The organism is Paenibacillus sp. MMS20-IR301, from assembly GCF_032302195.1.
Classification (GTDB): domain Bacteria; phylum Bacillota; class Bacilli; order Paenibacillales; family Paenibacillaceae; genus Paenibacillus_AQ.
In genome coordinates, this window is sequence record NZ_CP135275.1 from 4,497,425 (window position 1) to 4,958,797 (window position 461,373).

Genomic DNA, 461,373 nt, shown 5'->3' on the forward strand with positions numbered 1-461,373 from the left:
GAACCCGTAACCGCAGTGGTATACGGCTTCGAAGGTTATATCCTGGATGTGGACAACCAGCCGGTAGCGGATATGACGATCCATTTCCGTAAAGGCCTTGCAGCAACAACCGGAACCATTGCCGCCAGTGTGGTCACGGATGCGGACGGCAAATATTATGCCAATCTGGCACCCGGAATCTATACCGGTGAATTGTCTAAAGAAGGATATATTACAACTCATGTAGTAGGCGTTTCGCTGACTACCCATAAGAATACTGGACAGAATGCTACAGCAATAAAAATTCCGGCAGCCGATGAAATCCGGATTGTTCTCACCTGGGGCGAGCATCCGCTGGATGAAGACTCGCATCTGGTCGGACCTGCGCCCGGTGAACAATCCTTCCATACCTGGTTCGGTGAGAAAGAGTACTTCTATAAGGACGTCAAATATGCCGATCTGGATCATGACGATACCAATTCTTACGGTCCGGAGACCACTACTATCCGCAAGCGTGTAGACGGCAAATATACTTTCTACATTCATAATTACAGCGGAAATGGACCTGAACAGACCGAAACCCTAGCAGCCTCCGGGGCAAAAGTAGAAATCTATAACGGCAACAATGCCGTGCCGGTAAAAACCTATCACATTCCCGTTGCCGACAGTAAGCAGCTCTACTGGTATGTGTTTGATATGAACGTCGAGGGCAGCAAGCTAAGCTTTGTGGACAAGAATATGCTGACAGATTCATCACCTGATGGTGAAGTAGGCGTAAGCCCTACGGTTAATTCTTACACGCTGTCTGTTGAGAACCATGCCGGGGCTAATGATGTTGTGACGGTGAACGCTCTTACTCCCGGGGATGTAGTTTCTGTATATTCCAATGAAGACCGGAGCGGCGGGCTGTTGGGAAGAGCAACTGTGGCCAATGGCTCTACCAGTGTGAAGATAACCGGTCTTGATTTCCCCAACTCCAGTGCTATCTATGTCTCCCTGAAGAAGCCGAACCGTGAGGAAAGCCATGCTGTACCTGTAACTATCCTCACTGAAGCCTCTTATGCAGAGCTGGCTACGACTATCGCCGGAGCCTTCAAAGACCGGATTCTTCCCGGCACGATGACTGTAGGTCAAACTGTGTATCTGGCGGACCCGGCGTTCGTATGGCCAAGGGATCTGAAAGTAACCGTAATGAATCCTCAGAATCCGGCTACTGTTACTGAAGATGTGTATATACTAAGAGACTATTATGTATGGTACATGAACTATAACGGCACTGCAGAGCCTGTAGAATATAGCATCAAACTGCAGCTGAAACGCGACTTCTCTGCCGTAAATAAAGAAATTATTATCACTGTTCCTAGTGTATTTACCGCACTGCCTGAATCCATTGCCTATGCCCGGTCTTTGAATGACCCGCGCCTTCTCGGTGATATCAATGCCGCAGAAGCAGTGGTCAATGATCCTGAATCGGCATCTGAACAGTATCTCCAGGCGTTAATTGTTCTGCATGAGTGGTTCAATCTAATCGCACGGGAAAACAGCTAGCTCATAAGCAAGTCAGCTATATGGCCTGAACTTGGAACCTTAAGGTTAATTAGCGGGTTGAGAACGCCCATAACAATGGAGCGATTGTATTCTATACATTTGATTCCTTGCTAAATGCCCAAATAATCCTTTCTGTTGTATTTCGTACAATGCTTTTCCGGGAAATGAGCTTAAAATGCCAAAAGCCCAAAGAACGAATGTACAAAATACAATAGATTCAATTTTCGGGCTGATTTCACTATGATCTGCTGTACAAAATACAATAGAATGAATTCTCTAGTTCCTTGCGGTTCTGAAGCTCAAGATCACAGGTTCAAGTAATACAGGCGGCATACCAAATCATAATTCAGACCAAAGAGCCGGGCATTCCACAGCCCGGCTCTTTGCCTTACATTAGTCCATTCACCGCGGATTGGCCGGACTTCTTCCCCCTTGTACTTCTACCGCTTCTCCAGCCCCGCCCACTTCTCAAACAACTGATCCACCCGCCGGCCGATCGAAGACTCGGACACGGTCTGCACCTTTCCCTGTTCGAAGACAATGCGGCCGTTCACTACAACTGTGGCGATCGCTCCCGGCTGCATGGCATAGACCATGTTGGCGAACAGCTGCTCCTTCGGAGCCAGGGACAGGTCATGGATATCAAGCGCCGCAAAATCGGCATATTGCCCGATTTCGAGCGACCCGACCGGCAGACGGAGAATGTCTCCGGCACTCTTCGTTCCCATCCGGTAGACCTCCCGGGCAGTGATACAGGTGCCGTCCAGCCGGCTGACCTTCTGCAGCATCGCGCACATGCGCATCTCCTCGTAGACGCTGATCCGGTTGTTGCTGCAGCCGCCGTCAGTGCCCAGCGTCACCCTCACTCCAGCCTTCAGCAGGTCGGGAATCCGGGTAACCCCGTCTGCCAGGAACATGTTGCTGGACGGGCAATAGGCCAGCGAGCCGCCCCTTGCACCGATCAGCTCAATTTCCGCTTGCTCCAGCCAGACCAGATGGATGGCAATCATCCGCTCGTCGAGCACACCCAGCGAATCCAGATAATGCACAGGCCGCAGATTATAGCCGCGGAGAATTTCTTCCACCTCGAACATCTCTTCAGCTACATGGATATGAAAAGGGGTATCCAGCTCCACAGCCAGCCGGTGTCCGGCCTGGATCATCTCCGGTGAGGCGGCATGCGGACTGTGCGGGGCAGGATGGACGGTAACCATCGGATTGCCCTGATATTTCTTGGCAAGCAGTCTCGTCCGCTCCACCGCTTCCCCTACCGTTTCACGGTAAGCCAGCGGCGCCCCGGCCCAGTCATACATTGTCCGGGCGAACACCAGCCGGATGCCGAGATCATCCGCCGCCCGGATGACCGCTTCATCATATGCCGTCCCGCCGTTATGCACATAGAAGAAATCGCAGACGGTCGTGATTCCGTAGCGCAGCATCTCCCCGAAGGCAAGGAGCGCACCGGTGTAGATGGCCTCCTCATCAAGTAATGGCGTGTACTTGTAGAGAGCCTGATCCCGCCAGTCGAGGAACGGCTTATCAATGGCGATGCCGCGCAGCAGGCTCTGGAAGGAATGGTTATGTGAATTGACGGTACCGGGGACAATGGCCTTGCCATCCCAGGAAATATGACGTGCATCCGGGTAACGGCTCAGCAGCTCCCCGCGGTCTCCAACGTCAGTGATCCTTCCCCGCTCCACCAGCAAAGCGCCATTTTGCTTAAAAGCATCCCCCGTATACAGCAGATCTGCTGAATAAATTTCACGCAAATGATTCTCCTCCTATCACCTTAGCTGCCCGTCAAGGGCCAGTATGGATTGCAGCAATACATTACCAGCCTGTTCGATGTCCGTGATCCGGCTCTCTTCTTCCGGGCAGTGGCTTTTCCCGCCAAGGCTTGGAACGAACAGCATACCGGCCCGGGTCAGTGACGCCATATGGGTCGCATCATGCCCGGCCATACTGCCGAGCTGCAGGCTCGCAATTCCCAGCACCTCGGCCTGTGCAGCACAGACCTCCATGACCAGGGCATCCATCGGCTGCGGTGCCTGATCCAGAATCAGCTGCCGCTTAAGGTGAAGCCCCCTTCGGGCGGCAATATCTGAGGCCTCGCTGCCCCAGGCTCGGAGCAGCTCCCCGATCTGCTCACGCTTTGCACCTCTGGCCTCCAGATGGAAGCTCACCTGCTCAGGAATGATATTCGCCGCATTCGGTTCATTACGGATGCGCCCGATCGTGCCTACCGCTTCATCCGCCGGATGCTTCCGGCAGACGGCTTCGAAGGCCAGCATCATCTCGGAAGCCCCCGTCAGCGCATCCTTACGGTCAGACATCAGGGTAGTCCCGGCATGATTCGCCTCCCCTGTAACGGTAACCTCTTCACGGTAGATTCCGGTAATGGCGGTCACGATGCCTACAGGAATCCCCCGGTCCAGCAGCCGTTTGCCTTGTTCAATATGAACCTCGAGAAAAGCAGCCAGCTCCGCAGGCTCCCTCCGGCAGCTCCCGAACTGTTCAGGATCGCCGCCGGCCAGCCGCAGCGCCTCAGCCAGCAGCTGGCCCTGATCACTACGGACTCCGGCCAGATCGCTCTGCTTCAGCTTCCCTGACACCGCCCGGCTGCCGAAGGTGGACAGCCCGAACGGATTCGGCTCCTCCGCGCTGAAGGAGACCAGCTCCAGCGGGTGGCGGGTGCTGATGCGGTTCTCGTGCAGCACAGTCATGACTTCCAGCGCCAGCAGAACGCCAAGCGCACCGTCATATTTGCCGCCGTTCGGCACCGTATCGATATGCGAGCCGAAGGCAATGACCGGCAGACTGCCCTGTGCCCGGACGGAACCGCTTAAGCCGCCGGAAGCTGCTAAAGCTTCTGGCGGATCAGCTCTTTCCACTCCGCTACGCACAGCCCAAATATTCGCCGCTTCGTCCACTCTGACGGCAAGCTCAAGCTCCAGCAGCTTGCCCTTAAGCCATTCCCGGGCCGCAAGCTCGGCCGGAGTGAACGTTGTCCGGTCCAGCCCTCCGGTGGCTTCATTCAGGCCGAACATCCCAAGCTCCCGGATATTATGCTGCAGACGTTCAGCATTAATCCTTAAGCCGCTCTTCTCCTTGCTAAGGCCTGCCTCCATACTCATACCCTCCGTCCATTCTGAATGACCGGCGCACCCTTCTTGAACACGGTATCTACCAGATTTACCGCGTAATGATACTGCAGGTAGTTGTAATTCGGCGCATCGAACAGTACCAGATCGGCCTGCTTGCCTGCCTCGATGCTGCCGATGGTATCTGCCCGGCAGATCGCATGAGCTGCATTTATCGTGCAGGCTGTGAGCACCTCCGCCGGGGTCATGCCCATTGTCAGGCAGGCCAGATTCATAATGAACGGCAAAGATTCGGTCGGTGAAGAGCCGGGATTGCGGTCAGTTGACAAGGCGACCGGCACACCGGCATTGATTATCGCCCGGGCATCGGCCGGCTCCGCCATCAGGAAGAAGGCAGTGCCTGGCAGGAGCACGGCAATGACTCCGCTCTCCGCCATCTGCGCGATGCCCGCTTCCGAGGCATGCAGCAGATGGTCAGCCGAGACCGCGCCCAGCTCGGCGGCAAGCTCGGCCCCTCCGCAGGAGACGAGCTCATCGGCATGGAGCTTGGGGCTGAGCCCCCAGCTCTTGCCCGCTTCAAGGATAGCCCTCGACTGCTCCACGGTGAATACCCCCTCTTCGCAGAACACATCGCAGAACTCGGCCAGCCCTTCACGGGCCACCGCGGGAATCATCTCCTCAATGACGCTCCGGACATAACCATCCGCGTCCCCCCGGCATTCTGCCGGGACAGCATGGGCGCCCATAAAGGTGGATACGATATCTACCGGATGGGAAGCATCCAGCTGCCGGGCTACCCGCAGCTGCTTCAGCTCATCCGCAAGCCGCAGGCCGTAGCCGCTTTTGGCTTCGATCGTCGTGACGCCATGCGCCAGGAAGCGGTCCAGCCGCTTCCCGGTTTCCGCCATCAGCTGCTCCTCAGAAGCTTCGCGGGTCCGTTCCGTAGAATAGAGAATTCCGCCTCCGGCCTGCAGAATATCAATATACTTCGCGCCCTGCAGGCGCAGATTCAGCTCGAATTCACGGGAACCCGCGAATACGGAATGGGTATGGGGGTCGACCAGCCCCGGCGTGACGGTCCTGCCTTCAGCAGAGAATACCGTAACCTCCCTGCCGCCGGCATGCTGCTCGACATACCGGGCCGCTTCCTCATTACTACCGACGAAAGTGAACACACCATCCTCGATGACAATTCCCCCGTGCTCAATCAATCCGAGGTCCTCCATCTCCTTGCCGGTCTTCGGCTTGCTGCTGGCTCCGCCAAGCGTCGCGATCTGGGCAGCATTCTGGATATAGATCATCGGCCCGCTCCCTCCGTGTCAGCCAGCATAGGCATTCTGATCCCTTGGGCTCTGGCTGTCTCCATGGCAAGCGGATAGCCGGCATCCGCGTGGCGGACAACACCCATGCCGGGGTCTGAAGTCAGCACGCGTTCAAGCCGGGCTTCTGCCTCTTTCGTGCCATCCGCCACGATTACCATGCCGGCATGCTGGGAGTAGCCCATTCCGACGCCCCCGCCGTGATGCAGCGAGACCCAGCTGGCTCCGGCCGCCGTATTCACCAGCGCGTTCAGCAGCGGCCAATCAGAGACTGCATCACTGCCGTCACGCATGGCTTCAGTCTCCCGGTTCGGTGAAGCAACCGAGCCTGCATCCAGATGATCCCTGCCGATGACAACCGGCGCGGACAGCTCTCCCGCTGCCACCATATCATTGATCATCCGCCCGAACTTCGCCCGTTCCCCGTAACCGAGCCAGCAGATCCGTGCAGGCAGACCCTGGAAGGCGATCTTCTCCTGTGCCAGCCTAATCCAGCGCTGCAGTCCGGCATTCTCCGGAAAAGCCTTCAGAATAGCCGCATCCGTCTTGTAGATATCCTCCGGATCACCCGACAGCGCTACCCAGCGGAACGGCCCTTTGCCTTCGCAGAATTGCGGGCGGATGTAGGCCGGGACGAAGCCGGGGAAATTAAACGCCCCTACCACCCCTTCGTCAAAGGCAACCTGGCGGATATTGTTGCCGTAGTCGAAGGTAACCGCTCCCCGCCGCTGCAGCTCAAGCATCGCTTCGACATGGCGGGCGATGCTTTTCTTCGCTAATAACGTATACAATTGCGGGTCCTCCGCTCTCAGCAGCTTAGCCGTCTCCAGCGTAAAGCCTTCCGGCACATAGCCGTTCAGCGGATCATGGGCCGAGGTCTGGTCGGTCAGAAGATCGGGGACGAAGCCCCGGGACAGCATTGCCGGCAGCAGCTCCGCTGCATTGCCGATTAAACCGACAGAGAGCGGACGCCCGTTCATGCGGGCCTCTTCAGCCAGCGCCAGCGCCTCATCCAGCGTCTCCGCCAGGATATCACAGTAGCGTGAGCGGATTCTTTTCTCAATCCGGGTCCGGTCTACATCGATACCGATGAACACCCCGCCGTTCATAGTAACGGCCAGCGGCTGTGCACCGCCCATTCCGCCAAGCCCGGCGCTGAGCGTAATTGTACCCTTGAGCGTACCGCCGAAATGCTGTCTGGCGCATTCTGCGAACGTCTCATAAGTCCCCTGAACAATCCCCTGTGTGCCGATATAGATCCAGCTGCCGGCGGTCATCTGCCCGTACATCATCAGCCCCTTCTGATCCAGCTCCTGGAAGGTGCTCCAGTCGGCCCAGGCCGGCACCAGATTGGAATTCGCCAGCAGCACGCGCGGCGCATCCCGGTGAGTGCGGAAGACAGCTACCGGCTTGCCGGATTGAATCAGCAGGGTCTCGTTATCCTCAAGCGTTCCCAGTGAGCGCACGATAGCATCGAAGCTCTCCCAGTTGCGCGCCGCCTTGCCGATGCCACCATAGACAACCAGCTGCTCCGGATGCTCTGCAACCTCAGGGTCCAGATTGTTCATCAGCATACGCAGCGCCGCCTCCTGTACCCAGCCCTTCGTATTCAGTGCATTGCCTCTTGGCGCACGGCAGATTCTCGATTCGCTCTTAGCTTCGTTCATACTCATATTCTTAGCTCCTCTCTTGATCAGATCAGATATTGTTCATGAACAGATTCAGAACCCGTTCAGGCATGAAACGGAATCTGCGCGAACAGCTCCTCCAGTACACCCGCCCCCTTCATCCATTCGGCAATCACGGAGAAATCACCGGACAGCACCCGGTCTCCGTCCACCAGCGGAACCCGCTCCCGGCAGCGGTCGTAGAGCCATCTGGTTCCCGGTGCAAGCAGCTCCGGCCCCCGGAAATCGGCTCCCTGCGCTCCGCAGAGCAGCTCGATGGCCAGTACCGCATAAGCATTGTCGACGATCTGCCTTGCCTTCCGCGCGCCGATCGTACCCATGCTGACATGATCCTCCTGATTGCCTGAGGAGGGGATCGAATCCACACTGGCCGGATGGGCCAGTGATTTATTCTCGGACACCACCGCCGCGGCCGCATACTGGGCAATCATGAACCCGGACTGCAGTCCGCCATTCTTCGTCAGGAACGGAGGCAGTCCTTCATTCAGCTGCGGATTGACCAGCCGTTCAATCCGCCGCTCAGCGATATCCGCCAGCTCCGCTGCGGCGATCGACAGATGATCCATCGGCAGCGCTACCGGCTGGCCGTGGAAGTTCCCGCCGGAGATCACCTTCTCCTCATCCGCGAAGATCAGCGGATTGTCCGTGGCCGAGTTGATCTCAATCTCCAGCTTCCCGGCGATATAGGCCAGCGCATCCCGGCTCGCGCCGTGAACCTGCGGTGCGCAGCGCAGCGAATAGGCATCCTGCACCCGGACTTCACCCTGGCCGGTCATCAGCCTGCTGCCGGAAGTCAGGCTGCGGATATTGTCCGCTGCCTGGCGCTGGCCCTGATGCGGGCGGACGATATGCGTCTGCGGATCGAACACATCGCGGACCGCCCGCAGCGCCTCACAGGTGAGTGCCGCCGTGCAGTCGGCCCAGTTCGCAAGCTGCTGCGCATCCCGGCAGGCCAGTGTGCCGACGGCAGTCATGACCTGCGTGCCGTTAATCAGGGCCAGTCCTTCCTTGGCTGCCAGCTCAATCGGGGCGAGGCCCGCCTGCGCCAACGCCTGCCCGCCCGGCATCCGCACCCCCTGGTAGGAGGCTTCACCTTCGCCGATCAGCACCAGTACCATATGCGACAGGGGAGCGAGGTCACCGCTTGCGCCGAGCGAGCCTTTCTCGGGGATTACCGGCACCACATTCCGGTTCAGCATCTCTACCATCAGCCGGATGACCTCCAGCCGGATACCGGAATAACCGAGGGCCAGGGCATTGACCCGCAGCAGCAGGATGGCACGCACCACCTCCTCCGGGAACGGCGCTCCAATCCCGCACGCATGGCTGCGGATCAGATTCAGCTGCAGCTGCCGGGTATCCTCCGGGGAAATATACGTATCGCTGAATTTGCCGAAGCCGGTCGTGAGGCCATAGACCACTTTTTTCTCCAGCAGCAGCTTCTCTACATACTCGCGGGTACGGGCCACCTTCCGGCAGCTCTCCTCACTAAGCTCCACAACCCGGTAATGACGGGCTACTCTGACAACCTCTTCAATTGTTAATGTATTGCCGCGTACGGTGACGGTCTGATTGTCTATTTCCAGCATTAGTCCCACCTGCCTCCTGAGTAATAGAAAAAGCCCATACCCTAAGAGAGGTACCGGCTTCTATATCACTAATGGCTAAATTACGGCTTATTCTGTTTCGGGCTGCTTCTTCACATTGCGGTGATGCTTACCTGTAACTGCATACTAAATATGATTGAAGCCAAACCCTATCGCTTCATGCTCAAAGCCCTTCTTGGGTGCACCGATTGTGCCGTAGGCACAGACTGCAATCCATTCCCCTTCATGCTCTACGCTGCCGGACATCTTCCCCCGCACTATGGCAAAAGTGAGCCCTACCGTCCGCAGAATATCGCCGAACTGGACAATCCCGCGGCCTATACTCTGTATGGTCTCAATAATGGCGTGATACAGCGAGTGAACCTCCCGGTATGAACTGCTGTCGATAATGTTATTATTCTTAGCCGCCGTCTCAATTGCTGCAATCACCTTAATCATGTCCATGGCCCCGATCCGTCCGATCGTATAGCGGAAATCCCGGGTATGGAGCTCCTGCTCGACAACCTTTTTCCATTCATGCTCCTGAAGCACTGCCAGAAGAATTGCCAGCTTGCCAATAGGAAACGATGATACCGATACCGATGCTTCTCCCATGCCGGAGATCTCCTCTTTTCTTGAAGACGATTGCCTGCTTACGCTCCATACAGCAAAAAAATGCAACCGAAACTAGGAAACCTCCGTTTCCTGATTCTCAGCTACATTCTGTTGACTAATGACTATATATCGCTGAGTAGAATATACCTCTGCCGCTGTGCTTTGTCAATCGCAAATGTAATCTAATATAACATTAATTATTGAAAAAAAAGCTATACCGGGATCGCCACGTTATATAATATGCCTTAAGTCCGCAGATGATGATTAACCGGTACAGCCCGTTATAAATTAACTGCTTTGATGATCCTCAAACTGTCCTGCATACCGCCCCAGCCCGTGGCGCTCAAGCTCCGCTTTTGGAATAAACCGCAGTGCGGCAGAGTTGACCCGGTAATGCTGCCTCGCCGGCTCCGGGCCGTCAAAGAACAGCTGCCCGAGATACGCCCCGCTCAGCCTGCTGCGGAGCAGGGTCCGTACTTCACCGCCGCTATAATCCGCCTCCCGGCGGACCAGCCCCGCTTCAAGAGGTCCGGTGAAGCCCGGCCAGCCGGTGCCGGAAGCGAATTTATCCCTGGAGCTGAACAGCGGATCACCGCTGAGGATATCGGTGTAGATCCCCTCCCCGGAGAAGTTCCAGTATTCATTCGCATACGGCGGCTCCGTTCCTTTATTCTGTGTTACCTCGTACTCCAGCTCCGTAAGCTGCTTCCGCAGCCGCTTCTTATCCTCGCGGCCGTTCCAGTGCAGCTCCGTGAAATCGTCACGGCCGGAGCCCTTCTGGTACAGCTTATAATCGAGGGGATGCGTTCTGTAATACTGCTGATGCTCTGCTTCCGCCGGATAGAACGGGGCGGCAGGCAATATTTCAGTCACAATCGGTGCTTTGAACCGTTTGCTGCCCTTCAGCGCCTCCTTCGACTGCAGTGCCTTCTGCCGCTGCTCTTCACTGTGAACGAAGATTGCCGCCCTGTAGGATGGCCCCCGGTCCATGAACTGGCCGCCGTAATCGGTCGGATCTATCTGCTGCCAATACATATCCAGCAGCCGCTCGTACGGGAAACGCTCCGGGTCGAAGATGATCTGCACCGCCTCCCGGTGGCCCGTAGTTTCGCTGCACACTTCCTCATAGGTGGGATGGAGCGTGTGCCCTCCGGTATATCCCGATACGACCGAGATAATACCCGGCAGCTCGTCAAACGGCTTGACCATACACCAGAAGCAGCCGCCGGCAAAGGTAGCCGTCTGAAGGTTATTACCGTTAGTCATAGAGAACGCCTCCCCGCACGCTTTTTCCCTATTATATATGAATATCCTTCTTCTCCAAAACGGGCAGGGCCTGGCTGAGGCATACAGACATCCAGTAGGGAACAGCAATATGCTGCTCCGGAGTGATCGGCAAGAGGATTGACAACATCGGGTGAGGATTGGGATGACTTGGATTGTTACGTGTATTGGTTGGATCGCGGAAGGCGGTTGGATCAATGTTTATTTAAGTCTTTTCCGCTTGAGGCGGGTCCGGTTCTGCCGGTTGGCATCCCATAATTCCTTATGCATCCACCCTGCGAACACCAGCATTACGAGGGTCAGAATCAGCATGTACTCCCGTACAATATTCGAAAGACTGCCGGCTGTATTATACCCGAGAATAATATTTATCCGTCCCCATAACAGATTGAGACATAATAATGCCACGGCGCCGTAGGTGACCCATACGCTCCGGAGATACAGATTGTATGTCCGCTGCGGACCTCGTCCCATAAAATACCTGCTGTAATGGATTACATAAGCAGTAAAAGCAATTAAGGCTATCGTTTCCAGTGTGATTAGTGTTAAGTCAACAATTCCCATGCAGATCATCTCCCCTTCTACCTAAGCCGGTACGGTGCAGATCAATAAGCCTCTCAAGATCATTGGATTCATACGCCTCCTGAATTTTGCCCAGGGTATCGATTTCTTGCTCGACCCGGCTGGGCTTCAGCTCGTGTTTTCTGAATATATCGAGGAGCTTCACTTGTTGATGACCTCCTCATCTTTAGGTTTTTGCCCGGTACCCCGCTCAATGAGCAGCTTTACGAGCATACGGTTATATTCGCTTAGCTGCTTTTCGTTCTCCTCATCACGCTTCTGATAATTCTGAATCACTTTCTCTTTGTTTGCGATTTGTTTGATACTCCAGATTAATGCTGTAGATAACAGGACATTCAGCACGACTGAACCGTTATTCTCCATAAAAAGCCCAGTCAATGCGCTTACATCCATTTGCACCACCCCGTTCCTATGATGTTATTAGAATTGGCTCACGCCCTACCCCTGTCCACCTTTTCGGCGCAAGCCTTTGCCACCGCTCAAACAGCAACACCCTCACTTGTAATCTACTCTTTCATTTGCATTTATGATTGGGTAGAGCAGAAACAAAAAAACTCGGAAGAGCCAGAACACTGGCCCGCCGAGAATGATATAGCTTGAACTGGAAAGTTAAATGTTGATTTAGGAGACAAGAATCCCCAAAGAAACTCCTTGCTGAACGGCCGGGAGAAATTCATTCTATTGGATTCACCGCTTGCCCGCACAGCAACTCTTTGTACACGATTGCCCGCATACATTACCCGCTGAGCCAAGTTAAATGTGTGTTGGATCAGGTTACGGAGGACGAATGCCATCTCTCCGGTTCACATACAACCCAATTCTGCCCCTTATGGACACCACAGCCTTTATTAGCTCAAAATAGGCCTTTTGGGTGGTCTTGCGGACACCACGGCCCTTATCCAGCGCTTTTCATGGGCTAACTCCACTTTTTCAGTGAAATAACGGCGCTGGTGTCCGCAAGTCAGGCATTCCGGTGCCTTTCCGCAGGCTTAACGTCTCTCCTGTCCGTAACGCTTAGTTAGTCACTTGAACAACCGTTACGTGAGCGTGTACTTTCTTGACAAAGGTCCAGTAACGCAATAGCGTTATTTAGGTTATAAAATTCAAGCGTTGATGTTCGTACAAACGAATTGACGAAATCTTTATTCGGGTATTACATGGGTTAACTGTATAGTTGGTTGAATGAAGGGTTCATTCAGCACTGGATGGGTCTTATTGAACAGCCAGCTTTTATGTTTGTATTGTTTGGAATATGCAGGCGAATACAAAAAACCACAACACGGCTATTAACTCGCGTTGTGGTGTTGTTGATTTGTCATTGTGCATCTCGACTTTCAGAATATCATTTAAAATTCTTTCAATAGTAGTTATTCTGTATACTATCTCCTCAACATCTTCCTCCACATTTGTATCGTTACCAAACATTTCACCAAGTGATGAATAGTTCGGTTCTCCCCCTCTAAATATTTCCAACAATCCTACGACTAGCTCATGGATTACATGTGTTTTGGTTGAACGTTGGCAACCCCCATAGACTTCTTTGTACTTTAACTATTAAACCACATATACTACTGACCCCAATGGTATATCTGTGGGTTTAATTGATTTCCCAAGGCATATACCTACCATTTTTTTATCAGTTGGTGAGTTAGAAATTTGAACTGAAATAACGTCCAATTCTAGCACTGTATTTTCAGGTGTCCGAAGAATAATATTGTCACCAACTTTGTTTATATATGCAAGAACAGGGTTAATTCCAACTATAATAGTTCCTTCTTCTTTGGATTCAAATACATCTCCAACTTCCATTATTTTTTTCATATAATTCCTTCCTTTTATCTATTTTCAATATATAGCTTATCCTTAACATCTCTAATACGGAGTCCACCATTTTTTAATCTTGTAATTGCATCCCTAAGTAATGTCATTCTTTCAGTTGATAGTAAGTCTGGGGCAAATCTAGCCGCCCTAATACTAGCTTGCGCTTCATCTAAAGCAAAGTTTCTTGCATATGTTGCAGGATCAACATCATAAAGATTAAATGCTTTTCCATTTACATAAGCCTCATAATGTCCAACAATTTCATGAGCTATGGTTGCTTTACCTGAGACACGACCATTCGCATTTAAAGTTCCGACCCCGGGGGATTTAGCAGGTAACACGTCAGTATTTATATACAGCCTGTCATACATCATTCCCGTATTCCAACTATCCCTAAATACAATATTTTCTTCAGAAAAACCTAACTTCTTCGCATAATTAACCAATTCACTTCTTTGTGCATTGGTTAATTCGATTTCATTTCTCAATCCTCCTGAAGAAATTTGACGAATATCACCCGTCCCCTCAACAACCTTCCCGCCCTTATCCTTACTGACATTCTCCATTCCATCGCTAGCTATATCTTTCAATATCTTTGGTTTCACCAATTCGCCACTTTTGGGTACAAAAGCCTTTTCCACTGATCCTGCCAGCAGCGACACCACTCCCAAGCTGTTCATCCAATGCTCTGCGGACCAGCTTTCTTCTGGATGGAACGCCCCTTTCGCCATTTCTACGGTTCCGAGCGTTAGCCAGTCCGCAAACTTTTCCGGTGAATCCAGCAGATGGTCCGCCCGGTCTTTAGCTTCCTTATACATCCCAGCGGGAAGATCGCCTGTAATTCCTAACGTCAGCCAGTTGAAAAAGTCATAGGGAGAATCTGTGGCTTTGTCCGCACGGGCTTTTAACGTATCGGCAAAACCTGCTCCGCCTCTACAGTTAATTCGTTGATAAGCACCTGGGCTTGCTGCAATGTCCCTAGCGGTAGCCCGCCCCATTGGCTGGCCTGGCCTTTCAGCTGCAGGTACAACCGATTTGTGTCTTCACTCACCAGTTTTATTTTCGCCTGCAGACACCGGGTTTCATCAACATCAAACACCATTTTTTGAGCTGACATTCCTGCCCTCCAATTCTTTGTAGAACAAGGTCACGAATAATCTATATATCGGTTTTATTTTCCATTTTTTCAGCTTTTGCAGTTTATCAAAGTTCACATAAAAAAACCAAACCGACAAAGAAAAGTTCTAAGTCAGTTTGGTTTGTATTCATATTAAATTCAATTGAGCTCACTAAACCTTTCGAGCATAGTGGCAACCTCTGCTCTGGTAGCAAGACCAGAAGGATTTATAGTCGAATCCGTGTTGCCCTTCATAATGCCCTTGGACACAGCCCAAGTAATCGACTCTTTGGCATAGCCTGAAATTTTATTGGCATCTTTGAAGTTCAGGCTTGAAATTCCGGCATGAAGGTCATAACCTTTACCCTTTGCGTATCTATGCAGCATAACAGCAATTTGCTCACGGGTGATGGCATCATTGGGAGCAAATTTACCCTTATCATACCCGTTAACAATTTTGCTTTGATTGGCCCAAATAATCGGATCTGAATACCAGCGGCCGCTTTGAACATCAGAGAATACATTAACAAATTTAACATTTGGCTGATTTTCCATGCGATAAATTACAGTGGCCAGCATGGCACGGCTCATTTTCCCTGAAGGTGAGAATTCCGTTTCAGAAGTTCCGGTGAACAGCCCCTTGTTGTAAACATACCTTACAGAAGAATAGAACCAATCGTCATGCGCAAGATCTGTAAAAGGAGTTTTTTTAGCAAAGGTAACAACCACAAGGGTATCACGGCTAACCTCTGGAATGGTGTAAATGTCATGGCCGATAAATTTTTCACCGTTGACATAGATATATTCGGTTTCAAACCCTTCATCCGGAACCATTCTGATAGTGGCAGAGGTTGTTGCACGAATGGTTTGAACTTCAAAGCCATCGGCAATTTTGCCGTTTCCGCCTTTAACAGAAGCACTAACGGAATAGAAAAGATCAACTTTGGTGTTATCAACTGTGGTGTCTCCAGCCGGGGCAGCCCAACGTTTCGGACCGACAATTCTGGAATTCCCGAAATCGGAAACGCCAATCCTAAGCTTGTCGATGGCTTCTGAGATTTCCGCAGCCAGCGCATCTTTTTTATCAAAAACAGCCTCAGCCCCGGCAATTACCTCCCGCAATTGCTGAGCGGATTTTGTCGGATACCAATAATCCGGATAATAGATGGTTTTGGGATTATCCGCAATAGTAACTGAAGCAAGCAAAGCTTTTGCAGCAACAATATCTTCATATAATAAAGATTTTGAAGGATCCTTTACTCCATCGCCCACAATGATTTGCACAGCTTCAACCGGTTCAATATACCGGTGTGTCGCATCTTTGTTCGTCAGAATGAAGCTGCTTGAAGAAATGCTGAACGTGCCGCTGTTTTTAGCTTGAAATACAGCCGTTCCAATATTCCGCAGTATTGAATCCTCTTTTCCCTTGGCGGTCATATCAAGATAGACATAGTTGATCGCACCATCGGAATATTTCATTGAAATGTCCTTTTCCATATTCACACTGGTGTTTTCCAGTACATAAGAATCAAACAACAGCTTTCCTTGAAAGCCGTATACTGGCGCCCTTCCGGCACCAGTATATGAAAGACTTAGTTTAACAAAAATTTTCTCTCCAACTTCAAATGATGATTTTGAGGAACCCGAGCTGTCCGTTACGGTGATGTTCACACGGTAACTAAGGTCTGCAGCATCGTTTGCGCTATAGGCATAGGAGGGTATAACAGCCCCAAGAAGCATGATGCACAAAATGATTTTTAGGTATTTTATCATTTTTCAAGTGCCTCCATTAGTGTGAGTTGCGCATCTACAATATCAACAATACCGTCACCGTTTCTATCAGCTCTCATCCAATTTTCTGAAGAACCAAAACCGTTGTAGACATTGTCTAAGATAGCTTTCAACGTTGCCAAAACGTCGATTTTATCAATAGCACCACTGCCATCGGTGTCTCCACGAAGAAGAACAGGAGATTTCACCGTTGGTTCAAAACCAAGCTTGGCTGTTAATTGCTCGCCTGTGACAAGTTCTTTTGAAGCACCAATATATGCTTTCTTAAGGCTGTCATATAAAAGAGTTTGTTTGTTGCCATTAATCACAACCGTTGCCTTGCCCATGTTTATTTCAGTGTATATGGTGAACAACGAGAACCCTTGGGTTTGACGAACCTCATAACGGTAACCAAGATCTTTCACTTTAATTTTGATAACATCTGACAGTTCTTTATAGACCGTTTCCCCATTCTGGCCTTCAAAAGCAGAAAGTCTATAGCTGACTTTAATTGCAGTTTCGCCTGGAGCCACTGCTTCAATGGTCCCGTCTTGTGACAGGCTGATGATGTTCTGATTATATAGAACGTGCCATACAACGTCTTCTGGTTTTACAACAGTATCGTGAGCGGTGCGGAGAGCTTTAACAGAAAGCGCCGTCGTCCCGCCTATGCCAAGCTCGATGTAATCAGGCTGTTCATCGGAGCTTTCAAGGTCAGAGATTAGTTTAATGCTTTCGAACTCTGACAAAGCACGATTCACAAGATATACCTGAACAACTGTTTCGTTTCCGGCATCGTCAACCGCTTTAAGCATCAGGGTTTGGTCCGGGTCCTCACTTGAGGCCTTACGGTTGACAACGAATGTTCCGTCCGGACTGATCACAATTCCGTCTGAACTACCGTCTAACGTTACATGTGCGGATGGTTCTGTTAGACCATGGAAGCTGTAGCTTGAGTCCGCGCCGACAAAAACAACTTGATTGCTGACTGTGTTATCAGCGTTTTCCCTGTCAAGGCTGGTTTGAATATCCTCGTCAAGGAGTAACACAGGTGCTTTTGTATCAACAGTAAATCCAATGGCCCCTGATGACCGGCTGCCTTGGAGGGTGTCACGGTTTTCCGCAACCGCTATAAAGTCAATCAACTGCTGGCCGTCTTCAAGACTTTCTTCAAATGACCAAACCGTCTTAAACTCTTGAGGTGTGTTTTTATCCTCAGTGTTAAGGTTTAAAGTCATTTTAACAGGTCTGTCAAAGGTGTACGTTGCCACTAATTGGTCAGTGTTTAGATAATAGCGGTCTTTGGATCTGTCAATGTTTGTTTCAACGCCTATAAGCTGAGGTTTATCCATTGAAGGCATAACAAAGCCTGGCGATGATACAATTTCAGTTGAACGGTAATACTCCGCCTGTTTAAGAGCAGACTCCACAATTCTAACCGCCTGCGCTTTAACAAAGTAAGTCTTGCCTTCCTCTAATAGAGGCCGGTTGGTCTGGCTTTCTAATGGTTTTAGAATGATGTCACTGCCCACTTTAAATTGACCAAAGGAATTCTCGACCTCAATACCATCTTCGTCTTCGATCGCCACGAGATAATGGGTTGCAGTTTCGTCGCTTCCCGTTAGTTCAACCTTCACATAGCCGTCACCACTATAGGCCGCAGAAACGGATTGCGGTTTTTGAGGAAGCAGCGGATTGGTGAAAGTGAATGTTGAAGAAGTGATTTTCTTGCTCATTCCCCCCTGATGATTAACAAGCATTGCAACCACATGATATTTACCTTCTGGGAAGGACTCAGGAAGTGTGAACACATGAGAACCTGATTCAATTCCATCCAACTCCAGGTTGCCAATACTGATTAATGCTGAAGTATCCTGAATGTTAGAGGATTCGATGGTTTTCATGACTGACGGGTCTTTTGTGACATAGACATTAAGTGCACCCGAATATTTGCTTTGCTTGTCCGTTGTCCAGGAGACGTTAATATCACGGCTTGTACTTGTGCTAGTAGAAGCACTAATTCCTGTAAGCTCCGGCATATAGTCAACACTGTTTACTGCAAAGTTGTCTATATACACATCAGGTGTTGTAACTGAAACGGACCAGTTCCCCGCAACAATAAGAGAGGGGTCAGTGACTGAAATGTACAAATAGTTAGCGCCGTCTAAAGATTGAACAAGATAGTTTCCGTTACCCTTGTTATCGTCTTCAACCATTGTCAATCTTTTTCCATTCGGATTGGTGACAATGATTTCTGCTGCCGAAGGTTTGACTAAACCGCGAAGCGGAATTTCAAAGAGAAGTGCATCCTTTGTGGTTGGGTTAATCTCTTTTGTAATCCCATTCCCGGCCCGGGTTTTCGCGATGGCCTCTGTACTCAGTCTTCTCATATTTGTTCCATAGATCGTGGTGGTCGGCACAAGGTCGCCGTTTGCGTCCAGCTCTTCCGAGTGGACATAGTGAACGGCATTTCCTCTTGAAGACAGGTCGATGGATCCGCCGAAGCTTAGGTCACCGTTCCAATAATAGATAAAGCCAAGCTTAACTCCAATGACCTTAAAGTTTGCACCCACAAAGTCAGATGAAACAGCTGCCTCAACTCCCGCAAGCTCTTTGCCCCCCACGAGCGGGATAGAGTCTGGAATGAACAGGCCTGCGTAAACATAACCATAGAAATAATCTTCGGTAATTTTTATCGTGATACCGCCACGAATGGCACCGGCGTGAATGCTGATGTCGCCAAAGGCATTTAGCTGAAACGGCGATATCCACTCCACATTCATCCCTGCCCGGATATTAAGAAGTCTTCCTTCTTCGTCTTTTTCCAACCGGCCGGTACCTTCAATGGCAAGACCGGATAGTTTCGCATCCAGCTTAAAGTCACCTACAATAATCGCATTAATTAAAAGCCTCGTTTGAAGATGGATGGTAAGCGGCGGAAGTTCGCCTGCCGGTTCTCCGGCAATGGTGTCTGCAAGGTTTGAAATGCCTCCGCCAAGGCCTGTGATAAACACATAAGGCGCAACCACAGGAACCTTCATTGTGGATGGCGCTAAAAAGAAGGTGAGCTTGTCCAGCATCATTTTGGGAACAGCGTTAATAGGAACCTTTTTCAGTGCCAATGACCCTTCTACTTCCAGCATGGTAACTGAAACACCGGCATCGATGCTATAAATATCATCAATGGTGTTGATGGTTATATCCGCCTTAACACCGGCTTCGTTTCCTACTAACGGGCCTAATATATCTTTGGGCAGGGCTACAGATAGTGTTGTGTTAATGCCAACAAAACCAATTTCGCTGTCTTTACTTCCATAGAGAACATCTTCAACGTTCGCTGTCAGTGAGCCTTTATAATCATAATGCTCCTCGCCCTTTGATTGATCAGCAGCTTTTAAAGGCAATGAAATCTTCCCGCCAAAGCTAATTCCGAAATCATCATCATCCTGGGTCATAATCCCATATTTAATATTGATCAAGAACCCGGCAATATTTTGCAGCATATAACCGGCATCTCCAAGCTGAAGTTCAAGCGCCTTAGCATTCTTCTCGGAGACAGCCTCCCGGTTCAGGCTGTATTTTGTTCCATTTTTGGCTTCGAAATGCCACTTATTATGCCAGATATTAATGGAGTTAATCACTTTGATGGTACCATCGCCTTCCAGCTTTGCACCACTAGTGTCAACGGTCATCTTCAGGGCTTCGTTGCTGTCATAGGTCAGGATGTTGTTGATGGTAATATCGCCATCGGCTCTGCTGGCAGAATAATATTTCTCTGTACCCGTATCCATCAGCCTGATTTTTCCGCGAAGGGTCAAGAGGATTTCTGTTTTATTTTCTTCAAAGGCTATACCTTTGTTACGAATACCATCTTTTTTCACGCTGCCGGATATAAATTTCTTCATTACATCTTCGTTTGCAAAACTAATATAGTCATACAGCTGTCTGTTGTTTGCAGCGTCTGTAAACCGGACCAGCGAAACAATACCGTAACTTGCACTTCTATCCGCTAAATTATTGGTGACGTCCACTGTAGCTGCCGCTTTAATTTTTGTACCGAAGGCATCGATCAGCTGCTGATTTGTAAATCTAAATTCAATGTCATACTTGCCAACAGCCATAGTCTGATTCGTTGAAAACGCCAGCGTTTGACCTTCATCAATAAAACTGATTTTTCTTTTGTCAATCAAAACAGCCTCACCGCTGGATGATGAAACAAGGTAAAGACTCCATCCCTCACTTCCCGAAAGGGCCTCAGTCAAAACCTTCATATTGCCGGAAACGGTGATGTTCTTGTCGCCTTCATAATACACTGCCGACGGGAAAACATGCTTCATTGAAACTTCCGGAAGCTTCCCTTCCACTGCAGGAATCAAAATGTTTGTGTTGGCACTATAGTCAACCACTTTATTGGTATTGGCATCAATAATTTCTGTTGCATTTAACGAAACGACCAGACGTTTGGATGTGATCATCGACTGAGTCTCTGCAATAATGTCAACATCGGGAATATTAAACACCGTCCCAATGTTAAGACCGCCCGAAATCTTCACCGTGTACTCCCGTGTATTCGTTGCTGCAAATACAAGTCCCTCATCAAGGCTAAGCCGCACAATGGGTTCTATGAGTTCTTTTGCTCCTGTGACACTGTTATCAATGGTTACATTTGCTTTAAAAGTACCATTATTTTCGTATGCTTTTTTGTCGTTAGTCAGGAATACGTTTCCGGTTTGGATTCCTATGGAAACATGCTCCTTTTGGGTTTGTTCAGCAAAGTTGCCGATCCCGTAGAGCATTTCAGAAATTCTGACCTGACCCGGCTCAATTGATTTTTCATTCCAATAATAAGCCGTTGCAGTGTCAGGAACTAAAAATTTGTTTGAATAATTGGTAAAGTCAACGCTAGGGTTCGGTGTATAATCGTATCTTGTGTTTGCTAGATTAACCCAGTGACCTACAATCACTTTATCAACATTTACGTCTTTGTTGCCGCTCCAGCCGGACAAGAGGGCATAAGCCGTCTTGTTCGAAGCGGAAAGAGAATCAACATATCTGATTTGCTGCGGAAGGTTGTCGCCGCTATATTCGGTTTCAACGATTGTCGGTTGCGACGGGTCAACCAAAACATAAGGTGAATCAATTTCTGAACCTAGCGCGTTGTCCAGAAGAAGCCGGATACCCACCGTTCCGGCTGTGGCATTGTTATTTTTCACATCATAGGAAATACCAACGTTTCCAGCCCTCGAGTTGTTAGGATCAATCGAAATAGACACCTTTTGTGTGATGGTATAGCCCTTAATGTCCCATGCAATGGTTAATAGCCTGTTTTGCTCGGAAACGACAGGTTCATGAAGCTTTGTATCGATGCCAAACCAGCTATATTCCTGACCGAAAATATAATCTTTTCCGTCGATACGAACGGTTGTGAACGATGTTCCATTGCTCCTTGCCTCATCTTCCCTATAAAGAAGCGGAAGGTTGTTGTCAAAAGCTTTTTGCGGATGACCGTCAATGGTTTCGATGGAAAAGCCACCCGTTTTGGAATTGATTGAATATTTCATAAATTCGTTCGCAATGGAATAATCCGCACCGCTAGCGTCTGCACGAACAGGGAAACTGGCAAAAGTGAAAAGCATAGCTAGAAAAAGAGTTGCAGCTATGCTGCGTTTCATTGATCTATAGACCGTCATTGCCTATTTCCCTCCTTGATTCGAAACATATACATGAATGTTGAAATAGTCGCGTTTATCCGTTTGGATATATACGGTGTACCAGCCGCCCGAAACATTATCGATGGTATACACTCCGCTTTTCTCCTGAAGAACAGTTCCCTTTGTTTTCATCTGGCCTTGTGTTAAAACACCCTTTTCATAACGCGCATACGAGATGCCGGAAAAGTTTTTCAGTGAAATTTCGACTTTTTTCCCAAGAACAGTTGCAACATTTGAGCTGTCTGGCATCCCTCCGTTAACAAGGGCTATGGTGTCATACAGACCTACAAGGCGGACGGTCCGGCGAATGGTTGTCTGATTCCCTGCATCATCTCTTACGGTATAGTCGATATAGTAAGGGTTCGAGCGGACAAATTCATTGGCTGAGATGTTGTCAGGGTCAAATACCCGCCCGCCTGCTCCATAGCTTATGGTGACCCGTTTTGTCAGGTCGACCTTTTTACCTGCGACCATATCCCACGCTTCAAAGTCAAGAAGCTTTGACTTGTCATAGGCAATGGACGCATCTTTTTTAGGCGTCATGCCTTCGATGAAGATTAGCTCTTCGCCATTTTTAAGTTTTAGCTCAGGGGGTGTTTTGTCGATTAGACCAATGTCTACGCCATACGAGGTATAGGCCCCTGTTCTTCCTTCAAGGTTAAAATTATAAAGTCCATTTTCTCTATAGTTCAGTGACTTCTCTTGTGCCCAAGGGTCGTTTCCGCCCACGAACTTAGCATCTTTATCCGTGACTACTGTGACATTGACATTCTGGTTTGTTGCCGGATTTTTGTCGGTTCCCACAACATATCCTTCTTCTTGTCCAGAGGTGTCAACACCAACAACAATCTTGTTTTGATGATCCTTTTCCACCCACTCACCACTTTGGTTTTGTTCGAGATATTTATAAGTCCAGCGGACTTCTTTAACCCTTGGTGCTCCAACTTCAATTCCTTCAACCGTTACAAGAATTTTTTGCGTGATGCCTGTCTGGTCCCTAACCTGAAAGACGTGCTCCCCGTTAGTGTTAACGTTGATCACTGTATCTTTATAGGACAGGGCACCGCCGTTTTCATCTTTCACCTCAGTCAGAAGTGCATGTTCATATCCGCGATAAGAAACGGTAAGATCTGTCAGTTTTCTAAGAATGTCCAGCGGCACGCCGTCACTGTCACGGATTTGATCAAAGGTTACATTAACGCTCAGCTTATCTTCTGCTAATGTTGCAATGGCTTTGATTTGCGGCGGCGTGGATACAATATTGGATACTGTAATCACCTCTTGTCCTTCGTTGCCATAGTCATCAACAAAGAACATGGAAACTGTACCATTCTTTCTAAAGCGGACGGCTTTTGTACCAGGGATATGTACGATATCGCTGGCTGTAAGGCTTCCGGTAAGTTCTACACCGGTGACTGTAATCGTTCTGATATCTTTGCTAAACTGTGTCAACTCAACATTCACGCTTTGTGCAGTGATTGTGGTTGGCAGCGTGCTGTAGGTCCTTGCGATTGCAGTTGGTGCTACTTTGTTAATGTTAGAAACGGTGATCGGAGTCGTCCAACGGTTACCGGCGTAGTCATAGGCTGTAACATTATAAATTCCTGAGCTGTCAAGCTCAACGACATATTCATTTTCGAGCGGTTCCCCTTTGAATGGATACACCACATCGCCCTTCTTTACCTCCGCAAATGCTATTTCACCTGAATCATCCGATAAAGTGATCGTTGCAAAGATATTTTGGTTTGTCTTGGACGTGCTCGATAACACATAGGAGGTTTGACCAATGGTATTGTCAAACTGTTTATAGCTAACCGTATGAGCACCTGTGTTGCCCGAATGATCCCTGAACTCAAACGTGAATGTGTTAACCTCCTCGGTTAGAATCCTTGAGAAAGCTGCGTTGTTGTTTGTCATGGAAAGCGTTTTTCCGCCTCCGGTAAACTTGAGCGTTGCCATAACCCTTCTATAGGCTTTTCCTTCTTGGATTGGAACCCAGTTTCCAAGATAGTTCTCATAGGTGTATTCAACCGTGTAGTGTCTGTCTTGCGTAATCGGCGTTTTATCAATGTTTGAAACGGTGACTGGCAGTATCGTTTCCATTCTGGCTTTATTGGTCACTTTGAAATATACCGTTGCATTCTGCTCGAAGGTTTCGGTGTGCGAAACAATGGAGTCAATGGGGCTAAAGCTTATGCCGTCATATGAACGTTCAAGTTTTAAAATCCCGCTTTCCGGGTCATATACAGAAAGTGTTGCGGTAACATTTTGGTTAGTTGACTCCGTAATTGAATAGTCCACCTTTGCAGCTGGTGCGGTTTCGTCAACCACAGAAATTGCAACATATTCAGCCTCCATCCGGTCGGCTTCGATACCTTCTAACGTATATGCCTCAAAATAAGCTGATTTTGTTGTTTTCCCGTCTCTTAGCACTTCAAACACAAGCTTTGAATAAGCAGCTTTTCCTTCTGCTTCTGTAAATGAAGGGTCAGGAACACTTAGCTCTGTATTTAGCTCTAATCCGGATAACACTGCATTTTCAACAAAGAAATATTGTCCCGAATACTTTGGATTTGGAACTACAACATAATACAGCTTATCGCCCTGGTTATAGGATATAAATCCGCCGTTTTGGATCGTTTGACCATTTTTCTCTACATGACCCGTAATGTCAAACCCTGTAACAAACTCAACATCCGGTGTGAATTCGAGAACACTATCCCTTCCGACCTCGTCCTGAATATAGAGGCTGATCGGATTATTGTTTTGAATAACAACCTCATAGTCCATTACATAGTCGGCGGATGTTGTTAAGAGTCCTGTATACAGAAGGTTCGACCTTGCCATGCTACCCACAACATCGCCCTCTACAGGTGAGTTAGGCATTACGGTTACGGGAACGTTAAAATAAACGGTAACCGTTGCAGTGGTTTTAGTTGTCGCAGGGTTTGCGCTGACATTTACAATGGATGCCGCCGCGTCAACCAGGTCCAGCTTTGAGTCAAAGAACACTTTTTCAGTCACATTTCCTGCTGTGTCAACGGCTTTGACCCCAATGGCATAGCTTCCGCTAAGCCCCTTCAAGTTAATTTTGTAGGTTTTCTGTTTGTTTCCTTCGCCATTAACGATTACCGGACTGCTTTGCATTTCTACGGATGGACTTGAATGAAACAACGCATAGTCGGCTTCTGTTAGAATATGGTCGCCTGTCGGGTTCTGAATCAGTGCAAATGAAACTGTTGTATCGTTCTTGTCTGAAACCTCAACTGTAACCGCACCATCTTGTCTGGCTCCTTTGGTCACGATGTTGCTTGACGCAAGCGCAGACGGAGCTGCCCGGTCAATATTAGTAACGGAGATAGGAACCAGAACACGATTTCCAAGCTCGTCAGACAGGGTCAGGTTGGTTGTAATGTTCTCGCTAACCGTTACTGTGAATGCACCGTCTGTATATGGAGAAACCGTGATTTTGTCTGCATCCTCTGGTGCAACTGTCAGCTTGCTAATTCCTGTGCCAGCATCATTTGCTGTTATTCTTGCTGTCACTGCTGCGTTTGTTGGCTGAATGGTACTATAGTCCGGCAATTCAAAGTTTGGTGCCTGACTGTCATAAAGAATGGTGATCGGTCTTGCTTCTGTTAAAAACTCAGGCTTATCGTCAGCAGGAACATTGATCAGCCCAAACTGAAGATAGATGGTGTTGACACCTTCTTGAAGCGGAACAGGTGTATCAAGTGTAAATGCATAATTCCCGCCCGAATTGTTGCTCGCTGTAAACGTAGGAACTAAAACTCCATTATCTGTTGGCATGCCGTCCGTTGTTGCATAATATACCGGGTTTTGATATTTTGAAGTGCTATCAGAAGTCCATGCTGCATGCGGTTCGTTCAACACAGCATTGACACTATAGCTTCCGTCAGTTGTTGTACCCATTCCGTTTAAAGTCTTTGGCTCAGTAAGGTTTAATGTATCAATTACCGCAGGTCCTGACCTCATGCCAAAGTATGGGGAAACCTTTTTGCTTTCTCTGCCATGCGGGTCTTTTGCAACAACAACAATGCTGTACGCACCTGATGGAAGGCCTGTCAGGGTCAAGGTTTGATTAACTTCTGCTATGTTGTCACTGCCAAGTGTCAGTGTCAGCGGATAGTTAGGCATATTTTCAATTCTGACATCTGAGTCTGGCTTAGATAAATAGTAATAGGCACTTGCAATTCCACTCCGGTCTGTCACTTTCACGTTAAACTGATGGGATGATTTAAAAAGATCATGCTGACTTCCTATGGTATAGTTAATCACCGGGGGATAGTCGTCATATGTGTATATTCGTGAAAATTCGCCAGTGTTGCCGGACTGTTTATTTTTAACACGATATTCAAGTATATATTTCCCGTCCATCAGAACTTTGGTTCCACTAAGATTAGTTTTTTCAGCAGCACCAACATCCTGACCCGATTCATACACTCTAAAGTTTTGTGTAAAGCTTTTGTCATTGCCAGGATCAGAAATCCAGCGATAACTCGTTTCAAGATTTGGATTGCTTACGTCAAAACGGATGTCAAAATCCGGCTTTGGAATACTGGAATCCTCCGTTATGAGCGTGTCGGTAACATTTCCATTGAACATACTCACAGGTTTTTTAAAGTATCTTGACACCTGCTCGTTTCTTGAATCATTCCCAAGGGAGTCTACTGTGAAATAATAGAGATTCCCCTCAAAATTGTCCCCTTTTGGAATGGATAGCATAGCAGTTGCGCTATCTCCTTCTGAGTCTACGAATGCCCATTTCCCTTGAGTGGAAGCAATTTCTTTGGATGCAGGTTCAATTTGATCGATTGGAGTGTCAGGTGGCGCCGCAATTCCTTTTATAAAGGTATAATAAGTCCTTGACCAGCCGTTATTGCTTTGCTCCAGATCGTTCATTTCAAAGCTATAGTCATTTCTTTTGCGCAGCTGCGCATCTTGCGGATGTACAGTTTCTTGAATGGTCACCCGCGGAGCCTGGTTATCGATTTTGATATTTTCAATTTCTGCATATCCGGCATCTCCGCCAAGCGGATTGTCCGCTTGATCCCATCCATACAGCCGAAGCTTGAATTCGCCTTCTACCCGATCGATCGGGCTTAGTTTTATGCTAACTCCATTTAAAACTTGAGTGTTAATGGGTGCGGTAACACTTGTTTTGATTCCTGTACCGTCAAAGTTTGTTATTCTGGTCATAGCCGGCTCATAGGAATCACCGGTTTTCTTGTACAGCTCATAATTAAATAAGTTTTGATTCAAAGTGGTGTGGGCGGCATTCCCCTCTGGATAGAGAGTTTCGCTTGAAACCATATAGAATTCATGCATCTTTTTGCTTTTGCTTTGAATTGAATTTTCCCCCACAAGGTCATTTCCGTTTTGGTCGGTGACTCTTACGGTTGGCGTTTGTGTATCCACTTTATGAGTTGAGAAATAAAAGCTTTGTGATGTTGGTGATTCTGGAGTTGGATTTTCCAAATGATAGGCCTGAGCTTGACCTTTTTTCATTAGATATGTAGACACGTTGTTAAGCTGAAGCCTTATGCCCTCACTTTCAACTGCACTGACATCCAGCGGTACTGTTCCAGTGAACTGAAGTTTGCCGTTTGGCTTTCCGTCATTGCCTTGCAGTTTGGTCATGGTAAGGTCCGCCAGCGGTGTTGCCGTACTGTTTCCGAGATATAACACAGGCGTTGCCTGGAAGTTTGTTATGAGCTCCGTTTTAATTTCTTGCGTCATGGTTTTTTTGTGAATGGACACCGCTTCAACCGTGATATTGACATCTGTCAATTTCCGGTTTAGATACCGGTTGTCCTGGCTCGGCGAATAGGTAACCGTTTGACTGATATCGGGGTTGCCGAGGTTATATATGCTACGATAAAACGTATAAGTTACATCTTTATAATAGTAATCCGCCTGCCCTATCTTTGTTGTTAAATAGGTTTTAACTTCGGGATCTCCTGAACTTGTATGGGCAAAGGTTCCCCCAAGGCTTTCAGCATTGGTAGACTGGGCAAGCAGCGCCACCCTATAGGTTAGCGAAATCTCTGCTTTGTCCTGTGCAACCATTTGATTGTAAAGTTTCGCGCGGTCAATATCCATCTGAAACGTTTTTGTTTTTGTAGGTTCCTGGAATGTCAACCAATCTCTGCCTACAGCATCATCCGAAACGCTATAGCTGACAACAGGAGCATCCTCATACTGCATAATGTCATAGTGACCATATTGATCTCTGACATATTTGTCCCACTCTGCACGTTCAGAGCCTGACGAATTCGCATCAAGATAGAACTCTCCTCCATGCTCATCAACGTAACCCAAATCTGTGAATTTTCTTTTTGTTACGTCTGAAATATCACGATAGAGTCTGCCCTGGTCTTTTGTCCAAGAATATATTGGAATGGTCTTCGTCTGTGTTGGATTTATGTTCCCCCCAATTTGAGGAAGCCACAGAACAACAGACTCACCGTACCAGTCATCACTGCCCACAAGCCAAAAAACGAGCTCATTCATTCTCCAAGGCGGAATATTTTGTAATTTAAATGTATGTTGTGTATCAGACCAAGCGGCAGCGCCGCCAAAATTTGCTACATGATCAGAGTTTACTCCAGGTTCATAGGTACTTACGCCCATATAAATATCATCACCTGTTCCGCCGTTTCCGTTTCCTCCTGTTTTCACACCAAACACATAAGTGTACTCTGTTGCTGTATTCGCATAAACAGGCGCTACTGATGCGAGAAGCGAAAATACCAGCATCAAACTTAAAATCTTCTTCATAAAATACCTCCTAGTATTATCCTGGCACTTTTGGCAGTAAGTTTATTCGCAGTTATGAACCGTGATGATCAAATTTCGACATTTTTTTCTATAATACCATCGTCGAAAGAAGCCCTGCTGCTTTGTAAAGAAAACTTTAAGTTTCAAAAATAAAGTAGACTAGGAAGCCAGCTTGTTACCACGACACGCAAAAAAGGCCCGCATAAGTTTAATAAACTCATGCGAAGCCGGAAGCACAATAATGGTAAGACCACATTCTGGAAACGATCAGCCTTTACAGCTATTTTCCGTTAAGAATAGTTTCAATATACTTAGAGCTAAGATCTATAGCTTTTAGCTCTTCTTTCATTTCATGTGCTTGTGCGATTTTTCTGTTAGGGACATATAAAGCTACGCCGTTTCGATTGTTATAGCCTGCTGAATTTCTTACTTCGAATGCAAGTGCTTGGGCTGCAGCAGTGATTTCTGATGATTCGCCCATGATCTCTATAAGATCATATTGATCAAATATCCCATCGTTCTTGCCTAATAGCTCTGCGTTGTTTGCAAGATCTGTTAGTGAGGAATCAAATTCTGCATGTTCTATTGCCTTAACCAGGGATTCAGCCTGAGAAAGCTTCATCATAGACATTGTGGTTTGCATCTTAGCTTCAATCCCCGAATGAAGGGTAAAGGAATCTAAGATTAAACGCCCTACTCTTTCAGTGCTAATCTGCGGGTTTCGCTCCATCGCACCTATCCATGTGGTATAATACAACCCTGCCGCGGGAGTTGAATCTTCAGAAGCTATGAGATATTTGCCATGGTCTCTAAGGGCATAGGCCGTTTCAACTGTGCCCATAAGACATGCATCAAAAACGATTAAGTCAAAATACATATCTGATGCACCGATTGCCTTCGAAAGCTCCGAAACCTTCATCGTTTTTCGTTCATTTAGCTCGTCTGCACCAAATCCGCCCATTGTACCATACCCATGATCCCATAAAATCAGTATATAACGATCACTTGGTGCAACGGTTTTGCCCCAAACAAGAAAATCCTTTAGTGTTTTAGGGTCTGATGCTGCGGTTTGGATGTGGCTATCGTGCTTTTTAAGTTGTCCCTTAACAACCTCAAAGCGTTCTGATGCTCCATCAGTCATATAGTTATTGTGATATTTGAGCGTTCCGCCTGTTTGAATCAGGATTTTCGTATTTTGGTTTGGCTGACCACGAAGAATTTCTTCCAGGTCATCTGTCAGCCGGCCTTGCTGTGATTCAAGATCAGAACCAACTGCATAGATTAAGATCGTCGATGATTCTGCATTTTTGTCCTGCTCCCAAAGTGACCTTGCCTCGTTTAGACCTTGCGTTGTGAAAACATCTGTTTCACTAAGGGTTTGACCCAGTGTGGCAATTTGGTTTTTGGGTCTTGTATTTACAACATAACTGCTAATTTTCGCAAGAGTTCCCCGATTGAATTCGGGGTCTTTTGTAAGGTCTATTCCTAAAACCAATGAGGCGAAAGAAACCGCAGTTTCATAGGTAAAGTCGCCCTTTGTTTCTGAATATCCCAAAACCCTTAAAACCATTGAACAATATTGGTTTAGCGAGGTTGGCCGGTTACCGCCAAAACTATATTCATTAATTCCGTTAACTACACCTTTTGCATAGGCATACGACACGTAGCGGCTTTCCCAACCCGTATCCTTAAAAGGGTTTTTGTAGGTGCTTTTCAGGGCCTCGTCTTCCTTCCCCCACAGACGCAGCATCATTACAAGGGATTCTGCTCTGGTAGGCACCCGCGAAAGTTCATAGCCATTCTCCGTTCCGCTGAACAATCCCAAGTGATTAAGTCCTTCTGCATAGTTTGAGCTTTGTGCCGCTGCCGATGGAGCTGCTGCAAGAAGAAAGATTAGCAAAATGATTAAACTTCGGATATTCTTCATCAGATTCTGCCCTTTCAATTTGAAAATCTATCAAGCTACTACTCTAACATGACGGATTCTCCCCCGTGTGAAAGTTAAAGAAATCTTTAAGTCCGCACTGGCAACTCACCTCTGGCACCAGCCTCATACCATTGATTCTGTGCATCTAACGAAAAAAAATGATACTATGTATGATGACCTATTTATTGCAACAGGAGAAGATAATATGAGTAACGAACCAAACTTTTGGCTTAATTTACCAAAGCCTTTTTTTGTATTAGCACCAATGGAAGATGTCACAGATATTGTATTTCGTCACGTCATTAGTGAAGCCGCAAAACCTGACGTATTTTTCACGGAATTCACAAGTACAGAAAATTATTGTCACCCTGTAGGAAAAGAAAATGTAGGTGGCCGATTAATGTTCACAGAAGATGAGCAACCGATTGTCGCTCATCTTTGGGGCAATAAACCTGCACTGTTTGAACAAATGAGTATGGATATGAAAAAACTTGGTTTTCGTGGTATCGATATAAACATGGGATGCCCAGCACACAACGGTGCATCCAGTGGAAAAGGGGCCGGATTAATAAAGCATCCTGAAGTTGCAGCAGAAATTATTCAAGCGGCAAAAGCAGGTGGATTGCCGGTTAGTGTTAAAACAAGATTGGGTTACTCTAATATTGACGAGTGGCGCGATTGGTTAGGACATATATTGAAACAGGATATTGCGAATCTTTCTGTTCACCTTCGTACAAAAAAAGAGAAGAGTAAAGTAGATGCACATTGGGAACTAATTCCTGAAATAAAAAAATTACGCGATGCAATGGCTCCAAATACGTTGCTAACCATTAATGGGGATATTCCGGACCGTGCAACAGGATTAAAATTAGTAGAACAATACGGCGTTGATGGTATCATGATTGGCCGCGGCATTTTCACCAATCCTTTTGCCTTTGAGAAAGAATCTAGAGAACATAGCGCGAAGGAGTTTCTCAATTTACTTCTTTTACAGTTGGATCTTCACGATAAATATTCAACAGAAACGCTGCCGCGTTCATTTAGACCACTTCTTCGCTATTTCAAAATCTATGTTCGTGGATTTAGCGGCGCAAGCGAACTACAAGACCAATTAATGAATACCGCCTCAACAGATGAAGTACGTCGTTTAGTAATACCTCTTTTAGACCAAGAATTAGATTGAAACACCTAAATAAAATAATGAGAGACCTCCCAAAAGTTCAATGAACTCTTGAAAGGTCTCTCATTTTTGCACTATGTGGTCAAACAGTGGTCGTTCATCATCGAATTACTTCGATAATGATTTCATTACATCATTCCACCCATACCGCCCATGCCGCCCATATCAGGCATTCCGGCAGGACTTGCAGGCTCTGGCTTATCAGCGATAACCGCTTCAGTAGTCAGGAACATTGCCGCAACGGAAGCCGCGTTCTGCAGAGCATAACGGGTTACCTTGGCAGGGTCAACGATACCCGCTTCGAACATGTTAACCCACTCATCGGTAGCAGCGTTGTAGCCGATGCCGATCGCTTCTTTCTTCAGACGGTCCACGATTACGGAACCTTCTTGACCAGCGTTAGCAGCGATTGTGCGGACCGGCTCTTCCAGAGCGCGCAATACGATGTTCACGCCTGTTTTCTCGTCGCCGCTTACTTCTACAGCAGCAACAGCGTTATATACGTTCACAAGAGCTGTACCCCCACCGGATACGATACCTTCTTCAACCGCAGCGCGGGTTGCGTTCAGGGCGTCTTCGATGCGCAGTTTGCGCTCTTTCAGTTCAGTTTCAGTAGCAGCACCAACTTTGACAACGGCTACGCCGCCAGCCAGCTTAGCCAGACGCTCCTGCAGTTTTTCTTTGTCGAACTCGGAAGTGGTTTCTTCCAGCTGGGAACGGATTTGGCTTACGCGGGCATTGATGTCCGCTTTGTCGCCGCTGCCGTCAACAATTGTAGTGTTCTCTTTGGTTACGCGCACTTGACGTGCGTTACCCAGTTGGTCAACCGTAGTGCTCTTCAGATCAAGGCCGAGCTTCTCAGTGATCACTTGACCACCGGTCAGGGCAGCGATGTCCTGCAGCATAGCTTCGCGGCGGTCGCCGAAGCCAGGAGCTTTAACAGCAACAGCGTTGAATGTTCCGCGCAGTTTGTTCACGATCAGCATAGCCTGAGCTTCGCCTTCGATATCTTCAGCGATGATTACCAGCGGACGCGCCTGCTGTACGATCTTCTCAAGCAAAGGAAGGATTTCCTGGGTGCTGCTGATTTTCTTGTCAGTGATCAGGATGTACGGGTTCTCCAGTACAGCTTCCATTTTGTCCGTGTCAGTGATCATGTACGGGGAAATGTAGCCGCGGTCGAACTGCATGCCTTCTACCACTTCAAGCTCAGTCAGGAAGCCGCGGGATTCTTCAACGGTGATAACGCCGTCTTTGCCCACTTTTTCCATAGCTTCAGCAATCAGCTTGCCCACTTCATCGTCAGCTGCGGAGATAGCTGCTACCTGAGCGATAGCCTGGGAATCTTCGATCGGCTTAGCAATCTTCTGCAGCTCAGTTACAGCCGCTCTAACCGCTTTGTCGATCCCTTTACGGATAACCATCGGATTAGCACCGGCAGTTACGTTCTTCAGGCCTTCGCGGATCATCGCTTGTGCCAGAACAGTTGCAGTTGTAGTACCGTCACCGGCTACATCGTTAGTCTTGGTAGCAACCTCTTTAACAAGCTGTGCGCCCATGTTCTCGAATGCATCTTCAAGCTCAATTTCCTTGGCGATGGTTACACCGTCGTTAGTGATCAGCGGGCTGCCGAATTTCTTCTCCAGCACCACGTTGCGGCCTTTAGGTCCGAGTGTTACTTTAACCGCATTTGCCAAAGCATCAACCCCGCGCAGCATTGCGCGGCGGGCGTCTTCACTGAATTTAATTTCTTTTGCCATTGTGTGTTAACCTCCTAAAATTTTGTCGAACTCCGAGAGTATAAACGTAAGTTTGGGGCTTACTAAGTATCTTATATCTTGCTTATCAAAGGCTCGGCAGACTAGTCGAGAATCGCGTGGATGTCGCTTTCTTTCATAATCAGATACTCTTTGCCTTCGTATTTGATTTCAGTTCCGGCATATTTCGAGAAAAGCACACGGTCGCCTTCTTTAACTTCCAGCGCAACGCGGACTCCATCTTTGAGTACTCCGCTGCCTACAGCGATAATTGTGCCTTCTTGCGGTTTCTCCTTGGAAGAGTCCGGAAGCACAATCCCGAAAGAAGTGGTCTGCTCTTGCTCGCTTGGTGCTACCAATACGCGTTCACCTAGTGGTTTAATCATGAAAAAATAGCCTCCTTTGAAATTATGTTGTTTACCTTGAAAACATAGATTGAGCTGCGGGGAACCATACGGTCTCTATGGCAATGCCGCCAAAGGAGTATCCCTGAATGAGGCTGCATCAACCATATTTCCTTCTGCACCGCAGCGTTAGCACTCAACCGTCTGTAGTGCTAACAACAATTTTTATGATACTCAACTTGAAGGCGGATTTCAAGTCCTTTTACATAAAATCGTATCAGTTTTGCGGAAAAAACTGGTTTCAGGGGTTGTCCCGCACATACTCTCTTACATTCTATCCACCAGGGGGCAAATTATGCCCCCACTATTCCACCGACTTAACGTAACGCGCTTCCCGCTGTGCATCTGCACTGAGCTGCTTGCGGTAAACAAGCGCAGACAAAAACACGCTGAATTCATACAGCACAAGAAGCGGAATGGTCACCAGAAAGTCCGAGATGAAGTCAGGCGGTGTAATCACAACAGCGATGAATACGAGTGCAAAATAAGCATACCGGCGCATCCGGCGCAGGCGCAGCGGATTCAGCACCCGCAGCCGCGTCAGGAACATCACAATCAGCGGAAGCTCAAAGAGCAGAGCGAGCGGGAGCACCAGCCCGAACAGAAAGCTGAAGTATTCGGCAATGCCGTAGGTCTCTTCAAGCCCCATGCTGCGGGTAACCGAAATCGTGAAGGACAAGGCCATCGGGAACACGATGAAATAAGCGAAGGCCAGGCCGGCCAGGAACAGAAGAAACACATAAGGCACATAGCGCAGCGCTGCACTCCGCTCTACGGGACGCAGGCCGGGGCTGATAAACGCCCATAGCTGAAACACGGTAAACGGCACCGCGAACACCAGCGATACGGCCATGGCAATCTTCACATACATGCCGATTCCGTCCCAGAAGGAGAAGGCATGCAGCACGAATCCCTGGGCAGGCTCAGCACTGATGAGGTACAGGTAAATCGGCTTAGCCACGAACAGGCCCAGCACCAGGCCGGCCACAAATATGATCAATACATAGATAATCCTTCTGCGCAGCTCGCTCAGATGATCAACCAGAGACATTTCTTCTGCTTCCATTTCCACACCACCCGAAATAACATATGAAATTAGCTATGGTGAAAAAAAGAGGCGCCGCCCCGGCCCTGAATCAGACCTGGGAAAGACGCCCCTGCGTGAGTAGATAACCATTATTCCGGCAGCCGGCGGTCTTGCGGAAGTTCTGCTGCACTCTGTGGAGCCGGCGGAGCAGGTGCTTCGCTCTTCTTGACCGGTTCGGGTTCACTGATGATCTCGCGTGCACCATCCTTAAATTCGCGGAAGGTACGTCCAACTGCCCGCCCAAGCTCCGGAAGCTTATTCGGCCCGAAGAGCAGCAGCGCCAGAATAACCAATAGAATAATTCCGGGTGCACCAATACCACTTAGCATTTCGGTTTCCTCCCATCACTCTACCCGTTCATGATATCGTTAACGATAAAATAATAATACCATAACTTATATCACACATCCATCGTCTTAATTGACGATTCTCCGGAAAAGTGAAGGGGATTCCGGCTGTTATTGGCGGTATTGCCCGGTAACCATCAGCAGAGCTTCCGGCAGCTGGTCCATAATGGCGGCCAGATTCTCATGCACGCCCTTCGGAGTGCCGGGCAGATTGACAATCAGCGTCCGCCCGCGGATGCCGCAGATGCCTCTGAACAGCATCGCCGCGCGGTTCTTCTGCATAACCGTACTCCGCATCGCTTCGGACATTCCAGGGACCTCACGCTCGATTACACGCCGGGTCGCCTCAGGGGTAACATCACGGATGGCCAGATCGGTGCCTCCAGTGGTCAGAACCAGATCCGCCTGGAAGTAATCCGTCAGCTCAATCAATGCCGCAATAATCTCATCCTGCTCGTCGGGTACGATCCGGTACTCTACAATCTCGCCTCCAAGCTCCTCTTCCACCAGCTCCCGAATAACCTGGGCGCTCGTGTCTTCCCGTTCGCCTCTGGCCCCTTTGTCGCTGGCCGTCAGGATTGCTGTCTTCCACGCCATAGGTTGTCCCTCCTTCTCTGTGTACTATGTATATCCGGCTGCCTGGGCAGCCGCCTTCAGCGCCTTCCGCGTGAGCTCATGCTGTTCATTTATTCTTCTTCCAGCGCGTAATCCCCATTCTTGCCGCCGCTCTTCGACAGGAGCATCGTCGGTCCGATGATCATATCCTTCTGCAGCGCTTTGCACATGTCGTATACTGTCAGCGCCGCTGCGGATACCGCAGTCAGCGCCTCCATCTCCACGCCGGTCAGCCCCGTTGTCTTGACAGTTGCTTCTATATATAGTTCATCCAGGTCGTTATCCGAGAAGCTGATATCTATCCCGGTAAGCGGCAGCGGGTGGCACATAGGAATCCATGAGGCGGTCTGCTTGGCAGCCATAATTCCGGCAACCTGGGCTACAGCAAGCACATCCCCCTTGCCTATTGTCCCGGCCTTAATGGCGTCCAGTGTGCCGGGTGCCATATGAACCCGGCTGCGGGCGGCGGCAGTCCGCCGGGTAATCTCCTTCCCGCTTACATCCACCATGCGGGCTCTGCCCTGTTCATTGAAATGACTTAACTCCATAGCATCTTCTCCTCCCGGCAATTCCAGATGCCGTTCTCCGTAATCAGCATATCTATTAAGGCATCATGCTCTTCCAGCGGCACTTCAGGCACGACCTGCAGATTATAGGCGAGCCCGATCCACAGCGGCCGGACAGTTTCCTGAGCTCCGGCTGTCCCGGCCGCCCGCAAGCGGTCATAGTACCCCTGTCCGTAGCCAAGCCGTCCGCCGCGCCGGTCGAAAGCGAGGCCGGGCACGAATACAGCCTCCGGCAGTCCGGAGTCTGCTGCAGGGACGGCTCCCCCGGCTGCAGGCTCCGGTATGCCATAGGCGCCGGGCACAAGCTCATCCCAGGAACGAACGGGATGAATGCCCAGTGTACCTGCCTCCCGGTTAACCCGGGGAAGCAGCACCTCGCAGTTCTCCGCCCAGGCGTGCATCAGCAGCGGGCGGCAATCCAGCTCGGAGCGGAACGGGGCATAAGCGAGCAGTGAGCGTACTTTCTCCGCTGTAATCCAGCTCCAGGCATGACTACACACCAGAGCAGACAATCTTTCTCTCTGCTCCGGCAGCAGCCCGTCCCTCGAAGCAGCTGTCTCGGCCCGCAATTCGCGCTTCCGGAGAGCCAGCCGTTTGCTGCTGTCCTGCATAGCCAGCTGCCTCCTCTTCAACATGCTCCTTGTTATTCTAAGTCTGTAAGCTCAGTTTACCACTCTTCTCCCCGGTTAGCCAAGGTTGCTTCATTTGCACTGTTAGAAGAATGAACCTCGCGCGGCAAACTTTTTTCATGTAAACTGTAGATTAAGATTATTTCAGAGCCGGGCATGAATGCCAAGGCCAATATGCATGGGTGGAGGTTTCATCAGAATGCTTCTTCAAGCGACAGGAATCACGAAATCATACGGAATAACAAGCGTGCTGGACGGCATCAGCTTAATGGTGAACGAGAAGGAAAGAGTCGGCCTGGTAGGGGTTAACGGCGCCGGCAAATCCACATTCCTGCAGATTCTGGCAGGGGAGATGTCCTACGACAGCGGACAAATCCACAAATCCAAAGAGACAACTATAGGTTATCTGGCCCAGAACAGCGGCCTTCAATCTGATAAAACAATCCAGGAAGAGATGCTCGCTGTATTCGCACCGCTGCTGGAAGCGGAGGCTGAGCTGCGGCAGCTCGAGAGCGATATCGCCGATCCCGCTCTTACCGGGGACGAGAAGCGGTATGAGGATCTGCTGGAGCGTTATGCCAGACGGTCCGACTGGTTCAGGGACCATGGCGGATATGAGATGAACACACGGATCCGCAGCGTGCTGCACGGGATGGGCTTCGGGGAATTCGCACCGGATACGCCGATAGCCACCCTCAGCGGCGGACAGAAAACCCGGCTGGCTCTGGCACGCATACTGCTGCAGGCCCCTGACCTGCTTATGCTCGATGAGCCGACCAACCATCTGGACATTGAGACACTCACCTGGCTGGAGGATTATTTGCGGGGATATGCCGGCGGAATCCTGGTAGTTTCCCATGACCGGTATTTCCTGGACAGGCTGGTAACTACCATTGTGGAGATTGAACGCCACCAGTCCCGCAGATATACAGGTAATTACAGCCGCTACATGGAGCTTAAGGCTGCGGAATACGAGATCCGTATGAAGCAATATGAGAAGCAGCAGGATGAGATTTCCCGGATGGAGGACTTCGTGCAGCGCAACATCGTGCGGGCCTCCACCACCAAGCGGGCACAGAGCCGGCGTAAGGCGCTCGACAAGATGGAACGTATCGACAAGCCGCTCGGGGATCTGAAGAAGGCCAATTTCTCCTTCGAGCCTGACTTCATGTCCGGCAAGGAGGTGCTGCAGCTCCGCAGCGTTGCTGTTGCTTTTAACGAAGGGGCGGCCCCGCTCTTCCGTAACGCTTCCTTCGAGCTTAGACGGGGCGAGACGGCAGCGCTGATCGGGCCAAACGGTATCGGCAAATCCACGCTGCTCCAGTGTCTGACCGGTTCGCGCGAGCCGTCGGCCGGAACAGTGAACTGGGGAACCAAGGTGAAGATCGCCTACTACGACCAGGAGCAGACGAGGCTGAATCCGCGCAACACGGTGCTTGAGGAGCTGTGGAGTGAATATCCGATGCTGGAGGAAGCGCGGATCCGGACCATTCTCGGCAACTTCCTGTTCAGCGGCGAGGATGTCCTGAAGAGGATAGCGGCACTCAGCGGCGGCGAGAAGGCGCGGGTTGCCCTTTCCAAGCTGATGCTGCGCGGTGCCAACATGCTGATTCTCGACGAGCCTACCAACCACCTGGATCTGGTCAGCCGTGAGGTACTGGAAGCGGCCCTGATTGATTTTGAAGGCACGCTGCTGTTCATTTCCCATGACCGGTACTTCCTGAACAAGATGGCCGAGCGGGTCCTGGAGCTGCATCCCGGCGGTATTGATCAATATCTGGGCAATTATGACGACTATATCGAGAAAAAACACGAGCTGGAAGCCATTGCCGAAGAGGAAGCGGAGCTTGCCGCAGCGAAGACTTCCCGGAATACGGACAACGAACCTGCCCCAGCCGACAAAGGTTCTTCACTCTCTTATGAAGCCGATAAGCAGGCCAAACGCGAGGAACGTAACCGCCAGCGGCGGATCGCGGAGCTGGAGGAGAACATTGCGGGGCTGGAGGAAGCCATCTCCAGAGTTGAGCATGAAATGACCAAACCTGAGGTTTATCAGGATTATATGGCGCTGCAGACGCATGAAAGTGACCTTAAAGCCAAGAAACAGCAGCTGGGGGACTTCTTTAGCGAATGGGAGAAATTGGCTGACGAATAATGTAAGCACAGTAAAAAAATAAAGTTCGACTGTTCCCGATTTGTTCATAATTAGTTATCCACAGCACCATCCACAGTTTCCGTGTATAACTACTGCTAATAATTAGCCCTCCGGGGCTTTTTTTATGCGTAAAATCGCTATATTCTGTGTCAAGGACTTTTTATCCACCGAATTATCCACATTATCCACATTTCTCACAGTAATACTTTATTCAGATAACCCCCGTTGATGTTGTTAAAAAAAGAGGCTAAAATGCTGACTTTACACGCTTTTTACACAACTCGTGCAGAATATGTGGATAACGTTGTACACAGCTTGACAAAAGCTGCATTAGGCAGAAAATCTATTGTTTTTTCCCTGAAATCAGGCCCGGGTGAAATTGTCAATAGAACAGATCTCCGCATAGCCTTCCTCATAAAAAAGACCCGCTCTTCGCGCTTGTAAGCGGAAGAACAGGTCAAACGGATCGGCCTAAGCGGGAGCATCGTGGAAATCAACCCTGTTAGTAAGCCGGATCCCTCTGCGGATTAGCCTTTACTGTGAAGAGTAATCAGGTAACCGTCCGGGTCAGCAAAGGTAAAGGTCCGTCCGAAGGGCCCGTCTATGGGCGCGGAAGTAATCTGTACACCTGCTGCAGCAAGCCTGTCGTGGATTTCTTGCGTATCCGGGGCATACAGCCACAGAGCGACACCAAGTCCTGGTTGAGTGCCTGAACCGAGTTCTACTCCTGGCATCAGATCACGAAGAGCAAATGCAATAGGCTTTGTTTCAAAAACCACAGCATGCGGAGGGCCCGCCTGTGAGCGGACGAATCCGAGATAGTGTTGATAGAATTCCGCAGAGCGTTCAAGATTACTCACTTGAAGTGAGATGAAGTCAGGTCCGATTGCTGGCATAATGTCCTCCTCAGGATATACTGTTATTTATGTTCTTGCATGTGATATATCCTGATTATACAATCCGCCTACTGCCACCGTTATGTCAGTAGCGATTTTTTAATTTTTTAGGAACTGCGGCGGACGCTTGGACTTCCGGCCTCTGCTTCCCCCGGAGAAGCCGCAGCCGATTCAGCCAGCAGCGCCGCATTGCAGGCGGCGATATAAGCGATGCCTGCCGCCATAACGATATCCTGATGGATGGCGGTTCCCCGGAATTTGACTCCGTTCCATTCGACCATCACAGCCGCCTCCGCCTGGGCATTCCCGCCGCTGCCCAGGGAGTGCAGCTCAAGCCCGTCAAACAGCAGGCCGCCGTCAATCCCTTGCCCGATTGCGGCAATAACGGCCTCCAGCGGCCCCTCGCCGGTGCTCGTGTACGTGGTTTCAGTCCCGCTGCGCAGATGGCGCACCGTAACTGCAGCTACGCGGTGCGGCGCGCTGCCCGCCAGCACCTGGACCTCGCCAAGCGCGTATACCTGCGCTTCTTGTCCGGTGGTGCTGCTGATCATCCGCAGCAGCTCATCATCGCTGACCGCCTTCTGCCGGTCAGCGGTCTCTTTAAAGGATTCGTAGAGCGCGTCCAGCTCCGCCGGATCCAGGGCAATGCCGTACTTCGCGGCGCGGTCCTTCAGCGCATGGCGCCCGGAATGCTTGCCGAGAATAATCATGCTGCGCGGAATGCCCAGCCGTTCCGGGTCCATGATCTCATACGTGCTGCGGTCCTTCAGCAAGCCGTCCTGGTGAATGCCGGATTCATGCTGGAAGGCGTTCCGGCCGACAACGGGCTTGTTGTATGCAATCGGGAAATGCATCGCCCCGCTGATGATCCGCGAGGTGTCGTACAGCTTATCGAGCTTAATTCCTGTCTCGGCACCGATGGAATCCCCGCGCGTCTCCAGCGCCATCACCAGCTCCTCCAGTGCACAGTTGCCGGTGCGCTCCCCTACACCGTTAACCGTAACCTCGATCTGCGTTGCGCCGCCGGCAATCGCGGCCAGGCTGTTCGCCACAGCCAGCCCCAGATCGTTATGACAGTGGGCGCTGTAGCTTACCTTATCCCCGCCCCTCGCCCCGAGCCGTACCCGCCGGAACATCTCCCCGTATTCATGCGGCAGCGCATAGCCTACGGTGTCAGGCAAGTTAATAATGGTCGCACCTTCTTCAATTACCGCCTCGACCATCTCGATCAGATCATCAATTCCAGTCCGTGCCGCATCCATCGCGGTGAACTCCACCACATCGCTGAACTGGCGGGCATAGGCCGTCATCTCGCGCGCAGCTGCTACAACCTCCGGCCGGCTCTTGCGCAGCTGATGGCGCAGATGAATATCGGAGGAGGAGATGAACAGATGAATCCGCCGCCGTGCCGCATCGCGCGTCGCCCTTACAGCCGCATCGATATCGCCTTTGACCGCACGGGCGAAGCCGCAGATCTCCACGCCCTGAATCTTCCGGGAGATCGCTTCTACCGCTGCGAAATCGCCCGGGCTTGATACAGGGAAGCCCGGTTCCATGATATCCACGCCCAGTTCAGCGAGCTTACCGGCCAGAATAATCTTTTGCTCAGGGGTAAGGCTCGCCCCCGGGGCCTGTTCCCCGTCACGCAGCGTCGTGTCAAAAATCTGAATTCGTTTCTTTACCGGAATAATCATCGTTTTGTCCTCCTCAAATTGGGTTTGTACAGCCTGCCTGCTCTTCCAGAAAACACAAAAAACCGCCGTCTCAATAAAGAGACGGCGGGTCACCCCTCCGCGGTACCACTCTTTTTGACGCATGGGCTCCCAAGTAGGCAAGCTTAAAGCTGCGTCCAGCTCCGCATCATGCAGGCGCCTCAGTTTCATAATCAAACTGGCGGCTTTGCATGAAAGTCCGGTAACGGGGACATCCGTAGCGGCGTACCTGAAGCTCTTTCCGCCGCTCCGCTCACGGGCGAGATTCGACTTTCCTCCGGTGACTGCGTCGCACCACCCCGCAGCTCTCTGTTCACCTTGGCCGTCTACTACTCCCGGTCATTGCGTGTAATTCCTATGTGCGCCTATACAAGCGCGCAATCCCCCCACAAAGTGAGGCTTTGGCGCAGAAGATGACTCAGGTACTTTGCGGGGACCCCAAAACATAAAAATTCCCGCAAAAAAACCTGCCGTCTCATTCAAGAGACGACAGGCTGTTCACCCTCGCGGTACCACTCTTGTTGATATCCGGATTAGCTGAATTCCGCCGCTCCTGTGATATCCACTCAATAACCCTGTTACGGAGGTAAACCGTAACGGTGTACGAAAGGACTGGCCTGCATACTGCATAGCCTCTGCTCCTGTAAGGAGCATCCCGCTTCCACCGCTCCGCTCCCGGACGAGTTCAGGTCTCCTTCGGCTGTGTCGCACCATCCCGCAGCTCTCTTAACCCGGAGTTACCTTAATGCTTCCAATCATCGCGTTTGTTCAATATTGAACTAGATGTAATGAATTGAACTGATTATACCCGTGTTCTCTTACAGAAGTCAATAGGCGGATACCGACCACTTCTCCAGTGAGAACCCGGGATCGGCAACCATATCCAGCGGTATTCCGCCTTCATGCTTCCACTTCACATAAGCAGCGGCACCGATCATCGCCGCATTATCGGTACAATAGACCGGCGGCGGGACAATCAGCTCAATCCCTTCTGCGGTACAGCGCCGGGTCAGCGCTTCACGCAGCCCCTTGTTGGCTGCCACCCCTCCGCAGAGCAGCAGCTGGCGGGCACCGCACTCGCGGACAGCCCGGACAGCCTTCTCTACCAGCACCTCTACCACGGACTCCTGGAAGCCGCGGGCAATCCCGGCCACATCCGGTTCCAGTCCCTTCATCCTGCTCTGATTCACGGCATTCAGTACAGCAGATTTCAGGCCGCTGAAGCTGAAATCATACGAACCCGGCTCCAGCCATACGCGCGGCAAGGGGAAGGCTTCCTGCGCTTCCCGGGCCAGCCGGTCCACATGGGGACCGCCGGGGTAAGGGAAGCCGAGCGCCCTCGCCACCTTGTCGTAAGCCTCACCTACAGCATCGTCCCGGGTGCGCCCGATAATCTTGAACTCACCCTCCCGCTCCATCAGAACCAGTTCCGTATGCCCTCCCGACACGACCAGGGTCATGTTCGGATACTGCAATTCCTTCACCAGCCGGTTGGCATAAATATGGCCGGCAATGTGATGGGTGCCGATGAGCGGCTTGCCCCAGGCCAGCGCAAGGCTTTTGGCAGCAACAACACCGACCAGCAGTGCCCCGACAAGTCCTGGACCCTGGGTCACTGCTACAGCCGTCAGCTCCTGCGGGGTAATTCCCGCCGTGCTTAGCGCTTCTTCAATAACCAGCGTAATGACCTCCACATGCTTGCGTGAAGCCACTTCCGGCACTACGCCGCCGAAGGCCCGGTGCGTCTCAATCTGGCTGGAGATGATATTGGACAGCACCTTACTGCCGTCCTTGACTACAGCGACCGATGTTTCATCACAGCTTGTTTCGATAGCAAGTATAAATACAGGCTCTGCTGCGCCCGTTTCTGTCTTCATTTCAGTTCCACGCTTCCTTCCGTCAAACCTTGCTCCCCGTATTCCGGCAGATCCGCCCACATGATGAGCGCATCCTCACGGTTGTCCGAATAATAGCCCTTGCGGGTACCGGCAGGGCGAAAGCCTTTTTTGCGGTACAAATTCTGGGCCACTTCATTGGAGACCCGCACTTCCAGCGTGATCGACTTCATGCCGAGATAAGCCGCCGTCTTCATCAGCTCATCCAGCAGCCGCTCTCCCCATTTACGCCCGCGGTAAGCCTGAAGCAGCGCAATGTTCGTGACATGCGCCTCATCGACAATCGCCCACATTCCGGCGTAACCGATAATATGCCCGGCCAGCTCCATCACCATATACTTGGCAAAATGATTATGGGTCAGCTCATTGCGGAAAGCCTCCTCTGTCCAAGGCATAGTGAAGGCTTCTCGTTCAATTACAAGAATCTCAGGGACATCCTCCAGCCGCATCAGCCGAAAAACAAGCTCAGCCCCCTGGTCTCTTCCTGCTCCCGGTTCCGTCATCATTTATTCAGGCTCCCTTCACGGCTCCGGCGAAGATTGGCCTCCGCTTCGGTAAGCTGCGTATAATTGGGGATCAGTGCGTGAATATCTGCGGCTTCCTCATAGATGCCCGCTTCGGCCAGGAAGCCTGTCCAGCGGCCTTCAAGCTCATATGGCATTACCTCGATGCCGCCGGCTCCGGCAAGTGCAGCCAGCGCTTCCGGGCTTCCGTGCAGTCCCGTCTCACCGGTGAACAGCAGCCTGCCCGGCTGCCGCCCTTCATCTGCGGCTGTCTTCAGCAGCGCGTCCAGCTCCTGTACCCAGTCCGCCATCAGCCGGATGGCATCAGGCGCAAGCCGCTGCGGCGGGTTGTCCCCGTCCGCAGCGAAGAGCGCGGAATAGGCCTGCCCGCGCCGGGCATCCATCAGCGGGATGATCCAGTCTGGTCCCGCCGTTTCACCTGCAGGCGGCTCAGCGGCTGCGCCTTCCTGCCGCTGCGTGCGTGCCGCATGATAGCCGCCCCACGCCAGCGCATGCAGGCTGGATACACCGGTAACCGGCACATTCCAGGCCCAGGCCAGTGTCTTGGCCGCCGTTACGGCAATGCGGGTCCCGGTATACGACCCGGGTCCGACACCGACGGCTACTCCGCCGATCATGTCCGGAGCAGTCGCCGAGGCCTGCAGCGCCTGCTCAATAATCGGCAGCAGATGCACCGAGTGATTCCGCTCCCCGGAGGCGTTAATCTCATGCAGGAGCTCACCGTCCGCGGTAACCGCCACTCCAAGCACCGCCGTCGATGTATCCAGCGCCAAAAACCGCTTGCGCGGCTCATTATTGAAATTCGTCATGATTCATTACCCCACTTCTGGATCAGCGCCCGGCACACTCCGGCGTAAGGCTCCCCGGTTCCGGTCACCGTAATCTCCCGTTCATCCGGTCCGGCTGACTTCAGCTCTATATGCAGATGCCGCGGCGGCATCAGATCCGTAATTATGCTGCTCCATTCCACCAGACTCACGCCCTGGCCGTAGAAATATTCTTCAAGCCCCAGCTCATCCGCTTCCTGGAATGACAGCCGGTATACATCCATATGATAAAGCGGCAGCCGCCCTTCATACTCCTTGATAATTGTAAAAGTAGGACTGTTCACAATTCCTTCCACTCCAAGATGCCGGGCGTAACACTGCGAGAATGCGGTTTTGCCGGCACCGAGGTCCCCGTCAAGCCCGATAACCATACCCGGCTCAGATAAGGCAGCAATGGCTGCGGCGAGTGCATCTGTGTCCTGAAGGCTGTATGAACGGTAAGTGAACACCGTCTCCATATTATTGTCCAAAAATGCAATACCACCTTTTAGAAAATAGCTATACTTTATCCTTCTGTTTCTCGCTGAAACAGAAATCTTGACGATTACAATACTTTTAATTATATCGGTATGATACTTGCACCGCAACAGGAGCGGCCCGCCCGGGAGCAATGTTTGGCAGCAGCTAAAGCTTCATTTCCTGCTGATGCTGGTTCTCTGCAAGCCTCACCGCTTTTCCCGATCAGGGGCAGCCCCCCCTGAATGCTGTGAGAACAAACTATGCAGCGCCATGCCGGCGATAATGACAGCAATTCCGGCCCAGGACAGCAGGGACGGCAGCGGTGAGGCGAGAATCAGCATTTCACCGAGCAGGGCAAATAATACCTCCAGCGACTGGGTGGCTTCTACCGCGGCAAGGCCGCTCATGCTGCTGCGGACCAGATCGGTAGCACGGAAAAAAAGCACAGTCGCAACTATACCTGACGATAAGGCGACGATTACGGACTGCCCTACTTGTGATGAGGACGGCAAGCCGGCATCGGCCAGGCCGTAAAGACTCAGGAGCAGCCAGAAGGGCAGGCTGGCCAGTGTCATGCCGAGAATGCGCTGAAAGACATCGAGCTTGTCCCCGCACAGCTCCATAGTCTTGCGGTTGCCGAGCGGATACGCAAAGGAGGCAATCAGCACCGGGAGGATGCCAAGCCACACCTGGGAGGGAGCCAGCTCGCGCGCATGCTCAGCCTGCAGCAGAGCTACTCCGGCCAGAATGATTAGCGAGAGAAGCAGCCCGCGCAGCGGGATTTTACCGCGTATGTATTGAGGAATGCCGGAAGGCCCGTTGATCCACTGCCCGAAGAACGGGGCAAGCAGGGAGCCTGAGATAATCGTAATCTGCCAGGTCCCGGCCGTCAGCCATCCTGGTGCGTACGCCGCCGCGAAACAAATGGGCGCATAGAACAGACCGAACCCGACAGTCCCCCAGAGCAGCCAGGCACCCGGACGTTCCCGCATCGCCGCCAGCAGCGGCCTCAGCTTCCCCCTGCCGGCGACAATCGCCAGCAGAAAGGGCAGGGTGAACAAATACCGCAGCGAGGCGCTCCAGGCCCAGCTTCCTCCCGCAAGCTCCATCCTCCGGTTAAGTACAAACGTTACCGCAAAAAACAGCGCCGAACAGACGCCAAGCACAATGGGGCGCAAGTCTATCATCTCTTTTCGTCAAAATTCTTCCCCCAATATAGAAGGTTACGGCGGCTGCCGTCAACCTCTGTGTCAGCTCTGATGTGATCTTTCGCCTGCCGGGCCTGCTGCCGGGCTTCCGGCGGATTAGGGGCACTTGTGCTCCTATTTTCCTCTATACCGCCCACAGCGGGCTGATTTAGGGGCACTTGTGCCCCTATTTTAACAGTCAAGCCGAATATAAGCCGGTCTGATTTCTTTACGGACATCACAGCCCCTATTCGCACATTTTCAGCACTTTCAGCGGGCTTGCGGACATCACAGACCTTGATATGAACGAAACAGTCAAGCGCCGCAGTAGCAATCCCGTTTTTGGCGCACTTAAACAAACCTATCAATTGACGTCTTTTAGAGGAGGTTCCCTTTTTCCCAAAGGGTTGACGCAGTGTTTAACCTTTCTTCTCAACACATAGGGAGGAGCATGTTCTTAACTTGGAGGCAAAAATCATTCGCTGGTTGGCATCCTGATATTCGTGGGTTTACACATGGTATCTATCCATCTGAAGAGCCTGCCGCTAACTATTTTCGTCCGTCGTTTGCAAGCAAACGGGCACAAAGGTCTTCCGCGGCGTTTCTCTTCACCTTGCTCGATTTTGCCTCCAAGGTAAGTCATGCTCTAGCTTCCCGGTTTTCACTTCCTTTCTTTTAGGGTGGGACTTTTTTTCAGTAACGTAACGTGTGGCCTTGTCGTCCATGTACGGCAAGGGTTATCCGGCAATTAGAGAATCCGTGGCTGGGTTTCGGTCGCCCTTCTCCAGAACTCTGGCAATAGCCCATACAAAGCCGGCAAGCTCCCGGGCAATGGCGGCTACGATTTTCGATTTGTGCTTCCCTTTTCCCAGCATCGTCATGTATTTGCGATGAAGTCGATTTTGTGCCTCAAAGGCCATTCGCTGCACCTCCGGCGGCAGTCCGCTGATTCGCTCCCGCAATTTGCGCCGTACGCCCGGTGAGTGCCGGTAATGGTGGGCCGCTTCGACCAGCACCCGCCGCAAATGTGCATTGCCTGCCTTGGTCAGCTTTCCCTGACTACGGCTCACACCGCTGGAGTGTTCACTGGGTACTAACCCACAGTAGCTCATGAACGAGGGGGCGCTGGCAAACCGCGTCACACTGACCATCTCCGACACCAGTGTGGTAGCGGTGAGTGTGGCCACTCCTCGCAGCGCCTGAAGGGCTTCAATAAGTGGCGCCTGCACATGGGTGTGAGAGAGACGCTCGATCTCTTTTTCGTAACGCCGAAGTCGTTCTGCCGTTTCTCGAATGCTCTCCCGGTATTCCTGGAAGACTATGCGGTGGCAGGAACTCTCGAAGCGGAGGGTATCCAGCCACTCTTCAAAGGCGAAGGTCCAGGCCTTGACCTTGCTTGGAGGGAAGAGCTGCAAACGCAGCAGGAACTTGCCCATGCGCTGCTTGTGGCGGTTCATATCTTCTTTGGCGTCCTCGCGGGCTCGAACGAGATCCCGGAGCGCTTCCTCCTCAGGAGAGGGGATGTAGATCCCCGTTAGTTCGCCAGCCCGAAAGAGTTGAGCCAAGCGAAGCGCATCCCGCTTGTCGGTTTTAATCCGGTCCCCAGCGCGCTGAGGGATAAGAGAAGGAGCAACAACGGTACAGGCAATGCCGGCTTCGAGGAGCCAACGGTGAAGCATGTACCCGGTGGGCCCGGCTTCGTAGCAGACTTCCAGTTCCACTCGGGATTCACCGGAACCTTGCAGTTGATGTAGAAGCTTTAGTATGCGTTCCTTGGTATGTTCAATAATCCCCCAAAAGCGGGGTTCGCCACGGCCCTCATCTGCGATGGCTACAGCAATTTTGGCTTTGGATACGTCTAATCCAATATACTTTTTGGCGATACTCATTAGTAAACCGACTCCTTTTTGTTTGTTAGCTCTGAATTGGGATCTTTGAGCCATTCACTCTTAGGATTTCCAATTTAACCTACGAGATAAACAAATTGTGATGTCGGTTTCGTTCATGATAACTATTCACTACGTTCAAGCTGGCAGCTCCACTTTTCCGGTGAAATAACGGCGCTGTGGTCCGTATCGCAGGCATTCTGCCGCTTTTCGACAGGCTTAACGCCTCCTCAGTCCGTAACGCTGACCCATTCAATAATAGCGGTTTCGTGTCAATCTACTTTCTCGCAAGAGGCCGGATCATTCATATCTCACCCGCACCTTCCGCCTGCTTACGGCAGCTTTCAGCATCTTAATGGTTGGAACAGCAAATAAACCGGCTAATCGGGTACACCCCCGCAGCCGGTTTATGTTATTGGATTTTTATTTATCTCCCCTGCTCCTCCAGCCGGTCCACGCCGACCGTTACTGTATTATCCGGCCGTGAACCTACCTGTACAGTAGCCATTCCGTTGTCACCGTCCACATGCTCAATCCAGACTGGCTGCCCGTCAAGATGCACCGCAATGCTATCCTTAGACGCGTAAATATCCTTCGCGCGTTTCACATCCATATCGCTGCCTCCTTATTCCTCGTCTTCCTCTTCAACAGGCTCGCCGATTGTGGCTTCCGCATCCAGCAGCCCGGCATCCTCACTAAGCTCCGCTTCACCCGGGTCTGCAATAATACCGGCCCAATCAACAACCTCCGCCGGAATATCCTCTCCGGAGAGGACATCCATCCAGTTGCGCTCTTTTTCCATATGCTCTCCCGCCATCGCTAAGACTTTCCAGCCCGGCCGCCCCATCTGCGGTTAAGCTGAACAGCTTTATTTTTTCCAAAGGTTCGCAAATCATGCACCCGGCTAGAAAAAGCACCGCTGCCTCATACTAAGCCGTATCGAACTTAAACATCATCTTAGGCTCATCTTCATCAATAATTATCAGGAGGCGATTCGTATGCATACCGTCTGGAAAGGAGCCATCAGCTTCGGACTTGTACATGTTCCGGTCAAGATGTTCTCGGCCACAGAGGATAAAGACATTTCACTGCGCTACATCCACAAAGAATGCGGGAGCCCGCTGTCCTATGTACGCAAATGCCCTGTCTGCGACAAGGAGGTCGCCTGGGAGGAGATCGGCAAGGGTTACGAATATGAGAAGGGTAAGTTTGTCCTGTTCGACAAGGAGGAGCTGGATCAGTTAACGGAGGAGAGCAGCAAGAGCATCACCATACTGGATTTCGTGGATTTAACGGAGATCGACCCGATCTATTTCCAAAAAACCTACTATCTCTCACCCGACCAGGCAGGCTCAAACGCGTACCGGCTGCTGATGGAGGCCATGCGCCAGACCGGTAAAATCGGCATCGCCAAAATTTCCATCCGCTCCAAAAGCAGTCTGGCCGCGATCCGCGTATTGGACGAATGCCTGGCCATTGAGACCATATTCTACCCGGATGAGGTCCGGCCGGTATCGCAGGTACCCGGGCTGCCGGAGCCGGGAAGCGTTAACGACAAAGAGCTGGATATGGCGAAGCTGCTCATTTCCCAGCTGTCCACCCCCTTTGAGCCGGCAAAATATACCGATGATTACCGCCAGCGCATGCTCGATCTGATTACCCATAAAATCGCCGGAGAAGAATTCCACATTGCTCCTGCCCGCCAGGAAAACAATGTGATTGACCTGATGGCTGCCCTCCAGGCCAGCATTGAAGCCGTGCAGCATATTCCGAGCGATCCCGGCCCGGGTCTTACCGGTGCGAAAAAAGGCAAAACTCCGGCAGCCGGCGCAGGGCGGAAACCCGCCAAAACCGCCCGTTCAGCCCCGGCCTCCGCAGCAGGGCCGGCAGCAGTACCGGTGATCGTTCCCAAACCGAAACGGCGCAGCCCCAAAACGAAAGAAACGGGTTCTTAGGGGGCCGGCGCATGAAGCTGCAGCCGATCATCCCTTTTGAACCCGTTCTGACCGAACGGATGCCGGAAGGCGGAAACTGGATCGCCCAGATTAAATGGGACGGTGTGCGGATGTTGTCCTACGGCGACGGCAGCGGAACGGAGCTGATTAACCGGCGCGGCAACCGGCGCACGCTGCAATATCCTGAGCTGGCCGATGTCCGGGCTTACTGCAAAAGCCCTTCCGTCATTCTGGACGGGGAAATCATTGCGCTCAGCGGAGGAAAACCGTCCTTCCACGAGGTCATGCGGCGGGACAGCCTGAAGAATGACGCTGCCATCCGGGCGGCCCGGCAGCAGGTTCCGGTCATCTATATGGTCTTCGATATCCTTTACTGTGCCGGGCGCTGGGTACTGGACCAGCCGCTGGCCGAGCGGCAGCGCCTGCTCGCCGGGATGCTGCTGCCGCACCCGTTCGTGCAGGCCGTACCCAGCTATCAAAGTCCGGCGGAGCTGTTCACGGCTGCACAGAACAAGGAACTGGAAGGCATCGTCTGCAAGGACACAACCAGCATCTACACCCCCGGCGGTAAGGATAAACGCTGGCTCAAACGCAAGATAAGCCGCGATCTGACCGCAGTCGCAGGCGGTGTTACCTTCCGCGACGGACGGGTCAACGCTCTTCTGCTCGGGCTTTTTGACCATGAAGGCAAGCTGCACTATATCGGCCATGCCGGAGCAGGCAAGCTGACCATGCGCGACTGGCAGGATCTTACAGAGCTGACGCCCGGCCTGACCGCCCTGGAGATGCCATTTGCCGCTTCTCCCGAGCGCAGTAAGGGCGCTGTCTGGCTGAAGCCGCAGCTGGTGTTCAAGGTGAATTTTCTGGAATGGAACGCTTCAGGCACTATGCGCCAGCCGGTGCTTCAGGCCAGGGTTGACCTGCCGGCCCGGTCATGTTCTTGGAGCCAGAAGGACACCTAGCTGCCTACTGGGCAGTCAGGCTGCCGGCAATATCCAGCAGCTCCGCTTTGCTCTGTACAGTGTTCCGGGTATCCGTCAATGTATATTCCACACTGCCGTCCGCGCTGCTCCACTGCAATTGCGATTTGAGTTTGTCATGATGCGGGCCAAAGGAGGTGAACATCATCTCCTGCCCGTTCACCTGCACCCGCTCGTCCTTGTCCCCCGGTAATAAAGCGAGCGTGTATCCAGCCGCAAGCTCTCTGGCAGGCTCAGCGCGCAGGCTCAATGCCTCCCCCTTGCGGGTATAAGTCAAATTGGTTACAAATCCGCTCCATGTCAGCATTTCAGAAACGACCTTTTTACCGGCTGCTTTGGACTGCTGCTTGAGTTTATCCCTGAGCTGAATGTATTCCTCATGATAAAATAAAGGAACATCCGGGCTGATGGTTGCCTCCTTCAGCACATAATCCTTGGGCAGCGAAGCCGGAGCCATCAGTACATCTCCGCCCATAGCGGATAATTTCTGTGCTGCTGTGCTTACAGAGTTATAGCTTAACGGCATGTAGCGGATATTCACACTATCCAACTCGTTGAATTTGGCATCATTCACATAAATGGCCTGCACCTCCCCCGCTTTCAAGAGAAGCTCGTATTCCTTAGCCAGCTGAGCATCGATTGAAGAGGACACAGCCGGCTTGGCGCTCTCTGTCGCCATAATGCCGTTACTTTTATTCTTTAATTTGTCAGGCAGCGTTCCCGCCGCTCCCGCCGCTCCGGCTGCTGCGCTCAGCAGCATGGACAAGCCTACTGCGGCAACAGCCGCTTTTTTTATCCTGATCATATTCAATTCCTTCCTTTCGGTTGATTTGTTGTTGCTGCAGCACTCTTGCAATGCCGCCGGGCTGCAAAAAGGGACATGTGCCTATAAACTTCTCTCCTCACCGCTGTACCATGCCGGCGGCAATGGTCTCCCATTGTTCTCTGGGCAGCCGCTGATCCGGCGGGTCTGTTATCCAAGCAAGCCCTCCATAGGCGCTGTCATACCAATACAGCCTGCTTCCTGCATTACCGTCCAGTTCTTTGCCACCGGTTGCCCCGGCAATAAACAGCAGCTCCTGGCCGCCAAAAGACCAACTTTCGGCAGTCTGTCCAGTGGACACCAGGATTTGAATAGGACCGGTTGTTTCTGTATTGTCCCAGCTCACATTGAGTGTAAGCTGCCGGGCGCCTTCCCGGTACACCAGCTCGGCCCGTGCGGGATCCTTCAAGGTCCATAAGGTTATGGCGAGCGGATTCCCGTCTGGAGCAGCTTCAGCTTTGGCCTTCAGTTCCCCCAGTACCTGCTGGTACTGCGGCTCAAATGCAGAGGGAGTATTCGTGAACAGCCAGCCTTGAGTAAACCGGAACCCGCCTATCGCCTCAGGAGGCAGCAAGAAGCTCCATTTTCCCGTTTGCTCCCGGGCTGCCAGTAACTCATCGTAGTTGTCATATTGAATGGTTTTATTCGTGAAAAACAGGGGATCTCCATACCCCAGCCCTTTCATCAATGAAACCAGCTCACTGTCATTTACATAATAAGCCGCCGTCTCTCCCGGCTGTATAGACTCTTGCGCCTGAAGTTCATATTGTTCCCTCAGCTTACCGTACCGCTCCCGTGCAGAAGCTGATCCGGTATAAGCCGGGGTATAGGCCTTACTCACGAAGCTCTTCAGCTGCGCCACAACCCTGCCGCCGCTGTCCTTCAAGGCCAGAGGCTCTCCATCGGTCTGCCGGGTAACCGCAAAATCCGGGCGCTGCTCCTTTCCTGAGGTCTCTTGATCCACCGCATTCTGGAGAACACCGAGACCAGCCAGCCCAAGCAGTGCCGCTGCGCAGAGTCCGGCGGCCAATCCTTTGCCCCGCTTCGCTGCAGGAGGCCCCGGGGGCAGCTGCTGTCTGCTCATAACAGGCGCCTGCACTTCCGTTCCAGTCACTGCTTGTCCCAAGACACCTGCCGCTCCGGGCTTTGACGCAATCCGTTCCTCATGGATGGCCCGTACCCGCTCCATGACGGATGACTTGACATCAAAGCTGTCCGAAGCGTCACCGGAGCCCATTCGTCTTATCCTTCTTTCTTCAGCAGAGATTTGCTCGTCCATTGTTCCTCCCCCTCATTTTGAGCTTGCAGCATGTCAGTGAGCTTAACGATTGTGCGCCGGTATCTTTTTTTGACCGCATCCGTATTTTTCCCCAAGATAGCAGCCATTTCCGCAAAGCTTTGCTCTTCAAAAATCCGCAGCACCAGCAGATTCCGTTCCTCCGCTTTCAGCCGGGAAAGCGCCACAGCCAGCGGTTCATCAAACAGGCAGCGGTCCATCACCTGCTCCGGGCTTTCCGCGAATTTCTGCGGCCGCAGCAGCGTCAGCAGCCGGCCCTGCCGCTGGCGCTGGCGGATGACCTGCAGGCAATGATGATAAGCGATTTTATACAGCCATGAGGAGAAGCTGGCGAGCGGACGGTACTGGCCAATATTTTGATAGGCTTTTACCAGTATCTCCTGCACAGCATCCTCCGCTTCAGCTGCATTGCCGAGCAGACGGCTGCAATAACGGTACATCGGCTTCTGAAAAGCCTCGACGATCTGCCCGTACGGCTCCACTTCGCCGTTTTGCACCCGGACAACGAGGTGTTCCATCTCATCCAAATCGGAAACTCCCCTCTCTTTATTCCTACCATCCTTATAAGCACCGGACGATGCCAAAAGGGACATTTTGCGCAAAAAAGGTACCATACAGAATCCGGACTGAAAAACGGCAATACGGCAAATAATAGGCAGAACAGCCGAACCTGAAGGAGGACGCCGCATGCGAACGGCCATTAAAGGCACTATCACCATAGACGGTCAGCAGATCGTCATCACCAATCCCGACAAACCGCTCTGGCCGGAGATGGGCATCACCAAACAGATTTATCTGGAAAAGCTTACTGCACTCTCCCCCTACCTGCTGCGCTACTGCCGTGACCGGCTGCTGACCGTTATCCGCTATCCGCACGGCGTGCCGGGCATGTCTTTTTATCAAAAAAATGCGCCGGAGCCGCTGCCTCCCTATGTACACACCATAAACCACGACAACATTAATTACATCACGCTAAAAGGGCTGCCTGAGCTGCTATGGCTCGGCAATCTGGCCGCACTGGAATTTCATCCTTCCCTTCATTATGCCGGCAGCAGCCTGCCCTGTGAATGGATGATTGATCTGGATCCTTCCCTCGAGGTTGAACCGCGCATTATGGAAGCCACAGCCGTCGTCGGCGCCGTACTCCGGTCACTGGGGCTGGACTCCATCCCCAAGACCTCCGGCGCAACCGGTGTGCAGATTATCGTTCCGGTAGAACCTGGTATAACCTTCGGGGAGCTGCGGCAGATCGGGCATTTCGTCGGCCGTTATGTCACCGAGAAACGCCCTGACCTGTTCACGCTGGAACGGCTGAAGAAGCACCGCGGGAATAAAATCTATTTTGATTATCTTCAGCATTACGGCGGCAAAACGCTGGCTGCACCGTATACCCCGCGTGCACGCCCGCTGGCCACAGTCTCCACACCGCTGCTGTGGGAAGAGGTCGAGCGGAATGTCACTCCGGCGGATTATCACCTGCTGAACATCGAGGAGCGTTTGTCCGGGATGGGGGATCTTATCGCGCAGGTTGCGCCCCAGCCGGTAGGCGAGATTGTTGCCAGGCTTCCCTGAAAACAACAATAAGCCCGCAGCTGCCTGTTCCCAGGCTTAGCGGGCTTATTCGGCGTCCAGCTCATGGACGGAAGGTATTCTATATGAGAATACGGCGCAGCAAGTATAGACCGCCGTATTGGTTACTCTGACGTTCGTAAATATACCTTCCTTCGGGTAGCACTCCGGCAGTTGCGGGCAGCGCTAATGGATTGCTTTTTTCTTAAAGCGGCCGCCTTTGACATCATGGATATTGCCGATCGCGATAAATGCGTCAGAATCCCAATCCTCTACAATAGACTTAAGCTTTGCTTCTTCCAGACGGGTAATTACAACAAAAATCACTTTCTTGTTGTCGCCGGAAAATCCGCCTTCACCATCCAGATAGGTTACTCCGCGTCCCAGACGTTCGGTTAACGCTTCGCCGATATCGCGGAATTTATCACTGATAATCCAGACCGATTTCGACTGGTCCAGACCTTCAAGCGTAATATCAATCAGTTTGAAAGCAATATAATAGGCGATCAGTGAAAACATCGCATTATTCCAGCCGAACACAAATCCTGCACCGGAAAGAATAAACAGGTTGAAGAACATGACAACTTCCCCTACAGAGAACGGAAGCCGCTTGGCTACAAGAATTGCTACAATTTCGGTACCATCGAGCGATCCGCCGTAACGGACCACCAGTCCGACCCCTGCCCCGAGAATTACCCCCCCGAACACTGCTGCAAGCAGCGGTTCAACCGTAATCGGATTAACGGGATGGAGCAACTGGGTGCCGATCGACATCACAACTACTGCAAATAAGGTAGATAAGGCAAAGGTTTTACCGATCTGCTTATATCCGATCACCAGAAACGGCAGGTTAAGCAGCGTCAATAAAATACCCAGAGGTATATGAAAAATAGAAGACAACATAATGGAAATACCAGTTATTCCGCCGTCAATCAACTTATTGGGAACAAGAAAAATCTCCAGTGCAACAGACATCATGGCCGCTCCGATGACAATCATCACAATCCGCTGGGCCAGTCTTGCAGTCTTGAAAGCTCCTGATTTCTGAGGTTTCTTCTGCTCCTCACTCGTAAAGATTTGCTGGCTTACAGTCATAGAACTCCCCCTATAAAAAGTTTATCTAAGAAGTATACGAAAGCAGAATTTGCAGGTGCGCTTTCTCCCCTTTGCTTCTTATACTCCTATTATAACATAAGGAAGCTCAAATAACGCATGGAAGATGATATAACCTTCGATAAACGATGCTTCTGCCATATTTCCTGTCATAAAAGCGGCGATAAGAGCTGACACAGCTCCTCAATCCGTTTGACATTACGGCTCCGCTCCTGAAACTCCTTAGGATCAATGTATTCACTGTGTTTCAGGTCATTGCCGAAATCTTCCGCCAGCCCGGCAATCTGCTCCGGATGAAGCAGAACGGCCGTCAATTCAAAGTTTGAATAGAAGCTGCGCATATCCAGATTGGCACTGCCGACTGTGGCCAGCAGACTATCAATGATCATAACCTTGGCATGCATGAAGCCGTTGGTGTAGCGGTAGAACTTCACTCCGGCATCCTGCAGATTCTCAAGATAAGACAGTGTTGCATAATACACCAGCTTATTATCCGGCCTCGCAGGAATAATCACCCTGACCTCTACTCCGCTGAGCACTGCATTCTTAAGCGCCCGGCAAACCGCCGGGTCTGGAATGAAATACGGCGAGGCCAGCCAGATCCGCTCCTTCGCAGCACAGATGGAGGCGAAAAACATCTCCTGGGTAGTATCAATTCCCCCATCCGGGCCGCTGGCTATGATCTGTACCGCATTCCGGCCGCTGCAGGCATGTGCAGGGAAAAACCGCGGATGGCTCATGATATCGCCGGAAGCCAGCCGCCAGTCTTTAAGAAACACATATTGCAGGTGATAGACCGAATCGCCCTCGAGCCGCAGATGTGTATCGCGCCAATAGCCCATTTTGGGGTCCTTCCCCAAGTAATCATCGCCTATATTCATCCCGCCGGTGAAGCCGGTTAACCCGTCAACCACAAGAATCTTGCGGTGATTGCGGTAATTGAAGCGGCGGTCCAGCAGTGAAACCAGCGGCGGCAGAAAAAAATGAACCTGGGCGCCTGCCTGCTTCAGTGTATTTACAAATGTGCGGCTTAGCTTGTGGCTTCCCAGGCCATCGCATAACAGGCGCACCCGGACTCCCTGGCGTGCCTTGCGGACCATAACCTCCTGGAACTGCCGGCCAATCTCATCATCGCGGAAAATATAGAACTCCAGATGAATATGCTCCTGCGCCTGCTCCATCGACGCCAGCATTGCCTTATAAGCGGCCTCCGCGCTGGACAGCACCTCACATTTATTCTGGCTGGTGATGGGGCTCTCCGCCAGTCCGGAGAGCAGATGAAGCAGCTCCGGGCGCTGCCCGAATCCGGAATTCCCCGTATCTGCAGCCTGACGGACAATCTCGATTTTGCCGGCTACATGGCCGCGGATCTCACGCAGGAGTGATACGCACCGTCTGCCCAGCTTGCGCTCCTGCCAGTAATCGCGCCCCAGGAAATAATAGAATAGCAGCCCAAGCGGCGGGCAGCAGAAGGTAATGCAGATCCAGACGAGCGCCCTTTGCGGACGTCGGAACTCCGAAATAATGATAATGGCGAGCTGCAGTATAAACAGCATTAAAATAATGGCGAATATCTTCATTCTTACTACCCTCCTAAAAGTTTTGTTAGCATCAGCATCCTGTTTCTCTTCGCAAAACTTGCTCCGGAAGCATAAGCTTTAAGTTTTGTTAGCACCCGGCATCCTGTTTCTCTTCGCAAAACTTGCTCCGGAAGCTGCTTCCTATTACAGGTTTTGCCGTAACTCTCCTTCTTTATTCAAGCAAACCGTTGTCATGTTCGTTAAAGGTATGGAATACATAGAGTAGTAGGACGAATCGGATGAGCCCGGGTTCACCGTATACCGCCGTACCATTCAGTTAACACCAAGCGGCTGCTGAGGCCGCAGGAAGGAGACGTTATGAACAGTCAGCCAGATCATAACAGGATTACGCTGCTCGTCGTCCGTGAGGCCGGACGGCCGGTCAGACAGCTGCACCTGTCAAAGCCGCTTGCCCTGGCTTTGCCTGCCGCTGCCGCCCTATCCCTCTCCAGTCTCGTCACCTCCATGCATATCCATGCCTCCCGGTCCATTTCCGAGCTGGAGGCAGAAGCAGCAGCACTTTCGCTTAAGAATATCCGGATGGAGCTGAAGGTCGCCGATAAGGATGAGGCGCTGCTGCAGCTCCGCAGCCAGGTGACGGAGCTGTCAGAAGAAGCCCAGAGTATTAAAGACAAGCTGAAAAGTGTCACGGAACTGGAGCAGCAGCTGCAGTCACTGATTGATGAGGAGACCACTTCGTCGTCCGGTAATGCTGCCGGTGCAGACGATACCGATACCACCGCTTCGGCTCCGGATGCTTCCAGGAGCGCTAAGCCGCCGCTGATCGTGGCCGCCTCGGCTAAAGTAGCAGTGACAGGAGCACCGGAAGAGAGCAAGCGCACCACTACAGCCCCGTTCCTCAAACAGCAGGACACTGATTTTCCGACTGGCAATTTATCTGCAATAGACTTCCGGTTTGGTGCTGTCACCACGGCACTGGCCAGTACCGTACCTCTCCAGGTCGGGGGGGAATATATCGCCATGTATGCAGAGGATCCGCTGGAGCTGGTCCAGGATACGAAGGACGACTTCGAGGAAATCCGCAGTATGCTGGATAAAATGGTCAACAGCATCTCGAGCACGATTACAGAAGCTGAAGAGGCCAATCAGTTAGAAGCCAGTCTTCAGGCGCAAAAAGCCCGGGAAGAAAAAGCGCGGCTCGCCCCGGCAGTCATCTGGCCTACAGGCTCGAAAGTGATTACCTCCAGCTTCGGTTACCGTTCTGATCCGTTCAAAGGAGTATCTGCCTATCATTCAGGGATCGATATCGCCGGCAGCATAGGAGATCCTGTGTACGCTGCAATGGGCGGGGTAGTCACCTCCGCAGACCAAATGGGCGCCAGAGGCAAATATATCATTATCAAGCATGACAACGGGCTGGAGACCTGGTATATGCACTTGAACAGCATGAATGTCTCACCGGGCGAGACGGTCGGCAAGGGGGAGCAAATCGGCACACTGGGCAACACCGGCCGCAGCACAGGGCCTCATCTGCATTTTCAGATCGTAAAGGGAAACAATCCGGTAAATCCGCTTGGTTACGTGAAGCCGTAATTCAGAAGGTTATCAGTTATCGTGGGAGACCAATCTAAGGGGGACAATTAGCAATGTGGAACAAACGTAAAGCAAGTCCGTCCTATAAATCAACAGACTCACTGATCGGACACGGAGGCACACTCGAAGGTAAAGTAAACTGTGATACCAATCTGCGGATAGAAGGAAATTTCAGCGGGGAAATCCTCTGCCAGGGAACTGTGACAGTAGGCGAACAGGGAATGGTTCATTCCAGTATTAAAGCGCAGGAAATTGTAATCGCCGGCAAAGTTTACGGCGATGTTACTGCCGGCCGCAAGCTGATCATGACCGGCACCGGACAGCTGCATGGCAACATTGCCGCCGCGGCACTTAGCATCATGGAGGGAAGTATTCTCAACGGTGCCGTAGCCATGACGGAACAGCCCGCTGCTGAAGAAGCAGGCCGGACTGTACCCGCAGGCCGTAAGGACAAGTCAGGCAAACGCGGCAGCAATCAGAGCAGTCTGGAAGGCGCCTAAGCGGGAATCCTCCCGCTCAGGTCAGCTTCCGGTTCCTCTTATTAAAGCTGCATAGACAACATTTATGCGGCAACATCTCTTTTACGGAACACCAGCCAGGACACCAGCATGATTACCACATAATACAATGCAAGCACTGCAATGGAGAATCCTAATGTAGCTCCGCCGGCAATACGGTCTGTCAGCAGGTAGCCGCTCAAATCCATATGTGCAAATATCAGATATTTGGCCCATTCGTAACGTTCAGGGTTAAAGATTGCCATGAAAATATCCTTGGTGAACATGATCGACAAGGACAGGGTTATCGCCAGTCCGCTTGAGCGGAACACACTGGAGATCATAAAGGCAATAGCTGCCGTGAGGAACAGCTCTATATAGCTGCACATAATCAGCAAAAATACGTATTCCCCCTGGCCCCAGAGCGTTTGGGAATTCGTAATCGGCTCTGCGGCAGACGGGGAGAATATCAAGGCAGACCCGTAGCCGAAGGCAATCAGCAGCACTGTGCTGAACAAGCTGAACAGGATCACGGATATATATTTCGAGAGCAGGATCTTAGTGCGGCTCCAAGGGCGGATCAGCAGCAGCTTAATCGTTCCCCTCAGAAAAATTCGCCCGCTACGGAGTCGGCAGCAATTAAGACCGTAAATATGGCATTCAGGAACATTGCAATAGCTACTGTACTCTGAAAGCTGTCCCAAAGCCCTATGCTGAACTCACTGTCTCTGCTGCTGAAATGAACAAGCATCGGAAACAGCGCACTCATAAGCACCAGAATACACAGCATGATCCAGGTCCGGAGGCGTCTGTAAATTTTGATGTTCTCATTATGTATGAGAGCTACGAAATCACCCAATCCCTTCACCTCCCGTAATCTCCAGGAATTGATCCTCAAGCGTTCTGGACAACGCCCTGATGCCGTACACCTGGATTCCGCCGGCTACCAGCTTTGCATTCAGCTCAGCCACTTCTTCGCGCCCCGCCTCCACCGCAATTCCTCCATCCTTCAGTATCCCGCGGCCCATTAGAACCAGTGCAGCTTCCGGGTCACTCACCTCGAATAGGGTCTCCCCTGCCGGTACTTTTATATCGCCTACAGCCTTAAGCTGCTTCACTTCAATCAGCCGGCCGTTCTGAATGATTGCTACGCTGTCACACATCAGTTCCATTTCGGATAAAAGATGGCTGGAGACAAAGACGGTTGTCCCCTCTGTCTTGCACAGCTGGCGCAGATAATCACGTAACTCACGGATCCCCTGGGGGTCCAGCCCGTTCGTCGGTTCATCCAGAATCAGCAGCTTCGGCCGGTGCAGCAGTGCCTGGGCTACACCCAGCCGCTGGCGCATCCCGAGCGAATACGTCTTCACCTTATCATGGATTCTCTGGCCCAGGCCCACCAGTTCAACCACTTCCTGAATCCGTTCCTTAGTTACACCAGGCACCATACGGGCATACTGGCGCAAATTCTGGTATCCGCTCAGGAACTTGTACATTTCCGGATTCTCGACAATGGCTCCGATGTTGGCTATCGCCTCTTCAAAATGATCTTTGATGCTGCGGCCGCAGATCAGAATATCCCCGCGGCTAATGGAGATCAGCCCTACCATCATGCGGATGGTTGTTGTTTTACCGGCTCCGTTAGGACCCAGAAATCCAAAGATTTGCCCGGGCGGAATATCCAGCGTCAAGTCACTGATCAGCGTTTTGGAGCCGATCTTTTTGGTGACCCCCATCAGGCTGGCCACCGGCTTCACTACTTCTGCCGTATTCGGCATAGCTTCACTTCCTTTCGGTCGGGTGGTATGAACCGGGCTTTCGATTCTTTTTAAAGTGTCCGTCGTAACTGCGGGAAATGTTTGGACTTCCGGCCGCTGTTGTCCCCAGATTTCTTGATTATTACCGCTTTTGCGGTAGAAATCCGGTGACAAAGGCGGTCGCTTTCGCTCCTACAGTTCCAAACTTCCCCTCCGTTACTTACACTTTATTGTTGAAAACAAAAGACCGTTTCATACATTTTTATATTTTAACACAGGTTTTCTTTTTCCTGAAATTAGGAAAAATGGCGGAAATATAAAAGGGACAGCATCTTCTCCGTATACGGATAACAATGCTGCCCCTCTATTGTAGGATATATCCCGGAAGCCCCGGGCAATTCATCCGGTCAAAACTTAAATCCTAGCCGCCAACACGCGCAAGCTCACGCATATTCGCTTCGAATGCAGCCATCAGCGCCGCTTCGCCGGTCAGGCCGTTCTGCTCCACCTTCCGGATCTGCTCCAGCATCCGTTTGTAATCCTTCGGAATGACACGGACGAACTTCGGCAATGCCTGTTCCCACGAATCAAGAACGTTACGGGCTGCATTACTGTCAGTAAGCTCTGCATGACGTGTAATCATGCTCTGCAGCTCAACAATTTCCTCCGCCTCTTCCACACGCTCCAGCAGCACCATTTCCAGGTTGCAGCGTTTGACGAAGCTGTTGTCAGGATCGTATACGTAAGCGATACCGCCTGACATCCCTGCAGCAAAGTTACGTCCCGTTCCACCCAGTACAACCACACGGCCGCCGGTCATGTATTCGCAGCCGTGGTCGCCCACGCCTTCAACGACTACATTGGCCCCGGAGTTACGGACAGCGAACCGCTCGCCGGCGATACCGCTGATATAAGCTTCACCGCTGGTTGCTCCGTACAAGGCTGTATTGCCGATGATGATGTTCTCTTCAGCCGCAAAGGTTGCCTTGCGGGAAGGTCTGATGATCAGCTTGCCCCCGGACAGTCCTTTACCGACATAGTCATTAGAGTCGCCTTCGACGGTAAGGGTAACGCCCTTCGGTACGAATGCGCCAAGGCTTTGTCCGGCTGAGCCGGTGAAATGCAGGCGGATCGTATCATCCGGCAGACCAGCCGCCCCGTATTTGCGGGTCAGCTCACTGCCCAGAATCGTACCTACTGCACGGTTAACGTTCGTAATCGGCAGTGATGCTTCAACGGCAGTGCCGGATTCCAGTGCAGGTGCAGCGATATCCAGCAGACGGGTAACATCCAGCGTCTCATCCAGGCCATGATTCTGGGTTTTGCTGCGGAAGCGGGTGCTTCCTTCCGGCATAGCCGGCGTGTGCAGCAGTCCGCTCAGATCCACGCCCTGCTTCTTCCAGTGGCTTGAAGCCTTAACCGCATCAAGACAATCCGTACGTCCGACCATCTCCTCGATGGTACGGAAGCCAAGCTCTGCCATGATCTCGCGCAGATCCTCTGCCACGAAGGTCATAAAGTTAACTACATGCTGCGGGTCGCCCATGAAGTTCTTGCGCAGCTCCGGATTCTGCGTAGCTACACCGACCGGACAAGTATCCATCTGACACACGCGCATCATGATACAGCCGACAGCTACAAGCGGTGCAGTGGCGAAGCCGTATTCTTCAGCGCCGAGCAGAACAGCTACCGCAAGGTCGCGTCCGCTAAGCATCTTGCCGTCTGCTTCGAGTACTACACGGTCACGCAGATTGTTCAGCATCAGCGTCTGATGGGTTTCGGCGAGACCAAGCTCCCAAGGCAGTCCGGCATGGCGGATGGAGTTCATCGGTGAAGCTCCGGTACCGCCGTCGTAACCGCTGATCAGGATAATATCAGCGCGGCCTTTGGCCACACCTGCAGCAATGGTGCCTACGCCGACCTCAGATACCAGTTTTACGTTAATATTGGCCCGCGGATTGGCATTCTTCAGATCATAGATCAGCTCAGCCAAATCCTCGATGGAGTAAATATCATGATGCGGCGGCGGTGAGATAAGGCCCACGCCTGCTGTAGAACCGCGTACTTCAGCAACCCAAGGATATACCTTGCGGCCCGGGAGCTGTCCGCCTTCGCCCGGCTTAGCGCCCTGCGCCATCTTAATCTGGATCTCATCGGCATTCACCAGATAGTTCGAGGTTACGCCGAAACGCCCCGAAGCCACCTGCTTGATTGCGCTGCGGCGGGAATCGCCGTTAGCGTCAGGAGTGAAGCGCGCCGGATCTTCACCGCCTTCACCGGTATTGCTCTTGCCGCCGATACGGTTCATCGCAATCGCCAGTGTCTCATGTGCTTCCTTACTGATCGAGCCGAACGACATCGCGCCGGTCTTGAAGCGTTTCATGATGGACGACGCCGGTTCTACTTCATCCAGAGAAACCGGGCTGCCGCCTGGCTTGAGTTCCAGCATCGAGCGCAGCGTCTGGTGCTTCTCGCTCTCACCCTGGACCAGTGCCGCATATTTCTTGTACATCGCATAATCTCCGCTGCGTACCGAGTGCTGCAGCAGATGAATCGTCTGCGGATTGAACAGATGCTCTTCCCCGTCACTGCGCCACTGGTATTCACCGCCGGAATCCAGCACCTTGTCATTGCCGTCCTTGTCGGTGAAGGCCCGGTTGTGGCTTGCCAGTGCTTCAGCAGCTACTTCCGCAAGGCCGATCCCGCCGATACGGGAAGGAGTCCAGGTGAAGTATTGGTCTACAAATTCTGAATTGAGGCCGACCGCTTCAAAGATTTGCGCACCGCGGTAGGACTGAATTGTCGAGATGCCCATTTTGGACAGGATCTTGACTACGCTCTTCGTTGCAGCCTTGATATAATTCTTCACAGCCTTCTCATGCGAGATTCCGCGCAGCAGGCCTTGGCCGATCATGTCATCCAGACTTTCAAATGCCAGGTAAGGGTTGACCGCACTTACCCCGTAGCCGAGCAGCAAGGCATAGTGATGAACCTCACGCGGTTCACCGGATTCCAGCAGGATGCTGACCTTGGTCCGGGTACCCGAGCGGATCAGATGGTGATGCAGGCTGGATACAGCCAGCAGTGCCGGAATTGCGGCATTCTCACGGTCTACGCCGCGGTCGGACAGAATAAGGATATTATGACCCTTCCCCATAACACGGTCTGCCGCTTCATTCATCCGCTCCAGCGCAATGCGCAGTCCTTCTGCCCCCAGCTCTGCCGGGAAAAGAATCGGAATCGACATGGACTTGAAGCCTGCACGGCGTACATGGCGGATCTTCGCGAAATCCTCATTCGACAGAATCGGTGAGTCAAGCGAGATCTGCCGGCAGCTTTCCGGTTCTGCTTTGAGCAGGTTGCGTTCAGGTCCGATGGTTGTCGCTGTAGAGGTTACCAGTTCCTCACGGATGGCATCAATCGGCGGATTGGTTACCTGGGCGAACATTTGTTTAAAGTAGTTGTAGAGCCGCTGCGGACGGTCGGACAGCACCGCCAGCGGAGAGTCATATCCCATGGATCCGATAGCTTCGGCCCCTGTGGAAGCCATAGGCTCCAGCACCTTGCGCAGATCCTCAAAGGTATAGCCGAATGACTGCTGCAGCTGCTGAACGTTATCATGCTTCGGATTCGGCAGCTCCGGAGCATCCGGAAGCTGATCGAGGCCGATCAGATGCTCATCAAGCCATTCCTGGTACGGCTGCTGTGCAGCGATTTCCGCTTTTACCTCTTCGTCAGAGATTATCCGGCCCTGCTTCGTATCGACGAGCAGCATGCGGCCTGGTCTCAGGCGGTCCTTGTATAATACATCCTCAGCCGGGATATCAAGCACTCCCGCTTCAGACGACAGAATGATCAGATCATCTTTGGTTACATAGTAGCGTGCAGGACGCAGGCCGTTACGGTCAAGCACCGCCCCGATTTGAACCCCGTCGGTAAAGCCCATTGCAGCAGGCCCGTCCCATGGCTCCATAAGGGTGCTGTGATATTCGTAGAAGGCCTTCTTCTTCTCGTCCATGCTGTCATGGTTGCTCCATGGCTCAGGTACCATCATCATCGCCACATGCGGCAGGGAACGTCCGCTTAAATACAGGAATTCAAACGTGTTGTCAAACATTGCAGTATCAGAGCCGTCAGGGTTCACGACCGGCTTAATCTTGCTGAGGTCTTCCCCGAATACCTCGCTCTTGAACAGCGACTGACGGGCATGCATCCAGTTCACATTGCCGCGCAGGGTGTTGATCTCTCCGTTATGAATCATGAAGCGGTAAGGGTGGGCACGCTCCCAGCTCGGGAACGTATTGGTGCTGAACCGGGAGTGGACAAGCGCAATCGCCGATTCCAGGCTGTCCTGCTGAAGATCCAGATAGAACTGTCCTACCTGCTCGGTGGTCAGCATGCCTTTGTAGACGATCTTGCGGCAAGACATGCTTGGCACATAGAAAGATTCGCCCTCTTCTGCACCGCCGTAACGGATCGCCAGCTCCGCGCGTTTGCGGATTACGTACAGCTTGCGTTCAAAAGCAAGCTCATCCTTAATTCCTTCAGCACGGCCGATGAATACCTGCCGTACATACGGCTTGGCCGCCTTAGCCGTCTTGCCGAGCATTTCGTCAAAGGTAGGCACGTCGCGGTAGCCGAGCACCTGCTGGCCTTCTTCAGCGATAATCTCGCTTAAAAGGTTCTCATGGCGGGTCCGGATCTCCTCGTTATGAGACAGAAAGACCATGCCCACGCCGTAATGGCCCTGTTCCGGCAGACCGAAGCCAAGCTTCGCTGCTTCACCGGCAAAGAAACGGTGCGGAATCTGCAGCATAATGCCGGCTCCGTCACCAGAGTTCGGCTCGCTTCCCTGGCCTCCGCGATGCTCCATGTTGAAGAGCATAGTCAGAGCATTGCTAACAATATCATGGGACGGTTTGCCTTTAATATGGGCAACAAACCCCATGCCGCAAGCGTCTTTTTCGAACTGGGGATCATAAAGGCCCTGTTTGCCGGGCAGTTCAGTGTGTCTCATCATACGCAACCTTTCTATTATAAAGTAGACGGAATTCCAGGAAAATTTTTCAGCGGATAATCTTAATATTTATTCAAGCCAGATTGGTTATATTATTTTATCATCGACCATACACCAGTGCAATTTAAACTTTTTTATGAGCTTGATTAACAATTGCTTTTGCGACACAGCTTTAGTGAATAAAAGCGTAAAAAATCTGCACAATGCATAATTATGCATAAATTACGAATAAGCACTTATGCAATGAAAGCGCATCATTTATTTTCCTGCCATGGAGATGGCACTTTTTGAGGCTCTTTGCATTTCCGGATATGCCAAAAACGCCCCCTAAGGGGCGTTTCAGGGTCTTCATATTTACAAGGAAATGTGTGCCATTATACAGTCAACACTTGTTCACTTTTCAGCAGAGCCTCGTTACCGCGGTCACGGGTCATGAAGTAGGTGAAGGTAAGTACCAGGAAGACTATGCCGTAAGCGGCAAGCAGTCCGGCATCATTCCACATGGAACTGAAGTCCCCGGTGGAGATTACAGCCTTGAAGCCTTTGACACTGTAAGTCATCGGCAGAAGCGGATTGAAGATCTTCATCCAGTTCGGAATCAGCTCCAGCGGGAAGGTTCCTGCACTTGTTGTCAGCTGGAAGATCAGAATCAGGATGACTACGAACCGTCCCGGCTGGTCAAGCCAGGTTACAATAGCCTGGATCATCCACATGAACGCAAGGCTGGTAATGAAGGTGAAGGCGTAGAACAAGCCGACACTCTGCACTTCAAGGCCCAGGCCGTACAGGACAATCAGAATGGCCAGCAGCGCCTGGAGCAGGCTCATCATGGAGAACGTAAGCGTGCGGCTCATGAACCGGTTGAACCGGCTGGCTCCGGCCACTTCGGATTCACGCATTGGAATAACAATGGTGCAGATCAGTGCGCCTACGAACAAACCAAGTGACAGGAAGTAAGGGGCGAATCCTGTACCGTAATTCGGTACTTTGCTGACCTTCACTTCTTCAATCTGTACCGGCTGGGCGAACATGGATACCAGTGCATCTGTCTTGTTCACTGAACTTGTCTGCGATGCGGCATCACCCAGCTTGCTGGCCAGCTCGCCGGAGCCAGCCTTCAGCTCATCCAGGCCGTCCTTGAGCTGGCCTGCGCCGTCGCTCAGCTGTTTCGAGCCGTCGGCTACGGAGCTAAGTCCGCTGCCCAGCTGCCCTGCACCGTTCAGCAGCTTCGCTGTACCGGCTTCAAGCGCTTTGCCGCCGTCAGCCAGCTTCGCACCGCCTGCTGCCGCTTCATCCAGCTTCGCGCCGAACTGCTGCATGCCTGCGGAGAGCTTCGCACCGCCGGCTTCAAGCGCACCCGCACCGGCTGCCAGCTGCTGCTGGCCTTCCAGCAGCTGGGTGCTGCCGGCATTCAGCTGCTGCGCTCCGTCATGCAGCTGCGATACACCTGCATCCAGCTGCTGTGAACCGCTGTGCAGCTGATTTGCCCCCTGCACCAGCTGCTCCTGGCCGCTGTGCAGTGCAGCAGCTCCGTCAAGCAGCTGCTGCTGGCTCTGATCCAGCTGGGCTACGCCGGTTGCTACTGCTGTACTTGCGGCCAGCAGCTTCTGCACATCCGGGCTTGCTGCAAGCTGCGGATTCGACTTCGCCAGCGCCTGCAGGCCGTCGGCCACCGCTTTGGCTCCGGCTGCAGCCTTTGCACTGCCTTCCTTCGAAGCGGTAAGACCTGCTGTAAGCTTCGCGCTGCCGTCTACAGAAGAGGTAAGGCCTGCTGCCAGCTTCGCGCTGCCGTCAACAACCGACTGTGTGCCGGCTTGCAGCTTCGCAGTTCCGTCTACAGCCGACTGCGTACCGGCCTGGAGTGAGGCTGCACCTGCCGCTGTCTTCTGCAGCCCTGCGTTCAACTGCTTGCTGCCGGCTGCCGACTGGGATACACCGTCCTGCAGCTGTTTATGCGCTGCGGACAGCTGCTGCAGTCCTCCGGCCAGCGTGCTGCTGCCGGCTTCCAGAGCGGCAGCTCCGGTGTTCAGATCACTCACGCCTTGGGTAAGCGGTGCAACACCGTCAAGCAGCTTGCCGGTGCCTTCAGTCAGGACAAGCAGATTGTCCTTCAGCTTCAGCGCACCGTCATCAAGCTTGGTAGCCCCGTCGGCAATCTTGCCGGCGCCGTCTCCGGCTTCGCCAAGCCCGCTTGCAATCTCGGTGATTTTATCAAATACGGATTCGGTATAAGCTTCTGTAATTTTGGCTGATACTTTAGTCTTGATATCCTTCACTGCCGTGCCGCCGATCTGGCCGGCCAGGAAGTTGTACCCTTCATTCGGCTCGTAGATAATTTTGGCCGGCTGCGGATCTGCCTCAAGCAGAGTAGTCGCTTTGGCCGAGAAGTCTTCCGGAACAATAATCGCCATATAATAGGTATTGTCCGCAAGACCCGCTTCTGCGGTTTCACGGCTGACGAAATTCCATTTGAACCCGTCCGTCTTCTTCAGCTCAGCCACAAGATCTGAACCGGCGCTAAGCTTCGAGCCTTCATAGTCAGCACCTTTATCTTCATTTACTACAGCGACCGGGAGCTCGTTCATTTTACCGTAAGGGTCCCAGAAGGCCTTCAGGAACAATCCGCTGTACAGCACAGGAATGAACAGAATGGCAAACATAGAAATGCGCATCTTGGGATTCTTAAATATCGCGCCAAGGTCCTTAATAAATACGGATAAAGATTTCATTCTGGTTCTCTCCTTATGATCATATGCTCTCTTTAAAATGCTATAAATATCTGCAAATGCTAGTTTCGTGAAATATTGCAGTAACACCACTTGACCATTTTCCTCATTCAGTCAGTCGAGGGCAAAAAAAAGATTGTACTGCTTATGAAACGATCCGCTTGGCTCATCACCTTCAGTCCATATCAGGGAAAGCGCAATAACTGCTGATTGTAACGCCATCCCTTTGCCGGACTCGGGTTCTACTGTGACAATCCTTCGGCCAGAAACAAATGAAAGTAGCTCTTAATCTGTTCTTTGGTCAAAGGCACATGTACCTTGCTCAGTTCAGCAGTAAGCACGATATACAGCCTGAACATTACTACTGATACGATCTGGGGATCACAGGGTTTGATTTCCCCCTGGCGGATCGCCTGCTCCACCTCCCGTTCCAAATATTCAAGCACTACGCTCTCGATCTTGTCGAGTCCTTCACCGGCCTGCGGCGTTCCGAAGTCACGACTTTCCTGGGACAGCTTGATGAACAGCTCATGTTCGCTCCGAAATTCCAGCAGGGCATCCAGCACACGGTGCAGGTTATCAAAAAACGGCTTATCCCGTTTGATTTCCCGCTCGGCGATATGTTTCATCTCGATAATGACATCACGCAGAATCTCGTCAAATAATTGTTCCTTGTTCGTAAAAAAGGTATAAATCGTACCTTTGCCGACATTAGCAATCTTGGCGACCTGATCCATTGTAGTTGCCTTGTAACCGAATAATGAAAAAGATTTCGTCGCCGCCTGAAGCACCTGCTGCCTTCGATCTACCACAGCCACCCGTGCACTTCCTTTCGTCCGGAAAATCGTTACCTTCTGACCAATTTACTAATCCGGTCATTTAGTCAAGACCAACTTTATCACGTTGCTTCTGCCTTTGCAATACTTATGCCCAACTTTTTTTTATTTTATTGCAGTGTTTTAACTTTCTATTTACGTCTTATTTGTATAATGTGAGAAATGAAATGAAATCCCTAGTATAATATAAGAGAACATGTACCATGGGATCTCGGATGGACCGATGAAGAGAACTCGTAATTCTACCCATGATGGAAAGTAGCAGGTGAACTTATGCGAAAGAAAAGAGTACTGCTGTTTTCGGAAGGCTTCGGTACGGGCCATACAGGGGCAGCCTATGCTCTGGCCGAAGGAATACGGCTGCTTAGCCCGGATGTGCAGTGCCGGGTCATCGAGCTGGGCAAATTCCTTAATCCTACGGTTGCTCCTTGGATTCTTTCCGCTTACCGCAAAACAGTCAGCAGCCAGCCGAAGCTGGTCGGCATGATGTATAAGACACAATATCATAAATCACTGAACCGGTTAACCAAGCTGGCTCTGCACCGGATTTTTTATACACATGCCTCACAGGTTATTGAACAGCTTAAGCCCGACCTGATTATCTGTACACATCCGCTGCCTGCCGCTGTCATCTCGCGCTTGAAGCGCCAGGGGCTGGATGTGCCGCTCTACACCCTCATTACCGATTATGATGCACATGGAAGCTGGGTGAACGCCGAGGCTAACCGCTATCTGGTTTCCACCTCGAGGGTCAAGTCCATTCTTACCGGACGCGGAGTTTCCCCTGAACTGGTCACAGTGACCGGAATCCCGGTGCATCCGAAGTTCTGGGAGCGTTCCAACAAAAGGCTGCTCCGCAAGGAGCTGGGGCTTGCCGACATCCCTACCGTGCTTATAATGGGCGGCGGCTGGGGGCTGATGTTCGGCAAAGAGATTATGAATTCACTGACGGCACGGATGGATGAGATTCAACTGATCTTCTGTATGGGCAGCAATGACAAGCAGGTGGCCAAAATGAAAGCAGATCCGCTCCTGAATCATCCCAATGTGCGGATCCTCGGCTACAGCAGCGAAATCAACAAGCTGATGGACGCCTCCGACCTGCTGATCACGAAGCCGGGCGGAATGACCTGCACAGAGGGTCAGGCCAAGGGTATACCCATGCTGTTCTACAGCGCCATTCCCGGTCAGGAGGAGAAGAACAGCCAGTATTTCGTTGAACTCGGCCTGGCTGAGATGCTCGATCCGGATGTGGTGGACAAATGGTTCTCCACGCTGCTGCGTGAATACGCCGGGCTTGAAGTCCAGCGGAAACGGCGGATTGTTCCAGACCGCAAGGAGCCGCAGTACTGCGCAACCACCGTACTTCAGCTGCTGGGCAAGCCTGCCCGCGAAGCTGCAGAGGCCTGGAGCCCGTCCTCACAGCAGATCAGAAATGAAGAGGCCGTCTATGTCACTCCTTAAGCGGCCCGTAAGCCATAGCCATGTAGAAGAACCTCCAGTCTGCCGGAAGCGCGCGGATTCGGAGGTTCTTTGTATTAGCAGGCACTAAATGAATTTAGCCGCTGACCTCGTGTACCCCGCAGAGATACACAAAGAAGCCATTAAAACCCCCCACAAAGTGGAGCTGCCGCTTCGAAGATTAGCCAGGTACTTTGCGGGGACCCCCCGAAACCTATAAATTATGTTATTTGTAGAAGGTATGATTGCCGATTGTCTTGGCAAGCTTACGGGAATGATGCACGGTGAGATCCTGGGCAAGCTTCAGCGACAGGAAGAAATACGTATCATCAGAAACCTCCTTAACCCCCGTGAGCGCAGCGTTCACCGCTTTAATACTGTCTGCATTAGGCTTGACGCGCTTAAGACGCCCGTTCGCGACAGGACTAAACTGGCTTTTCTGATAGATTACATCGTGAATTGTGTCGGGAAAATTGGCTGACCGCAGCCGGTTCAGAACAACGTTGGCGACTGCCACCTTGCCCTGGTACGGTTCGCCTTCCGCCTCTGCCATAACGATCTTCTGCAGCAGAAGCAGGTCTTCTTCGGATACGGCGTAGCTCCAGGTGGCTTCTGTTTGCTGCTCCTGGCTTAATAGCTTTGTCCGAGAGAAGAACAATTTTGCGGGGGGATGTTGCTGAGTTGCCTGTTTGCTTGTTTTAATGCTTGCTGTCCCCGTTGCCGCTTTCTTCAGCGCTTGCGCCGCTGACGGCGATGCTTTCACCACCGCTACCTTGGGCTGGACGGCTTCTGCCTTCTGTGCAGGTTCGGGACGCTGCAGCTTCTCAGGACTTAGCCATCCGGCGTTTGCCATGCTGGCCCAGGTGTGGACCGGCGCGGTAGCCGTGGTGTATAGCATGGGTGTAATCGTACGGGATGAAGCGCTTGTCCTGTGTAATGCTGAACCTGCCTCTGGAAGGAAAGGCTCCGCATACTTTTGACTGGCTGATTTGAGCTTGTCCATTTCTATTACATTCTCCCCGGTTGCAGCGCCTTCGGGGCTCATTAGACTTATCGCAGAGAAAGACACCAGAATAACGCCAACTAACAGCGCGATGCAGCGGCTTTGTTTATAAATTACCATTATTTACCTCCTAGTTTACGGCACACTCCTATTGTATGTAACCGAAAATGGAAGCTTTGAAAACTTTCTTGTCGATTTAAACAGAGAAAAATGTAAATTTTTCGGTCATTTCATACATAGGAATGGCATACATCCTGGTAGCATACACCACAAAAGCATCTACCGTCCAGCCCAAATCGGGAGCAAGTCCTTCGGAGGGAGCCTCCCCAGTCCGGATTTTTTCCAGTTCCTTCATGGTGAACAGCTGTTCGCCCCGGTATTTCCTGGCAATTGTCAGGTGGGGATTGTACGTTCGCGTCTCAGCTGTGTAGCCTAGCGGAAGCGTTGCGGAAACGATCCTTTTCTGCAGTTCCAGAAGCGGCTCCAAATCGCCGGAAACCCCGGCCCAGAGCACTCTTGGCGAGTCCGGAAGGCCGAATGTCCCCCATTCCCCAAGCTGCAGTTGAAAGCCTTTACTAGCAGAGGCTACCTCCCGGAGCGCCTTGGCCAAAGCCGGAATATCCTTCTTTGGGGTATCCCCAAGAAATTGCAGGGTAATATGGAAATCCTCCAAATGTGTCCATCTGGCAAATTTTAGTCCGGAGGACACGCGGGCAGACTCATTTCTCAAATATTTACGCAGATTTTCCGGCAGCGGTACAGCGATAAACAGCCGCTCAAACTCTTGTTCCGGCTCCTTATAGTCCATTCCAATTTCACCTTTCCGGATAGATTTGTTATGCTTATTCTATTCTTATCGTCTATTTATCTGCTGAAATGTAGAACAGGAGGAATACCCGTATGACTAAATCCATCGTTTGTATGCAGCAATTATCCCCCCGGCAGCAGGAGCTCATTCTCGCTGCTGCACCAGGCTACAGCCTTACACTCGGAGATTCCAGAAACCCGGATCTTGCCCTGCTCTCGAGTGCAGAAGTAATCATCGGCTGGGGAAAAGGGATCCAGGATACCGTTCTTCGTCCCGGTTCACCGCTTCGCTGGGTACAGGCCTGGTCGGCCGGTGTGGAGAAGCTTCCGCTGGACGCGCTGAAGGAGCGCGGTGTTCTGCTCACGAATGCCAGCGGCGTGCACGCTGAGCCGATAACGGCTGTCATCTTCAGCTTCATGCTGATGTTCACCCGGAATATGCATACTGCTATCCGCAATCAGCAGAGCCGCCGCTGGCACTCAGACGGACAGGAGAGCGAGCTGACCGGTAAGACGGCAGTGATATGCGGCACCGGTGCCATCGGCAGTGAAACCGCCAGAATCGCCAAAGCCTTCCGGATGAAGACGATCGGTGTCAGCCGCTCCGGCCGGCCGGTTCAGGACTTCGACCAGGTCTTCACCACCGGCGATCTGAAGAGCATAGTCAGCCAGGCTGATTTCATTATTAATACACTGCCGATTACCGATGAGACCGAGGGGCTGTTTGCAGCAGATATCTTCTCAGCGTGCAAGCAAGGGGCCTATTATATTAATATCGGCCGCGGCGCAACAACGAATACAGATGATCTGATTACTGCACTACGCAGCGGACAGCTTGCCGGAGCAGGCCTCGATGTATTTGAGACCGAGCCGCTGCCGCAGGATTCCCCGCTTTGGGGTATGGAGCAGGTAATCATGACGCCCCATTGCGCCGGGGCAACGGACCGCTACGCCGACCGGATCGTGGACATCTTCACCGGGAATATGACGGCTTACCTGGCTACAGGAGCTCCTTCCCGCAATCTGGTGGATTACAGCCGCCAGTATTAAATGTGCGCTGCCTTTGTGTCCATTCCGATGAGGCTCTGCTTCGGGCCGAAATAGGGGCACTTCTGCCCCTATTTCACTCTGTATCGCCCATATCGGACGGATTAGGGGCACTTCTGCCCCTATTTCACTCTATACCGACCACATCGGGCGGATTTAGGGGCACTTCTGCCCCTATTTCACTCTATATCGCCCATATCGGGCGGATTTAGGGGCACTTCTGCCCCTATTTCACTCTATACCGCCCATATCGGGCGGATTAGGGGCACTTCTGCCCCTATTCACTCTGTACCTGCTGGTGTCCTTTGCCACATTTAGGTACTTTTCACGTAGCATCGATCCCCGTTCATCCATTGTATTCGGTTTTCCGCATACATTCGGTCCATTTACCGTCGCACTAGCACATTGTATTCGGTTTTCCACATACATTCGGTCCATTTGCCGTCGCACTAGCCCATTGTATTCGGTTTTTCGCATACACTCAGCCTTTGACCGGGAAATTAGGGTTACTCCTAAGCAATAATAAACAGCCGCTGTGAGTGTTTAGCAGCGGCTGTTTATATATACCTACTCACTATATAGAGTTGAACCTGAAATTTACAATTAGGGAGAAGTGGCGGAAGAGAAGTTTGGAGCTGTAGGAGCGGTAGCGTCCGCCTGCAAGCTTTCCGCAGGAAAGCTTGCTTCGGAAGCAGCTTATTCCACCCTCACACCTTAAACCGCGCAACAGACTCCCGCAGCTCATTAAGCATGTCCTTCAGCTGGCCGATCCCGTCAGCCACCTCGCTGGTAGCACTCAGCTGCTCATGGGCCGAGGCCGAGGTCTCCTCTACACCAGCCGCAGATTCCTCGGCGAGCGCCGAGATATGCTGGCTGAACTCATTCATCGTTTCGCTGGCTCCGGTCATCTGCTGCAGATCCTTGCCCATATCCTCCACGGTTGCCGCCATCACAACGACAGAGCTGTTAATCTCAGCCAAGGCTTCTCCTGTCTCGACGATCTGCCGGCTGCCCTCCTCCGTCTTGGCTACCCCGCTGCGCAGCTGCTCCACCATAGCCCGGGAATCGTGCTGGATGCCCTGTGTAATCCCGGTGATCTCCGACACGGTCTGCTGCACCTCCTCAGACAGCTTGCGTACCTCCTGTGCCACTACCGCGAAGCCCCGTCCGCTGTCGCCGGCTCTGGCCGCTTCTATCGCGGCGTTGATCGCTAGCAGATGGGTCTGCTCGGAGATGCTCCGGATTGAGCCTACAAGCCGGAAAATCCCCTCATTCTTGCGGTTCAGCTCCTCCAGCGTCTCCATGGACTGCGAGACAGCCTCAGATATCCCGTTCATTTGCGCTACTGAGCTTTCCATGAGCGCTCCGCCCTTCTCGCCCTTGAGCCGCACCTGCTCGGAATGGAGCGACAGATCATTGCCCCTGACGGCAAAATGCTCAATCAGTGCATTTAACTCTTCCACCGCCTTGGAGGCGTCCACCGCCGCTTCCGCCTGGCTGCCGGAGGCGACAGCCAGTTCCTCCATAGTCAGGGCAATCTGGCTGCTGCCTTCCTTGGTTTCGGCAATCGTACGCATCAGCTCATCACCCTGCCCGCTGATAACCTCGGAGACCGATCTGATCCGGCTGACCATCTCCAGCAGGGTACGGTTCGTTTCATTCACTGTTTTGGCAAGCAGGCCGATCTCGTCCATATTGCCGATCAGGGTTTCATCAGCTGTCAGATCACCGCCGGAAATTTGCTGCAGCTGTGATGTTACCTTTTTGAGCGGATTAATCATCGTCTTGCGGATGACCATATTAATAAGCCCGATTACGATCAGCACAATGACCACGGTGATAATATTCAACGTCAGCGAAGTATGGAAAATCTTCTCGGAAATGCTGCCTTTATTCGCTGCATCCTCCTGGCTGTGCGCCACCAGCGCATCGAGATCAGTCTGCATGGAGTTAAAGGCCGTAATCCCTTTACGGGATACCTCCAGCGCAAGCTCCTTGTCACTGGAGCCGCTAAGCTTGATCGCCTGATTGTTGACGGTCATGAATTCGCTCCACTTATCAGTAAGGGACTGCAATTGCTGAAGCTCCTGCTCTGCATGGAGGTTCTGCTTATATTCCTTGAACGTTTCTGCCACCTTGCGGATGAACTGGGTCCGCTCCTCCTCAAGCTTGCTCTTCTCCGCCGGATCGGAGTTCAGTATATGCTGCATACTGACTGCCATAACACGCTCCGTAAAATAGTTGATGTTGTGAATTTTATCCAGCGCGGGAATGTTTTGATGAATGATATCTCCTGTATTCTTCTGCATGCCATACATCTGGTACAGGGAGACCCCGCCGGAAATCAGCACCAGCACGGCCAGCGCGGCATAACCGGAGGCCATTTTAAACCCGATGCTTTTACTGCCTTTGGCCAAGGTGCTTTGACCCGCCTTCTGTACTCCGCCCACCCGTCTTCTAATCATAGCTTTCAATTGCTGAACCTTGCCCATACGCTAGAACCTCCTATACTTTTCCGAAAAACAAATCAAAATTCCATTCTATTACATTTCATTTTCATAAATAGCCAAAAAAAAATAGTATCCAAGTACTATTTCGGCAGAGCTGCTGCAAAATTGTATATATGCGGCTTAGATCAGATTGAACCCGCCAGCCAGGCGGCTGACAGGTGCATCTGACACAAGTAGGGGCTAGTCCAGATCGTAAATGGATCCTACTTTTAGCCCATACAGCTCGTTATATATTTTCTCGGCAAAAGCATCGGTCATTCCGGCGATATAATCCGTCACCATATGCTCCCAGGTCCAGATCGGTCTGGCGGAACGCTGGTCCTTCTCATACCGCTGCAGCCAGTCGGTCGGAATGATGCTCCGTGAAGTTTCCGGATCGAGGAAGGCCTCCCACAGCCGGCGGAGAATCCATTCGCTCCGCTTCTGGAGGCGCTGCACGCGCAGGTCACGGATCATCGTCACCCAGGCGAAGCTTTTGAGCACACTGACTGTCCGCAGCATGTCTTCATCCTCCTGGCCTTCCTTGATGAACGTAACCTTCTTCCAGTCGCCGTCCTCAATCACGCCGAGACTGGCGACAAAGGTGCTGACCCAATAGGCCTTAACTTCACGCCGGGTACGGGAGTAGTCATTCTCACAGGTTGGCATCTTCTCCATCCAGACACGCAGGAATGAGCTAAGCACTTCCTCGACCTTGAGACGGATAGACGCTTCATTCCAGCCGGACCAGAAGGCATCCTCCAGCGTGGTAATCTTCTCCACAATCAGCCGCTGAATATAACCGTCATGCATGAAATGCTCATGCACCTCAATTTTGCCTGCTTTAATCCCGTCCTCCAGGTCATGGGCGGAATAGGCAATGTCATCGCATAAGTCCATAAGCTGGGCTTCCAGTGTTTTTTTGCCCGCCGGAATGCCCCAATCCCTGCGGATTTCATGGATATATTCCCATTCATGCAGATACATCCCTTTCTTCAGCACCGTGCCGGGGAACGGATATTTGTTAATGCCCAGCAGCACCGCATCGGAAAGGTTAAGACCATCGATATTCTCCCGCTTCTCCAGGAACATAATCAGGCGGAAGTTGTGGGCATTGCCTTCGAAATGCTCATATTTACGCTTCAGACTCTCCTGAATCGTCTGGGCCTGCACCGGGCCTGCACCGGACTTCTGCACCGCTTCCGCTGTCTTCTTGGCGATAAGCCCTTCCAGCAGACTGTCCAGCACCTCTTCCCCCTTGTGCCCGAACGGCGGATGGCCGAAATCATGGGCGATAGCTGCACATTCCACCACCTCCGGGTCGATGACCAGCCCGGGGTTTCCGGCCGCGCCTGTCTCTATCTCCGGGTAGGCGCGCAGCAGGCTTTTGGCTGCCTCGCGGGCAATCTGCGCCACCTCCAGCGAATGGGTCAGGCGTGTGCGGTAATAATCGCCGGTGCCTGCACCGAATACCTGTGATTTGCCTTGCAGCCGGCGGAAGGTCGGCGAATGAATCAGACGCGAATAATCGCGTTCGTATGCGGCTCTGGAGGTTTCCAGCCGGGTAATTTCCGGATACTGCCGATGCTCTCTTTTCTCAATAAGTGTCATCTCCGCTGCCCCTATCCCTTGATCTGTATTTAGTATTTCATTATAAGTCATTTGCAGCAGAACTTTCACTCTAAAATACAAATCTCTGTGCATCATGCCCGAATGAATATTTCCCGGCACAAACAGAGCATTCTAAAGCACAAGCAGCGCAGGACGGCTAATAAACGAACAGTGGAGTGAAACTTACGGCATGAAGAAGAGAATCCGCATCACTGCTGCCGCTCTGGCAGCGTTTACGCTTATGTGCGGCTCTGCCGATGCTGCGCTGAGCAGTCCGGATAGAGCTAAAAACCGCTATTATTATGAAGAACGCGGCGATATGATCTGGGAGGTCCAGACGAGCCAAAAGGTTATTGCACTTACATTCGACGATGGTCCTGACCCCTTTGAAACGGAAGGCATTCTCGAGGTCCTCCGGAGATATGATGCGAAATGCACCTTTTTTGCGATCGGCAAACGGATTGCCGCCTACCCTGATGTCGCCAGACACGTCATTGCCGGCGGACACGAGCTGGCGAATCACACTTATAATCATGTCTATTTCAAGACACCGATCATCAGCAAACAGATTCAGGAGGAGCTGGAGCTGACGGAGAAGGAAATTATCAAAGTATCCGGTAAACACAGCAGCCTGTTCAGGCCGCCGGGCGGCATGTATGATGAGACGCTGATAGATGTATCCAACAGCATGGGCCTGAAGCCGGTGCTCTGGTCCTGGCACCAGGACACCAAGGACTGGAACCGCCCCGGTGTATGGAGCATCTCCAGCCGGGTAATCCGCAATGCCAGGAACGGCGATATTGTCCTGTTCCACGATCATGTCCATGGCGAATCGCAAACCAAGGAAGCGCTGGAGATCATATTGCCGGAGCTTGCGAAGCAGGGGTTCCGGTTCGTGACCGTCTCGGAGCTGATCGGTTACTCCGATGCAGAGCAGGCAGAAACCGGCCGGCATCCGGCCAATTAAGCTGCTGCACAGCCGCCCGCAACCTGTGCCCCGGGGCATCTTTAATTGCGCAGGCTCACAAAATAAGGTAGTCTTGAGCATTATAAGGCTACCTGTGACTTCTGCCGCAGTCCATCCCCTGGGAGGGTTATTAAATGTCTGAGAATACATCCTATACGACCGAGGAAATCGCCCGGTTACTGAAAATATCCAAACTCAAAGTCTATGATCTGATTAAAAAAGGAGAGCTCCCCTCTTACCGCGTCGGCAAGCAGATGCGTGTCGACCTCTCCGATCTCGAGGCTTACAAGCAGAATTCCCGCAACAGCGGCAGTCCCCTTGGCCATCCGGCACCCGGAGGCGGGCTGCAGGAGCTCCCGCAGCTTCAGCCCGCCGCACCATTCCAGTCCTTCAGCTCACCTCCGCCTCACAGCGGCAAGGGCAGTGCAGGGAATGTCGTCATTACCGGGCAGGATATGTCACTTGATATTCTTGCCACCCATCTGGAGCGCAGCCTGCCGTCCACCCGCCCGCTCCGCTCTTATGCCGGAAGCCTGGACAGCCTGATTGCCATGTACCACGGGGAATCAGATATTGTCAGCACCCACCTGCTGGATGGGGATACCGGCGAATATAACCTGCCTTATATCCGCAAGCTGCTGGTGGGCTTCTCTTATATCGTCGTCCATCTGCTGACCCGCAGCGCAGGCTTCTATGTGCGGAAGGGCAATCCCAAAAACATCCGCAGCTGGGGAGACCTGCAGCAGAGCGGGCTGACACTGATCAACCGTGAGCGCGGTTCCGGCGCCCGGGTGCTGCTGGACGAGCAGCTCCGCCTGCTCGGCATTCCCTCCGCCTCGCTCGACGGGTATGAGAATGTCGAGAACAGCCATCTGGCCGTGGCCGGTATGGTGGCAAGAGGGGTTGCCGATGTAGGCATCGGGACGGAGAAAGCCGCCAGAATTGTTGACGGCATTGACTTCATTCCGCTCACCCGGGAGCAGTACGATCTGGTGATGATCAAGAAGCCGGAGAACGAGGGGTGGATCGGCACCGTCATTGATATCCTGCGGTCAACCGCTTTCCGCAGCGAGCTCAGCTCGATTCACAGCTATGACCTGACCGAGACAGGAGCTATTATTTACGAGACCTGAGGCCAGAGTAAGCTGTAAGTAGTGGGCTAAGCCTCTTGATCTGAATAGACGAACTAAAGGGACGTCCGGGGCCTGTGCCACCTTGACGTCCCTTTTCCCTGCAGATATCCCATTTGCTCTACTGGCTTTGCTGCTCCATCTTCTCCGTTATCCCGGTGAACAGAATGCCGATTGCCGTAGCTCCGGCATCCGGGTGGCTGAGGCTCCGCTCACCTACATAGCTCGCCCTGCCTTTGGAGGCAACCATGTTTCTGGTCTGCTCCGCTCCCATTACTGCAGCCTCAGCCCCCTTACGCATACTGCTAAGCAGCGTTTCGCCTGACCCGGCACTCTTCCTTACCGCTTCTGCTGCAGGAATCAGCGCATCCAGCAGCGTCTTGTCGCCGAGCTTCGCTCCGCCCCGCTTCTGAATCCCCTCCACTGCACTCTCCAGCAGCTCTGCCAGCTGGATTCCGTTTAATTCAGTTTTCCCCTTGGCGTATTTCGCCGCGCTGCGGAAGGCGGAGCCCCAGATCGGACCGGATGCACCCCCGCAGTACTCGATGATGACCATCCCGCAGGCTTTGAGGAAATCACCGATCTCCTCTTTCGGCAGGTCCTCCCATTCCCGCTTGAGCTGTCTGAAGCCTTTGGCCAGCGACATGCCGAAGTCCCCGTCTCCGGCGAAGGAATCCAGCTCGCAGAATTCAACTTCTTTAAGGATAATAAGCTTCGCCATCTCATCTACCATCACTGCTATATCTGCTGTAACCAGCTTCTCCATTGCTTCCGCCTCCTAGCTTCTATATGCTGCGGTCTCTGCGCCATCATCCAGCGCCTGCTTCAGCTCTTCATCCAGCTTCAGCAGGGTAACCGATGCTCCCGCCATATCAATGGCACTCATATAATTGCCGACGAAGGTCCGGTACACCCTGATCCTGGCCGCCTCCAGCAGCAGGCTGACGGAGCGGTTAAGAATATACAGCTCCTGCAGCGGCGTGGCCCCGAAGCCGTTAATCATCAGCGCGGCTTCTTCTCCAGGTTCCAGCGGCATATCGGCAAGCAGCGCCTGCACGGCCTTGGCAGCCAGCTCATCGGCGGGCACAAGCTGCTCCCGGGCGATACCGGGCTCGCCGTGAATACCTACCCCGAACTCAATCTCATCCTCACCCAGGTTGAATGTCGGCGAGCCCTTGGCCGGTACCGTACAGGAGGTCAGTGCGAAGCCGATCGAGCGGACATTCTGCACTGTTTTCTCCGCGATGGCTTTGACCTGCTGCAGTGTGTCCCCGCGTTCAGCAGCACTGCCGGCGATTTTATGCACAAATACCGTTCCGGCCACGCCCCTTCTGCCAGCTGTCGAATCATCATCGGCTACAGACACATCATCGTTCACATACACCTTTTCCACAGCAATATCATCATCTTCACAGGCCATCTCCGCCGCTGCATCAAAGTTCATGCAATCGCCGGAATAGTTCTTGATAATCAGCAGTGTGCCTTTGGAGGAAGCTGTCTGCGTGATCGCGTTATAGACCTGAATCGTTGACGGAGAGGCAAATACATCACCGCATACCGCTGCGTCGAGCATGCCCTTGCCTACATATCCGCCATGCGCCGGCTCATGTCCGCTGCCCCCGCCGCTGATCAGGGTGACTTTATCCGGGTTCAGCATTTTGCGCGTAATAATCTTATATTTGCGGTTCCATTCCAGCAGCTCCGGATGAGCCAGCACCATGCCTTCAATCATCTGCATTACAACATCTTCCGGACTATTAATGATTTTCTTCATTTGGAGACGCCTCCGCTTCCGCCCAGCCGGTCTGCGGCCAGAATCGCCGCATAGACATCATACGGAGATACCGGGAACGGCATATTATGAATGGTCTCCCCTTCGGCACAGGCTCTTTCCGCCACCTGCATAAGCCGATCCTTGCTTAAGTCAGTAACACCAAGATCCTTCAGACAGGTCGGCAAGCCAAGTGACTTGCAGAAGCCCAGCACCGTATCAAGCTCCTCCTGCGGCGCATTCTCCAGCACCATGTGGACCAGTGTGCCGAACGCCACCTTTTCCCCGTGATAATAATGATGGGTCTCCTCCAGAATCGTCAGCCCGTTATGCACGGCATGCGCCGCTGCAAGCCCTCCGCTCTCAAAGCCAAGTCCGCTCAGCAAAATATTCGTTTCAATAATGTTCTCCAGTGCCTGCGTGACCACCTTGCTGTCATTGGCTGCCTTCGCCTTCAGTCCGTCCTCCAGCAGCGTTTCGTAGCAGAGCCGGGCCAGCTCCATCGCCGCCTTGGTGCTTACAGCTCCGGAATTGTTATAGGTAAACCCTCTGACACAGGATCTCGCTTCAAAAAAAGTCGACAGCGCATCCCCCATCCCCGCTACCAGAAAACGCGTCGGCGCATTTGCGATAATTCCGGTATCCACCAGCACCACATTGGGATTCTGGCGGGCATACAGATAGGATTCGAACTCGCCATGCTCCGAGTAGATTACAGAAGAGCCGCTGCAGGGTGCATCCGTCGCAGCAATCGTTGGCACAACGATAATTGCAATCCGCGCACGGTTGGCAATGGCCTTGGCAGTATCCAGCGCTTTGCCGCCGCCGAGGCCGACAATCACATCACAGCCTTCTGCCGCCGCATACTGCTCCAGCCGGCCAATCTCCCGGAGTGTACACTCCCCGCCGAAGCCGCCGGTGACAAACTCGAAGCCGCCCTTCGCTGCCGCCTTGTCCAGGTACTCCTGAACTCTGGCCTGGTCATCCTTATGCGCGACTAGCAGCGCTTTCCGTCCATAGACCGTTACATAGTCCCCGATGTTGTACAGCTCATCCTTGCCCTGAACATATTTAGATGGAGAGGTTAAGATTGTTCTCATTCACAGCACTCCTCAGCAGGATTTGTAAACGCTTCCTATTAAGTATATACGCAGCGTTCCCGCTTTTCATTGCAGTATTCCGTCATTATTCTGCCTTAAGCAGGGATAGGAGAATTCCGTGATTACCACCTATAAATTACCATATATTCATTCCGGACGGTTCTGCATCCGGTAGGCTCCCGGAGTCAGACCTGCCGATTTCTTGAAGGTTCTGATGAAATATCCGCAGTCCTCATAACCCAGGGAATGAGCAATGTTCACAATAGACTCCCCGCCCTCAAGCAGGCAGCGTTTCGCTTCCTCCAGCCTGAGACTGTTTATATAGCAGGAAAAGCTCTGCCCGGTCTCCTGCCGGAACAATCTGCTGAAATGATCCGTACTGATCCAGCATAATTTCGCCAGCTCCGCTACAGTCAGCCGCTGGCGGAAATGAGCATGGATATGCTCAAGCGCGGGCTTCAGCCGGATGCTCCTGCCGGTGCCGGGAGCATCCGGCCCGGACTCTTGCTGCACTGCCTGCGTCCGCCGCCCGGCAGTGTCCTGCAGCGGCTTCCCGCTCGTCACCGCAGGCCGCACCCCGGCTTCCGCTCCCGCATGTCTCAAAGCAGGATCACCGGACACAAAGACTCTGCCAGTCCCGCAGATGCTTCCGGTGATATATCGGCTCATGCGGGTAACCAGGCCGGCAACCGCTTCAACCCGTTCATAGGACATCACAGGCAGACTGCGGTAATATTCCTTCAGCAGTCCTTCCTGCTCCCGCTGATCTCCACAGCCGTCTGCCTTCAGCAGATCCAGCTCCCTGCTGCCCCGCTGTCCGGGAATGGAGATCTGGCCAAGCATAATCGCACCGAGGTATGCACTGCCCGCCATCAGCGGTACAGCTATATCCACAATGCCCATATGGCATTTATAGACATAGGGACGCTGCATGCTCTGGGCGTGCTGCCCTCCACGGAAGTCACAGCTCTCGCACAGCCGCGAGGAGTGGGATACCGCTCTCATTGCCTTGCAGAAATCCGTGCATTTACTATGCTGAGTAACCGGCCTGCCGGCAGAATCTACCGTAAGCACTGCCATTTCCGTAACCGCAGCAAGATCATCCTGAATGATCTGCAGCGCCTGTGTATCTACAACATGCTCCAGCAGTTTCAAAGAGTTCCTCATGAGTCCCTCCATAATCATTCAAATTATATCTAAAATTATAACACACCAAATAACCCCGGCTTCACCAGAATTCCAGGTGAAACCGGGGCAACTGTACTTCAAGTCAGGAGCGGCGGTTGACGAACATCAGCATGAGCGCGGAGATTACAATGATCGAGCAGACCCACAGCCATGCCAGCGCCATATTGCCGCCGTCAACAGCAACATAGATGGCCGTCGGTACGGTCTGGGTCCGTCCGGGAATATTACCCGCGACCATAATTGTTGCACCGAATTCACCCAGTCCGCGGGCGAAGCCAAGCACATACCCCGCCGCCAGTGAGCGGCTGGCGAGCGGGAGTGTCACATAACGCAGCACCTGGAATTCACTGGCTCCCTGCGCACGCGCCGCATCCTCAAGATCCTTCTCCACACCTTCGAAGCCCGCTTTAACTGTCCGGTACACAAGGGGAAAAGCGACCACCACCGCAGCGATGACTGCCGCCCCCCAGGTGAACAGAATTGTATGCTCCGTGAACTGCTCATACAGCTTGCCGATCCAGCTCCGCCGGCCGAGAATGACCAGCAGCACGAAGCCGACCACGGTCGGCGGCAGTACCAGCGGCAGCAGCAGAACCGTTTCAATCAGGCTGTGCCCGAAGAACCTGCGTCCAGCCATCTTCTTCGCAGCCAGCGTAGCCAGCACGAATACGATGATACTGGTTATTACAGAAATTTTGATTGAAAGCCAGACCGGGGCGAAAAAATCGGTCCAATTAATCTCCATCTCTTCTCACCCCATTTATAATAGTAGTTATTATTTGGCCAGCTGGAAGCCGTAGCTTGTAAACACGGTGCTTGCTGCCGAAGTTTGTACATAGTCATAGAAAGCTTTCGCTTCCGTCTGATGTGAAGACTCCTTGATTATACCTACCGGATAATTGATGGCCTTATGCACGTGTCCGCCTACGGTAAGGGCAATCTTCACTTTCTTCGAGGTAAGGGCATCTGTCTTGTAGACGAAGCCGGCATCAGCATTTCCGGTTTCTACATACGACAATACCTGGCGTACATCCTTGGCGAAGACCAGCTTGCTCTGTAATGTATCCCAGACATTCTTTGCTGTCAATGACTGCTGTGCGTATTGTCCGGCCGGAACCGATTCCGGCTGGCCGACAGCTACCTTTTTGAAGGCTTTATCTGTAAGCTGTGTAATGGTGGAAATTGAAGTTTTCGAGTCGGAAGGAACTACGAGCACCAGCTGGTTCTTCAGAAGCTCTGTGTTGCTGCTGATAAGTCCGCCATCTACCAGAGCAGTCATTTGCTTGTCTCCGGCTGAGAAGAACAGATCGGCAGGTGCGCCTTGCTCAATCTGCTTCTGCAGTGTGCCGGAGGCGCCGTAGTTGAACACAAGATCAATCTCAGGATGCTGCTTCTCATATGTAACGGCAATCTTGTCAAGGCTGTCCTGCAGGCTCGCTGCCGCAGAGATAATAATCTCAGTTTTCTTGGCTGCTGCTTGCGCCTGATCTGCAGGAGCAGCAGTAAGTCCCAATGCCAGCAATGCAGCCGTTATTACCACTGATAATTTCTTGAACATTTTTATTCCTCCCATTAATATATCTTATATATTTAGGTGCTATTCTAGCACATCCTTTTTAGTTTTTCTACATATTTGATTATGTTTAAATATATTTAGTTATATTTGATATGATTAAGTTAAATGTGTTTCTGGTAACAGACAAAAACAACCCTTAAGCTTATGCTTAAAGGTTGCAGTGAACAGAAGCAAATGGAAAAGGTTAATTCTTCATCCGCGGATCAAGCACATCGCGCAGGCCATCCCCCATCAGGTTGAAGCCAAGCACAGTCAGCATAATCGACAATCCCGGGAAAATAACCGTCCAGGGTGCCTTCTGGATAAATTGCCGCGAATCCGAGAGCATCTTACCCCACTCGGGATCAGGGGGCTGGGCGCCAAGCCCAAGAAACCCGAGTGCCGCTGCCTCAATAATTGCTGTTGCAACCCCGAGCGTACCCTGAACAATAATCGGCGTTAAGCTGTTCGGCAGAATATGCGTCAGCAGGATGCGGGTGTTCGTCATACCAATCGCCCGCGCTGCTGTAATATACTCCTCCGATTTCAGTGAGAGCACCTTGGCCCGGACCAGCCGGCCGTATGTAGGTATATTAACAATAGCTATAGCGTATAGCGCATTCTGCAGGGAAGGCCCGAGTATAGCGACAATGGCAATGGCAAGCAGAATGCTTGGAAAGGCCAGCAAAATATCAAACATGCGGGAAATCAGCATATCAGCCCATTTACCGTAGAAGCCTGCCAGAATTCCCAGAAACGTGCCTACTACAATAGAGCCGATTACCGAGAAGAATCCGACCCATAAGGAAATACGCGCACCGTAGATAATACGGGTGAACATATCTCTTCCCAGATCATCCGTACCGAACCAGTGGTCAGCTGAGGGAGCTTTGAGCCGGTTAATCAGCTCCTGCTCCTTGTAGCCATAAGGTGCAATGAACGGAGCCAGCAGTGCAATCAGTATGAAGAACATAATGATGGAGAGGCCGAGCATAGCCGTCTTGTTCTTGCGGAAAGCTGTCCACGCATCGCGCCAGGGTCCCGAATTCTTCCCGGCAGGTACAGCGGGAGGGGTTACGTTGATTGATGCCTGTCCCATAAGGTTCAACCTCACTTGTAGCTGATGCGCGGATCAATGACGGCATAGAGCAGATCCACCAGCAGATTAATGATTACAAAGATAAAAGCGATGATCAGAATACCGGTCTGAATGACCGGATAATCCCGCGAGCTGATCGCCTCGAAAATATATCGTCCTACGCCCGGCCAGGCAAAGATGGTCTCTGTCAGCACAGCACCGCCGAGAAGCGCACCTGTCTGCAGGCCAATTACGGTCAATACGGGAATCATGGCATTCTTGAGTGCATGCTTGTACACGACAAGAAATTGTGACATCCCCTTCGCTTTGGCCGTACGGATATAGTCGGAGTTCATAACCTCCAGCATGCTGGAGCGGGTCATTCGGGCAATAATTGCCATCGGAATGGTCCCCAGGGCAATGCTTGGCAGAATCAAATGCTTAATAACGGTCCACAGCTGGCCCCAGTCCCCTGCCAGTATCGTATCAATCACGTAGAGATTAGTAATGCTCTCCACCGGATTCCGCTGATCCATCCTGCCTATCGAAGGCAGCCAGTGCAGCTTGAGTGCGAATAACAGCTGCTCCATCAGCCCCAGCCAGAAGATCGGCATAGATACACCAATAAGCGCTATAATCATCGCGGTATAATCGAACCAGGAATTCTGTCTCCAGGCACTCAGAATACCGGCATTTACTCCTACGATTGTGGCAAACAGCATACTGGCTGCTGTAAGCTCTAGAGTTGCCGCCAAATAAGGCATAATTTCCTTGGCGATCGGCGTTTTGGTCCGGATCGAGGTTCCCAGATCGCCCTGCAGCAAATCACCCATATAGTTGAAATACTGCTGCAGCCAAGGCTTGTCGAGACCAAGCTGTTCGCGTAAGGCCTGTTTGGACTGCTCGGTTGCTTTTTGCCCCAGAATCGTTTCGGCCGGATCACCCGGAATGGCATGAATAATAGAGAAGACGATAATCGTCATTCCGATCAGCACAGGGATTAAGACCATCACACGTTTTAATAGGTAGGAGTTCAAGTCGGCTCACCTTCCAGTGGTCCTTAAGCATAACTTGCCGCAGCAGACATGCGGCGGCAAGGAAATGCTTATGGAGCAAACTATTCGAAGTAAATTTCGCTGTAATATTCCGTTCCGGTAGGACCCGGAACATATCCCTTCAGGTTCGCTTTGGCAGCCAGCAGCGGGGTTGTATGCACAAGCGGAATCCATGGTGCATCCGCCTTGATAATCTCCTGGGCCTGCTTGTACAGGTCAGAGCGCTTCGCCTGGTCTGTCTCCTTCTGTGCATTGATCAGAATCGTGTGCAGCTCCTCATTTACATAGAAGGAACGGTTGTTGCCTGGAATCGCATCCTTATCAAGCAGCGTGTACAGGAAGTTATCCGGGTCGCCGTTGTCACCGGTCCAGCCGAGCATGTAGATATCATCTTTCTCTCCGGCTTTGGTATCATCCAGGTAGGTCGCCCATTCCGGAGATTCAATGGTAGTTTTCACACCGATTTTCTCCCAATCCGCTTGAATGGCTTCGGCAACCTTCTTGCCGTCAGGCATATAAGGACGGGATACCGGCATAGCGTACAGGGTTACAGTATCCGGCAGACCGTCAGGATAACCTGCCTCTGTCAGCAAAGCCTTAGCCTTCTCCAGATCATATTCATAATCCTGTACAGTATCGTTATAGCCCCACAGTGAAGGGGGCATCGGATTCACTGCTGCAGTCGCCTGGCCGGAGAAGAAGGCTCCGATAATAGCTTCTTTGTTCACTGCATGGTTCAGTGCCTGTCTTACTTTGACATTATCAAACGGCTTCTTGTTGAAATTGAAGCCCAGATAGGCCACATTGAACGGCGGGCGCTCAATCTTCTGCAGATCCGTATTGCCTTCAAGTGTGGACAGGTCATCCGGGCTCAAATCCTCCATCAGGTCGATCTCACCGTTCTGCAGGGCGGTGAAGCGGGCTGAGTTGTCCGGAATCGAACGCACGATAACTTTGTTCAGCTTAGGAAGGCCTTCCTTCCAGTAATCAGCATTCTTGTCCAGGGTAATGGCATCATTATGCTTCCACTCCGTGAATACGAAGGGTCCTGTGCCTACCGGCTCGTTCTTGAAATTCTCTTTCTTCTCCTGGATGGCAGCAGGGCTGGCGATCCCGAAGGAGGTCATGGCAATATTCTGCAGGAACGGTGCCTGCGGCTGATTCAGGGTGAACTGTACCGTAGTCTCATCTACAGCTTTAACTTCCTTAATAACACGGCTGCCGTCCGGGCCGAACATCGAGTCGTAGTAGTCGAAGGAATCACCTTCGAACTTGTACTCACTGGCCGGATCACTCCAGCGCGTGAAGTTGAAGACTACAGCTTCAGCGTTGAAATCTGTTCCGTCATGGAATTTCACGCCCGGATGCAGCTTGAAGGTGTACGTCAAGCCGTCGGGCGAAACTTCCCAGCTGTCTGCAAGCGATGCCTGGACTTCAGAGGTGCCCGGTTTGTACTCCAGCAGGGAATCAAATACCTGGTGGGCGATCTTTAGGGATTCACCGTCTGTTACGATAGCCGGGTCCAGCGAAGCTGAATCGCCGCCGCGTCCAAGTATCAGGGTGTCCTGCGAGCCCGCAGAAGCTTCTGGTGAGCTTTCCGGTGCGGCAGTTGCCGCTGCGTTACTGCCTGCCGTCGCTTCTGTGCTTGCGCCGCTGTTGTTCCCTCCGCAGCCGCTTAATGTTAATACCGCCCCCAGCGTTACTGCAAGTGCAAGACTACTCCACTTCTTCATCTTGAGAAAACTCCCTTCTCTCATTAAAAGTATTAAAGCGTCTATATGGAGCTGCGCCAAAGCGCTGCCATATACCAGGGCCACTTCATTTCGGAGGCAACAGGACGCCCCTTATTCCGGTTCTTCAACCTGCCCGGCTACAGCTCGCTCAAGTAAACAGCGTAGCAGTTGTGCTGTCATACAAATGACAGGCAGTCCAGTGTCCGGATTCATTCTCCTGCAGCGCAGGCCTTACACTCCTGCATACATCCATCACACGCGGACACCTGGTATTGAATGCGCAGCCGACCGGTGCATTCGCCGGGCTGGGCACTTCCCCCTGCAGAATAATCCGTTCCTTGCGGATATCCGGATCAGGTTCAGGGACTGCAGACAAAAGCGCCTGCGTATAAGGATGCTGCGGTGCTTCATAAAGCTTGATCTTGTCGGTTACTTCAACAATCCGTCCGAGATACATCACAGCTACCCGGTCGCAAATATGCTTCACAACGCTGAGATCATGAGCGATAAATATGTAGGTCAAGCCGAATTCCTTCTGTAAATCCTGCATCAGATTGATAACCTGAGACTGGATTGACACATCCAGGGCAGACACCGGCTCATCCGCGATAATCAGCTTGGGCTGAAGAGCCAGTGCTCTGGCAATGCCGATCCGCTGGCGCTGGCCGCCGGAGAACTGATGGGGATATCGCTGCAGATGGGCTTTGGACAATCCGACTACATCTGCAAGCCGTTCTACAGCAGCCCGGCGCTGCCTGGCATCGCCTGTCCCGTGAACAATCATCGGCTCCTCAAGAATACGCTGGACGGTATTACGGGGATCCAGGGAAGAGAACGGGTCCTGGAAAACAATCTGCATCTCCCGGCGGCGTCCCCGCATCTCTTCAATAGACAGCTTCGTAATATCCTGCCCCTCAAACCAGATTTCCCCTGCCGTCGGCTCAATCAGCCGGAGCAGTGCGCGGCCGGTTGTCGACTTGCCGCAGCCGCTCTCCCCGACCAGACCAAAGGTTTCCCCTTTGCCTACAGAGAAGGAGATATCATCCACAGCCTTCACAGCCCCCTTGGCCCGGCCAAGAAATCCCTTGTTGATCGGATAATACTTTTTGAGGCCCTTAACCTCGAGCAGGTTATCACTCATACAGCATCCTCCTGTTGACTTTCATGCAGCCAGCATCTGCAGCTGTGCTGTTCCTCCTGCAGCGTGAGTCCCGGAAGACTCTGATGGCAGATATCCATCACATTCGGGCAGCGCGGTGCAAAGCGGCAGCCCTGCATTTCCTTGCTGAGCACAGGCACATTACCGGGAATGGAGTGAAGGCGTTCCCGGGTCTCATTCATCCGGGGAACCGATTCTATCAATCCCCGGGTATACGGATGCAGCGGATTCTTGAATATATCATGCACGCTGCCTTCTTCTACTACCTTACCGGCATACATAACCGCTACGCGGTGGCACATCTCCGCAACCACACCAAGATCATGCGTAATCAGCATGACTGCTGTGCCCTGATCCTCGTTAAGCCTGCGGATCAGCTCAAGAATCTGCGCCTGAATCGTTACATCCAAAGCGGTTGTCGGTTCATCGGCAATCAACAGCCCGGGACTGCAGGAGATCGACATGGCAATCATGACCCGCTGGCGCATACCGCCTGAAAGCTGGTGCGGATATTCGTCCACAATATGCTCCGGCCGTGAAATCCCGACCTTACGGAGCATCTCTACAGCATGCTCCCGGGCCTCCTTCCTGGAGAGGCCGCGGTGCAGGCGTACAGTCTCAATTATTTGTTGTCCAACCGTAAACAGCGGATTAAGCGAGGTCATCGGCTCTTGGAATATCATCGCTACCGAATCGCCGCGGATCTTGCGCATCTCTTTCTCTTTGAGCGGAACAATGTCATTACCCTTCAGCAGAATACGCCCGTCCACAATTCTCCCCGGAGGGTCCGGGACCAGCTTCAGGATGGACAGGGAGGTTACACTTTTCCCGCAGCCGGATTCTCCGACCACACCCAGTACCTCCCCCGGATTGATGTACAAGTCTACACCATCAACTGCCGGAACCTCACCGCGGTCCGTAAAGAAGTGGGTATGTAAATTTTCAATTTTCAGAATCGGCTGGATCAAATCTCTACCTCTCTTCTGCTAAAAATTGAACAAAGGTCAAATGTCAGTACAGATAATATATTTTAAAAGTTAGCTATATTGCCCAATACCTGACACGACAGGGAAGAAAAGCATAGTAAATTAAACATTACTGTTATTTAATGTATAACATTACTATAAACATCCTGACTAGACAAGGAAAATTTGTGCATATAACTAACCCGATGAGTTTTATATGATTAAATTCATTCCAAACTAATGATAATGGCCATTCCGCGCTGAACAACAGTTCCCTTTGTTGCTACGGCAATGATTATTTATACCGCTTTCAGTTACCCGGTCTGGCCGGTCCCGTATGTGATTAAAAAGATGATAAATAGCCTGCAACAGATAGCAGACAACCGATTAATTCATGCTTCATAATGAAAAACTGTACTATTTGTATAGCGCCAGCCATTTTTCAAGCTGGTTTTTGAGTACATCCCGGTAGTAGAACGGCTCCATAATCTCAGCTTCTTCCCCATATTTCATAATCCAGTGCACAAAGCCGATGTCCTGCTCCACAGCAACCCTGAAATGCAGGCAGCGGCTCTGGCGGTCCACTTTATTCGGTTTCACAAACATCTCCTCATACTTCAGCCTCTCCATCATCCGCTGGGAGAATTTCACCCTGAACTCAACCTGCAGGCTGTCCTGATCCAGTGACCATTTCTGCTCCATAAATGACTGCAGATCAAAGGCCTCTTTGGAAAACCAGCGGTCAAGCGGCTTTACACTGGAAAACCCATTAACATGAAAGGTCCGGATAATCCCGAACCGATGACAAAAGCCAATCAAATGATAACGATTCTCCAACGGGACCAGGCAGTAGGGGTCAATTTGAATTCCTTTTTCTTCATATGCATTCTCACTGTAGTCCGCATGTATGCTTCTCTGCTTCATCACGGCATCCAGAATGTGCGTCAGAAAAAAGGGCTGATCCCCGTAGGAGCCGCTTCTCTCCATCCAATGCTGGCCGGCTTCCTTTTTCGCGCTTTCCATCGTTTCTTCTCTTTCTGCCTTTTGCTTATATTCTGCAGCCATCACTTTCTCATAAGCGTCTTCAAAGTCCGGGGGCAGTAGAGGTTTAATCTCCGGGATAATATTGCGCAATTGTAAAAAAGCAGCCTCTTCCTCTTCTGACCAATCCAAAGGGTAAAGTGCAAAATTTCCGATAAAAGCGTATCCCTTACCATGTCCCATATGGGTGATGGGGATATGCATCGCACTGAGCGCATCCATATCCCGGTAAATCGTTCTCTCACTGTTACCGCATCGTTCCGCCAGCTCACGGGCCAGAATTCCTGGTTTGGCCTGAACTAGCGTAATAATGCGCATCAGCCGGATTAATCGGTCTGTCATATTCAATTCTCCTTGATTCATGGTAAAATAGACCCATTATTTTTAAATAAATTAGTTATATATATCTATAACCAAGGATGTAATAACCGAGATAAAAAAATATAATAGAACTATTTTACTATTTTACCACATTTAGATATTACACTAACTGTTATCTAATTTTACAAATCCGCTTCTAATTCTAAGCTATATGTATGGTTATTGCCTCATAAATCCCCACTGTGCTCCATTCATTATCCGGTAACTACTTTACTCCAGGCCAGTTCTTCTCCTTCCAGCTGTTTATACAGTGCCTCCGCTTCCTTTACCAGCTGCATGTCACCGGAACGCGCGGCCAGCAGCAGTAATTTATCAGCCTGCCGGCGCAGCTTGTCGCAAGGGATTGCCTGCTTCCTGCTTGTCCGGGCTGCTTCCATTTCCGCCAGCAGCTCCTCCGTCTTAAGCAGCTCCAGGTGCTTCTCCACATGGAAGCAGGGGCGGGAGCCGATCAGATCCGTATGATGTGAATATTCAATCCCCAGCTTCTTAAGCGGAAGCTCACGGATGCGCTCCACTGTAGACTGTCTGTATTGCCACTGCAGCCAAAGCGCTTCGTGCAGGCCTGCCGGCATCCCGGACATCGTAAATTCCAGGGCAATGTACCTGCGCTGTCCGGAATGGATTTTTCCCAGCTTCAGCAGCAGTGAACGTCCTTCCCCTTCTTCTGCAGCACATCCGTAGCATCCCGTCACGGTTACATGGCCCTCAAGCCAAATCCGCAGCTCGATTTCCCTGGCCACTACCTTCCGGCTTTTCTTGCGTGATTCTTCACTATTGACGGCCCCTTTCCACTCTACCAACAGGACAATATTCTTCGCACCTCCAGCTAAAATCCGTTCCTGGCTCCATGTAAATACGGGCTGAATACTTGCTTGCATATTTCCACCTCTTTCTTTTTCTGGGTCTTCTATTAATGTACCAATAATGGCGGACAACTCCTTGTCATGGAATATATGTTCGGTCCTATAATATCGACAAAAAAAGAGCCAACCTACCCTTTAAGGTAATTGCCTCTTTGCGAAAGTCTATTATTTTGTCAAAACATGACGAACACAGTTTTACGCATTATAGGCTTCTTGCCTGACGCCTTGCTTTTTCTTCCCTGAAAAAGAACCCCAGTGCCCACTTGGCGCACAGCAGGGCAAAGAGGAAAAACAGCAGCGCCCAGACTAACGCCGGCAGCGGAGTCAAACGGGCCAGATTGGCCGCATCCCCTGCACGGGAAGGTGCCATTACCGAAGCGGACAACAGGTACAGTGTCCCCATTACAGACTCCTCCAGGGTCAGAAAGGCGAGAAATAAGTAATAATATTTGCTGATCTTCGGCCAAAGAAACAGCATGGCGGCATTCAGCAGAATGAATCCGCTCAGCCAAAGCATTCCAAATCCGCCCCGCACATAGAGCACCAGCATAATCAGCGCGACACTGCTGGCCAGAATCAGCCCCCACTGCCGCTTGCCTTTGCTATACAGATAGAACAGCAGCAACGAGAATAATGAAGCCAGCGGATAACCGGACAATGAAACCAGAATTGCCTTTCCCCCGGCTGCAATGGCCGAATAGGTAACCCCGCTATGATCGGCGTACAGCTCAATCCGCAGCACGCTTCCCGAGAGCAGCAGAGTGACCAGCGCATGACCGAATTCGTGAAACATCGTATCCAGATTGCGGAATAAGGAGGAGAACGGGATGAAGCGGGTCAGAACCGCAGAACCAGCCAGAAACAACAATGTTTTGAGCCATTTATTCATTGCCAGCAGCTCCTTTCCGTTCAAAGTATACGTTAATTTATGTACACACTCAATATAATAGAAACCTGCAGCAGCTTTTTGCTGTATTAAACCTATGGTTACTCCCCTGGGCCGGAAGGGTAATTATGCCTACAGCGCGAACTGCCCAAACCGCAGCCTGCTATGATAAAATAAAAGGACTACTAGTCTACTACAGGCGGTGATCAGCAATGTATAAACGGACTGCTAAAAATATATTCAGGCTGCTGGCTTCAGCCCTGCTGTTGACCGGAATCTCCTTAGGTTACGGGGCTCCGGCAGCTAAAGCCAATTATTTCACCGATTTGTATAACGGCCTGCAGAGCTTCTCAGAGCTGCCCGGCGAGGTGAATAAGCTGCAGGAGAGCTACCAGCAGACTGCAGATGAGCTCCGCCAGACGAAGGAGGATCTCAGCACCGCAGTGGACGAGCTCGGGCAGACTAAGGAGCAGCTCAGCCAGTCCCTGGACCAGATGGCTGCCTATCAGGCCCAGAATGCCGCCCTGCAGGAGCAGAACCGCCAGCTCAGCCTGGTGGTGGACGAGCTTAAGAATGACCGCACAGCAAGGGAAAACTACTATCAGCGGATTAAGGTGACCGTGATTACCGGCCTGGCCCTAATTCTGGGATACTTTCTGCTGATCCGGCTGCTGCGCCTGACGATGCGCCACCGGTCCAGAAAAAGCGACCGCCTGCGCTAAACACGAAAGGGGGGATGAAGCATGAATGTTGACGTTCAGGATGAAGGCGACAGCGGCAGCGGCCAGGCCGTTGCCTTCACCGTCGCGGAGAATGAAGAGGTTCACGTGCTGCATCCGCAGCAGATTATAGCTTATCAAGGCCCCTCCTCCGGGCGGGCGGACCGGCTGATGGACGTTAAAGGAATGTACCGCAAGCGCAAGCTCATCCGCTCAGACATCACCGGTCCTTGCCGGTTCGTAGCTGCGCTCCCCCCCGGTTACCGGGTTAAGACGCTGCAGCTTGACGGCAAAAGCGACCTGCTGTATGACTTCAGGCACCTGTTCTTCTACAGCAAGGGAATTACAATGCAGACGAAAGTACTGAATATGAAGAATATGCTGATTACAAGGGATATTGTCAAAGTTAAATTCTCCGGGCACGGCAGCATCGGCATTCTGACGGAAGGCACAGTCTGTGAAGCTGAGCTTCACCCCTTTGAACCTCTTTATGTCGATGCCGGCAGTATCATTGCCTATCCGGAGAATGCGAAGCTTGAGCTTACGGTCTACGGCAACCACCTCGCGAGCCAGCATATGAGCTATCACTGGAAGATGACCGGCCACGGGCCGGTGCTGTTCCAGGCCGGACGGCAGAGCCGGCGCTTTGAGCGTGACAACAACGAAGACGGCATCGTCAAACGGTTCCTGCGTGAAGCTCTGCCCTTTGGCGGAGTATTCATTAAGTAAGTCACTATATTGAACGGCAAAGAGCGCCCGGGCATACTGCTGCGGGCGCTCTTTACTATGATACAGCGTGGATATGGCTTGATCCGGGTGAGATTAAGCCAGATAAGCGTTCAGCATCCAGGCAGTCTTCTCTACGCTTGTTCTGATGCCGATCAGCAGGTCTGCAGTAGGCTGGTCGCTAAGCTCTTCTGCTGAAGAGATCGCCTGCTTCAGTTCTTCAGCCACAGCAGCAAAGTCCTTAATCAGCTGGGCAACCATTTCCTTAGCGCTTTCGCCGCCGGTGGCTTCCTTCAGCTCGGAGAGGGCCAGGTACTGCGTCATTGTAGAGGCAGGTTGTCCGCCAATGGCAAGCAGGCGTTCAGCCAGCTCATCGACATAACCGGCAGCTTCATTATATAGCTCCTCAAATTTCTCATGCAGCGCGAAGAATTGTGCTCCGCTGACATACCAGTGGTAGTGATGCAGCTTCACTCCAAGCAGTGTCCAGTTCGCGGTCTGACGGTTAAGGGCAGCATGCAATTCGGTTTGACGTTTGACTTGTGTACTCATTCTAATAACCTCCCGGGATTTGTATTCTTGGTTTATTGTATTTAGACTCGTTCTAAATCTATATACAATTTAACACAATCTAAAGCTAATTGCAATCTGTTTAATGATGTAGTTACTGCAAATTCTAGCATTCCCCTCTCAGCAGCTCCTATTATTTCTGTCACAATCCTGTAAAAGCTTAGATATTGACATAAATCACCTTCTCCGGAAGAGAAGCTTACATTTCAGCCAACTTAGCAGCATCATCTGCTAATCACGAGAGCAGCCGGTTATAGCGGTGTGATCTCCGGCTCTGCTGCTTTACCCTTCCCGTTCCGGAAAATAGCCTTCATCTCTTCCCGTTTATTCTTGGGGCTAAGCACATATACCGTATCGCCCGGTTCGATGACCGTGCTGCCGTGCGGTGTAACGATACTCTTATTACGGATAATCGCTGTGAACAGAATATCCTCCGGCAGGCCGATCTGAGCAATCTGCATCCCGGCAACCGGCATATTCCGTTCAATCCCGATATGATTGAATTCCGAGCCGGTCCTGCCCAGCGCTACCAGCTCCATCAGCGAAGGCTGCGGCTCCTCCTGCGAGACCAGCTTAAGGCGCGAGGCCAGCGGTGAAATGGTCGTGCCCTGAATGACCGCAGAGGTCAGGACGACGAAGAACACTACATTGAAGAACAGCCGTCCCTGAGGCAGCCCCGCGAGCAGCGGGTAGGTCGCAAGGACAATCGGAACGGCACCTCTGAGGCCGGCCCAGGAGATCAGTATCTTTTCGCGGAAGGAGAACCTGGCAAAGATCAGACTCAGGAGTACTCCGGCAGGTCTCGCTGCAACCATCAGAATTACCGAGAGCAGCAGCCCCTGCCAGGCAATGCCCGCGAGCTCCTGCGGAAAGACCAGCAGGCCAAGCAGGATGAACATAGCAATCTGCATCATCCAGGCAAAGCCGTGATTGAAATTCATAATCGTCCGGTGATACATCAGCTCGGAATTGCCCAGCACCAGACCCAGAACATAGACAGCAAGCAGGCCGCTGCTGTGCAGCAACGCTGCCGTCCCGTAGGCCAGAACCGCAAATCCGATCGCCAGCACCGGATACAGGCCTGTAGAGTTCAGATTAATCCGGTTAATCAGATAGACTCCCAGCTTGCCGATGACAATTCCCAGCACCAGACCCATACCCATCTCCCAGAAAAAAGACAGCACAAGACCCCATATAGCCATACCGGGATGCTGGATCCATTCAAGCAGAGACACTGTGAGAAATACAGCCATAGGGTCATTGCTGCCCGATTCCGCCTCCAGCGTGGAGGTCAGGCGTTTATCGATGTTTTTGCCGCCAAGCACGGAGAATACGGCTGCCGCATCCGTTGAGCCGACAATCGCTCCGAACAGGAAGCTCTCCGCCCACGGCACACCCAGCACCAGTCTGGCGAACACGCCGGTAACCGCCGTTGTCAGAAGTACGCCTGCCGTCGCCAGTGACAAGGCCGGCTTCATCACCGGGCGGATATCCTTCATGCTGGTCTGCATTCCGCCTTCAAAGAGAATCACTACCAGCGCGAAAATCCCGGCCAGCTGGGTTAATGAAGCATTATTGAAATAGACGAAATGGCTGAGGACCATTCCGGCGGCAATGAACAGAACCAGGGCAGGCATTCCAAAGCGGGTGGAGAACTTCGTGGACAATACGCCGGTCAGCAGTAATGCCGCCAGCAACAGAATTATCTGATCTGCAAGATGAGTCATGGATCCGCTTCACACCTTTCTCCTAATTTCGGACAGCAAAAAACCCCGGTGGGTCATCCACGGAGGTTATTATGCCGGCCTTTATTCTCTTGAATACACCTGAAGCTCTTGAATTGACCAGTAGTTGCCGCCGGCACCGGTCTGCTGAATCCGGATATAGCGGGTTTTGACCGGTGAAAAGATGATTTTGGTCCGCTCCAGCTCCCCTTTACCCGCCGCCACCCTGCTCCAGCTCTGACCATCATCCGAGACCTGGACGGTATACCCCCGCGGATAATCATAGGAAGATAACGTATAATCAAGGTCTATAGCCTCCACAGTATGTGCTGAACCAAGGTCAATCTGGAAGTACTCGCCAGACGCCTGATGCTTGCCGGTATCCCAGCGTGTGCGCCGGTCCCCGTCAATTGCACTCACCGGATTCGAAGCCTCCGTATTCACGTTCGACGTAACCTTCCAGCCGGACCGCTCCAGCGGAACCAGTCCGGTGGCTGTAATCTGCGTCTCCGCAGATTTCACAGCAGAACCGGTTACTCTTACAGCATAAGTGTACAGCGTACCTTCCTGCAGGCGGCTGTCGGTATACTCCGTAGTCTTCAAGCCTGAAGCAATTACCTTCAGCTGCTCGCCCGGGCCGTCAGCCCGGAGCACTTCATAGCTTGCTCCGGGAGCCTCCAGCCAGCTTAAATGCATCGACATCCCTTTTACAGGTGCAGCTTTGAAGCCTTGCGGCGCCAAATCCGCCACTTCGGAGGAAGGCTCCAGAATATACTGCACCGCCTCTCCCGGAGCAAGCTTCTCGGTGAATTCCAGCACAGGTGAGGCATTTCTGCCGGTAATATAACTGTGTGCTTCTTCGTACGTATCCCCGCTGCCGAATCTTTCACCTTCATAGACTGTTTTCTTAGGCATCGTCACTTTGACGCTCACCGTCTGCTCGGTCTCCTCGAAATTCACCAAATTTACCAGCACCTTGTTCGAGGTTGCCCCGCTGCCTGCCAGCGGCTCAAGGGTGGACGTATCTACTGCCCGGACATATACCAGCTTGTCAGCCAGGTTATCCTTGTTCGTAATCTGATAGGTCAGCGGTGCCCCATGGGTGGCATAGGCCAGATCCAGCCGCCGCATGATGCTGACGCGTGAATCCTCACCCTTTTTGGTGTAGTAGATCTCCGTGTCCGCCGGATCATGCTCCTCCAGATTAAAGCCGTATTTGAACAGGCTGAAATTCTTGAAGAATGCGGCATGCTGCACGAACATATCCGCATAGCCGATATGCGCCCGCATAATCCGGTCGAACACCGCAGCTGTCTGCTGGGTCGCCCCGTACTGGTAAGCATCAACATGGGTATCCGAGGTACCGAACTCGGTGGTGAGCATTTTTTTGCTGAGGCCGTCGACTGCTCCGCCGAAGGTCTTGAGGTTCTCTGTAAAGCTGCCTCCCTGGCTGAAAATATAGGATTCACCATAGGAATGCCCGTTGGTTAGATCCGTCACTTCCTCCAGCTCAGCCCGCTGCTCCGGATCCCGTTCCCAGCCGTCGGGGTCTCCGCACTGTTTGAGTGCACCCTTCTGGTTGCCGCAGGAGTCCTCGCTGTATCCCGGCCAGTAAGCCCAGCCCGGTGCTACGGTCTGCAGATGCGGCGCAATTATTTTGCCCTTCTTGTTCAGCCAGTCTGCAACCGCCAGATTGACGGCCTTGGAGCGGTTGAACAGCCCCGGCTCATTATCCACCTCATAATACTGGAAATACGGGCTGTACTGCTCGAAATAATCGGTCAGCTTCTTCTCCGCATCCTCCGGCAGCGAACCATCCGCCTTGAGCTTAATATCGCCGGTGTACAAATAGAGGGCCACGGACTGCATATTGTAATCCTTCAGCACCTTGTAGTAATCGCCCATATTTTCGCAGGAGCGGCCGACATCACTGGCACAGCTGGTCCGCATAATATTGCCGCTGTAGGCAACACCCAGCCATTTCATAATATACGGCAGATGGGTAACTGCACCTTTGTCAAAATAAAACTGCTTATTATTCACCATCGTTCCGGTAAGCGTGTAGCTGCCGTGAATCGGCTCCTTAATCGGGCTTTTCAGCGATTCCAGGCTGAGCTCATCCCAAGTCCACCAGCTGTACTTATCCTCCGCCTCCGAGGAATAAATCCCGCGCGCGGTCCGCAGGGTCAGCTCGTTGTTTCCGCTGATAAGCTGCTCTTTAGGAATGTACAGCTCATAGGTTTTGCGGAAATCATACTTGCTGTCTGTCCCGGAAACTCCCGCAATCTGGATGATGCCGGACAGCTGCTTATTGGAGAACACACTCATCTGCGGCACCGATTTGTAAGCATCCAGAATGCTCACACGAAATAAGACCCCATTGACCGGGATCTTATCCAGCTTGTAAGTAATCCGCAGTTCAGGATTAGTGTCCCCGTGCAGCCCGGAAGGCACGGTCTTCAGCTCAGCTGCCTTGACTGCGGATGAAGCCAAGTTAATAACCTCTTTGGCTGAGGATGCGTCTGCAGCTGCAAATTCGGCAGCTGAGCCGTCATGCTGCCCGAGCCTCCACAGCACAGTCCCCTCCGGCATTGCCGGCCCTGCACCGCCGGCTGCCGACAACTCAGACATGTCAACCTCCACCTTGCCGCTCTTCGTCCCATCCTTGCCGAAGACCGAAACCGACAACAGAATCAAGATAATCAGTGCTGCAAATTTTAGTAGCAAAAGCTGGGGCTTGCCGGTTTTTTTGTTCGTCCTGGTCTTCATTCCCTTGTCCTCGCTTTCTGCCGGGGGCGGCTGACCTTATAGCGGTTAACGTAAAGCTGCAATTACAAGACCCGGCTTCATGATCTTAGGGAAGCATCAGCGCATTCCGGGGAATCACCGCCTGCTTCTGGCTCGGGCTCTGCCACATCAAACGGACACTGGCATCACCGTAATTCTCGAAATACTCCACTTTAATATCATAGGCTGTTGCTGCCGAGAGCACGATACTGCCCTCCCGGCTGATCCCGCTTTGCTTCTTCCAGCTGTCGATGATCAGCTTGCCGCCGATCCATACCCGGATGCCGTCATCGGAAGAGGCAGTGAAGGTATACTTTTCACTGTAGAGCGGCTTGATTGTACCGGTCCAGCGGACCGAGAAGCTGTCCTCGCCAATCGTCGCGGCCGGTGAGTCTCCATGCCAGTTAAAGTCGATCCTGCTGTCTGTCCGCGTAAGCAGCGGTGCTCCGGACAGCTCCGTATTACCGAAATATTCTCCCTTAAGCCCGTAAGGCGAGGTTACTGCCGGCACACTAGGCCTGGCGATCATATCCTGCTTATAATCCTCCCGTGATACGGTATATTTATTGCTCATAAAGCTTTTGATTTCCTGAAGGTTATTATTTTCAAGCAGCATTTTCCCCCATGTCATCGTATATACCCATTTACTCTGGGTTTGAGACAATATTACAGGGTCTGGAAGCTCTCCGCTCTCCCCGATCCCGATCGGCTTGCCGCCGGCCAGCTTCAGCAGATTCTCGTAATAGGATTGTTTAAAGTCATCGTTATAAATATCCGCTGCCAGTATATCCACTTTGTCTAGGCCGGGATAATACTTGCTGTACGCCTCAGCCCACTCATTCGGCGCATTCGGATTCCAGACCCACAGCAGGTTGTTCAGCTTGTGCTTGTTAACCATACGGTCGTACACAATGTCCCATAGCCGGTTGAAATTATCCTTTTGCCCCCACCAGAACCAGTTGCCGTTCATTTCATGATAAGGACGCCACAAAACAGGAACTCCGGCATCCCGCAGCTCCCCCAAGTACACGGCAACCTCGTCCAGGTCGGCAATCAGGGCTTTGTACTGCTGGGTTCCAGGAGTGACATAAGCATCGAATTTATCCTGGCTCAGGCTCATATGCACATTAGCCCATTCCGGAGAGGTGCCGGGCAAATTCTGATGGAAGGTCATCGCCACAATGCCCCCGCCCTGATGCCATTTAATAGCACTGTCTATAACAGCCTGGCGTTGCCGGGCGATCGTTGCCTCGCTCTGGTTATTGATAGCTCCAAGCTCGTAGCCATGCAGAACGGCATACTGTCCGCTGGCATTTTTGAGTTTATTGTTGAATTCATCAGGACTTTCCAGGTAATCATGCTGGCCGGAGATCATGGACTTGCCGCCCAGATCAATCAGGTAGCTTAACAGCGAAGCAGCCTCTTCTGAGGCAGAGGGATTAATCGGAGTAACAGCTGCGGCAGGAGTTGCGGCGGGAGCCGTGTCCATGACACGGGTTACGGGAAGGCTCCGCACCTCGGACCATGGCAACAGCGTGAGAATAAAAATAATGGGAAGCAAAGTTGTATACAGCTGGTACTTACGGTAAGTGTTCAATGTAATCTCCTTCCTCCAGCCTCTGCTGCCGCCATAGCTCCGGGAGATTGTGCCTCTTATGCAGACCGCTTCCGTTCTGCCCGGAGATCTATAGCTCAGTAGCCCTGCTGAACAGCAGGGCTATCAAGAGTGGACTATATTAGGATTTAATATTGTAACGTCTTAACCAGTATCAGCGCCAAGCATGACTACAGCCGTTGAGCCCGCGTAATCTTAGGAAGCAGACGGGAGAAACAGAGCGCTGGCCGGAACCGTTCCTTTGGTTTGGCTCGGACTGGACCACATCAGGCGCGCATTCGCATCCCCTTGGTTCTCGTAATACTCCACCTGGATATCATACAGCATCCCGGCAGTCAGACTGATGCTTCCCGTGCGTTCTGTTCCGCTCTGCTTCGTCCAGCTGTCGATCACAAGCTCGCCGTTAATTCGCACGCGGATACCATCATCGGAAGTGGTATAGATCTGATAAGTCTCTGTATAGAGCGGTTTGATCTTGCCGCTCCAGCGGACAGAGAAGAAATCTATGCCAATTGCCGCATCCGGTGTACCCTGCCGCCAATTGAAATCAAGTGCTGCATCGGTACGTACCACTGCCGGGGCACCTGACAGCGTCATATTATTGAAATATTCCGCGTAAAGCCCGTTAGCGGGGGGCGCCTCAACCACAACCTGCTGCGGCGCTGCTGTCGGTGTTGGTGCCGCTGTCGGTGTTGGCGTTGGTGCCGCTGTCGGCGTTGCTATCGGCGTTGGCGTTGGTGCCGCTGTCGGCGTTGCTGTCGGCACCGGTGTTGCTGTCAGTGTCGGCGTCGGTGCTGTCGTTGGTGTTGATACTGGTGACGGCGTTGCTGTCGGTACAGCCGCAGCCGGAGCTGCGGATAGAGCCTTATCAGCAGCAACCGCTGAATTTGGCATATACAATGCGCTGGCCGGCACAGTTGCTTTTGCTTGACTGGCGCTCTGCCACATCAGACGAATATTGGCATCGCCTGCATTCTCGTAATATTCCACCTTGATGTCATACAGTTGGCCTGCCTTCAGGGCTATGCTTCCTGTACGCTCTGTTCCGCTCTGCTTAGTCCAGCTGTCAATGACAGCTGTGCCGTCAACATAGACACGGATCCCGTCATCAGAGGTTGTGATGATCTGATAGGTTTCACTGTATGCCGGCTTAATCTGGCCGGTCCAGCGGATTGAGAAGTTATCCACGCCAAGCGCGGCATCCGGCGACCCCTGACGCCAGTTGAAATTCAGCAGATCGTCATTGCGTACCAGCACCGGTGTGCCGGAGAGGGTCATATTCTTGAAATATTCTCCGCGCAGGCCATTCTGGAGCGGTGCCTGCACTGAATCACTGACAGGTACAATTGTTGGAACAGGCATTGGTGTTGCTGTCGGTGACGGCACCGGTGTCGCTGTCGGTGACGGCGTTGGTGTCGCTGTCGGTGACGGCGTTGGTGTCGCTGTCGGTGACGGCGTCGGTGTTGCTGTCGGTAACGGCGTTGGTGTCGCTGTCGGTGACGGCGTTGGAGTTGCTGCCGCTGCTGCCTTGTACTGATCCTTGGTTAATGTGTAGCTGTCGCCCATGAAGCCTTTAATAGTAGCATCACTATTATTTTCATACAGCATTTTTCCCCAGGTCATCATATATACCCAGTTCTTCTGGGAGAGCTGCAGCTTCTGTGTGCTTGGCATTTCCCCGTTCTCGCCAATGGCAATAGGTTTGCCGTTCGCCAGGCTAAGCAGGCCGTCATAGTATTTATTCATATAGTCGTTATCATATATATCTGCTGCGAGCACATCCACCTTGTCTGCTCCCGGATAAGTCAGTGCGTAAGGATCAGACCAGGCATTCGGTGCATTAGGATTCCAGACCCACAGCAGGTTGTTTAATTGATGAACGTTTACGAAACGGTCATACATAATATTCCATAATTTAGCGAAGTTATTTTTCTTCCCCCACCAGAACCAGTCACCGTTCATTTCATGATAAGGTCTCCAGAGTACAGGAACCCCTGCATCCTTCAGGCTTTTCAGCGAAACGGCCACCTTGTCCAGGTCTGCAATCAGGGCCGTATACTGCGTCGTACCCGGAGTAACATATTTATTGAACTCTTCCTGGCTCAGGCTCTTCTGCACATTGGACCACAGATAAGGGGTGCCGGGCAGGTTCTCGTGAAAAGTCATAGCCACGATGCCCCCGCTTTTATACCAGCTGATTGCGCTGTTCACTACATTTCTGCGTTGTGCCGCTGCGGTGCTTTCCGATTGGCCGCTGATAACACCCAGCTCATAACCGTGAAGGGCTGCGTACTGGCCGCTGGTTCCCTTCAGCTTATTGCTGAATTCATCCGGGCTCTCCAGATAGTCGTGCTGTCCTGTAATGATGCCTTTACCTGTGATGGAATACAGATCACTGAGTAGTTTGACTGCTTCTGCCGATGCCGACGGGTTAACAGGCGCCTTGGAGCTGGAAGCCGCTTCAGCAGTTGAAGCCAGCCCGCCCAGGGCTGCAGGTATTGCAGACACAAACAAGGCCAGTGACAGCACAGTGCACAGCAAACGGGACTTACGGTAAGTTTTCAAAATTTCCTCTTCCTTTCGGTAGCCAGGCTGCCACTCTTGCGAAGGCCCTATAGCTTTGCGTCCCTATCTTTCGATTAGGTTTGCCTTTGTCGTTTTGGAAGGATGAATCCCTCTTACCGTAAGTATCGTCGCTATTTATTTTTAATTTAGAGCAAAAATAAAAATTTCTTAATAAATAGTGCTAAATACCTGTTTTGATTTTGTTACAATTGGTTAAATAGATTAATTAGGCCTACGAGATAAACTGGTGTAAAGCTATATCCTCCCAGTCCAGAGTGATGCGGATATTATCTTCCTCCACCAGTTCAGAGCCGCTCTGCACCTCAATAAATTCCACATCTGTAAGTGCCAGGATTGCATGCTTGGTACCTTCCGGTATCCGTACAACATCCCCTGCCTTTACCTTATGCATCTTTTCGTTAATGACAATGCTTGCCTCACCGCTGACAAACGTCCAGATTTCACTGCGTTTGTGATGCAACTGATAGCTGATATTTTTACCTTCGTTAATGAAAATCCGCTTCGTCAGCACTTCATTGCCTTCATCATACTTCACATAATCGATTACCTTGTAGTGGCCCCAGCGACGCTCTTCGTACATCGGTCTTTGTTCAAAAGTTTTCAGTACCTCCTTGATCCGCGGGCTCTCCGCCTTGTGCGTAACCAGGATACCGTCCGGGCTGGCAGCGATAATCAGATCCTTCGCCCCGATTACTGTAATCGGAATATCCAGCTCATTGATAAGGCTGGTACCCTCGGAATCTGCCGTCACGAACCCTTTGCCGACATGATTACTGGTCATCTCCTCGGTCAGGGTATTCCAGGTGCCCAGGTCTTTCCAGAATCCGGCGTACGGCTGAACTACGATATTCTCCTCTTTCTCGACCACTTCATAATCGAAGCTGATCGAGGACAGCAGTTTGTACTGCTTTTGCAGCTCCTCATAGTTCAGCGGGAGGCCTTTGCGCTGCAGAATATCCAGCAGATACCCGAGCCGGAAAGCGAAGACACCGCAGTTCCAGAGTGCATTCCGGCTGATCAGCTCCTCTGCCTGCCTGCGGTCCGGCTTCTCCTGGAAGTGGCTCACCTGCAGATACCCGCTCTCGCCTGCTGCGGCGCTGGTAGGAATAATATAGCCGTATTTCTCGGAGGCGTGCTCCGGTACTACGCCCATGAGCGCCAGATTCGCACCGCTCTCAAGCATCGTACTCTCCAGCTGCAGCACCGTATCGAAAAAGGATGATTCCACATAAGGGTCGACGGGCAGAATCGCCACGGTCTCTGCCGGTGAAACACCGGCGATGGAATACAGATAAGCGGCCGTCAGCGCAATGGCGGGGAAGGTATCCCGGCGCTCCGGCTCCACGATAATCGGCACCTCGCCGCCGAGCTGACTCTGAATCATCTCCACCTGGCTGCGGCCGGTTGCGAGATAGGATGACTCCGCTATCCCGGCCTCCTGCAATTGTCTCCACACCCGCTGAACCATCGATTCCGGTTCACCTGCCGGGCTTTCCAGTACCTTCAGAAATTGCTTCGAACGTGAGTCATTCGAGAGCGGCCAGAGCCGCTTGCCTGAACCGCCTGATAAAAGTACTAGTTTCATAGTGAACCCTCCTTATGTGTGTGACGCGTGAATATCGGATTGTTGCTTGGGAGTTTCCTCATAATGGATAGTGGCTACGGTGTAGAAGTAAATGCCCGCGCTGCCGCTTCGCAGCTTATAAGCAAATCTGCATCCGGTAGAATTAGGGGGCACTTTTACCTCTATTTCACGCATTTGGCCCGCATCCGGTGAAATTAGGGGCACTTTTACCTCTATTTCACGCATTTGGCCCGCATTTGGTGAAATTAGGGGCACTTTTGCTCCTATTTCACGCATTTGGCCCGCATCCGGCGGAATTAGGGGCACTTTTGCTCCTATTTCACGCATTTGGCCTGCATCCGGCGAAATTAGGGGCACTTTTGCTCCTATTTCACGCATTTAGCCCGCATCCGGCGGAATTAAGGGTACTTTTACCTCTATTTCTCCCATTCAGCTCACTCTCGGCGGAAATAGAGGGATTTTTACCTTTAATTCCTTAATAAAGCCCACTTTTGGCGGGATTAGAGGGATTTTTACCTTTAATTGCACCATTCAGCCCATTTTCAGCTGAAATAGAGGGATTTTTCACTTTATTTCTCCCATTCAGCCCACTTTCGGCGGAAATAGAGGGATTTTCACCTTTATTCCCCCATACAGCCCGCACCGGCGGAATTACACCGCCCCGGCAACGCTGGCGGAGAAGCCGCTAAGTCCACCCATCTGCGGGCGGCCGACGGAATGGTACTCCAGGCCGGTGCCCTCAATCTGCTCTTTGGTGTAGACGTTGCGGCCGTCGATCAATATCGGGCGGCGCATACTGTCCGCCAGCTGGTGCAGGTCGATATCCTTGAACTGGCCCCAGTCGGTCAGGAGGCAGACTGCGTCACTGCCCTCGGCCGCCTCTTCCGCCAGCCCGCACCAGCGCAGCTGCGGATGATCATACCCGCTGCGGAAGTTATCGGCAGCGATGGGATCATACAGCTTCACGATGGCGCCTTCAGCGACCAGCGCCTCGACGATTTCCCGGGCCGGTGCCTCACGGACATCATCCGTGTTCGGCTTGAACGCCAGCCCCCAGATGCCGATTACGGCGCCGCGCAGGCTGCCCAGCGACTCATGCAGCTTCGAGATGATCATGAACCGCTGGCCTTTATTAACCTCAACTACGGATTTCAGCAGCTTGAATTCATAATCCACGTTACCGGCGATCTGGATCAGCGCATTCGTATCCTTCGGGAAACAGGAGCCGCCGTACCCGATACCGGCCTGCAGGAAGGAGGATCCGATTCTCCGGTCCATTCCCATGCCCTCAGCCACTTCGGTTACATCCGCTCCCACTTTTTCACAAATGTTGGCAATTTCGTTTATGAACGATATTTTGGTAGCCAGGAAAGCATTGGAAGCATATTTAATCATCTCGGCGCTGCGGATATCGGTTACGAACACATTGTCCGTGAAGCCCTGGTGAAGCTGGCGCATGGTCTGCTCAAGCTGCGGGTTATCGAGTCCGATTACAATCCGGTCGGGGTGAAGCGTATCGCGGATCGCAGAGCCTTCACGAAGGAATTCAGGAGCGGAGACAATATCGAAGGGGTGATTCGTATGGGAGGCAATCAGCTTGCGGATTCGCTCGTTGGTGCCGACGGGAACGGTTGACTTGGTCATAATAATCTTGTAGCCTTCCATCGCTTCGGCAATCTCTACGGCTGCCCCCTCGATATACTGCAAATCGGCTTCGCCGCCCGGCAGGGAAGGTGTACCTACAGCAAGGATGACAATATCAGAGCGTCTGACCGAATCCTTAAGATCCGCCGAGAAGGATAATCTTCCCTCCCGGAGATTCATCTCAATTAAGGCCTCAATACCCGGTTCATAGATCGGGGATTCCATCCGGTTCAGCTTTTCGATTTTCTGCTCATCCTTATCCACACAGATGACATGATTTCCGTTAAGCGTGAAGCATACGCCTGAGACGAGTCCAACATAACCGGTACCGATTACTGCGAGTTTCATACAATCATCCTCCTTTTAGGAAATTGACGTAGGCCTGTTCCACATATTGCTTGAACTGAACCATAAACGCCTGCTCATCGAATTTGCGTGCATGGCCCATAATCTGGCTGATATCCCAGTCATGGGATTCGGCCTCCTCAATGGCCTGGAGCAGATCATCAACTTCCTGATGCTGGAAAAAAACCCCGTTCACATAAGGAACGATCGTATCCAGCGCCCCTCCCGCCTGATAGGCGATGACCGGACGGCCTGCAGCGTTTGCCTCCAGCGGTGTGATACCGAAATCTTCTTCTCCGGGAAAAATAAAGGCCCGGCACTGAGACATCAGCCCCGTTACTTCTTCATCCTCCAGCCGGCCCAGAAAGGAGATATTCTCTTTCGCCATCCCCTCCAGACGTTTACGGTCGGGACCGTCTCCGACGATATACAGCTTCACACCGTTACGGTTGAACGCCTCCACCGCCAGATCGATCCGCTTGTAGGATACCAGCCGGGAGACGATCAGATAATAATCCCCAATCGTGGGTGAACTGGTGAAGCGGGCCGTATTGATCGGCGGAAAAATCACATCGGAATCGCGGTGGTAATAATTCTGAATCCGCTTCTTCACGACTGAGGAGTTGGCCACAAACTGGTTTACATTTTTGGAAGTCCGCTGATCCCAGTTCTTCAACCGCTGCATATACAGCTTGAGCAGTCTTTTGAAGATGCCGGAATTGGACTGCCGCTCCATATACGTGTCATAATCCCAGGCGAACCGCATCGGAGTATGGCAGTAACAGAGATGGAAGGTAGACTCGGGCACCTGGATGCTTTTCATAAAAGCACTGCTGGAGCTAAGGACGATATCATACCCGCTGAAGTCCAGATCGCGGACGGCCATCGGATAGAGCGGCAGCACCCCTTTGAAATTCTTCTTCACGCCCGGAATTTTCTGCAGCCAGGAGGCCCGGATATCCGCATCTTTGAGGTTATCGGTCAGGCGGCTGCCGTTAAACACCGTTGTGAAGATCGGAGCATCCGGATACATGTGATGAAAGACCTCCACCACTCTTTCTGCTCCGCCCATTTGGATTAAGTAATCGTGCGCTATCGCAATTTTCATGTGAATCATCCTCAAAGTTTTATGGAGCAGCATCATCAAGCAGTGAGCGCATGAAGTGAGCGGATGTTGATGCAAGCCTTAAGCGTTATCCAAGAAAGAAAATCAGGTAACCGCCAGCAGACCTTTGTAGTAAGCAACGATATCCTTGACTGTATTCTCGATGACAAAATGCTCTTTCACCCTTTTCATTCCATGATCCGCCATCCGTCTGCGCTCTTCGGGATGGTCCAGCATCCAGGTGATGGATTCGGCAAGTACAGCGGCATCTCCAGGCTGAATCAGCAGCCCGGTTACGCCAGGAACAACAATTTCCACCGGCCCGCCTTCATTCGAAGCAATCACCGGCAGTCCGGCCGCCATGCCTTCGACGATAACCTGGCCAAACGGCTCAGGGGTAATCGACGTGTGAATCAGCAAGTCGGCTTTGTTCATGAGTCCTTGTATATCATCCACATGACCCAGCAGGCTGACATTGGTGATGTCATCTTGCTGCATCTGCTGAATTAATTGCTGTTTGTATTCCTCTTCCCCGAACAAGGCGTCGCCGGCCAGCCAGAACTTCACCCGGCTGTCATGCTTGAAAGCCTTAGCCGCTTCCAGCACAATATGCTGGCCTTTCCAGTGGGCAAGGCGCCCTACCAGCAGCACGTTGAAATCCTTCTGGTCCCGCTTGCCGATTCCTTCACCAATCGCCTTAGCGAAGGCCGAATAGACAACCAGCGTCTTCTTCGTCCGGGGCAGCTCCAGCGCATTCAGCGTGGAGTGGGAATTGGCGATGACGCCGTTCGGCAGAAGCCGTGACAGCAGCCGGATCGCCTTGGCGACAACCGGCTTCAGGTAAGGGGCTCCGATATGATCGCGGATATGCCAGATCAGCGGCACGCCTGCCTTCTTCGCGGCTACTGCTCCATAGAAGGCTGATTTCAGTGAATTGGTATGCACACAATCGACCTTCTCCTCTTTGAGCAACGGAGCCAGCTTGCGGCCGTAGGCCAGCAGCTTCATTGCAGCCGCCGGGGCACCAAGGTTAACGGCGTTGCGCCCCCGGCTGCGGATGCTCTCATCCAGCGGGATAATGCGGACATCAATGCCTTTGTCCCGCAGGCGTTCAGCGAGTGTGCCCTCTTCCGCGAGAATCACAAGCGGCTTGATATGCTCACCGATGTTAGTGAGGATGTTGAACAGGGCAACCTCGCCCCCGCTCCATTTGGCGGTGTGATCAATATAAGCGACTTTTATCATCCTGCAGTCACACCCTTTCCCAAAGTTTCGAGGAATACGGATTCCACTTTATCGCCTACCTGCTGCCAGGTGTACTTCTCCAGCACATGGTTGCGGCATTCTTCCCGGCCCGGCAGCAGCTTGCGGTTGCCCAGCATCTGAATCATGCCTTCCGCCATATCTTCGCTGGCCGCACTCTTGAACAGCAGCTCCGGGCGGAAGCCCTGCAGAATCTCCCTGTTGCCTCCGACCGGCGTCGCCATGACCGGAAGGCCCGAGGCCAGCGCCTCTACGGTGATCAGGCCGAAGCCCTCCAGCGCCTGGGAAGGCACTACGAACATGTCGGCTGCCTGGTAATAGGAAGCCAGCTCCTGGTCGGGAATGTAGCCGAGCAGCCGGACCTTATTGCCGAGACCATAATCGGCAATCTTCTCTTCCAGCTCGCCGCGCAGCGGGCCCTTGCCCCCGATCAGCAGGATCGCATTCGGGAAGCGCTCTGCTACCTGCTTCCAAGCTTCAAGCAGCTGCAGCAGCCCCATCCGGTTCATCAGCCGCCGGACGGTCAGTACGGTTGTCGCACCTTCGGGCAGATTCAGCTGCCGCCGGACCGCCAGCCGGTTCGCGGACGGCACGAACCGCTCCACGTTGGCTGCTCCGGGTATGACGATGATCTTATGCATCGGCACCCCGTGCAGATCATGCAGCATATCGCGGAAGTACTCGCTGAGTACGATGAACTTGTCAGCGAGCTTGTAAGCTTTATGTTCAATCGATTTGGCAATCGTTGTTTTGACCCGGTGCCTGATGCCCTGGCCTTCAATCTTCATCTCTTCATTCCAGGGACCATGGAAGGTCATAATAACCGGAATCCCGCGCTTCTTCGCTTCGAGCGCCGGGCCGATGCCATAAGGGGCGAAATGGGAATAGAGGATATCAATCCGCCCGCTCCCACTGCCCATCAGGTCTGCCGCTTTACGCTGAAAAGCATCCTTGCGCTTCCAGATCGTCTCCTTCGGGTCCCCGGCATTGTGGATGATCAGTTCCTTCGGAACAGCCGGCGTCTCCTGGCTGCAGATCAGGGCATGCACCCGGTTCCGTGAGGAGAGCTGCTCACATACGGATTTGAAATAGGTGTTCAGCCCGCCGGGCTGCAGCGAAGGCCAGCTGAGTCCGGTCGTCATGATGTTCAGTCCGTCATTGTACGACATAGCTTCTCTCCCCTTTCTTCTCCTTCCCGGCCTGGCCCTGCAGATTATGCCGGGTCAGCTTGCCGGAGCTGTGCAGTTCATAATGCTTGAAGCCGACCATGAATTCATACATCACCCAGAACACCGATACTGCGAATCCGGAAATTCCTTTTTTGAACAGCCCGTGCAGGAAGTACTTCTGCAGGAAGCGGGCCGGCGGCCGCAGCAGCAAATGGCTCAGCTTGAACGGTTTGCCGCTGGCAAAGGCGCTTTGCGCCTCCAGATCCGTATATTTGTTGAATCTCGCCACATGATCATTGATGCTGCGGAAGCCCTGATGCCAGAGTGTTCCATTCAGCTTCTCCGTGCGTTCCTCGGCTACTTCAGGCATTTCATGCACCAGACTGTTGCGGATTCCGTACTCCTTGCGGTTGTACAGCCGCACCAGATATTCGCCCTTGTCGAGCCATTTGCCGAGGAAATCGCCGATCCGGTACAGGGAGAAAGCCACTGTAGCATCTGTCAGTCCGGGCTTGCGCTCCAGGATATCCCGGGCCAGCTCTTCGCTGACCACTTCGTCGGTATCAATCAGGAAGACCCAATCATGGCTGGCGCGTTCCACTCCGAATTCCCTTTGCTTCGCATATCCGGGCCACGGGTTTACGAATACCCGGCATCCCAGGCTCTCGGATAGCCGTACCGTACCGTCTTTACTGCCTCCGTCGATGACTACCACCTCGTCAGCGAACTGCCGGCAGGACTGAATTGCTGCGGATATCCGAACCTCGTCATCCTGAGCTATAATGACTGCCGAGATCGGGTAGCTGCCCCGGCCGCCAAGCACGCTTGCTGCTGAATCCATGAAGGTATCCTCCTTTGCCTTATTGGTCCGGTGTGCGTCGTCACTACGGGGAATGTTTGGGCTTCCGGCCGCTGTTGTTCTCTGATTTCCTTGATTGGACCGCTCTATTAGCGGATGAAATCAGAGAACAAAGGCGGACACTTCGTTTCTACAGCTCCAAACTTCCCCTTCGTTTCTCCGGACACCGTCCCTTGGTTTTTTAGCAGATAAGCCGCTCGCCTCGTGATCTCGGCTCGCCGAATCAGCTAGTTACTTAACTGCCTACACATCCATAGGTTTCTTGCGAATATACGAATTCATCGTCGTCTTCAGCCACTGAAGGTCCTCTGCGTTAATGAACAGCCGCGGAAGCTTAACCTTCAGGTTGTAGCGGATATTAAGAATAATGAACAGGAACCGCAGCACAGCCGATGAGAGCATAGCCGCTCCGGCTCCGAATAACCCGTATTTCGGCACCAGCAGGAAGAGCAGCGGAATCACGAGGATGAGGCCGACTCCCTGAAGGATCGATACGAATTTAGGTTTGCCCAGTGCCATGAACACCTGGGCCAGAATCAGGGTTCCTCCGCTGATCGTAACCTCCAGCAGCAGCAGGCGGAACACGGTAAGCGCCGTATTGAAATCCTTGCCGTAGAGCAGCGGGATGACAAACGGGGCAACCAGCATCAGGAACAATGCGCCTAGCAGTGTACATGTGGTGCTGATGCGGAAAGCCTTGAAGGTAAGGGAGACCGCTTCATCCTTCGACATCCCGGAGGCTTTCGGAAACAGCACCACCGTAATCGAATTGGAGAAGAAGTTAACCATCCGCGACAGGCTGACCGCTACCGCATAGAGTCCCAGATCAGCGGGCCTGAGCAGGCCGGCAATAATAATCTGGTCTATGTAGTAAGAGAACTGTCCGAGCAGATCGTTGCCGTATGAGCCCAGACCATAAGTGAACAATCTTTTGAAGTTCAGATAGGCATCCCGCAGCTTAACCTTGTAAGTACGGAGCAGTACGACCGTCATGCCGATGAACATCGGAACCGACGGAAGCAGGTAAGCTAATGCTGTGGTGAACGGACTGATATGCCCGGTCACTATGAGAATGCCGATGGCTGCGAGTGTCAGCAGCGGAATCAGATAACGCATCAGGTTAAAGGTCCTGTAATCATTCCTGAACTGGAACGCCGCATTGTTCACTTGGGAGACCACAATCAGCGGACAGAGGAGCATGGACCACTGGGCGAAGACCACAACTTCATGGCTGAATTCCTTCAGCCAGTAAGGCAGCACGAGGATTCCGACAATCATCGCCAGTGTCCCGAACGCAAGCCCGATCATTAAGGCCACCCGGTACAGCACACCGGCCTCATCCGGATTTTTCTTGGCATTGTAGATCAGCGCGGACGGAATCCCGAAGCTCATGCTGAACGCCAGAAACTGCGACCAGTTCACCATCGCGGTCTGCTCTCCCCGCCCTGTTGGTCCCAGGTAACGGGCGGTCAGCACACCGGTCAGCATATTGACGAGCAGAATCAGCACACTGACAAACATGGTTTTTACAGCCGCTGAGCTGCTGTCCTTGCTCTTCGTGAAGCTGCGGAGCGAGGACCAGACCGTATTAGCGGGAAGTGATTTCGCGTTGAGCTGCTGCATGTGGTGTTCCCTTCTTTCTGCTCTCTGTTATCTCTTTGGCACTAAGTCCAAGCCCGACCAGCATCCAGATCAGGTATCCCTTCAGTCCCGGGAACCCGTTATCCGACACCAGGCTGACCACTGCCCCCATCCATGCCGCCAGCGCCAGCCTGGAATAAGGCTGCAGGCTGTCCTTGCGGGTAACCCGGACCATAATCTGTTTAATGACAGCGCCGAGTGCCCCGAAGAAGAACAATGCTCCCAGTACTCCGAAAGTCAGCAGCAGTGCAATCACACCGTTGTCCATTACGCCGTATTCACCAAGCTCTCCGCCATTGCCGAGCTTCGTTCCCTGCCCGACGCTGCCGATGCCCTGCCCGACGGGATTGCCGGCTACCATCGGCAGCATATTCGTCCATAGGCTGAGGCGCTCGTTATAGGAATGATCCTCCTGCACTGAGGTGAGGGTCTCCATCCGGGCGACCAGCCCTTCGGCTCCAGGCAGCTTGGGCACGATCCAGAACAGCGCCGCAGCTACGAAGACCAGCTGCAGCAGTGTCTTCCATTTCCCCCTGGAGGGTGAGGATGCAATATACACCAGCAGCATCACCAGCAGGACCAGCCAGGCTGAACGGACCAGCGTAGTCAAGAGGCAGACTACTACGAGCAGTACGCCGAGCCAGCGCAGCGTGCCCTGCCATTTCCGCTCCAGAATCATCGGGACGAGCGCGAATACCAGGAAGGTTGCTGCCGGCCCCGGCGAGTTCAGGGTTGAGAAGACCCTGATCTCAAGCGGATAAGGCGTGCCGATTGACATCATATCCGCATGGCGCATCCAGAAGGCATCCCACGGGGGAACGGTTAGGTACTGCACAATTCCGTATGCAGCGACCAGCACGGCGATATTGGCAAAGGCATACAGCAGCCGGTCAATATCCTTCGGACCGAAATGCGTGACCGCGAAGAACGGAATCAGCAGCAGCGGTACGATATAGTTCGCCAGATCGTATACGGAGCCGACACCGTTCTTCGCCAGACCGATCAGGGCACCGTAGGCCAGGGCAATGGAGAACAGCAGGATGATCCGGGTAGAGGATTTGCGGATCTTGTGAATCTCCTTAAGCACCGGAATGGCCAGGGTTGCCCCCGTCAGCAGGGGAGCCAGACTAAGCAGGGATACGGAGTGATACACTCCTTCATACCAGTCGGCAATCCGCCGCAGCTCCGGGGCCACTGCCCAGACCAGCAGGGTGTACGGGATCAGCAGCCGTGTATTCAGCAATGCCAGCAGGAAAGCCGGAAAGAGAATCCCTGCCAGAATAATGCCCTGCAGACTGTTCGTGGCACTGAGCTTCGCACTGGCGAAGCCGATGACCAGCGGCAGAACCAGCGCTGCACCGCAGATGATCATCATCACCGCCGCTGACTTCACTGATGTTAAGGAAGGAAGACTCAGACTGTTCTCCTCCCGGTCCAGCATCTTCATTCCCCCGCCTCCACTCTTACCTGCATGTATTTATTCCGGCTCCGCTTCTTTGCCGTTTTTCAGTTTATCCCGCTTGCGCAGCTCCTTAAGCAGCAATACCAGGAACTGGGCATCGTCGACCAGGTATCTTTTCCACAGGCGTCCCGGCTCCTGGATCAGCCTCCAGAGCCACTCCATTCCGGTCTTCTGCATGAAATCCGGAGCCCGCTTAACCGAGCCTGACAGAAAATCAAAGGTTGCCCCCACACCGATCGAAACCGGCGCCTGGTAAGAGGTATAGTGGCGGTAGATCCATTTCTCCTGCTTCGGGGCTCCCACGCCTACGAACACAATATCCGGCTGACTTTCCGTCAGCATCTGGATAATCCGCTGATTCTCTTCTTCGTTGTGCTCAAAGCCGTAGGAAGGAGAATAACAGCCGACAACGTTGATATCCGGGTAGGCCGCCTTAAGGTTCTCCGTCGCCTGCTCCGGCACGCCTTCCGCCGAGCCCAGGAAGAACAGGCGGTATTTTCTCTGCTGAAAAGCGTGGCCCAGCCTGCTGAACAGGTCTGCTCCGGATACCTTTTGCTTCAGCGGCTTGCCGAGCATCTTGGACGCCCAGATCAGCGGCATTCCGTCCGCAACCACGGCTCCGGCTTCGGAATAGACCTCACGGAATTCTTCATCCTTCCGGAGCTTGATTACATGATCGACATTGCAGGTCAGGATGTAGGACTGGTTCCTTTCCTGAATCATTTTGTCAATGTAATCGAGCAGGTCCATGAAATCATAGTTATCAAAATTGACATCGAACATGTTCACTTGATTCATCGTATCACTTCTTTTTGTGGGGAATCGGCCAGCTGTGAAGACCGGTACAGGCAGTTCAGATACCAGCAGAACGGAATGATGGATTGGACCGTCGACAGCGTGTTATCTGTGAAAGAGTAGATCAGGAACGCTGCAATAAAGAGCAGGTAATACGGTTTAACCGGCGGTGCCAAAGCCCTGTACACCAGAAGGAACACAGCAAGTAAGGAAATCAGCAGCAGTATGGCCCCGAAGTAGCCTCCGTCGAAGTAAAAGCGGATATACTCGTTATGCGGAACGACAAAGCCTTTGTAGAGCGAGCCGTCATTGGCTACCGTAACCGCCCCGAGGCCGCGCCCCGCATAAGGGGAATCCTCCGCTTTATTCAGGAAGTACTCCCAGGCTTCCGCCCGTCCTGACAGGTCAACCCCCGTTTCTGTCGTACGCTCGAAGGAACGTTTCTTGATGTTGTCGAGCTGCAGGTAGACCGCTGCGGTAATGACCAGCAGTGAGCACAGGAGCGGGATCAGAAATTTAGTTTTGCCTCTAAGGTACTGGCGGGAAATATCGTAGAAATAGTAGAGCACCATCAGGATCAGCGCCAGGATCGGCCCCCGGGTTCCTGTCCCGATAAGAATCAGGAAATTAAGGCCCAGCATAAGGTAATTGAACCTTATATGCTGCGGGCTGCGCTTGATTTCAATAAAGGCGATCGCCACACCCATGAACGCCAGCATCGCCAGATGCGCCGGAATGTTCGCCCCCTGAATCCGTACTGCGCCGGTAAATTCAACATCAAGGAAGGGATGCAGACCTGCTGCCTGCAGGACCACTCCGGCCAGAATACTGACCAGCGGCAGCAGGGTAATGATGCGGATCTGCTTCTCGGCCACTTCCTTCTTCCAGTTAATCAGGAGGAATACGAACGGCAACGACAACCCGATGAATGCTTTGATGGCAATGGATGAGCTCATCTCCGGCAGCCAGACCGAGAAGGTGAAGCTGATGAAGACCAGTGCCAGCATTGCCCATAGCGGCTGGCTCAGCCGCAGCCGCAGACCATTGACGAGAATGCAAGGCACAAGCAGCATCAGAATGACCAGCTTATAGAGGGAGAGGATCTCGATGCCGAACATGCTGCCGCTGTACAGAAAGTTGATCGATACTGCCGTGGTCAGCAGTACGAAATAACTGATCAGCTCAGGGCGTGAGATGGAGACAACCAGCAGCATAATCAGAAGTACGGCTGCTACCGCAATGACCGGCTGGTAGATGACCGCCGTCCCGAGGAATAATGCGGATATGAGGTAGAGCATTCCGTACGGCAAAGCGTTTATTTTGCTGCCCCACCCAAAATTAGTCATCCCGCGCCCTCCTCTCACCCTGCTGCGGATTCCCGCTTCCGGTTCCAGATCATATGAAGAGTCCCGCGGATACTCTCCAGCCTGCATTTATTCAGCAGCCTTCTTCCCTGGCTGCGGGAGAGAACAGAGTCGGCCATAATGTACATCACCTTGGCGCCTGTCTTGCCCAGCAGCAGCAACTTGCCCTTCAATCCTTCGCTCTTCATCGCATTTGAGATTCCCTGGCTGTAGTAACGCTTCATAATCCAATCCTCTGTCAGCCGGTTAGCCGGCACGAAGTGATCGACCGCCATTTCAGGATGATACAGAATTGAATGTCCCTCCTGCTGAATCTGGCCGAACAGCCAGGTCTCTTCACCCGAGAGCAGGGAGTCGCCCTTCCTGCCCAGCTCCAGCGGAAACAGGCTGATATCGAACACTGGCTTGCGCATCGCCATATTGGCGCCGCAGGGGTGAAGCCGCTTCGGATATTCCCTGATCCGGTTGCCCAGATCCACGATGGTATACGGAAGCTCAAACGGTTTAATCAGCCACTCCGGACGTTTGCTTTCAAAGATCGGAGCGATTTTCCCGCCCATAGCCATCACCTCCGGCCGCTGTGCGAAAGTGCTGACAATGGTCGTGATCCAGGTCCGGCAAGGTATCGCATCATCATCCAGGAAGGCAATGAGCGGCGATCTGGAAGCCAGGATTCCCGTATTCCGGGCTGCCGAAAGTCCCTGCACCGGCTCCAGAAGATACCTTATATCCATACCGGCACCATGGTCCCCGATGAACCTTTTGACCGCAGCCGCTGTATCATCCTTGGAGCTGTTATCCACCACGATGATCTCAGCCGCCCGCAGGTTCTCCAGCGGCAGCAGCGACCGTAGCGTCTTGACCAGCAGGGCTGAGCGGTTATAGGTGCAGATGATGATGGAAATCTTAGGCACATCTCCGTTTACAAGCATCGGCATTCACCCAATTCCCATAATTTTTAGTACGCATTTTTGGAGCCGAGCAGCATCAGGCCGGTCTTGACGATGATCTTCAGATCCAGCATGGTGCTGCGGATGCTAATGTACGTCAGGTCCAGCTGAACCATCTCATCAAAGCCGACGCTGTTTCTGGCATTCACCTGCCAGTACCCGGTGCAGCCAGGCGTCACCATCAGCCGCTGCTTGTCATACTCCGTATACTGCGCCACCTCTTCAACGAGCGGAGGCCGGGGGCCAACAAGGCTCATATGTCCCATCAGCACGTTCCAGAGCTGGGGCAGCTCATCGATACTGGTCTTGCGCAGGAATCTTCCGATGCGGGTGATGCGGGGATCATTCTTGATTTTGAACATCGCACCGCTCACTTCGTTATAAGCCATCAGACTTTCCTTAAGCTCTTCAGCATTGGAGACCATAGATCTGAATTTGTACATGGGGAACAGCTTCTCATCCTTGCCGACCCGGTCCTGGCGGAAGAATACCTTCCCTTTCGGGTCCTCCAGCTTAATCAGGACAGCTACTACCGCGAACAGCGGCAGCAGGAAGAGCAGGCCAAGGGCGGAGAAGAATACATCGATTATCCGCTTCAATAACAAGTAGGAGTCCATTGTCTTATTCCCTTCACTCGCATGCAGCATGTAAAGCTTCGGCAGGACGGCCTCATAGTCTTCCGGCAGTTTTTGCATGCTCATTTCTTCATTCCTCCTAAAAGTTTTGTGGAGCATCACTTCCTGGATACGCTTCGTTCAAAACTCGCTTCGGAAGCATAGGCTTAGTTTTGTGGAGCATCACTTCCTGGATACGCCTCGTTCAAAACTTGCTCCGGAAGCATAGGCTTAGTTGCTGGTTCAGCTGCTCAGCGAGGTTTGTCCCGCCTGCTTCAGCCATTCCGCCATAGCGTCCATTACCTGGTAGCGCAAATCCTCACTCTCAAGGGCAAACTCCAGGGTGGTCAAAATATATCCGAGCCGCTCACCGACATCATATCTTGTACCGTCAAAGTTATAGGCATATACCCGTTCGCTCTGGTTGAGCTTCTGGATCGCATCTGTCAGCTGAATCTCACCGCCGGCGCCTTTTTCCTGCAGATCGAGATATTTGAAGATCTTTGGTGTAAATACGTAGCGGCCCATAATGGCGAGATTGGATGGTGCTGTTCCCAGCGGCGGCTTCTCAACGAAGTTATTGACCCGGTAGAGCCGTCCGTCCTGCAGATCCGGTTCAATAATCCCGTAGCGGTTAGTGAATTCATCCGGAATATCCTGGACACCGATGACCGAATTCTGGGTTTCCTCATACTGGTCAATCAGCTGCTTCAGGCAGGGAACCTTTCCGGTTACAATGTCATCACCGAGCATGACGCCAAACGGCTCATCGCCGATAAACCGGCGGGCACACCATACGGCATGTCCGAGGCCCTTCGGTTCCTTTTGCCGGATATAGTGAATTTCAACCTTGGAGGACCGCTGAACTTCCTTAAGCAATTCCAGCTTGCCGTCTTCCAGCAGCCGGGATTCCAGTTCAAAGGCATTATCGAAATGATCCTCGATCGCCCGCTTCCCCTTACCGGTAACGATAATGATATCCTCGATCCCGGAAGCAATGGCTTCCTCTACGATGTACTGAATTGTCGGCTTGTTGATAATCGGCAGCATTTCCTTAGGCATCGCCTTGGTTGCCGGAAGGAAACGTGTGCCTAACCCGGCAGCCGGGATAATTACCTTCTTGACCTTCTTCATCACACATACCTCCCAAGATAGTTGTTTTCACCTTACCGTGCAGTGGATTATTTACTCTGATTCATGGCAATTCCCAGGATGCGTACACCTGTCTGCTCCATAAGACCTTTCAGCTTGCGCAGCGATTCCCGCTTGGTTCTGCCATGCCTGGCCACGATGATCAGACCGTCTGACAGCGGAGCCAATATGCGGGCATCACTGTACTCTATCGCTTGCGGCGAATCCAGCAGAATCAGGTCAAAGCCCGCTTTAAGCTCCTCCAGCAAGGCCGGCAGCCTGTCGCTGCCCAGCAGATCCGGCGGGCTGACACTGGTGAGCCCGGCTGGAATGACCGCCAGATTAGCCAGGCTGCCGTAGACGGCGATATCCCCTGCTTCCTCATAGCCTGCCAGATAGGCAGCCAGCCCCTGGCTTCCCTCTACCTCGAACACACTGTGCAGTCCGGGCTTCCTTAAGTTGCAGTCCACCACGGCAACCTTCTTGCCGTCCTGGACAAAGGATACGGCGAGATTGGCCAGGATTGTTGTCTTGCCCTCACCGCCTTCAGCCGATGTGAACAGCAGCACCTGTCCGCCGCTGCCCTTCAGCAGGCCCAGCTGGCGGATATAGGTACGCAGCGAGCGGAAGGATTCCGAAATATGCGAGGACGGATTGAGATCCGCAATCAAACTTCTATTCAGCCGTAGCATAAGCACCCTCCCCTACTCTGGCCTTGCTGTTAGCCGCCTTGCCCAAATCGCGTTTGCGGATACCCGGAATACTGGCAATGACCGGAAGACCCAAGTCATATTCAGCTTCCTTCTCGGATCTTAATGTGCCATTCAAGGTTTCCATCAGCAGGATGATTCCGACCGCTGCCATCAGCGAAACTACAAAGCTGATGATCAGGTTCATAGCCGATCCGCCGTTATCCGCAGCGGGCTGATCCGCAGGATCCGCAGGAGTCAGGTAGGTTACATTATCCAGGTTCATAAGCGCCGGTAAGCTGCGTATGAACGTTTGCGAAACCGCGTTTACGATGGTGGCCGCTTTACTGTAATCCTCGTCCGTTACACTCAGGTTAATGACCTGGCTTTTCTCCGAGGTTTTGATCTGCAGCTTGCCTGCCAGCTGCTCCTCCGTAAGTCCGAATTCCGGATGATCATGAGTGACGCTCTTCATGATGGTTGGGGACTTGATGATTTCCTTATAGCTCTCAATAAGATTCAGACTGAAATTCAGCGCATTGAGATTGTTGCTTTCGGGAAGATTTACGGCATTGTTGACCAGCAGCTGTCCAGAGGCGGAGTAGACGGGTACGACGAAGTTTTTGCTGACATAGTAGGTGGTGGCGCAGGAGATAAGCACAAACACCGTGATTAACCATAATTTCTTTTTAATCAGGTTAATGTAATCCAGAATCGTCTTTTCCACAGTAACCCTCCTTCCGCTTATGTTTGCTTTGAAAACATTCATGAAAGTTTCTGAACTCTTGCTTTTATTCTATCAATGCGCAGGTACCGTGACATGCCTCATTGCACCCCTTTACACTTCACTTTCGTGTGAGTGCTTTCGGTCCGCAAGAGGGCATGGATGGTATACTTTAGTACCATATCGCAGGAAAATACTTACATATGCCGTTAATACTGACGGTTGCATTTACTCTTATGAACCCTATTAAGCCACCCAAGTGTTTGCGGCAGGTTAAATAATCAGAAACAACAAAAAAACACGGACAGCATTGTCCGTGTCCGTGTTCAATCCATTCACCGTTATCCGGTAATCAATCGTATGACATTTCATATTTGGTCAGCCCGACTGCATTCGCATATAATGCCGCCTGTGTCCGGTCGGCTACCTGCAGCTTAGCCAGAATCTGGCTGACATGCTTCTTCACAGTGAACTCACTGATGAACAGCCGCGAAGCAATTTCCCGGTTGCAGGCTCCCTGGCCAAGCTCGATCAGCACTTCCTTCTCCTTCGGGGTCAGCTCATCGGTCGGACTGTTGCCGCTCATCCGCATTTTGTCTTCCATCAGGCCGGGATCATAATACTTCCTGCCCTTATACACCAGCTGAATCGCAAACAGCAGCTCTTCAGGCAAGGCCTCTTTCAGCACGTACCCGTCCACCAGCACTTCTTCCGCCTTCAGGAAATCTTCCCGGCTCGCAGAGGAGGTCAGGAGAATGAACTTGCTGGATATTCCGCGGATGCGTGCTGTCTTGATAATATCCAGACCCGATTCATCGGCCAGCTTCAGGTCAATCAGCACAAGATCAGGCTGTGTCTCTTCAATGACGAGAAGAGCTTCCTGGCCATTCGTGGCTTCGCCGGCAAACTGCAGATTGGACTGCATGGATATCACAGCTGCCAGCCCCCTTCTCACTAAAGGGTGATCATCAACAATGACGATTTTCACTTGAACGACCTCCTGCCTAAAGTTTATGCATTTTTCAGTTCAGCTACACCGACAGGTATCGAGATTAAAATCCGTGTGCCTGCATTCTCACTGCTGGACAACTGGAAATCTCCGCCAAGGGACTGTGCCAAGTATTGCATATTCTTCATTCCCAGCCCGCTGGTGCTCTCTTCGGACTCGGTCCAGATCAGATCACTATCGAAGCCGATGCCGTCATCGATAATTGAAAGTCTGATCCATTTAGGCTTCAGGGACAACTCAACATCCACCCGGCTAGCTGCACCATGACGTATGGCATTGCCTGTCGCTTCGGAGATGATCCGGAAGAGCGCCTTGTGGTAAGGATAAGGGAGACTGAAATCATCCCCCGTTATTTTTAATTCAATTTCCACATCATTGAGCCGGGATAAGCTCTTGAGATGCGAGCGGACCATACCAAGCCAGCTGGGGCCGCCGCTCTTCTTGGAGCTGAGGCTGTAGATCGTAATCCGCAGCTCTTTGGCCACTCTGGTAGCAGAGTCATGAATCAGCTCAATCTGCTCCTCCAGCCCGGTCTCAGACATTTTACGCCAGGACTGCTTCAGCGAATGGGTCGCATACACAATGCCGAACAGACTCTGCGAGACACTGTCATGCATCTCATCGGCAATCCGGTTCTGCTCATTCGTAATAATGAGCCGGTTCTCGATCACGCCCAGCTCATGGCGCTCAAGAATAATCGCACTCAGCTCCGACAGGAACATCAGCTGCTGGATATACCATCTGCGGCCTTCCAGCCCTTCGGTTGATTCCAGCTTCACTCCGATCATTCCGACGAATCGCGTGCTCATCCGGACCGGCATCAGCAGGAAATCCCCTACCCCCGGCAGGCTCTTGAACACCGGTTCGCGCTGCAGCCGCCACTCATGCTCATGCTTATCCAGCTCCGTGAACAGGGACTGCTCCTCCTCATGCGGCCAGCCCGTCTGACGGCTCTGAGGTGCGGGTTCACCGCTCTTCTTCGCGAACCAGAACAAGGCCTTCTCCAGCTTGGTAAGCTTCACAACATAGTCGGTGATCACCTGGCCGATGTTCATGAAGTCATGCTGGCTGGAGGTCTCCACGATATGATACAGCGATTTGATATGCTCCATGGTATCGTTGGTCCGCGCGTTTGCTTCTTCACGCTGCTGCTTCAGTCCGTTAACCATTTGCATAACTATAACCGCAAGAGCCAGAACTAGAAACAGGTTGCCGGCTTCAAGAGAAGCATCCGTGATGGAAATCCCCGTAGAACCGGATTGCAAATAACAGAATACAGCAATAATACCGGTATACCCGGCTATCATAATCCAGGCAACATAGAATGATAACGCCCCTGCCGCAATCAGGACAGGACTTAACACATACAGCTTGAACGTACTGTCGTATCCTCCGGTTAACAAGGTTAACACGATAATCCCCGCCATCTCTACGCCTACTGCAAACATAAGAATCCGCGGTCTTGCCCGAAGCCTCCGGTAATAGAACATAAATAGTTGAGCAAATAAGAATAGCACAATGATTAGTAGGGATTTGTATATTACGGAAGGCCCCGCAGGAACCATGAGGTACATAAATGATGTGAGGGACAAAGAAAAGGTTCTGTAAAATGCGATCATTCTATCTTCAATTGTTGATTTAATCTCATCCCACCACCCTATTCTCCAGTTTGTGGAAAATGCGAGCTTATTCTAAGCTATGTTTAACAGCATCATACATGAGAAAAATCACAATAACAAGTTTCGCTTTTTAATGACAGCGTTTTCTTTGAAAATAAAAAGCATGTCATTAACCTTTTTTTACAGAAAATTGCTTGAAAACTCGCCGTTTACCAAATTTTAGCGCATTTATAATGGACATGTGCACGCCGGACAGCACAAAGAGCCTATCCCTCCGGGGACAGGCTCTTTGTTATATAATATCCGGTCTCGTCTATACGGTTGCAGTCTACTCCGTCACCGCCGGCACGGAAATTTGCAGCTTGGTATAATCACATATGCAAATTTGATAGCGCTCTTCACCAACGATATGATACCCGGTGGACAGAATACGAAAGGCAGGATTGTGTGTATCTACCTTATGGAGACTGCGGCAGCTGATGCAGTAATATTCTCTCATGGCTTCATCTCCGGCATAGTCTAGAAGAACTATTGTGAAACGGTCAACACTGCTTGAATCATATCATTGTCTTTTTCCGCATGTCAACATTAATCTGCATTTTCCGACATTTATCTTCTCAGAAAGTAGAATTATGTCGTTAATTATTTCATACCTGGCTGCGGCAGCTCTGTGGTGAAATGCCCATATACTTCTTAAACAGCCGTGAAAAGTAGAACGGATCGGTATAGTGCAGCATTCCGGAGATTTCCTGTACCTGCAGTGAGGTGTTCAGCAAAAGATGCTTGGCCTCCGCGATCTTCAGCCTGTGGATGTACTCATGCAAAGGATAGCCGCTGCTGCTGCGGACAGTACGGCGGAGTGTTGACATGGAGATATGCAGGGCAGCCGCAATAGCGGGAAGATCCGGCTGCTCGTAGATACAGGCGTTCAGTGCCTGACGGATATGCGGCATAGCACCCTCCTGAAGATTCCGGCTGCCTTGAATCAGCAGTGAGCATTCCAGCAGCATCTCTTCAAGCAGCAAAGCTGCCCGGTCAGCATCTCCAGGCACTCCTCCATCCATTAAACCCAGCACCTTTTCGAAGAAAGCCGCCAGTCCCTGCACTGCATTCGCCTGATAGACAATTCCCCCTGCGATCAGCCCGTTCTCCAGCCATTCCGCCACACGGCTCCCGCCGAAGTTAATGTAGTATTCATCCCAGTATCCGCCGGGCGGCGGTCCGAAGCTATAGCTGCGGCCCGGACGGAAAAAGAACAGGCTGCCTTCACGTACCTGCTGCTCCTTGCCCCCGTTCTCTGTATAGAAGCCGCTCCCTGATACTATATAAACAAGCGCCCAGTGCTCAAATAGAACCGCTGAGCGGAACAGTGTTCTTCCCGGCAGATGTCCTGCCTGCCCCACCGCAATCGACTTGAGCCGCAGCCTGGAGGCTTCAACCTTGGAGTCGATGATGCGAATCGGATAAGGGCTGATCATATAATCCATGAGCTTGGGCATACATTGCATTCCTCCCTCTGTTTAGGAGTGATATGGTTGTAATGAAGATGATCATATTCTACATGAATAAGAGGTGTCCACGCTATGTCCGATATTCATAAGCTGCAGCTGCTTCCCCGGCCGAAGACGGTCACATTGACCCAGGGCCAATACCATATTCCGGCCAAAGGGGCTATAGTGCTGGCGGATGAGACCAGCCAGGCTGTACTTCCCGCCGCCCGCAGGCTTCAGCGTATCCTTACACAGACCGTTCAGCTTAACCTGCCCTTATCCATTGGGGTCCGCCCGGCCGTTGCTCCAGCCTTTACCTTCAGTTACAAGGCCGGGCTGCCGGCCGGAGCCTATGAGATTCACATTGGCGGGCAGGGAATCACGGCTGTCTCCAGCTCTCCGGAGGGAGCCTATTATGCCGCCGGAACACTGAAGCAGCTGCTGGAGCAATATGGCCGCAGTCTGCCGCAGCTGGTCATCTGTGATGAGCCTGATTTCGCCGCCAGAGGCCTGATGCTCGATATCAGCCGCAACAAGATTCCGAAGCTCGAAACTTTATACGGCATCATTGAGCTGATGTCTGATCTGAAGCTGAACCAGCTGCAGCTATATATAGAAGGAGCACCGTTTGCCTATGAGTCATTCCCGCAGGTGTGGGAGCTTGAAACCCCTATAACAGGTGAGGAAATCCTGCTGCTGGATGCCTATTGCCGCGAGCGTTATATTGAGCTGGTGCCTAACCAGAACAGCTTCGGCCATATGGAAGGCTGGCTGACCCGGCCGGAATTCAATCATCTGGCCGAGATTCCGGCCGGCTTCATGCTGCCGGACCATATGTACGACAGCGATTTATACCCTGAGGGCCTGTTCATGCATCCGGGGACCTTCAACACAGAAGACCCGGAGGTGCTGGAGCTTCTCGGAACGATGTATGATGATCTGCTTCCTTACTTCACCTCGGATTTATTCAATGTCGGCTGTGATGAGACTTATGAGCTGGGTCTGGGCCAGACCAAAGCGCTGGCCGACTCCGCAGGCAAGGGAGCCCTCTATTTATCCTTCCTGCAGAAGATACAGGCTCTTGTCCAGACACGCGGTAAAACAATGCAGTTCTGGGGCGATATTATCATCCAGCATCCCGAGCTGATTCCGCAGCTGCCTGAAGGTATTATCGCTATGGAATGGGGATACAGCGCGGCACATCCGTTCGAAGCGGATACGCTCAAATTCCGCGAAGCGGGCATTCCGTTCTATGTATGCCCGGGGACCAGCTCCTGGAATTCACTGACCGGCCGCACCGACAATATGCTGGAGAATCTGCGCAGCGCAGCTGTTCACGGCAAGCAGAACGGGGCCATCGGCTACCTGATTACTGATTGGGGGGATTTCGGCCACTGGCAGCATCTTCCGGTCAGCTATCCCGGATTCGTATACGGAGCCGCACTTGCCTGGAATGTAGAGGAGAATCTGGAGGCTGATGTAGCGGGCTATCTGAACACCTCAGTCTTCCATGACCGTTCAGAAACCATTGGCCAGCTGCTGCTCGACCTTGGTAACTACTACAAGTTCGAATCCGGAATGATCCGCCCGAACGACACGGAAATGTCTATGCTGCTGCGCAGCAGCCTGGACAATGTGCTGCTGGCAGAGAAGCTTAGCGCGCAGCAGCTTCAGCAGCTTGAGCATTATATTAACGGCATTGAGGCAAGGCTCGATGATCTGGCGCTGGAATGCCGCGATGCGGGACTTGTCCTTGAAGAGCTGGGCAACGGGATTCACTTCGTGAAGCACGCCCTGCAGCTGACCCGGCTTAAGCAGCAGCTGGCCGGGGCAGACCGGAGCAGCCTTGCTGCACTTGTTCAGGCTCAGCTTCATGATCTCGATGTCCTGCTTCATCAATACCGGCAGCTGTGGACACGGCGCAACCGGCTGGGCGGCCTTACGCAAAGCGTCTCGAGGCTGGTCCGTCTGCGCGGCGAATATGCTGCACTTGCAGCCGGTCTGGCAGAGGCTGCTGCAGAGTAAGCCGAATCCTCTGCCCCCTCCCCGAAGCATTTCGCATAAAAACAGCCCGGCAGCCCTTCTCCAATGATGAGAAGGGCTGCCGGGCTATTTTGCCTAGTTATGACAGAGCTTTCCAAATTCTGATTGTAATAGGTCGAATGTAGGATTATAATCAGGACGAATAACCACTTTTTGCCTAATAATAGAAGGAAAATAAATATTTTGACAGGAGACCCGCCTATGGATTGGCTTCATGCTTACGAGGATGACCTCCGTGTGGTATTTCAGGAGAGCAGCAGGATCATCGCCGGATTTCCCGAACCGCTTAATGCCGGGGGTCTGGCCTATCTTGACCAGTTCGACGTCTTCCGGACAGGAAGCCATAAGAATTACATATGTTATCTGCTGCCCTTCTGGCTACAGGACAACTGTGGCCTAAGCACTACGCTTACCCGCCAGATGTCCGCCGGCAACGTCTTGTTTATGCTCTACTTTTTCCTGCAGGATGATCTGATGGACAACCCGGAGGCCTCCGCTGCCGCCGCCCTTCCGCTGGCCAATCTGCTCTATGTCGAATTTCTCAATATATACCGGCCGCTGTTCCCTCCGGATTCTCCCTTCTGGTCCTGCTTCAGCCGTTATATTACAGAGTGGGCAGACAGCGTAAGCGGGGAGTCTGCCGCAGATTACTTCCTGAATGACCGTCTCCGCGTCTCCCATAAAGCCAGCCCGCTCAAGCTGACCAGCACCGCTGCACTGCTGCTCTCCGGACAAGCCGATTCGATAGCCGGGGCTGAAGAGATGATTCATGATGTACTTTTGACGCTGCAGATGCTGGATGATTATGAGGATTGGGAGCAGGATCTGGAGGAGGGCAGCTATAACTGCCTGCTGTCCCTCGTACGCAGCCAGGCAGGGAATAAGACCGGAGCACTAACCAAAGCAGCAGTGAAGGATTATATCTATACGGCAGGCGGACTTGCGGCATATGCGGAAACGGCTCAGGCTACGCACAGGAATCTGGAAGCACTTACATTGAAGCTTCCCCATCTCCTGTCCTTCCATCAGGTGCTGGTGAAGAACCTGCAGCACATAGCCGCCGCCATTGAGGCTGAGAAGCAGCTGCTGCAGAGCGGCGGCCTCAATTACTGGCTATCCAAAAATATGAATAAATAAGAAAGTCTAGAAAAAAGTAATAGAATTATAGAATGGCCTATGCTATACTGATCAGGAAAATATAACCATTTCGGAAGGGTGATTATTTTGTCAGAAGCAATTCTTAAGAATCAAGTGATTCAGAAGGCATGGGAAGATCCAAGTTTCAAACAGAGACTACTCACAGATCCGAAAGCAGCCCTCCAAGAAGTGCTGGGAATTAACCTTCCTGACAACATCACATTGAAGACGGTAGAGGAAGGCTCCAATGAATTCTATCTGGTCATCCCTCCTAATCCTGCTTCAGGCGTAATGAAGACAGATGTCGCCCCTCTTAGTTCCTGGTAGGCCTATAAGATTATAGTATTCATCAGGAGTTGGGATCATCCGGACCCTCTGCCCGCGGCAGAATGGTGATGGATTCGGTCCCGGCTCCTTTTTTGCTCATAAACCGGATTTCCCCTTCCATTGCCTCAATAATGCGGAAGGTCACCATCAGCCCGAGACCGGTCCCCTTTGTCTTATTGGAAGAGAAATACGGCTCACCCAGCCGGCTGAGCACCCCCGGTTCCATCCCGACTCCGTTATCCTTGATGTGAATATGTACCTTATCCCCCCGGCCATAGGCCAGCAGATGAATAGTACCTTCATTCTCCAGCGACTCAATACTGTTCTTAATAATGTTAATGAGCGCCTGCTTGAACTTGGAGGAATTGCCTTTGACCCGCAGGCCTTCTTCTACGTCCAGGATCATCTTGCCTCCGTTCAAGTGGCATAAAGGCAGCAGTATACTCCGGATATGCATGAATTCTTCATTAACATCAAGCAGCGAGACCTGTTCGAACTCCGGTTTGGCAAACGTCAGGAAATCAGTGATGATGCTGGCCGCGCGGTCCAGCTCACTAAGGGCCATGAACAGGTATCTCCGCTCATCCCCGCTCGACTTCTCGCTGAGCAGCTGCAGGAAGCCTCTTGTGACCTGAAGCGGATTGCGTACCTCATGCGCCACAGAGGCGGCAAGCTCGCTGATAATCTCCATTTTCTCCGAACGCTGCAGTTCATTATTGAATAGCTCCAGCTCCCGTGAATACCGCACAACCTGCTGATGATTCTGCGCCAGCCGGCGCCCCAGAATGACAATCAGCGACAGGATGAACACAACCAGCGCCCATTTCCAGTAGAACAGATCATAATTCCCGCCCTTGATGTAATACCAGATCAGCTCGGAGACCCCGGTTAATGCCGCAGTGCCGAAGCCCACCGCAAAGATAATTGCATCCTTGTTGCGTCTCAGGGAGAACACGATGACACAGCCGATAAGCAGAATGAATTGCAGAATCATAATAATACCGATAATTCTGGCCGAGACGATGTAATAGAATTCTACAAATCTGTCGCCGGAGAGTGCGTTTATAATCAGACAAATCAGACAGAAGAAAGAATAGCAGGTTTGAAATTTACGGAACTTGCGGATCATGCCGTACTTGCCGCCGCCGAATATTTTCTCGAACAGGAAGGTCAGGGCAGGGAGCAGCGACAGCAGCGCTATATCAAAGAACACCACACTGATCCCGCCAAGATAGCTGTAGAAGGAATAAGTGAAGGGAGAATAGGTAATGGACAATATGCCAGTGGAAGCAATGACGATCGACAGAGAGGCAGCAACCCCGAAATATTCCTTGTTCAAATAAAAAGCACACACAAACAGGACCACCGCCACAAATATAAAGGCGCCGCCCAGAATGAGGTCGATGAGGCCGTTTTTGATATAATCCTTAATCAGCACACTGTGCTCGCCAATCCTTACATTCTCTTTAATTCCGATCCGGTCCTGCAGCGTTTCCGTCCATATGTACATGGTCTTGCCGTTATCCCTGAAATCCAGCGGCACCAGCAGTGAATAATTATCCTTGATGAAGCTGCGGTCGCCTTCAAAAATCAGCCGCTCCTCTACATACACCTTAACATGCAGCGCATAGATGGTCTGAATATAAACAGACGGCGAGGTGTAGCTGTAATCAGGCAATGTAATCTTCGTCCAGGCAGACGATACGCCGGTTGGCATCTGCGGCATGTCCACCTTCGCTTCTACATCCATCCAGCCTTCCGTATCACTTACAGGAACCTTGCGTCCGCTGTCGCCCGGCCCCTCCTGCCACTTCATCTGCCAATGGCTGATCTCGCCGGCCGGGTGCGGGCTACTTTGCGCCGAGACCAGAAAGGAACCGCAGATAACAGTGAGCAGGAGCACAACCAGCGTTATATGTAAACTTTTGAACGTCAAAGACATGCAAGCACCTCAGAAGAAAGTTTCAGAAGCAATGTTCTGTTAATGTTAGTATTTCGCTCAACCCTCTGCCCATCCCTTCAAAAAAACGGAATAAACAAAAATAATTTCTAATTATTGATCAAGGCTGGCAGTTTAACAATAACTTCTGTTCCCTCACCCTTCCGGCTATGAAATTCAATAGAACCGTTCATCGCTTCAATGATACGGAAGGTGACCATCAGACCGAGACCTGTCCCCTTCGTTTTGTTGGAATAATAAGGCTCACCCAATCGGGCCAGCTCACTGACCTTCATCCCCTCGCCGTTATCCCGCACACTAATCAGGATCTGCCCGCCGGTCCTCCACGCAGTTACTACAATCAGACCTTCTTCCTCCAGCGACTCGATACTGTTCTTGATCAGGTTGATGAACGCCTGCTTGAATTTGGCCGGGCTACCGTTCACCTGCAGGTCCTCCTGCAGCTGCAGCTCGATGGCTCCTCCCTGAAGATTGGCCAGGGGAACGAGAATTCCCGACACATGCTTCAGCTCTCCCGAGACTTCGAATACATCTTCCGCATCGGTGCCGGGCTTGGCAAAGGTCAGGAAATCCGTAATAATTACCGATGCCCGGTCCAGCTCCTCCATAGCCATCTGCAAATACTCCTTCTCCTGCTTGCCTGAGCGCTCCCCCAGAATCTGCAGGAAACCCCGCGTTACCTGCAACGGGTTCCGTACCTCATGGGCAACCGAAGCCGCAAGCTCGCTGATGATCTCCATTTTCTCCGAACGCTGCAGCTCATTATTGAATTTCTCCAGCTTCCTGGAATATTCCACTGCCTTCTCATGGCTGCCGGCAAACCTCCGGCCCAGAATCACGATGAGCGATATAACGAAGACCACGACTCCCCATTTCCACCAGTGCAGATGATATCGTTCAGCCGAGAAGAAGTAAATCAGCAGCTCACTCAGTGACAACACGGCAAATACCGAGAAGCCAATTGTGAAGATTATGGCATCCCGATTGCCTCTGCGGGCATAAGACAGCGACATATACAGCAGATATATGAACTGGGCGATCATGAGCATACCGGCTACATTGACCGTCAGAAACCTGTAAATATCATCGATCCGGAAAGCAAGCAGTGCATTGAGCAGAAGCGCCCCCAGGCAGAAAAGCGAGTACGCCACTTGAACATTGCGCAGCCGGGTAGTCAGCCCGCGCTTGCCGGGTCCGAATAGCTGTTCGAAATAAATTGTAAATGACGGCAGAAGCGTGAACAGTGCCAGATCGAAGCAGACCTCCGTCAGACGCCCCCCGCTGCTTACAATCAGCGGAAGGAACGGTGAATACGTAATCAGCAGCACACCAAAGGAAATAATGACCAGTATCAGGAATAAGCCGCCGGAGAAAAAGTCCGGTTTAAGGAACAGCAGGCAGATCAGCAGCGCCCCGCCCATAAAGACCAGCGCCGCTCCGATGACCAGATCGACCATATCCTGCTTCACATAGAAGGACAGCAGCTTCTCATAGCTGCCTACCCTGACCTCTCCAAGGGTTCCAAATTCCCTGCCGCTGCCGGCGCTCCAGAGATACAGCTGGCCGCCGCTGTCTCCGCCCGATAACGGAATCAGTACCTTATTCCCGTTATAGTTTATGACCCCCTTGGAATCATAGATTAGCCTGCCGTCTATATATGCTTTTAGGCGGTCACCATATACTTTATCAATCAGAAGTGCCGAATTCGCCTCTGTCCGCGGTAGAGTAAACCGCAGCCAGGCAGAAGCAGCACCTGCAGGCGCATGGGGCCTGGGTGACTCTGCCTGCACAGTCCTCCACGCTCCGGAAGGTGCTGCCATGGTCTCCTGAATATCACTTCTCGCTGTCTGCTCCCACTTAAGCCCCCATACCGGCAGGGCAACCTCCTTGTGTCCGCCCCATTCCATGGCGATGCCAACCGGAATGACGGCAATCACGAGCAGCAGCATGATTAACGCTGCCGCTGTTTTTGTTGATGGCAACTTCATTGTGGCACCTCAGTGAATCCTTAGTTGTATTTACATAGTTCATATGATTCTTATTTTCGACAACGTTCGCACTATACCTGCCTAATCTTGCAAAAAACCTCGAAATAACACGTATGATTTGGTTATTTCCTCTGAACATTGAATATATTAAGACAATGGGCTGCCTTACAGGTATACAGATTCGCCTCTGGTGTAACGGGTATACAATTACTATAAGATGAAGGAGGCTTGCCATGGACACCCGCCGGAAACCAGCCAAGGAACAAGCCGATGTTCCCGATGATTTGATTACCGAACGTGATATTGATGAGGATTTCGGCCTGTTTCAGGAAGGAAGCTATCCCGGCGCACTGCCGGATGAGGATCAGGAAGCAGCGCTTAAGCATGCTGTTCCTAAAGAGGGCCAGACGTAAATTCAAAGGAGCTGAACAGCAATGGGCAATGAGTTCAACAAGACGGAAGCTGATTTCGTGTATGAGCGTTACACCAAAATGGGCAGCATCCCCCCTGAACAGGATATTCCGCTGGAAGAGCGGCGGCCGCTAGGGACGATTACCGAGCAAAGCCCTGGCACCGAAGCCAGCGATAACGGCAACCAGCCGCTCGAATCTGCGCTGGCCAGCCATGATCCTGCTAACTTTACACCGATCGATTTCGATGGTGTAGTGGATGACGGATCAGATCCGGCGCTGGTAGGTGACAATATCCTGGCAGCCGATATCGGGCTGAACGTCCCGGACTCCGGGCTTGGCCCGCGTTCCGGGCGGACACTCCCTTCCACCGGGACTCCCGGACCTGAACGGGACGAGCTGCTGGAATCCGCTGCAATCTACGCGGCCGGCGCCGCAGGACTGACGGGCAGCGTAATCGATTATGCCGATGAAGAGGATACGGCGGGGGAATGGACGGACGGGGACGAGCTGCCGCTGGAGGATATCCCGGATGCGGATGACCTCGCCCCCGGCAGTGACGTTGACCCGGTCTCTCCGGACCTTGATGCCATGCCGGGAACGGATGTCCTTAACGGCTCCAGCGGTGAAGAGGAATAACCGCCAGTTTACCTGTAGCTTGCTGCTGCGTGACGCCATGCTTGCGTCTTGACTTTTAAGCCAAATCAACTTACGATAATTTCATTCAATACGGCGATGGAGTTCGCCATAACCGTCCCTTACGGGACTAATGACTCCTACCAGTGGTCACCCGCTGGTAGGAGTCTGTTTATTTTCAGGAGTATATTATAGGTACGGGGGCAAATCGGATGAAGAAGACATACGACCGCTGGATACAGCTCGCAGCGGGCCGGAGCCAGCTTGCACTGCTGAGCACATTCGTGAAATGGGTAATCCTCGGGGGACTGGTAGGGTTACTGTCGGGAAGTGCATCTGCACTGTTCCTGTCCAGTCTGGATGCCGTGACCAGGATCCGGCTGGAGCACGCCTGGCTGCTGTTCCTCCTTCCCTTAGGAGGCGCAGTGGTCAGCGGCTTGTATATGCATTACGGAAAGAGCAGCGCCAAAGGAAACAATCTGATTCTGGAGCAAATCCGGCAGGGCACCGAAGCCATTCCGCTCCGGATGGCACCGCTGGTGCTTGCGGGAACACTGATTACCCATCTCTTCGGCGGTTCTGCCGGCCGCGAGGGTACGGCTGTACAGATGGGCAGCAGTCTGGCAGATGCCCTTGGACGATGGCTTAGAATTACTCCGGCCGACCGGACGATTCTGCTAATGTGCGGCATAAGCGGAGGCTTCGGCTCGATCTTCGGCACTCCGCTGGCCGGAACCGTCTTCGGTCTTGAGGTGATTGCGATCGGACTGCTCAGCCACAAGGCACTGCTGCCCTGCTTCGCAGCCAGCTTTACCGGCGATCTCGTCACCACCCGCTTATGGGGGGTCCATCATATCCATTATAAGGTCGATCTGTATCCGGCGATGGATGGACTGGTGCTGCTTAAGGTGATTGCCGCCTCCATTCTGTTCGGTCTGGCCAGCCTGCTGTTCAGTGAGCTTACCCATTATTTGAAACGCAGCTTCACTGCACTTATTGCAAATCCTATGTTAAAAAGCTTCACCGGCGGCCTGATCATTATCGCCTTGGTCTACATAGCCGGTTCGCGGGATTACCTCGGCCTCGGGATCCCGCTGATCAGCGATTCCTTTGAATCCGGGGTTCATCCCTTCGCCTTCCTCTGGAAGCTGATCTTCACCGCCTTCACCCTGGGAACCGGATTCCAGGGGGGCGAAGTGACACCGCTGTTCGCCATCGGGGCGACTATGGGGAACAGTCTGGCCGGACTGCTTCATCTCTACGGGCCTTTCCTGGCTTCACTCGGTTTCATCGCCGTGTTCTGCGGAGCCGTCAACACACCGCTCGCCTGCTTCATTATGGGCATTGAGCTGTTCGGCTCCGGCGGAGCGGTATACATGTTCATCGCCTGTGTCATCAGCTACCTCTTCTCCGGACACAGCGGCATATATAGCTCCCAGCTCATCGGCATCTCCAAAAGTGCCCTGCTTCCCGTCCCCGAAGGGACGACACTGGCAGACTCCAAGCTTATAAACCCCCGTTCCAGGGGACAAGACTTAAAGTAATCTCTCTGTACCGCAGGCAGACCCGGCAGGAGCAATACGGTTTTGCATCAGGCGGGACAAAGAAGGTATGATATATGGGTTAGTACAATCAGATGATAAAAGCATAAAAGGAGAGATTCAGACGTGAAGCTTATGTCAAGAAAATCCGTCATTCTGCTGGCGGTAATGTGCCTGATGCTTGTGGTCCTGGCAGGCTGCGGCAACAAGCCGGCGGCGAACAATGCTGCGGGCAACGGAGGCAGCAACGCTTCCGGCAATACAGCGGGCAGTGAAGCTACAGCTGCTCCGCAGAATAATGCGTCCGGCAATACCGCAGCTACAGAAGGCGTACCTTCGGCGGACGCCAGCCATCCGGTCGTTACTATTGAAATGGATAACGGCGGTATTATTAAGGCCGAGCTATATCCTGAAGTTGCCCCTAATACAGTCAACAACTTCATCTCGCTGATCCAGAAAGGCTTCTATGACGGAACCATCTTCCACCGGGTCATTCCCGGCTTCATGATTCAGGGCGGTGACCCTGACGGCACAGGGATGGGCGGTCCGGACTACGCAATCGCCGGCGAGTTCTCTGCGAACGGCTTCACCAACAACCTTCAGCATACGGAAGGCGTTCTGTCGATGGCCAGAAGCCAGGATATGAACTCGGGCGGCTCACAGTTCTTCATTATGGCTGCTGATTATCCAAGCCTTGACGGCAGCTACGCTGCCTTTGGCAAAGTAACGGAAGGGATGGATGTTGTCCAATCTATCGTCAACCTGCCGCGTGATGCCTCCGACCGGCCGGATCAGCCGCCGGTGATGACCAAGGTTACGGTAGACACGCTTGGCGTGACCTACCCCGAACCGGACAAGCAGTAGAAATATATGTCTTTATGAAATACAGCAGCGGCGGAACAAGACTTAGGAATCAAGTCTTGCTCCGCCGCTGTTTTAAGATTAAACGGAGAATTCATCAATAATCTCTGCCACTTCAATTTCCCCGTTGATCAGCAGCTCTGGAAGTCCGTTGTTAATATTGCCCTGCCAATATTCTCTTGCTTGTTCAATTTTCCGGGCGAAAGGCACCCCTTCTTCCTTTGGCAAAAGGTTAGCGTCGCCTTCAAAAATGGCCCCGGTAACCCGAAGCTTCACGATCTGTAACACCTTCCGGTGGAATGAATCAAATAATTCTTTCCATTTCAGAGCGTCCTCGTAGCTTCTCGCAGCATATAAGCAAGACAAGCGTGAAGGATATTCAGGATATTCCTGCAGCCTTACCATTTCCACAATTACTTCTCTGATTGCTCTAATGGTCTGGCCAACATAATTCATCGCTACATCTGCATTCTCTTTATCCAGCTTCAATCCATCGTTAGTATAATGGCCTTCCATGATCTGAATGAAGTCTTCACCCTTGAAATTCAGCTGCTCCTTCTCAAAAAAGAAGTTATACAAGGTATTCTTCTGATTGCTGTCAAAGCGGATGATCTGGCCTAAAGCCATCTTCTTTCTGGTTACAAGGTGATATACGTACAATTCTTTCTCTTGCATAACCCGTCCTCCATTAACTGTGAACCCCTGTTTTTATTTAGTATCATTCACTTGAGCAGCGGTGAAATTTCTTGTTAAATTCTTCAGCCATTTCAATTGACGATACCGCATTAAGGCCGCCGGCATTTTAACAACTTCATCCAGACTGATTACGATATAAATAGCGATAGGCGGGAAATGCCATACAAAAGCGCTGATATAACTCAAAGGCAAAATCACGCCCCACATTACAATCGTATCACACCAAAAACCGAATTTGGAATCCCCCCCAGCAACAAATAAACCGGCAATGGTTGTTGCGTTCATCGACTTGGCAATACAATAGTAAGCACATATATAAAGCATGCCATGCAAATACTCTTGTGCATTCGGACTCAGATCAACCGCAAGGAATACCAACGGTTTCATTAGTAATATGAGTCCGCCGGAAAGAACGCCAAATATCAGTGCATACCAGATCATGCGGCTCCCAGCCTTCTTTGCCATATCAATATCGTTGTTGCCCAAATACTTGCCTACAAGAACTGAACCCCCGGCCGCAATCCCCCCGGATAATACAACAGCCAAATTTTTCACTACGGATGCAACAGAATTGGCTGCAACCATATCAGCGTTTACATGTCCGATAATTGCTGCAGTCGCAGTCAAAGCACCGCCCCATACGATATAGTTACCTTGTACAGGCGTTGTGTACCTCAGATAATCCTTCAGTAATTTGCGCTGAGCTTCATCATGCTTAGGGAGCTGGAAGCGGACGGTTCCCCGTGTAACGGAATAGATATAACACCATCCCAGTTCAAAAAACCGGGCAGCAACTGTCGAAAGGGCTACAGCCGTGATTGCTTTTTCGGGCATATCCGGAAAAAACACAAATATACTTAATGCATTTAAAAGGATATTTAAAAGCAAGCCTGAAGAACTGATTAAGGCACTCAATCGTGCCTTCTCCATACTTCTGATCACACCCAGATACATCTGAGCGAATCCCATAGCAAGATAGGAAAAGGAAATTGCATGAAGAAAGCTGGCTCCGTAGCTGATTAATTCATCATCTTGCGTAAAAAACTGCATAAGTTCATTTGGAAACTTTAAAGAAATAACGAAGAAAATAAGAGAGATAACAACGGCAAACGCACAGGCAATATTGAGAACTCTTTGAATGGTTTGCATGTCCTTTTTACCCCAGTATTGTGCGGCAAGAATACCTGCACCAGCTGACATTCCCATATAAAACAGGGTAAGAACAAAGGTGATTTGTCCTGCCAGGGATACTGCTGACATTGCGGACTGGCCTACGGCCCCTAACATTACAACATCTGCCGACACTGCAGCGGCCGCTATAAGATTTTGTAACGCGATAGGAATAACAAGATTCACAAGCTCCCGGTTGAATGTGCGGTTAAAGGTTTTATCTGTTCTATTCAAAATAGCTTACTCCTGCAAAGATAATATATGAATAATTGTGTTCATTACTGCATCATCATCATTAGATCCTGTGATGTATTTTGCAGCCTCTTTAAGTTCAGGAACAGCATTCGAGACAGCAAAGCTGTAGGCAGCACGGACAAGAAGCTCCAGATCATTGTATCCGTCTCCAAAAGCCATAGTCTCTTCCGGCTTGATATTCAGCAGATGCTGCAGGTGCTCTACAGTCGTACCTTTGTGTACATTAATGTTAGCAATATCGATCCAGGCGGCTTCAGACGCTACTATATATGCCGATTCGAAAAATCCGGAAAGTTTCTTGCGTGTTTCGAAGCATTGCAGCGCCGGGTCATAAATTGTTATTTTCACAAAATCATCCTGTATCTCCTTGAAATCAGCAACCTGTCTGACCTGAGCATAAGACCTTCTGACAAGATCGGCTTGTACAGTGTCTTTAATGACAGCCCCCTTCCGGGTGCAGGCAATAATAATATGATCCAGGCTGATTTCCTCCAGTAGCCGGATAATCTCCAGACCAAGCCTATTGCTAAGCAGGTTCTCATAAACAAATTCTCCGTTATGCTTAATACGCGTGGCGCTGTCCCCCAATATCCAAAGATCCTTTGCATCCTCTCCGAATAATTCTTCAACCCTCTCACACTGCTTACCGGTAACTGGAGCAAAAATAACACCTTGCTTCTGCATTATCTTTTTTACATCCTTATATAACTCTCTATTGAAATCACCCTCACTGTTCAGAAAGGTTCCATCCATATCCGTGAGTACTAATTTAATCATTACTATTCTCCCTCTCCTTCTGCTGAAGATTATCTTAAGCCGGCTTCTTCATCCAGATCCTCTTGTGTAATTCCTCTGTCTTTGTAATAATATTTCCGGTCATGCTCATCAATCATGCGCATTACTTTACAGGGATTACCAACGGCCAGAGAATTTGCCGGAATATCTTTGGTCACTACACTTCCGGCACCAATCACAGAATTTTCACCGATAGTGACTCCGGGACAGATGGTGACATTGGCACCAATCCAGCAATGATCTTGAATGTTTACAGGAAGTGCGTACATGTACCCCCGGTAATCCGGATGGAGCGGATGTCCCACAGTAGCAATGGTTACAGCAGGTCCGAACATCACGCCCTTTCCGATAATAATTTTAGTATCGTCGACAAAATTACAATTGAAATTAACATAAGACCCGTCCCCAATTTCAATATTGGTTCCATAGCAAAAATAGAAAGGGGGTTCAATCCATGCGTTTGTTGCTTTACCAAATATTTCAGCCATAAGCTGAACCCGTTTATTTAAGGCATCCGGCTCTGTAGAGTTATAGGCAAGCATCCGCTTTTTCGCCTGCATTCTGTCCTCCGGCAGTCCTTCACAATAATCAGTAAACAGCTTTCCGGAAGCAATCCGCTCTCTCATAGTCATAGCATTCTCTCCTCATTCATTCTTATTTTTCATCAAAATTGTATTGCATTATTGTTCTATTCAAGCAAAACGGATATAATTTTATCAAAATCGTATTATTTCCAAGGGGATGCTGGCGTGAAAACAAAGCTGGAAGTATTCTCCGACTTATCGGAAGAATTAAATTACAATCATCCTAATTTCCCGCTCTACGTGAGAAAAGGATTGCTAAACCAATTTGATAAATACGCTGCCGCGTGTCACTGGCATCCTGATCTGGAATTTATTTTGGTGCTGGAAGGCGAAATGGAATACTTTGTGAATGGCGAAATCGTAAATATCGGACAAGGGCACGGCTTTTTTGTTAACAGCAGACGTCTTCATTATGGTTTTTCTTCCAGGAAAATAAATTGTTCATTTCTGGTCATTGCCATACATCCCGCACTGTTTGGAGAAGGCGGAGTTTTGGGCAAAACCTTTTTTGAAGAGAACTTTGGTTCTAATACTGAAGACTACCTTCTGCTTACGCAGCAAAGTGATTGGGAAAAGAACATCCTACTGGCTTTAGAAGAAACTTATAAGGAAATGAACCGCACTCCGCATAACCCGCTGCGGCTGCTTTCTCTGGCTGCAGGACTTTGTGCCGATATAAGTGATCATATACAGCATGCCCCCGGGCAAGTTAACGATAACCAGTCCTGGATTATCCTCAGGAATATGACCGGGTTCATTCATCATCACTACGCTTCGAGAATAACGCTTGATGAGATCGCTGCTGCCGGTTCTGTCTGCCGAAGCAAATGTTGCGGATTATTCGATGAATATACCGGAAAAACCCCTAACTCTTATCTCGTGCGTTACCGCATTCAGAAGAGCTGTGAGATGCTGGCGGAAACCAATAGATCCATTAGTGAAATTGCCATAAGATGCGGATTTCAAAGTGCGAGTTACTTTTCATATGTTTTTCGTAACGAAATAGGTTTGACGCCATTGAATTATAGAAAAAACAGCCGGATCCAATCCTCTCTGGAAAAATGAATTAATCCCCCTTCCTCTTCACATTTTAATAATAGTATTTTTTTCATCATTTAAATCTCAAAATCAGCTTTATTTTTATCAATATCGTTCAAATTCAAACCTAAGAATAATACAATCGCTTCTCTTTTTCAGGCTGATTCCTCCGCTGCGCAAAAAAGCCATCGTCCAACAACCGGACAATGGCTCTTTAATTAACCTCATATAAAGGGATGCTGCGGCTTACTGGAAAAACGTATTCTTGGCCTTCCACTGCTCCAGCTTGATGAATACCCAGAAGCCGTAGATTCCCAGTGTAATCACAGACAGGAGTAACCACTTAATCCAATGTCCGAACAGGCTCACGGCACTGCCTTCAAACCGCAGGCGCTGCCCGTTCACCACGGTATGCTCTGCTTTCCAGCGGTAGATCATAACTACGGACCAGGGATAGCAGATACCCAGCGTACAGACGGTAACCAGCCAGCCGGCCAGGCACCAGCCGATGTATTCGATCAGCTTCCCGTCAAAGTAAGATCCTCTGCTGCCATGATTCATTTCCGCATTCCAGTTAACAGCCCCCATAAACTTCCACCTTTCAAGTCTGCAAAATGTTTCCTGGTTCTATTTTCCTGATTATCCATCCCATAATCTGCTACATTTCTCACTATTCCGCCAAATATTATCTTCTGCTGAGGGCATGCTGCCCGTTTTGCAGGAAGGTACTGCGGCTGCGGCGCAGCAGGGCAATCCGCTCCTCGGCAAGCTGATCCGCCGCTGCATAAGCCGGAATTCCGTTCAGTGACGAGATTTCCAGTACACGGGTGATGCTGTCGTAGATTTTGGCGATCTGCTTGAATGCCCGTTCCTTGTTGTAGCCGTTCAGCTCATCCGCGATGTTAATTACACCGCCGGCATTAATAACATAATCCGGAGCGTAGACAATTCCCATCTCATGCAGGGCGGTCCCGTGGCGCGGCTCCGCAAGCTGATTGTTGGCTGCACCGGCAACGACCTTCGCTCTCAGATGCGGCAGTGTTTCATCATTAATCGTTCCGCCTAAAGCGCATGGTGCATAGATATCGCAATCCGTCTTCATGATTTCATCAGGGTTCACGGCAGCAGCACCGTATGCCTCTACCGCGCGGGCCACAGCTTCCTTATGAATGTCAGTGACAATCAGGCGTGCACCTTCCTCATGAAGATACTTGCAGAGCGTGAAGGATACGTTGCCGACACCTTGTACCGCTACAGTTCTGCCTGATAGCGAATCGCTGCCGAAGGCTGCTTTTGCCGCTGCTTTCATCCCCTGATACACCCCGAAGGCTGTAGCCGGTGAAGGATTGCCGGATGAGCCGTATGTAGCCGAAATACCAGTAACGTAATCCGTCTCCTGATGGATGATGTCCATATCCTCTTCTGTAGTCCCTACATCCTCAGCTGTAATGTAACGTCCGTTCAAACCCTGTATGTATCTGCCGAAGGCGCGGAACATGGCCTCGTTTTTATCTTTTTTGGGATCACCGATGATTACCGTCTTGCCGCCGCCCAGATTCAGCCCGGCTACGGCGTTTTTATAAGTCATGCCCTTAGCCAGCCGGAGCGCATCCGTCACAGCTGCTTCTTCCGTAGCATAAGTCCACATTCTCGTCCCACCCAGGGCAGGTCCCAGTGTAGTGTCATGAATAGCAATGATTGCTTTTAACCCTGATGCCTTATCCTGACAAAATAACACCTGCTCGTAATCATGCTGCCCCATTGCTGCAAACAATTCCATTAGATTCATTTCTCCTGTCTCTGCATTTTGTTCGTGTTACGTTTCATTACAAAGCTAGTCCTTCCAGAATCTGTTGTCAAGTTCATTTGTCCCTTTTTCAGGTTTTTTCATGAAAATCCATGAAAGAGCAGACATCAGCCTTACATCTCTTGTCAGAGGGCTGGCTGATGTCTGCTGCCGGTTTAGCTTATTCATGCCCAATATTGATCCGGCCGGTATTCAATCTCGGATTGTACAGTTATAGTTAAGCGTCCTGCTTCCGCATCATAACTTACCGGAAGATCACCTACGTAGTACCAGTGCTTAATCACCGGACCGTGAGCCGGCTCCTCGAACCGGAATACATTCAGCTCTGACTTCAGCTCCACTACAGCCGCACCTTTATCTGCCGGCACTCCCGTTAAGGTAATCAAGGTCAGTCCGTCCTGCTCATCGAAGGTATATCCGGCACCATCCGTGCTGCTGACCAGCATGCGTCCGGTGACTGAATGCTTAACGAGCACTCTTTCCTGCTCTGCCATTTGAGGTTCCTCCTTCATATATGTGCTCAGGCAAGTTACGGCAAATCGATCAGCATGACCAGCACATCCGCTCCAGCCTTCAGCGTAAGTGATTCTGTCTCCTCAATCCGCGCGGAATCCCCCGGCTTCAGCACATGCTCACCGTTAAGCGTAAGCCCGCCCTCTATCAGATACACAAAGCTGCGCCGCCCCGGCTCCTGGCGGAAATCAAGCTTATTCCCCGCCTGCACCCTGCCGAGATAAATCGTCATTTCCTGGGCAATGCCGACAATCTCTGCCGCAGGCTCTGCTGCGACTACCGGCAACAGCCTCCCTGCAAGCTTACCCGGGTCAAACCGCCCTGTTGCATACGAAGGCGCCGTTCCGCGGGTCCGCGGCATAAACCACAGCTGCAGGAGCCGGACCGGCTCGCTGCTTGACGGGTTATGCTCCGTATGAATCGCACCTGTTCCCGCCGACATCCGCTGAATTCCGCCAAATGTTGTTTCAGCCACATTACCCAGGTTGTCCTCATGGCGCAGCACGCCGGACAGTACGATGGAGACAATCTCCATGTCACTGTGCGGATGGGCCCCGAAGCCTTTTCCCGGAGCAATCGTATCATCGTTACAGACCCGCATAGGGCCAAATGAAGTGTTATCCGGATCATAGAAATCCCCAAATGAGAAAACATGGCTGCCTTTCAGCCAGCCATAATCGAACCGGTGTGCAGACTCTGCGGGATAGACTCTAATTATTGTAATCCCCTCCTCAATGGTTTGCTGATGCGGCCTTGCCTATGCCCAGTGTAGCAGAAAGCTCATGAAACAAGAAGAAACGGGTACCGCCCCGCAGGCAGCATCCGTTTCCCTAATCCGGTACAGCTTATTATGTTCAGCATGTAATGTCCGGCATAGCCGCTCAGGTAGTTGAAATCTGCAATTCAGAAACGATGAACCACTTCTTGGAGACCGTATCCTTCATATAGACCTGAATGGTGTAGTTGCCCTTTTCCGTAAAGCTGGAGGTATAGGCAGCCGATTTGAACCAGAAGCTCTCCTTCTTCTCTGTAATCTGCTGATTATCCACAGTATCCGTTTTGCCGGAAGGGTCGGTGATCGTTATTTTCAAATCCGAAATTTCTGCACGCAGATGATCCACCTGCACCAGAGCGTAGAAGGTACTGCTGGAAGCACTTCTCACCTTGCCAAAAATCTTCCCTTGATCATCCAGCAGCACCGTGTTCACATTCGGCTTATAGATGCGTACTGTACCTGCCGACTCGTCCCGGGACACGATGGCCTGCATGCTCTCGGTAAGCTGCTCCAGCGGCAGGTAGGCTTCAGCCTCCACAGTCAGCCCGGGCTGCTTCTGCAGTACATTATTCAAATATACCGAGAGATCACCCTTCCCAGCAGCGGCATACAGCAGCCCCCCTCCCGAAATGACCATCAGTCCAAGTGTTGAAACTGCCAGCTTACGCATCTTTCCCATCATTGCCGCCTCCCAGAAGATTCCTATGCTGATTATACCCGTCAAACGCCAAGGAGTTGCTGTGCACTCTAAAAAAATAATCTCAAAAATCAAAAAAACCGGCTGTCCCATCCTGTTGAGGATGCTGCAGCCGATCATTTGTCAAATTATAGAAAATAACGATCCGGATGATCTGCCGGAGCCCCTGTTACAGCTTGGCAATCGTCTCCGTCAGCACAGGTACGATCTGTGATTTGCGGGATACTACACCCTTCAGCACCGCTTTGTTGTCATCCAGCTTCACATTGTAAGCCTGCTCTACAGCGCTGGCAGCGCGGCCGAGGGCCAGTCCCACGGAATCGTTATTCAGGATATCGGTCACTACGAACAGGAACAGATCCAGTCCTTTGTCGTCAATGATCGCGCTCAGAGCGGTTTCCAGTTCAGCCTGCTTGGAGAGTACATCATTGACATCCACGGCATTAACCTGGGCGATTTCCACTTTGTATTCACCCATCTTGAATTCCTTGGCATCCAGGGAGATCAGCTGGGCAATACTCTTGTCGCTCAGATCAGCACCTGCTTTGAGCATAGCCAGGCCGTAGCTCTCAGCATCTACACCGGCGATGTCAGCCAGCTCACGCGCAGCGGCAACATCCTGTTCAGTGCAGGTTGGGGATTTGAACAGCAAGGAGTCGGAAATGATGGCGGACAGCATCAGACCGGCAATGTTCTGCGGAATAGCAACTCCATGCTCCTTGTAGAGCTTGTTCAGGATAGTTGCAGTACAGCCAACCGGTTCCGCACGGTAGTACAGCGGATGAGCCGTTTCAAAGTTCGCGATCCGGTGATGGTCGATAACTTCTACTACACGGACCTGATCGATATCATTCGCGCTTTGCTGGCGTTCATTATGGTCAACCAGAATAACCTGCCCAGCTTCAGCCGCAACATTCTCTACGAGGCGCGGAGCTTCCACGCCGAATTGATCAAGCGCATACCGGGTTTCCCCGCTGACTTCGCCCAATCTGACTGCTTCAGCATCCCAGCCGAGTTCTTTCTTCAGTGCTGCATAAGCGATTGCCGAACAGATTGTATCTGTATCCGGATTTTTGTGGCCAAACACCAATGTTTTTTCCATTTCCAATCTCCTTACTTTGATTTTATTGAGAATAATATACCATACATTGCTATAACCCTGCCAGAAGCAGCCGGAAACCGGTCGGCCCCCCCCACAAAGCGGAGTCTTGGCTTTGGGTTAACTCAGAGCTTTGCGGTATTCCACTGCGGCATTCCCGGCTTCGTCTTCGGCAACGCTTCCGGCATGTCCTCCCCGCTTAGCGGCTCATTGTCCGAGAATAAATCCGGGTTCGCCTCCAGCATGCGGCTTAAGACCGCCGTCGTGCGCTCTGTGCCGCAGATCATGACTGCTGCATCACCGAAGCGGCCTCTGCGCAGAGCGCCTCCGTCCTCCAGCACCGCCTCCACCTTCCAGAAGTGCTGCGACCAGGACAGCCCGCAGTGCCGGCGTGAAGGAACCGGAATTTCCTCCCCGTCAGGCGTAATCGTAATAAGCGGCTCATGCCCGTCCGTCATCCGGCCGGGGATATGGACCCATTCCTCAATACCGTGAATGAAGGTATTCCTCCGCAAATCGACGCCGAGCAGCATGATGTCCGCCTTGCGGTCCAGCAGCCTGCCGTAGACCGAGCCGCGCGCGCAAGGCGTATCCCAGCGCTCCTCTCCGGCAGTGAAGCTGAGCGCATCGGCACCAAGTGCTGATACAGAGTGGGTGGGATGCCAGGAGCGGATGACCCCCGGCCGCTTCCGGAACAGCTCCGGCAGAATACCGACGCAGACAGGCGAGTCTGTCACAGAGAAGCGCGGATGCTGCGCGTTGATATAAGACCAGGTATGCGCAGGCAGGACCAAGAGACCCTCCTTCATATATTCAGAGAGGACATCCAGTACGGTGTCTGCTCCTCCTTCTACTTCACCGATACTTTTGAACGAGGAATGAACCAGCAGCGTTCCGTGCGGATCGATTCCCATGTCCTTCAGCTGTTTCAGCAGACTTGCCCGTGTATGCATGATTAGCCCCGCTTTCCTGAATACTAAATTCAGATACTAAATAATGATGTTGCATTTTTAATCATTAACTATTAAAATTATAGTAACTTAATATTACTCACCTAATTAACTGCTGCTGTAACTAACAATCACTGTACAGAAATCCTGCCCGGGATACAACATTCCGGTTACATTATTGAATCCAAGGAGGGCTTTATATGAGTCTAACATTAAAAGGGCTGCATCATGTATCCGCCATTACGGCTAAGGCACCGGAGAATTATAAGTTCTATACTGAGGTGCTTGGACTGCGCCTGATCAAAAAAACGGTAAACCAGGACGATGTCTCCGTCTATCACTTATTCTACGGTGACGAAGCCGGCAATCCCGGCACCGAGCTCACCTTCTTCGAGCTGCCGAATGCCGGCCGCAACCGTGACGGCAATAACAGCATCTCTGCTCTGTCGCTGCGTGTGCCGGGTGACGAGGCACTGCTCTACTGGACTCAGCGCTTCACAATCTACAATGTCGAGCATGATGAAATCACTGAGCGCGGCGGACGCAAGACGCTGGCCTTCACCGACCACGAGGGGCAGCGGCTCATTCTCGTCTCGGATGAGCATAACCAGGGCATGGCCGGCGGCAAGCCCTGGGACCGGAGCCCGGTTCCCGCTGAATACGCCATAGTCGGCCTGGGTCCGGCGCATCTGACGGTAGAGACCGCCGAGGATACAGCACTCATTCTGGAGCAGCTGCTCGGGTTCCGCCGCAAGGGCACTTATCCTTCGCTGGCAGCCGGACAGCCCGATGTCATCGTGTTCGAGACCGGCGAAGGCGGCTCCGGCACCGAGATCCACCTGGAAGAGCGCAAGGACCTGCCGCAGGAGCGGCTTGGCCGGGGCGGCGTACACCATGTCGCCTTCCGGGTCGACAACGAAGAGGAGCTGAAGCTGTGGATTGAGCGGATCCGCACCGTCCAGCTGCCCAATTCCGGCTTCGTTGACCGCTTCTACTTCCGCTCGCTGTACTTCCGCGAGCCAAACGGGATATTATTCGAGCTGGCTACCGACGGTCCCGGCTTCGCCACCGATGAAACGCTCGAGCATCTTGGCGAGTCCCTCGCTTTGCCCCCGTTCCTCGAAGCTAAGCGGCCGCAGATTGAGGCTCACCTGAAGCCGCTGGATACCCGGCAGCAGGCTTAAGCTTTAGATCTTCACAGCAAAAACTCCGGACCGTATGACGGCCCGGAGTTTTTGCATCTGATGGAGCATTAGCCGGCAGGACCTGCCCTGTTCAGCTCTCCGACCAGGTAATGGTGAAGATATTAAAGCCCGGCCGTGCGGTCGAGGGTTTGCCCGTAATGGACACCGGACTGGTGCCGCCCAGTCTGCCGGTAATTTTGACCGTGCTGGCTGTCACCGTCTCCGATGCATTATCCAGCCGTTTGATTTTCACATATTCACTGTAGACGAAGCCCATCGTATCCAGCGTCTCCTGTGTGGAATACGTGAAGGCGGCCTTCTTCACCCCGCCGGCATCCGTGTCTACCGTTGTTGCAATCACAGCATCCGCCGGAATCGGGAAATCCTTCGGCAGGTTGACCGGACGGGCCGTGCTTTCCGCCGGAGCTGTATTACCGCTGCCGCCGGAACTGCCCGGTGCCGGAAGAGCCGCGCTGCCGGTGCCGATTCTTACTTTATAATTCGCCGCATCATAGGTGATCGGCACATCCAGCGCATCCGCAATGGAACGGATCGGCAGATAGGTGGTGCCCTCATAGGTGATGGGTGTCAGGGTTTTGCCGTTGCCGTCCTTGAGCCAGTACGGGCTGCCATCCACCACAACTCCAAGGCTGTGGTTCAGATAGGCCTTAATCTGCTGCAGTTTGGCAGCTGCAAATACTCCCGCTGAGCTTGTAACTGTAAGTACCGCTATTACGGCGGCGACCAGCCATTTTTTATACATCATAATCCTCTCCCGTGTATTGAGATGAATATCAGGATGATTGGAACGTCCTTATATATTTAACACGGGGAGAATATTTTCAATCGCCAGGGCCGTCAGCTTACAATCTTCAGCAGCTCATCCAGACTGCGGATTTCATAGGTAGGCACTATTCCCGGAGCGCCGGGCTTCTCCAGCGGATTGAACCAGCAGGTATCGATGCCGTAGTTCATCCCGCCCTGAATATCCGAGGTGAGGGAGTCACCGACGATCAGCACTTTGCTTTTATCCGAAATATTCAGTTTGGCAAAAGCATAATCAAAAATCCCCGTCTCCGGCTTCTGGTATCCTGTCTCTTCAGAGATAATAATAGCTTCGAATACCTCACTCAGCGGCGATCCCTTGATTCTGGACTGCTGCACATCCTTGATCCCGTTAGTGATAACAGCCAGCCTGCAGCCGGCAAGCTCTGCGCACAGCTGAACGGCTCCTTGAATCAGGAAGGTACCTTCCCCCAGGAACCGCAGGTAGGCATCGCTGAACTCCTCCGGCTTAAGCTCAAGGTTGTGTGCGGCAAACAGCCGGTTGAACCGTTCCACGCGCAGCGCTGCAGAAGTAATCCGCCCCTGCTCGAAATCCTTCCACAGCAAATGGTTGATTTCTTTGTAGCTGGCCGCATAATCCTCCGCCCCTGTAGGCAGGCCGAAATGGGCAAAAGCATGGTACAGGGCATGGCTCTCAGCCATCCCGTAATCGAATAGTGTGTCATCTGCATCAAATAAAATTACGTCGTATTTCATAATTCCCTCCACCTTCATTTGTCCGAATCGACAAGGTATCCCCTTCTGGGATATAATTTAGACAGACATGCTCAAATAAATCAACGGGGTGATTGTCATTTTATACGTTTTAGCATTTCTTGTGTCGTTTTCTATCGTTTATCTGCTGATCCCACCTCTTGGCAAGCTCGCTTTCCGGCTCGATTTCGTGGACAGGCCCCGGAAGGATGTTGAACGCAAAATACATAGGGAGCCGATTCCGCTTACAGCCAGTTACGCTATATTCGTAGGTTTCTTTATTACATATCTGCTGTTCGCCCGTGAATTCTCCCTGGAGACGCTGGCTCTGTTCATCGGCGGTGTGCTTCTGCTGACTATAGGAACCATTGATGACTGGTACAAAACCAAAGGCAAGGATTTCCCGGCACTCCCTAAATTCATCGTGCAGATTGCCGCAGCCGTCCTGGTCTTCCTGTCCGGCAATGCCTTTACCGGCTTCATCAACCCCTTCTCGGGTGATTACGTCTCCTTGCCTTTCATTCTGCAGTTCCTGCTGACGATCATCTGGATCTTCGGCGTAACCACAGTAATTAACTTCTCTGACGGCATGGACGGGCTGGCCGGCGGACTTACTGCAATCTCCGCTGTTACCCTGTTCATTGTGGCGATTACGATGGGGCAATCCTCGTCGGCCATGATGGCTATATCACTGGTCGGTGTTACCATAGCATACCTGCGCTTCAATAAGGCACCTGCCAAAATCTTCATGGGTGACGCCGGCGCTACCTTCCTCGGCTTCATTCTGGCCGTGATCGCGCTCGACGGTGCCTTCAAGCAGGCTACAGTGCTGTCCCTGTTCATTCCGATACTCGCCCTCGGCGTACCGATCTTCGACAACATCTTCGTGGTTGTCAAACGTTTCCTTAAGGGACAGGCCATCTACCAGGCCGATGCGACCCAGGTCCATTACCGCCTGCTCAAAGCCGGTCTGAACCAGCGGCAGGTCGTTGCCGTGCTCTATCTGGTCAGCGTCTGCCTGTCGCTGTCTTCGATTATTCTGCTGCTGATTCAAATCTAGGCATCGCTAAGATATCCGCACAAAGTGCCGCCTTTTCATGAAGTTTACTCAGGTACTTTGCGGGGGCCCAGAAACACATAAATTCTTATCCATTTAATTAAACCCACCCTTCGCTGAGGGGTGGGTTTGTTGTGTTGTGGCGGACGGCTGTTCGCTCGCCATAGCGCTTGCTCTTGACCTTGACTTTGACTTTGACTTTGACTTTGACTTTGACTTTGCTCTCGCTTGTCCTTGCGGACACCACAGCTCTTATTCCTGTAAAATCAGCCTGTTTCTGGTCCTTGCGGACTCAGATGCACTTATTCCTCTGCATTTGCTCCAAATCGCGCCTGTTTCCGCGAAATAAGGTCTGCTGTGTCCGCAAGGAGCTTCAGCAGGCTTGTTCAGCCGAAATAACGGCCCGTGTGTCCGTAAGCAGCCGCCTCCGCGCACGTTCACTCCCCGTTCTCTGCAACAAACTCCGACAGCTGCCGGTAAATGCCCACGATCTCGGGCAGCGGCATCCGGACAAGCCCGCTGGAGGAGGGGGCAACGAACTCCCGCACTCCGTCGACCACCGGTGTTACCCCTTCCTGAAACCCCCAGCCGGCTTTGCTTCTCCGGCTGAACTCCGTGTACACGCCCTTGCCGACGAAGCAGGCAATCTGCGGCCGGTACAATTCCAGCTTGGCCCGGAGCAGCTCCCGGCCCTGCTTGTACTCCTCCCGGGTAATATCCTCAATGCCTACCGTAGGACGGGCGACAATGTTGGTGAACCCGTAACCCAGCTTCAGCAGCTCACCGTCCTCCGATGCATCATACAGCCGCGGTGTCAGTCCGGACTGATGCAGAATCCGCCAGAAGTTATTGCGCGGATTGGCGTAGTGATGACCCAGCTCCCCGGAGCGGATGCTGGGATTGAAGCCGATGAAGACAATCTGCAGCCCATGGTCCAGATGATCTGCTACTTCCTCCAGCTGCTGCTCCGACTGTTTCTCTCCGTGTTCTTCCGCATGCTCTTCCAGCCTCTTCCCCTCCTGTCCAGTCAGCCCGGCCGCTTTCACCGGACTGCCGCCCTCACTGATTAAACCCAAGCTTATATTTCCAACAACATACGGCAATCATCCGCACCTGTCAAACCGCCGGCACCGGCCATGCCCGGCAATCCGCTGCATACAGCAATGCCCCCGCACGGAGTGATCTCCGGTAACAGGGGCATTATGATTTAGACAGACAGTCTTATGGTAGGAGTGCTTTAAGCGCCGGACCGACATCTTGTTCGTTCAGTGAAATAAAGTGAACTGTCCCGCTTTTGTACTCTATCTTCACTACATATCTTCCCTCTTGTCCGGTGAAATTACGCCGGTGCTCAAGGATATTGCTGATCTGGGCCGGGTCTGACACGACAGCAGACCGCTTCTCGCTGCGGGCCAGCTCTAGACGCGTACCGGGATTATAGATCAGCCCGGCGGGGATTGCACTCTGATGCTCATCCCTGAAGATCTCCGCTGACACTACATCTGCAGCTGTAACCTTAATTTTATCAGCATAACCTTTCTGCTCCAGCCAGGCGGTCATCTTCTCATAGGACGGGAACCAGTCATACGTATAATAAACCTGATATATGTTCGAATTCTGCTTAATGGCTAATTTAATCGTAGCCCGTCCGCGCTGATCTCCTGTCTGGTCTTCATAAGACATGTCCAGCAGCTCCTGCTTCAGAATTTCCCTGAATTCCTGAACCTCCTGCGGGTCAGAAATGCTGATTACCCTCTCCAGATTGCTCAGCCTGAAGCTTTCAACGTCCTCGTTCAGCCGTGACAGCAGGTATTTCTTCTCTTTGAATTCCATATTCTCCATAACCGCTTTCAGCTCCGGCTCGAAACCCGCTGCCGGAATCCAATAGGACCGCATCAGCGTCCTTCCGTTTGAAAGCTTGTAGGCCAGAATGAACTGGCGGCTTCCGTTATAATAATTATACCGCAGCTCCGGCTGCTGATCCGGCCTCAAGGCCACAACAGCACGATGCAGTGCGGTTACAGCTTTAATGTATTGCGGGTCTGAGGATAACAGCTCCTCCACCCGTTCTTCACGGGTAGTACTTCCTTGCATGTTCTCTGTAATCTCCCTGTAATTCCCCCCGGCATATACCGCAGCCACGTTATCCTTCGCCGGAACCCGGTCCTCATACCCGGTCAATCCGGATACGGGAATATAGAGCAGCAGCCCCAGCAGTACGCTGTACACTGCGAATTCCAGCGGCAGCCTGCGGTTCATAATTTGCCAGGTTTTGCGGAGAATCATCTCAACGGCAATGTAACCTATAAGTCCCCCCGCAAGGGCACTGGCAATGGTCAGACCGTTATTACCGCCCGCACTGCCGAAGTAAAGGGACGCCAGCAGCATACTGCAGAGCATCACACCAGCTTTGAACAGCGGGTTGAAGTAGGTGAAGGCCAGCGCCTGTCCGGCTTTTTCACTATGGCGTATACGGTACAGCACGAATGACAGCGCCATGAACAAGGCGGACAGACAGCCATATATCCACATCTCCATAACGGTGAACGGCTTAAAGGACAAATCCATAATCCGCATAAACGGTGCCCAGTAGGTAAGAATGCCCTGCAGGCCAAACCAGTCCGGGAATCCGTACAGGTACCTGTTGAGATGCAGGTTGATGAATTGCAGCAGCGCGGCCGGCAGAACCAGCAGGATGCATACCAGCACCCCCTGCAGAATGGTCTGCCCGGTACATATGCCTACAAAGATAGTGAACACGTACAGAAACAGCGTCAGCAGACTGACCGTCAGGCACCATTCCCATACCGCAGACCCGCTGTAGATATACATATTCCCTTCCAGCGAACGGACAACAGCCGTTACGGCGGCGGTAATCCAGACCGGCAGCAGCAGCAGAATCAGCCCGCTTACCGTATGGGAAGCCAGCAGCTGCGGGCGGCGGAACGGCAGGACATGCCAGAGATCCGAAGACTTTTTCGACTGCAGATAACGGGACAGGAACAGCCCGGCACCGATAGGAAAAGCAATCAGGACCGGCGAAATATCTATGCCCAGATTGAATAAACGGTTCAGCTTCGTTGGCTCCGCCAGCGGATCACCGTTCATGAACATCTGCAGCGGAACGATGAAGAGGAGCACCAGCGCATACAGAACCCCGATCCAGCCGTGCTGCCGCAGGTTCTGGCGGATGATACTGCCGCTAAAGAAGAATCGGCTGTGCGTCATAACCGGCATCCCCCATTTCATAAATAAAGATTTCTTCCAGTGTCAGCGGCAGCAGATCAAATACATAAGGCTCGTATACGTGAAAAGCCTCCGCGATCCGCTCACGGTCGCCTTTGACAATGTACAGGCTGACACTGCCGCGCTGTTCCCGGTGCAGAATCTGCAGCTTCGCCTCCAGCGCTCCCGCATGCCGTTCATCCCGTAATGCCACCTGAACCTTATGCGTATCCGCCTTCAGATCATCCAGATCCTTCTCTACCAGCATCCGCCCTTCGTGCATAATGCCGACGTGGTCACAGAGGTCCTCGATCTCGCGCAGATTATGCGAGGAGATCAGCACGGTAAGCCCGCGCTCAGCCACCTCCTGGAACAGCAGATTCTTGATCTGCCGGCGCATGACCGGATCGAGCCCGTCGATCGGCTCGTCCATAATCAGTACCTCCGGCTGGCAGGCAAGAGCCAGCCAGAAGGCGGCCTGGCGCTGCATTCCCTTGGAGAAGCGGCTCAACTTCCGCCGGGGGTCCAGCCGGAAGGCTGCGGCAAGGCCCTCATACCGCTGCTGGTTCCAGCCGGGATATACCCTGCGGTAAAAGGCTGCCATGCTCTTAATGGTAGCTTGCGGGAAGTAATAGGGGCTGTCCGGCATAAAGATTAGCCGGCTCTTCACCTCCGGTGTTTCGAATACCGGCTGGCCGCCGATTTTGACGCTGCCGGTGTCAGGACGGTAAATGCCCGCAAGCATCTTGAGCAGCGTTGTTTTGCCGGCTCCGTTTGAGCCTAGCAAACCGTAAATAGCCCCTTTATGTACAGTCAGCGAAAGATGGTCCACTGCCTTGTCCTCTTGAAATATCTTGCTCACTCCGCGTATCTCAATCATGTCCCTTCTCCTCTCTTCTCTGGTCCAGCGCCTGGCGGTACAGTGCGCTAATCTCATTCTCCGTAAATCCGAGATAAACAGCCTCGGCCATCAGCCGCAGCAGCCCCTCCTTCAATTCAGTCCGCTTGCTCTCATTCTGTTCCTGCTGCAGCGGAGCCACGAAATTCCCTTTGCCCTGCAGTGAATAGATGTAGCCTTCACGTTCCAGTTCACGGTAGGCCTTCTGAATCGTGTTGGGATTCACCGTGAGCTGGGCAGATAATGTTCTGACTGAAGGCAGCTGCTCATCCGCCTGTAGAATGCCGTGCATAATCAGCTCTTTGACCTTATCCGTCAACTGCTCGTAGATCGGCTTGCGGCTGCGTATATCCAATTCGAACATGCCAGCCCTCCTTTCCCGTCTTCTCCTGCTCTATGCCAGACCGCTGTATTTCAGTGTATTAACTGTACTACTATTATTAATACAGTTAACGGGTTATGTCAATCATTTACTCCAATCCCTCCTTCACCCCCCTCTCGGCTGCTGCTGGGTGATACAGTGAATGTTTCCTCCGCCGAGCGCGATCTCCCGGGTATGGACCTGTACTACCTTGCGGTCTGTGAATATCCCCTGAAGTGTATTCAACGCCTCTATATCCCGCTTATCACCGAAGCCCGGCATGACTACACCGCCATTGCAGATATAGAAGTTAACATAGGTTGCAGCAAAGGTTGTACCCGGCCTGCGGCTGTAGCTGCCCCTGGCCGGGTCAATCCATTCAGCTTCCTCAGCTGTAATGACCAGCCGGTCCGGAATATGCAGCCGGTGAACCGTAAGCCTGCGCCCGCGTGCATCCCTCACCCGGGTCAGCAGCGAGTACGCTTCCTGCAAAATTTCATATTGCGGATCATTCCGGTCATCCGTCCAGCTCATCACAACCACTCCGGGCTTGACGAAAGCCGCAATCTCATCGATATGCCCGTCTGTCTCATCATCGCTCATGCCCCGCGGCAGCCAGATAATCCGCTCTACATTTAAGCTGCTGCGCAAATAACCCTCAATCTGTCTTTTGGACAAATGAGGGTTGCGGTTCTTATTAAGCAGACACTGTGCGGTAGTAATCAGCGTGCCTTCTCCATCTACATGCACGGCCCCGCCTTCGAGGATGAAATGCCGCAGGTCATAATGATCCAGATTCTCTATCTCCAGTACCTTCCGCTTCACAAGCTGGTCCTGATCCCACGGGAAATACAGCCCTCCATCCAGTCCTCCCCAGGCATTGAAGCCCCAATCGATCCCCCGGACTCCCCCGTGGCCGTTCACCACAAAGGTCGGACCGATATCCCGCATCCATGCATCATCCGAGGAGATCTCCACCACACGCACCTGCGGCGGCACAAGAGAGCGCGCATGCTCATACTGTGCGCTGGAGGCCCCAATTGTTACCGGCTCGAATTCGGCGATTACTGCAGCAACCCGGGCAAATGCAGCCTGTGCCGGCTTGGCGCCAAGCCTCCATGTGTCAGTCCGGACCGGCCAGAGCATCCAAGTGCCCTGGTGCGGCTCGAATTCTCCCGGCATCCTGTAGCCGTCCTGTCTTGGTGTGCCTGCAATTCTGCCTGGCATACGCATCCCTCCCGGTATCCGGACAAGGATGAGGGATAGAGAGAGAATGCCGCCCAGCATCTCGTCCTTTGTTCATTGTATGCCGGGGCATGTTATACTGCTACGAATCAGAACAGCGGAGGATTTATTCGCGGGAGAAGCACATTTCAGCCTGCTGAATCCTTTAGGAAAGGCTCTTAACCTGCTGCATCCTTCCTTTCCGCCGTTCATCACTGAGCGCAGCTGCTGCAACACCCGGTATTAACAGATAACTTGCGAATTTAAAGGTATCGCTGAAAGCCTCTACCGCCGCCTGCTGTCGGATCACTGCAAGCGGCTGTGCCTCTGCTGCACGGGCCTGAACCGCTTCCGCCCGCTGCTCTGTATTGTGCTGCAGCACCGTAACGATGATCGCCACCCCGATCACACTTCCCAGTGCCTTCGCCATGTTGGTTACCCCTGAGGCTATACCCACCTTATCGTCAGGAACGACCCGGATCGCCGAGGACATCACGGGCGCCATCGAAAGTCCCACGCCGAAGCCTGCCAGGGCAAGCCGGAGCATCACCGCGCCCAGTGTAGAATCAGCCTGAAGGCTGCTCATGGAATAAGTAGCACCGCCTATCAGCAGCATTCCCGCTGCGGCAAACAGGCTGCTGCCGTATTTCGCCGATAGCGGTCCGGAAATGGCGGAGCTGATAATAGAGCCGACTGCCATCATGGAGAGGACCAGACCCGCCCTCAGCTCGGAAATACCCATCACCCGGGTCAGGTAAAAGGAGGTCAGCAGCGAAATATTCATCAGTGCGGCACCCAGGATAATCATTGAAACAGAGGTGCTGTTGAACGCTCTGATCCGCAGCAGCGATAAAGGCAGCATCGGCTGCTTCCCCCTATACTGCGTGAGGAAGAAGAACACTACAAATAATACTCCCGCTGCCAGCAGACTCAGGAACATGCGTGAGCCCCAGCCGTAATCCTGCACTTTAATCAGACCATAGGTAATAAAGAACATCCCTCCGGTAATCCCCAGAATCCCCCCGTAATCTATGGACCGGCCCGCTGTATTATCCCTTGATTCCTTAATGAAAATAAGGGTCAGCACTATGCTGAGCACACCCAGCGGCACATTGACATAAAAGATCCATTCCCAGCTCAGCTTCTGCGTCAGAATCCCGCCGAGTGCCGGGCCGAGTGCCGCTGCCACCCCGGAGACCGCGCCCCAGATCCCGATAATCAGGCCGTGCATTTCTTTCGGGAAGGTGGTCGTGGTCAGCGGAATCGTAACGGGCACAATGACCGCACCGGCCAGTCCCTGGATCACTCTCATGGCAATAAGCATGCTAAGCGAAGAGGAGAACCCCGCCACTAAAGAACTTAATGTAAACAGTACCACTCCGGCGAGGAACACCTTCTTCCGTCCGAACTGATCTGCCAGGCGGGACGCCGTCAATATAAACACGGCAAAGGCCAGGTTGTACCCGTTCACCACCCAGGATATCTGCGACACACTTCCGCCGAAATGGCGTGTCATCTCCGGCAGGGCAATATTAACTATGGTCGTGTCCAGCAGCGCCATGAAAAAACCCAGGACTATTGCCGTGAACGATAAAGCTCTGCGGGTTCTAATGCCCATACTCATCATCCTCCAAAATATGAAATAAAGTTCATATTCGAATTATATGAACCAAAGTTCACATTTGTCAATTACAAAAATGAACTTTGGTTCAACTTTTATTGACAGTACAAAACAGCTATTTTACAATTTGTACTGTGAGGGGGATCTTAAGCTATGGGCGAAACAGACAATAAAATCAGAACTCCGCAGCAGGAACGGAGTGTCCGAACCAAGGAGGCCATTATCCGGGCGGCGATGAAGCAATTCTCCGACAAGGGCTTTCACCAGACCAACACCAAGGAAATTGCAGCGGCAGCCGGGGTATCCACAGGCAGCTTCTACTCCTATTTCACTGATAAAAGAGCCGTCTTCATCGAAGTGCTCCATATGTATGGCGATGAGCTGCTGGCACGGGTTGAGGCATCGATGTCCGAAATCAACTTCGCTATGGTCGGCCGTTACGAGCTGATTATGCATCTGATCGACAGCCTGCTGGATTCGCATAAAGACTTCATCGGCTACCATAAAGAATTAAGCATTATGTACCACAGCGATGAGTTCATCAAGCAGCTCATGGATACCCAGTACGAAACCGGGCGGCTTAGTACCCTTAAGTATCTGCAGATGGGCCGGGATGAAATGAAGCCTGCTGATCTTGAGGCAGCTTCCGTAATTGTGTTCGAATCGGTGAGTGCCATAGTTGACGTAATCTCCTTTTCCCCGCAGAGGGTCCCGGCAGACCGGCTGAAGGCAGAGCTCGTCAACATGCTTGTTCAGTATTTGTATAAGTGAATTCCTCCTGAAAAAGAGCAAGCCGCACGGAGTTTCCTCCGGCAGCTTGCTCTTGTGCATTCAAAGCCTCTTATCAGCGTTTATCCTTCCAGAAGTTGACCGGCTCCATGTCCTTTGTAATGGCCTGGAAGGTATACCCTTCCTTCTTGAGCGTCTCCAGCAGACGCGGCAGTACCTTAAGCGTAGCCTTCTGGTCATGCATCAGAATTACCGGGTCTGTCTTGGACTGCTTCAGCTTATGGACCTGGTTCATTACCGTAGTATAGATTGAATCGCTATCCTCTTTGTATTTCCAGTCATTCGAGTCCACATTCCAGTCCCAGAGGTGGTAACCCTGGGATAACACCTTATCCCGGAAGGCTTTGGTGAAATACGGCTTGCTTCCATATGGCGGCCGGATCAGCGTAGTACTGGCGCCCGTCAGCTTCTTCAGTACGGCATTATCATCCGCCATCTCAGCCAGCGCTGCAGCCGGTGAAGCATAGAACTTTCCTTTGACGTGGGTCATGCCGTGCAGCCCGAGACCATAATCATCCTTCACAATCCGCTTCACCTGGGAAGGATACTTGTTCATGTTATTGCCCAGCATGAAGAAGGTTGCCTGTACATCATACTTCGCGAGTATATCCAGCAGCTGGGCTGTAGTTGCCGAAGGCCCGTCATCAAAGGTCAGGTACACGGTATAGCCGGGCTTGCCCGTTTTAACCGGCTGGGCAGGTCCGTCAGCCGGCGCCGGAGTAGCAGACGGGCCCGGTTCTGGCGTGGCTGCAGGCTTCAGCTCCGCTGCATATTTACTGATGAAGGCCTCATCTGTAAGCAGCGCTGAGCCGTCCTTCACCCGCAGTAAATATTTATCTCCCGCAAAGGATATGATATATCCAAGAGAACCGCTTATTTTCAGGGGAACCATTAAGTTTCCGCCCTGCACAAAAGTACTCAGAGGCACCACTGTGCCGTCCTTGAGCCTGGCACCGGCATCCCCCTTCAGCACGGTCAGTGATCCGGAGCCGCCCGTCACCAGCACACCATCTGCCAGACCGGTGATCGTCCAGTTCAGCTCTCCGGCCAGTGCACGCAGCGGAACATAATATGTGTTTTTTACAGATACAGCTTCTATAGTGCTCAGTTTATCGTTAACCCCAAGCCTGACGGCCTTTCCGCCTTCAGCTCTTGCCGGGGTCAGGACAACACCCAAAATCAGGAATAAGGATAAGAATAACAGCACAATTTTTTTAGTAGGCACCAGCAGCAATCTCCAATCTATGTATATTTGTCTATTACTTTAACATACATAGATTTAACGTAATTTGAGAGATTGTAACCGAAAGCTAAATTATTGTTACTCTTTTTGCAAGGAGAAAATGAATATGCAGTATTTTTTCTGAAATATCACAAATAGCGTCGAATGCTGTCACAGCAAGCAAAAAGCGGTTAAATCGCGGGTTTTTCACTCAAAATAAATGTGACAAAATTAATAACATTTACTAATATGTGAACGAAATTTGAACAACCTTAAAATTAGCTTAAACTGCGTCACTACAGTGATCTTTATCATACATTTAGGTACCTGTAACAAATTGATCACACATATTTAACTAATTCGCCATTTTTAAGGTCTATTTTGGATAAATCATACAAAAAATGTATTTTGCAATCTGGGTAAGTAATTCTTACTATATATACAGGTTAAGTGTTAGCCCGTTAGCGAACGGCGAATGAAAAGTAGTATTGAAGGAAGGAGTTCTATATGAAAAAAAAGGGACCGTTATACGCTTTGTTTCTAAGCCTGATCCTTCTCCTGCCGGGATGCAGTTCACTCACTGTTCTGAATCCGAAGGGGCCGTCCGCGAGGACGTTATCTGACACCATTATTCTCTCCATCATTGTTATGCTTGGTGTTCTGGCAGTTGTCTACATCTTATATATCTTTGTTCTGGTGAAATACCGGGCGAAGAAAAGCAATGAGGGTTACATTCCTGAACATGAGGAAGGTAACAAGGTGCTGGAGGCGATCTGGATTATCATCCCGATCATTATCGTTGCCTTCCTGTCCTTTGTAACCGTCAAGACAACTACCGAAGTAGAGAATGTGGCCGCGGATTATAAAGATCAGACACCGCTGGTTGTTTACGCATCATCCTCCAACTGGAAATGGCATTTCAGCTATCCTGAAGAAGGCATTGAAACCGTAAATTACTTGAACATTCCGGTACACCGTGCGATCGAGCTCAGAATGTACTCCTTTGGGACCATCACGAGCTTATGGATACCACAGCTTGCCGGACAAAAGTACGCCATGAGCGACATGCTCACAACGCTTCACCTGTCTGCTGATACTGAAGGCTCTTATATCGGTAAAAATGCAAACTTCAGCGGCAAGGGCTTTGCCCACATGGAATTCGAAACTCTTGTAATGAGCAGCAAGGATTATGACGAATGGGTGACCGATGTCAAGGAAACCGCTTCGAAGCTGACAGAGGATGAGTTCAAAACCCTGCTGGCCACTGACTTCCTTGGACGCAAAACCTATTCCTCCACCCATCTGGAGTTCAGTCCTCCGCCGGGCGACCACAGTGAGCATATGAGTGGTAACGGCAGCGAGATGAACATGGACAACGGCAGTGAGGAGCATCAGGATAACAAAGAGATTCATCCTTCGCCTGAGCCGTCCAGCGGAACCGAATTTGACAGCGAACCAGATCCCGAAGTCGATCAGCCGCTGCCGAGCTCACCCGTGGATGCCGGAACTCATGAAGGCCACTAGCTCCGCAAGAGCTTGATGTAACAAACCGAAAGGAGCCACCCTAATGGATTTAGACAAATTTAAGGTTCACGGCGAACCCTTGATATACGGAGCCATGGTCAGCATTGCACTTGCCACCATCGGGATTCTCGTCGGACTCACCTATTTCAAGAAATGGGGATATCTCTGGCGTGAATGGCTTACTACTGTAGATCACAAAAAAATCGGTGTCATGTACATCCTTGCCGCACTGCTCATGCTGTTCCGCGGTGGTGTGGACGCAATGATGATGCGTCTGCAGACGGCTGCGCCGGAAATGAAATTCCTTGATGCGCAGCACTATAACGAGGTATTTACCACCCACGGCCTGATCATGATTCTCTTCATGGCCATGCCGTTCATCATCGGTCTGATGAATGTAATCATTCCGCTGCAGATCGGCGCGCGGGACGTCGCCTTCCCGCGGCTTAACGCCGTCAGCTTCTGGCTCTTCTTCATGGGTGCCATGCTGCTGAACATTTCCTTCGTTATCGGGGGATCACCGGATGCCGGCTGGTCCGCTTACTTCCCGCTGGCGAGTCTTGAGTTCAGCCCGACGGTCGGTAATAACTATTACTCCCTCGCGCTGCAGATTTCCGGTATCGGTACTCTGATTACCGGGGTCAATTTCATCGTCACCATTCTCAAAATGCGTGCACCAGGCATGACGCTCATGAAAATGCCGATGTTCACCTGGTCCGTACTGATCACCAACGTCATCATCGTCTTCGCCTTCCCGGTACTTACTGTAGCGCTTGCGCTGATGATGTTCGACCGCCTGTTCGGCTCCCAGTTCTTCACGATGGCCAACGGCGGGATGGATATGCTCTGGGCCAACCTGTTCTGGGTCTGGGGACATCCGGAGGTATATATCGTTATTTTGCCGGCCTTCGGTATTTATAGCGAAATTATCGCCACCTTCTCCAAAAAGAACCTGTACGGCTACACCTCCATGGTATTCAGTATGCTGATTATCTCGCTCCTGTCCTTCCTGGTATGGGCCCACCATTTCTACACGATGGGTCAAGGCGCTATGGTCAACAGCTTCTTCTCGATTACTACAATGGCGATTGCCGTGCCTACAGGGGTTAAAATATTCAACTGGCTGTTTACGCTGCGAAAAGGCAGGATTACGTTTACGACGCCAATGCTGTATACGCTGGCCTTTATCCCGATCTTCACCATCGGGGGGGTAACAGGTGTCATGCTGGCTATGGCCAGTGCCGACTATCAATATCACAATACGATGTTCCTGGTAGCCCACTTCCACTACGTGCTGATTCCGGGCGCCGTATTCGCCGTCATTGCCGGGTTCCACTACTGGTTCCCGAAAGTCTTCGGCTTCCGCCTGAATGAACGGCTCGGCAAGCATTCCTTCTGGTGGATTATCATTTCCTTTAATGTGACGTTCTTCCCGCTGTTCTTCCTGGGTCTGATGGGAATGACGCGCCGGACGTATACCTATTCGGAGGAATCAGGCTTTGGTCCGCTGAATATGCTATCCTTCGTCGGGGCTGTCGGCCTGGCTATCGGTTTCCTGCTGCTGGTCTACAATATCTACTGGAGTACACGGTATATGCCAAGAGATACGACCAACGACCCTTGGGATGGGCGTACACTTGAATGGGCGACACACAGCCCTATGCCAATCTATAACTTTGCAATCGTGCCTAAGGTGGAAACCCGTGATGCCCTGTGGTCCGCGAAGCATGATAATATTCCGCTCTATGATGACACCAAGATCACCAAGATTCATATGCCAAGCAATACCGGCAAGCCGTTCATCCTGGGCGTGATTTTCTTCTTCCTCGGCTTCTTCCTGGTATTCAGCATGTGGATTCCAGCCATCGTTGCAGGGATCGGCGTCATCGTGATGCTGGCGTTCATGTCCTTCGACCGGGATCACGGCTACTATATCTCTGCCGAAGAGGTTAAAGCTACAGAAAAGAAACTGATGCGGGGTGAGACTGTATGAAAATAGATGCGTCTAAGCCGCTCGAATATTCAACGGAAGAGAACAGTAACAAGATCTTCGGCTTCTGGGTATTCCTCGGAGCTGAAATCCCTCTCTTCGCTACACTGTTTACTGTATATTTCGTAATGGTTAACCGCTTTGCCAGCGGCCCAAGCGGCAGCGAAATTTTCGAAATCGGCCCTGTGCTGATTTCAACCTTCTTGCTGTTGTCGAGTTCCTTCACCATCGGCCTGGCGGTCCACGCGATGCGTCATGGCTACAAAAAAGCGATGATGGTCTTCATGGCCATCACGCTGCTGATGGGCCTCGGCTTTATCGGCATTGAACTCAATGAATTCTTCACCTATGTGCACGAAGGCGCTACGCTGCAGACCAGCGGTTTCCTCTCCAGCTTATTCGTACTGCTCGGCACGCACGGTGCTCACGTCAGCTTCGGTTTCCTGTGGGGAGCGGGAATTATGATTCAGCTGTGGCGTCACGGCATCACGCCGGCTACCGCCAATAAAGCTTTTATCTTCTCCCTGTTCTGGCATTTCCTGGACGTTGTCTGGATCTTTATCTTCAGCTTCGTCTACCTGAAAGGACTGATGTGACATGATGAAGCAACTGTTTCCAATTCGCCATGTAATGGGTTATCTGGCCTCTCTGGTCCTTTCTGCTGCTGCACTTGTTGTCATTTATGGTGATCTGTCCTCCGGAGCAAATATGGCCGTACTGCTGATCACAGCGATTATTCAGGCCTCCCTGCAGCTGTTTGTGTTCATGCACATCGGAGAATCGGCGGATTCCAAGAAGGAGCTGTACATCAATATCGCCTATGCGCTGTTCGTAGGTCTGATTACGATCTTCGGTACCCTGTTTATCTTCGTATGGGGCTGGTACGCTTAAACAACATTAGTACAACCAATACCAATAGCCCGCATCCGGTAAAGCATACCGGATGCGGGCTTTTTTTTCGTGCGGCTATACGTAATGAGCGAATCCGGTTACTTCGAATCCCCGTACACCAGCGGGACGACATTACTGCTGCTCCGCTTCCCGTCCCATTCATTATAGGACAACGCCTTGCCGGAAGGGCTCCATGAAGTATCCAGACTCCCGCTCCCTTCTGCGATCTTGGCAGACTCCTTCGTACTCAGGTCGTAAATATACAAGGCACTTGGGCCATCACCGTCCGCCGCCTCCGCTGAGCTGTAAGTAATTCTCTGCTGGTCAGGAGACCAGGAGAACCCGCCAAGCTCTGCGCCTTCCACAATGACCTGAGGATTCTCTCCGCCGGCATCAGTGAGCAGAAGCTTCTGGCTGGTATCCGTATACTGTTGCACCAGCAGCTGAGTGCCATCCGGCGACGGCACAACTCCGCCAACCCGGTCAAGCGGCAGACTGGCCTGCTCACCTGTTGTCCGATCCAGCATCTGCAGGGTTTCATTGGAGTTAGAAGTGTAATAGAGCTTATCTTTGCTCTGGCGGACAATAATCAGTCCCTCTGCGCCCAATCCCTTCACAGCCGCGATCTTTCCGGTGACATCCGCGGTAAAGGCACCTCCGCTATATGCAGGCCCTACAACCGTATTATCATCAGCCCACTCCGCACTGATTGCTCCGGCGACAGGTTCACCTTTAATCCCGGAGGTTTTCTTTGATCCCAGATCCATCACGTAATAGGCAGGATCACCTAATGTGTATTCGCTGTACAGCAGATATTTGCCGTCAGGGGACAGCTCAGCTTCGCCAAGATTCGTATCCTTCTGCTCCTTCAGCAGCTCATATTCCTTGGTATCCAGGTGGTACAGGTAGAGGCTTTTCGGATAGGAGCCGGATAATTCCGCCAGGCTCATTGTACCGAGCTGCTCATTTTCCTTCGAGACAATAACCGTGTTATCGTCCACCCAGTCAGAGATTGTCAGGTCTTCAAAGTGTTCAATCTCTCCTGCCGCCACACTGGATGGAGCCGGCTTGGCAGCAGGTCCGGCGGTTGCTTCAGGCACTGCCGTTGCCGGGTCGGACTGCCCGGCCTGCGCCGTACTGGTGGGTTCCGGGGTTACCACTGCATTGCCGGCCTGGTCTGCATTGCAGGCAATGAGTGACATCAGCAGCACTGGAGCTGCGGCCACCTTAATCAACTTATTTTTCATAATATCATCTGCCTCCTTGAACTCAGCATTACAAGTTGTTCTTCTTAGTAAGTACCCGGGAATAGCTCCCCGGCAACATTAAAGACGTGAGTATGAGGTCAATTGTTGCAGGAATCGGCCTGCCGGGCAGCCTGGAAGAGCCTGAATACATACAAAACAACTACAAAAGCCCGGTTCAGCCGCAGATTAGGGAGCTCCCTGTGATCCTTGGCGAACCGGGCTTGTGCCGGACCGTAATGATTATAGTTTAAAGCGGGCCAGATGCTTCTGCAGATCTTCGGCCAGCGTAGCCAGGTACTGGGCAGACGAGGACATTTCACCCATCGCAGTCAGCTGCTCTTCGCTTGCAGCACTGGTATCCTGGACATCTCCAGCGCCTTTGCGCGAGATTTCATCTACCCGGGCCATTGCCTGGGCAACCCCCTCCGATTCCTGCGCAACATGTCCGATAACCTCTGTAATCAGCTCCATCTGTTCGCTTGCAGCATGAATAGAGGTCTGAATTTCTGTAAATGCCGCGGAAACCACTTCACTCTGGGCAACTCCGCGGGAGACAATGCCGGAGCCCTGTTCCATGGAATCCACTGCGCTGGCGGTTTGCAGGCGGATATGGTTAATAATCTCCGTAACCTGCAGTGAGCTCCGCCCGGTAGCCTCGGCAAGCTTGCGGATCTCTCCGGCTACAACCGCGAAGCCCCGGCCGTGCTCTCCGGCTCTGGCAGCTTCAATGGAAGCGTTCAGCGACAACAGATTGGTCTGCGCGGCAATCTCATTTATCGTAGTGATGATTGTATTGATCTCTTCAGACAAACCGCCCAGGCTGCTGACAATGTTACGGCTGGCCGCTACACTGGAATCAATCTCCCGCATTTGGGTCAAAATCTGCTCTACCGCAGAAGCTCCGCGGTCCGTGGAAGCGGCTGCCTGTTCCATGAGTCCGGTCATTTCATTACCGCTATGCTTCGCTTCAGCAATATCATACGTCATGGTACGCACAGACTGGGCAGTCAGCGCAATACTCTCCGCCTGCACATCGAATCCGGCAGCGATCTCACTTGAAGTCTCCGCAATCAGCTGCGAGGCATGCGCTGTCTGATCAGCACTTGCGCTCATCTCCTCTGAGGAAGCTGACAGAATCTCCGCACTCTCGGAAACACCGCGCATCATATTCTTGAGGCCAATCAGCATTGTATTATATGAAGTGCTGATCTGTCCGATCTCATCCCGTGACTGGTAAGAGGCGGCTGCAGTCAGATCCCCTGCTTCAGCACGTTTCATCAGACCCTGCAGTTCCTTAAGCGGTTTCGTAATCAGCCGGGTAATGACAATGCTAATCAGGATGCTCAAAATCCATGCGGCAGTAATGAGAATACCGCTTAACGTTACAGAGCTGCGGGCGCTTCGCACTGTCTCAGCATTATGCGCAGAGGCATCCTCCACAAACAGTGCCGCAGTATCTTCAAGCAGGCTTACCATCGTACTGCGCATTTCACTGAATGTTTTGCCCGAGAAGACCTGATATCCCTCATCGTTCAGATTATTATCGGCCAGGTGGATGATGTTATCCCGCTGTGAACGGTAATCCGGGAGCAGCAGCAGATATTCGTTAACATTACTCGCAATTTTGTCATTGCTGAACTCAATCGTCTTGAGCTCGGCCAGCAGCTCATTGTTGGTATCAATATTGCTTTTGATGGCTGCCTTAAGCTCCTGGCTCTTGGCCGCATCCCTGGTAATAAGGTTCTCCAGCAAAAAAGATTCAATAGCCCGGTTATTGCCGCGGATCTCGGTAATCAGATAGATCGGCTGCAGATTCTGATTGTAGGTCTCCTCCGACCGCTCAGCCATCCTGTCTGTAGTCATAATGCCAGTCGCACCGATGCCAATAAGAAGAACTACAATAACTGCAATCAGCACAGCCATTTTATACTTGATTTTCAGATGTCTCATTTCCTGTGATCCCGCCTTCTCGATATCTTGCTGTAACAATATTTATCGGAGAATTAGGTCAATTTGTTGATGGCCTTCCGAAAATAATGTCGAATAAAGAAGGTTATTGACGATTTTTCTTGGATTCTGCTGCAAAAATAGATCTTTTTACTCTTGAAGCAATCCGTACTTCTTACGAAACCGCCTCAGCACTTTGATCCAGCCCCCGGATAATACAGCCAGAAAAAACACATTCGACAAGGCATGCGCCAGATCAAAATAAAAGCTGGCCCCGTACGTCGCCGCTACGATTCCCCAACTGAATGCGTCCGGCAGGCTGAGAATGACCCAGACATTCATGATCCAGCCAAACAGAAAACCCCAGATGAAGCCGAAGGCCAGCAGGCCCGGCCGTTTGCTCAGCCACCGGGTATTCCGCAGCCAGCCTGCCGTCAGGCCGGTCATGCCCCAGGCGAACATCTGCCATGGCGTCCAGGGTCCCTGCCCGAAATAGATATTGGAGACCAGTGCAGCTACGGCACCGATGACGAAGCCCGCCTCGGCTCCGAACACATACGCCGACAGAATTACAATCGCCGACACCGGTTTGACCCCCGGCAGTGCGGCAAACGGAATCCGGCTGACTGCCGCAATTGCCGACAGTACAGCCAGGAGCACCAGCTCACGGGAGGCCAGGCGCCGGCGCTCCAGCCGGAGAAACAGCGGCAGCAGCGCAGCCAGCAGCAGCACCAGACTGAGCAGCACATAATGGCGGTCCTTCAGCGCTGCAGTAAGCGCGAGGCCGGCAATGAATATAACTAAAGCGGTCAGCAGCGGGGCGCGGAACCGGGCCATGCCTGAATCACATCCTCCATTGTCAATGCCTGCGGCAGCCAGTCCCGGACCATCCGGTTTACTGCTGTAGTATAGAAATAATTAGCGCTGAAAAAATCCTCCGGCGCGCCTTCCGCCGTGATGCTTCCATCAAACAGCAGCGCACAGCGGGAAGCATGTCTTGCAGCAAACTCCACATCATGCGTTACGATAAGCAGGCTTGCCCCCTGGGCGCGCAGTTGCTGAAGCAAGGCGGCGAGCCTGTCCTTGGCCGCCGGGTCCAGCCCCTTAGTAGGCTCATCCAGCAGCAGGATATCCGGCTTCAGCAGCATGATCATGGCAAGCGCCGCCTGCTGCTGCTGTCCGCCGCTGAGATCATGCGGATGGCTCTGCAGTACCTCCCGGAGCTGGAATACTTCCAGCAGGGCCTCAATCTCCCGCTCTGCCGCTTCCGCCGGCAGCCCGGCAACCTGTGCCATATGCTGCAGCTCCTCAGCCACAGTATCATAACTGAAATAGAGCAGCGGGTTCTGGGCCAGCAGTCCGGTTGTAACGCCTTTGGAGGACATCACCTTACCGCGCTGCGGCTTCATCTGGCCGCTCAGCACATGCAGCAATGTCGATTTCCCTGCGCCGTTCCCGCCCATCACCGCCAGCAGCTCCCCGCGCTTCAGCGTCATTGTGAGCTTCCTCAGCACCTCCTGCCCTTCCTTCTCATACCGGAAGGTCACTTCCCGGCAGGAGAGCAGGGTCTCTGCAGAGGCTGCCGGGAGAGCGGCCTGAGGCCTGCCGTGGTTACGGCTTGGGGCTCCCGGCGCTGCAGCTGTTTCAGGACCAGGGACACCGGCTGCGGCTTCCGCCTTCAGGGAATGCAGCCAGCGTCTGCCTTCACGCACAGTCAGCGGAATGTTATCCGGCACAGCCGCTGCTGCGGGCTGTGACAAGGAGAGGCAGAGCCTGGCGGCGGCAGGCAGATAATCCTGCCGCCCCGCCGCTGCTGCACCGCCTGCCTGCCGCGCGAAATCCCGCGGGCTGGCGTTCAGCTGCAGAACCCCTTCCTCCAGCAGCAGCACACGGTCAGCGAGCGGCAGCACCTCTTCCAGCCGGTGCTCGCTGATAATAACCGTCACCCCCAGCTCCTCATTCAGCCGCTGCAGCGCCATGATGAATTCTCTGGCAGCCACCGGATCGAGCTGGGAGGTCGGTTCATCCAGCAGCAATACCTTAGGCTGAAGGAGCAGCACTGAAGCGAGATTGAGCAATTGCTTTTGTCCGCCGGACAGCTCATGTACAGATCTGTAGAGCAGCGGCTCCAGCGCGAATAACCCGCAGATCTCGGCCAGCCGGGTCCGCATCACAGCAGGAGCCATGCCCAGATTCTCCATGGAGAACGCCAGCTCATGCCAGACTGTATCCATCACGATCTGTGCATCCGGGTTCTGGAACACCATCCCGATCTCCCCGGCGGCAACGGAGGCAGGAAGCTCCGGCAGCAGCTGTCCTTTGTAGGCTATTGTTCCGCTGAACGAACCTACCGGGGCGAGCTCGCGTTTGAGATGACGCAGCAGTGTTGTTTTGCCGCAGCCGGACGGGCCGCAGAGCACCACGAATTCACCCTCTTCTATTGTGAACGAGAGCTCATGGAGCGAGTCCCTGTCTTCTTCGGGATAACGGAAGGATACATGTTCCGCCTGGAGGATCTCCATAACCAGTTCTCCTTTCCTTCTATGACTGCAGGAAGCAGCACGAACAGGCAGAAGCTGCCGTACATAACAGCCTCCTGCCAGCCGAATTCCAGCTTGTTCATGCGGGGATAAATTTCGAACTGCCCGTAGCCCGTCAGCCAGCCCAGCAGTACAGCTGCACCGCTCACTGACAGCAGGACAAGGACAAGCTTATCCTGCAAATCAAGCTTATAAATACTATAAGTGCTGCGTTTGGCCGTGCCGTAGCCGCGGGCTGTCATGGAATCCCCCGTCTGCAGCGCTTCCTCCAGCGACCAGGTTAGCAGCACCTTCAGCAGCGTCATGCCGTCTTTCATCCGCTTACGCACGCTTCCCGTACGGACGTCTACCCCGCGCAGCCGCTGAACCAGAGTGATCTGGCGCAGCCTCCGCTGGAAGAGCGGCACGAACCGCAGCGTCATCAGCGTCAGCAGAGCCGTTCCGGGTGCGGCAGCAGCGAATAAATACATGAACTTATCCGTTGTTACCGTGTAGTTATATGAAATAAACCAGATAAACACCGTCAGCAGTACCGCCATCATCATAAGCCCGTACAGCACGGCCTCCAGCGTCACCGGCTGATCCAGCCAGTAGAACAGGATATGCGCCCCCCTGTGCGAGAAAAGCGGATTCAGCAGCGCTACAGAGCCAGCCATCAGTAGCATAAATGGCAGGCCGCGCCGCAGCAGCTTCCCCTGGCCCTGCAGCAGGAGAAGCACCAGCAAGCCGGCTATCTCTGTTACCAGGAACAAGGGGTGAAATACCAGCAACGCGAACAGCAGCAGTCCGGCATAATACAGCAGCGCTACCGCAGGATGCATGGACCGGAAGCCGCTGCTCATGGCGCCGCAGCTCCCAGATCCTTGCCCAGATCCAGTGTATACAGCCATTCTATCGTATCCCCGGGATTAAGGATCCAGCTGCCGGCTGCCTTGGACGGGAATTCCCCGTTCACCTTGTACATCCAGCCGCTTTCTGCCCCGTAATCATACTCATACAGATTATCAATGCCTTCAACATAGGCGAAGCTTTTGCTGCCCTGATATTCCAGCTGAATCTTCTGCTTGCGGGTAATCCGCTTCAGCAGCTCCAGCACACTCTCATTCTCCCCGATCTCATATGCAGCCGCAGCGAGAATTACGCCATGCTCCTTGTCGCCTGTGATGGAGAGCGTGACTGCGTTGGCCGCCGGTTCTGGGGCGGCGGGTTTGATGGTTGCCGCCGGTTTCGGGGCGGCGGGTTTGGTGGTCGCCGCCGGTTTCGGGGCGGCGGAGGGGCTGCTCGACGCCGGGGCCGGGGCGGCGGACAGCCCGGGTGCACTCGTTACGGGAGCCTGCCCCGTTACGGGCACTGCACTTGGCGGCGCTGCTACCGGCGCCGCCTCTGCCCCTGCTGCCATGCTATCCGCCGTGGCGGACGGCATGGCAGTGCCCTCAGGCCGCGGCGATTGCGCGGCCCCGGAAGCGGCTGGCGGCGGGCTTACGCCGCCAGCGGTGTCCGGCTGCGCGGCGGAGCAGCCGGCAAGCAGTGCTGCGAATAGCAGCACTGCCGGGACAAGCAGCGGCGGGGCGAAGCGCCGCCAGGCTTTTAACAGACTATACATGAACACCTGCACCTCCACAAAAAGGGAAAAGAACGGGGGCAGTCAGCCTGTTCCCCGTTCCGTCCATACACTTTATGTTTTCTTATCAACACATATACAAACTAATCCTTAACATCAGCCTGCCGGCCACAGGGTACTTCCCTTCCGCAACCTGCAGAGCTCTACTTGCAGCAGCTCGAAACACTGCACAGGCACATCCTATCCACTGCACTCCCCGCCGGAACGTTAGTTGGATAAATGACACTTAATTCACCCGCCCAAGCTGCTCTATCCATTTTAGTTGGATAAATGACACTTAATTCCGCCCATATCGCCGCCAACGGGTAACTTGAGCATCATTAAATGCTGTTTTTCCAACTAATTTCCCGCAGACAGGGATTTCAGCAGAATTAAGTGCTCTTTTTCCACTAATTTCCCGCTCCTCCCTGCTCTATATGAGAACCCAGGACAGCGGGAGCAACGCACTCCCACCAACTAAGGCAATCTAACCGCCACTGCCGCAGCCATTTCCCGGGTAACAGCCGCAGAAGGCTTGAATTCACCGCCGGTGCCGCTCATCAGCCCAAGTCCGGTCACAGTGCGCACTGCAGTCAACGCGTATTCACTGATCTGATCCTCATCAGAGAATTTCCCGATTCCGGCAACGGCTGAAGCAGCATCCAGCTTGAATGCTCTCATAATCATTACAGCCATATCCTCACGTGTAACGAGGCCGTCCGGTTTGAACGCCGTAGCTGTCACACCGCTGATCATGCCCAGTTCCTTGGCTTTGTTCACTGCTCCATAATACCACGCATCCGCTTTAACATCACTGAAACTCTGGGCAGATGTTGCCGCAGACGGCTCATTGCCGGTCAATCTCAGCAGCAGCGCTGCAAACTCCGCACGGGTAATATTCTGTTTCGGTGCAAAGACAAGACTGCTCTCACTGATGCCGCCCATAAGCTTGCGGTCATATGCCGTGTATACGGACTCCAATGCCCAAGGCGAGATCGACTTCACATCGGCAAAAGCCGCACGGTCCGCAGCAGCAGAAGCTACAGTAAGCGGCTGTACGTAACGGACAACAGCAGGCGTGTTGTCTTTGAGATACCCGGTAAGGGTAAGGGTGTATTTATTCGCTGCCAGGCCACCGGCAAAAACAGCCGAACCCGCAGCATCCGTAACCGCCGTTTTACCGCCGATGGTCACTTGTACCCCCGCAGCCGGTGAAGTAACCGGATCGGACGTAAAGGTGTCATTGTTCCAGACCCACTGCTTCTGCGTCACTTTTACAGTAATATCTTGTCCTGGCTGCGGCTGCGCAGGGGAGACCGTTACCGATTCTACCACCTGTGTGTTATCTCCGCCGTAATAGACAAGTACCCGGTCGTTCTCGGCAAGTGCGAAATCACCCATCCCCACACTTGGATAGATCCAAGCTCCGCCGCGGGCAACCACATACATCCAGCCGTCATAGCCGCCAAAAGTTCCCGCGCTCACGCCGCCGATCCCCGTCACATAATTACCCGCTTCGTTCACCAGAGCTACGCCCTTCTCCGCTGCCGCCTTCTCCAGCGCATTCAGCACATTCCCTGCATATACAGAAGCCTCTGCCAGTGTTCCATTAGGACCTTCCACATTAACTAATACGTTAACCCGCGGATTCTGCACAGGTGTATTGCTCAGATCGTACAGCTTGCCGCCACTGCTGAACAGGCTGTAAGCAACCAGGGCCTCCAGGGCCTGCTCTGTAGACAGCTGATTGTAGCTGCCGCCGGCAGTATGGGCAAAGCCGCCGCCCGCTGCGCTGAAGCTCAGCAGCTTGCTGACAAGGCTAACGTTACCCTTCGAATACGCTGCTCCTGCAGGGTCAATACCAAACGAAGACAGGCCAATGATTGCCTGTGCTACACTCTCGCTGCTGTCCCCGTATCCGCCGTTCTTGTCCTGCGCTGTTGCAAGCCAGGCTGCAGCACGTTGTCCAGCCGTATTTACTGCCGGATCATTCTTATGACCCGCCAGCACTGCAAGTACCATCGCTGTCATATCCGGATCGCTTGCACCTGTAGTCAGGGTGAAGCCGCCGTCCGTATTCTGCTTGGCCAGAATTTCTGCCAGCAGCTTCGCTGGTGTCCACTTGGCGTTATCAGGCATTGTATACGTTCCGGAATCCAGCGCCAGCAGCACGTAGGCTGCATTATTCAGCGTCTGGCCGGTAATTTTATCGTTATTGTAGAGCTTCTCAATCAGGTTATAGCCGGCAAAATCAGCCGGATTCCCGCCAAGCGCCCTAACGGCCAGCGTAATCCGCGCATAATCCGTAGCTCTGTTGAAGGTCCCCTTAGCCGCAGCTACCTTGCTCTCAAGCGCCTTCAGATAGCTGTCTGGAACCTTATAGCCCGCCTGGGCCAGGCCGATTGCCTGCCAGTCCGATTGAACACCGTTCTTCAGCACAAACTCAGCAGTGGCATAGACCGCTGCAGTTACACTGCTGCCTAGAGCGGATGAGAGCGAGACGTCAGTACTCTTATTTCCGGCAGTTACACCGGCCTGGACATCAACAGCAGCATCATTCGCGGCAAAAGCTTGTCCCGCCGGAGCTACGGCCGCTCCCAGAACTGCAAACAGCATAATTACGATCAGACTCAGCCGTGTCCATTTAGATAATAAATTGTTCTTCATTGCTAACCTCTTTCTTAATATAGAATGGATGAAGCCAGAGCAGCCTCCGCCAGCAGCGCAGGCACAAATTGCATGAAGCTTTTCCGTTCCTGCAGGAACGGTGCATTTCAGCAGAGCCTAAGGATAATTCAAGATGCATGGCACATTCTACCACCCTTAGATCCGCATAAAAACCGCCCTTTGCAGGGCGGCCGGGGAAAGATACAATAACATGCAGCAGGAACGAGGAATGCCTCCTGGCCACATTACTTATATGTGCATCTGTTCCGCATTCTTATCCCCGAAGAATTGAAACAACAACGAAAAAGGCAGGTCTCCTGGCTTATGCCTCATCGCTTCCCCCGCCTTCCCATCCTAGTTCACAGCGACAGTGGCATCCCCGGGAGTTGCTCCGCATTTACAGTGGCGGGACCGCACCGGACTTGCACCGGCCTTCCCTTTTAAGCAGATTATACGCACAGAAGCAGTCTTGCCGCCCATCCCGGACAGCGCTCATTCCTGTTAGAAATCTGCACCTTTTTCCAAAGCTTATTAAATTTTAATAATTACAATCAATCATATCTACTATTCCCCTGTATGTCTATAGACAAGCTAAAAGAGGAAAAAACACTAACTACCCGAGTCAAAAACGAATACAGTCCGGCGGACACTTCCGGTACTTTTGGTACTTCAGACACTTCAGATATTTCTGCTATTTCTGCTACTACTGAGACTTGGGAGACCACTGAGACTTAAGGTACTAAAACGGACACCACAGCCTTTATTCGCCCGTTTTTGTTCCATTTTCCAGGTTTGCGGACACCACAGCCCTTATGCACCACTTTTCGTGTGCTATCTTCACTTTTCTAGCGAAATAACGTCGCTGGTGTCCGTATGGCCAGCATTCAGCTGATTTCCCGCATCTTAACGTCTCTCCTGTCCGTAACGCTAAACTATTTACTTGAAAACCGGTGCGTGAGTGTCTACTTTATGGACTAAGAATCACATTTGCTCATAGCTTGGTGCTTACAATAGCTGGACTTGAGCGGACTAGTGAGCTGCACCAACAAGGGATCTATCCCCCAGCATTTCCTCCAGGATCAGATACTCTTACTCACACAAAAAATCCTGAACAGCATACGCGTCCTCCGCATCGCTTGCTGTTCAGGATTAATATCAGGCCATTACAGATATTCTACTCCGCACCTGCGGTTGGATCTGCAGCAGGTGAAGGCTCAGCGCTCACTTCAGCACCAGGTGTGGCCGTTGCCTCCGGGGAACTGCTTGGAGTACTCTCCAGAGAACCGCCTCCCGCAGGCTGCAGGATCAGCTTGTACTCTCCGGCGGTGATCATATCACCTGCGGCCAGCTTTGCTCCCGGCTCCAGCTGCACCATCACCTCGTAGGCGCGTACAATGGCTGCCGCGCCTGTACTGCCGCCGTTATTCCCTGCGGCCACACCCCCGCCGCCGTCACTCGCGGCTGCCGCATCACTGCCGCCGCCATTCCCGGCGACACCAGCCAGGCAATTGCCCGCAGTTACCACGACCTTGTACGTGGCCGCAGCACCGCTGCCGGAGTCTACGCTGATCTCCGCTGGCTGGAAGGCGTTGCAGTCAGCAGCAGCGGCAAAGCTGAAGATCAGCTTGACGCCCGCATCCTCTCCGCCAGCCGTCCCGCTGCCTTCTGTTCCACCGGCATTCTCCCCGCCAGCCGTCCCGCTGCCTTCTGTTCCACCGGCATTCTCTCCATCGACCGTCCCGCTGCCCTCTGTTCCACCGGCATTCTCTCCATCGACCGTCCCGCTGCCCTCTGTTCCACCGGCGTTCTCCCCGCCAGCCGTCCCGCTGCCTTCTGCTCCGCTGCCGCTAAGCCGCACAGTGACCGGAGCCGTCTGCACAGCTGCCGGAAGCGGACTTGGGCCGGCAGTCGGTGCCGCGGTGCCTGCTCCGTCTTTGTCCATCATGCTGAAGACAATAACGGCAACAATCACAGCAATCCCGAGGAGACTGCCTGAGATCAGGAGTTGAAATCGGCTGCGGCTGATCCACCGCGCCAGCGGTGAAGCCAGCTGGGAACGGGCTTCATTGTAGACACTCTGCATCGCTGGCGTTGCTGCGGATACATAGCTTCTGCGGAAATCCCGGTCCTTGAACGCCTCGCGGTCATTTTTCAGGAAATAGTTCAGCACCGCCCGCCGGTAATTCGGCCATAGCTTCTTATTCGAGATGCTGAACAGCCGGTTATGCTGGGCCCAGGCGAGGAAACGGTAGACCGTCTCTTTGTCCCCGCCGGCCTTACGTGCCACCAGATCCAGCAGCGCATCATAATCGAGCGGTCCGCCCTCCCGTTCACTGCTGTAATAGAAGGCCAGCGGCAGCCGTCCGAACGGCTCGATCGCCCGCGATTCCTTCAGCCAGCGTGCTCCGAGCAGCTGCACATCATCCAGCTCCCGGGGAGTAAGTCCGGCGAATACACCCTCATCCGGCTGCTCCTCCCCGAACCAGCGGTACGCCGCGCGCAGCGCATTGGCTTTGCGCCGGGTGATCGCATCCAGCGGCGGCTGCCAGTCGGCCGTATCCCGGTAGCGCAGGAAAGAGATATCGAGCAGCTGTTCAATTGTCAGCTCCTCGAGGGAGATCCGGTTGATCAGGAAGCGGTCTGCGGCTGCTCCCAGCTCCTCCAGAAGGGATATTGCTTCAAGCGGCACCCCGCTGCCTCTCCGGCGCTCTTTCTCCGCCTTCAGGATTGCTTCATGAACTGCAGCTACGGCAGCAACAGGATCTTTGTCCCGCTGCAGCTTCTCCAGTAAATACTCCTTGACGGCACCATGCACGGAAGCCTGTTGCAGCACCTCCGGGAACAGCCGCCCCAAGTGGATTACCAGCCGGAGCACATCAGCGGTTCCGGCAGCTGCCGCGAGCCGCATCTCCAGATATGGATCAAACAGCGCTTTGCGGAACAGCGTCTGGGGCAGTATTCTTTTGAAGAAATGCTCACTGAACAACTCATCACTTTCGATAATGCCGTAAGCCGCAGCCAGCACATCCTCCCGGCCACCTGACTGGCAGTTCAGCATTCCGTTAATGAAATAATCGATAATCTTGACCCGGTAATTATGACCCGGCAGGACGAAATACTCCTTGAACCGTTCCAGAATCTCCGGCTGCGGAATCCCCTTCTTACGGATCAGATCATATTCGCGGTCAAAACGCTCCAGAAACATATCATTCAGCCGTACCCGGGATTCCAGCGCCCCCTCCGGCTTCAGGTAGGAGAGCAGGCCGCCCAGCACAGCGTTTTTGTTGTCTGTATAGAGGTCTTCATTCCCCTGCTCAATCTCATAAAATACAGCCAGCTCATTGTAGAGAGCCAGGGACAGCTTGCGGTCCACACTCTCGCCCGGAAGCAGGGAGTCGGCGAATCTGGCGAAATCCCGGAGCCCCCCGCCCTTCTGCCCCAGCAGCTTCCAGGCCAAATCAGCATACATCTGCCGGGACTCGCCGAAGTCAATATTCAGCATACGGTCATTTGCCAGATCAAAAATATAATCCTTCTCAATATTCCGGTCGCCCGGGCGCAGCGAGCCTTTCTCCACAAAGGTCAGGTGGATATATTTGCGGCTCTGCGGCTCCTTGGCATAAGTGATCACACCCAGCCTGCGGCGGAAATCATGCGGCAAGGCAGCAAAGAGAATCTCCGTCAGTTCCACCGCACGCTGCGACAATTCACTCACCGGCACGTCCAGTGCGATATATATTTTCTTCTTGCCGGCAACGGACAGCATCACCGCCTGCAGCAGGGCTTTAAACAGCCCCTCTGTGAAGCCAAGTCGGCTTAGCAGGCCCAGCGGGTCTGCCGGGCTATCATAAGGCTCTGCCGGGATCGCGGAAAGCTCGGGCAGTGTCCCTCCCGGTTCACCATCATAGCTCTGTGCAAAGGCAGCATGCAGCCAGTCCCCGTAATTCTCCACAATCTCCTCCGAGCGGACGCCCGGCACCACGAAATTATGGGCAAAAAAAGCACTCCGCTGGCCCGTGAAATCAGTTGCCTGATAGCGGCTTTGGCCAACTACCGTTTCATTGCTCTCCGTATGGAACAGATGCAGCGCCGCCGGGTAGAGCGCTTCATCCTTTTCACCCCGTGCCGTAAGCTCAGCCGGAGCATCGTAGAGGCAGAAGGGATGGAGAATTTTTTTGACAAAATTGTTATCCAGGCTCTCCGACTTCGCTACCGTATCGAAGCCCTCTGCCGACCGGTAAACACCGCGGCGCTCGCGGGTATACATCTGCTGGGTGATCATGGACCCTGAGAATCTGTTCACGGCCCGTCGCTCCCCTCAATATAGTTCAGCTTGTGCAGCAGCCAGATAAACGGCTCGTCCACCCGGATCGGGCTGACCACCCCTTCAATCTTCTGGTTAACCGGATTGCTGCCCAGTGCAGATACGGCAAAGTAACCGGTGTCGGCAAAATATACATCCATCGTATCCTTGAACGGACGGTCCACCTTCTCAATGAACCGGCGGATTTCCCCGTCGATGTTATGGAACTCGTCCAGATTCAGCGTCTTGCGGTGCACATAGTTGTTAAATACATTGCTGTTAGACTTGATATAATCGCCGTCTTCATCCTTGAGCGAGTGCAGCATATCGCTTTTGGCCAGTACTACAGCCGTAGGAATATTCGTCTTGCCCTTCTCCTGATAGGCAATGAAATCGCCGAACATCGTCAGTACCACATCACGCGGCTCATCATACTGCGAGACCCACTCACCCGGGCGGTCGCCGATATTGATGCGGATCTTCTCGCGGACAGAGCGGATCTGCAGCGGATCGACCATGAACAGGATGCCTGCTGAATTCTTGATATGCGCGCCGTGCAGGCCGAGATAATCCTGATCGACCATCCCTTCACCGGCAACATCGAAGAAGACCAGCGTCAGCGGGGGCTTGGCCTCATCCTTGAACACGAACTGGAAAATAAACGGCTCCTGCATCTTCTCCTTCTGGGTAGAGGCGAGCAGATCTCCCCGCTCAAACAGCGGCTCCTCGTACAGCGTGCGGAACTTGCGGCTGATCTCGGCATTCAGCGGCATGCAGGCCGCATCGAAATGTCCGGCGGTCGTATGCTGCAGCGTATGGATCAGCGAGGTCATGTACACTGACTTTCCGACCTGGGAGGCGCCGATAATGGAGATAATATTGCTTGGCACCTTACCGGCTGTCACCGGCAGCTCATTATGGCAGGACGGGCAGAGCCGTCTGCGGGTCATTACACCATAGCGGTCTGTAAGTCCGGTCAGCACATGATCGGTATACTGGTGATATTCCTCCGGGATATCCGCCGGATTCAGAATGGCTTCCATATCATCCACCGTATCGAGGCCGAAGCGCTCGCGGTATTTATTCAGCAGATCGTCTTCGCCCAGTGCATAATTCTCGTCATCCTCACGGCTGTGCATAGCCCGGAATACCACATCCTCCGGTTCGAACCGGGAGAAGCAGTACGGGCAGACGATATCATAATACAGCGGCCTCGCCGGAGCCTGATTTTTTTTCATGAAGCGGCTAAAAAAAGACATCTCTCATCCTCCTCAAAGTTTTGCCGCAGCAGCTCATAGAATGAGCAGCTTAACAAAACTATCTTCGAAAGCGTAAACTAAGTTTTGCCGCAGCAGCTCATAGAATGTGCAGCTTAACAAAACTATCTTCGAAAGCGTAAACCAAGTTTTGTAGCAGCAGCTCATAGAATGAGCAGCTTAACAAAACTATCTTCGAAAGCAACCCTAAGTTTCTGCCATAGCATATAACTGCACTTTGTACATCTATATTACCTTTGCTGCGCGGCTGACACCGGATAACTGCAGTTCGTACAGCTATTTGGGAGCAAACAGCACGCCTAAGGGGATTTCCCCCAATATAGTGGTACAAAATGCAGTTAAAAGCCGGATACGGCCGGACACGGACGATTTAGCTGTACGGAATGCAGTTAAGCTGTTTATATCCCGCCGTGCTTCGTGTTAGAGCCCGCGCTTACTCCGGAACCAGTTCATAGTACAAGCCATATTTGCGGCCGTCCGTGAAAAAAATGCGGATAAAATCATCTTTGCCGACCTCAATCGGCGGGAGCTGGTTGCGGCCCGGGCTAAAATCCTGAACGAACGGGAAGCGTGTGCCGTCCTCCTTGGAGGAGGGCTGGCCGTCCCGTTTTTTGACGTAGCAGAGTACTTCCATCGGTACCGGAACCTCGGCGGTAATGGTCATATGTACCGTTTTCAGCTTGCTGAACAGGCCTTTTTTGTGCTGAACGGAATAATAGATTCTCGCCTTGCCTGCACTGACTACCACTCTATTGCTGCCGTCCTGCTGGCGTACCAGCAAGGTCTCCCCGTTCTCGCTGAGCCGGGCATAAATGGTGTAAGCCACCAGCCCGATCTCGTCGAGCCGGTCACGGAAACCGTTGTTCGCTTTGTATTCCTCACGGGTATACAGCTTCATGCCGGAAGGCGGGGTCTCCCCGTCCTCCGGCGCGTCCGCAGCGGCTTTATGAATACACACTGCCTGCACGCCATCCGGCCAGCGCCAGCGCAGCGTGCAGAACCGGTCCTCCACTCTGGACACTACCTCGGCAATAGCCGGCGCTGCAGAATGAACCTCGGCGTACCTCATGGCAACATGCCCCTTTCACTGTATAGCAAATTTATTCAGATGAATGTCTAGAATCCCTTACTCCCGCGGTTCCGGCGCGGTGAATTGATGCTGTCTGCCCCCCGGGACGAAGCCCCGGCTGATCTCCCCCTGCGGGACAGGGTTCCTTCACCTACAGGCACTATATAAGTGAACAATGTAAGAATAGCAACCAGCACAAGCACTGCCAGCAGGCGGATCATCGGGTCTGTGACGGTATCTCCGCGCAGCCCGAATTCCAGGATCAGTCCGGCGCCAAGGCCGGACAACGCTCCGCCGAAGCTGAAGCTGCGGGCCAGATGGCGGTTATCGAACACAATACCCAGCCCGAGGCCAAGTGCAGTACCGATCAGGATCAGGGCAAGAATGCGGACTACCGCATAGTAAGGGCTGCCTGCTGTCGCATCACTGCGCTCCGTCAGCAGTGTCCGGTCGCCCAGCCGGTCATAGATTTGCTGGAATACCTCGCCCAGCCGGCCCGCATCCGCCACATCATAATACTGTCCGCCGGTTCGGCCGGCGATATCCTGGAGCAGACTGGAGCCGGACGGATCATCCAGCGCAAGCCCGATGGTATTCACCGCGATGCCCCGGTCCACATATTCCGTCAATTCTGTTGCGGTGTTGAATTCGCTTATGCCGTCCGACAGCAGGATGACCATCGCTCCCCGGTTCGCCCCGTCAGTGCTGATCACAGTCATTGCTTCAGTAAGCGCACCGCTGATATTGGTTCCGCCCTCTGTAGTCTGCAGACTGCTGATCACGGACGACACCTGCTCACGGTTCGCCGCCTTTGAGAGCGGGATCAGAGGCTGAACCACGGAAGCATCATGGTCGAAAGTAACCACAGCCACCTTGTTATCTTCATCCAGCTGCTGCACCAGCGAGCGGGCTGCTTCATAACGGCTGTTATTAGGATCACTTTCCAGCATACTGCCGGAATTGTCTATAACCATTACGACATTTTTGACCGGCCTTATGCCGCCGAAATTCAGCTCATACAGGAATTCGGTCAATGTGCCGAGGCCAAATAATAAGACTACAGCCAGCGGGAGCATCTTCCATGAAGTGCCGAGATAACGCAGCTTCCAGGACTGGCCGTTCAGCTTGGGCGAGATCGTCTCCGCTGCCAGGCTGCCTGCTCCGACGCCAAGCGCCACTATAGCGAAATAAATGCCGACCAGCACAATCATCGGCAGATTATACGCCTCTCGGTCCAGCAGCAGCTCGCCAAGCACAAAGGCTATTCCTCCGCCAAGCAGACTGAAGAGGAGCAGGAGCAGATTGATTTTTCGCTGCATTGATATTCATCCTTTCCGGGAAGAACTTAATAATAATGCGCTATACAGGGACCATCAGCTGTATTAGGCACGCAGAAACGGCTTCCCCGTTCCTTTTATGGGACGGTACCGTTCAAGCGAGAAACAGAAGGACAATTGCATATAAATTCTGTTTTGAAAAAGGCAGCATTTCCTATTCTGATGTACTCTGTACAACAGATTGCCCGAAAAAGCGCCCGCAATTCCATTCTATTGCACTTCGTGCAGCAGAATGAATGAGAATTGTCCTAATTCCCTAAGTTCGCGGGATTCTGCTGTACAAAATACAATAGAATCTCTTTTCCGGGCAATTCAGGACCAATCTATTGCACTTTTTACACTTGCGGCAGCTGCAGCTATAGTAGTCGGGTCTATCTCATCACCGGCAGCTGATCTTCCTCCAGGCCATGCAGCGAATAGCCGTTGCCCGCATAAGTCTCATAATAGACCTTGCCGTTGCGGTAATAGAGCAGATCCTCCAGATGGAAGCCGCCCATCAGATTCAGCTTCTCTACCCCGCTCCGCCGCTGCTCATGCACGAAGCCCAGCCGGTAGATCCGGGTGGTCTCGTCAACACTGAAGGCATACCGCAGAAATTCGGAAGCACTGTCGCCGAAGAAGTACTTCTCCTCATGCCGGTGCTCCTGCGTATATTCGAACAGGCGGACATTCATCGCCGCCTCCTCCTCCAGGCTCCGGTAGAGCTGCTTGAACAGCTCCTCCTTGGAGACAATCCCCCGGTTCTCGTAAGCCGCCGCGACATTGGCACGCCGCAGCAGCTCTTCCTCGAAGGGAAGCGCAAACGGCGGTGCGCTCAGCACCTCGCGGCGGCAGACTTCAATCAGCCGGGCCGCGACAGCCGGCGCACCTTGGCGCAGCAGCTCCGAGAGGCTGCCCATGAACCGTTCACTGAAGAAGATATCCCCGCCCCGCCGCGTCTCGATATCCTTCATAACCTCATCTGTCACATTACGGTAGTATTCCATAATATTCTGGTCTACCGTTTCCTGGCTGCGCCCGATGCTGGCCAGCGCCAGGCTGTGCAGCTCCTCCTCCAGCGCCGCCATGGTCCGCACCTTGGCTGTGCTCTCGGCATGCAGCTGCTCCAGGGCAGCATCGTAACGGTGGCAGAGCGCAAGCTCGCTCTCCAGCAGCAGAATCTCATATTTCTTGCCGTATACGGCTGTGAACAAATACTGGATGAAATTACGCACAGTCCGTTTATCCAGCAGCGGCACCCGCTGGAACGGCTGGCGCTCCACGCTCTCCGCATAGAGCCGCTCCAGCTCCTCCTGCGCAGCGAGCAGTGCAGAACGCAAGCCGCCCATGTGCTGGCGCAGTGCCTGCAGCACACTGCCGCCTTCGCCGGCCTGGCCGGAGGTCCACTCTGCCAGCTGGTAGAACGTAATCGGCGGATTCCCCTTCTCTACGTTCGCGAGCACCCCGGCCCACTCCCGGGCCGGTTCTACGGCCGCAGTCCGCCTTGCGGACACCTCCGCAAAGTTGCTGCGGAAATAAGCCTGCCCGCCTTCGCCGAAGAGCAGCTCCTCCGCTTCGCGCAGCGACAGCGCTCTGAGCTCCGAGTAAGACGGGCGGCCATGGCTCATCAGCCCGGTCATCTCCGATAGACCGGCTTCATCCGGCAGCAGCTCTGCTGCACGGGCGCGCAGGGCATCCGCGCCAAGACCAAGCAGCGCCTGCCGCTCCTTGAGGCTGCGGGTATTCCCCGCACGCAGCTTCGCGGACAGGTATTGCAGTGCATGTGCGAGGACCGCGAGGGCAATCTGCCGGTTCGGCCTGCGCACCGCCGAGAAGCCGGCGGAAGCGTAGCCCTGCCTGCCGGTGCTGCCGCGGATCCCGCTCTTGAAGGTCATATTATTGTAGCCGCCATGGCCGGAAGACTGATCAGCCGCAGGCCGGACGCGGTTCTTCAACAGGCTCATATGAGCAATAATTTCGTAATTGTCGTCCATCCCGCGGGCAGACATCAGCCCGCGCTCATTTTTGTCAGAGAGCAGATAGACGAGGTCGAACAATGCGGATGGCCCGTGCGATACAGGAATGGACAAGCCTTCCTCCGTCACGAGCAGCTTGGCGCTTAATGTGTAGTCCGCCGCCTGCATCCCGTCCAGCTCACGCAGAAAAGCCAGCCCGACCGAGCTGGAATAACCGAAGTTATCCCCTTGCTCCCGCTCGTTGATCAGCGCATACAGATCGGTCTGCACTGATTTGAAGGACTGGCTGAGAATCGCGCGGGCCAGCAGAGTAACTTCCGGCAGCAGCACATTAAGCGGATCATCGACCCGCGTGATGACAGACAGATGGATGACGTCAAACGAGGAATACAGCCGCCCATAGTCCGCAATGGCGTTGCTTAACTGCCGCAGCGTCCGGTTCATTCCGGCTAAGCAGCGGCTGTCTTCCTGAAATTCACGGTAAATCCCGCGCCGGACGCTGCGCAAATCACGCCCAGCCGTCTCCGGCAGATTCATGCTCATGACGCGTTCTTTGACGCCGTTCCCACTTCCGATCCTTCCCTTGATTCCGTCCTTCTCCTGGCTGTTTACAGGCCCTGAACCTGCATATAGCGCCATCACGCCGCCAGCATTATCCCATTTCCGCTCGCAACGATCCAGCACAGGGCCGATGGCCGGGGCTACTTTGTCGCCCAGGAACAGGAACAGCGCAGGGTAATGGATGCTGCTGCGTCCATCCCCCTTGCTAAGCTGCGCTTCCTCCTGCGCGGCATACTGATCCGCATAATGTAAGGCCTGATCTTTGATCATCGGCTTACTTCAGCTTTCTGCGGATGCTGCCGAGCTTGCCGGTCAGGCTCTTGTAGAAGCCGTACATTTCATCGCCGTTAGCATGCTCCACCCGCTCATACTCGAGACTGTCGCGCGCCTCCAGGAAGGAGACATACATGCCTTCCAGCTTATACAGCAGCGGAGTTACATCCTCTGCGGCCGTCATCTCTCCGGCCCGGCGTGCCGCCTTGCGCAGCAGGACGCTCCGGCTCTTCTCATCAAGCGCGCGGAAATGACGGTATACGGCATATTCCACATAGCTGCGTTCCTTCATCAGATTGGCGAACGGCTCCCAGGCATCCTCGTCCTCGTCACGGTCATAGACATAGAGCGCACCTTTTTTGGTGATCGTATCGGTGTACAGGGCTTCAATGAACTGGTCAATCCATTTGTCCTCATCCAGATGCTGATGCACCAGCACCTCCAGCTCTGCAGCCTTGGCGGTGAGGGCATCGTATTTCGCCAGCTCTTCACGGACGCGGGTAATCAGCTGCGGCGAACGGATCAGGTTCTCCTGGGCCAGCTCACGGTTGATGCTGCCGAAGATATCCTTGATGCCTTCACGCTCCAGCCCGCCGGCCCGCAGCGACTTCAGCTCGTCTGCAGCTTTGCGCACTTCACCCAGATTCGGGCGGGCCGAGCCAAGCTGGAGGTCATAACCGCTGAGCAGCTTGCCCAGATCAAACGGCGCCGTGAATACGACGGAGAACCGGCTGCTCGTATTCTCGTCAAGGCCCTTCTCGATGATAACGCCGCTCTCCAGTGCCCGGGCAAAATCAGCCCGCACTCTGGCATTGTAATCACGGACCCGCGCATTGACGTAAGTATCGCCCCATGACTTCTCAGGGATCGGCGAAGGCAGATAAGTCCAGTTGTCCTTGTCGGTCATTACGAGATGGCGGCCGATTCCTTCCTTGTCCAGGATGGTCCGTTCATAGTTCTCTTCGAACACCCGCAGCGGCGTGTATACGAACAGCGGCACCCCGTTGCGCGTATTGAGCCAGAAAATCCGGTTCTTCACCTGGCTTTCCTTGATCGTAAACTGCGATTTGCCAAGTGCATTATTCTGATAGTTGCGGATCCCCTTCAGGATGCCCGGAGCTTTCACCGGCACGGAGACGAAGCCCCACGACGGGAAGTGCAGGCTGCCCGAGCTGTTGCTGAGATGGAAGATCGGTACGGCATCCTCATCCAGGCGTCCGGCAATAATCCGCTCCACGAATTTATCCAGCGGCTCCTCGCGCCCGTATTTCATCACCAGGAAATCTTCCATGGAACGGGTAATGAGATCGCCGAACTTATCGCTCAGGAACTCAGAGATCGAACGGACGATATCAATCTCCTGCTCCTTGACCCAGCGTCCGGAATTCTTCAGCATTTCGCGGGTGAAGTCGCGGATCAGATCATCGCCGTCCTTCTGGTCCATCACCTTGGAGATCGTTGCAGAGATATCCGGCACATTGACGATATTCCAATAGTAGGTTTTGTTACCTTTGTGGTCGGCCTGCTCTTCCCCGTTAATCAGAATGTCGCCATTCTTCTCAAAGATTGAGCTGAGCGCCGTCAGAATTTCTGTGAAGACGCCGTAGATCCGGCTGTTCTCTTCATTCAGCAGCTCGTAAAGATCCTCATAGAACTGGATCATCTGCTCGGTGCGCTCCACATCGGCGTGCAGCCAGTATTCGTTGATTTTGGCTTCAATGTAGGCATTCTTCTTCTTCTCCTTGGAGACAAAAGCGCTCCGCGCATCGCCCAGCTTCTCCTCCGCACTGTCCTGAGCCGTCTCGATATCGCGCGGCAGGCGCAGCAGGCTCTCGCGCAGCGCTTCAATATAAGACTGGATCAGCTTCAGAATGCAGAAGCCCTTCTCTGTATATAGCAGCCGTGACACATAGAACGGCCCTTGCTCAGGATGCAGGAAAACACGCTCCAGCTCCTCGTCGAACCGTGCGGCAATTTCACCCGGCAGCTGCTTCTTGGACTTAATGTATTCCTCGCGGGCACGGGCCAGGAAGTTCTGCTCCAGCTCCGTATCCATGCTGACCACCTGATTCTTGATCACGTTGGCATGGCTGAGGCGCTCGCTGTTCTGATAGCCGGGCAGCGGCTCCGGCACGCGGGATTCGAAGGTCTTGATCATCGTATCGAGATCGATGCCCAGCTTGCGCGCCATCTTCTCCACATCCTCCTGACCCGGAGCCTGCTGGAACATCTTGTCCATCTTGTCAAAGAGGCGGAAGGCCAGATAAGTTGTCATCTCTTCGATCGGCAGCACCGCCGAGGAAGCGCCGATAATGTTGTATTCATAGTTCGCAGGATACGTCTTGTTCATCTGTGCAATATTGGTCCGGATGTTGCTGATATAGTCATGGATGGCGAATTCCTCGCCGGAGGCTTTTTCTTCACTGGCCATGAAGTTCGTAATATTCTCAGCGGTTACGTTCATGCAGTAATCATATGCATTCTCCAGCAGCTTGCCTTCCGTATTCGTTGCCGAGATGAGATGACAGAGATTAAACGGCGGCAGCGGGGAATTGACGCTTAGAATATTGCCGTACTGCTGGCGGAACCGTTCGCCCCGGCTGTCGACATTCATCCAGTAATCCAGCTCTTTGAGCGCGGCATAACCGTTCTTGCGGATATACTCACGGGTATGCTCGCTGAGGCTCTTGTTCGCCAGATTGACATCCGGTGTGAACAGATAGCCCAGTGTATTCACACGGTCAATGCCGGCTGCACCATAATCCCGTTCAATAATCCCGCGGACGATATAGGCAATGTCCAGAAAAGCGCCGCTGCCCGTTCCGCCGGACAGTCCGGTGAGCAGGAACACCATCAGCTTCTTGCTGGTGCCGACGGACAGCGTCTTGATCTTCTTGTCGATCGCAGCCACAACCTGGTTAATCTTCGTGAACAGCAGCAGGCGTCCGGCCTGGCGTACCCCGGCGGCTCCGTTCATACCGTCGGTGATGCTCAGCTCGGGCGACAGCCAGTCTGTAATGTACGGATCAAGAATACTGCGGTTCTGCAGCAGCCCGCCGATCTCGGCGTTGGCCAGCAGCACGAATTCATTCTGCGGATCCAGGCCGATGCCCTTGTATTTTTTGCCGCGGTCCTGTTCATTGGTCTCAAATGCCAGGAATTCCACATTGTCCGGTTTATCCCGCTTCTTCTTGGACAACGGGTCCTCGGGCAGCTTGAAGCGGCGGTTAATCTGGTATTTCAGGCGCAGCAGGGCATCGATGCCCGTACCGCCAAGCCCGATAATGAGTATCGGGTTATCAATGGTATCGACTCTGATCTTGTCGCTGACGATCCCTCCGCCTAGCGATACATCCAGCTGCTGAATATGCTCTCTTACTACCGGTTTCATAGATTTTCCTCCTGAAAGTTGTGGTGGCGTATGCTTAGTGCTGATAGCATACGCTTAGGCGCTCTTATATCAGATATTCGATTAAAATCGTCTTGTCTACCGACTGCAGCGAGACTGACACGCGGTCACCGCTCTTCATTTCAAGTCCCTTCGAGGTATCGGCAGCACGCCCTGAACGCTCTACGGTAATTCCGTCTCCGCCGCGCAGGATCAGCCGGTCATTGTTCCCCGGAGTGAACACTGCCTTCTCGCTCTCCTTGAGTTCAGGCGCCAGCTGCAGCAGCTGGTGCAGCGTGAATCTGCCGCGGAAGCCTGCGAGCTTCTTGTACTGCGGATAGGTCTTCTCTCCGGTGTTGCCGTCCAGCACCTCTATGACCAGCTGACCGACAAATCCGCGGTTCGCCTGGCGGCGAAGCAGCCAGAAGGCCGCAGCTGCTGCGAGCAGGAGAATAACCCCGCCGATAATATAGTAAAGGGTGTAGGAGGCCTTCTCATCCGCCGCCGGCTCTTCATTTGTACTTGAACCGGCTGCCGGCTGGCTCGTAGCCACCGTTCCCGTCTTGGCGTTGATGGTCAGAACGTCGCTCTCACGGTAGAAGCTGCTCTCTTCGGCCCGGACCTTCAGTTCATATTCATGGCTGTCCTTAATTTCAAAGGAGCCCTTGAACTCCGCACCCGAGTTATCGAGCGGAAGCTCCTCCACAGCGCCGGTATCCTTATCCGTAACGAGCAGCACGGCCTTCATCTCCTGATACAGGCTGCTCTCGGTAACCTCAGTCCCGTTGCTGAACAGATGGGAGGCGATATCTACTGTATCCCCCTTGCGGTAGGACTGGGAAGGCAGGGCATCCAGCTTCAGCTCCAAATCATAGTTGAAGACCAGATTAATGTCGATCTTATCCTTCGGCACACCCTTGACCTGCAGCTTCCAGTCGCCCTGCTCCGGAGAGAGCAGCTTGATCAGCGTATAGCTGGATGACTTCGACAGCAGTACAGCATCTGAGGGAATGGCTACTTCCTTGCCGGAAGGATCGCTTAGCTTCGCGGTTACAGGCTGCGAAGACATAATGGAGATATTCGCTTCCAGGACGCTTGCGTTTGGCACGTTCACCGTTACTTCCTGATAATTACCGTTTGCCGTAATCGACGGCACAGGCACAACCTTCAGCTTCAGATGGCTGGCAAAAATCTCACTGAGAATCTGCGGCAGATCATCTGCGGAATCGGTGGTGAACGCTTTGCCGCCCGTCTGGTCAGACAGGCCGGTCAGAATATCCTTATTCAGCTTGCCGTCGGCATTCAGCCCGATCGTATATACCGGATAGCCCTTCTGCTTCGCTGTTTCTACAGCGGCCTTCAGCTCCTGATCGGACTGGGCCTGCGTCCGGCCGCCGGCCTCATCGAGGTCATTGTTGCCGTCAGCCAGCATGACGATCATCGGCTCATGGCCGGGATCGCTGCCGTTCGCCAGCACCTTCACCGCTTCCTCCATCCCCACTGCAATATCTGTGTAGGGTCCGCGGCTCAGCCCGTCAATGAAATCCTTCAAATCCTGCTTGTCTGCGGCAGAGGTAATCCCGAGCAGCGCCTTCTCGCGCTGCACCTTGTCGGTGTATGCAACGATGCCTACCTTGTCTCCCTGGGTAGACAGCATATCTATAAACATCTTCATCGCTTCATTGGCGATCTTGTTCTTATCACTCTTGTTCATGGAGTTGCTGACATCGATCAGCAGTACAGCATCAATATGGGATGGTGCAGCCGCAGCGGCGTTAACCCCGGAAGCTCCGAAGGGTACGGCGGCAGCGATGCATAACATAATCAGCAGCAGGGAGATTAAGCGCTGCAGCCGGGTCTTGGCCGTTCTGGAATTACGGTGTGTACGAAGCATAAATAGGGCTCCTCTTGTGTTAATTTAGGCGGTAATCACAGATTCTGCATCATAGCTAAATTCTGTAAATAGCATGCCATTATGATATAATTAAACCTTGTAAACTTCAACTTAGGGACTGTAGAATCAGTACCTCCGGCTGCTAGAATCGTCATCCTTGCGCACATGAGATATTATAAGTATACGCCTTGTAGCTGAATATTTGATTAAAAGCCCGTAACCATAAGAGAAAGGACGAGTTCCATGATTACATACGTCATACTCGGGATAACGTTTCTGTATACCGTTATTCAGATTGCACGTTACGCTTCCCGCCAGCGGAGGCCGCTTACCCGCGAGGATATTGATGAGCGGCTGCTTGCTGCGCTGAACGGAGGGGACCGTGCCCGTGAGTAAAAAGAAACCTGTAACCTTCCGGCCCTTCAAGGCTCCGCGTTACGCTTATGAGAAGCTGCGGGTCTGCCGCCGCTGCGGCCGTTACACTGCCCTCGGCGAGGAGCGCTGCACACGCTGCGGCCGTGCCTCGCTGATTCCGGCAGAGAAGCAGGCGGCCTCCGTTGCCCGGCGCAAGCAGCATACCCGGCTGCTGCTGGTTCTGCTGCTGACCCTCGCCGCTGTCTATTTCGGCCAAAGCCTGCTGCAGATGGCGCTGTGCGGCGCCGGGGGAATCATAATGGCCGGACTGATCTACTATACGCAGCGAAAAGTGCGGCAGAACGAAAATCTGTACGCACTTAATGAATTATTAGGCCGGAACATCCTCAGCATCAGGGAAGATCTGGAGCTCAACCGCCAGGAGGCGGTAAGCGTACTGCGGGAGAATGATGTACTCGCCTACGAGAAGCTGCGCGAAATCTCCATTCTGCTGCGCGGAGACCGGATCTCCCGCCAGCGCGTCGCCCTGCTGCACGGCTTCCAGCTGCGCAAGGATATGCAGCTGGAGCTGGAGCAGCTGCTCTTGAAGGATTTCGAGCCGCTGCTCGCTGAATACATCGGCGAAATTGCCAAGGTCCGCCCGGAGCTGATCAAGGACCGCACCCTGCGCTATGTGAAGAATTATGAAGTGCAGATTCTGGAGATGGACCAGGGTCTGGCCATTCTGACTGCTGTTGCCGGAGCAGCAGTCCGTCTGAAGCGTTATGCTCTGCTCTACTCCGGATTAATAGGAAGATACCTGCAGGACCTGCCGCGGGACCGGTTCCTGCGTTTGTCCAGACTGATTGCTGCCAGCCCCTATGAGCCATGGAACGGTCTGGATGCCAGAGTGGCGGATATCCGGGAGCTCAAGTACCGTTATGACCCTGAAGTATAAGGAGGAAAGCCGGAACTCCACTGCATTCCTTATATACGAATAAAGGGGCTATACTATATGACGATCAAACAAGCCTTATCCCTGCGGAATATTATGATCATTCTGTGTATCCTTATGACAGCCCTGCTGGGACAGAAGGTTCTGGGGATAGAGGATAAGATGAAGGCTGTGCAGGAAGCCGAGCGGCTGTATGCCGCAGGCGATCTGATTGCCGCCGAGAACCAGTTCCGGCTGGCCGCAGCTAACATCTCTATTCTATATAAAGAAAAGCTGATCGCTGCAAGACTGCAGGAGCTGTCTCCCATCACCGCCATCCGCAGCAGCTTGAGCGGCCTAACCCTGAAGCTTGAGGATCAGCTGACGGTTAAGGATTTCAGCGGATATATGGAGAGCTACGCCTCATTACTTAACCTGAAGAGCAAATATATGACTGCAAACGGGCCTTATGAAGATTATTATCGTCAGCTCTCGGCAGACTCCGGCATTTCCGATCAGATGACGGCAGGATTCCGTCAATTCAGGGAGCAGTTTCTTGCCGAACTTGAGGAGAGCCGGAAGAACAGTACAAGTACAGGCAACGCCGGCAGCACAAGTGCCGACAGCTTTAAATGGAGCCTGCTGCAAATCCCCGACGCCTATTACGGAGGGGCTGCTGCCAAAGAAGAGCTGCTGGCTGAGCGGTTCGAAGCTCATGATACGGCCCGGCTGAAGGCATTAGCCGCAGCCGGGAGCTTCCAGTCCATGCTGGACAGCGCGTTATCCATGGCGGATGCTTACGGCAGCCACAGCTATAAGGCGGACTGGCTGGAGGACGAGGTTCAGGAGAGCGCCCTGCTTATCCTGAACAAGGATCTGGACGGCGGGTATACCGCCGCCTTCGCCGGACATGCCGCCGCTTACCGCAAGTATGCCGGACTGGCAGGCACCGTGGCCTCCAAAGTGCTGAAGCTGATCGACCGCAGCATTACGGCGCTGCTCCGGGACGCCTCCCGCCTGGTCCGCGGCGGACAATACGCGGATGCAATCCAGCTCTACAGCGAGCTGAATCCGCTGCAGGATACCTCTGAGGCCGTGGCCGCAGCAACGCTCGCCTGGAATGCTGCCGAGCCGGTACGGCTGCTGCCCGGCAGTGAGGTACAGGGCAGCTATACTCATACAGTCTGGGTCAACGACCGTTACGGTGCCAAAGCGGCTGTAGCCGGAATCAATACAAGCGGCCAGCTGGTTTATGCCGACATGAGCGGTGACGGCATCATTACTACCCTGACAGGCGAGACCGTCCCGGATGCTGCAGCGCTAAGCCTCCTTGCCTTTAACGAAGCGCTGTCTGCATTCTCGGAAGTACCGGTCATTGTCGCTATAGGCACCCGCGATGACGAACGCAACATCTTCACAGCTTATACGATCCGGCCGGAGGGGATCTCCCGGTTGTTCAGCTTTGCCGGCAGTGACTTTGAGCTGATGGCAGAGGACGGCTCCATCCGCGTATCAGATACGGATCTGGCAGATGGTCAAGACGGGCAGACCGCCATATTCCGCCTCGTGAACGGTGCGTATGAGTTCTCGGAAATCTACCGGGAGTTCACCTATACTCCGATTGATGCATCCCAGCTGGAGCTTCATCCTTATGAGAAAGTGACGCTGTCCTGCAATATTTATATCGATGCTGCCGGGAGAACGGTTGCCAGCTCAGGCGGGCGTTATCTGCTGCTGCAAGGCGAGGTGAACGGAATCACTGGACTGGCTGTTGTCAGCGGCAGGTACGAGAACAGCTATGATTATGCCGGGACCGATCTGGGCGAGTATTATGTACCTGTATTTATCGTAGATACGGTAGGAAGCTTAAGCCTGAAGCTGCCTTAGCCGCGGGATTTCTCCCGTTATACCAAAAGACGCAAGAGCAGAAACGGTGCTTACGCCGTTTGACTCTTGCGTTTTTTGTGTGCCGGATTAGGCTAAGCACAGGCTTCTGCTTAAGATTAGCCCCGTAATGGCTGGTTAATCTTCGTTTAAGGCTGCACGGCCTTGGCGGTCTGCAGCTTCGCGCGGCGGCTGAACAGGCGGGCATACCGTTTCCGGGTATAGAGCACCTCTGCTGATGCGGTCAGGGTATCTTTTACCTCAACAAGCACCGCCTTAGTGTCCTCCACCGCCTGCTTCATCCGTCCAAGCTCTGACTTCACGCCCTCCGACCTCGATTTCGCTTCACCCAGCGTATCCTGTACATTCCCCATAAGTTCATCTACCGGCGCCTTCAGGCCGTCCACGGATTGCTTCACCCCGTCCAGCGACTGCTTCAGCCCGTCAATACTGTTCTTGAATTCCTTCAGCGGGTTGCCCATAGTTGTCCCTCCTATAATTCCCTTTACCTACACTTACCCAGAATAGAGGAGGGTCTTTCAGCGGGGCAGCTGCCCTGCCGGAAGAGGGGTTAACCTGCCGCCTTCACTTGCGGATGATCGTCCGGTAGACGAATTTAGGCAAGGCGGATTGTCTGCGCCAGCGGGACTTCTGGCCTTTGGCCACCGGAGCGAACAGCAGCCTGTGCGCCCACTCCAGATTAAGCTTTTTCCAGATGGCCGGCGCGGGCTTCACTTTACCCGAGATGACATCCAGGCTGCCGCCTACCCCAAACACCACCTTAACTCCGTCCAGCGCCGCCTTATGCTTGTGCAGCCATTTGTCGGAATACGGCGCACCCATCGCCAGAATCAGCACATCGGGCTTGGCCTGCTGAATCTCGCTGAGTACACCCGGCTCCTCCGCCAGACTGAAGAATCCGTGATGTCTTCCGGCAACCTTTACCTGCGGATAACGCCGTCTGATGTTCTGTACCGCCTGTTCACTCGTCCGCTCATCCGTCCCCAGAAAATAAAAGCTCCAGCCCCGCTCATTTCCTTCTGCAAGCAGGCTGAGCAGCAGATCATATCCGGTTACCCGTTCCGGAATGGGTTCCCCTTGTCTGCGTGCCGCCAGTACAATCCCTATTCCGTCCGGCACAATCAGATCCGCCGATTGGATAATCTCCCGCAGGCGCCCGTCCGATTGGCTGGCCAGCGTAATCTCCGGATTCGCTGTAATCAGGTGAAACAGCCCTGCCTGTACTTTCTGGACATGCTCTGCAAGCAGCGACACCGTCTGCTCAAGCGTCAGCCTGGAAAAGGGAATTCCGAGTATTGCCACCTTGTCCTTCATGATCTCACCTGTCCTTCCAAGTCTTGCAGGATAGCCCACGCTGCGGCAGGCTTCCCGTGAATCAAATGCATCGTACCGACATAAACTTCATTAGTATGTATACCTGTCCGGAGGTAATGTCCCAGCACCTCTTTGGTTGAAGCGGTTACAACCAGCCGTTCAAGCCCGCTGTAGCCTGCCCATACCAGACTCCCCTCTGCACTCTCAAGCAGACTGCTCCCCGCGGCAACCCTGCCTGTAAAAATGTACTGGATACTGATCTCCTTATCCGTCCTCACCTGATGAACGACATACCGGAGCGCAAGGCTGTTAAGGCCGGGTGATGTCAATCCGGTCTCTTCTTCAATCTCCCTGAGGGCAGCCCTCTGCGGATCACCTATCTCTGCAGCCTGGAGATGCCCGCCTATAGGAACCAGATGCCCGGGCAGAAAGGCGGCGTCTGCTTTCTTTTGCAGAAACAGTACCTCATGATTCTCATTGAATAACAAAGCGACAGCCAATTGTCTGAGCAGCATCAGCGGCGACCTCCGAATGATCAGCAGAACAGCATCAAAACCTCATAATATCCTGTAAAAATGCCCATTTATTTACACGCATAATTTTACCATACCAACCTATGCCATTCTTTTCAACTTACAGAATATCATAGTACCGTTAATTCGCTAACGTATTGCTGCTTCAGTCCTCCATATACTTCCACCACTCCGTCAGCCAGGGCTCCTCTATGCCGCGGAGTCGGAGCTCCTCCAGCAGCACCTTGCGCACCCGCTTCTCCATCTTTACGAAGTTGTTATCCTCCTGATACATGGCCGTATAAGAATTGTCGTCCTTCAGGTATGACCAGAAATCCTTCATCGCCTCCAGCACTCTTTCACCCGCCGGCAGCTGTTCCGCTACGGGTACAAGCCACTTATCATAGGGAAAGGGATGGCCCTCCACCGTAATGGCACAGCGCAGCGCCTGCTTGAAGACCTCTGTTGCCTGGAAAAGAATCGGAAATGCCTCTCCCCGGCGCACGGGATTATCCAGGCTTTTCGCACAGCTGCGCAGTTCTATGTAGGTCTGCTTCCGCAGGTTCATCAATACATCAGGAGCAAGCGGAATAAAACGGGCGAACAGGCCCCCGATATCCAGCGGGTCATGATACAGGCGGGAAACCGAGGCATTCCATAACCAGCCCAAATCCCCCCGCAGCAGAGCCTGCTCCAGCCCGGATAATTTCATCAGGGTGTAATGCCCTGTTTTTCCGCCTGGAAGATGAACGTCCATGAACAAGCTGCTCCCCTCCGGGATCAGCCCGGCTTGCTCGAAACGTGCTGTAATGGCCCCGTAACACTCGTCCGTGCAGACAAGAATCAGGTCAATATCCGAGATATTATCCGCTATTCCGAGGGCCGTTGATCCGTCCAGCAGGATGCTGAGCTTGCCTGAATCCTCTGCAATCAGGGGATGCTCAAGAATCTCCGCTTGAATGTAGCTGCTAATCTCCTGAAGTAAAGCTGTGTGTACCTGCTCATTATCCGGTGCCAGCAGCAGATTAGTTAGATTTGCCGTCACTGATTTCCGCCTCCTTATACTTCTAATAATTGGGTTGTTCTGCATCTATTCGCACTGCTAATTATGCCGGAATATTATACCATATTATAGAAAACATGCTATTCTGTTATCTATTCTTGTAGTGGATAGCAGATTTCTATTATCGGTGTGCGAAAGGAGACAACCATCTCAATGACAGATGAAACTATTTACGGCCACGAGGATACGCTGAAGATGCTGGATGCTCTATTCCGGGAGGAGGGAGAGTGGTGGGATCAGTTCTATGCGGACAAGAATAAAGGCATTCCCTTCTTCAAAGACCAGCCGGATGAGAACTTGGTGGAGTATTTCGATACAGGCTGCATCACTCCCGGCAAAACGCTTGAACTCGGCTGCGGAGGCGGGCGAAATGCGGTATATCTGGCGAAACAGGGCTGCAGCGTGGATGCAGCGGATATCTCCCGGGCCGCCATCGACTGGGGAACCGACCGGGCCGCGACGCATCAGGTCAAGGTTAATTTCTCCTGCTGCAGCATATTCGAGCTGGAGCTTGAGCCTGCGAGCTATGACCTGATCTATGACAGCGGCTGCTTACATCACATCTACCCCCACCGCAGGGCAAGCTACCTCGAGCTCGTGGACAGAATGCTGAAGCCGGGCGGCTATTTCGGTTTAACCTGCTTCGCAGCAGGCTCCATGGGTGCAGAGATCACAGATTGGGAAGTCTACCGCCAGCGGAGCATGCGGGGCGGGCTCGGGTATACCGAGGAGAAGCTGAAGACGATCTTCAGCGGTTTGGAGCTAATCCGGTTCAGACGGATGCGGGAGACAGCCCCAGGGGAAGAGCTCTTTGGCGAAGCTTTCCTGTGGACGGCCTTGTTCCGGAAAAAGGCTGTCTAAAGAGCTGCGGATAGGCGTATTAGCGCCGGGGCCCCTGCCGCTGGATCATTCGGCGGGCGTTTCGCGGCATTCGGCGGGTGTTCGGCGGGCGTTCGGCGGACACCCCGCGGCGTTCGGCGGGCACCCCGCGGGCGTTCCGCGGCGTTCGGCGGGCGTTCCGGCTGTAAACCTTTGCGCTACCGAAATTAGTTGGATAAAAGGCACTTATTAAGCCAGCATTTCCCTCTATTGCAGAAATAAGTGGATTTATGACACTTAATAATGACCCTAGCTGCGATATTGGACATACCCGGCTGTAGTAAGTGTATTTTTTCCAACTAATCCCCGAGAAGTGATGATTTAAACAAAATTAGATGACGTTTTTCCACTTATTTAGTGTAGCCTTATCCCAAATTACATTAATAGCTCAAAATGATACTCTGCTGCAGGTGGTGGAGCAGGGCTGCGAGGTTGTCCGCACACGGCTGCGGGTTACGGGAAGTTACGGGTTACGGAGAGTTACGGCGATGCCAGGACAAGGCGTGGAGTCGCAGAGTTGCGATGGTTGTGGCTTTGTGCTGTTGCAATGCAGCAATGATCGCGATGGTTGCGATAGGTTACAATAAAAATGCTGGGTCTCCCAAAAAAGGGACACCCAGCATTTTAGCATACAGCCTGCTCACTATTCACTCATCCCGCATACAGCCTGTTCACTATTTCACTCATTCCATATAAGTCTGCTCACTATTTCACCCGTTCCGCATACAGCCGTCCGGCATAGTCGCCGATCAGTTCACGCAGAGCCAGCTTGCTGCTCCAGTCTGCCGGGATGCCGCCCAGACCATAATAGGCTCCGGCGATCTGGCCGTAGACAGCAGCTGTTGTATCGGCGTCATTGCCCAGATTGGCCGCGAGCAGCGCGCCTTCGGCAAAGCTGGAAGACCGGTGGAAAGCCCACAGCGCAGCTTCCAGCGATTCCACCACATACCCCGAGCCTTGAATCTCGGGCGGTTCCTTAATCGCGTAGGAGCCATACTTGATATTCAGCATATGCGGTGTCAGGCTGTCCTCATCCAGCCAGTCACGGTAAGCCTCCGGGGCCAGCATCTCCTGCTTGCTCCAGCCGTGCAGCCCCGCAAGAATATAAGCGGCCAGCAGCCGGCATGCAGCCAGGCATTCGGGAGCGGCATGGGTCGTTCTTGAGCTGAGCGCTGCATACCGGATCGCTTCTGCAGGCTGCTCTGCGTAATACATAACCACAGGAGCAAGACGCATGATCGAACCGTTTCCGGCGGAATGGGGATCATCCGAGCCGCTGAAGCCTTCCCCGCTGGCTTCGAACCGGTGAAGCGCCGCACGGGTGGCATTGCCGATGTCGAAGCATTCACCTGTGCTGCTCAGCATCCCTTCGCGGTACCACTTCACATACCGCCCCATTTGATCGGCCGGATCAAAGGTCTGTACGCTCAGCAGGCTCTCTGCAAGGCAGAGCGCCATTGAGGTATCGTCCGTCCATTGCCCCGGCTGCAGGCCGAATACCCCGCCGCCGATGATATCCGTAAGCGGCGCAAAGGTTCCGGGTGCCTTGAACTCAGCGGTAGTCCCCAGCGCATCTCCGGCCGCAAGCCCCAGCAGACAGCCCTGATAGCGGTCAGCATTTAATGTCATTTGGCTCCCCCCTGTCTCCTTCTTCTTACGTATGCAGCGATATCCATTCCAGGCTAACCCGGCTCCGCATCTTTTACCGGTGAATGATTATTCTTGATTGTGCTCTCCGTAGTTTGCCGTTCCGCCCTTTATTCCCCCGGATACTTCAGCCCCCACTGGGCACGTACTCCATCCAGCAGCTTCATCAGTGCTACAGATTCGTCCAGCGTCATTACCGGACTTTCTGTCAGCCCCTCCTGCAGGCAGCGGCCCACTTCCTCCGCTTCAAAAGCATATCCGACCGAGGTCCGGTCATCCTTAAACGTCTCCACCAGTTCACCGCCAATATACAGCTCGGCTGATTTCGGATTCACCAGGGTGCCTTTAACGACGATATAACCTTCCGTTCCATAGACATACGCTTCCTGCAGCATATTGATGCGGACCCCGCCGTTCAGTGAAGCTGACTTGCCCTCACCATAAGACAGCAGCAGTGAGAAATGCTCATCCACCCCGGTCTCCCCGATATGCACCGTGCTGTAGACAGCTTCAGGATGCGGTCCGAAGACCATGGAGGCAAAAGATACCGGATAAATACCGACATCCAGCAGCGCCCCGCCGCCCAGTGCCGGGTTCAAGAGACGTCCTTCCGGATTCCAGTCCGCGCGGAACCCAAGATCCGCCTTAACCAGCCGCACTTCACCAATCCGATCAGCGGCTAGCCATTCTCTAACCTTAACATTGGCAGGAAGATAGCGGCTCCACATCGCTTCCATCAGGAACAGCTTCTTCTCACGGGCATATGCAACGATTTCTTCCAGCTCAGCACTATTTACGGTAAAAGGCTTCTCACAGAGCACGGCTTTGCCGGCACGCAGCGCGAGCAGCGCATTCTCTTTGTGGAACGGATGCGGGGTGCCGATATAGATCGCGTCTACTTCCGGATCATTGACCAGATCCTCGTAGGTCGCATAGGCAACAGGAATCCCGTGGTTTTTGGCAAACTCATCGGCACTTTCCTGGGAACGCGAGCCAACCGCATAAGCTGTCCCGTTGCTGGCATGCGCCAGATCTGTGGCGAACTGATGGGCGATCCAGCCTGTGCTGAGAATGCCCCATTTTATCGTGTAAGCGTTATCTTCAGACATTAGTTACTTCCTCCTCGTAATAAAAAATTACTCCCTTTGATTCTATCAAAATGTGCCTGGCGTGTACACGCCGGCGGCGGCGGCGGTCCGCAGTAATCAGCACGGATATTCTGTCCGCACCGGCTGGGGGACTGAGGCGCACAAAAAAGCAGAGTGAATTGCTCACTCTACTAATAAATCGCTATCGGCCCGTAAGGGCCAGTTATAATTTCGATTTTTGTTTCAAAAATATCGGTTAAAACCCCGGGGTCCATAACTTCCTGCACTGTTCCAAAAGCGGCAATCTGTCCATGCTTCATCGCACAAATACGGTCCGAATATTTGGCCGCAAAATTGATATCATGCAGGACAGTCACAATGGTTCTTCCAAATTCATTAGCGGCATACCGCAAATGCTCCATCATCTGTACAGATCGGGCAACGTCAAGATTGTTCAGCGGCTCGTCGAGCAGGACGTATTCCGTCTCCTGGCACAAAACCATAGCTACATAGGCTCTTTGCCTCTGTCCGCCGGAAAGCTCATCTAAATATCTGTTTTCCAGAGCAGTCAAGTCCAGAAAATCAATATATTTAGAAATAATCTCCTCATCTTCACCCGTCAATCTTCCCTTGGAATAAGGAAAACGTCCAAAGCCGGCAAGCTGCCTGACGGTCAGCCTCGTTACAAAATGATTTTCTTGCCGTAAAAGAGTCAGAATCTTGGCTAAATCGCCTGATTTGGATGTGGAAACATCCAGGCCCGCAACCCTGATCCGGCCTTCGTCCATATCAAGCAGTCTTCCAATCATCAGAAGCGTCGTGGACTTGCCCGCACCGTTGGGTCCTATTAGAGAAGTAAGCCCGGCTTTGGGAATTACAATATTAAGCGGGCCGATTGCCACCTCGGCTGCATAGGATTTTTTGACATGATCTATCTGTATCATAAAGAACCCTTCCTTAAAATCACGATTAAAAATGTCAGTCCCCCAACCAGTTCAATAATGATGGAAACGACACCTTGGGCGTGGAATACATGATTCATAATAAAATAGGCGCTGGTCAAGATCACAAAACCTATGGCAAGAGCCATCGGAAAGATATATCTGTGGTCGTACGTCTGCGCTGCCTGATAACTTAACGTAGCGACTAAAAATCCAAAGAAGGTAAGCGGTCCGACCAAAGCCGTTGAAACGGCCATCAAAATGGAAACGAGGACAAGCGTATAAATTACACTCATTTGATGTTTCGTTCCCAGGGAAGTGGAGACATCCCTGCCAAGTGACAATACGTTTAACCTGTTAGCGTTGGCAAGCAGAAGGAAAGCTGCAATGATGACAACGGGAATGGCTATCGGGAAATAGGCCGAATCCGAATTATTGACGGAAGCAAATAATCTTGCCTGTAAAAGATCAAATTCGGACGGTGCCAGGAATCGCCTCATAAAAGAGGATACAGATCTTAGCCCGGTCCCAATAATAATACCGACCAGAAGCAGCAGCTGTAAATTACCGTACTTACCGGACAGCAGCCACCCGTACAGAATTAAACACATCAGGACCATCGCAGCAACCTGATACAGAAAGGAGTCAACCCCGCTAAAGCTCAAAAACACCGTAGTTCCAAGGAAAAACATCGTACTCGTATGAATGGTTGAATAAATAGCATCAAAGCCTAAAAGTGACGGGGTTATGATCCTGTTATTCGTAATGGATTGAAAAGCAACCGTTGACAAACTTTGGCAAGTTGCTGCGATAAGCATGGAAACCAGGGCTACTACTCTTCTTGAAACAACTGGCATAAAGGATGGAGAGGTGACCGGGACCGGATTATTGTATACCAGTAATCCAATTGAAGAAAACACGCCCAGTACGATCAGTGATATAAGCAGAATAAAGTAATTCTTTTCTTCTTTCCTGGTACGGAAGGCCCTGGCCGATCTTTTGGCATGAAGAGGGCTTGTACTCCTATCAACATGTAACGGATTGCTGCTTGCTCGTTCGCTCATCTGATTCTCCTTGGTGACCTCCTTTGTCTTAGCAGAATAACAATAAATACAAATGCCCCCACCGTTCCAAGGATCATAGAGACAGGTATTTCAAAAGGCATAATAAGGACCCGGGACAAGATGTCACACATAATGATGGTACCCATCCCTAATACGCACACCCACGGCAAATTGCTCCTGAGATCGTCACCTCTGAACATGGAAACGAGATTGGGGACAATGAGCCCGAGGAAAGGCAGATTTCCAATAACCGCTGCAACAATTCCAACGGCTATAGAAATAAGGGCCGTGCCTAAAAGAATAATCCGGTTATAGTTTACTCCCAGACTGGTAGCGACATCTTCCCCTAATCCTGCTAACGTCAACCGGTCGGCAAAAATAAAAATAACAACCGTAACCAGTATAATAATCCATAAGTATTCATATCTGCCGATTTGCACAGGTGAAAAGGAGCCAACAAACCAGCTCTCAATATTTTGCGTCATCTGGAAAACAAGTCCGACAAAAGTTGAAAAGGCGGAAATGACGGCTCCAAGCATCATTCCGATAATAGGGACCACTAAGGATGAACGTAGTTTTACTTTTCTCAGAAACAGAAAAAAGATCATTGTCCCTATGAAAGAAAAAATGATTGCACCGGTCATTCTCAGCACTAAAGTCGGGGCAGGAAAAACCAGATAAATGAACAGCAGGCCGAGTCCTGACCATTCAATGGTTCCTGTTGTGGTAGGCTCTACCAGACGGTTCTGTGTAATCAGCTGCATGACCAGCCCTGACATGGCCATTGCAGCTCCGGTAAGCATCAATGCAAAGGTTCTGGGAATACGGGTGATGAAGAACATCTCCATCCCGTCTGCTTGTCCGCGTATATCATACACTCCGGTAAGCAGTGAGATAATGCTCAGAATAACAGTTGCTATAATCGCAATTACAAAAGGGATAGTCCATAGTTTTTTGTAGTTATGGCGCTGGGGTTGAGCATGCTCAACCCCAGCTGTTTTCGGTATGAAATTATTGAGCACTGCGTCATACTCCTTTTTTACTGCTTAGCCTTAGCTAAAGCTTCTGAAAGGTTGTTGAATATCTCTATAAAGGTTTCGATGGATTCATTGGTATACGTATCATTTGGAGCATATACAATCTGCCCTTTAGTAATAGCGGTTGTGTTCTTAAGTGCAGGTGCATTATCAATTACGTCCTGCGCTGGAACGGAGGCTTCATCCGAAGAGATAGCTGCATCCCGGTCCAGTACAAAGATCCAATCCGGATTGCTTTGGGCAATAGCTTCAACCGAAATATCATCACCCTGATGATCCGAAGAAGACTTCTCCACTTCTAATGCAGGAACCCAGCCAAGAATTTCATACAACGGGCCCCATACACGTCCGGAATGAGGAGCGGAGAAGCCGATGGTTCCGCCAGAAACAACAACACTCATGATCTTGTCGGTTCCATTATAAGCAGCTTTGGCATCTGCAATAGCTTTATCGAAATCAGCATTCAATTTGCCGGCTTCTTCCTGCTTGCCGAAGATTTCACCCAAATCGGTTGTTGTCTGCTTAAATCCGTTAACCAGGTTGTCTCCAGGTGATGCCGCTTCTGTAGATACATCAAAATTAAGATCAATCACCGCTGCATTCGGCACCAATTTTTTGATATCTTCATAGTAGCCGGCAAATCTTTGGCCAACAATGACAAGTTCAGGCTCTACAGAGGCCAGGATTTCAAGATTAGGTTCACGGTGATCTCCAATATCCTGTACCGTGTCATCACTTACGTATGGTGAATCCGGAGGCATTACCCCCTTCGGTGCAGCCGCTAATTTAACACCCCAATCAGACAAAGTCTCAAAGGTTCTGTTGTCGAGAGCAACTACCTTCGCCGGATTAACAGGAACAGTAACGGTTCCATGAGCATCGGTAATTTCAACTGTTGCAGCAGCACTGGAATTAGCGGCAGCTGAGGTTGTGGCAGCAGGAGTAGCATTAGCAGGACTGACGGTATTCGAATCAGCAGGTTTATTGTCTGAATTGGAGCATGCCGCCAATACCAAAGCAAAAATTGCAACTAAAAACACTGATAATTTCGAAAGATTGAATTTCCTCATTTATATCCCCCTAGTTATGTATGCTTGATTCACAAGCAGATTATTGTAATGATGACATCAATATCGCGATTACTTGATAATGATTATCATTTTCACTTACTATAATATATCAAATTAATAAAATATTCAACAAAGCAGCACAAAAGCAGCACAAAAAACTCTTCCCGTCTGCCGCAAATCCGCAGTCCGGGAAGAGTTTTTTTATAAACATATAGTCTTTAAAATCCTATATTTATTTGCTCAGCACAAGCTCCAGGCGCACCTCAAGGTTATTCTCGGTATCCAGCACGATTGAGTGCGGGTTACTCATACCGAAATCTTCAAAGGTGACCATTGTCGTTCCCGACAGCATCAGCTGTCCGCCGCTGTATACGGCCTGTGAGTCGAAGGTTACATCCTTCTCTATGCCTTTAACCGTCAGCTTTCCTTGCAGTTCTACAGGCACGGCAGTGCCTTCTGTCCATTCCGCCGGAAGCTCCGAGAAAGAGCTCACTACAAACGAAGATTGCGGGAATTCTGTAACGGACAGGAAGTCGCTTCCCTTAACATGCTCGTCCCGCTGGCCGTTGCCGGAATCCAGGGCACTCATCTCCACCGTTCCTTCACCTGTCATCGAGCCGGCATCCTCCAGATTCACATTCCAGGTTCCCGTCACAGACGGGTCTACGAAATTAACGGTTTCTTTGGATGTTGTCACGGACCAGTAGACCTTCGAGGTGTCGGCGATGCTCCAGGCCCCGTTCAACTGCTCGGCTGTAACTGCTGCACCAGTCCCTGCCGCTGCGTTCGCAGTTCCTGCTTCGGTAATGCCGGTCTCCTGATTCTGCGCAGGAATAACAGATTCGATCTCAACATTATTGCCAAGGCTATTGTTAAGTAGCATGAATGCTGTGATGGCTCCTGCGATGACGACTGCGACTGCGGCTAAGGCGATTGTTTTCTTCTTATTCATCTTATTCCCTCCATCCAATTCTCTGTATGCCTATCCTGGCTTGGTTCCCATTCTAACAAATGAATATGTCGGGAATAAGTCAAAGCAGAGCGGGCGGCATTATGGTAGAATGATCGTAATTTTAAGTATCCCGAAAGCCGTAGCCCGGAGGGCTATTTCCGCCGGACTGTGAAGGAGGCTGAATATAATGAAATCCGTTCTGATTGTAGAAGATGAGGAAGCCATATCCAGGGTGCTTAGCGCCTATTTACGAAAAGCGGGCTACCACGTCACCCGGGCCGCCGACGGCCGGAGTGCCCTGGAAGCCTTCGAGGAAGCGCCGCCTTCGCTGATCCTGCTTGATATTATGCTGCCGAATATGGACGGCTTCGAGCTGCTGGGGCTGATCCGCGAGAAAAGCAGCTGCCCCGTCATTATGCTCACGGCCAGGGACGGGATTAATGACCGGCTCGCCGGGCTGGACGGCGGGGCCGATGATTATATGTCGAAGCCCTTCATCCCCGAGGAGGTCGTGGCCCGCGTGAATGCCGTGCTGCGCCGCCCCTCGCAGTGGTCAGACGGCAGCCGCAAGCGCCACTACGGCAGCCTCTTCATCGATTACTCGGCCCGCAGCGTATTCCTGAACGGGGCCGAGGTCAGCCTCAGCCCGCGCGACATGTCGGTGCTGCTGTTCCTGGCTGAGCGCCCGAATCAGATCTGCACCCGGGACCAGCTGCTGGAGCAGGTGTGGGAGATGGATTATGAGGGCAGTGACCGGGCGGTTGACCTCTCCATCAAGCGGCTGCGCCAGGCGCTGTCGCACTGGCCGGCCAATGAAGGGGAGATCCGTACGCTGAGAGGAACAGGATATCAATTATGGACAACATGAATCGCAGCAAAGAACTGAAGACAAGAATGGCAACAAGAACAGCAAAGGCAAAAAAGCCCACCTCCATTCTCTCCTACTGGACGCTGCGGTATCTGCTCATTATCAGCATCGGGCTGCTGCTGACCGCCCTCGTCACCTTCTGGTGGATTCAGCAGGAGGCGATGAATAACCGGATGCAGACGACAGGCCTGCTGGCCCAGGAGATTGCTGACCGCAGCGTTGGTATAGACGGCGAGCTCACCATTACGAATAGCCTGGACCGGCTGGTTGAAGACCGCAAACGCTTCTTCAAGCTGACCGTGGAAATGTGCGTCATCATTACCGGACCGGAAGGTGAGCTGCTGTATTCCCAGCCGCCGCTTACGGATGCGGAAATGCGGCATAAGCTGAATGATTCGCTGACAGATTCACGGAGCCCGGAATTCAAAGCGGCCTCGGCCGAGATCCGTGGTAATCAAGGAACGCTCGGACAGGTCATCGTCCTGCAATCCAAACGCTCGCTGCGCCATATTCCGCAGGAGGAAATTACGTTCTTCTCGATTATCATCGTATTCCTGATTATCCTGAGCTGGCTGACAATCTACCTGTTATCAATTAAGCTGGCTAAGCCAATCCAGCGGGTAGCCGCTGCTGCTGCTGAAATCAGCAGCGGCAAGTACAACATTGTCCTTAAGACAGAAGCCAACGAACGGGAAATTCATGAACTGCTGGTTTCCTTCCAGGAGATGGCGGGCAAGCTGCAGCAGTTCGAGCAGTCCCGGGCCGTTATGCTGGCGGGAGTGTCGCATGAGCTCAAGACACCGGTCACTTCAATCAAAGGCCTGCTCCATGCCGTCCGCGAGGGTGTGGTGGACGGAGAGGAAGCCGGGGAGTTTCTTGATATTGCCTTGCTTGAAGCAGAACGGCTGCAGCGCATGGTTGCTGATCTCCTGGACTATAATGCGCTGGCAGCCGGAATTGTCGCTGTCCGCCATGACAGGCTGGAGGCTGCACCGCTGCTGGAGGAGATTCTCTATCAATGGAGTCTGACCCAGGGCGAGGAGGTCTGCGAGCCTGTGCTGCAGCTCCCCGGGAAGCCGCTGATCCTGCGGGGCGACCCGCTGCGCATCCAGCAGATCGTCGTTAATCTGCTGAATAACAGCGTGCAGGCCAGGGTGCCGGGCCGCAAGCTGCAGTTAACGCTGCAGCTCACAGCCCCGCCGCAGGGCGGCGCTGTGATTACGGTTACCGATAACGGCACGGGCATCTCCCCGGAGAGCCGGGAGCTGATCTTCGAGCCGTTCTTCCGCAGCACCGGCAAGCAGAGCCTGCTGCGCGGACTCGGCCTCGGCCTGACCTTCAGCCGGCTGCTGGCCGAGGCGATGGGCGGCAGCCTGGAGCTTGGCAGCGCCCCCGGCGAAGGCTGCTCTTTCGTGCTGCGGCTGCCGCTTGCCGTGTGAAAGGCCGGCTTCGGCCGGACAAAACCGCGCGGCGGAAGCTTGAGGCCGCCGGAGGGGACGGACGCCGGCAAACGGGAGTGATAAGCTAGTATTCCCGCAGCTAAGCGTCATGGTATAATCAATGGATTACAATGGAAACCGGAGGCTGTATATGCTTACTTTTGAACAGAAATTAGCTATTCTTGATTCTTATCCCCAACTGGAGCGGCGGAATGTCTCGCTTGGACGGGTGAATTATCATTTCGAGGAGAGCCGGCATGATAAGAAAACCGTAGCTTCCCATATCCATCCGAACGGCAACGGCTTCGTTTATGCAGGCCTGCTGCGCGGATACGACAGCGATGACAAAGGCATGGTGAATATCCGCGACTATTCCGAAGCGGAGCTGCGCGAGCTGGTGGATGCCTCCATCACCTCCCTGTCGATGTTCATTCCCGAGGCTCCCGCTCCGGCCAAACGAAAGAAAAAAGCACCGGCCGCCGCTGAGTCCCTGTGGAAAAATACCGAGGGTCATACGCTGAGCCTTAAATTTGAAGAGGATCTGTGGTACCTGTATGCCGGGCTTCAGTTGGAGATGGCATTTGAAACACCGGAGGAAGCCGAGGAATATTTGGCTGAAGAGGGCTTTGTAAGGGAGCAGACCTGATTTCCTATTAAAACTGAAGGAGGATGTGTTATGAACAATCCGGAAGGCGGAGCACCTTTTAAGAATCCCGGGGGGCCAAATCATGAGAACGGGCAGCCGCAGCGCAGCAATGGAGCAGAACCGTGGAACAACCTGCTCCAGGATCACCGCGTCAAGCAGGCACAGCTGGTCAGCAGACAATATTGGGGATTCTATGTCAACGCCCTGATGCGCCCTTACCGTACCATGAAAGGGATCGGGACAGCCCATTTCCTGAACAGTCTGATCACGATGGGCCTGACCGCCATACTATCCGCACTGTATTTCCTCACCTGGTTCATTAAATGGGATATCTCGCCGGTAATTGGCCCCGGATTTCTGAAGCCGCTGCTGCTGACCGCAGCCGGTATTGCCGTTGGCTTCGGGACCACCTATGCTGCGCTCCGGCTGGAGAAGGTCAGCTTCGATGTCAAATTGCTCATTACCCGGTTCGGCACACTGCTCGTCCCGGCTGTAGCCCTGCTGGTTCTGGCCATTCTGACGCTGATCATCAGCCTGTATTCCTTCTCGGTTCTCCTGCTTGTCCTGTCACTGCTCTTTGTCTTTGTAAGCATCAACTCCGTGGCGTTCCAATATCCGCTGAATACCTCAAACCGCGGAATCGATACTTTGTACCTGATTGCTACCGCCAATGCTGCGACCGGATATCTGTTCTACAGGCTGATCGTATCGGTCTTTACCGGAGCGGTGTACGGGCTGTTCAGCGGTATTTCACCATTCGGATTATAGACAGCTTCGCCCCTAGGCAAACAGGAGGACCCGCAGACGGGTCCTCCTGTTTGCTATGCTCCTTCAGGTTACTGAGTCGTGGCCGGCATTTGAGCCTCCTGGGCATCAAGCGCTTCCTGCGGCACCTTAATTTCCGTGATTTCGTTGTATCCGGAGATGATAGCGTTCATCTTCATATCCATGGATACTGTCTGCTCTCCGCTCGTCATGTCCATCACTATATTCACATTCGTTTCCACCGGCAGATAGGTTTCCTTATTCACCGAATTGGAAATCGTCATGCTTTTGATATTCATATTCTCCATCATTGCGGTCATCTGGCTGTCTGCGGTGCCGCTCTGGTTCAGATAGTTTTGCGCCAGGCTCTTCACATCATCGCCGGATACATCCGCTGTCAGCACATAATTATCGCCTTCTTCCGTGATGGTGGTCTGCCCGGCAATTTGTTTGAACTGCTCCAGTTGTGTCTCCGGGCTGGCCGACTGCTGCATGAGTTCCGTCATCTGCGCTGTCATCCCGGATGGCAGCTTCATCCACTGTCCGCCTGTCAGCGTGAAGACGCCGTCCCCGGTAATGTACTGCTCGATCTGCTGCTCTCCCTGACCTGCCAGATTCATAGCAATCTTCTGATGCATCTGCAGCGGATCTTTAATGAACTCTGATGTTGTCTTCATGTCTATTGCCTGTTCCTGAGAGGTCTCCCCCTGCTTGATCACCATATTCTGCTGCATCTGTGATTCCATTCTGAAGCTCTTCAATTCCGCCGCCGCCGCAGCAGTCTTCTGGATCAATTCCTCCAGAGCCGGAGCACCTGCCGCCTGTTCTGCCGTTGACGCAGCCCCGGAACCTTCCGGAGCTGCGGTAGCGGTGGTACTGGCAGCCGCCGGAGCTTCAGCAGCATTGGCAGACGGCTCGGCAGCCTCATTATTGCCGCAGGCAGCCAAAGCTACTGTAAGTGCTGCTCCCATAATTAACGTAGTCCATTTCTTCAAATTCATTCCCTCCTCAAGTTGTAAGCAAGTTGTATTAGTGCTTGCCAACTATTAACCAAAGAAGAAAATCCTCTAACATTTCCCAAAGAAGTTACCATCTCATACGGGTAAGGGGAGGGGCAAAAAGAACACTATGAAGCGGACGGAAACTGTGGTTAGATGAAGGTGAACTATCTAAAACCAACAGGGAAAGAAGCGTGAGCCCGCATGAGTTTTGAAATTGTAGAGGCGACCATATCCGAGATTCAGGCTGCGATGGAATCCGGCGAGATCACTTCCAGACAATTAGTTCTGATGTACTTTGAACGTATTGCCAATCATGACAAGAACGGCCTGACGGTCAACTCCGTCCTTGAAATCAATCCGGATGCGCTGTTCATTGCTGAATCCCTGGATGTTGAGCGTTCCCGGCAGGGTCCGCGCGGACCGCTGCACGGCATACCGCTACTGCTAAAGGACAACATCAATACAGGGGATAAAATGCATACCAGTGCGGGTTCACTTGCGCTCGCGGATTCTTTTGCCGGGGAAGATGCCTTCATTGTTGCCCGGCTGCGCGCAGCCGGGGCCGTTATTATGGGCAAAGCCAATATGACGGAATTCGCCAATTTCATGACCAGCGGCATGCCCTCCGGTTACAGCTCCCGGGGCGGACAGGTGCTTAATCCTTACAATATCTCTACACCTACGGGCGGGTCCAGTGCCGGGTCAGCGGTAGCTGTAGCCTGCAATTTCTGCACCGTATCCGTTGGAACGGAAACCTCCGGCTCCATTCTTAACCCCGGCAACCTGGGCTCAATCATCGGCATCAAGCCAACGGTGGGGATGCTCAGCCGCTCGGGTATTCTCCCGCTCTCAAATACGCAGGATACGGCCGGGCCCATGGCCAGAACCGTCCGCGATGCAGTGCTGCTGCTGAACGCTATGCTGGGCCGGGATCCGAAGGATGCTGCAACGGGAACAAGTATAGGGAAGCTGCACGAGGATTATACGGTCTTCCTCGACCCGGACGGGCTGCGGGGGGCAAGAATCGGGATTCCGCGCGATTATTATTTCGAGGAGCTGACCGAGGAACAGCTCGCACTGTTCAATGCCTCCGTGGACAGAATGCGCGAGCTGGGTGCAACGATTATTGATCCGGCAGAGATCAGAACTGCGCGGGAGATTAAATATTCCTCTGTCGTGCTGAATGAATTCAAAACTGCGCTGAACGCCTATCTGGCTACGCTGGGGCCGGGTGCTCCCATGCGCACATTAAAGGATATCATTGATTTCAACCATGCGCATCCTATAGAAACGCTGAAATTCGGACAATCCACCCTGCTGGATGCCGAGCATACCACTTCAGGCACACTGACTGAGCCGCAGTATCTGCACGACCGCCTGAGCGATCTGCGGCTCTGCAAGGAGCTCGGGATCGATGCCACGATGGAGGAGCATCAGCTTGATGCCCTGCTGTTCCCGGCTGACTTCGGCGCCCGGATCACGTCAAGGGCGGGATACCCGTCCATCGTAGTTCCATCAGGCTATACCTCAGCCGGTGCTCCCTTCGGCGTGACCTTCTCCGCCCGGGTCTACCAGGAGCCGGTGCTCATCAGGCTGGCCTATGCCTACGAACAGAATTATAAGGTCCGCAAGGCACCCTCGCTGAAGAGCTTCATCTGAGACAGCTTCATCCGCGGGGCTTTAGTCAGCTGCGATGCCCATATGCCTGTTGCCTGCATGGGACAGGCCCCAGGTGCGCAGCTCATAGCTGCGTATTCCCGAGACTACATAGGGATCGCGCCCGGCGATGGCGACTGCTTCCTCACGGGAGGCGGCGCGGATAATAACCATGCCGCCAGGCGCATCGCTGAAGGGGCCGCACATGACCAGCTGCCCGCTGTGCTCCAGCTCCTGCAGATGCTTAACATGGCCGCGGATGATCTCCATATCTCTGCGGTCCTGCTCTGTCGGGCTCAGCAGAATAACATAACAAATATCCTCCCCGGGGTTTCCCTGCTCCGGGCTTGTACTTTTTCCGGCGGATTCTACCTGTAATTTCTCCTGATTCATTTGCGCTTCCTCCTCATTCATAATGACGCTGGCTCTCCTCATCAGCAATGCTCTGAATCTCTTCGGCATGTATCAGATACAGCTCATAATCGCCTTCCGCATGCAGCTTCATTGCCCGTTCCTTCGTAAACTTCGCGCTGCCTTCCGCCGCATCCTCATCGTAGAACAACAGGATTCCGTCGCTTTTACGGAACAGCAGATCATCTCTGGCCCTGAACTGCCAGCTGCCGTCATACGGGGCATTGCTGACAGCTCCATAGTAGTCCGCTCCGGCAACGATCCGGCGGTACTCATTCTGCTTCTCTTCCTTCCACTTCTCCTCCGGCGCAGCATGGGCTGTAATAATCCCCAGCTTAAGTTCCGGATACTGCCGCTTCAGCTCAAGCACAACCTCGCAGGCCCATAAATCGACCCCGTATTGGCCGGGGGTAATCACCCATTCCAGCCCGTCCTCCAGCAGCGGAACCAGCCGGCTCGCGAGCGCTTTTTTGATAAAAGGAATCCCCTGATGCTTGCTGTCAAAAATCCCGAGCTCATGCGCACGGTAGCCCGTAACGAGTAAGGTTTTCATGTGCTGCCTCTTTCCTGAACGCCTTCTTCCTGCGGCCTGTTCATTTCGCTCTATTATTGCATTATATACCATTTTGCCGTTTGAATCTTTGAGGAAGAATTGACCAGATTTTAAGCCTGCTTTCAGGAGCGTCTGATATAGTGTCCTCCAGACCGGTATGTACGATGCCAGAGCAGCTGATTGCTCACAAACTATAGATTATGCTTCCGGAGTGAGTTTGTTCGGGGCAGAGCCGGGAGATGCATTGCCCACAAACTTTTAGGAGGATTACGTTTATGAAAAGACAATTGCCTTATATGATGGCCGGCAGCCTGATTGCTGCTGTCCTGCTCGCAGGCTGTGCTTCGAATACTAATACAGCTGCTACCGGGGCAGGCAGCACCCAGACCGCCCAGAGTCAGAGCGGCAGCAATGCCGCTCAGCCGGATGGAGGCGCCGGAGCAGGACAGAACCGGATGAACCGGGCAGGAATGAATTTCGGCAAAATCAAAAGCATCGACGGGAACACGATCACAATCTACACCGCAGCTATGCCTGAACGCCAGCAGAACGGCAGCGGACAAGGCAAAGCGCCGGAAGGCGGCGGCACCGCTTCCGGAGACGGAGCAGCTGCAGCGCCTGCTGAAGGACAGGCTGCACCGGCTGACGGACAAGGCGCTCCTGCCGGCGAGCAAGTCACTCCGCCGGAGGGCGGCGGACAAGGCGGGGGCCGCCAGGGAGGCGGAGGCGGCATGATGCAGAGCTTCTCGGAAGAGACCACTGACATTACTGTAAGCGGCGATACGAAGTATGTCTCTGTCACCTTCGAGAACGGCGAACAGAAGGAAACTGCCCTTGCGCTGACGGATCTGAAGGCAGACGATATCATTCAATATACGCTGAAGACAGATACAAATGAGGCGGAGTCAATTACGCTAAGTACCGGCGGCTTCGGCGGCGGTATGGGTGGCGGCATGGGCGGCGGCAGAGGCCAAGGCCAGGGAGGCGCACCGGGCGGCGATGCAGCGGACGGCGATGCAGCGAACGGCGATGCAGCGGGTGGCGATGCAGCGGACGGCTCCACAACCGGCAGTAAGTAATTTACGGGGGAGGCGCCAATAATCCAGCGTACCCGGCCCGGAAACAGGCCGGAGAAGAGACTGGCGGAAGATTTAATTGGATTTATGACACTTAATTCTTCCGCCTTCTCCTCTTCACCGGTAATAAGTGGATTTAGGGCATTTAATTTGGGCTCACTCCTTATATTTTTCTGTTTTCAGAGAAATTAAGTGTACTTTTTCCAATTATTATCCTGTATACTGCAATTTTGCCGGAAATAAATGTTCTTTTTCCACTTAATTACCCGCTACCCTCCCCGTTGCCAGACCGAGACGCCCTGACTCCTGTTTATCGTTTATATCCAACCTGCTGCTACGAGTACCTCATCCCCTTTCCCCTTTCACTTTTCACTTTTCACTGCTCACCTCCTCCCTGCACTATTGCCCCATTCCTCTCTCCTTATCATAAATAAGCCACCGCCGGATGCACGCTCACGGGCTGCATCCGGCTGCGGCTTATTTATATTTTGCCGGAAAATGACTAAATCCAAGTAAACTTTGGAAAACTTCATTAACACGGATATTCAGACTGTTATGAGAACCATCAAATATAACTTTCACGGCTGGGGCTGATCGAATTGCTGTCTACTATTGTATCCTATATACCCGGCTGGGCCGTGTTCGGCCAGGCCTTAGTCGCCCTGCTCGTTCCGCTCCTGCTCGGGTACTTATATAAGGCACTCTACCGGTTAGTCGGCAGCGGACGGGGCCAGTCCGGCTTCGGCTCAAAGACCCTTCCGCAATCCAAGCCTGCACCGGGGGAGCCGGCCAGACCTGCATCTACTCCGTTCAGCGGCAGCTACACAACGGACCTGGATGCGGTGAAGAGCGGAATCGGCGGCAACTGCGACCTCAATATCCGGGAGTTCACTCTCGCGGACTCGCAGCTCCGGGGTGCCCTCGTATGTGTGGACGGGATGCAGGATGACCGGCTGCTTAACATGAAAATCCTGCAGTTTCTAATGTATGACGTTCCTGTTCCGCCGCAATCCTACGCTGAGGCTGCCAGGCAGCTGCTGCCCTTCAGCCAGCTTAACGAGGCTGCCAGCATAGAGAGCTTTAACAAATCCGTGCTTTTCGGGCACGGTGCGCTGCTGCTCGAAGGGCTGCCCTGCGGGCTGCTGATTCAGCTTCCCGGCGGCCCGAACCGTGCGATTACCGAGCCGGTCTCCGAAGCGCTGCTGCGCGGGCCGCGCCTGGGCTTCTCTGAAGTATTAAGCGAGAATACCTCCATGCTGCGCCGCCAGGGCATGAATGATCAGCTAGAAATGAAGACACACCGGGCCGGCCGGACCATCCAGCGGGATATCGTCGTGGCTTATATGAAGGATATCGTCAATCCCGATCTGCTGGAGGAGGTTACGAACCGGATTCTCAAAATTGATATCGATTTTCTGGCCGAATCCGGTTATATCGAGCAGCTGATTGAAGATAATTATCTCAGCCCCTTTCAGCAGGCCCAGAATACGGAACGGCCCGACAGGGTCATTAGCGCCCTGCTCGAGGGTCGGATTGCCATCCTGCTCGACGGCACTCCCTTTGCGCTGATCGTGCCGGTCACCTTCAGCATGCTGCTGCAATCGCCGGAGGATTATTATGAGCGCTGGCTTCCGGGCACCCTGCTGCGGCTGCTGCGTTTTGCCGCGTCCTTCCTGGCGCTGATGGCCCCGTCCCTCTATATCTCGTTCATCTCCTTTCATCCGGGGCTGATTCCGACGGAGCTGGCGATCAGTATCATCAAGACCCGGCAGGGCGTGCCTTTTCCCTCCTTAATCGAAGTGCTGATTCTCGAGGTGGCCATCGAGATTCTGCGGGAGGCCGGGATCCGGCTGCCGAAGCCGATTGGTCCGGCGATGGGAATCGTCGGCGGCTTGATCATCGGTGATGCCGCTGTTCAGGCCGGCATTGTCAGCCCGTTCCTGGTCATCGTGGTAGCTGTGACCGCTATCTCATCCTTTTCCATTCCCATGTACAGCGCCGGGATTACACTGCGTATTCTGCGCTTTGCTGGCATGCTGTTCGCAGCTGTACTGGGAATGTACGGAACCATCCTGTTCTTCCTGCTGATCTGCAGCCATCTCACCAAGCTCAAAAGCTTCGGTGTGCCGTATCTGACCCCGGTATCCCCATTCCGGCTGAGCGACTGGAAGGATCTGTTCATCCGTGCCCCGCTGGCGCTGATGAAGCGCAGGCCGCTCATGATGAAGACCAGACAGGATAAACGCAAGTCATAACGAGATCTTACTTGCTAAGGAGGGACTCCATATGTTTGTACGTACCGATGATAAAATCACATCCACACAGGCAGCCATCTTCCTGAACAACACTTTACTCGGTGCAGGAATTCTTACGCTGCCGCGCAGTGTGAGCGAATCCGTCAAGACACCGGACTCCTGGCTGTCGGTCCTGCTTGGCGGAGCCATTGTGATGCTTGTAGTACTGCTGATGGTGAAGATCAGCCAGCAGTTCCCGGGCAAGACCGTATTTCAATATGCCGGGCTCATTGCCGGAAAGGGAATCGGCGGCTTTCTCAGCCTGCTGCTGATCCTGTATTACGTCATTATTGGCGGCTTTGAAATCCGCACGCTCGCTGAAGTAACGCTCTTCTTCCTGCTGGAGGGCACTCCGATCTGGGCCATTATTCTTCCGTTTCTCTGGGTAGGCACCTACCTGGTGTACGGCGGCATTAACTCGATTGCCCGTGTCTTTACCATCGTGTTTCCGATCAGCATCATGATCCTGATCATTTCCTTTACACTCAGCCTGCGGCTGTTTGATATCGACCATCTGCGCCCTGTACTCGGCAACGGACTGCCGCCCGTGTTCGCCGGGCTTAAATCTACCGTGCTTGTCTTTACCGGCTGTGAGGTTTCAATGACTCTCGTAGCCTTCATGACCAAACCCAAGCAGGCAGTTAAAGCTATTCTCGGCGGCCTCGCGATTCCGCTTACACTCTATTTTCTGACTGTTGTCATAGTCATTGGAGGCATCTCTATTGATTCCGCCGTCACCAGCACCTGGCCTACCATTGATCTGATGCGCAGCTTCGAGGTTCCCGGCTTTTTCTTCGAACGCATGGAGTTTCCGTTCATGGTCATTTGGCTGATGCAGATGTTCTGCAACTTCAGCAGCTTTTTTTACCAGTCGACGCTCGGCCTGTCACAGCTCTTCAAGCTGAAGGTGCATCCGATTATTTATGCTATGGTTCCGGTACTGTTCCTCTCAGCGATGCTGCCCAAATCCATGGCTGACTTGTTCGCACTCGGGGATACTATCGGCAAAATGGGCATTATTCTGTTCCTGCTGCTGCCCGTACTTCTGTCAATTATCTGGCTTATCCGCGTGAAGGGGTTGAAGCAGCATGTGTAAACGCAACCTGCTCCGTCTGCTATGCGCCCCGGTCCTGCTCATGACGTTGACCTCCTGCTGGAGCAGCAAGGAGATTGAAGATCTGGCGCTATACTCCGGCCTGGCACTTGATATCGGGGAGCTGTCGCCTACAGAGAAAGCATTTGAGGAGCATGGCGCCACTTATTTCAAACACAATAAAATTACAGCCACCATCCAGCTCGTTCCGGCCAACACCGTAGGCAGCATACAGAATCAGAGCAATAACAGCGGAGCGCCTTATCTGAATATTATGGGAACCGGAGATTCGGTGCTGGAAATCTTCCGCCAGTTCTCCATCCGCCGCGACCGGCCGATTATCGGCCATCATCTCAAGGTAATTGTCGTATCCACCGAGCTGCTGAAGCAGCAGGAAATGAGCCAGCTAATGGATTTTGTACTCCGTGATAATGATATCCGTCCCAGTACGATGGTATTTCTGAGTCAGGGCCGTGCAGCAGATGCACTCACCACGAAGGATAAGAATGAAGTTCCGGCATTTCATATCCGCAATATGATCCGTAACCGGAAGCGGACCAGCAAAGTGATGAGCCCGGTCATTTTATCCAAAATGGATGCCTTGATGCACTCCAAGCGAAGCTACGTCCTGCAGAATCTGGTGACCGCGGATGGGGAAATAGAATTCTCCGGTGCAGGCATTATTAAAGGCGACACCGGCCACTGGGTTGGAGCGCTCAGCCAGGAGAACACCCTATGCCTCTCCTGGCTGACGAATGAGGGCGAATCCGGTGTCATCAAAACCTATGATTGGGATAACCAGCCGATGACCTATGAAATGAAGGCGATGAAAAGCAAAATCTCGGTTAAAACGGACGGCGGCAATCTGGCATTTGATGTTGCGCTCACTACGGAAGGCCGGCTTAGTGAAAGCTGGAACGAAGATGAATACCCTTCAGCCGATCAGCATACCAAAAAAGCCGAACGGCTGTTCAAAGAACGGCTGGAGCAAATGCTGCAGGCCTTGATGCAGAAGCTGCAGGCTGATTACAAGACCGATGTCGCCGGCTTCGGCACCAGGCTGAGCATTGAGCAGCCGGCTTTATGGAACAAGGTAAAGGACCACTGGGATGAAGTATTCAGCCGGACTCCTGTTCATTTCTCGGTGAAGCTGAGTATAACGGACTACGGCTCCTTTACGGAGTAACAGCACACAACAAACGCCGCCGCCCTATACATCAGGGCGGCGGCGTTCCATTATCCAGTAAATATTTTATTGCTTATCAGATAGAATCAGGACTCCGCGTCCCGGAACTGTTGACGCACCGCTGAATTTCCGGCCGGTGAGCAGGTCTGTCCGTTCCACACTGCCGATATCGGCCGTAAGGTCCTCCGGCGAATGATTCAGCAGGAACAGGTAGGACACGCCGTTCTTCACACGCTGAACGGACTCGATGCCCTCCGGAGCACTCACAAGCGGAGCTATTCCGTTCTCGGCGCTGACAGTGGCTAGGAAGCCGCGCAGGAATGCAGAATCCGGGCTTGTAGCTACATAATAGGCTTTACCTGCGCCGAAGCTGTTAACGGTCAGGGCTGGCATGCCCTTATAGAAATCAGTTCCATACGTGGCAAGCACTTCCGCACCCTCCGGATGAATCAGGTCACAGAGCAGGCCGCAGGAGTACGACCGGTTAAGAGCCCCCCAATCCCGGCTCATTACGATTTCATTGCGCATATCCGGCAGCAGGGCATCTATCTCTTCCGCCCAGATGCCCAGCACCTTGCGCAGCTCACCCGGATAACCGCCGACGGTAACCAGATCGTTCTCGTTAACAATTCCGCTGAAATAGGTGGTGATGAACGTTCCGCCAGCCTGGACGAACGCTTCAACCTTAGCGGCGAAGCCCGGCTTCACCATATACATAACCGGAGCAATCACGACTTTATATTTCGATAAGTCCTCTTCTACGCCGATCATATCCGCTTCGATATTCTGCTGATACAGCGCATCGTAATAGCTGTGTATTTCCTTCACATAATCAAGCGCCACAGTCGGGCCGCTGGAGAGGTCAAGCGCCCAGCGGTTCTCCCAGTCATAGACGATACCGATCTGCGCTGCACTCCGCGCATCCAGCAGCTCATCGCCGAGGCTCTCCAGCTCCCGGCCCAGCTCCGCACATTCGCGGAATACCCGGGTATGCTCATGGCCCACATGCTCAATTACCGCCCCGTGGTACTTCTCACAGGCGCCGATAGAGCGGCGCAGCTGGAAGAACAGCACGGTATCCGCGCCGCGCGCTACTGCCTGGTAGCTCCATAGACGCATTACGCCCGGGCGCTTCAGGGAGTTGTACGGCATCCAGTTCTGCTGGCTTGGCGTCTGCTCCATCAGCATGAACGGCTGGCCGTTCTTGAGTCCGCGCATCAGGTCATGGGTCATAGCGGTATGGCTCACCGGTGTATCAAGCGCCGGGTAATTATCCCAGGAGATGATATCCATATGCTTGGCCCATTCGAAATAATCCAGCTCCGGATAGAAGCCCATCAGATTCGTCGTAACCGGAATATTCGTGCTGTGCTCCTTGATGGCGGCATACTCGAGTTTGTAGCATTCCAGCAGGCTGTGAGACATGAATCTGCGGTAATCGAGGGAAATCCCCTGGAAGTTGGTCCGGTTGCCGTTCCACTCTTCGCTGAGCTCATTCGGGACTACAATCTCCTCCCAATCATAGAAGGTATGGCCCCAGAACCGGGTATTCCAGGCTTTGTTCAGCTTATCCAGCGAGCCGTAACGTTCCTTCAGCCAGATGCGGAAAGCGGCTGCCGACTGCTCGGAATAATCATATCCGCCGTATTCGTTAGAGATATGCCAGGCTACCAGCCCCGGATGATCCTTGTAGCGCTCTGCCAGCTTGCCGGCAAGCAGCGCCGAATATTTGCGGTATACCGCACTGTTCGGATTCGAGTTATGGCGTCCGCCGAATTTGCGCTTGCGGCCCTGGACATCCACCCGGGTCACTTCAGGATAGCGGTGGGCCATCCAGGCCGGATGCGCTCCGGTCCCGGTTGCGAGACAGACATAGGTTCCATTCTTATATAAGCGGTCGATTAATTCATCCAGACCGGTGAAATCATACGTATCTTCAGACGGCTGAATCAAAGCCCAGGAGAATACGTTAATTGTTGCAACATCAATCCCCGCCAGCTTGAACATCCGCTCATCCTCAGCCCATACCGGGGCATCCCACTGTTCAGGGTTATAATCCCCGCCGTACCAGATCTTAGGCAATTTCTCGTTGATCACACTTTGCACATCCTTTATAGTATAAGTATATTCTTATTTTAAGCATTAAACTAAGCGGTTTATATATAAAATAAAAATTCCGGCATATAATAATATAGAACTACAGGAGATGTCATTTATGTCAGAGAGCGCCGTGCGCAGAATCGTATTCGCCCAGGAGAGCGGGCAGCAGCTTCCGATCACCCTCGACAGCATGGGCTACAACCCCGACCAGGAGAAAGTCATCCGCCCGCAGGGCTATCATACCTACCACTGGCTGCAAACCTCGCAGGGTGAAGGCATTATCCATTTCGACAACAAAACCATCACCCTGCCGGAAGGCAGCGGCATTCTGTTAATGCCGGGTACGGCGCACCGCTACGAATCACTCACTTCAGAGGTATGGTGCACCTATTATCTCACCTTCGGCGGAACCTCAGCCCGGCATATTCTGGATTCCCTCGGGATGAACAGCAATGTGCTGTACCGCTGGGAGAGCGAGGCTCCTCTCCGCCACATGCTGAAGGAGATGCTTGACCGCCATGATGCTTCAAGCGACATGTTCAGCCTGGGCGAATCTACAGATGCCTACCGTTTCCTGCTGACGCTGAACAAATACGGGCAGCTGCATAATAATACAGCGATTTCCCGTAATGTAGACAAGCTGCAGCCGCTGCTGAAATGGATGGACAGCCACTACGGTGATCCGGACATCGGGCTCTATGATCTCGCTGCACAGCTGGAGGTATCGGGGCGTTACCTGAACAGCCTGTTTCTGCAGACCTTCAGCCTCTCGCCTTATGCTTATTTCGTCCGGCTGCGCATCCGCAAGAGCAAGGAACTGCTGGTGGCCCACCCCGCCCTGACGGTAAAAGAAATCTCCAGGCGCGTCGGCTTCCGCGATGTCAGCCATTTCGTCGCCACCTTCCGCAAGCAGTCGGCGATCACACCGGAGCAGTTCCGGAAGCTGCATTAATCTGCTCATCATACAAAAGCGGCACCCGCGGCTGAATTAGCCGGGATGCCGCTTTATCTGTTATACGGACAGCGCCGGACCGCCGCTTTCTGCCGCGGGGGATGCCCCGCTTACCGCTTCCGGCAGCCCGGCCTTCAGCTCTTCTATAAACTCCCGGAAGGCGCTAGTCATATAGAGATCGCGCCGCCGGATGAATACGGTAGGCACCTCTGCATACTTCTCGGGGAACGGGTAGATACGGATACCCTCTGTAACATTCATCCGGGTGAAATAGGATACAGGCAGGACTGCATAGCCAATGCCTGCCTTCACACATCCGAGCAGCCCCTCCATGGTCCCGAACTCCATCACCTTTCCGACCCGGCAGCCCTCTTCGCCGAGCCATTGCTCCAGTCTGCTCCGGTACAGGCACTCCGAATTCAGCATCAGCAGCGTCTTGTCATGCACGGACCGGATGCCCTGATAATCCATCGTGTCCGGAATGACCAGTCCAATCCGCTCATGAATAAGCAGCTCCTGGACAAGCTCCGGATGCTCCACCGGACCGTCGAGGAAGGCCCCGTGTACCGTATGCTGCAGGACGGATTCGATCAAATCCCCCGCCCGTCCGACCTGAAGGTGAACGTCTACATCAGGATAACAGCGGCGGTATACCGAGAGGATTGCCGGAAGCCGCACTGCTGCTGTCGTATCCGAGCCCACCGTGATTGCGCCTTTGGGAACCGGCGAATCCAGAACCGCCTGTTTGGCTTCTTCCAGCAGCTTAAGTATTCTGACCGTGTAGTCCAGAAACGTCTGCCCTGCTGAAGTCAGTGTAATTCCCCGGCTGTGCCGGTAGAAGAGCGGAGTCTGCAGCTCCTGCTCCAGCTGCTGGATTCTTGCCGTCACATTCGATTGCACATAGTTCAGGCTTTGTGCCGCTTTGGAGATGCTTCCTTCTTCAGCAACTGCCCGGAATACTTTTAGAAGACCGGTATCCATATTCGTCACCTCTCCCCGGAACACCCATCATCCGCAGTGATGGCCTCCATCATTTCCCTTCATTATACATGATCTCCTGTACAGAATATGATGAAATCAGCAAAGGAAACTACTGCGGTCATAACTTATAAGGAGTGAGCACAATGGAAAATAAACAGTGGACATTCAAAGTACCCGGTAATCCAGATAGCAGAGAAATCATTGTGGATACGAAGGCAATCAGAAGCGTCTATGACCTGCTGGACATGCTCCGGGCAGCGGAGCCTCAGACCCCAGTCTCCAGGATCTCTACAGCAAACGGCGATAATTCTACTATGCCGGATACCAAAGAACCGGAAAGTGCGCTGCGGTAATGCTTATCCAGTCCGATTGACTGTGTACCGCGGCTGAGGTTCAGCAGGAACAGCAGTTCCCCTTTCTCTCCTGTACGTGTGAATGCCTGCACGCCGTCCGGCAGATCCGGAAATGCGGCAAGTCCGGCCTCCGCGGCGATACCGCCCAGAAGCTTCAGCCAGTAAGCCTCGCTGGCATGAGTTCCGATATAATATACCTTTCCTGCTCCGAAGCGGTTCACAGTAACCGCAGGAGAACCGGCAAAGAAATCATCCCCGTACCAGGCAACCGGCTCCGCTTCCTCCGGCTGCAGAATATCGCACCACTGGCTGCACTCGAACGACTCACCGGCTGCATCCACCAGCATGTGGATATCATGGCCGACCGGATCATATTCCGCAACTGTTACGCCGGCTGCGCGGGAGAACAGACCCGGCAGCGGCTGCAGCAGGCAGATGTTGTTCATATTCTTCACACCGCTGCGGTTAGTCAGAATCACGGTGCCTCCGTTCCCGGCAAAGGACTCCAGCCTCTGCGCCGCTTCCTCATCATGCAGGTAAAGGCTCGGAACGATCGCCAGCTTGTATCCCTCGAGCGGCTGCCGCCAGTCAATGACATCGCAGCTGATGCCAAGCTTCGTCAGCGCCCGGTGGTACTGCTTGATGTTGTCATAGTAGTCAAGACCGTCAGCCTGGGGCTGAATCCGCAGCGCCGCCATCTGCTCATGCGAATACAGAATAGCCGCGTTGCTGGTGACCTCCGTTCCCTCCAGCAGCGGAGCAAGCGCGTTTACCTCTCCGCACAGCTGTGCGAATTCGGCGAATCTCCGCCCCGGCACATTGCTGTGGTCAATCAGCCCGTGCCAGAATTGCTCAGCCCCGGCAGCCGCGCTTCTCCAGCGGAAATGCACCACCGTATCCGCGCCTCTGGCAATAGCCTGCCAGGCATAGGCACGGATCAGTCCCGGATGCGGCGTCCGCCACATCGGAAACCAGCAGCCCGGAGGACCGCTGAGCTGCTCCATAATCCAGAAATTACGGCGCTTAAGCCCGCGGGTCAGATCCAGGGACAGCGCCCCGCTATACGGCGCGGTCGCCTGCTTCTGCGGTGCAGGGTTCGGATAATAATCGAAGGAGGCCACATCCAGATCCTCCGCCAGCCCGTGCATATCCAGCCGCTGCGGATAGCTGTGGAAATTATGGGTAATGAAGCGCTCCGGACACACCGCGCGCAGAATCTCCGTCTGCCGGCGCTGAAAGTGGATACATGAATCCCACTGGAACCGCTGGAAATCGAGCAGCAGTGACGGATTCTGGTGCGGTGACCCGCCGTAAGGAACGGTCAGCTCCTCCCAGCTGCTGTATTCGCCGCTCCAGACCACCGTTCCCCACTCGGAGTTTAACCGCTCAAGCGTACTGTACTTCGCCTGAACCCAGCTGCGGAAGGCCCGGTTACAGCTGTCACAGTGACAATCCAGCATCCCGAATTCATTGTCTGTCTGCCAGCCGATGACAGCAGGATGGCTGCTGTAGCGGCGGGCCAGCGCCTCAATAATCCGGCTGCCGTAGGTACGCAGCGATGCGCTGTTATAGCAGCGGTGTCCGCGCACTCCCGGATGGTATACGCTGCCGTCCGCGAATACCGGCAGCACATCCGGACATGCCGTAGTCAGCCAGCGCGGCGGTGTGGTGGTCGGAGTTCCGATCACCACCTGTATTCCATAGGCATGAAACAGATCCAGCGCCCGGTCCAGCCAGGCGAAATCAAACCTCCCCTCCACGGGCTCCAGCCGGCTCCAGGCAAACTCTGCTACCCGGACCACCTTGACACCCGTTTCCTTCATTAACTTAATATCCGGCTCCCACATCGCCTCCTCCCAATGCTCCGGATAATAATCCACCCCGATTTGTACTTTGCTGTAACTGCCCGGTTCCGCCTGCTTCATCTGCTCCCTCATCCTCTCTGCTTCCTCTCATCATACATGTTCAGAATGCTCATAATTTGAGTATATCCCACCCGGCCCGGTTACGGACAACCTAAAAGACGCCCCGCCTCATCTCATATCGAGAAGAGAGCTGGAGCGTCCCGGCAAATCCACTTTATCCAATTACTCTATAGTCCCTGAGGGACTTTCTGTATTTATCAATACTATTGTGAACTAATGTAAGTTCAGCTTATTTCTTCAGCTTGTCCCAAGCCGCTTGCATGCTTGTTTCCCAGCCGGCTTCATCTACTTTACCTGCGATCAGCTCTTGAATGGAGCTCGCGAATTCCTGGGTTACACCATCAGGGAATTTCGAAGCCTGCAGGCCGTATACTTTACCTTCTTGAACATAATTCCATACATCCGAACCAAGCAGACCTACATCTTCAGCAGTTACTGGAATAGTCGACAGAGCAGGGATGAACTTCCATTTTTTCGAGATATATTCTTTACCCATGTCAGAAGTTACAAGCCAGTTCAGGAAAGTCTTAGCTTCTTCCTTGGATGCGGAATCCTTGTTGACAACCAGGTTGGACGGCACGCCTACAGACAGCTTGTCGTTCATTGCAGCGTCGTCGTTGATAGGCATAGGGAACATACCGATATTCATGTCAGGAGTAATATTATCAACCAGCGTCTGTGCCCAGTTGCCTTCCTGCATCATAGCTGTTTCGCCGTTAGCGAACATAGCCAGGTGAGTATTAGCGTCAGTAGTTAAAGGATTTTTCTGGCCGTATTTCACAGTCAGGTTAAGCAGGTTGCTCCAATCCTTGAACTTCTGGTTGCCTACGATAGTGGAGGTTCCGGCGTTCAGGCCGCTGATGAATTCATCTACATTATCCTGCTGTGCAAAAGCTACGCTGATGCCCTGGATACCCAGCAGCCACCATTCCTGATAAGCGTTACCAAACGGAATTACGTTGATAGCCTGCAGCTTCTTAGCCGCTTCTTCCAGCTCGGAGATAGTTTTTGGAGTTTCTGTGATTCCGGCTTTGGCGAACAGGTCTTTATTGTAGACATAACCGATACCTTCAAGGTTCATCGGCATACCGTAGGTTTTACCATCCTTGGTCATTGGCTCAGCTGCCAATGGAATCAGATCCTTCACCCAAGGCTGATCGGACAGATCCTCGAGCTTGTCCCCCCATAGTTCCATTTCAGCGTAACCGCCGTTACTGAAAATATCAGGAGCATCGCCGGAAGCGAATTTGGTCTTCAGGGCTGCCGCATAGTCAGCGCCGCCGCCTACAGTCTGGATATCCAGCTTGATGTTAGGATATTCTTTCTCGAATTCAACCTTCAGCTCGTTCAGGCCTTCAACGATTTCGGTTTTGAACTGGAATACTTTAACCGTTTTCACTTCACCGGAAGTATTGCCAGCGCTTCCATTTGTTGCACTGTTTGAAGCATTATTGTTAGTGTTGCCACCGCATGCCGCAAGCACGACAGACATCAGCATTACGCTGGACAGCATCACTGCAGAGCGTTTCTTCATCATTCTAATTTCCCCCTTGAATATATTGAACTGCTTAATATGTGGAACGGGAGCCCGGTGAATTAACCCTTCACCGAGCCAGCCGCTATTCCCTCAACAATGTAACGCTGCATGAACAGATAGAAAATCACAATAGGTGCTACGCCGATCGTAAGTGCCGGAAGCGCCATATCCCATTGCTTCGTGTATTGCCCGAAGAAGGAGAAGGTTGCCAGCGGAATGGTCCGCAGTCCGGGTGCCTGAAGAATCAGGGACGGCAGCAGGTAGTCATTCCAGATCCCCAGTGCGTTCAGGACGATGGTCGTCATCAGCATGGGCTTCAGCAGCGGAAGCACGATCCGGAAGAAGACAGTAACCGGGTTACAGCCGTCGACCGTAGCCGCCTCTTCAATTTCCAGCGGCACCGATTTGATGAACCCGTGGAACAGGAAGATCGCCATCGGAATACTTAAGCCAAGGTTGGTCATCAGGAGCCCCGGAATGGAGTTATTTACGCCCAGGACGTTGACTACCTTCAGAATTGGAATCATGATCGTCTGGAAGGGAACGACCATCGCCGCTACGAACAGCAGCAGCAGGATTTTGTTGAATTTCGTGTCTGCCCGGACCATACGGTACGCCGCCATCGCGCTGAACAGGGAGATCAGAATAACACTGATTACCGTTACAATTAGCGAGTTGCGGAAGGCTTCACCGAAACGTGCCAGCTTCCAGGCATTTGAATAGTTGGACCACATGAACTCCTGCGGCCAGCTTGCCGCATTGCTGAGAATTTCCCCGAAGGATTTCACGGAGTTCGCCAGCAGGAAATAGAACGGAGCAAGGAAGAGCAGCGCCAGCAGGATCATCAGTACTTCAATCGCGATGTTCCATCTGCTTTTTGTTGCAGTATTCATTAAGCTTCAACCTCCTTGCTCTTCGTAACACGGACCTGAATCATGGTGATGATCGCTACAATTACGAAGAACAGCAGTGCTTTCGCTGTACCCAGTCCGTAACGGTTGTTCAGGAAGGCTTCGTTATAGATGTTCATGGCTACGGATTCCGTAGATTTGAACGGTCCGCCCTTCGTCAGCGACAGGTTGAGATCGAACATTTTGAAGGACCAGGAGATGGCCAGGAACAATCCGATCGTCACTGCAGGCATGATTAGCGGTACAACGATGCTGCGGAGCACCTGGAACGGTGAAGCGCCGTCGATATCAGCTGCTTCAAGCACTTCTTTGGATACGTTGCTGAGTGAAGCGATATAGATAACCATCAGATAACCGGAAGACTGCCATACGAAGACCATGACGATCGCCCAGAAGCCGGTAGTTGCATCACCGAGCCAAGGAAGGTTGAAGAAAGACCAGCCGGTGGAATCACCCAGTGTGGCGAATCCTTTGATAAAGATAAACTGCCATATAAAACCAAGCAACAAGCCCCCGATTACGTTAGGCATGAAAAAGATGGTCCGGAGCATATTGCGCGTCTTGAGAGGTTTAGTCAACAGGTAAGCCAGGAAGAACCCGACCACATTAGTTAGAATTACACCTAACAGCGTAAATCTTACAGTAAACCAGAACGATGACCAGAAATCCGGATCATTCGTAAAAATATTTTTGAAGTTATCAAATCCTACCCAGCTTACATTACCCGATACCCCGTTCCAGTCGGTGAAGGAATAATACATCCCCATCAGAAACGGAATAATCATCACGATGGTAAAGAACAATACTGCCGGGCCAACGAAAAAAAGCTGCTGACCCATTTGGGACAACTTATGGCTGCGCATGTAATGGCCCCCCTTTCTTTTACTCACTTACTTGTTTATGATCTAAACATATTATCTGTTTTTTGCAGAGCCTCTTACACCTACACAAGTGATCTTTAGGGTGTAAAATATTGATCGGATGTGACGAGCCCCATGAAATGGAACAGTATCCGCACGAAATTAATCGTTTTTTTACTCCTGCCGACATTAATCTGTATTATAGGCACCATGTTTGTCAGCTATTCGTATACGACAAATTCGCTGAGAACCCGGGCTGTCGATGAGAACAAAAATCTGCTCTATCAGGGCTATAAGAACATTAGCAGCCTGATCCAGGAGATCAACCGGATGTCGCTGAGCGTATACTCCGACTCTAATTTTTACCGGCTGCTTGAATCCGGCCATGATGATCTGTCCTCGGATATCGCCATCTATAATTCGCTTAGCTACATTTCCACTTCACTGGAAGATATCGCGCAGGTATACCTGTACGGCGTCAAGGACGGCAAAGCAACGCTGATTACCGACAACACCACGCCCAAACGCTGGCTGGGAAGCACTCCGTATGAGGAATCCGGCCTTACCGGCAGATCCCCGGTTTCCGTGCAAAGCACCCATATCAGCAACCCTTACGGGCTGAAGCTGCCCCTGGTGCAGTTTGTCCCGGAGCCGGTGTTTACGCTGCACCGCCGGATTGAACGGATCCCTACTACCGAAGCGCTTGGCTTCTTATCGATTGATGTCAGGCTGAGCGCACTTTCCGAGATTATGGATCAGCTGTACGAGCAGAAGCAGGAGAATATCTACCTCGTCGACAGCTCCGGACTGCTGGTGTACGGCAAGGATACCGGTTCACTCGGCAAACCTTTGAATGCCGCCTGGTACAGCAGGCAGACCGCTGACACCAGCGGTTCCCAGGGGTATTTCGAGCAGGACGGCTCCGTATTCATCTATCAGAAAATCGAAGCCCCGGGGCTGCACTGGACCCTGATCAAGCAGATTCCCGTCTCTTATCTGTTCCGTGAAGCGAAGGAGGCCGCAGGCATCAACATTCTGCTGCTCTTCCTGCTGATGGGGATGATCATCGCCCTGACGATCTTCATCTCGTTCCGGATTACCGCTCCCATCAAGCAATTGACCCGTTATATGAGCCAGGTGCAGACCGGGAATCTGGAGATTGATATCCGCCCGGCGGGTAAAGATGAGATCGGCGTGGTCACCGAGCATTTCCGCAGCATGATGGATACGATCAACAATCTGATTTTGCGGGAGTACAGGCTGGAGCTGACCAATAAGACCAATGAGCTCAGGGCGCTGCAGTCGCAGATTAACCCCCATTTCCTGAACAATACTTTACAGATTATCGGCACGCTTGCTCTGGAGCTGAAGGTACCGCAGATTTACGGGCTGCTCTCGGCACTGGCCAAGATGATGCGCTACAGCATGTACAATGATGAGAAGGTTGTAACCATAGAGAATGAGCTGGACCATGTCAAAGCTTATATTGAGCTGCAGAAGGAGCGTTTTGAAAATAAGTTCAGTTTCCGCTACGATATGGAGGATACGCTGCTTGCGGCGCTGATGCCCAAGATGATTCTGCAGCCGATCGTAGAGAATTACTTCAAGCACGGCTTCAATCTGGCCCGCACAGACGGCTGGATTGAGATTACCGCAGCCAGGCTCTCCCCGGAGAGGATGGAGATCTGCATCCTTAATAATGGACTCCCGATTCCGGCCGCCCGGCTGGAGACGCTGCGCAAGGAGCTGGAGCAGCCCAGGGCTGCAGAGCCGGATGTGCTTAAGAATACCGGGAAGGATGTCTACAGCAAACGGGATGCTCCCGGTACCGGAATCGGGCTCGGAAATGTACTGGCACGGCTGCGGCTGGTATGTGGGGACAACGCCCTGCTTACCGTCGATAATCTTAAGGCCGGCGGGGTAATCATCCGGCTGGAAATTGATATATTAGTGGAGAGTGAACGGATATGAAGGCACTGATCGTAGATGACGAAGCAAGGGTCCGGAAGGCCGTGAGGCTGCTCGTGGACTGGGAAATGCACGGGATCGATGAAATTCTCGAGGCCGGGAGCGGCAATGAAGCCATAGTGCTGATCCGCAAGGAGAAGCCGGCACTGGTAATCATGGATATGATGATGGAATCGGGCAGCGGCATTGAGCTGATGACCTGGGTGGATGAATTCGCAGGCAGCACCAAATTCATTGTGGTCAGCGGGCATAATGACTTCGACTTTGTCCGCGAGACCGTCCGCCACGGCGGCATAGACTATATTCTTAAGCCGATTGAGCCTGATATGATTAACACTGCGGTATCCAAGGCGGTGACTGCCTGGCGCTCCGAGGACGAGGAGCGCAGCCAGCGCCAGCGCCAGAGCATCCGGCTGAACGAGATCAAGCCGATCTACGGGGAGAAGCTGCTCTCCGCGCTGATTGATGACAGGGTCAATGCCGAGGCCTCACTGCGCAGGCTTACTGCGGACGGAATCATCCCGCAGAGTGCCACAGCCTCACAGCTGCTTCTCGTGCAGACCGACAGCGGCAACAATCCGCTGCTGAAGCGGTTCGGCGGCGACAGCGAGCTGATGTACTACGCGATCGTTAATATCTGCAATGAATTTCTGCAGCCGCAGAATAAAGGCATTGCCTTCCGGTACTGGGGCGGCCCGCCGGAGATTGCCATCCTGCTCTGGGATGCCCGGGAGCCCGTTGCCGAACTGATTAGCCGGATTAACCAGGGGCTCTACCGCACCCTGCAGCTGCGCATGCATTTCGGCATCAGTACCGCCGGCTCCCTGCCGGGGCAGCTGCAGCTGCAGCGCACAGAGGCCGCCGAAGCGCTCCTCCGGCGCAATCTGCTAAGGCATGAGGATTACTGCCATTTCCCCCCGGATGACGGCGCAGGCAGGCCGGGGGGCAGCGGCGGCCTTGCTGCTGCCCCTGAGCCGGAAGCGGCACTTAGCTTCGCTGATGTCCAGGAGGATTGGCGGATGGCGGTCATCAGCGGGACATCCGAGGCTATCTCCGCTGCCGCCCAGCACTGGACCCATGAGCTGGGCCGCCGGGGCGTTGTCACCCCGCAGATGCTCAATGCCTGGAAGGCCGATGCCCTGCTGTTCCGTTCCCGGCTGGTCCGGGATACACTGGGGACCGGGGCGGGCAGCGCCTTGCCGGAGCTGGAGCAGGCCGATCTGCAGAATCCGGCTCCGCAGCCGAGCGGCTACTCCTTCTCCTTGTTCGCCTGGCGTGACTGGTCCTTCACACTGATGCAGCAGCTCTCACAGCTGCTCTCTGCAAGGAAGATGAAGGAGCGTAACCCGATTGCCGAGATTATTAAGTATATCGAGCAGAATTATCCGTCTGATCTCTCGCTGCAGGAGATTGCCGGCAAATTCTTCGTCAGCCGCGAGTATATTTCACGCAAGTTCAAACAGGAATACGGCATTAATTTCTCTGATTACATCGGCAGCGTCCGCATTGAGAAAGCCAAGCTGCTGATGCAGAATCCCAATCTCAAGCTGGTGCAGATCTCGGAAATGGTCGGATTCCATGATGTTAAATACTTCAGCAAGGTGTTCAAGAAACAGGTCGGCTGCTCACCGAAGGATTACCGGGTGCAGACGGAGCATTGAAGATAACAGGTTTCATACGCTTCCGGGGCAATCGTCCATACCCGAATAGCAGAACGCGCATATCATGGCTCTGTAAGATGCTAATGCGGAGGAGGTAAGGCGATGAGCGGTTGCGCAAATGTCGGAGGTCTGGTTACTTCCACAACTACAATTCTGGTCCTTTATATTCTGCTGGTGATTATTCTCAGAACGTTCTAGCACTGATGAAATGCAAGTGGAAACGGCTTTTCCGTCCTTCAATAAGGACGGTACCGTTTCGGCGGGAAATAGAAGGGATAAGTTATCAGGCACAGCATATAGCTTCTTCTATTTCAAAAAAAGGCTATCCCAAAAGCCATAACATGGCCGCTTGGGATAGCCTTTGCCTTAAATGCCGCTGTCTATGGGCTAGGATAATCTGAAAGTACTACATAGTATGCCTAGTGTGCTCAAGGTGTTCGCCGCTGTACTGCTACGCTTAGAGTTCCGCAGTCCCTTTGTACCACGCCAAAAAAGCATCTGCTACTGCTTTGCCGGCAGTACCGTTCGGATGCGGATCGAATTCGTCGCTCATATACTCCGGCCGGATTCTGTGCTCCGCCGGTGAAGGGACAGACAGCACCGCAGCGATATCAAACACCCGGTCCACACCTGCAGGCGGGCTGTTAAGAATAGTATCATTCACCTTGCGCCAATGCTCTTCCCGTGCTCCTTCAAAGTTGAACGGCGGCACAGTGCTGAGAATTACAGCGGCTTCAGGCTGCGCTTCCTTGATTCTGGAGATGATATGCGTAAGGTCACCCAGCAGCTCATCTGCCGTACGTGCTCCGATATCCAGATCATTTACTCCAAGGACAATCAGCACCTCATCCCCCTGCTCCGCCTTGTGCAGCCATGCGCCGTCAGTGGCAACATCATAGGCTCTGCCCCACCCGGAGCCGATATTCCACAGTCCGTACTCTGTTCCTAAGCCTTCCGCAATTCTTGCCGCCCAATAGCTGTAAGCATCCTTCTGCGTCCGGACCCCCTGGGTAATGGAATCGCCCAGGAACACCAACTTCTTCGCTACCTGCTTCTTATAGCCGATATAACCGGGCAATACCTGCAGCTTATCAGATACGCTGAAGAAAGCTGCCGTTTCCTGCGCGGCCAGATGGCCCGGCACATCGTAGCCGGAGACCAGCATCCCCTCTACGTTGAAAGGGATCGACTTGCCGGCGGCTTCTGTCTTCAGCGTCCAGGTGAAGGCCAGCAGATGCCCTTCCGGCAGCTCCAGAACGGCTTCATCGCTCCAGAACCGCTCGCCCGGCTCCACATGCCGGGAGGCTTCACCCGCGAAAGTAACCGGGACCTGGGAGCCTGGCACGACACTGCCATCCGGCACAGACCCGCCATCGGCCACATAGGCTGCTTCAATGCTCCAGCTGCCGCCCGGTTCACTGGCAGCAGACTCCGCCCCCAGATCCCAGGTGGAATCTACGCTGTTACTGTGCCAGAACTTCAGCGTCAGGCTGCCGTTCTCCCGCAGGCGGATGTAGGTCCGGTAGGTATGGGTAAACGGCTCTGCTGCATTCATAATCTGATTGGCTGCGGCAGATACCGCTGTTGCCGAAGTGAACTCCGGCTGGCTTAGCACGCCGCCGTTATCTTTAATCATCATAGTTATCTATTCTCCTGTCCTGATACGGTATCATTGCTGGCAGAAACGGAACTTATAAGTGCATATTTTACTTGTGATAAAGCGTCCACGGCGAAAGGTGATAATGTTGTACGTTATGCAACTTGGCTGCCTCAAAAACAGGCGGTTGAGAGAAATGTTGTACAAAATACAGGAATTCTCCAGCGTATCCACTGAAAGAAGGTATAATGCTGCATTTCATACAACAATACCGGATTAGGAACGATATTATAAGGAAAATGTTGTATTTCGTGCAGGAGTTGCGCAACAATGGCAACTAGATGCTTGGTTAGCGGAAATAGACGAGCCTTTTATATGCGAAAAACCGGATACATCAGGCCTCCACCAAGCTAAACGCGCCTATTATTGCGAATAACCAACTACCGCTGCTCAAACCCTCAAAAAGCTCTCTGAAATACAAGGGACGGAACGTCCCCTGTCATCAGAGAGCTTGAATACTGAGATATGTTCTTATTTCAATGTGATGGTGAATGATACGGACTTCGCTCCGGCGTTAACCTTCACTGTAGTCTCATCAGCTTGCTCTGCACCCTCTACGGAAGCAATAGCGCCGAGGTCCTTCACCGCGAAGGTGAAGGCTTTGCCGCTGCCTTCGGCAGTTACGGTTACCTTGCTTCCGCTGCGTACCGCTACTACCTTCAGCTCAGGTGCGCCGTTGATATCGCGTACAGTAGCCGTTGCTGTCTTGCCGTCCTCCAGCGAGTACAGGCCGAACTTCACGCCTTCCGCAAAGTCATAATCCGGACGGCTGTCTTCGCTGCCTGTTGCCAGCAGTGAATTCGGACGTACGAACAACGGCAGGCTGAAGAAGTCATGCTTCTCTTTGCGCCATGATCCGCCTTGCACCGTGTCACCGTTCAGGAGGTGCGTCCAGCGTCCGGCCGGCAGATAGTATTTCACTTCGCCGTTCTCCTGGAAGATTGGAGCCACGAGCAGGGAATCACCCAGCATATACTGGCGGTCCAGAACTTCGCAGGTAGGATCTTCAGGGAATTCCATCACCATCGCCCGCATCGAAGCCCAGCCCTGTTCATGCGCCTGTCCGGCTACATCATACAGGTAAGGCATCAGGCTGCATTTAAGCTTGGTGAAGAAGCGGGTAACATCCACAGCTTCATCATCGTAAGCCCAAGGCACGCGGTAAGAGGTGCTGCCGTGCAGACGGCTGTGGCTGGAGAGCAGGCCGAAGGCCAGCCAGCGCTTGAACACATGCGCCGGAGCGGTATTCTCAAAGCCGCCGATATCATGGCTCCAGAAGCCGAAGCCGGACAAGCCGAGCGACAGGCCGCCGCGCAGGCTTTCTGCCATGGATTCATAGTCAGCGTAGCAATCGCCGCCCCAGTGAACCGGGAATTGCTGCCCGCCGGCGGTTGCCGAACGTGCGAAGACGGCTGCTTCATTTTTGCCGAGCTTCTCTTCCAGTACTTCAAAGACCACTTTGTTGTACAGCTGAGTGTAATAGTTATGCATTTTGTGCGGATCGGAGCCGTCGAAGTAGACCACATCGGTTGGAATTCTTTCGCCGAAGTCGGTTTTGAAGCTGTCCACGCCCATATCCACCAGGCCACGCAGGTAGCCGGCGTACCATTCACAAGCTGCAGGGTTAGTGAAGTCCACCAGCCCCATGCCCGCTTGCCACAGATCCGTCTGGTATACGTCGCCGTTAGCTTTTTTGAGCAGATAGCCGTTCTTCTTGCCTTCTTCAAACAGCGGTGAACGCTGTCCGATATAGGAGTTGATCCAGACGCAGATCTTCAGTCCCTTATCGTGAAGACGCTTCAGCATGCCCACAGGGTCCGGGAACACACGCGAATCCCACTGGAAGTCAGTCCATTGGTACTCGCGCATCCAGAAGCAGTCGAAGTGGAACACATGCAGCGGCAGATCGCGCTCAGCCATACCCTCTACGAAGGAATTAACGGTAGCTTCATCATAGTCTGTAGTGAACGAAGTAGTCAGCCACAGGCCGAAGGTCCATGCCGGCGGAAGCGCAGGCTTACCGGTCAGGGAAGTGTATTTTGTAATAACCTCTTTGATCGTTGGTCCTTCAATTACGAAGTATTCCAGGCTTTCTCCGGCTACGCTGAATTGGGCCTTCTTGACTTTCTCAGAAGCAATTTCATACGACACCAGCTCCGGCTGGTTCACGAATACGCCATAGCCTTTGCTGGTTACATAGAACGGAACGTTCTTGTAAGCCTGCTCGGAGCTTGTACCGCCATCTTTGTTCCACAGGTCAACTACCTGGCCGTTTTTGACAAAAGCAGTAAAGCGCTCACCCAGACCATAGACGAATTCGCCTACGCCGATATCCAGCTCTTCACGCATGAACGTGTTGCCATCCTGATCCGTAATGTAAGCCATCGATTTGAAACCGCTGCCGGTAATGCGCTCGTCGCCACGGTAGAAATCTACGGACCAGTGAGTGCCTTTATTGATTACTACACGGAGTCCGCCGCTGATCAGCACAGTTTGTGCTTCGGTCTCTTCGATTTGAACGTGATCGCCTGTACCCTTAGTTAATTCAAAGGAAGGACCGCGGTCGATAACGCCATCATTATGAATAATCTTTACGCCCACAACGCCGGGAAGCGGGGAATGGAATTTCACAGTAAGCAGCGTAGAGTTAAGGGTTGCGGAACGTCCGGTAATTGGAGTCGTCTGAGTAATTGCCGTCAAACCTTCTTCAGTTTTCTCGACAACATAGTTCTGAACCGCACCATTGATTGTAATTCCGTCACGAACCAGCCAAAGGCCGTCTGTAAATTTCATGTGTGCACTTGCCACCTTTCAATTTGGTGTTTATAGTTGCATTATACCGATAACAAAAAGACAAAACTAATATAATATAGCTTATTTATAACACTATTTTGATGTTTTTTTGCAAAAGGAGGACCCTAATGGACCGCACATCGCAGCGATTGCTGAAAGAAGACCGTGAACACGGGGATGTTATGTTTCCCTTAGCCGCCTACTGGATCGAGCTTCCTGCCGGAGCGCATGTCCTGGACACCCACTGGCATGAGGAAGCGGAGTTCTTCCTGCTGCTTGAAGGGGAGATTCTGTTCCAGGTCGATACGGATTATTTCCCCCTCCGTCCCGGCGAAGCTGTGTTCATTGAATCCGGTGATATCCATGCCGCCTACGTGCTTAGTGAGACGCCGATCCGGTTCTGCGCACTTGTCTTTCACCCCGATCTGCTGGCCAGTGCCCAATATGATATCATTCAGCAGACGGTCATCCTGCCGCTTCAGGAGAAGCGCCAGAGCTTTCCCCGCCACATCACCTCCTCTATCCCCTGGCAAAAAGAGCTGCTCTCGCATCTTGCGCGCATGATGGAAGCCTATGATCATAAAATGCCCGGATTTGAAGCCTTTATGAAAGGAACTTTGCTGATCATGCTCTCGCAGATTGCCCAGCCGGGCCGTTTCGTCAGCCACAGCCAGTCGGAGGGGGCAGATACGACGAAGATCGACCGCCTGAAGAAGGTCATTCTCTATATTCAGGATAACTATCAGGAGCCAATCCGTACCCGTGATTTGTCGGAGCTGATTCCGATGAGCGAAGGCCAGTTCTGCCGGTTCTTCAAAAGCATGACGCGCAAAACCCCGGTAGACTACATCAACTCCTACCGGATCCGCCAGGCTGCCGCCCTGCTGCAGCAGAGTGACCGCAAAATCTCCGATATCGCCATGGATGCCGGCTTCGACAACGTCAGCTACTTCATCAAAGTGTTCCGCAAAGCCATGAACTGCTCCCCCTCTGAATTCCGTAAGGGCGGCGGGACACAAGCCTCCGGGCAGAATCAGCTGTATCCATAAAGTCAGTCTTCATCCGGGCGTATTGCCTGCTTACAGGTTCCCGGATGCGTTTAAGTTACCTGTAAGGCCGGATTATGCCATCCGCCAATCTACTTACAGGAGGCAGACAGCCATGAATCAACATGTTACCATGCCGATTGAGGTACAGGAGTATTACAATGCCGTCAACCAATACCAGCCGGAGGCTTTTATAGAATTGTTCGCAGCCGGTGCCACCGTCAGGGATAATGGACAAGCGATCGAAGGCAAGGAAGCTATACAGGTCTGGGGAGAAGCAGCGCTGTTCTCTGCCAAAGTCCGCTACACCATCATGGAAATAGCAGAAGCCGGAGACACGGTCACTGTAACCGCAGAGATGGAGGGCGAGTTCAACAAGAACCGCGTTCCCGCCCCGCAGCTGTTCAGGCACGAATTCAAGGTACATGCGGGCAAAATCAGCTCGCTGAACATTACGCTCAAGTAAGCAGCTAAGCGGAAGGGGGCCGCAGCCATGCGGCTCTCTTCTTCTGCCGTAAATGTGCTGATCAACCACTTCGCTGCCTGCCTCCCAACTCCCGTACCTATTCAGTCTCCCCCCGCTTCTCCCCTAGCTACCAGCTTGTCTGTCAACTTACCGATCCCACCAAGCTGCTTCTCTCTTCCCTGGTCTCCCGCTTACCTGCTTCTGCACCTGCCTCCCTAACTCCAGCTTCACTACCTGCCGCCTGGCTCCCACGCCGATCCTTGCTCCCAGCTCGCCGCTTACCTGCTCCCGCACCTCCTCTCTAACTTCCTCCCTCACCACCTCTTCCCCTGCTTACTTGCTTATCGCCCAGTGCCACCAGTCCAGCCCATCTGCATACGCGCTTACGGACCCGGGAGCCTTTATTTCCGCCAAAAGACTTCTTTTCACAAGCTAACGGACACCAGCGCCGTTATCAGCCGATTAATCGCGCAATTTGCGCCTGCAGAGTAACAATAAGGTCCGGATGGTCCGTTAAGCCAAAGAAATGAGCGAAATCCGGAAAATAAGGGCGGTACAGTCTGTAAGAAAGCAGAATACAATGGTTACAATGGGCAGAGTGCTAAATCGAGTGAGCGGGTTCCTTGAAAGAATGCAACTGATGCGGTATAGTAACTCGAATTGAATTTTTTCTTCGATCATTATTCCTATTCTTCCAGCAGGGGTGCTCTCTTATGAAAAAAGGCATTATCTATGCCGTCTTGTCCTATCTAGCCTGGGGCTTCCTGCCGCTCTACTGGCGGTTGTTCCAGTCTATGCCCGCCTGGGAGATTCTCGGCCACCGGATCCTCTGGGCCTTTGTATTTGTCGCAGTGATGGTTACGTTATCGCGGCAGTGGAGCCGGCTGAGTGTTATCTTTTCAAGCAGAAAAAGTACGCTGGCGGTTGTCCTCTGTTCAATCTTCATCAGCATGAACTGGCTGCTGTTCATCTGGGCGGTTAATAATAATCATGTACTCGAAACCAGCCTTGGCTACTATATGAATCCGCTCATCAGCGTGTTGTTCGCAGTCGTATTCCTGAAGGAGAGACTGTCGGGCGGACAGTGGCTATCCATTGCGCTGGCCGGCACCGGTGTGGGCATCATGGCCTTCCAGTACGGGCAGGTACCATGGGTGGCGCTTGCGCTGGCGGTCTCCTTCTCCTTATATGGCCTGGCCAAAAAGCTCGCAGGACTCGATGTTCTACTCAGCCTGACCGGTGAAACCCTGATTGCCCTGCCGGTTGCACTGGGTTATCTGATCTACATCCAGTCGCAGGGCTCCGCAACCTTTACTTCACTGTCTCCGCTGCTGATGACCGTGCTGCTCTTCGCCGGAGCCGCCACAGCGCTGCCGTTATTCTGGTTCGCCAAGTCCATGCAGCTGCTGCCGCTCTCCCTGGTCGGGTTCATCCAGTACATCTCGCCGACGACAAGCCTGCTGCTGGCAGTATTTCTGCTGGGTGAGCCTTTCTCGCAAGGAAAGCTGGTCAGCTTCGCGTTCATCTGGTTTGCCCTAATTGTCTATACAGTGGCAAGCCTCCGGAAACCCAAACTTCCTGTAGTCCAAGCTCCGCTAGAGTCCCGGCAGATGAAGACACTGTAAGCTGCTGCCCGGCCCCGTTGTATCTGGTTAATGTGATCTGCACAACGGGCGGGTACAGTTACGTTGGTGTCACCGTTTCCGTATAAAGTACATGCTAACTAATTAAATCGCCTCTTACCAGAATCCGGCGCAATTCAAATCCGGGTCCGGAATACCCGGCGCTGAAAAGGGCAGCATCATAGCCATTACTGGCATGGTGCTGCCTTTTTAATGTGTGGAATACGAAGGAAATCCTCCGAGCCTGTGTGCTTCGTCTCCAGTTCTGGCTCTGGACCTCCTCTAACTCCGCCTCTGCAGCTAGCTCTGCTCCTAGCTCAATAGCTCCCGCTCCCCAACCTTACGGATCACAATAAAGCACGTACTATCCGGCAAAGGCACCGCCTGCCCGCTCTCGTCCATAATGACTACCCGGTCCTGCAGCGCCTCTGTATACCCTTCCTGCAGATAATGGCGGAAGATTTCAATCCGCGCACGGCCGCCAAGCGTCTGATTAATGAACGTTGTATACTCAGTAGGAGTGAAGTAGCCAAATTGCTCCTGGACCTCATGGATATAAGCTTCCTCACCCCAGGTGTAGGTGTACAGAAACTCCATCGCATCATTCACCGGCATGAGCACCTCCTGTGTGCTTAGCTGCTCGACCTGAATGTCCCGTCCGGCAAAATCCTCCGTATACCGCTTCAGCCAGTCCATCCCGTCGGCCTCCAGCAATCTTACCCTCCGCCGCAGCTCAGCCGGCTCCGTCATAATGCCGTCGCGGATAATGATTACTCCGCCATCCGCCAATACCTCGAAGGCGCTGGCCAATGCCGCTGCCACGGTGCTGTGGTTGAACTTCCTCCCGTTCAGCGGCACATAGGAATACAGCTCATGCAGAATCGAGGAGAATATCACCGTATCCACGGTCCCTGCCTCCACGTAATCCTTCAGGTTCAGGGCATCGCCCTGCAGCACCTCCCAGCGGCGGCCTTCGCGCTGCTTGCGCTGCCGCAGCGCTTCGATAACGTTGCTGGAAATGTCGATGCCGACCGGAGCCGCCTCCGGCATCCGCTGCTCGATCAAGTCCAGCAGCACCCCGCCGCCGGGGCCGATATCCAGCACCTTGCGCCCGGTGACATAATCGAGGATGACGGCTTTATAATCTGCCGTATCATTCATCTGGCTTAAGTACGTATCCTCGTTATGGAAGCGGTCGAATGCATCCCGGCGCAGACCGAACAGGTCGAAGAGCAGCAGCACCGCCCGCTCATACAGCGCCGACTTCTCGGCCTCGATGCAGAATTCAATCAGCTTCTCCGCTGCCGGGGAGAACTCAAAGCTGAAGAACAGCGTATCAGGCAGATGCTCCTTGCGCAGCAGCCGGTGCGACAGATGCGGATTGCCGGAAGGCTGCGCCCCGCTGTTGATCTCTGTCCAGTCCAGCTCAGACAGATATTTCTCAATGATCCGTTTCTTGTATACATTGATCTTCTTGCTGCCCTTGTAATCATAGTAGATGCCGTTCATGACCGCCTCGAAGCTGATGTGGCCCAGTCCGGGCAGCTCGGCAGCGCCGCCAGCCAGAACAACCACCTTCAGGAATTGCTCCAGCGAGAAGGTCTGCAGCGCAGATTCTACGTACCAGAAGGTGACCGGCTGTAGTACCTCCAGCCTTGCAGGAGCGAACCCCGCCTCCACGAGGCTGCTCCATTCCGCATCATAAGCTTCACCTCCGGCAATCGCACCGGCCCGCATCCGCCGCAAGCGCTCCTTCATCGGCACTTCAGCCGGCAGCTCACCTGCGCACAGGTCTGCGATCAGCTCCGTCACCTGAGGACGAAGCTCCTGCCACAGCTCGGGGGAGACAGCCGCAATGATGCAGTGATTCAGCGCCAGCAGCAGGCGCTCCAGCTCCTCTGCGGTCAGCAGTCCCTGTTCCACCAGTCCCGGCAGCGGAAGATTAACGGAGGGCGGCACCTCGCCGCGGAGCTGCTGCCCGATCAGACCATGTGTCTCAATCAGACGGTGAACAATCAGCCGCTTATCTGCAGTGATGGCGTCCTCCCCGCCAGACACCGCATAACGCCGGTACAGCTCCGCTGAACCGATGTTATGCACGAAGATATTAATCCCCTCCGCCTGCCAGCCCCGGCGCTGCCGGAGCGTGCCGCCTTTGGCCGTCTCCGACCAGACCAGCGTCTCTTCCACCAGCTCCTTGATCCAGTAGGACAGAGGCAGACGGTCCAGGATAACCAAACTCCGTTCCACATAATCCAGCACCGGATTCTGCTGCTCCAGCTCCCGCAAGGAACCGACCCGTTCCAGATTGACAACCGCCTGCTCCGCCTGAACGATATACTGCAGCCACTGACAGCCTCCAAGGTGGAGCTGTCCTCCTTCACGGTACGCCTCAATAGCCTGCAAAGATTTCAGCATTAGCCTGCCTCCTATGTAATCTCCTATGTAATAACAATCTCTATTCAATAGCCCTGCTGCTGCCTGTTTGAATCAGAGTCCTATGCTGTTCATGCAATAAACCGCAAGCCTCTGAAGCGAGGCCTGCGGTCTGAATATATATTTATATTGTATCGCGATTGTATCCCGGATTGAACCGGATTAAATATAACTCCTATTACCTGCGCCACATTACTTCTGCTGCTGCACCTCATCCATGAACTCCCGGTAATCCTGAACGATCTCTTTGGAACGGGTGTGATGCAGATAATGTCCGCCTTCAAGCGGTACCAGCCTCCCGTGCAGGGAATCCTTCACTTGCCCTTCATGCAGGGTCATCCAGCCCTCAACATCTGTATTATTGTCCTGTACGAAGAGCAGCAGCGGCAGATCCTTAGGGAAAGCCAGCGCCTGCGCCGACGCAAAATTCACCTTGAAATGCTCCATTTCATTCATAGTCGTGTCATTGCTGGAGTTCTTATTCGCAATCAGCCGCATCTGCTCCTTGGTCAGGTCATCAAACGGCAGTCCGGCATAAGGATCTCCGCTCACCTTTTTGATTACCCGCATGAGACCCGACTTATCGAGGAATTTGAACAAGCCAACCGGCTGGTCCTCATCCATTCCGCCTTGGGTGGGGACGCTGCTGTCGATACCGACAAAGGCACTGACCTCATCCTGGTATTGGTTCACATACTCCAGCCCATAGATGCCTGCGATGGAGTGCCCCATTAACGTGTACCGTTGAATTCCGAGCTGCTGCAATGCTTCATGAAGCTCACTCACTATATTCGCATTAGTCCGTTCCTTCTCCGTTCCGTCACTTAGCCCATAACCAAACGGCTCCACCGCCACCACCTTGTAGAATGGGGACAATTCGTCAATAAGCGGTTTAAAATCGAGCGCAGGCGCCCCCGTGCCATAGCCCGGCAACAGCACAATTGTCTCTTCGCCGGTTCCCTGGATCAGCACATTCATCTGCTTGCCGTCTACTGGCACCAGCTGTCCATAAGGCTCTATTTTCCCTTGCTCCGACTTGTTACTTATGATATTTATGGTGAAAACAACGGCCATAAACAGCGCTGCCGCGATAATCACAGCCCCTATTGTTTTCAGCAAAATTCTGATCCCTCTTCTCATCATCCATCCACCCGTCCTCATCTGTATATTGAGCTGGCCTAACGAACCGCTAAGGAAAGCTTACCTGATGAAGATGTACTCCCGGTGACGGCAATATGAACGGAAGATGAACAGCCTGTATGAAAAAAAAGCGGCCCCGCAAGCAGCTAAGCTCAAGCAGAATGCCGCACCATGAAGAAGGTACTCTCTAAGAATATTCCCGGCAACCGCCGTTAACCGGATCAGCCGTCCGGTGCTGTGAGCGGCAGGGTCACGGTGAAGGTGCTGCCCCGGCCAGGCTCACTCTCCACCCTGACGTCGCCATGGTGCAGCAGTACGATCTGTTTGACGATCGCCAGCCCCATGCCGCTGCCGCCAACCTTACGGTTATGGGAGCGGTCCGCCTTGAAGAAGCGCTCGAAGATCCGCTTCTGGTCTTCCGGGGAAATCCCGATCCCGTCATCCGAGATCCTTATAGCCACCTGCTTCAGCTCCTGCTTCATGCTGACACTAATCCTTCCGCCATCCGCGGAGAATTTGATGCTGTTGCCGAGCAGGTTGGTCCACACCTGATTGAGCAGATCATGATCGGCTGTCAGGCGGACCGTCTTGAGCTGCAGGTCGAAGCGGATGCTGCGGGCTGACCATTGCGGCTGAAGGGCGACAATGACCCGCCTGACCTGTTCATCCAGACTAAGCGTACTAAGCTGTAATTGCTGCGTCTGGGATTCCAGCAGACTTAACTTCAGCAGGCTGTCGCTCAGCTTGGACATCCGGTCCGCTTCAGCGATAATAATATCGAGATAACGGCTTCGCTCGCTATCCGGGAGATTCATCTGCTTCAGCGCCAGCGCGTAACCGGAGATCGAGGTCAGCGGCGACTGCACTTCATGCGATACGTTGGATACGAAGTCTCTGCGCAGCTGCTCCAGCTGCTGCAGGTCAATCATCATCTCTTCAAAGCTGCGGGCCAGCGTGCCCAGTTCCCCCTGCTGCTTGATATTCAGCTTTACGTTAAAGTCACCGGCGGCAATCCTCCGGGTAGCTGTGGTCAGCTTTTTGATCGGACGCACTACGAACATCGCCGCTACCAGAATAACAATACTCCCGGTAAGCAGCGAATACACCGAGAAGTTCGTAATCCATTCCAGAACAAAGGCGGAAGAAGGAGGGCCTATCGGCTCAATGAACATCGCCTTCGTTCCGTTGTCCGTAGTTAACGGCAGCCCTAACAGAGTGGTTGAAAGGCCGCTCTTGTTCCCCTGCACTACTGCTCCTGCCAAGACCTGATTGACCTGCTCTGCCGTTATGGTCTCAAGCTGGGCACCGGGAGGTTCACTATAGGACTGATATTGTCCTGCGGCCTCATAAATACGGATGTAATAAGATTGCAGCTGATTCATCCCGCGCACGAAATCATCTGCTTCACTGTCCGGAAACGTATCATAGATCCGCACGATATCCTTGCCGAAGCGCAGCATGGGAATCTGCAGGTTCTCATTTAATTTATCCCGGTACAGCCAGGTGGCCACAAAGAAGGACAGAACCGTTCCCCCGATTACAGAAACCAGGAAAATCAGGACGACGCGCGTATACAGCGATCTGATCATGAGCCGGCCTCAAGCCGGTAGCCCAGCCCGCGGACGGTCTCAATCCGGAAGTCCGGCGTATCCGCGAACCGTTCACGCAGGCGCTTAATATGTACATCGACTGTCCGGTCATCCCCCGCATAATCCAGGCCCCAGATCTGATCAATCAGCTGCTCACGCGTATAGACTTGTCCGGGTGTCCCGGCCAGCTTGTAGAGCAGCTCGAACTCTTTAAGGGGCAGGGCAAACGAAGCTGCACCGCTTGTCACCTTATAAGCTTGCCGGTCCAGGAGAGTACTCCCGATTGTGATCATCTGCGCTGATCCGATTTTATACCGTTTCAGCAGCGCCCTGACCCGTGCAGTCAGCTCCAGCGGATCGAACGGCTTGGTCAAGTAATCGTCGGTGCCCAGCTCGAACCCCTTCACCTTCTCCCAGGTTTCGCCTCTGGCCGTCAGCATCAGAAGCGGAAGATCAGGATTCACTCTTCTTAGCTCCTTACATAAAGCCCAGCCGTCCATTACCGGCATCATAATATCCAGCACAACCAGATCGACAGGCACCGAACCATAGACAGCCAGCGCCTCCTTGCCGTCCGCAGCTTCTGCTGTTAAGAATCCGTCATTGCGCAAAAATAAACAGACGAGTTCGCGGATGTTCGCGTCATCGTCAGCAACAAGTATCGTAGGCATCCGTTCCCTCTTTCCGTATTGTCCAGAATCACCTGCTGTGCGTATATTCTTCAGCTATGCTCCAAACCGCTGCCTGTACCCGCATTTGCGGCACAGCTCTTCCACCGCTTCCCTGCGGGAGAAGCCGTAGAACAGATTATTTGCCCGCTCACCCTCGATAATCTCGGAGAACGGCTGCTCATGAATGTTGCCGAGGTTGATCACCCCTTCGCCATCAAGGCAGCACGGCACTACCGTGCCGTCGACCAGCACCGCCGCCTGGCTGCGCAGCGCGTGGCAGAAGCCCTTGCCGTCATCCTCCGGCTCGTGCAGGGCCGGCCATCTGAACTCGTGGTCCTGGTTCAGATAGACGCGCGGGGCAATCTTTACCCCGCTGCCGGGCACAACCTTCTCTTCGATCCTGTAGTCGAGCCCGAAGGCCTCCTCCAGCAGCGCTAATGTCTCGCGGTTGCGGCTTTTCTCCAGATTCGTCCGGTTGTCCTCAGTCAGATTCCACAGCCGGAACGAGACGATCACCCCTTGCGCGGTAATTTCCCGCACAAACTGGATAATCTCCGCTACATACCCTTCGCGGTTCTCGGAGCCGGCATGGCCGTCGAAGCTGTGCAGCGAGAAGTTCATCTGCCGCAGCGCCGGCTTGCCGAGCAGCTTCGGTCCCGCTTTGTGAATCAGCGTACCGTTCGTCGTGATGTTAACCTTGAAGCCTTTGGCATGCGCCGCATCCAGCAGCTCGCCAAGCTTCGGATGGAGCAGCGGCTCTCCTTTGACATGCAGATAGATATGATTGCTATGCGGTTTGATCTCATCGAGAATCGTATTAAACATATCCAGCTTCATGAAATTCTTCTGCCGCTCCGTCGGCGGACAGAAGCTGCAGGCCAGGTTGCAGACGCTTGTAATCTCGATGTATACCTTTTTGAAAGTCTTCAAGTTCCGCTCCCCTTCTATTTCCCCTTAGATTGAACTTAATATACCTATATGGATTCCGGCTGTAACTACGGTGAAGTTTTGGACTTCCGGCCGCTGTTGTCCCCAGATTTCTTCATAAAGTACCGCTGATCGCGGTAGAAATCCGGTGACAAAGGTGGACGCTGACGCTCCTTCCAGTTCCAAAATTCCCCTTCGCTGCCTTCATCCCTTTACGGTCTCTGCTGCAGTTCAATCTATATCACATCCGCAGTATAACACAAGCCGATCTGGCTTCTCGCTTCCTCCATCAGCTCCGCAACCGCCAGGGAACTGGCGTGGCTGTTCGTAGCGCTCTCACGCTGGCCGCTCTTCAGCAGGCGGATGAATTCCTCAATCTCGTAGTACATCGACTCGTATACCTGCGGCAACGTCAATTCCTCGGTGGTTCCGTCACGATAGTGGATTTTGACCTGATAGGGCTGGTTGATCTTGTCGATGACCATCGTGCCGTTCTCCCCTTGAATCTCCGCCGGCAGATACGAATCAGTGATCTTGGAGTGCATGATTACGGCATCCATATCCGGGTAGCTCATTACCATGCTGCCTTCCCCGTCCACTCCCGAAGCAAGCATCACACCTGCCGCTTTTACAGAATCAGGCTTCCCGAACAACACCACCATTGGATACAGGCAATAAGTTCCAAGATCCATCAGTGAGCCGTTTGAGTACTCCGGATTGAAAGCATTCAGCACAGTGCCCTGACGATACGCATCATATCTTGAAGAGTATTGACAATAACTTGCGAAATATCGCCTAACCTGGCCCAGCTTGTATAAATTATCACGGATTACGCCAAAATTCGGCATAAAAGTCGATTTCATCGCTTCCATAAACAGCACATCATTACGGCGTGCCGCTTCAACCATCGCCTTCATCTCTCTGCTGTTGGACGCAGCCGGCTTCTCACAAATGACATGCTTACCATGATTCAGACAGACCAATGACTGCTCGGCATGCATGGAATTGGGGCTGGCGATATAGACCGCGTCCACCTCTGCGCTCGTAACCATCTCCTCCAGATCCGTATAAATCGAAGCTCCTGCATATTTAGCCGCAAAAGCCCGGCCCTTCTCCTCTGTACGGGAATACACGGCTGTAAGAATGAATTCCTCATTTTCCAGTCCCGCTTGAATGAAGCGGTCTGTAATCCAGTTGGTGCCTACGACCCCGAAACGAATTGTCATGAAATGATCCCGTCCTTTTTTTAAACTGATCTATAACTGCTATTTTCTCATTCCATGATAGGTATGTCCACTTTTCGGCCGTAATTTCCGACAAATTCCGCATCCTCCTCCAAATATATAAATTCAGATATTACAGAACCCCGCTTGTGAAAAAAAGCACCTGCAGTTATGCAGGCGCTTCGTCTTTTTTATGAACTTGTTAAACTGTTTCTATACAACCGTCCAGCCGCCGTCCACAAACAAAGTCTGGCCGGTGGTGTAGCTGGAAGCATCCGAGGCGAAATACAGCACTGCCCCGTTCAGCTCACCCGGATTGCCGGGCCGGCCCATCGGACAGACCGCATTATACATCCGCAGCGCAGGCTCGGTGAACAGCGTGTTCTCCGTCATTTCACTATGGAACAGGCTTGGGCCGATCGCATTCACAGTAATGCCGTGCTTGGCATAAGTAGCTGCAATCCCCCGGGTCAGGTGAATCACTCCACCCTTGGCCGCATTATAGGAATGCGTAGGAATGGAAGCCGATGCGGTGAGGCCGAGCATGGAAGCGGTGTTGATGATTTTGCCGTACTTGCGTTCTTTCATGTGGCGGATGACATGCTTCGACATCAGGAAGACACCCTTCAGATCTGTATCAAGCACGCGGTCCCAAGCTTCCTCCTCCAGCGCATCAACCGGTACAGAATCAACCACGCCGGCGTTGTTAATCAGAATATCAATTTGACCAAAAGCCTCCAGCACCTTCGAGACCGCGCTCATGATCTGGTCTTCTTTACGTACATCACATTCCACCGCCAGAATCCGCCGCTCCGGATATTTAGCGCCAATCTCCTCGGCGACTGCAGCCAGCTTGTCGTACCGTCTGGCCAGTATGGCTACATCTGCCCCCTGATCAGCCAGCATTTCCGCAAACTGCACACCGATTCCGCTGGAAGCTCCCGCAATAATAGCTGTCTTGCCTGTCAAGTCAAAAAGGTTGATCATCGTAATCCTCCTCAAATTTTCAGTTCAGCTTCTGAGTGAAATAATCCCGTTTCCGGGCAGCACAGACATCCCCTGTTACACAGAGCTCTCAGCCGCCTCCGGCTGCAGCTTGTTCTCCCACCAGTCCCAGCGAAGATAGCAGTACGGCAGGAACTCCAGCGGATGGAGAGGCTCCAGCACTTTCCCCTTCTCCAGCACGTTGGTACTGACAGTGTAGACTGCACCGAGCATCTTAACGACTTCCAGCTCACTCCACGGATCATGCGGCGATTCCTGGAACATTACAGACGCTTCGGCGGCTTTGTACACCTTGACATCGCTGACCAGCCGCTGGGTCACGAGGACCGGCATCAGGTCGAAGCCGCTTCCGTCCACCGCATTCGAGTATTTGATGTTGTACAGCGGAATGTCCTTGCCGTAATACTCCTCCAGAATGCCTTCAGCCTCCGGATCGTTGAAGGCACCACCCTTGTGGGCCTGGATACTGAAGAACTCCGTTCCCTGCCGGCTGATTGAGCCGCTGATGGAGTCACCGTCCACCTGCATGCTGATATCCGCCATTTTCTTCGGCAGGCCGCATACCTCACGCCCCATCGCCATGCCAATGTCGCTGGTAATCGGCATCGACAGGCAATAGTTGCCGAGCTCCCCGTTATAATCTGCCAGGATGAATAATCCGGCTTCACGGTAAGGCGGGCAGAAATTCGTTGCCGGGTAATCCGCTACAAAAGCATTCACCAGCGGCCGTCCCGCAGGCTTCAGCGGCTTCGGCAGCAGCCGTTCAATAATCTCCGGCTTCGTCTCCCAGTAGACGGTCAGCATCTCTGCATCATAAAAGGTCGTCGGCTTTCCTCCGTACTGCTTAATATCCGCCAGACTTTTCACAAAACTTCCCATACCTGATTCCTCCCCGTAATGGTATTACTTCAATACATAAGCCGTCTCGAAGCCGGACTGGATCGCCTGCCCGATTCTGCCTGGCTTCGCGGCGTCGCCAAGCAGCTTCACCTGCGGCATTACCCGCTTAAGTTCATCGGCGAGCCCGCGTTCCGATCGGACACCGATGGACAGCACTACAGCATCCGTCTCCAGAACAGAAATTTCACCGGTTGCTGTATGCTCCAGTACGATAGCGTTATCCTTCACCTCTACCAGCTTCATTGCGGCCAGCAGCTGCACACCGTCCTTCTTCAGCCGGGTGACGATATCGATCAGGTTCGGCAGATAAGCATCCGGGCCAATCCTTGGCTGCATCTCGACCACGGTCACCTGATTCCCCCGTGCGGCCAGATATTCTGCGGTCTCAAGGCCGGTCATTCCTGAACCGATTATCACAGCCCGCTTATCCCTGATCACTGCCGCTCCGCTGAGCACATCGATCACCGTGCAGACATTCTCCCCGGTCACTCCCGGAATTGCCGGTACAACCGGAGCAGCCCCGGCGGCTACGAATACCGCATAAGGATCAAGCGCCTGCAGCTCCTGGGCGGTCGGTCTTGCGGACAGCCGCACATCGACATGAAGCTGTTCGAGCTGATGCTCCATACTGTCAATGAACCAGTTCAGCTTCTCCTTCAGCGGCGGACGGCTGCCCAGCTCCACACTGCCGCCCAGCACCTCACGCGCTTCGAACAGCACTGGCTTGAACTTCCGCTCGGCCAGAACCCGCGCCGCCTCCATGCCGGCCGGTCCGCCGCCGACCACCGCTACCACCCGGCCGTCCCCGTTCTGTTCCGGCTCAGGGAATTCCAGCTCCCGGCCGGCTCTCGCATTGACTGCACATTTGATCACCTTGCATTCCATCACTTCCTGGATACAATACAGGCAGGAGATACAGGTTCTGATCTCTGCTTCCCTGCCCTCCGCCGCCTTGTTGCCCCACTGCGGATCAGCCAGCAGCGCCCGGCCGAGTGCCACGAAATCGGTATTGCCTTCCGCAAGCAGGCTCTCGGCGAACTCGGGCCGTCGGATCACATCGCAGGCGATGACCGGAATCTGCACCGCCTGTTTCATGGCAGCGGCGAGATGCTTCTTCCAGCCCTGCGGATAGGAGATCGGTTCAATAATCGTATTCGACGATTCATAGGTGCCAGCGCTTACATTAATGCAGTCTACACCGAGCTTCTCCAGCTGCTGCGCGGTAAGCAGCGCTTCTTCAAGAGTGATCCCTCCAGGCACGAACTCATCCCCGTCAATGCGTACGGATACCGGGAAGCCTGCTCCGCAGGTCTTCTTGATCCCTTGCACAATCTCGCACAGGAATGTCATCCGGCCTTCCAGCGGGCCGCCGTATTTGTCGGTCCGCAGATTGGTCAGCGGGCTTAGGAACTGGCCGATCAGATATCCGTGGGCACCGTGGATTTCGACTCCGTCAATTCCCGCCAGCTGGGCAATGTACGCGCCGAAGACGAACTTGCCCACCAGCGCTTCGACTTCCTCTGTTGTCAGCTCGCGGGGCATTTCGCCAATGGCTGAAGACATCACTGCACTCGGGGCAACGATCTGCCTGCCGCCGATCAGGCGGCCGTGATTCTGCCGGCCCGGATGCTGCAGCTGAAGGAAGATCCGGCTGTCATGGCGGTGTACGGCCCGGGCCAGCTTCTCCAGGCGGGGCACATACAGCAGATCACTTGCGTTCAGCTGATTAGGTGTACCCACTCCCGTCTCATTGTCTACGCGGGTAATTTCCGTAATGATCAGACCGCAGCCCCCTGCCGCCCGTTCCTCATAATAAGCGATCATCTCATCCGAAGCTTCACCGCTGGCCGCAGCCAGTGATGTGCCCATGGCAGGCATCACGATCCGGTTTTTCAGCTCAAGGCGTCCTATTTTTCCTGCTGCAAACAGTTTCTCGTATTTCATCTGCTCAGCACCTCCACCTCTAGTGTAAGACTGCCGGGACTTTGTGAATATATTTACAAGCGCCAAAAATCACTTCTTTATAGTGCACAGTGCACTATGATAATAAGGGGGCGATACCAATGGATACTTCCTTAAATGAACCGCAGCGTGACCGGATGGAAACCGAGCATTTCACCGCAGCCTTGTTCACAGCATACATATCAGGCTTCGGTTTGACCGGTATTGTGCAGACGGCAGCAAGCCTGCTGCGCAATCCTGTCATTGTGTTCGATGCAAGCTTCAGAATAGTGGCCCACTCCGGGCATGAGGACATGGATGATTATATCTGGAGCGAGAATATCCGCAGGGGATATTGCTCGTATGACTTCATTGCGGCTGTGAACAGAATGGACAGCGTCCGGCGGGGCAAGCAGAGTGATGCTTCCTACGAGGTGGCCTGCGAAGAGACCGCGAATACCAAGCTGATCTCCAAAATTAAAGTAGGCGGCAAACAAATCGGCAATGTGCTGCTTCTGGGCTGCAGGCAACCGTTCCGTCCGCTGGACCGTGAACTGCTGTCCCTTACCGCTACAGTGCTTGCAGAAGAAATGGGCAAGAGCAGCTACTACCGGAACGCCAGAAATATAAAAGTAGAGGATATCCTCTGCGGGCTGCTGGAGCAGCAGTTGCAGGACAGCAACACCATACAGGAGCGTCTGCAGTCAGCCGGCCTACGGCTTGGGGATACACTGCTCGTGCTGCTGTTCGATCTGACCGGGTATGTCGACTCCGGGCGTTATGACGACTATTTAAGTGAGCGCTTGCAGCACCTATTTCCCGGCAGCCCCTGCACCTACTATGAAGGGCGTATTGTCCTGATCCATAACGGCAGCCTCGCGCGGGAGCTTGTCCGCGGGCCGCTGCAGGAATTCCTCAGCAGTGCCGGCGTCAGTCTGGGCATCAGCAGCAGCTTCTCCAGCCTTAAACAGTGCAGACTGCACTATCTTCAGGCGCTGAGCGCCCTGCGGATCGGCCGGATTCTCTGCCCGGAGCGGAAGTGGACCTATTATGCGGATATCCAGCTCTATGAGCTGCTGCCTGCAGAGGTGCTGTCGGGCGAAGAACGGCTCTACCGCCATCCGGAGCTATGGAAGCTGCAGGAGTATGATGCCGCCCATCAGTCAAGCCTGTACCATACATTCTACGTCTATCTCAAGCATAACCGGAACATGCAGCTCGCCTCCGAAGAGCTGTACATCCACCGGAATACTCTCCGCTACAAGCTTGATCATATCAGCCGGCTGCTGGAGGCTGATTTCACCGATTCCGAGAAGATGCTGGCCTACTACATCTCCTACAAAATCGCTGATTTCTGCGAAAAGGCCCGTGAACAGCAGATACCTCTGCCTGTGAGGTAAGCGAAAAGCCCGGCAAAGTAAGAATAGGATACGCTTTCCAGCAGGATAGTTGTATCTTGTACACTTAAAAGTGATGATGCGGCGTTCGTACATCATATAACTGTAATCTGGAGTCAATTTCATAATTCAAAACCCTTGCTATATCTGGTTTTGTTGAGCATAGAAAAAGGAGTACCTCCCCACATTCTCGAATTTATAGGCGACGAAACCCACCCGAGAACGAAAAGAGGTAATCCCTATCTATTCAATTCGACAAGAAGAACTGTTTTCCTTTAAGGAATTGTTCCAGATGAACCCCGAAGATAAATACAACCATATTTTTGAGCACTTAGATCTCTCCAAGGTGCTGCACACCCTCCGGAAAAAGAGTAACCGTGGCCGACCCGAAAAACTGAATGTACCTGCGATGATCTATTCATTGCTCATCGCCAAAATGGAGAACATCGAGTTTATTTCTTCTCTGGTCTGGCGTCTTTTGCACAGTGAAGAGTTTCGGGCGCAGTGCCGATTTACCGGCTCCGACAATATCCCGAGTGAAGCCTCGTATTCCCGTTTGATTCATGCGCTAGAGCAAACCGGAATGCTCGAGAACCTGCAGGATTCGTTGGTCCTGTCTGCCCTAGAGGAAGGGTTTGTTAGCGGTACACATCTCGCCGTGGATTCCTCTATTGTGGAGGCTTGGGATTGCCAATTCAGCGAAGCTGCGGCGAAACGCCGCGCCGCTCGCCGTCCACCAAAGCCAAGTGAGGCTTCGGTGGCAGAGCCGCAGCTCCAGTTTGAACTCCCGGAGCCGAAGCCCACCGTAGTGAACGGGCCACCGAAGAAACCTGCCTACGCCAAGCGTGGACGTCCATCGCATGCAGAACGAGAATGCCGACGGGAGGAACAAGAAGCTTATGAACAAAGCCTCGGACCGTTTCAGAAAACCATTGAAGCAATGTTGCCTTACACCTATGACGAACTGTTGGCCGCGCTGCCCCGGCATGCCGCACGTTGTGACAAGAAAAATACGAAGGGGCGACTCACCAGTTATTACGGGTTCAAGGCAAATCTGCTGGTTGATACGGACAGTCAATATATTGTTAGTGGCTTATGGAGTTCAGCGAATCCCAATGACCAGCGTATGGCGGTTGTTCTCCTCAAAGGCCTGCTTCTGAAGTTCCCTTCGCTAAACGTAAAGCATATCTTGGGCGACAAAGGGTATGACAGTTCAGCCATTTACCAGTTGATTCATTCCTTAGGCGCTTTTCCTATTATTAAAATGATTCACCACAAAAAACCGCCCGAGGGGATGAACCAGGATTACACCCCTGTGTGCTCGCAGGGACACGCCTACCGTTACGACAGTTTCGATGCCAAATACGAAACGCTGCGTTACACCAGGCCGAACCAGTGTAAAGACTGTCCATTTTCCGAATCCGGCTGCCAAAAAGTGTTTAAGATCCGAATTCAAACCGATTTGCGAAAGCACGCTTACCCAGCAAGAGGGAGCGAGAGCTTTACGCAACTGTATAACAAACGAACGGCTGTAGAACGTGTTTTTGCCTACCTCAAAGAGTATTTTGGGATGAAACGCACACGTCACCGCGGCGTCCGGGCAAGTGTCGATTTCCAGCTCAGCACATTGGCCTACAATTTGAGTAAGTTTGCGCTAGACAAGTTGAACAAGCAGTTGAGTAACTCCCAGCAAGTGGCCTAACTTTTTTTAAAAAACAAACTCAGCTTTTGGCCCAGTCTTGCTATTCAGCAAACTGAATTATGAAATTGACTCATCTGTACAACTAAATCAGCCAAAATGGGCTGAAACAATCCGTAACTGACCGTTTAATTGTACAGAATACAACTAAACAGATAATTGGCAAAGGAACCGGCAATTTAGTTGTACAAAGTGCAATTAAGCTATGAGGGATGCTGCAAAAACAGATGATCAGCTCCATACTGACACACCTCCAGCTCCCGGCCTCCTGCCATCCTCCAACAGCCTGCAGCCAGGCACCGGACCGGCACCTGATTGCACTTTGTACAACAGAACCGGAAATAATCCAGCTATAATTGGATTCTGCTGTACTTTGTGCAATTGATTCCGGAATTCCTGCCTGTATCAGGCCCATTCCTGCAAATCTATTGTATGAACTACACTAGATTGCATTTTAGAGGAGTTTTACCGAGTTTCTATTGCACATAGTGCAATCACTACTCTCCCGATCAGAGGCAGCGCGGGTCAGAGCTCGCCCAGCAGCACAAACATCCCCCGCTCGTCCGTAGAGCGGGGGATGGCTAAGCTTGCGGCGGGTCTATTACTGACCCGCAAACGATTCTAACCGTAAAAAGCCTGCAGCTGGCGCACAATCTCCGCCTTATCATGATCAACTACGACCTGATGCTGCGGCTGCTCGAACAGGGCGGAGATCTGCGCCGGGAATTCCTGCTTGATCCCGGTCAGGGCAATCGCCTCGTCGAACTTGGCCGGATGTGCAGTCGCGAAGGCGATGCTGGTCTCATCCGCTGCGCTGTACTTCTCGTAAGCCGCAACGCCGCAGGCGGTGTGCGGGTCCAGCAAATAACCGGATTCCTGCTCGTATTTGCTGATCGTCTCCAGGCACTGTGCGTTCTTGACGCCAAGCGCGGAGAAATCCTTCTGCACCCGGGCGAACAGCTCACCGTCTACAGTAATCGCGCCTTCACTCTGCAAGGCGGCCATATAAGCAGACAGCTTCACATGGTCTTCACCCACCAGGTAATACAGGTAACGCTCAAAATTGCTCGCCACCTGGATATCCATCGACGGGCTGTAGGTGCCAGTGAAGCTGCCCGGCTTGTACTCCCCGGTCAGCACGAACCGTTCAAGGATGTTATTCTCGTTAGTGGCGATGATCAATTTATGGATTGGCAGACCCATCTGCTGTGCCAGGAATCCGGAGAAGATGTTGCCGAAGTTGCCCGAAGGCACGCTGATATTCACCTTTTTCTTACCACTGTCCGGAAGCTGCAGATAAGCATAGAAATAATAGACGGTCTGGGCCAGGATCCGCACGAAGTTGATCGAGTTGATGGCGCGCAGGTGGTAACGCCCCTTGAAGTCGAGGTCGGCGAACAGCTCCTTGATGATCTTTTGACAATCGTCGAAGTTGCCTTCCACCGACAGGTTCAGCACATTGCTGTCATCAACCGTGGTCATCTGCAGCTCCTGCACCTTGCTGACCTTGCCGTGCGGATGCAGAATACAGATCTTGATGCCTTCCTTGCCGCGCACACCCTGAATGGCTGCCGCTCCGGTATCGCCCGAGGTCGCGCCGAGAATGTGGATGATTTCGCCCCGCACCTTGGCAATATACGAATACAGCTCGCCCATGAACTGCAGCGCCACATCCTTGAAGGCAAACGTCGGCCCGTGGAACAGCTCCAGCACATACAGGGAATCGTTCACCTTGTGCAGCGGCGTTACTTCCGGAGCGCGGAAATTGCCGTAGCTGGTGTAGACCATTTTCTTCAGATCATCATAAGGAATTTCATCATTAGTATAGTAGGAGAAAATCTCTAGGAACAGCTCCTGGAAGCTCAGGCTTCTCCACTCTTCCAGCTTCCCAGGGGAAATCACCGGAATCAGTGCAGGCACCATCAACCCGCCGTCATCCGCCAGTCCCATCAGAACCGTATCGATAAAGCCCCTAGCAGCCACCTTGCCTCTTGTGCTTATATACTCCATACCACTCTCATCCTCCTGAACCCCTCTTTATTTACCTGCTCTTATAAAAGCTTTAAGTTACTCTACATAGTAACACGTTTAAGCGTTAAAGTCCGTAACTTCTGCACACGTTATTCCTGTTTCTGCTGGAGCTCCTTCCAGACGGTTTTGTTGCTGTATTTCTTCTCCGTGCTGACATCCTGGCCGAACCAGTCTGGCGGACTGAAGCTTTCCGCTTCCTCCAGGGAATCAAATTCCACCTCAAGCACCGTCAGCTCCAGCTGAGTGTAGAGATCAATCTCCACCGTGGTGCCGTTCCACACTCCGGTAATGCGTGTTTTGACTAGCGGAACAGCCTTTACAGCCTCAATCATCTGATTGTACAGCCCCGCCGAAATGTTATATTCGATCTCCTGGCGGCTGATGCCTTTGCCATCCTTGAACGTGTGTGTGTAGGTCACTTCGCCCGTATCCAGATCGCTGATCTTGCGCACCCGCAGCTCCTGTCCGTCCTCAATGGCCAGGTAAGTCTGGTCAATACTGTGCCGGGTGAGCACCTTCAGCTCTCCTTCTTGAATAAGCCGCTCCGGATATTCCGGCAGCAGAAATTTGCGTTCGATCTCCATAGCCATGCCGCTTCTCTCCTCTGTGTACGATCCTAAATGTTACATATTATTTATCATCATAGGGGCGGGTCATACGCAAGTCAACCGCTGGCAGCGGATTCTTAGGGAAACAGGCGGTCGATCGGCCCGATGTCATAATGATTGATGATTTTAAAAGAGCCGCTGCTGTATTTGTCTCTGCGGTCCGCGTCGCTGATGGAGATATACTTCTGGTCATCGACCCAAATCATGAACCGGAAGCGGTCATTTACGTCTATTTTCATCCAGTAGTTTCTATTGAACTCATGAGAGGCATACGAGCTTCTTAACCTGACGCCTTCAAAAGCATCCATAATCCCGGCAATGTCTGCCGGATCGGTCACTGTGACCGTAACTTCATCAGCCTTATCCGGATAGGACCGGATAATCTCTATAGAAGTAATCTCATTCAGATTGATCCGGCTGGAGACCCTTGCCTCGAACGAGGTGAACATCTGGACGAGCGTACCTACGTGATATACCACAAGCCCCAGCAGAAAAATAAGCAGAAAAATCCGGCCCAGGGTAAGCTTTTTCCAGATGCGTGGACGGTTCAGGTCCTGATCCCCCTGCCGGTCTTCATCCTTCCTCTTCCAGTCTGTCTTGGCCATATTAAACGCCTCCTTCTCCGGAATGATCGTGTTGCTTCCATTATATACAAATTTCCTGAGCAGGGATAATTGATAAGGGGACAAATAAATAAAGGAAGCCAGGGTTTCCCCCTGCTTCCTTCAACATTATAATCCCTGCGGCCCGCCCAGTACATCCTCCAGCTTCTTGAGCTTGCGGTAAATGACCGAGCGGTCCACGCCCAGCCGCTTGGCGGCTTCGGCCGCATTGCCGCCGCATTCGGCCAGCATCTGCTTAATGAAGCGGCCTTCTGCAATGGCGGCGAAATCCTTCAGCGAGCCGGCCCGCTCGCGGTTGCGGAAGATGAAATGATCAAGCGCGAAAGCATCATTCAACCCTTCCTCACTGGTACGCTCATCAGCCTGAACGTTCCCTGTGATAACAAGCCGTTCAATGTAGTTGCGCAGCTCCCGGGCATTGCCGTGCCAGGGCTTGTCTAGGATGCGCTGGAATTCGTCCGCACCCAGCACATACCGCTTGCCGTAAGCAGCGTTGAAATATGCGATGAAGCTTGAGGTCAGCCCGACAAGATCCGGCTTGCGGCTGCGCAGCGGCGGAATATGGATCGGTATGACATTGATCCGGTAGTACAGATCCTCGCGGAACTGCCCCTGCTGCACCATGCTCCACAGGTCGCGGTTCGTAGCGCAGATGACCCGGCAGCAGACCGGCACCGGCGCCGTCCCGCCGATCCGGCGCAGCTCACTGCTCTCCAGCACATGCAGCAGCTTGGCCTGCATGTCGAGCGGCATCTCAGCGATCTCATCGAGAAACAGCACGCCGCCTGCGGCCAGCTCAACCAGCCCTTTTTTATCGTCTGAAGGCTCTGCTGCCCGGCGTTCGCGTCCGAACAATTCGTATTCGAACGAATCTGCGGGAATGGCGGCACAGTTGACCGGGATGAACGGGCCGTTCCATCTGGAGCTTTTGCGGTGAATATATTTGGCGATAATCTCCTTGCCTGTACCGGATTCTCCAAGGATCAGCACCTTGCTGTCATAGGAAGCAATCTGGTTGCAGACCTGGATAATCTGCTTCATGGCCAGGCTCTCCGCCACGATGCCGGCCGTCATCTCCGGGTCCGGGCGTATTCCTCCGCGCCGGGGCCGGGCATTAGGATACGGGGGCGGGCTGGTCTCTTCCCGCACGGCTTCGCCGGGATAGCTGTTGGAGCTGGTGACGACAAGCTGAACCTCGCCCTCCTGATTCAGAATCGGGGTAGCGGTGGACATGACATTGAAGCCTTGTACCGTCCGGATAACCATCGACACCTTCTTTTTGCCGCCAATGGCCTTCATCGTAACCGAATCGCTGTAATAGCCGGCCCTGACCAGATCCTGAACATTATATTTGAGCAGCTCTTCGAGCGGAATGCCGATCGTGAGCGCGGTAAATTCGTTGGAGATCAGAATGTTGCCCCGTGCGTCAGTAACAAATAACGTGCCTGGTGACTGCCCGTCGAACAGGCCGGCATATTCGTTCGCGCGGCCGTCCTGGCTGCGGTTCATATACAATCACCTCCGGAGGATAAGATGGATTAAGGGTAAGTTCGCTTTACCTCTACACTCTAACTCATTCTTTACTGCAGATCTAGTTTCCAAATAAAGAACGAGCCCAGACAGTCAGCCTGCAATAAAAGAAGGCCGGGACCCTCCCCGAAAGAAGTCGTCCCGGCCGGGAAGTCCAACAACACGCGAATCCGGTTTATCTTAGGCTTGAACCGTTACCTTCGCTGTGATGCTGAGTGCTCCGAGGCGCGCAAGCTGCTGCTCTGCCTCTGCGAACATGCCCGTGATCATCTCTTCAACGCTGGTCAGCTCATTGCACAGGCCGCAGATCTGTCCGGCCATAACCGAGCCGCGGTCGGTATCACCTTCGAAGACAGCGCGGCGCAGGGAGCCGAGGCTGATTGTCTCCAGCTCCTCGCGGGAAGCATGCTCACTCTCCAGCTTGAGGAATTCGGCGATCATACTGTTCTTGATACTGCGTACGGGTCCGCCGAGGCTGCGCCCGGTTACTGTCGTGCTCGTATCATCGGCGTCGAGTACCGCCTGCTTGAAATTCTCATGGGCCGGGCACTCGAACGTAGCCAGGAAGCGGGTGCCCACCTGTACGCCTTGTGCACCAAGCGCGAAGGCTGCCGCGATGCCGCGTCCGTCCGCAATACCGCCTGCGGCAACGACCGGAATCGAGACTGCGCTTACGACCTGCGGCACCAGCGCCATTGTAGTCGTTTCGCCCACGTGGCCGCCGGCTTCTGTGCCTTCGGCAACGACCGCGTCAACACCAAGTGCTTCCATTTTCTTGGCAATCTTAACGGATGGAATCACCGCAATTACGGTTACGCCGTTCTCCTTAAGTACTGACATATATGGAGCCGGTGTTCCTGCGCCCGTCGTTACAATCTTCACGCCTTCCTCCAGGATCACCTGGATCAGCTCAGGGATATTCGGCATCATCAGCATCAGGTTGACGGCGAACGGCTTGCCGGTTGCTGCTTTGACTTTGCGAATCTCTTCGCGGAGCACGTCAGCGCTCATACCGCCGGAGCCGATGATCCCAAGACCTCCGGCATTCGATACGGCACTGACTAGGGGTTCACGAGCGATTTGTGCCATAGCCCCCTGGAAAATCGGATACTCTATACCAAGCAATTCTGTAATAGTCATGAATAATTCCTCCAATTAGGTTTAAATTGATGTCTGCTGTACCTTTATAGGCTTGCGGATACGGGATACATAATCAAGCTTATGCAGCGCGGTTAGGCGTGACTGGAGCAGCTGTATTCTTGTTCTCCATGGCCTTGAACACAAAGGTTAAAGCAAATCCGGCCAGGGCAATGACGAGTGCGATATAGAAGGCGTTGGTGAATGCCCCGCCGTTCGCGGCAGCAACCGAGCCGGCAATCCGCGGGCCAAAGAAGGCTGCGCCCGAATAGCCGATGAATGTTACACCATAGTTAACGCCGTAATACTTCATCCCGAACTTCTCCCCGACAATCGACGGGAAGATCCCCATCGTGCCGCCGAAGCAAAGGCCGATTCCGATGATCGCGACAGCAAAGCCGGTAACCGATGAAGACAGCGCAATGGTCAGCATCATCGCCGCGATGACCAGATAGATGGCCATCAGGCATCTGGTGCGTCCGATGCGGTCAGACACCGCGCCCCAGACAATGCGGCCGAGGCAGTTACAGAGTGAATACAGACTGACGAACAGGGCGGCGCTGGCGGCTGTCAGGCCGAACATCGTCTGGCCGATGACAGAAGCGTTGGCGGTCACCATCATGCCGGACAAGGCGCCGATCAGGAACAGGCAGGCAATGACGTAGAAAATCGGCTTACGGATGATTTCATTCCAGTTGAAGCTGATGCCTCCGGGGCGTCCGGCTGTAACCGGCGGCGTCCAGCCGGGCGGCGTATACAAGGCCGGAGCAGCCTTAACGAGTGTGCCGCAGCCAAGGATGACGACCAGGAAAGCTCCGCCAAGCATCATCATGGCCGACTGCACGCCGGAGCCGGTAATCAGGGCATTGGCGATGGGGGCAATGACAATCGTCCCTCCGCCGTAGCCTGCGGTAACGAGCCCGGCAGCCAGCCCTCTTTTATCCGGGAACAGCTTGACAGTGTTGCCGATGGTAGCCGAGTAGACGATCCCCTGTCCAATGCCTGTAATCACACCGTAGGTCAGGTAGAGCATCCACGGTGCAGTCGCCAGTCCTGACAGGATAAAGCCGATGCCGAACATCGCCCCGCCGAGGAAGATCGCCTTGCGGGCGCCCCCCTTGTCGACGAGCTTGCCGCCGAGAATCATCGGGATTGGCGAGATGGCGCCATTGATGGTGAAGGCCATCATGATCTGCGGCATCGTAGCGCCGAAGACTTTGCTTAGCGGCATTGCGAACACGCTGAAGGCGTAGATCGAGCCTACACAGATATTGATCAGAACAGAGACGATCAGGATGGTCCAGCGGTTCAGTTTCGGTTGGATGGATGAATTCATGGCTTGTATTCTCCTCTTCAATTGGGGAATGGATTAGCCGATGGCGACCGGCTCTTGCTGGCTCTGCGGAGCCTTGCGTGCTTCAATAATGGATTTCAGGCTGCCCCATGCCTCCCGGAACATTCCAGGGTCCATCGGTCTGAGATCCGCTGCGATAGCCGGCGCGAATTCCATCTGGTCCAGGATGTCGCGCTGCAGATCAATACCCGGTGCAATCTCTGTCAGCGTCATAGCCCCGGCACGCAGTTCAAATACGGCACGTTCCGTGATATAGATCACCGGCTGTCCGACTTTGGTAGCGTAAGAGCCGCTGAATGTAACCTGCTGGACCTTCTTCAGGAACTTCTTCGCTTTGCCTTCCTGCACAATCTTCAATTGTCCGTCCTCGACCTTAACCTCAAGCCCGCCTGCGGTAAACGTACCGGCGAAGACCAGCTTCTTGGCCGCCTGCGAGATATTGATGAAGCCTCCGCAGCCGGCAACCCGGCTGCCGAACTTGCTCACGTTAACGTTGCCGAACTGGTCGGTCTGTGCCAGACCCAGGACAGACAAGTCAATGCCGCCGCCGTCGTAGAAGTCAAACTGCGCATCGTGGTCGACAATCGCTTCGGAGTTGTAGGCGTGGCCGAAGTCCTTCAGTCCGGCCGGCACGCCGCCGATGGACCCGGCTTCCGTCGTCAGAATGAGCTGATCGCTCACGCCTTCTTCGGCAGCTATCGTCGAGACATTGACCGGAATGCCGACGCCGAGGTTAAGCACGGTATTAGGCGCAAGCTCAGCGGCTGAGCGGCGGGAGATGACCTTGCGTTCGTCGAGCGGAATCGTCTCAATGGCTTCGAGCGGAATCTTCACTTGTCCGGAGAACGCCGGATTGTACAGCGTGTTCTCTGTCTGGAAATGGTTCTCCGGCCTTGCAACAACCAGATGGTCAATCAGGATGCCCGGAACCTTGACGTCCTTGGGATTCAGTGTGCCGTTCTTCGCAACCGTCTCCACCTGGGCAATAACGATGCCGCCGGAGTTGCGGACAGCCTGGGCAATCGGGAGCACCTCCATGTGCAGCCCTTCCTTCTCCAGTGTCAGGTTGCCGTTCTCATCAGCGACTGTACCGCGGATCAGTGCAACCTGAATGGGGAACGTCTTGTAGAAGAGCCATTCTTCGCCTTCCAGCTCAATCACCTTGACCAGATCCTCCTTCGAGGAGGCTGACATCCGGCCGCCTTCGAGGCGCGGATCCACGAAGGTCTCCAGCCCAACCTTGGTAATGACCCCCGGACGCTTCGCTGCAATCTCACGGAACAGCTGCGTAATGACACCTTGCGGCAGGTTGTAGGCTTCACACTTGTCTTCCTCGATCAGCTTGGCCATGCCCGGTGAGGCGATGGCGATCCCCCCGATCCAGCGCTTGATGAGCCCTTCATGTCCAAGATGGCTCATGCCCTTATCGCGGCGGTTGCCGACGGCGCTGGCGTGCATGACTGTCAGGTTACGCGGTGCACCGCTCTTCAGGAAACGTTCCTCGATGGCAATCCCCATCTCCTCCGCCCAGCACGAGAGGCCGAATCCGCTCGCTGCCACCGTATCTCCGTCTTTAATTAATGCTGCGGCCTCTGCAGCCGAAATCACTTTCGACATATTCAATCACTCCTTGATAAGAATGGAAAAAGCATTATGTTTACGAATGTGAAACAATTCACTTTAACCGGCAAGTCATTTTGTGAAATATTTCACCTGTAGAATAACGCGCCGGAAAAACATCGTCAACGCCGGGAAAAGCTTTGAAAAACCCGCTTAAAATGTGTTGCAATAATGCGACTGGGCCGAGGGTACAGGAAAGAAAACCACAGTTTTTTTCAAAAACCGGCTTCATTATTACGTTCCTGAATATAAAAGAATCCTTGCAAACCGGAATTTAAAGATAGAAGCGCAGTCGCAAAAATGCGACAGCTTTCATAACAGGCCTACAGTCCGGCGACCGGAATCCGTACCGGGCCCGCGGGCAGTGCTTAAGACCAGGGAATGATAATCCTCAAATGCTGCAGCTGCACGTGGCGGTGCAGAAGTGCGAAGGATTCAGAAGTGCAGAATGGGGCTTATTGATGTGACGGAATTGTGAAAAACCTTTGCCGGGCATTTTTGCAACAGAATCTGAAGCCGGCAAAAAGGCACCTCCGTCCGCTCAGGAACGAATGTGCCTTTTGATTTTTATATATTCCGGTATTCATTCGGGGAGCATCCGCAGATTGCATTGAACTTTTTATAGAAAAAGCTGACATTCTCATAACCGACATAATTGGCGATTTCCGTAACATTCATCGTGCTGTTGATCAACAGGGTTTTGGCAAACCGGATCTTTTGCTGATGCAGCAGTGCGATGAAGGACATGCCGGTGTATTTTTTCAGCTGGGCAGACAGATAATTGGCGTTGGTATTGAAGTAAGCGGCGGTAGAGTTCAGAGTACAGGTTCTGTAATTCTCCTCTATATATCTAAGGACAGGGACGATGGGATTGGTCTTGAGTCGGCTTCCCTCCCTGGTCAAATCCGTCTCATAAATATGAATTAATTCCATCATAATCAGCGAGAACAACGAATCCAGCATTTCTGTAGAGCGCACTGACGGATCAAACCACTCGCAGAAAAACTCATTCATGAAGATCGGCAGCCGCCTGCTGTTCTCTGAGCGGAACAGGATGAAGCTGTCATGGGCATTGCCCTCGGTAATCGAGTTAATAAAAAAACTGGACAACGGACTGTCTGACGCCAGCCGGTTAAAGAAGCTGCTGTTGAAATACTCCTTGCGCATAATAATATTGATAAGGATATCCGACTCGCCCAGGGGCTCTATCGTATGCACCGTATCTGAATCCACGAGCAGAATCTGACCCTTGTGCAGAGAATACAGATTGTTGTTGATGATCTGCCTGCAGCTCCCGTCATACATATAATTAATTTCGACCCAATCATGAATATGCAGCGGATAGGACCGGAAACGGGAATGCTTCTTCACCACAATATCCAGCGGATTCGAGAATACCTCCGAGAAATGCCCGAAATGCAGTAAGGCCACCCGCTTCTTTCCCTTGAACAGATACAGAAACTGCTGCGGGTTAGGAGGAGAGATTCCCTGGCGGTACAGCTGCTCATGTTCTGTCACAGCGCGCAGTCTTTCATCCAAATCTTCCGGCGTCATGCGGAATGCCCCCTCCTCATACTTTGGATCATTATAACATAACAGGGCCGCCCCCAAGAGATCCGGGACAGCCCTGCAGCCTGAGGCTACCGTTCAAACGAGAACGCAGCCATTAAACAATTGTCGGATTGATTACCGATATACAGCTCGAAGTTTCCTTCTTCCGCTGCGTATTTCATGTCTTTGGTATGGAATTTCAGCTGCTCCTCCGTAATGCTGAAGCTGATCTTCCGCTGTTCTCCGGCCTGCAGGTGAAGCTTCCGGAAATCCCGCAGCTCCTTCACCGGCCGTACCACACTTCCCACCAGATCGCGGATATACAGCTGCACCACCTCATCCCCGCTTGTACCGCTTGTGTTCTGAACTTCAATCTCCGCCTCAATAACTTCTCCGGGCCGCAGAACGGTGCTGCTGAGCCTGAGATGGCTGTATTCGGCAGTGTGATAGGACAACCCGTATCCGAACGGGTATAACGGCTCATTCGGGCAGTCGAGATACCGTGAAGTGAAGCGGAGGCTGTGTGTTGAAGTTTTGGACGGACGGCCTGTGTTAAAGCTGTTGTAGTACACGGGAACCTGGCCTGCAGCATACGGGAAGCTCATCGTCAGCCGGCCGGAAGGGTTCACGGCTCCCGTCAGCAGATCGGCTATGGCATGTCCGCCCTCTGTACCCGGGAACCAGCACTCCAGAATGGCATCCACCTTATCCTTAATGTCCGTTAACACCAGCGGCCTGCCGTTGAACAGCAGCAGTACGGATTCTTTTGCCCAAGGCAGCACCTGCTCCATGAAGGCTGTCTGAATGCCCGGCAGACTCAGATCCGTCCGGCTTCCGGCCTCTCCGCTTTGCAGCGTATGCTCTCCCATGGCGAAAATAACAACATCCGCCCACTTGGCCAGTGCAACCGCCTGCTCCAGCTCCGCTGCCCGCTGTTCATCCGTTTCAAGACGCTTATCTGCCTGCGTGAGATACCCGAAGCTCCCCAGACCCTCATAGCTGTCCAGCATTTCACAGCCCTGGGTGGACTTGAAGAGCTGGGGCTCCAGAATTTCCTGGAATGCGCTTTTTACCGTAACGACCTGATCCTTATCCCCGTAAACAGCCCATAATCCGTTCAGTTCCTTACTGTCCGCATACGGCCCGATCAGCGCAATCTTCTTGCCCGGCTGCAGCGGCAGGGCAGAGTTAAGATTCTGCAGCAGAACCAGGGATTCGGCCGCAGCTTGCCTCGATAAGCTCAGGCTGTCTGCACTGCCCTTCAGCTCCTGCTCTCTGGCTGGGCTTGCCCCTCTGAACGGATCCTCGAAGAGGCCCAGCTTATTTTTCAGCTTCAGCACTCTAAGCACGGCTTCATCCAGCTTCTTAAGACTGATCGTCCCCTCTTCGAGCAGCGGCTGCAGCTGGTTGGCATAACATGCGGTCTTCATATCAATGTCGACCCCTGCCTCCATCGCGAGCCGGGCGGCAGCCTTATCATCTTCCGCTACCCCGTGGGCCACCAGCTCGGCAATGGCCGCATAGTCTGTAATCAGTACTCCGTCAAAACCCCACTCCCGGCGCAGCACCTCATCCATCAGCCACCCGTTCGCGGTTGCCGGAATTTCATCAACGGTGTTGAAGGCGGTCATCACCAGCGCACAGCCTGCCTCAACGGCTGCCTTATAAGGCGGAAGGTATTCCTCGCGCAGTCTTCTTTCGGACATATCCACCGTATTGTATTCCCGTCCGCCCTCTGGTGCGCCGTAGGCCGCATAATGCTTCACACAGGAGGCCAGGCTTGACCCGGGGGTGAAATCACCCTGGAAGCCCTCTACCATTGCTTTGGCAAATACGCTGTTCAAATAGGTATCTTCGCCCGTAGATTCCATACAGCGTCCCCATCTGGCATCGCGCACCACATCCACCATAGGGGCAAAAGTAACATGTGCACCTGCTGCACAGGCTTCCTTGGCTGTTAGCTCATTGCACGCCTTGACCAGCCCGGGATTCCAGCTGCACCCTAGTGCCAAGGGGATGGGAAAAACGGTTTTATACCCGTAAACGATGTCGGCCATAAATAATAAAGGAATCTTGTGGCGGCTGTGCTCCAAATGATGCTGTTGTATCCGGATGACCTGATCCGCGCCTAATACATTCAGGACAGAGCCGGTCAGCTGAACCATATGCGGATCAATGCCGAGCTTCTGCACCGGTCCGACAGCCATAGCATCCGTATTGAAGAAATCCCCTGATAACTGGATCAGCTGTCCAATTTTCTCTTCTACAGTAAGTGTCTCCAGCAGGTTTACTAGTTGCTTCTCTTCCATATCCTGTTCCCCGTATCTTTATTTTTTGTCGAGCATGCTGTCATTGAAGCCGAAGAAGTAGGTGCCGGCAAAAGTTCCCGCGAACCCGATTGCTGCCGCAATCAGCATAGACATTCCGCCCTTCAGCACGGCAATTGTCGGCAGAGTGACCAGACTGATCGTAATCAGCGCCGGATACTGTCCGCCGGCCATGCCGACAATAATTCCGCCCAGGCCGATGCTGATACAGGCGATATAGAACGGTCTCTTGTATTTCAGGTTGATCCCGTAAATGGCCGGTTCAGTTACACCGCCCACCAGGGCCGAGAAGGCGGAGGAGCCGGCCAGCTGCTTCAGCTTGATATCCTTTGTCTTCAGGCAGACGGCCAGAGCGGCACCGCCCATGCGAAGTTGGTGGCAATCGTTACCGGGAGCAGCGTGTCATAACCGTAGACGGCAAAGTTGTTCATGACAATCGGCACGAGGCCCCAGTGTCCGCCGAAGATGACCAGGATCGGCCACAGTACGGCCAGAATCAGGCCGGCTACCGGCGGCATAAATTCATACAGTGCAGTATAGCCGGTGGCTACCGCATCCCCGAGCATCCCGGTGAGCGGACCAATGACCATAAGCGAAGCCGGAACCATCACGACTATACATACGAGCGGAACGACAATACCTTTAATAATCTGCGGCATCAGCCTGTTCAGGAGCTTCTCCAGCTTGGAGAGGACATAGACAGCAACGATTACCGGAATAACCGAGGAGCCGTAATTAATCAGCTTCACCGGAATGCCGATGAAGGAGACCGCGGTTCCCGCCGTCTGCAGGGCCACCAGATTCGGATACAGGAACGCACCGGCTACCGCCATGGCGATAAATTGATTTGCTCCGAACCGTCTGGCTGAAGTCACTGCCAGAATCAGCGGGAGGAAGTAGAAGAAGGCATCGGCCGCCGCATACAGCACCGCATACGTACCGCCCTCGGCAGACATCCAGCCTACAGTGGTGAACAAGACCAGCAGTCCTTTGAGAATACCGGTCCCCATCATTCCGGCCATGATCGGCAGGAAAATGCTGGAGATTGTATCCAGCAGCAGCGACAGCCCTTTCTTGTCGCTTGCGCCTGCTCCTGCTTCAGTTTGAGCTTCTGCCTTTGCCGCCCCCTGCTTTTGGCGCTGCTCCCGTACCTCTTCGAGAGCCTTGAACACATGCTCCACATGGGTGCCGATGATGACCTGATATTGTCCACCGGCCTGCAGCACATCCAGCACACCTTCGGTCTGCTTCAGCTGCGCAGTGCCCGCCGCCGCATCATCCTTAAGTACAAAGCGCAGCCGGGTCATACAATGGGTCAGCGACTGAATATTCCCCTCGCCGCCTACCTGTTCATAGATCGTTCCCGCTAGAGCGCTGTAATCCCTTACATTTTGTTTAGTTGCCATGTGAATTTCCCCCTAGTCCCGCAGATCGGTAACGTGTAACAGTTCTGATTGTAACGGTATGATTGCGTTCTCATAATAACCAAATCGCATGATTTCATTGACCGTTTCACTGTTTTTTATTTCACCGATTTAGGCTATTCTAGTTGTTATCAAATTTGTATATGGCTGCATTCTGAATATAGTTCAATGAAGGAGACGCTTTATGAAATTTATCAATCCCGTTATTCCCGGCTTTTATCCTGATCCCAGTATCTGCAGGGCAGGAGAGGATTATTATCTGGTTAACAGTACATTCCACTACTTCCCCGGCGTTCCCGTCTTCCATAGCCGTGATCTGGTCAACTGGCAGCAGATCGGGCACTGCTTAACCCGCCCGGAGCAGCTGGAGCTGGCCGGGCTTGAGAGCTCCATGGGGATTTTCGCTCCGACCCTGCGCTATCATGAAGGTTATTTCTATATGATTACAACACTCATTAATGGAAGAGCCAGCGGGGGCATGCGCAATTTCTATGTCCGGGCGGATCATCCGGCCGGGCCCTGGTCTGACCCGGTATTCCTGGACTGGCCGGGAATTGACCCTTCCTTGTTCTTTGATGAGGACGGGCGGGTGTACATTACCGGCACGAACGGCTTCTCAGGAGAACCGGCGGGAATCTACCAGGCCGAGATCGGGCTTGAGACCGGAAAGCTGTTATCCCCCCGGCAGCTGATCTGGACCGGTACAGGCGGCAAATCGCCGGAAGGCCCGCATCTGTACCGGATGAACGGCTGGTATTATCTGCTGATCGCCGAAGGCGGCACAGAATACGGGCATATGGTTACTATCGCCCGCAGCACCGGGCCGTCCGGGCCGTTCGAAGCGGCCCCCGGTAACCCCATTATGAGCAACCGCAGCACCGGGCAGCTCATTCAGGCCACCGGACATGCCGATCTGGTCCAGGCGCATGACGGAAGCTGGTGGGCGGTTATGCTCGGCATCCGCCCGGTGTCGAGAAGGCATCATCTGGGGAGGGAGACCTGCCTCGCACCTGTGGCCTGGTCACCGGACGGCTGGCCGGTGGCCGGGAACGGCGCGCAGCTGGAGCTGGAGATGGAGGGGCCGGACTTCTACCATGGCCCCCGTCCTGCGGAAGCCCGGCTTGATCACTTCGCGGCAGCGGAGCTTCAGGAGTACTGGAGCTTCCTGCGTAATCCGTATCCGGCCGACTGGTCGCTGCGGGAACGCCAGGGCTGGCTGACCCTGCACGGTTCGGCGGTAACGCTGAATGATACAGACTCCCCGGCATTCGTGGCCTGCCGGCAGCAGCATTTCCGCTGCGCGTTCTCTGCCCTGCTCCAATTTACGCCGGAAGACGGTGACGAAGCCGGACTTAGCGTATATATGAATGAGCTGCATCACTATGAGATTGCCCTCACGGGAGTTAACGGGCAGCGCTACCTTCTGCTCCGCAAGCGGGCCGGCTCGATCTGGATGGTGGCAGAGCAGGCAGCCTATGCCGGAGATACAGTGATTCTCCGGATTCAGGCTGACCGCAAAGGGTACAGCTTCTCTTACCAGCTCCCCGGAGAAGCGGAGTGGCATCTGCTGGGACATGCCGAGAGCAGCCTGCTGTCGACCGAAGTGGCCGGGGGCTTCACCGGCGTGTATCTCGGCATGTACGCCACGGGCAACGGGACCCGGGCTAAGCAGCCGGCGTACTTTGATTGGGCGGATTATCGGATAGATGAGTAGAAGCCCATGGAGAACGGCAGCGGAATCGACTCCGCCCGGGTGAAGCAGCAGCTTACGAGGATAAGATTGGGTCTCACCTGTGCTTCATGCTTAAAGGCGGATTTGGGCACGCTCTGTGATTGGAGGCGTACCGGAATGGCGGATTCGGGGGCACGCTCTGCGGCTGGGGTGTATCACTTCTCCCCCTGGCCCGCTCCTTCTGCAACTGGGGTGTATCACATCTAAGCCCTTGGCCCGCCCCCTTCTGCGGAAAATAGTTGGAAAAATGCAGCTTAATTTAGCTGATTCGGCTCGTTTGGCGGATTTAATTGGATAAACTTCATTTAATTTCTCGCTTTTTCCCTACTTTAGCTGATTACCCCTGAATTAAGTGCTGTTTATCCAACTGCTGTCCGGGAGAGACCTTTCCACGCATAAGCAAGTGGATAAAATCCAACTATTTCCCGAAACCGCAAATTTTTGTACCTAAGCAACAAAAAAACAAGGCAGTCCGGGTTAAATCCAGGCTGCCTTGTTATATACAAGCTGCGAATGAGAATGCTTGCTGATTGGACTACGGGTTAGTTGTAAAGTGAAATCACGCTGCTGCTCCCGCTGGATTAAACGGACGGGAAGATTACTCCGTTGCCGTTGCCGTCGAAAGCGGAAGAATGTAACGGTCCCGGACAAATATCACTCCGGCAACCATCACTCTTCCCCTAGCGGGAACAGCAGCGGCACGACCTTGCCGGCTCCGACATCGATCAGGCCATGGTCGGTGATCTTCAGCGCCGGGCTGACCGGCAGCGAATGGGTGCTGATGGACATAATCGGGTTATAGTGATTATACCCCAGCGATTCCATCGCCGTGCGCAGCGCCAGCACCTGCTCCGCCGTCTCGGCAAGCGGCGCTTCAGTCAGGATGCCGCCGACCGGCAGTGCCAGAAGCGCCAGCACCTTACCATCGCAGACGACGCAGAAGCCGCCCTGCCCGGCAATCACCGTATTCGCGGCCAGTACCATGTCCGCCGCGTTATGCCCGACAACCAGCAGATTGTGGTTGTCGTGCGAATACGTCGTCGCGACCGCGCCGCGCTTGATTGTGTCGCCGCCGATCAGGCCATAGGCACGGTTGCCGTTCTTGCCGTACCGCTCGAAGGTGGCAATCAGACCGCAGCCGGTCTCCTGCCACTCTAGCAGGCCGTCCTTTACCACGGCCTCGACATGCTTCTCCTCGGTAAACGTGGACACGTTGTTGACCATCATCACGCGGGCGCCGTAGCGGCCGTCCGCAAGCGAAGCCGGCACGGCGAAGTCGCCAGCAGCCAGCGGCTCCAGCTGCACGCTCTGATAAAAGTGAGCCGGGAACTGCGGCTCACGCACGGCCTGCGCCTGCGGCTGCTTGCGGTCATAGACCTGCAAGCCCCGCTTGTACACCGCCTCAATCGCAAAGCTGCTAAGGTCGGACAGCAGCAGATAATCAGCGGTTTTGTTCGGGGCGACCACGCCGCGGTCATCCAGCTTCATCCGCCGCGCCGGAGTGTAGGTAGCCGCGTAGACCGCGTCTTCCGGCGCCATGCCCATAGCGATGGCTTTGCGGACCAGGTGGTCCAGATGGCCGGTCTGCACCAGCGAATCGGTCATGACATCATCCGTCACGAAGCAGAAATGCTCACTGACCGGATGGCTGATCAGATAATCCACAACCTCAGGTGTCATTGATTTCTCCTGAATCTCGATGAACATCCCGGCGGCAATGCGCGCGGTCAGCCCTTCGATACTCTGGTGGGTATGATCGGAATCAATCCCCGCATAGATCAGGCTGTGCAGATCAAGGTCCAGCAGCTTCGGCGTATGCCCTTCAATGACCAGACCCGGATAACGGCTGCGGACATGCCGGAGGATATGATTGCTTTTACAATCAGGATCTCGGATGACATCCACATAATTCATAACCTCGCCGAGGCAGGCAATCCGGTGCGTCTCCATCAATTCGTCAATATCGGATATTTCAATTGACCCGCCCGTAGTCTCCAGCGGAGTCGCCGGTACCGAGCTGGGAATGGCGTAGATCATATCCACCAGGCAGTCCTTGCTGGCCCGGATCATCTCATGAACGCCCTCTACCCCGAATACATTGGCCATCTCATGCGGTTCAGGCACAATCGTGGTCACCCCATGCTGCAGAATGCCATAGGAGAACGTCTCCGGTGTGATCATCGTGCTCTCAATATGCAGGTGGATATCGATCAGTCCGGGGACCAGATACTGTCCTTTAGCATCAATAGTCTCTGCAGCCGCAAACGTCTCTGCACCCAGAGGGCCTACGTAGAGAAAGTGCCCTTCCTTCACGGCCACATTCGCCGCCGCGAACCTTTTATAGTAACTGTTGTACACTTTAGCGTTCAATATAAGTTGATCTGTAATCATCGTGTATGCTCCTTATGACGCGCTACTGCACCAGCACCAGCTTCTCTTTTGGAAAATAAACCGTGACCTGCTGCCCCTGAATGAACGGCTGCTCCATCTCCTGATTGACTGTAAACACGCCAAGCTCCGTCTCTACCTGATACTGATAGCTGCGGCCGAGATACGTGCTGACCTGCACTTTTCCGGTCAAAGTATTCCCCTCCGTGCCTGTACCCGTGTCTGCCCCGGCACCCAGCAGCTGCAGATCATCTGGACGAATCGCCCCGAGCCGTCCGGTATTGCCTTCGCCCCCCGGCCGTTTGGCTGCCAGGAACTTTAGCTCGCCCCGGCTCAGTTCAATATCCGCGCCTTCGTCATTCCGCCAGTCAAAAGCGATAAAGTTCCCGAACCCGATAAACCGGGCCACGAATTCGCTCGCCGGATATTTGAAGATATTCGCCGGGTGATCCAGCTGCTCGATCTTCCCGTTATTCATCACAGCGACCTGGTCGGAAATCGAGAAGCATTCCTCCTGGTCATGGGAGACGTAGACGGTGGTAATGCCCAGCTCCTGCTGGATGCGGCGGATTTCCACCCGCATGTTGACCCGCAGGTTGGCATCGAGATTGCTCAGCGGCTCATCGAACAGGAGCAGATCCGGCTCGATAACCAGCGCCCGGGCAATCGCTACCCGCTGGCGCTGTCCGCCTGACAGGGCGCCCGGCAGTCTTTTTTCAAACCCGCCGAGACTGACCGTCTCCAGCATCCGGTTCACCCGCTTCTTAACCTCAGCTTCCTTCAGCTTGCGCAGACGCAGGCCGAAGGCCACATTGTCATACACCGACAGATGCGGGAACAGCGCATAGCTCTGGAACACGAAGCCGAAATTCCGCTTCTCCACCGGAACCTTGGTATAATCCTTGCCGGAGAACATGAAATTACCCGCTTCGGCATTCAGGAATCCGGCGATCAGCCGCAGGGTGGTTGTTTTGCCGCAGCCGCTGGGTCCGAGCAGGGAGAGCAGCTGGCCCTTTTGCAGCGACAGGTTGAAATCCTCTAAGATCAAACGGTTGTCATAAGCAACCGATACATGTTCAAGACTGAGTAGTGACATTGCTTCATGCCTCCGTTAATTATCGTTTGGTGAAATATGCGAAGCCCATCAGCCGCTCGATGATGAACATCAGCGCTGCCGTGAGCACCATCAGAATGACCGAAATTGCGGCAATCGTGGGATCGAAGTAATTTTGCACATAGGTCAGCATTTGAATCGGCAGGGTACTGACCCCCGGCCCCGTCATGAACACGGAGATATCCACGTTATTGAACGACTCCAGAAAAGCGATCAGAATCGCCGCCAGAATGCCCGACCGGATGTTAGGCAGCACGACTTTGAAGAAGGTATATATTCTGGAGGCCCCAAGGCTCTGCGCCGCTTCCTCCACGGCAAAATCAAAGTTCTCCAGACTCGAAGCAATCACCCGGATAATAAACGGCAGCATGATTACCGTATGACCAATCAGCAGTCCGGCCACAATCGGCAGATTGTACACCACAATCAGATAACGCAGCAGCGTAAAGCCCAGCACAATCCCGGGAATCAGCACCGGCGACAGGAAGACCGCATTCAGCGTATCCCGCCCGCGGAACCGGTAACGGCTTAGCGCATAGGCCGCAGGCACACCGAGCAGGAGCGACAGCAGATTGCCAAGCAGCGAGATTACAATCGATGTCTTGAACGTCTCCATAAAGGCGCTGACCTCAAAGATGTTCTTGTACCACTTGAGCGAAAAGCCCTCCGGGGGGAATTTCAGGACCGTGCCCGGCTCAAAGGAGGTAATGGAGATGATCACGAGCGGACCCAGCAGAAAAATAAAAACCAGCAGCGTGTACCAGGGCAGCACGCGGTTTCCTTCCTTCATATTCTCACCCCTTCGGATTCAGGCGGTTCGCCCAGGCATTCATCAGGCCCACCACCACAAATGTAATAACAATCATAATTACCGCGATTACCGACGCCGCCTGCCAGTCATTCAGTGTCATCGCATTCTGGTACAGGAAGGTGGAGACCACCCGTTCCTTGCCGCCGAGCAGCGCCGGCGTGGTATACGCCGTAAGACTGCCGACGAAGACCAGAATCCCGCCGATAATCAGCCCCGGCACGGTCAGCGGGAAGGTGATTTTGCGGAACGCCGCAAACGGGGAAGCGCCCAGACTGCGTGCCGCCCGGACCAGCTCATGGTCCAGATTCTCCATCACCCCGAGCAGCGTAATAATGATCAGCGGCAGGAACAGATGCACCAGCCCGATCATCATCGCGGTCGGCGTATACAGAATGTCGAGCGGCTTTGCGATTAGTCCCGTGTTCACCAGGAACGAGTTGATCAGCCCTTTTTTGCCGAGAATGATCATCCAGCTGAAAGAGCGCACTACGGGACTGGTCAGCAGCGGAAAAATCGACAGCGCAAGCAGAAGGCTCTTCTTCCGCGCGCTGGCCCGCGAGATATAGTAAGCCGCCGGATACCCGAGCACCATACAGACCAGCGTAGTCACCACACTCACCCGGAGCGTGGTCAGCAGGATGCGGTTAAAGTACCCGTCACGGAAAAAATGCAAATACCCTTCCAGCGTCAGCTTCCCGTCCTGCACAAAGGTCGAGCCTATGGTCAGCGTGATCGGGATCAGCATGAAGACCGCCAGGAATAGGAGGCCCGGCAGCAGGAGCAGCATCACTTTTTTGTTCATTCTAACGACTCCCGTCCTTCTTCGGCTCTTGATTGAAGCTATTTAAGCTATTGATGAAGCATTCCAGAAAAGCGGGCGCATCCACCTCCAGGCAGACACCGGCATTCGCCGGCCGTCCCAGCCGGTTCTGGAAATCGCAGACCGTCTGCCCGTCGCATAGCTCGCTGCGGGTTTCCACGTCCACATAATACTTCTGCACGTTAACGAACTCCCTGTTCAGTGCCACCCCCACCGCGAGCGGATCATGCAGCGCACAAGCCTCCACACCGTTGCGTTCAAAATATCGCGTCCGGTAGTCGGCCGTACTCTGCTCCACATACCCGCGAATCTCCGGAAGGCGCAGCTTCGCGATATCCTCCGCGCTGAGCAGCGCCCGGCGGGTCACATCCAGCCCGACCAGCGTCAGCTGCGGGAAGCCCGCAGCCAGCACCAGCTTGGCCGCCTCCGGATCGACGTACATGTTGTATTCCGCGGTCGGTGTAATATTGCCGAAGCCCTGCACCACACCGCCCATCACAATCACTTCGGCGGCATGCTGCGTTAGCTCCGGGCATTTGTGCAGCGCACGCGCCAGATTGGTCAGCGGCGCGGTCATAATCAGCGTGACCTCGCCGGGATGCGCCAGCACCTGGCGGATGATGAAATCCTCTGCCCGCTTCTCTTCCGCGCGTTTCGTTACCGTCATATCGCGCAGGGCACCGCCGATGCCGTCCGAGCCGTGCACACGGTGCTCGAACACTGTGTCCCGGACCAGCGGCTTGTCCGCGCCGCGATAGACCGGAATCTGCCCGGATACACCGAGCAGCTCCAGAATTTTGCAGGTATTCAGCGTCGCCTGATCCAGCGAGACATTGCCGCTGACTGTGGTGATCCCGAGAATGTCGAGCTGTCCGCTCGTGACGGCCAGCATAATCGCCAGCGCGTCATCTACCCCTGTATCGACGTCCAGAATGACTTTTTTGCGTCCGGTCATCCTTAGCCGCCAATCTCACGGTTGAAGCGGTCTGTCCACACGGAGATGTGCTCGTTCACGAAGGACATGTCCAGCTTGCGCAGCTTGCTGATGACATCCGCACCGTACGTTACGCCTGCAGCCTCTTCCTCTGTCAGTACCACTCCGGTATTTACCGGGGAATCGACTTTGGCTTTGGCGGATTTCTCCTGCACTTCCTGGCTCAGCTGCCAGTTGATGAACTCTTCGGCCAGCTCTTTATTATCACTGCCTTTGACTACATTGATTGTATTCATTACGGCATACGCACCTTCAGATGGTGCTACGAACTTGGCATCCGGCACGGCTGCCTGGAGATCCTTGAAGTACATCTCCATGATCGGACCGCCGGCAATTTCCTCCTGGCCGAACATATTCACATACTCCGAGGTCTGGGAGTAGTATTTGACTACATTGCTGTCCAGCTCCTTCAGCTTCGTGAAGGCTCCGTCCTCATTGAACTCTGTACCGCCCGACACGAGCGAGGCGGCATCCACAATCATCGGACCTGCTGTGGCAGTAATCGCCGGCAGCGCCAGGTTCTTGTCGAACTTACTCCACATATCTGCCCATGAACCGACTTCTCCATCTACAAGTGCCGGGTTATAGGCAATTCCCAGACGGCCCACGGTATACGCCGGACCATACTCTTCGCCGAGCGGCGCTTTGGCAATATCATAAATGTTGTCGGTGTTCGGAATCTTGCTGCGGTCGATCGTCTCGAACAGCCCTTCATTGATCGCCTGCTGCGCATAATAGTCAGACAAGTAGACTACATCCACATCGGAGCTGCCCTGGCGGATTTTGTTCAGGCGCTCAGCGTTGTTGCCGATCTCAACGACGATTTTGACATTATGTTCTTTCTCAAACGGGGCATACACCGATTCCTTGAAGAAATCCTCCGAGAACCCCCAGGTTGAAACTACCAGTTCCGCCGGTGCACCCGAAGCTGTCGCTTCCGGTGCTGCCGCATTGTCCGTGCCGGCGCCGTTTGTCGCAGCGTTATTATTACTGCCGCAAGCGGCAAGCAGAGAAGTTAAAGCAAGAGCAAGACCTGTAGTCATTAGTTTTTTCATTAGTAAATAACCTCCCAAATGTAATTAAATATGCGGTACAATTCCAGCGGTCATCCTATACATACGGCATGTTCTGTAGGTCTTCCATTAAGCAATCGGCAGCAGACAACGGATCAGCAGCACCCCCTGTTGGTAATAAAATCTGTGTTTTCCTTATTTTTTCACAAAAAAAAGAAAAGCATTCTTGTAGGAACAAGAACACTTTTCTTTGTATAAACAAAGGAAAGAGCTACCCCGTTATAAAAGGTCGGTCTTCGCTTAAGATAGATCAAAAGCAAAAATCCGCAAAATTCAATTTGAACCCCGTCATTCCCCGGCCCATATCATATTGGTAAAAGCCCATCCGGTGGGTGCATCATAATCTCTCAGCAGAACTTCAATCGTTAAGCCCATTTCTGCTTCGAGCCGTTCCCGGAATCTCTTCTTGAACAGCAGCGACATCCGGAAGTCCACTTCCTGCTTAAGCTCCGGCGCTTCCCCTTCGAGGGCAGTCGACCGTGGAGATCTGCGGTGCTTGGCGTGAAAGGTAATGACCCGCTGATCGACAGTAACGCGGAGCAGGGTCGTCCCGAAACCAAACAATTCCTTGGAGATCTCATTGTAGATCTGGCACATCTTCTTCTTCTGCTCGCTGTTCTCCAGTTCTGCCATGAAACCACCTTCGGCAACAGAATATCGTACAATCACATCGATAATAATTGCTATTATACATAATTATAGATTTTTCGGCAAGAAAAAAGCTGAATATAACATCAAAGTAACGCCAAACACGAACAATACCTGGTTAACAGCTATATATGTGTACGGGAACACTCCTGTTTCATGCGGGATGCTTTACTTGAATAGCATTGCAGCAGTTTGCCGCCGGACCAGCGTTCCAGCTTCGTTCTATTTAGAGTGAATTTCAGAATTTAACTGGCTGCATGGGCGAAACTCTTGAGCAGCAAGGGTTTTACACAGCGGCTGGCCATTATTCTTAAGTTCAGCTGATATAACTGTATTTCGTACAACTAAAGCAACCATTTATTGCGCTGAGGGAGTTTTAATTGCAGTTTATACAGTTAAAAACCCCCATATTCCGCAAAATAGGAGCTATCGCTGATTTTAGTTGTACAGAATACAGTTAACCCGGGAATCCGGTATTTCTGTCGTTCTTTAGTTGCAGTAAATACAATTAGCTGCTATGGGGTGCCCATGATTTACTCTATATAGACTGGCAAGCGCTGACTTAAGCTGAATAGACATGTTCAAGTAGTACAATCTATCAGTAGAATATATTTCGACTCAGTCGCGGCTCTCGAAGAATAAAGTTCAGCCTGTTTACAGTTAACCTGCTTAATTCAAGATCCGTCCCGAAACTAAAAAACCAAGAAATAACGGCAAAGGAACTATAGCTACTAGAGTTGCTATGTCAGCTGCTGCTACATCTGGCTACGTCTGCTAATGCTACGTCTGCTTCATCTGCTGCTGCTTCATTTGGCACATCTGGCTGCGTCTGCTTGTGCTCCCCTTTGCCGCATCCCTAATTATTCACATGCTGCAGTTTTCTATACAGCAATAAGGGAAGCCAAGGTATCCCCCGCTTCCCCCTTCCCTATGATCTGCTTGCTGTTTATTATTAAGCCTTCAGGCGGTAGCAGCCGCTCACAAAGTCCCGCTGGAGTTCCGGCAGCATCAGGCCGGCCTGCATCAGGTAGTCCCCGCCGTAAACCTCACCGCTGCCCTCAACCTGATAATCGAAGTCCGGGTTCAGGCCGCTGAGCAGGAGCATCCGGCGCGGCGGATGCGGAACCGCCAGTACCCGGAAGTAGTAGACTAGCGCCTCGCGCTGATCCTCCGAGACGAACATCCAGGCCGTATCATTGCCTTCAAACGGACTCTCCAGCCGGTAGAGATTGCCCTGCTGCACCAGACTGCGGATTTCCTTATAGTTCGCTACCTGAGCCTTCGCCAGCTCCTTCTCCTCCGGAGTAAACTTTGTCAGATCCAGCTCATACCCGAAGTTACCGGACATGGCCACATCTCCCCGGAAGGACAGCGGGGTAAGCCGCCCCACCTGATGATTCGGCACCGCAGAGACATGCGCCCCCATCGCGCTGGCCGGATAGATCAGGCTGGTGCCGTACTGGATCTTGAGACGTTCAACAGCATCCGTATCATCGCTGGTCCAGGTCTGCGGCATATAGTAGAGCATACCGGGATCGAACCTTCCGCCGCCGCTGCAGCAGCTTTCAAACAGGATATGCGGGAATGCCGCCGTCAGCCGCTCAAGCAGCTCGTACAATCCGAGCACATAGCGGTGGGCGGTCTCTTCCTGCCGCTCTGCCGGGAGCTGCGCCGAACCGATCTCCGTCAGGCAGCGGTTCATATCCCATTTGATATAGGTGACCGGAACCGCAGAGAAGATACGGCTGAGCGATTCGAAAATATACTCCCGCACCTCCGCCCTCGTGTAATCGAGCACCAGCTGCCAGCGGGCCTCCGTGCGGCGGCGGCCCGGAACATGCAGACACCAGTCCGGGTGGCTGCGGTACAGGTCGCTGTCCGGCGAGATCATCTCCGGCTCTACCCACAGACCGAACTTCAGGCCGTGGCTGTTCACCCGCTGTGCCAGATCGGACAGGCCGCCGGGCAGCTTGCGCAGATCCTCGGTCCAGTCGCCGAGCGAGGAGTTGTCTGCATCTCTTTTGCCGAACCAGCCGTCATCCAGCACGAACAGCTCAATGCCGAGCTTCGCCCCTTCAGCCGCAATCGCCTCCAGCTTGTCGGTATCGAAGTTGAAATACGTGGCTTCCCAGTTATTGACCAGAATCGGGCGTTCCTTGTCCCTGTACTGGCCTCTGCAGAGCCGGGTCCGGTACAGCCGGTGATAGGTTCTCGACATTTCACCAATTCCTTGGCCGGAATAGACCATAACAGTCTCCGGTGTCTGGAAACCGGCGCCCGGCTCAAGCAGCCAGGAGAAGTCCAGGGAGTTCAGCCCGATGGTAAACCGGGTGGTCCTGAACGAATCCACCTCAGCTTCGGCCTCGAAGCTGCCGCTGTAGACCAGGGAGAAGCCGAACACTTCACCCTGGTTCTCATCCGCGCCGGACTTAGCCAGCGCCGCAAATGGATTATGCTGGTGGCTGCTCATCCCCCGGCGGCTGTGGATTGCTGTATTTCCCTGCTCCAGACGCCTGCGGGTGATCCCCGCCTCCCGTGACCAGGCACCGGACAGGTAGATCATGTCCATGTCGGCGGCCGGGAAATCAACCGAGGCGCTAAGTGCACGCTGTAGCTGCAGCTGTGCCGTACCTTCATTAACAAATTCCACAGAACGGGCAATCACATTCCGCTCCTTATACACAGTGTACTTGAGCGTAACGGTGAGCTTGGCGTAATCATCCTTCAGGATCAGCTCCAGCGTATCCGCTTCCTCCGGAGACTCTACATAGACTGCAGGCAGACCGGTAAGCTCCGGCTTACCGGCTGTGATCCGATACCCGCTGTAACACAGCTCCGTAATTCGCGTGCCGTCTGTAAGCTTAGCCTGATACGCCGGAACCCGGAAATCCCCGGTTCCGTACTGCGGATACTCCTGCGGCAGCCGGTCCAGCGAACCATGGGCTACCGGCAGCAGTAGCCCGTCCAGATTACTGCCCTCGCGCAGCCGTTTCCCCCAATAGAGATGCGCCGGATAGTTATTCACCAGCCCGATCACATAACTCATGCCTGTACTCTGCAGGTGGAATATTCCCTTATCTTCCTGAACCCAAATCGCCATGCTCCGATTCCTTCTCTCCTGAAGATTGATAATATACGGCCAATATTTCTATTAAAAACAGCTCATACAAGCAGACTGGAGCCGCCATTTCGCTGCAAACGCCCTTTTTCTCCGCCATGCGGACAGGAGAGCCGTTATTTCACTGAAAATACCCCTTTTCCCCGCCATGCGGACACAGAAGCCGTTATTAGTCCGCTTCATCGTCCAAAAGCCCCCGAATGTGGCAAATAGGATCTCCTGAGTCCGCAAGATCAAGAAATAGTTGTAAATTCGGCAAATAGTTATCATGAACGAAACCGACATCGCAATTTGTTTATCTCGTAGGTTAAATTGGAAATCCTAAGAGTGAATGGCTCAAAGATCCCAATTCAGAGCTAACAAACAAAAAGGAGTCGGTTTACTAATGAGTATCGCCAAAAAGTATATTGGATTAGACGTATCCAAAGCCAAAATTGCTGTAGCCATCGCAGATGAGGGCCGTGGCGAACCCCGCTTTTGGGGGATTATCGAACATACCAAGGAACGCATACTAAAGCTTCTACATCAACTGCAAGGTTCCGGTGAATCCCGAGTGGAACTGGAAGTCTGCTACGAAGCCGGGCCCACCGGGTACATGCTTCACCGTTGGCTCCTCGAAGCCGGCATTGCCTGTACCGTTGTTGCTCCTTCTCTTATCCCTCAGCGCGCTGGGGACCGGATTAAAACCGACAAGCGGGATGCGCTTCGCTTGGCTCAACTCTTTCGGGCTGGCGAACTAACGGGGATCTACATCCCCTCTCCTGAGGAGGAAGCGCTCCGGGATCTCGTTCGAGCCCGCGAGGACGCCAAAGAAGATATGAACCGCCACAAGCAGCGCATGGGCAAGTTCCTGCTGCGTTTGCAGCTCTTCCCTCCAAGCAAGGTCAAGGCCTGGACCTTCGCCTTTGAAGAGTGGCTGGATACCCTCCGCTTCGAGAGTTCCTGCCACCGCATAGTCTTCCAGGAATACCGGGAGAGCATTCGAGAAACGGCAGAACGACTTCGGCGTTACGAAAAAGAGATCGAGCGTCTCTCTCACACCCATGTGCAGGCGCCACTTATTGAAGCCCTTCAGGCGCTGCGAGGAGTGGCCACACTCACCGCTACCACACTGGTGTCGGAGATGGTCAGTGTGACGCGGTTTGCCAGCGCCCCCTCGTTCATGAGCTACTGTGGGTTAGTACCCAGTGAACACTCCAGCGGTGTGAGCCGTAGTCAGGGAAAGCTGACCAAGGCAGGCAATGCACATTTGCGGCGGGTGCTGGTCGAAGCGGCCCACCATTACCGGCACTCACCGGGCGTACGGCGCAAATTGCGGGAGCGAATCAGCGGACTGCCGCCGGAGGTGCAGCGAATGGCCTTTGAGGCACAAAATCGACTTCATCGCAAATACATGACGATGCTGGGAAAAGGGAAGCACAAATCGAAAATCGTAGCCGCCATTGCCCGGGAGCTTGCCGGCTTTGTATGGGCTATTGCCAGAGTTCTGGAGAAGGGCGACCGAAACCCAGCCACGGATTCTCTAATTGCCGGATAACCCTTGCCGTACATGGACGACAAGGCCACACGTTACGTTACTGAAAAAAAGTCCCACCCTAAAAGAAAGGAAGTGAAAACCGGGAAGCTAGAGCATGACTTACCTTGGAGGCAAAATCGAGCAAGGTGAAGAGAAACGCCGCGGAAGACCTTTGTGCCCGTTTGCTTGCAAACGACGGACGAAAATAGTTAGCGGCAGGCTCTTCAGATGGATAGATACCATGTGTAAACCCACGAATATCAGGATGCCAACCAGCGAATGATTTTTGCCTCCAAGTTAAGAACATGCTCCTCCCTATGTGTTGAGAAGAAAGGTTAAACACTGCGTCAACCCTTTGGGAAAAAGGGAACCTCCTCTAAAAGACGTCAATTGATAGGTTTGTTTAAGTGCGCCAAAAACGGGATTGCTACTGCGGCGCTTGACTGTTTCGTTCATATCAAGGTCATCTCAGTCCGTAAGCCGCCCCACGCTAGAGCACCATGCCGGCCAATTCGGCAACCAGGTCCCAAACTAAGCACCATCACCTGCCTTACCGCAACTATGCCCGCACTGAGCAACATCCCCAGCTTTACCGCAACTCTGCCCGCACTGGGCACCATCACCAGCTTTACCGCAACTTTGCCGCACTGAGCACCATTACCAGCTTTACCGCAACTCTAGCTGATTTCCCCGGCCCGCACAGCCGGGGCCTAGCAAGCGCCGCCCACTGGCCGGCTTAGATATAATCCGCCATCGAGCGGACTTCAAGCCCCTGCGGCACTGCCGGTGCGAAGCCGGAGCGGCCCTGGCCGCTGAGGGAGAATTGCACGGTCTTCGGCTCGCCCGGAAGCAGATCGAAGTAGTTGTCCGAGAAGATGCCCTCCTGCTCAGCTGTCAGGTAGACTCCTCTCGCCAGCACATTACTGCTCAGCGTAAAGCTCGTGCCTGCACTATCCGGCACTTCAGTCACCGTAATCACCGGCTGGCTGAGCGGAATGTCCTTGGCGGCAGCGAAGTAATGCTCTTTATGCTCCAGCACCTGCCCCACCTCTAGCAGGGAAGCTGCCAGCAGCACCCCGCTGGGCTCATAGCCTTCCAGCAGCCCGGCAACCGGCTGCGTGAATACCACCGCTGCCGAATCAGCGGCAAGGGTAACCGGCTGTGACCATTCACGAAGCACAGCACCGCTGAAGTCCTGCAGCCGGATCACCAGCTCGCCGTCCAGCGGCTCGCGCCGGTCGGAGACAGCATGCACCTTAAGATTCTCTGCATCTGTACTGTCAACGGACAGCAGCACCGGCTTGAAGGATTTGCGCACAGTATATTGCAGCGCCTTCCAGCGCCCGTAGTAGTCCATTCCCGCCCAGGAGGCAACCGGCCAGCAGTCGTTCATCTGCCAGTACAGCGTTCCCATGCAATACGGCTTGTTTCTGCGGTGGCTTTCAATGGCAATGCGGATTCCCTCCGCCTGAAGCACCTGGCTCATATACAGGAAGCTGCGGAAATCCTTCGGCTGCGGCAGGTACATGTCCATGTATTCCTTGATCAGCTGATTGCCCCGGCCATTCTTCTGGTGGGCAAGCATGACCTTCGATTCCAGCTCCATATCCGCCTCTTCCGCATAGCTCAGTACTGACTTCAGCTCCGGGAAGGATTGGAAGCCGTATTCACTCATGAAGCGGCCCACATTAATATTGTAGTTCTCAAAAGGCTCGATTCCGTGCCATACTCCCCAGTAGTGAATATCGCCTTCACCCATAATCCGTGTGGCATGCTGGTCCTGGCCGCGGGTAAGCTCGCGCAGCGGAGAAGAAGGCCAATAGTCAATTCCCGGATGGAAGGCCGCTACGGCGCCAGGCAGAATCCGGTGGAAAATCTCTTCATAATACCCCCACAGCGTCTCGCGGATTCCGGCAGCCATGCCCTCCTTCCAGCCCCAGCCCATGTTGTCCTCATAATGCGACCAGGCCGAATCAATCTCATTGTTGCCGCACCATAATGCGATACAAGGGTGGTTACGCAGCCGGATAATATTATCCTCGGCCTCTGCCCGGACGCTCTCCAGAAACGCCTCATCCCCCGGATACATGCTGCACGCGAACATGAAATCCTGCCAGACCAGCAGCCCGTACTCATCACACAGCCGGTAAAAGATTTCCTCTTCATACACACCGCCGCCCCACACACGCAGCATATTCATATTCGATTCCACCGCTGTGGTGATCTCATGCCGGTAACGCTCTTCCGTAACCTCAGTCATGAAGCTGTCATTCGGGATATGATTCGATCCCTTGGCGAAGACCCTTACCCCGTTTAGCTCAAAATAGAACGAAGCCCCGCGCTCATCCGGCTTGCGGATCAGCTTAATCTCCCGCAGCCCTGTCGTAGTCTCCGCTGCTGCTACAGCCTCTTCCCCCTCCAGCAGTTCCGCACGGAAGCTGTACAGATTCGGCTCACCAAGGCCGTTACACCACCAGAGGCGCGGCGCGTCAATCACCAGTTCAAGCTCCAATTGCTGCTTGCCCGGTACAAGCACGGCAGCCTTCATCCATTCCTGTCCTCCGGCTGTAATCCGCAGCATGCCGCTCCAAGCTGCCGGAGCATCCACCTCAAGAATTGCCGTCAGGCGCGCCTCCTCCTGACTGACTGCATTCTGGCGGATATAAAGATCCTTAATGGACACATTGTCCCGTCCTGTAAGCACAGCCTCACGCCAAATGCCGCTGGTCAGGAATCTCGGACCCCAGTCCCAGCCGTAATGATACGGGGCTTTACGGGCGAATACGCTGATCTGCTGCTCCTGCAGCCCGCCCAGCTCAGACTGGTCATTCGGGGCAGGCAGCTTATAACCGAGCTGTGCCAGCTTCGGCAGATCCTCGGTGACAACAGAACGGAAGACAATGCGGATTTCATTCTCTCCAGTCTGCAGCAGCCCTTTCACATTCACGGTCCAGGTGCGGAACATATTATCTGCAGATAAGGCATGCACATTATTTACATACACATCCGCATACGTATCCAGCCCGGAGAAGACCAGCTCCGTAACGGCGAGGCTCTGCCACTGCGCTTCCAGCGTCAGAGCTGTTCTGTATTCCCAGTTCTTTTTGTCAATCCATTGCAGCTCATGCTCGTTCGTTCCATAGAAAGGCTCATCTATTACCCCGTTCCGGAGCAGATCCATGTGTACCGTTCCCGGTACGGCCGCCGGAAGCCAGGCTTCATCCCCGCAGGCTCTAAATTCCCAGTTCTTCAAGTTCATTTGCAGTTGTGTCATGAGTCCTCCTAAAAGTTTTGATAGCATACGCTTCCTGAATCCCTCCGCAAAACTTGCTTCGAAAGCATACGCTAAAAGTTTTGATAGCATACGCTAAAATTCTGATAGCATATGTTTTCCCTTTGTTAGCATCAGCTCCGGCAATTCCGCTTCAGATAAGCTGCTGCCGGAAACGGGCTTCTACGCTACCATCATTGTATTTTGTTATTTTATTGTTAGCAACAATTCAATTATAATCGGATAAACAAAACAAATAAAGACAATAAATAATAACTCAGCACATTTCTCCTTGGCAGCAATCGCGCTATAATAACCATGTAAACGCTAACATCAAAACGAAAAGGGGACTAAACAATGAGAAACAAGTTATTTTCGTTATGTTTTGTTATTATCATGATTTTCTCTTTATCCCTGACAGGCTGCGGTTCGAACAACAATAATAGCGCAGCGAATGCCACTAATGAACCGGCGGCAACCGCTGCTCCGGAGGCAGCCGGCGGCGATCCCACCGCAGAACCAACCACTGAGCCAGCAGCTCCAAGCGGCGCTGATATCAGCGGCAAAATCATTTTCCTGACCAACAGAACCGACATGATCGGCAAAGAGTATGACGAATATGTTAAGCGCTTTAATGAGAAATATCCGAACATTAAGGTAGAATTTGAAGCCTCCCAGACCGACTACAATCAGCAGGCAAAGGTTAGAATGGCCAGCGGCGAGCTGCCTGACGTCATGTTCGTGCCGAACATCCCTAACTCCGACCTGCCTAAATATTTCGCTTCACTTGATGACCTGGGTCTGAATGACCAGCTCACCTTCAAAGATTTCAAATCCTTTGACGGCCAGCTGTACGGTATCACTACCGGTAACTCTACTTCCGGTATCGTATACAACAAGAAGGCATTCGCTGATGCCGGAATCACCGAGGTTCCGAAGACCTGGGATGAATTCCTGGCAGCCTGCGAGAAGCTCAAAGCGAAAGGTGTCGTTCCGCTCGCTTCCAACTTCAAAGATAAATGGCCTCTTAATGACTGGGTATATGCTGTACCCCGCGTTATTGCCGGTAACCCTGACTTCCCTAATGAGAAGCTGACTCAAGATGCTCCATTCACTATGGATAACGGATACGGCAAATCGCTCAGCCTGCTGAGAGAACTGAATGAGAAGGGCTTCCTGGAGAAAGACATCAACTCCACCAACTGGGAGCAGTCGAAGAAAGATATCGCATCGGGTAAATTCGCCATGTACTTCCTGGGCAACTGGGTCATCAATCAGGTAATCGGTGCAGGCACCACTTCCGACAACGTAGGCTTCTTCCCGCTTCCTTATGACAACTCAGGCACGCTCACTGCACCGCTCAGCCCTGACTTCTTCTATGCCGTGGCTAAGAACAGCAAAAACGTTGATGCCGCCAAGGCATTCGTGAAGTGGATGATCGAAGAATCCGGATATGAGGATTTTGCCGGATTTATCTCCCCGCTCAAAGGCAAGGAATCCAAGCTGACGCAGCTTAAGGAGTTCCAGTCTACCGGCGTAGTGCTGCAAGAGGGCACTGTTGATAATGCCCAGGTAACCGAAATCACCAATAAAGCGCAGCTCGACCTGCCGGCTATGGCTCAAGAATTCGTACTCGCTAAAGATCCGCAAACCGTCTTTGACAAATGGAACAAAGCGTGGGCTAAGGCGAAGAAAGATCTCGGCTATTAAAATAACCCCACAAAGTGGCGCTTTAGCTTCGAAGCTTACTCAGGTACTTTGTGGGGGCCCCGAAAAACAGCACCACAAAGTGGCGCTTTAGCTTCGAAGCTTACTCAGGTACTTTGCGGGGGCCCCGAAAAACAGCCCCACAAAGTGGTGCTTTGGCTTCGTAGCTTACCCAGGTACTTTGCGGGACCCTGCACCCTGCTGCCGCAGGCAGCCAGATCAGTAAAATTCCGGCGCAAAATGGATTATCGCTCTTCCCGGATAATCCATTTTGTCGTCAATCCAATCCCACTGAGCTTTCACGAAAGAAGGTTAGAGCTATGTTCGGAACGCTGTCTTATAACAAGCAGAAGACGATTATCATCGTCTCCTTTCTGCTCATTCCGCTGATTCTCCTTGGCACCTTCACCTATTATCCGGCGCTGAAGCTGATCTATTACAGCTTCACGAACTGGGACGGCTACAGCCCCGAGAAGCCCTGGGTCGGCCTGGCCAACTACCGTGAGGTGTTCAGCACTCCTGATATTTTCAAAGTCTTCACCCATAACTTTGCTTATTTCGTCATGGGTATCCTGCAGAATATCGCAGCAATCTATTTCGCGGTTGTGCTGAACAGCAGGCTGCGGGGCAGAAATGCTTTTCGGATTATGCTTTTCCTGCCGTACATTATGAACGGGGTTGCAGTCGCCTTCATGTTCGGCTATGTATTCGACACAACCAACGGCTCGCTGAACCTGTTCCTGAACAGCATCGGTCTCTCCGGCCTTGCCCAGACCAGCTGGCTCGGTACTGAAGGACTGGTGAACTACTCGCTCGCCTCCACCGGCTTCTGGCGGTTCATGGGCTACAATATGGTAATATACATCGCCTCCCTGCAGGCCATTCCGCGTGATATTTACGAAGCTGCCAAGATTGACGGCGCCGGCTCGATGCAGACGCTCTGGCGGATTACACTGCCGAATATGAAAGCCGTCATTCAGCTCAATCTGTTCCTGACCGTAACCGGCGCACTTGAAGTATTCGACCTGCCGTTCGTACTGACCAAAGGCGGACCTGCCGGCGCCAGCCAGACTTACGTCCAGCGCGTGGTGGATACGGCATTTGCCTTCAACAACTACGGCCTGGCTTCGGCAATGAGCATCATCCTGCTCTTCTTTGTCGTCATCGTACTGCTGATTCAACAACTGGTGCTTAGCCGGGGAGGAGACAAATAGCCATGGAACATTCCAAATTGCGTATACAGGATCTGTTTAAATACTTCACGCTGCTGATTGGCGTATTCGTCGTTCTTTTCCCGCCATATGTTGTTATCGTCAATGCCTTCAAATCCACAGATGAATTCAACAGCAGCAGCTCTATGGCTCTGCCGCACAGCTTCCTCAACTTCGACAATTTCGTTGCTGTCTTCCAGCGCGGCGGCCTGCTGAGCGGCTTCGGCAATGTGCTCATTATTATTATTATTACATTGACCCTGAACATTCTGTTTGGCACAATGGTGGCATACGTGCTGGGACGCTTCTCCTTCAAGCTGAAGCCGGTAGTGTTCGGTGCTTATCTCATTGCCACCATCATTCCGAGTATCACTACCCAGGTCGCCACCTTCGGTATTATCAAGAACATGGGGCTGTACAACACGCTCGGCGCACCCATTGTGCTCTATATCGGGGCCGATGTCATCCAGATCATTCTGTACCTGCAGTTCATCCGCAACATTCCGTTTGATCTCGATGAAAGTGCGATGGTTGAAGGCGCTTCCCTGTTCAAAATTTACCGCTCGATCATCTTCCCGCTGCTGACCCCGGCGACGGCTACACTGGTGATTCTGAAGACGATCAGCATTTACAATGACATGTACATCCCTTATCTATATATGCCCAAACAAAGCCTGGGTGTCGTCACAACCATCCTGATGCGCTTCCAGGGGGTAAATTCCGGCGAATGGAATCTGATCTGTGCGGCGATCCTGCTCATTCTGCTGCCGACGGTCATTCTCTACTTCTTCCTGCAGCGCTATATCTTCGAAGGGGTAACGAGCGGCGCCGTGAAATAGGGGTGTACGGAAAGGAACAACCATAGTGTTAGCCCATATCCGGAGATTTCCGCGGACCCTTTGGCTGTTCCTGGCCAACTTGCCCATGGAGCGCAAGCTGATTGTCGTGTTTATTTTTCTGATTTCCCTGCCGATCACTTATGTAAGCTATCTCTCTTCCCGCTCCACCTTTAATTCGGTTCTCGTCAATGCGACAGCAAGCGCGGGGCAAATGGCCGACAGCGCCTCGGATACGGTTGACCGTTATCTGACCGATCTTAAGCGCTATACCGCACTTCCGCTCTATAACACGGATGTCCAGTTCTATCTGGAGCAGCAGGGCACTGACTGGGAGAAGAATACCGGCATGTCGATGTTCCTGAGCTATCTGAATCATACGAAGGAAGAGATTGTGGCTGTATATCTGGTGGATAAGTACGGCTCCGTCTACTATGACAAAAGCTCCGGAATCAGCGAGCTGTTCCCGGCAGAACGGCTGGCGCAGTGGCAGAGCCTCACGAAGGAAGGCGTAGCCCCCGTCGTTCAGGGCAGGCATACGATCCGTGTGAACGCCAGTGACCACCGCGAGGTATTCAGTATTCTGCGCACCGTCAGTTCCGTCAGCTCCCTGCAGAAGATCGGGATGATTATCTTCGATATCAACATCAGCCTGTTCAAAGGCATCGTCGATCCGGTGAATGCCGTTACCCACGGAAGTACGCTGATTGTGGATGACCAGGGCGGCCTGATCTACGCCAGCCCGGGCGGGGGCGGCGACTCCCCGGGGCTGCTGGAGAATAACACGGACAAATTCCTGCAGCAGGTGAGCGGACCCGGCGGCCATTTCCGGATTACACTGGACAGCAAGGATTATCTCGCGGTATATACCGTCTCGGAGAAGACTGGCTGGACCACACTGGTCTCCATTCCGCTGGATACGATTCTGTCGCCAGTGGAGAAAACGCGGAATACGCAGATTCTCACTACCCTGGCGATTATCGCCTTCGCTCTGATTGTGGCGACCTTCATCTCCTATGCGCTGACCAAGCCGCTCAAATCAATGGTCCGCCTGATGAAGCAGGTGCAGCACGGCAATCTGGATGTCTGGCTGCATCCCCGGTATAATGACGAGATCGGGATGCTCGGCAGCCATTTCAACCGGATGATTATCCGGGTCAAGGATCTGCTGCAGGAGGTTACGCTGACCGAGAAACGCAAGCAAAAAGCCGATATGCGGGCACTGCAGAATCAGATTAACCCGCATTTCATATACAATACCCTTGAATCCATCCGCATGCTGGCGGAAGGCAGTGATGAGCCGCGGGTAGCACAGCTCACTTATCTGCTGGGGATGCAGATGCGCTACGGGATTGTCCGCAGCGAAGAGCTGGTCACGATCCGGGATGAGCTCGACCATGTGCGCAATTATCTGGATATGCTGCAGATCCGCTTCCCTGATAAATTCAGCCTGCAGATACAGGTGCAAGAACAGCTGCTCTCCTTCCCGGTCATTAAGCTGGTCTTCCAGCCGATCGTGGAGAATGCTGTTTTCCATGGCCTTGAGCCTAAGCAAGGTCCGGGCAGAATCAGCATTACCGGCTGGGCCGAAGGGGATCAGGCTGTATTCAGCGTAGAGGATAACGGTGTCGGCATGGACGAAGTTACCCTGCGCGCATTGAACAGCAGCCTCAGCGGCGGGGCAGACGGCGAGAAATTCGGCATCGGCCTGCGCAATGTGAACGAGCGGCTCCGTCTGGATTATGGCAGCCCCTTCGGGCTGCGCGTGGAGAGCGTGCAGGGCAGCGGTACCCGCGTAACCTTAAGAATCGAAGCGCTCTCCAGTCACCGCACCGAAGAATAGAGCGGGACAACGGCACTGTACATTACGTTCCAGAAAGGGGATATCCGGATTGCTGCGTATTGTGATTGTTGATGATGAAATCCTGATCCGCGAAGGTCTGGCCCGGATGATCAGCAAGGAAAGCAGTGAGTTTACTGTCATTCAGACATTTCCTGACGGCAAGCCGTTGCTTGAAGCCCTTCCGTCACTCCAGTTTGACCTGCTGATTACCGATATCCGCATGCCGCAGATCGGCGGGCTTGAGCTGATCCGGCTGCTCAAAGCCAGTCATCCGCAAATACGTTCCCTGCTGATGAGCGGGTTCGTTGAATTCGATTATGCCCGGGAAGCCATCCGCAGCTCGGCAGTTGATTACCTGCTCAAGCCGATCAATAAGGAGCAGCTGTTCGAGGTGCTTTACAGCCTCGATAATGAACGCAAGCTGCTGCGCGAGCAGGAGCAGCGCCACCGCTCCGGGCTGCTGCTCTCCCTGCTGCAGGTAGAGGAGCCTTCTCCGATTCTGCTGCGCGGCCTTATTTTGCCCCAGCCTTATTTCACTGTGTTTGTGCTTAAAGCCTCCTCACCGGAAACGGTCTGCGCAAGTACAGACAGTCTGCGGCAAGCGAAGGATTCCCTGTTCGATTCTCTGGAGCTGCGGCGGGGGCAGCATGTCTGGATCTGGTATTCGGGGCACCCGCTGACACCGGATGAACTACTGAAGCTCCGCACGCCTGTAGAAGAAGCAGGCAGCGGGCAATGCCTGCATATCGGAATAAGCCGTTCCTATGCGGACCCGGCCATGCTCAGAACCGCTTATCTTGAAGCCAAATCTGCCTGTGACCGCGGAATTTACCAGCCGCAGCCGCTGCATTATGTTACTATTGAAGAGCTCGCCCTGCCGCAAACGGCGGTGGCTGGGCTTTTTGCACCTTTCCGTGATCCGCTGATCCATGATCTGCAGATTCTTAATGTTCCCGGCGTCCTGGACTCCGTTCACAAGCTCTTTCTGGAGCTGGCTGCGCTGCAGGCTTATCCGGAGCAGATTGTCGGCATTTGCCGGGAGATCCAGGCTCTTGCCCGCAAGGAGCTGCCGGAGTTCGAAGCGGTTTGCCCGGCTGAATCGGCTGTAGTGCTGGAGGAGCGGATTCAGTCCGGCCTGTATTTTGCCGTCATGGAAGAGCAGTTCACTTCTGCCCTCTCCTCTGCCCTGACTGCTATCCGCACCCACCGGCTGGAGCTGTCCGTTACCGCTGTAGAGACGATCAAACGCTGGATCACAGCGAACTACAACCAGCACGCCGACCTGAACACGCTTGCGGGCATGGTATATCTGACACCGACCTATTTAAGCAAGCTGTTCAAGCAGGAAACCGGGCTTACCCTGACCGATTACATGATTGAGATCCGTATCCGCACCGCTAAAGGGCTGCTGAAGAACGCCCCGGACCTCAAGATCCATGAAATCGGCAGCGAAGTCGGCTATCCCGATCCGGCGTATTTCAACAAACTGTTCAAGAAAGTGGTCGGTGTCACGCCAAATGAATATAAACGAATCTCATCTGTGTAAGGAGTCTGATCCCTTGAAGCCGCTGTCCCGAACTGTAACTGATTCTCAGGAAATCGAAGTCTATGATACTACCCGGCTGTATGGCGAGAGCGGGCGCTTCCGTGTACTGCAGTTCTCGGGCGAGGCGATTCAGGGAGCGCTTGATCTTGATCATCCCCGCCGGGTGGTGTTCGAATATCCGCGGGCAATGATCCATCTGATGGAGGCAGGCAATCCCTATTACGAGGATGTATTTCTGATCGGGCACGGGATTGGCACGATTGCCGGATATTGTGCGGAGAAGCGCTTTAAGGTGGCTGAGGTGAATGCGCAGGTCGTGGAGCTCAGCCGCAGCCAGTTCGGATACAGCCAGGACAATGTCAGCATCGGTGACGGCCGCGGGCTGCTGGAGGGGGAGCCGGATCATAAGTATGACTACATCCTGCTCGACGCCTTCACGGCTGCCGGCACGCCGCCGCATCTGACCTCTCTGGAATTCTTCGCGCTTACCCGGGCCAAGCTGCGAAGCGGCGGCATGATGATTATGAATCTGATGGGCCGCGGCGACAGTGACCGGCGGATCAGCGCGATTCACACAACCCTCAGCGAGGTCTATCCCCACACCCGGACCTTCGCCCTCCCGGCGGAAGGCAGCACCGATGTCCGCAATATCATCATGACCGGCAGCAGCCGCCCGGTCACCTGGCAGCCCCGCCACATGGCCGGTTTCACCGAAATCACGCCGGAGCTCGGGTACGTGATCAGGGACTAGCGGGCCTGCCGCTCCGAACCCCCTTCGCTTCTTCTAGCTTTTGGTTAAGTTCTTTAGTCCCCCTATATATAGGATGAACTTCAAACTTTAGTAAAAGTCCGAGCGGCGGTGGGGATTTGAGAACTGGAAGGAGCGCCAGCGGCCGCCTTTGTCACCGGATTTCCACCGCGGAGAGCGGTATAAATCAAGAAATCTGGGGGCGGCAGCGGCCGGAAGTCCAAAACTTACCGCAGCCGCGGCTGATCCTTTTGTTCAAGCTAATCGCTTAGCGTTACGGACTGGAGAGACGTTAAGCTGTGGACAAGCGCTTGAATGCTGGCCTTAACGGACACCAGCGCCGTTATTTCGCCGAAAAAGTGGCACTTGGAGCTTGAAAGCGGCGAATAAGGTCCGTGGTGTCCGCAAGCCTGCCAAGTAGGCCGATTCAGAGCGAATAAGGGCCGTGATGTCCGTCCCTCTTCCACTATACGTATTGAATCTGCTGCCAGGCTATGCAGTACAATAATCTCCTGATAATCCCGCTCCGATTTGTTACCGCATATCAGATCAGACTATCCGGGAATCCCACAGTCCTCACCTTAGCTTATTTACCTTTCACCGGCGTTCCCTGATGAAAAAACATCTGCCAGCGTCCATCCCGGAATTTCCAGATCGAGCTGCGCAGGCAATGGATGCCTGTGTCTTCATTGAAGGTCCGGTAAGTAGCCAGCACAGCCTCCTCTGACAGAGTCCGGAGCTCGAAATGACTCAAAGTCATCCGTACCTCGCCTGCCCCTCCTTCCCCCACCTGATCCTCTTTCTTGTACACTCTGCCGGAGCTGCCGAATTCCGTGTAATCATCAGCGATCAGCAGCGATACCGCTGCCGGATTTGTCCGGACTTCATTGCTCAGCAGCTGTTCTTCCAGCCCGCAGATATGCGCTGCCAATATTGCTAAAGCTCCCATACTATCCCTCCTTGTTGCTACATCTACTATTCCAGATGACTGTCTGGAAATCCTTGTACAGACAGCAATAATCCCGGCCGGTGCCGCAGGAATTGCAGCGCCGGCCGGGACCTTCCAGCATCAGGATAGTAGCTCCAGCTAATCTATCTTTCTACTGCAGACTCAGCCCTTCAGCTGGGCCAGAATCTGCGGATCTTTAATCTTCGTATCTTCAGCCAGCAGCACGACCTTGGAGAGAATCTCCGCCGTGCGCGGGTCCTCGTCGAGGAACGGCAGGAATAGCCTTCCCCGGTGCTGGGAGTGGACAGGAATGATATGCAGCACACCGCTGGCCTGCTTGAAGCTCATTCCGCTGCCCAGATGCACAGCATATTCCCCCAGCGTTCCGGCAATTTTGGCGTAATTGCCTTCAATGCGCACATTGTTCAGCTTCAGCAGCCGCAGCGACTCGCTGACAATAACTCCGCGCATCTGGATTGTAGTCAGGCTGGCCTCCGGATCAACACCGCCCACATGGGCGACGCTCACGACCAGATCGACATCGCGCATCACCTCAGAGAACAGCCGGGGCGGTACTTCATCCAGCTTAACATTCTTATACGTAGTCCTGTCGAAGAACTCTACAGTCTCCAGCGTCGGTGCTTCCGTATCGGCAGGTGAGAACCAGTCCGCCATGGCGTACAGCCGGGCAATCAGATTCTCGCCATAGAATACCTTCTGCAGCCCCTCTTCATAGCTGACCGTCCACTGCCGCTCCCTGAGCAGCGCAACCGTCTTGCGCGGCTGCACCTGGTGGCCTGCATAGCGGCGGGATACAGCCGCACTTTCCAGCTCATCCGCGTTAGGCAGATACAGCTCGCGGAAGACCTGCTTGAACGGCTGGCGCAGCTGCCGGTCAAACAGATCCTTCTGGTACAAGCTCCAGTCCCCGCTGTTGTACAGATCAAGCGGATGAGCGATATACAGCTCATCCTGCTCCCGGATGGCCGCCTGCTCCCCGGAAGGGGCCGCCAGCGCCGCCGAATCCGCTGCATAGTAGCCGAGCGTGCTGCCGTTTCTCAGCACGAGGCTGCGCAGCAGCGGAGCCAGAACCGGACTCCGGTCCAGTCCGGCAATCTCCTGCAGGCTGAAGCTGCTGCCCGCTTCCATCGAGCGCTCCAGCTCCTGCCGCGCCCGGCGGAACTGAGCGGTCAGCTCGCTCCGCGTTTCCTTCAGCGCTTCAATATACTCATGCTTCTTGAAGCGGGCCGGAACCGACTTCAGCTCCTTGCCTTTGCTGATAATGACCAGCTCACTCTGTCCCTGATCATCGATAACCAGCTTGGCATTTGTATCGTCATCCAGCCCGAACGGCTGGAAGTACGACTGCAGCTCATCCAGCTTGCGGGCTTCGATATCCCACATCAGCCGGGTCACATCGGCATAGCCGGCATTGCGGGCCAGATTCCCGAGCGCAATCCGGGCAACCAGCCCTTCGCTTGCCCGCCGCTGCGCACCGAACTTCTTGCTCTCCGCGAGGAAGCGCTGGATCAGCTCGTAGCGCTGGCGGATATCCTGATCCCGGTCTTTGCCCAGCGGAAGGAGGCTGTAGCTGAGCAGATGATCCTTATTCCGCTTCTGCTCTACCGACTGCTTCATCTCTGCTAGCTTCAGCTTGCCGAGCGTAGCATCGGCGAATAGCTGGGAGCGGCGGTGGTTAGCACCGGCAGAGATATATTTGGCGCAGTCATATAACAGATCGAAACGCTTCTTGCCCAGAGTCTGATAAGCGGACTGGAACCAGTTCACATCAAATGCGCCGTCATTGAAGTCCTGCGGAGTAATCGGCGAATAATGGGCAACGATCGTTTCCTTCTCCGCCGAGAAGCTCTCGTTGATATGGGCATGGAAATACCAGGCTGCGCTGCGGATGCCTTCCCAGGCCAGATAATCCGAGATGATCTCAATCCACTGCGGCGCATACATGGCCGCCTCCAGCAGCCGCTTCTCCGTAATTCCGGAATCCTTCAGCAGCGTACGCAGAAGCGCAGCATCCTCACCCTCCCGGGGATGGCTGATCTTGAGCAGATGGCTGAAGGATTCCTTCTTTGTAATGCTGCTGCCGTAGCCGTACACATAACCGCGGATGAAGGTATCCTTGTCCAGCCCCGTCAGGATCCGGATGAAATACTCCATGCCTTCAATCCGCTGCAGCGACATCACGAGAGGCGTGACCTCTGTCGGCAGCTCACCGCGGACCAGTTCAATTTCCAGCAGCCGGTCAATCAGCATCTTACGGATCTCAGTAATTAATGCGCTGTCTTTGACCCATTCCAGGTTACGGCCGGTAAGGCTGCTTATATGATGGCGGTTATTCTGGCCGGCAAGCAGCTCCCTGTATAATTCTTCTGCCTGAATTAACCCCGATTCATACGCCTTAAGATAGTCATTCAGCCCCAGCTTCGAGCCGGCATCCTCCGGATTCATCCGGTCGAATGTATACAAGGATCTGAACAGCTCCTTGAAATCATCCGGCCCGTCGGCCCGGTCCCGCACCATTCTCAGCCACGGCTGGGCAAGCACATTGAGCAGTGCTGCTTCACTCTCCAGCTTATCCTCCGGCATCATAGCCAGCAGCTTGTTCAGCGCTCCGGCAGCAAGGCTGAAGCTGCCCTGCTTGCTGCTGTCTGCATAGAATGCAGCAATAAGCGCCTCCACCTGCTTTCCGTACCGCAGCCCTTCGAACAGCCCGGCTACCTCCCTGATGGTCTGCAGCGGATAGACCTCACTGGTAAATTCCAGCCGCCAGCCCTCCAGCAGCTTATGCTTCTTCAGCTCGCGGTAATCCATCGAGCCTCTATAGTACCGGTAGTAGCGCTCCAACGTTCCGTCCAGATCATCCAGCTGGTTATAAAAGTTCAGTTCAAGCAGCATTCTCGGATTCCAGCCGCTTCTCTCCAGATAGGCAGACCAGACCTCATGAAGCGGATACTCCTCCAGCTGGGAGGCTGAATCATCCCTCTCCCAGTGCATGACCCACTTCAGCTGGCGCAGCACCGTCCCGACCAGCAGCGTCTCCTTCTGGCCGGAATAATATTCACTGACATATTCCTGCTCACGGTGCTCATGAACCACTTCATCCAGTCCCTGGAGAAATGTCTTAATCTCTTCTGCGGACAGAGTGAAGAATTCATCCCAGCTGAATCCGCCGGGCTGTGGTCCCAGGGACAGCCACGCTTCGGTCTCCCCGGGAACGAATAACCCGAACCCGTTCGCTGCCGTGTATTCGTTCTTCTGTTCCAGCTTGGCAATCAGCTCCCGTTCCTGGGCAGCCGGCTCACGGATGGCCTCCACCAGCGGGCGGACGGCCTGGTACAGGCTGCTGCGCTCTTCGTCCTCGAAGAGCACGGTCACCATCTCCAGCGCGGCAAGCCGCTGGAGGCTGTTCTTCTCCTGCAGCAGCCGCCCTATGCTGCCTTCGAGGGCGGCATCCGGCTGGCTGAGCAGCAGCCGGGTCACGTTCTGGCGCAGCGATCCGGTCTTCAGCTTCAGCAGCGCTTCCGCCTGCACCAGCTCCGCTGCGCTCAGGATCAGGGCTTTGGCCTGTTCCACGGCCAATTCACGGTTCTTCATGCTCTTGTCCCCGAGACTGGCGAACAGGAATTCCCGCTGTGCCGGCTCCAGCGGATCACTGATGAAGCTGTTCAGCAGCTCCCCGCGCAGATCGGCGCTGAACTCATCCTTCAGTGCAATCAGCTCGGCAATCCAGCTGCTGTCCATGTCGTATGCGGTTAAATACAGCAGCTTGCGCACCGGAAGCTCAGCAGTGTAGTTCAACTGGACGAAGCTCAGCACCTTGGATTCCCCGGTCAGCTCACGCTGGGGGGCTTGCAGGAACAGCGCTTTGAGCGCCTCAAAATCGCGCCGCCGCTCCTCCTTCGCCTCCAGCTGCGGTGAACGCTCCAGCTCAAGCTTAGGCCCGTCCTTCTGCGGCTGCCATAACCGGCTGTAGCTGTAGTCATAGTTAAGCAGAACCCAGTATTGCAGCTCCGGGTCCTGCTCCTCCAGCGCCTGCCGCGCACTGCGCAAACGCAGCTCAGAGTTCTGGCTGTTACCCAGCACATACTGGGCGACGATCTTCTGGTAGACCTGTCCGCCGGACATCAGACGATCAATCCGTCCGTACAGCTCTTCTTCCTCATGCACGGCTGTAGCCCAGAGGCTCAGGTAGACATGCTGGGCATTCGCCTCACTGAGCCATTGCTCCCTGACGGCTTCATCCTCCAGCACCTGTACTGCACCTTCGAGCAGGCTTCGTGCTACACGCTGGTTCTGAGCCTCCAGCCCGATACCGGTCCAGACCCCCAGCGCCCGTACGACAGAGCTGTAGCGGATGAAGTCATGCTCAAGGATCAGCTTCAGCAGATACAGATTATGCTCCAGCAGGCCTTCATCCATCCGTTCGACCAGTGACTGGCGCAGCCCTTCCTGCAGCTTGGCAGCCAGCAGCAGCTCGCCGAGCATCACTACCGCTTCCGCCCTATGGCTCATGAATACACCCTTGATCATATCGTGGCTCAGCACCGCCCCCTGATTATCCCCGTAGACCATTTCCTTCAGCAGCTCCAGCATCGTGCCGTCCTTACGGTCCAGCTCATAAGCAATTATGTCACTCAGAGCGACGCTGAAGCGGTATTTATGATTGTAATCCGCCTGATCCTCTTTTCTCCGCAAATAGTCATCCAGCACAAAACCCTGCTGCTCCATAAAGATCAACGCGCTAAGTTTATTCAGAATTTGCGGGCTGTGCAGCTCCAGATTGCGGGTCCGGAACGGTCTGCGCAGGTACCCTCTGCTGTAGGGATATTCTGTGCAGTGCTCCACTATGTAAGTTAGCACCTCTGCCGTATAAGGAGTGAACAGCTGCCCGACTGCAGCCAACAGTGGTGCGAAGAGCGCCTCTGTCTTCCTTTCCCCATCCTTAACGCTTCCCCCTGCAGACAGCTGCTTCAGCAGCTCCATGCACTGCCTGCACTCTTCCTCTTGGCCGCCGACAAAATTCAGCCGGCTGACCGCCAGCACCGCCGAAGCAAGACCTGACGTTTCTTGGTCCAGCTGCTTCGCCTTAAGCTCCATCTCTGCATACCACTGTGCTTCCAGATCCTCTGACCTGATTGCTGTCATTTCCTTATTCCTCCTCTACCATAGTCTGCCGGCCAGCATTGTAAACCGGATGAACACCAGCTCATCGCCCTCATGAATCTCCAGGGGCTCCTTAAGCGAAGCACATTCCTGCTCCTGCAGGAACACTTTATACAATCCGTCCTCATAGGCGAGCAGGGCAGCTGCAACCGCTTTTGCCGGATCAGGCACCTCATGGTTATAGACAGCTCCGAACCCTACTTTTCCATTCCCGGCCTGTTCCTTAATCTCCGTCCCTGTCAGGAAGGGCAGGATATCTCCACGTTCCTGCTTGTGCACAAGTCCCTCTATCTGCAGGATCACAATCTGCTCAATCAGCTCCTGCAGCGTAGCCGGAAGCTGCTCCAGCACCAGCTCCTGACGCTCCAGCACCGGCTTGCGTTTTCCCAGGCTTTTCACGGTAACATATAGCAGCACTATAATCCCTCCTATATCAGGCCCGTTCCCTGGCGGAATTCAGGCCATTCCAATTATTACCCACTATTTACAACCCTGCCGCTCCTCTGCACCAAATTCTCTCTTTAACATCCGAACCACGAGGTAAGCTCAGCGAAATTCTGCTCCAGCGTCCTGCTTCCATCCACTTCCAGCACCCGCAGCTGCTGTTCCTCCGCACTCTGCTTGATCCTGCCTGCGAACATGGCATCCCGCTTCATCCAGTTGCCGAACGCAAGCTCCGGGTCCTCTGTTGCCTTAAGGATTCCCTGTATCCACTCCCGCTTGCGGTACTGCTCCACCTGGAACTGTTCTGCCGGAATCACCCAGACCGCCTTATCTGTCCGCCTCAGAAGCGGCTTCACCAGACCGGGCAGCAGCTGGTTCCCCTCTGCCACAACCGGTCTGTCCCGCAGGCCTGCCAGATCTTCCAGCACATAACGGAAATCCTCCCGCAGACATTCGGTATACGTGTTAAGCTGCTCCGCAATACTCCTTGTAAGAAAGACTTCATTCATCGTCATCCGTGATACCCGGTACATTGCAGACTGAGCCTCCTCCAAGGTCCGCTGCAGATGCTTCCCATAATGCTCATCACAGGCATAGAGCGTCAGATTATTTTCTTCTGCGAAGCGCTTCGCCAGCGTGCTTTTGCCGGCACAGGCCGATCCGCCGATCCAGTAAATTGTATTATTTCTGTTCAACTGCCTCTTCCCCCTTCTCCAGCCCTTCTGCCGGAGATACTCCTGCAATCATTTGACACATACTATTCGGCGCCACCTGTCCGCCATTCCTGCCTCAATCTGCCATTTCCCCGGCGAATCCCCCATTCCTGCTCTTTTTTTGTTAAAATAGAATTATCGGCGTATTAATGCATACTAGCGCCAGTTACTGAAACGGAGGCATCACCTGTGGATTATATTGTTCTGGACATCGAATTCAACGGCCGCAAATTTGCCAGCGAGCATCCTATGGAGGTCATTGAGATCGGAGCTGTCCGGTTAGACGCTTCATTACAGGTTAAGGACGAGTTCTCTGCCTTAATCAAACCTATATACTTCTCTACCCTGAATTCCTTCATTAAGAAAAAAACCGGTATCCCCCAGGAGGATATCGATGTAGCCGACCGCTTCCCCAAGGTGATTACAGCCTTCAGAGCCTGGCTTGACCAGAGCAAGGACGGCGTACTGCTGCTGACCTGGGGCGGCGAGGATATGAAACGGATTATCCAGGACGTGCGCATGCACAAAATAGACGATGCCTACTGGATGGCAGCCACCTACTTCGACCTGCTCAAAGGCGTGCTCCGTGCCCGGGGCCTCAGCAATGACATCAGCGTCGAAGGTGCGATGGCCTTGTTCGGGCTGGAGCCATCCGGTTCCGCCCACCGTGCACTGGATGATGCCAAGATGACGGCGGAAATCTTCCGCGCCGTATTCAGTGAGCTCGACTTCGGGCGTTCCCAGCATTATGTGGATACCTTCTCCAATGCCCGTGAGCGCAAGACAGTCAAGATCGCCATTAAAGCCATGAATGCCCAAAAGGTTGTGCCTACCTGGGAGCTTGTCGCCGAGCATTACTTCCCGGCGGAGGATGCCTTGGCTGACCCCCGGAAGCTGGCTGAGCTGCAGGCGTACTTCGCTGCCCAGCTTGGCAAGAAGTAGACAGAATCCCCTGCGGGGACCCAACCTCTCAAGCCCTATCCTGCACAGGACTGCGGCAGTTCCCCATAGATATTCTGCGGGGAGCTGCCGTTTTTCGTTTATCCGGGCCCATATCCGGTGATCCTGAAATAAGGTTTGACCTTGCCGTTACGTCAAGGTGTAGAGTAATTCCTGTAAGCAGCAGCTTACGCGGCAGGGCGCTTTAGCACGTCCTCTGCTATATACCGCCAAACAGAGTTGGAGGCTGAAACGAAATGGAGTACACCGTACAGAAGCTGGGAGCACTCGCGGGAATCAGCGCGCGGACCCTGCGGTATTACGACGAATTCGGGATTCTGAAGCCGGCCAGAATCAATTCCTCGGGGTACCGGATCTACGGGCAGGCCGAGGTCGACCGGCTGCAGCAGATTCTTTTTTACCGGGAGCTGGGCTTAAGCCTGGAAGGGATCAAGGAGCTGATCACCTCCCCTTCCTTCGATGGAGCGCAGGCGCTGCGCCAGCACCATGACCAGCTGCTGCAGCGGAGACGGCAATTGGACGTGCTGATCGCGAACGTCGAGCAGACACTTGCCCACACAGAAGGGAGAATTACCATGAGCAATGAAGAGAAATTTACAGGCTTTAAGCAGAAGCTGATTGAGGATAACGAGCAGAAGTACGGGCAGGAGATCCGGGAGAAATACGGCGGGGAAGCGATTGAGAAATCGAACCGCCAGCTGATGAATATGACGGAAGAGCAATATAACGCCTTGCAGCAGCTGGAGGCGGAGATGTTCGCTTCGCTTGAGCAGGCGATGGAGGACGGGGACTCTGCCAGCGAGCTGGCGCAGAAGGCTGCCGATCTTCACCGCCAGTGGCTGAGCTTTCACTGGGGTACCTACTCCAAGGAGGCTCATGCCGGCCTGGCACAGATGTATGTCGATGATGAGCGCTTCACCGCCTATTACGACAAACGCCGTCCGGGTATGGCCGAATTCCTGCGGGATGCGGTACATGTGTATACAGGTGCGAAGCAATAAACTGCGCAGGCATGCACAGCATGAACGGGGATGCTACAGCAAAGGGGCAGCCGGATAACCGGCCGCCCTTATTTTTACTTTATAACATGAACCTGTATCAGGTTCTCAATCATCATCGTCATCCGAATCCACATCAGTGTAAAGTATTTTGGCGGTATAGGCATCCACGCCTACTTCTGTCGACACCTTGCCGTTTCTGATCTTCACCTCATAAATGACACTGCCGTCATCCCGGTCGAGATCCACCTCGGTAACCGTCCCCTTCACAGAGGCTGCGGCGGCTTCTGCCGCTTTCGCTGCGCTGATTAGTGTTCCATTCTGTGAGGCGGCTGTACTTGAGCTGTAATGATCATCGTCATCATCGTCGTCGGTTTCTTTGCGCACGCTTAAGATTTTTCCGCTATAGGCCTCTACCCGGACATCAATCTCCTTGTTGCCGCTGCGGATCTCCACCTCGTAATACGTACCGCTCAGCTTCTTCTCCAGATCAATGCTGACTACCCGTCCCGGTGCGGCTTTCAGCGCATAAGCCTCCGCTTTACCCGCACCGATCAGTGTCTTGCCCTGGCTTGTTGAAGCCGTTGAAGCTGCTGAACCTGTGCCTGCACCCGCTCCGCCTGCCGCATCCGCATTCTGAACCCCGCTGATACCATATGCACCGCCGAGCAGAACCGCTGCCGCCGTAACCGTGCTCCATAATTTCATCTTCATCATTATTGCCTCCTTTTGATCCTTCTGTGCTGCCCATGTATTCAATATAAACGGCACAGATGAGAGGAAGGCGGGAGTAACATTAGAAATTGATGAGAAAATGAGAAAATATAATGTGAAGCTGCTTAAGAGTCATCATCCGGCGCTTCCCAGGCTACCGACCGGATCTGTCCCGAGATGGCGTCCACCTGGACAACCGCCTCGCGGCCGTCCGCAGTATTCACCTCCACCAGATAGTATGCTCCTGATTCATCTATTCCGGTATCCACATCATCCGCTTCTCCCGGAACCTCTTGCAGGGCCAGCCGGACGGCTTCCGTCTCTGACACTACACGCTGAGGAGAAGCTGAGGGGGCAGGAGCCGCTGAGGGCGAAAGGGAAGGTTCCGTACCGCCTCCGGCCACAGTACCGGACGAAGGGGCGGGCGCAGGTGTAACCGCCGCCGATGCTGCCGGCTTCAGCAGAATAATGGATACGATTTCACCTGTTGTCCCGTCCAGCTGCAGCTCATATAGCCCCTGTAAAGTTTGGAGCTCCGCTGCGTATTTACCGGACTTCTGGCTGAAGCTCTGTATGCTGCCGGGATACTCCTTCAGCAGCGCCTGCTTCGCCTGCTGCTCAGTCAACAGCGGGTCCGATTCCTTACGGAACAGGCTTAACCCGGCAAGCACCAGAATCAGAACGATTCCTGTGATGAAAAGGAGCTTAAATTTACTTTTTGTGAACCCGGGTTTTCTTATTCTCATAGCTTCCCCCTGCTCTCAGCGGCAATGAAGATGCTGGCCGAAGTTCCCGCACCTTCCACACTTTCCATGGACAGCCTGGCCCCGATGGCGGCGGCAATTTCTGCAGCCAGTGACAAGCCCAGCCCTGCACCTCCGGCCTTACGGCCTCTCGACTCATCCACCCGGTAAAAGCGGTCGAATACCCGCGGCAGCTCCCCGGCCGGAATCCCGATTCCCCGGTCCGTGATCACAATCCTGCTCTCTTGTAAGGAGGCTTCAAGCGTAATAGTTATGGCTTCATCGCTGTACTTGCGGGCATTATCCAGGAAGATGAACAGCAGCTGTCTCAGCTTCGCTTCATCACTGTATCCTTTTACCGCGCCTTTAGACTGAACATTCACTTCCCGCCCATAGGCATTATGAAAGGCTTTGGCCGAAGCACGGGCCAGCTCCACCAGATTTATGCTCTGCAGCGACACATCCCACTGCTCCTGATGTCTCGCCAGCAGCAGCAGCTGCTCGGTCAGCTCCCTCATCCGGATCGCCTCAGAGTGGATAGCCTCCACCGATTCATTGAATAATTCAGGATGCTGGGTCCCCCGCCGCTTGAGCAGGCTGGCATAGCTTTCAATTACCGTCAGCGGCGTCCGCAGCTCATGCGAGGCGTCCGAGACGAATTTCTCCTGCTTCGCATAATTGCTCTCCAGCAGTGCGATCATCTCGTTAAACGTATGCCCCATCTCCATCAGTTCGTCCCGGGACGACTCTTCCAGCGTAAGCCTGCGGAATTTCCCGCTGTGCTTAATTTCCCGCATCGTAGCCGTCATTTGCACAATCGGGCGCATAATCAATCCGGACAGCACGCGGCTGGACAGCAGGAGCGGAAGCATCGCACAAACCGTAGCCCCCGCCAGCACTACCCTCAGCACCTTGAGGGTGTTCATCGTGTTCTCCATACTCTTGGTCATCTGTACATTCATTACACTTCCGTCTGTCCAGATAACCGGAGTGGTTACGAACGTATAGGAGCGGCCCTGAAACTTAATAAGCTCACTATACTTGGCTGAGTGATAGGACGGCTTCAAGCGGCTGAGCTCCTGTTCCGAAGCAGAGGTCACAGGTGCAGGCCCGCTTCCGTCCGCAGCCAGCAGCCGGAGCATGCCTTCAACCGGCACATAGGCACGCAGCAGCTCCTGTGCAGGCACCGTCTGGCCTGCTCTTCGCATACCGTCAGCAATTTTGACCATTTCGGCAGCAGCCTGATCGAGCTGGTCACCTGTCGACAGCCGGCTGAACATCAGATAGATTATTCCGTTCATAAGGATGAGCAGCACGGCGAAGAGCACGCTGGAGTAGAGGTGGATTTTGCTCCGCAGCTTCAGCTTCATAGCGAATCCTTAAGGACATATCCGATTCCGCGGACCGTGTGTATAAGCTCGCTTTGGCCATCCGGTGTAATCTTCCTGCGCACATAGCGGATATAGACATCAACGACATTCGTATCGCCGTAATAATCGTATCCCCAGACTGCCGTCATGATCTGCTCCCGGTTCAGTACCTGTCGTTTGTTCTTCAGCAGGAACACCAGCAGATCGAACTCCCTGGGAGTCAGGTCAATCCCGCTGCCGCTTCTGACCACCTCGCGCGTGGTTTCATTCAGCTCCAGATCACCGGCGGTCAGCCAGACCTCCGCCGGGTCAGCCTGCTCCGCTTGGCGGGCAGAGGCAAGCCGCAGGGCGGCGCGGATGCGTGCGAGCAGCTCTTCAATCTGGAACGGTTTGGTGATATAGTCATTAGCACCAAGGTCAAGCCCGGATACTTTGTCTTCCACCGAGCTCTTGGCTGTCAGCAGCAGCACAGGCGTATGGGCATCCCCCGCCCGGATACGCCGCAGCAGCTCGATGCCGCTGAAGCCCGGAAGCATCACATCCAGCAGCAGCAGATCCGGGGTCTCCGCCTGATACAGCTCAAGCGCCTGCTGGCCGCTGCCGGCCAGTAATACGCGATACCCTTCGCATTCAAGCTCGATCTGCAGCAGCCGGGCGATTCTCACCTCATCCTCCACGACCAGAATCGATTCTGTCATTGGCTATTCTTCCTTTCTTCATTCCGCTGATTTGGCTGATCCCTGATGGTCAGCTCCTTGCTTAGCTGCCTCCATTGTAGGGTATAACCGGGCGCAGATTCAAACCGCCTGTGTCCAGCAGCAGCACAAGCCAAAAAGGCGCTCCCGCCATTTCACCGGCAGGAGCACCCTATAGGCAAGACTATAAGCTGCGGTGCAGCAGCTCCAGTACGCTGCGCAGCTCGGCAACGGCCACCTGGCCGGGAGCCGAGGGCTTATGTGCCGCGCCGAAGGTCAGCGCAGAGCCGAAGATCTCACCGGCCAGCCGGCTGATGACGCCTTCACCGGCCATCGACATCGTAATAATCGGGCGGTCGGCATACTGCTCCTGCATAATGTTCGTTGCCGCCAGCAGAGTCAGCACATCGCCGGCATTCTGCGGCATCACAGCAATCTTCGGCAGGTCGCCGCCAAGCTCCTGTGCCCGGCGCAGCCGGGCTACAATCTCTTCCTGCGGCGGTGTCCCCTGGAAATCATGATTGGACACTATTACAAATACCGCCTGATTATGCGCAGCCTTAATCAGGCCGCTGACCGCTGCTTCCCCGCTAAACAGCTCGACATCGAGAATGTCGATCAGCCCGCTTGCAGCAGCAGCTTTATTCAGCTCCACATAGTATTCTGTGGAAATTTCTTTCTCCCCGCCCTCTTTGGCGCTGCGGAAGGTGAAGATCAGCGGGATATCCGGCAGAATCCGCTGGAGTTCTTCCAGCACCTCCGTTACCGCCGCGATATCTTCAACTTTACTGAAGAAATCGCTCCGCCACTCCACCAGATCCGGTGCCAGGACTTTCAGCGCCTCCGCTTCTTCCCGGAGTTCCGCCAATGTTGCCCCGACCAGCGGGACGCATATTTTGGGCATCCCCTCGCCGAGGATTATGTTCTTAACGGTTACTGTACCGCTCAATAATTCCAGCTCCTTATGGTTCAGGATGCAGACGCAGCCTATAGTAGTTGTGTATGTTTTGTTGGTTATGTTAGTTGCAGATACATGCGGAACCGGGGATACAGCTGCGGAATTTGGCTAAGTAACTGCGGGCGGGAGCTAAATGATCATCTGGAGCGAAGATGAAGCTGGCAGAGGGGATTAAGTGGAATAACAGCACCTAAATACGCTTAAACTCAGCACACGGTCAATTTAGTTGGATAAACAACACTTATTTCTGGTCCAACAGGCACCAATCGGCAAAATGGATAGAATTAAGTGCTATAAATCCACTTAATCTCAGCCAATCCAGCGTTTCCCGACCAATAAGTGTCATAAATCCACTTAAATTCGCACGAAGCAAAGACCCGGGTTACTTAACTTCCCTTTCCTGCCGGCTGCTTCCGCCAGCCTGTAGCATCACATGCTCCCCGCCTTGCCGTCCATCGCCCATACTCCCGCGTCCATACTTCCCCGCCTATTCGCCTGTCCATTCGCACCAGCCTGCACCATCACATGCTCCCTGCCTTGCCTCCCGTCAACCAGCTTCTCCTGCTATCCCCTCGGCCTTCCCTGCGAATCCGCTTCATTTCACCTGCTCTACCGGTCTACTCTTCCGTTCCCGGCTCCGCCTCTGCAGCCTCACGCAGGAACCGCTTCACCTCTTCCAGCCTTGGCAGCGAAGGAATTGCCCCCGTCTTGCCGACTGCCAGTGCCCCGACGGCATTTGCGAACCGGACAGCTTCGTCCAGCGTCTTGCCGCGGGTAAGCTGCCAGGCCAGTGCCCCGTTGAACGAGTCCCCTGCAGCCACTGTATCTACAGCCTGTACCGGGAAACCCGGAACATGCAGGCTGCCGGCGGCATTGACAATCAGCGCCCCTTTGGAGCCCAGGGTAACAATAACGTGACGCACTCCCTTAAGCAGCAGCAGCCGGGCCGCCCGTTCTGCATCATCTATACTTTCTACGCTGATACCAGCCAGAATTCCTGCTTCTGTCTCGTTCGGTGTCAGGTAAGTCACATGCTGGAGCAGCTCACTTCGGAGTGCCCGCGCCGGAGCAGGGTTCAGAATCACAGGAATACCGTGCCGGAAGGCAATGGCCGCAGCGGCCTCGCACATCTCCAGATCCATCTCCAGCTGCATTACGACGATCCCGGCCTCACGGATTACAGCTTCCAGTGCGGCAATATCCTCCGGTTTCATCTCAAGATTCGCCCCGGGCACTACAATAATACGGTTTTCACCTGCTCCGTCTACCACAATCGAGGCTACTCCCGTAGACTCCGACTCACTCATCAAAATATAATCCGTCTGAATCTGCTCCTGCTTCATCACTTCCAGCAGCCCGCTGCCGAAGCTGTCTTTACCTACCCGGCCAATCATAGTCACCTCTGCACCGAGCCTTGCCGCAGCAACAGCCTGATTAGCACCTTTACCTCCCGGAGACAGCGCGAACGCCTGTCCAAACAGTGTCTCGCCGGCTTCCGGAGCCCGCTCAGCACGGACCACCATATCCATATTCAGACTTCCAATTACAACTATACCCAACCTCTACACCACCACTTGGTTTATTTCCATTTCTTTTCCGCCATCAAGACTGCCTGTTCCATGGAATAGACGGCAGCGGCACCATTCATTACTCTTTGCTTATTACTCATTGTTATCCTCTTATCTTATGGCCTGCGGCCGGGTTAATCAAATTTTTATGTATCAATAAGTTCGCTGTGTTTTTACACAGCAAGTATGCTAGAATAGGTGTGCACTTGCTCTTGCCATTTCCTTTTGAGCAAACGTTTGCACCTTAGATATAGCCTGCAGTAATCCCGAATCACCATTCCAATTGTACTTAGGAGGCTTATCAAGTGAACGAGAACCGCTTACCTTCAGTCGCTTACTTCAGCATGGAATACGGGCTGCATTCCGATTTCAAAATGTACGCCGGAGGCCTGGGCATTCTGGCCGGAGACTACATCAAAGGCGCCAAGGATATTCAGGCCCCCGTCATCCCCATCGGTCTTAAGTGGAAGCAGGGCTATACGGACCAGAAGATTGATGCAAACGGCAACCCATACGATTCTTACCATAATTATGTATATGATTTCCTCGAGGATACGGGCGTCAAGGTCACTGTCCAAGTCAGAAAAACCGATGTCGTCTGCAAAGTATGGAAAACAGAGCAGTTCGGCAATACTCCGCTGTATCTGCTGGATACCGATATCCCGGAGAACAGCGATGCGTGGATTACCGGCCAGCTGTACGGCTGGTTTGGCGAAGAGCGGATTGCCCAGGAGATCGTCCTTGGGATCGGCGGTGTCAAAGCCATGCGCGCCCTGGAGATTCCTATCGACGTCTATCACTTCAATGAAGGACATGCCGCGCTGGCAGCCACCCAGCTGATCCGTGAAAAAATGTCCGGCGGCAGCACCTTCGAAGAGGCCTGGAAAGCTACTCGCGAAGAGGTTGTGTTCACTACCCATACGCCGATAAAAGAGGGCAACGAAACCCATCCGCTGGACCGTCTGGAGTATATGGGTGCCTTCAACGGCTTAACCCGTGCGCAGATGGAGCGGATTGGCGGAGAACCGTTCAATATGACGGTAGCCGGTCTGCGCCTCTCGCGCATCTCCAACGCTGTAGCCCAGCTTCATGCGGATACCGCTAATAAGATGTGGAAAGAAGTCGCCGGCAGATCGCAGATTATAGGCATCACCAACGCAATACATACCCCTACGTGGGTAGATGAGCGCATCACCCGTGCTTACGATGAAGGCGGTGATCTATGGGCCACTCATAAGGAGATTAAACAGGAGCTGATCCGCTTTATTGAAGAGCGCTCCGGCATCGCCCTGAATGCAGACAATCTGCTGATCGGCTTCTCCCGCCGCGCGGCTCCTTACAAGCGCAGTGACCTGATTTTCTCCCAGCCGGAAATCATTGAACCCTACCTGGAGAGCGGCAGGATTCAGATTGTCTTCTCCGGCAAAGCGCATCCGCTCGATGACAACGGCAAAAAAATCGTCAGCAACCTCGTAGCCATGATGAAGAAATATCCGAAAAGCGTGGTCTTCCTGGAAAACTACGATATGACCATCGGGGCACAGCTGACCCGCGGCTCCGACATTTGGCTGAACAACCCGCGCAGACCGCTGGAAGCGAGCGGAACCTCCGGCATGAAGGCCGCGATGAATGGCGTGCTGAACTGCTCGATCCTCGACGGCTGGTGGCCGGAGGCCTGTATCGACGGCGAGAACGGCTGGCAGATCGGTGACGGCTTCGAGACAACCGATTTTGAGCTGCTTGACAAGCATGACAGCGACGCACTGTACGACACGCTGCTGAACCGTGTTCTCCCAACCTTTTATAATAACAAAGAGAAATGGGTACAGATGATGCACCGCAGCATCGAGACCACCCGTACAGAATACGCTACCAAACGTATGCTGGACGAATACTATAATCGAATGTATATCAAGGGCTGAGCGCCGTCAGCATCTTTATTCTTCGTCCGCTTCCCTGGCATTGCTGCCTCGCCGTACTGTCCGTTCCTGCTCCTGTCCGCTGCTGCGGGCGGGAGTTTTTATCTCCATATCCGCTTTGCAGACCTCTGGCCACTTACACTCCCTGATTCCTTCCACAAATGCTTGCAGCCCCCTCCCGTCCCTCCAGCCTCACCTTCAATTAATAAATATCCGCCGCTATATATTTCTCTCCTCACAGCCTGCCTTCCCTATCATGATCTTACCTGCTTCCGCATATTGTTAATTATAATAATTATAAAAAAGGATTGATTTTATTTAAATTATTGATATTATAAAACTTATACTTAATCTAATATCAAATCCTAACACGAGGTGATTGTATTCATGAGTCAGAATAACAACAAATTAACCACAAGCTGGGGCGCACCCGTAGGCGACAATCAGAATTCGATGACGGCTGGCTCCCGGGGACCTACTCTGCTGCAGGATGTCCATTTGCTGGAGAAGCTAGCCCACTTCAACCGGGAACGTGTTCCTGAACGGGTCGTCCATGCCAAAGGTGCCGGTGCCCATGGTTATTTTGAAGTGACCAATGATCTGTCCCAGTATACAAAAGCTGCCTTCCTCTCCGGGGTCGGTAAACGCACCCCGATGTTCATCCGCTTCTCTACGGTAGCCGGAGAGCTGGGTTCTGCCGATACCGTGCGCGATCCGCGCGGCTTTGCCGTGAAATTCTATACCGAAGAAGGCAATTACGACCTGGTCGGCAACAATACGCCTGTCTTTTTCATCCGTGATGCGATTAAATTCCCGGACTTTATTCATACACAGAAACGCCATCCGCAGACACATCTCAAGAACCCGAATGCCGTCTGGGATTTCTGGTCACTGTCCCCTGAATCCCTGCACCAGGTTACCATTCTGATGTCCGACCGCGGCATTCCGGCCACGCTTCGTCATATGCACGGCTTCGGCAGTCATACCTTCAAGTGGGTCAATGCTGAAGGCGCCGCAGTATGGGTGAAATACCATTTCAAGACAGAGCAGGGTGTTAAGAACCTGGATGTTAAGCTTGCTGCGCAGATTGCCGGAGATAATCCGGATTATCATACAGAGGATTTATTTAATTCAATTGCTGAGGGGGATTTCCCGGCTTGGCGGCTGCATGTGCAAATCATGCCTGTAGAGGATGCCGATACCTACCGCTTCGACCCGTTTGATGTAACGAAGGTATGGTCGCAGAAGGATTACCCGCTGATTGAGGTGGGCCGCATGTTGCTTGACCGTAATCCGGAGAACTACTTCGCCGAAGTAGAGCAGGCTACTTTTTCTCCCGGCTCATTTGTTCCAGGCATAGAAGCTTCTCCTGATAAAATGCTCCAGGGCCGCCTCTTCGCCTACGGGGATGCCCACCGCTACCGGGTTGGAGCTAATCATAACCATCTGCCGATTAACCGGCCTATCGCCGAGGTGAGCAATAATCAGCGTGACGGTGCGATGAACCACACGAATAACGGGGGCGGCTCCGTCTACTACGAGCCGAACAGCCTCGGCGGAGCCACCGAGTCTCTGCAGAATAAACCAGCTGCTTTTGCCGTTTCCGGCCAGGCGGACAGTGTGCCTTATGATCATAACGATCACTATACCCAGCCGGGTGATCTGTATCGTTTGCTCACTGATGAAGAGCGGACCCGCCTTGTCAGTAATATCGTAGGAGCGATGGCTCCGGTTGAGCAGGATGAGATTAAGCTGCGCCAAATCGGCCATTTCTACAAAGCAGATCCGGAGTTCGGCCAGCGGATTGCCGAAGGTCTTGGACTCTCTGTGCCGCAGTGACAATTTGAGCTTGTTCATAGACAAAGCCCCGAACCTCCCAGGTCCGGGGCTTTGCTAATGTTCTTTTATAGACTAACGGTACACATTCATCCATTGCTCCAGCTGCTGCCTCAGTCCTTGTCTCGCGGATGCCGGCTCCAGTATCTCGGCTTTCGGCCCGTACTGCAGAATCCATTTCGTGAACTCCTTCTCGTTATTCACAGTAACCTCAAAGAGCAGGGTTCCGTCCCCTTCATCGCTCATCCGCGGATGCACGAATAACTCCTCTTCTTTGATGTAACGCGCCACTTCCGGATGAAACCGCACTTTGAAGGTGATATTCTTATTGCCACGGTCGATCGACCAGGTATTTTTCAGATACTGCTTAATATTGAAGTTCCCTTTATCAAAAGTTGCAGCCGTCAGCTCTACCTGCTGAAACCGGCTGATCCGGAAAGTCCGGATCGCCTGCTTGGAGTGGCAATACCCAATGAGGTAAAAGCGCTGGTCACGCGGAATTAAATAGTAAGGGTCAATTTTGCGTTCCGTAGTTACATTACGCAGCTGCGAGTGGTATACCGTCCGGATACTACGCTGCTCCAGAATAGCCCCGATGAGCGGCTGCAGGAAATTGCGGCTCTCTTTGCGGTAAGCGGGTTTGCCCATTTGTATAATGTCCGCAATGTTGTCGAGAGTTCCATTCTGTCTGGATCGCTCCTTCAAATGTGTACCCATCACTTTATCGTAAGCGGAATGAAATCCCGGAGGGATTCGCTCCTGGTTCAGGACAGAGGGCAGAAGCGAGAACGCCAGCTCCTCCTGCTCGGAGAAATCCAGCGGATACATGAAGAATTTCCCCATAAATTTGTAGCCCGTCCCCCTCCCCTCATTCGTAACCGGGGCAAAATGGCTAATCACATCGAGGTCCCTGTAAATCGTCCTGATATTCACCTCACACCGGAAAGCCAAGTCTGCAGCCGTAATTCCGGGATTCGACTGGATGGCGTTAATAATTTTAAAAATTCGAATTACTTTGTCTGTCATAACGAATGCTCCTTACTTTCCATGTAAATACTGCCTATGATACCATAGCTATACTATATCAGTTCCAATAGCACATGGCAGTCTGCAAAAATACAGCATTTTTCATTTCAGTAAAGAGCAGCCGCTCCGGCATATGCATGTCAAATTAGCTAAGCGTTACGGACAGGAGAGACGTTAAGCCTGCGGAAAGGCACCAAAGTGCCGGACTTGCGGACACCAGCGCCGTTATTTCACCAAATAAATGGAGTGAGCCCATGAAAAACGGCGGATAAGGGCCGTGGTGTCCATAAGAATCAGCCTTTTCTATAAGTCTTAAGTTCGTTCAACCTATATATTTATATACAAAAAAAACCCTTGGAATTCAAGAGTTTCTTAAGCAACTATATAAGCGGGTGATGGGAATCGAACCCACGCTATCAGCTTGGAAGGCTGAAGTTCTACCATTGAACTACACCCGCAAAAATATAAAATCGGGATGACACGATTTGAACATGCGACCCCCTGGTCCCAAACCAGGTGCTCTACCAAGCTGAGCTACATCCCGAAAAAAGAAGAAAAGATGGCGCGCCCTAAGAGATACGGATGCTACGCACCCGATTGCGAAGTTATTCTATCGAAGCGGATGCTCCAACGAACTCGTTCGAATCTTGAGGACACTTTGGATATTCAAAGAAGAAAAGATGGCGCGCCCTAAGAGATTCGAACTCCTGACCTTTTGATTCGTAGTCAAACGCTCTATCCAGCTGAGCTAAGGGCGCAAAATCTATATGGAGCGGACGACGGGAATCGAACCCGCGACCCTCGCCTTGGCAAGGCGATGCTCTACCGCTGAGCCACGTCCGCAAAAACATGGTGCGCGTGAAGGGACTTGAACCCCCACGTCGTGAAACGCCAGATCCTAAGTCTGGTGCGTCTGCCATTCCGCCACACGCGCACACTTTACAAGGAAAATGGTGAGCCATGAAGGACTCGAACCTTCGACACCCTGATTAAAAGTCAGGTGCTCTACCAACTGAGCTAATGGCTCGCATATAAGGGGTCCCCGAAAAGTAATCGGATTAACCTTCTAAGCTTAACTTCACTTTTTGGGGTGAAGTGGCTGGGGATATAGGATTTGAACCTATGCATGACGGAGTCAAAGTCCGTTGCCTTACCGCTTGGCTAATCCCCAATAATATAATTAGCATAACCTACGGAATAGGATGGATACTCTATACTTCGAGATATAGGATGCACAATTCCTAATACCTTTATGCCATGAAGATGGCGGAACCGACGGGATACTCTTCACTTCGTTACGAGATTGCGATGTAGTGCTAACGAAGCTTATGCTTCAACGAACCCTTAAATGGAATCTCATCCCTGAAGCAGATAAAGATGGCGGAACCGACGGGATTCGAACCCGCGATCTCCTGCGTGACAGGCAGGCATGTTAGGCCAACTACACCACGGTTCCAAGTTTGGTACTTTGGGGTCCCCGGAAAGTATTCGGAATATGCTACAAAGCATCTCTTCACTTTGTGGGGATTGGTTGCGGGGGCAGGATTTGAACCTGCGGCCTTCGGGTTATGAGCCCGACGAGCTACCGGGCTGCTCCACCCCGCGTCAGTAAAAATATTGTCCCTTGGGGTCCCCGGAAAGTACCCGGAATCCTCTGCGAAGTCTTTGCTTCACTTTGTGGGGAATGTGTATGGTGGAGGCTGAGGGGTTCGAACCCCCGACCCTCTGCTTGTAAGGCAGATGCTCTCCCAGCTGAGCTAAGCCTCCATGAGATATATCATTAAAATAAATGGTGACTCGTATGGGATACTCTTCACTTCGTTACGAGATTGCGAAGTATTCCTACCGAAGCCGATGCTTCAACGAACCCAGGGAATTCTCATCCCATAAATCGAAGAAGATATTGGTGACTCGTATGGGATTCGAACCCATGTTACCTCCGTGAAAGGGAGGTGTCTTAACCCCTTGACCAACGAGCCATAATGTTTGTTTCTAAAAGTACTGCTACGGAGAGAGAGGGATACTCTTCACTTCGTTACGAGATTGCGATGTATTGCTAACGAAGCTTATGCTCCAACGAACCACTGAGGGTTCTCATCCCTTACAAGGAAGCAAAGCTACGGAGAGAGAGGGATTCGAACCCTCGAGACGCTTGTGGCGCCTACACGATTTCCAATCGTGCTCCTTCGGCCAAACTCGGACACCTCTCCATGGTGGCTCCCCGAACAGGACTCGAACCTGTGACAACTCGATTAACAGTCGAGTGCTCTACCAACTGAGCTATCAGGGAAAATGGTGGGCCTTAGTGGACTCGAACCACTGACCTCACCCTTATCAGAGGTGCGCTCTAACCAGCTGAGCTAAAGGCCCGTTCTCGTACACTATACAGCTATTATGGGCAAAAAAAATACCACAAGGTGTGTGGAATTGTCCGCTTGGCGGCGTCCTACTCTCCCAGGACCCTTCGGTCCAAGTACCATCGGCGCTGGAGGGCTTAACGGTCGTGTTCGGGATGGGTACGCGTGGAACCCCTCCGCTATCGCCACCAAACGGGCATTTACAGCGTAAATGCTTCAGGATTTGATTCCTGAAAACTGAATCCGAAACGAAATTTGCGTTTGCCCTTCTTACGGGGCCCCCGGAAAGTATTCGGAATCGGCTTCGTTAGCCTCTTCTTCACTTTTTGGGGTATTCTTGGATAAGCCCTCGACCGATTAGTATTGGTCAGCTCCATGCATTACTGCACTTCCACCTCCAACCTATCTACCTCGTCGTCTTCAAGGGGTCTTACGTATTGGGAAATCTCATCTTGAGGGGGGCTTCACGCTTAGATGCTTTCAGCGCTTATCCCGTCCGTACGTAGCTACTCAGCCATGCTCCTGGCGGAACAACTGATGCACCAGCGGTACGTCCATCCCGGTCCTCTCGTACTAAGGACAGCTCCTCTCAAATTTCCTGCGCCCACGACAGATAGGGACCGAACTGTCTCACGACGTTCTGAACCCAGCTCGCGTACCGCTTTAATGGGCGAACAGCCCAACCCTTGGGACCTACTTCAGCCCCAGGATGCGATGAGCCGACATCGAGGTGCCAAACCTCCCCGTCGATGTGGACTCTTGGGGGAGATAAGCCTGTTATCCCCAGGGTAGCTTTTATCCGTTGAGCGATGGCCCTTCCATGCGGTACCACCGGATCACTAAGTCCGACTTTCGTCCCTGCTCGACTTGTAGGTCTCGCAGTCAAGCTCCCTTATGCCTTTGCACTCTGCGAATGATTTCCAACCATTCTGAGGGAACCTTTGAACGCCTCCGTTACTCTTTAGGAGGCGACCGCCCCAGTCAAACTGCCCGCCTGACACGGTCCCCGTACCCGCTTAGGGTACCAGGTTAGAACCTAGATACGATCAGGGTGGTATCCCAACGGCGCCTCCGCAGAAGCTTGCGCTCCTGCCTCACCGGCTCCCACCTATCCTGTACAGATCGTACCCAAATTCAATATCAAGCTGCAGTAAAGCTCCATGGGGTCTTTCCGTCTTGTCGCGGGTAACCTGCATCTTCACAGGTATTAAAATTTCACCGGATCTCTCGTTGAGACAGCGCCCAAGTCGTTACGCCATTCGTGCGGGTCAGAATTTACCTGACAAGGAATTTCGCTACCTTAGGACCGTTATAGTTACGGCCGCCGTTTACTGGGGCTTCGGTTCATAGCTTCGGGTTACCCCTAACCACTCCCCTTAACCTTCCAGCACCGGGCAGGCGTCAGCCCGTATACTTCGCCTTACGGCTTCGCACAGACCTGTGTTTTTGCTAAACAGTCGCTTGGGCCTTTTCACTGCGGCCCCCTCGGGCTATTCACCCTACCGAGGCACCCCTTCTCCCGAAGTTACGGGGTCATTTTGCCGAGTTCCTTAACGAGAGTTCTTCCGCGCGCCTTAGAATTCTCTTCTCGCCTACCTGTGTCGGTTTGCGGTACGGGCACCTTCTCCTGGCTAGAGGCTTTTCTTGGCAGTGTGAGATCATGACCTTCGCTACTGTAATTTTCGCTCCCCATCACAGCCCAGCCTTACGGTGTGCGGATTTGCCTACACACCAGCCTCACTGCTTAGACGGACATCCATCAGTCCGCGTCACTACCCTCCTGCGTCACCCCATCGCTCATAGCGGATTACGGTGGTACAGTAATTTCAAACTGTTGTCCTTCGACTACGCCTGTCGGCCTCGCCTTAGGTCCCGACTTACCCTGAGCGGACGAGCCTTCCTCAGGAAACCTTGGGCTTTCGGCGGATCAGATTCTCACTGATCTTTTCGTTACTCATACCGGCATTCTCACTTGTGTAGTGTCCAGCGCTCCTTACGGTACACCTTCAACCCCTACACAACGCTCCCCTACCCCTGATGCATTGCATCAAGCCATAGCTTCGGTGGTGTGTTTAGCCCCGTTACATTTTCGGCGCAGAGTCACTCGACCAGTGAGCTATTACGCACTCTTTAAATGGTGGCTGCTTCTAAGCCAACATCCTGGTTGTCTGTGCAACTCCACATCCTTTCCCACTTAACACACACTTGGGGACCTTAGCTGATGGTCTGGGCTGTTTCCCTTTTGACAATGGATCTTAGCACTCACTGTCTGACTCCCGGCAAGAAGGTAATGGCATTCGGAGTTTGACTGAGCTTGGTAACCCTTGCGGGCCCCGCACCCAATCAGTGCTCTACCTCCATCACTCCATTCACCGAGGCTAGCCCTAAAGCTATTTCGGGGAGAACCAGCTATCTCCGAGTTCGATTGGAATTTCTCCGCTACCCCCACCTCATCCCCGTATTTTTCAACATACGTGGGTTCGGGCCTCCAGTGCGTGTTACCGCACCTTCACCCTGGACAGGGGTAGATCACACGGTTTCGGGTCTACGTCCACATACTCAGTCGCCCTATTCAGACTCGCTTTCGCTGCGGCTCCGGCTTCTCACCTTAACCTTGCATGTTAAACGTAACTCGCCGGTTCATTCTACAAAAGGCACGCCATCACCCATAGATCGGGCTCTGACTTTTTGTAAGCACACGGTTTCAGGTTCTATTTCACTCCCCTTCCGGGGTGCTTTTCACCTTTCCCTCACGGTACTGTTTCACTATCGGTCGCCAGGTAGTATTTAGCCTTAGCAGATGGTCCTGCTGGATTCATACGGGGTTTCACGTGCCCCGCACTACTCGGGATCCGTCTCGGAGAGAACACAGTTTAGGCTACAGGGCTTTTACCTCTATCGCGGGCCTTTCCAGACCTCTTCACCTACCATATTCCTTTGTAACTCCATGTGAGACGTCCCACAACCCCAAGAGGCAAGCCCCTTGGTTTAGGCTGTTCCGCGTTCGCTCGCCGCTACTGACGGAATCACTATTGTTTTCTCTTCCTCAGGGTACTTAGATGTTTCAGTTCCCCTGGTCTGCCTCTGCACACCCTATGTATTCAGGTATGAGTAACTGTGCATTACCACAGCTGGGTTTCCCCATTCGGACACCCCCGGATCAAAGCTTGCTTACAGCTCCCCGAGGCAGTTTCGTTGTTCGCCACGTCCTTCGTCGGCTCCTGGCGCCTAGGCATCCTCCGTGTGCTCTTATTAGCTTAACCAACGCTCCGGTGTTTCGCTTGTTTGCTCATCTTGTTTTGAATGACGCCTCCGGATCACTCCGTATGCTAGATCATTCAAAGCCAAAGGTCGCTGCACAATCGAAAACCTTCGCTATTCATCAACTAATAACTATTTCAACTTGCTTACACAAGTTTCAGCTAAAAGATGTTCTAAAACGCAAATTCGTTTCGGTATCCAGTTTTCAAGGATCAAGTCTTACTTGAGAGCTTAAACTCTCAAAACTGACCAACGAGTGAGTAACTAACCGACCGGTTAGATTTAAGATTTGAATGTCTTCGTTGCAGAAGACGATTCTCCATAGAAAGGAGGTGATCCAGCCGCACCTTCCGATACGGCTACCTTGTTACGACTTCACCCCAATCATCTACCCCACCTTCGGCGGCTGGCTCCCTTGCGGGTTACCCCACCGACTTCGGGTGTTGTAAACTCTCGTGGTGTGACGGGCGGTGTGTACAAGACCCGGGAACGTATTCACCGCGGCATGCTGATCCGCGATTACTAGCAATTCCGACTTCATGCAGGCGAGTTGCAGCCTGCAATCCGAACTGAGACCGGCTTTGCTGGGATTGGCTCCACCTCGCGGCTTCGCTTCCCGTTGTACCGGCCATTGTAGTACGTGTGTAGCCCAGGTCATAAGGGGCATGATGATTTGACGTCATCCCCACCTTCCTCCGGTTTGTCACCGGCAGTCACTCTAGAGTGCCCAGCCTTACCTGCTGGCAACTAAAGTCAAGGGTTGCGCTCGTTGCGGGACTTAACCCAACATCTCACGACACGAGCTGACGACAACCATGCACCACCTGTCTCCAATGCTCCGAAGAGGGGCACTATCTCTAATGCTTTCATTGGGATGTCAAGACCTGGTAAGGTTCTTCGCGTTGCTTCGAATTAAACCACATACTCCACTGCTTGTGCGGGTCCCCGTCAATTCCTTTGAGTTTCAGTCTTGCGACCGTACTCCCCAGGCGGAGTGCTTACTGTGTTAACTTCGGCACCAAGGGTATCGAAACCCCTAACACCTAGCACTCATCGTTTACGGCGTGGACTACCAGGGTATCTAATCCTGTTTGCTCCCCACGCTTTCGCGCCTCAGCGTCAGTTACAGCCCAGAAAGTCGCCTTCGCCACTGGTGTTCCTCCACATATCTACGCATTTCACCGCTACACGTGGAATTCCACTTTCCTCTTCTGTACTCAAGTCACCCAGTTTCCAGTGCGACCCCAGGTTGAGCCCAAGGTTTAAACACCAGACTTAAATGACCGCCTGCGCGCGCTTTACGCCCAATAATTCCGGACAACGCTTGCCCCCTACGTATTACCGCGGCTGCTGGCACGTAGTTAGCCGGGGCTTTCTTCTCAGGTACCGTCACTCCGGTAGCAGTTACTCTACCGGACGTTCTTCCCTGGCAACAGAGCTTTACGATCCGAAAACCTTCATCACTCACGCGGCGTTGCTCCGTCAGGCTTTCGCCCATTGCGGAAGATTCCCTACTGCTGCCTCCCGTAGGAGTCTGGGCCGTGTCTCAGTCCCAGTGTGGCCGTTCACCCTCTCAGGTCGGCTACGCATCGTCGCCTTGGTGAGCCGTTACCTCACCAACTAGCTAATGCGCCGCAGGCCCATCCTCAAGCGGCAGATTGCTCCGCCTTTCATTCTCCTCCCATGAGAAAAAAGAAATTATCCGGTATTAGCTACCGTTTCCGGTAGTTATCCCAGTCTTGAGGGCAGGTTGCCTACGTGTTACTCACCCGTCCGCCGCTAAGCATTTCCCGAAGGAAATACTCCGCTCGACTTGCATGTATTAGGCACGCCGCCAGCGTTCGTCCTGAGCCAGGATCAAACTCTCCAATTAGGTTTTTCCGAGCGGCTACTTCACCCGAATCACTCCGAGGAAATAACCATCCGAAAACTATCTAAAGAGCGATTGCTCATTTTGAAACATCTGACGAGAATTTGCATTCTCTGTTTTTGGAATCACATAAGTGAATTCCGATACTCACTCGTTGTTCAGTTTTCAAAGATCAAACTCGTTGTCAGCGCCGATTATCTCGTCACCAGCAACTCTTATAATATATCACATCCAGCCGATCAATGCAAGCTCTTTTTTAACTTCTTTTTTCGAGCCAGGCGTTGATGTTTCGCGGCCAGAAATAGAATATACCATGTGCAGATTTCAATTGCAAGCATTATTTACAAAAGCTTTAGTGCTTCCGCCGCAGCCCTGCCGCGCATGAGATCAGCCATATCTGGTTACAGTACAAATGTTGTATTCATCAGCATTAGGCAACCTCATGTCATTCGATCTAAGGAGGACTATAATGGACACTCATGAGTTCGTAGCGAAATTCCAGGAGAATCAGCGCAAAGCATTGAAAAACAGAAGCCGCGGCAAAGGAACACCGGGAGCGCGGCTCGCGAATAAGCAGCATAGCTCCAATAAATAACCCGCTCAGCAGATCGGGAGCCGCAAGCGAGCTGCTGGCAAAAAGGGATGCCCCGCGAGTACCGGTCGAGCCGGCAGCACGGGGCATCCCTTTTCTTTTAACAACTTAAACTTTATAAATATGCTTCTGAAGAATTATCTGTCTATTTCATCTATATAGAAGCAGTAGTGATTATTTGCTCAATTTTGCTACACTTACAGCGACTTTCTCAATCTGAGCTTTGCTGAGCGATTTGTCCGGCGAACTGATAGTAACAAAACGGTCAGCCAGCGCAAAGGTCAGCATAGCGGTATCCGAAGGGGTATACCATTTCGCTTCAGTTCCATTAGAAAGCTTGACTGTAGTACCGTCATAATCGTAAGAGTAGTCACGCGGAGATACATTTACACGCATTTTTTTGAACAGGAAGCTTACGCCGTCTTCACCGCCCGCTACCTTCTGGAAAGCATCGCCGCTAATCATCTGTGCCGGAGCGTACGCCGTTTCGAAGCCCTGGAAGTTAGCGAAAGCCTTGGTGATCTCTTGTTTCTGTGCCGCACTGTATGTTACCGGGGCCAGCGTAATCGCTGAGCCATTATCAGGTGTAGCCGTTCCGGAGCCGCTGCCCAGAACAACCTGGTTCGTGGAAGCATTGAACGTTACAGGTACCTTAAGTGCATCCGCCAATACCCGGACCGGAAGGTAAGTTGTATCATTGTAAGTAATGGGGGCGAGTGTCTTACCGTTGTTATCTACTGGAGTAAAGGCCGCTCCGTTTACTGTGAAGCCGATGCTGTGGTTAAGATAGGCACTGATCTTCTGCAGGTTCGTTCCTGCGTATACACCCGCTGTACCTGAAACAGCCATCCCGAATACCATTGTTGCTATGATCATTTTTTTGCTTTTCATCATTATCGTCTCCCTTGAGTATGATTGTTTGTGTTGTCCCCTGCTATAGATTCATTTAACCATTAACTTGTTTCTAACTTGTATCCGGATTGTAAAGAAGTAATTCAGAGCAGCTTAGATATCATACACCGCCCCGCACCGCCACTTGATACACTTCCGTATACAGAATATCTCTGAACTTCCGGAATTCCTGCAGTGTAGCCATCCGGGGATAAGTCATGATGCGCAGCGGCAAATCCTCCTGTCCCGCACGCAGCGGCGGCTGCACATAAGAATAGGGATTCAGATGAAAGCCCAGCCGCTCATAAAATCCGATTCTGCGCCTCTCCAGCTCTCCGTCCGGCGGTTCCACCTCCAGCAGCACCGGCTTGTCCGAACACTGAAGATAACTGTTCATCAGCTTGTTGCCGATCCCGCTGCCGCGTATCTCCGGGTTAACGGCAATATGTTCTATAAACCGTAGCGCGGGAAATTCCCAAGCGGCTAAAAAAGCAAGCGTCCTGCCCTCAGCATCCTTCTCGGTGTACACCCGGTAGTTCGGATTACTCAGCAATGCCTGCTGCCCGCTATAGGTTCTAATTTCACTCACCGGAAAAGAAGCTTCCATAATAGCAAAAATCTCATTAAAGTTCATTCCGCTAATTAGCGATTGCTTGTCCATTCTCTGTTGCCTGCTTTCTGTTGATTAGATTGAATTACTGCGTACAGGCTGGCGCCTTATAAAGTGAGTATCCTGCTATTATTTTACCCGTAACTGCAGCAAGAATAACTTCACCCGGTAACCCGCACCATTCCATATTCCTTCTATAAAAAAAGATGCCCGAAGGCATCCGCTGATTAGCTGATATTATATCTATAGGATAAGTCCCGGATTATTCCAGATTCGACAGATCATTTGCTGTACTGGCCACATGCTCAAAGGCACGGCTCAGCTCCTGCATGGATTGCCCCTGATGCTGCGAGAAGGCCATAATCTGCTGGATGGACTGGTCCATTTGCAGAATGGCCTGCTTCATTCCGGCCAGTTGGCCGTGAATGTTCTTGACCAGAGCGTGGCTGTCGTTAGCCAGCTTGCGGATCTCAGTAGCCACTACACCGAAGCCGCGGCCCTGCTCTCCGGCTCTCGCTGCCTCAATTGCCGCATTCAGTCCCAGCATATGCGACTGGTCGGCAATCCGCTTGACGGCGGACAGAATCTCAAAGCTGCTCTCGATATCCTGCACCATCGAATTCGAGCTGCTGACCAGCCCGTCCAGCCGCTCGGTTATTCCCAGCGAGGACCGGGTAACCTCTTCAGAGGTAGCTGTCATCTCTTGCACCAGGGAAGATAGCTCCTGCGCCCCGTCTTGAAGACTGGCCGTCCTGTGATTGGAGACCATCGCTGAAATGACACCGATGATTTCTCCGTCATCCTGCGTAACCGGCACTGCTGTCGAAAGATACGCCATGCCGAAGGCTTCAGGGCCGCGCTCCTCATGCTGCACTTCTCCGGTCTCCAGTGCCGCATAAGATACCGTTCCTTTGAATTTCCCGATAGGCGCCCCCACCGGAACCTTAAGATCAATCTTCCGGCCGGGAAGATAGGCAAGTACCTTATCCGTATCAGCAAGCACGAGGGCAGCATCCTCAGGGTACGTTTTTTGAATCACATCCAGCACGTTCTGCAATTGCACAAGCTTGTCATCCCGTTTATCCTCCAGCATAACCATCAACCGCCTGTTCCATATTTTTCAATAGACTGGTCTGATTATAACACTGATCATAACTAATGAAAGAGCAATTTGATTTTTCTGAAAAAAAATTCATTTTTTCTATTTCCAAAGTACCGCCTTCTGATCACATATAAAATTTCAGCTTTAGATCAAAGCTGTCACAGAACATTCTCCGGTGCCAAAAGTTCTATTTAGCATCTGGTCCTAGGAGAACGTGCTATACTGTAGGTAACAGATATATCAATACGTTAAGATAGGAGAGGTTCATTTGGATAATCAACGCTGGATCGCACCTGAATTCTACAATCTCACTTCGGAAATGGAGCGGCATCCTGAAGAGAAGATTGCCCTTAAATGGTTGCATGAGAATGGAACACTGGAGGAAATCACCTATGGAGCGCTTATGGCCCAGGCAAGCCGGCTGGCTGGCGGGCTGGCCGCTCTCGGACTAAAGCAAGGCGACCGGGTCCTGGTCATGGTGCCCCGCCGCATTATCGCCTATGCCATCTATCTGGCCTGTCTGAAGCTGGGACTTGCCGTTATTCCGTCCTCTGAAATGCTGCGGGCCAAGGATTTGTCTTACCGGCTGCGTCATTCCGAGGCCCGGGCCGTTATTGTCTGGTCTGAGGTTACCGGTGAGGTGAATAAAATCGCTGAGGACCTGCCGTCTCTCGACTACCGCCTGTCTGTATCCGCCGGTGAAGCCGCGCCCGAAGCCGGCTGGGTAGACCTAGAAAGCCTGATGGAAGGCCAGCCGGAATCCTTCCCTGCCGTTGCAAGCCGCCGTGATGATATCGCCATTCTGGCTTATACTTCCGGCACTACCGGCAACCCGAAAGCCGTAGTGCATACTCATGGCTGGGGTTACGCCCACCTGCGGATCACCTCTTCCCTCTGGTTTGATATCCGGGAATCGGATATTGTCTGGGCTACAGCCGCACCGGGCTGGCAGAAATGGATCTGGAGCCCATTCCTGACCGTGCTGGGCAACGGAGCCACCGGCTTCGTCTATAACGGCTCGTTCCACCCCGACCGCTACCTGCAGCTGCTGCAGGATGAGAAGATCCAGGTATTATGCTGCACTCCGACAGAATACCGCCTGATGGCCAAGACTGAGGGGCTTGCGCAGTATGATCTGTCGAGCCTGCGCTGTGCGGTATCCGCCGGAGAGCCGCTGAACCAGGAGGTTATCCATACCTTCCAGCAGCACTTCGATATTACGATCCGTGACGGCTACGGACAAACCGAGAGCACCCTGATTATTGCAGCGCTGAAGGATGAGCCGATCCGTGTCGGTTCTATGGGCAAATCGATTGCTCCCGGCATTGTTGAGGTCATCGACGAGGAAGGTCATCCCCTCCCTGCAGGAGTGGTCGGGGATATCGCCGTACATTTGAGCATGCCGGCATTGTTCCAGAACTACTATAAAGACCCCGAGCGGAAAGCAAACGCCTCGCATGGCGAATACTTCGTCACCGGCGACCGGGCGCGCAAGGATGAGGACGGCTATTTCTGGTTCGAGGGGCGCGGTGATGATATCATCATCAGCTCCGGCTACACCATCGGACCCTTTGAAGTGGAAGAAGCTTTAACGAAGCATCATCTGGTTAAAGAATGTGCAGTGGTAGCAAGTCCTGATGAGATCCGCGGCTCAGTCGTCAAAGCGTTCATCGTGCTTAAAGACGGCCACGCCGGTACACCGGAGTTGACCAAAGAGCTGCAGGCCCATGTTAAGGAGCAGACCGCCCCTTACAAGTATCCGCGCAAGATTGAATACATTACCGACCTGCCGAAAACGACTTCCGGCAAGATCCGCCGGATTGAGCTGCGTGAGCAGGAGAAAAAGGCTGCGCAGGAGTAAATTCTGCCGGCTCACTCCGGAAACAATAAAAGCCCCGTTACCCTGCAGTGATGCAGGTAACGGGGCTTTTTACTATCGGGACTTAGGATTCCTGGCTATCAATAGCAAAGCAGCAGACAGAATAATAAGAATAAGTGTAGTAACCAGACTGCCCTCCAGGCCAAATTCCCCCCCGGTCAGCAGTTCATTACCGCTTAAGGAGACCGAATACAGGCCCCTGGGCGTATTACCGCTGACCGCAACGCCGTATATGTAGCCTTGAAACAGATTCCAGGAAAGATGCAGGGCAATTGCCGCATACAGTTTGCCTGTCCGCAGCGTCACCTGCGAGAAGATCAGGGCAATGATCATAATGTTCAGCGCACTGATCCAGCTGTATCCGGGATTGGCCGCATGGGCAAGCGAGAACAGGATAGAGGTGATGCCCACCGCCGCCGGAACACCGATTCTTGAAGACAGCAGATGCTGAAGATACCCTCTGAATAACACCTCTTCACAAATTCCGGCCAGCAGCACTGTAACCACGATATCCGCCGCATCCAGCCCCCCGAATGAAGGGCGCAGCCATTCGCTATGAAAGGAAGCATTCCCCATCCCCCACAATACCAGCACAATAGAGGTTAACAGCAGCGCGCCGCCGGCAAATCCGGCAGCAAACTGTTTGCCGTCAGGCCTGGACAGTCCGATATCAGACAACGGGCGCTTATGAATGACCTTTACCGTAAAACAAACAACGGCAAATGAATAGAGGCCTGTAGATTTGAATACGCGCACCCAGCCGTCAGGATCGAATAACCCTCTTGAACCAACCCGCAGTGATAAGCCAAAAGAGACCACTGCCATAAGGGTGATGATAGCCGCAACCACCGCCATAATCTCCCAGACTGCCCTCAGCCGCCCTTCCCGGTTTCTGAACAGGATTTGCATGTCGAAAACTCCCCTTCCTTTGTTTCATGTAACCGTTAGACGGCCATGAAGGGGAGATTCCCTGCACTATCATTTGAACTTACTCCGACCAATAGTTCGCACCCGGATTCAGTGACGCGCCTACTTCGCCTTCCATAACCAGATCACAGTCGAGATAACCCTCTTCATCGAGGAAATACACTTCCTGCTTGTAGAACTCGCATAATGTCTCGAGGAATTTCTCCGGTGAATCGTACATAACTACCAGATCGCCGAAGTCATGCAGCAGATCACAAATCCGCTCCGCCCCGTCCTCTGACTGATAGTAGCAGATGAAATCACTGCCATAGTTGGTCAGGAGCGGAAAAATCGTACCGCCGCCGGTATAGCCTTTTTCCTGCAATATACCTGCCAGCACCTGCACCTCCCGGGCGTATTCATCAATATGAATCAGCCGGTAGCCGGGAATAAATTCAATCAGGCTGGGCTCTTCTTCTTCACTGCTGGTGCCCAGAACGTTATTATAAACTGCTTGCAGAAGTGCAGGCACTTCCGGCGTGAATACTGAAAGTACTGCACTTCCCTCAGCAGGAGCCTTGCCTAGACTGGCAATGTAGCCGGGCCGCAGCTGTGCGGATAAAGCTAAATATTGCTGAAAGGTATCGGTAAGCATGAAATCATCCTTTTCTCTATTAATTAATTATGAACTTCATCAGTCATTGCGTACACTTGGCGGCTTACGGCCTTAGCCTCTGCGAACATCGAGGAAATTACCTGCCGGACGGTCGTGATCTCATGTACCAGCCCGGCAATCTGGCCGGCCATCACCGAACCATTCTCCGTATCGCCCTCCCGCACGGCGCGGCCCAGCGAACCCATTGCCAGCGCTTCGAGCTCCTCTCTGCTTGCCCCGCTATTCTCCAGCCGCATATATTCCAGCGTCATCCGGTTCTTAATGCTGCGCACGGGAACTCCGAGCGAACGTCCGGTCACCAGTGTATCGCCATCCTGTGCTGCTACAACTGCCTGCTTAAACTGCTCATGCGCCGGACATTCTCCTGTCGCCAGGAACCGCGTGCCCACCTGCACACCCTTCGCGCCTAAAGCAAAAGCTGCTGCTGCCCCCCGTCCATCGGCAATCCCTCCGGCAGCAATAACCGGAATAGACACGGCATCCGCAACCTGCGGAATCAGCACCATCGTTGTCGTTTCTCCTACATGACCGCCAGCTTCCGTACCTTCAGCCACCACAGCGTCCACACCGAGTGCCTCCATCTTCAGGGCAATCTGTACTGAAGGCACTACAGGAATGACTATGATCCCGGCGGCTTTCCACATGGCAACATATTTTTTCGGCGAGCCTGCACCTGTTGTTACCACCTTAACTCCTTCATCCATCACCAGCTGCGCCAGCTCGTCCCGGTTCGGGGCCATCAGCATCAGATTTACGCCGAACGGTTTGTCGGTCAGGCTCTGACATTTACGGATTTCTTCCCGCAGCTGCTCCGCGCTCATCCCGCCCGAAGCGATTACGCCAAGCCCTCCCGCATTCGATACCGCTGCCGCCAGGCCGGCGTAGGCAATCTGCGCCATGGCTCCTTGGATAATTGGATAGGTAATTCCCAGCATTCCGGCAATACTCACAGTGTTTCCCCCCTAGACTCATAGGATTCCGGTTACAAATTTCATGCTAATTAAAAAAGCGGACCGATAAGGTGATTCCCCATCGCTCCGCTTGCTGTGCCCTAATTATTTGGCGGCCGATGCCCACAACTTCTCCAGCCACGCATCGAAATTCTCGCCCTTCTCACCTTCGTAGGCGTCATAGACGTCAATTCTCATCTTCTTCAGCTTCTCCTTGAACTCCTCATAAGAATGGTCGCGCGGAAGACTCTTCTTAATGCGCAGCACAATCTTGGATATGCCCCGGAACAGCTCCGCTTTGTTCTTCGACGGAACCTTTACATCCTCACCGAATGCAATCAGCTTGTTGTAGGCAGCTTCTTGGACGGTATATACAGGATCACTGACCATCAGGCGGTTCAGGATATCAATAATTTGCTTATGGTTATAGCGGCCCAGCTCTTCGACTGCCTCAAGACGCGCTCTCCAATCGGCTGAGCGGCCGGCGGCTTTCTTCAGCTCTTCATAATTCTCGGGCAGCTCTTGGATTACTTCTTCATTATTCAAACGATACAATCCCCTTCTTGGTTAAATCTTATATAGTGCATTCTACCGTACTGTACTGCCTGATTCAATCTTTTATACAAACATTAATAGGATTCAGGAGTATCAGGCAATTATGGCGAATCTCCATTCAGACTGCCCGGAGAGGATTCAGCAGCAGCTGCAGCCGGATTGCCTGCCGAGATCAGAACCTTGTTGCCGAGGAGGAAAAATCCCTGAACGAACATCAGCAGCCCGGTGATCATCAGCAGCCATTCAATCCGGACCATATCTGCCAGCGGCCCGAAGACCAGCATGCCGAGCGGCATCATAGAGCTGGAGATCATACCCAGTACGCCAAAAACCCGGCCCAGATAATCAGGTTCTACCTTTTCCTGAAGCAGCACTGTTGACGGAGTATTGAAGAAAGGCAGCGCAAGCCCCACGACTGCCATCACGCCGAGATAGATCCAGAAGACCGGAATTAACCCAAGCGCAAAAGTGCAAAGTCCCACAGCGAATGCCGACATGGTCATCGTGTGCACGCGGTTGCGGAAGCCCGGCCAAGCTGCCATCAGCAGCCCGCCCAGCATCATCCCGATCGAGAAGGTAATCTCAATGGCGGTTAACCGCCAGATATCCTCCCCGAAGGTCCGGGTCACCTGCAGCGGGGTCAGAAAGGATACCGGGGCGGCAAGCACAAAGAAGAAGGCGCAAAAGATGAAAAAGCTCTTAATATAGGCATGCTGCCGGATATAATCAAAGCCGAGGCGCATATCGGCAAAGTAGCTGATGGCCTGCTTCGCACCAGCCTTCGCATGCAGCGGCACCTGCACGAACAGGAACAGGGTTGCAACAGCTATAGCGGCAGTGATCACATCAATGAAGAAAATCGCTTCAATACTCGCCATGCTCAGCAGCGCTCCGCTCAGCATTGGCGACAGCAGCATCACCATAGCCTGAATACTGCCGTTGATTCCGCCGATCCGGGTCAGCTTGTCTTCAGGCACCAGCTGCGGCAGCATGGCCGCCACGGCAGGCGTCTGTACCCCGCCTCCCAGGGAACGAATGGCCGATACCACAAACAGCAGCCACATCGAGTCGTATCCGAGCAGGAATAATATAGCCATAATTAACGTAGAAACTGCGATAAGCGAATCGGAAATCACAATCAGCCATTTGCGGCTGTAACGGTCAGCCCAGACACCGGCAAAGGGCGACAGCAGAAACATCGGCACAAATCCGCAGATGATCGAGATCGTCATCATCACTCCGGACTGTGTATTCAGGGTGATATGCCACAGAATCGCATACTGGACCAGTGAAGACCCGAAAAGCGAAATCGTCTGGCTTGTCAGAAACAGTACAATGTTCTTTTTCCAGTCAGTGTTCATTGTCAGGGGATTCCTCCTCTTTCTTAGCACTTTCGCGTACATATTCTAGCATAGTTTGCGCTGCTCGGGACAATGGATTTGGAATATCAGACACTGTAAAGTATAGTATGGACAAACTGCGCAGCGCGCAGTACTAGGAGGTATACTGCATGATGAGAGCCTACACTGCGGCTGGAGCCGGCCTAACCGGGCAATTAACAGAGATTACGGTACCGCTGCCCATTCCCGGAGAGCATGAAGTACTGATCGAGTCATACGCAATTTCTGTTCATCCGGGAATTGGACAGACCCGCAGCGGGATTGCCGGAGTAGTGGCAGCGGCCGGCTCCGGGGTCGGCCGCTTCAAGCCCGGCGATGCGGTATTTGGTCTAATGTCTGCTGAGGAGGGCGGGACTTACACGGAATATATGCTGGCAAGCGGGCATGAGCTTGCGCTGAAGCCTGAAGGGCTGTCCTTCGAGGCTGCCGGCATCCTGCCCGCAGCCGGACTGGCCGCCTGGCAGGCACTGGCCTGGGCGCAGGTATCCGGCCGGGACCGCGTACTGATCCATGACGGTACGGGAGGTACCGGCAGCTTCGCGGTGCAGCTTGCCAAGCTGCGGGGAGCTACCGTCATTACGACGATCAGCGGGAACGGGCTTGATCTGGCATGGGAGCTTGGAGCCGATCAGGCGATCTGCTCCGGGGAGCAGGATTTCACCGCCATCCTCGGGCGGAGCATTGATGTTGTTATTGATACCGGCGGCGGCGCTGCCCTGGACCGCAGCTTCGCCGTGCTTGCACCCGGAGGCAAGCTCGTTTCCACGGCCGGCACCCCCGATCCGCGTAAGGCCGCGCAGCAGGGTGTTAATGCAGCGTACATTGTACCCGCTGCCGACCCCTTCCAGCTCACTGAGCTGGCCCGGCTTGCCGCCGGACGCCGGCTGAAGCCGTTGATCGGCGGAATCTTCCCATTTAGTGCGGACGGGCTGCGCGGCGCGCAGGATTACAGCGAAAGCCGGCAGATGCATGGCATACATGTGATTCAGTTCAAATCACAGGAATAGAAAGGTTAAGTAAGCCCAATCGGCGGGAATCCGGCACGGCTCCATAACCATAGCGGAGTATGGATATCAATCGGCGCGAGTCCGGTATGCAGCAGCACCTTCTCCCAGGCAGCAGCTACCGCCTTGCGGTCTTCTGCACTTCCGCCCAGCACTTCCGCAGGACATAGCCCCAGCTTCACCGAAGCCTGCAAAATATGGGTATCGGCAGCAACAGTAATCAGCTCCCGGGATTTCCAGACGATTCCTGCGTAGGTCTCCATGACGTACAGCCAGTAATTAAAGATTTTGGGACCGGACAGATACGGAAATTCCGCTTTACGTGTGATCTGCATCGTCTTGATCAGCACAGCAACATCATGATTAGCCGCTGCAAGCAGACCGGCAGCATTCCCCTGCGGAGAAGAAGCCGCAATCCCCTGAGCTACCTTCCCCCATATTTCCGGATGACGGTTCGGCTGGAGAGCCACATGATACTTTAACAGTGCGGCCCGGAGTTCTTCACGCTCACGCCTGATGACCAGCCGAGGGCTGAATATCCAGCGCGCATCTTCATCGAGGTAGGCTTCAGCCACCGCCTTCCAAAGCTGATAGGCGCTCCGCTGATAATTCAAAGACATCGCCAGTGTCAATACATCCGGCAGTTCTCCGGCAGGCACTATCCCGAGCAGCGCATCCTCCGGCATTACTTCCCCGCCAAGCAGCCCAAGCGTATGCATCTGCAGCAGCAGCTTTATTTTATCAATAGAAAACAGGTCCGGCATCAGGCTCCCTCAATTCAGGCCAAGCCCGTGCACCAGCGATACCAGCAGCACAGCCACCAGGATACCGGGCAACAGGTTCGCCACTTTAATTTTGGTAATTCCAAGCAAATTCAGGCCGATGGCCATAATCATCACGCCGCCTGCAGCGGTCATCTCGGTGATATAGCCGCTCAGCAGCGCATCCGGCACGAACCCGGTAATCTGTGTAGCGAGTAAAGCGATGGTCCCTTCATATAGAAAAACAGGAATAGCCGAGAACAGCACACCGATCCCCAGCGTAGAAGTCAGAATAATCGAGATGAAGCCGTCCATGATCGCTTTGGTATACAAAATTTCATGATTGCCCTTGATTCCGCTGTCCAGCGAACCAAGAATCGCCATGGCTCCGACCACAAATATCAGGCTAGCTGTAACAAATCCCAGCGATATGCTTCCTTGTCCACCCGAGCCCACTCTGCGTTCCAGCCAATTTCCCGCCCGGGTAAACTTATCTTCAATGTTAATCCATTCACCGGCAACTGCCCCTATGACCAGGCTCAGAATAACAATTAAGAAATTCCCGCTTTTGAGGCCCATCTGGACACCCAGCACCACAATAGCCAGGCCGATCCCGCTCATCACCGTATTCTTCATACTCTCCGGTATACGCTCCAGCAGCTTCCCAAGCAGCGTCCCCGCAATAATTGCTACACCATTCACTAAAGCTCCCAGCAGTACCATTGTTCAGCAGTTCTCCCCACTATGATTTCTCTCTTATTCTAGCATTATAGGGGTATCAGCCGTTCTTGCGTCAAGGGATTGCAGATTATTATATAGACAAGCTTATAGAGTCTGCAGATAGGGTAAATATATCAAAACCAATCTCGTACCTCTAAATGAATTTACAAATTTATGCATATAATGGTACACTCATTTATAGCGTTCTTTAAAGAGAACAGTCCGTACGTATTTACATCAAAACCAATTAAGGGGAGTCGTTATGTCTGACCGGTATACCCTCGACAAAGGAAGTTTATCCAGAGAAGTAACCCTTCTTCTTGCTCTTCTAAATTCGGATAACATAGATGAAACGGCTCAGCAGCAGCCTCACCTGTTCACAGGACTCGATTGGGACTTATTCGTGCAGCTCAACCTGCATCACCGGGTATATCCTTACCTGTATCCGAGACTCAGCCGGATGAACGGGGATGTGATTCCTGCGGGCGTTCTGGAGAAGCTCAAATGGGAGTACCGGCGGAATACGGTTCAGATGCTCCAGCTCAGCGGTGAGATGAGTAACATTGCCAATCAGCTGGCAGAGCATAACATCCGCTGTTTATTCCTGAAAGGCCCCGTGCTCGGGCAGGAGCTGTACGGGGATATTTCGCAGCGCGCATCACGGGACCTTGATTTTCTCGTGCCGATTGAGCAGCTTCAGGCTGCGGAAGACCTGATGCTCTCCCTGGGATATATAAAGGAAGAGACCTTCGAGAGCATTCTGGGGGACTGGAAATGGCGGGAGCACCATATTTATCTGGCGCATCCCGTAAGCAAGATCAAGGCAGAGCTGCACTGGAGACTAGGTCCGGGGCCGGCAAAAGAGCCCGGGTTTGATGAGTTGTGGAAACGTTCGCGGATAAGCAGCCGGTTCGGCCGCAATGTCCATTATCTGGGCCGGGAGGATCTGTTCCTGTTCCTGACGGTCCATGGAGCAAGACATGCCTGGTCCCGGCTGCGGTGGCTGCAGGACATTAAGCTGCTGCTCGGGCAGCAGCCTGACCCCGCAGTACTGACCCGCCTGATGTACCGCTACAATTCCAGCAATGCCGCAGGCCAGGCGCTAATTCTGGCAGCCGGGGTGCTGGACACACCGATAGATCCCGGCCTGTCCCCTTTAATGGACAGCCCTAAGGCCCGCAGGCTGGCACAGCTCGCCTTATTCTATGTGCCGCGGATCGTCAATCTCCACAATCCTCCGCTGGAGCCGGAGGTCGAGCGGCATTTCCGGCAGTATCAGCCGGAGGTGCTGTCCCGCTGGAATCAGGCGCTGCACTATGCCAGCTTTCTCTATCCCTACGCCGCCGATGCCCGGACACTGCCGCTGCCGAAGGCGCTGCACTTCCTGTATTTCCCGCTGCGCCCGTTCCTCTGGAGCTGGCGGAAGGTATCCGGCGGGGGATAACCGCCGCTATGCATGACATATGCCGCTCCTACGGGGCAAGTCAAAGGGACCTGATGCCGTTTATGCATCAGGTCCCTTTGACTTAAGCATGCTGCCGGAAAGCTCACCTTAGCGCACTTCAGTGGAATTTAGGGGATTTTTCACTCTACTTTCACGCGATCACCCAATCACCAGAGTACGCGCTTACCCGAGTACCCGCTTTCCCCGCTTTCAGCGGGATTAACGGGAATTTTGGAACTCTGTCAAGAAAGTTGGCTGTCCCGCAACGATTAGTCAAGCTAATAAGTTAGCGTTACGGACATGAGAGCCGTTATGCCTGCGGTAAGCACCTGCGTGCCGGTTCTAACGGACATCAGCGCCGTTATTTCGCCGAAAAAGTGAATTTAGCACACTAAAAGTGGCGAATAAAGGCCGTGGTGTCTGCAAAGCTGCCAAATGGGCCGATTCTGGACGGATATGGTCTGTGGTGCCCGCAGGCAATCGGATTGAGCATAAATTGGGCTGACTTAGTAGGAATTCACTTTAGCGCCTCGCCAGCAGCCCACTTTCCGCGGGATTAGCGGGATTTCCCCCTCTAACTCTGCTACATGGCCTCCTCCTGCCCGCTGAGCAGCCGGCTGAACATGCCTCCCTTCTCTGAAGCGAGGCGGCTGTATGCGCCCTGCTGGATCACCCGGCCCTGGTCGATGACCAGGATCTGGTCCGCCCCGCGGACTGTGGACAGGCGGTGAGCGATGACGATGACCGTCACCGTAGCCTTCAGCCGCTCCAGCGCCTCCTGTATCCGTTTCTCATTCTCTGTATCGAGCGCACTGGTGGCCTCATCGAGCACAAGAATGGACGGCTTGCGGATAATGGCCCGGGCCAGCACGAGGCGCTGCCGTTCCCCGCCCGACAAGCGGATGCCCCGGTCGCCGATTAGCGTATCGAGACCGTCCGGCAGCTTGCGGACAAAGTCTGCGGAGGCCGCAAAGTCCAGCGCCTCCCAGAGCTCCTCCTCCCCGGCATCCGGCTTGATCATCAGCAAATTGTCACGGATCGTCGCATTATACAGAAAAGGATCCTGCGCGACATACCCGATCGTCCTCCGGTAAGACAGCAGCCTCTCCCCTGTAATCGGCTGGCCGTCTGCCAGAATCTCCCCGTTCTCCGGCTGGATCAGCCCCATCAGGAGATCGACCAGCGTACTCTTCCCTGCACCCGAACGGCCGACAATTGCCGTCATCTTCCGGGCCGGAATGACGATGTTCACCTGCTCCAGTGAGTACTGCGGTTCCTGCAGGTTATAGCGGAAATTAACATTTCTTGCTGTAAGGCTATGCTCCAAGGGTACTGGGAGGACAGCCTGCCCGCTTCCGCCCTGACCACGCTCGGCGGCGTCCCGGCATTCCTCCTGCAGCAGCTGCAGCTGCCTGAAAGAAGGCAATACAGCGGCTAACTGCTCCATCAGTGACTGCAGGGCAGAGAATGTCGGCCACAGCCGGGTGAACACCAGAATGACCAGCAGCAGATTAGGGCCCTCTACCTGCAGGAACCGGAAGGATACGAAGATAAATACGGCTATCAGCAGCGTGGAGGACAGTTTGTACAGCAGCTGGGAGTTGGAACGCAGACGGGTATGATCCAGCTGCTCCTGCTTCACCTCTGCGGTGAAGGCATGCAGCCATTCCAGCCGGGAATGCTCCAGGTTATTGCTTTTGATATCCTTGATTCCATTCAGCTGGTCGGTGATTCCTCCCAGATAGGTCTTGCCCAGCTCCGTACTGCGGCCGCCCAGCTTCTTGGCCTTCCGGATGAATCTGCGGGAGAAGATAGACAGCAGGGCGGCGCAAACCATTACGGCGACAGTCATCTTGGGGGACAGCCAGAAGGCGAAGCCGATCTGCACGAGCGTGAACAGCAATGTAGTAATAAACTGCAGGAATGCGCTGATCCCGGCCAGCACTCTGGCCAGCTCCGTGGTCATCACATTGATCAGATCGGAGGTGCGCTTCTTCAGGAAAAAAGACCACTCCGCCCGCAGCAGCGCGCTATATACCTCGTAACGCAGCTGCCTGCCATAGGTCTGCTGGATTTCCACATTGCGGATGGTCACGAACCGGGAAATCAGATTCTGGCAGAGCACAATGAAGACATACGCGCCGAGCACCAGCATAAGCGCGGTTGTCTGCGGCAGCTCAGAGATGAAGCCGAGCGCCGGGAGATGATTGCCGGCTGCCGCTGCAGCGCCAAGCTGAATACCGGCCATCCCCAGCATAGGCACAAGCAGCAGGATCGCAGAACTTTCCAGCAGTCCGCTGATCACCATCCCGAGCAGATTGAGATATAGTTTAACCCCCGACAAGCGCTGAAGCTGCCGGACATAATTCAGTACCGCTTGCATGGCCTCACCCCGTTTGCCCGGCTTGTAACACTTTGGCGAATTTCTCTACAACCACGAACCCCTGCATCGCATCATCCCCGGATACATAATAAGCTCCGCTGCGCAGCCAGGCATGGGCAATCATCGCCCCCTGCTTATCCCGCGCCACTCCCATATAGAGGGTGCTCTCAATTCCCCGCTTCTCCAGCATCTTCAGGCCGGTTACCGCCCTGACCATACAGGTGCTTTTCCACGGCGTATAACGGCTGATGACACGAATCGCTTTGGTGATCTGCTGCACGCGGGGAATATCCGCTTCTTTCGTTACCGTGGAGGTTTCCATAGCTTTCACCCCAAGTTGGGGTGCAGTCTTGGCAAAAGGAAACAGCAGCTGGATTCGGACCAGCAAAAGCCGCCATAACGCTTCAGGAATCAGCGCAAGTGCGGCTTTGTCATACTTCAGCAAATTCCCGATACGCCGCAAAGTAATCATGATCCGCTGACAACAGCGACCAGATCCTCATTCAGCAGATTTTGCACAAAATCAGTCACGTCCTGCTGTGCCAGCTCTGCCGGAACCTCAAAAATCTCCTGCATGATCTCAGCAATCCGGCGGATCGATACCGGAGCGGACAGCGCCTCCCAGATCTCTCCTCCTACCTCACCGAGGTTGTAATACTTGCCGTTCTGCACATTCAGCATGACCTTCTCGCCGTCCATGTCACTGGCGATATTGCCTTCCCGTTGAACCAGTACCGAATCAAGGGACAGAACCTCTGCCGTGTTCATATTCATGCGTTCATCTCCTTCACCTTTTGTGTAATCACCTCAAAGATAAGCTCCGTCTGCTGCGGTGCGCTGAAGCCCTGCTCCGGACGGGTAAGCCGGTACATCGGCAGCCGGCCTGCGAACGAGGCCAGCATGCCGAAATGCCATTCTCTGACTCCAATGCGGTCCACGAGCGCTTTTTGATAAGTATGGTTATACAAGGTATGCAGCCGTTCCAGTCCAATGATTGGCTCCAGGGCCACCGGTCCGTCCGGGGATACGGTTAATTCAAATATCCCGGCCAGCGGCAGCGGTTCAGCCTGAAAGCGGTCATGCACCGGTACGGCAAACTTGGTCTCCCGCTGAAAAAGCGGACGGTATACAGACGAATTCATTCCCAAATAGTCCAGGCTCTGCTGCCAAAGCTTCTGCTGCGGATACCCTGGAACAGCTAATGGATGTCCATTTTGCACCAATACGGGAATAACGTCGTCACTGACCAGAAGATGGCCCTGATCCATTAAATATGAAGCCAGCGTCGATTTGCCTGCCCCTGAACGGCCGACTAGCGCGTAAGCTTGATTATTCAGCACAAGCGAGCTTCCGTGGAGCGCGAGAATGCCTTTTTGCATCAGCAGAACGCCCATGCAGCTCCCCAGAATAAACAGGCGGATACTATCGGGATCGGCTTCAGGTACTGGAGATACTGTGATCCTGCTGCCGCTGTGCACCGAAAAGATCGCTGTATCTTTGACGATGAACATGACTTCGTTCTCCGCCGCGCCAAGGCTCGGCGTTATCTTCGGCACCGCCTTCCAGCGCTCCTCCAGACTGCCGTAAGCAACAGAAATGCTGCCCATAATGCCAGGCTGATCCGTCCGGGGAAGTTCCGGCAACGGGATTTCGCTGAGAATGTGCAGACCGAAAGCTTTATATCCGAGACATTCCATGGTGCGCGTCATACTGTTCACCCCTTATTTATCAGTTTCACCCGCCTGCTTCCCGCGGATAATGTAAGGATAGCCCTTATCCCCCTCCAGCAAGCTAAGAGGGATGAGGGCCGGGTACTGCACAAGAGAATTAGGAGTGATGAACGACTTCATCCGGATCCGCCTGGAAGGAGTCGGCGATCGATAGTCCTGGACCAGCCATAGTCATTTTAACGTCCAATACTTCCAATGCAGGCTTGCTGTATTCCTTTTTCATGTGCTTCACCCCCTTTCAGTTAATCTCATCAGGACAGCCGCTTCAGAAAGCGGTAAACCACCAGTCCTCTGGTCAGAAGGCGGAAATCCGTGTTGAAAATGAGGGATGGTGCGGGCTCACTACCCAGCCGGTTCAAACATCCGGCGAGCCCGGGTTGATTAAGATATGCCGAGGTGCGGGGATCCTCAATCATCTCCCGGAGCTCCGCAAGGAAATGCTCCCACTGCGGAAGCATGCGGGTAATTCCGTCCGCCCCCTGCACCCCGCGCCGTTTCCGGTTCAGTCTGACCCTATCCGGCAGCCTTCCCTCCATCGCCCGGCGGATCAGCGACCGGTCCACTCCGTTCTGGACATACTGCCCTTCCGGCACGGACAGGCAGAAGTTAATTACGCGCAGGTCATTCGTGGCATCCCGGTCCCATACCCCGTACTTCAGCGACAGCTTGGTAGCCGCCGTTCCGTTCACATTCCAGATATGCGGCTGCTGAAAATGCTGCCTGCGGATGTTATACACCGTCTGCGCGGCTGGCAGCCCGTTAATCCCTTTCAGCCGCTCATGTACGCCTGTCCGCCGGGCAAGCTCCGGCGAGATCAGCTCCGGGATCGCCTCGGGCTTGCCGGAGACCAGCTGCCCTATTCCGGGGAAGACCTTGCGCCCGACAATCTGCAGCACCTGCCTACGGCTGGCCTCCATGGAACGGCTATACAGCTTGTGCTCCCGGTAGAAGGAGAGCCAGCGGAATTCCCGGATCAGCTTCGCCTGGTAATCCAGTGCAGGCCCCCAGGATATACTCCAATTGCCCCGTTGTCCGCTGAGGAGAACACCTACCCCCTTGCTCTGCGCTTGCTCATATATACCTTTGAGCCAGTAGGAATTCTCTATGAATTTGTAGGGCATCTCCATGATATCCAGCCATTCGTCAATCTCGTTGTATGAGTTCCGGTCAGGAAAGTTCAGAAAGCTCGGCTGGATATTGCCTACATGGTCAATCGTCTCCTGGATATAAGGGCGTTCATCAGCAACCCGCAAGCCCAGATTAAATCCGGTAAAGTTCTCTACCGGATAGGAGCTGAAGGTGAATAACGGCTTCTCCCTGCGGCGCAGCTCTTCCGCAGCAAAACTCACCACGGAACCGGAGTCCAGCCCCCCGCTTAAGTTGGCACCCGCTGCAAGGTGGGTACGCAGCCGGTCCTTGACCGCCTGCCCGAATACCTCGCGGAACGCCTCCTCATATTCACTATTACTGTGGAGCTTCAGCTCCGGTGGAGCCTGAAAGGTGTAATATCTGGAGAATGTCACATGCGCTCCGCTGACGGTTATGGAATGAGCAGGAGGCAGCTGTTCTATTCCTTGATAGACCGTGGAGAACATATCTGCCACATCCGTCCGCTCCTGATTCGCCAGATACTCTGAGATCCAGTCCTCATTCACAACACGTTGGCTGTCAGGCATAGACAGCAAGGGATGAATTACGGTGCAGAAAGAGAACAGACCGCCGGAACGGCGGAAGTAGAGTGTCCGGTTGCCCGAGAAGTCTCTGGCCCCAAACAGCAGCCGCCTGCGTGCATCCCAGAGCATGAAGGTGAAGTCTCCGACCAGCCGGGCCGGTGCTTCCTCCCCCCACTTCTCATAGGCCAGCAGGATCAGCAGGCTGTCTGGAATGGAATCACGATCCTCACGGACAATCTGAAGCTGTCCGAACAGATCATTCCGGTTATCAATGATCGCATCGGCTGCAATAGCCAGACCACGTTCCTTGTCATAGTAAGGCAGAATCTCATTCCTTGACTCTGGAGTAATCCACTGTGCACGGCAGCCGAGGAAGATCCCCTCTGCCTGCCAGCTTCTGGCATCATCAGCCGGATAACACTGCAGCTGCCGCATAAGGCCGGGACCCAGCTCAGGATCGACTGGTTCATGCTGCATAGAATAAATCCCGGTGATTGCGCTCATTGTCAGACCTCCATCTATCCGGAATTCCAATACCAGTTCTTTATAAAGAATATTTCTTACTATATAAGATAACGATCTTGCTATAATTTGTGAATAACACCTTAGTTTACATTTTAGTTATCCTTTGGGGTATTGACTTATTAGAATACTTCAAGATGGATTACTAATTAGGATGGTATAATAGGAGGGAATTTGACCTGGGAGAGGATTTACGATGCGGGAAATACCGGAATTTGAATTTATCAAAGACTATAAGCATAACGAGGTGTTACGGCAGAGCTTCTTCAGTCTGGCTGCGGACACATTCGAACTGCAGCTGGAACGCTGGTATGAGGAGGGTTTCTGGAACGAACGTTATATTCCTTATTCTTATGCAGAGGGAAACCGGGTTATTGCCAATGTCTCAGTTAATCTGCTTGAGCTGATCATAGATGGTGTAAAGTGTACCGCTGTTCAGCTCGGTACGGTAATGACTCATCCTGACTACCGGGGACGGGGGCTGTCCGCCCGGCTAATGGACAAAGTGCTCGAGGATTACGGAGATCAGGCGGAGTTCATGTACCTGTTCGCCAATGATACGGTGCTGGATTTCTATCCAAGGTTTGGTTTCCGTCCGGTAGAGGAACAGCTTTTCTCCATGGATTGTCCTGCCGGAACAGCAGGATCTGCCGGGTCTGCAGAAATCCGCAAGCTGGATCTCTCTATATCCGGTGATCTGAATCTGATCTCTGCACTGGCAGCACAGCGGCTGCCCGTATCAGAACGTCTAAGCGTAAGCGGCGCCCAAGGGCTGCTGATGTTCTACTGCCTGAATGTCTTCAGCAATAATCTTTATTATCTGGAGGATGAGGAGCTCCTCGCCATCTGCCAGCAGGAGAACGGGCAGCTGGAGATATTCGATCTGATCAGCACGAAGCCTTTATCCATCCGCGAGACGGCATTTAAGCTTGCAGACAGCAGCACAGAGACTATAGTGTTCCACTTCACTCCGGACGATGACAGTGACGGGCCTCAGCTCAGCAGCAGCAGCAGCTACTCCGGCGGTTTATTCGTTAGGAACCTTGGCAGCCGGCAGTATCCGCCAGACGTCAAGCATCCGGCTACATCCATTGCCTGAGCACAGTCCGCAGAATATTCAAAGCGTCATGAACTGCCCCTGCCGGGCCAGATAGGCTTCCTTCTCCTTATAATCCGGCATTATGCTTCCCAGGCGGCGCCAGAAGGAACGGTCATGATTCATATGCAGCAGATGGCATAGCTCATGAATAATGACATAGTCGATTACTTCAGGCGGCGCCATGGCCAGGCGGTAGTTGAACGTCAGTTTTTTATCAAAGCTGCAGCTCCCCCACTTCGTCCGCGATTCAACAATTTCGATACTCTTCGGCTTCACCTTGAGCTGCGTTTGGTACGGGACGATGCGCTCGGCTACGATTTTTTTCAGGCTGGCCGTATAGAATTTCTTCAGCGCAAGCTTCAGCTCATCCGCCTCCCCGTCAGGGGCCGCAATCAGCTCATGCAGCGCGTACTCCTTCCCCAGATACAGGAAAGCCTCCTCCCCCTGATACTCCTTCGCCTTCGGCACCTGTCGGGCCGCCGCATTGCTGCGCAGCTGCTCCAGTATCCGCGGTCCCAGCCTCTCCACCGCACTGCGCAGACTCTCTTCACTTGTTCCTTTGGGCGCCTTAACCGTAATGAGATCAGACATGCCAATCTGCACCGAAATCTTCTTGCGCTTAGCATATTGGACATGGAGTGTAATCAGCTGATCTTCTAGCTTAATTTGCATAGCCACCATCGTTTCTGTAATTTCTAGTACACCGGATATCCGAAAATAAACACAGTCAGATACAGCAGACTGGTAATAATATAAAAAGCGCTCAAGGCCATATCTTTTCTTCTATTGTCTTTAGTCAGCAATGCGGCCGCAAAGGCCAGCGGGAAGGCCACAGCAAAGTAACGTGGCGCGGACAACAGCCAGGTAGGGCCGACCACATAAGCGAAGTATACTAAAAAATACGCCATATAGGCAGGATTGAGCTTCTTTGCACTTCCAAGCATAGTCAGGAGCACGAGGAAGATCACACTCAGATTCGGCAGCCACAGCCCCAGGAAGGTACGGTAATCCCCTTCTTTGAAGGTTCTTATAGCGTACTCCATCTGATATCTTACCGTATCGAAAAAGAAATAGAAACGCTGCGACCAATGCTCCTTCTGATAGATGCTGAACTGAAATGCATTACCTGTCACTTTGTAATTAATGTAGAGATAAGCCAGCAGCCCAAAGGACACTACACCCAGGCAAAGCACGCCCGAGATCAGCCGGTTCGTAAATCCCCGCCGCCGTCCTGTGTATTTGTAGCCCGCCACAAGGCTCCGGGCAAATTCCACGGCAATCGGTACAGCCAGCAGGATACCCGGCGAACGGGTAAATCCGGCTAATGCGGCACAGAGGCAGCCAAGCAGCCACCGTTGTTTGCGTACATAATAAAGGGCCATCAGAGAGAGCAGCAGGAACAGCGATTCGGTCATAGGGATGAAGAAGAAGAAGGCGGACGGGAAAATGAAGATATACTTCACTACCCGCAGGGCATTCTTGCGCTCCATATCCAGCCGGGCGAGCTCATATGCGGTAATAGCCGCAGCCAGCGCACAAAGGTTAGCCACAATGAATCCGGCAACCATATAGTTGCCCGCGAAGAATTGCACCAGCTTAATGATAACCGGAAACAGCGGCAGGAATACTATATGGAATCTGGAATCGCCTTCAGTAACATACCAGTTCTTCGCGATCCCCAGATAAGAGGTGGCATCAATGCCGCCGATATGCCAGATATCAATAAACCGCGACCACACTCCGGCGGAATACCCATCCTTAAGGATCCAGAGCACATAAGCGAGAAGTACCAGCAGCACACGGCTTATCACCATCCAGAGCATAATCTTAAGCCAGGTCTGCCGCCGCTCCTGAACTTCATCCCTTATGCCAGACGAAGCTGATTCAGTCTGCGTCAGGATGTAACCGGTCAAAGCAGGAATCGCCCGCAGTCCCGTCCACACAAATAGCCCCAGACACAGCAGCGAAGTTATTATTCCCGGCAGAGCCCAGGTCTGCACCCCCGTTGCCCATACCCATGCTGCAATTACTATAATGAATAGAAATAAAGCTGATACTGTCTTGTCGGACTTGTTCACAGGTAGCCTCCGGTTCCGCATCAGTTGCGGCATTTTGGATGATATGTAGTCGAAATCCCTCTTTTTCTCATTTTCTTATACAAGTCCCTGTAACACAATGATTAGTTTATAAAAGTTAGGCAAAAGCAAAAAGGAACGCCGCTTGAACTCTCGCAGCGTTCCTTATCTTGCAGAACTATTTCACCCTCAGGAATCAGGAGCCCTTAATGAGCGGGAAGTGGCAGGCCGCCTGACGGCCCGGCAGAATCTCCTCCAGCAGCGGCTCCACAGAGCGGCACTTATCCTGGACAAACGGGCACCGGGTATGGAACCGGCAGCCGGATGGCGGATTGGCCGGGGAAGGCACATCGCCCTCCAGCACAATACGCTCCTGCTTGCGTCTTGGGGATGGCTTCGGAATCGCCGAGAGCAGGGCAGCGCTGTACGGATGCAGCGGTGCTGCGAACAGCTCTTCTGTCTCCGCCACTTCCACCAGCTTGCCCAAGTACATGACTCCAACACGGTCCGAAATATGCCGGACCACATTCAGGCCGTGCGCGATGAACAGGAAGGTTAACCCAAGCTCCTTCTGCAGCTTCATGAGCAGGTTGATTACCTGGGACTGTACCGATACGTCCAGTGCGGATACCGCTTCATCGGCTACGATGAACTGCGGGTTCAGGGCAATCGCCCGGGCGATGCCGATCCGCTGGCGTTGTCCGCCGGAGAATTCATGCGGGTAACGGTTCCGGCGGCTGGCATCCAGACCCACCAGCTCCATCAGCTCAACTACTCTGTCATCGATCTCCTTGGCCGACATGCTGCGGTGAATGCGCAGCGGTTCACCAATAATATCCCTGACGAGGAAGCGCGGATTCAGGGAGCCGAACGGGTCCTGGAATATAATCTGCATCTCTTCACGCAGCTTGCGCATCTCACCTGTGCCGATAGAATGGATATCCTTACCCTTGTATAGCACCTCGCCGCCGGTAGCCCCTTGCAGCCGGAGCAGTACCCGCCCGAATGTTGATTTGCCGCAGCCTGATTCCCCTACCAGTCCGAAGGTCTCTCCTTTGCGGATGGTTAGATTCACACCGTCCACAGCCTTAACCTGACCAACGGTCCGGTTAAGCAGTCCCTTGGTTATCGGGAAATACTTCTTGATATCCTTAACCTCCACCAGCACTTCAGAAGATACCTTATGCTCTGTAACCGGTTTGGTTGCTGTTTCATTCGTCATGCGCGTTTCACCTCATCGCTGTAATCCGCCTGAACCGGCTTATCCTTGAACAGCCAGCAGGCTGTCCGGTGATCATCTGAGATCATGAAATCCGGCGGCTCCTGACTTCTGCAGATATCCATCGCATGAGGGCAACGCGGGTTGAACCGGCAGCCCGCAGGCAGCTGGCCAATCGGAGGAATCGTTCCGCGGATCGTATAGAGCTCGCCTCCCCGTCCCCCTTCAAAACCTGGAATGGACTGGAGCAGCCCTATCGTATAAGGATGGCTCGGATGGTCGAAGATTTCTTCTACAGTCCCTTCCTCCACGATCGCGCCGGCATACATTACAGCAATGCGGTCTGCCATCTCTGCGGCCACACCCATATCATGGGTGATCAGCAGAATGGACATCCCCAGCTCGGACTGCAGCTTGCGCAGCAGATCCAGAATCTGTGCCTGCACCGTTACATCGAGCGCCGTTGTCGGTTCATCGGCGATCAGCAGCTCCGGCTTACAGGCCAGGGCGATCGCAATTACGACACGCTGGCACATTCCGCCGGACAGCTCATGCGGATACTGCTTCGCCCGGATTTCCGGTGCAGGAATGCCAACCAGTCTAAGCAGATCAACCGCCATCTGCATGGCTTCAGCATCACTCTTGTTCTGGTGAAGCCGCAGGCTCTCCGCAATCTGCTCCCCTACCGTGAATACCGGATTAAGCGACGACATCGGATCCTGAAAAATCATGGCAATCTGGTTACCACGGATTTTGCGCATTTCTTCCTGGCTCTTTGCTGTCAGATCCTGGCCGTGAAAATCTATATTGCCGTCGATAACCATACCTCCGGCATAATCAATCAAACGCATAATTGCGAGTGAGGTCACACTTTTACCGCTGCCGGATTCACCGACAATACAAACTGTCTGGCCTTTGGCAATAGAAATGGAGATACCGTCAGTTGCTTTGAGAAGACCCTTCTCTGTGGCAAAGCCGGCGGTCAGCTTCCGGATTTCGAGTAGTTTTTCCGCCATTGTTCCAGCCTCCTCCGGGATTTAGTCACTTTCTGTCTGGGATCTAGGGCATCCCGGATTCCGTCGCCGATAAAGTTAACTGCCAGCACTACAACTGTAATGCAGAAGCCCGGATACACAGCCTGCATCGGATCAATCAGCATGAATTCCTGGGCACTGCTGAGCATCAGCCCCCAGCTTGTTGCCGGAGCCTGGATGCCAAGCCCCAGGTAAGACAACGCCGATTCACTAAGGATCGCGCCGCCGACCATCAGGGTCGCATTCACGATAATCGGGAAGCTGGCATTACGGAGCAAATGCCGGAATATAATGCCCCAGCTGGATACCCCGATCGCTTTGGCCGCCTCTACATACTGCATTTCGCGCAGCTGCAGGAAGGTCCCCCGGACGAGCCGGGCAATACTCATCCAGCTGGTAAATGCCAGGATAAGGATCATGAATTTAATCTTTGTACCAAACAATGCCATAATCAGAATGTTCAGGAACAGGGTCGGAACAGAGTTCATCACGTCTACAATACGCATGAATACCGTATCTACAAACCCGCCGAAGTATCCTGAAATCGCACCGATAACCGATCCGACCACTACGGAAACGAAGGCCACGGAGAACCCGATCAGCAATGAGATCCGCGCACTGTACAGCAGTCTGGTGAAGATATCACGGCCCAGCTCATCTGTCCCAAGCAGGTGCCCTTCTGCCCCCGGCTTCAGATTGGCGAACATCAGATCAATGGCTTCCGGTCTGTATTTGGTCAAGAATGGTGCGAATACCGCCAGCAGTACAAATATAAGCAGGACTGCTAAACCGCCCATCGCGAACGGGTTACGCGAGAACTTCTTCCACAGCGTACTCCACGGGCCTGGAGGCCTGCTGGAATCGGCCAACGGAATTTCCGGATCTGTTCCGCCCGGCATCGGATTCATATCCGGTGTCCCGAGCGGCTTCGATACAATCCCTTTAGTAAGCTCAGTGTTGTCTGTACTCATGCTGCTTTACCCCCTTGCTTACCGAGCTTTACCCGGGGATCAACTACGACATACAGTATATCTGCCAGGAGATTGCCGATAACAACCATAACCGCCGTTACTATAGTAACAGCCATCAGTGCTGAATATTCGCGCGCACCTGCCATCTCTACAAACCAACGGCCCATTCCCGGCCAGTTGAATACATTCTCTGTTAGTGCGGCCCCTCCCACCAGCATCGGAAGATCAAGGCCGAGTATGGTAATAATCGGAATCAGTGCATTGCGCAGCGCATGACGGAAGATAACCTTGCGTTCTTTGACGCCCTTGGCGCGTGCTGTACGGATATAGTCCTGATCCAGCACTTCCAGCATGCTTGCCCGCGCATATTTCATATAAGAGGCCAGGAATCCAAGAGCCAAAACCGTAATTGGAAGCACCAGATGCATGAACAAGTCGCCTATATTTCCTTCTTTCCCCCGGGTATACATGTCCGACAGCGGAAACCAGTCCAGCTTCAGCGACAGCTGCTGCTGGAGCAGAATACCGAACCAGAATGTCGGCATGGCGAAGCCCAGATAAGAAATGAATGAAGCCGTCTGGTCAGACAGGCCATATACTTTGGTACTGTTATAGATCCCCCAAGGAATGGCGATCAGCAGGGATACCAGCCAAGCCGCCCCCATCAGGATCACAGTGTTGCCGATACGCGGCCAGAGCAGATCGGAGATCGGAATATGGTTCTTGAAGGTGTAGCCCAGATCACCCTGCAGCAGGTCGCCAATCCAGCGCACATACTGTACAGGAATTGGCTGATCCAGCCCAAGGTTCTTCGCTTGCTGTTCGAATATTTCCGGAGTAAGTCCCGGAGAGAGCATGACTTGAGTCGGTCCGCCCGGAGCAGCATGGATTAGCAGAAAGGTTAGTATGGTTATCAGAAAGATGACCAGTACGGATTGTAGCACTCGGCGTATCAAATATTCTGTCATGAGCTATCCTCCTAGAGATGGTAGGGCATAGACTACGGAAGGCTCCCCCATGCAACAAAAGGGGGAGGTGAAAGAGAATTCTCTTTCACCTCCCGCAAGTCTATTCAGTTCGTCGGTTCGTTACTCGGTTACCCACCATTTGATAGCATGGAAGAACTGTCCATAGCCAAGGGATGGCTCAGGCTTATCTTCCTCTGCCCAGTGAACTCTAGGTCCTGTTCCGATAGCCTGACCGTATTGATAGAGGAATACATAAGGAAGATCTGTAGAAATTTCTTTACCTACTTCTTTGTAGATTTCTTTACGTTCATTCTGGTCAACAGTGGAGTAACCATCGATCCACAGCTGATCCAGCTTCTCGTTCTTATACCAGCCGCTGTTCTGTCCAGCCGGCGGGAAGTATTTGGAGGAGAAGATACTTTCAGCATCCGGATCCGGAGTATTCAGGGACCATGCCAGCAGCAGGGCCTGATATTTACCCGGTGTTACGTTCTGGTCGATCCAAGCTGCAAAGTCGATAGCCTTAGGCGTTACTTCAATACCAACATCCTTCAGGTTCTGCTGGATAACTGCGGCTACCTGCTCACGGCGGCTGTTACCGGCATTGTACTGCAGTTCAAACGAGAAGCGGTGTCCGTCTTTAACGAGAATACCGTCTTTGCCGGCAACCCAGCCGTCTTCAGCAAGCAGTGCCTTCGCTTTGTCTGCACTGTAGTCATAGTTCACAGCTGCATCGCCCGGGTCAGCCCAGGTATCCGGCAGGAACGGAGCGTTCATCAGTGCGCCTACGCCCTTGAGGATATTGTCTACCATACCTTGACGGTTCACTGCGTGAGCAATTGCCTGTCTGGTCTTCTGTCCCTGGAACAGGCCGTATCCGTCAGGGAAATTCTTGCCGTCAAAGTTGAAATTAATATATTCATACTGCGCGCCCGGCTTCTGGATAATATCAACCGTGCCGGCAGCCTTAACTGCTTCAACCTGAGTTACCGGAATCGCACTGATATGGTCAGTGTCGCCCTTCATGATCGCTTGAACCTCAGTGTTCTGGTCGGCATAGATTTTGTAGACGATTTGAGCAATATGAGGTTTAACAGTACCCCAGTAGTTCGGATCAGCATCAAGGGTGTGACTTTCGCCTTGCTTCCATGCTGTCCATTTCCATGGTCCGCTTGTTACGGTCTTGGCCGGGTCCGTACCATAGGCATTCGTTTGGATTTCAGTCGGCTTTACATCCTTGAGAACATGTGCGGGAACAATTTCTTGAACCAGCGAGTACAGGAACGGTGCGTAAATCTGGGATAAAGTGAATTTCACGGTATGGTCATCGACCTTCTCTACCGTCTTCACCTTGTCATACGCACTGATCAGCGGAGAACCTGTTTCCGGATTCTTGCCGGTTTCAATTGTATACACTACATCATCAGCAGTGATTGGCTGTCCGTCACTCCATTTAATTGTATCTTTTAATTTCACAGTGTAAGTCAGTCCATCTTCAGAGATAACCGGAAGTTCTGCAGCCAAAGACCAATCTTCCGGGGTTACATTGCCTCCGCGGTCCAGGTTATACAGTTTGGCAAAGACGAACTGCGCTACATCACCCGAAGCAGTGTCATTGACTAAGAGAGGGTTAATATTAACAATATCGGAGAATGTGCTAAGGACGATGGTTCCGCCATCAACCGGCCCGTCTGCAGCAGGTGCTTCAGTCGCATCCGGTGCTGCACTCGCAGCTGGTGCTTCAGTTGCTGCCGGAGCATTGGTTGGAGAACTTGCGGTGTTATTAGTACTGCATCCTGTAAATAAAACCCCTACCAACGATAGAACTAGTAAACCAGACCACCATTTTCTCTTTTTCGCCATTCTTCTTACTCCTCCTTAGATAAGTGCGTGTAGTGAGTGCTGACCGGACAATGCTCCGGTAACCCCACCTTCTCTTTAAAGCTTCTCGGGAGACTGGGTAATCTGGATGATTTGCCGCCCTCTGCAGCCCATGTAACGAAACATCACACACAATACATATGACATTTATGGGTTGAATAGACCGTAGGTCAATTAGAGTCAGAGGCAACTTTCCCGGGCGGGAGTCTTAGCAATTCCCTATAAATTATGGTTTATATTACATGTGAATATATCTTACGTCAATATATTTCTTTATTCCTTTTTTCACAATTTTCCCTGCATAAAAAATAATTCCTTCCAGTATAGTAAAAGAAACTCCTTGCATTCCCTTTTTCCGACCATTCAAATATGTTTAATACGGTTAGTTATCTTCACTTAATGTTATCATTTTCGTGTTAATTCGACACTTTTCGGCAATTTTATCGCTGTTACGCGTTAAATCACAACGGTTTCTCTATTTTTTTATATAAAAAAAGGAAAAGAAACTGGATAGGCCAACTTCCCCTCTGCCTGTTTCTCTTCCTCGTATTTTTGCAGCAAAGCTGTTTTTGACAAAATAGTGACTAAGACCTATTCATGATCCAGGCCCGGGCCTACTCCACCGACTTCAGCGCTTCAATCATATGAATCCGTTTCAGCTTAAGATGCATGAACAGCATAACTATTCCTGAGAACAGCAAGGTCAGTAACGCCGCATACACATAACTCTGCCATTTGATCAATGGGGCGAACATCGTGGCATCCAGCTCAGCTGTAGACAGAACGAACCGGTGCAGCACAATTCCCAGCGCATTGCCGGAGATGATCCCGAGCAGGGTTAACAGGATGTTCTCCCGGTAGATATACATGGTGACCTCCTGATCGTAGAAGCCCAGCACCTTAATGGTAGACAATTCGCGGACCCGTTCAGACACATTGATATTCGTCAGGTTATACAGCACTACGAAGGCCAGGGCAGCGGCAGATACAATCAGTACAACAATTACGACATCCATGCTATCCATGGTCCCGTCAAAGGCTTCGCCCACTCCGCTGGAAAAGGTAACCATCGCCACCTGCCCGTTCGCAGTTAATCTCCCGCCGAACTCGTCCTCCCATTGCCTGTCCTGCTTGCTGTAGTTCAGCAACTGAGTGTTGTAGACCGGCTTCTCACCAAAAACCTCAGTATAATACGCCGGTGTCATATACATATAATGCAGAACATAATTCTCGGTAACCGCAGCCACCCTGATCTCAAATTCCTCGTTGTTGCTGTCGAGAACACTCAGGCGGTCACCGGGGACAAGATCATACAGCTTCGCGAGCTTCTCGGTAATAATGGCGCCATCATCTGCCAGTGTCTTATGCTCATCCGTAATCCGGTCCTGCAGCGCAATGAATGCGTCCAGCGTCTGGACCTCAGAGGGCACGAAGATCCGTACCCCCTGATCGTTAACCCCCTTGGCCCGGACCGTCATCGCCTCTTGAAGCACATCCAGAGTTCCCGTAACCGCTGGCTCCTCCTGAATCAGTTGTGCATAGGCATCACTGTCCTCTGCCGCCGCATTGTCATGGAAAGCAACGAGCGCGCTGTATTTCATAATCCCGCCGAACTGCTTGCCGGCAATGCTGCCAATGGAATCCTTCAGCCCGAAGCCGGTCAGTATCAGTGCAGTACAGCCTGCCACACCAATAACCGTCATGAACATCCGCTGCTTGTAGCGGAACAGATTCCTTGCAGTCACCTTCTGGACAAAGCTGAGCCGTGTCCACAGAAAGCCGAACCGTTCCAGCAGAATACGCTGGCCGCTCTTCGGCGCTTTGGGCCGCATCAGCACAGACGCATTACTGCGCAGTTCCACCCGGGAAGCAATCATCGCCGTCATCGCTGTACACACCAGAGCTACTATAATCGATACAACGGCGTAATCCGGATAGAAGCTCTTGATTACATCCGGCAGGTTGTAGAGCTGCGAGTATGCATTATAGATAATATCCGGGAACAGGGTGAACCCGACCGCAAGTCCGGCAATGGACGCAGTAAGACTCGCCAGTGTGCCATAGACCAGAAATTTCGTCATGATATCGAGCGGCCCGTACCCCAGCGCCTTCATGGTGCCGATCTGCAGACGCTGCTCCTCCACCATCCGGGTCATCGTCGTTAAGCTGACCAGCGCGGCAATCAGGAAGAAGAAGACCGGGAACGCCGAAGCAATGGCGGACAGGCGGTCCGCATTATCCTTGTACTCCGCATAGCCCGCATTAATTGTCCGGTCTGTCACGTATACCTTCGGCAGCTCAGGCGCTGCCTGTTGTTGTGCATCCGTCTGCGCTCCAGACGCCGCCTGCTGCTGCTGTGCACCCAGCATTGCTGCAGCTTCTGCCTGCAGCTCCTCCAGACGCTGCTGCGGGAAATCCCCGAGCGCGTCTTCAACTTCGGCGGTATGCCGCTCGACCAGTGCATCATAGGCCGGTGTATAAGCCGTTTCCGCAGCAGTATCCTTGAAGCTGAGGTACACCTCCGAATATACAGGAAGGTTGAAGTCTTCTTCCGGAATGACGGCGAACGCATCTGCCGTTCCTTTGCCGATCCGGCTCGTTCCGCGGTTCGTTGTCTCAATGTATTGCGGGCTCTGTGCAAAGCCGACGACTGTGTAGGATACCGTCCGGAATGTCTCAGCCAGATCACCGTCAGCCTCCCCGCTGAACGTGATGGAATCGCCGAGTGCGAACAGCCCCTCCTGCCGCAGGTGCTCATCCAGTACAATTTCTCCGGAAGCCTCCGGCAGATGTCCGGCTGTCACCTTATACCCGTTCAATTGATTATCACCGGAGTAGGAGACCACCTTGCCGATTAATCCGCTGTTCCCCAGAAATACATCCGAGCTGTAGCCGGGCTGAACGGTCTGTACCCCGTCAACCCCGCGCAGCTCTTCCACGCTCTTCTCTGTCAGCCCATAGGTGGACTGCACCCGCAAATCCATCAGCTGCAGTTCCTTATAATATGTTGCAGCCGTGTCCAGCATATCCGGCCCTGCCGATTTGATCCCGGCAAAGAAGCTTACCCCCAGCATAATAATCGCAAAGATGGAGAGAAACCTTGCTTTGGTACGGCTGATCTCCCGGAAAACATCCTTCCATAATGCCCGTTTCTTCATAGCCTCCTGCCCCTTACCATTCGATATCTTCCACGGATACCGGTGCTGCATTCTTCACCATTTTCCGTACCTTGGCGTTATTGATCTCAATAACCCGGTCAGCCATCGGCGCAATCGCCAGATTATGAGTAATGACAATGACCGTAGTCCCTGTGTTGCGGCATGTATCCTGCAGCAGCTTCAGCACCTGCTTGCCGGTATTATAATCAAGCGCCCCTGTCGGCTCATCGCAGAGCAGCAGCTTCGGCTGCTTGGCCAGCGCACGGGCAATCGCCACACGCTGCTGTTCACCGCCGGACAGCTGGGCCGGGAAGTTGTTCAGCCGCTGTCCAAGCCCCACATCCTCCAGCACCTTCCGGGCATCAAGTGCACGGGGCGAGATCTGTGACGCCAGCTCCACATTCTCCAGTGTCGTCAGATTGGGCACCAGATTATAGAACTGGAATACGAAACCCACGTCATTGCGGCGGTAGCCGGTTAATTCCTTGGCGCTGAAACGAGCGATATCGGTACCGTCCACAATGACCTGGCCTTCGTCGGCGGAATCCATTCCGCCCAGTATATTAAGCACTGTCGACTTTCCCGCTCCGCTCGGCCCTACAATGACCGCAAACTCGCCTTTTTCAATTTCAAATTCAATCCCGTCGTTGGCCACAATCAGGGTCTCCCCCATCTTGTAACGTTTATATTCATCCTTCACCGTAACAAATGCCATACCTTCTCCTCCTGTCTGCTCTACTCAAGTTTAGCACAACACCCCCCTGTAAATACAAAAGCTGCTCCCAGCGTCTCCTTCAGGCAGCCGGAAAGGAAATTAATCGCATAACAAATTCGCCCTCAGGGCGAACTTAACTGCTTGCTCAATTGTCCTGGTGAAGACTTTGAATCCCCGGCAAGAAGAGTAGACCGCCACGCTACACTTTTTCAAATTAACCGCATCCTTCTACGGACAGGAGAGCCGTTAAATTGTAGAAGAGCACCTATGTGCCGGTCGTTCCGGACTCCAGCGCCGTTATTTCGCTGCAAAAGTAGAGTTAATACCTGAAAAGCGCTGCATAAGAGCTATGGTGTCCTCAAATCTGCCCAGTGGACCGATAATGAGCTATTATGGGCTGTGGTGTCCGTAAGGGTCAGACTTATCCTCTTTTGGCACGGCCCCGTATTTTCATACTGGTTCCATACATAATTCGTTTAGGAAAAAGGGAAGCTGGTTACATAGAAAGAGTCAGAAGCTTACAGAGGAGGAATACAACATGCGCGATCAGTACATGATTCAAGACCCTGCGAAGCAATATGAGAAGGCTACACCGGAATTCCAGCAGCAGCAGCCCAGTCCCGGACTGGAAAAGAAAATGCATCCCCGGCCCGATGACGGGGCCGGAACGTACCGCGGCAGCGGACGGCTTACCGGACGCAAGGCAGTGGTAACGGGAGCAGACAGCGGAATCGGGCGTGCGGTGGCGATTGCTTTTGCCCGCGAAGGGGCCGATGTAGTGCTGGCTTATCTGCCTGAGGAGGAAGCTGATGCGAAGGAAGTCGCCGCCCTGGTTGAAGAAGCCGGACGCAAGGCCGTTGCGGTACCGGGTGATCTGAAGGACGAGCAGTACTGTGAGCAGCTGATCGCCACAGCGGTTAAAGAGCTGGGCGGCATCGATATACTGGCTAATATAGCCGGCAAACAGCAATTTGTAACGGATATCGCCGATCTGACCACAGAGCAGTTCGATGCTACCTTCAAGACGAATGTCTATTCATTGTTCTGGCTCTGCAAGGCGGCAGTGAAGCAGATGAAGCCGGGCAGCACGATTATCAATACGTCATCGATTCAGGCATATGAGCCTGCGCCGATTCTGCTGGATTATGCTACAACCAAAAGTGCCATTAACACCTTCAGCAAATCGCTGGCCCAGCAGGTAGCCGCCAAGGGGATCCGGGTCAACGTTGTGGCACCCGGGCCGGTATGGACTCCGCTTCAAATCAGCGGCGGCCAGCCGCAGGAAGCGCTGAAGGACTTCGGTGCCAAAACACCGCTGGGCCGCCCCGGCCAGCCGGCTGAAATGGCCCCGGCTTATGTATTTCTGGCCAGCCAGGAGTCAAGCTATGTCAGCGGTGAGACGCTGAATGCCAACGGCGGTATGCCGACACCATAACCGGCGTCTGACCTCAAGCCTCGAGGCAATATCAATCAGCAGTCGGGCAAGCTCCACTATGTAGGCTGAATGTTGCACTGGGGCTTCTCCATCTTCTATAAAGCTTCAAACATAAAAAAGCAGCGGGGTTTCCCATTATGGGTGACTCGCTGCTTTCAGTATTTGAAGCTGGGATTTGGGACATCGGGTAGTGAGGGAATAGAGAATTCATTCTATTGTAGTTTGTGCAACAGATTACGGTTAAATCACCCTGAAAATAGAGTCTATTGTATTTTGTACACTCGTTTCTTAGAATTTGGGCATTTTAAGCTCATTTCCCTAAAAAGCATTGTACAGAATACAATAGAATGGATTTTTCAGTTGTATTGCAAGGAATCAACTGCATTAAATGCAATTGTACTGTTTGGGACAGCCCCTCTATATTTTCTTCTGACCTCGCCGTCCTCAGAACTCCTCGTACACAGCCGGGTCCTGATCCCACAGCGGGCCGGTTGTCTTAATCCCTGAGATTACCTTCATCTCCTCCTCGGAGAGACTAAAGCTGAAGATATCCAGATTCTCCCGCTGGTGCTCCGCCGACGCCGATCTTGGAATCGGTACGGCGCCAAGCTGGACATGCCAGCGCAGCACAATCTGCGAGACGGATTTCGAATGTGCTGCAGCAATCGCGGCAAGCTGTTCATTCTTCAGCAGCTCGGTACCGCGTCCCAGCGGGCTCCAGGATTCCGTAATAATCCCATGCTGCTGATGATAAGCCCGCTGCTCCGCCTGGTTATAGTAAGGATGCAGTTCAATCTGGTTCATGCTTGGCGTGACGCCCGTTTCCTGAATCAGACGGTCCAGATGCTCCGGCAGGAAATTGCTCACTCCAATAGAGCGAATCAGGCCCTGCTTCCTGGCCTCGATCAGCGCCTGCCAAGCCTCCACATACAGATCCACCTTCGGATTCGGCCAGTGGATCAGATACAGGTCATAATAGTCGAGGCCCGCGCGGTACAGCGACTCCTGGACAGTCTCAATTGCTTCATCATACTTATGATGGCGGCCCGGCAGCTTCGACGTAATAAACAGTTGGTCTCTCGGAACCCCGCCCCGGCGGACTGCTTCTCCGACCACACCTTCATTCTCATAGTTAAACGCCGAATCAATCAGCCGGTATCCCAGATCAAGCGCAGTCTTCAGATGCTGTACACCCTTCGTGCCTTTGATCCACGCTGTTCCAAACCCGATCGCCGGCACCTTCGTGCCGTCGTTTAACACCAGCTCAGGGATATGATTTGCCATAATGCTGTAGCCTCCTCTATAAAGATAGTTACTTACATTATCGCAAAGAAAGAAGTTAATGGCAAAAATACTACTTTAGACCTGCTTAATGACATGAACTGGAATGATGCAAAAAAAAGAGGCGCTGCTACCCCCGCGCCTCTTCATTCTCCTTATTATTGGCCGGCCGGCAATTTGACCTGCACGCTATAGTGCACACCGGCCTGCAGCCCCGTCAGAATGCCGTCTTCCACAAGCCGGCCGTCAAGATACACCTCAGCAGCGGCCACCCCCGCTTCGCGCTTCATTGTGATCTGCAGCTCAGCGCCTCTGAAGTTACGTTTCACTTCAGCCTCCTGCCAGGCGGAAGGCAGCTGCGGGCTGACCCGTAAGCCCTCCCGCTGGCCCTGCAGCCCGAACAGGCCGTCAATCAGGCAGCGGTACACCCACGGAACCGTCCCTGTATTGAACAGCTGGCTGGAGCGCCCGGCGGTCTGCGGGAATTGCCTGTAGGCGCCGCGGTAATAGTTCGGGATGAATACCGGCAGCTGACCGCGTCTGATGATGTCTTCGATGTCCGGCCCGGGGAGCATTTTACGCAGCAGGCGGTACGCCTGATCCTGCTCACCCACCGTGTACAGGCCATAGATATAGAAGGCGGCAGCATGATTGTAGACCGCCCCGTTCTCGGCGGTGCCCGGATGCTTCTGCGTTACCCGTCCGACATCCTCACGCATGGCGGTATAGGACGGGGCCAGCTTTTCCACTCCGTAAGGGGTTTCCAGCTGCTCCGTGACCGACTTCATCAGCTTCTGCCGCTTCCCGGCATCTGCCGCACCGCTAAGCAGCGCCCAGCCCTGCGGGTTGATGAAGATCCGCCCCTCCTTGTCGGTGCTGATGCCGAACACCACATTATCGTCGGTGATGCCCCGTGCATACCATTCACCATCCCAGAGGTACTGGTTGACCGCAGCATTCGCCTTGTCCGCCGCAGCACGGAAGGTCTGCCCCGCCGCCGGCTCACCGCTGCGCTCACAAATATCCGCCCAGACCATGCAGGCATAAGCCGTGGCGATCGTCAGCCAGCCTGACACCCCTTTGCCCCGGTAGCCTACCATATTCATCGGGTCGCACCAGTCACCCTGATTGATATAATTCAGCCCGCGTTCATCCTGCTCATGAAGCAGCCACTCCATCGCCCGGCTGATATGCTCAAAGACCGTCCCTGCTTCTGCACCGCCCGCATACGGAACATCCACTCCCAGAATGCCGTAGTCATCCGTTTCATCCAGATACGTGCTGAGGCAGACCGGCAGCCAGACACAGTGGTCTGTATGCGGGACCTGATTGATATATTTCAGTTCAGCAGCCTCATGCAGAATAATCCCGTCCGGCATAGCCCCGCTTACATTCTGCTGGCTTAGAGCAGTCAGGAAGGCCTGGCGCGCGGTCTGCGGCTTCAAATAGCTCATGCCCATATTATCCTGCAGATAGTTGCGGGTCTGCGGATCCGTGGTCAGGCGGTTCGTCTGCCCGTGATAATACATCTGCCGCGGCAGCCAGTGATTCACCAGATTATCCAGATCCGCATCCGGAGTAGAGATTTCGATGCAGCCTCTGCCTTCCCGGATATACTCCTCGTACTCCCGCTCGGCAAGGACAAATCCGTCCAGGCCTTCAGCATCTGTACTCAGGAACATCCGCTGGCGGAGCTCCGCGATTTCCTGCTCATTCCGCGCCGGACCGAACAGGAACCGGTATTCCCGCTCTTCCCCTGCTTCGAGCCTGGTGCTGTATTGCAGTACGGCAACCGGTGTCTCATAACGGGCTTCCCCCCGGGACAGCCGCTCATTCTTCAATGCGGACGGCGCGTGGATCCCGCCTTCTCCTTCGAAGGCCTCCTGATTTACTTCCCAGGCTGCGGGAGCCTGGTCGGCCAGCAGGAAGGTTTTATCCTTCAGGTGCTTGATTTTGGCATAATCCTGATACTTCTGATAAGGCGTGACCGCTGTGGCTACGATCCCCTGCAGATCTTCCCGGTACTCGCCGGACTGGTTCATCCAGGACATATAACCGATGGTGAAGTAAGGATAGAGGCTGATTGTTCTTGGAACGGAAGACAGGTTCGTCACCTTCACCCGCCACAGCTCCACCGGTTCATCCTTAGGCAGGCTCAGGGTCAGCTCAACAGCGATGCCGCCCTTCTCAATCTTCCAGACAATATTATGTTTACCTACAGCAAAAGAATAATGATCCGGCGGCATGCGGACAGGCTCATAAGGTGCTGAGAACACGTCACCGCTCTCTTCGTCCTTGACGAAGACGAACCGGCCGGGATGATGGGCATAATACGGCTGCTCCGGCTGCATGAAGGTTTTGGCCTCCAGATTCGGTGCATAGGAATACTTGGCCGGCTCCGGCTGCATGAATTGGGCTACCGCATACCCGCGGCAGTTCATGTGGATCATCATCTGCTCGTTCCAGAGAAATCCGGATGCCTTGGGCAGAATTGTCGGACTCGACAACTCATAATATTCATTATCTTCAGATGCTCTTATCATTCTCTTGCCTCACTTCCCGGAATTCTTATACCTTGCTGCGTCTTGCCATAATTCAAGAATACGCTCTCACGGCCTTGTCGACAAGTATGTAAGTTAAGATTCATTTCATCATACTGGTTTTTATTGTAGAATTAACCCAATCTTCTATAGGAATGAGAGGTGCATTGTGATGAAAGGCCCCTACATACCGAGACTTGAACTGTTTGCCGAGAATGCTCAGGTTATCAAAAAAGCGTTCCCCTGGCAGAATACCCAGGTTAACCGCCTGGCCGCCCTGCTCTACGCAGTGCAGAACAAACCGGCTGATGCTTCAGCCATCCGCGCAGGACATCAGCTGATCAAGGAGAATACGGGATTGTTCTCTTCCTTCAGAGGGAATTCCGCCATCAGCATTGCTACCCTGCTCGCACTTACACCGAAACCGGAGCTGCAGCTGACAGAAACGCTGACTGTCTATGACTTGATGAAGGCAGCCAAATTCAGGGCCTCTGACTACCTGGTCGTTGCCGCTTATCAGATCGCCGCCCATACCACCTCCGATCAATACGACCGGGTTATCGAACGGGCCAAGGCCTTCCTCAGCGGGATGCGGGCCAAACATCCCTTCCTGACCGGACAGGATGATTATATCTTCGCAGCTATGCTTGGCCTGTCAGACATCGCAGTCGAACACGGAGTGGTACGGCTGGAGCAGCTCTACTTGGAGCTGAAGCCTGAATTCTTCTCCGGCAACAGCGTCCAGGCACTGACACAGGTGCTGCTGCTCGGCGAGGAAGCTTCCGGGCCGGCCAGCCGGGTTCTTAGCCTGCGCGAGGCGTTCCGCGCCCGGGGAATCCGGCTGGACAAGGAGTACACCCTTCCCTCCCTCGGCATCCTCTCACTGCTTCCATATGCTCCAAGCGAGCTGGTGGATAGTGTCTCGGAGACCTATGAGTTCCTCCGCACTCAAAAGGGCTTCGGAGGCTGGTCGGTCAACAAGCAGGAGCTGCTTCTGCTGGCTGCCGCACTGGTATCCTATCAATATGTCGAAGAAGCACGGAACGGCGTCATTACTTCTATGCTATCCACCAGTCTTACTAATATCATCATCGCCCAGCAGACCGCGATTGCCGTGGCTGCCGCCTCCTCTGCTGCCGCGGCTTCGTCTTCTTCAGACTAAACTTACAGGCCGCCGCTTAGGGAGCCGGTGAGTACAGAGTTGAACTACTAAGCGGCACGCGAGACAAAAAAGCCCGTCCCTAATCTACCAGGGACGGGCTCTTTTCATAGATATTCAAGCTTTCCCCGCAATCCGGTTCCAATGTTCAATCGATTGTAACAACAAAATTATCCTGAAACCTATACATTCTGAACCATAGTGTTATAATCACTTTGATTTATTTACGAGAACATCAGGGAAACAGGTGATCAAATGTTTGAACTAAAGTGGCTGTGGCAGAACCTTGAGGGCAACCGTGCGCGGTATATCGTGGCACTCTGCCTCTCGGTAGTGGGCTCGAGTCTTACGATCGTGAACCCTTACATCAGCCAGCGCATCGTCGATTTGTTTATTGCCGGTGACAGTGCAGCACACAATCTTGCCAGCGAGCGGGGGCTGCTGGTTGCGCTCTGTCTGGGGATGATCGGATTCTCTCTGCTCCGCACAGGCCTGGCTTACTTCACGACCATGCAGTACGAAATTTCTTCACAGAGCATGATGTACAACATCCGCATTTATTTGTACAACAAGATTCAGGGTCAGGACCGGGAATATTATGACCGCAACCGTACCGGTGATCTCATGACCAAAATGACAGGGGACCTCGATATGGTCCGGCACTCGATGGCCTGGATTTTCAAGACGATTATTGAATCGCTTACGATTTTCCTGGCGGCTGTAATTTACTTCCTCACCATTGATGTCGAGCTGACGTTATGGATGCTGGTCCTGTCGCCGCCAATCTTCGTCGTGGCCTATATCTTCGCTAAACGCGTCCGTCCCATGTATGTCGACCTGCGCGAGCGGCTGTCCCAGCTGAACACGACGACCCAGGAGAATATTTCAGGGAACCGTGTGGTCAAGGCTTTCGCCCGTGAAGAGTTCGAGATTGCCAAGTTCACGGAGAAGAACGTCAATTACTCAGAAGCGAACAAGAAGGCCGCGCTCGTGTGGCTGGACTACTTCCCGTATCTGGAGACCTTCGCCCAAGGCTTCAACGTTATCCTGATGCTGGCTGGCGGTTACTTCCTGATAGAGGGCCGGATTACCTTCGGTGAATTCACAGCGTTCTCCTCGCTGATCTGGGCGGTATCGAACCCTATGCGCAATATCGGAATCATCATCAATGATATTCAGCGGTTCTTTGCCAGCTTATCCAAAATCGTTGATATCTATTATGCCCGGCCTGCGATTGCCAACGGGCACGGCGCTGCAGACATCCGCCGCTATGAAGGCCGGATTGAATTCGATCATGTCCGCTTCAAATATGACAGCGCTACCGTACTGGATGATCTAAGCTTCACGATTGAGCCCGGCGAGACCATTGCAATCATGGGGGCCACCGGCTCTGGCAAAACCTCACTCATCAACCTGATTCCCCGGTTCTACGATGTAGCCGGAGGCCGTGTGCTGGTCGACGGCAGGGATGTCCGTGAGCTCGAGCTGGATGAGCTGCGCGGCAATATCGGCATGGCTACGCAGGATGTTCTCCTGTTCTCCGATACGATTGACGGCAATATTGCCTATGGCAACCCTGAGCTGCCTGAGGAAGAAGCGCAGGCTTATGCCGGCCTCGCCGCTGCACATGACTTCATTGTCAAAATGCCCGAGGGTTATGATACCGTAGTCGGTGAACGCGGTGTCGGCCTGTCCGGAGGACAGAAGCAGCGGATTGCGCTCGCCCGCGCACTGGCGGTCCGCCGTCCGATCCTGATCCTGGATGATACGACCTCAGCGGTCGATCTGGAGACGGAAGAGCATATTCAGCGCAGTCTGCGTGAGCTGGAGTACCCCTGCACGAAGATTATTATTGCGCAGCGGGTATCCACTACCGCCCAGGCGGACCGCATCCTTATCTTGGAGGGCGGCCGTCTGATTGAGGAAGGCACCCACGCCGAGCTGCTGGCGAAGCGGGGTTATTATTATGATGTATTTATGCTGCAGAACGAGGGTATTGGAAGGCAGGTGACCGAGAGTGGCCAGGAATAAATTCGACGTCGACGAGGATCTGGAATCGCCGTTTAACATTAAGCATTTCCGGCGGGCTATGGTCTATATCAGACGCAAAAAGACACCGATGATTGTCGCATTCGTGCTCAGTGCCCTGTCGGCGGCGATAGCATTGTCAGCTCCGCTGATCATGCAGCATGTGGTTGACGTAACCATTCCGGCAAAAGCAGTGGGAGCCCTTGTCGGCTGGTCCGCCCTGATGCTGGCAACGATTGTAATCAGCGTAATTCTTGCAACCATCCGTTCGCGGATCATGACCCGTGTCGGGCAGGAAATTATCTTCGATATCCGCACAGATCTGTTCAAGCACCTGCAGGATCTGCCGTTCAAGTATTATGATGACCGCCCGCAGGGCAAGATCCTGATCCGCGTCGTCAACTATGTCAATGCGGTATCCGATGTGTTATCTAACGGCATTATTAACTTTATCCTGGAAATTGTGAATCTGATCTTCATCGCCATCTTCATGTTCGCCGTCGATGTCCGGCTCTCCTTCGTCATTCTTGCCGGGCTGCCGGTGTTCCTTGGCATCATGCTGCTGATTAAGACCAAGCAGCGCCGGGCATGGCAGGCTGTATCGAACAAAAGCTCCAACCTGAACGCCTACCTGCAGGAGAGCATCAGCGGGATTACCGTGACCCAGATGTTCTCGCGGGAACAGCGCAACGAAGGAATCTTCACCCGGCTGGCCGCTAACTTCCGTACAGCCTGGATGCGCGCCTTGCGCTACAACATCCTGATTCCGTTCAGTGTCGATAACCTCTCTACTATTGTTACGGCCCTGATCTTCCTGGTCGGCCTGCTGACCCTGGACCCGCAGAACATGACGCTTGGCGTCATCCTGGCCATGAGCAGCTATGCCGCCCGCTTCTGGCAGCCGATACTGAACCTGTCGAACCTGTACAACAACTTCATCAATGCGGTAGCTTACCTCGAGCGCATCTTCGAAACGCTGGATGAGCCGGTTACCGTCAGCGATATTCCGGGAGCCAAGGCGCTTCCGCCTGTACAGGGCAGGGTAACCTTCGACGATGTCACCTTCGCATACGATCCGGGTCTGAACATTCTGGAGAATATCTCCTTCGACGTTCAGGCAGGCGAGAGCATTGCGCTGGTCGGCCCGACCGGGGCCGGCAAGACCACCGTCGTCAACCTGATCTCGCGGTTCTATAATCTGACCGGCGGCAAAATTCTGATCGACGGGCAGGACATTGCCGAGATTACCCTGAAATCACTGCGCAGCCAAATGGGAATTATGCTGCAGGACAGCTTCATCTTCTCGGGCACGATTATGGATAATATCCGTTACGGCAAGCCGGATGCTACCGAGCAGGAGGTCATCGCTGCTGCAAAGGCGGTATGCGCGGATGATTTCATCCGCGAGTTCGAGCAGGGCTACCAGACCGAGGTTAACGAACGCGGCTCCAAGCTCTCCCAGGGGCAGCGGCAGCTGATCTCGTTCGCCCGGACACTGCTGGCCAACCCGCGGATTCTGATCCTGGATGAGGCCACCTCCTCCATCGATGCGCAGACAGAACGCCTGCTCCAGAAGGGGCTGAATGAGCTTCTCAAGGGTCGCACCTCATTCATTATCGCCCACCGTCTGTCTACGGTGAAGAACTGCGACCGCATTATGTATGTCGCTAACAAGGGGATTGCCGAGAGCGGCTCGCATGATGAGCTGATTGCCCGCCGCGGCCTCTATCACAGGCTGTATACGGCACAGAAGATGGAAGCATAAACATTTCCCCACAAAAAACACCCCACAAAGTGGGGCTATAGCTCCGAAGATGACTCAGGTACTTTGCGGGGACCCCAAAAAACACCCCACAAAGTGGGGCTATAGCTTCGAAGATGACTCAGGTACTTTGCGGGGACCCCAAAAAACACCCCACAAAGTGGGGCTATAGCTCCGAAGATGACTCAGGTACTTTGCGGGGACCCCGAATTCATTAAAAAGCTCAGGCCTGTTAACGGGCCTGAGCTTTTTATTTTACTGCCGCACCGCAATATAGTCTTCCTGCAGAATGCTGTAGATCTCCAAGTCAACTACGCCTTTGCCCGACCACAGGGCAGCCTGCCGCAGCATCCCTTCCTTCATGAAGCCGTTCTTCAGCAGCACCTGCTTGGAGGGCTCATTCAGCAGCATCACTTCCCCTTGAATCCGGTTGATGTCCGCCTGCTTGAACAGGAAATCCACCAGGATTTCCACCGCATGGGAGGCGATGCCCTTCCCCCACTCGGCTTCCGCCAGGAAGTAGCCGATCGTCACCATATTCACCTTCTGATTGAATTCGCAGGCTTCAATAATGCCGAGCAGCCGTGTCTCATCTCCTGCCGCAAAGATGCCCCACTTGATCCGCGATCTTTTACCGTAGTCCCGTTCAAAATGCCCGATCATATTGCTGACTGCAGCCTTGTTATGCTTGGGAATAATCCCGCAGTATTCAAACACCTTATCATTGCTGTAAATCCCGAACAGCTCATCCAGATGTGATTCCTCAATCTTGTTCAAAACAAGTTCAGCTGAGCTTAATACAGGAAACTGATTAAAGATTATTTCCAAATTCATGACCGCCACCCCATTCTCTGTTACTTATGCTGCTGCGTTCATCGCTATCATCCATTACTGATTTCCCTGTTCCGTTCATGCTACAATGCAGTACAACTATTAATAGACGAGGCGATGACAAATGATTACTAATCTGTATCTCGTAAGGCATGCCCACTCTACTTATTCTGCAGATGAAATAAATAGACCTTTATCCGACAAGGGGCTGGCAGACGCGCAAAGAGTTACCCGGCTGCTGCTCCATGAGAATATTAATATCCTGATCTCCAGCCCCTATAAACGGGCGGTCCAGACCATTGAAGGGCTGGCTGAACCGCTCGGTCTTGAGGTTGTGATCGAAGAAGCTTTCCGGGAGAGACTCTTGTCCGCAGAGCCGGTCAGCGACTTCGGGCAGGCGGCCACCAGAGTGTGGGAGGATTTCTCCTTCGCCTGGGAAGGCGGAGAATCCAGTCTAGCCGCCCAACAAAGAGGAGTGCAGGCTCTTGGCAAGTTGCTGAAGCAGTACAGGGGCCGGAATATTGCTATCGGGACCCACGGAAATTTAATGGCCTTAATGATGAATGCGCTGGATAACCGTTATGATTTTACTTTCTGGAAGCAGCTCGACATGCCCGATATCTATAAGCTTAGCTTCGCCGGGGATCAGCTTGTGGATGTACAGCGCATCTGGGGGCGGAGCCCGCGTGCTTAGGCAGCTATAAGATTATGCTTAACGGATCAAACTGGACAGACTGTTGTCACAGCAGTGTGGTATAACCGAATTAAAGGAGTGAGCACTGTGGCAAGCTATGAATATTCATCCAAGCAGGACCTGCTGGAAACGATACATTCTCTCTATCTGCTCTTCGATGCTGAGTTTGAAGGGATTGACCCTGCGCACAAGGATTTGAGAATACCCGGGGCGGATAAAACCCCTGCCGAGATGATCGCCTATCAGCTGGGATGGCTGGAGCTGGTGATGAGCTGGGACCGGGATGAACAGGAAGGCCAAACCTTTCTTATGCCGGCCCAAGATTATAAATGGAATCAGCTCGGGGGGCTGTATCAGTCTTTTTACGACAAATACTCTCAGTATTCCTTGTCAGAACTACGCGAATTATTCCGGCAATTGGAGCAGCAATGGCTGGAATGGATCCATACGCTGACGGAAGACGAATTGTTCATCCAAGGCTCACGGAAGTGGACCGGGACCAAGGAGAACTGGCCCATGGCCCGGTGGATTCACATCAACTCCGCAGCTCCGTTCAGAACCTTCCGGGGGAAAATCAGAAAGTGGAAAAAGCATCTGCCTGCCGCACTGGCATAGGTACTGCGTATCCGGCGGGCCAGCACTATCCTCCGTTATCCCCATTACGGCCGGCTGCCCGCCCTCCCCTCTGTCCCCTGGCTGCTGTTTCTGCGCGTGCTTCCCCGGTCCATTCCCTGGCCGCCGCCGTTAAAATTGTTACCGCCGTTCATCCCCGGGAAACCGCCTGATCTGGAATTGAAATCGGAGCTTGAAATCTTCTGTGCGGTAACCGCCCCGCAGGAGGTGAGCAGCAGCGAACAGCTAAGCAGCATAACTATTAATGTGATGAAAGATAGATTACTCCGCAGATTCAGCCGCATGCCTAATCCCCCCTTTCGCGGTCACAAGCTCATAGGCATCCTTGAAGCCCAGAGCGGACAGGATAATCAGCAGCGGATATACCGGATAGAGATACCTGACCTTAATCTCCCACAGCAGATAGAACCCGATGAACCCGAGAAGCACCAGGATGAGGGAGGTCTCCCCAAACCGTCCGGCCCGGATGCCGGTGACCAGCCTGAACAGAATGAAGCCATACATCAGGAAATTCTGCACATATACAATCCAGATCAGCCCGCTCCGGTAAGTTGAAGCTCCCTTGAACAGCTTTGATGCAGAGGTGGAATAAATATAGCGGTCCATCACAAAGCCGCTCCTTCCGCTGCGGATAGAATCCCCGTCATTCCCGAGTCCGTACCGCTCGAACTGATACGTCCCTTCGGTCCAGGTCCATATGAGTTTTTTGTAATACATTCCGGCAAGCTCCCCTGCGGAAGCGCTCGACAGCTTATTTCTGATGGACGCCTTGAACAGCTCCACACTTTCCGCCTGATTGTAGCCGGCATCCTGCTGATAGATATTATAGCTCTCCCGGTTATCCCAGAAGCCGAGCGTCTCCAGATTGATCCCCATATTCAGCCACATGTAGACCGGTGCAGAATTACTGGACGGGGATTCATCCACGATACCTGTTGCCTGGAGTAACGCATTCTGCGTCCACCCGGGAATGGCAAACAACAGCAGCGTGATACCTATGGAAGCAACGGCTTTTTTCACGCCAAGGCTGCGCAGGTTAAATAGCAGACAGAGAACAACCGCGATCAGGAAGATCGTGCCTGTGCTCCGGAAATAGTTGCCGAGGGCCAGCAGGATGGCCGCAAACAGAATATCCTTCATGGATTTCCTGCGGATAAACTTAACGGCGAAGTACAAGGCGCTTGTCAGCAGTGCAGTCGCAATCACATCATTATAGATGAAGTTGCTCATGAACAAGGCCGGAACAAAGGTTGCGGCGAATATCAGCACCCCATAATCAGGGGTTCGCGATCTGGTATTCAGCTCTTTATAGAGCAGATAAATCATTAACGTGGTGACCAGTGAGAACAGGATATTGAAGGCTTTGATCACCAGGTAGTTATCCGGGAACAGGAGCAGCAGCGTCTTCAGGTACAGCACGATGGAGAAATTGAACGGGAACATATACAGATATCCGCCGGACTGGAAAGATGAATAATCCTTGTTGTATAGCATATCCCAGGCCAGCGACAGCACGGTTTGCGAATCGTCCGTAGGCATGCGGGTGAACAGGAAGATGATTACAAGCTGAATAGCCGCAGAGAATAAAAGAACAGCGGGAATAACAATTCTCCGGCTGTATTTATTAAGCTTCAGGCACAGCCTGTACAGCAGGAGGCTCACTCCCAGCACAGCGGCAATCAAGGCGATGAACAGCAGCGGCTGCTGGTTCTCCAGCACCGTGGTATCCCCGTAGACGGCATAGTTATACTTCGCCCTAATGAAGAAGGAGGAGGCCATGAACAGCCCGAGAAAGCAGGCCAGTATGATGTACAAGATCCGCTGAATACTTTTTACCATGAGTACCTCCTTATGGCAGCATTAAGTCCAGAATCACACATGCCTCAATTGATAAAAGCATTATAAACAGTGAACCTGAAAGTCAGATGAAGATAGAGGCGGATGTATCTGTCACGGCGATAATCAGCAATAACTGATCAGAAAAGTGCAATCTTTTCCATATCTGTTGTGCTACTATGACAGCATCAATTAGGAATGGAAGTGCTGTCATGCACGCACAATTGGAATTAGCCTTCAACAAAGTTGTCACCATGCTTCAAGAGGACCCGCGCTGTAAGGGAGGCTGGCATTACGGCTCTGTTACCAGAGGGACAGATGATATCTATTCGGATTATGATCCCGTTGTTCTTGTGGCCGATAAAGATTTCGAGGCTTTTGCTGCGGAGGTTCCAGCCCTTCTCGCCAAGGCTGCGGATGAGCTGTTAATCTTCTGGGGGGAAAGCTTTAACGATGCGTATTTCAAGAATTACTGCAGTCTGATTCGTATAGGCGAGCAGCTGCACCAGTTTGATTTCTTCATTATTAATGCAGATTATCCTGAAGCCTGGATGTGCCGGCAGCACTGCAAGGGATGTACGGAAGAGCATATCTTCTGGGACAGAACGGGTGAAACCGCTGCATTCCTGAGTAAAGGCTACCGGACAGACCAGGAACTCCCGGACACAGTGCGGGCTATGGACACCTACTGGTTCCATACGGAGATGCTGATTAAATACTTCAAGCGCAAAGATATGTTCAAAATCATCAAAAACATGGATATCCTGTTCCATGCCCATGTAGACCTGCTATTAAGCTACTATGACACATTAGACTGGGGGGCGTGGGAGAGTAAAGTGAAGCTATGTGTGCCGGAGGACAAGCAGCAGCATCTTACATCTTATTTTGCCAAGGCCGAATTTCATGAGCTGGAAGACGCCGTTAGACGGAGTCTGCCCTTCTTCAGGCAGGATGCCGAAGAGATCTGTGTAGCCAAAGGAATTGCTTATCCCGGGGGAACCGTTCAGCAGATCATGTCATATTTCTACCGGAGAATGGATTCCGGCCCGTGGGAGTCCAAATGCTCACAGCAGTAGCGTCCAAGCTTCGGGCTCAATACTTAAGGCGACTTATATAGTTGGAAAAACATATCTTAATTCTGCTTTTTTGGAGCGTTAGGCGGAATTAATTGGATAAACGTCATTTAATTTCGTGCATTCTCTCTATTTTGGATGATTAGTCCTGAATTAAGTGCCTTTTTTCCAACTACTGCAAAACCCCCTCCAGGCCCTCTCCAGCCGCCACATAATACCATGGCTGGCGGGAGAGTCTGCCTAAAGGGGGATGCTTTAATCTGCTTAATTTGCTTGAATCTGTCCTAGCCCATCTTAATTACAGCCTTCACCACATCTTCTTTATTGTCGATGACGAAATCAAACGCCTTCTGCGTATCCTCGAAGTTGAACTCATGCGTCACAATGCCCTTTACGTCGATCTTGCCGTCCGCAATGGCTCCGATGGCGGCAGGGTACAGGTTACGGTAGCGGAACACCGATTTGATATCGGCTTCCTTGAACATGATCTGCATGAAGTCGAAGTCAATGATATCCTTGGCTGCCAGGCCGACAAGGACAATGCTTCCACCGCGCTTAACCAGGTAAGGCGTCTGCTTCACAGTGTGCTCACTGCCTGCCGTTTCGATAACCTTATCGACACCCTCGCCGTTCGTCAGTGCAGCGATGACTTCCAGCACATCCTCCTGCTTGGCATTGATCACCCGGGAAGCACCCAGTCTCTTCGCCGCTTCCAGCCGCTTCTCAATAATATCGACCACTACAATATCCGTAGCCCCGTAGGCTTTGCAGGCCAGCAGGGTTACAAGCCCGATACAGCCGGCCCCCAGAATCACCACTCTGTCCCCCAGCTTGATTCCGCCCTGCGCTGCAGCATGCAGCCCCACCGCCAGCGGTTCTACAAGCGCCCCCTCTTCCGAAGAGACATTATCCGGCAGCTTGAACGCCATATTCTCCGGGAAGGCCATATAATCCATCAGACAGCCATGGTAAGGCGGCGTTGCCAGAAACTTCACATCCGGGCAGAGATTGTATTTGCCGCTCTTGCAGAACTCACATTGCCCGCAGGTTACTCCAGGCTCCAGGGCCACCCGGTCGCCTACCTTAAGATGCTTCACTCCGGGTCCCAGCTCCACCACTTCACCGGCGCATTCATGCCCCAGGATGAAATCACCGTCTACCACGAAGTCGCCGATCCGGCCATACTCCAGATAGTGTACATCTGAGCCGCAAATCCCGACATACTCCAGCTTCACAATTACCTCGCCCTCCCGGGCTACCGGCATGTTAATTTCGCTCATTTCCAGCTTCTTCAGATCCGTCATATAAAAAGCTCTGTTCTTCATCGGTTACTCCTCCAAAATATTAATGTATAAGTATGGTTCACCTGACCGTCAGGCAGTCTATGCGGATTATTTCAAAGCTTCCGCCTTCTCAAGCAGGGCAATGTACTCTTCTACGTTATCATTAGCAATCAGCGGATTGCCGATATCGGTGTCAACCTGCTTTTCAGCGCCGGTCAGCAGCTGATTGCTGGTATCGAGCAGCTTCTCTGCCAGCTCAAATGCATTCTGCAGACAGGTAGAGGTCATTTTTCCTTCTTTAATCAATTGGAAAGCTTCAGCCGTTCCGTCCACACCATAAGCCAGCATCCCGCTGAACTTGGAATTATCCTTAACCGCTTCAATTGCACCAGCCGCCATATTGTCGTTCATGGAGATCACCGCATCAATCTTGTCATTGGCCTGAACCCAGTCCTCCATGTATTTCATCGCTTCGTCTTTGTTCCAGTTGGCAATCTGCTCGCCCACAATCTCTACATCCGGACGTTTGTCGAAGAATTCCTTCTGCCAGCTCTCTCTGCGTTTGTCCGCATGGAAGTTACCGGAAGGACCGTTTAGTACGACCACCTTGGCATTCTGCGGGATCTGATCAATGGCTGCACGGGCGTTAACTCCGGCCTGCTCATATGGGTCAGCATCCACGCTGGAGGCGCCTTCGATTCCGGAAATGCGGGCGTTGGTAGTGATCGCAAATTTGCCGGCCGCAATTACCTTCTCTACATAAGGTCTTTGAGCTTCACCATTATTCGGCTGTACAATTACAAGGTCGAATTTATTGGTGATGGCATTCTCAATCATGGAGTTCTCTTTATCGTCACTGGCCTGCCCGTCAAAAACCTCCAGCTTAATGTTCGGATATTTCTTCGCTTCTTCCTTCACGGCGTTTGCGAGCCAGGCGGCGAAGGAGTCAGATTGGGCACGGGCGATATAGGCAATCTTATATACCTTTTCACCGTTGTTATCTGCTGCCGACCCTGAAGAATTAGAGTTTCCGCAGCCTGCTAAAAGGCCTGCTACCAACAGTATTGAAACTACGGTCATCCATATTTTTCTCATTTTATTTCCCCTTTTATTTATTTTAAACAGCATTGCTGTTTAATCCGGTTCCCTGAATCCTTACGGTTACTTCGCATTTCCCGGTATCTGCTTACCCTTGCGTCCGCTGCCCCTGCCGCCGCTGCTCTTCCCGCTCTTATCTTCGATCCGGCCCAGAGTGCTCTTGGTTCTGCGGTTCTTGGAACGGATATCATAGATGACCGCCAAGGCGATAATGGCGCCGCGGATAATCTGCTGCATGTAGGAATCGACATTGGTCAGGTTCATGATGTTATCCAGGAACCCTACAATGAAGGCGCCGGCCAGTGTGCCGCCTGCTGAGCCGATCCCCCCGGAGAAGCTTGTGCCCCCGATAATCGCTGCTGTCAGCGCGGTGAATTCGTAGTTAATCGCTCCGTTAGGAAGTCCGGCATTCACGCGGGACATGAAGAGGATTCCGGCTACCCCGACAAAAACACCGTTAATGATAAACGCCATATACTTTACCTTGAATACATTGATCCCGGAGGCGGCGGCGGCTTCCTCATTTCCGCCCACCGCATACAGCGAGCGTCCGAATCTGGTATGCCGCAGGATGTACCAGGTAATGAAGGCGAAGGCAATCAGGAACAGCACCGGAATCGGAATGAATCCAAGCTTGCCTTGGCCTAGCACAGTGAAATCCCCCAGCTGCAGGATATTCTGGCCTTCTGTGAACAGCAGGGCGACCCCGCGGGCCATCGTGAGCATGGCCAGTGTCGCAATAAACGGCGGCGTCTTGAAGGTGCTCACCATTACCGCATTGAGAATATTGCACACAATCCCGGTCACGATACCTGTCAGGATAGCAACAGTGAATGAGCCGGTGGACTTGTAAGCGGATACAGCAAACACCCCGGAAAGCGCCAGTACAGAGCCTTGGGACAAGTCCAGCATCCCGCTGATGATCAGAATTGTCTGGCCGAATGCCAGAATTGTCGTCACCGCCAGTTGGGTAGAGATATTCGTCAGGTTATTGACGGATAAGAAGTTCGGATTGGCAAAGGAACAGACAATGAATAATGCCAGCAGCACCAGGTAGATGCTGTACGTCTTTTTGAATGTGGTCCAGAACTGGCCCCAGTTTATACTATCTTTCACTTCGGTTCACCTCATTTGATGTTGTTGTTCCGGTCGCGTATTTCATAATCTGCTCCTGGGAGAAGTCCTCCCGGCTGATTTCACCGGTAATTGTCCCCTTGTTCATCACGTAGATCCGGTCACACATCCCGAGCAGCTCGGGGAGCTCGGAAGAGACCATGATGACCACCTTGCCCTCTTTAACCAGCTCGGTCATCAGCTTATAGATTTCGTATTTGGCCCCGACATCGATCCCCCGGGTCGGCTCATCGAGAATCAGAATATCCGGATTCAGAATCATCCATTTGGCAAGTACCACCTTTTGCTGATTGCCGCCGCTCAGTGAAGCGATAACGGTATCCATGGAGGGGGTCTTTACCCGCATCTTCTGGAACATCTCTGCTACGATATCCTGTTCCACCTTGGCATGATGCCGGAAGCGGTAGAACACGTTTTTCAGGGAGGAAAGGGTTGTATTCTCCTTCACGGACCGCATCGGAATAATGCCGTACCGGCGCCGGTCCTCGGAGAGCATCACCATCCCGTGCTTGATGCTCTGCTCCACATTCTTGATGGTCACTTCCTGCCCCTTGATGTAGACATGCCCTGAGGCGATTGGATCAAGCCCGAACAAGGAACGCATCACCTCGGTTCTGCCTGCCCCGATCAGCCCGGCGAAGCCGACCATTTCCCCTTTGCGCACATGGAAGCTGACATCCCGGTAGCCTCCGGCACCGCTCAGATTCTCGACCTTCAGCAGTGTGTCACCAATCTCCACAGGCTCCTTCGGATACGTATTCGTCAGCTTGCGCCCGACCATCAGGGAGATTACAGTCTCTATATCCAGCTTCTCCTTAGGATGGCTCTCCACCACAGCCCCGTCACGGAATACGGTAATCTCATCGGCAATCTGAAAAATCTCGTCCAGCTTATGCGATATGTAGATGATGCTGACGCCGCGGGCCTGCAGCTCCCTGATCTTCACGAACAGCTTATCGACTTCCTCATGGGTAATCGCCGAGGTCGGTTCATCCATGATGATAATATCCGACTTATAAGAAATCGCTTTCATAATCTCCAGCATCTGAATATCCGACACCGTTAAGTCCTTAAGCAGCGTTGTAGGGGAATACGGGAGATTCTCCGTCTGCAGCAGCTCCGCCGTCCGCTCTCTGACCTGCTTCCAGTCTACCTTGCCGAATCTGTTCGCCGGCAGATTGCCGAGGAAGATGTTCTCCTCCACCGTCATTTCCGGCACATAGTTGAGTTCCTGAAAGATCATCGAGATCCCTAAGCTCCGTGCCTGCAGCGGATTGCCGATTCTGACCGGCTTCTCATCTATAAAGATCTGTCCGCCATCCGGCTGGTGAATCCCGTTGATGATCTTCATCAGCGTTGACTTGCCTGCACCGTTCTCGCCGCACAGGACATGCACCGTTCCTTTTTTCACCGAAAAATCAATCTTGTCTAGCGCCTTAACCCCCGGAAAGGATTTCTCAATTTGCGATACCCTGAGTTTAATGCTCTGTTCCATTCCTTTCCCTCCAAATGATGTCGTTTATTGCCGCCAAAGCTGCCGCTTGATACCAGGTTTTCACTTGCTCCGATTGTTACTAAAGTACTTTTACAAAACCTTCTTAATAAGATTATAGCGTGAATTTGCTTGAAGTCAATACGAAAACCGCAACAAATGTAACCGCATACAAAGTTCTTTTTTTCACAAATGCCTGAGGATGCAAAAAGCTCCCCCGGAGAAGGCGAAGCCGCAGCAGCAGCAACGTCCCTCGTCCAGAGGAGCCCGAAATTCAGCTATTCGATTGGCACATTAAATACTGTCGATAAAATCGGTCACCAGTTCCAGGGCGGCGCCCACGGCAGTGGCCTCCAGCTTATATTTGCAGACCCGCAGGTAGCTGCCGTCCGGCTCGAAGGTGTTCTTCCGGGCGGCCAGCCCCTGGAGCGTATTGATATAATCCTCCATATAGGCACCGGCATAGCCGCCGAGAATAACATCGCAGTCGTACAGCATCCGCAGATTGTTAATCGTCACCACCAGATAGTCCAGGTACTCCTCCCAGATGGCCTGCTGCGGCTCATTGCCCTCTTTCAGCAGCCGGAAAAATTCAACAATACTCCCCCCCGTGCTGTCCGATAAAATTCTCGCTGAGCAATAAGCATCTACACAGCCCTTCTGCCCACAGTAGCAGGTCCGGCCCCCAGGCATAATGGTCATATGGCCAAACTCCCCGCCCCGGTGGTTCTTTCCGGCATAGATCTGGTTATCTACAATAAATGAGCCGCCCACACTGTTATTAAGCGAGAGATAAACTACATTATGAATATCCTTCTCTCCCCATAATTCGGTGAAGCCTGCCGCATTCGCGTCATTGCTGAGGATACAGGGATAAGGAATGAATTCAGCGAACCGCTCGATACTTCCCCCTTGAAAATCAATAACCGTAGCATAGCTCACCGCCCTGCGGTCAGCTGTGAGAATCGCGGGCAGTGCTATTCCCACCCCGAGAATTCTGCTGCGGTCAATCCGGCATTGTTCTACAAATTCCTCCACCAGCCGGCCGACCCCTTGGAAGTACACCTCATTATTGGCAAAAGAAAACTGGTTCCTCACGTTCTTGACGACCTTACCGCTAAGATCGATCATGACAATGCCGACATGGTTCCGTGTCACATCAAGCCCGATGGCATAGCCCGCTACACTGTTGCACGCCAGGGATTTCGCTTTGCGCCCTCCTGTGGATTCGAATAACCCGTTCTCCACAACCAGTTCTCTTTCCTGCAGCTCCTTCAGGTTCTGTGTAACGGTAGGAAGAGAGAGATTCAGCGCCTGGGCAATATCCTGAATGGAGGCCGATTGCTGGGTGTACATATATCGGTAAATGGCGTTGCGGTTCATCTTTTTTAATTCCATACTGTTCAAACGATGTGTCGCCATTCATCTTCCCTCCGACTTTTACAAATGTACTTTATTAATGTATATATGTATAATAACCAATCCAGCCAACATTTGCAATTTATTTTGTGAATTATTTCACTAATAGAATTAAATCATAGTTGAGCCCCCGCTACAGCAGCATCCCAGAATTTAGTCATCCAACTGTGTCTTGCCCAGCAACTGTACGCCCAGCAGAACAAACCAGGCAGCGGACAGCAGCTGTGAGGTGAACATCACCGCAGTCCCGATCAGCCAGGGAAAGGAACCGATGAAATCGAAGATCCCGGCCGTAAGACCAAGGTAAGCTGTGAACCTGCCAAGCCCGCTTTTCCGGGTAACCAGACTGAGAAGTATCGTAGCTGCGCCCAGAATAAGAGCCGTGCAATGCATGCCTCCGTAATAGAGGCTGATGACCAGCCTGTAGAGGTCAGGCGAAAGCTCAATCTCATACACGGGATATACCCACCTGCCCAGAATAATGACCAGGAACAGATAGACAGGAATGTTAACCGCCAGCAGGCCGCAGCCCAGCATAGTCTGAATAGGACTAACCTTTACCAGTACCCGGTACAAGGCCACGGCTGAAGGGATTAACAGCAACGCAGCAAAAATTAATACTTCATCGGCCATAGAGATATTGAACCGCCATTCCTGCAGCCAGAACATTAGCCCTGTATCCGTAAGCGGCGGACTTGGCAGGGGCAGCATGAAGAGATACTGAACAAAGAATAGGATCCCGGCAAGAATTAGGCTGATTCCGCCAAACTTAATGACGCTGGCTTTGGATTTCATACGAATCATCTCACTTTTTAAGGATGTGAAGGTTTGTTTTGGTTCAGACACTCCTATTGCCCATGCTATAATCAAGGCAAACTGACCAGGAGGCCTAAAAATTCATGAATAAGATACACAGCATTACAGACAGAACTCCAGAAGTATCGCAGCAATTGGTATGTATTTGGGAAGGTGCTGTGCGGGCGACGCACTTTTTTCTCACCGAACAGAATATCACGGAATTGCGCCCGCTGGTTCAGCAGGGTATTGAGCATATCCCCCATCTGCTGGTCTACAGGAATCAGGAGCATGCGCTTGGTTTCATGGGGATTCAGGATGCCAAGCTCGAAATGCTGTTCGTGGACCCGGCTGTCCGGGGACAGGGGATCGGCAAACAGCTGGTCACTCACGCCATACATACGCTGGACGTACGTTACGTGGATGTGAATGAACAGAATCCGGAGGCGGCCGGGTTCTATGAGCATCTGGGCTTCCAGGTCTATGACAGGTCTGAATCAGATGAGCAGGGCCAGCCGTTTCCGATTCTGCATATGAAGCTGTTTACTTAGTCCTCCGTGGCAGCCCGGACAGCAATCCCGATAGCCCTGACAATATCATCAAGCGCCATGCTTGCTTTACCCGGCTTATCCAGTACTTGCTCAGGGATGTAAGGGACATGGATGAACCCGCCGCGGACTGCCGGATCATTCTGTTCAATATGGTGCAGCAGACCATACATAAGATTGTTGCACACATAAGTTCCTGCGCTGTTCGAGAGGAAAGCCGGAAGGCCGCCTTCCTTAATGCGCTGAACTATTTTTTTGACCGGCAGGCTGGAAAAATAAGCATTCGGACCGCCCGCCAGAACCGGCATATCCTCCGGCTGGTAACCCTCGTTGTCGGCAATGGATGCATCCATCAGATTGACGGCAATCCGCTCGACCGTAATTCCGCTGACCCCGCCGGCTTGTCCGACACAAATTACCGCATCCGGCTGCTCCGCTTCGATAGCTGAGATCAATTGTTCCACCGACTTTTGAAAGACAACGGGAAGCGGCAGCTTGATGATCTCTGCAGTGGCAATCTGGCTTTCCAGACGCCGTACCGCTTCGAGAGAGGGATTGATCTGCTCTCCGCCAAACGGCTCGAAGCCTGTAATGAGGATTCTCATGGGTTTGCCCTCTCTTCCGTAACATATAATGTACGCTCATAATTCCGGTTAGCTGAGCTCACTCTGTATTGGTCCAAATATTCATCGCATGCGTACGGACCCCAATATTCCCGTGTTGCCTGTAGGCTCTCAGCCGGTCTGCCGGCTCCGGAGTCCAGAGCAGCGTACGTCCGGCGGCTTCAAGCAGCGCCAGCCCAAGATACGCCGGCTCATCCCCCGCACCATCAGCCCCTAGCTGATCTACGATTGTAAGCAGCGTCTCAGCGTTCCAATATCCTCTGTCATCTTCTAAAAGATGTGTTAACTGATCATAGGCATCCCCTAGCAGCAGTGGCTGATTGGCAATACAGCGGGCAATCCGGGTCACATAAGCGGCGGATGCCTCCACATCATTCCAGTCTATGACTGCGAGATTCAGCTTCACTACAGCCTGCTGCAAAGTTTCATTGGCGGCCAGACAGTCAGCGATGCCCGTGTACAGCGGGATAAGATTCATCCGTGTAATCCGTGGTAAACTAGTCAGCTGGTTCACCAGCTTCAGAAGGCGCTGCCGGTGAGGCAGATCTCTTGTAGATGCGGCATTCCACTCCTCTCTTCCCGCCGCACCCGCCAGCTCCCCGCATACCCTAATGATCACGTCATTGACCTTACCATCCCGGCAGGTCTCTACCAGCGTAATCATGGCGAACTCCCACCTGGCATCATCCTGCAAATCCGTGATAGCCCGGGCGGTAGCAGCGGCAATCACAGCTTCATGCCCACTGGTCCACTGCAGCATGGCAATGAACGCATGTCTGCCTGCAAAGATATCCGCATGTCCAGCAATGGCAAGGATTAACGCCAAATATCGCGGTCTGTAGTCCAATGGAAGATTAGCCGGCCGCTCAGACAATATGCTAAGAACAATATCCGTTTGCGGGGAAGCCGCCATCGCCTCCAGAATGCCCCAGCTGCGTTCATCATCCAGAAGCTGCCGCGCAGCATGCCCGATCGCGATGATTACGTCCTTATGCGTCTTAGGTTTCCTGAACTCATTCAGCAGCAGCGGAAGGCTGTCGCCGCTTCTGTACGCACCGAGTAAGCGGACGGCCTCTTTTCTCACCGTAATCTTCAGCTTGTCCCGTTGCAGCAGCTCCTTCAGCATAGCCGTCAATAACTCCGGATTTACTCTGCGGATACATCGCGGTATGGAGTACATGGCTACACGGGCCCGGTCCCCGTCGAGATTATCCAGCAGGACAGGCAGCACCTTCTCCGGTTCTTCCGTCAGCGACAGGGCATGCAGCGCAGCTTCGGCTACAGCTACCTCCTTATCCTGTACAAGCCCGAACAGCCTGTCCGGTCTGAGGTCAGGCATACCCGCCATAATCCGGATGGCTCTTGCACGCTCCCACAGGTTACGCTTAGGATCAGAGACGACTTTGTCGAGCAATGCTTGGTAAGCCTGTTGCTGACGGGGCAGCCATCTGTAGAATCCGCCCTCCGCCGGAACAAGATAGATCGTCTTGCCGGACAGGAAACGCCCTTTAACGGCATTCCCTGAAATAAACGGATCGAGCCATTCCTGGCGTCTCAGATGCAGATGCTGGAACACCTCTTGGATCTTGATATACGATTTGTCCAAAGACAGTAATTCCTTAACTCTGGCATCACGCGTCTTATGCGGTGCAAGCCAGTATCTTGCCGCCTGCATGGCTGTAGACTCTGACTTCACCTTTGCAGCTTCCTCCAGCAGATGCTGAAGCTTCTGAATGCCGTGCCCTCTTGTACCGAAAGAGTTAGCCAGGCTAAAGAGCAGATTGTAATTCTCTCTACGTCCCGCCTGGGCAGCTAATGTATAGATTTCATCAAAAATAAGCTCCTCTACCCCCTTAGGCATGTTCCTCTCTAAGGATGGAAGGGAGAGCTGCCCGCTCTGCCGGGCCAGCTTGGTAATCGTGTCCAAGGCGAACCTGAACAGCCCGCTATGAGGCTGCACGGCAGTATGCCGCAGAATAGCAAAGGCCAGCTGCTGAACGGAATACTTCGTACCATATGAAGTATCCCTGGCATCGATAACACTATCCACCAGCACCTCAAGCTGCGGCACATCGCTATCTGTGAAGGCAGACGCCGGACTTTCCGACAGCGCTTTGAACACTAGGCCGCGAACGGGGTCCTGGTCATTTCTGATCCGGCCCAGGTAGACAAGCGTCTCTTGCATCCCCTGCCGCGAAAGTGCCGTGCTCCGGATCAGCTGCATCAGCGCAGCCCCGCGTTCGTCTGCACTGGATACCTGCGCTGCCTGTTCCAGCTTCTCCCGGGAATGCCGGATAGAACGGCAAGCTGTTATTCTCAGTGTCCGCTCCCGGTCATCCCGGATTTCCCGGAGGTCCAGCATCCGGGCCGCTTCCCCGTCACGCAAGGCATGCGGCAATACATACAGTATTTTATCCGGGAAAATACGCCCCTTGCGCTTATCCTCCGGATACACGGCATCAAAAATCTCTCTGCGGCTGGAAGGCGCCATATGATAAAGCAAATTTGCTATATGATTAGGATAATCTGCAAGCAGCTTGGCCAGCTCCGTCCACTGCTCTAAGGATAGGTATTTTTTGCGCTTCAGGACACCCTCAGGAACACCATACCTGATCAGATCGCTCCGCAGCTCAGATTGTGTCAGCAGCTGATACACTGCATCGGGATACTGGCGTACCAGGGGGCCGAGCTGTTTTTTAAACGCCGGATGTATACTGCCCATAGGTCCATTAGTCATTGCATTCGCAAGCACCAGCTCCGGCTTTTCTTTGCATAATAGCTCCATTGCGGAAGAGAACCGCGACCAGACACGCCCTTTTTCCCGGAGGGGTGTATCCTCCAGCGTCGTTACGAAATAAACCGCGACCACATCAAGATGCCGGATGGCCAATTTCTTCCAGTCCTTAACCGCGTATCCGATCTCACCAAGCCACTGGCTGACCGTTGCCGGAGTGCAGGCCTGCAGGACAATAGCCGCCTCCTCAGCTCCCGAGCGGGCATGAACCACCGGCAGTATGCGCTCCGCCAACTCCCTGCGGTTCAACTGGGATATCGTGCGCAGCAGCTTGCGGCGGCAATCCTGTGACATTCCGGGAAGCTCACGTTCAATCTCTTCCTCTGAGGCCACTTTGGCCAAGAGACCTGCAGCAGTATTCCGGATACTTGCCAGGGGATGCCGCAGCGCGGACAGAATCACAGGGACATCCAGTGTTGCAATGGCACCGGTCAGGGCCAGTCGTGCTTCATACGCACCATCCTCCAGTAAGGAGGACAGTAACTCTGAATACCGGGCGGAACCTAGATGTTCCCGGCCCAGAATGGCTACTTTCTTGCTTCTATCCGAATACCCCAGGGAATCCAGTTCCTTAAGAAAGCTCTGTTTGTCCAGCGGATCTCTTGTTAGCTTCATCAGTCGCCTCCTGCACCTGTTCTTATTCCACTTCAGCTTTATTCTCTATACCCCGATCTATCCCCTTCTAAAAGTTAGAATTTAACAATCCTGTTCCCGCTTAAAAAAGCAACCCCGAAGCCGGCGATTCAGCCGTCCTCAGGGTTACCCGTTGTCTTACCTATTCAGCTGTTTCATGCTTGGCTCCGCGCTGTTGTACAAACACATACGTACGCTCATCCGACAGCTCATCCGCAAATTTGAAATCGAAGCCGCTGAAGTCCCGGATGTCCTCCACCCGGCTGATCTGCTGCTCGGCCATGAACCGGACCATTTCGCCTCTGGCCATCTTGACCAGGGTTGCCCGCTCCACCACCTTGCCGCCGATCTCCTGTCCGAATACCACACTGATCATCCTGGTGTTCTTGCCCAAATAGGGAGAGATGGTCTTGCTGTATTCTTTAGAGGCCAGATTCAGAAGGGTATCACTCTCTGTACACAGCTGGTCCGCCAGCTTGCGGTTCCAGAACTCATAGATCGAGCCAAATCCGGGGCCGCTAAGCTTCGCCTGCATCTCCAGCCTGTACGGAACCACCCCGTCAAAGGGCCGGACAATCCCGTAGAACCCGGACAGAATCCGCAAGTGCTGCTGCAGATATTCCAGCTCCTTCATTTGCAGGACTCCGGGGGCCATGTACTGGTACTGTATCCCCTCGTAGGCGAAGAGCGCGGGTGTCAGATTACGGGTGACATCCATCTCCCGGATCCGCTCCATATTCAGCGCTGTGATAGCATCATTGCATTTCCACAGTGCCTTGGCTTCTTCATAGCTTAGCTGCTGTAATAAGCCAAGAAGGATTTCCGACCCGCTGGTGAATTGCGGCAGGCCGCGGCACTCCAGGAAATCGGTATCGGTCTTCATCTTCTTGGCAGGCGATATTATGATTCTCATGCTGCTCCCTTGTCTTATCCCCGCAGGGAAAATAAATGTACTCCTATCCTATCACATTTATTCAAGTCCAAGCGGTACAAATACCGAAGCGCAGTTGGCTTGCCGGAAGCGGGCGATTACCTGCCTGCTCCAGTCGCGGGTATACCCCGGGTTAGCGCTGAAGAACAGCTCATCCAGATAATTGAATGTGATGTCATACGGTATCCCCGGATTATCACCGTTCACTTCAAGCTGGGTAATATGCAGGTAGATGCCTCCGGGTAACGTAATCTTTTCTACACATCCGGGAATGGAATCGAAGCTGCTGACTCTTGTGCCGAAGCAGGAATTGTACTTGCCCTCCTCTCCGCTATCCAATGCGAACCCGTAATAATCATGCAGATAATATTTGGCCGCCTCGGTGGCAAACACCTGATCCTGCACCCCGAAATATTTGGTAATAACAAACTCTTCCGAATCAGGCGGCGTCATGCTGCAGGCTATCTTCATGTCCGGCAACGTCACCGCCTTGAAGCGGATGGAGGCAAACCGCTGCTCAGCATTATCCGCAATCATAACGGGTTCGTATTTGGTGAGAATATCCCCCGACTCGTCATATGTATTGAAGCTCAGTCCGGAAGGGTTGTACACGTAGCTGGTGTCATTACGGAATTCCCCGACAAAATATTCATCTGCATGCATCCGCTCATCATAGCCGATCCGTTCCGCTTGTTTACCCTCGTTAATCAGAACCTTGGCATAGCGGCAGGCCGGTACGGTAAGCGTCTCCGTATATTCCGGCAGATGCCCGGGCAATCCGTCGAAGCTGTCTACTTCATAACCTACAAGCACTTTATAGTTGCCGTCGCCCTGCACCTCTGAACGTACAGTGACAATCTCCTTGCCTTTCAGTTGCCGGCTGATCAGGCTGGAGAGCAGTGTCATATCTCCTTCAGCAATCAGCTTTTTCGTATAAAAGTAGTCATTCAGTGTACAGCTCGCATGCTCAAAGCCATAATATCCGCCGTAACCCCGGCTCTCATACGATACCGGCAGCGCAATCCCCACCACCTTCATCTCCGGCCTGTCCACGATACTACACAGCTCCGTAATCTGCTCTACCTGCACCTCATTCGCGATTTCCATTTTCTTAATCTCCTCCACCATTCTTAGAATTGCCGGCTTGACCCGGGGACTATAGCTTTCGGATGCCTGCTCCGGCTGTACATGTTTTCTCAAGTTCATCATTGTTCGGCTCCCTTCACTATGTAATTTCACTATACAAAGATATACGCCCGAAATATTATCCGTTCTTAACATCTTTCAGCTTGATCCACACCTTCATCATTATTGCGTCCGACTCAGCCTGGCCTCCTGTCTCATAGGTGATACACGCGGGCTGATCCTCTCTGCACCAGCCGTTCTCCTGTATCCATGCCTCCAAAAGAATGATGAACACCCCGCTGTCGCTGTAATTCACGCGCTCAAGCACCGCATATCTGCCTGCGGCAAGCTGCAATACTTCAAGGCCAGTGTCCAGTGGAAGCTCTATCGGCTGTTCCAGCCTTACCCCGCAGGTGCAGCTGCTGCCATGCTGAGTCACATAGAACTCCCTTAACGTTCTGATCATCTCCGGATGATGCCGCGCCAGAACCTTCATCACCGCGCCAGCTGCTGCTTCCTCTGCCCCATCGCCTTCCCGGGTTGACACCAGGAACGCTTTGTCCTCACAGACCGCTGCGCTAATCTTGTCGTAATCCGTCCGCTTCCGCACCGGCATATACAGCACCAGCTTCTTCACTTCACCGCTCTTACAGATATACTCTTCGAAATAATGCCCGTCATCCTGCTCAAACATGCTGGTTCTCAGCCACTTTAAATACAGATAATCCCACGCCAGTCCGATCTCGTTATCATCACTCCTGACAGCCGTCTTCGCGAAAGTTAAACTGAGTTCTGGAACCACAGTTATTTCTTCAAAAATCGTATGTATGAGCTTGTTCACCAGGCCAGAATCGTATTCCACAGCGAGCTTGTAACAGAATAAGCCGTCCTGCGGCTCTCCATCTCTGCCGAAGAGTCTGCCCTGGTATCCGGGTAAGTGAACATGCAGTGCATCTACCGCCTGCTGTTCTATGCCTTGCTGTCTGGGATGATAGAATTTCATGTGTAATGTCTTGGGGATAGTCTCTGCCGTTACAGTTACCTGTCTTACGGGTTCGCTGTCGAATCTGGGGAAGTAATAGCTGGCTTCGCTCTTCTGGTACGCCAGTGGTGTCATCGCGGTGGAGGATTTCACGTATTTGCAAAGAGCCTGCTGTGAGCTGTAGCCGCAAGTATAGGCGATCTCGGCAAGCGGGAGCTGTGAGTACTTGATTAAGCCGAGTGCCTCCGACAATCTGCGCTTGCGGATGTATTCTTTTACCGAATGGCCGGTATAGGTATAAAATTCACGGTATAGCTGCATGAGTGACGTATACCCGGCCTGTGCAGCCTGTTCAAGAGGAATATCCTCGTACAGATGCTTCTCGATGAAGTCGATGGATTGCCTGAAACGGGCGGATTTGTTCATTGATGTCCTCCGTATAGTGACTGCCGTACACTTAAATTACTGCAAGATATTTCAAGTTACTGCGAGATGCTCCAAATTGCTTGAAGCTTCAGCGGATTTACTTTTTAATTCCACAGAGGTTACGGGAACTCCTTCTCCCTATTTTCCAATATATAGATTCTTCATTTTCAAGTTAGACACCCCATACAACACCAAAAAGCCCAAGCCCCGCTTCCCCGGCAGGCTTGAGCTTCTTGCTTCACACTATTCCCCAATCGTCTTAATCACCGTATCAAACGGAGCCAGCTCCAGCGTATACACTCCATACTCCGTCTCGATCGACGCCCTCTGTACCTGGTCGCTGTTGTTGATCACCACAAGCCGTTTGCTCTCCGGATAATAGGCGCACTCCGTATACAGATTGTCAGGGATGTACTTCGTCTCCTCCAGCTCACCGCCCGCATAGCGGATCAGATTCAGCAGCAAGCGGGTATTCGCCCAGTTAAAGCTGAATGACGGCAGATAAATGCCCTTTCCTTTGCCGAAGCTATGGATAGACAATGTGATCTTACCTTCACTTTCACTCACCACCTCAGCCGCTCCGTCTGTCAGATACACGCCATTCTTCGGTGCTATGCTCGCTCCGTCAGGAATCAGGCCGTGATCATCGCTGGCCGAGAACGCCCACTTGCCATGAACCACTCTTGCACCGGTGTCCTCATCCACTCCCAGCACATGAGCCATGCGGAAGTAATGATCATAACTTTGCACAGCCGAAGGCTCGTTGACCCCGATAAAAGCTCCGCCCTCATACACCCACTGGGTCAGCAGGTCCACGCCCTTGCTGTCCTTCCAGTGATCCCCGCCGCTCCACGCTGAGCCCGCTGCTCCGGCGTTAATGACCACATCCACATGCTGCAGCACGCCCTGGCGGATATCCGCGAAATCAATAAACTGCACTTCCACCGGCAAGCCGGACAGCGCTTCATTAATATGAATCAGATCATGCATGTAGGTCTCATGAAAATGACCGGAGAGCGTCCACGATCTCAGCTTGCCCCAGGAATGCAGAACAGCCACCTTCGTCTTCACCTGATAAGGCTTGCCCTGCTGATGCAGCTCCTTAATTTCTCTGAATTCACCGGCAATCTTCCCGATATACTCGCAGAAGTCCGGATAGCCCTCCACCAGATGCAGATATCCGCCCAGGCCAATCCGGTCTATCGGCTCCCGCAGGAGGGCGCGGCGGATGTTGATCCAGTAGTTTTTGGCGTCCAGTGTAGGGTTTCCGCCTTCCATGAAGGTTGGCGCCCCTCCTAGACCGACCGGGAAAAGATAAGGATGCAGCCGGATTTCATGGGTGTCCACCTTGACCCCGGAGCACATCCGCGCTTCGTACCCCGAGAATACACATTTGATCATCCCGTCGAAGCCGAACTCCTGGAAACGGTCATTATAAGGCTCCGCCCCCACCCAGCTGTCATCATAGAAGACATACGCCAGCTTGCCGTGATTATGCACAATGTCGATCAGCTGCTTGCCGAACTTAATTACGAAGTTATTGATGAACGCCATCCAGTCGAGCTTGCGCTGCTCTGCCGGGATGTGGCTGACACGGTATTTGCCGCCGTTCACGAAATCCTCTGCCGTCAGGCTGTAGCCGTATTCCTTCGCGAACAGATCAAGCGCTCTGGCGCTTACCGTGAAATCGTACGAACCCCAATCCGAGAACAGATGGCGGTTGCGCTCACTGCTGCCCCAGATCCAGGCGAAGTTGTAGAAAAGCGAAGTGAAGCGCACCACGGTTGTTTCCCTATGCTGCTGGCACCAGTTCTCCATCCACTCCAGCAGGTACGCCTGCGTCTCCATGTACATCGGATCAATCTGCATCAGATGATCCTTGGTCCAGTTATTCGTCGTATGGTTATACATCGAGATCTCTTCCCAGATCCGGTAGGCGATGAAGCTCACCGTGTACTTATGCCAAGGGGCAATCCCGGTGATGACCACATTGCCTGATTCGCGGTCATAATTCCACTGTTCTCTTGGCACCTCTTCACTGGTCGTCCGGTCATACACCTGCCAGTACTTGAACGCTTCACGCGAATCATTGACTCTGAATTGCTCCGCGAAGAAATCCTCCATCAGGTAGACCGACAGGTAATCCTGTACTGCTACCTTCGGATTCGTAATCAGGAAGCTCTGCTGCAGCTTGTCCTGGTTACGGGACGCCCACTCATTATGGTCGCGGATAATACAGATGGTTGAATAAATGCCGTACCCCGCATTAATAATCTCACCCGACAGCTGTGTGCCGTCACTATCACGGATAACATCGGCTCCCCAGCGTTCGGCGAGCTCCAGCGTCAATGCCTCATAACCGGATTCGCCCGGCAGGGTGAAGGCTCCCTTGGATGCTCCACTCAACTTATTTCCCTCCCGCCTTCAGCATATCGGACAGGAAAGCCAGCGCTAAGCCCTGACCCCAGCCCTGAATCCAGTCTTTCGGGATATTGCGGTAGCCTTCCCGGTCCTTCATGACAGCTGTGCCGCCCGATACGCCAAGCACCCGGCCATCTTCGCTGATGCTCGCCAGAATGCCCTTTAACGCTTTTTGCACATATTTGGTATGCAGCGGGTTGCCGTTATTAATCATCGCCGCCGCAATTCCGCAGGAGGCCGATACCTCTTCATAGGATTCCTCATCGTCCAGCACTGTCCGCCACAGTCCGTTCTCCGTCTGCACCAGCTTCAGTGCCGCCAGCTGATCACGCAGGGAGCATTCCACATCCATACATTGCGGGTACAGATACCAGTCCTTCAGCAGCGGCTTGACCTGTGACATCGTGTATGCCCCCCAGGCATTTGCCCTGCCCCAGTACAGCCCGGACATATGATCCTGCTTCACATTATTGTAGCCGTGGTACCAGAAGCCTGTGCCAGGGTCCTGCAGATATTTGATATGCCAGTAATACTGGTTAAGGGCATCCTGGATCAGCTCCTGATCCTTCAGCTTGCTGCCTACACGCAGCAGGAAGAAGGCCGCCATGAACAGCGTATCCGCCCAGGCCTGCTCCGGAAAGTCATTCGAGACGGACACGGTATGCTGAAGCACGTTGTCGCCGAAACGCAGCGCAGAATTACGGATATAATCCACCTTACTCATGGCGATATCCCAGTACTTCTGCTCCCCTGTCGCTTCGTATAAGGTAATCAGCATATGCCCCATAGCGCATGTATTGACGGTCCAGTCCGGCAGTCCCAGCTCGATATATTCATCTGCCCACTGTACCAGCCGGTCCAGAATTTCTTTATTTCCTGTTATCTGATATGCCCGGGATACCCCGTAATAAGCCACCCCGCACGGCCAGTCCCACGTCAGGTCCATCGCCAGCGTTTTATTCGTTACCTTGTCGATAATACTTAGAATCTCTTCCCGGTTGTACTCTACTTGAAGCATCTGAATACCCCTCTCTTGTCCCGTTCGCCCCTTAGGGGCTTAATATCCGTTCAGGTTATGCAAGCGCTTTACAGACTCTATTGTAAGCAGTAAAATGTTCTACATCTAAGCATATTCGCAGCAAAACTGCGCAGATTCGACCATTTATATCATTAACCTTTCATCAGGTTCATATTTAAGCAGTTAAATTTATGTAACGGAAGCAGGTGCCACGAATATGCCCAGAAAAAAGAAGCCCGTCATCGAATACCGTCACTACAGCCTGCCGATCAGCTTCCCTGTGCTGCTGCTTAGCGGAGAACGCTGGAAGATATCCGATATCAAAAGCGAGCACCTGCATTTCCATAACCACCTGGAGATTGGCATTTGCTATTCAGACAGCGGGATCATGGAGATTAAGGGGGAATCTGTCCCTTTTGCCGCCGGTGATGTGACTTTCCTGCCGCGGTATCTGCCCCATACAACCTACAGTTCGCCGGGGGAGGCCAGTCTGTGGTCCTATCTCTTTTTCTCACCGGAGGAGCTGTTCCAGCATTCCTTCAAAAGCGCCTATGCCGGCTTCGAGCCGAACCTGTGGGCGGTGCAGGGGAATAGCTGTATTCTGAACAAGGAGAAATATCCCAAGGTCTATACGCTGGCTACGTCGGTTGTAGAGGAGCTGCTGCTGCAGAAGCCCTATTATCAGGAAAATGCCTACGGCTTGCTGCTCTCCCTGTATATCGAGCTGTTGAGAATTCATTCCACAAACGAAGCTCTGGCCGGCCAGGAGGCGGAGCATAACCTGAAGGGTGATTTCGCCATTTCGCCGGCGCTGGAGTATATCACGAGAAATTATATGACAGCGATGTCTATCGACTTTCTGGCCGAATTATGTCACCTGAGCACCACCCATTTCCGCAGGAAATTCCATGAAATGATGGGCAGCGCACCGCTCGATTTCCTGAGCAGCACCCGGATTGAAGAGGCCTGCAAGCAGCTCAAAAGCACGGAGGATTCTATTCTCGAAATCTCTGAAAAGGTAGGGTTCCATTCCATCTCCAGCTTCAACCGCTGCTTCTCGAGGCTGATGGGTGTCTCGCCCAAGGAGTGGCGTAAAGGAGCACAATCTGAGGCGCAATCGGCGAAGGCCAGTATTCTGGAGTTTACGGGGTGGGTATAGTTCATCGAAGACAGCGGATATGCTCCGGCCTGCTGTCCGGCAGCACAAGCAGTGTCTTGAGTTCATGCTAAGTTGGGGTAAATGTTGCAGGTTTTGCAACAATGCTACATGAATAACGGGGTGGTGACACGGATTGTTGTACAAAACACAAGAATTCCCCTGCTATGAAGCCTCGCCGTGAGGAAATCCTGCACTTTATGCAATAAATCTCGATTTAGGCCGTTTTAACGAGAACATTGTTGCATTTTATGCAGGATTTTTTATAATATAGCGGTAAAATTATAACTAATTTCAAAAAGGGAGGGTTCACCATGCAGCAGCTGTTCAAGGAACTGATCAAGAACGAGGTCAAACCTTTTTTCGCGGGACACGGTTACTCCAAGAAAAATCTGTTCTTCTACAAAGCAGAGGGAACGCAGTTCTACTCTTTCCAATTGCAGAAATTGGCCGGGAACACGCGGAATCAGATCATGTTCTACGTTAACTGCTGCATTTATTCTATCGGACTTGAGCCCTTCCAAGCCCGTCCGACCAAAACAGCGCCTCCAGGAGAGAACCCCCATTTCACCGTGCGGATCGCTGAGATCGTCCCCGCTGCTCCTGACCGCTACTCCCTGACGTCTGATACGGATGCGGACAAATTCACAGCAGAGCTTCTGCAGCACTTAGAGGAAGCGCTCATGTTCATGCACACCATGACAGGCGCCAGAGAAATTGTGGATTATTATATGGACAGGACCGCGCTGCATTTAAGCGAAGAAACCTTCCGTTTCCTGCTGCACGCAGGCGACCGTGAAACGGCCGATCAGTATCTGCTCAAGCTGCGGGCGAAATACGGAAGCGAACCGCGCTGGACGATCTGGGAGAAGAAATACGCAGCGATTTGGAGCGAATCCGAAGAATAATCTTAGCCCGCCTATAATCGCTCCACGTACTGCTTGGCCTCGCCTAGCGACATATCGGAATGCTGGCGGACGAGCTTGATCGCCGGAATGAGCTTTCCGTCCTTTTTCAGCTGAAGGGCAGATGCTTGTATATCCTCAGGAGGGATTTGCAGGGCACTCTCTGCTTCCACGCGGCGCTTCATCTCGGCAGATACCAGCCGCTCCTGTTCTGCGGTTAGCGGCTCCTCTGCCGTCCGGATCAGCGGGACTCCCCGCTGCGGCATCATTCTGATAACCAGCCCAAGCAGGGTCCCCGCGACAGAATACAGAACCAGATACTGTACGAACCGGTACAGGTACAGCCATACTGTGCTAAGCGCAACAAGCTCCCCGCCCGGCTTCAGAATAGCCATATGATCCGTGATGGCAATTTCACCGGGGGCATAATTATCAATATTCTGCTCAACCTGCAGTTCGCCCGCCGGAGACACGATCCATTCAAGCGGTTTGTTTGTAATGGGGTTGCCTGATGTGTCGATCATCATACTGAAGAACGTGAAGACCGCGATGATATAGACAATATTGTTGCTCCACGTAAACCGCTTGGACAGCACCACAAGACTGAAGATGAGCAGCAGTGTAATTGCTTTTATGTACATGTTATGGAGATAAAACTGCAACACCACAGGCAGGCCCCACCCGAACAGCAGCACCATGACGACAGCAAACAGAGTAACATAGAATAAAATCAGCGCATTCTTCTTCATACGGCACAACTTCCTTTCTACCGGTCTAATCTATTCTTACCCAAAAATAAAGAGGCTGCGCCTATGGCTACAACCTCTCTGATGTCTACAAATTCTCTGTAGCCAGCGTGAACCCTTCAATCACCGCATCCTCATCAATCTCAATCATGATACAGCGCTTGCCCTGATAATTCACCTGCCGCACATACCGCAGATCCTGCGGGCTGATGGTAATCGAAGCGACCTTGGTATCAATCTTGATCGATTTGGAGGTGAACTTCGGAATGACACTGCTGGCTTTCATCTCATAGTGTTTGTTATCCACGATGGTCTCAAATGCGCGTTCTACCTTCTCCATCGTCACATCCTCCACGCCGCTCACCTTCAGCACACGTTCCACATCCCGGTAATCCAGCCGCGGCGGCTCTTCCTCATCCGCATTCTCTTCAATAACCTGATGGATCTCTTCATAGACCTGGGCAATGGTGGCTACATCAATCTGTTCACCTGCCACTTCCTTCACAATCTCCTCGAAGATCGATCTCTCTTCCATTGCTGTCACGGACCGCTCCGCATTCAGGACCTGTTCAATGAAATGCGGGTTCGGATTATTGGAGCTACCTGTGCAGTACAAGATGCGGTTCACATCGGAATAATTGTCGGTCACACTCGGATAAAAGAACCCCTGCTCCGGCGTGCTCAGCTTGATAATCGGATCCACCATGATATTGTATTTGAATTCCCGTTCCACGTAATCGAACAGCATGGTCTTCCGCTGCTGCTCTGTGGAGTTCACGCTGCATAAAATAAACGGATGTGCGAACATTTCATCTTTGCCGGTTTCTTCCGCTTCGTCATTGCGTGCTTTGGTCGGCCGGAAGTATTGTCCGCGGACAAACGTGACCACGGCATCCTTTTCATACTTAGTATCGGCCAGCATTTTATCCACGAGCATCAGCATGAGGTCCTGCCATTCCTCCGGGTCCCCGGTTACCAGCCCCTGATGCAGCATCACCTGGGACGGTTCCTCCGCTTCCTCCATGAACTTAAGCTCAAACAGCTTATGGTCCAGCTCCCCGGTCAGCAGCTTGCGGAAATTGCCCATGTACAGCTCCTGCTTCTCCCGGTCCACCATGGCAAACGGCTGGCGCTCGAAGTGATAGATTTCATTGGTTTCCTTCATAATATACACGTTGAGAATGTCGAACAGCTTCAGCTGATCGTGGTCCATCTTGAATTGCTTACGTATATGTGCGGCTTCTTTCTTGATCATCTTCTGGGCACATCTCCTAGGAATTAAATTGATTAACCCAGTATAAACGAAATAAAAATCGTTCGCCAGAAGGGGTTTTTAAGCCGCTGCGCGTATAGCCTCGTGCACTTTCATACGGAAAAAGCAGGCCCAGACCATGGTCTGAACCCGCTTCTCCGCTTATTACCGCTGTTTAGTTAATCAAATCCGACTTCTGCAGCAGCCGCTGAATCAGGGCAGCTACCTCAGCACGGGTAACGTTAGCCTTGGCTGCCAGACTGCTGTTGCCGCGCCCGGTGATGAGACCAGCCTTGGCTGCCAGCGCCAGACTGTCCTTCGCCCAGCTGCCTGCATTGCCGCCATCTGTGAAGGCTCCGAGAACACTTGCTGTGTCTACAGTACCGGTAAGCTCTGCGAGACCCGTAAGCTTCATCGCTTTGGCGATGATGTTCATTGCCTGCTCACGTGTAATCAGGGCGTCCGGACGGAAGGTTCCATCCTCAAAACCGGTAATCAGACCATATCCGGCTGCGGTCTGGACTGCACCTGCATACCAGGCACTGGCCGGAACATCGGCATATGCCGCCTGCCCGTCTCCAAGCTTCAGTCCAAGTCCGCGTACGATAATGGCTGCGAACTCTGCCCGGGTAATGTCTGCATTCGGGTTAAATGCCGTTTGATTCACTCCGTTAATGACCAGACGCGATCCCATATCATTCACGGCATCCTTCGCCCAGTGATTCTCAACATCTGCAAAAGTCAACGGGTGCCAGACTACAGAATAAGAGCTGTTCGTAAGGCTGTTAATCTCTGCATAATATCTTCCGTTCTTCTGCATTATACGGGTCGGCACATGCCGTACTGTTCCATCCGGTTCAACCACGATTCCTGTAGTAATCCGGTTTGGATCAACTCCATCCGGAAGTGCTACACTCCGCTGCACATAAACATTAAACCGGCCTACTTCTACTGTCGATGTCCCATAAGTTGCTGTAACTGTGAAATCCACTGAAGGTGCGACCAGTGTATAACCGCCTTTGCTGATGGCATCCGCCACTACCTGCTTCATGACAGCAGAGTCTTCGGCAATCGTGATCTTCAGCTTGATATCCTCCAGCTTAATACTATTTCCTAACTGCCCGGCCAACGCTCCAATATTAATTTCTTTAGCAGGCAGGGTATAGGAACCTGTATTCGTCTGAAGCACCAGTGTCGCTGAAGCATTTTCCAAATTTTTAACCATCTGGCCGTTCAACTCGCCTACGAATACATTGGAATCTATCGTCACCGGAATCGTAACGACTGCCCCTCTGCCTTCCGCATCCAGCTTAGCCTGCAATTTGACGGGATCTACTGCTATGGTCGTGGTCTTCACATTCCCATTAGTCGTGATTGTCGCTTGTCCGGCATTCTCTTCTTTGCCATTCACAAGGACGATGATATTGGTAACCACGCTAGTACTTGTCATTGCAGTTCCACTGCTGCTGCTATTTCCCGTATTCCCTGTATTGCCGGTATCAGGTGTTATTGTATCGTTCAATACTGCAGCAATTGCAATACCATACTTCACTACTTTTCCTGCAGCATCAACTTCTGCAATCCCGATCTTGTCTCCATTGGACGCTGGGATAAGCCCTGCACTGCCAATAACTGTGTAACCAGTAAGTGTGTCTCCTGCATTAGGTATAACAACGCTGCCTGTGCCAAAATTCTTATACAAAATTTCATGGCCTTCAGCTGGTGCAGGGGTAACCACAATTTGTGTCATACCGTTATTCGCTGTACCCACAGGATCATTAGAGCTCACCGTCAAGCCTGCGGCAGGAATAGGGGCATTAGTTGTAAACGTGATGGTGGTTGCCGGCCCCGCCGGAACAGAGCCGCTGGCTGCCACTCTGACCTTGACTGTATGCTCGCCGCTCAAATCCGGCAAGTTAGTTCCGTCATACCGTACATAAGGCCCATCGTCTACTGCAAATTCCATACTCGTATTCAGACCGACTACCCTATTACTCTGATCGTCAGCTGTAACTTCAGGTGCCGCCGGTATAACCGCATCAGAATCATGCACGGTAACTTGAACTTCAATTGAAGCAAAGGACGTTGATGTTGCCTTTACCCGGACATAGTAGGTATCAGGTGCAAGATTAACTATCACTGTGTCTTCCACATCTGTCCAAGACCCTGTACTGCCCTTCTTATACTCCATCTGGAGAGTCACATTCTGAATGGAACCGTTGTTAGCTCCGCCGTAAGTAACATCTGTGACCGTAACTCCAACCGGAGCTGCAGCACGGGATGGAATACTCAGCGTCTGCACTGCACTGTCTGTAGTTGTCGAACCGTCTCCCATTTTCACAATGCTCAGTGTCGTGCCCAGCCAGCTGCTGTCGATTGAAATCTTACCTTCTGCTGTTGCCGTCACCGTCGTGCCGTTCACGGTGTACACTCCGTTCGCTGTCAGTCCCGTCAGCTGCTCGGCTTCATAGCCGATTGCTGCTGCCGGGATCGCTTCCGGTGTTGCGGTGAAGACTCCAACCGTCACTTGCACAGCTGCCGAAGTAAAGCTGCTTGATGTGGCTTTTGTCCGCACATCGTAGGTGCCTGGCGCAAGTCCGGTCACGCTTGTGCCGGTGATGTTGCTCCATGCTTCTGCCGTGCTCAGCTTGTATTCCATGGTCGCATTCACGCCAGTCAGGCTGCCGTCATGACCATTCACCGTGGTCTCATCCGTCTTGCCGACGCCAGCAGGTGCCACTGGGCGGCTTGGCACTGGCAGTGATTGTGCCGCGCTGTCACTTGTGGTTGTGCCATTTCCCTTCTTCACAATCGAGAGGGTTGTGCCCAGCCAGCCGCTGTCGATTGAAATCTTACCTTCTGCTGTTGCCGTCACTGCCGTGCCGTTCACCGTATATGTCCCGTTCGCTGTCAGTCCCGTCAGCTGCTCGGCTTCATAGCCGATTGCTGCTGCCGGGATCGCTTCCGGTGTTGCGGTGAAGGCTCCAACCGTCACTTGCACTGCTGCTGAAGCAAAGCTGCTTGACGTTGCTTTTGTACGCACATCGTACGTGCCCGGTGCTAGTCCGGTCACGCTCGTGCCCGTGATGTCACTCCATGTTGCTGCCGTGCTCAGCTTGTATTCCATCGCTGCATTCACGCCAGTCAGGATGCCGTCAATACCATTCACCGTGGTCTCATCCGTCTTGCCGACGCCAGCAGGTGCCGCCGGACGGCTTGGCACTGGCAGTGATTGTGCCGCGCTGTCACTTGTGGTTGTGCCATTTCCCTTCTTCACAATCGAGAGGGTTGTGCCCAGCCAGCCGCTGTCGATTGCCAGCTTGCCGGCAGAATCTGCCGTCACTGCCGTGCCGTTCACCGTATATGTCCCGTTCGCTGACAGGCCCGTCAGTTGCTCCGCTTCATAGTCGATTGCTGCTGCCGGGATCGCTTCCGGTGTTGCGGTGAAGACTCCAACTGTCACTTGCACAGCTGCTGAAGCAAAGCTGCTTGACGTTGCCTTTGTCCGCACATCGTACGTGCCTGGCGCAAGTCCGGTCACGCTCGTGCCCGTGATGTTACTCCATGTTTCTGCCGTGCTCAGCTTGTATTCCATGGTCGCATTCACGCCAGTCAGGCTGCCGTCATGACCATTCACTGTGGTCTCATCCGTCTTGCCGACGCCAGCAGGTGCCGCCGGGCGGCCTGCTACTGGCAGTGATTGTGCCGTGCTGTCACTTGTGGTTGTACCATTTCCCTTCTTCACAATCGAGAGGGTTGTGCCCAGCCAGCTGCTGTCGATTGCCAGCTTGCCAGCAGAATCGGCCGTCACCGTCGTGCCGTTCACCGTATATGTCCCGTTCGCTGTCAGTCCCGTCAGCTGCTCGGCTTCATAATTGATTGCTGCTGCCGGGATTGTCTCTGGTGTTGCGGTGAAGGCTCCAACCGTCACTTGCACTGCTGCCGAAGCAAAGCTGCTTGACGTTGCCTTCGTCCGCACATCGTACGTGTCCGGTACAAGTCCGGTCACGCTCGTGCCCGTGATGTTGCTCCATGCTTCTGCCGTGCTCAGCTTGTATTCCATAGCTGCATTCACGCCAGTCAAGCTGCCGTTATGACCATTTACCGTGGTCTCATCCGTCTTGCCGACGCCAGCAGGTGCCGCCGGACGGCTTGGCACTGGCAGTGATTGTGCCGCGCCGTCACTTGTGGTTGTGCCATTTCCCTTCTTCACAATCGAGAGGGTTGTACCCAGCCAACTGCTGTCGATTGAAATCTTGCCGTCTGCTGTTGCCGTCACTGTCGTGCCGTTCACGGTGTATGTCCCGTTCGCTGACAGGCCCGTCAGTTGCTCCGCTTCATAGTTGATTGCTGCTGCCGGGATGGCTTCCGGTGTTGCGGTGAAGGCTCCAACTGTCGCTTGTACAGCTGACGAAGCAAAGCTGCTTGAGGTTGCCTTCGTCCGCACATCGTACGTGCCCGGTACAAGTCCGGTCACGCTCGTGCCGGTGATGTTGCTCCATGTTTCTGCCGTGCTCAGCTTGTATTCCATGGTCGCATTCACGCCAGTCAGGCTGCCGTCATGACCATTCACCGTGGTCTCATCCGTCTTGCCGACGCCAGCAGGTGCCACCGGACGGCTTGGCACTGGCAGTGATTGTGCCGCGCTGTCACTTGTGGTTGTGCCATTTCCCTTCTTCACAATCGAGAGGGTTGTGCCCAGCCAGCTGCTGTCGATCGCCAGCTTGCCGGCAGAATCTGCCGTCACCGTCGTGCCGTTCACCGTGTACACTCCGCTCGCTGTCAGTCCGCTCAGCTGCTCGGCTGTATAGTCGATTGCTGCCGTCGGGATGGCCTCCGGTGTTGCGGTGAAGGTTCCAACCGTCACTTGCACTGCTGACGAAGCAAAGCTGCTTAAGGTTGCTTTCGTCCGCACATCATACGTGCCCGGTACAAGTCCGGTCACGCTCGTGCCGGTGATGTTGCTCCACGTTTCTGCCGTGCTCAGCTTGTATTCCATGGTCGCATTCACGCCAGTCAGGCTGCCGTCATGACCATTCACCGTGGTCTCATCCGTCTTGCCGACGCCAGCAGGTGCCACTGGGCGGCTTGGCACTGGCAGTGATTGTGCCACGCTGTCACTTGTGGTTGTGCCATTTCCCTTCTTCACAATCGAGAGGGTTGTGCCCAGCCAGCTGCTGTCGATTGCCAGCTTGCCAGCAGAATCGGCCGTCACCGTCGTGCCGTTCACCGTGTACACTCCGTTCTCTATCAGTCCAGTCAGCTGCTCGGCTTCATAGCCGATTGCTGCTGCCGGGATCGCTTCCGGTGTCGGCGTCGTGTCGGTTACGGTAATCGCCAGCGTCTGCGTGTTGCCTGCGTTGAAGTTGATCGTCAGGCTGGTGGTCCCTTCGGACTGCGCCGCCAGATACTCTTTCTTAATTGTCACCGTACTGCCCGACACGGTGTAATCCGTGTTCAGCATTAGCGTTGATGCGCCGTTCTGGATGCTGCTGAGCGTGTTGCCGTTCAGCGTCATTGTCGTGGTTACATCCGCCTGCGCCGTTGTCTTCTTATCGAAGCTTGCAACGGCAGGTGAAATACTCGAATTCATCGCAGTAGTTGTAAAGGTCTGATTGCTTCCGTAGCTGGTCCCCTGCGAGTTCTTCGCATAGGCGCGGAAATGATAGGTCGTATTTGCATTTAAGGCACTCAAATTCACACTAAAGGTTCCAGTGGTTCCCGAGGCAGTGACCTTGCTATCGCTCGTCGTAGGATTTGCACTTACGGAATAAACCACTCCCCGTTCGGTTATCGTTGTTCCGCCATCCGCGGTCACATTCCCTCCAATCGTTGCTGCGCTGCCAGTAATCCCTGATACAGAAGAGCTTGTAATAACTGTCGGTGCGGTTGCGCCGCTCGGCAACTGCCCGGACGAGTTCCATGTAACGGAAGCAATAGCTGAATTGGTTCCACTATTGTTCGTAGCATTCAAGGTAGCTCCGCTTGGATCAACATCGGCAATTCCTTTAATGGTAGCACCCACCCTGATGTTGCCGTTGCTGTAGATTGCTATTCCACCTGCAGCATCTGCAGCTGTACTTCCGATAGTATTAACCCACTGCGGACTGCCATTGGAGGAAGATAACTTGAGAATAAACAAATCCGTATTCCCTACAGAGGTTACATTAGTGGAACCAAAAGCTGCAGTTCCATTAAAAGTACCTAATACGTACAGATTTCCGGAACCATCAACGTTTAAATTAGATCCAATTTCGCCTGCGGTACCTCCACCCGTAAACTTCCACAGCAAAGCTCCGTCTGAAGGATTCAATTTCACCACATACATATCGTTAGCACCTGCAGATGTGGCGTTGGAGGTACCTGGTCCAGGGTCAAAATCGTTGGTTCCCTGGAAGAACCCCGTAACATATACTCCGGTACTATCGGCAGTCACACCTCTGGCATTACTGGTTGAGGAAGACTTGAATTGATCCGCCCACTGGGTAACACCGGAACTGTTCAATTTCCAGACAAAAGAATTGAAAGTTCCGGTATTCTCAAAAGTTGTGCTTCCGAAGGTCGGACCTCCGTACACATTACCCGCGGCATACACGTCTTCGTTGCTATCCAGAGCAAGTGAATAAATGTAATTAGCCGAAGGGTCGGTTGGATTCGCTGTAAACCAGGTTAAAGCGCCTGTAGCAGCATTTATTTTCATAACAAAAAGATTGTTTGTCGATGCCGACTGTGTGCTTATAACACCTGTACCGTCAGTAACAGTGTTAGCTTTACCGCTATTCGAGGTAAATGCGCCGCCCCAATAAATCGATGTGCCTGCGCTATTAATGGCTACGGCATCGTAGGGCGCGGTGGAGAGGGGGCCTCGATTCGTTACGACCCATTGAAATGCACCTGAGCTATTTAGTTTTAATAAGAAGGCCTGACTGTTCGATGTTTCCCCTTGAATATTTTTGGTTACGCCAGGATCCGGATCTACATCTAACAGCCCCGTTGTGCCGTCACCCATAAACTGCGCGGCAACGTACACATTTCCTGAGCTATCAACGGCAATCCCTCTTCCAAAATCGCCGTAGCTGGAAGCGCTCTTTACACTTCCGATCACTTTGACCCAAGTTAAAGTGCCGTCGGAAGCATATTTGGCTATAAAAATAGAACCGGCCGTCCCGGTATTCGGATCGGCAACCGTGTTAATTCCATCGAATTTCACATTGCCGTTAAAATAACCCGTCATATAAGTATTACCGCTTCCATCTACCTGCGTAGCATTAACAACAATACTGGAACTAGCGTCAGCCCCTGTAATATTAATTAAATTCTGATCTGAAGCGAATGCATGAGAACCAAAAAAACAAAGAAAAATTAAACTCAATGCTAGAGAGGCCATCCACCTCAAAGAGAATACAGCAGGCAGCTTCTTTCTCCTTAAATATCCCAGAATCATAGAAGTTTACTCCTTTCTTATTGTCACAACATTATCGGATTGCTTCCCGGCAAGATGCGATCTATCTCGACTCAAAAGGCCCTTTCAAACTGGCTATCAAAATGAATAATATCTGTTCATGAAAACGTTGGTTTGTCGCTATCTCAGCGGGGCTCTCTATCACCTGGCCTTTCTATAAATAAAAAGACTTCATTAGCAAATTCTTCATATTGTTTTAATTTCATAATAGCACAAATTTTAAATAAGTAGTTTTATAATATTAGCTATATAGCGGTCAAATCCACTGAAATAGCGGATTAAGCAGAGCATGGTAAGGACGCCGCGGAAACAACAAAATCCCCCTCATTTGCACAAACGCAAAAATGCCCGGGAGTCCCTTTCCGTTAAAGGATCTCTCAGGCTATTTTTTGTGACGATTATTCGTCTAAGGGGATACATCCGGCTGAAACAGTATCAGTATTTTGCCACCACTACTAAATTATTGCCCCGTCCCTCTACCGCCACCGCCAGCACCGCCCCGGAAGCCACCGCCACCGCCGCCGCGCGATTCCGTGATTTCAGTAATCTTCTCCCCATTGACCGTAACCGTGCCGCCATTTAATTCTGCTGTACCATCCGCATCAAAGGCGGAGGTTGCTTCCACATTAATGGTTCCGCCATTCACATAAAGATTGCCGTTCGAATCAAAAGCATCCGTATCTCCGCTGGCCATAGTTACATTTATGGTGCCTCCGTTTACCACGATTGAGGCATCTGCATTGGCTTTTGGCGTAGCGTTAATGCCGTCGTCTGTCGCATACACTGTAATCTTACCCTCGTTAATAATGATATTATTCCCCTCAATGCCTTCCACAGCAGTCTTAATGTTGAGGGTTCCGCCATCGATTTGCACAAGATTGTTGCCAGTAATGGCATCATCCGCAGCAGTGATTTCTAATGTACCGCCTTCAATATAGATATTCCCAAGAGTCGTGTCCTCTTCATTCTCACTATGCAGACCGTCCTTCTGCGTGTCTATCGTAATGGTTCCATCAGCGATTAGAATAGCATCATTCGCCTCCAGTGCATCCGCAGCGGACTCAATGGTATAGGTGCCTCCGGTAATTTTGAGCTCATCCTTGGAAGAGATCCCGTTGCCCTGACTCGACACAATGCCTAAGGTTCCGGTTCCATTCAGGGTCAAATCAGCTCTGGAGAAAATGACTGCGTCCAGATTCGTCTCCCCATCCGCCACATAACTCCCGGTCACATTCATGTAATTCTCGCTGTCAGTAGAGGTAACGAATACTTTATCTGCTGCTTTCACATAAATCGCCGGTGCATCTTCATTGGTGATACTAACGCCATCAAGGACGATCTGAACCTTGGCTTCTTCGGCAGCATCCACCGTTACCGTCACATTCTCTGCCTCGCCGCTTAAGACATATACACCTTCCTCACTCAGCGTCACATCCTGATTGCTTACCAGACTCATTTCGGTTGCCCCTGTAAGGTCAGCTGACTGTTCCAGATCCCGGTCACTGAACCATTCGGAGGTATCTTGAACAGAAGCTTCTGCTGTACCTTGAACATCGCTGTCCGATGCTGACGCTGTACCTGACGACACTGCCTGAGTGGCCGCAGCCGTCTGAGTGATTGCAGCAGTAACGCCTCCGTTTCCGGATTGTGTATTAGAGCATCCTGTGGCGGATACCGTAAGTAATGCGGCCAATGCAATGACGCTTATGCTGTTCAGTTTTATAGTTTTCATGAAAGAACACTCCTTGTAAAATGGTTAACCATCCTCTGTTCACGATTCAATCCTTATGTCCGCTTGATGGCTTAAACAGATCATAATACAGAACGCTTAAACCAAACTTAAACAAGGAATGCAAAGCAGAGGTTATATATGACAAGAGATGTCCTGATTACAAGGCTATAATAGGGCTGTATTCAATAAAGGAGGCGCAGCAATGGCAAATTTACAAAGTAAAATTGCTTTAGTAGCCGGGGCAACAAGAGGAGCCGGCCGGGGAATCGCTACTGAACTGGGGGCAGCCGGGGCAACCGTATATGTGACCGGAAGATCGACCCGGGCCGGGCGTTCCGAATATGATCGCCCTGAGACTATAGAAGAAACGGCAGAGCTTGTCACCAGAGCCGGCGGCCGCGGAATTCCGGTGCAGGTCGATCATCTGGATCCTGTCCAGGTGCAGAATCTGGTGAACCGCATTGAGCAGGAACAAGGACGTCTTGATATTCTGGTGAATGATATTTGGGGTGCGGAAAAGATCATCGAATGGAATACCCCGGTGTGGGAGCACTCCCTTGAGAAAGGGCTGCGGATGTTACGGCTCGCTATCGATACGCATCTGATTACCAGTCACTTTGCCCTTCCCCTGCTGATCAAGAATAAGAATGGACTCATTGTCGAGATGACCGATGGCATCGCTGACTACAACAATAACAATTACAGGGTATCCATGTTTTATGATCAGGCCAAAACCTCTGTGATCCGCATGGCCTGGGCGCTCGCTCAGGAGGTTCAGCACTATGGATGTACGGCTGTCGCGCTTACCCCAGGCTGGCTGCGTTCGGAAATGATGCTCGAACATTATGGGGTGCAGGAAGCGAACTGGAAAGATGCCGCAGCCGGGGAGCCGCATTTCATCATCTCGGAAACGCCGCATTTTGTCGGCCGGGCTGTTGCTGCTCTTGCCCAGGATCCTGAGCTGTCACAGTGGAATGGTCAATCCCTGTCCAGCGGGGCGCTTGCGCAGGTATACGGGTTCACAGATCTTGACGGTTCGCAGCCGGATTGCTGGCGCTACATGGTTGAGGTCGTAGATGCCGGTAAACCGGCAAATGCAGAAGGGTACAGATAATTAAGCAAAAAACCCACTGATCAACAATCCGGGTGCAAAACGCGACAAAGCGGATTCAGACATGGTCTGAATCCGCTTTGTTCGCTGTTGTATCCTGTATCCTGTTTAATCCGTGAGATCCGACTTCAGCAGCAGACGTTGAATCAGCACCGCTACTTCTGCACGGGTAACATTAGCCTTGGCCTCCAGCATGCTGTCACCGCGGCCGGTAATCAGGCCCGCCTTAACCGCGAGTGCCAGGCTCTCCTTCGCCCAGCCTCCTACAATACCGCCATCCTTGAAGCCTGCAAGCACACTTGCCGGATCAACAGTATCAGTACGATCCGCAAGCCCTGTGAGCTTCATTGCTTTAGCAATGATGTTCATGGCCTGCTCACGTGTAATCAGGGCATCCGGCCGGAATAAGCCGTCTTCGAAGCCAGTGATCAGACCATACGCTGCCGCTGTTTCTACTGCCCCTGCATACCAGGCACTTGCCGGAACATCCGCAAACGACGCGAGCCCGTCCTCAAGCTTCAGTCCCAGACCGCGTACGATAATCGCTGCAAATTCTGCCCGGGTAATATCTGCATTAGGGTTAAATGTACTTTCGTTTACCCCATTAATCACCATACGTGAGCCCATATCATTCACTGCGTCTTTCGCCCAGTGCTTCTCTACATCCGCAAAGCTCAGCGGGTGCCAGACTACAGAATAAGAACTGTTCGTCAGACTATTAATCTCAGCGAAATATTGTCCGTTCTCCCGGATCACTCGGGTCGGTACATGCCGCACCGTTCCGTTCGGATCTACGACAATTCCCGTGGTAATCCGGCTGAGGTCAATGCCTTCCGGAAGAGCAACCTTACGTTTCACATAAACATTGAACCGGCTGATCTCCTGTGTGGAATTGCCATAGGTTCCTGTGACGGTGAAATCAAGTGACGGCGCCACAAGAGTGAAACCACCATTGCTCGCTGCTCCTGCTATTACCTGATTCATGGATGCTGAAGTCTCGCCAATGGTAATCCTCAGCTTAATATCCTCCAGCTTCACACCAGCGCCGAGTTGCTGAGCGAGTGCCCCGATGTTAATTTGCTTGGCTGGAATAACATAAGAAGCCTTGCTCGTCTGGAGGACCAGAGTTGCCGACAGGTTCTCCATATTCTGAATCATCTGGCCGCTCAGCTCGCCGACAATAATATTAGAATCCAGTGTCACTGGAATCGTAATTACTGCCCCGTTCCCTTCAGCATCCAGTCTCGCCTGAAGCTTCGCCGGATCAACAGCGATGATCGTTGTTTTTATGGCTCCGGAAGTTGTAGTCGTTGCTGTACCGGCATTCTCTTGTTTGCCGTTGACCAGAACGATTACATCCGTAACCACGCTTGTGTTGTTGGTTGCAGTTCCAGTATTCGGATTACTGCCCACGCTTCCTGTATTGCCTCCTGCATTAGTGTCTGGAATTACAGTCTCGGGGATGACTACCGCTACAGTTGCCCCGTACTTCACTACCTTCCCTGAAGCATCCACTTCTGCAATGCCAAGCTTGTCTCCGTTTGCTGCCGGCGCAAGTCCTCCACTCTCTATGAGCGTATAGCCGGTGAGGATATCCCCAACATTAGGAATAACAACAATATCTGCACCAAAATTCTTAAAGACAAGCTTATGACCTTCCGCAGGCAGCGGTGTAACGGTGATCTGCGTCATGCCGTTGTTTACTGTGCCGCTTGGATCACTGGCGTTCACGGTTAACCCGCCTGCCTGAACAGGAGCATTAGTTGTAAAGATCAGCTCCGTTGCCGGTCCCGCCGGAACCGCACCGCTGGTTGCTACTCTTACTTTAACTGTGTGCTCTCCGCTCAGATCCGGCAGGTTGGTGCCGTCATAACGCACGTAGTTTCCTTCATCGACCGCAAATTCCATACTCGTGTCCAAACCGATAATCGTATTGCCCTGATCATCGGCTGTGACTTCAGGTGCAGCGGGAATAACCGCATCGGAATCATGAACAGTTACTAGAACAGCGACAGAAGCAAAGGTGGTTGATGTTGCTTTTTCCCGTACGTAGTACGTAGCAGGCGCCAAATGGGTGATGACCGTATCACTCACATCGGCCCAAATCCCCTCGCTGCCTTGTTTGTACTCCATCTGCAGGGTCAGATTCTGAAGTGTACCGTCATTAGCCTCTTTATATGTTACATCCGTTACTGTCACACCGATTGGTGCTCCCGGACGCGCCGGAATCATCACCGTCTGCACCGGGCTGTCTGTCGTCGCCACGCCGTTGCCCTTCTTCACGATGCTCAGTGAAGTCCCTAGCCAGCTGCTGGAGATGGCCAGCTTCCCGCTGCTGTCCGCCGTGACCGGGTTCCCGTTCACGGTATACGAACCGCTTGCGGTCAGGTCCGTCAGCTCTTCGGCAGCGTAGTCGATCACCGCCACCGGAGTCAGTTCCGGCGAGGCCGTGAACGCCGCTACCGTCACGCTTTGCGCTTCGGACGCAAACGCCGACGCTGTCGCCTTCAGGCGCACCGCATACGCATCCGGCGCAAGGCCGGTTACGGTCGCTCCGGTAATTGCCATCCAGGCACCACTGGCACCTTGCTTGTATTCCATGGTAGCCGCCACATTGGTCAGCGTACCGTTATCCGTATTCGGCAACGTCTGGTCCGTCTTGCCGACTCCTGTCGGCGCTGCAGGACGCAATGGAATCGCCAGCGTCTGCGCCGGACTGTCTGTCGTAAGCGAGCCGTCTCCCTTCTTCACGATGCTCAGTGAAGTCCCCAGCCAGCTGCTGGAGATAGCCAGCTTCCCGCTGCCGTCTACCGTAACCGGGTTCCCGTTCACGGTATACGAACCGCTTGCGGTCAGGTCCGTCAGCCCCTCGGCGGCGTAGTCAATGACTGCTGCCGGAGTCAGTTCCGGCGAGGCCGTGAATGCCGCTACCGTCACGCTCTGCGCTTCGGATGCGAATGCCGACGCTGTCGCCTTCAGGCGCACCGCATACGTGTCCGGCGCAAGGCCCGTCACAGTGGTTCCGGTGATCGCCGTCCAGGCACCGCTGGCACCTTGCTTGTATTCCATAGTAGCCGCCACATTGGTCAGCGTACCGTTGTCCGTATCCGGCAACGTCTGGTCCGTCTTGCCGACTCCTGTCGGCGCTCCCGGACGCGCCGGAATCACCAGCGTCTGTGCCGGACTATCTGTCGTAAGCGAGCCATCCCCCTTCTTCACGATGCTCAGTGAAGTCCCCAGCCAGCTGCTGGAGATGGCCAGCTTCCCGCTGCTGTCCGCCGTGACTGGGTTCCCGTTCACGGTATACGAACCGCTTGCGGTCAGGTCCGTCAGCTCTTCGGCAGCGTAGTCGATCACCGCCACCGGAGTCAGTTCCGGCGAAGCCGTGAATGCCGCTACCGTCACGCTCTGCGCTTCGGACGCGAACGCAGAGGCTGTTGCCTTCAGGCGCACATCATACGTATCCGGCGCAAGGCCGGTTACGGTCGCTCCGGTAATTGCCATCCAGGCACCACTGGCACCTTGCTTGTATTCCATGGTAGCCGCCACATTAGTGAGCGCACCGTTGTTCACACTCGGCAACGACTGGTCCGTCTTGCCTACCCCTGTCGGGGCCGCTGGACGAGCCGGAATTACCAGCGTCTGCGCCGGACTGTCTGTCGTAAGTGAGCCATCTCCCTTCTTCACTATGCTCAGTGAAGTCCCCAGCCAGCTGCTGGAGATGGCCAGCTTCCCGCTGCTGTCCGCCGTAACCGGGTTCCCGTTTACGGTATACGAAGCACCCCCGCTCAGACCTGTCAGCTCCTCAGCGGCGTAGTCAATCCCTGCTGCCGGAGTCTCCTCCACAGCGCCTCCATTTCCGAGTACAATGGTTGTATTGCCGTTACCGACAATATAGAATTTACCATTCTGGAAGATTACCTGGTTTAACCCGCCTCCGCTTACACCCAGAGCCTGCTCATCATACTTGGTCCAGGTCACAAGATCACTGGAAGTATACATCACATGATGTTCATTCGACTGTTCATCATACTCTATACCAACAGCAACATAATTCCCGTTGCCATAATCTATCGAATTCAGTACAGTCCAACCTGCATTTGCGTCAATTATATGCTCTGTCCAGACTGAGGAACCGCTTAAGGCTCCCGCTGTTTCCAGAACCCGCGGAGTACCGTCGTTACCGTCCGAATACGCAACAATATATTTCCCATTCGCATAAGTAACATCATAGATGGCATAAGAGTAGCTGACTAACGAATCAAGCGAATTCCAGGCCATTCCATTCGTAGAGGCCCAAATGCCGCCATCTCCAAAGGCCACATAAACTCCGTTCACATATTTCAGGTTATAAAATTCACCAATGTTTAGGGTGGTTCCTCCCGTCCACGAGCTTCCGTTGGCAGAAGTGAGGATTGAATTATTGTTGGTAATGGCAACAAAACCGCTGCTGCCATAGGCCAATCCCTTTACAGTAGTACCCGTTCCGGCCGGAAGGTCCGTGAGTGTCCAGGTTAGCCCGTCTGCCGACGTGCCAAACTTCTTCCCTGCAGCAACGAACAAGTTATTTCCATACGTAATAGCAGCCAAACCCAGCCCAGGCAGCAGACTGTCGGCCGGACTCTGTCCGATCCATCCGCCCGGCGAGGACGAGATGAACCCGTCCAGGCCTTCCCCGCCTAGACGAGGGTTAACGCTTCCGGCAACAGCCCATGTGCTGCCGTTACTGGCGATCTCCTGCAGGTTCCCGCCGAGTCTTTTCCAATTCATTCGATCTGAACTAACTATGAGACTCTGTGAAGAAAAGGTGATCAGAACCATACCGGTTCCGTTTGAGGCAGCCGCTCTGATTGTATGATTCGTTACATTATTAACGGCAGTCCACGATGCTCCGCTATTGGCAGAGCTATAGAGTGCCCCTGCTCCGCCATACCGGTACAGCAATGGTCCTGCCTGCGTACTCCCCAGCATCTTATCGTAGGCTGCATCTGCGGTAAACGTCATTCCATCTGTGCTGGAATAGCCTTCATTCCAGTTATGGGATGTATAGAGCTTGCCATTATACTCTGATAATGAGCCTAAAGAGAACGATTTGCCCAAGAATCGGACCGTCCAGTTTGTCCCGTCACTTGAATAGGCATACGAGCCAAACTGACTTCCAGTGATGATATATCTGCCGCTAAAGTAGGCGATATCTGACAAATAGAAGTTGACATTAGTAGTGGTTGAAGCCGGCAAGAAATACGGGACTGCAGTCCACTGGCTCCAGCTTTGTCCGTCTGCAGAAGTATATACTACACCCAAGTCCTGCATCTGGTTACTGCTGTTGACGTATCTTCCGCCAACAGCATAGAATGCCCCGTTAATATAGCGTACCTTTTGCAGTGTACTGGCGTTGATAGATGAGGATTTATCCGTCCAGGTTCCCCCTCCGTCAGTGGACACGATTAACACAGCTTTCCACCCGGGGTTTGTATATTCCACGCCTGAGACCACATAAGTTCCTGAATTGAAAGCTATACTCGTCCAGGAAGCTTTAGCATTAGCAGACGGCACATTCAGCTTGGTCCAGCTTAGCCCGTCTGCCGATTGAATAATTTTCCCGCCATCACCAACTGCGGTATACTGTCCGGCTGCATAGATGATGCTGTTAAAGCCTCCGTCCAGGTCATCTGTTACTGCCGACTCAATAGACAGACCACTAACCGGACCTGCCTGCACCCTGGCAATGTTTACACTCGGGAATAACAGCATGAATGCAAGAATTAAGACCAAAGATTTCTTCCAGAATAACCGTTCCTTCACACATATTCCTCCCTATTCTCTATTTACAAAGCTGTATAGCGTTTTATTTCTTAGCCGGTTTATGAGTAATTTAAAAATAACCTCCCGTGTGATATTTTTAATTGACACAGAACATTTCGACAAGAATTAACAAAAACCTTTAAATTCAGAACTATAAATCAAAAAATATTGCACAAAGCAAAAAACACCCTCGTCCCCTCGTAAAGAGAAGAAGAAGGTGTTTCTTTGTGCCACCAGAGAACGGCTCTAAAGCATGCATTTATGCATTCAGCCCGCCATATACTGGCTCCGGAACAGCAGATCATAGGTTTCATTCTTGTTGACCAGATTATCATGGGTATCGAAAGCGGCAACCCTGCCGTTCTTCAGCACCATGACCTTATCGCAGTCCAGAATGGTAGATAAGCGGTGGGCTATGGAGATCATGGTTTTCCCGGCGGACAGGCTCTTCAGCTCGGCAATAATGTCACTTTCATTCCCGCTGTCCAGTGCACTTGTGCTTTCGTCGAAAATAATAATGTCCCTGTCCTGCAAAAACGCACGGGCAATCGATAAACGCTGCTTCTGGCCTCCTGAGAGCTTCACACCTTTCTCACCGATGATCGTATCGAGCTTATCCGGCAAGGTCTCAATATAATTATAGATGCTCGCTCTGCGGCAGCATTCAATCAATTCCGCCTCTGTTGCCCCGGCCTTGGCCAGCAATAGGTTATCCCGGATCGTCATATTGAACATCACCGGCTCCTGCACCACGATACTGACCTTGTCCGCGATACTCTCACCGTTCACCGTACTAATATCAATACCGCCGATGCACACACTCCCGCCTTGCGGTTTGATCTGCCCTGTCAGCAGCTTCGCTAGAGTAGACTTCCCGCTGCCGCTCTCTCCGGCAATCGCCAGATGCTCGCCCTTACTCACGGAGAATGAAACACCATCCAGCGCAAAGGACTCATTCCCCTCATAGCTGAATTTCAGCTGCCGGGCCTCGATATCCGCTCCTGCAATTTCAAGATAAGGTCGCTTATCCGTTTCTATATCCAGTATCTCAACTACCTTCCCGATGTTCACCGAATCACTCTTATAATTAATGATAGAGTTGCTAATGCTCTCGATGTATCCGAAGAACTGCCCGTAGAAGCTGACAAACACAAGCAGCACGCCGACTTCCGAATACCCCTTAATGACAAACAGGCCGCCGATGAAATAGATGAACAGCTGGGTGATGAAATTCTTCGTGAAGAAGGAATAGGTGATTCCGAGATGCGTATAGAGCTGATTCAGAAACCATACATGCCTGATCCGCTTAAAATGTCCGTTTAATTCAGCATATTGTGCGTCTTCCAGGTTATTCGTTTTGATGTCCTTCCAGTTCTGAAAGCTCGCATGCAGGAAGGATTCATATTTGCTTTGCAGCTTCCATAGCTCTTCTCCGGTTCTCTTTGCTTTTCCGCCCAGAAAATTAACTGTAAACAAGGAGACCGGAACAAATACGAAGCTGAGCAGCGCGATCCGCCAGTCGTAGTACAGTAGAATTCCGGCCAGCGCAACCGCATACACGACAGAGTAGGTGAAATCCAAGATATGGACCGTGAACAATCTCCCGGCCACCGCAGCGTCATTCTCGATCCGGCTTTTGACGTCACCGATACTGTATGTGCTATAGGCATCCTGATCCTGGCTAATATACTTCTTCAGCAATCTATTCTTAATTCTTACGTCATATTTCAGGATTAAGCGGTTCGAGAATTTCTTGCCGGCTGCAATTCCGATAGTCGTCAGCTGGAACACAGCCAGATAACCGGCGACGACCGGCCCAAGCTCATTCAAGTTCTGATCCACGATTACACGGTTAACCAGGAACGAATACAGGAACAAAGGAATCAGCCCCAATATCAAGTTCCACAGCTTGAACAACCCAAGCACAAACAATGGCCTCCTAATCCCGCCGATGTCCCGGGTTAATGCTCTAAATGCCGCTAAGCGCGTCATACCGCTTCACCTCCTGCAAACTGCTCACTGAACAGGTCGATGTACGTCCGGTTGCTTCTTATCAGCACATCGTGAGTATCGTACCCTGCAACAACGCCATCCTGCAGAACCGCGATTTTATCACAGTCCCTGATGGTGGAGAAGCGGTGGGCGATGATCAGCAGCGTCCGGTCCCGTGCAAGCTCATTCATCACGGAGCGGATCAGTGCCTCATTCTTGCTGTCGAGGAAGGAGGTGGCTTCGTCAAAGATCAGAATCTTCGGATTCTTGATCAGGATTCTTGCAATTGCCAGACGCTGCTTCTGCCCGCCGGATAACTCCTGGGCGCCTGTCCCAAGCATGGTGTCCAGTCCCTCCGGGAATGTCCGGACCACCTCATGAAGTGCAGCCTTCTTAATCACATCCAGCAGTGCTTCATCATTATCCTTGTTGTTGCTAAAAGAAAGATTGTACCGCAGCGTGTTATCGTACAGGATGGTCTCCTGATGGACAATTCCCACCTGGCTCCGCAGGCTATTCAGGTTATACTCACTGACATTCACTCCGTCGATCAGCAGCTCACCTCTGTCAACGTTATAGAGGTTGTAGAGCAGGTTCCCCATTGTTGTTTTCCCCGCACCGCTCCTTCCGACAATGCCGATTGTACTTCCTGCATCCACGCAGAGATTGAAGCCGTTCAGAACAGCTCTCTCCCCTGTATATCCGAAGGTTACGTTGTTGAACTCAATCCTGCCCTCTTTGATCACGACGGGAGACTGATTCTCCCTGTAATCCTCCTCCTCTTCATTCAGAATATCCACGACCCGCTGCAGGGAGACGGATTGTCCCCAGACATCGGTAATTTTGCTGTTAATCGAGCTGAAGTAGGTTACAGCCATATTGAAATAGCTTATCGCGGCTACAAACACCCCAAGCTGCATCTGGCCGTTTACAATAAAGTAGGCACAGATGATAAATATCAGCAGCTGCGCGAGCAGCATAATGAATGCATTCACCCGCTCGGTCGTCACTTCGACTTTGCCGTTCCGGGCAGTCATTTGATTAATTGCTGTTGTTTTTCTTAAATAGGTGCTTCTAACTTTCCGGCCTGCGTTCAGAATCCGGACCTCCTGCAGATTCTTCACAATCTCAAATAAATAAGAGGAGAGCTTGCCCTGCTCCTCCCGAATCTCCTTGTTGATCTGCAGCGACCGTTTCTTGAAATATTTCGAAGCCGCAAATACGACAGGAACCAGAATAACTGTAAAAGCTCCCAGAAAGACATTGTAATAGAACATGAACCCGACCGCGAATACAATATGCAGCAGGTTGGAATAGCCCCAAAGTCCGCTCCAGAAAACAAGGTTCATAATATCAGCAGCATCGTGATTCATCCGGCTGATCATATCCCCGCTGTACATCCCGGAGAGATCCTTCCCCTTTTTATGTAATACCTTATTGAATAGGGCGCGCCGGATATCGAACACAAACCCTGTCATCATCTGCGAGGAGATGAGATTGTTCAGTGTTGCAACGATAAACTGGTTGAATACGAGGATACCCGCGTAAATCAGGCACAAATTCAGGAAGGCGCTCATGTCTTTATCATAGAAAGCAATATTAATAATGCGCCCGTTAAGAAACGGATAAAGCAGGTTGATCATTGTCATTAAAGTAGTAATAAACAGTCCGCATGCAAACACCCATTTGTGCATCAGCATAAACTTAGTGACCCATTGCCTCTTCGTCATCGACTCACCGCTTTCCATATATTAACATCTGCTAGTGTAGCACAAACGTTCGTATTCGGGGAGTGAGGATTTCCATTGTAGATTACACTTCAATAAGCTAGGGCTCACTCAGGCCAGCAAAGCGCGGGCTACCTGATCAACGATGCAGTTGATGCCTGTCGGCCCATAGCAGCCTATCCAGGTAGCCGCATCCACCGGGTATATATGCTGCCGCCCGTCTGTATCCAGCATTCCCCGGACGTTCCGCTCGGTCACGGATATCCCTTCCTGCATCATTTCGTTGCTAAGCAGGAAGTAGTGGTTGGCATGTACTGACGGCAGTCTGTCGACGGGAATATGATAAGCGGTGTCGGAGGTATCTGCCACAAATAGCGGAGCAGGCAGACCGAGATCCCGATACAGGACAGCACCTGTACGATGAGAAGCGGTATGCACCCGGACCAGGGACTCACGCGGGCGGATTAGAGCCACGCTCTTACCAGCCAGTACTGGAGCAAGTTCTTCTGACAGCAATGCTGTCCGGCGAAGGTAGTCGGCAATTATACGTTCAGCTTCCGCCCGCTTGCCCGTCAGTTCGCCGAGCAGGTTCAGAATCGTCTGCCAGCTCTCATTACGCTTGAACATAATCGTTGGCGCAATCCGGCTTAAGACTTCATAGTGCGGATCATGCACCTCGGTACAGATGATCAAATCCGGCTGCAGCCGTTCCACAGCCCGCAGATCCGGGTACTCATAGGTGCCGAGCATTTCGGTTTCCTTAAGACGTTCCCGGATATATTGGGGAAAGTTCAGTGCCGGATTGCCCAGTCCTACACTTCCTGCGGGGGACAGCTCAAGCGCCAGCAAATGATCGGCATATTGAATATCCATTACAGCAATCCGCCTTGGCGGAGCTGTAATGCTATATTCGCCCCTCATATGGCAGATTACGGCTCCCTCCAGTGATTCATATGAGTAAGCCGAATGGACCGGAGGGCCTGAGGAAGCAGAGAACACGCCTGTCTCCAAAGCTGCAGTACGCCGGTAGGTCTGGGGCGGGACTCCAGAGTGCTTCTTGAACGCCCTGCTGAAGTAATACATATCACGGTAGCCTGTTCTTTCAGCGATTTCACCGATCGGAGCATCCGTATGCAGCAGCATCCGCTGTGCGCTCTCCATCCGCAGCCGGATCACATATTCCATCGGGCCGAGTGATTTCTCCTGCTTGAACCGCCGCTGCAGCTGTCGCATACTGCAGCCGGCAAGTGCCGCCAGCTCCTTCAGCTCCAGCTCCTGACGATAATGCCCGGCAATATATGCAGCGACAACATCCACTATGTCCGGCTCTGCTCCTCCTTGACCAAGCTCATGCTCCATAATTAGCTCATACAGCATTCCCTGCAGCAGCGCATTGATATGGAAACGCTCCAGCCCCTCACCGCGGCTCCATTTAGCTCCGATCTTTTCGGCTGTCTGATATAGGCCGGCAGGCAGCCCGGGACGATGAACAAATGAAGTCCGCAGCGGGTGATTCCGCTGCGGGAACAGAACATGGGCAGCCCCCACGATCCGGGACACCTTGTAGCTAATGACTATATAATGAATATTTTCTGATCCGGCAGTCAAAGTCAGGGTTGATCCCTGGGCCGCATGGCAGGCAAAAAAGGCCTGGATCCGGCTGACTTCGCCGTTCATCACAAGCCTCCCTTCTCCTCCGCTCGCCAGCAGCAGCAGATTGGCTGCCAACCCCGTTTCGCTCATAATACCGCCAGGCGGCAGAGTACCGCTGCGCACGTCAAGCGTCTTCACCGTTGTCTCACTCCACAGACTTGCCTGCTCTTGCTGCCGCATCACTCTCAACTCCTGACAATAGCATTTCTTGTCATTTTAGTTGAGATTCATTCTCATTGTCAATTTTCGGACACTTTTGACAGTATTCCTCCGACATCCGGTAATAGAAACAACAGGTAATACGCCTATTCTTCGCGACGGGCATCCCCTCATAATACTCTGTGAACCTGGTTAACGGATTGCGCCTTGCACCGAATAATTCTCCGGGGGCCGTCCGGGTCAGGAACATGAAATCCGCATCCAGCCGCTGCCTTGCCCTGCTGTATTCTTCTGCCTGAGGAGAGTACAGCGGAGCGATACGTACCATAATATTCTCCCATAATACTGCTATAGGGACGGGGCCGGCTACAGCGAGCGTCTGCAGCAGCGGTGCAAGATGTTCCGCGAAAATCTCCTCCATAACCTCCTCCCGCCACATTTCTCTATCCGCCGGTGGTGCTGACGCCCGTAGCCCGTTCAGGGACAGGAATGGAAAATGTGTCCCCCCTGCAGCTGCAGGGGAGGCCGGATGATAGAGATAGCTGTTATCCAGGGAGATGGAAACTTTCCGGTTATAATAACTCATAGCTGTCATCAGCGGCGCAATCCAGAGATAACCGATCCGCTTCGCCAGCATAGAAGCCGCAACCTGCATATCCGGTGCGCCGATATACCCCTGAAGCCAGCTTACATATTCGCGGCATGCAGCCTCTTCCTTCAAGCTGCTCAGTGCAATTGTGCGGGCGCTATCTGCAGGCGGTTCACCAAGTCTGAGGCGGTACTCTTCCGTCATTTCCTTCCAGGACCGGGTCGTTAAGAAGTCATTCATTTTAATTCGATGCGAGCAGCGCTTCTGCAGCCTGATCTACAATAATATTCAGGGCAATAGGACCATAGTAAGCGATCCAGAGTGTTGAGTTCACATCATACACACGGTTGTTTTTGACCGGATCAATTGATTTCCAGACCGGGCTGTTCGCTAATACCGCAGCCTCTTTAGCAAACAGTTCATCCGACAGCAGGAAATAATGATCTGCTCCAATATCAGCAACGGTCTCCATAGATATTTCCACAGAGGTGTCGTCTGTAATCTCCTGAACGAATGCAGGTGCATTCAGCCCCAGATCCTCATACAGAATGCTTCCCGTCCGGTGATCGGGTCCGTGTACGCGAATCCCTTCGGGTCTTGGACGGATAAGCGATACCGTCTCGTCGCCAAGCTTCGCCGACAGCTGCTCCCGCAGACCGGCGATCTTATCCTCGTAAGCCTGACGGACCGCCTCTCCCTCAGTCTGCTTATCCATGATCTTGCCGATGACCGCCAGAGTATCCCGCCAATCCTCATAGAAGTCGAGCACTACTGTAGGTGCAATTTGACTGACACTCTCATACACCTCCTCTTGAAAGTCGGTCATCAATATAAGATCCGGATTAAGTGCTACAATTGCCTCAAGATTCGGCTCATCGCGTGTACCCAGGACCTGCACATCAGTCAGCCCGTCACCCAGATATTCCGGGAATGTCGCGCCTTTCGCTCCGGCAACAACGCTCCCTGCCGGGCGCTCGCCTATAGCCATTAGCTGATCGACGAATTTCACATCAAGTGCGGCAATAACCTTCGGTTTCTCAGTCAGCGTAATTTCGCCTTTCATATGTGTGATGGTGACCGGAAAAGCTGCAGCTGCCGTAGCCTCAGGCGATGCCTGGGCCTGCGATTCAGGTGCGGAGGACGACTCAGCTGCTGCGGACGGCTGTGCCGCATTACCATTGCTGCCTCCTCCAGTACCGCAAGCTGTCAGCACGAGTATCAATGCCAGCATCCATACCATTAATAGCCCTGATTTTCGGGCGGCATACCGCTTGAAACGGATAGCCTGTCTCTTTGTTGCTCTGTTCATGCTGACTCTCCCCTTATCTCTGATAATGATTTTCATTATCATATTTATTAAAGCGAGTATAATAGATTACCACACTCCGTTTCCATGTACTTTTGCGACAAGGCAGATGGATTAATGCGGCAGCAGCACTTGCCGGATATTATCGCGCTGTTAGAATTGCTGCCTCTACTCTAGTAGATCCGCCGGACGAAACAATGTGCTAAAAGCCCCGCCTCCCGTGCCATTTATAATTGATAGCCCTATTGTAATTTGCTAATATTAGAGCCTGATTAGAATTAACGAGACTAATAACTCATGATATTAAAGGAGTGGGCCCTATGCGCAGAAGAGCTATTCTGATCTGTCTGATCAGCTTGATTTGTTGCTCGCTCATTCCCCTTTCCATTGTTCTGAATAAAGATCACGGAACGCAGGGGATTCAGGCACACGGGGGTGTTATGGATCTTGCTTCGTGGAACCCTGAGAAGAATAAACGCATCAAGCTGGATGGAGAGTGGGAATTCTACTGGAACCGGCTATTGTTACCCGCTGATCTCAAGGCCGCGAATAAACCCCAGCCGTTTATTTGGATCAATGTCCCCTCTCCCTGGAACGGGAAGCTTGTCGAAGGAAAGCCCATCCCGGCCTTCGGCTCCGCCACGTACCGTATAGTCCTGAAGAATGCACCTGCAAACGGTGTTTATGCCATTAAGAAGACCAATATCCGTTTCTCCAGTGCCATATTTGTCAACGGGCATAAGCTGTTTGAAGATGGCAGGCCCGCAAGCAACCTCGCCGCTTATACGCCTGGAAATAAACCGCAGATCGGTTATTTTACAGTAGACGGGGATGTAGAGATTATCATTCAAGTCGCCAATTTCGATTATGTTAACGGCGGGATCCCGGTCTCGCTGTACTTTGGCGAGCAATCGGCGATGATGGAGCATCAGCAGAAAAGTGTAGCGCGGGAATTCAGCATGCTGGCGATCCTCAGTACGCTGGCTATGGTTTGCCTGATCTGCTATCTGGTCGCAGCCTTTTACCGCAAGCGGGACATCACCCTGCTGCTGTATTCCCTCATCTGCTTCCTGTATGCGCTATACCATGGCCTTGTCGGTGAACGGCCGCTGCTCTTGTTCATGCCCGGCGTTCCATTTGAAGTGATCTATAAATTTAAAGATGTCCTCTCCATCCTGTGCTTCATTCTGCTGACCTTCTTGTTCAACCAGATGTCACGCAGCCTGGTTGCCTTGAAGCAGGCGTGGCTGGTAACCGTGGTCCTTGGCGGTTTCGTCATGCTGTCAGTGATCCTGCCGATCCGTACGTACACAGAGTTCTCTACTTTTATCGGAGTCTGCTATGAAGCGCTTCTGGTTATCCTGCTTTGGCGGGCGGCCATGTTCCATATCCGCGGTACTGCGGCCAACGGACTGAAGTCACTGCTGCTGTTCCTGATTACACTTACCCTCAACCTTTATTCGGTAGATGCCCTTTTACTTGGCATGTCCATCAAAGAGGATCTTATCCTCGCCCAATTCTATATGGTGGTATTTAATCTGGTCGTTATTTTCCTGATCATTCTCTGGTTCTTTGAAGCTTACAATGCCATGGATAAAATGCACACCCGGCTGATCGATTTGGACAGGCTCAAGGATGATTTCCTCTCCACCACCTCCCATGAGCTCAAAACTCCGCTGAACGCCATCGTCAGCATTACGGATACGCTGCTTAAGGGTGCGGAAGGCCCGCTGACGGATAATCAGAACCGCAACCTGGCGATCGTGATGGGCAGCGGCAGAAGATTAACCCTGCTGGTGAATGAATTACTGGATTATTCCAAAATGAAGCACGGTGACTTAAAGCTCCACCCCAGCAGCGTAGATCTGCGGGCCGTTACCGATTCAGTGCTGCGTGTTCATTTATTCCTGCTTGGCGGCAAAGCGATCTCTTTCGAGAACCGGATTCCGGACGATTTCCCGCCTGTGCGGGCGGACAGCAACCGCCTGATTCAAATTCTGCACAACCTGCTCAGTAACGCCGTGCAATATTCGGATAGCGGAACAGTGAGCATCGAAGCTGAAGTTAGGCGCGGGTGGGCCACAATCAGTGTCCGCGACACCGGATGGGGGATTCCATATCATATGCTGGAGACGATCTTCGAGGATTTCGAGCAGGCGGTGCGTCCGGCAGATCAGCCTTCTGGCGGCACCGGCCTCGGACTCAGTATCACACGGAGACTGGTTGAGCTGCACGGGGGAACCATTTACGCAGATTCCAAATCCGGTCAAGGCTCTGTCATCCACTTCACCTTACCGCTTGCGGACCCTGGCGACAAAAGACGGTCAAGCACTGAGCATCCCTGGGAGAAAAGCCTTCCACAGGCAAGGGCCGGGTTACTCAATCCTGTATATCCTCAAGTCATTGCCGGTGATAGAGATGAGTGGATTCTGGTGGTAGATGACGATTATGCGAATCTTCAGGCAATGGCCAGTCTGCTTTCACTTGCGGGCTACTCCATCGTAGCCGTCCACCGCGGGCAGCTTGCTCTGGATGAACTCACCCGCAGAGCAGATTTTCTCCTGGTCATTCTGGATATTGCTATGCCGGATATGGCCGGATATGAGGTACTGGAGCGGATCAGAGGGCACTACTCCCCCTTCGAGCTGCCGGTGCTAATGCTGACGGCCCGTAACAAGACTTCGGAGATACAGCTGGCGATGGAGAGAGGCGCTAATGATTATGTGGAGAAGCCTTTTGAGGCTGAGGAGCTGCTCGCCCGCATTCAGAGCCTGATCCAATTGAAGGTGGCTGTAAAAGAAGCCCGGGAGAACGAGATTGCCTTTTTGCGTGCCCAGATCAATCCTCATTTCCTCTATAATGCGCTGAATGCCATCGCCGAATTATGTGTAGAGGAACCGCTTCAGGCCGAGAACCTGACGCTCCAGCTGTCGCATTATTTGCGGGCCAGCTTCGACTTCAAGCAGCTTGCTTCACTGACAACCCTGGAGAAGGAGCTGAAACTGGTTAAGGCTTATGTCTATATTGAACAAGCCCGCTTCGGTGACCGGCTTAAGGTAGACTATGATATCCAGGTTGATACCGCAGTTCTCATCCCTCCGCTGATGCTTCAGCCGCTGGTGGAGAATGCTATCCGGCACGGGCTGATGGCCGGTTACCGCCTTGGCCTTGTCAGGCTGTCGGCTATCCGGCTGGAGAATGGCGAGCTCCGGTTTGCCATTGAAGATAACGGGCAGGGAATCAGCCCTGAGTTACTAGAAGATTTGCAGAGGGCAGATATGGATAAAAAAGGAGTAGGGCTATGGAATATCAGACAGCGCTGCAAATTATTGTACGGCCGGGAGCTGCAGATTGAGAGCATCGTGGGAAAAGGCACCAGGGTATGGTTTGATCTTCCGGATCAGCCATCCGTGCATTAAGGAGGTTAACATATGCTGCGGGTGATTATTGTCGATGATGAAGCACTTTCACTGAAAAGGCTTAGCCGGATTTTGTCCGAGAGCGGAGAGGTCGTAATCTGCCAGACCTTCCAGAATCCGCTGGAGGCTTATGAATATGCGAGGAATAACCCTATTGACGTTGCTTTTCTGGATATCTCCATGCCGGAGATCAGCGGGATGAAGCTGTCGAAGCAGCTGCATCAGCTGTATGAAGCGATGGATATAGTCTTCGTTACCGGTTATGAGGAATATGCCATTCAGGCATTCGATATTAGCGCTACTGATTATCTTCTGAAGCCGGTTTCCGCCGAACGGGTAATGCAGGCTCTGCATAAAATCAGAAAACGGCCGATGCGGCGGGAGGTTGAGCCTCTGCTTGAGGTGCATATGTTCGGCGGCCTTAAGCTGACGCATCCCGGCCCGGAGAGGAAGTCTCTTAAGCTGAGAAGTCCCAAGACAGAAGAGCTGTTTGCATTTCTTCTGTACAAGCGCTCAGTCAGCCGTGACGAGATTATGGATACTCTGTGGAGCGGTTTTGAATCAGATAAGGCCAGCAACAACCTGAATAGCAATCTATATTATATCCGCAAGGCTATCGGTGATTACGGGCTTAAGGTATGCCTGCTGACAGACCGGAATGAGGTACAGATTGTGGAGAACTCCCTTTTCTGTGACCTGTATGCCTTTGAGCGCTTGCTGCGGGAGATCAGACTGAACCGGGATGGACGCAAGGAGCTGCTGAAACAGGCAGTAGCTTTGTATACCGGATCTTTCCTCAAGGGTAAAACCTACGAATGGGCCAGCACCAAGGCCCGCCGGTTAGAGCAGGATTACATGGAGCTGCTGGAGCTGGCGGCCCGGCTCTTTCTTGAGCAGCATCAGGTGGAGCAGGCGCTGCAGACATATGATGAAATTCTCCTGTTGGACGGCCTGCGCGAGGATATCACCGGGCAGGTCCTGCGGCTGCTGATCGACCTGGGAAGAACAAGCGAGGCGATCCGGCGCTACCGCAGGCTGGAGGAGGTTCTGCTGCAGGAGCTGGGTACCCGGCCAAGCAGGCCCATCCGTGAGCTGATGCACAGATTGAATGCTTGAGAGGCATACTGCAGGAACGACACTAGCAAATGGACAAAAGCCGATTGCCTTGAAACAGGCAACCGGCTCTTTGCAATTCAGAGGTGTATTAGCGGATAATCTCAATCCGTTTGTCTTGCGGGAACCACATGACATAAGCTCCCAAGGTCTCCGAGACGTAGCGCAGCGGCACCATGATTCTGCCGTCAATCGCTTGCGCCGGGACGTCCATTCCATCAATTAATTTTCCTAAAGTCATAGTCAGTACTTTACCGTCAAGCAGGATGGTAGCTGTCTTGGTGGCATGATCCCATTTGACCTCAGCGCCTAATGCTTCCGCTACGGCCCGGATAGGCACCAGAGTTCTCTGCTCCTGAATCACCGGCGGTACATCGGTTTGCTTAGCGAGTGCTCCGATTGCATACGCCTTGCTGTCAATCTTGAACGTGATCTTGGTAACCGAATCGGCCTTAACGATGCTGTACAAGCTGAAGCTGTCGGTATAGAACTCAAAGCTATTCGTTTCCGGGATATAGACACCGCCAAGCTTAATTGTCTTGTACGTGCCGTCTGCCTGTGGTACGAAGCGAACCGCGGTCAGATTCGTTGTATCCCCGGTCAATCCTAACTCCTTCAACTTAATCGTAACTTTGACCGGCTCCGCGAAGCTCTTGATTCTCGTGCTGGTGCCGTTGGAGTAATTCAGCTGGGCAACCAGATCCAGAACCTTACCGCCGAGCGGCTGCAAGCCTGCCTGCTCCAGCTTCGATCCGGCCAGTACCTCATCCGATTTGGACTTCTCTGTGATCAGAACTCCTAGCTCCAGGGAAGAACCGAGTCCCTGCTTGAGCTCTGCTACGTTCAAGCCATTCTTACCGAAATCAATAATTGCCAGTGCTGATTCAAGAATAACCGGCTTGGCAGCCTTCATGATCCCTTGAACTTCTGTAGTGTCAGCTTTTACTGTGCCTTGTCCAGTTTCAACGGTGTTCAGCCCGTCTGTAATTTTGGTAGACGGCTGCACCACAGGCGGTGTTGTTGCCGGTGCTGTAGTTACCGGAGGTGTAGTTACCGACGGTGTATACGGTTCGGCCGGTGCAGTCGTTATAACGGATGCCCGGAAGGTATCGTAAGCTGCGGTTAACTGTTTATTGGCTTGGTCAATCTCAGCTTGCGTTGCTGCAGTACGGATAACATTCTCTGCTGCTGTTACCGCAGCTTGCAAAGCTGCTTTTGAACCCGCCGGATATTGGCCTACGCCGTTCCCCTCTGTACTGGTATTCAACAGGGTTGTCACTGCCGTAATCAGAGTTTGCACCGCTTCGCTATTTCCGGCTTTAATGACTGCTGCTTTAAATGCAGTGATTGCTGCATCCAAGACTGCTTTCGCTGCATCGATTTCTGCTTGTGTCGATGGCTTGCTGAACACTTCTTCGGCTGCAGCAATTGCTGCTTCCAGAGCTGTCTTAGCTGCCAGTGGATACTGCCCTACTCCTTCACCTACAACGATGCTGTTAAGCAATGCTGCCGCTTCGGTCACAGCTGCATTCGCTTCTTCGCTATTGCCTGCTGTATTAACCTTAGTTTCAAATGCAGTGATTGCTGCTTCGAGTGTGGCTTTGGCTGCATCAATCTGCGTTTGCGTAGCCGGATGCTCCAGCACTGCCTTCGCTGCTTCGATTGCTGCTTTCAATACTTCAACAGCTTCTGCAGGATATTGGCCTACGTCTTCACCTACAGGTACATCGATCAGCAAGCTTCAGCTTCCTTCACTGCTGCATTCGCTTCTTCACTGCCGCCTTCTTTATTCACCACTGCTTCGAATGTGGCAACTGCCGCTTCCAGCGTTGCCTTCGCTGCATCAATCTGCGCTTGCGTTGCCGGGTGCTCCAACACTTCCTTCGCTGCTTCGATCGCTGCTTTCAATACTTCAACAGCTTCTGCAGGATATTGGCCTACGTCTTCACCTACAGGTACATCGACCAGCAGGGCTTCAGCTTCCTTCACTGCTGCATTTGCTTCTTCACTGCCGCCTTCTTTATTCACCGCAGCTTCGAATGCTGTGATTGCTGCTTCGAGTGTGGCTTTAGCTGCATCAATCTGCGCTTGCGTTGCCGAATGCTCCAGCACTTCCTTCGCTGTTTCAATAGCTGCTTTCAATACTTCAACAGCTTCTGCAGGATACTGGCCTACGTCTTCACCTACAGGTACATCGATCAGCAAAGCTTCAGCTTCCTTCACTGCTGCATTCGCTTCTTCACTGCCGCCTTCTTTATTCACTGCAGCTTCGAATGCTGCATCAATTGCGTTTCGAATGCTCCAGCACTTCCTTCGCTGTTTCAATAGCTGCTTTCAATACTTCAACAGCTTCTGCAGGATACTGGCCTACGTCTTCACCTACAGGTACATCGATCAGCAAAGCTTCAGCTTCCTTCACTGCTGCATTCGCTTCTTCACTGCCGCCTTCTTTATTCACTGCAGCTGCATCGATCTGCGCTTGTGTTGCCGGGTGTTCCAGCACTTCCTTCGCCGCTTCAATCGCTGTCTTTAACGTCTCGGCCGCTTCAGATGGGTACTCACCCACGCCCTCGCCAACTACACTATCTCTCAACAGCGTTTCCGCGCTGGCTACTACCGCGCCAGCCTCTTCGCCGTCACCTTCTCCAATCACCGCAGCTTCGAATGCGGTAACTGCTGCTTCCAGCGTTGCCTTCGCTGCTTCGATCTGCGCTTGCGTTGCAGGGTGTTCCAGCACTGCCTTCGCTGCTTCGATCGCTGTCTTTAACGTCTCGGCCGCTTCAGCCGGGTACTCACCTACACCCTCACCTACTACGCTGTCTCTCAATAGCGTTTCCGCACTGGCTACTACCGCGCCAGCCTCTTCACCGTCACCTTCTCCAATCACCGCAGCTTCGAATGCGGTAATTGCCGCTTCCAGCGTTGCCCTCGCTGCATCGATCTGCGCTTGCGTTGCAGGGTGTTCCAGTACTGCCTTTGCTGCTTTAATCGCTGTCTTTAACGTCTCGGCCGCTTCAGTTGGGTACTCACCCACGCCCTCGCCTATCACGCTATCTCTCAACAGCGTTTCTGCTTCCGTCACTACCGCGCCAGCCTCTTCGCCGTCACCTTCTCCAATCACCGCAGCTTCGAATGCGGCAACTGCTGCTTCCAGCGTTGCCTTCGCTGCATCGATCTGTGCTTGCGTTGCCGGATGTTCCAGCACTGCCTTCGCCGCTTCAATCGCTGTCTTTAACGTCTCGGCCGCTTCAGATGGGTACTCACCCACACCCTCGCCTACAACGCTATCTCTCAACAGCGTTTCCGCACTGGCTACTACCGCGCCAGCCTCTTCGCCGTCACCTTCTCCAATCACCGCAGCTTCAAATGCGGTAACTGCCGCTTCCAGCGCTACCTTCGCTGCGTCGATCTGTGCTTGCGTTGCCGGATGCTCCAGCACTGCCTTCGCTGCTTCAATCGCTGTCTTCAACGTCTCGGCCGCTTCAGTTGGGTACTCACCCACACCCTCGCCTACAACGCTATCTCTCAACAGCGTTTCCGCACTGGCTACTACCGCGTCAGCTTCTTCACCGTCACCTTCTCCAATCACCGCAGCTTCGAATGCGGTAATTGCCGCTTCCAGCGCTACCTTCGCTGCGTCGATCTGTGCTTGCGTTGCTGGGTGCTCCAGCACTGCCTTCGCTGCTTCAATCGCTGTCTTCAACGTCTCAGCCGCTTCAGTTGGGTACTCGCCCACACCTTCGCCTACCACGCTATCTCTCAACAGCGTTTCTGCTTCCGTCACTACCGCGTCAGCATCTTCGCTGTCGCCTGCCTGTATTTGCGTCTTCCCGAATACATCTTGGGCATCCACAAGGGCTTGGTAAGCAGCATCAATTCTCACCTGTGAAGACGGTTTGTTGAGTACAATTGCCGCTTCATCAAATACGGCTTTCAATGCTGCGATGGCTTCAGCCGGATATTCTCCAACTTCGCTTCCTGCTGTGCTGTCTTCGAGAAGAATGCCGATTTCAATAAGCTTCTCCACTGCCGTCAGGTTATTTCCCTCAAGAATGATTGCGGCTTTAAAAATGTCCGACGCTGCTTCCAGCTCCTCATAAGCCTGGTCAATCTCTTCCTGAGTAGCCGGCTGATTGATCACGCTCGCTGCTGCTGTAATCGCCGCCTGCAAGAGGGCTTTGGAGCCCACCGGATATTCACCCGCATCATCACCCTCTGTGACGTTGCTCAATAGTGTCGTCAATTCTGTAATTGCCGCCTGAAGTTCTGTAATATCCCCTGAAGGAACTACAGCATTCCGGAAATCTTCGGACGCAGCTGCAATTGCTTGTATAGCTTCAGCAATCTCCTCTTGAGTAGAGGGTCCGCCTGCCACAGTTTGAGCTGCGTTGATAGCTGTTTGGAATATTGCTCTGGCTTCCGGCCAATATTGCCCGGCTCCATAGCCCTCAGTACTACTGTCGTACAGTGCCGTCGCTTCCGCTAGGGCCAGCAGCAGCGGGGGATAGTTACCTTCCTGATTGATCTCATTCTCGAACTCCCCGATTGCTGCTGCGATAGCTTGATAAGCCTCATCAATCTGCTCCTGGGTCCCTGGAGAGCCGATCATCACTTCCGCATCTTCAATAGCCTGCTTCAAAACAGCAAAGGCATCTGACGGATACTCCCCAACGTGATCACCTTCTACACTGTGCTGTACAAGGTCTTTTGCTTGATTGATTTTGTCCTGCAGATCTGTTGTGTCTCCTGCCTCAATAACAGATGCTGCAAATTCTTCTATTGCAGTGGTTAATGCCTGGAGGGCATTATCCAGTTTGGTTTCGCTGGCCGGATATAAAGTTACATCCGTAGCAAGCATGATAGCTTCATTCAAGTTATTGAATGCAGTATCCGGATACCCACCAGCTCCAGGCCCCCGCGGACTGTCATTATAAAGGGATAATGCCTCAGCAATTTTCTCACGAAGCTTCAGGTCGTCCCCCGCTTTGACTTGAGCATTATGGAAGGCTGTAACTGCTTCGGCCAATGTCTGGGTAGCGGCATCAATCTCAGCTTGCAGTACTGCCGGATTCCCATTCACAGCTACAGCTGCATCAATGGCCTCCCCCAAAGCCGCTTTTGCCTCAGCCGGATATTGTCCTACCTCATTCCCCTCTTCGCTTAAGATGAAGATATAGGCCGCTTCGTCTATTTCGCCCTGCAGTGCCGACTTATCTCCTACCTTGATTACTGCATCTCTGAAGACTGCAATCTCTATCTCCAGTGCTTGTTGCGCTGCAGCAACCTCTTCTTCTGTCGCCGGCTGATCCATTACCGCCTTTGCTGTAATAATCGCTGTCTCCAGTGCTTCTAAGGCTGCAGCCGGAAACTGGCCAATCTCTTCACCAGCAGTGCTGTCTTCCAGAAGCGCTTCTGCTTCGTTAATCGCGGCTTGAAGAAGTGCTTTATCCACTGGCGGGATTTTGTGTAATTCAAAATATACTGATGCATCATTCAAGTCAATGATTGCCCGATCCACTTCTTCTTGTGTAGATAACAGGTTGGTTAACGTATTCATTGCATTGTAAATAGAGTTCTGGAAGAAAAGCTTTGACCCCGGCTGGTATTGTCCAGCTTCAGTACCTTCTACACTGGCATCCAGAAGCGCTTGGGCGGCTTCGAGAGCCGTCCGGAGTGCTCCTTTGTTGGCCTCGGGGCTCTGTAAACCTTTGAAAATCTGAAACGCATTCTCCAAGTCCTCGAATGCATCATTAATTTGTGCTTGAGAGGATAGCCTTCTGGTTACATCCATTGCGGCTACGATAGCATTATTCAGATCCGTGTAAGCCGCAGACGGATATCTTCCTGGTCCATCACCTTCAGTAATACCAGCTTGAAAATTGTAAATTTCGTTAACCTTATCGAAGATTACTCTGGGATCACCTATCCTGATTTCAGAATTCAAGAAAGTTGTGATGGCGGTATCCAAAGCCTGATAGGCAGCTTCCAGCTCAGCTTCGGTAGAAGCAGGATTCTTCCATTCAATAGCCGCGGCAATTGCAGCTTCTAACGCATCTCTTGCCTCAGCCGGATATTGACCAACGTCTGTCCCTACGATGTAATTGTCGCGCAGCCATTGTGCATTGTTAATTCTGTCCTGAAGCGGTGTAACTACGGATGCGATAAAGCTCTCTATAGCTACTGTTAACATCTGGGTTGCATTATTAATCTCAGCTTGATCTTCAGAATACGCGATTACATCTTCTCCTTGCAGCACGGCATTATATATAGCATCTCTTGCTGCTTTTGGATAAAGCCCTACGTTTTCTCCCTCAGAGCTGCGTATCCACAGATCAAACGCTTCGTCTATTTTAGATCGCAAATCCTCCTTATTAGGTCCATATAGCTCTTGTGGTATAGAGGTGCTGTAAAGGCCTGTAAGAGCATAAGGATTCATGCCCTGCGGGTAATAAAACCATTGATTGCCCCGGTTGGTGGATATATAGTACTCTATCGTATAGGCTCCCATTTGTTTGAATTCGGGATCAGCTAAATTAACGGTATACGTATCGCCGTCCACATGGGTTAATTGGCCCATTCCCTTCACTATACTTAATCCGTTGGAAGTTAATTCCGACCTGTAATAGACATTGATTGTAGGAACTTCGCCAGCCTGCAGCTGTGTAATCGTGAAAGTAGCTGGGATATTGTCGAAATTGGTAACAACAGGCGGGGTATGCTCAACGATAGCTGCTGTCGACAGATCCGGCGGATCAGTAAATCTTACCGTAAAAGCACCCTCCAACGAGTTCATGTCAATAACCTCAGGATATTGCAAGAATCCCCCTTCTTCACCTGACATAGCGAAGAAATATGTCATCTCATAGATATCAGAATCTCTCATCATACTATTGACCTGATCGGTAATGTCAGCGGAAAATACTAAACTATCGCCTTCCCGGGGCAGATCGATGATGTCCGCCCCTGCCATACCATTGGCATTCTTATAAAATGTTCTCACCTGTACACTCTCAATACCGTCATCCAGTGCTGTTACACTTATAATCAGATTATTAAGATTAGATGTATCCAGTAGCGTATGAGTTACTCTTGGCTGCGACGGCTGCGGATTACCATTACCAGAATTCACTATAGTAACAGTTCGAGTAGTATAATAATCATCCGGCAAAATAGCCTTAATTGTAATTGTCTCAGCAGGTGCCCCTTGATCAATGAGCAGTGTATTGCCCACAATCCGCTTACCTACCGGATTATCTTCCACAATGGATAATTGAACATAACTTGGAGGATAAGACGCCTCTCCGTACTCAAAGGTAACAATTATTTCTGCCTCAAACGATTCATCCGTAACATCAACAATCTCCTCCAGGTCTCTCAATCCAGCTGGAGTATACTTCATAATATTTAAATCATTTCTCAATACCAGATCAGCCGCATGGATCAAGCCCGTCGGTATAACCATCGCAAATACCAGCAACAAGGCGATTATCCGTCTATATCTCAATGCCTTTTCCTCCATTTTTTTCATTTTTTCTACATGAATTTATTCTACACGACACCACTAAACGTAGAATAAACAAGAAAAAACCACAAAGCCATCCATACCGTGAGCGGCACTACGAAGGATGGAAATGGGGTTTGTAGTATCACACAAGAAATGGAGCAATTGTGCACAAAATACAATTGATTCTGTTTCCAGGCTGATTTATCCGTGATCTGTTGTACAAAATACAATAGAACTCACTTCCCTCACACTATTGAATTCCAATATCCCTTCTTCAACATTTCCTACACTTTATCAAATAAAAAAAAGGCTGCCCCCCATTACAGGAAGCAGCCCTCAATCCATCAAATATAATATTAATTAGCCCAATATTCCCGGGCAATCTCTTGCCCTTGCCGGATCTTCGCCCATTGCTCATCTTCCGTCAATTCATTACCGCCGTCGCAGGAAGCGAAGCCGCACTGATGAGACAACAGCAATCTGTCTTTGTCAATAATCTTCGAGGCTTCGTCGAGCATTCTGATTACACGGGCCTCATCGTCAAGCGTGCTGGTCTTGGAAGACAGCAGTCCAAGTACAATCTCCGTTTCTGGCTTATCCTTGAACACCGCCAGCGCATCGAGTGAGCCTGCACGCTCATCGTCCCATTCGAGGAAGAAGCGGTCGTATTTCAGCTGCTTCAGGAACAGATTCGCAATCTTGGCATAGGAGCCGCCGCCCATATTACGGGAATCATAGTTGCCGCGGCAGTTATGCGTCCACATCAGGAGTCCCAGGCTATGGCCATAATCAATTACGGTATTGTTAATGTCGATAAATTCTGTAGCGAGACCCTGCACTTCCGCTTGATTGATTTTCTCGCCGGTAAATGGAGAGTTCGGGTTATCATCAGCGAACAGCTCCCATAGGCAGTCGTCGAATTGCAGGATACGCCCGCCGGCCGCAGCGAATTCCTCCACGAAATCCTTGTAAGCCTTAATCAGACCCGCTTTGAGCTCCTGCAGGTTCTTATACACTTTGGCATCGCCAATGTTATCCGACCAGGACAGCTCCCCAAAGATATGGGATGGCGAAGGTACGCAGAGCTTCGTTTCACGGTCGCCGGCCGCAGCCTGAAGCTGCTTGTAAGCATGAATGAAATGATGATTCTTCCCGCCAAGTTCACCTGTAATCCGCAGCCCGATATCTTTACGGGTCTCATACTGGGAAGCTCCATCAATATCTCTGAAGAAATAGCCGTGGTCCGCAATATAGCGCTCAATCCCCTGGAAGCCCCAGACGAAGTCCAGATGCCACATGGATTTGGAATATTCGCCATCCGTAAGAATGGACAAGCCGTTCTCACTTGCTTTTTGGACTACAGCTTGAATGGCCTCAGCCTCGCACTGCTCGTACCCCTCGAAGTTCTGGTAGAACGGATACTGAATATCATCCCGGTGCTCGATCTGCCCTTTATATTCTAATAGATCCGCCGGACGCAGCAGGCTGCCTACGATTTGAAATCTGTTGCACATATGAAATCCTCCTCTATCTGTCTGTCTGACACATCTCTTGCTTTCGTGTTTTGATTCTAGCATGGAGGAGGAGAGTCTACATAAGACTTATAATTGATATCTGGCTATAGGCAAAAGGTATAATGGGGTTTAACGTTTAAGCTGACGCACTCAACAAGGCGGTCTCGATCTCAGGGGCAGGCATAGGCTTATAGAAATAATAACCCTGGATCTCATCGCACTTATACTGGTCGAAAAAGTCAAACTGTGCCTCCGTCTCCACCCCTTCGGCAATCACATGCAGCTTCAGGTTTTTGGCCAGCTGAATAATGGTCTTGGCTATCGCCTCATCGTCGTTGCCTGCTGAAATGCCGCGCACAAACTGCATATCTATCTTGATCCGGTCGACAGGCAATGTCTTCAATCTGCTTAAGGAAGAGTACCCGGAGCCGAAATCATCAATGGAGATGCTGACGCCCAGCTCCTTCAGATCATGCAGCACATGAACAATATAGTCCTCTCCATCAGCTGCAGTACTGCTCTCGGTAATCTCGAGCTCCAGATATTCCGGTTCCAGCTCCGTATCCCTTAGGGTTCTGCCAATCATAGTAAGCAGGTTCCGGTCCTGGAACTGCATAACAGACAGGTTCACTGCCATCCGCACTTGCGGCAGCCCCAGCGCCTGCCACTCCTTCATCTGCCGGCATGCCGTCTCCAGCACCCACTGGCCTATCGGGATAATCAGCCCGGTCTGCTCTGCCAAGGGAATGAAGGTCGCCGGGGAGATCATCCCAAGCTCCGGATGTTTCCAGCGGACCAGGGCTTCAAGCCCCACAATCTCCTTGGTCAGCACACTTACCTGCGGCTGGTAGTACAGCTCTAGTTCATTTCTTTCCACCGCCCTGTACAGACTGTTTGTCAGCTGCGTAGTGGTCAGCATCTCTTCCTTCATGGCCGGGGAGCATACGGCGTACTGATTCTTCCCTTTTTCCTTGGCCGCATACATCGCGAGATCCGCATTCCTGATCAGCTCGTCTGTACGGTCACCATCCTCAGGATAGACTGCAATTCCCGCACTGGCTGTAATGAAGAATTCCTGGCCTTTGACAATTATGGGCCGGGCAACCGACAGCAGGATGTCTTCAGCAACCTTGCTGATATCTTCCGCCTGCTCAATCCCGGTCAGCTTAATCAGGAATTCATCCCCGCCGAAACGCGAGACCATATCCCCCTCACCTAAACAGGCGGATATTCTGCTTGTTACCTGTTTAAGCATCTCATCTCCGCCAAGGTGGCCGATGGTATCATTCACGATTTTGAAAGCATCCAGATCAATGAACAGTACGCCCATCTGCTTGCCGGTGCCTCTGATGAGTCCGATCGTCTGCTCCAGCTGCTGCTTGAACAAGGTATGGTTCGGTAGCCCCGTCAGAGCATCATAATACGCCAGATAGCTGATTTCCCGTTCGGCTTCCACTTTGACCAGTGCATCTGACAACAGATTGGCCAGAATTCTCAGCAGCTCCTGTTGATTAGCCCCGAGATGGCCGGCCGCCTTGGCTGAGGTAAAGAACAGTACACCCAGAATCGCGTCTTTATTCCTTACTGTAATGGAGATCAGCTGCTTCATCGCGAGGGAGTTCAATGTATCTTTTTCAGTGCAGGCTTCCGGCACCATGATGTCCACGTCCGTTAGGGTTACCAGGTCCGTATGCATAATCTCGTCCATCCACCATGGCAGCTCATCGCCGTTCACCTTGGGAATGATATCAGCCGCGGACAGCACGCCTTCATTGCACCATTCATAGATTTGCGGATCTTCCGTGATTCTCATGAAAAAAGTCCGGTCCACCTGGAAATGCTCCCCGCACAGCGCTAACAGCTCATTGATCGTGTCATCGAGATCTGATTCAGTCACCTTAACAAATGCGCCGGAAATCCGGGAGACCATCTGCTGAAACCTGATTTGGCCTTCATTCTCTTCCAGACGCTGAATATATACCCGGTTGACGCAGTAGGCCAGCCACAGAACGATAATCATAATGCCAATCCGGGCCAGGTAATCCGAACCGTCAATCCGGACAGCGGCTTCAGGCACTCTCACCCAAATATAGATTTGCGTAAGCAGAATAGCGGTGCCGATCCACGAGATCATCAGCCTTCTGTTGAATACAACGGACAGCATCACAACAATAATCGGCGCCGCCCACACAGTAATCCCTGCAGAATCTATAAAGTTAACCGCGAGCAGCAGGAGGGATACCAGCATAACGGACATGAAGATGAATTCTTTAATATCTGCTTGTACCGGTATGAACTTGATCATCGTAAGCAGTATGCCTATAGCCATGAAGAAAAGGCTGGTTAATAAAAGAGAATGGAGCCCGGGGGCTTGCTGAACGAAGAAATACTGTGCTGCGAAATTCAGCATACCTCCAAGGATATAGGTGAAGGACATGATGGTAATGAATCTTTCCATGTTGCTTTCACTCAGGATTTTCCCCGGCGCAGCCTTCTCGCTTTTTCCCGGACCCATTAGTCCATACCGCTTAATCGCATAGAGAATAGCCGTTGTAGGGATAAGAACAAAGACCGGTGCCATTTGCGGAGTCTGTAAGGAGGGATATGTATTGAGGATCTTATCCGTTACAGTGCCTAAGACCATGGCGGTACCATAGGAGGACAGGAAGAGGTAGGCCTGTGTTGTCTTTACCTTGTCTTTCGAATTCCTCCCCCAATTCCAGAGCAGGAGCAATCCCACAACGGTAACGGCCACATAATAAATATTGAAGCAGACATCGCTCCAGCTGTTCGCCGAGACATTGACCCAGCCCGCAGCAGTATGAACGAGCTTGTACTGTTCCCTTGCCAGATCACTGTAACCAAAGGCCCAGACATTGATTGCCGCCGGAAGGTAGATCAGCACATAAATCCACTTCGTCCGCAGAATTCTATGTCTCTCTGTCAAAAGAAGACAGGCATGCAGCAGCAGGCTATACACCGTTCCCCAACCCAGGGAAGTCCATCTGCGCCACAGCAAAGCCGTCTCATAATCCTGAGCGGAATTAGCAATCGAGAAGCAAAAAGCCCATACGGCAAGGGCCAAGCAGGCTACAAAAAAGAGCCGGTTCAGCTTGCTGTTTGTATTAAGCGACAGAATATAGATTCCCAGAATAAAATAAACGGCAAACGCAACAAAAAATACTAAAGAAAAAACATAGGCTAATGACATGGCTGGCCCCTCCATGGATTACGGCGAATAATGTTTGTCTAAGAGAAACCTTACTGAATATGTCTATACCTATATTTCGGAAAAAAATGGATGGCTGTGAATAGACCGCTTGAGGAGAAGACACAAAATAGTTTGTTTAAAGATACGGGAGGTTCATCGGGCTCGAGAGATCGTAGAAGACAAGCTCATAGGGGGCTTCCCAGTAACATCCGTCCACCACGACAAGCTTTTTTTGTTCAAAATAAATAATCTAGGCTTCACTCCGTATCCTGACTTCTTCTCCTGAACTCTTCTTTAAACTTTTCAGCCTTCTCCCATGCCTCCGGCTCCGGCACCTATTCATCCAGCCCGTTTCTTATTTCCATTAGCAGCTTGCCCAGCATGTTACCGCCTTCGCCGTTGCCGCCATCTCCCCAATAGGAATCATTGGCTGTATGTTCAACCAGGGTACAATCGCCTGTCGACAGCAGGATCGACTTAATCACGGGATGCTGTTCCACTTTGGCCAGCAATGCTTCCCGCATCACATCATCCTTACACGCTTCCCAGTCCTGACGCAGCGGCCTGCTCCGTTCCCGGCCCATTCTGGCTACCTCCATAGGCGTGCGGGCGAGCCGGAGCTCTTCCTCATGCGCCGTACCTGCGAACTTTTGCGCCTGAAAATAATGCTCCGTGGTTGCCCACTCCTTGCCTTTTAACACTATGGGATACTTAGCGAAATTGGAGAAGCAGCCGTAAGGCTTATCTGTTTCATAGAAGCGTATAATGCGTTCTTCGGGATTACGGGTTAAAAGCTCTTTTCTCTCAGCTTCGATTATTTTACGCACATCTTTTTCGCCGTTCATTGATGATTCAGCCTCCTTATATTAGTCCCCTACCGGACAAAAGATCTAAAGATTTTACAGAAACGCACCGAAATAATGCTCCACCGCTTCCCGGGAATACCTGTCATTCCCCTGCCACTCCGCCACCGATTCATAATCCGAGCTCCCGCCTCTGCGCTTCCGTGGAGTATCAAGCGGCACTAATATCCCGGCATAACCCCAAATCTCCATGAGTACATCCCGTTCATTCTTGCTCGAAGGAACTATATCCTTCCACCGCTTCTCCAGCATCCGCGCACCCTCATAATCCCCGCAGTCCTGCACCGCTTCCAGCATACCAGAGAGAATCGCCACATCCTCGGCAGTACTCTCAACAGGTTCTTCTTTACTGAATAATTCAAGATCCATCCAGCAGTAGACGAGCCAGTTCAGACGAATCCCGCCCCACTTCACCCGTTCGAAATTCAGCACGTTCAAATCCTCATTCCCATAGTCCCTATCAGACATTAACCTGTGAAAATTACAATCCCCGCAGCTGCTATAATTAGGCCGCACCACACTCCGCTGCTCGTAGGTATGCACAGGTACACTAGAAGTCAGCGCCCAGCTCGACAGCGCACTCCGCAAATGGACCTTCTTCGTCGACAAGCTATGCAGGAACGCAGCCGCTACCCGTTCCTTGGTAATCGACCCATGCAGCTCATGCAGCCGCTCTATAATCCCGTCATGCGTAATGGTTACAGGATCGAACATCAGCCCTTTACTCTTGGCATAGTCGAAGTCGTCACCGGTAAACGGACTTGGAGTCCCCTTCCAGCCGGCTGAGGTCCAGAAGGTATTCATAAGGATTTTCCTCGCTTGCTTGTCCATGGGATCACCTTCCTTGGTTTCGTCTTAATCGGCTCTATAGCTTAGTTCTATTGTTTCTATAATAACCTGTTTTGCGGAACTCTGACGAAATTCATTTCTATCTATCTGTACAAAAGAAATAGACCGCCGGGGAGCGGTCTACTTAGTACTGCTGATAAGTGAGCTGAACCGCTCCAGGAGGTCTCCGCCGCCCGTTACCGAGATGGAGCCGATTTTGTCGCATATCTTCTCGAGGAATTCCAGCTCCTTCAGCCGGAACAGGGTCTGATTCTCGTCCATCAGCTTCGCCGTATTCAGCAGGCTGCGTGTCGAAGCTGTCTCTTCCCGGCGGGTGAGCAGGTTCGCCTGCGCCTTCTTCTCTGCGAGCAGGACGGTGTTCAGGATGTCTTTCATATCCCCCGGCAGAATGACATCCTTCACCCCTGCCCCGAGGAACCGTACCCCGAATTCCTCTTCCTTCTCCCTGATCCGGGCCAGGATGAAGGAGGCCACATCCTCTTTGTGTTTCAGGAGATCGTCCAGCTTCAGCGTCCCGACATATTCCCGGAGCAGGAGCTGCAGCTGGATGTGGATCTGTTCGTCGAACGCTTTCATCTCCAGCACGCGGTGCGGATTCACGATCTTATACTGGCAGACGAAGTTCAGACGCAGCGTAACCTTATCCTCTGTCATCATTTCCTGGCCCACCAGATCCATCTGCTGCTGTCTCAGATCGACCGTCTTCGTCAGCACCGAGACCGGCCCCTTCCAGAAATAATACTTGCCCGGCGTAAGCTCCCGCTGGAGCGTATGATCATAGAACAGGAAGCCCAGCTCGTAGCTCGCGATTTCGCTGCACTGTACATGCGGAGTAAGCTTCGTGATAATCGAGCGGTCGATTCCGGCAGGCAGCTCCGGCTGCCTGATATCCGTATGTACGAAGGTGTGCTTCTTCAGGAGATTCCAGTAGGCATACACACCCGGCTTCAGCACCTGCATGAATTGACCATCCGCATAGTGCACAACAAGCTCATGATCCTGTACGCGTACGACTTCAAGCTCCCGCAACAGTTCTTCATCCTGCAAGAACAGCTGCAGGTCTTTGCCCTCAACGCTGAACGGTTTGGCAATATTCAGTATGGTCACCGTGTGCTGCGACCAGGATAAGTAGCGGTAAGTTCCCGGCAGCAGCCGCTTCACATAACTTCCCTTATGAAAGAGCAGACCGCGCTGGTCCGCTTGAATCGTTACTTGCTTCAGCATAGTATTACCCCCTTAATGATTGGCCAATGGATGGCAGAATTCCGCTGCGGATCAGGCGGAATCACGTTTGAGACAGATGGCTGCCGGGAGGTCCGGGAGGACATTGTGATTTGAAAGCTAAACCCTGCTTCAGCCAGCCTTCGTATCCTTCTGTCCTTGCCAGATGCCTCCCCTGCTGCCCTGCTGCCGGTATCCACGGATTGCAAAGCCCTGCCGCAGTGCGCTATACCAGCCGCCGGAGATTCTGTCCATTGGTTTGCTTACTCAGATTGTGCTCAATTGTGGCTCGATGGAAATCGAGTACTATACCAATAATCGCTCCCAAGGCGATTGGGGAATCGAACCCCAAGTGGATTCTTACCAAAACGGACCGTACAGGATACCGTAACATACATGCCGGCACTGCGGGATCTTCTTGAGATCCCCGCCTCGTTACGCCGCCCGGATAAGAACCAATGTATGATGAACGCGTTCGGCGTTATCAACTTACTAAGATGCTAAGATTCAAGATGTTGCTTACAGGTTCTATCATCGCTGAACTCAGGCGAAACGAACATGGCGAAAGTATTACGACAGGAGAAAAAATTTCCAGATGGAGAATTGGGGATGCATAGAAAAAAGCTCAAGGGCAGGTGGGTTAGGCCTGCTTTTGAGCTTTTTGGGAGGGGGCAGTTCGTATATTCAAAATTTTCCATTCATGGTATAATCGCAGAAGCAATAGAAGGCTTGTATGGGCGGTCGGCTAATCTCCCGGAAGGGAGGTGATGCCTGTGGAGGTATACCAAGCATTGACGCTAATGATTTCGTTCGCGACTCTGGTTGTGTTGATTCTATCTTTCCACAAAAAGAAATAGGCCGCCCCGGTCAAAGGTAGCGGTCCTATTTCAATGGATAACCCTTTAAAGCCTCCGCCCTTAAAAGCGGCTATTGCGCAGAGAGTCGTGTGTCCAGCACGGCTCTCTTTGCCATTGTACGTTTTTTCTGCCTTTACTATACCACAAATCATTTCAAAAAGTAAGAAATTCACAGTTGCATAAACCCAAAACAAATCTACCTCAAGCATATTAGGATTTTGTATTCAGCGATCTTCACTCCGTGCGTGAATTAAAAATCACATAATCCGGCGCTGTGGGAACATTGATGGTGAATGATAGGGCAGCCGCCTTAGGAGTCGCCTGTGAAGGACCGGGAAGCTGCCGGACTACGGCCTGTCCCCGGCTGTCCACAGCGACGAACTCCAAGCGGGAAGTAGCCTTGGGAATGACAAACCCGGAGGCGTTAATCACACTAAGACTTAGCCGGAAGCTCTTGCCGTCGGTAGTCTGCGTCAGCAGTGTAGGGTAGAAGGGATGCTGATGCTCCCCGCCCAGATCTCCAAACGGGGTAACGCTCTGCCAAGCCTTAGCCTGCGGCAGCTCCGTATCCCCCCGGCCCTGCACTAGCAGTACGTTTCGGCCTAGCACGTTGGACATGTTCTCCCATTTCACCTTCTTCAGCGCAGTGAGGAGAGGATTCATGGGCACAAACAGCACGCCCTCCCGCAGCTGCGGGGACGCCCCAAGCGCTATAGTGCTGCCGTTTCCGGTTACCGCTGTGGCCTGTCCGGCCCGCAGCTGTCCCACACTCTCACCAAGAAGCGATACCGTGGAGCTCTTTGTTGCGGCATCATAGGTCAGCTGCGCACCCAGCGCACCTGCGAGCGCGCGGACAGGAACCATTAATCGGCCTGCCTGCATATAGGGCGCCAGCTTGCCTGGGAACAGCACATATTGGTTATTGATCATTACCGGCATGATCTGGCCTCCTGCTACCGGCGCAGCCTGCGCAGGAGCCGCCGTATGAATTGCCGGCAGCAGACCTGCACATAGCAGCATAATCAAGGTTTTCATAACCAGCCGACACAATGGATGATGGCGATCATTCATAATTGTTCTCTCCCTTTACCGTTTATAATTTGAATAGAATGAAATGCTTAAGGTCTGCACTCTTCCTGGATGCTTTCAAATGTTCCGCACTTCTATCACCCGACCCAAATCCACATACTCTGCATAATCTAGCTTCACCTTAACTCTGCCCTTACGGCGTTTCTCCCGCCACTCACGCAGCGCATCCTCCGTTTCCAGACGGAGCCCGGCAAGCTCTAAGGCCCGGTTCAAGATATACTTACTGGTGTAGAGCACCGTATAGATCCCTTGTCCACCCAGTGCAATAGGGGCGGCCAGCATCTCAGAGCGAGTTATAGGCCGTGTGTATCTACGTCAAGCCCTCCCTTTGCAACTAATTCCTTTAGCTCCAGTACCAGCCCTTCATCGTCTAATTGAGCAAGCTCTTGAATTCCTTCTCTTGCTCCCAATTTAATTGCTGTTGTAATAGTAACCGGATACTTCCGGTCATCCCAAGTATACGAAGCGATCAACCAGCTAAGAAGAGTATTTTCATATTGATCATAGACATTTAAATCTGCGTGATATTGACTAAGCAGTTTCAGCATTCTGGCACGTTCTTGATCGCTTCCTTTAAATCCAATTGACCCCAATATATGAACCGGAGTTTCAGCATAAGTACCTATAGGATTTGAAGATAGATTAGGGTCCGCACCTTTTCTTAACAATAACTCCACAACCTGATATTCATTATTACGAATGGCAAAACTCAATGATGTATACCAGGTAAACGGGTTTTTAAAATTCACATCAGCGCCATGTTCAATAAGTACTAAAGCAATCTCGCTATACTTATTCGTCTCATCTAAATAATCCTGGACCAAGCCACCAAGCAGCAGGGAGTTTTTATCCCATTTCATATTTGGATCTGCTCCGTCTGCCAAAAGAGAAGCCACTAAAGATGTATTAGCAACTTGAACCGCACTAACCAAGTCTTGATTCAAAACAGCTTTATTTTTTTTATTTGGCAAATTGATTATAGCTGCCTGCAAAGTATGCTCCCAGTAAGCCTTGTTGCCAAACAATTCAGCTATGCCTTCTGCGGAAGCATATAATACCCCATTGCTTTTTTTAAGAGGGACGTTCATTTCCTTATACTTCTTGCCATTTTTATTAACGACCGTGCTATCCAGCTTTAACGTAAACGAAGTGGAATTACCAAATAGTGCTGTAAGTACTCGTGATTGATCATTCCATTTAATATTTTTCTTAGCAACCCCCTGTGATTGTAAGAGATCAAATACCGGATATAATATCTTGTTGTTCATTTTTATCACTGGAGCATCTAATTTATAGAACTTCCCGAATACAATTAATCGCGCAGTTTGAATAACATTTTCTTCAGCAAATACCTTCTCACTTTGTATCGGGATAGAAATAAGGAACATTGCCAAACTTAGTGCACATAATGTAATGATATTTACCATTTTTTTAATCATGACATCTATTCCGTTCTATAGTAGATTAGGCTTTCCGTTTAATCTCAATTTTCGCAAAGCTTTCTTTGGCCTGAGATTATTGCCCCTGAGTGCTCGCTCAAGGAAATCTTTCATCTTGTTACAGTCCTTGATTTTATAACGGTCAATATATTTTTCTTAACGGTATTAATGTCCGTGTCTCTGAATCAAATTGATCGTAGTATTGCGTAACTAATTCCGCGAGTAAATCCAAGTCTATTAAAGATAAAGGGATGTTAGATCTTTCCGCTTCATACTTGGCTTCTTTGGTGAATCCGCCAGTAGACACATAAATCCCCCGATCTCCTACTCTTAATCCTCCAGTAAAACTGCGTATTTGATTAGATCCCATAGTGCCTGAACGGTGCTTTACTTCCACTATAATTCTGGGTTCTTCAAGCCCGAGACCATCAGGGGATGCAAATATATCTCTTCCCCGGTCCGGCCCTTTAGGTGATATTCGTGTCTTGTAGCCCATTCCTCTTAGGATGCCCGCAACAAGTTCCTGCATCTGCTCCCAGTCTAACTTAGCAATCTTATCTTTGATAAATTCATTGGACTTCTCAATGACGTCTTCCTTGATGATCTCTAACTCTTCAGCTTCTTCCTCCGTCTCTGCTTTCACAGGCTCTGTTGGTTGATCTGGTGAATTACCTCTTGATTGTCCAGTTTCCATTTGCTTGAGTAATTCCTTCTGAACATCGTTGGGTATAGCTATAATAGTCATTATGGAACCAAGAGTATTCCGGGCGCTTGCCGTCAAAATATCTCTAGATACAGTTCCCTCCCAATCTATTCTGCGAATATGGGGCTTATCTGTAATATAATTTAGAGTACGTCACCTTCAAAAGCTTCTTCATCTCTTGTAAAGTTTTCACTGCATTAATGTTACCCAGTTTTTCCCAACCAATTGCCACAGCTTGTTTTCCTTTAAATTCATCAATAAGGTATGCTCTTTCCCCTGCTCGTACAAGCCACATATTTTTCATAGTTGACCTCCCTTTATTCTTTGTACATGAAGCTTGCGAATCTCGGCATCGGTAATAGGATTTACAATATGTATGGTAATTCGACAATATGGGAATATATCCCTTCCAAAAATAAAAACAAGAAAAAAGACTGTCGTACTGACAGCCTAAACAGGAGTATACATATGCACTTTGATTAAAATTTAATCTGAGGGATCAGAAGGAGTAGTTAAGGCATTTGCAAGCTGCATACCATCCTTTAGTGCGGTCACTTCATTTAATCTGCCTTGCATCGTTTGTGCAAACCATGCCGGAAAGCTCACCATATCTCCTCCATCATAGAAGTTTAAATGACAAGCCTCTAAATGCCGGTTCTTTTCTTGATACATCTGATTAATGATTTCATCCACCTTACGGCTCTGAGCTTGAACCGCTTCATTGCCGCTAAGCGGAACTCCCTGCTCCAGTGATCTCTGCCCAAGTTCGTTCAGCTTGCGTTTTTCCTCCTCATATTTCTGACTCAAGTGCTGCATTCCAACCCCTCCCTTCTGGAAAAGCTATATCTGTAGACGTCATTTACTTAATAAGAAGAACAATATGTTTTTATGTTACGCATATGCGTACCATACTTGGAAATATTATACGGTACGCTTATACGTATAGTCAAGATTTAGACTCAACTAAGTGAGGAGATTCTTATGGGAAAGAGAGTCATCGTAAAAATACCTCAATTAACAAAAAAACATGGAATCTCTCTAAGAGAGCTATCAAGAATATCCGATGTTAGGCACGCTGCTTTGAGCGAATTGGCCAACAATAAAAGAGAAGGTATTAACTTTAATCATATCATTAGGATTGCAGAGTCTTTAGATATTGACGATATTCGGGAGATTATTGATTTGGTGGATACAGAAGATACAAATTGACCATTTTCTCAGCATCCCTCGCTCTTATAAAGCACCAAAAAGGCTCCAAGGTGGACGCAATAACGCATCCATTTTGGAGCCTTCAGTATGCAATACAAGGATTGACCAACATTACTAGATCCCGAAAAACTCTGCTCCCGCCGGAATTCCCATTGGTCCGAACGGGAACGAGATGAGATCCAACGGTTTTGACAGATCCCAGAACCGCCGGAAGGGGCGTTGTTCTCCCACCTGCGGATGTTCCTCCGCCAAGTACAGTCGAACCTTCCACACCTTCAGCCGTGACAACCTTCGCATGTTCCCAAAGACCCTTCGCGGCTCGGAAAAGTGAAGGTTGATTACAAGCTCGAATCCGGTCGACACCGTTCCACGAAGATTTGGTACATCCGTACCTACGGCATTATGATCAATAGCTACTTCAATTCCGGAAAGAAATAAGCAACCTCCGCTTCATATCTGTCCTGTGCCGACAGGCAGGTGTCCAGCAAATATCCTTTTTCCGAAGAGTACTCCTTCAGGCCGCGGTAATAAAACAGCTTATGCTCATGGTCGATGATAAAGGGGAGTACCCCATTTTTCAAACATTCCTTGAACAGGATGATCCTACCGACACGACCGTTTCCGTCCTGGAAAGGATGGATGCTTTCAAATTCATGATGGAAGTCTACGATGTCCTCAAAGGAAATAATGGGTTTTTGGTGATACATGGTGAGCAGCCTCTCCATCGCGCTTGTCACTTTTCCCGGAGCAGTCGTTTTCATATCTCCTACCACATTGGGCCTGGCTTTGTAATCCCCCACGCGGAACCATTCTTTTCTTTCATCTGAAGTATTTCTTTTTAAGATTCTATGGAATTCCTTGATCATTTCTTCGGATAAGTCTTCATGTGCAAGGTTCAACATATAGTCAAAGCAGGCGAAGTGGTTTACCGTCTCAATAATATCGTCAACACTTGCTGTTTCTTCAGGTTCTACGTTTATTGTGTTGGTTTCATAAATATATCGGGTCTGATCCTCAGATAACCGGCTGCCTTCGATCCGGTTGGAGTTATAGGCAAGCTTAATTTGGGTCTGATGGTACAGCCCTCCTTTAAGCCCCATCTTCATTTCTTCCTGTAAGAGCTCTATTAATGTTTCATATTTCATCCACATTTCTCCCAGTAAATTCAGAATGATTCCATGTATCTTAACAGCCAAAATAGCCTTACCTAATTGTTATCATTATAGCATTCTCTATTGTAAAATATGCAGTTGTGCGAGATTCGGTCTGAGCTAGGCATGGATCCCGCCAAGAACAAAAGAGGCCGCTACAGATCTATATCGTAGAATAGTAGAGAAGATTGAGGCCGTTATACACGATATGCACCACGACCCCGGGCCAGATGGAACCCGTCTTACGGAACAGTATACCATTCAGGATGCCGACCATGAATGCGTCGAACAGTATGACGTTGAATCCATGAACGACGCCGAAGATCGCAGCGCTGCCGACCACGCCGACCCATGCTCCATAACGGTTCAGCGCATTGGCAATAACGCCACGGAATACAAACTCCTCGCCGAGCGGCGTGAGGATAGCGCCAGTGATAAGCAGAACGAAGAGTGAGAGCGCGCCGCCTTGCGCCGCTGTCTGGAAGTCCGCTTGGTTGTTCAGCTCGGTGATGAAGTGAAAATAGACCCCCTCTATAACGAAGCATCCGCCGAACGCGACAATACCGAGGGCGACTCCCACAAGCAGCCATTTCCGTTCGATCGCCCGGAAACCGAAAGCGCGCAGATCGCGAACCCGCAGGGCGTAGGCTGCGAACAAGGCGGCGAGGCCAACGAGACCATTGCCTACACCCCCGATGTTAATTCGCAAGATGGCTTGCTCGTCAGGGATTTGCGACATCCAAAGACCGAGCATAATAATGCCGATCAGATAAAGACCCAGTGCAGTTAGGGTCTCTGGCCAGCCAGGTCGGGCTTGGGGCATAGTGGACGTGGAAGAGCCAATTACCTCCATCCGTTCCTTTTCAGTTTCAGACAATTTTCGAACATTTTTCACGGGTGTACACCTCTTTGCATCGTTATGCGTAGATAACGACTTATTTAGTATATAAGTTGAACCAAAGGAATTCATTTCTACATTGTCAAAAAAAGAACTTCAACCTACGCTAGAACTTTTCCTACTTTGAAAAAAGGTTACTGGAAGAGAAAATCGCTCACTTGCTCTTCAAAGATGAGTCGATGATCCGCGATTACCAAGCGCTTCAGCATACGTGTTTTCTCAAAAGCAAGCCACATGTCATCCAGACAACAGGCAAACATCGTGGTGTTAAACGATCACAGCCGTCCCGCTTACGGCAACCATCAGCATGCCATCGCGAATGACTTCATAATCAATGTCGACTCCGACAATCATATTAGCTCCCATCCCTGAAGCTTTCTGAGTCATCTCAGCAAATGCCGTATCTCTCGCTTCCTGAAGCTTGCCTTCGTAAGCGCCCGAACGCCCCCCTACGAGGTCGGTAATCGAAGCCTTAAAGTCTCTGAATACGTTGGCTCCTATAATAACTTCACCGGTGGCAATGCCCAGATACTGCCTTATCGGGGAACCTTCAATAGTTGATGTAGTGGTTATAATCATAAATTATCCTCCTCAATTGGCCTGGCTATAGGGTAATACTTTTGTTGCTGTTCTCCGCTTCAGGCCCCACCGGCCTTTTTCGGATGAGCTTCGATTGGGCGCTGCCAGCTTGGTTCAGCATCCACTTGCCGGTATCCTCAATGACCTCGGCTCAACATGTCACCGAGGCTGAGAACGAAAATGACGACATGAATACAACAAGAGTTGCGGTGACTAGGGACGATCTTCTCATAAACCAATCCTTTGTATGTTCGAATAGCTTTCTCACCCCTACCCTACCAGTCCCAATGAAACAGAACCTAAACGGATAGACAAACATCAGCTTAATTTCACTCCCGCCGTTTAGGTTCTGTTAAAGTGATTATGCTACTATGGAAATGGGTGAAAACAATGACAAGTCTATCCGATTTTAAAATCGCAATCGTCGACGACGAGCCTTCGATTGTCACGATGCTGCAAATGGTGCTCCGCAGGGAAGGGTTTCATCTGCTGTACGCGGCTTCTACCTGTGCGGAAGCTCTCGATTTAGCGAAGCGTGAAGCCCCCGATATCATCCTGCTCGACATCATGCTCCCCGACGGCAGCGGCCTGGAGCTCTGCTCCAAGCTCCGCAAATACGGGAATCCGCATATTTTGTTTCTGACGGCCAAGGCTTCCGATCTCGATGTCCTGCGAGGCTTCGCTATGGGCGGGGACGATTATATCACGAAGCCCTTCAATCCACTGGAGGTGACCGCAAGAATTCAGGCACGCCTACGGCGGCTGGAGCCAGAAACCCCGACGTCCAGTCCGGCGAAACGGCCCGATCCGGGAATTTATCGGTTTGGCCGCTTCACCGTCAACGAGGCGGAGGGCGAACTAATCGTGGAGGGACAGCCAGTTCCTTGCCCCGCGCAGGTGTTCCAGCTGCTGCTGCACTTTTGTAAGTTTCCCGGCATCGTATTTTCCAAAACACAGCTCTACGACAAGGTTTGGGGGATCAACGGACAGGGCGATGATTCGACGGTAATGGTGCATATCCGGCGCATCCGAGAGCGGATCGAGATCGACCCCGGTAATCCGAAGCTGCTGCTTACCGTACGCGGGCTTGGCTACAAGCTGGTGAAGGAGCCGCAGGAGCGATGAAGATCCAACAGCGCATGGCCTTCCACTTCACGTATCAATTGATTTTTTATGCCCTGCTTATGGTGGCTATTACTCTGGTTGCCTGCATCTTGTTTTTTCAGAACATGACGAGTAATGAGATACGCCGGAACTTTCCGGTTGGCGTCCTCCAACAGATCGCTCAAGAAGCTCATTACAAGCACGGTACGATTCGGATCTCCCCCGAGTGGGACAAGCTCATCGAGGAAAAAGGCATGTGGCTGCAGGTTGTCAGTGCCGAAGGAGGGGTGATCTACGCCGTCAATACAACTCCGCATCATACGCTGCCGGCCTCCTACTCCATCGCTCAACTGCTCGATATCCAAGAGACACGGACGTTTGGGACGTATGCCGTACACACTCAGCTTAATTTTGCTTTCCAAGACCCGCTTCTGTATATGCTGGGCTATCCTAGTCCTGACCTTGACCAGCTCGTTACCTGGTTTGATGCCTACGGGCAGCATGGAATCGTGCGTAGCGAAGCGGTTTCCCACCTGGACCGGCGGCTGCGCGAAACCGGCAGCTATCTGCAGGTGATCGACCCCGAGAGCCATATCATACAAGGCATCGGCGATGGAGCATACGTGCAGAAGGCGTATCGACAGCTGGATATCCTGGCCATCCAGCAATCGCCCAGCAACTATGACACGAATATTGTCGCCCATCGGGACAAGCGGAGTGGAATGACGTGGATTCTCTATACACCCCATGCAGCGGGAGTCCCTCTGAAGCATCCTGTGATGGAAAAAGCAACGCGTGGACTCGTCCGGATTATAGTTCTGATCCTGCTCTTGGCGCTGCCGATTTCCATCTGGCATGGCTACCGCTACGGTCAGCCGCTGATTCTGTTCGCAGGCTGGTTCGAACGTATGGGCCAGGGACAGTACGACCAGGTACTGACCGCCAAGGACATGCGCAAGGTATTCCGCCGCAACGGCATGATGCGCATCCGCTACAGGCTTTATAAGGAAGTGATTGAATCCTTCTATCAGATGACTCATCAATTGGCTCAGATCGAGAAGGAACGCGAGAGGCTGGAAAAGGCGCAAGCGGAGTGGATGTCAGGGATTTCCCACGATCTGCGCACGCCACTGGCCACAATTCAAGGTTATGGGTATATGCTGGAGAGCTTGCCTGAGCAATGGAGCCAAGAGGAACTGCGCATCATGGGCTCGACGATCCGGGAAAAGGGGGATTATATGCTGGAGCTGATCTCCGACTTCTCATTGATTCATCAGCTCAAGCAGGGCGATTCTATCATGAAGTTTCGGGAGATCGACTTGGTTGAGCTGGTGCGCTGCTCCGTACTGAAGTACGTCAACGACGCCATGATGTCTGAGTATCAGTTTCACTATGTTGGGGAGGAGTGTCCCTTGCTGATACAGGCCGATGAAACCTGGCTGATGCGGTTGATGGACAATTTGCTGTCCAACGCCGTGAAGCATAACCCTCCTGGCGTGATTGTCAACGTCTATGTCGGCAGGATGAACGACAAGGCATGTATACGAGTAATCGATAATGGCAAAGGGATGGACGAGGAAACGCTGCATCATTTGTTCAACCGCTACTACCGGGGAACGAATTCCGATGAATCGACGGAAGGCTCCGGGCTCGGGATGAGCATCGCCAAAACCATCGTGGAAGCGCATAGCGGCGAAATCCAGGTAAAATCCAAAGTGTGGCAAGGCACAATAATTGAGATCTTATTGCCCAACTGAGCGTTTAGCTGGGAACAATTATTCCCTGTGTAAGCGCTCAGCTGAGCAGAATCAGGACACCGCTCTTTCTCCTCTCTAAGGGGAGACTGATCTGTATGCACAACACGATTCGACATGTGTGGAGTAAGCAGAGTCAACACATACAACACAATTAACGGGAACGCCTAAAAAACACCCTCCCGATATACTTCAAACGTACCGAATACAGCAAGTGCAGCCATCACGGTAATTAGGAAGCTGCTGATTATCATAATGATTTGGCCTCCCGTTACTTCAAATATTCCTTACCTCCACAACCCTCCCCAGATCCACATACTCCGCATGATCCAGCTTCACCTTAACTCTGCCCTTGCGGCGCTTCTCGCGCCACTCGCGCAGCGCATCCTCCGTTTCCAGACGGAGTTCGGCAAGCTCCAAGGCCCGGTCCAAGATATACTTGCTCGTATAGAGCACCGTATAGATCCTTTGTCCTCCCAGTGCGATAGGGGCGGCCAGTTGCTTCCAACCCTCAACAGTAAACCGCACATACAACTCTTCCTCGCTACCCGGCCGACAAGGGACTTCCTTAATCTCCTTACGCCGCAGCACCTTCCAGTCCGCTAACTTCCCTACCCAGTGAATGCCTGTTTTAGCGGGATCAATGAACTTCTTCCGGGATTGGCACATGGCAATATATTCGATCTGGGTAAGTATCTTCTGGCTGGCCAGATTCTTAAGCGGCATATGATAAAAAGCTTTCGCTAGCGCCACCCCCACCTGCTCCGGCCCCCGGACAGAACCGACCAGCACATTCTTGCCCGCCAGCTGATCGGCATAATATTCCCTCGTCCCGCGTGGACGCGTTGAGCGTTCGTAGGCTTTTTCCGGACTGTCCCGGATAATCTCATCCAGGAATTGCTCCACCAGGCTTGTGGAATTCGGCAGGAACGGGAAGGCACCGATGTTCAGCAGCTCAATGCTCTTGTAGAAATGGTGGCTCTTATACCGCTCCTCATCCGGATACGGAAACAACACATATGCCCCAAACATGCTTCGCTCATATTCCCCGGAGCCCTTCTCCTGATACACTATCGCGTCCCGATAACGGTGCATCGTATTGATGTCGTCCTCTTCCGGCCCCGGCTGTCTATACTTCCTCTGGTAAGGCGTATCTTCATATGCAGGATTCAAGCGGTATTTCGCGTCAAAAACATACTTATACTCCTTGATCTGTCCCGCATCCCTCTTCTTCAAGGTGAGCACATTATCCGGGCGCTGGCTCAGCGTCGGGGTCCTATCCGTATCAGGAATCGCATTATAAAAGAGGATGAATTGCTCCCCGTTCACCGGGTTCTCATAGACCATCTTCGCGCTCTGCGAGCGGTCCAGCGTCACAAAAATCCCGTTCCGGTTCACCCTAATCACATCCTGCTTCACCAGCTTATACTTCTGCCCCAGCAGCTGATTCAGCTTGAGGAAGCACCAGTATTCATAGAGCTGCGCGACATCCTTCATGGATAGGCGGAACAGGTCAGATTGGATCGACAGGCCCTTGAGCAGCATGAGATAACAGCGATAGACCTCGCGGTATCCCGGCGCCATCTGCAGCACCAGCGTAACAGACATCTGCTTCAGCACTCCGGCCTCACGCAGGAAATCCATTTTAAGCACGCGCTCAATTTGCGTCAGCATCGAATCCAGTCTTTTGATCAGCACAGGATCGGGGGTCCGGCTTGTCTTCTTCCAGTGAATCTTGAGCTCCTTCAGCTTCCGATGAACCCGTTCCAGCATCCAGCGGATGAACCGGTTCTCGTTCGTATCATAGGCGAGGCGCTTTCGCGTCTCCATTAAGTGCGTGGCTGCGTAGCTCCGATTACCAATGGTGATGAATCCATGGTTTGGTTCTTCCCTTAATCGTTCAGGATGCTTCGCGAGCTCGCGGATGTTCTCTCTTCCGGCTTGTTTGACCCGGTTGGCGTCCACCAAACGGCGATCCTGGAGCAGCGCAACATTAGGGTTCTTGTTAATCCGCTCAACTGCATCGAGGAGTTGCCCGAATATATGCTGGAGGATCGTAAAAAACTCCGTCAAGCTCTGATGCTGCGTCTCCCGCAGTCCCGTTAACTGGTAGGTCCGGCGCAAGAAATCAAAAGCCAGATTATAGATCTGCTCATTCACTTCATTCAGAAGGTTCTGGTAATCCAGCTTGTAATCCATCTTCGAGGGATAGATCTCCATCTCTACCCGCAGCACCGTCTGCCCCTCACACCGAATCTCCCACTCCGTCAGCCCCACCTCATTCCCGAAGTTCAGCACCCCCGCAAGAATCGAATCGCCTAGAGGCTTAACCGCCTGCCGCAGCAGCACATTATCATGGTAGAAGGACAGCTTACCCGCCGCCTTACTCTGAATCACCAGTTCATACGACTGCGTCTCATAAAAACAAGGAAAGACAGCCTCCCCCGGCTGCCAATCCACCATCCCGTAAGCTTCAGGGGAAAAGATTTTGATCTGCACATCTCCGAGCCTTTCGGAGCACACAAGCCCAAGCTGAGCATTCACCCACGCCTGATCCGGGGAACGATGAAGCTGCAGCGTCTCCACCGTGGGATGGTAGGGCCGCCCCTGCACATATAGCGTAAAAAGCTCCGTCTCGATACGGAGCAATTCCACCGCCTGATTAAGAGAGCCAGAATGAAGTGAACCCATCTTCCTCCAGCCTCCTTAGCATGTAAGCCAATTTGCGTGCACTCTGCGTATGCTTAGCGTCAGGCGGATTCTGCCCGGCAGCCCATTTCATATAGAGCCATGAGGCATCCTCCATGAGGTCATCAACTTTTACCGTTATACCGGCACTATCCCCTATCGCAACCTTCATTAGGTTAAGCAGCACTCGGCGCACCGAAGAATGACTTCCTTGAATGCGCGGTAGAATCTTTTGCAGCAATTGCCAATCAAACGCCTTGTCTTCCTCCATCAGGCCATAACGTTCGTTATAAATCATATAGAAGCAAATCGCATCCCGGACCCGGAAGCCCACATGAGCGTGAATGTCCTCCAGCAGCGTATTGATCTGAACCAGCCTGTCCGTTGTGCGGACAACGAGCTCTCGATGAGTATCATAGGCATCCACCAGCTGCAAATAATCGGAACGGATGAATAGATGGTTCAGCTCTGTTAGCTCAGCGGGATCACCAGCCTCCTGCCCAGTCTCTTGCGGATACTGCTGCAGATTAATGTAATTGAACTCCAGTGTGTTGGCGCGGTCGAGTACTTTTTTGCTAAAAGGATGCGTCGTCTCGTCCATATTCACTGTCCCGATCAGGAACACATTCTCCGGGATGCCAAGGCCACCATAGGTTTCTTGATCCTCAGGCGTACCCAGCAAGGTAGGAGAGATAAGGTCCTGCGTCTGAATCTGCCCCTCCCGCCACTCCTGCGTCTCCAGCACACTCAGCATATCACTGAAATAATGCTCCACCCGGGCCAAATTCATCTCATCCAGGCAGATAAAATAAGGCTTATGCCGATTCTCCGTCTGCCGCGCATCCACGAACACCTTTGTCATCGGACCCGGCTGGAACCTGCCCGCCAGATCCTTATACCCCAGAAGATCCGCAGGATCACTCCAATCCGGCCGTACCGGAATCAAGGTATACTGCCCATTATCCCGCGTCGCACCAAGCGCCTCCGCAAACAGCTTCACCAGCCGTGTCTTCCCCGTCCCCGATATCCCCGCAAGGATAACAAAAGGCTTAGCCTTTAATGAGAGGTAGAAGTTCTCGATCAGATGCTCAGGGAAAAAGAAGCCTTGGCGGCGGATGTGGGATTGGATTTGGTGGAGGACACCTGTAATTTCCTCATCCTTCAGTGGCTCGGCTTGTTGTGGCAATAGTTCCACTTCCTCATCAAGGGCTTCGTCATCACTGGGAGCGGTCGCCGATTCCACATATAGACGGTAATCTTCGATTACGTTCTCAAGATCTTGAATGAGCTGCTCATCATTCGGAACGCTTCCCCGCTCGTACTTAATGTAAGCGACCGTCGATACCTGATAGTCTTGTCCTAATCCGCTATCCACGAGACGAATGTTCTCATCCTTATTCATATTGATCAGAGCAAGAAGGTCTAGAAGCGCTTTTTTGCGGTCTCTCAGATAAGCATAGCCGTCTCTGCGCCCCTTCTCTTGAATTGGTTTCGTTACGCCCTGATTAAACGTAAGATACACCGCACTCATGTCCTCAGCAAACAGATACACAACATATTCCCCATGTTGAGTCGTTTCCGTGATTCGTTTATCCAGAATAGCCAGCCAAGGAACCGTCGCCCAATTCCCTTGTCCAACCGAGCCTTGAACCTTGTATTGCTCATCTATGAAGGGTAACGCTTTAAGCTCGGAAGGAAGGGTCTGACGAAACAATGTACCCAGAGGATGACCCGCGAAAATCTCCTGTTTGGCAGAGGAATACTCTGCCAGGATTTTCTCCAAATAACCTTGCAAAGAAAAGCGCTGCAAAGCAGCGTTGTAAGATCGAAGTTCTTCACTGGCAAGCCGTTCTAACTGCGAAAGCTCCTCTTCCCCAAACTGCCTGTGAATCTGACTATGAAACCCTATCGTGTTATCTTCCGAATTCACAAACAAAATATGCGAGAGTGCATTAACAGGGCTGTTAATGATATCCTTCAGCTGGCTTTTGGGAGCTTCTCTCCATAACTCTCGCCCTGGTGGCAGATCTACCCGGTTCCCTCTGTCCTGTTCGGCGATGAAATAGTTAAGGAATCGCTGCTTAACGCTATCGAACGATACGCGCTCCTTATGAGAGGCTCTTAGCTCTTCGATCAAGGATAGGATCAGGACCATCTTATATGATTTTTGCTTGCGCTTGAAAATCTGTGCGATTGTTTCCGGTAATGGCATGGAGTCCTCCAGGATCGTTATTGATTTTGAAGTCTAGGATTACTTAAGAAGACTTTCAACGGCCTTGTTACAATATATAAGGTAATTCGACAATTTGGGAATGTATTCCTTCCAATCATGCAAATAAGAAAAAGGACCGTCGCTTGGACAGCCCCATCATATTGTACAAAAACATTTAAACTTATAACGGCCAATATATTTTCCTTAACGGTACTAACGTTCGTGTCTCTGAATCAAATTGATCATAATATTGCGTGACTAATTCCGCGAGCAAATCCAAGTCTATTAACGATAATGGGATATTCGATCTTTCCGCTTCATACTTCGCTTCCTTGGTGAATCCACCAGTCGATACATAGATCCCCCGATCCCCTACCCTTAATCCTCCGGTAAAACTACGTATTTGATTAGATCCCATACGGCCTTCACGGTGCTTTACTTCCACTATAATTCTGGGTTCTTCCAGTCCTAGACCATCTGGAGATGCAATAATATCTCTTCCTCGGTCGGGCCCATCAGGTGATATTCTCGTCCTGTAGCCCATTCCTCTTAGGATGCCAGCAACAAATTTCTGCATTTCTCTCCAGTCTAATTTAATAATCTTGTCCTTTATAAATTCATTAGACTTCTCAATAACGTCTTCCTTAATCAGATCTAATTCCTCTGCTTGTTCCTCCGTCTCAGCTTTTACAGACTCTATGGGTTGATTCGATGGATTATTTCCTGCCTGACCAGTTGCCATTTGCTTGAGCAATTCCTTCTGAACATCATTGGGAATAGCTATAATAGTCATAATAGAACCAAGTGTATTTCGGGCACTCGCTGACAAAACATCCCTGGATACCGTCCCCTCCCAATTCACTCTGCGAATATGGGGCTGATCCGTAATATAATCAGGTTTATATTCATAATTCGAATGAATTCTTCCTATGTAATAGAGACGCTCTTCCGGATTATAAGTGATTACAAGATCATCTATTTTAAATTCACTTGCAAAACGAAAAATCTGGCCAGCAGTAATGTTGATTTTACCATCCTTATATTCAGGATACGTCACCTTCAAAAGCTTCTTCATCTCTTGTAATGTTTTCACTGCATTAATGTTACCTAATTCTTCCCAACCAATTGCCACAGCTTGTTTTTCTATAAATTCGTCAATAAGGTATGCTCTTTCCCCTGCTCGTACAAGCCACATATTCCCCATAGTTAACACCCCTCTATAAAAGTGATGATTTCAATAATTCTTGCTCCCTTTAATTCTCTGTACATGAAGCTTACGAATCTCTGCATCTAAAATATTTGCCTGAACCAGATGATCATATATGGTCTGGGCTTGTACTGTAGATATAGGAGGATCAGGTGCTGCCGTCTTCAAGCTAATCAGCTTCCTAGAGATAAACTCACTTAGTTCCACATCATAGACAACCAGTTCGTCCGAATGAATCTTCCGCAGCTCAGGATCAATACTGAACCGACACCTCATTGTGAATGAGATCAGGGAGACAAACTTTACTGCCGCTACCCCTTTTATCAGACTCTCTATGGCCTTGATATGTCCGTAGTTTTGCTTCAGTGGATTATACATCTTATAACGATTGCTCACTGACCATTGTTGATCCGCCCGTCCACCTTTAATTTCCCCGATATAGTTTTTCGTCTCAATGACAAATAAGCAATACGGGGAAATAACAATATGATCAATCTGAGCATAGCCTGTTCGGGACTTGGGATTAGGGAGCATCAGATCGCTTAACGATTTGCACTCCTTAGGTAACTGATCCAGTTGAATGTTGATTTTATGCTCGCCTAGCTCACCAATTCGTGTGGAGGCAACCTTTGATTTGGGCTTTGGAGTTTGTGCCTTAGTCGCAGCCTGTGGCGGTTTAGGGTTTGATTTTTGAAAGAGTGCCCTTAGTGCTTTAAACATAGTCCAACCTCATATCATCTGGATTTACAATATGTAAGGTAATTCGACAATATGGGAAGGATTACCTCCCCAAAAACACCAAGAAAAAAGACTGTCGCATGGACAGCCTAATAATAAAGTATGCATTTATCACTCTTTGCTCTGATACTAATGTACTTTTACATCATGTTTCACAGGACATGTCTTAGTCCGAGAGAACTGAAGAGGCAGTACAGGCATTTGCAAGCTGCATACCATCCTTAAGCCCTTGTAGATATAAGCGTTCATAAATAACGGCTTGCTTCAATTGAAGCTTGTCCTCCCAGTACTCAAACTCTGGCATATGTGCAATGTCCATGGACTCAAATAATGCTTGAAAAGCTTTGCTCTCTTCTTCAAAAGGAAGTCTAGGCTCGGACTGATACTCGATCTGTGCGGTAACCTCATTCAATCGACTTTGAATCGTCTGTTTAAACCATGCTGGAAAGCTCACCACATCCCCTCCAAGACAGAATTTCAAACGAAATGAAGCTGTATGTCCACTTTTTTCTTGATACATCTGATTAATAAGTTCATCCACCTTACGACTCTGAGCCTGAACTGCTTCATTGCTGCTTAGCGGAATCCCCTGCTCCAATGATTTATTTCCGAGTTCATTCAGCTTGCGCTTCTCCTCCTCATAATTATGCGTAAGATGTTGCATCGCACCCTCTCCTTCCTGGGAAAGCTATATCTGTAGACGATGTACAGAATTTTAATGCGTTTATCGGTTTATTTCATTTTAATTCGATATTCGCATTAAAACAACACTTACCTCGCATACAATTTGGTTAAATTGTGAGGTGACACGGAAATGAGACATCGCAAAGAGCCCCCAGGTAACAAAAACATCATCGGGACCCGAGTTGTAGCTATTCGAAAAGCTAAACGAATGAAGCAAAAGGATTTCCTTGCGAGGTTGCAAACTTTCGGTTTAGATATAAGTCCAACCAGTTTGTCTCGCTTGGAGGGCCAATATAGGCTTGTACAGGATTATGAGGTGGTGGCTATTGCGAAGGCGCTAGAGGTTTCTGTTGGGGAGTTGTTGGGGGATGGGTGAAATAGTGAAGGAGACAAATACTATTGGAAATTGAAAAACTTTAATTCTCCAATTTTACGCTATTTATGCTACGGTTCACCGTAGCATAAATAAGGCGAAATTCAACCAGAAGCCATTGTGCTCCCAATAGAGCATTTTGACTTTATCTCGCTGACGGTTGCAGAAGACAAACAGGTAGGGAGCGAAGGGATTGAGCTGAAAATGTTCTTGATCGAGGACGGCGAGCCCGTCGATAGACTTACGTAAATCTGTGCTACCGCTGGCTAAATAGACCTTCTCGGGCAGCGTCAGCATATGGGCTCCAGGGCTTGAACCACTTGACGAAGCAGCTCGGGAGAAAAACCCTCCCGCACGTCAAGAGTGGCCGGACCGAAGCGAAGGGTCAAGGAGGGAGCCCGAGGTGGCGGAGATACGGTAACCGGGATAAAGTGAGGCGTAGAAGTGGAAGGTACGCTGGAATCGATTTTGCGTAACCAGTATTTCAGTTGATGCAGGGTCCCCCCCTGTGCTTCCCACCATGCAGCCATGGTGCGGCCACTGGCTCGATAGTCACGGATACGTTCAGTCCACTCATACTGGCGTTGTTCGGCTTTGATCATCTGGCAAATCTTCTCGATTTATAATATGCCTATGATCTCATGCTTTGCCGGGGGGTTATAAGTGGGTTAGGTTTGATGCTTACCGACCTATAGTCATAGCATTATGATAGAGAAGAAAAGTTGCTGTTAAAGTGGTATGGTTAAGTCAAACCAACTTTTTAACAGCAACATTATTTATGTGGGTTTTCCCCATAACGGGTCTATCGGCAAATAATTCGAAAGGGGCTGCCGCGGCAGCCCCTTTGTTTCTAAGTTCTATTATCTTAGGGTTCGGTGTGCTGGTCTGTGTATAACCCAAAACAAGGAATGACACACACTGAACCAGGCCCCCCTATTCTACCGTGACCTGACCGTTCATAAGCATAGGCAGGAGCCAATCACGTAGTTTTACGAGCTCTAGGTTTTCCTGAATACAAATTTGTATCTTTTTATGCAAAGGTGAACCAAGTACATTAAACTGATCAATTATACTTTCGGGTGGTATTACAATTTTGCTTTGTGATAGGTGGTCTGATGTAATATGACCCATTGTTGTTTTACGGGCTTCTGCCATTCTTACAAAGTTAATAACATAGGATGATAACTGGTGATATACATACTCTTTCGAAAAATAATCCCTAGGAACAACTTTAAAAATATGTTGGTTCAATCCAGCATGACCACCATTCCAATACATTACTTCGAGTGTGGCAGACCAAGAAAATAGGATATCTCCATTCTCTATTTTATTCTTGTCTGGAATATTAATTGAAATCTTCTCAGTATCTTTGTTAATGCCTTGATGCATTTCTTTAATTTTTATTACAGGAAGGAAATCTTCACCTTCTCTAGGGCGATATTTCTGACAAGCCAACCCGTTTATATAGTCAGCTATATCATATAAATCCCCATCTTTCCATCCCTTTGGTATCTCTCGCTTTAACTGCTCATTCCAGTCCATTTCACCTCCAGAGGCTTTGTATGGGTTCCCGTTTGCATCTGGGAAGTCAAACTGGGTGAACCAATAGTCATACAGCAAATCTAATTGTTTCTGTAAGTTATCGCTTATCTTTTGATTTGTATCGATTTTCTCATCAATAGTCAAAAGTACATTAACTATTTTTTTCTGTGTTTCAAATGGAATAAGCGGTATTGTATATGATGGAAAATCTTCAATCGAAATTCGATTTACTGTACTTCCTTTAATAATCTTACTATTAATAAACCCTGTCCATTCTGGGGAACGAAAATAATAGTATAACCATCTTGTATCAATATATTTGCTTGTATTTCGTATAATGGCCAATCGCCTTCCAAGACAGCCATAGAAGCCTTCTGGAATAATTGCGTATCTGCCCAATGTGGCTTCGTATGAAAACACTATATCAAGAGGTTTTGGCGTAACGCGCTTAGTCCATTTTACATAATCTTCATCAGATAAGTGTGCATACTCAGTTGGGTCTAATTTCCCGTCAGCAGTAATTGCATTAATACCTAAATAAATAGGGCCTATTTCTGTTTTCTTAGGAGTTGCATGTGGGCCGTCATAGATTGTACATATATCACTAATTGGAATTCTTCGAATCATTTCTATCTCCTTATAGCTTAAACAATATATTTTTATGAACCAGTTAAGAGCGTTGCTCCACATGACCATTTCGCACTGCAAGGTCGAATCTATTCACTCATGCCCGGCAGCCTTTGCAACTGTTCCATAATCTCTGACTGCAATTTCTCTCCTTTAGTAAAGTATGACTGCAAATTGGCAGTGAATTCTGCCATCTTTGAATTAAACTCATCCTGTGTCAATTCAACATATTCATTCTTGATTTCAAAATACTGACCGGCGGAGAGGGAGTATTTCTTCTCTTTTATTTCATCGTAGGATACAGCTACTGAGAAATGATCAACGGATCCCTTGTTCTGAAACGTCGATACAATCTGGTCTATTTCAAAATCACGTAGACGACGTTTCTGATTGCTACCATCTTTGTATTCCTCACCCATCTTGGATGCATCAATCAAAACAACCTTATCGGTAGTTTTTGAATTATCAAAAAAAAGGACGGATACATTCGTACCAGTAGTAGCAAACACATTTGAAGGCATACTTACACAACCATAAACGATGTGTTCATCGACAATGTGTTTAAGGGTTTTATTTTCCACACCACTCTTTGCAGTAAGAAATCCCGTTGGAATAACAATAGCACCTTTGCCTTTAGCTTTAAGGGAATTGATTACATGTTGAATAAAGCAGGTGTAAATCGACATACTTTCTTTTTTCTTAGCAGGAATATTCGGTACTCCAGCCCAGAAGCGAGCAGGCATCGCTGCAATTTTTTCTCTTGTATCGGAAAAATCCATCTTGAACGGAGGATTAGATACAACATAGTCAAACTGGCGCAAAGACTGCCCATCATCACTCTTATGATAAGGAGCAACGAGAGTATCTCCTTGAATAGCATGGTCGAGTGAGGATACAAGACCATTCAAGATGAGATTAAGTTTTAGCATTTTGTTACTTCTCTGAGAAATATCCTGCGCAAAGATTGTACAACGGTCTTCACTAATTTGATGGCTAAGTGCCATTAACAATGTACCTGTTCCAGCAGATGGGTCGTAGCATTCAATGCTATGGAGGTCAGAACTATCTCCAACCAAGAGACGGGCCATTATTGTGGCAATCGAATGTGGAGTGTAGTATTCTGCATATTTCCCACCACCAGCAGTATTGTAATCTTTAATCAAATATTCAAAAATTGCAGCAAAGAAATCATAGTGCTTTGCAACCGCCTCTTCAAAAGAGAAGTTAACTAGCTTATCCACCAAGGCACGAGCAAAAGGTGCTCTTTGTGCATCATCAGTAACATACTGAGTAAGTTTCTCAAAGAGAGGAATTTTAGTGTCCTGAGTTGTCTGTGTAGCAAATATACTCATGTTTATATCTGCGATATCGGCCATCGTACTATCAAAAATCAAGTCAAAGTCACCTTTTGCTTGTTGATTCCAAAGATTTGAAATAAGGTGCTGTGGATATAAACGAGGGATATCCGGCGAAAGCTCGTCGAGAATATCAAGTCTGTCATCCTCTGACATTCCAGCATAGGCAATTTCCCACTTTTCAGCATTCGAAAGCACAGGGCTGATTTCCTTTACGGCAAAGCCGAATCTATCATTAATAAACTTATATAGGAATACCTGTGTAATGATTTTATACTCATTACCATCATTCCCCATTCCATAGGTTTGACAGGTTGATTTTAACGCATCAATAAGCTCAATTGTTTTCTCTTTAATATCCATATACTCCTCCGACTATTTATTATGCAATTGAATATGTTGAATTATATTGGTTAAGGTATTGCTTTGTAATACGATTCTGAATGAAGAGACGATCTTCGCGGTCACTATCAAAGTTGAGCTTTTTCATACCTTCTTTTATTTGTGTCATTACTGTTTGCTCAAAATAAGCATCTTTTTTCAGTATATCATTCCTATCGTATACCTTTTGGTCGATATCGGATTTAATTGTAATAAGTACGCTCATAATGGATTCATCGTAGACTGATACAATTGGCTTTCTATTAATACCTTTTCGATATTCATTTTCTTCGCGGATACGCTTGTGCACACGAGCAAATTTTGCATCTCCTTTATATTTTTTTAGAAGAGCGTTATTGCTTTTCTGCAATTCAGCGAGTTTTTTCAGAACATCATCCAGTGCCTTGGAATGCTCGTTAAATTGAGCAATACTATCAATCACAAACCCGTATTCCTTAAAACGCTGCATAAAGGCATCACGCAGTGTAATAAACTCTGTGCTCTCCTGATCTATATTTTCGGTGAAGTTGCGGATTGTACGTTGCCATTTATCCTGTAATTCAATACCGCCAGCTATCAACTTCATTTCTTCTTCGCCTATTTTGCTAAAGTTAAAGGAAATATCCTGCATTGCTTCGTTAACCAGTCTTTTGGTAGTGTCATCATTGGAGAATGCTTCCTTTTGATTAATATTGTCTATGTGGTGTTGTACCTCTGAAATCATAGCAGGGAGTTTTGTAATCTCAAGACGAGCAAAAGCTTCCTTTAGGTCATCATCACCAAAGGTACGCACAATATTACAGCAGTCTCGTGCAGAAATAAGTACCTTTTTCAACTTAAGAAGTTCAATCTTATCTTCTATGGTTGAAATTTCGCAACTAAATTCCTCAACATTATCAGTAGTATAATTGA

The 461,373-nt window shown here is 52.4% G+C and carries 348 protein-coding genes, 14 tRNA genes, 3 rRNA genes, 3 pseudogenes, 3 riboswitches and 1 other annotated feature (2 of these 372 only partly in view); of the genes and pseudogenes, 88 read left to right on the forward strand and 280 right to left on the reverse strand.

Annotation, left to right across the window (positions count from 1 at the left end; genetic code table 11):
* On the forward strand, positions 1-1,527 hold the 3' portion of the coding sequence (locus tag LOS79_RS19385) for an S-layer homology domain-containing protein (RefSeq protein WP_315411693.1). Its footprint begins 1,341 nt before the window's first position; only the last 1,527 of its 2,868 coding nucleotides appear in the window; its start codon lies off the left edge, out of view; it ends in the stop codon at positions 1,525-1,527.
* A 440-nt stretch (positions 1,528-1,967) separates the two neighbouring features.
* On the opposite strand, the gene LOS79_RS19390 is transcribed toward LOS79_RS19385, so the two are convergent.
* From LOS79_RS19390 to LOS79_RS19465, 16 genes are all read right to left on the reverse strand, one after another.
* Positions 1,968-3,296, reverse strand: a complete 1,329-nt coding sequence (locus LOS79_RS19390; RefSeq protein WP_315411694.1) for an amidohydrolase family protein — start codon at positions 3,294-3,296, stop codon at positions 1,968-1,970.
* Between the two features lie 15 nt (positions 3,297-3,311).
* Complete coding sequence (locus LOS79_RS19395) at positions 3,312-4,655, reverse strand: Zn-dependent hydrolase (protein WP_315411695.1); 1,344 nt, start codon at positions 4,653-4,655, stop codon at positions 3,312-3,314.
* 2 nt (positions 4,656-4,657) lie between these two features.
* Positions 4,658-5,929: an imidazolonepropionase gene (gene hutI / locus LOS79_RS19400; protein ID WP_315411696.1), complete on the reverse strand. Its 1,272-nt coding sequence runs from the start codon at positions 5,927-5,929 to the stop codon at positions 4,658-4,660.
* Complete coding sequence (gene hutU, locus LOS79_RS19405) at positions 5,926-7,620, reverse strand: urocanate hydratase (RefSeq protein ID WP_315411697.1); 1,695 nt, start codon at positions 7,618-7,620, stop codon at positions 5,926-5,928. Before hutU ends, hutI begins: the two co-directional genes overlap by 4 nt.
* A 59-nt stretch (positions 7,621-7,679) precedes the next feature.
* The gene (gene hutH, locus LOS79_RS19410; protein WP_315411698.1) at positions 7,680-9,224 is read right to left on the reverse strand and encodes a histidine ammonia-lyase; all 1,545 of its coding nucleotides are present in this window, start codon (positions 9,222-9,224) and stop codon (positions 7,680-7,682) included.
* 144 nt (positions 9,225-9,368) lie between these two features.
* Positions 9,369-9,836: a histidine utilization transcription antiterminator HutP gene (gene hutP / locus LOS79_RS19415; RefSeq protein ID WP_315411699.1), complete on the reverse strand. Its 468-nt coding sequence runs from the start codon at positions 9,834-9,836 to the stop codon at positions 9,369-9,371.
* 288 nt (positions 9,837-10,124) lie between these two features.
* Positions 10,125-11,102: a peptide-methionine (S)-S-oxide reductase MsrA gene (gene msrA / locus LOS79_RS19420; protein ID WP_315411700.1), complete on the reverse strand. Its 978-nt coding sequence runs from the start codon at positions 11,100-11,102 to the stop codon at positions 10,125-10,127.
* Between the two features lie 219 nt (positions 11,103-11,321).
* On the reverse strand, positions 11,322-11,684 hold the full coding sequence (locus LOS79_RS19425; protein ID WP_315411701.1) for a hypothetical protein: 363 nt from the start codon (positions 11,682-11,684) through the stop codon (positions 11,322-11,324).
* On the reverse strand, positions 11,671-11,847 hold the full coding sequence (locus LOS79_RS19430) for a hypothetical protein (RefSeq protein ID WP_315411702.1): 177 nt from the start codon (positions 11,845-11,847) through the stop codon (positions 11,671-11,673). The genes LOS79_RS19425 and LOS79_RS19430 overlap by 14 nt, the downstream gene beginning before the upstream one ends.
* A complete protein-coding gene (locus LOS79_RS19435; RefSeq protein ID WP_315411703.1) occupies positions 11,844-12,065 on the reverse strand; it encodes a hypothetical protein in 222 nt (73 codons plus the stop codon). Before LOS79_RS19435 ends, LOS79_RS19430 begins: the two co-directional genes overlap by 4 nt.
* A 1,191-nt stretch (positions 12,066-13,256) precedes the next feature.
* Positions 13,257-13,523, reverse strand: coding sequence for a hypothetical protein (locus LOS79_RS19440; RefSeq protein ID WP_315411704.1), 267 nt, complete (start codon positions 13,521-13,523; stop codon positions 13,257-13,259).
* Between the two features lie 14 nt (positions 13,524-13,537).
* Positions 13,538-14,521, reverse strand: a complete 984-nt coding sequence (locus LOS79_RS19445; protein WP_315411705.1) for a hypothetical protein — start codon at positions 14,519-14,521, stop codon at positions 13,538-13,540.
* 278 nt (positions 14,522-14,799) lie between these two features.
* A complete protein-coding gene (locus LOS79_RS19450; protein ID WP_315411706.1) occupies positions 14,800-16,413 on the reverse strand; it encodes an S-layer homology domain-containing protein in 1,614 nt (537 codons plus the stop codon).
* Entirely contained in the window at positions 16,410-22,100 is a 5,691-nt protein-coding gene (locus LOS79_RS19455; RefSeq protein WP_315411707.1) for a dockerin type I domain-containing protein, read from the reverse strand. The genes LOS79_RS19450 and LOS79_RS19455 overlap by 4 nt, the downstream gene beginning before the upstream one ends.
* 3 nt (positions 22,101-22,103) lie before the next feature.
* Positions 22,104-28,922 carry a hypothetical protein gene (locus tag LOS79_RS19460; protein ID WP_315411708.1) on the reverse strand — a complete coding sequence of 2,273 codons (6,819 nt, stop codon included), beginning with the start codon at positions 28,920-28,922 and terminating at the stop codon, positions 22,104-22,106.
* A 280-nt stretch (positions 28,923-29,202) separates the two neighbouring features.
* Positions 29,203-30,849 carry a clostripain-related cysteine peptidase gene (locus tag LOS79_RS19465; protein ID WP_315411709.1) on the reverse strand — a complete coding sequence of 549 codons (1,647 nt, stop codon included), beginning with the start codon at positions 30,847-30,849 and terminating at the stop codon, positions 29,203-29,205.
* Positions 30,850-31,054: 205 nt separating this feature from the next.
* On the opposite strand from LOS79_RS19465, the gene LOS79_RS19470 reads away from it, so the two are divergent.
* Complete coding sequence (locus tag LOS79_RS19470) at positions 31,055-32,032, forward strand: tRNA dihydrouridine synthase (protein ID WP_315422331.1); 978 nt, start codon at positions 31,055-31,057, stop codon at positions 32,030-32,032.
* A 125-nt stretch (positions 32,033-32,157) separates the two neighbouring features.
* Here the strand turns inward: LOS79_RS19470 and groL are convergent, their stop codons facing one another.
* From groL to LOS79_RS19505, 7 genes are all read right to left on the reverse strand, one after another.
* Positions 32,158-33,789 (reverse strand): chaperonin GroEL, encoded by a 1,632-nt coding sequence (groL, locus tag LOS79_RS19475; RefSeq protein WP_315411710.1) that lies wholly within the window; start codon positions 33,787-33,789, stop codon positions 32,158-32,160.
* Positions 33,790-33,890: 101 nt separating this feature from the next.
* Positions 33,891-34,172, reverse strand: coding sequence for a co-chaperone GroES (gene groES, locus LOS79_RS19480; RefSeq protein WP_315411711.1), 282 nt, complete (start codon positions 34,170-34,172; stop codon positions 33,891-33,893).
* A 322-nt stretch (positions 34,173-34,494) separates the two neighbouring features.
* Positions 34,495-35,256, reverse strand: coding sequence for a twin-arginine translocase subunit TatC (tatC, locus tag LOS79_RS19485; protein ID WP_315411712.1), 762 nt, complete (start codon positions 35,254-35,256; stop codon positions 34,495-34,497).
* A 110-nt stretch (positions 35,257-35,366) separates the two neighbouring features.
* The gene (gene tatA, locus LOS79_RS19490) at positions 35,367-35,606 is read right to left on the reverse strand and encodes a twin-arginine translocase TatA/TatE family subunit (RefSeq protein ID WP_315411713.1); all 240 of its coding nucleotides are present in this window, start codon (positions 35,604-35,606) and stop codon (positions 35,367-35,369) included.
* 129 nt (positions 35,607-35,735) lie between these two features.
* Positions 35,736-36,221, reverse strand: a complete 486-nt coding sequence (locus LOS79_RS19495) for a MogA/MoaB family molybdenum cofactor biosynthesis protein (RefSeq protein ID WP_315411714.1) — start codon at positions 36,219-36,221, stop codon at positions 35,736-35,738.
* 89 nt (positions 36,222-36,310) lie between these two features.
* A complete protein-coding gene (gene moaC / locus LOS79_RS19500) occupies positions 36,311-36,787 on the reverse strand; it encodes a cyclic pyranopterin monophosphate synthase MoaC (protein WP_315411715.1) in 477 nt (158 codons plus the stop codon).
* On the reverse strand, positions 36,778-37,416 hold the full coding sequence (locus LOS79_RS19505; protein WP_315411716.1) for a 5-formyltetrahydrofolate cyclo-ligase: 639 nt from the start codon (positions 37,414-37,416) through the stop codon (positions 36,778-36,780). The genes moaC and LOS79_RS19505 overlap by 10 nt, the downstream gene beginning before the upstream one ends.
* Before the next feature lie 217 nt (positions 37,417-37,633).
* Between LOS79_RS19505 and LOS79_RS19510 the strand changes: the two genes are divergently transcribed.
* Positions 37,634-39,589, forward strand: a complete 1,956-nt coding sequence (locus LOS79_RS19510; RefSeq protein WP_315411717.1) for an ABC-F family ATP-binding cassette domain-containing protein — start codon at positions 37,634-37,636, stop codon at positions 39,587-39,589.
* A 527-nt stretch (positions 39,590-40,116) separates the two neighbouring features.
* Here LOS79_RS19510 and LOS79_RS19515 read toward each other — a convergent pair.
* The 10 genes from LOS79_RS19515 to LOS79_RS19560 all read right to left on the reverse strand — a co-directional run bounded on the left by LOS79_RS19515 (position 40,117) and on the right by LOS79_RS19560 (position 49,777).
* The gene (locus tag LOS79_RS19515; protein ID WP_315411718.1) at positions 40,117-40,485 is read right to left on the reverse strand and encodes a VOC family protein; all 369 of its coding nucleotides are present in this window, start codon (positions 40,483-40,485) and stop codon (positions 40,117-40,119) included.
* Positions 40,486-40,592: 107 nt separating this feature from the next.
* Complete coding sequence (locus tag LOS79_RS19520; RefSeq protein WP_315411719.1) at positions 40,593-42,179, reverse strand: 2-isopropylmalate synthase; 1,587 nt, start codon at positions 42,177-42,179, stop codon at positions 40,593-40,595.
* Between the two features lie 74 nt (positions 42,180-42,253).
* Positions 42,254-42,549 (reverse strand) — a binding site (T-box leader).
* Positions 42,550-43,024: 475 nt separating this feature from the next.
* Positions 43,025-44,074 carry a tRNA (adenosine(37)-N6)-threonylcarbamoyltransferase complex transferase subunit TsaD gene (gene tsaD / locus LOS79_RS19525; protein WP_315411720.1) on the reverse strand — a complete coding sequence of 350 codons (1,050 nt, stop codon included), beginning with the start codon at positions 44,072-44,074 and terminating at the stop codon, positions 43,025-43,027.
* On the reverse strand, positions 44,071-44,595 hold the full coding sequence (gene rimI / locus LOS79_RS19530) for a ribosomal protein S18-alanine N-acetyltransferase (RefSeq protein WP_397386802.1): 525 nt from the start codon (positions 44,593-44,595) through the stop codon (positions 44,071-44,073). The genes tsaD and rimI overlap by 4 nt, the downstream gene beginning before the upstream one ends.
* Entirely contained in the window at positions 44,595-45,425 is an 831-nt protein-coding gene (gene tsaB, locus LOS79_RS19535) for a tRNA (adenosine(37)-N6)-threonylcarbamoyltransferase complex dimerization subunit type 1 TsaB (RefSeq protein ID WP_315411722.1), read from the reverse strand. The genes rimI and tsaB overlap by 1 nt, the downstream gene beginning before the upstream one ends.
* The gene (gene tsaE, locus LOS79_RS19540) at positions 45,422-45,901 is read right to left on the reverse strand and encodes a tRNA (adenosine(37)-N6)-threonylcarbamoyltransferase complex ATPase subunit type 1 TsaE (protein WP_315422333.1); all 480 of its coding nucleotides are present in this window, start codon (positions 45,899-45,901) and stop codon (positions 45,422-45,424) included. Before tsaE ends, tsaB begins: the two co-directional genes overlap by 4 nt.
* A 207-nt stretch (positions 45,902-46,108) precedes the next feature.
* Positions 46,109-47,089, reverse strand: a complete 981-nt coding sequence (locus LOS79_RS19545; protein WP_315411723.1) for a DMT family transporter — start codon at positions 47,087-47,089, stop codon at positions 46,109-46,111.
* 737 nt (positions 47,090-47,826) lie between these two features.
* Positions 47,827-48,978, reverse strand: a complete 1,152-nt coding sequence (locus LOS79_RS19550) for an IS110 family RNA-guided transposase (RefSeq protein ID WP_315411724.1) — start codon at positions 48,976-48,978, stop codon at positions 47,827-47,829.
* Positions 48,979-49,402: 424 nt separating this feature from the next.
* A complete protein-coding gene (locus LOS79_RS19555; RefSeq protein ID WP_315411725.1) occupies positions 49,403-49,588 on the reverse strand; it encodes an H-type small acid-soluble spore protein in 186 nt (61 codons plus the stop codon).
* 12 nt (positions 49,589-49,600) lie between these two features.
* Positions 49,601-49,777 (reverse strand): hypothetical protein, encoded by a 177-nt coding sequence (locus LOS79_RS19560; RefSeq protein WP_315411726.1) that lies wholly within the window; start codon positions 49,775-49,777, stop codon positions 49,601-49,603.
* Between the two features lie 196 nt (positions 49,778-49,973).
* Between LOS79_RS19560 and LOS79_RS19565 the strand changes: the two genes are divergently transcribed.
* The gene (locus LOS79_RS19565) at positions 49,974-50,930 is read left to right on the forward strand and encodes a non-homologous end joining protein Ku (protein ID WP_315411727.1); all 957 of its coding nucleotides are present in this window, start codon (positions 49,974-49,976) and stop codon (positions 50,928-50,930) included.
* Positions 50,931-50,941: 11 nt separating this feature from the next.
* Positions 50,942-51,892: an ATP-dependent DNA ligase gene (locus tag LOS79_RS19570; protein ID WP_315411728.1), complete on the forward strand. Its 951-nt coding sequence runs from the start codon at positions 50,942-50,944 to the stop codon at positions 51,890-51,892.
* Between the two features lie 4 nt (positions 51,893-51,896).
* On the opposite strand, the gene LOS79_RS19575 is transcribed toward LOS79_RS19570, so the two are convergent.
* The 3 genes from LOS79_RS19575 to LOS79_RS19585 form a co-directional block, all read right to left on the reverse strand.
* On the reverse strand, positions 51,897-52,715 hold the full coding sequence (locus LOS79_RS19575; RefSeq protein WP_315411729.1) for a hypothetical protein: 819 nt from the start codon (positions 52,713-52,715) through the stop codon (positions 51,897-51,899).
* A gap of 97 nt (positions 52,716-52,812) precedes the next feature.
* Complete coding sequence (locus tag LOS79_RS19580) at positions 52,813-54,012, reverse strand: hypothetical protein (protein WP_315411730.1); 1,200 nt, start codon at positions 54,010-54,012, stop codon at positions 52,813-52,815.
* Positions 53,976-54,548: an RNA polymerase sigma factor gene (locus tag LOS79_RS19585; protein ID WP_315422335.1), complete on the reverse strand. Its 573-nt coding sequence runs from the start codon at positions 54,546-54,548 to the stop codon at positions 53,976-53,978. The genes LOS79_RS19580 and LOS79_RS19585 overlap by 37 nt, the downstream gene beginning before the upstream one ends.
* A 169-nt stretch (positions 54,549-54,717) precedes the next feature.
* Here LOS79_RS19585 and ligD point away from each other — a divergent pair, with 169 nt between their 5' ends.
* Positions 54,718-55,602: a non-homologous end-joining DNA ligase gene (gene ligD, locus LOS79_RS19590; RefSeq protein WP_315411731.1), complete on the forward strand. Its 885-nt coding sequence runs from the start codon at positions 54,718-54,720 to the stop codon at positions 55,600-55,602.
* A 183-nt stretch (positions 55,603-55,785) separates the two neighbouring features.
* Here the strand turns inward: ligD and LOS79_RS19595 are convergent, their stop codons facing one another.
* Entirely contained in the window at positions 55,786-56,694 is a 909-nt protein-coding gene (locus tag LOS79_RS19595) for a YitT family protein (protein WP_315411732.1), read from the reverse strand.
* 167 nt (positions 56,695-56,861) lie between these two features.
* The gene (gene cls / locus LOS79_RS19600) at positions 56,862-58,292 is read right to left on the reverse strand and encodes a cardiolipin synthase (RefSeq protein WP_315411733.1); all 1,431 of its coding nucleotides are present in this window, start codon (positions 58,290-58,292) and stop codon (positions 56,862-56,864) included.
* Positions 58,293-58,610: 318 nt separating this feature from the next.
* Between cls and LOS79_RS19605 the strand changes: the two genes are divergently transcribed.
* Together LOS79_RS19605 and LOS79_RS19610 are read left to right on the forward strand one after the other, a co-directional pair.
* Positions 58,611-59,846, forward strand: coding sequence for a peptidoglycan DD-metalloendopeptidase family protein (locus LOS79_RS19605; protein ID WP_315411734.1), 1,236 nt, complete (start codon positions 58,611-58,613; stop codon positions 59,844-59,846).
* Positions 59,847-59,899: 53 nt separating this feature from the next.
* Entirely contained in the window at positions 59,900-60,346 is a 447-nt protein-coding gene (locus LOS79_RS19610) for a bactofilin family protein (protein ID WP_315411735.1), read from the forward strand.
* A 62-nt stretch (positions 60,347-60,408) separates the two neighbouring features.
* On the opposite strand, the pseudogene LOS79_RS19615 reads toward LOS79_RS19610, so the two are convergent.
* The 5 genes and pseudogenes from LOS79_RS19615 to LOS79_RS19640 form a co-directional block, all read right to left on the reverse strand.
* Positions 60,409-61,202, reverse strand: a pseudogene (locus LOS79_RS19615) (ABC transporter permease).
* Entirely contained in the window at positions 61,195-62,121 is a 927-nt protein-coding gene (locus tag LOS79_RS19625) for an ABC transporter ATP-binding protein (RefSeq protein WP_315411737.1), read from the reverse strand. Before LOS79_RS19625 ends, LOS79_RS19615 begins: the two are co-directional and overlap by 8 nt.
* 400 nt (positions 62,122-62,521) lie before the next feature.
* A complete protein-coding gene (gene gltB / locus LOS79_RS19630) occupies positions 62,522-67,117 on the reverse strand; it encodes a glutamate synthase large subunit (protein ID WP_315422337.1) in 4,596 nt (1,531 codons plus the stop codon).
* A gap of 374 nt (positions 67,118-67,491) precedes the next feature.
* Positions 67,492-69,846, reverse strand: coding sequence for a YhgE/Pip family protein (locus tag LOS79_RS19635; protein WP_315411738.1), 2,355 nt, complete (start codon positions 69,844-69,846; stop codon positions 67,492-67,494).
* A gap of 239 nt (positions 69,847-70,085) precedes the next feature.
* Positions 70,086-70,661 (reverse strand): TetR/AcrR family transcriptional regulator, encoded by a 576-nt coding sequence (locus LOS79_RS19640; protein WP_315411739.1) that lies wholly within the window; start codon positions 70,659-70,661, stop codon positions 70,086-70,088.
* A gap of 291 nt (positions 70,662-70,952) precedes the next feature.
* On the opposite strand from LOS79_RS19640, the gene LOS79_RS19645 reads away from it, so the two are divergent.
* Positions 70,953-72,143, forward strand: a complete 1,191-nt coding sequence (locus LOS79_RS19645) for an MGDG synthase family glycosyltransferase (RefSeq protein ID WP_315411740.1) — start codon at positions 70,953-70,955, stop codon at positions 72,141-72,143.
* Between the two features lie 223 nt (positions 72,144-72,366).
* On the opposite strand, the gene LOS79_RS19650 is transcribed toward LOS79_RS19645, so the two are convergent.
* Together LOS79_RS19650 and thpR are read right to left on the reverse strand one after the other, a co-directional pair.
* Positions 72,367-73,263 carry a cell wall hydrolase gene (locus LOS79_RS19650; RefSeq protein ID WP_315411741.1) on the reverse strand — a complete coding sequence of 299 codons (897 nt, stop codon included), beginning with the start codon at positions 73,261-73,263 and terminating at the stop codon, positions 72,367-72,369.
* 76 nt (positions 73,264-73,339) lie between these two features.
* A complete protein-coding gene (thpR, locus tag LOS79_RS19655; protein ID WP_315411742.1) occupies positions 73,340-73,951 on the reverse strand; it encodes an RNA 2',3'-cyclic phosphodiesterase in 612 nt (203 codons plus the stop codon).
* A 92-nt stretch (positions 73,952-74,043) separates the two neighbouring features.
* Between thpR and LOS79_RS19660 the strand changes: the two genes are divergently transcribed.
* Positions 74,044-75,000 (forward strand): D-2-hydroxyacid dehydrogenase, encoded by a 957-nt coding sequence (locus tag LOS79_RS19660; RefSeq protein ID WP_315411743.1) that lies wholly within the window; start codon positions 74,044-74,046, stop codon positions 74,998-75,000.
* A 704-nt stretch (positions 75,001-75,704) separates the two neighbouring features.
* Here the strand turns inward: LOS79_RS19660 and LOS79_RS19665 are convergent.
* Together LOS79_RS19665 and LOS79_RS19670 are read right to left on the reverse strand one after the other, a co-directional pair.
* A complete protein-coding gene (locus tag LOS79_RS19665; protein ID WP_315411744.1) occupies positions 75,705-77,489 on the reverse strand; it encodes a methyl-accepting chemotaxis protein in 1,785 nt (594 codons plus the stop codon).
* Between the two features lie 198 nt (positions 77,490-77,687).
* The gene (locus LOS79_RS19670) at positions 77,688-79,097 is read right to left on the reverse strand and encodes a deoxyguanosinetriphosphate triphosphohydrolase family protein (protein ID WP_315411745.1); all 1,410 of its coding nucleotides are present in this window, start codon (positions 79,095-79,097) and stop codon (positions 77,688-77,690) included.
* Positions 79,098-79,287: 190 nt separating this feature from the next.
* Between LOS79_RS19670 and LOS79_RS19675 the strand changes: the two genes are divergently transcribed.
* Positions 79,288-80,064 (forward strand): polysaccharide deacetylase family protein, encoded by a 777-nt coding sequence (locus LOS79_RS19675; protein WP_315411746.1) that lies wholly within the window; start codon positions 79,288-79,290, stop codon positions 80,062-80,064.
* A gap of 134 nt (positions 80,065-80,198) precedes the next feature.
* Positions 80,199-81,197 carry a helix-turn-helix transcriptional regulator gene (locus LOS79_RS19680; RefSeq protein WP_315411747.1) on the forward strand — a complete coding sequence of 333 codons (999 nt, stop codon included), beginning with the start codon at positions 80,199-80,201 and terminating at the stop codon, positions 81,195-81,197.
* Positions 81,198-81,315: 118 nt separating this feature from the next.
* On the opposite strand, the pseudogene dhaK reads toward LOS79_RS19680, so the two are convergent.
* The 13 genes and pseudogenes from dhaK to LOS79_RS19745 all read right to left on the reverse strand — a co-directional run bounded on the left by dhaK (position 81,316) and on the right by LOS79_RS19745 (position 95,972).
* A pseudogene (dhaK, locus tag LOS79_RS19685) lies at positions 81,316-82,968 on the reverse strand (dihydroxyacetone kinase subunit DhaK).
* Positions 82,965-84,065 (reverse strand): glycerol dehydrogenase, encoded by a 1,101-nt coding sequence (locus LOS79_RS19690; RefSeq protein ID WP_315411748.1) that lies wholly within the window; start codon positions 84,063-84,065, stop codon positions 82,965-82,967. The pseudogene dhaK and the gene LOS79_RS19690 overlap by 4 nt, the downstream one beginning before the upstream one ends.
* 147 nt (positions 84,066-84,212) lie before the next feature.
* Entirely contained in the window at positions 84,213-85,232 is a 1,020-nt protein-coding gene (locus tag LOS79_RS19695; RefSeq protein WP_315411749.1) for a PocR ligand-binding domain-containing protein, read from the reverse strand.
* Positions 85,233-85,335: 103 nt separating this feature from the next.
* Positions 85,336-85,998 (reverse strand): molybdate ABC transporter permease subunit, encoded by a 663-nt coding sequence (modB, locus tag LOS79_RS19700; RefSeq protein WP_315411750.1) that lies wholly within the window; start codon positions 85,996-85,998, stop codon positions 85,336-85,338.
* A 30-nt stretch (positions 85,999-86,028) separates the two neighbouring features.
* A complete protein-coding gene (modA, locus tag LOS79_RS19705; RefSeq protein WP_315411751.1) occupies positions 86,029-86,811 on the reverse strand; it encodes a molybdate ABC transporter substrate-binding protein in 783 nt (260 codons plus the stop codon).
* Between the two features lie 202 nt (positions 86,812-87,013).
* The gene (gene nikC / locus LOS79_RS19710) at positions 87,014-87,907 is read right to left on the reverse strand and encodes a nickel transporter permease (RefSeq protein ID WP_315411752.1); all 894 of its coding nucleotides are present in this window, start codon (positions 87,905-87,907) and stop codon (positions 87,014-87,016) included.
* Between the two features lie 11 nt (positions 87,908-87,918).
* Entirely contained in the window at positions 87,919-88,923 is a 1,005-nt protein-coding gene (locus LOS79_RS19715) for an ABC transporter permease (RefSeq protein WP_315411753.1), read from the reverse strand.
* Between the two features lie 80 nt (positions 88,924-89,003).
* Positions 89,004-90,674, reverse strand: coding sequence for an ABC transporter substrate-binding protein (locus LOS79_RS19720; protein ID WP_315411754.1), 1,671 nt, complete (start codon positions 90,672-90,674; stop codon positions 89,004-89,006).
* Positions 90,675-90,822: 148 nt separating this feature from the next.
* A complete protein-coding gene (locus LOS79_RS19725; RefSeq protein WP_315411755.1) occupies positions 90,823-91,815 on the reverse strand; it encodes an ABC transporter ATP-binding protein in 993 nt (330 codons plus the stop codon).
* Complete coding sequence (locus LOS79_RS19730; RefSeq protein ID WP_315411756.1) at positions 91,812-92,801, reverse strand: ABC transporter ATP-binding protein; 990 nt, start codon at positions 92,799-92,801, stop codon at positions 91,812-91,814. The genes LOS79_RS19725 and LOS79_RS19730 overlap by 4 nt, the downstream gene beginning before the upstream one ends.
* Before the next feature lie 414 nt (positions 92,802-93,215).
* Complete coding sequence (locus tag LOS79_RS19735) at positions 93,216-94,181, reverse strand: helix-turn-helix transcriptional regulator (protein WP_315411757.1); 966 nt, start codon at positions 94,179-94,181, stop codon at positions 93,216-93,218.
* 233 nt (positions 94,182-94,414) lie between these two features.
* Positions 94,415-95,098 carry a hypothetical protein gene (locus LOS79_RS19740; RefSeq protein WP_315411758.1) on the reverse strand — a complete coding sequence of 228 codons (684 nt, stop codon included), beginning with the start codon at positions 95,096-95,098 and terminating at the stop codon, positions 94,415-94,417.
* 187 nt (positions 95,099-95,285) lie between these two features.
* Entirely contained in the window at positions 95,286-95,972 is a 687-nt protein-coding gene (locus LOS79_RS19745; protein ID WP_315411759.1) for a M50 family metallopeptidase, read from the reverse strand.
* A gap of 209 nt (positions 95,973-96,181) precedes the next feature.
* Between LOS79_RS19745 and LOS79_RS19750 the strand changes: the two genes are divergently transcribed.
* Together LOS79_RS19750 and LOS79_RS19755 are read left to right on the forward strand one after the other, a co-directional pair.
* Positions 96,182-96,691 carry a hypothetical protein gene (locus LOS79_RS19750; protein ID WP_315411760.1) on the forward strand — a complete coding sequence of 170 codons (510 nt, stop codon included), beginning with the start codon at positions 96,182-96,184 and terminating at the stop codon, positions 96,689-96,691.
* Positions 96,692-96,712: 21 nt separating this feature from the next.
* Positions 96,713-97,417, forward strand: coding sequence for an AIM24 family protein (locus LOS79_RS19755; protein WP_315411761.1), 705 nt, complete (start codon positions 96,713-96,715; stop codon positions 97,415-97,417).
* 93 nt (positions 97,418-97,510) lie between these two features.
* Here the strand turns inward: LOS79_RS19755 and LOS79_RS19760 are convergent, their stop codons facing one another.
* The 24 genes from LOS79_RS19760 to LOS79_RS19875 form a co-directional block, all read right to left on the reverse strand.
* A complete protein-coding gene (locus tag LOS79_RS19760; RefSeq protein WP_315411762.1) occupies positions 97,511-97,966 on the reverse strand; it encodes a Dps family protein in 456 nt (151 codons plus the stop codon).
* Positions 97,967-98,235: 269 nt separating this feature from the next.
* On the reverse strand, positions 98,236-99,711 hold the full coding sequence (locus LOS79_RS19765) for a potassium/proton antiporter (RefSeq protein ID WP_315411763.1): 1,476 nt from the start codon (positions 99,709-99,711) through the stop codon (positions 98,236-98,238).
* 81 nt (positions 99,712-99,792) lie between these two features.
* Positions 99,793-102,339, reverse strand: coding sequence for a discoidin domain-containing protein (locus LOS79_RS19770; protein WP_315422339.1), 2,547 nt, complete (start codon positions 102,337-102,339; stop codon positions 99,793-99,795).
* A gap of 223 nt (positions 102,340-102,562) precedes the next feature.
* Positions 102,563-104,092 carry a glycosyl hydrolase gene (locus LOS79_RS19775; protein WP_315411764.1) on the reverse strand — a complete coding sequence of 510 codons (1,530 nt, stop codon included), beginning with the start codon at positions 104,090-104,092 and terminating at the stop codon, positions 102,563-102,565.
* Between the two features lie 213 nt (positions 104,093-104,305).
* The gene (locus tag LOS79_RS19780) at positions 104,306-106,675 is read right to left on the reverse strand and encodes a PA14 domain-containing protein (protein ID WP_397386667.1); all 2,370 of its coding nucleotides are present in this window, start codon (positions 106,673-106,675) and stop codon (positions 104,306-104,308) included.
* Positions 106,676-106,689: 14 nt separating this feature from the next.
* Positions 106,690-106,770: riboswitch (cyclic di-GMP riboswitch) on the reverse strand.
* A gap of 137 nt (positions 106,771-106,907) precedes the next feature.
* Entirely contained in the window at positions 106,908-108,281 is a 1,374-nt protein-coding gene (locus LOS79_RS19785) for a sugar phosphate nucleotidyltransferase (protein ID WP_315411765.1), read from the reverse strand.
* Between the two features lie 12 nt (positions 108,282-108,293).
* Positions 108,294-108,659 carry a hypothetical protein gene (locus LOS79_RS19790; RefSeq protein WP_315411766.1) on the reverse strand — a complete coding sequence of 122 codons (366 nt, stop codon included), beginning with the start codon at positions 108,657-108,659 and terminating at the stop codon, positions 108,294-108,296.
* 273 nt (positions 108,660-108,932) lie between these two features.
* Positions 108,933-110,273 carry a UDP-glucose dehydrogenase family protein gene (locus LOS79_RS19795; RefSeq protein WP_315411767.1) on the reverse strand — a complete coding sequence of 447 codons (1,341 nt, stop codon included), beginning with the start codon at positions 110,271-110,273 and terminating at the stop codon, positions 108,933-108,935.
* 4 nt (positions 110,274-110,277) lie between these two features.
* Complete coding sequence (locus LOS79_RS19800) at positions 110,278-111,378, reverse strand: glycosyltransferase (RefSeq protein ID WP_315422343.1); 1,101 nt, start codon at positions 111,376-111,378, stop codon at positions 110,278-110,280.
* Positions 111,379-111,480: 102 nt separating this feature from the next.
* Positions 111,481-112,620, reverse strand: coding sequence for a glycosyltransferase family 4 protein (locus LOS79_RS19805; RefSeq protein ID WP_315411768.1), 1,140 nt, complete (start codon positions 112,618-112,620; stop codon positions 111,481-111,483).
* Positions 112,617-113,807 (reverse strand): glycosyltransferase family 4 protein, encoded by a 1,191-nt coding sequence (locus LOS79_RS19810; RefSeq protein WP_315411769.1) that lies wholly within the window; start codon positions 113,805-113,807, stop codon positions 112,617-112,619. Before LOS79_RS19810 ends, LOS79_RS19805 begins: the two co-directional genes overlap by 4 nt.
* The gene (locus tag LOS79_RS19815) at positions 113,794-114,648 is read right to left on the reverse strand and encodes a glycosyltransferase family 2 protein (protein ID WP_315411770.1); all 855 of its coding nucleotides are present in this window, start codon (positions 114,646-114,648) and stop codon (positions 113,794-113,796) included. The genes LOS79_RS19810 and LOS79_RS19815 overlap by 14 nt, the downstream gene beginning before the upstream one ends.
* 261 nt (positions 114,649-114,909) lie before the next feature.
* A complete protein-coding gene (locus LOS79_RS19820; RefSeq protein ID WP_315411771.1) occupies positions 114,910-116,289 on the reverse strand; it encodes an oligosaccharide flippase family protein in 1,380 nt (459 codons plus the stop codon).
* The gene (locus tag LOS79_RS19825; protein ID WP_397386668.1) at positions 116,255-117,754 is read right to left on the reverse strand and encodes an O-antigen ligase family protein; all 1,500 of its coding nucleotides are present in this window, start codon (positions 117,752-117,754) and stop codon (positions 116,255-116,257) included. The genes LOS79_RS19820 and LOS79_RS19825 overlap by 35 nt, the downstream gene beginning before the upstream one ends.
* 30 nt (positions 117,755-117,784) lie before the next feature.
* On the reverse strand, positions 117,785-118,567 hold the full coding sequence (locus tag LOS79_RS19830) for a WecB/TagA/CpsF family glycosyltransferase (RefSeq protein WP_315411772.1): 783 nt from the start codon (positions 118,565-118,567) through the stop codon (positions 117,785-117,787).
* Complete coding sequence (locus LOS79_RS19835; RefSeq protein WP_315411773.1) at positions 118,564-119,910, reverse strand: O-antigen ligase family protein; 1,347 nt, start codon at positions 119,908-119,910, stop codon at positions 118,564-118,566. The genes LOS79_RS19830 and LOS79_RS19835 overlap by 4 nt, the downstream gene beginning before the upstream one ends.
* A 14-nt stretch (positions 119,911-119,924) precedes the next feature.
* The gene (locus LOS79_RS19840; RefSeq protein ID WP_315411774.1) at positions 119,925-120,866 is read right to left on the reverse strand and encodes a glycosyltransferase; all 942 of its coding nucleotides are present in this window, start codon (positions 120,864-120,866) and stop codon (positions 119,925-119,927) included.
* 20 nt (positions 120,867-120,886) lie between these two features.
* Positions 120,887-121,579, reverse strand: a complete 693-nt coding sequence (locus tag LOS79_RS19845) for a sugar transferase (protein WP_315411775.1) — start codon at positions 121,577-121,579, stop codon at positions 120,887-120,889.
* Between the two features lie 156 nt (positions 121,580-121,735).
* Positions 121,736-122,626, reverse strand: a complete 891-nt coding sequence (galU, locus tag LOS79_RS19850; protein ID WP_315411776.1) for a UTP--glucose-1-phosphate uridylyltransferase GalU — start codon at positions 122,624-122,626, stop codon at positions 121,736-121,738.
* Positions 122,627-122,673: 47 nt separating this feature from the next.
* Positions 122,674-123,315, reverse strand: coding sequence for a CpsD/CapB family tyrosine-protein kinase (locus tag LOS79_RS19855; protein ID WP_315411777.1), 642 nt, complete (start codon positions 123,313-123,315; stop codon positions 122,674-122,676).
* Positions 123,299-124,039 (reverse strand): YveK family protein, encoded by a 741-nt coding sequence (locus LOS79_RS19860; protein WP_315411778.1) that lies wholly within the window; start codon positions 124,037-124,039, stop codon positions 123,299-123,301. Before LOS79_RS19860 ends, LOS79_RS19855 begins: the two co-directional genes overlap by 17 nt.
* Positions 124,040-124,388: 349 nt before the next feature.
* Positions 124,389-125,024 (reverse strand): response regulator, encoded by a 636-nt coding sequence (locus LOS79_RS19865; protein WP_315411779.1) that lies wholly within the window; start codon positions 125,022-125,024, stop codon positions 124,389-124,391.
* Positions 125,025-125,047: 23 nt separating this feature from the next.
* Positions 125,048-126,493: a sensor histidine kinase gene (locus tag LOS79_RS19870; protein ID WP_315411780.1), complete on the reverse strand. Its 1,446-nt coding sequence runs from the start codon at positions 126,491-126,493 to the stop codon at positions 125,048-125,050.
* 818 nt (positions 126,494-127,311) lie between these two features.
* Entirely contained in the window at positions 127,312-128,163 is an 852-nt protein-coding gene (locus tag LOS79_RS19875; RefSeq protein ID WP_315411782.1) for an AraC family transcriptional regulator, read from the reverse strand.
* 84 nt (positions 128,164-128,247) lie between these two features.
* On the opposite strand from LOS79_RS19875, the gene LOS79_RS19880 reads away from it, so the two are divergent.
* From LOS79_RS19880 to LOS79_RS19890, 3 genes are all read left to right on the forward strand, one after another.
* Positions 128,248-130,179 (forward strand): beta-N-acetylhexosaminidase, encoded by a 1,932-nt coding sequence (locus LOS79_RS19880; protein WP_315411783.1) that lies wholly within the window; start codon positions 128,248-128,250, stop codon positions 130,177-130,179.
* A gap of 219 nt (positions 130,180-130,398) precedes the next feature.
* Positions 130,399-131,334 (forward strand): hypothetical protein, encoded by a 936-nt coding sequence (locus tag LOS79_RS19885; RefSeq protein WP_315411784.1) that lies wholly within the window; start codon positions 130,399-130,401, stop codon positions 131,332-131,334.
* A gap of 84 nt (positions 131,335-131,418) precedes the next feature.
* Positions 131,419-131,661: an NHLP leader peptide family RiPP precursor gene (locus LOS79_RS19890; RefSeq protein WP_315422347.1), complete on the forward strand. Its 243-nt coding sequence runs from the start codon at positions 131,419-131,421 to the stop codon at positions 131,659-131,661.
* A 22-nt stretch (positions 131,662-131,683) separates the two neighbouring features.
* On the opposite strand, the gene LOS79_RS19895 is transcribed toward LOS79_RS19890, so the two are convergent.
* Positions 131,684-133,597: an ATP-binding protein gene (locus LOS79_RS19895; RefSeq protein WP_397386669.1), complete on the reverse strand. Its 1,914-nt coding sequence runs from the start codon at positions 133,595-133,597 to the stop codon at positions 131,684-131,686.
* Positions 133,598-133,710: 113 nt separating this feature from the next.
* Positions 133,711-135,609, reverse strand: a complete 1,899-nt coding sequence (locus LOS79_RS19900; RefSeq protein WP_315411787.1) for an ATP-binding protein — start codon at positions 135,607-135,609, stop codon at positions 133,711-133,713.
* A gap of 233 nt (positions 135,610-135,842) precedes the next feature.
* Here LOS79_RS19900 and LOS79_RS19905 point away from each other — a divergent pair, with 233 nt between their 5' ends.
* From LOS79_RS19905 to LOS79_RS19920, 4 genes are all read left to right on the forward strand, one after another.
* Positions 135,843-136,022 (forward strand): hypothetical protein, encoded by a 180-nt coding sequence (locus LOS79_RS19905; RefSeq protein ID WP_315411789.1) that lies wholly within the window; start codon positions 135,843-135,845, stop codon positions 136,020-136,022.
* A 21-nt stretch (positions 136,023-136,043) separates the two neighbouring features.
* Positions 136,044-136,658: a hypothetical protein gene (locus LOS79_RS19910; protein WP_315411790.1), complete on the forward strand. Its 615-nt coding sequence runs from the start codon at positions 136,044-136,046 to the stop codon at positions 136,656-136,658.
* An 83-nt stretch (positions 136,659-136,741) separates the two neighbouring features.
* Positions 136,742-136,805: riboswitch (Fluoride riboswitch) on the forward strand.
* A 62-nt stretch (positions 136,806-136,867) separates the two neighbouring features.
* Positions 136,868-138,199 (forward strand): voltage-gated chloride channel family protein, encoded by a 1,332-nt coding sequence (locus tag LOS79_RS19915; protein WP_315411792.1) that lies wholly within the window; start codon positions 136,868-136,870, stop codon positions 138,197-138,199.
* A 132-nt stretch (positions 138,200-138,331) separates the two neighbouring features.
* Entirely contained in the window at positions 138,332-139,060 is a 729-nt protein-coding gene (locus tag LOS79_RS19920) for a peptidylprolyl isomerase (RefSeq protein WP_315411794.1), read from the forward strand.
* A 78-nt stretch (positions 139,061-139,138) separates the two neighbouring features.
* Here the strand turns inward: LOS79_RS19920 and LOS79_RS19925 are convergent, their stop codons facing one another.
* The 4 genes from LOS79_RS19925 to LOS79_RS19940 are packed head-to-tail and all read right to left on the reverse strand — an operon-like array spanning position 139,139 to position 142,605.
* Positions 139,139-139,732 carry a DUF2441 domain-containing protein gene (locus LOS79_RS19925; protein WP_315411795.1) on the reverse strand — a complete coding sequence of 198 codons (594 nt, stop codon included), beginning with the start codon at positions 139,730-139,732 and terminating at the stop codon, positions 139,139-139,141.
* A gap of 33 nt (positions 139,733-139,765) precedes the next feature.
* The gene (locus LOS79_RS19930; protein WP_315411797.1) at positions 139,766-141,157 is read right to left on the reverse strand and encodes an MATE family efflux transporter; all 1,392 of its coding nucleotides are present in this window, start codon (positions 141,155-141,157) and stop codon (positions 139,766-139,768) included.
* 6 nt (positions 141,158-141,163) lie between these two features.
* A complete protein-coding gene (locus LOS79_RS19935) occupies positions 141,164-141,955 on the reverse strand; it encodes an HAD-IIB family hydrolase (protein WP_315411799.1) in 792 nt (263 codons plus the stop codon).
* Positions 141,956-141,984: 29 nt separating this feature from the next.
* Positions 141,985-142,605: a DapH/DapD/GlmU-related protein gene (locus LOS79_RS19940; RefSeq protein ID WP_315411800.1), complete on the reverse strand. Its 621-nt coding sequence runs from the start codon at positions 142,603-142,605 to the stop codon at positions 141,985-141,987.
* Positions 142,606-142,722: 117 nt separating this feature from the next.
* On the opposite strand from LOS79_RS19940, the gene LOS79_RS19945 reads away from it, so the two are divergent.
* On the forward strand, positions 142,723-143,622 hold the full coding sequence (locus tag LOS79_RS19945) for a helix-turn-helix transcriptional regulator (RefSeq protein ID WP_315411802.1): 900 nt from the start codon (positions 142,723-142,725) through the stop codon (positions 143,620-143,622).
* A gap of 219 nt (positions 143,623-143,841) precedes the next feature.
* Here the strand turns inward: LOS79_RS19945 and LOS79_RS19950 are convergent, their stop codons facing one another.
* From LOS79_RS19950 to LOS79_RS19980, 7 genes are all read right to left on the reverse strand, one after another.
* Positions 143,842-144,183: a DUF898 family protein gene (locus LOS79_RS19950; protein ID WP_315411804.1), complete on the reverse strand. Its 342-nt coding sequence runs from the start codon at positions 144,181-144,183 to the stop codon at positions 143,842-143,844.
* Positions 144,184-144,280: 97 nt separating this feature from the next.
* The gene (locus LOS79_RS19955) at positions 144,281-145,375 is read right to left on the reverse strand and encodes a Glu/Leu/Phe/Val family dehydrogenase (protein WP_315411805.1); all 1,095 of its coding nucleotides are present in this window, start codon (positions 145,373-145,375) and stop codon (positions 144,281-144,283) included.
* Positions 145,376-145,566: 191 nt separating this feature from the next.
* Positions 145,567-145,896, reverse strand: a complete 330-nt coding sequence (locus tag LOS79_RS19960; protein WP_315411807.1) for a hypothetical protein — start codon at positions 145,894-145,896, stop codon at positions 145,567-145,569.
* Positions 145,897-145,931: 35 nt separating this feature from the next.
* On the reverse strand, positions 145,932-146,633 hold the full coding sequence (locus tag LOS79_RS19965; RefSeq protein ID WP_315422349.1) for a pirin family protein: 702 nt from the start codon (positions 146,631-146,633) through the stop codon (positions 145,932-145,934).
* 163 nt (positions 146,634-146,796) lie between these two features.
* Complete coding sequence (locus LOS79_RS19970; RefSeq protein WP_315411809.1) at positions 146,797-147,372, reverse strand: hypothetical protein; 576 nt, start codon at positions 147,370-147,372, stop codon at positions 146,797-146,799.
* Positions 147,373-147,556: 184 nt separating this feature from the next.
* Positions 147,557-148,489, reverse strand: coding sequence for a manganese-dependent inorganic pyrophosphatase (locus tag LOS79_RS19975; RefSeq protein WP_315411811.1), 933 nt, complete (start codon positions 148,487-148,489; stop codon positions 147,557-147,559).
* A 122-nt stretch (positions 148,490-148,611) separates the two neighbouring features.
* Entirely contained in the window at positions 148,612-149,439 is an 828-nt protein-coding gene (locus LOS79_RS19980; RefSeq protein ID WP_315411812.1) for an AAC(3) family N-acetyltransferase, read from the reverse strand.
* A 197-nt stretch (positions 149,440-149,636) separates the two neighbouring features.
* Between LOS79_RS19980 and LOS79_RS19985 the strand changes: the two genes are divergently transcribed.
* Entirely contained in the window at positions 149,637-150,620 is a 984-nt protein-coding gene (locus LOS79_RS19985) for a ring-cleaving dioxygenase (RefSeq protein WP_315411813.1), read from the forward strand.
* Positions 150,621-150,711: 91 nt separating this feature from the next.
* On the opposite strand, the gene LOS79_RS19990 is transcribed toward LOS79_RS19985, so the two are convergent.
* Both LOS79_RS19990 and LOS79_RS19995 read right to left on the reverse strand, forming a co-directional pair.
* Entirely contained in the window at positions 150,712-151,386 is a 675-nt protein-coding gene (locus tag LOS79_RS19990; RefSeq protein WP_315411814.1) for a stalk domain-containing protein, read from the reverse strand.
* A gap of 92 nt (positions 151,387-151,478) precedes the next feature.
* The gene (locus LOS79_RS19995; protein WP_315411815.1) at positions 151,479-152,162 is read right to left on the reverse strand and encodes a YjjG family noncanonical pyrimidine nucleotidase; all 684 of its coding nucleotides are present in this window, start codon (positions 152,160-152,162) and stop codon (positions 151,479-151,481) included.
* 97 nt (positions 152,163-152,259) lie between these two features.
* Here LOS79_RS19995 and LOS79_RS20000 point away from each other — a divergent pair, with 97 nt between their 5' ends.
* Positions 152,260-153,219: an MraY family glycosyltransferase gene (locus LOS79_RS20000; protein WP_397386803.1), complete on the forward strand. Its 960-nt coding sequence runs from the start codon at positions 152,260-152,262 to the stop codon at positions 153,217-153,219.
* A 434-nt stretch (positions 153,220-153,653) separates the two neighbouring features.
* Here the strand turns inward: LOS79_RS20000 and LOS79_RS20005 are convergent, their stop codons facing one another.
* The 6 genes from LOS79_RS20005 to LOS79_RS20030 form a co-directional block, all read right to left on the reverse strand.
* On the reverse strand, positions 153,654-154,175 hold the full coding sequence (locus LOS79_RS20005; RefSeq protein ID WP_315422351.1) for a mismatch-specific DNA-glycosylase: 522 nt from the start codon (positions 154,173-154,175) through the stop codon (positions 153,654-153,656).
* Positions 154,176-154,437: 262 nt separating this feature from the next.
* On the reverse strand, positions 154,438-156,444 hold the full coding sequence (locus tag LOS79_RS20010; protein ID WP_315411819.1) for a DUF6449 domain-containing protein: 2,007 nt from the start codon (positions 156,442-156,444) through the stop codon (positions 154,438-154,440).
* Complete coding sequence (locus LOS79_RS20015; protein ID WP_315411821.1) at positions 156,419-157,321, reverse strand: ABC transporter ATP-binding protein; 903 nt, start codon at positions 157,319-157,321, stop codon at positions 156,419-156,421. The genes LOS79_RS20010 and LOS79_RS20015 overlap by 26 nt, the downstream gene beginning before the upstream one ends.
* Positions 157,314-157,703 (reverse strand): GntR family transcriptional regulator, encoded by a 390-nt coding sequence (locus tag LOS79_RS20020; RefSeq protein WP_315411822.1) that lies wholly within the window; start codon positions 157,701-157,703, stop codon positions 157,314-157,316. The genes LOS79_RS20015 and LOS79_RS20020 overlap by 8 nt, the downstream gene beginning before the upstream one ends.
* A gap of 123 nt (positions 157,704-157,826) precedes the next feature.
* Positions 157,827-158,927, reverse strand: coding sequence for an agmatine deiminase (gene aguA / locus LOS79_RS20025; protein ID WP_315411823.1), 1,101 nt, complete (start codon positions 158,925-158,927; stop codon positions 157,827-157,829).
* A 163-nt stretch (positions 158,928-159,090) separates the two neighbouring features.
* Complete coding sequence (locus LOS79_RS20030; RefSeq protein WP_315411825.1) at positions 159,091-160,542, reverse strand: MFS transporter; 1,452 nt, start codon at positions 160,540-160,542, stop codon at positions 159,091-159,093.
* A 156-nt stretch (positions 160,543-160,698) separates the two neighbouring features.
* Here LOS79_RS20030 and LOS79_RS20035 point away from each other — a divergent pair, with 156 nt between their 5' ends.
* On the forward strand, positions 160,699-161,316 hold the full coding sequence (locus LOS79_RS20035) for a TetR/AcrR family transcriptional regulator (protein ID WP_315411826.1): 618 nt from the start codon (positions 160,699-160,701) through the stop codon (positions 161,314-161,316).
* Positions 161,317-161,389: 73 nt separating this feature from the next.
* Here the strand turns inward: LOS79_RS20035 and LOS79_RS20040 are convergent, their stop codons facing one another.
* Positions 161,390-162,559, reverse strand: a complete 1,170-nt coding sequence (locus LOS79_RS20040; protein WP_315411828.1) for a polysaccharide deacetylase family protein — start codon at positions 162,557-162,559, stop codon at positions 161,390-161,392.
* A gap of 504 nt (positions 162,560-163,063) precedes the next feature.
* Between LOS79_RS20040 and qoxA the strand changes: the two genes are divergently transcribed.
* From qoxA to qoxD, 4 genes are read left to right on the forward strand one after another with little or no spacing between them, the layout of a single operon-like run.
* Complete coding sequence (gene qoxA, locus LOS79_RS20045) at positions 163,064-164,080, forward strand: cytochrome aa3 quinol oxidase subunit II (protein ID WP_315411829.1); 1,017 nt, start codon at positions 163,064-163,066, stop codon at positions 164,078-164,080.
* Positions 164,081-164,123: 43 nt separating this feature from the next.
* Entirely contained in the window at positions 164,124-166,073 is a 1,950-nt protein-coding gene (qoxB, locus tag LOS79_RS20050; RefSeq protein ID WP_315411830.1) for a cytochrome aa3 quinol oxidase subunit I, read from the forward strand.
* Entirely contained in the window at positions 166,070-166,666 is a 597-nt protein-coding gene (gene qoxC, locus LOS79_RS20055; RefSeq protein ID WP_315411831.1) for a cytochrome aa3 quinol oxidase subunit III, read from the forward strand. The genes qoxB and qoxC overlap by 4 nt, the downstream gene beginning before the upstream one ends.
* A 1-nt stretch (position 166,667) precedes the next feature.
* The gene (gene qoxD, locus LOS79_RS20060) at positions 166,668-166,961 is read left to right on the forward strand and encodes a cytochrome aa3 quinol oxidase subunit IV (RefSeq protein ID WP_315411832.1); all 294 of its coding nucleotides are present in this window, start codon (positions 166,668-166,670) and stop codon (positions 166,959-166,961) included.
* A 98-nt stretch (positions 166,962-167,059) separates the two neighbouring features.
* Here qoxD and LOS79_RS20065 read toward each other — a convergent pair whose 3' ends face one another.
* Complete coding sequence (locus LOS79_RS20065) at positions 167,060-168,208, reverse strand: TolB family protein (RefSeq protein WP_315411834.1); 1,149 nt, start codon at positions 168,206-168,208, stop codon at positions 167,060-167,062.
* Positions 168,209-168,294: 86 nt separating this feature from the next.
* Between LOS79_RS20065 and LOS79_RS20070 the strand changes: the two genes are divergently transcribed.
* The gene (locus LOS79_RS20070; RefSeq protein ID WP_315411835.1) at positions 168,295-168,459 is read left to right on the forward strand and encodes a hypothetical protein; all 165 of its coding nucleotides are present in this window, start codon (positions 168,295-168,297) and stop codon (positions 168,457-168,459) included.
* Here LOS79_RS20070 and LOS79_RS20075 read toward each other — a convergent pair.
* From LOS79_RS20075 to LOS79_RS20135, 13 genes are all read right to left on the reverse strand, one after another.
* A complete protein-coding gene (locus LOS79_RS20075) occupies positions 168,449-170,158 on the reverse strand; it encodes a methyl-accepting chemotaxis protein (protein ID WP_315411837.1) in 1,710 nt (569 codons plus the stop codon). The genes LOS79_RS20070 and LOS79_RS20075 overlap by 11 nt on opposite strands.
* Before the next feature lie 147 nt (positions 170,159-170,305).
* Positions 170,306-170,992: an ECF transporter S component gene (locus tag LOS79_RS20080; RefSeq protein WP_315411839.1), complete on the reverse strand. Its 687-nt coding sequence runs from the start codon at positions 170,990-170,992 to the stop codon at positions 170,306-170,308.
* The gene (locus LOS79_RS20085) at positions 170,965-172,677 is read right to left on the reverse strand and encodes an ABC transporter ATP-binding protein (protein WP_315411840.1); all 1,713 of its coding nucleotides are present in this window, start codon (positions 172,675-172,677) and stop codon (positions 170,965-170,967) included. Before LOS79_RS20085 ends, LOS79_RS20080 begins: the two co-directional genes overlap by 28 nt.
* Complete coding sequence (locus tag LOS79_RS20090) at positions 172,593-173,537, reverse strand: energy-coupling factor transporter transmembrane component T (protein ID WP_315411841.1); 945 nt, start codon at positions 173,535-173,537, stop codon at positions 172,593-172,595. Before LOS79_RS20090 ends, LOS79_RS20085 begins: the two co-directional genes overlap by 85 nt.
* Complete coding sequence (locus LOS79_RS20095) at positions 173,534-174,298, reverse strand: DUF4430 domain-containing protein (RefSeq protein ID WP_315411842.1); 765 nt, start codon at positions 174,296-174,298, stop codon at positions 173,534-173,536. The genes LOS79_RS20090 and LOS79_RS20095 overlap by 4 nt, the downstream gene beginning before the upstream one ends.
* A gap of 474 nt (positions 174,299-174,772) precedes the next feature.
* The gene (locus LOS79_RS20100; protein WP_315411843.1) at positions 174,773-176,962 is read right to left on the reverse strand and encodes an S-layer homology domain-containing protein; all 2,190 of its coding nucleotides are present in this window, start codon (positions 176,960-176,962) and stop codon (positions 174,773-174,775) included.
* 289 nt (positions 176,963-177,251) lie between these two features.
* Positions 177,252-177,457: riboswitch (cobalamin riboswitch) on the reverse strand.
* Between the two features lie 679 nt (positions 177,458-178,136).
* Positions 178,137-181,265, reverse strand: coding sequence for a GAP1-N2 domain-containing protein (locus LOS79_RS20105; protein WP_315411844.1), 3,129 nt, complete (start codon positions 181,263-181,265; stop codon positions 178,137-178,139).
* Entirely contained in the window at positions 181,262-182,524 is a 1,263-nt protein-coding gene (locus LOS79_RS20110) for a hypothetical protein (protein ID WP_315411846.1), read from the reverse strand. Before LOS79_RS20110 ends, LOS79_RS20105 begins: the two co-directional genes overlap by 4 nt.
* Before the next feature lie 451 nt (positions 182,525-182,975).
* Positions 182,976-183,611 (reverse strand): beta-mannanase, encoded by a 636-nt coding sequence (locus tag LOS79_RS20115; protein ID WP_315411847.1) that lies wholly within the window; start codon positions 183,609-183,611, stop codon positions 182,976-182,978.
* Between the two features lie 47 nt (positions 183,612-183,658).
* Positions 183,659-184,930, reverse strand: coding sequence for a vWA domain-containing protein (locus LOS79_RS20120; protein WP_315411849.1), 1,272 nt, complete (start codon positions 184,928-184,930; stop codon positions 183,659-183,661).
* Between the two features lie 389 nt (positions 184,931-185,319).
* Positions 185,320-187,734, reverse strand: a complete 2,415-nt coding sequence (locus LOS79_RS20125; RefSeq protein ID WP_315411851.1) for a transcription initiation factor TFIID — start codon at positions 187,732-187,734, stop codon at positions 185,320-185,322.
* 4 nt (positions 187,735-187,738) lie between these two features.
* Positions 187,739-191,128, reverse strand: a complete 3,390-nt coding sequence (locus LOS79_RS20130; protein WP_315411853.1) for a tubulin-like doman-containing protein — start codon at positions 191,126-191,128, stop codon at positions 187,739-187,741.
* A 64-nt stretch (positions 191,129-191,192) separates the two neighbouring features.
* Positions 191,193-193,019: a vWA domain-containing protein gene (locus LOS79_RS20135; RefSeq protein WP_397386670.1), complete on the reverse strand. Its 1,827-nt coding sequence runs from the start codon at positions 193,017-193,019 to the stop codon at positions 191,193-191,195.
* Positions 193,020-193,262: 243 nt separating this feature from the next.
* Here LOS79_RS20135 and LOS79_RS20140 point away from each other — a divergent pair, with 243 nt between their 5' ends.
* Genes LOS79_RS20140 through LOS79_RS20150 form a run of 3 tightly spaced genes read left to right on the forward strand, consistent with a single transcriptional unit; the run spans position 193,263 to position 196,194 of the window.
* Positions 193,263-193,415 (forward strand): hypothetical protein, encoded by a 153-nt coding sequence (locus LOS79_RS20140; protein ID WP_315411854.1) that lies wholly within the window; start codon positions 193,263-193,265, stop codon positions 193,413-193,415.
* A complete protein-coding gene (locus LOS79_RS20145) occupies positions 193,408-194,331 on the forward strand; it encodes a hypothetical protein (protein WP_315411855.1) in 924 nt (307 codons plus the stop codon). Before LOS79_RS20140 ends, LOS79_RS20145 begins: the two co-directional genes overlap by 8 nt.
* A 57-nt stretch (positions 194,332-194,388) precedes the next feature.
* Positions 194,389-196,194 (forward strand): hypothetical protein, encoded by a 1,806-nt coding sequence (locus LOS79_RS20150; protein WP_315411856.1) that lies wholly within the window; start codon positions 194,389-194,391, stop codon positions 196,192-196,194.
* A 146-nt stretch (positions 196,195-196,340) separates the two neighbouring features.
* Here the strand turns inward: LOS79_RS20150 and LOS79_RS20155 are convergent, their stop codons facing one another.
* The 4 genes from LOS79_RS20155 to LOS79_RS20170 form a co-directional block, all read right to left on the reverse strand.
* Positions 196,341-196,673, reverse strand: coding sequence for a hypothetical protein (locus LOS79_RS20155; RefSeq protein ID WP_315411857.1), 333 nt, complete (start codon positions 196,671-196,673; stop codon positions 196,341-196,343).
* A 103-nt stretch (positions 196,674-196,776) separates the two neighbouring features.
* Complete coding sequence (locus LOS79_RS20160) at positions 196,777-197,526, reverse strand: WecB/TagA/CpsF family glycosyltransferase (protein WP_315411858.1); 750 nt, start codon at positions 197,524-197,526, stop codon at positions 196,777-196,779.
* Positions 197,523-198,041, reverse strand: a complete 519-nt coding sequence (locus LOS79_RS20165; protein WP_315411859.1) for an NUDIX hydrolase — start codon at positions 198,039-198,041, stop codon at positions 197,523-197,525. The genes LOS79_RS20160 and LOS79_RS20165 overlap by 4 nt, the downstream gene beginning before the upstream one ends.
* Before the next feature lie 163 nt (positions 198,042-198,204).
* Entirely contained in the window at positions 198,205-199,083 is an 879-nt protein-coding gene (locus LOS79_RS20170; protein WP_315411861.1) for a hypothetical protein, read from the reverse strand.
* Between the two features lie 171 nt (positions 199,084-199,254).
* Here LOS79_RS20170 and LOS79_RS20175 point away from each other — a divergent pair, with 171 nt between their 5' ends.
* On the forward strand, positions 199,255-199,962 hold the full coding sequence (locus LOS79_RS20175; RefSeq protein ID WP_315411862.1) for a class I SAM-dependent methyltransferase: 708 nt from the start codon (positions 199,255-199,257) through the stop codon (positions 199,960-199,962).
* A 723-nt stretch (positions 199,963-200,685) separates the two neighbouring features.
* Here LOS79_RS20175 and LOS79_RS20180 read toward each other — a convergent pair.
* From LOS79_RS20180 to LOS79_RS20210, 7 genes are all read right to left on the reverse strand, one after another.
* A complete protein-coding gene (locus LOS79_RS20180) occupies positions 200,686-201,609 on the reverse strand; it encodes an ADP-ribosylglycohydrolase family protein (protein WP_315411863.1) in 924 nt (307 codons plus the stop codon).
* A 128-nt stretch (positions 201,610-201,737) separates the two neighbouring features.
* Positions 201,738-202,736, reverse strand: coding sequence for a Gfo/Idh/MocA family protein (locus tag LOS79_RS20185; RefSeq protein ID WP_315411864.1), 999 nt, complete (start codon positions 202,734-202,736; stop codon positions 201,738-201,740).
* Positions 202,737-202,906: 170 nt separating this feature from the next.
* Positions 202,907-203,659 carry an iron ABC transporter ATP-binding protein gene (locus LOS79_RS20190; RefSeq protein WP_315411865.1) on the reverse strand — a complete coding sequence of 251 codons (753 nt, stop codon included), beginning with the start codon at positions 203,657-203,659 and terminating at the stop codon, positions 202,907-202,909.
* The gene (locus tag LOS79_RS20195; protein ID WP_397386804.1) at positions 203,656-204,591 is read right to left on the reverse strand and encodes an iron chelate uptake ABC transporter family permease subunit; all 936 of its coding nucleotides are present in this window, start codon (positions 204,589-204,591) and stop codon (positions 203,656-203,658) included. The genes LOS79_RS20190 and LOS79_RS20195 overlap by 4 nt, the downstream gene beginning before the upstream one ends.
* A gap of 125 nt (positions 204,592-204,716) precedes the next feature.
* On the reverse strand, positions 204,717-205,727 hold the full coding sequence (locus tag LOS79_RS20200) for an ABC transporter permease (protein ID WP_315422355.1): 1,011 nt from the start codon (positions 205,725-205,727) through the stop codon (positions 204,717-204,719).
* Positions 205,728-205,759: 32 nt separating this feature from the next.
* Complete coding sequence (locus tag LOS79_RS20205) at positions 205,760-206,827, reverse strand: siderophore ABC transporter substrate-binding protein (RefSeq protein WP_315411868.1); 1,068 nt, start codon at positions 206,825-206,827, stop codon at positions 205,760-205,762.
* A gap of 232 nt (positions 206,828-207,059) precedes the next feature.
* Positions 207,060-207,779, reverse strand: coding sequence for a YceI family protein (locus LOS79_RS20210; RefSeq protein WP_315411869.1), 720 nt, complete (start codon positions 207,777-207,779; stop codon positions 207,060-207,062).
* Between the two features lie 187 nt (positions 207,780-207,966).
* Here LOS79_RS20210 and LOS79_RS20215 point away from each other — a divergent pair, with 187 nt between their 5' ends.
* The 4 genes from LOS79_RS20215 (at position 207,967) to LOS79_RS20230 (ending at position 211,500) form a co-directional block, all read left to right on the forward strand.
* Positions 207,967-208,647: a response regulator transcription factor gene (locus tag LOS79_RS20215; protein ID WP_315411870.1), complete on the forward strand. Its 681-nt coding sequence runs from the start codon at positions 207,967-207,969 to the stop codon at positions 208,645-208,647.
* On the forward strand, positions 208,644-210,086 hold the full coding sequence (locus tag LOS79_RS20220; RefSeq protein WP_315411871.1) for an ATP-binding protein: 1,443 nt from the start codon (positions 208,644-208,646) through the stop codon (positions 210,084-210,086). The genes LOS79_RS20215 and LOS79_RS20220 overlap by 4 nt, the downstream gene beginning before the upstream one ends.
* A 151-nt stretch (positions 210,087-210,237) precedes the next feature.
* On the forward strand, positions 210,238-210,732 hold the full coding sequence (locus tag LOS79_RS20225) for a hypothetical protein (protein WP_315411873.1): 495 nt from the start codon (positions 210,238-210,240) through the stop codon (positions 210,730-210,732).
* A 30-nt stretch (positions 210,733-210,762) separates the two neighbouring features.
* Positions 210,763-211,500 carry a hypothetical protein gene (locus LOS79_RS20230; protein WP_315411875.1) on the forward strand — a complete coding sequence of 246 codons (738 nt, stop codon included), beginning with the start codon at positions 210,763-210,765 and terminating at the stop codon, positions 211,498-211,500.
* Between the two features lie 68 nt (positions 211,501-211,568).
* Here the strand turns inward: LOS79_RS20230 and LOS79_RS20235 are convergent, their stop codons facing one another.
* Positions 211,569-212,492 (reverse strand): DUF6612 family protein, encoded by a 924-nt coding sequence (locus LOS79_RS20235; protein ID WP_315411877.1) that lies wholly within the window; start codon positions 212,490-212,492, stop codon positions 211,569-211,571.
* Positions 212,493-212,699: 207 nt separating this feature from the next.
* Here LOS79_RS20235 and LOS79_RS20240 point away from each other — a divergent pair, with 207 nt between their 5' ends.
* On the forward strand, positions 212,700-214,157 hold the full coding sequence (locus LOS79_RS20240) for an amidase family protein (RefSeq protein WP_315411878.1): 1,458 nt from the start codon (positions 212,700-212,702) through the stop codon (positions 214,155-214,157).
* A gap of 21 nt (positions 214,158-214,178) precedes the next feature.
* On the opposite strand, the gene LOS79_RS20245 is transcribed toward LOS79_RS20240, so the two are convergent.
* The gene (locus LOS79_RS20245) at positions 214,179-214,547 is read right to left on the reverse strand and encodes a YciI family protein (RefSeq protein ID WP_315411879.1); all 369 of its coding nucleotides are present in this window, start codon (positions 214,545-214,547) and stop codon (positions 214,179-214,181) included.
* A 13-nt stretch (positions 214,548-214,560) separates the two neighbouring features.
* Positions 214,561-215,118, reverse strand: a complete 558-nt coding sequence (locus LOS79_RS20250) for an SLOG family protein (protein ID WP_315411880.1) — start codon at positions 215,116-215,118, stop codon at positions 214,561-214,563.
* 275 nt (positions 215,119-215,393) lie between these two features.
* Here LOS79_RS20250 and LOS79_RS20255 point away from each other — a divergent pair, with 275 nt between their 5' ends.
* From LOS79_RS20255 to LOS79_RS20270, 4 genes are all read left to right on the forward strand, one after another.
* Complete coding sequence (locus tag LOS79_RS20255) at positions 215,394-216,197, forward strand: hypothetical protein (RefSeq protein WP_315411882.1); 804 nt, start codon at positions 215,394-215,396, stop codon at positions 216,195-216,197.
* A 596-nt stretch (positions 216,198-216,793) separates the two neighbouring features.
* Complete coding sequence (locus tag LOS79_RS20260; protein ID WP_315411884.1) at positions 216,794-218,449, forward strand: spore germination protein; 1,656 nt, start codon at positions 216,794-216,796, stop codon at positions 218,447-218,449.
* Positions 218,450-218,480: 31 nt separating this feature from the next.
* Entirely contained in the window at positions 218,481-219,584 is a 1,104-nt protein-coding gene (locus LOS79_RS20265; protein ID WP_315411886.1) for a GerAB/ArcD/ProY family transporter, read from the forward strand.
* A complete protein-coding gene (locus LOS79_RS20270) occupies positions 219,577-220,767 on the forward strand; it encodes a Ger(x)C family spore germination protein (RefSeq protein WP_315411887.1) in 1,191 nt (396 codons plus the stop codon). Before LOS79_RS20265 ends, LOS79_RS20270 begins: the two co-directional genes overlap by 8 nt.
* A gap of 66 nt (positions 220,768-220,833) precedes the next feature.
* Here the strand turns inward: LOS79_RS20270 and LOS79_RS20275 are convergent, their stop codons facing one another.
* Entirely contained in the window at positions 220,834-222,864 is a 2,031-nt protein-coding gene (locus tag LOS79_RS20275) for a beta-galactosidase (RefSeq protein WP_315411888.1), read from the reverse strand.
* A gap of 118 nt (positions 222,865-222,982) precedes the next feature.
* Between LOS79_RS20275 and LOS79_RS20280 the strand changes: the two genes are divergently transcribed.
* Positions 222,983-223,819: an AraC family transcriptional regulator gene (locus tag LOS79_RS20280; RefSeq protein WP_315411889.1), complete on the forward strand. Its 837-nt coding sequence runs from the start codon at positions 222,983-222,985 to the stop codon at positions 223,817-223,819.
* Between the two features lie 60 nt (positions 223,820-223,879).
* Here the strand turns inward: LOS79_RS20280 and LOS79_RS20285 are convergent, their stop codons facing one another.
* The 5 genes from LOS79_RS20285 to LOS79_RS20305 all read right to left on the reverse strand — a co-directional run bounded on the left by LOS79_RS20285 (position 223,880) and on the right by LOS79_RS20305 (position 230,389).
* Positions 223,880-224,824, reverse strand: a complete 945-nt coding sequence (locus LOS79_RS20285) for a LysR family transcriptional regulator (RefSeq protein ID WP_315411890.1) — start codon at positions 224,822-224,824, stop codon at positions 223,880-223,882.
* A 241-nt stretch (positions 224,825-225,065) separates the two neighbouring features.
* Entirely contained in the window at positions 225,066-227,090 is a 2,025-nt protein-coding gene (locus LOS79_RS20290; RefSeq protein WP_315411892.1) for a beta-galactosidase, read from the reverse strand.
* 217 nt (positions 227,091-227,307) lie between these two features.
* A complete protein-coding gene (locus tag LOS79_RS20295; RefSeq protein WP_315411894.1) occupies positions 227,308-228,615 on the reverse strand; it encodes an ABC transporter substrate-binding protein in 1,308 nt (435 codons plus the stop codon).
* A gap of 59 nt (positions 228,616-228,674) precedes the next feature.
* Positions 228,675-229,508: a carbohydrate ABC transporter permease gene (locus LOS79_RS20300; protein ID WP_315411896.1), complete on the reverse strand. Its 834-nt coding sequence runs from the start codon at positions 229,506-229,508 to the stop codon at positions 228,675-228,677.
* Complete coding sequence (locus tag LOS79_RS20305; protein ID WP_315411898.1) at positions 229,508-230,389, reverse strand: carbohydrate ABC transporter permease; 882 nt, start codon at positions 230,387-230,389, stop codon at positions 229,508-229,510. The genes LOS79_RS20300 and LOS79_RS20305 overlap by 1 nt, the downstream gene beginning before the upstream one ends.
* Positions 230,390-230,521: 132 nt before the next feature.
* Between LOS79_RS20305 and LOS79_RS20310 the strand changes: the two genes are divergently transcribed.
* The 3 genes from LOS79_RS20310 (at position 230,522) to LOS79_RS20320 (ending at position 234,213) form a co-directional block, all read left to right on the forward strand.
* Complete coding sequence (locus tag LOS79_RS20310) at positions 230,522-232,357, forward strand: cache domain-containing sensor histidine kinase (protein WP_315411900.1); 1,836 nt, start codon at positions 230,522-230,524, stop codon at positions 232,355-232,357.
* Positions 232,354-234,015 carry a response regulator transcription factor gene (locus LOS79_RS20315; protein ID WP_315411901.1) on the forward strand — a complete coding sequence of 554 codons (1,662 nt, stop codon included), beginning with the start codon at positions 232,354-232,356 and terminating at the stop codon, positions 234,013-234,015. The genes LOS79_RS20310 and LOS79_RS20315 overlap by 4 nt, the downstream gene beginning before the upstream one ends.
* Positions 234,016-234,117: 102 nt before the next feature.
* Complete coding sequence (locus tag LOS79_RS20320; RefSeq protein ID WP_315411903.1) at positions 234,118-234,213, forward strand: YjcZ family sporulation protein; 96 nt, start codon at positions 234,118-234,120, stop codon at positions 234,211-234,213.
* A 259-nt stretch (positions 234,214-234,472) separates the two neighbouring features.
* Here the strand turns inward: LOS79_RS20320 and LOS79_RS20325 are convergent, their stop codons facing one another.
* Together LOS79_RS20325 and yicI are read right to left on the reverse strand one after the other, a co-directional pair.
* Positions 234,473-235,654, reverse strand: a complete 1,182-nt coding sequence (locus LOS79_RS20325; RefSeq protein ID WP_315411905.1) for an SGNH/GDSL hydrolase family protein — start codon at positions 235,652-235,654, stop codon at positions 234,473-234,475.
* A 489-nt stretch (positions 235,655-236,143) separates the two neighbouring features.
* Positions 236,144-238,465, reverse strand: coding sequence for an alpha-xylosidase (gene yicI / locus LOS79_RS20330; protein ID WP_315411906.1), 2,322 nt, complete (start codon positions 238,463-238,465; stop codon positions 236,144-236,146).
* A gap of 128 nt (positions 238,466-238,593) precedes the next feature.
* Here yicI and LOS79_RS20335 point away from each other — a divergent pair, with 128 nt between their 5' ends.
* The 3 genes from LOS79_RS20335 (at position 238,594) to rarD (ending at position 241,602) form a co-directional block, all read left to right on the forward strand.
* On the forward strand, positions 238,594-239,514 hold the full coding sequence (locus tag LOS79_RS20335; RefSeq protein WP_315411908.1) for an AraC family transcriptional regulator: 921 nt from the start codon (positions 238,594-238,596) through the stop codon (positions 239,512-239,514).
* 112 nt (positions 239,515-239,626) lie between these two features.
* A complete protein-coding gene (locus LOS79_RS20340) occupies positions 239,627-239,977 on the forward strand; it encodes a nuclear transport factor 2 family protein (protein WP_315411909.1) in 351 nt (116 codons plus the stop codon).
* Between the two features lie 713 nt (positions 239,978-240,690).
* On the forward strand, positions 240,691-241,602 hold the full coding sequence (rarD, locus tag LOS79_RS20345) for an EamA family transporter RarD (RefSeq protein ID WP_315411911.1): 912 nt from the start codon (positions 240,691-240,693) through the stop codon (positions 241,600-241,602).
* Between the two features lie 309 nt (positions 241,603-241,911).
* Here the strand turns inward: rarD and LOS79_RS20350 are convergent, their stop codons facing one another.
* From LOS79_RS20350 to LOS79_RS20390, 9 genes are all read right to left on the reverse strand, one after another.
* Positions 241,912-244,017, reverse strand: a complete 2,106-nt coding sequence (locus LOS79_RS20350; protein WP_315411913.1) for a class I SAM-dependent methyltransferase — start codon at positions 244,015-244,017, stop codon at positions 241,912-241,914.
* Between the two features lie 210 nt (positions 244,018-244,227).
* Positions 244,228-245,196, reverse strand: a complete 969-nt coding sequence (locus LOS79_RS20355) for an alpha/beta hydrolase (RefSeq protein WP_315411915.1) — start codon at positions 245,194-245,196, stop codon at positions 244,228-244,230.
* Positions 245,197-245,396: 200 nt separating this feature from the next.
* Entirely contained in the window at positions 245,397-246,764 is a 1,368-nt protein-coding gene (locus LOS79_RS20360; protein ID WP_315411916.1) for a sensor histidine kinase, read from the reverse strand.
* Positions 246,761-247,435 (reverse strand): response regulator transcription factor, encoded by a 675-nt coding sequence (locus tag LOS79_RS20365; RefSeq protein WP_315411918.1) that lies wholly within the window; start codon positions 247,433-247,435, stop codon positions 246,761-246,763. Before LOS79_RS20365 ends, LOS79_RS20360 begins: the two co-directional genes overlap by 4 nt.
* Positions 247,436-247,489: 54 nt before the next feature.
* On the reverse strand, positions 247,490-248,365 hold the full coding sequence (locus LOS79_RS20370) for a radical SAM/SPASM domain-containing protein (protein ID WP_315411919.1): 876 nt from the start codon (positions 248,363-248,365) through the stop codon (positions 247,490-247,492).
* Between the two features lie 233 nt (positions 248,366-248,598).
* Positions 248,599-249,588 (reverse strand): Gfo/Idh/MocA family protein, encoded by a 990-nt coding sequence (locus tag LOS79_RS20375; RefSeq protein ID WP_315411920.1) that lies wholly within the window; start codon positions 249,586-249,588, stop codon positions 248,599-248,601.
* A 210-nt stretch (positions 249,589-249,798) separates the two neighbouring features.
* A complete protein-coding gene (locus LOS79_RS20380; protein ID WP_315411922.1) occupies positions 249,799-250,572 on the reverse strand; it encodes an SDR family NAD(P)-dependent oxidoreductase in 774 nt (257 codons plus the stop codon).
* A gap of 75 nt (positions 250,573-250,647) precedes the next feature.
* On the reverse strand, positions 250,648-251,469 hold the full coding sequence (locus LOS79_RS20385) for an acetoacetate decarboxylase family protein (RefSeq protein WP_315411924.1): 822 nt from the start codon (positions 251,467-251,469) through the stop codon (positions 250,648-250,650).
* Positions 251,470-251,493: 24 nt separating this feature from the next.
* Positions 251,494-253,434: an FAD-dependent oxidoreductase gene (locus LOS79_RS20390; RefSeq protein ID WP_315411925.1), complete on the reverse strand. Its 1,941-nt coding sequence runs from the start codon at positions 253,432-253,434 to the stop codon at positions 251,494-251,496.
* Between the two features lie 119 nt (positions 253,435-253,553).
* On the opposite strand from LOS79_RS20390, the gene LOS79_RS20395 reads away from it, so the two are divergent.
* Positions 253,554-254,831 (forward strand): PucR family transcriptional regulator, encoded by a 1,278-nt coding sequence (locus LOS79_RS20395; protein WP_315411927.1) that lies wholly within the window; start codon positions 253,554-253,556, stop codon positions 254,829-254,831.
* Positions 254,832-255,120: 289 nt separating this feature from the next.
* Positions 255,121-256,530, forward strand: coding sequence for a transposase (locus LOS79_RS20400; RefSeq protein ID WP_315411930.1), 1,410 nt, complete (start codon positions 255,121-255,123; stop codon positions 256,528-256,530).
* A 618-nt stretch (positions 256,531-257,148) separates the two neighbouring features.
* Here the strand turns inward: LOS79_RS20400 and thrC are convergent.
* The 11 genes from thrC to LOS79_RS20455 form a co-directional block, all read right to left on the reverse strand.
* On the reverse strand, positions 257,149-258,537 hold the full coding sequence (gene thrC / locus LOS79_RS20405; protein ID WP_315411932.1) for a threonine synthase: 1,389 nt from the start codon (positions 258,535-258,537) through the stop codon (positions 257,149-257,151).
* A gap of 110 nt (positions 258,538-258,647) precedes the next feature.
* Entirely contained in the window at positions 258,648-259,148 is a 501-nt protein-coding gene (locus LOS79_RS20410; RefSeq protein ID WP_315411934.1) for a CYTH domain-containing protein, read from the reverse strand.
* 95 nt (positions 259,149-259,243) lie between these two features.
* Complete coding sequence (locus LOS79_RS20415) at positions 259,244-259,771, reverse strand: hypothetical protein (RefSeq protein WP_315411935.1); 528 nt, start codon at positions 259,769-259,771, stop codon at positions 259,244-259,246.
* A 126-nt stretch (positions 259,772-259,897) separates the two neighbouring features.
* Entirely contained in the window at positions 259,898-261,298 is a 1,401-nt protein-coding gene (locus LOS79_RS20420) for a sigma-54 interaction domain-containing protein (RefSeq protein ID WP_315411936.1), read from the reverse strand.
* 201 nt (positions 261,299-261,499) lie between these two features.
* Positions 261,500-262,459, reverse strand: a complete 960-nt coding sequence (locus LOS79_RS20425) for a DUF561 domain-containing protein (protein WP_315411937.1) — start codon at positions 262,457-262,459, stop codon at positions 261,500-261,502.
* 79 nt (positions 262,460-262,538) lie between these two features.
* The gene (locus LOS79_RS20430) at positions 262,539-263,780 is read right to left on the reverse strand and encodes an L-lactate MFS transporter (RefSeq protein WP_397386805.1); all 1,242 of its coding nucleotides are present in this window, start codon (positions 263,778-263,780) and stop codon (positions 262,539-262,541) included.
* Positions 263,781-263,825: 45 nt separating this feature from the next.
* Positions 263,826-265,427, reverse strand: coding sequence for an acyl CoA:acetate/3-ketoacid CoA transferase (locus LOS79_RS20435; protein ID WP_315411939.1), 1,602 nt, complete (start codon positions 265,425-265,427; stop codon positions 263,826-263,828).
* 570 nt (positions 265,428-265,997) lie between these two features.
* The gene (locus LOS79_RS20440) at positions 265,998-266,984 is read right to left on the reverse strand and encodes an AraC family transcriptional regulator (RefSeq protein WP_315411940.1); all 987 of its coding nucleotides are present in this window, start codon (positions 266,982-266,984) and stop codon (positions 265,998-266,000) included.
* 86 nt (positions 266,985-267,070) lie between these two features.
* The gene (bglX, locus tag LOS79_RS20445) at positions 267,071-269,290 is read right to left on the reverse strand and encodes a beta-glucosidase BglX (protein ID WP_315411941.1); all 2,220 of its coding nucleotides are present in this window, start codon (positions 269,288-269,290) and stop codon (positions 267,071-267,073) included.
* A gap of 18 nt (positions 269,291-269,308) precedes the next feature.
* Positions 269,309-269,674 carry a PTS transporter subunit EIIC gene (locus LOS79_RS20450; protein WP_315411943.1) on the reverse strand — a complete coding sequence of 122 codons (366 nt, stop codon included), beginning with the start codon at positions 269,672-269,674 and terminating at the stop codon, positions 269,309-269,311.
* Positions 269,644-270,714 (reverse strand): PTS transporter subunit EIIC, encoded by a 1,071-nt coding sequence (locus LOS79_RS20455; RefSeq protein WP_315411944.1) that lies wholly within the window; start codon positions 270,712-270,714, stop codon positions 269,644-269,646. The genes LOS79_RS20450 and LOS79_RS20455 overlap by 31 nt, the downstream gene beginning before the upstream one ends.
* Before the next feature lie 202 nt (positions 270,715-270,916).
* Here LOS79_RS20455 and LOS79_RS20460 point away from each other — a divergent pair, with 202 nt between their 5' ends.
* Positions 270,917-272,446 (forward strand): glycoside hydrolase family 43 protein, encoded by a 1,530-nt coding sequence (locus tag LOS79_RS20460; protein ID WP_315411945.1) that lies wholly within the window; start codon positions 270,917-270,919, stop codon positions 272,444-272,446.
* 687 nt (positions 272,447-273,133) lie between these two features.
* Here the strand turns inward: LOS79_RS20460 and LOS79_RS20465 are convergent.
* The 8 genes from LOS79_RS20465 to LOS79_RS20500 form a co-directional block, all read right to left on the reverse strand.
* Complete coding sequence (locus LOS79_RS20465) at positions 273,134-274,855, reverse strand: adenine deaminase C-terminal domain-containing protein (protein ID WP_315411946.1); 1,722 nt, start codon at positions 274,853-274,855, stop codon at positions 273,134-273,136.
* A 22-nt stretch (positions 274,856-274,877) separates the two neighbouring features.
* Positions 274,878-275,948, reverse strand: coding sequence for an ABC transporter ATP-binding protein (locus LOS79_RS20470; protein WP_315411947.1), 1,071 nt, complete (start codon positions 275,946-275,948; stop codon positions 274,878-274,880).
* 19 nt (positions 275,949-275,967) lie between these two features.
* Positions 275,968-276,756, reverse strand: a complete 789-nt coding sequence (locus LOS79_RS20475) for an ABC transporter permease (protein ID WP_315411948.1) — start codon at positions 276,754-276,756, stop codon at positions 275,968-275,970.
* A gap of 4 nt (positions 276,757-276,760) precedes the next feature.
* A complete protein-coding gene (locus LOS79_RS20480) occupies positions 276,761-277,579 on the reverse strand; it encodes an ABC transporter permease (RefSeq protein ID WP_315411950.1) in 819 nt (272 codons plus the stop codon).
* A 1-nt stretch (position 277,580) separates the two neighbouring features.
* Positions 277,581-278,552, reverse strand: coding sequence for a nucleoside hydrolase (locus LOS79_RS20485; RefSeq protein WP_315411951.1), 972 nt, complete (start codon positions 278,550-278,552; stop codon positions 277,581-277,583).
* Positions 278,553-278,554: 2 nt separating this feature from the next.
* Positions 278,555-279,646, reverse strand: coding sequence for an ABC transporter substrate-binding protein (locus tag LOS79_RS20490; RefSeq protein ID WP_315411952.1), 1,092 nt, complete (start codon positions 279,644-279,646; stop codon positions 278,555-278,557).
* A 306-nt stretch (positions 279,647-279,952) separates the two neighbouring features.
* Complete coding sequence (locus LOS79_RS20495) at positions 279,953-280,297, reverse strand: DUF2294 domain-containing protein (protein ID WP_315411953.1); 345 nt, start codon at positions 280,295-280,297, stop codon at positions 279,953-279,955.
* A 967-nt stretch (positions 280,298-281,264) separates the two neighbouring features.
* Positions 281,265-283,412 (reverse strand): alpha-galactosidase, encoded by a 2,148-nt coding sequence (locus LOS79_RS20500; protein ID WP_315411955.1) that lies wholly within the window; start codon positions 283,410-283,412, stop codon positions 281,265-281,267.
* Between the two features lie 403 nt (positions 283,413-283,815).
* On the opposite strand from LOS79_RS20500, the gene LOS79_RS20505 reads away from it, so the two are divergent.
* On the forward strand, positions 283,816-284,967 hold the full coding sequence (locus tag LOS79_RS20505; protein ID WP_315411724.1) for an IS110 family RNA-guided transposase: 1,152 nt from the start codon (positions 283,816-283,818) through the stop codon (positions 284,965-284,967).
* Positions 284,968-285,682: 715 nt separating this feature from the next.
* Here LOS79_RS20505 and LOS79_RS20510 read toward each other — a convergent pair.
* Entirely contained in the window at positions 285,683-288,220 is a 2,538-nt protein-coding gene (locus tag LOS79_RS20510) for a beta-mannosidase (RefSeq protein ID WP_315411957.1), read from the reverse strand.
* Between the two features lie 354 nt (positions 288,221-288,574).
* Here LOS79_RS20510 and LOS79_RS20515 point away from each other — a divergent pair, with 354 nt between their 5' ends.
* From LOS79_RS20515 to LOS79_RS20540, 6 genes are all read left to right on the forward strand, one after another.
* Positions 288,575-289,927 carry an ABC transporter substrate-binding protein gene (locus LOS79_RS20515; RefSeq protein WP_397386671.1) on the forward strand — a complete coding sequence of 451 codons (1,353 nt, stop codon included), beginning with the start codon at positions 288,575-288,577 and terminating at the stop codon, positions 289,925-289,927.
* Positions 289,928-290,244: 317 nt separating this feature from the next.
* Positions 290,245-291,138, forward strand: coding sequence for a carbohydrate ABC transporter permease (locus LOS79_RS20520; RefSeq protein WP_315411961.1), 894 nt, complete (start codon positions 290,245-290,247; stop codon positions 291,136-291,138).
* Between the two features lie 2 nt (positions 291,139-291,140).
* Positions 291,141-291,974, forward strand: a complete 834-nt coding sequence (locus LOS79_RS20525) for a carbohydrate ABC transporter permease (RefSeq protein WP_315411962.1) — start codon at positions 291,141-291,143, stop codon at positions 291,972-291,974.
* Between the two features lie 25 nt (positions 291,975-291,999).
* Positions 292,000-293,814, forward strand: coding sequence for a cache domain-containing sensor histidine kinase (locus tag LOS79_RS20530; RefSeq protein WP_315411963.1), 1,815 nt, complete (start codon positions 292,000-292,002; stop codon positions 293,812-293,814).
* Between the two features lie 49 nt (positions 293,815-293,863).
* Entirely contained in the window at positions 293,864-295,360 is a 1,497-nt protein-coding gene (locus LOS79_RS20535) for a response regulator (RefSeq protein ID WP_315411964.1), read from the forward strand.
* Positions 295,361-295,373: 13 nt separating this feature from the next.
* Positions 295,374-296,111 carry a spermidine synthase gene (locus tag LOS79_RS20540; protein ID WP_315411965.1) on the forward strand — a complete coding sequence of 246 codons (738 nt, stop codon included), beginning with the start codon at positions 295,374-295,376 and terminating at the stop codon, positions 296,109-296,111.
* A gap of 583 nt (positions 296,112-296,694) precedes the next feature.
* On the opposite strand, the gene LOS79_RS20545 is transcribed toward LOS79_RS20540, so the two are convergent.
* From LOS79_RS20545 to LOS79_RS20560, 4 genes are all read right to left on the reverse strand, one after another.
* Positions 296,695-297,057: a nuclear transport factor 2 family protein gene (locus LOS79_RS20545; RefSeq protein ID WP_315411967.1), complete on the reverse strand. Its 363-nt coding sequence runs from the start codon at positions 297,055-297,057 to the stop codon at positions 296,695-296,697.
* Between the two features lie 162 nt (positions 297,058-297,219).
* On the reverse strand, positions 297,220-302,211 hold the full coding sequence (locus LOS79_RS20550; protein WP_397386806.1) for a DUF4132 domain-containing protein: 4,992 nt from the start codon (positions 302,209-302,211) through the stop codon (positions 297,220-297,222).
* Positions 302,212-302,235: 24 nt separating this feature from the next.
* Positions 302,236-302,655: a hypothetical protein gene (locus tag LOS79_RS20555; RefSeq protein WP_315411970.1), complete on the reverse strand. Its 420-nt coding sequence runs from the start codon at positions 302,653-302,655 to the stop codon at positions 302,236-302,238.
* 104 nt (positions 302,656-302,759) lie between these two features.
* Entirely contained in the window at positions 302,760-303,377 is a 618-nt protein-coding gene (locus LOS79_RS20560) for a nucleoside/nucleotide kinase family protein (RefSeq protein ID WP_315411972.1), read from the reverse strand.
* Positions 303,378-303,584: 207 nt separating this feature from the next.
* On the opposite strand from LOS79_RS20560, the gene LOS79_RS20565 reads away from it, so the two are divergent.
* Both LOS79_RS20565 and LOS79_RS20570 read left to right on the forward strand, forming a co-directional pair.
* Positions 303,585-304,337 (forward strand): 3'-5' exonuclease, encoded by a 753-nt coding sequence (locus LOS79_RS20565; protein WP_315411973.1) that lies wholly within the window; start codon positions 303,585-303,587, stop codon positions 304,335-304,337.
* A 254-nt stretch (positions 304,338-304,591) separates the two neighbouring features.
* A complete protein-coding gene (locus LOS79_RS20570; RefSeq protein WP_315411974.1) occupies positions 304,592-305,356 on the forward strand; it encodes a MerR family transcriptional regulator in 765 nt (254 codons plus the stop codon).
* 105 nt (positions 305,357-305,461) lie between these two features.
* Here the strand turns inward: LOS79_RS20570 and LOS79_RS20575 are convergent, their stop codons facing one another.
* The 6 genes from LOS79_RS20575 to rbsK all read right to left on the reverse strand — a co-directional run bounded on the left by LOS79_RS20575 (position 305,462) and on the right by rbsK (position 311,392).
* Positions 305,462-306,070: a PepSY domain-containing protein gene (locus LOS79_RS20575; RefSeq protein ID WP_315411975.1), complete on the reverse strand. Its 609-nt coding sequence runs from the start codon at positions 306,068-306,070 to the stop codon at positions 305,462-305,464.
* A 122-nt stretch (positions 306,071-306,192) separates the two neighbouring features.
* Positions 306,193-306,813, reverse strand: coding sequence for a PepSY domain-containing protein (locus LOS79_RS20580; RefSeq protein ID WP_315411976.1), 621 nt, complete (start codon positions 306,811-306,813; stop codon positions 306,193-306,195).
* The gene (locus tag LOS79_RS20585) at positions 306,810-308,180 is read right to left on the reverse strand and encodes a sensor histidine kinase (RefSeq protein ID WP_315411977.1); all 1,371 of its coding nucleotides are present in this window, start codon (positions 308,178-308,180) and stop codon (positions 306,810-306,812) included. The genes LOS79_RS20580 and LOS79_RS20585 overlap by 4 nt, the downstream gene beginning before the upstream one ends.
* Positions 308,177-308,878, reverse strand: a complete 702-nt coding sequence (locus LOS79_RS20590; RefSeq protein ID WP_315411978.1) for a response regulator transcription factor — start codon at positions 308,876-308,878, stop codon at positions 308,177-308,179. The genes LOS79_RS20585 and LOS79_RS20590 overlap by 4 nt, the downstream gene beginning before the upstream one ends.
* 181 nt (positions 308,879-309,059) lie before the next feature.
* Positions 309,060-309,824 (reverse strand): type I 3-dehydroquinate dehydratase, encoded by a 765-nt coding sequence (gene aroD, locus LOS79_RS20595; RefSeq protein WP_315411979.1) that lies wholly within the window; start codon positions 309,822-309,824, stop codon positions 309,060-309,062.
* Positions 309,825-310,450: 626 nt separating this feature from the next.
* Positions 310,451-311,392, reverse strand: coding sequence for a ribokinase (gene rbsK, locus LOS79_RS20600; protein ID WP_315411980.1), 942 nt, complete (start codon positions 311,390-311,392; stop codon positions 310,451-310,453).
* Positions 311,393-311,706: 314 nt separating this feature from the next.
* Here rbsK and glgP point away from each other — a divergent pair, with 314 nt between their 5' ends.
* A complete protein-coding gene (gene glgP, locus LOS79_RS20605; protein ID WP_315411981.1) occupies positions 311,707-313,323 on the forward strand; it encodes an alpha-glucan family phosphorylase in 1,617 nt (538 codons plus the stop codon).
* A 384-nt stretch (positions 313,324-313,707) separates the two neighbouring features.
* A complete protein-coding gene (gene katA / locus LOS79_RS20610) occupies positions 313,708-315,159 on the forward strand; it encodes a catalase KatA (protein ID WP_315411982.1) in 1,452 nt (483 codons plus the stop codon).
* A 72-nt stretch (positions 315,160-315,231) separates the two neighbouring features.
* Here katA and LOS79_RS20615 read toward each other — a convergent pair whose 3' ends face one another.
* From LOS79_RS20615 to LOS79_RS20700, 18 genes are all read right to left on the reverse strand, one after another.
* The gene (locus tag LOS79_RS20615; RefSeq protein ID WP_315411983.1) at positions 315,232-316,182 is read right to left on the reverse strand and encodes a helix-turn-helix transcriptional regulator; all 951 of its coding nucleotides are present in this window, start codon (positions 316,180-316,182) and stop codon (positions 315,232-315,234) included.
* A 387-nt stretch (positions 316,183-316,569) separates the two neighbouring features.
* Positions 316,570-316,640: transfer RNA gene (locus LOS79_RS20620), tRNA-Gly, on the reverse strand.
* A gap of 12 nt (positions 316,641-316,652) precedes the next feature.
* Positions 316,653-316,726 (reverse strand) — tRNA-Pro (locus LOS79_RS20625).
* 137 nt (positions 316,727-316,863) lie between these two features.
* Positions 316,864-316,940: transfer RNA gene (locus LOS79_RS20630), tRNA-Arg, on the reverse strand.
* A 10-nt stretch (positions 316,941-316,950) separates the two neighbouring features.
* A tRNA-Gly gene (locus tag LOS79_RS20635) sits at positions 316,951-317,025 on the reverse strand.
* A 7-nt stretch (positions 317,026-317,032) separates the two neighbouring features.
* A tRNA-Leu gene (locus LOS79_RS20640) sits at positions 317,033-317,116 on the reverse strand.
* Between the two features lie 17 nt (positions 317,117-317,133).
* A tRNA-Lys gene (locus LOS79_RS20645) sits at positions 317,134-317,209 on the reverse strand.
* Positions 317,210-317,278: 69 nt separating this feature from the next.
* Positions 317,279-317,353: transfer RNA gene (locus LOS79_RS20650), tRNA-Gln, on the reverse strand.
* Positions 317,354-317,560: 207 nt separating this feature from the next.
* Positions 317,561-317,638 (reverse strand) — tRNA-Asp (locus LOS79_RS20655).
* A gap of 72 nt (positions 317,639-317,710) precedes the next feature.
* Positions 317,711-317,787: transfer RNA gene (locus LOS79_RS20660), tRNA-Met, on the reverse strand.
* Between the two features lie 86 nt (positions 317,788-317,873).
* Positions 317,874-317,949, reverse strand: a tRNA-Val gene (locus LOS79_RS20665).
* Positions 317,950-318,086: 137 nt separating this feature from the next.
* A tRNA-Glu gene (locus LOS79_RS20670) sits at positions 318,087-318,161 on the reverse strand.
* A 141-nt stretch (positions 318,162-318,302) separates the two neighbouring features.
* Positions 318,303-318,392, reverse strand: a tRNA-Ser gene (locus LOS79_RS20675).
* A gap of 4 nt (positions 318,393-318,396) precedes the next feature.
* A tRNA-Asn gene (locus tag LOS79_RS20680) sits at positions 318,397-318,472 on the reverse strand.
* A 3-nt stretch (positions 318,473-318,475) separates the two neighbouring features.
* Positions 318,476-318,552, reverse strand: a tRNA-Ile gene (locus LOS79_RS20685).
* A 63-nt stretch (positions 318,553-318,615) separates the two neighbouring features.
* A 5S ribosomal RNA gene (gene rrf / locus LOS79_RS20690) occupies positions 318,616-318,732 on the reverse strand.
* 144 nt (positions 318,733-318,876) lie between these two features.
* Positions 318,877-321,802: ribosomal RNA gene (locus LOS79_RS20695) — 23S ribosomal RNA — on the reverse strand.
* A 323-nt stretch (positions 321,803-322,125) separates the two neighbouring features.
* Positions 322,126-323,673: ribosomal RNA gene (locus LOS79_RS20700) — 16S ribosomal RNA — on the reverse strand.
* The 16S, 23S and 5S rRNA genes sit together here with 14 tRNA genes alongside, the layout of an rRNA operon.
* A gap of 466 nt (positions 323,674-324,139) precedes the next feature.
* Between LOS79_RS20700 and LOS79_RS20705 the strand changes: the two genes are divergently transcribed.
* A complete protein-coding gene (locus tag LOS79_RS20705) occupies positions 324,140-324,265 on the forward strand; it encodes a DUF4023 family protein (RefSeq protein WP_397386672.1) in 126 nt (41 codons plus the stop codon).
* A gap of 171 nt (positions 324,266-324,436) precedes the next feature.
* Here the strand turns inward: LOS79_RS20705 and LOS79_RS20710 are convergent, their stop codons facing one another.
* From LOS79_RS20710 to LOS79_RS20720, 3 genes are all read right to left on the reverse strand, one after another.
* Complete coding sequence (locus tag LOS79_RS20710) at positions 324,437-325,156, reverse strand: stalk domain-containing protein (RefSeq protein ID WP_315411984.1); 720 nt, start codon at positions 325,154-325,156, stop codon at positions 324,437-324,439.
* A 118-nt stretch (positions 325,157-325,274) separates the two neighbouring features.
* A complete protein-coding gene (locus LOS79_RS20715; RefSeq protein ID WP_315411985.1) occupies positions 325,275-325,814 on the reverse strand; it encodes a GNAT family N-acetyltransferase in 540 nt (179 codons plus the stop codon).
* 211 nt (positions 325,815-326,025) lie between these two features.
* Positions 326,026-326,856, reverse strand: coding sequence for a methyl-accepting chemotaxis protein (locus LOS79_RS20720; protein WP_315411986.1), 831 nt, complete (start codon positions 326,854-326,856; stop codon positions 326,026-326,028).
* A gap of 328 nt (positions 326,857-327,184) precedes the next feature.
* Between LOS79_RS20720 and LOS79_RS20725 the strand changes: the two genes are divergently transcribed.
* Positions 327,185-328,726, forward strand: a complete 1,542-nt coding sequence (locus LOS79_RS20725; RefSeq protein ID WP_315422359.1) for an acetate--CoA ligase — start codon at positions 327,185-327,187, stop codon at positions 328,724-328,726.
* 72 nt (positions 328,727-328,798) lie between these two features.
* Here LOS79_RS20725 and LOS79_RS20730 read toward each other — a convergent pair whose 3' ends face one another.
* From LOS79_RS20730 to LOS79_RS20750, 5 genes are all read right to left on the reverse strand, one after another.
* The gene (locus LOS79_RS20730) at positions 328,799-329,653 is read right to left on the reverse strand and encodes a CPBP family intramembrane glutamic endopeptidase (protein WP_315411987.1); all 855 of its coding nucleotides are present in this window, start codon (positions 329,651-329,653) and stop codon (positions 328,799-328,801) included.
* A 79-nt stretch (positions 329,654-329,732) separates the two neighbouring features.
* Positions 329,733-330,305 (reverse strand): hypothetical protein, encoded by a 573-nt coding sequence (locus LOS79_RS20735; RefSeq protein ID WP_315411988.1) that lies wholly within the window; start codon positions 330,303-330,305, stop codon positions 329,733-329,735.
* Positions 330,306-330,328: 23 nt separating this feature from the next.
* Positions 330,329-331,276 (reverse strand): nitronate monooxygenase, encoded by a 948-nt coding sequence (locus LOS79_RS20740; protein ID WP_315411989.1) that lies wholly within the window; start codon positions 331,274-331,276, stop codon positions 330,329-330,331.
* 105 nt (positions 331,277-331,381) lie between these two features.
* Complete coding sequence (locus LOS79_RS20745) at positions 331,382-331,822, reverse strand: HEAT repeat domain-containing protein (RefSeq protein WP_315411990.1); 441 nt, start codon at positions 331,820-331,822, stop codon at positions 331,382-331,384.
* A gap of 110 nt (positions 331,823-331,932) precedes the next feature.
* Complete coding sequence (locus LOS79_RS20750; protein ID WP_315411991.1) at positions 331,933-333,192, reverse strand: MFS transporter; 1,260 nt, start codon at positions 333,190-333,192, stop codon at positions 331,933-331,935.
* Between the two features lie 149 nt (positions 333,193-333,341).
* On the opposite strand from LOS79_RS20750, the gene LOS79_RS20755 reads away from it, so the two are divergent.
* Positions 333,342-334,238: an NADP-dependent oxidoreductase gene (locus LOS79_RS20755; protein ID WP_315411992.1), complete on the forward strand. Its 897-nt coding sequence runs from the start codon at positions 333,342-333,344 to the stop codon at positions 334,236-334,238.
* Positions 334,239-334,243: 5 nt separating this feature from the next.
* Here LOS79_RS20755 and LOS79_RS20760 read toward each other — a convergent pair whose 3' ends face one another.
* Together LOS79_RS20760 and LOS79_RS20765 are read right to left on the reverse strand one after the other, a co-directional pair.
* Complete coding sequence (locus LOS79_RS20760; RefSeq protein ID WP_315411993.1) at positions 334,244-334,999, reverse strand: hypothetical protein; 756 nt, start codon at positions 334,997-334,999, stop codon at positions 334,244-334,246.
* Positions 335,000-335,008: 9 nt separating this feature from the next.
* On the reverse strand, positions 335,009-335,719 hold the full coding sequence (locus LOS79_RS20765) for a DUF554 domain-containing protein (protein WP_315411994.1): 711 nt from the start codon (positions 335,717-335,719) through the stop codon (positions 335,009-335,011).
* 259 nt (positions 335,720-335,978) lie between these two features.
* On the opposite strand from LOS79_RS20765, the gene LOS79_RS20770 reads away from it, so the two are divergent.
* Complete coding sequence (locus tag LOS79_RS20770; protein WP_315411995.1) at positions 335,979-337,160, forward strand: nucleotidyltransferase domain-containing protein; 1,182 nt, start codon at positions 335,979-335,981, stop codon at positions 337,158-337,160.
* Positions 337,161-337,743: 583 nt separating this feature from the next.
* On the opposite strand, the gene LOS79_RS20775 is transcribed toward LOS79_RS20770, so the two are convergent.
* The 6 genes from LOS79_RS20775 to LOS79_RS20800 all read right to left on the reverse strand — a co-directional run bounded on the left by LOS79_RS20775 (position 337,744) and on the right by LOS79_RS20800 (position 343,450).
* Positions 337,744-339,543 (reverse strand): ABC transporter ATP-binding protein, encoded by a 1,800-nt coding sequence (locus LOS79_RS20775; RefSeq protein ID WP_315411996.1) that lies wholly within the window; start codon positions 339,541-339,543, stop codon positions 337,744-337,746.
* Positions 339,544-339,547: 4 nt separating this feature from the next.
* Positions 339,548-340,015, reverse strand: a complete 468-nt coding sequence (locus tag LOS79_RS20780; RefSeq protein WP_315411997.1) for a lasso peptide biosynthesis B2 protein — start codon at positions 340,013-340,015, stop codon at positions 339,548-339,550.
* Positions 340,012-340,311, reverse strand: a complete 300-nt coding sequence (locus tag LOS79_RS20785) for a lasso peptide biosynthesis PqqD family chaperone (RefSeq protein WP_397386807.1) — start codon at positions 340,309-340,311, stop codon at positions 340,012-340,014. Before LOS79_RS20785 ends, LOS79_RS20780 begins: the two co-directional genes overlap by 4 nt.
* Positions 340,312-340,313: 2 nt before the next feature.
* Complete coding sequence (locus LOS79_RS20790) at positions 340,314-341,252, reverse strand: phosphoenolpyruvate carboxykinase (ATP) (RefSeq protein WP_315412000.1); 939 nt, start codon at positions 341,250-341,252, stop codon at positions 340,314-340,316.
* Between the two features lie 118 nt (positions 341,253-341,370).
* Entirely contained in the window at positions 341,371-341,496 is a 126-nt protein-coding gene (locus LOS79_RS20795; protein ID WP_315412001.1) for a paeninodin family lasso peptide, read from the reverse strand.
* A gap of 28 nt (positions 341,497-341,524) precedes the next feature.
* Positions 341,525-343,450, reverse strand: a complete 1,926-nt coding sequence (locus LOS79_RS20800) for an asparagine synthase-related protein (RefSeq protein ID WP_315412002.1) — start codon at positions 343,448-343,450, stop codon at positions 341,525-341,527.
* A gap of 214 nt (positions 343,451-343,664) precedes the next feature.
* On the opposite strand from LOS79_RS20800, the gene LOS79_RS20805 reads away from it, so the two are divergent.
* Positions 343,665-344,567, forward strand: a complete 903-nt coding sequence (locus LOS79_RS20805) for a GNAT family N-acetyltransferase (RefSeq protein WP_315412003.1) — start codon at positions 343,665-343,667, stop codon at positions 344,565-344,567.
* An 18-nt stretch (positions 344,568-344,585) separates the two neighbouring features.
* On the opposite strand, the gene LOS79_RS20810 is transcribed toward LOS79_RS20805, so the two are convergent.
* The 9 genes from LOS79_RS20810 to LOS79_RS20850 form a co-directional block, all read right to left on the reverse strand.
* Positions 344,586-345,239 (reverse strand): M48 family metallopeptidase, encoded by a 654-nt coding sequence (locus LOS79_RS20810; protein ID WP_315412005.1) that lies wholly within the window; start codon positions 345,237-345,239, stop codon positions 344,586-344,588.
* A 23-nt stretch (positions 345,240-345,262) separates the two neighbouring features.
* Complete coding sequence (locus LOS79_RS20815) at positions 345,263-346,645, reverse strand: hypothetical protein (protein ID WP_315412006.1); 1,383 nt, start codon at positions 346,643-346,645, stop codon at positions 345,263-345,265.
* A gap of 193 nt (positions 346,646-346,838) precedes the next feature.
* Positions 346,839-347,864 (reverse strand): ABC transporter ATP-binding protein, encoded by a 1,026-nt coding sequence (locus LOS79_RS20820; protein ID WP_315412008.1) that lies wholly within the window; start codon positions 347,862-347,864, stop codon positions 346,839-346,841.
* Entirely contained in the window at positions 347,861-348,877 is a 1,017-nt protein-coding gene (locus LOS79_RS20825; RefSeq protein WP_315412009.1) for an ABC transporter ATP-binding protein, read from the reverse strand. The genes LOS79_RS20820 and LOS79_RS20825 overlap by 4 nt, the downstream gene beginning before the upstream one ends.
* Positions 348,844-349,803 (reverse strand): ABC transporter permease, encoded by a 960-nt coding sequence (locus LOS79_RS20830; protein ID WP_315422361.1) that lies wholly within the window; start codon positions 349,801-349,803, stop codon positions 348,844-348,846. Before LOS79_RS20830 ends, LOS79_RS20825 begins: the two co-directional genes overlap by 34 nt.
* A 59-nt stretch (positions 349,804-349,862) precedes the next feature.
* Entirely contained in the window at positions 349,863-350,834 is a 972-nt protein-coding gene (locus LOS79_RS20835; RefSeq protein ID WP_315412011.1) for an ABC transporter permease, read from the reverse strand.
* Positions 350,835-350,954: 120 nt separating this feature from the next.
* The gene (locus tag LOS79_RS20840; protein ID WP_315412012.1) at positions 350,955-352,697 is read right to left on the reverse strand and encodes a peptide-binding protein; all 1,743 of its coding nucleotides are present in this window, start codon (positions 352,695-352,697) and stop codon (positions 350,955-350,957) included.
* Positions 352,698-353,329: 632 nt separating this feature from the next.
* A complete protein-coding gene (locus LOS79_RS20845) occupies positions 353,330-355,873 on the reverse strand; it encodes an ABC transporter permease (RefSeq protein ID WP_315412013.1) in 2,544 nt (847 codons plus the stop codon).
* Positions 355,874-355,886: 13 nt separating this feature from the next.
* Positions 355,887-356,588, reverse strand: a complete 702-nt coding sequence (locus LOS79_RS20850; protein WP_315412014.1) for an ABC transporter ATP-binding protein — start codon at positions 356,586-356,588, stop codon at positions 355,887-355,889.
* Between the two features lie 538 nt (positions 356,589-357,126).
* Between LOS79_RS20850 and LOS79_RS20855 the strand changes: the two genes are divergently transcribed.
* Positions 357,127-358,023: an SDR family oxidoreductase gene (locus LOS79_RS20855; protein WP_397386673.1), complete on the forward strand. Its 897-nt coding sequence runs from the start codon at positions 357,127-357,129 to the stop codon at positions 358,021-358,023.
* 444 nt (positions 358,024-358,467) lie between these two features.
* Here LOS79_RS20855 and LOS79_RS20860 read toward each other — a convergent pair whose 3' ends face one another.
* A complete protein-coding gene (locus tag LOS79_RS20860; protein ID WP_315412016.1) occupies positions 358,468-359,307 on the reverse strand; it encodes an aldo/keto reductase in 840 nt (279 codons plus the stop codon).
* A gap of 155 nt (positions 359,308-359,462) precedes the next feature.
* Positions 359,463-361,847 carry a GH36-type glycosyl hydrolase domain-containing protein gene (locus LOS79_RS20865; RefSeq protein WP_315412018.1) on the reverse strand — a complete coding sequence of 795 codons (2,385 nt, stop codon included), beginning with the start codon at positions 361,845-361,847 and terminating at the stop codon, positions 359,463-359,465.
* Between the two features lie 169 nt (positions 361,848-362,016).
* Between LOS79_RS20865 and LOS79_RS20870 the strand changes: the two genes are divergently transcribed.
* From LOS79_RS20870 to LOS79_RS20880, 3 genes are all read left to right on the forward strand, one after another.
* On the forward strand, positions 362,017-363,006 hold the full coding sequence (locus LOS79_RS20870) for a DUF4003 family protein (RefSeq protein WP_315422365.1): 990 nt from the start codon (positions 362,017-362,019) through the stop codon (positions 363,004-363,006).
* Between the two features lie 252 nt (positions 363,007-363,258).
* Positions 363,259-365,034, forward strand: a complete 1,776-nt coding sequence (locus LOS79_RS20875) for an ABC transporter ATP-binding protein (protein ID WP_315412019.1) — start codon at positions 363,259-363,261, stop codon at positions 365,032-365,034.
* On the forward strand, positions 365,021-366,796 hold the full coding sequence (locus tag LOS79_RS20880; RefSeq protein WP_315412020.1) for an ABC transporter ATP-binding protein: 1,776 nt from the start codon (positions 365,021-365,023) through the stop codon (positions 366,794-366,796). Before LOS79_RS20875 ends, LOS79_RS20880 begins: the two co-directional genes overlap by 14 nt.
* Before the next feature lie 252 nt (positions 366,797-367,048).
* Here LOS79_RS20880 and LOS79_RS20885 read toward each other — a convergent pair whose 3' ends face one another.
* Positions 367,049-367,627, reverse strand: a complete 579-nt coding sequence (locus LOS79_RS20885) for a GNAT family N-acetyltransferase (RefSeq protein ID WP_315412021.1) — start codon at positions 367,625-367,627, stop codon at positions 367,049-367,051.
* Positions 367,628-367,748: 121 nt separating this feature from the next.
* Here LOS79_RS20885 and LOS79_RS20890 point away from each other — a divergent pair, with 121 nt between their 5' ends.
* The gene (locus LOS79_RS20890; protein ID WP_315412022.1) at positions 367,749-368,318 is read left to right on the forward strand and encodes a histidine phosphatase family protein; all 570 of its coding nucleotides are present in this window, start codon (positions 367,749-367,751) and stop codon (positions 368,316-368,318) included.
* An 87-nt stretch (positions 368,319-368,405) separates the two neighbouring features.
* Positions 368,406-368,933: a ClbS/DfsB family four-helix bundle protein gene (locus LOS79_RS20895; protein ID WP_315412023.1), complete on the forward strand. Its 528-nt coding sequence runs from the start codon at positions 368,406-368,408 to the stop codon at positions 368,931-368,933.
* Positions 368,934-368,977: 44 nt separating this feature from the next.
* Here LOS79_RS20895 and LOS79_RS20900 read toward each other — a convergent pair whose 3' ends face one another.
* Positions 368,978-369,235, reverse strand: a complete 258-nt coding sequence (locus tag LOS79_RS20900) for a hypothetical protein (RefSeq protein ID WP_315412024.1) — start codon at positions 369,233-369,235, stop codon at positions 368,978-368,980.
* Positions 369,213-370,790, reverse strand: a complete 1,578-nt coding sequence (locus LOS79_RS20905) for an ArnT family glycosyltransferase (RefSeq protein ID WP_315412025.1) — start codon at positions 370,788-370,790, stop codon at positions 369,213-369,215. The genes LOS79_RS20900 and LOS79_RS20905 overlap by 23 nt, the downstream gene beginning before the upstream one ends.
* A gap of 209 nt (positions 370,791-370,999) precedes the next feature.
* Here LOS79_RS20905 and LOS79_RS20910 point away from each other — a divergent pair, with 209 nt between their 5' ends.
* On the forward strand, positions 371,000-371,863 hold the full coding sequence (locus tag LOS79_RS20910; RefSeq protein WP_315412026.1) for an adenylyltransferase: 864 nt from the start codon (positions 371,000-371,002) through the stop codon (positions 371,861-371,863).
* A 281-nt stretch (positions 371,864-372,144) separates the two neighbouring features.
* On the opposite strand, the gene LOS79_RS20915 is transcribed toward LOS79_RS20910, so the two are convergent.
* From LOS79_RS20915 to LOS79_RS20940, 6 genes are all read right to left on the reverse strand, one after another.
* Positions 372,145-373,185 (reverse strand): NAD(P)-dependent alcohol dehydrogenase, encoded by a 1,041-nt coding sequence (locus LOS79_RS20915; protein ID WP_315412027.1) that lies wholly within the window; start codon positions 373,183-373,185, stop codon positions 372,145-372,147.
* Positions 373,186-373,251: 66 nt separating this feature from the next.
* Positions 373,252-374,238: a sugar ABC transporter substrate-binding protein gene (locus tag LOS79_RS20920; RefSeq protein ID WP_315412029.1), complete on the reverse strand. Its 987-nt coding sequence runs from the start codon at positions 374,236-374,238 to the stop codon at positions 373,252-373,254.
* Between the two features lie 66 nt (positions 374,239-374,304).
* Positions 374,305-375,357 carry an ABC transporter permease gene (locus tag LOS79_RS20925; RefSeq protein ID WP_315412030.1) on the reverse strand — a complete coding sequence of 351 codons (1,053 nt, stop codon included), beginning with the start codon at positions 375,355-375,357 and terminating at the stop codon, positions 374,305-374,307.
* Positions 375,347-376,870, reverse strand: a complete 1,524-nt coding sequence (locus LOS79_RS20930; protein ID WP_315412032.1) for a sugar ABC transporter ATP-binding protein — start codon at positions 376,868-376,870, stop codon at positions 375,347-375,349. Before LOS79_RS20930 ends, LOS79_RS20925 begins: the two co-directional genes overlap by 11 nt.
* A gap of 291 nt (positions 376,871-377,161) precedes the next feature.
* Entirely contained in the window at positions 377,162-378,289 is a 1,128-nt protein-coding gene (locus LOS79_RS20935) for an ROK family transcriptional regulator (RefSeq protein WP_315412033.1), read from the reverse strand.
* A 150-nt stretch (positions 378,290-378,439) separates the two neighbouring features.
* A complete protein-coding gene (locus LOS79_RS20940; RefSeq protein WP_315412035.1) occupies positions 378,440-379,090 on the reverse strand; it encodes a hypothetical protein in 651 nt (216 codons plus the stop codon).
* A gap of 95 nt (positions 379,091-379,185) precedes the next feature.
* Between LOS79_RS20940 and LOS79_RS20945 the strand changes: the two genes are divergently transcribed.
* Complete coding sequence (locus LOS79_RS20945) at positions 379,186-379,632, forward strand: acetyltransferase (protein WP_315412036.1); 447 nt, start codon at positions 379,186-379,188, stop codon at positions 379,630-379,632.
* Here LOS79_RS20945 and pcp read toward each other — a convergent pair.
* The 7 genes from pcp to LOS79_RS20980 form a co-directional block, all read right to left on the reverse strand.
* Complete coding sequence (pcp, locus tag LOS79_RS20950; protein ID WP_315412038.1) at positions 379,629-380,234, reverse strand: pyroglutamyl-peptidase I; 606 nt, start codon at positions 380,232-380,234, stop codon at positions 379,629-379,631. The two genes, LOS79_RS20945 and pcp, sit on opposite strands and share 4 nt — an antisense overlap.
* A gap of 58 nt (positions 380,235-380,292) precedes the next feature.
* Positions 380,293-383,661 carry a HEAT repeat domain-containing protein gene (locus LOS79_RS20955; protein WP_315412040.1) on the reverse strand — a complete coding sequence of 1,123 codons (3,369 nt, stop codon included), beginning with the start codon at positions 383,659-383,661 and terminating at the stop codon, positions 380,293-380,295.
* A gap of 160 nt (positions 383,662-383,821) precedes the next feature.
* Entirely contained in the window at positions 383,822-384,592 is a 771-nt protein-coding gene (gene yaaA / locus LOS79_RS20960; RefSeq protein ID WP_315412042.1) for a peroxide stress protein YaaA, read from the reverse strand.
* Positions 384,593-384,649: 57 nt separating this feature from the next.
* Entirely contained in the window at positions 384,650-385,819 is a 1,170-nt protein-coding gene (locus tag LOS79_RS20965; RefSeq protein WP_315412043.1) for a GyrI-like domain-containing protein, read from the reverse strand.
* A 55-nt stretch (positions 385,820-385,874) separates the two neighbouring features.
* Positions 385,875-387,143, reverse strand: coding sequence for a helix-turn-helix domain-containing protein (locus LOS79_RS20970; protein ID WP_315412044.1), 1,269 nt, complete (start codon positions 387,141-387,143; stop codon positions 385,875-385,877).
* A 243-nt stretch (positions 387,144-387,386) separates the two neighbouring features.
* Positions 387,387-389,549, reverse strand: a complete 2,163-nt coding sequence (gene gnpA, locus LOS79_RS20975) for a 1,3-beta-galactosyl-N-acetylhexosamine phosphorylase (RefSeq protein WP_315412046.1) — start codon at positions 389,547-389,549, stop codon at positions 387,387-387,389.
* 1 nt (position 389,550) lies between these two features.
* Complete coding sequence (locus LOS79_RS20980; RefSeq protein ID WP_315412048.1) at positions 389,551-390,582, reverse strand: glycoside hydrolase family 88/105 protein; 1,032 nt, start codon at positions 390,580-390,582, stop codon at positions 389,551-389,553.
* A gap of 217 nt (positions 390,583-390,799) precedes the next feature.
* Here LOS79_RS20980 and LOS79_RS20985 point away from each other — a divergent pair, with 217 nt between their 5' ends.
* Entirely contained in the window at positions 390,800-391,741 is a 942-nt protein-coding gene (locus LOS79_RS20985; protein ID WP_315412049.1) for a helix-turn-helix domain-containing protein, read from the forward strand.
* 311 nt (positions 391,742-392,052) lie between these two features.
* Entirely contained in the window at positions 392,053-392,646 is a 594-nt protein-coding gene (locus tag LOS79_RS20990; protein WP_315412051.1) for a DUF4304 domain-containing protein, read from the forward strand.
* 11 nt (positions 392,647-392,657) lie between these two features.
* Here LOS79_RS20990 and LOS79_RS20995 read toward each other — a convergent pair whose 3' ends face one another.
* From LOS79_RS20995 to LOS79_RS21010, 4 genes are all read right to left on the reverse strand, one after another.
* Positions 392,658-393,392, reverse strand: a complete 735-nt coding sequence (locus LOS79_RS20995) for a hypothetical protein (RefSeq protein ID WP_315412053.1) — start codon at positions 393,390-393,392, stop codon at positions 392,658-392,660.
* An 85-nt stretch (positions 393,393-393,477) separates the two neighbouring features.
* On the reverse strand, positions 393,478-394,644 hold the full coding sequence (locus LOS79_RS21000) for a DUF4317 domain-containing protein (RefSeq protein ID WP_315412055.1): 1,167 nt from the start codon (positions 394,642-394,644) through the stop codon (positions 393,478-393,480).
* A 172-nt stretch (positions 394,645-394,816) separates the two neighbouring features.
* Positions 394,817-401,875 carry an S-layer homology domain-containing protein gene (locus LOS79_RS21005; protein ID WP_315412057.1) on the reverse strand — a complete coding sequence of 2,353 codons (7,059 nt, stop codon included), beginning with the start codon at positions 401,873-401,875 and terminating at the stop codon, positions 394,817-394,819.
* Positions 401,876-402,563: 688 nt separating this feature from the next.
* A complete protein-coding gene (locus tag LOS79_RS21010) occupies positions 402,564-403,835 on the reverse strand; it encodes a carbohydrate-binding domain-containing protein (RefSeq protein ID WP_315412059.1) in 1,272 nt (423 codons plus the stop codon).
* 202 nt (positions 403,836-404,037) lie between these two features.
* On the opposite strand from LOS79_RS21010, the gene LOS79_RS21015 reads away from it, so the two are divergent.
* Entirely contained in the window at positions 404,038-404,949 is a 912-nt protein-coding gene (locus LOS79_RS21015) for an SDR family oxidoreductase (protein WP_315412060.1), read from the forward strand.
* A 105-nt stretch (positions 404,950-405,054) separates the two neighbouring features.
* Here LOS79_RS21015 and LOS79_RS21020 read toward each other — a convergent pair whose 3' ends face one another.
* The 6 genes from LOS79_RS21020 to LOS79_RS21045 form a co-directional block, all read right to left on the reverse strand.
* Complete coding sequence (locus LOS79_RS21020) at positions 405,055-410,751, reverse strand: S-layer homology domain-containing protein (RefSeq protein ID WP_315412061.1); 5,697 nt, start codon at positions 410,749-410,751, stop codon at positions 405,055-405,057.
* A 267-nt stretch (positions 410,752-411,018) separates the two neighbouring features.
* Positions 411,019-412,743, reverse strand: coding sequence for an ABC transporter ATP-binding protein (locus LOS79_RS21025; protein WP_315412063.1), 1,725 nt, complete (start codon positions 412,741-412,743; stop codon positions 411,019-411,021).
* Positions 412,740-414,491: an ABC transporter ATP-binding protein gene (locus LOS79_RS21030; RefSeq protein WP_315412066.1), complete on the reverse strand. Its 1,752-nt coding sequence runs from the start codon at positions 414,489-414,491 to the stop codon at positions 412,740-412,742. Before LOS79_RS21030 ends, LOS79_RS21025 begins: the two co-directional genes overlap by 4 nt.
* A 90-nt stretch (positions 414,492-414,581) precedes the next feature.
* Complete coding sequence (locus tag LOS79_RS21035) at positions 414,582-416,303, reverse strand: helix-turn-helix domain-containing protein (RefSeq protein ID WP_315412067.1); 1,722 nt, start codon at positions 416,301-416,303, stop codon at positions 414,582-414,584.
* A gap of 31 nt (positions 416,304-416,334) precedes the next feature.
* Complete coding sequence (locus LOS79_RS21040; protein ID WP_315412069.1) at positions 416,335-417,111, reverse strand: IucA/IucC family C-terminal-domain containing protein; 777 nt, start codon at positions 417,109-417,111, stop codon at positions 416,335-416,337.
* A 1-nt stretch (position 417,112) separates the two neighbouring features.
* Positions 417,113-418,180 carry an ABC transporter substrate-binding protein gene (locus LOS79_RS21045; RefSeq protein ID WP_315412070.1) on the reverse strand — a complete coding sequence of 356 codons (1,068 nt, stop codon included), beginning with the start codon at positions 418,178-418,180 and terminating at the stop codon, positions 417,113-417,115.
* Positions 418,181-418,497: 317 nt separating this feature from the next.
* Between LOS79_RS21045 and LOS79_RS21050 the strand changes: the two genes are divergently transcribed.
* On the forward strand, positions 418,498-421,596 hold the full coding sequence (locus tag LOS79_RS21050) for a sensor histidine kinase (protein WP_315412071.1): 3,099 nt from the start codon (positions 418,498-418,500) through the stop codon (positions 421,594-421,596).
* Positions 421,597-421,608: 12 nt separating this feature from the next.
* Positions 421,609-422,712, forward strand: a complete 1,104-nt coding sequence (locus LOS79_RS21055; RefSeq protein ID WP_315412072.1) for a response regulator — start codon at positions 421,609-421,611, stop codon at positions 422,710-422,712.
* An 88-nt stretch (positions 422,713-422,800) separates the two neighbouring features.
* Here the strand turns inward: LOS79_RS21055 and LOS79_RS21060 are convergent, their stop codons facing one another.
* The 9 genes from LOS79_RS21060 to LOS79_RS21100 form a co-directional block, all read right to left on the reverse strand.
* The gene (locus tag LOS79_RS21060) at positions 422,801-424,447 is read right to left on the reverse strand and encodes a copper amine oxidase N-terminal domain-containing protein (RefSeq protein WP_315412073.1); all 1,647 of its coding nucleotides are present in this window, start codon (positions 424,445-424,447) and stop codon (positions 422,801-422,803) included.
* Positions 424,441-424,971 (reverse strand): hypothetical protein, encoded by a 531-nt coding sequence (locus tag LOS79_RS21065; RefSeq protein ID WP_315412075.1) that lies wholly within the window; start codon positions 424,969-424,971, stop codon positions 424,441-424,443. Before LOS79_RS21065 ends, LOS79_RS21060 begins: the two co-directional genes overlap by 7 nt.
* A gap of 19 nt (positions 424,972-424,990) precedes the next feature.
* The gene (locus LOS79_RS21070) at positions 424,991-429,877 is read right to left on the reverse strand and encodes a DUF4972 domain-containing protein (protein ID WP_315412077.1); all 4,887 of its coding nucleotides are present in this window, start codon (positions 429,875-429,877) and stop codon (positions 424,991-424,993) included.
* A gap of 692 nt (positions 429,878-430,569) precedes the next feature.
* Entirely contained in the window at positions 430,570-431,727 is a 1,158-nt protein-coding gene (locus LOS79_RS21075) for a cobalamin-independent methionine synthase II family protein (protein WP_315412079.1), read from the reverse strand.
* A 136-nt stretch (positions 431,728-431,863) separates the two neighbouring features.
* Complete coding sequence (locus LOS79_RS21080) at positions 431,864-434,938, reverse strand: EAL domain-containing protein (RefSeq protein ID WP_315412081.1); 3,075 nt, start codon at positions 434,936-434,938, stop codon at positions 431,864-431,866.
* A 335-nt stretch (positions 434,939-435,273) separates the two neighbouring features.
* The gene (locus LOS79_RS21085) at positions 435,274-435,783 is read right to left on the reverse strand and encodes a riboflavin biosynthesis intermediates N-glycosidase (RefSeq protein WP_315412082.1); all 510 of its coding nucleotides are present in this window, start codon (positions 435,781-435,783) and stop codon (positions 435,274-435,276) included.
* Positions 435,784-435,837: 54 nt separating this feature from the next.
* Positions 435,838-436,632, reverse strand: coding sequence for a hypothetical protein (locus LOS79_RS21090; protein WP_315412084.1), 795 nt, complete (start codon positions 436,630-436,632; stop codon positions 435,838-435,840).
* Between the two features lie 138 nt (positions 436,633-436,770).
* Positions 436,771-437,874: a slipin family protein gene (locus tag LOS79_RS21095; RefSeq protein ID WP_315412086.1), complete on the reverse strand. Its 1,104-nt coding sequence runs from the start codon at positions 437,872-437,874 to the stop codon at positions 436,771-436,773.
* 129 nt (positions 437,875-438,003) lie between these two features.
* A complete protein-coding gene (locus LOS79_RS21100; RefSeq protein ID WP_315412087.1) occupies positions 438,004-438,126 on the reverse strand; it encodes a hypothetical protein in 123 nt (40 codons plus the stop codon).
* Positions 438,127-438,429: 303 nt separating this feature from the next.
* On the opposite strand from LOS79_RS21100, the gene LOS79_RS33090 reads away from it, so the two are divergent.
* Both LOS79_RS33090 and LOS79_RS33095 read left to right on the forward strand, forming a co-directional pair.
* Positions 438,430-438,639: a hypothetical protein gene (locus LOS79_RS33090; protein ID WP_397386674.1), complete on the forward strand. Its 210-nt coding sequence runs from the start codon at positions 438,430-438,432 to the stop codon at positions 438,637-438,639.
* A gap of 32 nt (positions 438,640-438,671) precedes the next feature.
* Complete coding sequence (locus LOS79_RS33095; RefSeq protein WP_233882814.1) at positions 438,672-438,728, forward strand: hypothetical protein; 57 nt, start codon at positions 438,672-438,674, stop codon at positions 438,726-438,728.
* Between the two features lie 234 nt (positions 438,729-438,962).
* Here LOS79_RS33095 and LOS79_RS21110 read toward each other — a convergent pair whose 3' ends face one another.
* The 6 genes from LOS79_RS21110 to LOS79_RS21135 form a co-directional block, all read right to left on the reverse strand.
* A complete protein-coding gene (locus LOS79_RS21110; protein ID WP_315412090.1) occupies positions 438,963-439,763 on the reverse strand; it encodes a copper amine oxidase N-terminal domain-containing protein in 801 nt (266 codons plus the stop codon).
* A 111-nt stretch (positions 439,764-439,874) separates the two neighbouring features.
* Positions 439,875-440,099 carry a hypothetical protein gene (locus LOS79_RS21115; RefSeq protein WP_315412092.1) on the reverse strand — a complete coding sequence of 75 codons (225 nt, stop codon included), beginning with the start codon at positions 440,097-440,099 and terminating at the stop codon, positions 439,875-439,877.
* 11 nt (positions 440,100-440,110) lie between these two features.
* Positions 440,111-441,256 carry a stalk domain-containing protein gene (locus LOS79_RS21120; protein ID WP_315412094.1) on the reverse strand — a complete coding sequence of 382 codons (1,146 nt, stop codon included), beginning with the start codon at positions 441,254-441,256 and terminating at the stop codon, positions 440,111-440,113.
* 142 nt (positions 441,257-441,398) lie between these two features.
* Positions 441,399-442,001, reverse strand: coding sequence for a restriction endonuclease (locus LOS79_RS21125; RefSeq protein WP_315412096.1), 603 nt, complete (start codon positions 441,999-442,001; stop codon positions 441,399-441,401).
* Between the two features lie 85 nt (positions 442,002-442,086).
* Positions 442,087-442,263: a hypothetical protein gene (locus tag LOS79_RS21130; RefSeq protein WP_315412098.1), complete on the reverse strand. Its 177-nt coding sequence runs from the start codon at positions 442,261-442,263 to the stop codon at positions 442,087-442,089.
* 182 nt (positions 442,264-442,445) lie between these two features.
* Positions 442,446-442,775 (reverse strand): hypothetical protein, encoded by a 330-nt coding sequence (locus tag LOS79_RS21135; protein WP_315412099.1) that lies wholly within the window; start codon positions 442,773-442,775, stop codon positions 442,446-442,448.
* Between the two features lie 165 nt (positions 442,776-442,940).
* On the opposite strand from LOS79_RS21135, the gene LOS79_RS21140 reads away from it, so the two are divergent.
* The gene (locus tag LOS79_RS21140) at positions 442,941-443,168 is read left to right on the forward strand and encodes a helix-turn-helix domain-containing protein (protein ID WP_042172826.1); all 228 of its coding nucleotides are present in this window, start codon (positions 442,941-442,943) and stop codon (positions 443,166-443,168) included.
* A gap of 413 nt (positions 443,169-443,581) precedes the next feature.
* On the opposite strand, the gene LOS79_RS21145 is transcribed toward LOS79_RS21140, so the two are convergent.
* Both LOS79_RS21145 and LOS79_RS21150 read right to left on the reverse strand, forming a co-directional pair.
* On the reverse strand, positions 443,582-444,313 hold the full coding sequence (locus tag LOS79_RS21145; RefSeq protein ID WP_315412101.1) for a Fic family protein: 732 nt from the start codon (positions 444,311-444,313) through the stop codon (positions 443,582-443,584).
* A gap of 169 nt (positions 444,314-444,482) precedes the next feature.
* Positions 444,483-445,214 (reverse strand): CPBP family intramembrane glutamic endopeptidase, encoded by a 732-nt coding sequence (locus LOS79_RS21150; RefSeq protein WP_315412102.1) that lies wholly within the window; start codon positions 445,212-445,214, stop codon positions 444,483-444,485.
* Positions 445,215-445,345: 131 nt separating this feature from the next.
* Here LOS79_RS21150 and LOS79_RS33100 point away from each other — a divergent pair.
* Positions 445,346-445,489 (forward strand): annotated as a pseudogene (locus LOS79_RS33100) (IS630 family transposase); the annotation flags it as partial.
* Here LOS79_RS33100 and LOS79_RS21155 read toward each other — a convergent pair.
* Positions 445,485-445,796 (reverse strand): YbjQ family protein, encoded by a 312-nt coding sequence (locus LOS79_RS21155; RefSeq protein ID WP_025708861.1) that lies wholly within the window; start codon positions 445,794-445,796, stop codon positions 445,485-445,487. The pseudogene LOS79_RS33100 and the gene LOS79_RS21155 sit on opposite strands and share 5 nt — an antisense overlap.
* Positions 445,797-446,186: 390 nt before the next feature.
* Between LOS79_RS21155 and LOS79_RS21160 the strand changes: the two genes are divergently transcribed.
* Together LOS79_RS21160 and LOS79_RS21165 are read left to right on the forward strand one after the other, a co-directional pair.
* Positions 446,187-446,921, forward strand: a complete 735-nt coding sequence (locus tag LOS79_RS21160) for a response regulator transcription factor (RefSeq protein ID WP_315412105.1) — start codon at positions 446,187-446,189, stop codon at positions 446,919-446,921.
* A complete protein-coding gene (locus tag LOS79_RS21165) occupies positions 446,918-448,657 on the forward strand; it encodes a sensor histidine kinase (RefSeq protein ID WP_315412106.1) in 1,740 nt (579 codons plus the stop codon). Before LOS79_RS21160 ends, LOS79_RS21165 begins: the two co-directional genes overlap by 4 nt.
* 273 nt (positions 448,658-448,930) lie before the next feature.
* On the opposite strand, the gene LOS79_RS21170 is transcribed toward LOS79_RS21165, so the two are convergent.
* From LOS79_RS21170 to LOS79_RS21210, 10 genes are all read right to left on the reverse strand, one after another.
* On the reverse strand, positions 448,931-451,345 hold the full coding sequence (locus LOS79_RS21170) for a DUF2357 domain-containing protein (protein WP_315412107.1): 2,415 nt from the start codon (positions 451,343-451,345) through the stop codon (positions 448,931-448,933).
* Positions 451,317-453,554 carry an MrcB family domain-containing protein gene (locus tag LOS79_RS21175; RefSeq protein ID WP_315412109.1) on the reverse strand — a complete coding sequence of 746 codons (2,238 nt, stop codon included), beginning with the start codon at positions 453,552-453,554 and terminating at the stop codon, positions 451,317-451,319. Before LOS79_RS21175 ends, LOS79_RS21170 begins: the two co-directional genes overlap by 29 nt.
* A 181-nt stretch (positions 453,555-453,735) precedes the next feature.
* Positions 453,736-454,758 carry a restriction endonuclease gene (locus LOS79_RS21180; RefSeq protein WP_315412110.1) on the reverse strand — a complete coding sequence of 341 codons (1,023 nt, stop codon included), beginning with the start codon at positions 454,756-454,758 and terminating at the stop codon, positions 453,736-453,738.
* A gap of 30 nt (positions 454,759-454,788) precedes the next feature.
* Positions 454,789-455,481 (reverse strand): nuclease-related domain-containing protein, encoded by a 693-nt coding sequence (locus tag LOS79_RS21185; RefSeq protein ID WP_315412111.1) that lies wholly within the window; start codon positions 455,479-455,481, stop codon positions 454,789-454,791.
* A 184-nt stretch (positions 455,482-455,665) separates the two neighbouring features.
* Positions 455,666-456,163, reverse strand: coding sequence for a hypothetical protein (locus tag LOS79_RS21190; RefSeq protein ID WP_315412113.1), 498 nt, complete (start codon positions 456,161-456,163; stop codon positions 455,666-455,668).
* Between the two features lie 471 nt (positions 456,164-456,634).
* Positions 456,635-456,853 carry an IS66 family insertion sequence element accessory protein TnpB gene (gene tnpB, locus LOS79_RS21195; protein WP_315412115.1) on the reverse strand — a complete coding sequence of 73 codons (219 nt, stop codon included), beginning with the start codon at positions 456,851-456,853 and terminating at the stop codon, positions 456,635-456,637.
* Positions 456,847-457,158 (reverse strand): IS66 family insertion sequence element accessory protein TnpA, encoded by a 312-nt coding sequence (tnpA, locus tag LOS79_RS33105; RefSeq protein WP_397386675.1) that lies wholly within the window; start codon positions 457,156-457,158, stop codon positions 456,847-456,849. The genes tnpB and tnpA overlap by 7 nt, the downstream gene beginning before the upstream one ends.
* Positions 457,159-457,489: 331 nt before the next feature.
* Positions 457,490-458,725, reverse strand: a complete 1,236-nt coding sequence (locus tag LOS79_RS21200) for a restriction endonuclease subunit S (RefSeq protein ID WP_315412116.1) — start codon at positions 458,723-458,725, stop codon at positions 457,490-457,492.
* 89 nt (positions 458,726-458,814) lie between these two features.
* Positions 458,815-460,443, reverse strand: a complete 1,629-nt coding sequence (locus tag LOS79_RS21205) for an HsdM family class I SAM-dependent methyltransferase (protein WP_315412117.1) — start codon at positions 460,441-460,443, stop codon at positions 458,815-458,817.
* A gap of 19 nt (positions 460,444-460,462) precedes the next feature.
* Positions 460,463-461,373, reverse strand: the 3' portion of a protein-coding gene (locus tag LOS79_RS21210; protein ID WP_315412118.1) for a type I restriction endonuclease subunit R. The gene runs 2,275 nt beyond the window's last position; the window shows 911 of its 3,186 coding nt (coding positions 2,276-3,186); its start codon lies beyond the right edge, outside the window — the gene reads right to left on this strand; the stop codon is at positions 460,463-460,465.

Bases quoted from the DNA above. Each gene is read 5' to 3' on its own strand.
- LOS79_RS20985 (WP_315412049.1), top strand. From the start codon at position 390,800: ATGCCCAGAAAAAAGAAGCCCGTCATCGAATACCGTCACTACAGCCTG.
- LOS79_RS19955 (WP_315411805.1), bottom strand. From the start codon at position 145,375: ATGGAATTGTTTGCAGCAATGGGGCAGCATGATTACGAGCAGGTGTTA.
- tatA (WP_315411713.1), bottom strand. From the start codon at position 35,606: ATGCTAAGTGGTATTGGTGCACCCGGAATTATTCTATTGGTTATTCTG.
- LOS79_RS19855 (WP_315411777.1), bottom strand. From the start codon at position 123,315: ATGCTACGGCTGAATAGAAGTTTGATTGCGGATCTCAATCCGTCCTCG.
- LOS79_RS19725 (WP_315411755.1), bottom strand. From the start codon at position 91,815: ATGAGTGATAACCTGCTCGAGGTTAAGGGCCTCAAAAAGTATTATCCG.
- LOS79_RS20990 (WP_315412051.1), top strand. From the start codon at position 392,053: ATGCAGCAGCTGTTCAAGGAACTGATCAAGAACGAGGTCAAACCTTTT.
- LOS79_RS19770 (WP_315422339.1), bottom strand. From the start codon at position 102,339: ATGTCTGAGTTGTCGGCAGCCGGCGGTGCAGGGCCGGCAATGCCGGAG.
- LOS79_RS20020 (WP_315411822.1), bottom strand. From the start codon at position 157,703: ATGTTCGAATTGGATATACGCAGCCGCAAGCCGATCTACGAGCAGTTG.
- LOS79_RS19960 (WP_315411807.1), bottom strand. From the start codon at position 145,896: ATGGCAGAGCAGGAAAGAGTGCTCGTTAAGCATTCAGTCACCGGACGC.
- LOS79_RS20755 (WP_315411992.1), top strand. From the start codon at position 333,342: ATGATGAGAGCCTACACTGCGGCTGGAGCCGGCCTAACCGGGCAATTA.
- modB (WP_315411750.1), bottom strand. From the start codon at position 85,998: ATGGAGATTAATTGGACCGATTTTTTCGCCCCGGTCTGGCTTTCAATC.
- LOS79_RS20165 (WP_315411859.1), bottom strand. From the start codon at position 198,041: ATGCTGCTCAGACAATTGGCTGTCGCTTTGTTATTCAATGAGAATCAT.
- LOS79_RS20955 (WP_315412040.1), bottom strand. From the start codon at position 383,661: ATGAAGCTAACAAGAGATCCGCTGGACAAACAGAGCTTTCTTAAGGAA.
- LOS79_RS21090 (WP_315412084.1), bottom strand. From the start codon at position 436,632: ATGGACAAGCAAGCGAGGAAAATCCTTATGAATACCTTCTGGACCTCA.
- LOS79_RS21180 (WP_315412110.1), bottom strand. From the start codon at position 454,758: ATGGGGAATATGTGGCTTGTACGAGCAGGGGAAAGAGCATACCTTATT.
- LOS79_RS20125 (WP_315411851.1), bottom strand. From the start codon at position 187,734: ATGATCAAAGATCAGGCCTTACATTATGCGGATCAGTATGCCGCGCAG.
- LOS79_RS20390 (WP_315411925.1), bottom strand. From the start codon at position 253,434: ATGAAATACGAGAAACTGTTTGCAGCAGGAAAAATAGGACGCCTTGAG.
- LOS79_RS20510 (WP_315411957.1), bottom strand. From the start codon at position 288,220: ATGACACAACTGCAAATGAACTTGAAGAACTGGGAATTTAGAGCCTGC.
- LOS79_RS19905 (WP_315411789.1), top strand. From the start codon at position 135,843: ATGGACACCCGCCGGAAACCAGCCAAGGAACAAGCCGATGTTCCCGAT.
- LOS79_RS20400 (WP_315411930.1), top strand. From the start codon at position 255,121: ATGAACCCCGAAGATAAATACAACCATATTTTTGAGCACTTAGATCTC.
- LOS79_RS21095 (WP_315412086.1), bottom strand. From the start codon at position 437,874: ATGCTGAAGCAAGTAACGATTCAAGCGGACCAGCGCGGTCTGCTCTTT.
- LOS79_RS19465 (WP_315411709.1), bottom strand. From the start codon at position 30,849: ATGAAGAATATCCGAAGTTTAATCATTTTGCTAATCTTTCTTCTTGCA.
- LOS79_RS20230 (WP_315411875.1), top strand. From the start codon at position 210,763: ATGAACAATCCGGAAGGCGGAGCACCTTTTAAGAATCCCGGGGGGCCA.
- LOS79_RS19745 (WP_315411759.1), bottom strand. From the start codon at position 95,972: ATGAATAAATGGCTCAAAACATTGTTGTTTCTGGCTGGTTCTGCGGTT.
- LOS79_RS19505 (WP_315411716.1), bottom strand. From the start codon at position 37,416: ATGCAGGACAGCAGCAAACGGCTGGCTCTCCGGAAGCGCGAATTGCGG.
- LOS79_RS20935 (WP_315412033.1), bottom strand. From the start codon at position 378,289: ATGGCGACACATCGTTTGAACAGTATGGAATTAAAAAAGATGAACCGC.
- LOS79_RS20910 (WP_315412026.1), top strand. From the start codon at position 371,000: ATGCACGCACAATTGGAATTAGCCTTCAACAAAGTTGTCACCATGCTT.
- LOS79_RS19470 (WP_315422331.1), top strand. From the start codon at position 31,055: ATGAGTAACGAACCAAACTTTTGGCTTAATTTACCAAAGCCTTTTTTT.
- LOS79_RS20890 (WP_315412022.1), top strand. From the start codon at position 367,749: ATGATTACTAATCTGTATCTCGTAAGGCATGCCCACTCTACTTATTCT.
- LOS79_RS19805 (WP_315411768.1), bottom strand. From the start codon at position 112,620: ATGATAAAAGTCGCTTATATTGATCACACCGCCAAATGGAGCGGGGGC.
- LOS79_RS20160 (WP_315411858.1), bottom strand. From the start codon at position 197,526: ATGAAGGACAAGGTGGCAATACTCGGAATTCCCTTTTCCAGGCTGACG.
- LOS79_RS19810 (WP_315411769.1), bottom strand. From the start codon at position 113,807: ATGTCGTACAATGACGGACTGAACATCATGACGACCGGACTCAGCTGG.
- LOS79_RS20360 (WP_315411916.1), bottom strand. From the start codon at position 246,764: ATGATCAGATCGCTGTATACGCGCGTCGTCCTGATTTTCCTGGTTTCT.
- LOS79_RS19680 (WP_315411747.1), top strand. From the start codon at position 80,199: ATGTCTGAGAATACATCCTATACGACCGAGGAAATCGCCCGGTTACTG.
- LOS79_RS20465 (WP_315411946.1), bottom strand. From the start codon at position 274,855: ATGATTACAGATCAACTTATATTGAACGCTAAAGTGTACAACAGTTAC.
- LOS79_RS20945 (WP_315412036.1), top strand. From the start codon at position 379,186: ATGAATAAGATACACAGCATTACAGACAGAACTCCAGAAGTATCGCAG.
- LOS79_RS20615 (WP_315411983.1), bottom strand. From the start codon at position 316,182: ATGACAGACAAAGTAATTCGAATTTTTAAAATTATTAACGCCATCCAG.
- LOS79_RS21155 (WP_025708861.1), bottom strand. From the start codon at position 445,796: ATGATTATAACCACTACATCAACTATTGAAGGTTCCCCGATAAGGCAG.
- LOS79_RS19950 (WP_315411804.1), bottom strand. From the start codon at position 144,183: ATGGGGGCTGTTAACTGGAATGCGGAAATGAATCATGGCAGCAGAGGA.
- LOS79_RS20385 (WP_315411924.1), bottom strand. From the start codon at position 251,469: ATGGGAAGTTTTGTGAAAAGTCTGGCGGATATTAAGCAGTACGGAGGA.
- groL (WP_315411710.1), bottom strand. From the start codon at position 33,789: ATGGCAAAAGAAATTAAATTCAGTGAAGACGCCCGCCGCGCAATGCTG.
- LOS79_RS20900 (WP_315412024.1), bottom strand. From the start codon at position 369,235: ATGCGGCTGAATCTGCGGAGTAATCTATCTTTCATCACATTAATAGTT.
- katA (WP_315411982.1), top strand. From the start codon at position 313,708: ATGAGTCAGAATAACAACAAATTAACCACAAGCTGGGGCGCACCCGTA.
- LOS79_RS20885 (WP_315412021.1), bottom strand. From the start codon at position 367,627: ATGAATTTGGAAATAATCTTTAATCAGTTTCCTGTATTAAGCTCAGCT.
- LOS79_RS20850 (WP_315412014.1), bottom strand. From the start codon at position 356,588: ATGGCATTTGTTACGGTGAAGGATGAATATAAACGTTACAAGATGGGG.
- LOS79_RS19735 (WP_315411757.1), bottom strand. From the start codon at position 94,181: ATGACAGACCGATTAATCCGGCTGATGCGCATTATTACGCTAGTTCAG.
- LOS79_RS20410 (WP_315411934.1), bottom strand. From the start codon at position 259,148: ATGGCTATGGAGATCGAACGCAAATTTCTGCTGCCGGAATATCCGGAG.
- LOS79_RS19980 (WP_315411812.1), bottom strand. From the start codon at position 149,439: ATGCATACACGGGCAAGTCTGCTGAAACAGCTGAAGGACATGGGAATC.
- yaaA (WP_315412042.1), bottom strand. From the start codon at position 384,592: ATGAGAATCATAATATCGCCTGCCAAGAAGATGAAGACCGATACCGAT.
- LOS79_RS20470 (WP_315411947.1), bottom strand. From the start codon at position 275,948: ATGTCACTACTCAGTCTTGAACATGTATCGGTTGCTTATGACAACCGT.
- LOS79_RS20095 (WP_315411842.1), bottom strand. From the start codon at position 174,298: ATGTATAGTCTGTTAAAAGCCTGGCGGCGCTTCGCCCCGCCGCTGCTT.
- LOS79_RS19920 (WP_315411794.1), top strand. From the start codon at position 138,332: ATGTCAAGAAAATCCGTCATTCTGCTGGCGGTAATGTGCCTGATGCTT.
- LOS79_RS20130 (WP_315411853.1), bottom strand. From the start codon at position 191,128: ATGAAACCGGTAGTAAGAGAGCATATTCAGCAGCTGGATGTATCGCTA.
- rimI (WP_397386802.1), bottom strand. From the start codon at position 44,595: ATGACGGAACCGGGAGCAGGAAGAGACCAGGGGGCTGAGCTTGTTTTT.
- aguA (WP_315411823.1), bottom strand. From the start codon at position 158,927: ATGCCAGGCAGAATTGCAGGCACACCAAGACAGGACGGCTACAGGATG.
- LOS79_RS20930 (WP_315412032.1), bottom strand. From the start codon at position 376,870: ATGGAACAGAGCATTAAACTCAGGGTATCGCAAATTGAGAAATCCTTT.
- LOS79_RS19785 (WP_315411765.1), bottom strand. From the start codon at position 108,281: ATGAAACTAGTACTTTTATCAGGCGGTTCAGGCAAGCGGCTCTGGCCG.
- LOS79_RS20725 (WP_315422359.1), top strand. From the start codon at position 327,185: ATGGAGCGGCATCCTGAAGAGAAGATTGCCCTTAAATGGTTGCATGAG.
- LOS79_RS21015 (WP_315412060.1), top strand. From the start codon at position 404,038: ATGGCAAATTTACAAAGTAAAATTGCTTTAGTAGCCGGGGCAACAAGA.
- LOS79_RS20875 (WP_315412019.1), top strand. From the start codon at position 363,259: ATGTTTGAACTAAAGTGGCTGTGGCAGAACCTTGAGGGCAACCGTGCG.
- thrC (WP_315411932.1), bottom strand. From the start codon at position 258,537: ATGGAGTATATAAGCACAAGAGGCAAGGTGGCTGCTAGGGGCTTTATC.
- LOS79_RS19675 (WP_315411746.1), top strand. From the start codon at position 79,288: ATGAAGAAGAGAATCCGCATCACTGCTGCCGCTCTGGCAGCGTTTACG.
- LOS79_RS20705 (WP_397386672.1), top strand. From the start codon at position 324,140: ATGGACACTCATGAGTTCGTAGCGAAATTCCAGGAGAATCAGCGCAAA.
- tsaD (WP_315411720.1), bottom strand. From the start codon at position 44,074: ATGAAGACAGAAACGGGCGCAGCAGAGCCTGTATTTATACTTGCTATC.
- LOS79_RS21050 (WP_315412071.1), top strand. From the start codon at position 418,498: ATGCGCAGAAGAGCTATTCTGATCTGTCTGATCAGCTTGATTTGTTGC.
- LOS79_RS19660 (WP_315411743.1), top strand. From the start codon at position 74,044: ATGACTAAATCCATCGTTTGTATGCAGCAATTATCCCCCCGGCAGCAG.
- LOS79_RS20245 (WP_315411879.1), bottom strand. From the start codon at position 214,547: ATGAATCAGGAGAAATTACAGGTAGAATCCGCCGGAAAAAGTACAAGC.
- tsaB (WP_315411722.1), bottom strand. From the start codon at position 45,425: ATGACGAATTTCAATAATGAGCCGCGCAAGCGGTTTTTGGCGCTGGAT.
- LOS79_RS21140 (WP_042172826.1), top strand. From the start codon at position 442,941: ATGGGAAAGAGAGTCATCGTAAAAATACCTCAATTAACAAAAAAACAT.
- LOS79_RS19885 (WP_315411784.1), top strand. From the start codon at position 130,399: ATGGATTGGCTTCATGCTTACGAGGATGACCTCCGTGTGGTATTTCAG.
- LOS79_RS19520 (WP_315411719.1), bottom strand. From the start codon at position 42,179: ATGATTATTCCGGTAAAGAAACGAATTCAGATTTTTGACACGACGCTG.
- LOS79_RS19670 (WP_315411745.1), bottom strand. From the start codon at position 79,097: ATGACACTTATTGAGAAAAGAGAGCATCGGCAGTATCCGGAAATTACC.
- LOS79_RS21055 (WP_315412072.1), top strand. From the start codon at position 421,609: ATGCTGCGGGTGATTATTGTCGATGATGAAGCACTTTCACTGAAAAGG.
- galU (WP_315411776.1), bottom strand. From the start codon at position 122,626: ATGAAGAAGGTCAAGAAGGTAATTATCCCGGCTGCCGGGTTAGGCACA.
- LOS79_RS19800 (WP_315422343.1), bottom strand. From the start codon at position 111,378: ATGAAAATTGCGATAGCGCACGATTACTTAATCCAAATGGGCGGAGCA.
- LOS79_RS21190 (WP_315412113.1), bottom strand. From the start codon at position 456,163: ATGCAACATCTTACGCATAATTATGAGGAGGAGAAGCGCAAGCTGAAT.
- LOS79_RS19455 (WP_315411707.1), bottom strand. From the start codon at position 22,100: ATGACGGTCTATAGATCAATGAAACGCAGCATAGCTGCAACTCTTTTT.
- LOS79_RS33090 (WP_397386674.1), top strand. From the start codon at position 438,430: ATGGCGAAAGTATTACGACAGGAGAAAAAATTTCCAGATGGAGAATTG.
- LOS79_RS19755 (WP_315411761.1), top strand. From the start codon at position 96,713: ATGAATGTTGACGTTCAGGATGAAGGCGACAGCGGCAGCGGCCAGGCC.
- LOS79_RS20435 (WP_315411939.1), bottom strand. From the start codon at position 265,427: ATGTCGAAAGTGATTTCGGCTGCAGAGGCCGCAGCATTAATTAAAGAC.
- LOS79_RS20830 (WP_315422361.1), bottom strand. From the start codon at position 349,803: ATGAATCCGATGCCGGGCGGAACAGATCCGGAAATTCCGTTGGCCGAT.
- LOS79_RS19835 (WP_315411773.1), bottom strand. From the start codon at position 119,910: ATGACTAATTTTGGGTGGGGCAGCAAAATAAACGCTTTGCCGTACGGA.
- LOS79_RS21085 (WP_315412082.1), bottom strand. From the start codon at position 435,783: ATGAACGGCGAAAAAGATGTGCGTAAAATAATCGAAGCTGAGAGAAAA.
- tnpA (WP_397386675.1), bottom strand. From the start codon at position 457,158: ATGATCAAAGCCGAACAACGCCAGTATGAGTGGACTGAACGTATCCGT.
- LOS79_RS19450 (WP_315411706.1), bottom strand. From the start codon at position 16,413: ATGATAAAATACCTAAAAATCATTTTGTGCATCATGCTTCTTGGGGCT.
- LOS79_RS20415 (WP_315411935.1), bottom strand. From the start codon at position 259,771: ATGGCCAAGACAGACTGGAAGAGGAAGGATGAAGACCGGCAGGGGGAT.
- LOS79_RS20215 (WP_315411870.1), top strand. From the start codon at position 207,967: ATGAAATCCGTTCTGATTGTAGAAGATGAGGAAGCCATATCCAGGGTG.
- LOS79_RS20335 (WP_315411908.1), top strand. From the start codon at position 238,594: ATGGACCGCACATCGCAGCGATTGCTGAAAGAAGACCGTGAACACGGG.
- LOS79_RS20015 (WP_315411821.1), bottom strand. From the start codon at position 157,321: ATGATTGAGATACGCGGAGTGAGCAAGATATTTCAAGAGGACAAGGCA.
- LOS79_RS19990 (WP_315411814.1), bottom strand. From the start codon at position 151,386: ATGATGTATAAAAAATGGCTGGTCGCCGCCGTAATAGCGGTACTTACA.
- LOS79_RS20010 (WP_315411819.1), bottom strand. From the start codon at position 156,444: ATGACGCACAGCCGATTCTTCTTTAGCGGCAGTATCATCCGCCAGAAC.
- LOS79_RS19575 (WP_315411729.1), bottom strand. From the start codon at position 52,715: ATGATCAGGATAAAAAAAGCGGCTGTTGCCGCAGTAGGCTTGTCCATG.
- LOS79_RS21200 (WP_315412116.1), bottom strand. From the start codon at position 458,725: ATGATTCGAAGAATTCCAATTAGTGATATATGTACAATCTATGACGGC.
- LOS79_RS20750 (WP_315411991.1), bottom strand. From the start codon at position 333,192: ATGAACACTGACTGGAAAAAGAACATTGTACTGTTTCTGACAAGCCAG.
- LOS79_RS20315 (WP_315411901.1), top strand. From the start codon at position 232,354: ATGAAGGCACTGATCGTAGATGACGAAGCAAGGGTCCGGAAGGCCGTG.
- LOS79_RS20110 (WP_315411846.1), bottom strand. From the start codon at position 182,524: ATGTCTTTTTTTAGCCGCTTCATGAAAAAAAATCAGGCTCCGGCGAGG.
- LOS79_RS19445 (WP_315411705.1), bottom strand. From the start codon at position 14,521: ATGGGGCGGGCTACCGCTAGGGACATTGCAGCAAGCCCAGGTGCTTAT.
- LOS79_RS19580 (WP_315411730.1), bottom strand. From the start codon at position 54,012: ATGGACGAGCAAATCTCTGCTGAAGAAAGAAGGATAAGACGAATGGGC.
- LOS79_RS20340 (WP_315411909.1), top strand. From the start codon at position 239,627: ATGAATCAACATGTTACCATGCCGATTGAGGTACAGGAGTATTACAAT.
- hutP (WP_315411699.1), bottom strand. From the start codon at position 9,836: ATGGGAGAAGCATCGGTATCGGTATCATCGTTTCCTATTGGCAAGCTG.
- LOS79_RS19570 (WP_315411728.1), top strand. From the start codon at position 50,942: ATGAAGCTGCAGCCGATCATCCCTTTTGAACCCGTTCTGACCGAACGG.
- nikC (WP_315411752.1), bottom strand. From the start codon at position 87,907: ATGGGACAGGCATCAATCAACGTAACCCCTCCCGCTGTACCTGCCGGG.
- LOS79_RS20575 (WP_315411975.1), bottom strand. From the start codon at position 306,070: ATGATGAAGATGAAATTATGGAGCACGGTTACGGCGGCAGCGGTTCTG.
- LOS79_RS20920 (WP_315412029.1), bottom strand. From the start codon at position 374,238: ATGAGAAAAATATGGATGACCGTAGTTTCAATACTGTTGGTAGCAGGC.
- LOS79_RS20150 (WP_315411856.1), top strand. From the start codon at position 194,389: ATGACGATCAAACAAGCCTTATCCCTGCGGAATATTATGATCATTCTG.
- LOS79_RS20835 (WP_315412011.1), bottom strand. From the start codon at position 350,834: ATGACAGAATATTTGATACGCCGAGTGCTACAATCCGTACTGGTCATC.
- modA (WP_315411751.1), bottom strand. From the start codon at position 86,811: ATGTTCAAGAAATTATCAGTGGTAATAACGGCTGCATTGCTGGCATTG.
- LOS79_RS21025 (WP_315412063.1), bottom strand. From the start codon at position 412,743: ATGACGCGCTTAGCGGCATTTAGAGCATTAACCCGGGACATCGGCGGG.
- LOS79_RS19935 (WP_315411799.1), bottom strand. From the start codon at position 141,955: ATGATTAAATTAGTACTCACGGATATGGATGGAACCTTTCTGAACAGT.
- LOS79_RS19940 (WP_315411800.1), bottom strand. From the start codon at position 142,605: ATGACTATGAGAGAGCGGATTGCTTCCGGAAAGCTGTTTACTGATTAT.
- LOS79_RS19395 (WP_315411695.1), bottom strand. From the start codon at position 4,655: ATGGAGGCAGGCCTTAGCAAGGAGAAGAGCGGCTTAAGGATTAATGCT.
- LOS79_RS20225 (WP_315411873.1), top strand. From the start codon at position 210,238: ATGCTTACTTTTGAACAGAAATTAGCTATTCTTGATTCTTATCCCCAA.
- LOS79_RS19840 (WP_315411774.1), bottom strand. From the start codon at position 120,866: ATGCCGATGCTTGTAAACGGAGATGTGCCTAAGATTTCCATCATCATC.
- LOS79_RS20490 (WP_315411952.1), bottom strand. From the start codon at position 279,646: ATGAAAAAACTAATGACTACAGGTCTTGCTCTTGCTTTAACTTCTCTG.
- LOS79_RS19510 (WP_315411717.1), top strand. From the start codon at position 37,634: ATGCTTCTTCAAGCGACAGGAATCACGAAATCATACGGAATAACAAGC.
- LOS79_RS19985 (WP_315411813.1), top strand. From the start codon at position 149,637: ATGAGTCTAACATTAAAAGGGCTGCATCATGTATCCGCCATTACGGCT.
- LOS79_RS20250 (WP_315411880.1), bottom strand. From the start codon at position 215,118: ATGAAAACCTTACTCGTTACGGGCTACCGTGCGCATGAGCTCGGGATT.
- LOS79_RS20790 (WP_315412000.1), bottom strand. From the start codon at position 341,252: ATGACGCGCACCATGGAATGTCTCGGATATAAAGCTTTCGGTCTGCAC.
- LOS79_RS20255 (WP_315411882.1), top strand. From the start codon at position 215,394: ATGAAAAGACAATTGCCTTATATGATGGCCGGCAGCCTGATTGCTGCT.
- LOS79_RS20545 (WP_315411967.1), bottom strand. From the start codon at position 297,057: ATGGGAGCTTTAGCAATATTGGCAGCGCATATCTGCGGGCTGGAAGAA.
- LOS79_RS20100 (WP_315411843.1), bottom strand. From the start codon at position 176,962: ATGAAGAACAATTTATTATCTAAATGGACACGGCTGAGTCTGATCGTA.
- LOS79_RS21035 (WP_315412067.1), bottom strand. From the start codon at position 416,303: ATGCGGCAGCAAGAGCAGGCAAGTCTGTGGAGTGAGACAACGGTGAAG.
- LOS79_RS20860 (WP_315412016.1), bottom strand. From the start codon at position 359,307: ATGGCAAATCATATCCCTGAGCTGGTGTTAAACGACGGCACGAAGGTG.
- LOS79_RS20765 (WP_315411994.1), bottom strand. From the start codon at position 335,719: ATGGTACTGCTGGGAGCTTTAGTGAATGGTGTAGCAATTATTGCGGGG.
- LOS79_RS20845 (WP_315412013.1), bottom strand. From the start codon at position 355,873: ATGAAGAAACGGGCATTATGGAAGGATGTTTTCCGGGAGATCAGCCGT.
- LOS79_RS20715 (WP_315411985.1), bottom strand. From the start codon at position 325,814: ATGGACAAGCAATCGCTAATTAGCGGAATGAACTTTAATGAGATTTTT.
- LOS79_RS21110 (WP_315412090.1), bottom strand. From the start codon at position 439,763: ATGAAAACCTTGATTATGCTGCTATGTGCAGGTCTGCTGCCGGCAATT.
- LOS79_RS19605 (WP_315411734.1), top strand. From the start codon at position 58,611: ATGAACAGTCAGCCAGATCATAACAGGATTACGCTGCTCGTCGTCCGT.
- LOS79_RS20970 (WP_315412044.1), bottom strand. From the start codon at position 387,143: ATGAACAAATCCGCCCGTTTCAGGCAATCCATCGACTTCATCGAGAAG.
- gltB (WP_315422337.1), bottom strand. From the start codon at position 67,117: ATGAGACACACTGAACTGCCCGGCAAACAGGGCCTTTATGATCCCCAG.
- LOS79_RS20265 (WP_315411886.1), top strand. From the start codon at position 218,481: ATGTTTGTACGTACCGATGATAAAATCACATCCACACAGGCAGCCATC.
- LOS79_RS19995 (WP_315411815.1), bottom strand. From the start codon at position 152,162: ATGAAATACGACGTAATTTTATTTGATGCAGATGACACACTATTCGAT.
- LOS79_RS21130 (WP_315412098.1), bottom strand. From the start codon at position 442,263: ATGAAAAATATGTGGCTTGTACGAGCAGGGGAAAGAGCATACCTTATT.
- LOS79_RS19650 (WP_315411741.1), bottom strand. From the start codon at position 73,263: ATGGTAATTTATAAACAAAGCCGCTGCATCGCGCTGTTAGTTGGCGTT.
- LOS79_RS20980 (WP_315412048.1), bottom strand. From the start codon at position 390,582: ATGCTTCAAGTAGAGTACAACCGGGAAGAGATTCTAAGTATTATCGAC.
- LOS79_RS21075 (WP_315412079.1), bottom strand. From the start codon at position 431,727: ATGTGCAACAGATTTCAAATCGTAGGCAGCCTGCTGCGTCCGGCGGAT.
- LOS79_RS21005 (WP_315412057.1), bottom strand. From the start codon at position 401,875: ATGACGGGTTATTTTAACGGCAATGTGAAATTCGATGGAATTAACACG.
- LOS79_RS20730 (WP_315411987.1), bottom strand. From the start codon at position 329,653: ATGCAAATCCTGTTCAGAAACCGGGAAGGGCGGCTGAGGGCAGTCTGG.
- LOS79_RS21040 (WP_315412069.1), bottom strand. From the start codon at position 417,111: ATGAATGACTTCTTAACGACCCGGTCCTGGAAGGAAATGACGGAAGAG.
- LOS79_RS20115 (WP_315411847.1), bottom strand. From the start codon at position 183,611: ATGAGGTACGCCGAGGTTCATTCTGCAGCGCCGGCTATTGCCGAGGTA.
- LOS79_RS20905 (WP_315412025.1), bottom strand. From the start codon at position 370,790: ATGGTAAAAAGTATTCAGCGGATCTTGTACATCATACTGGCCTGCTTT.
- LOS79_RS20035 (WP_315411826.1), top strand. From the start codon at position 160,699: ATGGGCGAAACAGACAATAAAATCAGAACTCCGCAGCAGGAACGGAGT.
- LOS79_RS20800 (WP_315412002.1), bottom strand. From the start codon at position 343,450: ATGAGCGCAATCACCGGGATTTATTCTATGCAGCATGAACCAGTCGAT.
- LOS79_RS19720 (WP_315411754.1), bottom strand. From the start codon at position 90,674: ATGAAGAAGTGGAGTAGTCTTGCACTTGCAGTAACGCTGGGGGCGGTA.
- tatC (WP_315411712.1), bottom strand. From the start codon at position 35,256: ATGGAAGCAGAAGAAATGTCTCTGGTTGATCATCTGAGCGAGCTGCGC.
- LOS79_RS20710 (WP_315411984.1), bottom strand. From the start codon at position 325,156: ATGATGAAAAGCAAAAAAATGATCATAGCAACAATGGTATTCGGGATG.
- LOS79_RS20785 (WP_397386807.1), bottom strand. From the start codon at position 340,311: ATGAACACGGCAGAGGTTCTGTCCCTTGATTCGGTACTGGTTCAACGG.
- LOS79_RS21030 (WP_315412066.1), bottom strand. From the start codon at position 414,491: ATGGAAAGCGGTGAGTCGATGACGAAGAGGCAATGGGTCACTAAGTTT.
- hutH (WP_315411698.1), bottom strand. From the start codon at position 9,224: ATGCTGGAAATAGACAATCAGACCGTCACCGTACGCGGCAATACATTA.
- LOS79_RS19910 (WP_315411790.1), top strand. From the start codon at position 136,044: ATGGGCAATGAGTTCAACAAGACGGAAGCTGATTTCGTGTATGAGCGT.
- LOS79_RS20475 (WP_315411948.1), bottom strand. From the start codon at position 276,756: ATGAAGGAAGGAAACCGCGTGCTGCCCTGGTACACGCTGCTGGTTTTT.
- LOS79_RS20915 (WP_315412027.1), bottom strand. From the start codon at position 373,185: ATGAAGAACAGAGCTTTTTATATGACGGATCTGAAGAAGCTGGAAATG.
- LOS79_RS21160 (WP_315412105.1), top strand. From the start codon at position 446,187: ATGACAAGTCTATCCGATTTTAAAATCGCAATCGTCGACGACGAGCCT.
- LOS79_RS20735 (WP_315411988.1), bottom strand. From the start codon at position 330,305: ATGCTTACCGATACCTTTCAGCAATATTTAGCTTTATCCGCACAGCTG.
- qoxD (WP_315411832.1), top strand. From the start codon at position 166,668: ATGATGAAGCAACTGTTTCCAATTCGCCATGTAATGGGTTATCTGGCC.
- LOS79_RS19795 (WP_315411767.1), bottom strand. From the start codon at position 110,273: ATGAAACTCGCAGTAATCGGTACCGGTTATGTTGGACTCGTCTCAGGC.
- LOS79_RS19555 (WP_315411725.1), bottom strand. From the start codon at position 49,588: ATGGATGTGAAACGCGCGAAGGATATTTACGCGTCTAAGGATAGCATT.
- LOS79_RS19635 (WP_315411738.1), bottom strand. From the start codon at position 69,846: ATGAAATCTTTATCCGTATTTATTAAGGACCTTGGCGCGATATTTAAG.
- LOS79_RS19925 (WP_315411795.1), bottom strand. From the start codon at position 139,732: ATGCAAGAGAAAGAATTGTACGTATATCACCTTGTAACCAGAAAGAAG.
- LOS79_RS19595 (WP_315411732.1), bottom strand. From the start codon at position 56,694: ATGACTGTAAGCCAGCAAATCTTTACGAGTGAGGAGCAGAAGAAACCT.
- LOS79_RS21080 (WP_315412081.1), bottom strand. From the start codon at position 434,938: ATGTCATTAGCCTATGTTTTTTCTTTAGTATTTTTTGTTGCGTTTGCC.
- LOS79_RS21120 (WP_315412094.1), bottom strand. From the start codon at position 441,256: ATGATTAAAAAAATGGTAAATATCATTACATTATGTGCACTAAGTTTG.
- cls (WP_315411733.1), bottom strand. From the start codon at position 58,292: ATGAAGATATTCGCCATTATTTTAATGCTGTTTATACTGCAGCTCGCC.
- LOS79_RS20570 (WP_315411974.1), top strand. From the start codon at position 304,592: ATGGAGTACACCGTACAGAAGCTGGGAGCACTCGCGGGAATCAGCGCG.
- LOS79_RS20320 (WP_315411903.1), top strand. From the start codon at position 234,118: ATGAGCGGTTGCGCAAATGTCGGAGGTCTGGTTACTTCCACAACTACA.
- LOS79_RS19765 (WP_315411763.1), bottom strand. From the start codon at position 99,711: ATGACTCATCTTGCAGATCAGATAATTCTGTTGCTGGCGGCATTACTG.
- LOS79_RS21045 (WP_315412070.1), bottom strand. From the start codon at position 418,180: ATGAACAGAGCAACAAAGAGACAGGCTATCCGTTTCAAGCGGTATGCC.
- LOS79_RS19440 (WP_315411704.1), bottom strand. From the start codon at position 13,523: ATGAAAAAAATAATGGAAGTTGGAGATGTATTTGAATCCAAAGAAGAA.
- LOS79_RS20455 (WP_315411944.1), bottom strand. From the start codon at position 270,714: ATGGCAACTAAACAAAATGTAAGGGATTACAGCGCTCTAGCGGGAACG.
- LOS79_RS19830 (WP_315411772.1), bottom strand. From the start codon at position 118,567: ATGAATCAAGTGAACATGTTCGATGTCAATTTTGATAACTATGATTTC.
- LOS79_RS20350 (WP_315411913.1), bottom strand. From the start codon at position 244,017: ATGCTGAAATCTTTGCAGGCTATTGAGGCGTACCGTGAAGGAGGACAG.
- LOS79_RS20220 (WP_315411871.1), top strand. From the start codon at position 208,644: ATGAATCGCAGCAAAGAACTGAAGACAAGAATGGCAACAAGAACAGCA.
- LOS79_RS20480 (WP_315411950.1), bottom strand. From the start codon at position 277,579: ATGAACAAAAAAGTGATGCTGCTCCTGCTGCCGGGCCTCCTATTCCTG.
- LOS79_RS20175 (WP_315411862.1), top strand. From the start codon at position 199,255: ATGACAGATGAAACTATTTACGGCCACGAGGATACGCTGAAGATGCTG.
- LOS79_RS20135 (WP_397386670.1), bottom strand. From the start codon at position 193,019: ATGCTTCGTACACACCGTAATTCCAGAACGGCCAAGACCCGGCTGCAG.
- LOS79_RS19425 (WP_315411701.1), bottom strand. From the start codon at position 11,684: ATGGGAATTGTTGACTTAACACTAATCACACTGGAAACGATAGCCTTA.
- LOS79_RS20450 (WP_315411943.1), bottom strand. From the start codon at position 269,674: ATGGGCGGTGCCGCTCTGGCCGTCTGCCTGAAGACAAAGGATATCAAG.
- LOS79_RS19740 (WP_315411758.1), bottom strand. From the start codon at position 95,098: ATGCAAGCAAGTATTCAGCCCGTATTTACATGGAGCCAGGAACGGATT.
- LOS79_RS19820 (WP_315411771.1), bottom strand. From the start codon at position 116,289: ATGCAGCAGCTCAACGCGAAATCACTTCCCGCTAATACGGTCTGGTCC.
- LOS79_RS19790 (WP_315411766.1), bottom strand. From the start codon at position 108,659: ATGCGTGAAATAGGAGCAAAAGTGCCCCTAATTTCGCCGGATGCAGGC.
- LOS79_RS21000 (WP_315412055.1), bottom strand. From the start codon at position 394,644: ATGATCAAGAAAGAAGCCGCACATATACGTAAGCAATTCAAGATGGAC.
- LOS79_RS20580 (WP_315411976.1), bottom strand. From the start codon at position 306,813: ATGAGAATAAGAAAACCCGGGTTCACAAAAAGTAAATTTAAGCTCCTT.
- pcp (WP_315412038.1), bottom strand. From the start codon at position 380,234: ATGAGAATCCTCATTACAGGCTTCGAGCCGTTTGGCGGAGAGCAGATC.
- LOS79_RS21100 (WP_315412087.1), bottom strand. From the start codon at position 438,126: ATGGACAGAATCTCCGGCGGCTGGTATAGCGCACTGCGGCAGGGCTTT.
- LOS79_RS20840 (WP_315412012.1), bottom strand. From the start codon at position 352,697: ATGGCGAAAAAGAGAAAATGGTGGTCTGGTTTACTAGTTCTATCGTTG.
- qoxA (WP_315411829.1), top strand. From the start codon at position 163,064: ATGAAAAAAAAGGGACCGTTATACGCTTTGTTTCTAAGCCTGATCCTT.
- yicI (WP_315411906.1), bottom strand. From the start codon at position 238,465: ATGAAATTTACAGACGGCCTTTGGCTGGTTCGTGACGGAATTACAATC.
- LOS79_RS20420 (WP_315411936.1), bottom strand. From the start codon at position 261,298: ATGAACCGCAGCCAGGACGGCCGCGCGAACGAATATGCCGGCCTGTTC.
- LOS79_RS19585 (WP_315422335.1), bottom strand. From the start codon at position 54,548: ATGGAACACCTCGTTGTCCGGGTGCAAAACGGCGAAGTGGAGCCGTAC.
- LOS79_RS19845 (WP_315411775.1), bottom strand. From the start codon at position 121,579: ATGAGCATGCAAAAACTGCCGGAAGACTATGAGGCCGTCCTGCCGAAG.
- LOS79_RS20825 (WP_315412009.1), bottom strand. From the start codon at position 348,877: ATGGCGGAAAAACTACTCGAAATCCGGAAGCTGACCGCCGGCTTTGCC.
- LOS79_RS20325 (WP_315411905.1), bottom strand. From the start codon at position 235,654: ATGATGATTAAAGATAACGGCGGCGTGCTAAGCCAGCCGGAGTTCACT.
- LOS79_RS19565 (WP_315411727.1), top strand. From the start codon at position 49,974: ATGCATACCGTCTGGAAAGGAGCCATCAGCTTCGGACTTGTACATGTT.
- LOS79_RS20965 (WP_315412043.1), bottom strand. From the start codon at position 385,819: ATGATGAACTTGAGAAAACATGTACAGCCGGAGCAGGCATCCGAAAGC.
- LOS79_RS20355 (WP_315411915.1), bottom strand. From the start codon at position 245,196: ATGAGGACGGGTGGATGGATGATGAGAAGAGGGATCAGAATTTTGCTG.
- msrA (WP_315411700.1), bottom strand. From the start codon at position 11,102: ATGACTAACGGTAATAACCTTCAGACGGCTACCTTTGCCGGCGGCTGC.
- LOS79_RS21165 (WP_315412106.1), top strand. From the start codon at position 446,918: ATGAAGATCCAACAGCGCATGGCCTTCCACTTCACGTATCAATTGATT.
- LOS79_RS21135 (WP_315412099.1), bottom strand. From the start codon at position 442,775: ATGCAGCACTTGAGTCAGAAATATGAGGAGGAAAAACGCAAGCTGAAC.
- LOS79_RS19695 (WP_315411749.1), bottom strand. From the start codon at position 85,232: ATGAGGAACTCTTTGAAACTGCTGGAGCATGTTGTAGATACACAGGCG.
- LOS79_RS20460 (WP_315411945.1), top strand. From the start codon at position 270,917: ATGAAATTTATCAATCCCGTTATTCCCGGCTTTTATCCTGATCCCAGT.
- LOS79_RS19815 (WP_315411770.1), bottom strand. From the start codon at position 114,648: ATGGATTCAGCAGCAAGCGTGCTTGGCGGCCGGGGCAGCTACCCGATC.
- LOS79_RS19625 (WP_315411737.1), bottom strand. From the start codon at position 62,121: ATGCCGAATACGGCAGAAGTAGTGAAGCCGGTGGCCAGCCTGATGGGG.
- LOS79_RS19610 (WP_315411735.1), top strand. From the start codon at position 59,900: ATGTGGAACAAACGTAAAGCAAGTCCGTCCTATAAATCAACAGACTCA.
- hutU (WP_315411697.1), bottom strand. From the start codon at position 7,620: ATGAGTATGAACGAAGCTAAGAGCGAATCGAGAATCTGCCGTGCGCCA.
- LOS79_RS20795 (WP_315412001.1), bottom strand. From the start codon at position 341,496: ATGAAAAAGGAATACAGCAAGCCTGCATTGGAAGTATTGGACGTTAAA.
- LOS79_RS20870 (WP_315422365.1), top strand. From the start codon at position 362,017: ATGAAAGGCCCCTACATACCGAGACTTGAACTGTTTGCCGAGAATGCT.
- LOS79_RS20500 (WP_315411955.1), bottom strand. From the start codon at position 283,412: ATGGCGATTTGGGTTCAGGAAGATAAGGGAATATTCCACCTGCAGAGT.
- LOS79_RS20140 (WP_315411854.1), top strand. From the start codon at position 193,263: ATGATTACATACGTCATACTCGGGATAACGTTTCTGTATACCGTTATT.
- LOS79_RS20030 (WP_315411825.1), bottom strand. From the start codon at position 160,542: ATGGGCATTAGAACCCGCAGAGCTTTATCGTTCACGGCAATAGTCCTG.
- LOS79_RS19880 (WP_315411783.1), top strand. From the start codon at position 128,248: ATGTCCGATATTCATAAGCTGCAGCTGCTTCCCCGGCCGAAGACGGTC.
- LOS79_RS19645 (WP_315411740.1), top strand. From the start codon at position 70,953: ATGCGAAAGAAAAGAGTACTGCTGTTTTCGGAAGGCTTCGGTACGGGC.
- LOS79_RS20310 (WP_315411900.1), top strand. From the start codon at position 230,522: ATGAAATGGAACAGTATCCGCACGAAATTAATCGTTTTTTTACTCCTG.
- LOS79_RS21115 (WP_315412092.1), bottom strand. From the start codon at position 440,099: ATGCTGGCCGCCCCTATTGCACTGGGTGGACAAGGGATCTATACGGTG.
- LOS79_RS19915 (WP_315411792.1), top strand. From the start codon at position 136,868: ATGAAGAAGACATACGACCGCTGGATACAGCTCGCAGCGGGCCGGAGC.
- LOS79_RS20120 (WP_315411849.1), bottom strand. From the start codon at position 184,930: ATGCAGCGAAAAATCAATCTGCTCCTGCTCCTCTTCAGTCTGCTTGGC.
- LOS79_RS20495 (WP_315411953.1), bottom strand. From the start codon at position 280,297: ATGGCAGAACTGGAGAACAGCGAGCAGAAGAAGAAGATGTGCCAGATC.
- LOS79_RS20855 (WP_397386673.1), top strand. From the start codon at position 357,127: ATGCGCGATCAGTACATGATTCAAGACCCTGCGAAGCAATATGAGAAG.
- LOS79_RS20210 (WP_315411869.1), bottom strand. From the start codon at position 207,779: ATGAATAAGAAGAAAACAATCGCCTTAGCCGCAGTCGCAGTCGTCATC.
- LOS79_RS19665 (WP_315411744.1), bottom strand. From the start codon at position 77,489: ATGGGCAAGGTTCAGCAATTGAAAGCTATGATTAGAAGACGGGTGGGC.
- LOS79_RS19435 (WP_315411703.1), bottom strand. From the start codon at position 12,065: ATGGAGAATAACGGTTCAGTCGTGCTGAATGTCCTGTTATCTACAGCA.
- tnpB (WP_315412115.1), bottom strand. From the start codon at position 456,853: ATGCTGACGCTGCCCGAGAAGGTCTATTTAGCCAGCGGTAGCACAGAT.
- LOS79_RS20775 (WP_315411996.1), bottom strand. From the start codon at position 339,543: ATGCAAGCGGTACTGAATTATGTCCGGCAGCTTCAGCGCTTGTCGGGG.
- LOS79_RS19870 (WP_315411780.1), bottom strand. From the start codon at position 126,493: ATGTTTGCAGTAGGCGTAGAGATGGCGGGGATTATCGTGTTAACCTTG.
- LOS79_RS20180 (WP_315411863.1), bottom strand. From the start codon at position 201,609: ATGACATTAAATGCTGACCGCTATCAGGGCTGTCTGCTGGGGCTTGCG.
- LOS79_RS20770 (WP_315411995.1), top strand. From the start codon at position 335,979: ATGTCTGACCGGTATACCCTCGACAAAGGAAGTTTATCCAGAGAAGTA.
- LOS79_RS21125 (WP_315412096.1), bottom strand. From the start codon at position 442,001: ATGACTATTATAGCTATACCCAACGATGTTCAGAAGGAATTACTCAAG.
- LOS79_RS20295 (WP_315411894.1), bottom strand. From the start codon at position 228,615: ATGATGAAGAAACGCTCTGCAGTGATGCTGTCCAGCGTAATGCTGATG.
- LOS79_RS20760 (WP_315411993.1), bottom strand. From the start codon at position 334,999: ATGCCGGACCTGTTTTCTATTGATAAAATAAAGCTGCTGCTGCAGATG.
- LOS79_RS20205 (WP_315411868.1), bottom strand. From the start codon at position 206,827: ATGAGGAAATTCAATCTTTCGAAATTATCAGTGTTTTTAGTTGCAATT.
- LOS79_RS20865 (WP_315412018.1), bottom strand. From the start codon at position 361,847: ATGATAAGAGCATCTGAAGATAATGAATATTATGAGTTGTCGAGTCCG.
- LOS79_RS20240 (WP_315411878.1), top strand. From the start codon at position 212,700: ATGAGTTTTGAAATTGTAGAGGCGACCATATCCGAGATTCAGGCTGCG.
- LOS79_RS20590 (WP_315411978.1), bottom strand. From the start codon at position 308,878: ATGACAGAATCGATTCTGGTCGTGGAGGATGAGGTGAGAATCGCCCGG.
- LOS79_RS20065 (WP_315411834.1), bottom strand. From the start codon at position 168,208: ATGAAAAATAAGTTGATTAAGGTGGCCGCAGCTCCAGTGCTGCTGATG.
- LOS79_RS19545 (WP_315411723.1), bottom strand. From the start codon at position 47,089: ATGATAGACTTGCGCCCCATTGTGCTTGGCGTCTGTTCGGCGCTGTTT.
- LOS79_RS19515 (WP_315411718.1), bottom strand. From the start codon at position 40,485: ATGCCAGCAATCGGACCTGACTTCATCTCACTTCAAGTGAGTAATCTT.
- LOS79_RS20375 (WP_315411920.1), bottom strand. From the start codon at position 249,588: ATGACAATTCGTTTCGGGGTCGTAGGCACCAACTGGATTACAGACCGC.
- tsaE (WP_315422333.1), bottom strand. From the start codon at position 45,901: ATGGAGACGGTGTTCACTTACCGTTCATACAGCCTTCAGGACACAGAT.
- LOS79_RS20155 (WP_315411857.1), bottom strand. From the start codon at position 196,673: ATGGGCAACCCGCTGAAGGAATTCAAGAACAGTATTGACGGGCTGAAG.
- LOS79_RS19560 (WP_315411726.1), bottom strand. From the start codon at position 49,777: ATGGAAAAAGAGCGCAACTGGATGGATGTCCTCTCCGGAGAGGATATT.
- LOS79_RS20515 (WP_397386671.1), top strand. From the start codon at position 288,575: ATGAGAAACAAGTTATTTTCGTTATGTTTTGTTATTATCATGATTTTC.
- LOS79_RS20080 (WP_315411839.1), bottom strand. From the start codon at position 170,992: ATGGCCCGGTTCCGCGCCCCGCTGCTGACCGCTTTAGTTATATTCATT.
- LOS79_RS21145 (WP_315412101.1), bottom strand. From the start codon at position 444,313: ATGAAATATGAAACATTAATAGAGCTCTTACAGGAAGAAATGAAGATG.
- thpR (WP_315411742.1), bottom strand. From the start codon at position 73,951: ATGGACTATAAGGAGCCGGAACAAGAGTTTGAGCGGCTGTTTATCGCT.
- LOS79_RS19460 (WP_315411708.1), bottom strand. From the start codon at position 28,922: ATGAAGAAGATTTTAAGTTTGATGCTGGTATTTTCGCTTCTCGCATCA.
- LOS79_RS20820 (WP_315412008.1), bottom strand. From the start codon at position 347,864: ATGACGAATGAAACAGCAACCAAACCGGTTACAGAGCATAAGGTATCT.
- LOS79_RS20810 (WP_315412005.1), bottom strand. From the start codon at position 345,239: ATGCAAATTAAGCTAGAAGATCAGCTGATTACACTCCATGTCCAATAT.
- LOS79_RS19875 (WP_315411782.1), bottom strand. From the start codon at position 128,163: ATGCCCAAGCTCATGGATTATATGATCAGCCCTTATCCGATTCGCATC.
- LOS79_RS19825 (WP_397386668.1), bottom strand. From the start codon at position 117,754: ATGAAGATGCTGGACCGGGAGGAGAACAGTCTGAGTCTTCCTTCCTTA.
- LOS79_RS20805 (WP_315412003.1), top strand. From the start codon at position 343,665: ATGCGGGAAATACCGGAATTTGAATTTATCAAAGACTATAAGCATAAC.
- ligD (WP_315411731.1), top strand. From the start codon at position 54,718: ATGCGAACGGCCATTAAAGGCACTATCACCATAGACGGTCAGCAGATC.
- LOS79_RS20380 (WP_315411922.1), bottom strand. From the start codon at position 250,572: ATGATCAACCTTTTTGACTTGACAGGCAAGACAGCTATTATTGCGGGA.
- LOS79_RS19975 (WP_315411811.1), bottom strand. From the start codon at position 148,489: ATGGAAAAAACATTGGTGTTTGGCCACAAAAATCCGGATACAGATACA.
- LOS79_RS21010 (WP_315412059.1), bottom strand. From the start codon at position 403,835: ATGAAAACTATAAAACTGAACAGCATAAGCGTCATTGCATTGGCCGCA.
- rarD (WP_315411911.1), top strand. From the start codon at position 240,691: ATGAAAAAAGGCATTATCTATGCCGTCTTGTCCTATCTAGCCTGGGGC.
- LOS79_RS19750 (WP_315411760.1), top strand. From the start codon at position 96,182: ATGTATAAACGGACTGCTAAAAATATATTCAGGCTGCTGGCTTCAGCC.
- LOS79_RS20995 (WP_315412053.1), bottom strand. From the start codon at position 393,392: ATGAAGAAGAATGCGCTGATTTTATTCTATGTTACTCTGTTTGCTGTC.
- LOS79_RS20090 (WP_315411841.1), bottom strand. From the start codon at position 173,537: ATGAGCAGCGGCTTCCGGTCCATGCATCCTGCGGTAGCGCTGCTGTAT.
- LOS79_RS20190 (WP_315411865.1), bottom strand. From the start codon at position 203,659: ATGATACAGATAGATCATGTCAAAAAATCCTATGCAGCCGAGGTGGCA.
- qoxC (WP_315411831.1), top strand. From the start codon at position 166,070: ATGAAAATAGATGCGTCTAAGCCGCTCGAATATTCAACGGAAGAGAAC.
- LOS79_RS20780 (WP_315411997.1), bottom strand. From the start codon at position 340,015: ATGATTACTTTGCGGCGTATCGGGAATTTGCTGAAGTATGACAAAGCC.
- groES (WP_315411711.1), bottom strand. From the start codon at position 34,172: ATGATTAAACCACTAGGTGAACGCGTATTGGTAGCACCAAGCGAGCAA.
- LOS79_RS21175 (WP_315412109.1), bottom strand. From the start codon at position 453,554: ATGCCATTACCGGAAACAATCGCACAGATTTTCAAGCGCAAGCAAAAA.
- moaC (WP_315411715.1), bottom strand. From the start codon at position 36,787: ATGGAGTTAAGTCATTTCAATGAACAGGGCAGAGCCCGCATGGTGGAT.
- LOS79_RS20585 (WP_315411977.1), bottom strand. From the start codon at position 308,180: ATGAAGCTGAAGCTGCGGAGCAAAATCCACCTCTACTCCAGCGTGCTC.
- LOS79_RS20270 (WP_315411887.1), top strand. From the start codon at position 219,577: ATGTGTAAACGCAACCTGCTCCGTCTGCTATGCGCCCCGGTCCTGCTC.
- bglX (WP_315411941.1), bottom strand. From the start codon at position 269,290: ATGGAAGAGAAGCAACTAGTAAACCTGCTGGAGACACTTACTGTAGAA.
- LOS79_RS20085 (WP_315411840.1), bottom strand. From the start codon at position 172,677: ATGGAGATCCTCCAGGCGGAACATGTATCCTTCCGTTATCCCGAAGAA.
- LOS79_RS19550 (WP_315411724.1), bottom strand. From the start codon at position 48,978: ATGAGTATCGCCAAAAAGTATATTGGATTAGACGTATCCAAAGCCAAA.
- LOS79_RS20395 (WP_315411927.1), top strand. From the start codon at position 253,554: ATGGATACTTCCTTAAATGAACCGCAGCGTGACCGGATGGAAACCGAG.
- LOS79_RS20525 (WP_315411962.1), top strand. From the start codon at position 291,141: ATGGAACATTCCAAATTGCGTATACAGGATCTGTTTAAATACTTCACG.
- LOS79_RS20485 (WP_315411951.1), bottom strand. From the start codon at position 278,552: ATGACCGGACGCAAAAAAGTCATTCTGGACGTCGATACAGGGGTAGAT.
- LOS79_RS21170 (WP_315412107.1), bottom strand. From the start codon at position 451,345: ATGGGTTCACTTCATTCTGGCTCTCTTAATCAGGCGGTGGAATTGCTC.
- LOS79_RS20300 (WP_315411896.1), bottom strand. From the start codon at position 229,508: ATGAATACTGCAACAAAAAGCAGATGGAACATCGCGATTGAAGTACTG.
- LOS79_RS20940 (WP_315412035.1), bottom strand. From the start codon at position 379,090: ATGATTCGTATGAAATCCAAAGCCAGCGTCATTAAGTTTGGCGGAATC.
- LOS79_RS20365 (WP_315411918.1), bottom strand. From the start codon at position 247,435: ATGCCTACGATACTTGTTGCTGACGATGACGCGAACATCCGCGAACTC.
- LOS79_RS19760 (WP_315411762.1), bottom strand. From the start codon at position 97,966: ATGAGTACACAAGTCAAACGTCAAACCGAATTGCATGCTGCCCTTAAC.
- LOS79_RS19900 (WP_315411787.1), bottom strand. From the start codon at position 135,609: ATGAAGTTGCCATCAACAAAAACAGCGGCAGCGTTAATCATGCTGCTG.
- LOS79_RS20280 (WP_315411889.1), top strand. From the start codon at position 222,983: ATGTCAGAGAGCGCCGTGCGCAGAATCGTATTCGCCCAGGAGAGCGGG.
- LOS79_RS20305 (WP_315411898.1), bottom strand. From the start codon at position 230,389: ATGCGCAGCCATAAGTTGTCCCAAATGGGTCAGCAGCTTTTTTTCGTT.
- LOS79_RS20290 (WP_315411892.1), bottom strand. From the start codon at position 227,090: ATGAGGGAGCAGATGAAGCAGGCGGAACCGGGCAGTTACAGCAAAGTA.
- LOS79_RS20185 (WP_315411864.1), bottom strand. From the start codon at position 202,736: ATGTCTGAAGATAACGCTTACACGATAAAATGGGGCATTCTCAGCACA.
- LOS79_RS19690 (WP_315411748.1), bottom strand. From the start codon at position 84,065: ATGAGAACAATCTTAACCTCTCCATCTAAATATGTTCAGGGCAAGGAT.
- LOS79_RS21185 (WP_315412111.1), bottom strand. From the start codon at position 455,481: ATGTTTAAAGCACTAAGGGCACTCTTTCAAAAATCAAACCCTAAACCG.
- LOS79_RS19970 (WP_315411809.1), bottom strand. From the start codon at position 147,372: ATGATGGGAAAGATGCGTAAGCTGGCAGTTTCAACACTTGGACTGATG.
- LOS79_RS20075 (WP_315411837.1), bottom strand. From the start codon at position 170,158: ATGAGACATCTGAAAATCAAGTATAAAATGGCTGTGCTGATTGCAGTT.
- LOS79_RS20520 (WP_315411961.1), top strand. From the start codon at position 290,245: ATGTTCGGAACGCTGTCTTATAACAAGCAGAAGACGATTATCATCGTC.
- LOS79_RS21205 (WP_315412117.1), bottom strand. From the start codon at position 460,443: ATGGATATTAAAGAGAAAACAATTGAGCTTATTGATGCGTTAAAATCA.
- LOS79_RS19495 (WP_315411714.1), bottom strand. From the start codon at position 36,221: ATGGCGTGGAAGACAGCAATCCTGACGGCCAGCGACAAAGGGGCCAGA.
- LOS79_RS20425 (WP_315411937.1), bottom strand. From the start codon at position 262,459: ATGACTATTACAGAATTGCTTGGTATAGAGTATCCGATTTTCCAGGGG.
- LOS79_RS20440 (WP_315411940.1), bottom strand. From the start codon at position 266,984: ATGACGCCGGAAGATTTGGATGAAAGACTGCGCGCTGTGACAGAACAT.
- LOS79_RS20720 (WP_315411986.1), bottom strand. From the start codon at position 326,856: ATGCTGGAGGATAAACGGGATGACAAGCTTGTGCAATTGCAGAACGTG.
- hutI (WP_315411696.1), bottom strand. From the start codon at position 5,929: ATGATCTATATCCAGAATGCTGCCCAGATCGCGACGCTTGGCGGAGCC.
- LOS79_RS20505 (WP_315411724.1), top strand. From the start codon at position 283,816: ATGAGTATCGCCAAAAAGTATATTGGATTAGACGTATCCAAAGCCAAA.
- qoxB (WP_315411830.1), top strand. From the start codon at position 164,124: ATGGATTTAGACAAATTTAAGGTTCACGGCGAACCCTTGATATACGGA.